The sequence below is a fragment of the Photobacterium sp. GSS17 genome (assembly GCF_028621875.1).
GTDB classification, from domain to species: Bacteria; Pseudomonadota; Gammaproteobacteria; order Enterobacterales; family Vibrionaceae; genus Photobacterium; species Photobacterium ganghwense.
The window spans coordinates 922745-1384117 of record NZ_CP117517.1 but is presented as its reverse complement, the minus strand read 5'-3'; the positions used below and the strand labels follow the sequence as shown (position 1 = coordinate 1384117).

Annotated in this window: 381 protein-coding genes, 9 tRNA genes and 2 riboswitches (2 of these 392 only partly in view); of the genes, 149 read left to right on the top strand and 241 right to left on the bottom strand. The window is 49.9% G+C overall.

Annotated features, from left to right (window positions below):
• From arsJ to PGW97_RS06115, 6 genes are all read right to left on the bottom strand, one after another.
• Positions 1-981, bottom strand: partial view of an organoarsenical effux MFS transporter ArsJ gene (gene arsJ / locus PGW97_RS06140; protein ID WP_273859274.1) — the 5' portion only. 240 nt of this gene lie to the left of the window's left edge; only the first 981 of its 1221 coding nucleotides appear in the window; its start codon is at positions 979-981; the stop codon falls past the left edge of the window.
• A gap of 34 nt (positions 982-1015) precedes the next feature.
• On the bottom strand, positions 1016-2020 hold the full coding sequence (locus PGW97_RS06135) for an ArsJ-associated glyceraldehyde-3-phosphate dehydrogenase (protein ID WP_273859272.1): 1005 nt from the start codon (positions 2018-2020) through the stop codon (positions 1016-1018).
• A 540-nt stretch (positions 2021-2560) separates the two neighbouring features.
• Entirely contained in the window at positions 2561-3325 is a 765-nt protein-coding gene (locus PGW97_RS06130) for a metalloregulator ArsR/SmtB family transcription factor (RefSeq protein WP_047885688.1), read from the bottom strand.
• 362 nt (positions 3326-3687) lie between these two features.
• Complete coding sequence (locus tag PGW97_RS06125; protein ID WP_047885689.1) at positions 3688-4296, bottom strand: 2OG-Fe(II) oxygenase; 609 nt, start codon at positions 4294-4296, stop codon at positions 3688-3690.
• Positions 4297-4589: 293 nt separating this feature from the next.
• A complete protein-coding gene (locus PGW97_RS06120) occupies positions 4590-5663 on the bottom strand; it encodes a lipase family alpha/beta hydrolase (RefSeq protein WP_273859270.1) in 1074 nt (357 codons plus the stop codon).
• Between the two features lie 275 nt (positions 5664-5938).
• Entirely contained in the window at positions 5939-7576 is a 1638-nt protein-coding gene (locus tag PGW97_RS06115; protein ID WP_273859269.1) for a GMC family oxidoreductase, read from the bottom strand.
• A 327-nt stretch (positions 7577-7903) separates the two neighbouring features.
• Here PGW97_RS06115 and PGW97_RS06110 point away from each other — a divergent pair, with 327 nt between their 5' ends.
• Positions 7904-8170: an acyl-CoA-binding protein gene (locus PGW97_RS06110; RefSeq protein WP_047885692.1), complete on the top strand. Its 267-nt coding sequence runs from the start codon at positions 7904-7906 to the stop codon at positions 8168-8170.
• 192 nt (positions 8171-8362) lie between these two features.
• On the opposite strand, the gene PGW97_RS06105 is transcribed toward PGW97_RS06110, so the two are convergent.
• The 3 genes from PGW97_RS06105 to PGW97_RS06095 form a co-directional block, all read right to left on the bottom strand.
• Positions 8363-11155, bottom strand: a complete 2793-nt coding sequence (locus PGW97_RS06105) for a thrombospondin type 3 repeat-containing protein (RefSeq protein WP_273859267.1) — start codon at positions 11153-11155, stop codon at positions 8363-8365.
• A gap of 252 nt (positions 11156-11407) precedes the next feature.
• Positions 11408-13054 (bottom strand): wax ester/triacylglycerol synthase family O-acyltransferase, encoded by a 1647-nt coding sequence (locus tag PGW97_RS06100; RefSeq protein WP_047885694.1) that lies wholly within the window; start codon positions 13052-13054, stop codon positions 11408-11410.
• Between the two features lie 204 nt (positions 13055-13258).
• Positions 13259-13660, bottom strand: a complete 402-nt coding sequence (locus PGW97_RS06095) for a phasin-related domain-containing protein (protein WP_053061852.1) — start codon at positions 13658-13660, stop codon at positions 13259-13261.
• Positions 13661-14170: 510 nt separating this feature from the next.
• On the opposite strand from PGW97_RS06095, the gene PGW97_RS06090 reads away from it, so the two are divergent.
• The 3 genes from PGW97_RS06090 to PGW97_RS06080 all read left to right on the top strand — a co-directional run bounded on the left by PGW97_RS06090 (position 14171) and on the right by PGW97_RS06080 (position 17708).
• Positions 14171-16432 (top strand): acetyl-CoA hydrolase/transferase C-terminal domain-containing protein, encoded by a 2262-nt coding sequence (locus PGW97_RS06090; protein WP_273859264.1) that lies wholly within the window; start codon positions 14171-14173, stop codon positions 16430-16432.
• A 142-nt stretch (positions 16433-16574) separates the two neighbouring features.
• Positions 16575-16730 (top strand): hypothetical protein, encoded by a 156-nt coding sequence (locus PGW97_RS06085; protein ID WP_273859263.1) that lies wholly within the window; start codon positions 16575-16577, stop codon positions 16728-16730.
• Positions 16731-17084: 354 nt separating this feature from the next.
• Positions 17085-17708, top strand: a complete 624-nt coding sequence (locus PGW97_RS06080; RefSeq protein ID WP_273859261.1) for a LysE family translocator — start codon at positions 17085-17087, stop codon at positions 17706-17708.
• Positions 17709-17756: 48 nt separating this feature from the next.
• On the opposite strand, the gene PGW97_RS06075 is transcribed toward PGW97_RS06080, so the two are convergent.
• From PGW97_RS06075 to PGW97_RS06030, 10 genes are all read right to left on the bottom strand, one after another.
• Positions 17757-17830 (bottom strand) — tRNA-Cys (locus PGW97_RS06075).
• Positions 17831-17900: 70 nt separating this feature from the next.
• Positions 17901-17974 (bottom strand) — tRNA-Cys (locus PGW97_RS06070).
• Between the two features lie 70 nt (positions 17975-18044).
• A tRNA-Cys gene (locus PGW97_RS06065) sits at positions 18045-18118 on the bottom strand.
• Positions 18119-18373: 255 nt separating this feature from the next.
• On the bottom strand, positions 18374-18616 hold the full coding sequence (locus PGW97_RS06060) for a hypothetical protein (protein WP_053061853.1): 243 nt from the start codon (positions 18614-18616) through the stop codon (positions 18374-18376).
• Between the two features lie 218 nt (positions 18617-18834).
• Entirely contained in the window at positions 18835-19968 is a 1134-nt protein-coding gene (gene nspC / locus PGW97_RS06055; RefSeq protein ID WP_217394290.1) for a carboxynorspermidine decarboxylase, read from the bottom strand.
• A gap of 84 nt (positions 19969-20052) precedes the next feature.
• Positions 20053-21297 carry a carboxynorspermidine synthase gene (locus PGW97_RS06050; RefSeq protein ID WP_047885698.1) on the bottom strand — a complete coding sequence of 415 codons (1245 nt, stop codon included), beginning with the start codon at positions 21295-21297 and terminating at the stop codon, positions 20053-20055.
• Positions 21298-21374: 77 nt separating this feature from the next.
• On the bottom strand, positions 21375-24278 hold the full coding sequence (locus PGW97_RS06045; RefSeq protein ID WP_273859257.1) for a pyridoxal phosphate-dependent class III aminotransferase: 2904 nt from the start codon (positions 24276-24278) through the stop codon (positions 21375-21377).
• A 951-nt stretch (positions 24279-25229) separates the two neighbouring features.
• A tRNA-Gly gene (locus PGW97_RS06040) sits at positions 25230-25305 on the bottom strand.
• A gap of 4 nt (positions 25306-25309) precedes the next feature.
• Positions 25310-25383, bottom strand: a tRNA-Cys gene (locus tag PGW97_RS06035).
• 4 nt (positions 25384-25387) lie between these two features.
• Positions 25388-25463, bottom strand: a tRNA-Gly gene (locus PGW97_RS06030).
• Between the two features lie 337 nt (positions 25464-25800).
• Here PGW97_RS06030 and PGW97_RS06025 point away from each other — a divergent pair.
• Positions 25801-27141, top strand: coding sequence for a DUF2254 domain-containing protein (locus PGW97_RS06025; RefSeq protein WP_273859255.1), 1341 nt, complete (start codon positions 25801-25803; stop codon positions 27139-27141).
• A 253-nt stretch (positions 27142-27394) separates the two neighbouring features.
• On the top strand, positions 27395-27676 hold the full coding sequence (locus PGW97_RS06020) for a hypothetical protein (protein WP_047884207.1): 282 nt from the start codon (positions 27395-27397) through the stop codon (positions 27674-27676).
• A gap of 47 nt (positions 27677-27723) precedes the next feature.
• On the opposite strand, the gene nhaA is transcribed toward PGW97_RS06020, so the two are convergent.
• The 5 genes from nhaA to PGW97_RS05995 all read right to left on the bottom strand — a co-directional run bounded on the left by nhaA (position 27724) and on the right by PGW97_RS05995 (position 32611).
• A complete protein-coding gene (nhaA, locus tag PGW97_RS06015; protein WP_273859253.1) occupies positions 27724-29082 on the bottom strand; it encodes a Na+/H+ antiporter NhaA in 1359 nt (452 codons plus the stop codon).
• Positions 29083-29350: 268 nt separating this feature from the next.
• Complete coding sequence (locus tag PGW97_RS06010) at positions 29351-30682, bottom strand: methyl-accepting chemotaxis protein (RefSeq protein WP_443147108.1); 1332 nt, start codon at positions 30680-30682, stop codon at positions 29351-29353.
• Between the two features lie 681 nt (positions 30683-31363).
• Positions 31364-31437, bottom strand: a tRNA-Cys gene (locus tag PGW97_RS06005).
• A 76-nt stretch (positions 31438-31513) separates the two neighbouring features.
• Positions 31514-31600, bottom strand: a tRNA-Leu gene (locus tag PGW97_RS06000).
• Between the two features lie 219 nt (positions 31601-31819).
• Entirely contained in the window at positions 31820-32611 is a 792-nt protein-coding gene (locus PGW97_RS05995; RefSeq protein ID WP_273859252.1) for a hypothetical protein, read from the bottom strand.
• Between the two features lie 232 nt (positions 32612-32843).
• On the opposite strand from PGW97_RS05995, the gene PGW97_RS05990 reads away from it, so the two are divergent.
• The 3 genes from PGW97_RS05990 (at position 32844) to PGW97_RS05980 (ending at position 34923) form a co-directional block, all read left to right on the top strand.
• Positions 32844-33563, top strand: coding sequence for a lipoate--protein ligase family protein (locus tag PGW97_RS05990; protein ID WP_273859249.1), 720 nt, complete (start codon positions 32844-32846; stop codon positions 33561-33563).
• 321 nt (positions 33564-33884) lie between these two features.
• On the top strand, positions 33885-34622 hold the full coding sequence (locus PGW97_RS05985) for an AzlC family ABC transporter permease (protein WP_207103235.1): 738 nt from the start codon (positions 33885-33887) through the stop codon (positions 34620-34622).
• The gene (locus tag PGW97_RS05980) at positions 34612-34923 is read left to right on the top strand and encodes an AzlD family protein (RefSeq protein ID WP_207103236.1); all 312 of its coding nucleotides are present in this window, start codon (positions 34612-34614) and stop codon (positions 34921-34923) included. The genes PGW97_RS05985 and PGW97_RS05980 overlap by 11 nt, the downstream gene beginning before the upstream one ends.
• 67 nt (positions 34924-34990) lie before the next feature.
• On the opposite strand, the gene PGW97_RS05975 is transcribed toward PGW97_RS05980, so the two are convergent.
• The 3 genes from PGW97_RS05975 to PGW97_RS05965 form a co-directional block, all read right to left on the bottom strand.
• Positions 34991-36100 carry a succinylglutamate desuccinylase/aspartoacylase family protein gene (locus PGW97_RS05975; protein ID WP_217393002.1) on the bottom strand — a complete coding sequence of 370 codons (1110 nt, stop codon included), beginning with the start codon at positions 36098-36100 and terminating at the stop codon, positions 34991-34993.
• A 245-nt stretch (positions 36101-36345) separates the two neighbouring features.
• Positions 36346-37308: a 4-hydroxy-tetrahydrodipicolinate synthase gene (gene dapA / locus PGW97_RS05970; RefSeq protein ID WP_273859247.1), complete on the bottom strand. Its 963-nt coding sequence runs from the start codon at positions 37306-37308 to the stop codon at positions 36346-36348.
• A 91-nt stretch (positions 37309-37399) separates the two neighbouring features.
• A riboswitch (Lysine riboswitch) is annotated at positions 37400-37570 on the bottom strand.
• A 259-nt stretch (positions 37571-37829) separates the two neighbouring features.
• A complete protein-coding gene (locus tag PGW97_RS05965; protein WP_217393000.1) occupies positions 37830-38801 on the bottom strand; it encodes a leukocidin family pore-forming toxin in 972 nt (323 codons plus the stop codon).
• A gap of 502 nt (positions 38802-39303) precedes the next feature.
• On the opposite strand from PGW97_RS05965, the gene PGW97_RS05960 reads away from it, so the two are divergent.
• Together PGW97_RS05960 and PGW97_RS05955 are read left to right on the top strand one after the other, a co-directional pair.
• Positions 39304-40659, top strand: coding sequence for a multiheme c-type cytochrome (locus PGW97_RS05960; RefSeq protein WP_107193798.1), 1356 nt, complete (start codon positions 39304-39306; stop codon positions 40657-40659).
• A gap of 54 nt (positions 40660-40713) precedes the next feature.
• A complete protein-coding gene (locus PGW97_RS05955) occupies positions 40714-41274 on the top strand; it encodes a NapC/NirT family cytochrome c (RefSeq protein WP_273859245.1) in 561 nt (186 codons plus the stop codon).
• A 180-nt stretch (positions 41275-41454) separates the two neighbouring features.
• Here PGW97_RS05955 and pgsA read toward each other — a convergent pair whose 3' ends face one another.
• From pgsA to uvrY, 3 genes are all read right to left on the bottom strand, one after another.
• Positions 41455-42012, bottom strand: coding sequence for a CDP-diacylglycerol--glycerol-3-phosphate 3-phosphatidyltransferase (gene pgsA, locus PGW97_RS05950; RefSeq protein WP_047884196.1), 558 nt, complete (start codon positions 42010-42012; stop codon positions 41455-41457).
• Between the two features lie 42 nt (positions 42013-42054).
• Positions 42055-43821 (bottom strand): excinuclease ABC subunit UvrC, encoded by a 1767-nt coding sequence (uvrC, locus tag PGW97_RS05945; RefSeq protein ID WP_047884242.1) that lies wholly within the window; start codon positions 43819-43821, stop codon positions 42055-42057.
• A gap of 65 nt (positions 43822-43886) precedes the next feature.
• Entirely contained in the window at positions 43887-44531 is a 645-nt protein-coding gene (gene uvrY / locus PGW97_RS05940; RefSeq protein WP_047884195.1) for a UvrY/SirA/GacA family response regulator transcription factor, read from the bottom strand.
• Positions 44532-45401: 870 nt separating this feature from the next.
• On the opposite strand from uvrY, the gene PGW97_RS05935 reads away from it, so the two are divergent.
• From PGW97_RS05935 to PGW97_RS05925, 3 genes are read left to right on the top strand one after another with little or no spacing between them, the layout of a single operon-like run.
• A complete protein-coding gene (locus PGW97_RS05935; protein WP_047884194.1) occupies positions 45402-45953 on the top strand; it encodes an ECF-type riboflavin transporter substrate-binding protein in 552 nt (183 codons plus the stop codon).
• A gap of 3 nt (positions 45954-45956) precedes the next feature.
• A complete protein-coding gene (locus PGW97_RS05930; protein WP_273859243.1) occupies positions 45957-47654 on the top strand; it encodes an ABC transporter ATP-binding protein in 1698 nt (565 codons plus the stop codon).
• Positions 47651-48490 carry an energy-coupling factor transporter transmembrane component T family protein gene (locus PGW97_RS05925; RefSeq protein WP_273859242.1) on the top strand — a complete coding sequence of 280 codons (840 nt, stop codon included), beginning with the start codon at positions 47651-47653 and terminating at the stop codon, positions 48488-48490. Before PGW97_RS05930 ends, PGW97_RS05925 begins: the two co-directional genes overlap by 4 nt.
• Before the next feature lie 104 nt (positions 48491-48594).
• On the opposite strand, the gene PGW97_RS05920 is transcribed toward PGW97_RS05925, so the two are convergent.
• A complete protein-coding gene (locus PGW97_RS05920) occupies positions 48595-49500 on the bottom strand; it encodes a DMT family transporter (protein ID WP_217393009.1) in 906 nt (301 codons plus the stop codon).
• A 98-nt stretch (positions 49501-49598) separates the two neighbouring features.
• On the opposite strand from PGW97_RS05920, the gene PGW97_RS05915 reads away from it, so the two are divergent.
• Together PGW97_RS05915 and PGW97_RS05910 are read left to right on the top strand one after the other, a co-directional pair.
• Positions 49599-51041 carry an aminotransferase-like domain-containing protein gene (locus PGW97_RS05915; protein ID WP_273859241.1) on the top strand — a complete coding sequence of 481 codons (1443 nt, stop codon included), beginning with the start codon at positions 49599-49601 and terminating at the stop codon, positions 51039-51041.
• A gap of 343 nt (positions 51042-51384) precedes the next feature.
• Positions 51385-52527 carry a PQQ-dependent sugar dehydrogenase gene (locus tag PGW97_RS05910; RefSeq protein WP_443147118.1) on the top strand — a complete coding sequence of 381 codons (1143 nt, stop codon included), beginning with the start codon at positions 51385-51387 and terminating at the stop codon, positions 52525-52527.
• Positions 52528-52660: 133 nt separating this feature from the next.
• Here PGW97_RS05910 and PGW97_RS05905 read toward each other — a convergent pair whose 3' ends face one another.
• Positions 52661-54307, bottom strand: coding sequence for a methyl-accepting chemotaxis protein (locus PGW97_RS05905; protein ID WP_273859237.1), 1647 nt, complete (start codon positions 54305-54307; stop codon positions 52661-52663).
• Positions 54308-54845: 538 nt separating this feature from the next.
• Entirely contained in the window at positions 54846-55724 is an 879-nt protein-coding gene (gene htpX, locus PGW97_RS05900) for a protease HtpX (protein ID WP_047884188.1), read from the bottom strand.
• A gap of 389 nt (positions 55725-56113) precedes the next feature.
• On the opposite strand from htpX, the gene PGW97_RS05895 reads away from it, so the two are divergent.
• The gene (locus PGW97_RS05895; protein ID WP_047884187.1) at positions 56114-56272 is read left to right on the top strand and encodes a hypothetical protein; all 159 of its coding nucleotides are present in this window, start codon (positions 56114-56116) and stop codon (positions 56270-56272) included.
• A gap of 177 nt (positions 56273-56449) precedes the next feature.
• A complete protein-coding gene (locus PGW97_RS05890) occupies positions 56450-57115 on the top strand; it encodes a hypothetical protein (RefSeq protein WP_273859234.1) in 666 nt (221 codons plus the stop codon).
• A 133-nt stretch (positions 57116-57248) separates the two neighbouring features.
• Here the strand turns inward: PGW97_RS05890 and bioD are convergent, their stop codons facing one another.
• The 4 genes from bioD to bioB are packed head-to-tail and all read right to left on the bottom strand — an operon-like array spanning position 57249 to position 60989.
• Positions 57249-57938: a dethiobiotin synthase gene (bioD, locus tag PGW97_RS05885; RefSeq protein WP_273859232.1), complete on the bottom strand. Its 690-nt coding sequence runs from the start codon at positions 57936-57938 to the stop codon at positions 57249-57251.
• A complete protein-coding gene (gene bioC, locus PGW97_RS05880; protein WP_217393007.1) occupies positions 57931-58734 on the bottom strand; it encodes a malonyl-ACP O-methyltransferase BioC in 804 nt (267 codons plus the stop codon). The genes bioD and bioC overlap by 8 nt, the downstream gene beginning before the upstream one ends.
• A gap of 13 nt (positions 58735-58747) precedes the next feature.
• The gene (gene bioF, locus PGW97_RS05875) at positions 58748-59950 is read right to left on the bottom strand and encodes an 8-amino-7-oxononanoate synthase (protein ID WP_273859229.1); all 1203 of its coding nucleotides are present in this window, start codon (positions 59948-59950) and stop codon (positions 58748-58750) included.
• Positions 59937-60989 (bottom strand): biotin synthase BioB, encoded by a 1053-nt coding sequence (bioB, locus tag PGW97_RS05870; protein ID WP_047884239.1) that lies wholly within the window; start codon positions 60987-60989, stop codon positions 59937-59939. The genes bioF and bioB overlap by 14 nt, the downstream gene beginning before the upstream one ends.
• A gap of 161 nt (positions 60990-61150) precedes the next feature.
• Here bioB and bioA point away from each other — a divergent pair, with 161 nt between their 5' ends.
• The 5 genes from bioA to prsR all read left to right on the top strand — a co-directional run bounded on the left by bioA (position 61151) and on the right by prsR (position 67158).
• A complete protein-coding gene (gene bioA / locus PGW97_RS05865) occupies positions 61151-62410 on the top strand; it encodes an adenosylmethionine--8-amino-7-oxononanoate transaminase (protein ID WP_273859629.1) in 1260 nt (419 codons plus the stop codon).
• A gap of 120 nt (positions 62411-62530) precedes the next feature.
• On the top strand, positions 62531-63097 hold the full coding sequence (locus tag PGW97_RS05860; RefSeq protein ID WP_047884183.1) for an LON peptidase substrate-binding domain-containing protein: 567 nt from the start codon (positions 62531-62533) through the stop codon (positions 63095-63097).
• A 320-nt stretch (positions 63098-63417) separates the two neighbouring features.
• On the top strand, positions 63418-63585 hold the full coding sequence (locus PGW97_RS05855; RefSeq protein WP_157038307.1) for a hypothetical protein: 168 nt from the start codon (positions 63418-63420) through the stop codon (positions 63583-63585).
• A 114-nt stretch (positions 63586-63699) separates the two neighbouring features.
• Positions 63700-65769, top strand: a complete 2070-nt coding sequence (prsK, locus tag PGW97_RS05850; protein WP_273859226.1) for an XrtA/PEP-CTERM system histidine kinase PrsK — start codon at positions 63700-63702, stop codon at positions 65767-65769.
• Between the two features lie 18 nt (positions 65770-65787).
• Complete coding sequence (prsR, locus tag PGW97_RS05845) at positions 65788-67158, top strand: PEP-CTERM-box response regulator transcription factor (RefSeq protein ID WP_273859224.1); 1371 nt, start codon at positions 65788-65790, stop codon at positions 67156-67158.
• Positions 67159-67359: 201 nt separating this feature from the next.
• Here prsR and PGW97_RS05840 read toward each other — a convergent pair whose 3' ends face one another.
• The 5 genes from PGW97_RS05840 to PGW97_RS05820 are packed head-to-tail and all read right to left on the bottom strand — an operon-like array spanning position 67360 to position 73277.
• Positions 67360-68658, bottom strand: a complete 1299-nt coding sequence (locus PGW97_RS05840) for an XrtA/PEP-CTERM system-associated ATPase (protein ID WP_273859223.1) — start codon at positions 68656-68658, stop codon at positions 67360-67362.
• 2 nt (positions 68659-68660) lie between these two features.
• Positions 68661-70118, bottom strand: coding sequence for a TIGR03016 family PEP-CTERM system-associated outer membrane protein (locus tag PGW97_RS05835; protein WP_273859221.1), 1458 nt, complete (start codon positions 70116-70118; stop codon positions 68661-68663).
• Positions 70087-71079: an XrtA-associated tyrosine autokinase gene (locus tag PGW97_RS05830; protein WP_273859219.1), complete on the bottom strand. Its 993-nt coding sequence runs from the start codon at positions 71077-71079 to the stop codon at positions 70087-70089. The genes PGW97_RS05835 and PGW97_RS05830 overlap by 32 nt, the downstream gene beginning before the upstream one ends.
• Positions 71076-72617 (bottom strand): XrtA system polysaccharide chain length determinant, encoded by a 1542-nt coding sequence (locus tag PGW97_RS05825; protein ID WP_047884179.1) that lies wholly within the window; start codon positions 72615-72617, stop codon positions 71076-71078. The genes PGW97_RS05830 and PGW97_RS05825 overlap by 4 nt, the downstream gene beginning before the upstream one ends.
• Positions 72618-72629: 12 nt before the next feature.
• Complete coding sequence (locus tag PGW97_RS05820) at positions 72630-73277, bottom strand: XrtA/PEP-CTERM system exopolysaccharide export protein (RefSeq protein ID WP_047884178.1); 648 nt, start codon at positions 73275-73277, stop codon at positions 72630-72632.
• A 191-nt stretch (positions 73278-73468) separates the two neighbouring features.
• Here PGW97_RS05820 and PGW97_RS05815 point away from each other — a divergent pair, with 191 nt between their 5' ends.
• The 9 genes from PGW97_RS05815 (at position 73469) to PGW97_RS05775 (ending at position 85279) form a co-directional block, all read left to right on the top strand.
• Positions 73469-74869 carry a TIGR03013 family XrtA/PEP-CTERM system glycosyltransferase gene (locus PGW97_RS05815; protein WP_273859216.1) on the top strand — a complete coding sequence of 467 codons (1401 nt, stop codon included), beginning with the start codon at positions 73469-73471 and terminating at the stop codon, positions 74867-74869.
• Positions 74870-74871: 2 nt separating this feature from the next.
• On the top strand, positions 74872-75825 hold the full coding sequence (locus tag PGW97_RS05810; RefSeq protein ID WP_217392983.1) for an XrtA system polysaccharide deacetylase: 954 nt from the start codon (positions 74872-74874) through the stop codon (positions 75823-75825).
• A complete protein-coding gene (locus tag PGW97_RS05805; RefSeq protein ID WP_273859214.1) occupies positions 75770-76810 on the top strand; it encodes a FemAB family XrtA/PEP-CTERM system-associated protein in 1041 nt (346 codons plus the stop codon). The genes PGW97_RS05810 and PGW97_RS05805 overlap by 56 nt, the downstream gene beginning before the upstream one ends.
• Before the next feature lie 5 nt (positions 76811-76815).
• Positions 76816-78132, top strand: coding sequence for a TIGR03087 family PEP-CTERM/XrtA system glycosyltransferase (locus tag PGW97_RS05800; RefSeq protein ID WP_273859212.1), 1317 nt, complete (start codon positions 76816-76818; stop codon positions 78130-78132).
• A gap of 24 nt (positions 78133-78156) precedes the next feature.
• Positions 78157-79656 carry an exosortase A gene (gene xrtA, locus PGW97_RS05795; RefSeq protein ID WP_273859210.1) on the top strand — a complete coding sequence of 500 codons (1500 nt, stop codon included), beginning with the start codon at positions 78157-78159 and terminating at the stop codon, positions 79654-79656.
• Between the two features lie 128 nt (positions 79657-79784).
• On the top strand, positions 79785-81668 hold the full coding sequence (locus tag PGW97_RS05790; protein ID WP_273859208.1) for an XrtA/PEP-CTERM system amidotransferase: 1884 nt from the start codon (positions 79785-79787) through the stop codon (positions 81666-81668).
• Positions 81668-82927: a glycosyltransferase family 4 protein gene (locus PGW97_RS05785; protein ID WP_273859206.1), complete on the top strand. Its 1260-nt coding sequence runs from the start codon at positions 81668-81670 to the stop codon at positions 82925-82927. The genes PGW97_RS05790 and PGW97_RS05785 overlap by 1 nt, the downstream gene beginning before the upstream one ends.
• A complete protein-coding gene (locus PGW97_RS05780) occupies positions 82924-84102 on the top strand; it encodes a glycosyltransferase family 4 protein (protein WP_273859205.1) in 1179 nt (392 codons plus the stop codon). Before PGW97_RS05785 ends, PGW97_RS05780 begins: the two co-directional genes overlap by 4 nt.
• A 61-nt stretch (positions 84103-84163) precedes the next feature.
• Positions 84164-85279 carry a glycosyltransferase gene (locus PGW97_RS05775; protein WP_047884173.1) on the top strand — a complete coding sequence of 372 codons (1116 nt, stop codon included), beginning with the start codon at positions 84164-84166 and terminating at the stop codon, positions 85277-85279.
• A 243-nt stretch (positions 85280-85522) separates the two neighbouring features.
• Here PGW97_RS05775 and PGW97_RS05770 read toward each other — a convergent pair whose 3' ends face one another.
• The 5 genes from PGW97_RS05770 to PGW97_RS05750 form a co-directional block, all read right to left on the bottom strand.
• On the bottom strand, positions 85523-86260 hold the full coding sequence (locus tag PGW97_RS05770) for a nucleotidyltransferase family protein (RefSeq protein ID WP_053061738.1): 738 nt from the start codon (positions 86258-86260) through the stop codon (positions 85523-85525).
• Positions 86247-86834 (bottom strand): D-sedoheptulose 7-phosphate isomerase, encoded by a 588-nt coding sequence (locus PGW97_RS05765; RefSeq protein WP_047884172.1) that lies wholly within the window; start codon positions 86832-86834, stop codon positions 86247-86249. Before PGW97_RS05765 ends, PGW97_RS05770 begins: the two co-directional genes overlap by 14 nt.
• Positions 86822-87850 (bottom strand): GHMP family kinase ATP-binding protein, encoded by a 1029-nt coding sequence (locus PGW97_RS05760; protein ID WP_047884171.1) that lies wholly within the window; start codon positions 87848-87850, stop codon positions 86822-86824. The genes PGW97_RS05765 and PGW97_RS05760 overlap by 13 nt, the downstream gene beginning before the upstream one ends.
• A gap of 280 nt (positions 87851-88130) precedes the next feature.
• A complete protein-coding gene (locus PGW97_RS05755) occupies positions 88131-89504 on the bottom strand; it encodes a putative O-glycosylation ligase, exosortase A system-associated (RefSeq protein WP_207103243.1) in 1374 nt (457 codons plus the stop codon).
• Positions 89505-89593: 89 nt separating this feature from the next.
• Positions 89594-91078: an oligosaccharide flippase family protein gene (locus PGW97_RS05750; RefSeq protein WP_273859199.1), complete on the bottom strand. Its 1485-nt coding sequence runs from the start codon at positions 91076-91078 to the stop codon at positions 89594-89596.
• A gap of 323 nt (positions 91079-91401) precedes the next feature.
• Between PGW97_RS05750 and PGW97_RS05745 the strand changes: the two genes are divergently transcribed.
• The gene (locus PGW97_RS05745) at positions 91402-92883 is read left to right on the top strand and encodes a right-handed parallel beta-helix repeat-containing protein (protein WP_273859197.1); all 1482 of its coding nucleotides are present in this window, start codon (positions 91402-91404) and stop codon (positions 92881-92883) included.
• On the opposite strand, the gene PGW97_RS05740 is transcribed toward PGW97_RS05745, so the two are convergent.
• From PGW97_RS05740 to PGW97_RS05720, 5 genes are read right to left on the bottom strand one after another with little or no spacing between them, the layout of a single operon-like run.
• The gene (locus PGW97_RS05740; protein ID WP_273859195.1) at positions 92869-93630 is read right to left on the bottom strand and encodes a hypothetical protein; all 762 of its coding nucleotides are present in this window, start codon (positions 93628-93630) and stop codon (positions 92869-92871) included. The two genes, PGW97_RS05745 and PGW97_RS05740, sit on opposite strands and share 15 nt — an antisense overlap.
• A 2-nt stretch (positions 93631-93632) precedes the next feature.
• Positions 93633-94652 (bottom strand): glycosyltransferase family 2 protein, encoded by a 1020-nt coding sequence (locus PGW97_RS05735; protein ID WP_273859194.1) that lies wholly within the window; start codon positions 94650-94652, stop codon positions 93633-93635.
• A complete protein-coding gene (locus PGW97_RS05730; protein ID WP_273859193.1) occupies positions 94645-95613 on the bottom strand; it encodes a hypothetical protein in 969 nt (322 codons plus the stop codon). Before PGW97_RS05730 ends, PGW97_RS05735 begins: the two co-directional genes overlap by 8 nt.
• Positions 95603-97372 (bottom strand): arsenate reductase/protein-tyrosine-phosphatase family protein, encoded by a 1770-nt coding sequence (locus tag PGW97_RS05725; protein WP_273859190.1) that lies wholly within the window; start codon positions 97370-97372, stop codon positions 95603-95605. The genes PGW97_RS05730 and PGW97_RS05725 overlap by 11 nt, the downstream gene beginning before the upstream one ends.
• Positions 97373-97395: 23 nt before the next feature.
• Positions 97396-98268 (bottom strand): GNAT family N-acetyltransferase, encoded by an 873-nt coding sequence (locus PGW97_RS05720; protein WP_273859189.1) that lies wholly within the window; start codon positions 98266-98268, stop codon positions 97396-97398.
• 471 nt (positions 98269-98739) lie between these two features.
• Between PGW97_RS05720 and prsT the strand changes: the two genes are divergently transcribed.
• From prsT to PGW97_RS05705, 3 genes are all read left to right on the top strand, one after another.
• A complete protein-coding gene (gene prsT, locus PGW97_RS05715; protein WP_273859187.1) occupies positions 98740-101508 on the top strand; it encodes an XrtA/PEP-CTERM system TPR-repeat protein PrsT in 2769 nt (922 codons plus the stop codon).
• Positions 101509-101697: 189 nt separating this feature from the next.
• Positions 101698-102435, top strand: a complete 738-nt coding sequence (locus PGW97_RS05710) for a S1 family peptidase (RefSeq protein ID WP_273859186.1) — start codon at positions 101698-101700, stop codon at positions 102433-102435.
• A 14-nt stretch (positions 102436-102449) separates the two neighbouring features.
• Entirely contained in the window at positions 102450-102863 is a 414-nt protein-coding gene (locus PGW97_RS05705) for a VanZ family protein (protein WP_047884163.1), read from the top strand.
• 99 nt (positions 102864-102962) lie between these two features.
• Here PGW97_RS05705 and PGW97_RS05700 read toward each other — a convergent pair whose 3' ends face one another.
• Both PGW97_RS05700 and mlc read right to left on the bottom strand, forming a co-directional pair.
• Complete coding sequence (locus PGW97_RS05700; RefSeq protein WP_273859184.1) at positions 102963-103664, bottom strand: PEP-CTERM sorting domain-containing protein; 702 nt, start codon at positions 103662-103664, stop codon at positions 102963-102965.
• A 177-nt stretch (positions 103665-103841) separates the two neighbouring features.
• Positions 103842-105056 carry a sugar metabolism global transcriptional regulator Mlc gene (mlc, locus tag PGW97_RS05695; RefSeq protein WP_273859183.1) on the bottom strand — a complete coding sequence of 405 codons (1215 nt, stop codon included), beginning with the start codon at positions 105054-105056 and terminating at the stop codon, positions 103842-103844.
• Between the two features lie 269 nt (positions 105057-105325).
• Between mlc and queE the strand changes: the two genes are divergently transcribed.
• From queE to PGW97_RS05670, 5 genes are all read left to right on the top strand, one after another.
• Entirely contained in the window at positions 105326-105994 is a 669-nt protein-coding gene (gene queE, locus PGW97_RS05690; RefSeq protein ID WP_047884160.1) for a 7-carboxy-7-deazaguanine synthase QueE, read from the top strand.
• Positions 105995-106154: 160 nt separating this feature from the next.
• Positions 106155-108971, top strand: a complete 2817-nt coding sequence (locus PGW97_RS05685; RefSeq protein ID WP_273859179.1) for a hydrogenase expression protein HypA — start codon at positions 106155-106157, stop codon at positions 108969-108971.
• Between the two features lie 288 nt (positions 108972-109259).
• Positions 109260-110879 carry a methyl-accepting chemotaxis protein gene (locus PGW97_RS05680; RefSeq protein WP_273859177.1) on the top strand — a complete coding sequence of 540 codons (1620 nt, stop codon included), beginning with the start codon at positions 109260-109262 and terminating at the stop codon, positions 110877-110879.
• A 102-nt stretch (positions 110880-110981) separates the two neighbouring features.
• Positions 110982-112382, top strand: a complete 1401-nt coding sequence (gene asnS / locus PGW97_RS05675; RefSeq protein ID WP_047884157.1) for an asparagine--tRNA ligase — start codon at positions 110982-110984, stop codon at positions 112380-112382.
• A gap of 106 nt (positions 112383-112488) precedes the next feature.
• Positions 112489-112710: a VF530 family DNA-binding protein gene (locus PGW97_RS05670; RefSeq protein WP_047884156.1), complete on the top strand. Its 222-nt coding sequence runs from the start codon at positions 112489-112491 to the stop codon at positions 112708-112710.
• Positions 112711-112811: 101 nt separating this feature from the next.
• Here PGW97_RS05670 and thiE read toward each other — a convergent pair whose 3' ends face one another.
• Both thiE and thiM read right to left on the bottom strand, forming a co-directional pair.
• The gene (gene thiE / locus PGW97_RS05665; RefSeq protein ID WP_273859173.1) at positions 112812-113432 is read right to left on the bottom strand and encodes a thiamine phosphate synthase; all 621 of its coding nucleotides are present in this window, start codon (positions 113430-113432) and stop codon (positions 112812-112814) included.
• Entirely contained in the window at positions 113425-114231 is an 807-nt protein-coding gene (gene thiM, locus PGW97_RS05660) for a hydroxyethylthiazole kinase (RefSeq protein ID WP_273859628.1), read from the bottom strand. The genes thiE and thiM overlap by 8 nt, the downstream gene beginning before the upstream one ends.
• Before the next feature lie 371 nt (positions 114232-114602).
• On the opposite strand from thiM, the gene PGW97_RS05655 reads away from it, so the two are divergent.
• Positions 114603-115352 carry an enoyl-CoA hydratase-related protein gene (locus tag PGW97_RS05655; RefSeq protein ID WP_273859171.1) on the top strand — a complete coding sequence of 250 codons (750 nt, stop codon included), beginning with the start codon at positions 114603-114605 and terminating at the stop codon, positions 115350-115352.
• Positions 115353-115536: 184 nt separating this feature from the next.
• On the opposite strand, the gene PGW97_RS05650 is transcribed toward PGW97_RS05655, so the two are convergent.
• Positions 115537-116925 carry an MFS transporter gene (locus PGW97_RS05650; RefSeq protein WP_273859169.1) on the bottom strand — a complete coding sequence of 463 codons (1389 nt, stop codon included), beginning with the start codon at positions 116923-116925 and terminating at the stop codon, positions 115537-115539.
• 511 nt (positions 116926-117436) lie between these two features.
• On the opposite strand from PGW97_RS05650, the gene PGW97_RS05645 reads away from it, so the two are divergent.
• Positions 117437-118627 (top strand): amino acid aminotransferase, encoded by a 1191-nt coding sequence (locus PGW97_RS05645; protein ID WP_217392144.1) that lies wholly within the window; start codon positions 117437-117439, stop codon positions 118625-118627.
• A gap of 196 nt (positions 118628-118823) precedes the next feature.
• Here the strand turns inward: PGW97_RS05645 and PGW97_RS05640 are convergent, their stop codons facing one another.
• Both PGW97_RS05640 and PGW97_RS05635 read right to left on the bottom strand, forming a co-directional pair.
• Positions 118824-119129: a hypothetical protein gene (locus PGW97_RS05640; RefSeq protein ID WP_047884151.1), complete on the bottom strand. Its 306-nt coding sequence runs from the start codon at positions 119127-119129 to the stop codon at positions 118824-118826.
• A gap of 372 nt (positions 119130-119501) precedes the next feature.
• Complete coding sequence (locus PGW97_RS05635) at positions 119502-119897, bottom strand: hypothetical protein (RefSeq protein ID WP_047884150.1); 396 nt, start codon at positions 119895-119897, stop codon at positions 119502-119504.
• A 407-nt stretch (positions 119898-120304) separates the two neighbouring features.
• Between PGW97_RS05635 and PGW97_RS05630 the strand changes: the two genes are divergently transcribed.
• Complete coding sequence (locus PGW97_RS05630; RefSeq protein WP_047884149.1) at positions 120305-120979, top strand: DUF2982 domain-containing protein; 675 nt, start codon at positions 120305-120307, stop codon at positions 120977-120979.
• A 213-nt stretch (positions 120980-121192) separates the two neighbouring features.
• Here PGW97_RS05630 and PGW97_RS05625 read toward each other — a convergent pair whose 3' ends face one another.
• The 7 genes from PGW97_RS05625 to PGW97_RS05595 form a co-directional block, all read right to left on the bottom strand.
• Entirely contained in the window at positions 121193-121846 is a 654-nt protein-coding gene (locus PGW97_RS05625; protein WP_273859165.1) for an MBL fold metallo-hydrolase, read from the bottom strand.
• 267 nt (positions 121847-122113) lie between these two features.
• Positions 122114-122668, bottom strand: a complete 555-nt coding sequence (locus PGW97_RS05620; RefSeq protein WP_273859163.1) for a YcbK family protein — start codon at positions 122666-122668, stop codon at positions 122114-122116.
• A gap of 178 nt (positions 122669-122846) precedes the next feature.
• Positions 122847-124535, bottom strand: a complete 1689-nt coding sequence (locus PGW97_RS05615) for a L,D-transpeptidase family protein (protein ID WP_053061734.1) — start codon at positions 124533-124535, stop codon at positions 122847-122849.
• A 150-nt stretch (positions 124536-124685) separates the two neighbouring features.
• The gene (locus tag PGW97_RS05610; RefSeq protein ID WP_273859159.1) at positions 124686-125843 is read right to left on the bottom strand and encodes a DUF1513 domain-containing protein; all 1158 of its coding nucleotides are present in this window, start codon (positions 125841-125843) and stop codon (positions 124686-124688) included.
• Positions 125824-126855, bottom strand: a complete 1032-nt coding sequence (locus PGW97_RS05605; protein ID WP_273859158.1) for an imelysin family protein — start codon at positions 126853-126855, stop codon at positions 125824-125826. The genes PGW97_RS05610 and PGW97_RS05605 overlap by 20 nt, the downstream gene beginning before the upstream one ends.
• A 15-nt stretch (positions 126856-126870) precedes the next feature.
• Positions 126871-128190: a di-heme oxidoreductase family protein gene (locus tag PGW97_RS05600; protein WP_273859627.1), complete on the bottom strand. Its 1320-nt coding sequence runs from the start codon at positions 128188-128190 to the stop codon at positions 126871-126873.
• Between the two features lie 194 nt (positions 128191-128384).
• Positions 128385-129641, bottom strand: a complete 1257-nt coding sequence (locus tag PGW97_RS05595) for an imelysin family protein (RefSeq protein WP_273859157.1) — start codon at positions 129639-129641, stop codon at positions 128385-128387.
• 388 nt (positions 129642-130029) lie between these two features.
• On the opposite strand from PGW97_RS05595, the gene PGW97_RS05590 reads away from it, so the two are divergent.
• Together PGW97_RS05590 and PGW97_RS05585 are read left to right on the top strand one after the other, a co-directional pair.
• Complete coding sequence (locus PGW97_RS05590; protein WP_217392137.1) at positions 130030-130509, top strand: MarR family winged helix-turn-helix transcriptional regulator; 480 nt, start codon at positions 130030-130032, stop codon at positions 130507-130509.
• Between the two features lie 74 nt (positions 130510-130583).
• Complete coding sequence (locus PGW97_RS05585; RefSeq protein ID WP_273859155.1) at positions 130584-131429, top strand: LysR family transcriptional regulator; 846 nt, start codon at positions 130584-130586, stop codon at positions 131427-131429.
• Here PGW97_RS05585 and PGW97_RS05580 read toward each other — a convergent pair.
• A complete protein-coding gene (locus tag PGW97_RS05580) occupies positions 131380-132159 on the bottom strand; it encodes a TSUP family transporter (RefSeq protein WP_047884141.1) in 780 nt (259 codons plus the stop codon). The two genes, PGW97_RS05585 and PGW97_RS05580, sit on opposite strands and share 50 nt — an antisense overlap.
• A 196-nt stretch (positions 132160-132355) precedes the next feature.
• Between PGW97_RS05580 and PGW97_RS05575 the strand changes: the two genes are divergently transcribed.
• The 7 genes from PGW97_RS05575 (at position 132356) to PGW97_RS05545 (ending at position 140305) form a co-directional block, all read left to right on the top strand.
• Positions 132356-132664: a hypothetical protein gene (locus PGW97_RS05575; RefSeq protein WP_273859153.1), complete on the top strand. Its 309-nt coding sequence runs from the start codon at positions 132356-132358 to the stop codon at positions 132662-132664.
• 229 nt (positions 132665-132893) lie between these two features.
• Positions 132894-133700, top strand: a complete 807-nt coding sequence (locus tag PGW97_RS05570) for a THxN family PEP-CTERM protein (RefSeq protein ID WP_273859151.1) — start codon at positions 132894-132896, stop codon at positions 133698-133700.
• Positions 133701-134552: 852 nt separating this feature from the next.
• The gene (locus PGW97_RS05565) at positions 134553-136139 is read left to right on the top strand and encodes an L-lactate permease (protein WP_047884138.1); all 1587 of its coding nucleotides are present in this window, start codon (positions 134553-134555) and stop codon (positions 136137-136139) included.
• 168 nt (positions 136140-136307) lie between these two features.
• Entirely contained in the window at positions 136308-137027 is a 720-nt protein-coding gene (locus PGW97_RS05560) for a (Fe-S)-binding protein (protein WP_273859149.1), read from the top strand.
• Positions 137028-137038: 11 nt separating this feature from the next.
• Positions 137039-138448, top strand: coding sequence for a LutB/LldF family L-lactate oxidation iron-sulfur protein (locus PGW97_RS05555; protein ID WP_047884136.1), 1410 nt, complete (start codon positions 137039-137041; stop codon positions 138446-138448).
• Positions 138449-138463: 15 nt separating this feature from the next.
• Positions 138464-139204 (top strand): LutC/YkgG family protein, encoded by a 741-nt coding sequence (locus PGW97_RS05550; RefSeq protein ID WP_207103247.1) that lies wholly within the window; start codon positions 138464-138466, stop codon positions 139202-139204.
• A gap of 195 nt (positions 139205-139399) precedes the next feature.
• Positions 139400-140305, top strand: coding sequence for a LysR family transcriptional regulator (locus PGW97_RS05545; protein ID WP_047884134.1), 906 nt, complete (start codon positions 139400-139402; stop codon positions 140303-140305).
• Positions 140306-140527: 222 nt separating this feature from the next.
• Here the strand turns inward: PGW97_RS05545 and PGW97_RS05540 are convergent, their stop codons facing one another.
• Positions 140528-140908, bottom strand: a complete 381-nt coding sequence (locus tag PGW97_RS05540; protein WP_273859147.1) for a group II truncated hemoglobin — start codon at positions 140906-140908, stop codon at positions 140528-140530.
• 141 nt (positions 140909-141049) lie between these two features.
• The gene (locus PGW97_RS05535) at positions 141050-141718 is read right to left on the bottom strand and encodes a PEP-CTERM sorting domain-containing protein (RefSeq protein ID WP_217392131.1); all 669 of its coding nucleotides are present in this window, start codon (positions 141716-141718) and stop codon (positions 141050-141052) included.
• A 558-nt stretch (positions 141719-142276) separates the two neighbouring features.
• On the opposite strand from PGW97_RS05535, the gene PGW97_RS05530 reads away from it, so the two are divergent.
• A complete protein-coding gene (locus PGW97_RS05530) occupies positions 142277-143260 on the top strand; it encodes a collagen-binding domain-containing protein (protein WP_273859145.1) in 984 nt (327 codons plus the stop codon).
• Between the two features lie 402 nt (positions 143261-143662).
• Here PGW97_RS05530 and PGW97_RS05525 read toward each other — a convergent pair whose 3' ends face one another.
• From PGW97_RS05525 to cmoM, 6 genes are all read right to left on the bottom strand, one after another.
• Entirely contained in the window at positions 143663-144454 is a 792-nt protein-coding gene (locus PGW97_RS05525; RefSeq protein ID WP_047884130.1) for a tetratricopeptide repeat protein, read from the bottom strand.
• A 625-nt stretch (positions 144455-145079) separates the two neighbouring features.
• Positions 145080-146084: a DUF4382 domain-containing protein gene (locus PGW97_RS05520; RefSeq protein WP_207103249.1), complete on the bottom strand. Its 1005-nt coding sequence runs from the start codon at positions 146082-146084 to the stop codon at positions 145080-145082.
• Positions 146085-146387: 303 nt separating this feature from the next.
• Complete coding sequence (gene mukB, locus PGW97_RS05515; RefSeq protein ID WP_273859142.1) at positions 146388-150848, bottom strand: chromosome partition protein MukB; 4461 nt, start codon at positions 150846-150848, stop codon at positions 146388-146390.
• Complete coding sequence (gene mukE, locus PGW97_RS05510) at positions 150848-151573, bottom strand: chromosome partition protein MukE (RefSeq protein WP_047884127.1); 726 nt, start codon at positions 151571-151573, stop codon at positions 150848-150850. The genes mukB and mukE overlap by 1 nt, the downstream gene beginning before the upstream one ends.
• Complete coding sequence (gene mukF, locus PGW97_RS05505) at positions 151554-152876, bottom strand: chromosome partition protein MukF (RefSeq protein ID WP_047884126.1); 1323 nt, start codon at positions 152874-152876, stop codon at positions 151554-151556. Before mukF ends, mukE begins: the two co-directional genes overlap by 20 nt.
• Positions 152873-153709 carry a tRNA uridine 5-oxyacetic acid(34) methyltransferase CmoM gene (gene cmoM / locus PGW97_RS05500; RefSeq protein ID WP_273859139.1) on the bottom strand — a complete coding sequence of 279 codons (837 nt, stop codon included), beginning with the start codon at positions 153707-153709 and terminating at the stop codon, positions 152873-152875. The genes mukF and cmoM overlap by 4 nt, the downstream gene beginning before the upstream one ends.
• A gap of 120 nt (positions 153710-153829) precedes the next feature.
• Here cmoM and elyC point away from each other — a divergent pair, with 120 nt between their 5' ends.
• Entirely contained in the window at positions 153830-154642 is an 813-nt protein-coding gene (gene elyC, locus PGW97_RS05495; protein WP_273859137.1) for an envelope biogenesis factor ElyC, read from the top strand.
• A 127-nt stretch (positions 154643-154769) separates the two neighbouring features.
• Here the strand turns inward: elyC and PGW97_RS05490 are convergent, their stop codons facing one another.
• Positions 154770-154994: a hypothetical protein gene (locus PGW97_RS05490; RefSeq protein ID WP_047884123.1), complete on the bottom strand. Its 225-nt coding sequence runs from the start codon at positions 154992-154994 to the stop codon at positions 154770-154772.
• On the opposite strand from PGW97_RS05490, the gene PGW97_RS05485 reads away from it, so the two are divergent.
• Positions 154995-156383 carry an L-cystine transporter gene (locus PGW97_RS05485; RefSeq protein ID WP_047884122.1) on the top strand — a complete coding sequence of 463 codons (1389 nt, stop codon included), beginning with the start codon at positions 154995-154997 and terminating at the stop codon, positions 156381-156383. It begins immediately after the preceding gene.
• Positions 156384-156962: 579 nt separating this feature from the next.
• Positions 156963-157337: a YgiW/YdeI family stress tolerance OB fold protein gene (locus PGW97_RS05480; RefSeq protein WP_273859135.1), complete on the top strand. Its 375-nt coding sequence runs from the start codon at positions 156963-156965 to the stop codon at positions 157335-157337.
• Between the two features lie 168 nt (positions 157338-157505).
• On the opposite strand, the gene kdsB is transcribed toward PGW97_RS05480, so the two are convergent.
• The 5 genes from kdsB to PGW97_RS05455 form a co-directional block, all read right to left on the bottom strand.
• A complete protein-coding gene (gene kdsB / locus PGW97_RS05475) occupies positions 157506-158255 on the bottom strand; it encodes a 3-deoxy-manno-octulosonate cytidylyltransferase (RefSeq protein WP_047884121.1) in 750 nt (249 codons plus the stop codon).
• On the bottom strand, positions 158255-158434 hold the full coding sequence (locus PGW97_RS05470; protein ID WP_047884120.1) for a Trm112 family protein: 180 nt from the start codon (positions 158432-158434) through the stop codon (positions 158255-158257). The genes kdsB and PGW97_RS05470 overlap by 1 nt, the downstream gene beginning before the upstream one ends.
• Positions 158415-159431, bottom strand: coding sequence for a tetraacyldisaccharide 4'-kinase (lpxK, locus tag PGW97_RS05465; protein WP_273859132.1), 1017 nt, complete (start codon positions 159429-159431; stop codon positions 158415-158417). Before lpxK ends, PGW97_RS05470 begins: the two co-directional genes overlap by 20 nt.
• Complete coding sequence (gene msbA, locus PGW97_RS05460; protein WP_047884224.1) at positions 159431-161188, bottom strand: lipid A ABC transporter ATP-binding protein/permease MsbA; 1758 nt, start codon at positions 161186-161188, stop codon at positions 159431-159433. The genes lpxK and msbA overlap by 1 nt, the downstream gene beginning before the upstream one ends.
• 166 nt (positions 161189-161354) lie before the next feature.
• A complete protein-coding gene (locus tag PGW97_RS05455; RefSeq protein ID WP_443147117.1) occupies positions 161355-163811 on the bottom strand; it encodes a DNA internalization-related competence protein ComEC/Rec2 in 2457 nt (818 codons plus the stop codon).
• 112 nt (positions 163812-163923) lie between these two features.
• Here PGW97_RS05455 and PGW97_RS05450 point away from each other — a divergent pair, with 112 nt between their 5' ends.
• The gene (locus tag PGW97_RS05450) at positions 163924-164442 is read left to right on the top strand and encodes a DUF2062 domain-containing protein (protein WP_047884117.1); all 519 of its coding nucleotides are present in this window, start codon (positions 163924-163926) and stop codon (positions 164440-164442) included.
• 482 nt (positions 164443-164924) lie between these two features.
• On the opposite strand, the gene lolE is transcribed toward PGW97_RS05450, so the two are convergent.
• From lolE to lolC, 3 genes are read right to left on the bottom strand one after another with little or no spacing between them, the layout of a single operon-like run.
• Positions 164925-166169 (bottom strand): lipoprotein-releasing ABC transporter permease subunit LolE, encoded by a 1245-nt coding sequence (lolE, locus tag PGW97_RS05445; RefSeq protein WP_047884116.1) that lies wholly within the window; start codon positions 166167-166169, stop codon positions 164925-164927.
• Positions 166169-166858 (bottom strand): lipoprotein-releasing ABC transporter ATP-binding protein LolD, encoded by a 690-nt coding sequence (gene lolD, locus PGW97_RS05440; RefSeq protein ID WP_047884115.1) that lies wholly within the window; start codon positions 166856-166858, stop codon positions 166169-166171. The genes lolE and lolD overlap by 1 nt, the downstream gene beginning before the upstream one ends.
• Complete coding sequence (gene lolC / locus PGW97_RS05435) at positions 166851-168059, bottom strand: lipoprotein-releasing ABC transporter permease subunit LolC (protein WP_207103712.1); 1209 nt, start codon at positions 168057-168059, stop codon at positions 166851-166853. The genes lolD and lolC overlap by 8 nt, the downstream gene beginning before the upstream one ends.
• 191 nt (positions 168060-168250) lie before the next feature.
• On the opposite strand from lolC, the gene PGW97_RS05430 reads away from it, so the two are divergent.
• The 5 genes from PGW97_RS05430 to PGW97_RS05410 all read left to right on the top strand — a co-directional run bounded on the left by PGW97_RS05430 (position 168251) and on the right by PGW97_RS05410 (position 174683).
• Positions 168251-168823, top strand: coding sequence for a PilZ domain-containing protein (locus PGW97_RS05430; protein ID WP_217393511.1), 573 nt, complete (start codon positions 168251-168253; stop codon positions 168821-168823).
• Between the two features lie 5 nt (positions 168824-168828).
• Positions 168829-172284, top strand: a complete 3456-nt coding sequence (mfd, locus tag PGW97_RS05425) for a transcription-repair coupling factor (protein ID WP_273859626.1) — start codon at positions 168829-168831, stop codon at positions 172282-172284.
• Between the two features lie 29 nt (positions 172285-172313).
• The gene (locus PGW97_RS05420) at positions 172314-173144 is read left to right on the top strand and encodes a peptidoglycan binding protein CsiV (RefSeq protein ID WP_273859128.1); all 831 of its coding nucleotides are present in this window, start codon (positions 172314-172316) and stop codon (positions 173142-173144) included.
• 261 nt (positions 173145-173405) lie between these two features.
• Complete coding sequence (locus PGW97_RS05415) at positions 173406-173996, top strand: GNAT family N-acetyltransferase (RefSeq protein WP_273859127.1); 591 nt, start codon at positions 173406-173408, stop codon at positions 173994-173996.
• A 213-nt stretch (positions 173997-174209) separates the two neighbouring features.
• Positions 174210-174683 carry an FKBP-type peptidyl-prolyl cis-trans isomerase gene (locus tag PGW97_RS05410; protein ID WP_047884111.1) on the top strand — a complete coding sequence of 158 codons (474 nt, stop codon included), beginning with the start codon at positions 174210-174212 and terminating at the stop codon, positions 174681-174683.
• Positions 174684-174960: 277 nt separating this feature from the next.
• On the opposite strand, the gene PGW97_RS05405 is transcribed toward PGW97_RS05410, so the two are convergent.
• The 8 genes from PGW97_RS05405 to hinT form a co-directional block, all read right to left on the bottom strand.
• A complete protein-coding gene (locus PGW97_RS05405) occupies positions 174961-176250 on the bottom strand; it encodes an NAD(P)/FAD-dependent oxidoreductase (protein WP_273859125.1) in 1290 nt (429 codons plus the stop codon).
• A gap of 235 nt (positions 176251-176485) precedes the next feature.
• Positions 176486-177028 (bottom strand): alpha/beta hydrolase YcfP, encoded by a 543-nt coding sequence (gene ycfP / locus PGW97_RS05400; RefSeq protein ID WP_273859124.1) that lies wholly within the window; start codon positions 177026-177028, stop codon positions 176486-176488.
• Positions 177029-177137: 109 nt separating this feature from the next.
• Positions 177138-177995, bottom strand: a complete 858-nt coding sequence (locus PGW97_RS05395; protein WP_273859122.1) for a DUF6279 family lipoprotein — start codon at positions 177993-177995, stop codon at positions 177138-177140.
• A 195-nt stretch (positions 177996-178190) separates the two neighbouring features.
• The gene (locus PGW97_RS05390) at positions 178191-179135 is read right to left on the bottom strand and encodes a phosphotransferase (RefSeq protein ID WP_273859120.1); all 945 of its coding nucleotides are present in this window, start codon (positions 179133-179135) and stop codon (positions 178191-178193) included.
• A gap of 20 nt (positions 179136-179155) precedes the next feature.
• On the bottom strand, positions 179156-179749 hold the full coding sequence (gene lpoB, locus PGW97_RS05385) for a penicillin-binding protein activator LpoB (RefSeq protein ID WP_047884106.1): 594 nt from the start codon (positions 179747-179749) through the stop codon (positions 179156-179158).
• 66 nt (positions 179750-179815) lie between these two features.
• The gene (locus PGW97_RS05380; protein WP_047884105.1) at positions 179816-180199 is read right to left on the bottom strand and encodes a YcfL family protein; all 384 of its coding nucleotides are present in this window, start codon (positions 180197-180199) and stop codon (positions 179816-179818) included.
• Positions 180199-181587, bottom strand: coding sequence for a COG3014 family protein (locus tag PGW97_RS05375; protein ID WP_273859118.1), 1389 nt, complete (start codon positions 181585-181587; stop codon positions 180199-180201). The genes PGW97_RS05380 and PGW97_RS05375 overlap by 1 nt, the downstream gene beginning before the upstream one ends.
• A 114-nt stretch (positions 181588-181701) precedes the next feature.
• Entirely contained in the window at positions 181702-182052 is a 351-nt protein-coding gene (gene hinT, locus PGW97_RS05370; RefSeq protein WP_047884103.1) for a purine nucleoside phosphoramidase, read from the bottom strand.
• A gap of 356 nt (positions 182053-182408) precedes the next feature.
• Here hinT and PGW97_RS05365 point away from each other — a divergent pair, with 356 nt between their 5' ends.
• Positions 182409-184412, top strand: coding sequence for a methyl-accepting chemotaxis protein (locus PGW97_RS05365; RefSeq protein ID WP_273859116.1), 2004 nt, complete (start codon positions 182409-182411; stop codon positions 184410-184412).
• Positions 184413-184700: 288 nt separating this feature from the next.
• Complete coding sequence (pyrC, locus tag PGW97_RS05360) at positions 184701-185729, top strand: dihydroorotase (protein WP_217393504.1); 1029 nt, start codon at positions 184701-184703, stop codon at positions 185727-185729.
• 190 nt (positions 185730-185919) lie between these two features.
• On the opposite strand, the gene PGW97_RS05355 is transcribed toward pyrC, so the two are convergent.
• The 4 genes from PGW97_RS05355 to PGW97_RS05340 all read right to left on the bottom strand — a co-directional run bounded on the left by PGW97_RS05355 (position 185920) and on the right by PGW97_RS05340 (position 192994).
• A complete protein-coding gene (locus tag PGW97_RS05355; RefSeq protein WP_217393503.1) occupies positions 185920-189021 on the bottom strand; it encodes an efflux RND transporter permease subunit in 3102 nt (1033 codons plus the stop codon).
• Positions 189022-189023: 2 nt separating this feature from the next.
• On the bottom strand, positions 189024-190100 hold the full coding sequence (locus PGW97_RS05350) for an efflux RND transporter periplasmic adaptor subunit (RefSeq protein ID WP_047884221.1): 1077 nt from the start codon (positions 190098-190100) through the stop codon (positions 189024-189026).
• 2 nt (positions 190101-190102) lie between these two features.
• Complete coding sequence (locus PGW97_RS05345; RefSeq protein WP_047884099.1) at positions 190103-191143, bottom strand: efflux RND transporter periplasmic adaptor subunit; 1041 nt, start codon at positions 191141-191143, stop codon at positions 190103-190105.
• 330 nt (positions 191144-191473) lie between these two features.
• Entirely contained in the window at positions 191474-192994 is a 1521-nt protein-coding gene (locus tag PGW97_RS05340) for a fumarate hydratase (protein ID WP_047884098.1), read from the bottom strand.
• 288 nt (positions 192995-193282) lie between these two features.
• Between PGW97_RS05340 and pabB the strand changes: the two genes are divergently transcribed.
• The 4 genes from pabB to PGW97_RS05320 all read left to right on the top strand — a co-directional run bounded on the left by pabB (position 193283) and on the right by PGW97_RS05320 (position 198723).
• Entirely contained in the window at positions 193283-194707 is a 1425-nt protein-coding gene (gene pabB, locus PGW97_RS05335) for an aminodeoxychorismate synthase component I (RefSeq protein ID WP_273859115.1), read from the top strand.
• A 371-nt stretch (positions 194708-195078) separates the two neighbouring features.
• Complete coding sequence (locus tag PGW97_RS05330) at positions 195079-195678, top strand: CoA pyrophosphatase (RefSeq protein WP_273859113.1); 600 nt, start codon at positions 195079-195081, stop codon at positions 195676-195678.
• Between the two features lie 189 nt (positions 195679-195867).
• Positions 195868-197121, top strand: a complete 1254-nt coding sequence (locus PGW97_RS05325) for an aromatic amino acid transport family protein (RefSeq protein WP_047884096.1) — start codon at positions 195868-195870, stop codon at positions 197119-197121.
• A 240-nt stretch (positions 197122-197361) separates the two neighbouring features.
• The gene (locus PGW97_RS05320; protein ID WP_047884095.1) at positions 197362-198723 is read left to right on the top strand and encodes an L-serine ammonia-lyase; all 1362 of its coding nucleotides are present in this window, start codon (positions 197362-197364) and stop codon (positions 198721-198723) included.
• Between the two features lie 187 nt (positions 198724-198910).
• On the opposite strand, the gene PGW97_RS05315 is transcribed toward PGW97_RS05320, so the two are convergent.
• The 5 genes from PGW97_RS05315 to PGW97_RS05295 form a co-directional block, all read right to left on the bottom strand.
• Complete coding sequence (locus PGW97_RS05315; RefSeq protein WP_273859110.1) at positions 198911-199867, bottom strand: ADP-ribosylglycohydrolase family protein; 957 nt, start codon at positions 199865-199867, stop codon at positions 198911-198913.
• Between the two features lie 128 nt (positions 199868-199995).
• Positions 199996-200592, bottom strand: coding sequence for an acetate uptake transporter (locus PGW97_RS05310; RefSeq protein ID WP_207103262.1), 597 nt, complete (start codon positions 200590-200592; stop codon positions 199996-199998).
• Between the two features lie 461 nt (positions 200593-201053).
• Positions 201054-202178 carry a hypothetical protein gene (locus PGW97_RS05305; RefSeq protein WP_273859108.1) on the bottom strand — a complete coding sequence of 375 codons (1125 nt, stop codon included), beginning with the start codon at positions 202176-202178 and terminating at the stop codon, positions 201054-201056.
• 333 nt (positions 202179-202511) lie between these two features.
• Positions 202512-203234 carry an oxygen-insensitive NADPH nitroreductase gene (nfsA, locus tag PGW97_RS05300; RefSeq protein ID WP_273859106.1) on the bottom strand — a complete coding sequence of 241 codons (723 nt, stop codon included), beginning with the start codon at positions 203232-203234 and terminating at the stop codon, positions 202512-202514.
• Positions 203235-203355: 121 nt separating this feature from the next.
• Entirely contained in the window at positions 203356-204546 is a 1191-nt protein-coding gene (locus tag PGW97_RS05295) for an iron-containing alcohol dehydrogenase (RefSeq protein WP_047884091.1), read from the bottom strand.
• Positions 204547-204979: 433 nt separating this feature from the next.
• Here PGW97_RS05295 and PGW97_RS05290 point away from each other — a divergent pair, with 433 nt between their 5' ends.
• From PGW97_RS05290 to PGW97_RS05265, 6 genes are all read left to right on the top strand, one after another.
• On the top strand, positions 204980-205915 hold the full coding sequence (locus PGW97_RS05290; protein ID WP_273859104.1) for a porin: 936 nt from the start codon (positions 204980-204982) through the stop codon (positions 205913-205915).
• Between the two features lie 207 nt (positions 205916-206122).
• Positions 206123-206386 carry a GrxA family glutaredoxin gene (locus tag PGW97_RS05285; protein ID WP_047884089.1) on the top strand — a complete coding sequence of 88 codons (264 nt, stop codon included), beginning with the start codon at positions 206123-206125 and terminating at the stop codon, positions 206384-206386.
• Between the two features lie 195 nt (positions 206387-206581).
• Positions 206582-208264 carry an aspartate:alanine antiporter gene (locus PGW97_RS05280; RefSeq protein ID WP_047884088.1) on the top strand — a complete coding sequence of 561 codons (1683 nt, stop codon included), beginning with the start codon at positions 206582-206584 and terminating at the stop codon, positions 208262-208264.
• A gap of 221 nt (positions 208265-208485) precedes the next feature.
• Positions 208486-209160 (top strand): response regulator, encoded by a 675-nt coding sequence (locus PGW97_RS05275; RefSeq protein WP_047884087.1) that lies wholly within the window; start codon positions 208486-208488, stop codon positions 209158-209160.
• Positions 209160-210500 (top strand): ATP-binding protein, encoded by a 1341-nt coding sequence (locus PGW97_RS05270; protein ID WP_047884086.1) that lies wholly within the window; start codon positions 209160-209162, stop codon positions 210498-210500. The genes PGW97_RS05275 and PGW97_RS05270 overlap by 1 nt, the downstream gene beginning before the upstream one ends.
• A gap of 371 nt (positions 210501-210871) precedes the next feature.
• Positions 210872-211234 carry a DUF1428 domain-containing protein gene (locus PGW97_RS05265; RefSeq protein ID WP_273859096.1) on the top strand — a complete coding sequence of 121 codons (363 nt, stop codon included), beginning with the start codon at positions 210872-210874 and terminating at the stop codon, positions 211232-211234.
• Between the two features lie 155 nt (positions 211235-211389).
• On the opposite strand, the gene fabV is transcribed toward PGW97_RS05265, so the two are convergent.
• The 4 genes from fabV to PGW97_RS05245 form a co-directional block, all read right to left on the bottom strand.
• On the bottom strand, positions 211390-212592 hold the full coding sequence (gene fabV / locus PGW97_RS05260; RefSeq protein WP_047884084.1) for an enoyl-ACP reductase FabV: 1203 nt from the start codon (positions 212590-212592) through the stop codon (positions 211390-211392).
• Between the two features lie 429 nt (positions 212593-213021).
• Positions 213022-215298: an acyl-CoA dehydrogenase gene (locus tag PGW97_RS05255; protein WP_273859095.1), complete on the bottom strand. Its 2277-nt coding sequence runs from the start codon at positions 215296-215298 to the stop codon at positions 213022-213024.
• A gap of 55 nt (positions 215299-215353) precedes the next feature.
• Positions 215354-216028, bottom strand: a complete 675-nt coding sequence (locus PGW97_RS05250) for a TetR/AcrR family transcriptional regulator (protein WP_047884082.1) — start codon at positions 216026-216028, stop codon at positions 215354-215356.
• Positions 216029-217196: 1168 nt separating this feature from the next.
• Complete coding sequence (locus PGW97_RS05245) at positions 217197-218009, bottom strand: SDR family oxidoreductase (protein WP_047884081.1); 813 nt, start codon at positions 218007-218009, stop codon at positions 217197-217199.
• A gap of 430 nt (positions 218010-218439) precedes the next feature.
• Here PGW97_RS05245 and PGW97_RS05240 point away from each other — a divergent pair, with 430 nt between their 5' ends.
• On the top strand, positions 218440-219294 hold the full coding sequence (locus PGW97_RS05240; protein ID WP_047884080.1) for a MurR/RpiR family transcriptional regulator: 855 nt from the start codon (positions 218440-218442) through the stop codon (positions 219292-219294).
• 470 nt (positions 219295-219764) lie between these two features.
• Complete coding sequence (gene pyk / locus PGW97_RS05235) at positions 219765-221210, top strand: pyruvate kinase (RefSeq protein ID WP_047884079.1); 1446 nt, start codon at positions 219765-219767, stop codon at positions 221208-221210.
• A gap of 139 nt (positions 221211-221349) precedes the next feature.
• On the opposite strand, the gene PGW97_RS05230 is transcribed toward pyk, so the two are convergent.
• Positions 221350-221796, bottom strand: a complete 447-nt coding sequence (locus tag PGW97_RS05230; RefSeq protein ID WP_273859090.1) for a glycine zipper 2TM domain-containing protein — start codon at positions 221794-221796, stop codon at positions 221350-221352.
• A 145-nt stretch (positions 221797-221941) separates the two neighbouring features.
• Here PGW97_RS05230 and aat point away from each other — a divergent pair, with 145 nt between their 5' ends.
• The 6 genes from aat to speB all read left to right on the top strand — a co-directional run bounded on the left by aat (position 221942) and on the right by speB (position 227398).
• Positions 221942-222658, top strand: coding sequence for a leucyl/phenylalanyl-tRNA--protein transferase (gene aat / locus PGW97_RS05225; protein ID WP_047884077.1), 717 nt, complete (start codon positions 221942-221944; stop codon positions 222656-222658).
• Entirely contained in the window at positions 222655-223362 is a 708-nt protein-coding gene (locus PGW97_RS05220; RefSeq protein ID WP_047884076.1) for an arginyltransferase, read from the top strand. The genes aat and PGW97_RS05220 overlap by 4 nt, the downstream gene beginning before the upstream one ends.
• A 182-nt stretch (positions 223363-223544) precedes the next feature.
• Positions 223545-223763 carry a translation initiation factor IF-1 gene (gene infA / locus PGW97_RS05215; RefSeq protein WP_005298441.1) on the top strand — a complete coding sequence of 73 codons (219 nt, stop codon included), beginning with the start codon at positions 223545-223547 and terminating at the stop codon, positions 223761-223763.
• Between the two features lie 296 nt (positions 223764-224059).
• Positions 224060-224242, top strand: a complete 183-nt coding sequence (locus PGW97_RS05210; protein ID WP_146149658.1) for a hypothetical protein — start codon at positions 224060-224062, stop codon at positions 224240-224242.
• Between the two features lie 130 nt (positions 224243-224372).
• The gene (gene speA, locus PGW97_RS05205) at positions 224373-226295 is read left to right on the top strand and encodes a biosynthetic arginine decarboxylase (RefSeq protein WP_273859048.1); all 1923 of its coding nucleotides are present in this window, start codon (positions 224373-224375) and stop codon (positions 226293-226295) included.
• Positions 226296-226468: 173 nt separating this feature from the next.
• The gene (gene speB, locus PGW97_RS05200; protein ID WP_047884218.1) at positions 226469-227398 is read left to right on the top strand and encodes an agmatinase; all 930 of its coding nucleotides are present in this window, start codon (positions 226469-226471) and stop codon (positions 227396-227398) included.
• Positions 227399-227512: 114 nt separating this feature from the next.
• Here the strand turns inward: speB and clpA are convergent, their stop codons facing one another.
• Entirely contained in the window at positions 227513-229777 is a 2265-nt protein-coding gene (gene clpA, locus PGW97_RS05195; RefSeq protein ID WP_047884074.1) for an ATP-dependent Clp protease ATP-binding subunit ClpA, read from the bottom strand.
• Between the two features lie 48 nt (positions 229778-229825).
• Positions 229826-230146 (bottom strand): ATP-dependent Clp protease adapter ClpS, encoded by a 321-nt coding sequence (clpS, locus tag PGW97_RS05190; protein ID WP_047884073.1) that lies wholly within the window; start codon positions 230144-230146, stop codon positions 229826-229828.
• Between the two features lie 485 nt (positions 230147-230631).
• Here clpS and cspD point away from each other — a divergent pair, with 485 nt between their 5' ends.
• Positions 230632-230853, top strand: a complete 222-nt coding sequence (gene cspD / locus PGW97_RS05185) for a cold shock domain-containing protein CspD (protein ID WP_047884072.1) — start codon at positions 230632-230634, stop codon at positions 230851-230853.
• Between the two features lie 425 nt (positions 230854-231278).
• Here the strand turns inward: cspD and icd are convergent, their stop codons facing one another.
• Entirely contained in the window at positions 231279-232529 is a 1251-nt protein-coding gene (gene icd / locus PGW97_RS05180; RefSeq protein ID WP_047884071.1) for an NADP-dependent isocitrate dehydrogenase, read from the bottom strand.
• A gap of 141 nt (positions 232530-232670) precedes the next feature.
• Between icd and rluE the strand changes: the two genes are divergently transcribed.
• The 5 genes from rluE (at position 232671) to PGW97_RS05155 (ending at position 238176) form a co-directional block, all read left to right on the top strand.
• A complete protein-coding gene (rluE, locus tag PGW97_RS05175; RefSeq protein ID WP_047884070.1) occupies positions 232671-233303 on the top strand; it encodes a 23S rRNA pseudouridine(2457) synthase RluE in 633 nt (210 codons plus the stop codon).
• Positions 233304-233654: 351 nt separating this feature from the next.
• Positions 233655-234764: a tRNA 2-thiouridine(34) synthase MnmA gene (mnmA, locus tag PGW97_RS05170; RefSeq protein WP_047884069.1), complete on the top strand. Its 1110-nt coding sequence runs from the start codon at positions 233655-233657 to the stop codon at positions 234762-234764.
• A gap of 14 nt (positions 234765-234778) precedes the next feature.
• The gene (gene hflD, locus PGW97_RS05165; protein WP_047884068.1) at positions 234779-235396 is read left to right on the top strand and encodes a high frequency lysogenization protein HflD; all 618 of its coding nucleotides are present in this window, start codon (positions 234779-234781) and stop codon (positions 235394-235396) included.
• 160 nt (positions 235397-235556) lie between these two features.
• Positions 235557-236924 (top strand): adenylosuccinate lyase, encoded by a 1368-nt coding sequence (gene purB, locus PGW97_RS05160; protein WP_047884067.1) that lies wholly within the window; start codon positions 235557-235559, stop codon positions 236922-236924.
• A 118-nt stretch (positions 236925-237042) separates the two neighbouring features.
• A complete protein-coding gene (locus PGW97_RS05155; RefSeq protein WP_273859046.1) occupies positions 237043-238176 on the top strand; it encodes a ribosomal protein uL16 3-hydroxylase in 1134 nt (377 codons plus the stop codon).
• 83 nt (positions 238177-238259) lie between these two features.
• Here the strand turns inward: PGW97_RS05155 and oppF are convergent, their stop codons facing one another.
• The 6 genes from oppF to PGW97_RS05125 all read right to left on the bottom strand — a co-directional run bounded on the left by oppF (position 238260) and on the right by PGW97_RS05125 (position 244509).
• Entirely contained in the window at positions 238260-239249 is a 990-nt protein-coding gene (oppF, locus tag PGW97_RS05150) for a murein tripeptide/oligopeptide ABC transporter ATP binding protein OppF (protein ID WP_047884065.1), read from the bottom strand.
• Positions 239249-240214 (bottom strand): ABC transporter ATP-binding protein, encoded by a 966-nt coding sequence (locus PGW97_RS05145; RefSeq protein WP_273859043.1) that lies wholly within the window; start codon positions 240212-240214, stop codon positions 239249-239251. The genes oppF and PGW97_RS05145 overlap by 1 nt, the downstream gene beginning before the upstream one ends.
• A gap of 76 nt (positions 240215-240290) precedes the next feature.
• Positions 240291-241202 carry an oligopeptide ABC transporter permease OppC gene (gene oppC, locus PGW97_RS05140; protein WP_047884217.1) on the bottom strand — a complete coding sequence of 304 codons (912 nt, stop codon included), beginning with the start codon at positions 241200-241202 and terminating at the stop codon, positions 240291-240293.
• A gap of 14 nt (positions 241203-241216) precedes the next feature.
• Positions 241217-242137 (bottom strand): oligopeptide ABC transporter permease OppB, encoded by a 921-nt coding sequence (gene oppB / locus PGW97_RS05135; protein ID WP_047884063.1) that lies wholly within the window; start codon positions 242135-242137, stop codon positions 241217-241219.
• Positions 242138-242255: 118 nt separating this feature from the next.
• A complete protein-coding gene (locus tag PGW97_RS05130; protein WP_047884062.1) occupies positions 242256-243887 on the bottom strand; it encodes an ABC transporter substrate-binding protein in 1632 nt (543 codons plus the stop codon).
• 445 nt (positions 243888-244332) lie between these two features.
• Positions 244333-244509 (bottom strand): hypothetical protein, encoded by a 177-nt coding sequence (locus tag PGW97_RS05125; protein WP_157038305.1) that lies wholly within the window; start codon positions 244507-244509, stop codon positions 244333-244335.
• A 659-nt stretch (positions 244510-245168) separates the two neighbouring features.
• Between PGW97_RS05125 and PGW97_RS05120 the strand changes: the two genes are divergently transcribed.
• A complete protein-coding gene (locus tag PGW97_RS05120) occupies positions 245169-245573 on the top strand; it encodes a MerR family transcriptional regulator (protein ID WP_047884061.1) in 405 nt (134 codons plus the stop codon).
• A 193-nt stretch (positions 245574-245766) separates the two neighbouring features.
• On the opposite strand, the gene PGW97_RS05115 is transcribed toward PGW97_RS05120, so the two are convergent.
• The 6 genes from PGW97_RS05115 to moaA all read right to left on the bottom strand — a co-directional run bounded on the left by PGW97_RS05115 (position 245767) and on the right by moaA (position 250401).
• Positions 245767-246801, bottom strand: a complete 1035-nt coding sequence (locus PGW97_RS05115) for a porin (protein WP_273859039.1) — start codon at positions 246799-246801, stop codon at positions 245767-245769.
• Positions 246802-247269: 468 nt separating this feature from the next.
• Positions 247270-247806 (bottom strand): hypothetical protein, encoded by a 537-nt coding sequence (locus tag PGW97_RS05110; protein WP_047884059.1) that lies wholly within the window; start codon positions 247804-247806, stop codon positions 247270-247272.
• Positions 247807-248200: 394 nt separating this feature from the next.
• The gene (gene moaE / locus PGW97_RS05105) at positions 248201-248647 is read right to left on the bottom strand and encodes a molybdopterin synthase catalytic subunit MoaE (protein WP_047884058.1); all 447 of its coding nucleotides are present in this window, start codon (positions 248645-248647) and stop codon (positions 248201-248203) included.
• Positions 248648-248649: 2 nt separating this feature from the next.
• Positions 248650-248895 (bottom strand): molybdopterin synthase sulfur carrier subunit, encoded by a 246-nt coding sequence (moaD, locus tag PGW97_RS05100; RefSeq protein ID WP_047884057.1) that lies wholly within the window; start codon positions 248893-248895, stop codon positions 248650-248652.
• Positions 248892-249371: a cyclic pyranopterin monophosphate synthase MoaC gene (moaC, locus tag PGW97_RS05095; RefSeq protein ID WP_273859037.1), complete on the bottom strand. Its 480-nt coding sequence runs from the start codon at positions 249369-249371 to the stop codon at positions 248892-248894. Before moaC ends, moaD begins: the two co-directional genes overlap by 4 nt.
• Before the next feature lie 40 nt (positions 249372-249411).
• The gene (gene moaA, locus PGW97_RS05090) at positions 249412-250401 is read right to left on the bottom strand and encodes a GTP 3',8-cyclase MoaA (RefSeq protein ID WP_047884055.1); all 990 of its coding nucleotides are present in this window, start codon (positions 250399-250401) and stop codon (positions 249412-249414) included.
• Positions 250390-250548, bottom strand: a riboswitch (molybdenum cofactor riboswitch). (Overlaps the previous gene by 12 nt.)
• 181 nt (positions 250549-250729) lie before the next feature.
• Here moaA and PGW97_RS05085 point away from each other — a divergent pair.
• The 3 genes from PGW97_RS05085 to yvcK all read left to right on the top strand — a co-directional run bounded on the left by PGW97_RS05085 (position 250730) and on the right by yvcK (position 252814).
• Positions 250730-250957 (top strand): hypothetical protein, encoded by a 228-nt coding sequence (locus tag PGW97_RS05085; RefSeq protein ID WP_047884054.1) that lies wholly within the window; start codon positions 250730-250732, stop codon positions 250955-250957.
• Positions 250958-251111: 154 nt separating this feature from the next.
• Positions 251112-251687: an LON peptidase substrate-binding domain-containing protein gene (locus PGW97_RS05080; RefSeq protein ID WP_047884053.1), complete on the top strand. Its 576-nt coding sequence runs from the start codon at positions 251112-251114 to the stop codon at positions 251685-251687.
• Positions 251688-251983: 296 nt separating this feature from the next.
• A complete protein-coding gene (gene yvcK, locus PGW97_RS05075; protein ID WP_254463149.1) occupies positions 251984-252814 on the top strand; it encodes a uridine diphosphate-N-acetylglucosamine-binding protein YvcK in 831 nt (276 codons plus the stop codon).
• Here the strand turns inward: yvcK and PGW97_RS05070 are convergent.
• From PGW97_RS05070 to uvrB, 3 genes are all read right to left on the bottom strand, one after another.
• Complete coding sequence (locus PGW97_RS05070; protein ID WP_047884052.1) at positions 252776-253135, bottom strand: Hpt domain-containing protein; 360 nt, start codon at positions 253133-253135, stop codon at positions 252776-252778. The genes yvcK and PGW97_RS05070 overlap by 39 nt on opposite strands.
• A gap of 18 nt (positions 253136-253153) precedes the next feature.
• Positions 253154-254587 (bottom strand): quorum-sensing sigma-54 dependent transcriptional regulator LuxO, encoded by a 1434-nt coding sequence (gene luxO / locus PGW97_RS05065; RefSeq protein ID WP_273859035.1) that lies wholly within the window; start codon positions 254585-254587, stop codon positions 253154-253156.
• 466 nt (positions 254588-255053) lie between these two features.
• Entirely contained in the window at positions 255054-257090 is a 2037-nt protein-coding gene (gene uvrB, locus PGW97_RS05060) for an excinuclease ABC subunit UvrB (RefSeq protein WP_047884049.1), read from the bottom strand.
• Positions 257091-258055: 965 nt separating this feature from the next.
• Between uvrB and rsxA the strand changes: the two genes are divergently transcribed.
• The 7 genes from rsxA to nth all read left to right on the top strand — a co-directional run bounded on the left by rsxA (position 258056) and on the right by nth (position 265158).
• Positions 258056-258637 carry an electron transport complex subunit RsxA gene (gene rsxA, locus PGW97_RS05055; protein ID WP_047884214.1) on the top strand — a complete coding sequence of 194 codons (582 nt, stop codon included), beginning with the start codon at positions 258056-258058 and terminating at the stop codon, positions 258635-258637.
• The gene (gene rsxB, locus PGW97_RS05050; RefSeq protein WP_047884048.1) at positions 258638-259219 is read left to right on the top strand and encodes an electron transport complex subunit RsxB; all 582 of its coding nucleotides are present in this window, start codon (positions 258638-258640) and stop codon (positions 259217-259219) included.
• A 1-nt stretch (position 259220) separates the two neighbouring features.
• Positions 259221-262001 carry an electron transport complex subunit RsxC gene (gene rsxC / locus PGW97_RS05045; protein ID WP_273859033.1) on the top strand — a complete coding sequence of 927 codons (2781 nt, stop codon included), beginning with the start codon at positions 259221-259223 and terminating at the stop codon, positions 261999-262001.
• A gap of 2 nt (positions 262002-262003) precedes the next feature.
• On the top strand, positions 262004-263050 hold the full coding sequence (gene rsxD / locus PGW97_RS05040; protein WP_047884046.1) for an electron transport complex subunit RsxD: 1047 nt from the start codon (positions 262004-262006) through the stop codon (positions 263048-263050).
• 10 nt (positions 263051-263060) lie between these two features.
• Positions 263061-263687: an electron transport complex subunit RsxG gene (gene rsxG / locus PGW97_RS05035; RefSeq protein ID WP_273859032.1), complete on the top strand. Its 627-nt coding sequence runs from the start codon at positions 263061-263063 to the stop codon at positions 263685-263687.
• Positions 263688-263697: 10 nt separating this feature from the next.
• Positions 263698-264390 (top strand): electron transport complex subunit E, encoded by a 693-nt coding sequence (locus PGW97_RS05030; protein ID WP_273859029.1) that lies wholly within the window; start codon positions 263698-263700, stop codon positions 264388-264390.
• A 126-nt stretch (positions 264391-264516) separates the two neighbouring features.
• Positions 264517-265158: an endonuclease III gene (nth, locus tag PGW97_RS05025; protein ID WP_273859026.1), complete on the top strand. Its 642-nt coding sequence runs from the start codon at positions 264517-264519 to the stop codon at positions 265156-265158.
• Between the two features lie 81 nt (positions 265159-265239).
• Here the strand turns inward: nth and PGW97_RS05020 are convergent, their stop codons facing one another.
• Both PGW97_RS05020 and motY read right to left on the bottom strand, forming a co-directional pair.
• Positions 265240-265614 carry a hypothetical protein gene (locus PGW97_RS05020; RefSeq protein ID WP_242551822.1) on the bottom strand — a complete coding sequence of 125 codons (375 nt, stop codon included), beginning with the start codon at positions 265612-265614 and terminating at the stop codon, positions 265240-265242.
• A 117-nt stretch (positions 265615-265731) separates the two neighbouring features.
• Positions 265732-266619: a flagellar protein MotY gene (motY, locus tag PGW97_RS05015; RefSeq protein WP_217393221.1), complete on the bottom strand. Its 888-nt coding sequence runs from the start codon at positions 266617-266619 to the stop codon at positions 265732-265734.
• A 274-nt stretch (positions 266620-266893) separates the two neighbouring features.
• Between motY and rnt the strand changes: the two genes are divergently transcribed.
• The 4 genes from rnt (at position 266894) to PGW97_RS04995 (ending at position 273470) form a co-directional block, all read left to right on the top strand.
• Positions 266894-267562, top strand: coding sequence for a ribonuclease T (rnt, locus tag PGW97_RS05010; protein WP_047884041.1), 669 nt, complete (start codon positions 266894-266896; stop codon positions 267560-267562).
• A 416-nt stretch (positions 267563-267978) separates the two neighbouring features.
• Positions 267979-269238, top strand: a complete 1260-nt coding sequence (locus tag PGW97_RS05005; RefSeq protein ID WP_273859023.1) for an outer membrane protein transport protein — start codon at positions 267979-267981, stop codon at positions 269236-269238.
• A 34-nt stretch (positions 269239-269272) separates the two neighbouring features.
• Entirely contained in the window at positions 269273-271708 is a 2436-nt protein-coding gene (locus PGW97_RS05000; RefSeq protein WP_273859022.1) for a VolA/Pla-1 family phospholipase, read from the top strand.
• A gap of 499 nt (positions 271709-272207) precedes the next feature.
• Positions 272208-273470, top strand: a complete 1263-nt coding sequence (locus tag PGW97_RS04995) for an outer membrane protein transport protein (protein WP_273859020.1) — start codon at positions 272208-272210, stop codon at positions 273468-273470.
• A 268-nt stretch (positions 273471-273738) separates the two neighbouring features.
• Here the strand turns inward: PGW97_RS04995 and PGW97_RS04990 are convergent, their stop codons facing one another.
• Entirely contained in the window at positions 273739-274344 is a 606-nt protein-coding gene (locus tag PGW97_RS04990; RefSeq protein WP_047884035.1) for a peroxiredoxin C, read from the bottom strand.
• A 320-nt stretch (positions 274345-274664) separates the two neighbouring features.
• On the opposite strand from PGW97_RS04990, the gene PGW97_RS04985 reads away from it, so the two are divergent.
• Positions 274665-275987 (top strand): Na+/H+ antiporter family protein, encoded by a 1323-nt coding sequence (locus PGW97_RS04985; protein ID WP_217393217.1) that lies wholly within the window; start codon positions 274665-274667, stop codon positions 275985-275987.
• A 158-nt stretch (positions 275988-276145) separates the two neighbouring features.
• Here PGW97_RS04985 and PGW97_RS04980 read toward each other — a convergent pair whose 3' ends face one another.
• Complete coding sequence (locus tag PGW97_RS04980; RefSeq protein WP_047884033.1) at positions 276146-276484, bottom strand: Grx4 family monothiol glutaredoxin; 339 nt, start codon at positions 276482-276484, stop codon at positions 276146-276148.
• Between the two features lie 306 nt (positions 276485-276790).
• Between PGW97_RS04980 and sodB the strand changes: the two genes are divergently transcribed.
• Complete coding sequence (gene sodB / locus PGW97_RS04975) at positions 276791-277375, top strand: superoxide dismutase [Fe] (protein ID WP_047884032.1); 585 nt, start codon at positions 276791-276793, stop codon at positions 277373-277375.
• Positions 277376-277639: 264 nt separating this feature from the next.
• Here sodB and asd read toward each other — a convergent pair whose 3' ends face one another.
• Positions 277640-278755, bottom strand: a complete 1116-nt coding sequence (gene asd, locus PGW97_RS04970; RefSeq protein WP_107193821.1) for an aspartate-semialdehyde dehydrogenase — start codon at positions 278753-278755, stop codon at positions 277640-277642.
• Positions 278756-279541: 786 nt separating this feature from the next.
• Between asd and nhaC the strand changes: the two genes are divergently transcribed.
• From nhaC to fldA, 4 genes are all read left to right on the top strand, one after another.
• Positions 279542-280987, top strand: coding sequence for a Na+/H+ antiporter NhaC (gene nhaC / locus PGW97_RS04965; protein WP_273859017.1), 1446 nt, complete (start codon positions 279542-279544; stop codon positions 280985-280987).
• A gap of 365 nt (positions 280988-281352) precedes the next feature.
• The gene (gene hcp / locus PGW97_RS04960) at positions 281353-282702 is read left to right on the top strand and encodes a hydroxylamine reductase (protein WP_273859015.1); all 1350 of its coding nucleotides are present in this window, start codon (positions 281353-281355) and stop codon (positions 282700-282702) included.
• 124 nt (positions 282703-282826) lie between these two features.
• Complete coding sequence (nifJ, locus tag PGW97_RS04955) at positions 282827-286507, top strand: pyruvate:ferredoxin (flavodoxin) oxidoreductase (RefSeq protein WP_273859013.1); 3681 nt, start codon at positions 282827-282829, stop codon at positions 286505-286507.
• A 100-nt stretch (positions 286508-286607) separates the two neighbouring features.
• Positions 286608-287096: a flavodoxin FldA gene (gene fldA, locus PGW97_RS04950; protein WP_273859010.1), complete on the top strand. Its 489-nt coding sequence runs from the start codon at positions 286608-286610 to the stop codon at positions 287094-287096.
• A 185-nt stretch (positions 287097-287281) separates the two neighbouring features.
• Here the strand turns inward: fldA and PGW97_RS04945 are convergent, their stop codons facing one another.
• From PGW97_RS04945 to yejK, 3 genes are all read right to left on the bottom strand, one after another.
• A complete protein-coding gene (locus PGW97_RS04945) occupies positions 287282-287638 on the bottom strand; it encodes a nitrous oxide-stimulated promoter family protein (RefSeq protein ID WP_047884027.1) in 357 nt (118 codons plus the stop codon).
• A gap of 129 nt (positions 287639-287767) precedes the next feature.
• Positions 287768-288985: an Hpt domain-containing protein gene (locus PGW97_RS04940; protein ID WP_273859007.1), complete on the bottom strand. Its 1218-nt coding sequence runs from the start codon at positions 288983-288985 to the stop codon at positions 287768-287770.
• Between the two features lie 208 nt (positions 288986-289193).
• Positions 289194-290207, bottom strand: coding sequence for a nucleoid-associated protein YejK (gene yejK, locus PGW97_RS04935; RefSeq protein WP_273859005.1), 1014 nt, complete (start codon positions 290205-290207; stop codon positions 289194-289196).
• An 84-nt stretch (positions 290208-290291) separates the two neighbouring features.
• Here yejK and PGW97_RS04930 point away from each other — a divergent pair, with 84 nt between their 5' ends.
• Both PGW97_RS04930 and PGW97_RS04925 read left to right on the top strand, forming a co-directional pair.
• Positions 290292-290510: a YejL family protein gene (locus PGW97_RS04930; RefSeq protein WP_047884024.1), complete on the top strand. Its 219-nt coding sequence runs from the start codon at positions 290292-290294 to the stop codon at positions 290508-290510.
• 51 nt (positions 290511-290561) lie between these two features.
• A complete protein-coding gene (locus PGW97_RS04925; RefSeq protein WP_273859003.1) occupies positions 290562-292415 on the top strand; it encodes a DUF3413 domain-containing protein in 1854 nt (617 codons plus the stop codon).
• Between the two features lie 324 nt (positions 292416-292739).
• Here PGW97_RS04925 and PGW97_RS04920 read toward each other — a convergent pair whose 3' ends face one another.
• Positions 292740-293012, bottom strand: a complete 273-nt coding sequence (locus tag PGW97_RS04920) for a hypothetical protein (RefSeq protein ID WP_047884022.1) — start codon at positions 293010-293012, stop codon at positions 292740-292742.
• 326 nt (positions 293013-293338) lie between these two features.
• On the opposite strand from PGW97_RS04920, the gene PGW97_RS04915 reads away from it, so the two are divergent.
• Positions 293339-294034, top strand: coding sequence for an SDR family oxidoreductase (locus PGW97_RS04915; RefSeq protein ID WP_273859002.1), 696 nt, complete (start codon positions 293339-293341; stop codon positions 294032-294034).
• Between the two features lie 213 nt (positions 294035-294247).
• On the top strand, positions 294248-295918 hold the full coding sequence (locus PGW97_RS04910; protein ID WP_273859001.1) for a sensor domain-containing diguanylate cyclase: 1671 nt from the start codon (positions 294248-294250) through the stop codon (positions 295916-295918).
• Positions 295919-296042: 124 nt separating this feature from the next.
• Here PGW97_RS04910 and PGW97_RS04905 read toward each other — a convergent pair whose 3' ends face one another.
• From PGW97_RS04905 to PGW97_RS04885, 5 genes are all read right to left on the bottom strand, one after another.
• A complete protein-coding gene (locus tag PGW97_RS04905; protein WP_273859000.1) occupies positions 296043-298037 on the bottom strand; it encodes a DNA topoisomerase III in 1995 nt (664 codons plus the stop codon).
• A gap of 186 nt (positions 298038-298223) precedes the next feature.
• Positions 298224-299321 carry a tRNA 2-selenouridine(34) synthase MnmH gene (mnmH, locus tag PGW97_RS04900; protein WP_273858998.1) on the bottom strand — a complete coding sequence of 366 codons (1098 nt, stop codon included), beginning with the start codon at positions 299319-299321 and terminating at the stop codon, positions 298224-298226.
• Complete coding sequence (selD, locus tag PGW97_RS04895) at positions 299321-300361, bottom strand: selenide, water dikinase SelD (protein WP_273858996.1); 1041 nt, start codon at positions 300359-300361, stop codon at positions 299321-299323. Before selD ends, mnmH begins: the two co-directional genes overlap by 1 nt.
• A 303-nt stretch (positions 300362-300664) precedes the next feature.
• A complete protein-coding gene (locus tag PGW97_RS04890; RefSeq protein ID WP_273858994.1) occupies positions 300665-301213 on the bottom strand; it encodes an NAD(P)H nitroreductase in 549 nt (182 codons plus the stop codon).
• A 202-nt stretch (positions 301214-301415) separates the two neighbouring features.
• Complete coding sequence (locus tag PGW97_RS04885) at positions 301416-303428, bottom strand: NADPH-dependent 2,4-dienoyl-CoA reductase (RefSeq protein ID WP_047884211.1); 2013 nt, start codon at positions 303426-303428, stop codon at positions 301416-301418.
• A gap of 252 nt (positions 303429-303680) precedes the next feature.
• Here PGW97_RS04885 and sppA point away from each other — a divergent pair, with 252 nt between their 5' ends.
• Complete coding sequence (sppA, locus tag PGW97_RS04880) at positions 303681-305537, top strand: signal peptide peptidase SppA (RefSeq protein ID WP_273858992.1); 1857 nt, start codon at positions 303681-303683, stop codon at positions 305535-305537.
• A gap of 83 nt (positions 305538-305620) precedes the next feature.
• On the top strand, positions 305621-306631 hold the full coding sequence (gene ansA, locus PGW97_RS04875; RefSeq protein ID WP_047884014.1) for an asparaginase: 1011 nt from the start codon (positions 305621-305623) through the stop codon (positions 306629-306631).
• 98 nt (positions 306632-306729) lie between these two features.
• On the opposite strand, the gene dbpA is transcribed toward ansA, so the two are convergent.
• On the bottom strand, positions 306730-308118 hold the full coding sequence (gene dbpA, locus PGW97_RS04870) for an ATP-dependent RNA helicase DbpA (protein WP_217393202.1): 1389 nt from the start codon (positions 308116-308118) through the stop codon (positions 306730-306732).
• Positions 308119-308343: 225 nt separating this feature from the next.
• Between dbpA and PGW97_RS04865 the strand changes: the two genes are divergently transcribed.
• Entirely contained in the window at positions 308344-309021 is a 678-nt protein-coding gene (locus tag PGW97_RS04865) for a glutathione S-transferase family protein (RefSeq protein WP_047884012.1), read from the top strand.
• A gap of 124 nt (positions 309022-309145) precedes the next feature.
• On the opposite strand, the gene PGW97_RS04860 is transcribed toward PGW97_RS04865, so the two are convergent.
• Positions 309146-309439: a YeaC family protein gene (locus PGW97_RS04860; protein WP_217393224.1), complete on the bottom strand. Its 294-nt coding sequence runs from the start codon at positions 309437-309439 to the stop codon at positions 309146-309148.
• 203 nt (positions 309440-309642) lie between these two features.
• Here PGW97_RS04860 and PGW97_RS04855 point away from each other — a divergent pair, with 203 nt between their 5' ends.
• Positions 309643-310488, top strand: a complete 846-nt coding sequence (locus PGW97_RS04855) for a DUF2989 domain-containing protein (protein ID WP_273858987.1) — start codon at positions 309643-309645, stop codon at positions 310486-310488.
• Positions 310489-310614: 126 nt separating this feature from the next.
• Here the strand turns inward: PGW97_RS04855 and msrB are convergent, their stop codons facing one another.
• Positions 310615-311013: a peptide-methionine (R)-S-oxide reductase MsrB gene (gene msrB / locus PGW97_RS04850; protein ID WP_047884011.1), complete on the bottom strand. Its 399-nt coding sequence runs from the start codon at positions 311011-311013 to the stop codon at positions 310615-310617.
• A gap of 349 nt (positions 311014-311362) precedes the next feature.
• Between msrB and gap the strand changes: the two genes are divergently transcribed.
• Positions 311363-312358 (top strand): type I glyceraldehyde-3-phosphate dehydrogenase, encoded by a 996-nt coding sequence (gene gap / locus PGW97_RS04845; protein ID WP_047884010.1) that lies wholly within the window; start codon positions 311363-311365, stop codon positions 312356-312358.
• 247 nt (positions 312359-312605) lie between these two features.
• On the top strand, positions 312606-313481 hold the full coding sequence (locus tag PGW97_RS04840; RefSeq protein WP_273858984.1) for a D-hexose-6-phosphate mutarotase: 876 nt from the start codon (positions 312606-312608) through the stop codon (positions 313479-313481).
• Positions 313482-313703: 222 nt separating this feature from the next.
• Here PGW97_RS04840 and PGW97_RS04835 read toward each other — a convergent pair whose 3' ends face one another.
• Complete coding sequence (locus PGW97_RS04835) at positions 313704-314084, bottom strand: VOC family protein (protein WP_047884008.1); 381 nt, start codon at positions 314082-314084, stop codon at positions 313704-313706.
• A gap of 574 nt (positions 314085-314658) precedes the next feature.
• Here PGW97_RS04835 and PGW97_RS04830 point away from each other — a divergent pair.
• The 3 genes from PGW97_RS04830 to PGW97_RS04820 are packed head-to-tail and all read left to right on the top strand — an operon-like array spanning position 314659 to position 319485.
• A complete protein-coding gene (locus PGW97_RS04830; RefSeq protein ID WP_047884007.1) occupies positions 314659-316593 on the top strand; it encodes a PrkA family serine protein kinase in 1935 nt (644 codons plus the stop codon).
• 32 nt (positions 316594-316625) lie between these two features.
• A complete protein-coding gene (locus tag PGW97_RS04825; protein WP_047884006.1) occupies positions 316626-317897 on the top strand; it encodes a YeaH/YhbH family protein in 1272 nt (423 codons plus the stop codon).
• 58 nt (positions 317898-317955) lie between these two features.
• Entirely contained in the window at positions 317956-319485 is a 1530-nt protein-coding gene (locus tag PGW97_RS04820) for a SpoVR family protein (protein ID WP_217394187.1), read from the top strand.
• 118 nt (positions 319486-319603) lie between these two features.
• Here the strand turns inward: PGW97_RS04820 and fadR are convergent, their stop codons facing one another.
• Complete coding sequence (gene fadR, locus PGW97_RS04815) at positions 319604-320455, bottom strand: fatty acid metabolism transcriptional regulator FadR (protein ID WP_047884004.1); 852 nt, start codon at positions 320453-320455, stop codon at positions 319604-319606.
• A gap of 551 nt (positions 320456-321006) precedes the next feature.
• Here fadR and nhaB point away from each other — a divergent pair.
• Both nhaB and dsbB read left to right on the top strand, forming a co-directional pair.
• Entirely contained in the window at positions 321007-322596 is a 1590-nt protein-coding gene (nhaB, locus tag PGW97_RS04810) for a Na(+)/H(+) antiporter NhaB (RefSeq protein WP_047884003.1), read from the top strand.
• A 157-nt stretch (positions 322597-322753) separates the two neighbouring features.
• Positions 322754-323290, top strand: coding sequence for a disulfide bond formation protein DsbB (gene dsbB, locus PGW97_RS04805; protein WP_047884002.1), 537 nt, complete (start codon positions 322754-322756; stop codon positions 323288-323290).
• 136 nt (positions 323291-323426) lie between these two features.
• On the opposite strand, the gene PGW97_RS04800 is transcribed toward dsbB, so the two are convergent.
• Together PGW97_RS04800 and PGW97_RS04795 are read right to left on the bottom strand one after the other, a co-directional pair.
• A complete protein-coding gene (locus PGW97_RS04800) occupies positions 323427-323822 on the bottom strand; it encodes a (deoxy)nucleoside triphosphate pyrophosphohydrolase (RefSeq protein ID WP_273858977.1) in 396 nt (131 codons plus the stop codon).
• A 90-nt stretch (positions 323823-323912) separates the two neighbouring features.
• Positions 323913-324560 carry a YecA/YgfB family protein gene (locus PGW97_RS04795; protein ID WP_047884000.1) on the bottom strand — a complete coding sequence of 216 codons (648 nt, stop codon included), beginning with the start codon at positions 324558-324560 and terminating at the stop codon, positions 323913-323915.
• Between the two features lie 198 nt (positions 324561-324758).
• Between PGW97_RS04795 and PGW97_RS04790 the strand changes: the two genes are divergently transcribed.
• Positions 324759-325451: an NAD(P)H-binding protein gene (locus PGW97_RS04790; protein ID WP_047883999.1), complete on the top strand. Its 693-nt coding sequence runs from the start codon at positions 324759-324761 to the stop codon at positions 325449-325451.
• Between the two features lie 75 nt (positions 325452-325526).
• Complete coding sequence (gene dusC, locus PGW97_RS04785) at positions 325527-326504, top strand: tRNA dihydrouridine(16) synthase DusC (protein WP_047883998.1); 978 nt, start codon at positions 325527-325529, stop codon at positions 326502-326504.
• A 108-nt stretch (positions 326505-326612) separates the two neighbouring features.
• Here the strand turns inward: dusC and PGW97_RS04780 are convergent, their stop codons facing one another.
• Positions 326613-327050: a YcgN family cysteine cluster protein gene (locus PGW97_RS04780; RefSeq protein ID WP_273858973.1), complete on the bottom strand. Its 438-nt coding sequence runs from the start codon at positions 327048-327050 to the stop codon at positions 326613-326615.
• A 282-nt stretch (positions 327051-327332) separates the two neighbouring features.
• On the opposite strand from PGW97_RS04780, the gene PGW97_RS04775 reads away from it, so the two are divergent.
• A complete protein-coding gene (locus PGW97_RS04775) occupies positions 327333-327581 on the top strand; it encodes a YkgJ family cysteine cluster protein (RefSeq protein WP_047887578.1) in 249 nt (82 codons plus the stop codon).
• Positions 327582-327619: 38 nt separating this feature from the next.
• On the opposite strand, the gene PGW97_RS04770 is transcribed toward PGW97_RS04775, so the two are convergent.
• Positions 327620-327865 carry a TIGR02647 family protein gene (locus PGW97_RS04770; protein WP_217394098.1) on the bottom strand — a complete coding sequence of 82 codons (246 nt, stop codon included), beginning with the start codon at positions 327863-327865 and terminating at the stop codon, positions 327620-327622.
• A 241-nt stretch (positions 327866-328106) separates the two neighbouring features.
• Positions 328107-328988, bottom strand: coding sequence for a Tim44 domain-containing protein (locus PGW97_RS04765; protein ID WP_047887576.1), 882 nt, complete (start codon positions 328986-328988; stop codon positions 328107-328109).
• Between the two features lie 260 nt (positions 328989-329248).
• On the opposite strand from PGW97_RS04765, the gene PGW97_RS04760 reads away from it, so the two are divergent.
• The 3 genes from PGW97_RS04760 (at position 329249) to PGW97_RS04750 (ending at position 332397) form a co-directional block, all read left to right on the top strand.
• Positions 329249-329647: an NINE protein gene (locus PGW97_RS04760; RefSeq protein ID WP_047887575.1), complete on the top strand. Its 399-nt coding sequence runs from the start codon at positions 329249-329251 to the stop codon at positions 329645-329647.
• Between the two features lie 266 nt (positions 329648-329913).
• The gene (locus PGW97_RS04755) at positions 329914-330510 is read left to right on the top strand and encodes a TetR/AcrR family transcriptional regulator (RefSeq protein ID WP_047887574.1); all 597 of its coding nucleotides are present in this window, start codon (positions 329914-329916) and stop codon (positions 330508-330510) included.
• 12 nt (positions 330511-330522) lie between these two features.
• Positions 330523-332397 (top strand): MFS transporter, encoded by a 1875-nt coding sequence (locus tag PGW97_RS04750; RefSeq protein ID WP_273858970.1) that lies wholly within the window; start codon positions 330523-330525, stop codon positions 332395-332397.
• Positions 332398-332699: 302 nt separating this feature from the next.
• Here the strand turns inward: PGW97_RS04750 and menE are convergent, their stop codons facing one another.
• The 5 genes from menE to PGW97_RS04725 are packed head-to-tail and all read right to left on the bottom strand — an operon-like array spanning position 332700 to position 339021.
• On the bottom strand, positions 332700-334124 hold the full coding sequence (gene menE, locus PGW97_RS04745; RefSeq protein ID WP_273858969.1) for an o-succinylbenzoate--CoA ligase: 1425 nt from the start codon (positions 334122-334124) through the stop codon (positions 332700-332702).
• Between the two features lie 12 nt (positions 334125-334136).
• Positions 334137-335111, bottom strand: coding sequence for an o-succinylbenzoate synthase (gene menC / locus PGW97_RS04740; RefSeq protein ID WP_273858967.1), 975 nt, complete (start codon positions 335109-335111; stop codon positions 334137-334139).
• Complete coding sequence (menH, locus tag PGW97_RS04735) at positions 335104-335976, bottom strand: 2-succinyl-6-hydroxy-2,4-cyclohexadiene-1-carboxylate synthase (RefSeq protein WP_047887570.1); 873 nt, start codon at positions 335974-335976, stop codon at positions 335104-335106. Before menH ends, menC begins: the two co-directional genes overlap by 8 nt.
• Entirely contained in the window at positions 335960-337672 is a 1713-nt protein-coding gene (gene menD / locus PGW97_RS04730) for a 2-succinyl-5-enolpyruvyl-6-hydroxy-3-cyclohexene-1-carboxylic-acid synthase (protein ID WP_273858965.1), read from the bottom strand. The genes menH and menD overlap by 17 nt, the downstream gene beginning before the upstream one ends.
• A complete protein-coding gene (locus tag PGW97_RS04725; RefSeq protein ID WP_273858964.1) occupies positions 337669-339021 on the bottom strand; it encodes an isochorismate synthase in 1353 nt (450 codons plus the stop codon). Before PGW97_RS04725 ends, menD begins: the two co-directional genes overlap by 4 nt.
• A 448-nt stretch (positions 339022-339469) precedes the next feature.
• On the opposite strand from PGW97_RS04725, the gene PGW97_RS04720 reads away from it, so the two are divergent.
• From PGW97_RS04720 to PGW97_RS04710, 3 genes are all read left to right on the top strand, one after another.
• Positions 339470-340684 carry a pyridoxal phosphate-dependent aminotransferase gene (locus PGW97_RS04720; protein WP_047887567.1) on the top strand — a complete coding sequence of 405 codons (1215 nt, stop codon included), beginning with the start codon at positions 339470-339472 and terminating at the stop codon, positions 340682-340684.
• A 205-nt stretch (positions 340685-340889) separates the two neighbouring features.
• Positions 340890-341474 carry a 5'-deoxynucleotidase gene (gene yfbR, locus PGW97_RS04715; protein ID WP_047887566.1) on the top strand — a complete coding sequence of 195 codons (585 nt, stop codon included), beginning with the start codon at positions 340890-340892 and terminating at the stop codon, positions 341472-341474.
• Positions 341474-342856 carry an anti-phage deoxyguanosine triphosphatase gene (locus PGW97_RS04710; RefSeq protein WP_273858961.1) on the top strand — a complete coding sequence of 461 codons (1383 nt, stop codon included), beginning with the start codon at positions 341474-341476 and terminating at the stop codon, positions 342854-342856. Before yfbR ends, PGW97_RS04710 begins: the two co-directional genes overlap by 1 nt.
• 118 nt (positions 342857-342974) lie before the next feature.
• Here PGW97_RS04710 and PGW97_RS04705 read toward each other — a convergent pair whose 3' ends face one another.
• Entirely contained in the window at positions 342975-343691 is a 717-nt protein-coding gene (locus PGW97_RS04705) for a tRNA-uridine aminocarboxypropyltransferase (protein WP_217391116.1), read from the bottom strand.
• Between the two features lie 10 nt (positions 343692-343701).
• Here PGW97_RS04705 and rrtA point away from each other — a divergent pair, with 10 nt between their 5' ends.
• Entirely contained in the window at positions 343702-344265 is a 564-nt protein-coding gene (gene rrtA, locus PGW97_RS04700) for a rhombosortase (protein ID WP_273858959.1), read from the top strand.
• A gap of 164 nt (positions 344266-344429) precedes the next feature.
• Here rrtA and PGW97_RS04695 read toward each other — a convergent pair whose 3' ends face one another.
• From PGW97_RS04695 to tig, 7 genes are all read right to left on the bottom strand, one after another.
• Entirely contained in the window at positions 344430-344723 is a 294-nt protein-coding gene (locus PGW97_RS04695) for a ComEA family DNA-binding protein (protein WP_047887563.1), read from the bottom strand.
• A 148-nt stretch (positions 344724-344871) separates the two neighbouring features.
• A complete protein-coding gene (gene ppiD, locus PGW97_RS04690) occupies positions 344872-346761 on the bottom strand; it encodes a peptidylprolyl isomerase (RefSeq protein WP_273858956.1) in 1890 nt (629 codons plus the stop codon).
• A 252-nt stretch (positions 346762-347013) separates the two neighbouring features.
• Positions 347014-347286 (bottom strand): nucleoid-associated protein HU-beta, encoded by a 273-nt coding sequence (gene hupB / locus PGW97_RS04685; protein WP_047887561.1) that lies wholly within the window; start codon positions 347284-347286, stop codon positions 347014-347016.
• A 213-nt stretch (positions 347287-347499) separates the two neighbouring features.
• Positions 347500-349872, bottom strand: a complete 2373-nt coding sequence (lon, locus tag PGW97_RS04680; RefSeq protein WP_047887560.1) for an endopeptidase La — start codon at positions 349870-349872, stop codon at positions 347500-347502.
• 129 nt (positions 349873-350001) lie between these two features.
• Positions 350002-351282, bottom strand: coding sequence for an ATP-dependent protease ATP-binding subunit ClpX (clpX, locus tag PGW97_RS04675; protein WP_047887559.1), 1281 nt, complete (start codon positions 351280-351282; stop codon positions 350002-350004).
• Positions 351283-351388: 106 nt separating this feature from the next.
• Positions 351389-352015: an ATP-dependent Clp endopeptidase proteolytic subunit ClpP gene (gene clpP, locus PGW97_RS04670; protein WP_047887558.1), complete on the bottom strand. Its 627-nt coding sequence runs from the start codon at positions 352013-352015 to the stop codon at positions 351389-351391.
• Positions 352016-352122: 107 nt separating this feature from the next.
• On the bottom strand, positions 352123-353424 hold the full coding sequence (gene tig / locus PGW97_RS04665) for a trigger factor (RefSeq protein WP_047887557.1): 1302 nt from the start codon (positions 353422-353424) through the stop codon (positions 352123-352125).
• A 728-nt stretch (positions 353425-354152) separates the two neighbouring features.
• On the opposite strand from tig, the gene PGW97_RS04660 reads away from it, so the two are divergent.
• Positions 354153-355046: an SDR family NAD(P)-dependent oxidoreductase gene (locus PGW97_RS04660; RefSeq protein WP_273858954.1), complete on the top strand. Its 894-nt coding sequence runs from the start codon at positions 354153-354155 to the stop codon at positions 355044-355046.
• Between the two features lie 44 nt (positions 355047-355090).
• Here the strand turns inward: PGW97_RS04660 and PGW97_RS04655 are convergent, their stop codons facing one another.
• Positions 355091-355669 carry an O-methyltransferase gene (locus PGW97_RS04655; RefSeq protein ID WP_273858952.1) on the bottom strand — a complete coding sequence of 193 codons (579 nt, stop codon included), beginning with the start codon at positions 355667-355669 and terminating at the stop codon, positions 355091-355093.
• A 526-nt stretch (positions 355670-356195) separates the two neighbouring features.
• Positions 356196-356272: transfer RNA gene (locus PGW97_RS04650), tRNA-Arg, on the bottom strand.
• 422 nt (positions 356273-356694) lie between these two features.
• Between PGW97_RS04650 and folD the strand changes: the two genes are divergently transcribed.
• On the top strand, positions 356695-357552 hold the full coding sequence (folD, locus tag PGW97_RS04645) for a bifunctional methylenetetrahydrofolate dehydrogenase/methenyltetrahydrofolate cyclohydrolase FolD (RefSeq protein WP_273858950.1): 858 nt from the start codon (positions 356695-356697) through the stop codon (positions 357550-357552).
• A 208-nt stretch (positions 357553-357760) separates the two neighbouring features.
• On the opposite strand, the gene galU is transcribed toward folD, so the two are convergent.
• Both galU and rfaH read right to left on the bottom strand, forming a co-directional pair.
• The gene (galU, locus tag PGW97_RS04640; RefSeq protein WP_047887554.1) at positions 357761-358669 is read right to left on the bottom strand and encodes a UTP--glucose-1-phosphate uridylyltransferase GalU; all 909 of its coding nucleotides are present in this window, start codon (positions 358667-358669) and stop codon (positions 357761-357763) included.
• 68 nt (positions 358670-358737) lie between these two features.
• Positions 358738-359235, bottom strand: a complete 498-nt coding sequence (gene rfaH, locus PGW97_RS04635; RefSeq protein WP_047887553.1) for a transcription/translation regulatory transformer protein RfaH — start codon at positions 359233-359235, stop codon at positions 358738-358740.
• Positions 359236-359647: 412 nt separating this feature from the next.
• On the opposite strand from rfaH, the gene PGW97_RS04630 reads away from it, so the two are divergent.
• Positions 359648-361039, top strand: a complete 1392-nt coding sequence (locus tag PGW97_RS04630; RefSeq protein WP_047887552.1) for a peptide MFS transporter — start codon at positions 359648-359650, stop codon at positions 361037-361039.
• A 233-nt stretch (positions 361040-361272) separates the two neighbouring features.
• Here the strand turns inward: PGW97_RS04630 and PGW97_RS04625 are convergent, their stop codons facing one another.
• Complete coding sequence (locus PGW97_RS04625) at positions 361273-362322, bottom strand: response regulator (RefSeq protein WP_273858948.1); 1050 nt, start codon at positions 362320-362322, stop codon at positions 361273-361275.
• A gap of 509 nt (positions 362323-362831) precedes the next feature.
• Here PGW97_RS04625 and PGW97_RS04620 point away from each other — a divergent pair.
• On the top strand, positions 362832-363707 hold the full coding sequence (locus tag PGW97_RS04620) for a LysR family transcriptional regulator (protein ID WP_047887550.1): 876 nt from the start codon (positions 362832-362834) through the stop codon (positions 363705-363707).
• Positions 363708-363984: 277 nt separating this feature from the next.
• Complete coding sequence (locus PGW97_RS04615; protein ID WP_047887549.1) at positions 363985-364584, top strand: Yip1 family protein; 600 nt, start codon at positions 363985-363987, stop codon at positions 364582-364584.
• A 97-nt stretch (positions 364585-364681) separates the two neighbouring features.
• On the opposite strand, the gene purF is transcribed toward PGW97_RS04615, so the two are convergent.
• The 10 genes from purF to fabB form a co-directional block, all read right to left on the bottom strand.
• Entirely contained in the window at positions 364682-366199 is a 1518-nt protein-coding gene (gene purF / locus PGW97_RS04610; protein WP_047887548.1) for an amidophosphoribosyltransferase, read from the bottom strand.
• 145 nt (positions 366200-366344) lie between these two features.
• Positions 366345-366836 carry a colicin V production protein gene (gene cvpA / locus PGW97_RS04605; RefSeq protein ID WP_217391155.1) on the bottom strand — a complete coding sequence of 164 codons (492 nt, stop codon included), beginning with the start codon at positions 366834-366836 and terminating at the stop codon, positions 366345-366347.
• Between the two features lie 64 nt (positions 366837-366900).
• Positions 366901-367539, bottom strand: coding sequence for a cell division protein DedD (gene dedD / locus PGW97_RS04600; RefSeq protein ID WP_273858947.1), 639 nt, complete (start codon positions 367537-367539; stop codon positions 366901-366903).
• A 2-nt stretch (positions 367540-367541) separates the two neighbouring features.
• The gene (folC, locus tag PGW97_RS04595; protein ID WP_273858946.1) at positions 367542-368816 is read right to left on the bottom strand and encodes a bifunctional tetrahydrofolate synthase/dihydrofolate synthase; all 1275 of its coding nucleotides are present in this window, start codon (positions 368814-368816) and stop codon (positions 367542-367544) included.
• 185 nt (positions 368817-369001) lie between these two features.
• Positions 369002-369934, bottom strand: coding sequence for an acetyl-CoA carboxylase, carboxyltransferase subunit beta (gene accD, locus PGW97_RS04590; RefSeq protein ID WP_047887545.1), 933 nt, complete (start codon positions 369932-369934; stop codon positions 369002-369004).
• A gap of 204 nt (positions 369935-370138) precedes the next feature.
• The gene (gene truA, locus PGW97_RS04585) at positions 370139-370924 is read right to left on the bottom strand and encodes a tRNA pseudouridine(38-40) synthase TruA (protein ID WP_047887544.1); all 786 of its coding nucleotides are present in this window, start codon (positions 370922-370924) and stop codon (positions 370139-370141) included.
• A gap of 311 nt (positions 370925-371235) precedes the next feature.
• Positions 371236-375618, bottom strand: a complete 4383-nt coding sequence (locus PGW97_RS04580) for a FimV/HubP family polar landmark protein (RefSeq protein ID WP_273858944.1) — start codon at positions 375616-375618, stop codon at positions 371236-371238.
• A 287-nt stretch (positions 375619-375905) separates the two neighbouring features.
• Positions 375906-376919, bottom strand: coding sequence for an aspartate-semialdehyde dehydrogenase (locus PGW97_RS04575; protein WP_047887542.1), 1014 nt, complete (start codon positions 376917-376919; stop codon positions 375906-375908).
• Positions 376916-378088, bottom strand: a complete 1173-nt coding sequence (locus PGW97_RS04570) for a 4-phosphoerythronate dehydrogenase (RefSeq protein WP_207103282.1) — start codon at positions 378086-378088, stop codon at positions 376916-376918. Before PGW97_RS04570 ends, PGW97_RS04575 begins: the two co-directional genes overlap by 4 nt.
• Before the next feature lie 514 nt (positions 378089-378602).
• The gene (gene fabB / locus PGW97_RS04565; RefSeq protein WP_047883770.1) at positions 378603-379817 is read right to left on the bottom strand and encodes a beta-ketoacyl-ACP synthase I; all 1215 of its coding nucleotides are present in this window, start codon (positions 379815-379817) and stop codon (positions 378603-378605) included.
• Between the two features lie 222 nt (positions 379818-380039).
• On the opposite strand from fabB, the gene mnmC reads away from it, so the two are divergent.
• Positions 380040-382061: a bifunctional tRNA (5-methylaminomethyl-2-thiouridine)(34)-methyltransferase MnmD/FAD-dependent 5-carboxymethylaminomethyl-2-thiouridine(34) oxidoreductase MnmC gene (gene mnmC / locus PGW97_RS04560; protein WP_273859625.1), complete on the top strand. Its 2022-nt coding sequence runs from the start codon at positions 380040-380042 to the stop codon at positions 382059-382061.
• Positions 382062-382266: 205 nt separating this feature from the next.
• Here the strand turns inward: mnmC and PGW97_RS04555 are convergent, their stop codons facing one another.
• The 3 genes from PGW97_RS04555 to PGW97_RS04545 form a co-directional block, all read right to left on the bottom strand.
• The gene (locus PGW97_RS04555) at positions 382267-382638 is read right to left on the bottom strand and encodes a hypothetical protein (protein WP_273858940.1); all 372 of its coding nucleotides are present in this window, start codon (positions 382636-382638) and stop codon (positions 382267-382269) included.
• A 311-nt stretch (positions 382639-382949) separates the two neighbouring features.
• Complete coding sequence (locus tag PGW97_RS04550) at positions 382950-384116, bottom strand: nucleotide sugar dehydrogenase (RefSeq protein ID WP_273858938.1); 1167 nt, start codon at positions 384114-384116, stop codon at positions 382950-382952.
• Between the two features lie 323 nt (positions 384117-384439).
• Complete coding sequence (locus tag PGW97_RS04545) at positions 384440-385846, bottom strand: MBL fold metallo-hydrolase RNA specificity domain-containing protein (protein WP_273858936.1); 1407 nt, start codon at positions 385844-385846, stop codon at positions 384440-384442.
• Between the two features lie 261 nt (positions 385847-386107).
• Here PGW97_RS04545 and wecA point away from each other — a divergent pair, with 261 nt between their 5' ends.
• Positions 386108-387145 carry a UDP-N-acetylglucosamine--undecaprenyl-phosphate N-acetylglucosaminephosphotransferase gene (gene wecA / locus PGW97_RS04540; protein WP_273858934.1) on the top strand — a complete coding sequence of 346 codons (1038 nt, stop codon included), beginning with the start codon at positions 386108-386110 and terminating at the stop codon, positions 387143-387145.
• A gap of 51 nt (positions 387146-387196) precedes the next feature.
• Here the strand turns inward: wecA and PGW97_RS04535 are convergent, their stop codons facing one another.
• A complete protein-coding gene (locus PGW97_RS04535; protein ID WP_273858932.1) occupies positions 387197-388243 on the bottom strand; it encodes a hypothetical protein in 1047 nt (348 codons plus the stop codon).
• A gap of 122 nt (positions 388244-388365) precedes the next feature.
• Here PGW97_RS04535 and PGW97_RS04530 point away from each other — a divergent pair, with 122 nt between their 5' ends.
• Positions 388366-389616 (top strand): O-antigen ligase family protein, encoded by a 1251-nt coding sequence (locus tag PGW97_RS04530; RefSeq protein ID WP_273858931.1) that lies wholly within the window; start codon positions 388366-388368, stop codon positions 389614-389616.
• Positions 389617-389665: 49 nt separating this feature from the next.
• On the opposite strand, the gene PGW97_RS04525 is transcribed toward PGW97_RS04530, so the two are convergent.
• The 23 genes from PGW97_RS04525 to PGW97_RS04415 all read right to left on the bottom strand — a co-directional run bounded on the left by PGW97_RS04525 (position 389666) and on the right by PGW97_RS04415 (position 418056).
• Positions 389666-390388: a WecB/TagA/CpsF family glycosyltransferase gene (locus PGW97_RS04525; RefSeq protein ID WP_273858930.1), complete on the bottom strand. Its 723-nt coding sequence runs from the start codon at positions 390386-390388 to the stop codon at positions 389666-389668.
• Entirely contained in the window at positions 390375-391406 is a 1032-nt protein-coding gene (locus tag PGW97_RS04520; protein WP_273858929.1) for a glycosyltransferase family 4 protein, read from the bottom strand. Before PGW97_RS04520 ends, PGW97_RS04525 begins: the two co-directional genes overlap by 14 nt.
• Before the next feature lie 64 nt (positions 391407-391470).
• A complete protein-coding gene (locus PGW97_RS04515) occupies positions 391471-392667 on the bottom strand; it encodes a hypothetical protein (protein WP_273858927.1) in 1197 nt (398 codons plus the stop codon).
• Between the two features lie 61 nt (positions 392668-392728).
• Positions 392729-394000: a UDP-N-acetyl-D-mannosamine dehydrogenase gene (gene wecC / locus PGW97_RS04510; protein ID WP_273858925.1), complete on the bottom strand. Its 1272-nt coding sequence runs from the start codon at positions 393998-394000 to the stop codon at positions 392729-392731.
• 15 nt (positions 394001-394015) lie between these two features.
• Positions 394016-395137: a non-hydrolyzing UDP-N-acetylglucosamine 2-epimerase gene (wecB, locus tag PGW97_RS04505; protein ID WP_273858924.1), complete on the bottom strand. Its 1122-nt coding sequence runs from the start codon at positions 395135-395137 to the stop codon at positions 394016-394018.
• Positions 395138-395527: 390 nt separating this feature from the next.
• Complete coding sequence (glmM, locus tag PGW97_RS04500; RefSeq protein WP_273858923.1) at positions 395528-396877, bottom strand: phosphoglucosamine mutase; 1350 nt, start codon at positions 396875-396877, stop codon at positions 395528-395530.
• Between the two features lie 72 nt (positions 396878-396949).
• On the bottom strand, positions 396950-398314 hold the full coding sequence (glmU, locus tag PGW97_RS04495; protein WP_273858921.1) for a bifunctional UDP-N-acetylglucosamine diphosphorylase/glucosamine-1-phosphate N-acetyltransferase GlmU: 1365 nt from the start codon (positions 398312-398314) through the stop codon (positions 396950-396952).
• A 112-nt stretch (positions 398315-398426) separates the two neighbouring features.
• Entirely contained in the window at positions 398427-400379 is a 1953-nt protein-coding gene (locus tag PGW97_RS04490; RefSeq protein WP_273858920.1) for a nucleoside-diphosphate sugar epimerase/dehydratase, read from the bottom strand.
• Between the two features lie 51 nt (positions 400380-400430).
• Positions 400431-401606 (bottom strand): DegT/DnrJ/EryC1/StrS family aminotransferase, encoded by a 1176-nt coding sequence (locus PGW97_RS04485; RefSeq protein WP_273858918.1) that lies wholly within the window; start codon positions 401604-401606, stop codon positions 400431-400433.
• 22 nt (positions 401607-401628) lie between these two features.
• Positions 401629-402249 (bottom strand): acetyltransferase, encoded by a 621-nt coding sequence (locus tag PGW97_RS04480; RefSeq protein ID WP_273858916.1) that lies wholly within the window; start codon positions 402247-402249, stop codon positions 401629-401631.
• The gene (locus tag PGW97_RS04475; protein WP_273858913.1) at positions 402246-402857 is read right to left on the bottom strand and encodes a sugar transferase; all 612 of its coding nucleotides are present in this window, start codon (positions 402855-402857) and stop codon (positions 402246-402248) included. The genes PGW97_RS04480 and PGW97_RS04475 overlap by 4 nt, the downstream gene beginning before the upstream one ends.
• A complete protein-coding gene (locus PGW97_RS04470; RefSeq protein ID WP_273858911.1) occupies positions 402854-404071 on the bottom strand; it encodes a glycosyltransferase family 4 protein in 1218 nt (405 codons plus the stop codon). The genes PGW97_RS04475 and PGW97_RS04470 overlap by 4 nt, the downstream gene beginning before the upstream one ends.
• Before the next feature lie 2 nt (positions 404072-404073).
• Positions 404074-405885, bottom strand: a complete 1812-nt coding sequence (locus tag PGW97_RS04465) for a heparinase II/III family protein (RefSeq protein WP_273858909.1) — start codon at positions 405883-405885, stop codon at positions 404074-404076.
• Positions 405875-407035: a hypothetical protein gene (locus PGW97_RS04460; RefSeq protein WP_273858907.1), complete on the bottom strand. Its 1161-nt coding sequence runs from the start codon at positions 407033-407035 to the stop codon at positions 405875-405877. The genes PGW97_RS04465 and PGW97_RS04460 overlap by 11 nt, the downstream gene beginning before the upstream one ends.
• A complete protein-coding gene (locus tag PGW97_RS04455; protein WP_273858905.1) occupies positions 406990-408117 on the bottom strand; it encodes a glycosyltransferase family protein in 1128 nt (375 codons plus the stop codon). The genes PGW97_RS04460 and PGW97_RS04455 overlap by 46 nt, the downstream gene beginning before the upstream one ends.
• Complete coding sequence (locus PGW97_RS04450) at positions 408098-409243, bottom strand: hypothetical protein (protein ID WP_273858904.1); 1146 nt, start codon at positions 409241-409243, stop codon at positions 408098-408100. The genes PGW97_RS04455 and PGW97_RS04450 overlap by 20 nt, the downstream gene beginning before the upstream one ends.
• Positions 409236-410324: a polysaccharide pyruvyl transferase family protein gene (locus tag PGW97_RS04445; protein WP_273858902.1), complete on the bottom strand. Its 1089-nt coding sequence runs from the start codon at positions 410322-410324 to the stop codon at positions 409236-409238. Before PGW97_RS04445 ends, PGW97_RS04450 begins: the two co-directional genes overlap by 8 nt.
• Positions 410321-411664, bottom strand: coding sequence for an oligosaccharide flippase family protein (locus tag PGW97_RS04440; protein WP_273858900.1), 1344 nt, complete (start codon positions 411662-411664; stop codon positions 410321-410323). The genes PGW97_RS04445 and PGW97_RS04440 overlap by 4 nt, the downstream gene beginning before the upstream one ends.
• The gene (gene wecC / locus PGW97_RS04435) at positions 411664-412929 is read right to left on the bottom strand and encodes a UDP-N-acetyl-D-mannosamine dehydrogenase (protein ID WP_273858898.1); all 1266 of its coding nucleotides are present in this window, start codon (positions 412927-412929) and stop codon (positions 411664-411666) included. The genes PGW97_RS04440 and wecC (PGW97_RS04435) overlap by 1 nt, the downstream gene beginning before the upstream one ends.
• A gap of 24 nt (positions 412930-412953) precedes the next feature.
• A complete protein-coding gene (gene wecB / locus PGW97_RS04430; protein WP_273858897.1) occupies positions 412954-414078 on the bottom strand; it encodes a non-hydrolyzing UDP-N-acetylglucosamine 2-epimerase in 1125 nt (374 codons plus the stop codon).
• Positions 414079-414207: 129 nt separating this feature from the next.
• On the bottom strand, positions 414208-416370 hold the full coding sequence (locus PGW97_RS04425; protein WP_273858896.1) for a polysaccharide biosynthesis tyrosine autokinase: 2163 nt from the start codon (positions 416368-416370) through the stop codon (positions 414208-414210).
• A 30-nt stretch (positions 416371-416400) separates the two neighbouring features.
• Positions 416401-416829: an arsenate reductase/protein-tyrosine-phosphatase family protein gene (locus PGW97_RS04420; RefSeq protein WP_273858895.1), complete on the bottom strand. Its 429-nt coding sequence runs from the start codon at positions 416827-416829 to the stop codon at positions 416401-416403.
• 96 nt (positions 416830-416925) lie between these two features.
• The gene (locus PGW97_RS04415; RefSeq protein ID WP_273858894.1) at positions 416926-418056 is read right to left on the bottom strand and encodes a polysaccharide export protein; all 1131 of its coding nucleotides are present in this window, start codon (positions 418054-418056) and stop codon (positions 416926-416928) included.
• A 1104-nt stretch (positions 418057-419160) separates the two neighbouring features.
• Between PGW97_RS04415 and PGW97_RS04410 the strand changes: the two genes are divergently transcribed.
• The 4 genes from PGW97_RS04410 to PGW97_RS04395 all read left to right on the top strand — a co-directional run bounded on the left by PGW97_RS04410 (position 419161) and on the right by PGW97_RS04395 (position 423570).
• A complete protein-coding gene (locus PGW97_RS04410) occupies positions 419161-419460 on the top strand; it encodes a hypothetical protein (protein WP_273858892.1) in 300 nt (99 codons plus the stop codon).
• 162 nt (positions 419461-419622) lie between these two features.
• Positions 419623-420423 carry a YjbF family lipoprotein gene (locus PGW97_RS04405; protein ID WP_273858890.1) on the top strand — a complete coding sequence of 267 codons (801 nt, stop codon included), beginning with the start codon at positions 419623-419625 and terminating at the stop codon, positions 420421-420423.
• Between the two features lie 13 nt (positions 420424-420436).
• Positions 420437-421372, top strand: coding sequence for a capsule biosynthesis GfcC family protein (locus tag PGW97_RS04400; protein ID WP_273858888.1), 936 nt, complete (start codon positions 420437-420439; stop codon positions 421370-421372).
• Positions 421372-423570 carry a YjbH domain-containing protein gene (locus PGW97_RS04395; RefSeq protein ID WP_273858886.1) on the top strand — a complete coding sequence of 733 codons (2199 nt, stop codon included), beginning with the start codon at positions 421372-421374 and terminating at the stop codon, positions 423568-423570. The genes PGW97_RS04400 and PGW97_RS04395 overlap by 1 nt, the downstream gene beginning before the upstream one ends.
• Before the next feature lie 569 nt (positions 423571-424139).
• On the opposite strand, the gene PGW97_RS04390 is transcribed toward PGW97_RS04395, so the two are convergent.
• The 12 genes from PGW97_RS04390 to ccmA all read right to left on the bottom strand — a co-directional run bounded on the left by PGW97_RS04390 (position 424140) and on the right by ccmA (position 433794).
• A complete protein-coding gene (locus tag PGW97_RS04390) occupies positions 424140-424415 on the bottom strand; it encodes a YfcL family protein (protein ID WP_273858885.1) in 276 nt (91 codons plus the stop codon).
• A 63-nt stretch (positions 424416-424478) separates the two neighbouring features.
• Positions 424479-425018: an elongation factor P hydroxylase gene (locus PGW97_RS04385; RefSeq protein ID WP_273858883.1), complete on the bottom strand. Its 540-nt coding sequence runs from the start codon at positions 425016-425018 to the stop codon at positions 424479-424481.
• A gap of 150 nt (positions 425019-425168) precedes the next feature.
• Positions 425169-425921 carry an MlaA family lipoprotein gene (locus tag PGW97_RS04380; RefSeq protein WP_273859624.1) on the bottom strand — a complete coding sequence of 251 codons (753 nt, stop codon included), beginning with the start codon at positions 425919-425921 and terminating at the stop codon, positions 425169-425171.
• A gap of 486 nt (positions 425922-426407) precedes the next feature.
• Positions 426408-427622, bottom strand: coding sequence for a c-type cytochrome biogenesis protein CcmI (gene ccmI, locus PGW97_RS04375; RefSeq protein ID WP_273858881.1), 1215 nt, complete (start codon positions 427620-427622; stop codon positions 426408-426410).
• Complete coding sequence (locus PGW97_RS04370; protein WP_273859623.1) at positions 427619-428152, bottom strand: cytochrome c-type biogenesis protein; 534 nt, start codon at positions 428150-428152, stop codon at positions 427619-427621. The genes ccmI and PGW97_RS04370 overlap by 4 nt, the downstream gene beginning before the upstream one ends.
• A gap of 50 nt (positions 428153-428202) precedes the next feature.
• Positions 428203-428757, bottom strand: a complete 555-nt coding sequence (locus PGW97_RS04365) for a DsbE family thiol:disulfide interchange protein (RefSeq protein WP_047883810.1) — start codon at positions 428755-428757, stop codon at positions 428203-428205.
• Entirely contained in the window at positions 428757-430742 is a 1986-nt protein-coding gene (locus tag PGW97_RS04360; RefSeq protein ID WP_217392121.1) for a heme lyase CcmF/NrfE family subunit, read from the bottom strand. Before PGW97_RS04360 ends, PGW97_RS04365 begins: the two co-directional genes overlap by 1 nt.
• Positions 430739-431227 carry a cytochrome c maturation protein CcmE gene (gene ccmE / locus PGW97_RS04355; RefSeq protein WP_047883812.1) on the bottom strand — a complete coding sequence of 163 codons (489 nt, stop codon included), beginning with the start codon at positions 431225-431227 and terminating at the stop codon, positions 430739-430741. The genes PGW97_RS04360 and ccmE overlap by 4 nt, the downstream gene beginning before the upstream one ends.
• The gene (gene ccmD, locus PGW97_RS04350; RefSeq protein ID WP_047883813.1) at positions 431224-431430 is read right to left on the bottom strand and encodes a heme exporter protein CcmD; all 207 of its coding nucleotides are present in this window, start codon (positions 431428-431430) and stop codon (positions 431224-431226) included. The genes ccmE and ccmD overlap by 4 nt, the downstream gene beginning before the upstream one ends.
• A 7-nt stretch (positions 431431-431437) precedes the next feature.
• Positions 431438-432169: a heme ABC transporter permease gene (locus PGW97_RS04345; RefSeq protein ID WP_047883814.1), complete on the bottom strand. Its 732-nt coding sequence runs from the start codon at positions 432167-432169 to the stop codon at positions 431438-431440.
• A 299-nt stretch (positions 432170-432468) separates the two neighbouring features.
• Positions 432469-433137, bottom strand: coding sequence for a heme exporter protein CcmB (gene ccmB, locus PGW97_RS04340; protein WP_217392120.1), 669 nt, complete (start codon positions 433135-433137; stop codon positions 432469-432471).
• 6 nt (positions 433138-433143) lie between these two features.
• Positions 433144-433794 (bottom strand): cytochrome c biogenesis heme-transporting ATPase CcmA, encoded by a 651-nt coding sequence (gene ccmA, locus PGW97_RS04335; protein WP_273858879.1) that lies wholly within the window; start codon positions 433792-433794, stop codon positions 433144-433146.
• 106 nt (positions 433795-433900) lie between these two features.
• Here ccmA and PGW97_RS04330 point away from each other — a divergent pair, with 106 nt between their 5' ends.
• Together PGW97_RS04330 and PGW97_RS04325 are read left to right on the top strand one after the other, a co-directional pair.
• Positions 433901-434851, top strand: coding sequence for a hypothetical protein (locus tag PGW97_RS04330; protein WP_273858877.1), 951 nt, complete (start codon positions 433901-433903; stop codon positions 434849-434851).
• Positions 434852-434885: 34 nt separating this feature from the next.
• Positions 434886-435206, top strand: coding sequence for an EscU/YscU/HrcU family type III secretion system export apparatus switch protein (locus PGW97_RS04325; protein ID WP_047883818.1), 321 nt, complete (start codon positions 434886-434888; stop codon positions 435204-435206).
• 110 nt (positions 435207-435316) lie between these two features.
• On the opposite strand, the gene PGW97_RS04320 is transcribed toward PGW97_RS04325, so the two are convergent.
• The 26 genes from PGW97_RS04320 to fliF form a co-directional block, all read right to left on the bottom strand.
• A complete protein-coding gene (locus tag PGW97_RS04320) occupies positions 435317-435748 on the bottom strand; it encodes a DUF2802 domain-containing protein (RefSeq protein WP_273859622.1) in 432 nt (143 codons plus the stop codon).
• Positions 435748-436242 (bottom strand): chemotaxis protein CheW, encoded by a 495-nt coding sequence (locus PGW97_RS04315; RefSeq protein WP_047883820.1) that lies wholly within the window; start codon positions 436240-436242, stop codon positions 435748-435750. The genes PGW97_RS04320 and PGW97_RS04315 overlap by 1 nt, the downstream gene beginning before the upstream one ends.
• Positions 436243-436294: 52 nt before the next feature.
• Positions 436295-437701 (bottom strand): chemotaxis protein CheW, encoded by a 1407-nt coding sequence (locus PGW97_RS04310; RefSeq protein WP_273858876.1) that lies wholly within the window; start codon positions 437699-437701, stop codon positions 436295-436297.
• Complete coding sequence (locus PGW97_RS04305) at positions 437691-438470, bottom strand: ParA family protein (RefSeq protein WP_273858875.1); 780 nt, start codon at positions 438468-438470, stop codon at positions 437691-437693. The genes PGW97_RS04310 and PGW97_RS04305 overlap by 11 nt, the downstream gene beginning before the upstream one ends.
• A gap of 10 nt (positions 438471-438480) precedes the next feature.
• Complete coding sequence (locus PGW97_RS04300; RefSeq protein ID WP_273858874.1) at positions 438481-439683, bottom strand: protein-glutamate methylesterase/protein-glutamine glutaminase; 1203 nt, start codon at positions 439681-439683, stop codon at positions 438481-438483.
• A 231-nt stretch (positions 439684-439914) separates the two neighbouring features.
• The gene (locus tag PGW97_RS04295; protein WP_273858872.1) at positions 439915-442365 is read right to left on the bottom strand and encodes a chemotaxis protein CheA; all 2451 of its coding nucleotides are present in this window, start codon (positions 442363-442365) and stop codon (positions 439915-439917) included.
• Between the two features lie 9 nt (positions 442366-442374).
• Complete coding sequence (locus PGW97_RS04290) at positions 442375-443094, bottom strand: protein phosphatase CheZ (RefSeq protein WP_047883825.1); 720 nt, start codon at positions 443092-443094, stop codon at positions 442375-442377.
• A 31-nt stretch (positions 443095-443125) separates the two neighbouring features.
• Positions 443126-443497, bottom strand: a complete 372-nt coding sequence (cheY, locus tag PGW97_RS04285) for a chemotaxis response regulator CheY (protein WP_047883826.1) — start codon at positions 443495-443497, stop codon at positions 443126-443128.
• 53 nt (positions 443498-443550) lie between these two features.
• Positions 443551-444261 carry an RNA polymerase sigma factor FliA gene (locus tag PGW97_RS04280; RefSeq protein ID WP_047883827.1) on the bottom strand — a complete coding sequence of 237 codons (711 nt, stop codon included), beginning with the start codon at positions 444259-444261 and terminating at the stop codon, positions 443551-443553.
• Between the two features lie 4 nt (positions 444262-444265).
• Positions 444266-445156: a MinD/ParA family protein gene (locus tag PGW97_RS04275; protein ID WP_047883828.1), complete on the bottom strand. Its 891-nt coding sequence runs from the start codon at positions 445154-445156 to the stop codon at positions 444266-444268.
• Positions 445149-446858: a flagellar biosynthesis protein FlhF gene (gene flhF, locus PGW97_RS04270; RefSeq protein WP_273858868.1), complete on the bottom strand. Its 1710-nt coding sequence runs from the start codon at positions 446856-446858 to the stop codon at positions 445149-445151. Before flhF ends, PGW97_RS04275 begins: the two co-directional genes overlap by 8 nt.
• Before the next feature lie 104 nt (positions 446859-446962).
• Positions 446963-449062 carry a flagellar biosynthesis protein FlhA gene (gene flhA / locus PGW97_RS04265; RefSeq protein WP_273858866.1) on the bottom strand — a complete coding sequence of 700 codons (2100 nt, stop codon included), beginning with the start codon at positions 449060-449062 and terminating at the stop codon, positions 446963-446965.
• A gap of 144 nt (positions 449063-449206) precedes the next feature.
• Positions 449207-450337: a flagellar biosynthesis protein FlhB gene (flhB, locus tag PGW97_RS04260; protein ID WP_047883831.1), complete on the bottom strand. Its 1131-nt coding sequence runs from the start codon at positions 450335-450337 to the stop codon at positions 449207-449209.
• A 95-nt stretch (positions 450338-450432) separates the two neighbouring features.
• The gene (gene fliR, locus PGW97_RS04255; protein WP_273858864.1) at positions 450433-451215 is read right to left on the bottom strand and encodes a flagellar biosynthetic protein FliR; all 783 of its coding nucleotides are present in this window, start codon (positions 451213-451215) and stop codon (positions 450433-450435) included.
• 12 nt (positions 451216-451227) lie between these two features.
• Positions 451228-451497: a flagellar biosynthesis protein FliQ gene (gene fliQ / locus PGW97_RS04250; RefSeq protein ID WP_047883833.1), complete on the bottom strand. Its 270-nt coding sequence runs from the start codon at positions 451495-451497 to the stop codon at positions 451228-451230.
• The gene (gene fliP / locus PGW97_RS04245; RefSeq protein ID WP_443147107.1) at positions 451494-452351 is read right to left on the bottom strand and encodes a flagellar type III secretion system pore protein FliP; all 858 of its coding nucleotides are present in this window, start codon (positions 452349-452351) and stop codon (positions 451494-451496) included. The genes fliQ and fliP overlap by 4 nt, the downstream gene beginning before the upstream one ends.
• Positions 452338-452778, bottom strand: a complete 441-nt coding sequence (gene fliO, locus PGW97_RS04240) for a flagellar biosynthetic protein FliO (protein ID WP_273858863.1) — start codon at positions 452776-452778, stop codon at positions 452338-452340. The genes fliP and fliO overlap by 14 nt, the downstream gene beginning before the upstream one ends.
• Positions 452778-453173: a flagellar motor switch protein FliN gene (gene fliN, locus PGW97_RS04235; protein ID WP_047883836.1), complete on the bottom strand. Its 396-nt coding sequence runs from the start codon at positions 453171-453173 to the stop codon at positions 452778-452780. The genes fliO and fliN overlap by 1 nt, the downstream gene beginning before the upstream one ends.
• Positions 453174-453178: 5 nt before the next feature.
• Positions 453179-454234, bottom strand: a complete 1056-nt coding sequence (gene fliM / locus PGW97_RS04230; RefSeq protein WP_047883837.1) for a flagellar motor switch protein FliM — start codon at positions 454232-454234, stop codon at positions 453179-453181.
• A gap of 7 nt (positions 454235-454241) precedes the next feature.
• Positions 454242-454733, bottom strand: coding sequence for a flagellar basal body-associated protein FliL (fliL, locus tag PGW97_RS04225; RefSeq protein ID WP_047883838.1), 492 nt, complete (start codon positions 454731-454733; stop codon positions 454242-454244).
• A gap of 57 nt (positions 454734-454790) precedes the next feature.
• Positions 454791-456503, bottom strand: coding sequence for a flagellar hook-length control protein FliK (locus PGW97_RS04220; RefSeq protein WP_273858861.1), 1713 nt, complete (start codon positions 456501-456503; stop codon positions 454791-454793).
• Between the two features lie 142 nt (positions 456504-456645).
• On the bottom strand, positions 456646-457095 hold the full coding sequence (gene fliJ, locus PGW97_RS04215; protein WP_047883840.1) for a flagellar export protein FliJ: 450 nt from the start codon (positions 457093-457095) through the stop codon (positions 456646-456648).
• 31 nt (positions 457096-457126) lie between these two features.
• Entirely contained in the window at positions 457127-458449 is a 1323-nt protein-coding gene (gene fliI, locus PGW97_RS04210; protein ID WP_047883841.1) for a flagellar protein export ATPase FliI, read from the bottom strand.
• Complete coding sequence (gene fliH, locus PGW97_RS04205) at positions 458449-459258, bottom strand: flagellar assembly protein FliH (protein ID WP_217392111.1); 810 nt, start codon at positions 459256-459258, stop codon at positions 458449-458451. The genes fliI and fliH overlap by 1 nt, the downstream gene beginning before the upstream one ends.
• A 31-nt stretch (positions 459259-459289) precedes the next feature.
• A complete protein-coding gene (gene fliG, locus PGW97_RS04200) occupies positions 459290-460330 on the bottom strand; it encodes a flagellar motor switch protein FliG (RefSeq protein ID WP_047883843.1) in 1041 nt (346 codons plus the stop codon).
• A protein-coding gene (fliF, locus tag PGW97_RS04195; RefSeq protein ID WP_273858859.1) for a flagellar basal-body MS-ring/collar protein FliF crosses the window boundary here: on the bottom strand, positions 460323-461373 show its 3' portion. 698 nt of this gene lie beyond the right edge of the window; the window shows 1051 of its 1749 coding nt (coding positions 699-1749); its start codon lies beyond the right edge, outside the window; its stop codon occupies positions 460323-460325. The genes fliG and fliF overlap by 8 nt, the downstream gene beginning before the upstream one ends.

Below are 461373 nucleotides of genomic sequence, written 5' to 3'. Positions count from 1 at the left end.
CACCGCGCCGAAACTCAGCAAGCCAGCAATAATAGTTAACCCTGGTTGCCAGCCTGATTGCACGCCAATCGCCACCAGTGCCGTCACAGCGGCTAACAGGGCAGCCCAACCCATTGCCGCTTTACCGTCCGGCACCACACCACGCGATTTGCCGGTGAAATGCGGTGCAACACCCTGCACAACCCCATAAGCAATCACCCAGAGAGCGAGGAAACCGCCTACCCAGAGATGATCCCAGCCAAATACTTCGCTCAGATACAGCGGCAACGCCACCACGAACCACACGTCTCTGGCGCCAAACAGGAACATTCTGGCGGCAGAAAGGATATTCACGCTGACGCTTTTGGAAAATATCTGAGAAAACTTCACTTTCTGCTTGGCTTTGCCCAGATCTTTGTCCAGCCACATCAGGCTCATCACCAGTACCACCAGCAAGACCGACGCCATGGCCACAACCGCGCCCTTGAAGCCAATCAACGTGAGCAGCAAACCACCGATAAAAAAGCCCGCCCCTTTCAGGGCATTCTTAGATCCGGTTAGCACCGCGATCCAGTGATACAACGCCCCCTGCTGCCCATCAGGCACCAGGGTTTTAATAGCACTTTTGGCGCTCATTTTATTGAGATCTTTTGCGATTCCGGACATTGCCTGCGCCAGCATTACCCAAGGCACTGTCAGATAGCTGACCGGTACAGCCAACATCAGCAACGCCACCACTTGCATGGCCAGGCCGGTGTTCATGGTACGATTCAGCCCCATACGCGCACCCAGCCAGCCGCCAATCAGGTTTGTGACAACCCCGAAAAATTCATAGAACAGGAACAGTGAGGCGATTTCCAGCGCGCTGTAACCCAGTTGATGGAAGTACAGCACCACCAGCATACGCAGTGCTCCGTCAGTGACGGTAAAATTCCAGTAGTTAAAAGTGACCAACATATACTGGCGCACTTCTTTAGACAGACTTGAAATGGCGGCGATCATACTCAGAGATTCCTGTTCTTAGACTTATTCGAGCTTAACCTGCCAGACCCACTTTGCGGATCAGCTCTGAGGTACGGGTCGCATAACCCATCTCATTGTCGTACCAGGCATAGACTTTCACCATCCGGTCATTCACCACCATCGTCGACAGTGCATCTACCACCGTTGAGCGTTGATCGCCTTTGTAGTCAATCGATACCAGTGGGCGGTCTTCATAGCCAAGAATACCTGCCAGTTCGCCTTCGGCTGCTTCTTTAAGCAACGCATTCACTTCATCGGCTGTCGTGTCCCGGCTGACATCAAAAATGATGTCGGTCAGCGAGGCATTTGCCAGTGGTACACGCACCGCATGACCGTTAATTTTACCGGCTAGCTCAGGGAAAATTTCGACAATAGCAGTGGCTGAACCCGTCGTCGTCGGGATCAGGCTCATCCCACAGGCACGTGCACGACGCAGATCTTTATGCGGCGCATCCAGAATGGTTTGAGTGTTTGTCAGATCATGAATTGTGGTAAAGGTTGACTGCTCAATCCCCAGTTTTTCGTGAATAACTTTAACCACAGGAGCAATACAGTTTGTGGTGCAGGAAGCCGCCGTCACAATGCGGTGTTGTGCAGGATCAAACAGATGCTCGTTCACCCCAACCACGACATTCAGTACCCCTTCCTCCTTCACCGGAGCGGATACTACAACGCGTTTCACACCCTGCGCTAAATATTGATCCAGAAACTCGCGCTTACGGTGAACACCGGTCGCTTCAAGCACCACATCACAACCTGACCAGTCAACCGCCTGAATATCACGCTCCTGAGTGCAACGGATTGTTTTGTTGTTAATAAGCAGCGTGTTCCCGTCAACGTTCACGTTGTGATGCCAGCGTCCCTGAACTGAATCGAACTCCAGCAGATGGCCCAGTGTTTTAGCATCACCAGCCACATCATTGATTTGCACAAACTCCAGCTCTTCCCAGTCAAACGCAGCACGAAGTGCCAAACGACCGATGCGGCCAAAACCGTTAATGCCTACTTTAATTGCCATGTTCCATTCTCCTCGCACCCGACGCTAATACCCGGGATCTTATGTCCGAAAGATAGTCACCCACGCTGGTGTCTGAAATCTTAGCCACACTCAGGGGTCAATACTTATGCCTAACTCAGAATATACACAAAATCGTATATATGATTTTTCATATATACTATCAGGACAAAAAATAGTTTCCAGATCTTTTTACCTCCCCTTCTCTAAGAGAAGCCGCCCCAGAGACCTAACTGACAGAAAAACCACTCTGCTAACCAGCGCCCCCTGTATTCGGACAGGGAAAACACGGTAGATACACGACGTAACCTGACCAACATGGTGGCCAAAAACAAAGTGAGATGGAAAGAGTGAGGGAAAACGCGGCGAACAGAGATACCGCGAAACAAGCCGGGACAAAACGGAGCAAGTGGGAACAAAAGAAGCTGATAGGTTTAGAAATACTATAAAACGGAGGGAAACACAGCGTGGACTCACAAACAATTAAGCAGCAGCTTAGCATTAAGCCACTGCCAAATGTGACGAGACACTGAACGGCAGAAGCTACACTTTTACGGAACGGTTATCTGGCACTTTACGTTGCTGGAGCTGGCTGAGTTGGAGCTTTTCCTGATTGATTATTCCCGGATTGCCATTGCGAACCGTTGTAAAAACATGACGGACCCAGACAGGCAGGTTTTCCGTGTAACGGTAGAAGATCCATTGTCCTTCTCGGCGCGTTTCCAGTACCCCGCTATCGCGCAGCAATGCCAAATGTCTTGAGACTTTAGGCTGACTGACACCCAGACTTTCAACAAGATCGCTGACGGTCACCCATTGCTCATCTTCTATAATCATCAGGATTTTGAGCCTGAGAGGATCACTCATCACTTTAAACAGCTCGACCGGTCCCATCGCGGACGTCGATTCCGTGCCGTTTAACATCAAAAACAAGGAAATCCGGGCGATGAGCGCATCCAGCGTGTCACGAAACGGCTTGAGCCCAGGCAGCGGTTTAGGATCTTTAAAGTCCCAGTGTAACAGCGCATCAGAATCAGCAAACAACGCACACTCATCGCTGGCTTTGTCACACAAGGTGATAACGGTATCAAAGTGCTGATCCGCCAAATCCTGAACCGACAAGCTTTCAAGGCCGGAACTGTCGATTCCTTGCTCTGCGAGTGCTTCATAAACCCGTGGGTCAACCCCTTCAGGCCGCATGCCAGCGCTACACACCTCCACGCCATTGCCCGCCAAATGACGCATTGCCGCTTCAGCCAACTGAGAACGGGCTGAGTTACCGGTACAAAGAAAAAGGATTCGTTTCATGCTACTGGCCTGATGGTTATTATTCTGCCGCTATTATATGCACAGGCTCAGATATATGAAAGATCATATATGCTGCGCTGTGACTTTCAGTCGAGGAGATTAAAACCGTTCTAAACAGCTATACACGCCGTCGGGCATCAGCCATTAGGAGTACAAAATGCTGACAGTGGACAAAGAAGCCGGGAAGGAATAAAAAAGGGAAGGAAAGCCGGCAGAGAAACTGATAAAGGGAAATGAAAACAAGTTAACCGTTCTAAAAAGAAGAAAAAGCCACCCCATGACGACGTGACTCTTTTTGTGATGGTGTGCTGTAGTGAACGCGCTGATAAGTACCGAGACCGTTCAGCTGGGTGTCTCGAAAACTAGCGGGAAATATCCATCCGGTCGCCCGTTACCCCATTGGTTCGGAACCAACCAGCAATGCTAAACCGTTCACGCTGTACCGGTAACACTTCATGAGGAAAATTTTCCGACAAAAAGACCACCAGCCGGCCGGCTTTTGGCTCAAGCGTTTTCAGCAAGTTATCTTCCATGTCATACATTTTAAGCTGGCCGCCATCATCTTCATGCCATTGCTCGTTGAGATAAAACACTGTGGTCAGCTTACGGTTGCTCTGGCCTTTGAAAGCGTCCAGGTGTTTCTCATAAAAATCACCGTGCTCGTATTTGGCAAAATGTGATTCATACTCAAACAAACCGAGAAACAGGTGACGATTGACCATCTGACGGATCGTTTCCATTTCGGCCAGATAAGCCTGAACCGGCTGCCCCATGTTGCCGTCCAGCCACTGTATTTTGTCGCGGCGTCGCGATTTTGCCTGCATGTAGTCCTGATTCCGCCCGATTCCGGCTTGCGTCCATTCCTCCGGAATACAGCTGGCTAATGCCCTTACTTTCTCTGTCGAGAGAAAATCGTCCCAAACATACCAACCACAGGTATGCAGTGCATCAATCAGAGAATCGTGATTCATTGTTTATAAGCGCAATACAGTAAAAAGACGCTTATATTTCATTCTGATGACCGCCACAAATCATCTATTTCATCCTGAGCATCAAAAATAATTATCGAGCTTTCACTGTCATATTATGCGCTTCGTATGATGCTGGGTAACACAGAACCAGCGCCTTAGGCAAGACACTGTTTTTTAGCGAAAATACCGATTAAGACAAGATCTAAACTTAGCGCCTGACGGAGCAAGTGCCTAAGCTGCATTAATAAATGCTGACAAGATTTCTTACAACGTCATGTCTACTAGGCCATTACCTACAAAGTATGGGTAAGTACCCATTGGCGAATTTGAGCCATCACTGTCGGGTGGCATATCAGGTCAATATGGTGAATGCCGGCCCCAACCCACTTCCCATGGTCAGCATAATTCAGCGCTGGCATCCCCTGTTCGCTCTCACCGAGAGCACTCGGTACTGGCACAAGGCCGTCTCCCAAACGGCGATTTTTTTCATCATGAAGGTTTTTCCCCAGGCAACTTGCCACCGCAAAGCAATGTACTTGGTCAGGTAAACGCGGACGGGTCTGCATCGCATCATGACTTGGTGACTTGTCAGTGTGCAGCCAGTCTTCATGCACAATCAGACCCCGGCTTAAATCTTTCGTCCCACTACTGCGTATTTCACCCAGTTTCTGCAAAAAACTCAGACTTGGCGTAGTCGCGGCCTGCTCATCAATCCAGGAAGCCAGACGCGCCAGCGGTGCCCCATTGTGTGGCGTACCCAAAGTGACAAATGTTTGCAGTCGGTGCAGCCACTGATAGTTGTACTGCTCAGCATAGTAACAAGCACTGCGGGTCACCAGCCCTCCCATGCTGTGGCCGACAATCACAAGCTCAGTCACCTCACATGGCCAGGCCCGGATCAGCGCTTCCAGTGCGGTCGCCAGCTCTTCGCCATTCTGGGAAATATGGTGGCCGGTGTTGTAACGAAGAAAAACAGCAGTATATCCCGCGGCAGCCAGCAACTGATCAGGCTTATGCCCTTTACGCTGCCAGCCGGTATCAGCCATACACCAGCCATGTACATAAAGAACAATCCTTGATGAAGCGCCGGGAAGCTGGGATGCCAATAATGCCGGATGAGTGCTCAGGATCTGGCGTTGATCAGTAAACACCATCGATAGCGCTAACGGGCTTTGTTTGTGATGCAGCTGATCCCCTACTATGCCATTGACTTTGGCGAGAAACGCCAGTTTCTGATCCGGTGGCAATCCTTCTTCGATAAACTGCAAAGCACGCTGTTTAGCAGCAGCAGACTGTTCCACAAAGCGGCTGGAAAAGTCCTGCTTCAGGAGATGGAGCTTATCTCTGAGATTATCGTTTATCGCCATTGGTCAACCTCAGTAATATTTTTTTCACTGTTCGATAATAGAATAATCCCCTCCGGCTTAACAGCCTATTTTTCAATACACGAAAAATAATCAGTGCTAACTAATTTAAAATAAAAACCAATAACTCAAATTTTAAACAAAAAATAAAATTGGTAGATTATAGAAAATTAAATTAGAAAAAACATACCAATTTTAAAAATATGGCTATCGATAAAATATCTATAAAAAATGGCGAAGGTAACAATAAGTCACAACTTCGCCATGAAGATGATAAATCACGCTACCTGATGCGTTGAAATAATAGGTGCAGGTGCAACGTCAGATAAATCGTTTAAAATCATATCAGCGGCTTTTTCTGCAATCATGATGGTCGGTGCATTGGTATTCCCCCCAATGAGCGTTGGCATTATCGACGCGTCAATCACACGCAACCCCGACATCCCCCGAACCCGTAATCGCTCATCAACCACTGCCATGCTGTCCTGCCCCATTTTGCAGGTACCGACCGGGTGATAGATCGATTCCGCTTTACGCCGAATAAAAGCGAGCAACGCTTCATCATCTTGTGCGTCACATCCCGGATACACTTCTTTCCCGCGATAACGGTCAAATGCCTGCTGGTTGAGAATTTCACGGGACAATTTCAAGCCCTGCAGCATTACCCGAATATCTTCAGGATGACTGAGATAATTCGGTGTGATTTTGGGAGGATGTGCAGGATCGTGGTTCACCAGCGTCAAACTGCCGCGGCTTTTGGGCCTCAGGTTGCAAGCATGCAACGAGTAGCCGTGACGGACGGTTTGCCACAAATTAAGCCCATGATTATCAAGGAAACAAGGCGAAAAATGGAACTGAATATCCGGCTTATCCAGGGTCGGGGTGGATTTTACAAACCCGCCAGCTTCCGCAATGTTCGTCGTGAAATTGCCTTTCCTGAACAATAGGTAATCGACGATTCCCTTCACAGAACGCAACAGCGCGACGGGGGAAAATCCAACGGAATAAAATGTTCGTTCACGCGTCACAGCCAGTACATCCAGATGATCCTGCAGGTTTTTACCTACCCCAGGTAAATGGTGAACAGGCTCAATGCCCACCGACGAGAGTTCGCTCTGATCCCCAATCCCCGACAGCATTAAAAGTTGCGGACTATTGATGGCCCCTCCGCTTAGCAGCACCTCTTTGCTGGCCAGCAGTGTCTCCGTTTTGCCTTTTTTCTGATAGCTGATCCCAATAGCCTTACCCTGTTCTGTCAGCACTCGGGTAACGAGCGCATCAGTAATCACCGTGAGATTTGTTCGTTGTTCAGCCGGGCGCAGGTAAGCGACGGCACTGCTACAACGCTGCCCGTTACGCTGGGTTACCTGATAAAAACCGATCCCTTCCTGACTGGCACCATTGAAATCGTGATTGATTGGGTGGCCCGCCTGCTGCGCAGCTTGCAGAAAGGCTTCAGATAGCGGGTTTCGGATACGCAGATCCGACACGTTCAGCGGACCATCTGCACCATGGTAGTCGTCTTCGCCCCGCTGCTGGTTCTCCGAGCGCTTAAAATACGGCAGCACATCTGCGAACCCCCAGCCCGCATTACCTTGCGCCGCCCACTCGTCATAGTCATCGGCATGACCGCGTATATAACACATCGCGTTAGATGACGAGCTACCTCCTAAGGTTTTTCCTCGCGGCCAGAACAGTTGGCGAGACTGTAACGTGGGCTCCTGCTCCGTATAATAGCGCCAGTTCATTTTTTTCGAATGCATCATACCGATGAGCCCCAGCGGTACATGCACTATCGGGCTGTCATCTTTTGGTCCGGCTTCTATCAGGCAGACATGGATAGCCGGGTCGGCACTGAGTCGGTTAGCGAGTACACATCCCGCAGAACCCGCACCGACTATGATAAAGTCATACATAGCATCCCCTTTGATAAATATTGTCCATGCCAGCCAAATGTATAACCCAGTCTATTTTAAGTTTTTTAATTTCTATTAATCATAGAAGATGATTGTGGCATTGTAATAATGCTTACACTCATTATTTCTATAAATTAAAAATAAAAAGTGATCGCTTTAAAATTTATTAAATTTCAACATAGATAACTTGTCAGACCAGTGTAAATATAGAATTGAACGTTAAATGGATGCACAGCCGTATCATTTCTATTTGGGTAAGAAGCTGGATCATCGTCCATTCATTACTGACACCCGAATGAATTTTATAACCTGATGAGGGATCGACACATGGCAGATTTACACTCACAATTTGAACAGGCTCAGGCCAACATTAAAACGCTGACACAACGCCCAACCAATGATGAGCTGCTGGCTCTATACGCCCTGTTCAAACAAGCGACCGAAGGGGACGTTTCAGGCAAAAGACCCGGGATGTTTGATTTTAAAGGTGCGGCTAAGTACGACGCCTGGGAGCAACTGAAAGGGACAAACGCTGAAAATGCGATGCAGCAGTACATCGACAAGGTAGCAGAGTTGGCCACACAATACGCATAACCGCTTCACACCCACTCCACCCCATCACTCCTTTCGCAAGAAGTGCAATAAAAACAAGAAGTCGATAAGAAAAGGCCGCTGATGCGGCCTTTGTTATTGGTGACAGATGCCAGTCTGCTGCGTCGCTACTTTGCTGCGTTGCGGCTTAGCTTCATAGCCACTTAGCGATTCAGCAATACAGCCAGTCAAACATCAGTATCGATTCCAGGTTTCGTGGTAGCTGTTATAGCTGTGATGACGGCTACGATAGATCAACCCATGATTATCATAGGTGTCTCTTTCAACGGTTATCTCAATCAGAGGTTCACCGTAGTAATCCAGCACCGGCTGGCCATCTTGCTGATAGAAACTGACCTCCCGGCGGCGGTTGACTTCACAGGCCGGTATGCTGTCCGTTTCCGAGACTTTGTCCCACTCAAGCACACGACCGGTAAACACTGTGCTGGTCACTTGCTCGAAGCGATGGCGCTCAGGATGATCACCTAGTAGCAACCCTTGAACATAAGACACTTCCGGCAGGAAGTAAGCGCCAGCCACGGCTGACCACGGTGTCATTTTTTCAACATACTGACCCCACACCACGGTATCTCCAGCATTTTCTGTGCCTTCAAAGCCGACCATCTCACCCGCGGCGTTTTGGTAATACACCTCGTTAAAACTGTAAGTCCCGCTGTCAAAATGCCCTCGAACAACGGATTGACTCAGCCCCTCATGTCCACGCCAGCTGGCATTTTCACCGGCCTGAGGAATCATGGTATACACCCCTAGGCGCCGACTCAAATCGTGCAAATCAAAACGATCAACTAAGTATGATATTTCCTCATCAGGGCTTACGGTATAGCCACTATCCGGCAACCCGGCTAAACATTGCGCCAGGCTGACCGGCTGATCCAGTGGCGAACCCCTTTCGGTGACAGGGTCACGACCAAACGCATTGTTATCGATAATGGCTCCAACCAGATCTTTGGTGTAATCCGTGTATCCCCATGAGATGCTGCCTTCCGCAGCAGGATCATACTCCAGATAACTCACTTCAACTCGCTGTGCCAGATTATCAGTGTCCAGATACTGTTTACGTTGCTCCACCACTTTAGCCACAGGATGATGATTTTCAGCCTGGGCATCCTGATTGTTCATCAACACCATCTCAGAGGATTGCTGAACCACACAGACCTCACGCAGCCCCATGACCGTTTCGATAATATCTTTGCCCAAATACTCGGTTGACAGCTTGTCATGTCGCACAGACGTCTCGGGAGCGTGCTTATCCAGCCGATCTACCCACCTTGGTGTCACTTTGCCTAACTCTAATTCGACATACGGACTGCTATCTACGTTGATCGACCACCAGTTACGGAAAGTTTCCCGGTTACCCAGGTATTCTCCGGTATGGGCATCGGTATATTCATGCTCGAACGTCGGATGGTAATCATTGTAATCCGCCCCGGGCGTGTACCCTGCGATTTGGGTCACTTTGATTTGCCGATCCGCCAGCTGACCTGTCGGTAGTCCGGTCCAGACATCAACATCGATTTCACTCTGGGTATAGTTCTGAATCTCGCCAGATGTCGCCATTTTTCGCGAAACCTGGTACAGACGGCTGTTTGGTCGGTCGAGGGCACTTTCCCCCTCTCCACCCAGCGCAGGCAGACCGGCAACACAGGCACTCAGAGTCGCAGGTGTATTCAGCGCTTGTAGCGGCGTATTGTCCCGCTCGTCATCGTAGCCATCGTTGTCATCATCATTATCGGCGTTGTTACCGATGCCATCTTTATCTGTATCCCATTGCTCTGCTTTATCAAGCGGGAAGGCATCTTCCGTGTCTAGGGTGCCATCGTTATCATCATCGGTATCACGATTATCGCCAATACCGTCACCGTCAACATCAGCCGACTCTGTGGCATCCAGTGGGAAAGCATCCAGCTCATCCGGCACCTTGTCATTGTCATCATCAGCATCATACTTATCGCTGAGGCCATCACCATCCGTGTCTACAACATCCTTAGGCATCATTGGATAAAGGTCTGCGGTATCCGGAGAACCATCGTCATCATCATCTTCATCGGCATTATTCCCGATGCCATCACCATCGGTGTCAAACCATTCAGCATCATCGTGTGGGAAGGCATCCAGATCATCCAACACTCCGTCTTTATCGCTGTCCAGTGTGCTGAGGGTCAACAGATTACCGGTTGCATCCAACAGGACAATTTCGTCACCTGCTGCACTTTTCAAAGCCGCTGCAATTTTCTCCGCATTACTGAGCAGGATTGACAGTTTAGTGATGAAATCGTCGGCGGTTTCAGCCAGAGCATCAGAATAAACCAGGGAAGCAGCAGCCTGACGAAGCTTCTGTGACCGCCCCTCGTCATCCTTGGTATAACTCGCCAGTAACGCTGCGCCACTGCCTTCTGCCAGACCTAGGCTTAACGCCACCGTTTCTGCCACGCCTTCAATCGAAAGCTCTTTCCCTTCTTTCTGAGCCTGCAGCAGGTGTAGCTCAATCACACTGGTCAGTGGGTTAAGTTCAACCTGATGTGAGGCAGTATCAGCCGCTGATTTACCGGCTTGTTCGGCTACCAGTGAAGCAGCCAGCGGGGCGGACATCAGGTAGTTGCCGTGTACAGTATTGCGCCCCTGATGGGACGCTTTTCCGGCAACCACTTCGGCCATCAGTACATAGTTATCCAGATCTTTCACCGGCACGCTGTCAAACGTAACGCTGCCATCCTGACCGGTGACAGCACGCAGTTCATCCGCATCCGGCTGGTTATTGCGTTGAGTTTTCTTTTCCAGCCACACTGTTGCATTTTGCAATGCGGCAGTGTCACTTACCGCCACTTGCAGATTTACCTTTGAAACAGCCGTCGGTGTTGTGACATCCGGAGCGGGCTTTTCCAGCTCTTTCTTATCTGATCCGCCGCCACCACAGCCGGACAGAATGAGTACTGTCGATATCGCCAAAGCAACCTTGCTTTTGTTCATAACCTTTTCCTATGAGTTATTAGTATGGACTTACTTTGCGCAGCAAATTTTACCGATTACTCAAGTCAGAAGGATGGGCATCATATTCAACCTTCGGCGCACTTCAAAAAACTGCTCCTACCAGTTGAACTATCTGTGAAGTCAGACACACCTCTCAGCCAATAAAAAAAGGCTCATTCATACAGCTGATGAATGAGCCTTTGCTGGGTATGGGGGCATAACGTATTAAGTATTACAAATTGAATCAGTTAGTTATGAGCGTTTTCGTGACGAAATTTCATCCTGATTCTGAGCAGGAAGCGATGGATCAATGTCGATAGTTTTATTCAGCATGTCGGTAAGCTGGGCCAGTTGCGCTTCCAGTGCCTCTACCTTACGTTGCTTTTCAAGATACAGCGCTTTGAAATCTTCATCATCCGGATCCAGACCTCGCTGAGCGGCTTCAACCGCAGTTTCAACAGCCAACACATCCTCATCGTGCCCCTGAAGCTGCTCGGCCACTGCCTCGATTGCCATTTGCATCACATCCTGCTCAATGTCGGCAAATGCCTCGCACATGTAGTCCGCTATGACTTCAAAACCGGGCAACGACTGCTTACAGGCCACTAGCGAGAAATACATCATCCCGGCGTTACTGAAAAACGTGATATTCAGGGTTTGTCCCGGCATCAACAGCGATACCGGATACTGCTCTTTCACTTCAGCACCCATAAAGTACAGGGTGTCATCCGTACCGGGCACATTGGATATCAACAAATTACTGGCAGGCGGAATAAAACTGTTCAGGCCAAATTTACCACTGAACAGAGAAACCCCATTAACCAGCAGCGAGTAGTTCACGTACGCATCCGGTGAGATGTTCAGCGCTTCCCGCTTGAGATCAACAGTGGCGTGCTGAATCGCTTCCAGCCGTTCCAACGGCGATAAATCCGGCCTGCCCAACTCAACATGGCCAATGGAGATTTTGTTGCCTTTATCACTGGTATCGCCCTGCGCCCGCAGGTTCATGGGCATCATGGCCACCAGCGGCTTGTTCAGGGGAATAGCCCTGTCGTTGAGGTAACGGTTAAGGGCAATATCGCTGACGGTGAACAAGATATCGTTAACCGACGCGCCAGTGATTCGGCTGATATGTTTTAATTCGGCTATCGAAAAATGCCCGATGCTGACCGAACGGGTTCGTTTCGGACTCAAATTAAACGGTGTTTTAGGAGCCGTAAACGGAAGCTTCAAGTCACATTCAGCCATGTTCACCGCTTTCAATGCCAGCTTGCTGCCTAACCGAAACATGGAGGGTAACAAGGAAATTTGCTTTGTGGCGGCCATTGCCGTTTTCACAACCATATCGGTTAAGTGAGTCTCTTCCCGGCGCTGACTGGCTGTTTTCCTCAAATCACACTGCCAGAGAGGCTGCGTAAAGGAGTCTTCCCGCGTTGTCGCACAACTTTGGGTAAACAGGGTACTGGCACGAATACCATCTGCCATGGAATGGTGAATTTTCATGATCAGTGCCACGCGGTTATGCTCAAGTCCCCCGACGACCCAGACTTCCCACATCGGGCGACTCCGGTCCAGCACCTGGCTATGTAATCGCCCCACCAGCTGTTGCAGCTGTTGATCGTTACCGGGCGAGGGCAACATCGTAATACGTAAATGGTCTTCAAGATTCACTTCGCTGACCGTCGTCCAGCTCGGCCGACCGGTCAGCGACCAGGTCAGCTTCCAGTTAAATGGCGGTACTGTCTCCGGGTGTTGCAGAAAATGCGAATAGAGCTCCTGCGCATACGTGGTCGCCTGCCCTTCCGGCGGCTCCAGAATGACCAGCCCGGTCACATGCATCGGCGTATTGGCCGTCTCGAAAACAATGAAACTTAAATCCAGAAGAGACAAACTTGGCATAAACCAGTCCTTATGTTGCAAGTTGGCGATATGGCCCGCTGAGAAACAGATTCCTTTTGTCAGACTCAACAGACACCGCAGCCTGGGTGATTTTCAGCAGACGGTTTAACCTTGCCTGCCACCGATACGTTTCCTGATATGCCTGAGGGAGTATTACTGAGTTCCGACACGATAATCCCTCACGACATACAACATCGGCGTGCCTTACTGTCCGCGTTTGTCTGCCAGCTTTTCCACTGCCGCCTGCAAACGATCTACTTTGTCTTCAAATTCGGTCAGTCGACGACGGTCAATGCCGCAGGTACGGTTCAGTACCTGGTTAAACTGTGCCTCAGCCTGATTGCGCACCGCCTGACGTGTATCCTGTACCCGATCACGCAGTTCAGATTCAACCGACTCGCCTTGAGCAACCATCGCACTGAATTGCTGGTTGACCCGTGACTGAACGCCATTCACCTGCTCTAGACCGACCCGGCACACACCCAAACCGGCGTACACCAGTTTACGAGTAAGATCCTCCCCGGCCTGACCTGCCACCCTGACATTAGATACTGCTTTAATATTGGTTACTGCTTTGATAGTTGAAAATAGCTGCATTGGACTCATCTTTTCTCCTCCTCTGACACAGTGGGTACAATCAGAGCCAGAAATACCTTTTGATGCTTCCAAAGTAGCAACAATTATTAGATCAATCTTTCTAATTCGACGTGGTATCTGCTAGCCGCCTCACATAACAAAGCGGGCTTCCAGACTCATAAACTCACCGCCAGCAACAGACCTCAGGGCACAATGAAACTGCGAGCCCTTTCCCGTCATGCCATCGCTAAACATGATGCGCTGTGGGGGGAAGGCATTTGCTGTGACTCACTTCACCAATCCATCACAAACTGTGTATCCTGCGCATATTTTCCCAAAAATAGAATGAAAGCTCTAAGTCCTGCCGCAACAATTGATCACATAACAACCATAAGCACAGGGTGAATTGAGCAACGCAATCTTGGTGGCCATAGTGACTGCTATATACGTATCTAGCACATCAGTCGCTAACATTTTCACGGCTAACTACCTCTGCGACTCACAACCCATGCGAATTACAACGTGAACAAGGAATGCGCCATGTCTGTGATACAACTCTTCGATGCGGAACAGCCCACCCCCGCCCTTGTTGCCTCGGTCGTTCATCCGAAACCGCATGCCCGGGTGATCGATCAGGCTGACACTCTGGTTGATGAAATCATTGCATGCGTAGGGAACAAGATCGTTCTGGGGATCCCCCTTGCCGTGGGTAAGCCTGTAGCCTTTGTGAATGCGCTCTATCAGCGCGCCAAACATGATCCCAGCCTCTCGCTCAGGATCGAAACCGGGATCAGCCTGGAGAAACCCGTTGGTAAAAGTGCACTGGAAAAACACTTTCTTGAACCGTTCGTCGCACGAGAATTCGCCAATGTTCCGGATCTCGATTACATGTTGGATCTTCGTCGCGGCTGCGTCCCTGATAATATAGTGATCAGTGAGTTTTTCTTCAAAGCAGGCAGCTTTCTGAATTCCCCCCAACAACGCAATTACACCAGCACCAACTATACCCACGCCGTCAGGGATTTGCTCGACAAAGGGGTAAATGTGATTGCACAGATTGTTGGCAAACGGACTTGCGGCCAAGACCACGAGCAAGTCACGACCTACAGCCTGGGCAGTAATTCGGATCTGGCGTTGGATCTGATTCCTGAAATGGACAAACTCAAAGCAACCGGACATCGCGTGGCTGTTGTCGGGGAAGTGAATACCAACATGCCGTTTATGCGCAACCATGCTGAGGTGGCCGACAGCGAGTTTGATTTTATCCTGGATCTGAATACACAGCCTGACCATCAGGATTATGCCCTTTTTGCCGCGCCCGCCGCCAGCATTTCGCCGGAAGATCATCTGATCGGCCTGTATGCCAGTACCCTGCTCAAGGACGGGGGGACACTGCAAGTCGGGATCGGGTCACTCAGCAGCGCCCTGACCTACAGCACCTTGCTTCGCCATGAAAATAACCGGGTGTACAACAAAGTACTGTCCGATTTGAATGTCTTTAATAAATTCCCCATCAGCCGCGATATCGGCGAACACGGGGCCTTTGAAGAAGGATTGTATGGCTGCAGCGAGCTGATGGTTGATGGTTTTGTCCATTTGTACAAGGCAGGCGTTCTGAAGCGGGAAGTGTTTGAAGACCTCACCATTCAGCACTTACTGAATCAGAAAAAGATAAGTAAAACCGTGACTCTGGCTACTCTCAACACCCTGCTGGAATACGACGCAATCAACAGTACACTGACTCAGGCGGATATCAGTTACCTGAAACGATACGGGGTTTTCCGGCCGGAAGTCAGTCTGGTACACGGAAAGTTAGTCACGCCTAATGCGACAGCAGGCACCGACATTAGCCAACCGGACATTCAACACTGGATTGAAACCCATGCACTCGGTCCATCGCTAAAAGGCGGTGTGGTAATGCACGGGGCCTTTTTCATCGGTCCGAGAGCCTTCTACGATGACCTGAATCAGTTCAGCGATGATGAACATCAGCAGTTCTGCATGACCAGCGTAAACTACGTCAACGATTTGTACGACCACATGCTCGGCAATCAGCAGCTGAAACAGGCTCAGCGCAAACACGCCCGCTTCATCAACTCCGGCATGATGGTGACGCTGGATGGCTCTGTTGTCTCTGACGCACTGGAAAACGGCCAGGTTGTCAGTGGCGTGGGTGGTCAGTATAACTTTGTTGCCCAGTCTCACCAGCTACGCGATGCGCGCTCTGTCATCAAGATCCGCAGCTGTACCTACCGCAAAGGCAAACTGACCTCCAACATTCTGTTTAACTATGGCCACAACACGATTCCCCGCCAGCTGCGCGACATTGTGATCACGGAATACGGCATCGCCGATCTTCGTGGTAAACCGGATGAAGTGGTGTACAGCGAGCTCATCAAAATTGCCGACTCCCGGTTTCAGCAACAGCTACTGGCGCAGGCAAAAGCGGCCGGTAAAATCGCCCCCGACTACCAGTTGCCGCCGGAATACGCCAACAATACGCCCGATATGATCAATGCCTTCTACCGTAAGTATCAGGCTCAAGGACTCTTTGCCCCCTTCCCGTTTGGCTGCAGTTTTACGGCACAGGAGCTGAAGCTGGGTAAAGCGCTGAAAGCCCTCAAGTCCAAAACATCAACTCGCACCGGAAAATTGCTCGCAATACTTGGCTCGCTGCATACCCAGAAACCCGATCATGACACCGAGCAACTGATCAAACGTATGAAACTGGAAGCTCCTTCCTCGTTGGAAGAGCGGATAACGCGCCGATTACTGGTCGCCGAGTTACAGAAACAAAGCTAGACACTCAGCAAGCCCCTCGAAAGGGGGGCCGTACAAATAGCAGCAGTGATGACAAGAATAACTTTCGCAATATCAATGCTAACGCAGGGCATTGTTCATCGGCAAAACCAACCGGTCGCCCTGCCCAATAAGGAGGTATTCAATGGCTCCCAAGACCAAAACCAGAAAGAAAGTACTGGCGTTGTGCCCCTACGCAGCGCTGCTCAGTTGCCGTCAGTGTCCGGTCAAACGCATCTGCCCGGGTAAAACCACTATTGGCGATCAGCCGTTAAAATCCGACAATCGCAAGCAATCGTAAAACTACACACGCGGCACGAACTTCCCGTCCGAATTTAACGACATCAATTGCTGTCGGTTTGGTGTTGTCGATTTGGTATTGTCGGTTTGGTACTGTAGGCAGTGCAATACTTCTAGCAACAAGATGCAGCCTGGTTGCACTGCCTGCTTCCTCAATGTTCACCCCGCTTTGACCTCACGCACAGGGCGCTCAAACGCCCACCTGTTTACCTGCCCTGCCTTAGTGCGTGTCTTACTTCCTGTAAACAACTAATAAGACGAATTTTTCTACTGGTGCACCACGAGTGATCATGACTATGCTTTAAATAAAACCATAAAAAGTAGTGCGGTGTTCCTGAGTCGTATGGGGGATAAAATGATGGAAGTCATGAAAGCCGTGTTATTTGGATTGATCCTGTCACTAACGGTCGGTCCGATTGCTATTCTGGTGCTGGGAAACGGTATACACCATGGTTATGTCACCGCAATGCGAAGCGCTATCGGTGCAGCGCTGGCGGATTATTGTTACGCCCTGATCAGCTTCATCACCGGGACACTGCTGATCAGCCAGCTCGATGCCTACCATTACCAGATTATCCTGCTGTCTTCCTGGGTTCTGATTTTCATGGGCTTCTACATGATGTACTCCGCGCTGAAAAATACTCGGCTACTGGCTAACGTTCATCACCCGGGGAAAAAGCTGGGATTTCGCTCAACGTTCTTTCTGACGCTGGCCAATCCGGTCGCACTGATTGCGCTGTCTGCCTTTATTGGTCACTCAATCGATCAACTCAACTTGTTGTTCGCGATGCAACTGGCGGGGGCGGTTTTTGTGGGGAGTTTGATTATCCAGTGTATCCTGGCGATATCCGGGGCGGTATCAAGGTCAACACTGATGGACGATGATGAGGTCATTACCTTCCCCTTCTACCTGCAAGTCTTAGGCGGACTGGTCATCTGCTTGTTTGGGGTCAGTAATTTTGTCGATCTGGCGGGCTGAAGACGCTAAACGAAAAAAGCCTGACTAACCAGTCAGGCTTTTAAAAGATGGAGGCGCGTCCCGGAGTCGAACCGAGGTACACGGATTTGCAATCCGCTGCATAGCCACTCTGCCAACGCGCCATCAATGTTGTTTGCCAGTACTCTGGCTCCACTTGCTCTGCTGCCGGATCTTTCAGTATCCGAGAGAAGATGGAGGCGCGTCCCGGAGTCGAACCGAGGTACACGGATTTGCAATCCGCTGCATAGCCACTCTGCCAACGCGCCATCAATATTGTTTGCCAGTACTCTGGCCTCACCTGCTCTGCTGCCGGATCTTTCAGTATCCGAGAGAAGATGGAGGCGCGTCCCGGAGTCGAACCGAGGTACACGGATTTGCAATCCGCTGCATAGCCACTCTGCCAACGCGCCATACCCTGTTGCTTTGGTACACGACTCTTTTCAGAAGTGACCGCTGCGGTACGGGTGGCTAATTTACTGATTTTAGAAAGTGAGTCAACCAGAAATCCAAAGATTCTTACCGACTGACTACTTTCCGACATATCCAATCAAAAAGCAGCCCTTTATTGGTCAGTAGACCACCAGTACAGGCCTGCTGTTTTAGCCCGGCATTGTGCAATGTCGCGAATCCTCTCACCGCTTACATCACCGTTCACCACCCTGAATTTATTTCAGTGACTCAATTTCCTCGTTCAGTCGGTAACTTTTATCCGTCACGATTTTCTCCAGCACTTCGACCCGGGCAGTCAGGGCGCTGACTGACTGGCGTAACTGATCGTTATCTTGCTCTAATTGGGTATGGTTGAGATGCTGCAATTCCAGCTCACGCATCTCTTTGCGGTGGCTGAGCAGGCGTCGTACAACTTCCGCACCAAAAATGATCCCGACAATAATGATGGCAATATCCATATCCGTCCTCATATTCACTGGATTGACTATAAAATCAACTTAATGAAGACTTTATAAATTCGCAACAAGCAAAACACTGCAATGTTCAAATTTGCTGGCGGTGACCTGAAGCCTTGCCAAAAGTGCGACACAGGTAAAATCGGAAGGGAAACAACCAAAAAGAAAGGGAGCTGATTAGCTCCCTATGACTGGTACTCAAACTGAGAATGTCTGAATAATCAGGATACCGACCACTGTGACAGTGAACGTTTGAAATCGTCGTAGCCAAACTCGTTCAGCTTCTCAATGTCACCGTTAGTGCGCTCACAGTACACTGATGGCATTTTCAAACCGTTGAACCAGTTCAGTTTCACCATGGTGTAACCGGCACTGTCCATAATGTGCAGCTTCTGGCCAATTTCCAGCGGCTTATCAAAGTTCGCCACACAGAACTGGTCACCCGCCAGGCACGAGCAAGAGCCAATCACGTACTGATGCTCACCGTTTTCAGAGGCTTCCAGTACCGACGCTGGTTCATTGTAAATCAGTGTATCCAGACGGTGTGCTTCTGTCGCAGAATCAACAATCGCTGTTTTCATGACGTTTTCCACGACATCAACCACAGTCACGACCAGATCAGTGGTCTTTGTGATGATCGCTTCACCCGGCTCTAGGTACATCTGCACGCCGTGTTTTTCTGAGAAGGCTTTCAGCGCCAGACCCAGTTTCTCAACATCGTAGCCAGGCCATGTGAAGAACACACCGCCACCCATGCTAACCCAGTCCAGCTTGTTCAGGTACTCACCGAACTGCTCTGAGATCGCATCCAGTAAGTTAATGAAAGCGTCCACATCTTTGTTCTCACAGTTCATGTGGAACATCACGCCGTTGATGCTATCGAACACTTCCGGATTGAGGTGATCGACTTGTACCCCTAGGCGAGAGAACTTACGTGCCGGGTTAGCCAGATCCTGCCCCGCATAGCTGACGCCTGGGTTCAGACGCAGACCCAGTGAGGCTTTGCCTTCCACCAGGTGACGGTAAGCTGCCAGCTGGCTCTGTGAGTTGAAGATCATCTTGTCGCAGATGTCAGCCACTTCACGCACGTCATCTTCGCTGTAACCCACGCTGTATGCATGCGTCTCGCCGCCAAACTTCTCGTAGCCCAGTTTCACTTCGAACGGACCTGAGCTGGTTGTGCCGTCAAGGTACGGCTTGATAATGTCAAACACGCCCCAGGTCGAGAAACACTTAAGGGCAAGCACCAGCTTCACCCCAGAAATTTCTTTCAGCTGCTTCGCGATTTCCAGATTACGGATCAACTTTGCTTCATCGATCATGAAGTAAGGTGTTTTTAATTGGTCTTTATTCATTTCTCAATCACTTAAACTAAATAAAGCCGGCGCGATGCACCGGCTCAATTTCATTACTGACGGATAATGTCAATCAATTGCCTGTTACTTCAGGATCTGAATGTCTGGCTGACGTGGTTCCATTTCAACCACACCCCAGTCCAGGCCAAGTTGTGGCATAGTTTCCAGGAATGGATCCGGATTCAGCTGTTCCATGTTGAACACGCCGGCATCCGCCCATTCGCCACGGAAGTATTGCAACGCCGCAGTAATAGCAGGAACACCTGTAGTGTACGCAATCGCCTGGTGTTCTACATCTTTGTACGCCACTTCGTGGTCGGCATTGTTGTAGATAAACACGCTGCGTGGTTCACCGCTTTTCTTACCTTGTACCCAGGTACCGATACAGGTTTTACCTGTGTAACCCGGCGCCAGAGACGTTGGGTCAGGCAGCATTGCTTTCAGGACATGCAACGGTTGCACAACAGTGCCGTCATGCAGGGTCAGCGGCTCAGGGCTCAGCAGACCGATGTCGCGCATGCAGTTGAAGTAGTTCAGGTAACGATCGCCGAAGCCCATCCAGAACTCAATACGTTTGGCAGGAATGAACTCTTTCATAGAGCGAACTTCGTCGTGCGCCATAGAGTAAACTTTGTGTTTACCTACCAGCGGGAAGTCGAACTCAAGCATCCGAGAGTGACATGGTACTTGTTTCCATTCACCTTCTTCCCAGTAGAAAGAATCACCCTGGATTTCCAGCATGTTAGTTTCAGGATCGAAGTTTGTCGCAAACTTCTTACCATGGTCACCGGCGTTCACGTCCATCACGTCGATGGTGTCGATTTCATCGAACAGGTGCTTAACAGCGTAAGCAGCAAATACGCTTACTACGCCCGGATCGAAGCCCGCACCCAGGATACCGGTAATGCCAGCTTCTTTGAATTTCTCGCGGTAGCCCCACTGCCAGTCGTAGGCTTGTGGTACTTGCTGACCTTCAGAACACAGGTCAACCGCAACTGATGTGTCGAGGTAAGACACTTTCGCCTGATAGCAGGCTTCCATGATTGGCATATTTACCCATGGTGGTCCAGCGTTGATCACCAGATCAGGCTGCACTTCTTTGATTAGGGCTACCAGTGCTTCAACGTCATCAGCGTTCACTGCACGGGATTCCAGTTTCTTGGAAGGGTCTTTCAGATTATTTTTACCGTTGATTGACTCGATAATCTTGTCACATTTATCAACGGTGCGCGATGCGATGGTGATATCACCCAGCACATCGTTATTCTGAGCCGCTTTATGTGCGACTACCCAACCAACACCACCAGCACCAATCTGTAGAATTGCCATTTCGTCTTTATTCCATCATTTAATGAGTAAGTGTCCAGGCACAGCCAGCCCGACGACCGACTGTGCCCTACGAGTTGTTAGCTTGCAGTCAGCTCAACCTGAGCTGCTACCTGGCTAATCTCTTTAAGTAACGCTTCAAAATGCGACAGCGTCAGACAAGGGTTCAGAATGGTGAACTTCAGGGCCACGTTACCGTTAACCATGGTTTCACCCAGTACTGCTTTACCTTGTACCAGCGCATCCATACGAAGCTGTTTGTTCAGGCTGTCCAGTACTGCGGCGTCAGTGTGGTTGCCGACATAGCGGAACAACACAGTGGACAGAGCAGGATCAGCCAGTAGTTCAAATTCAGAAGACTGATTCACCATGTCCGCAACCAATTGAGTCTGGTTCAGCAGGTGATCATACATTGCGCCCAGAGCCTTCGGTCCAACGCTTTGCATGGTCATCCATACTTTCAGGGCGTCAAAACGTTTGGTTGTCGCAATAGACTTGTCCACCAGATTTGGCAGCAGGTCATCTTCACGGTTCAGGTAGTCTGCGTGATGAAGCAGATACTTGAAGTTTTCTTTGTCTTTAACCAGTACCGCACCACAGCTGATTGTTTGATAGAACAGCTTGTGGAAGTCAACGCTCACAGAGTCCGCTTTCTCGATACCGTGTAGGCGTGTCTTGTGACGGCTCAGAATCAGCGCACCGCCGTAAGCACCGTCTACGTGCAGCCACAGGTTGTGTTGCTGCGCGATATCAGCCAGACCAGCCAGATCGTCGATCGCACCGTTATCGGTTGTACCTGCCGTACCGACCAAAGCAAATGGCAGCAGATCTTCATTTTTCAGCGCTTCAATCGTTTTCACCAGTGAAGCCAGCTGAATTGTACCGTCCGGGTTAGTATCAACAGTCACTACAGCGTTTTCACCCAGCCCCATCAGAGAAGCTGTTTTCTGTACCGTAAAGTGAGACTTTTTCGAACACAGAATACGCATCTTGCCAGCATACTCAGGCAGACCCTGCTTCTGAATGTTGTGGCCGGAAATCGTATCTGCTGCCCAGTCACGCGCCAGTAGCAGACCCATCTGGTTTGACTGCGTACCACCACTGGTGAAGATACCGTCAGCCTGAGTGCCCAGCTCGTACACTTCGCACAGCCAGTCTACCACTTTCTGCTCAACGAAAGTCGCCGAACTTGCCTGATCCCAGGAGTCCATAGACTGGTTAAGCGCCGCGATAAATGCTTCACCGGCAATAGCAGGCAGCAATGGTGGCGTATGCAGGTGCGCAATGCAATGCGGGTGCTGAACCATGATCGAGTTTTTCGCGATCAGATCACCCGTTTCTTCAATTACGCGCTCCAGAGGCAGCTGCTGATTGCTCAGATCAACGTTGTTGATCTGCGTTTTCAGGATCTGCGGGTCCATACCAGAGTAAGGCGTGGACGTCTCTTCAAACACTTGCTTCAGAACTTGCGTAGTCTGATTCAGAACCGCTTCAAATCGGTCCGCGCCGCCTTTACCGGTGTGGATAAAGTGCTGGCTCCAGTCGTCATTCGACGCAGTGTTGTCTTCAACCTTCTCTTTTGCCGGACCCGCTGTTGCCAGAATCGCCTGACGCAGAGTTTCCAGAGCAAAATCAAGTTGCTCGTAGCTGATGATCAGTGGTGGCAGGAAGCGCAGAACAGAGCCCTGGCGGCCGCCTTTTTCAATGATCAGACCACGTTCCAGCGCAGCACGCTGAATAGCGATAGTCAGCGCTGAATCTGCTTCCGGCTCACCGAATTTGTTCTTCGAACCGTCAGGCTTACAGATTTCAACACCCAGCATCAAACCTTTACCGCGAACTTCAGCAATACAGTCAGTTTCACGGGCCAGACGCTCCAGACCTTCACGCAGGTACTGGCCAGCCAGACGAGCGTGCTCGGTCAGGTTGTCACGACGGATAATTTCCAGTGCTTTCGCACCCGTTGCCATTGCCAGCTGGTTACCACGGAACGTACCGGTGTGTTCACCCGGACGCCAGGTATCGATAGACTTATCGAACACCAGGATAGACATTGGCAGGCCGCCGCCTACAGCTTTAGACAGACACAGAATATCAGGCGTGATGCCAGATTCTTCAAAGGCGAAGTTGCTGCCTGTTTTACCAATACCACACTGGATTTCATCAAAAATCAGCAGGATACCGTGATCTTTAGTAATACGGCGCAGTTCACGCAGCCAGAATGCAGGAGCTGGAATCACACCGCCTTCGCCCTGTACAGGCTCAACGATGATCGCTGCAGGTTTCTGTACGCCGCTTTCGTCGTCGTTCAACATACGCTCAATGTAGCGCAGGGTTTGCTTCGCACCTTCATCACCGTGCATGCCAAACGGGCAGCGCAGGCTGTATGGGAATGGCAGGAAGTGAACATCAGACATCAATCCCTGACGACGGGCCTTCGTATTCAGGTTACCCATCATCGCCATTGTGCCGTTCGTCATACCATGGTACGCGCCGTGGAAGGCCGCCATGGTGTTACGTCCTGTTGTTTGCTTCGCAAGTTTGATCGCAGCTTCCACTGCGTCTGCACCGGAAGGACCACAGAACTGAATACGGGCATTTTTGGCAAACTCATCCGGCAGGAAGTTCATGACTTCCTTGATGAATTTATCTTTCGCTGGTGTTGTTAGATCCAGCGTCTGGTATGGCAAACCAGCTTGCAGATGTTCAATGATTGCCTGGTTGATCTCAGGGTGGTTATAGCCCAGTGCCAGAGTACCGGCACCAGCCAAGCAATCTAGAAACAGTTGGCCACGGCTGTCTTCGACCAGAGCGCCTGAAGCCTTGACGATAGCAAGCGGTAAACGTCGAGGGTAAGAACGCACCTCTGACTCATAATGCTCCTGACTGAGCAGCAACTCATCCGGTGTCAGATCATAGACCCCATGTACCACAGGTACATTTGAAGCAAGTTTTAGCTCATTAAGGTCAAACACATTACTCATGTAGTTTTCCATCTCATCACATAGTACCAATACACATGAAATTTCATTTCTTCAGACTCATCCCTCACCTCGCAGCCATTATAAACAGGGCGTTGAGATGATAGAGCGCTGAGAGCAAGGAAATTGTCACGGTACGGTACAGAATGCATCGTGTTTAGATGCATAGACTTATAATTTGCCGAAAACGATTAAACGTTCGACGTGACCAATTAAATTTCTGACTTGCCAGAAAAAATTATCCTTTGCAAAACAAAGGCTAGGCAATACATTCATCAGAATATTAACAACCAGTGACTGTGATCAGAGAGATCAAGGCTCAGTAATAATACTGCAGTTGGGTAAGACAAAGCTGATAAGGATTGATAAATAAAATAATTTCACAGTTGGGTTCCCTCAATATGCCGCTGCGGGTTCTTTGGCCGGCAGTCAGCGCTATTAATGCCCTTCTATTGGCCACTAGCATGACCAATACCTACAATCGCATAAAAAATGCAATCAGCCCGAATACATTTTTATGCCGTGTGTCTCAGTAAAATGTCCCCCTGAGATTGCGCGGAAAAGTAACATATCAAAGATGCCGAGCCAAGCATTATTTGAACGAAATAACTCGCGCATAACATTTCAATGGTTACCACTACCTTAACACCCCCTCAAAGCATGCATTACATATGCAACAAGCATAAAACAGATAAAAAAACCATAAAAATATCATTTGAAAGTTATAAATAAATCATCAATTTATACGGTTTATCTATAAGATCATGAAAACCCAGAATTATTGAGCAACCAAATAATAAACGTTCATTTTTCACTCAAACCTTTACTCTGAGCAGTGATGGCTGAGTATCAATAAAAATGGTTGAAAACCGTAAGTGACAAGCGAGGAAAAGAGAATAAACAGGGAAAGTCCAAATGCAAAAAGCCCTGACATTACTGTCAGGGCTTCGAATCTGGAGCGACACACGAGGTTCGAACTCGTGACCTCAACCTTGGCAAGGTTGCGCTCTACCAACTGAGCTAGTGTCGCAATATGGAGGCGCGTCCCGGAGTCGAACCGAGGTCCACGGATTTGCAATCCGCTGCATAGCCACTCTGCCAACGCGCCTTTTTGGAGCGACACACGAGGTTCGAACTCGTGACCTCAACCTTGGCAAGGTTGCGCTCTACCAACTGAGCTAGTGTCGCTTCATCTCATCATTCGGGTACAACCCGTGAGAACGAGTTGTACTTTAACGGATTACGCCACAAGGTCAACAATAAATTTCTTCCCTTATCATCAAACGGTCAAAAAGCCACCTTTGCGGTTTATTTTTTATCCGTGACGCGTAAGTTTCCTGCCAGCCACTGTATGCCCCAAGAATAAATGGACCAAGAGTAAGCACTCTTAAGACTGCGCCGCATCCAACATATCCAGCCAGTCTCTGTATATAGGGCCTCACAATCTCAGTACCTGTCGGTTTCCCCTCTTTTCTTCATTGTGTTGCCTAAACTAAAATTTTCAGGCCCGAGACGCGGAGGAAGAATGAAGGTTTATCTCGGTAACCTTTGGGAATACTTACGTACCAGTTTCTGGTTTGTACCAACGTTTATGATGTTGCTTTCCACGCTGCTGGCTGTCGGCACCATCTGGTTTGATCTCAGTTTCCATTTTTCTCGTCGCCAACTGCCTTTCTGGTTAATCTCCGCTAATGCCGAAAACGCAGAAGTACTGATTTCCACCATTGCCAGTTCAATGATCACGGTCGCAGGTGTGGTCTTTTCCATGACCATGGTGGTACTGTCGCTGGCCTCCAGTCAGCTTGGCCCCCGGCTGCTGCGTAACTTTATCCGTGACCCCGTGACACAGGTTGGCCTGGGGATTTTCACTTCCACCTTCCTGTATTGTCTGCTGGTACTGGCCTGGCTGCTGGCACTGGCGGATACCGGTGTCCATTTGCGACTGTCGCTGACGATGGCCATTATGCTTGCGTTTTCCAGCCTGCTGATGCTCATTCGCTACATCCACCATGTGTCTGTTTTTATCCAGGCGGACACCCTGATACAAGCCGTGTCAGATGAACTCTGCTCAGCCATCGATCGCCTCTATCCGGATACTTACGATAAAGAGACATCGGCCCCTATTGCTCCACACGACAATGAGCACCCCGGCCAAAGTCTGATGATACCAGCCCTGACCAGCGGCTATGTTCAGGCCATCGATTTAGATGGGTTGTTTCATTTTGCCGATGAGCAGGATGCCAGCCTTCAGTTGTACTGCCAGCCAGGCCAGTTTGTGATTGAAAAAGCCCAACTGGCAACGTACTGGCATCAAAAACCGCCTGAAGAGGAGATAGACACTCAGCTCAACCGCTATTTCATCATCGGAGACAAAGCGACCCCGGAGCAAGATATTGTGTTCAGTATTCGCCAGCTTGAAGAAGTTGCCTTGCGGGCACTGTCGCCCGGCATTAATGACCCCGGCACCGCGATTGCCTGTGTCGATCGACTGACGATTGCCCTGGGAATTTTGCTCCACCGCCACTTTACGTCTTCACACCGCTTTAATGATGACGGGCTATTAAGGCTGACCTCCAAGCCGATCTCATTTGAAAACATATCAGATGCCGCTTTAAACCAGATTCGGCAGCACAGCCAGGCCAACGTGGCCGTCACCGCGTGTATTTTGCGAAATCTTGCCATGCTGGCCAGACAAGCCGTTCGTTCGACAGACAAACAAGCTATCGAGAAGCATGCCATTCTGGCCGCCAATGGGTGCCTCGAGCACATTAATGAACCGGTCGACAGAGAGCGCATTGACCAGTCTCTCAGCGAAGTGAAGTCGGCCTTGCACCAGAGCCACGGGCAGGATTTGCATTCGGGCTGAATACCGGTTTGCTAACGGCAAGTCGCTGATACCTGGGTTGCAGATTCTCGGGGCGATGTGCGCCGCCCGTAATGACAGGCACTAAAACGAGAGGCAACAAATCGGGGGCTATCCGATACTTATCACAGCGTTCAACGTTTACTGATGACGCCATAACTACAGTAGCCACAGCACGACTGCCCTGTGCTCTGAGACATAGATGCTACACATCTAAGAAAAGAATTCGACTTACCTATCGAATAAGGAGCCAACAATGGATCGCAAAGCACTCATCGATAAACTGCATGCCAGACTGCTTGACTGGAACAATGAAATTACCCGACTCGAAGCCAAAGCAGAGCAGGCCTCAGGGGAAGCCAAACGTGACTTGCTTGAAACCATCGAACAGATGAAACAGCGCAAAGAAGAAGCCAGAACCAAAATTGCCGAGTTGCAGCATGCGAGTGACAGCGCCTGGGAAGACATCAAAAAAGGGGCAGATGAGGCCCTCGATGCCATCAAGCGCTCATTTGAATCTGCCAAATCCAAATTCTGACCGCTTATCTGGCTGACAGCATCATACATACCAGCCTTAAGCCGGTATTAACATTCGCTGCCGTTTGTGGCTGGCTGTTGTTTCAGCCACAAATAGCCCAGCGTGCCCGCCAGAAAAGAGGCGAGCAGCACCGCTGTTTTCGCCACCAGTAACGCGTCAGGATCTTCTGAGAACCCCAGGCTGCTAATGAATATCGACATTGTGAACCCGACGCCCCCCAGCATGCCGATGCCGACAACGTGGCGTAATGACAATCCGTCCGGCAGCACACCCAGTTTCAACTGCATCGTCAGCCAGCAAAATAAAGGGATGCCGACAGCTTTTCCTATCACCAGGCCGAAAATCACTCCCGCGCCAAGCGGATGCAACCACACACTGGTCAGCGATTCGGTATCAATGGCAACACCGGCATTGGTCAGCGCAAACAAAGGCAGAATAAACAACGCAACCGGAGTTTCCAGCACCTTTTCCCAACGTCGCAATGGCGTAGAGGTTTTCTCTGCTGCTTTCTGCAGGTACTCGACCACTTCGTGCTGTTCCTGATCTTCCAGGATCTGATTGCTCTCTTTATTCTGCCGGTGCAGTCGATCAAACCGGAATAATAGTTTCCTGCCCTTTTCAACCAGCCATTTGGGATCCCGTTTACCGCGAGCAGGGACGGCAGCCGCCACAATAATACCGGCCAACGTGGAATGCAGCCCGGAACCATGCAAGGCCACCCACAGCACAATGCCGGCCAGCAGATAAGCGCTTGGACGCCGGATTCCTGCCAGATTCATCGCGGTCAGCACCAGCGTCATCGCCGCTGCAACGGCCAGGTACGGCAGGCTGATATCGTCAGAGTAAAACAGCGCAATGACCAAAATGGCGCCCAGATCATCAATAATGGCCAAAGCAGTTAAAAACACGAATGCCGCAGAGGGAATCCCTTTGCCCAACAAAGCCAGAATCCCGACCGCCAGCGCAGTGTCTGTGGCAACCGGGATTCCCCAGCCATGGCCGTATCCTGACGAGAGATTAAGCGCGTAATAAATGGATGCGGGAAAAAGAATTCCACCTAAAGCCGCAAAGGCTATTGGGGCTAAACGCTGCAGCGTTCTGATTTCCCCGACCAGCAGTTCCCGCTTCACTTCCAAGCCCAGCAGGAAGAAAAAGTAGGTCATGAAAGCTTCATTGACCCAAAGCTGCAAGCTCATTTCAAACTTGGCCTCGCCCCAGGAAAGGCCAATAGGGATGGCTTTGAAGGCTTCGTAGTGGTCAGCATAAGGTGAATTGGCCACAACCAGTGCCAGAATCACACAGAAAATCAGCAACACGCTGAGAGTGATTTGATTGCTGATAAATGACTGGAAAGGCTGATACAGCTTTTCAAATCCGTATTCAATTTTTTGGGGAGTCAACGGCATGGTTCCATTTCCCTCCAGTCACACACACTGGTTTACATCAGAGTGTAAAGCGTGGAAGGGAAATAAAAACGGGTCAAGTTTATGCTGGCGCTGAGCGGCAAAAAGCCAGTGCGGCAAAAGCCAAGACAGTAAAAAGCCGGATAAACCGGCTTTTTACTGATTCCGCTATTTTTACAGGTTCAGCTAGCAGCACACTTAGCACTGATTACCACCTTAATCTTATATCTGTCTGCCGACTAATGCGCATTTACGCGCAACCTGAAACCCGTTAACGGCACGGCGTTTCCGGCTGATCGCTGACCAGCTCGCTCACCGTATCGGCGACGTTCTGCGCGCCCAGACTAATTTCAGCAATCAGTGCCTGAGTCGCCTGAAGCTTTGCGTTACAGTCGTGCACCATGTTCTGAATGTTCGCCATGGTCTGCTCAGCACTGGCCGTCAAAGAAGCATTGTGCTGTACGATGGCCTCAATTTCCCCGGTTGCTCGCATCGTGTTAGAAGCCAGGTTTCTCACTTCATCTGCGACCACGGCAAAACCCCGCCCATACTCACCGGCGCGGGCCGCTTCGATTGCAGCATTTAAAGCCAGTAAGTTAGTCTGATCGGCAATCTTGGAAATGGTCGTGACGATCTGAGTGATATTCTGTGACTGCACGGCAAGATCGGTCATCAGTTGGTTAGCCTGAGAAACCGATGCAGTGATACTGGCAGCAATTTCAGTGGCGGAATTCAGCGTCGCTGCCCCCTGGCCAGCAATCCCCACCGTTTCATCCGATGTTTGCATGGCGACTTCAGACGCTGAGCGAATGGCCTCGGCACGTCGAATTCGCGCCGTCACATCACTGGCAAATTTCACCACCCTGACGACATTCCCCTGCTCATCAAAGACTGGGTTATACGTCGCCTCAAGCCAAATCACGTCCCCGTTTTTCGTTTGTCGTTCAAACAACCCTGACTGATATTGCCCACGGGCCAGCGACTCCCAGAATTCGGAGATATCGGATAAAAAAGCTGGCGTACAGAATATCCGGTGATGCTGTCCAACAATCTCTCGTAGTGAATACCCGACACACCGACAAAAATTGTCATTGGCATGCAACACCGTTCCTTCTGGAGAAAACTCAATGGTTGCTAATGATTTTTGCAACGCCGCAAAAACAGCCCCCTGCGCATCAAGTTGCTGCTTTTGCTGAGTCACATCGGCAGCAATTTTGATGACTTTGACAACACGACCATTGCCGTCGAGCACCGGAATATAGTTAGCTTCAATCCAGACACTGTTACCATCCCTGCCAACCCGCTCAAACGTGCCATGTTGACTGCGCCCCTGCCCTAGCTGGTGCCAGAACTGGCGGTATTCGTGCTGGGCAACCTGTTGTGGCGGACAAAACTGCCGATGATGCTGCCCCACCACGTCTTCCGGCAAGTATCCAAGTGTTTGCGTAAACAAAGCGTTCGCCGTGATGACTGTGCCATCAGGTGTAAATTCTATGTATGGGACACTACGCTGCACCGCCTGCATAAGCTGAGACTGTTCTTTCAACCTCGCAATGACCTGCTCGTTATCTTGCCGTGATGTTGAGCGTCCCAGAAAAAACATAGAAGTTTCCTTATGATTATTATTCGTTATACGTAATGGCAAACTTGTTGTGGCCGATTATGTCTCCATCGCCCAATAGCAATACAGCACTTCCCTCAAATTAACCATTTTCTCAAATGGAAAAAGGTTTCAGCGCCTGCCCATGAGCAAAAGAGCGCGAAGTGTAGTACATCTGATAACGCGATTTAACAACAATTGGGTCAATAAAAGCTCAAACATTATAAAAACGGATAAAAGAAATCATAACCATCTGACAAAATTATTTATCTTTCATAATGTTACAAAAAGTAACCAAACTATCAGCTGTTATCCCACCCACAGCCCTTCCGTCTACCAGCAGATGGAAAATCAAACCGTTCAAACACTTTGATGAGTGAAACGTTGCTTGAACAATTTACACTGGCGAACAATCTACTCTGGCAAACACTGGATTCTAGTGAACAATGGATTCTGGTGAACCTAGACTCCGGTGAGCATTAAATCCGGATTAGACGTCTCAAAAAGGAGTGTGGACGTTTAAGAAACTTACGCGATGAGGTGGCACGAAAAGAATGAAAATAGAACACGGTTATCGGCTATATCTGAAGACGCACTGAATAACAGAAAATCGATGACAGGTAAAATGCTTAGTGGGAAATGTAGCTGATGTGAAAGTGCTGATGGGATGAATACACAGAAAAATGGAGGCGCGTCCCGGAGTCGAACCGAGGTCCACGGATTTGCAATCCGCTGCATAGCCACTCTGCCAACGCGCCTTTGAATACTCTCTTTATGAATGTCGATGATGAAACCGACCCTACTCGTGGCATGAGTAAGTAACGAGAGTAAAGATGGTGCCCCGGGCCGGACTTGAACCGGCACGCCGCGAACGGCGAGGGATTTTAAATCCCTTGTGTCTACCAATTTCACCACCAGGGCAACGCTTAAAAGCGATACTGCTAACTGAAGAAAGTTAAACACCATCTGTTCTGCGAGTTTCCCCGTAAGAACGAGGTGTACTTTACTGGATTGAAAAAATCCGTCAATAAGAAGTTTTATCTTTTTTATTCATATGGTTAAAAAGCATTCCACTTGAGATACCCAACGCGCAATTAGCGTAAATAATTGACACTGCTTCTCAATACCCGCCTTGTATGGCTACAAAAAATAGTCGTTGTATAAAAAACCTGTAACCGCAATGTGCGCCACCACGGGAAAAGCAATCAACATAAGCCGTAGCGTGTGAACCAGCGACCACTTTGCCTTCTCAAACGTTAATGGATAGTCAAAATACACCAGTAAATAAAGCATTTGCTGAATGGGGAAAAAGCCTGATTTTAACAGAATATTTCTTCCTGATGCAGTGATGATAAACAAAGCATGGGGAATATAAGACGTTCTGACATCACGAGTAGTTGGCCAATAAGACACGACAATGTTTTGAATTTCGATCCTCGCGACGGTGAGACACTGCGGACCTTGAGGCTCGGGTTCTCTCGGCTCAGGATGTCGGGGCTGGTGCTCCATCGACTCAGAAACATCCATGATATGGCATGCGGGAAGCTCCACTTTCCCATGGCTGATAAGGCATGACAGGCCTGAGGAGACGTGGTAACAACGTTTAATACATAACTTTCGCAGGAGTAAATAACAAGGCACAGTGGCCCCATAGATAATGAGCGCAGGGACAGGCGGCCAAATCTTTGCGTAGATAAACGGCAATATTGCCAGACTAACCAACGAGATAAAAAATAAGCCCTCTAATAAAAAGGGTAATGGATACAGTATTGATACCACTTTCAAGCGAATTGCACTGGTTGGTGAAAGCGTCTTTTTCCCTTTAAAATCTGTGGCACCAAACCAGGTGGAGTCATTTATGGTGATCTTACCCATCTTTTCCATAACAGTATTGTGACCTTTTATTCCTTGAAAATGAGTCTGTAATGGCATCAGAAAGTGCCTCCCTAATACACCTTCAGTGCCCGGTTTCAGATCTGCGCGGCACAATATAAAACATGGCACATAATGAGAAAATGTGAATTTTTCGCATTTCCACCGTGCGATAATTCGCTGCCAGTGACCGTTAACCACCTGAAATAACCTTATTTATTGTCCCCTTGTTTTCAATACACTTTCAGGTCAGCATAGCGTTACTGTCTTGCCACCAGTCAGGAGATACCCGTTGACAGCAAAAAACAAATTGATTCGTTACCTGAGTATCGAGGCTGAAGATCTTTTCGAAAAAGAAGCCGAGCTGCTGCACATGGTCCAGTCCAATGACCTTTCTCAGGCACTGCTGCTGTGGCAAGCAAAAAGCCCGACTCTGGTTCTGCCCGCCGGAAAAAAATGGCCGGTCTCTCCGACTCTGATTGCTGAGCTTGACGCATCCGGCTGGAAATTAGTCTCAAGAAAAACCGGCGGCGCTCCTGTACCGCAGCTGCCAGGTGTCATAAACCTCTCCCATATCTATCATTGGCCGGAGGGGCTGCCATACGATATCAAGACGGCGTATTTGCATCTGTGCCAGATTCTCACCCATTTCTTTGACGATCTGGGTGTCTCCGTAAACATCCATGCAACGCCCGGTTCCTATTGTGATGGTGATTACAACCTCAATATCGACAACCGAAAAGTGGTAGGAACGGCTCAGCGAGTATTGCTGAAAAAAGGCGGCGGTCAGGTTGTGCTTTCACAGGCCTGTATCCTGCTCACAGGCAACATGGATGACATTGTAAAGCCTGTACAGCTGTGTAATCGGATCTGTAATAATCCGGTACAAATCCGTGCCGATGTTCATACACCGCTTTTTGAGCACATAGATCATCAGCCGTCGGTGGATACACTGTTTCAGAAATTGACCAGTGCTTTCCTCCGCTCCGGCCCTATCAGCTCAACAGGGTAATCTGTAGGGCAACTGTCAGGCGCACTGTCAGTCATGCCCTCTATACCGTTCCTTGGCTTGGCTTGGCTTGGCTTGGCTTGGCGGTATTCAAAACGTGACAATTTAAGCAAGCGGTATGTGAATGAACGCCGAATGCATGAGATACATATCATTAAGGCGTGTTGAATCCCTATTGAAGCGAGCCTGATTACATCCCAGTACATCTGCTAGCCATTCACATCCAGAGAGATATGAGACATACTGCAAACCATAACAACTATATTCTGCTGATTGTATAAGACAATCCATCTTTTCCACCTACACACTGGCTATCTGATCACCATGCAAACCGACATTCAACCCAACCTGACGTCAGGTACAAACCTGCACGAGTTCTCGAAAAAAGAAGTCTGGAACGGCTTTACCCAACTGGTACCACTGTCCTTTTTTGTCGTCGTATTTGGCGCGGCTTTTGGCCTGGCGGCCTCACAAACCGGCCTGGATAACACCTCGTCACTTCTGATGAGTACACTGGTGTTCGCCGGCGCATCTCAGTTTGCCGCCCTGGACTTGTGGGGCACAGAAGTGCCTGTTATTCCACTGATGGTCACGGTGTTTGCTATCAATGCCCGTCACCTGTTGATGGGAGCAACGCTGTATCCCTGGTTGCGTCACCTGCCTCCTGCAAAACGGTATGGCGTCATGCTCCTGGCATCAGATGCAAACTGGGCATTGTCACTCAATGCACTCAGTCGTGGCGAACGCGGGATAGGCTTGCTGCTGGGCGGTGGTCTGGCGCTCTGGTCGTTCTGGATTGTCGGCACCTGGCTGGGACTGACCTTTGGTAACGCTATTCACGACCCGGTTTCGCTGGGGCTGGACATGGTGATGGGTTGCTTCCTGCTTTCGATGGTAGCTATCGGACCGAAAAACATTCGTATTCTGGTGATCTGGGCCGTTGCGGCGGGTTCATCATTACTGGCTTACTGGTACTTACCTGAAAACAGCCATGTCGTAGTGGGCGCACTGTCGGGTGGTTTGCTGGGCGCATTCTGGACGGAGAAAAAACATGACCATTGAGACCAGTTTCAACGGTACCCTGCTAATTATTCTTGTGATGGCGCTGGTAACCCTCATCACCCGCTGGGGTGGAGTTTTTGTAATGTCTTTTATTCCAATCAGCCATCGAGTCCAACAGTTTATCAGTGCGATGTCTGGTTCCGTGCTGGTTGCGCTGCTCGCCCCGCTGGCAGTGGAAGGGGATAACGGTGCACGGTTGGCATTACTGGCGACAGCCATTGTGATGGTGATTTGGAAAAAGCCTTTACCGGCAATTGCTGCAGGTATTCTGGCTGCGGCCCTGTTCCGGCACTTAGCATAAAAGAAAAGCCAGAAAGTGATTTCTGGCTTACTTGGCTTACTTGGCTTACTTGACTTACTGGCTCAGCTTACAGCGGGAAAGTATTGGTCATCACTTTATAAAGCTCAGTCCCCTGATTGACACTGGCAGATGCAAAATGGAGAACCGGGATAGCATCACAATGCAAAGTCAGATCCCGGCGTTCACAAGCCTCACTTGCCAGCGCATTAAAGTGCCATAAGGTAACCAACGGCGCGCCAGCCGCCAGCGGTTGATTCACCGTGGCATGGTATTCAACTTGCCCGCCGGCCGGGCTGAAAAACGCTTTGTAATCTTTCAGATAACACGCATGCTGTGTCACTGGCTCACACTCAACAACCGGCGTTGCTGACCACAAGCCCTGATGCTGCAGATACTGACAAATGCCAAGCGCATCTTCTCGTGCGGCCTGCACGTTCAGCTTCTCCTGCGAGCCCAGTTCAATCGTGAAAGCATCCACCATCACAGGTAACGGACGTCCAAACTTGGCAAACGCCTCGCTCAGTTGCCACCAGGGGCTGAAACTCGCTTCATCCATCGCACCACTGAAATCACTCGGAATCAGAATATTCAGCGGGATATTGAAATAACGCGCACGCTCTCTGGCATATTCCGGCACATACAAATGACGCGCAGAAATCGGCCCGGTATGCAGATCCAGCACAATATCAGCCTCCACCGCCATCAGTTGTAAATTGATGGCAAGATGCTGGCCGCAGGTCAGTCCCCATGGGGAATTCAGCCGCTCATGCAAATGCTGTCTCAACTGACCGCGAAACGCCTCACGAATCACGGTTTCCTCAGCATGGCGGTACTCCTCACAGAATGGAGCAATCAGACTGGCATCAAAATGATATTGACGATTCCAGTTTACCCCCGTTACAGGGTCAAAACGGCCAAGGGTGAACTCACCACTTTTCTGATTAATGCCCATCGGATTAGCAAGCGGCACCAGCACCACATCCCCTTCTGGCGGGTGTTGCCGAAAGAACTCAAGCAGCTGATAAATCACCGCATTACCCTGAACTTCGGCACCGTGCACATTCGCCTGAATATACACCCGAGGGCCATTGCCGCTGCCCTGAATACGGATAACGGAAATTTCCATCGGATTACCCGTTGGCTGCTCACCCACTTTCATTTTTTCTGTTGCAATCATGTGCCATTCCGAAGATTTCGCTTCGGCTCTCCGTGATCGGGCGCAGGCCTGTCTCAACAAGCCTGCACAATGAGGTTATCGCGTTGCTGATGTTGTTAGCGTATAAAATTGCCGTAGAACGCTGCCGTATTGGGCTCTGTTTTTAGGTGCGAGATTCGTAAATGGCGCCGGCGCGTACATTGGTACCGGCGTAAATCGGTGCTGATACATCACTGTACTGCCCGAGATAAGTAAGAAACCAGTAATCAGGCAACCAGGAGCGGATCGTCAGCCGATACTGCTGGTTTAGCGCTGGCTTGCAGCCACTGATGCACAGCATCGTTGGCTTGCAGCACCGTGGTCAGTTCATTCAGCTCTTCCAGATATAGCGGTGGACGCAATCCGGCATGAGGAATTCGGCCTTGATGCTGCATCAGCGCTTTCACCGGAATCGGGTTCGCCGCACAGAACAGGCTGTCACCGGCTTGTTGCCATAACGCTTTAAAATCCGGAGCTGTCTCTGTCAGGCTGCGCTGGACATAGCGTGCGGTTGCTTCCGGCCAGGCATTGGCGGCCACGGAAACCAGCCCACACGCGCCAACAGCCACGAAATCCACCAGCAATCCGTCATCCCCACAGAAAAACTGCAGTGATGGCGCCGCATCATAATAACGGGTAAAGGCTTCCACACTGCCGCTGGCTTCTTTGACTGACCAGGCATTCGGGTGGACGGCCAGTGATGCCAGGGTATCAGCATTCAATGACACGCCTGTTCGCGAAGGCACGTTATAGATCATGCACGGCCACTGGCTGGCATCCAGCACACTGAGGAACCACTTAAGCTGACTAACCGGGCCCGGCTTGGCATACAGCGGTACCGGCACCAGCAAGGCGTCAATCGGGTAATCTTTAAGGAAACTCAGCCATTGCAGTTGCTGCTGCAGCTGGAAACCACCCACCCCGACCATCAGCGGGACTGTCAGATCCAGCGCACAGACATGCTGAACCACGGCCTGTTGCTCTTCCTGGGTCATCGCCAGTGCTTCACCGGTACTCCCGAGCACCAGCACACCATTTCCGGCGGCTTCCTGTTCTTTACACAGTCGAGTCAGGGTTGCAAAGTCGATGGATTCGTCGGCATGAAAAGGCGTAATCAATGCCGTCCACAGAGTTGTTTGTTGTAGTTGTTGTTGAACCGCTGTCGCGGTGGAAGAAGTTTGATTTGGCATCTCTAATCCGAATTTTCCATTATCAGTATTAGAGAGCTTGGTTTTGCGAAAAAGCCAATGACAGACAGCCATTTGAAGGCAAAAAAGCACAAATACCAGAAGCTCTCCACCAAAGGTGACAGCCCTGAGGATTCAGCCCCAGTGACCGACAAGTATTGCATCCAAACGCAAACTCATCTCGGCGTTAAGCCCCCTCACCTGCCTTCCCGGGTATTTGGATACCTCAGACAGACTACCTGGTTAACGCACCTCTTCTGCTCCCATACACTGATGGGATGCCTCGATTCAATCATCAATAGCGAAGGTCTGTCAATCATTAGGTGGATTTTTATGTGCTTTAGAAGGAAATTTTTTCATTGATGATATATCGACGTGAAGATAACCCTATTATCTCCTTACTTTAATCATGGTCAAATATATCTATGCATTAGCGTGATTAAAGATAAAAAAATGCCGGACTTTTGTCCGGCATTGATATCGTTTATGAAAAAATCAGAAATTTTCTGCTGTTTCTTGGTCGTTTATTGCTTACTCACAACCAGTTTATCCCAGTCGATACTGAAGCGGACTTCCGCTTCGTTGTAATGGTTTTTAGTACCGTAATCAGACCAGGTACACGCGCTACGGGAGAATCCCTCCTGAACCTGTTTCATCCCAGCACGCACGATCATTTCGGTTGTCGTTACCTCGTTGGTATCCGCGTCGGGGGTAAACACATACTGGAACTTCGGTTTAAAGCCGTAAATCAGGCGTGGGAAATTCTCTTCCGGCAGCAGGTTCTCATTGTAGCAGTCGGTGTAATGGTAAACACCTGCCCATTTGCCGTAGTACTGATAGTCATTGGTATACAACTGATTCAGTGATGTCGTCCATTTCACGCCTGTCCCGCGATAACTCCCGACCTGTGGTTTTACTGCGGTAACATAGTCTTTGCTGGAATACCGAGAAGTGTAGGCCACCCCCAACTGAGTGTTTAGCGATGCCGAAAAACCAGGCATTTCACCCGGTTTGCCGCTCACAGACAAGCCAATAGACGGCGCAACGGTGGTAGTTGAAACCGACACGTCGCTGGCCTCGTTCTGCGGCGAATAGTCTTCACTGAAGATGGGGGTACCACCAGCCTGATAAATGCTGTAATCAAACTGAACCGGATAATTCTGAGTGAAACGGGCAAGCAGCGGCGCATCATAGATTTGTTTTACGCCTGAGCCACCCGGCACATAACCGTTGCCCAACGTCACAACCCGCGCGGCTTTCTTGCCGTTGTGGCTATTGTGGAACAGCTCCACCAGCAGCTTCATCTGCACCCGGCTGCCACGGAATTCGCTCGGTGACAATTGCGCTTCACTCTCAAGAATGACTTCATAACTTTTTTTCTGATAGCCATCGAGTGTCACATCATCAATCAGTACACTTTCCACGACCTCATTGGCAAGCACTGACGTCCCATTCAGTGCAGTGAAAACCAGCGCCGCAATCCATCTCTTTTTCATAGGTATTATCTCTCTGGGAACCTTCCCAACGAAAATACCAATTAGTTCCATTATCAACAACGCATTGAAAGCAAATTTATGAAGGCAAGATCAAATTTGTGATCTGTTAAGAAAAGTAGACAGGCTGCTTCAGCAAGAATCGAACATACCTGACACAGGATTGAAACATCAGAACGCAGTGAGTAATCGCTGCTTGTAACCCTCTGAGCGGCAAGTAAACACCGCCTGCAGCATATCGCACTCTTATTGCATCCATATCACACCCTGTCGGTGAATGTTTTTTCACCAATAAGATTAATTAGACATACACTTTATGTGGATAAGCGAAGCAGTAAACATAACGCATAACAACGCAGGGATACACTGCAAGCACGTGAGCGAGGTTACTATGAAAATAAAACTGCCGACTCCAGCCAGATGGTCGCAGCATTTATTCGTCCTTCTTACCGCAATACTTCTTTTATTACCCGCGACATCCTTTGCTGAACCCAAAGCATTGGTCATGAAACCCTTCAAGCAACTCAGTCAGGAAAGTAAGGAGTGTGCTGCCTGCCACAAGGAGAAAAACCCGTCTATCTACGCACAATGGGGTCGCTCAAAACACTACGGCGCCAATGTGGGCTGCTATGAATGTCATCAGGCATCACCGGATGATCCGGATGCAATAAAACATGAAGGCTTCAATATTGCTGTCATTGTGTCACCGAAAGACTGCAGTGCGTGCCACAGTCAGGAAGTGGCCGAATTTTCCGCGAGTCACCATGCCAAAGCCGGTCAAATTCTTGGTTCTTTAGACAACTTTTTAGCCGAAGTGGTGGAAGGCGCCCTCACCTTCCACGGTAAATCCTCTGCGGCGGTAAACGGTTGCTGGCAGTGTCACGGCTCTGAAGTCAAAGTGCTGGAAAATGGCGACCTTGACCCAACCACCTGGCCCAATACAGGGATCGGACGGATCAATCCGGACGGCTCGGTAGGTGCCTGTACCGCCTGCCACCAGCGCCATGAGTTTTCCATGGTGCAGGCTCGCCGCCCTGAAGCCTGCGGCAAGTGCCACTTAGGCCCAGACCATCCGCAGAAAGAGGTTTATGAAGAGTCTAAGCACGGTATCAACTTCTTTGCCCACGTCGATAAAATGAATATGGATTCGGCCAAATGGGTAGTCGGTGAAGACTATGATGCCGCGCCAACCTGTGCAACCTGCCATATGTCAGCAACCCGCGAACTGCCTGTCACCCATGATGTGGGTAACCGGATCTCCTGGACCTTGCGCCCGGCCATTTCGGAGAAAATTGACGCCAAAGACAAGGCATCCGGTAAAGAAACCAAGTCCTGGCAGGACAGACGGACAGACATGAAAAATGTGTGTCAGTCATGCCATACCAAATCCATGATCGACAATTTCTACCAGCAGTTTGATTCACTGGTTGAACTCTACAACGACAAGTTTGCCCGCCCCGGCAAAGCCATGATGGAAGTCCTGCAAAAAGAAAAACTGCTGACTGACACCGAGTTCGACGAAGAAATTGAATGGACCTGGTTCTATCTCTGGCATCACGAAGGCCGCAGAGCGCGCCATGGTGCGGCTATGCAGGCACCGGATTATGTCCAGTGGCACGGCATGTATGAAGTGGCTGAACGGTTTTATATCGAAATGGTTCCGCAGTTTATGGAGATCCTCGAAAAAGCGGAGCATGACGGAAAAACCGACAGCGCCACCCGGGCTCGCGCAGTACTGGATGAAATCCTCAACCGACCTGAGCATGCCTGGTTCACGGGTAATGAACCGGAAAATGTCAAAAAGGCACGAAAAGAAGCACAGGATGCCTTTAAAGACCGCTACCTCAACGACAGCAAATAGTCCGGGATGCCGGGCATGACAACCTCATGCCCGGCAATACCCTAAGGAGGCATTATGGGAGAACCACGTTCCCGGACAAAAAAGTTTTGGCGCTGGCTGAAAAAGCCACTGCTGCTTGGTATCCCGATTGGCATCGTCCTTGTCGTCATCGGGCTGGTCAGTTTCCAGGGTGTCATGGTGGCTTCAAACATGAACGCATTTTGTTTCAGCTGCCACCTGAAAATGGACACCATCGTGCAAGAGTACAAGGCATCGCCCCATTATGTCAGTGACGATAAAGTTCTGGCCACTTGTGCAGACTGTCATGTACCCCACGAGTTTATCGATAAGATGAAAGTGAAAATCGCGGCGACGGCAGATATCTACCACATGATGAAAGGCACGGTCACCAAAGAGAACTTTGAGGAGCACAGGCCAAGGCTGGCCCGGATCGTCTGGGAGGATATGAAAGCCAGTGATTCAGGCACCTGCCGCCATTGTCATTCCGGTGAGAACTTTGATCTGTCCAAACAGCCTCAGCGCGCCCGGCTAAACCATGAAATGATTGAACAAAGGGGGGAAACCTGTATTGACTGCCACGCCGGTATTGCCCACAAGCGCATTACCATCGAGTAACCACCAGAAAGCACAAAGCCGCCAGTCAGGCGGCTTTTGTCATTCAGGCGTTCAGCATCCGGTTGCTGCTTTCAACATTGATGCTTTCAACATTGGTACTTTTAACATTGACGCTTTCAACGATACTTTCAACATTAATGTCTTCAAGATTGATGCACCCAAAATGCGTGTCAGCCAGGGTTACATATGCTCGGCATTAAACAGGTCGTCTTTAGCAGCACGCAGATAAATGTACATCGACCAGTAAGTCAGAATCATTGCGACATATAAAGCGACATACCCTACCCAGACTATCCACTCGACCGGATGCCACAGCAGCAGCAACAGGGCCAGCATCTGAGAGGCGGTTTTCACCTTACCGACCCAGGAAACAGCCACGCTGGAGCGTTTACCCAACTCGGCCATCCATTCACGCAAAGCCGAAATAATGATTTCACGACCAATCATAGTGATCGCCGGGATGGTCACCCAAATAGAATGATAGTGTTCGACCACCAACACCATCGCGGTTGCAACCATCACCTTATCCGCCACCGGATCAATAAAAGCGCCAAAGCGGGTAGTCTGATTCAGTTTACGGGCGAGGTAGCCATCAAACCAGTCTGTCACACCGGCGACAAAGAAAATCAACGCGGTTGCAAAAGGAGCCCACTGATACGGCAGGTAAAAAGCAATCACGAAAAAAGGGATAAGCGATAGCCGTATGAAGCTTAAAATATTTGGAATCGTTAAACGCATAATCAATTAGTTCTTATTGTGAATTTTTGTATCGCCACACCGCTAGTGTTGCAGTGCGTCATAGATTTTTTCTGCCAGTGCCCTGCTAATCCCTGGAACCTTGGCGATTTCCTCTCTGCTTGCTTTTTTGAGTTCCTGTAAACCACCCATGTATTTGAGCAACGCCTGACGACGCTTCGGACCTATGCCTTCCACATCCTCCAGCACACTGCGTTTTCTTACCTTCGCCCGCTGTGCACGGTGACCACTGATCGCATGATTGTGGCTTTCATCCCTGATGTGCTGAATAAGGTGCAACGCCGGAGAGTCTGAAGGCATGGTAAATTCTTCGCCTGTTGTGAGCAACAGGGTTTCCAGGCCGGGTTTTCGGGTCGTGCCTTTCGCCACGCCCACCAGAATCGGACGGGTCGGCCATTCGGCCATCAAAGGTGCTACTACATCATACGCTCTTGAGAGCTGACCTCTACCCCCATCGATAAAAATAATATCGGGAATTCTGTCAGGATCGATCTGCGAACCATAACGACGTTCCAGTGCCTGAGCCATCGCGGCGTAATCGTCGCCACCGGTGATACCGGAAATATTGTAACGGCGATATTCCTGTTTCAGCGGCCCTTCTTTGTTGAAGACCACGCAGGACGCAACGGTTTTTTCACCCATGGTGTGGCTGATATCGAAACACTCCATACGCTCAAGCGTATTCAGCCCCAATGCTTCACGCAGCGCCACAAAACGCTGGTGAATGGTCAGCTTGTGGTTCAGCTTGCTGATCAGCGCCGTACGGGCATTGGTCTGAGCCAGTTTCTGAAATTTGGCTTTATGCCCGCGCGTATGGGTCTTAATCGTGATTTTTCGCCCGGCCAGATCCGACAGCGTTTCCGCAATCACCGATTGCTCATCGCCTAACGACTCACCCAGCAAAATTTCAGATGGGATGACCCTGCCTTCTGCCTGATTCAGATAAAACTGACAGACAAAGCTGGACAGCACCTCGGTAATGTCAGCTTCTGCCGGCATTTTCGGGAAATAACTGCGGCTGCCCAGAATCTTGCCCTGACGGATATACAGCGCATGAATACAGGCCATGCCATTTTCGTGCGCAATGCCTACGACATCCAGATCGTCATCACTGTCCTGGCTGACAAACTGCTGCTCCTGTACCCGGCGCAGCGCTTGAATTTGATCCCGGTACATCGCGGCTTTCTCGAACGCCAGCTGCTGGCTCGCCTGCTCCATCTTTTCGACCAGGGATGCAATCACCTGACGGTCTTTCCCTTTAAGGAACAAACGGACAAAATTCACCTGCTCCTGATAATCCTCGTCGCTGACCAGCCCTTTCACACAGGGCCCGAGACAACGGCCAATCTGGTACATCAGGCAGGGACGGCTTCGGTTTGCATACACCGAGTCTTCACACTGACGGATAGGGAACACCTTTTGCAACAGGTGCAGGCTTTCGCGTACTGCGCCGCCATCCGGATACGGACCAAAGTATTCCCCTTTGCGCTTTTTCGCGCCGCGGTGAATAGTCAGACGGGGGTGCTGGTTAGCACTCAGGTAGATGTAAGGGTAGGATTTATCGTCGCGGAGCAGGACATTGTATTTGGGCAAATACAACTTGATGTAGTTGTGTTCCAGAATTAACGCTTCGGTTTCGGTATGCGTTACCGTGACATCAACTTTGGCAATGTTTTTGACCAAAGCCCTGGTCTTTTCACCACTGACATTGGTGCGAAAGTAGCTGGACAGGCGTTTCTTTAAATCCTTCGCCTTACCGACATAAATAACCTCACCAGCCTCGTCATACATTCGGTAGACGCCTGGCTGGTGAGTAACGGTTTTTAGAAAACTTTTTGCGTCAAACTGTTCTGACACTACAACGTCTCTGTGTCTAACATTCCGTGGCGAATCGCAAGGTGGGTGAGTTCGACATCACCATTAATGTCCAGCTTACTGAACAGGCGATAGCGGTAACTGTTAACCGTTTTAGGACTCAGATTCAATTGCTCCGAAATTTCGGTCACTTTCTGCCCTTTCGTAATCATCATCATGATCTGCAGTTCGCGTTCAGAGAGATCTTTGAATGGGTTTTCTGAGCTTGGCGCAAACTGGCTCAGTGCCATTTGTTGCGCTATTTCCGGTGAAATATAACGTTGTCCGCTATTCACTGCGCGAATCGCATTCACCATTTCATCAGGCCCTGCCCCTTTGGTTAAATAACCTGCGGCACCTGCCTGCATCACTTTCGTCGGGAACGGGTTTTCAGTGTGGATGGTCAGAACGATGATTTTGATATCAGGGCTGAAGCGCAAAATTTTACGCGTGGCTTCCAGACCGCCGATACCCGGCATGTTCATATCCATAAGAATAATGTCCGAATGATTATTTCGGCACCATTTTACGGCTTCTTCACCACTGTCGGCTTCCCCTACCACTTTAATACCACGGACATCTTCAAGAAGACGTCGGATCCCTGTGCGAACCAGTTCGTGATCATCTACAAGGAATACATTAATCAAGCTGTATCTCCAATATGATTTGGCTCTGCACCCTGCCGGAATGGCGGGATAGCTGTTACTGATAGTAACCGATTCTACCTCAACTTCCTAACTGAGCCCATGCGGATTCTGTGTATCAGCGCATGTTTTCGAAGCAAGTTAAAGCTTGACAAGAATCGGAATGTTCAAATTTCACGCGCTTTACATTAAAGCGATATGAAACAGCAGTATTTACTAACTAAGTGAAAAAATAAAGTGGAAAATTCATTATTTCCAGCCGTTTAGATAGTTCTCAGCAATATCGGCGGAAAAGCATAACTTTCGTTATCAGCCTATGTTCTCGCTATTATTGTGAGCAGAACAGAGAAAACAGTGCGCTTTAGCACTAACTGGGACATCCTTGCTAAAACGATAACTTATCATCCTAGAAACAGCCATTTAACGTGTGGCTAAGACCCAATATCAACACCGATCAAGCTGCCTTGATTAACTTACAGTATTGCTGATGATTGCATATTTTTAAAGGCAGCCTGCGTACTTCTTCTCTCTGTACTTCTAAGTTTAGTCGTCGTCAATGCCCGCCGAATAGGAAGAGTAAAAACGAAATCACTGTGTTTTTTCAGGTTACAAGGTATACGCTGATGACAACAAATCGGGCAAGGAATAGACGTCCGGAAGTAAAGATTTCATTTATTTAGCGGCTTCATGTATCATGCGCCGCTTGTGTCTGCCGACCACCCTGCTCTTGCGAAAAAATGGATTTACCTCTCTTCCCGGATATGACATCTGTCTGGCTATGCCAGCGCCCGCCACTTGCAAAGCAGCGTTTACAAGGCCGGCAAATCAACAGACTCGCCTACGGGCAACGTCAGTGAATTAGAAAGGTATGTCATGAATTTATCTGCCAAGACAGTTGTACTTATTGCTATTGGTGCAGCGTTATACGGCATAGGCGGTTTGCCTATGTTCGGTATTCCTGTCTTTGCCAACACCACCCTCAAACCGGCCATGGCTGTACTGGCTTTGTTCGGCGTCCTGTTTGGCCCACTGGTTGGCTTTCTGGTCGGCTTCATTGGACACTGGGTCACCGACTTATTTGCTGGCTGGGGCGTTTGGATTACCTGGGTGCTGGGCTCCGGCATCGTCGGCTTACTGATTGGCCTGTATCCGAAACTCACTCGCGAACGCCTTGAGAAAGGCCATTTCTCCAAGCTCGATTTCTGCCTGTTCGTACTGCTGGCCTTTATTGGCAATGTTGTAGGTTATGGCAGTTCCGCCATGCTTGACGCCATCCTCTACGCCGAACCTTTTACCAAGGTAATGGCACAGCTGACCATCATTGCCGCGGGCAACACGATACTGATTGCGGTGGTCGGCCACTTCATCCTGACCGCAGTCGCAAAACGTAAAAAACTCAGTTACAACCTGAAAGAGGCGTACTAACGCATGTCCATCCAGTTTTCAGATTTTTCTTTTAAATATTGGGCGTTAGAGCAGCCAACCCTGAAGAACATCAACCTGACGATTGAAAAAGGCGAAAAGGTCGTGATCGTCGGACCAAGCGGCAGCGGCAAATCCACCCTTGGCCAGTGCCTGAACGGGTTAATTCCTTTTGCCATCAAAGGTGATATCTCCGGCTCACTGACCATTAATGGTCAGTGCACCCAGCACATGGATTTACACCAACTGACCTGCCAGGTCGGAACGGTGCTGCAGGATACCGACGGCCAGTTTGTCGGCCTGAGCATCGGCGAGGATATTGCCTTTGCACTTGAAAACCAGATGGTTGCACCGGGTGCGATGCACCGTGTGGTCGAAGAGACCGCCAAGATGCTGGAGCTGGATGACATGCTGCATCTGTCGCCGTTTGATCTGAGCGGCGGCCAGAAGCAACGTGTATCACTGGCCGGAGTTATGGTAGATGACGTAGATATCCTGCTATTTGACGAACCACTGGCCAGTCTGGATCCCAAAACTGGCAAGGCGACCATAGAGATCATTGACCAATTGCACCGTGACACCGGCAAAACTGTCGTGATCATTGAGCACCGTCTGGAAGATGTCCTCCACTGCCCGGTTGACCGGATTGTGATGATGGAACGTGGCCAGATTGTTGCCAACATGACTCCAGATGAGCTGCTGGCCAGTCCGCTACTGGGTGAACACGGTATCCGAGAGCCATTGTACCTGTCTGCTCTGAAAGCAGCGGGCTGTACTGTCCGTGCATCTGATCAGCCAGCCTCATTACAGACGATGCAGCTGGATGCGTTTAAATCTGACGTCCTTAACTGGCTAACCTTACAGACTCCCCAATCGCAAACCAATCAAGCCACACCTCTTCTGGAAGTCAGTCATCTGGGTTACTCCTACGACGGCCAGAAGCAGACACTGGACGACATCAGCTTTACCCTGCGCCAGGGAGAATTTGTCTCGGTGCTGGGTAAGAACGGTTCCGGGAAATCGACTCTGACCCGGCTGATTATGGGCGTCATCGCCCCGGATCAGGGCACAATGCACTTTGAAGGCAAAGACCTGACCCAGCGTTCTATTTCGGAGCGCAGTCAAGATATCGGGGTTGTTCTGCAAAACCCAAATCACATGATTTCCCATCATATGATCTTTGACGAGGTCGCATCTGGTCTGCGCCACCGCGGTCTGCCGGAATCTGAGGTTGAGCAGAAGGTATTGGCTACCCTGGAACTGTGTGGGCTGGGTCGCTACCGTCACTGGCCAGTAGATGCCCTGAGCTATGGTCAGAAAAAGCGGGTGACCATCGCAACAATGCTGGTACTGGAACCCAAACTGCTGATTCTGGACGAACCTACTGCCGGACAGGATTACCGTCACTATACCGCGATGATGGCGTTTATCCGCGAGCTGAACCAGAAACTGGGACTGACTATCCTGATCATCTCACATGATATGCATCTGGTGCTGGAATACACCGACCGGGCGATTGTGATTGCCGACAGCAAGCTGCTGGCAGATGCACCGGTTAACACCATTTTCAGTCAGCCTTCGTTGCTGGAACAGGCCAACCTGACGGTGACCAGTTTGTACACGCTGGCTCAGAAACTTGGCATTGAACGAATCGATCACTTTATTCGTTGCTTCATTCACCATGAGGCAAGCGCACACGTATGAAAACCAATAAAATCAAATTCGGTATCAGTTACATCAATACCGGCTCACCGCTGCACAAACTGAATGGTATTACCAAGTTTGTCCTGTTCATGGCCTGGGTGACCATGGTGCTGATCACGTTTGATATCCGCATCATCACGGCCATGATCGCCTTAGGTTTTGCTCTGCTGAAGCTGTCGGGCGTGCCGTTCTCCAACTACAAAACGCTGATGACAGGCACCGTAACCGTCCTGCTGCTCAACGCGCTGTTTATGTACCTGATTGCGCCGCAACAGGGAACAGAATACATGGGTAGCGAGACGGTACTGCTGGCCCTGACCAGCCACTATACCCTGACTCAGGAAACCCTGTTTTATCTGCTGACGGTCACCCTGAAATATTTCAGCATGTTCCCCATCGCGCTGGTATTTGTTTTCACCACGCACCCGACTGAGTTTTCGGCCAGTCTGAACCGGCTGGGCGTACCATACCGGATCGCCTATGCCGTCAGCCTGACCCTGCGGTATCTCCCGGAAGTGACCAAAGACTTTATCAATATCATGCATGCCCAACAGGCTCGTGGCGTTGATATCTCGAAAAATGCCCCTGTTTTCACTCGCCTGAAAAATGTGGCCAAAATACTCGGCCCGTTGATTTTCTCCAGTCTGGACCGGGCCGATGTGATTTCCAACGCCATGACGCTGCGTGGTTTTGGCCGCCACAACAAACGGACATGGTACAGCCTGAAACCAATGCAGTCTGTGGATTATATGGTGCTGACAACCATTGCGCTGGTTCTCGCTGGCGGTTTCTGGCTGAGACACCAGTCCGACCAGTTATTCTGGTATCCGTTCTGATCGTGCTGGTAGCAGGCCAGTAATGGAAAAGCCCGTTTCTGTATCGAAAACGAATACTGAAGCGGGCTTTTTAGTTTCAAGGTTCGCTGTACTCTTGGCGACAGTTAGCGGGAAGAGACGCCGTACTGGGTAGCCTGAGCCGGTCGGATGTTTGGCCGACGAATCACCAGGTATACCGCTACCGCCGCCAGGGCAAACCCCATCGCACCATATTTATCAAACGTTTCACCAAATACCAGCCAGGCCTGAAACGCCGTCATTGGCGGTGCCAGATAAAAAGTTGAGGCAACCTTTGACGATTCACCGTGCTTAATCATGTACAGCAGCAGCAGAATTGATACCACCGAGAGCACCAGTACCAGCCAGCTCAGCGCAAAGATAAACGTTGGCGTCCAATTCACAGCCATGGTTTCCGTCATCAGTGCTACCGGCAAAAACAGAGTGGCAGCCGCCGCATATTGCCAAACCGCTCCGCCAATCATATCGACATTCTGGCAAAACCGTTTCTGATACAAGGTGCCGAAGGTAATCCCCAGCAACGCCAGAATCGTAAACGCATACGCTGCCGTTCGGTTACCATCCTGATGCCAGGACATGTTCCCCTGAAGTACCAGGGCGATCCCGATAAAGCCAAGCACTAATCCAGCCCACTGTGTGGGTCTCATACGTTCACCTGCAGCGGCAAACATCACCAGTGCCGTGACAATCGGCTGCAACCCGACCAGCAGTGAACACAGCCCGGCAGACATGCCAAGGCTAATGCCAATATAGGTTCCCCCCAAGTAGAAGCCATGGATCAGTAACCCGGCGACCAGGCAGTGCCCCAGCGCTTTACCTGTCGGCAGACGGGCACGCAAGATCACAACCAGCAACAGAAACACACCGATATTCGCTAACATGCGTAATAAAAGGAAAGTCATCGGCTCGGCATAAGGCAACCCTAGCCGGGCACCAATGAAACCGGAGCTCCAAAGAACAACAAAAATAAACGGAATAAAGCGTGCCAGCATGACTCTCTCACTTTGCATTTTTTCACAGAGTCTTTACTTTATAGGGGTACAGAAATGTTAACAGGCACAGATAACAGTGATTTTTAGGGTACAGAAGGATGAAAGCAACACCATCACCGGGCATCACCAAATATCAACAGGTACTCAACTGGCTCAATGACCAGATTGATAAACACAGTTATCTTCCGGGTGACAAACTGCCGTCCATTCGTCAGCTAAGCCGCGAACTGAACCTGAGCAAGAACACCGTCATCCGTGCCTACCAGCAGTTGGAAGCCGGCGGCAAAATAACGGCTTGTCCCCGCTCGGGTTATCGGGTCGCTGCCGGATTACATAGTGTCCCGACAGTCCCGGTGCCTGAACCGGAGTTTGTGGATCTGATGACCCTCAGCAAAAACATCATGCGGTTACCGGCATCGAGAGAGGTGCTGCCGATGGGCTCAGCGCACCCGGACACGAATTTTCCCGCTATTCGTTCTCTGTATGCTGAAATCGGTCGCCACAGTCGTTATCAAAGCCATATTCCCAGCCATTACCAGTTACCCCCCGGTGATGAAAACCTGCTGAAACAACTGGTGGGAATCAACCGCGAGCTGGGCATCACGACCTCAGCCAGTGAACTGTTGATCACACATGGCGCCCAGCAAGCCATCAGCCTGAGTTTGCAAGCGATCACCCGGCCAGGCGATATTGTGCTGCTTGAATCAGCCAGTTACTTTGGCAACCTGTTGTTGCTTGAATCTCTCGGCCTGCAGGCTATCGAAATTCCGTTTGATGCTCAGTACGGCTGGCATTTCGGTGCGCTGGAAGCCGCCCTTCAAAACTGGCCAGTCAAAGCTATCCTGATCAACCCCAGCTTCAACAACCCAACCGGCCATGTAATGTCAATACAGGAGCGACGGGAATTCCTCTCACTGACTGGCGGCATCCCCATTATTGAAGATGATGTATTTGGCGGGCTGGCTTACCACCAGCGGCCGCTGCCGCTCAAAACGCTGGATACCGAAAACCGGGTGATTTACTGTAATTCCCTCTCCAAAACCCTCGATTCCCGATTACGTATTGGCTGGGTGATTGCTGGACAATATCAGCCCGTGATCGAAAAACGCCTGATGACCGACAATATGGGCAGCCCCAATCTGCTGCACTCTGCCGTCGGCGAATTCCTGACGACCGGTAAATACCGCGATCACCTCGGCAAAATACGTCGCAGCTACAGCAAAAAACAAAAACTGTTTTTCCAGGCTCTGTCCTGGGCACTGGATCGTTATCCGCATCTGAAAGAACGCTATCACCTGACTCAACCTGAAGGCGGATATTTATGCTGGCTGATCTTACCGGAGCCAGCAGACAGCAATCGTATTTATCAGGAAGCCCTAGCCAAAGGCATCAGCCTGCTGCCGGGAAATATGTTCAGCGCCAAAGATCAGCACAGGCACTGCATACGGTTCAGTTTTGCGAACTACGAGGACACACCGAAGTGGCAGCAGGGGCTGGCTACCCTGGCTGGCATTATTGCCCGACATCTGGCCGAAACCTGATCTTTCACTGTTGCCTACTCACTCTGTTACAAAATCAGCTTGGCGCTAAATCAGTCCTTTGCCTGATCAGACTGCCGTATGCCAAGTGGCGATTCAGGCAAACCCAGGCAATGATGGTTACACTTGTCATCATCGGATACATGAAAAACAGAACAGGATTGTCTGCATGTTTCAGCAATTAATGAAAGGCATATTGACCGGGGGAATGCTACTAGGATTACCCGGATTGACACTGACTAATGGTGTCTCGGTCGCTCTCTCCTCCGCAAAAAGAGTTTCAGCGGCAATCGGCTTTGTGATAACGGTCTCCTCAGCGTTTGTCTCTTCCGTGTTTGTTTCTTATGTGTTTATTTCTTACTCGTTTGTTTCTTACGCCTATGCTTCAGCCGCAACGGATTCAGAAACGAGTAGTACTATCCTCTTCACGGGGAGCAGTCAGGGCATGCCCTACCAGGTCGAGCGCATCGCACAACAACAGGGTACGCCCTGGGGCATGGCTTTTGTTGACGATCAACATCTCCTGGTTACGTTCCGTGAAGGCAAAGCCATGTTACTGAATCTCGATTCTGGTGACTGGCAACAGCTCAGCGGGGTGCCTCACGTTGCGGTGTATGGTCAGGGAGGTTTATTGGATGTGGCGAAAGAGCCGAAGCCATCCGGCAAGCCCTGGTACTATTTCACCTACAGCCAGTCTGTGACAGGCAAAAGCGGACAGGCTGCCACCGCCCTTGCCCGAGCCAAACTGGAAGGTAACCGCCTGATCCAATGGCAGGAACTGCTCGTCACTCAATCTGCCAGCGACACCTCCCGCCATTTCGGCAGCCGGATCGCCTTTGATCAAAATGATCACCTGTTTTTTTCTGTGGGTGACCGCGGCCATCGGCCTAACGGTCAGGATATGACGACCCACGCCGGCAAGATACTTCGACTTAACCTCGATGGCTCTGTGCCTGAGGATAATCCATTTGTCCGCACACCAAATGCGCTGCACGAAATCTGGAGTTTGGGCCATCGCAATCCACAGGGCATGGCTTATGACTCAACAACTGGTCGCCTGTGGTCTATCGAGCACGGCCCGCGTGGCGGCGATGAAATCAACCTGATCCGCAAAGGGGTCAATTACGGCTGGCCTGTCACGTCACACGGCAAAGAGTATTGGGGACCCGTCGATGTCGGGGAAGCAACCGAAAAGGCGGGGATTGAGTCGCCGAAAAAAGTCTACATCCCGTCCATCGCCCCCGGCAGTCTGATGCTGTACACAGGAAGCAGCTTTCCGGCCTGGCGGGGAAACCTGTTCAGCGGGGCACTCAAACTGCGCCACCTCAACCGGGTTGAACCTCAGGCTGATGGCAGTATTCGCCATGAAGAACGGTTGCTGGAATCGCTCGATGAGCGGATCCGGGCTCTGGCGCAGAGCCCGGAAGGCTGGATCTATTTCTCAACTGACAGTGGCGGCATCTATCGAATTCGACCGTCGGATCAGTAGTGCTGCCCTTATCTGTTAAGTGAAGCGCTCAGGTCGTGGTTGCCTTGCACGACACAACAGACCTGAGCGCTAACCGACAAATCAGTTCTTCGCAGCAGTCTTGCGTATCAGTCCTGTGCATTACTCCGGTGCATCACACTTTAAACTGCCCCATCAGGGAATCCAGTTCTGTGCTCTGCGCAGCCAGTGCATCACACACTTTTTGTGCACTCTCAATGTGGCTGAGCGTGTCATTACATCCCATCACAATGGCATGAATATTTTCAGTCAAACTTCCCGTCACGGCCGTTTGCTGTTCGGCCGCGGCGGCAACCTGCGTGTTCATGTCACTGATCATCACAATAGACTGATTCATCACATCCAGCGCAACATTGGTTTCCTGAGAACGAGCCACCGTATCTGCACCCGCTTTGGCGTTACTGCGCATTACCTGTACTGATCGCTCGGCTGTCCCTTTGAGGGTTTCGATCATGCTGTGGATTTCATTGGTACAGTTTTGCGTTTTGCTGGCCAGTGCGCGCACTTCATCAGCAACCACAGCAAACCCTCTTCCCTGATCGCCCGCGCGGGCCGCTTCGATGGCAGCATTCAGGGCCAGCAGATTGGTTTGATCAGCAATCCCCCGAATAACCTCCAGAATCGATGATATATCCACTACGTTCTTTTCCAGCTCCTGCATCATCAGGCTGGATTCATTGATTTCCGCCGAAAGCTGTTCCATTGCAGCCACTGAATCAGCCAGAGTAAGTTGCATGGTACCGGATTGCTGATTAAAAGCCTGTGTGGCATTGGCTGCCTCAGCGGCATGATCACTGACGGCATGACTGGTTGCGCTTAATTCACTGACCGCAGATTCAACCGCCAGACACTCGTGTTGCTGCACATGGCAGGACGAAACAATGTTTGCTGTCAGTGAGCTCAAATAGGCCGCCTCACGCTGCAGCAGATCTGAAGAGGCAACCACCTTCTCCAGGGTCGCCTGAATTTTTCCGACAAAGATATTATAAGCCGTCGCCAGTTGCCCGGTTTCATCCTGACCCATCACCGGTACCCGCGCGGTCAGATCACCATCGCCATCAGAAATAGCTTTCAACGAATCTGTCAGTTGATGCAAGGGATTGACCACCAAACGAGTCATCACAAAGGCAATGGCTAACGACACCACTATCGTTATCCCGGAGCCCGTCAGCAGAATCGTTTGGGCAGCTTCGCTGTGCTCCGCCACCTCCTGAATTAATTTTTCACGGGCATCAATAATTTCCCCTCGGATCACTTTAATTAACCCGCGAATTTCTTCGAAGTCTTTTTCTGCTATGTCTTCATGATCCCGATAATAATCCAGAGCCTGCTCAGGATGAGTCACAATAAACTCATATCTTTTCTGCCAGACATCATATTTATTCTCTAGCTGAATAATATTATTTCTGCTGGCTTCTGGCAAAAAACCAATATCAACCAACTGGTGAGGAGATGCGATTCTTGGTGCAGCTTTAGGGGCATTGTCATAGAAATTGAATTTATGAAACTCAATCATTTCTTTGTCATCAGGCAGGGTTAATGCCATCCCCATTCCTGCAGTCATAACCTGATAAATGTCCCGGTACGCATCTTCCATCTCATCCAGCACAGGCTGTACCTGTTCGTTGAGTACCTTGTTCACCTTATGCTGTTCACTGAAAACCACAGACACCTGAACAATCAAAAATGTAAATGACAGGATAATAACGGTAATAGGAATGGTAAGTTTGTATTTGAAACTGACATTATTCAACCAACGCATAAAGCCTCTTAATACCAAAAGAACTGATAGCCAGTATAAATTTAAAAAATGAGAAAACAGAGGTTATATCAAACAGGATGATATCACTCCAACGGTTAATATCTACATTAAACTTATAAAAACAAAATCATTTATTTACTTTGAGTCAGAACTGGCTGATTTTAATTGTTATTAAAATGAGAATAAAACGCTTTATTTATATTTGCACTCTATAGGAATAACCGAGTACTAAATGATTTAACCAATACATTAATTTTAATGTTCTATGAAGACCGAAAATTACCAGTCTCAGGCATCCAACACTATACAGTCAAATAAACGCCTAATTACCCGGTTTCACTCAGACTTTAAGATAAAAAAACCAGCAGAGTCACTCTGCTGGTTTTGTAGATTACAGCGCGCCATTCTTAGGCGCTCAGACGGCCACCAATGTAGACACCCGATATGGGCATAGACATGGACACCGATATGAACGTAGCTGGGCAGTCGCTAAGAGGTTGTTCTGTTCTCAATCCATAACGATTGCCCATATTGCCGATTACAGGTGTTCACCACGACGAAGCGCGTCAATACGCTTATCCAGTGGTGGGTGCGTCATAAACAGCTCAGACAGAGTCTTTTTACCGTTGATGCCGAATGCCATCATAGAACCTTCCAGCTGGGATTCCTGGCTCATTTTCAGGCGTTCCAGTGCCGCAATCATCTTCTGCTTGCCAACCAGATGGGCTGAACCAGCGTCCGCTTTAAATTCACGGTGGCGGCTATACCACATAGTCAGGATGCTCGCCAGAATGCCAAACAGCACTTCCATGATCGACGAAACAATAAAGTAAGTCAGGTAGCTGCCCCCTTCACCTTCTTCATCGTTATTGTTCACGCCGCTGATTGCACCGGCAACCAAACGGGATACGAAAATAACAAAGGTGTTCACCACACCCTGCATCAGGGTCATAGTAACCATATCACCATTCGCGATATGGCTGACTTCGTGCGCCAGTACGGCTTCAGCTTCATCACGCGTCATGCTGTGCAGCAGGCCGGTTGAAACCGCAACCAGCGAATCGTCACGCTTGGCACCGGTTGCAAATGCGTTAATGTCCGCAGAATCGTAAATAGCCACTGTTGGCATGCCGATACCAGACTGCTGTGCCTGACGCGCGACAGTTTCCATCAGCCAGTGCTCAGTCTCGTTACGCGGGTGCTCAATCACCATACCGCCAACCGAGCGTAACGCCATTGATTTCGACATGAACAGTGAAATCAACGAGCCACCAAAACCAAACAGTGCTGCCATTACCAGCAAACCAGACAGGCTGCCAGGTTGCATACCGGTTACGGCATAAATAATGTTCAAGACAACACTGAATACCAGCAGTACAGCCAGGTTGGTTGCCAAAAACAATGCAATACGCTTCATGTTATATGTTCTCTCCTGAAAGGATGGTTCCTTCTCACAGCGCGCAGGCATAAATAACAAGCGCCCTGTGAATCAATTTATGTTGGTCTTTATAGTATGGTCGTCGAAACGAAAAACAAGTGAAAGTGATAAATTGTTACCTTTCGTTAGTGTTTTTCTACTCATGGATAACTCTATTTAACTCAATACGTTACTCTGTTTCATTTCGTACCACACTATTTTAGTCCGGCATCCTGTTCTTAACCTGTATCCGGTAAGGGTTAACGACTATACAGCGTACAAAATACGACCTTAGACTTTAGTCTTATTGTATCTGGAGGTCGGTTTGACTATTGTCATCGACAACAAGATTTCATTTTCTTACGTCGTCGAATTATCAAGGAGGACCGATGGCTGATCACGCAAATTACCAGGTCGCAATCGACATTCTGCGTTGTCACCTTGGCATGTCTGTTGAAGAAGCCCATAAAGAACTGGGGCTGGATAACAGCAAAACAGGTCTGAATGACACTCAGGAAGCCCTGCTCGGTTTGACGGGCGAAAACTGATCTTCCCACCTCATTATGATAAAACCTCCTTCGGGAGGTTTTATTTTGCACAAACAAAGCAAAGAAATGTGATCCAGATTCACAATTCAGTCTCTATTCAGTAAAGTGGCCTATAGTGTGTCCGATTTGACATACATATTACAATTGAACACGATACACACACTTTAGGTATTATTAATGCAGTCTATCAACTCTGTAGTTGCTGATGCAGACAAGTCTACGGTTAAAGCTTCCGCAATTTTCTGGCCATTTTGCCTCTCATTTTTATTTGCCAGTTTGCTTGCACTATCAGCCTTCGCTATCCACCTTGATGTACGAATTTTTCAAAACGACATGGGTGAAGCGTCTATTATCGAAGTCGGGCAGGAAGCCTATTTGCTGATTGCCGTGATTCTGTTTGGCCTGGTTGCCATCAAAGACGAATCTCAACGCGGGTTCGCGGTGCTGGTCACCGGCTTCTTTGCGACCATTTTTATTCGTGAAATGGACGGTATCCTGGATGCCATCCGACACGGTATCTGGAAATACCCAGCCTGGCTGGTGTCCGTTTCTGCCATTGGTTACAGTATTTTCCACCTTAAAACGACCACTCAGCCACTGGTACGATTCACTTCGACTCCGGCTTTCGGAATGATGGTAGGTGGTGTTTTTACCCTGCTGGTTTTCTCACGCATTTATGGCATGAACATTCTATGGCAAGCGGCGATGGGGGAACATCTGGACCCGGCTATCAAAGCCTACATTAAAACCATGGCTGAAGAAGGCGTGGAGTTACTGGCATACAGCCTGATTTTATTTGCATCAGCGTGGTACACCCTGCCTTGTCTGTTCAAACGTCGTTGATATCTTTGCCTTCCCATTGAAGAACGGGATATCACCAGAAAAGAAAAAACCTGCCTCGGCAGGTTTTTTCTTTTCATTATGTTCGGAGGGAATGTCAGACAGAGTGTTATCCGCAACAACCCAAGCCGATTTGTCAGTTCGCAATCAGACCTAAAGGGGCCAAATCGATGTACTGAGAAAGGTCCCGTTTTTTCACTCCCGGCATATACGGTATTTCACCCAGTCGAGGGCAATGCAGGTTCTCATCCAGCATTCGGATAATCTCCGCGTAGTTTTCCGTTCCCGGATTTACACGGTTTGCGACCCATCCCACCAGCTCCAGTCCATCTTGACGAATGGCTTCGGCCGTCAGTATTGCATGGCTCAAACAGCCTAACTTCACCCCGACCACCAGAATGACCGGTAGTTTTTCCTGCTTCACCCACGTGGACAGAAAATCATTGCGCGACACGGGCACACGCCAACCGCCTGCACCTTCAACCAATACCACGTCAGATTTATGCTTCAGGTGCGCTAGCCCTTGTGACAGAACATCAAACTCAATGACCCTATTTTCCATTTCAGCCGCCAGATGAGGCGAAACGGCCGCTTCAAACGCATAAGGGTTCACTTCGTCGTAGGTCAGTTCAACCACAGAGGCATCCTGCAGATACAGTGCGTCAGAATTCCGCATGCCGTCCTTGGTCGGAGCACTGCCGGAAGCTACCGGCTTATAACCCGCCATCTTGATATTGGCACTCCCCGCCGCATGAAGAATGGCGCGTGAAGCAACAGTTTTACCTACTTCGGTATCTGTTCCCGTGACAAAGAAAGCGTTAGTCATTCAAAATTACTCCAAAACAAACCTGATATGTCGCTGGCAACTGCCCCGTCGGGGTGCGGAACGCTTCATAAGCGCCCTCCAGTGCCTTCAGTCTGGCGCGTCCGGCTAAACCGGCCTGACGGCCTTGCTGTAAATGTGTTGCCCCAATCCCTTTCAGATCTTTCATCAGATCCATCGCGGACGGGTAATACATGGTGACAGGTGAAAATTCTAGGTCAGCCTGTGGCAGCCCCGCTTGCGCCAGCGCAAGTTTTATCTCGTTCGGAGAGAGAAACTGGTTGACGTGTTGATATTGATCAACCTGTTGCCATGCTGCTTTCAGCTCTGCCAGTGACCCATCAGCCAGGGTGGAGAACAAAATCCGTCCTCCAGGCTTCACCACCCGTTTGAGCTCTCGCAGCGGCACTGATAAATCGCGGCACCACTGCAACGCCAGGCTTGAGAAGGCCATATCAAACTGATTCACCTCAAGCGGCAGCTGTTCTGCATCGGCCTGTAGATACTGAACCCGATTGCCGCAGCGGCGCTGAGCCTGTTCGAGCATGCTTACCGACAAATCTGCCGCACAAACCCTGAGCCCTCGCTGCGTCAACTGGTCACTGAAATACCCGGTACCACATCCGAGATCCAGTATCTGACTGCCTGCTACTGAGGCCGCAGGGAGCTTACTCAGCAGACGATGACCGACCTGACGCTGAAATTCTGCGGCCTTATCATAATGCTTGGCCGCGCGACCAAAGGCCGCAGCAATCGCCTGCTTTTCTCCGGCATTCGGGAGAGCCGCATCATCCGACATCATCATTTTCACGTCACTGCGCATGAAAAACCTCGTTGATGGCATTGGCCAGTTGTCTGATATCCGACGGCTCATGATTAGCCGTCAACGTGATTCGCAGGCGGGAGGAATTCACCGGCACCGTGGGTGGACGTATAGCGCTGACCCAAATGCCCCGGTCCCGCAGTTGCTCTGACATTGCAACCGCGCGCTGGCTGTCGCCAACCAGTACCGGCTTAATGGGAGTATCAGTTGCCACCAGCTCTACCGCCGGGTCGAGTGCTTCCGCCAGGATGTGCCCAAGCTCCTGCAATTTTTCACGGCGCCAGTGCTGCTGCTGAATCATACTGCACGCCTGACTGAGCGCATGAGCCTGTGCCGGTGGAATTGCTGTCGAATAGATATAATGCCGTGCAAACTGCACCAGATATTCAGCCAGATCCTCGTTGCAAAGAATCGCAGCCCCCTGCAAACCAAAGGCTTTACCGAACGTCACCACTAAAATATCCGGGCGGATACCAGCCTGATCGCAACTTCCCCGGCCTTCATCGCCAAGCAAACCGCAGCCATGAGCATCGTCCACGGCCAGTAAACTCTGATGCGCATGACACAATGTCTGCATGGCAGACAAGGGCGCACAGTCACCGTCCATACTGAACACCCCTTCGGTCACCACCATTTTCACGGTTTCAGCCGAAGTGACATTTGTCTGTTTAGCCAGTAACTGCGCCAGTGCATCGGTGTCGTTATGCGCAAAACGCCGCATGGTTGCCTCGCTCAACATGCCCGCCTCCATCAGCGAAGCATGGTTGAGTTTGTCCTGAATCAGCAGATCACCTTTTTGCAACAGCGTAAACAGCAGCGCCTGGTTGGCACCAAAACCACTACTGAACAGCAGTGCGCGATCATAGCCCAGCCAGTCTGCAAGCTGTTTCTCTAATCGATGATGCGCTGGCTGATACCCCGTTACCAGCGGGGATGCGCCGCTGCCGGCACCATAGAGCATCAGCCCTTGTTGCCATGCCTCGACCAAGGCCGGAGATTGCGCCAAACCCAAATAGTCATTGCTGGAAAAGTTCAGGTAACGTTTAGCATGGTGGGGAGATGAGGCTTGAGAAAGTGAACCGGTCGCCAGCACCTGACAGTCCTGACGCTCAAGGCAGGTGCGTGAGCGATACAGCCCCTGCGACTGGCGCGCGGCAAGGGCTGACTGGATGCGTTGATTAAAGGGATGCATCGTAGAACAGATCGTCTTTCCCCGGACGGGCAGCCATCCGCTCAGCCACTTGGTTCAGCAACTCCTGCTCCTGGATTTCATCCGGCTTGGCACTTTGCTCGTCCCGGTTGATACCCAGCTTGGCAAACAACTGCATGTCTTTGTCTTCCCCCGGGTTTGGGGTAGTCAGCAGTTTACAGCCATAGAAAATGGAATTGGCACCAGCCATGAAACACAGCGCCTGCATCTGCTCGTTCATCTTTTCACGTCCGGCAGACAGTCGTACCGCAGATTGCGGCATAATGATACGGGCAACCGCGATGATACGGATAAAATCAAACGGGTCGGTATCATCCACCGTTTCCAGTGGCGTGCCTTTCACCTTGACCAGCATGTTAATCGGCACACTTTCCGGATGCACCGGCAGATTCGCCAGTTCTACCAGCAGACCCGCACGGTCACGGGCACTTTCTCCCATGCCGATAATGCCGCCAGAACAAATCTTCATACCCGCATCACGCACATGGCTCAGCGTATCCAGGCGATCCTGGTAGGTTCTGGTGGTAATAATATTGCCGTAGAACTCCGGCGAGGTATCCAGGTTGTGGTTGTAATAATCTAGCCCAGCATCCGCCAGCTGATTGGCCTGATCGCCAGTGATCATGCCCAGGGTCATACACGTTTCCAGCCCCATGGCTTTTACGCCGCGTACCATTTCCAGCAGGTACGGCATGTCACGTTCTTTCGGGTTTTTCCAGGCGGCTCCCATGCAAAAACGCGTAGAGCCTGACGCCTTGGCTTTACCTGCCGCATCCAGTACCCGCTCGACTTCCATCAAACGCTCCCGGTCAACGTCGGTGCGATAATGCGCGCTTTGCGGGCAGTATTTACAATCTTCCGGACAGGCACCGGTCTTGATCGACAGCAGCGTACTGACCTGCACTTTGTTCGGTTCATGGTGCTGGCGATGTACTCGCTGTGCTTCGAACAGCAAATCCATAAACGGCTTATTGAAAAGCGCCTGAACTTCCTCGACTGTCCAGTCGTGACGTACTTCCACGTGTAAAACCTCGTTTTTATTGTTCTTGGCATGCCGTTGTTGCCACACCAAAAATTATTGTTATGTGCTTCCTAATACTTGGCTAGTCTACTTCGAGCCAGTAGACTGTCAACCATAAAGAAATCACAAGGTTTACATCTGTGCAAAATAACAACAAACCGGTGGATTTAGATTTTGACCAGAAACATGTCTGGCATCCCTACACATCTACCCTGGCTCCTCTTCCCTGCTATCCCGTCACCCATGCTGAAGGCGTTTATCTGACTCTGGAAGACGGTCGGCAGTTGGTTGATGGCATGTCTTCCTGGTGGTCGACCATTCATGGCTACAACCACCCTATGCTGAATGAAGCAGCAAAGTCGCAAATTGATAAGATGGCACACGTTATGTTTGGCGGTATTACCCACCAGCCGGCAGTGGAATTGTGCCGCAAGCTGGTCGCCATCAGCCCGGAACCATTGCAACATGTTTTTCTGGCCGATTCAGGTTCGGTGGCCGTGGAAGTCTCCCTGAAAATGGCATTGCAGTACTGGCACGCCCGAGGTGAGCAACGCCCTAAGTTTCTGACTGTCCGGCACGGCTATCACGGCGACACCTTTGCCGCCATGTCAGTGACCGACCCGGACAACTCCATGCACAGCCTGTACAAAGGGTTTCTGCCTGAACACATTTTTGCCGACTCCCCGCAGCGCGGTTTTTTTGATGAGTGGGATGAATCAGATGTCGATGATTTCCGTACCAGACTTATCGCCCATCATACCGAGCTGGCCGCAGTGATCCTGGAACCCATCGTACAGGGCGCCGGAGGCATGCGAATTTACCATCCGAACTTCCTGAAACGGGTTCGTGAACTGTGTGATGAATACGGGGTATTGCTGATTGCCGATGAAATTGCCACCGGATTTGGCCGAACCGGAAAATTATTTGCCTGTGAACACGCCGGTATCAGTCCTGATATTATGTGTGTCGGAAAAGCGTTAACCGGCGGTTATATGACCCTTTCGGCGACACTGACGACCACGCATGTCGCAAATACGGTATGTGGTGGCGAGGCGGGCTGCTTCATGCACGGCCCTACCTTTATGGGCAATCCGCTGGCCTGCGCGGTGGCGAATGCCAGCCTGGATCTGCTTGCCGACGGACACTGGCAAAAGCAGGTAAAACAGATTGAAAATCAATTGGCTGAACAGCTTCCGGCGATCGGTCTGCTACCCGCGGTTAAAGCCGTTCGCTGGCTGGGTGCGATAGGGGTGGTCGAGCTGTATCAACCGGTCGATATGGCCACGATTCAGAAGACTTTTGTAGACATGGGTGTCTGGATTCGCCCTTTTGGCACACTTGTCTACATAATGCCCCCATTTATCATTAGTCAACAAGAACTTAGACAACTGACCTCTGCGATAAAAGCCGCTGTTAGCTAGTATCGAAAAGCAGACAGCATCCAAAAGTTGTCTGCTTATACTTTTCCTGAACGTTATAGCAAACCCAACTTTCTGTTGGACCGTACTTAATAAAGAATAACGTCAGTAAAGGCTAGAACTATGCAGTTACCACTATTCCCGTTACAGCTGTATCTGCTCCCTGGTGGGATCAGTAAGTTGAGGATTTTCGAACCCCGCTACACTCGCCTGGTTAAACTGGCTATGGCCTCAGGCGAAGGGTTCGGACTCTGTATGAAAGACGGCGAGACATTGTGTCATTTCGGTACCCGGGCAATCATTACAGATTTTGAGCAACTCCCCGATGGTTTACTGGGTATCACGGTTAAAGGGGTAGAAAAGTATGTGATCAACAAACACTGGCAAGAGGAGGATGCCCTTCGCTTTGGCGATGTCACTCCACTGTCCAACTGGTCACCGACTGAAATAAAATTTGTTGACCGGGATATTTCAAGCAGCCTCAAGGCTCTGTTTGAAGAATACCCTGAGCATGCAGCTAACTACCCCATGCCCGACTATAACGATATGACCTGGGTCTGTCAGCGCTGGTTAGAACTCCTGCCACTGGAAACCAATCAAAAACAGTGGTTTATGAGTCGCAGCGATCATCGTGCGGCACTGTCTTTTCTGCACAGTGTCATCGACGATCAGTTGAAAAAAAACCAGTGAGTGCCACCTATATTGCCATGTCTGTGGATGTGTCATTTAACAAAGACATGAGTTGCTTTTTATAACAAAAATAAAAAATTGGCCTGTCATATTGCCAGTTACAGTCCCCTATGATTTATGCGCGACGATTTATTCATACTGACAACGTATTCTTTCAGGCTTGCGGGTTTGTTATGTTCCGAGCAGCTCCTCTGCCACACTCCCAAAAAACATTCTTATCATTAAGCCAACGTGCGCAAATGTGGTGTTCTACAGTAAACACATAAACAGGAGCAGTAACGAATCAGGGAGATGAGACATACACAATTTGGGGATTCGGCATGAACAAGCTTTTACTGATACTGACACTCAACTGTCTGCCATTTGTCTTTATCGCATTTTCTATCTACGCCAGCAGTAACGAACCGGAAGATTCCCGCAAGACCCTTCAGCAATGGCTGCCACTCGATGCCATTTGTGAGTCGATTCAGTCTCCGCCCTCTCCATGACATCCGCTAACCACCGGTAGACATTTTGCCACAAAGCACGGTCACGGATTTCACCGCCAGAGGCAAATTCGTCTAGTCTCATAATAAGAAACTTCCACAAAAAAGGACTCAGCATTGGAATTTCTTTTGGGACCCGTGGGCTACTTTGTTGCCGCAACCGGTTTTGCGGCACTTTTGCTGTTGCTGCTAACAACATACCGGCAGGTGAACCTGCAAAAGAGCCTGCTTCAGCTGGTGTGTGTGTCCGGGGCTGTCTGGGCAGGCACCACCGGCTTGCAGCTAATTTACGGATATCCGTTGCTGTTTTCGCTGGTGACGGAAAGCCTTTTTAACGGCATTCTCAGTTTGCTGTTACTTGGCACCATTATCAGTGCCGAGCGCCTGTCCGAGGTGATCAAGCATAAACTGATGATACTGTGTGGCGTGATCTTTCTGGTCGCTACGCTGGAAATCTGTCGATTGCTGGTGCCTTTCCTGCACCAGAAAGTCTTCTTCTTTGCGCATCTCTGCCAGGCCATCATTGGCCTCTGGTTCATCGAAAACCTGTACCGCCGCAGCCATCGTCAGGAATTGCAAGCCATCAAGCCTATCTGCCTCGGGCTCGGGATGATCTATGGTTACAATTTTGCCCTGTACGCCGATGCCTTCCTGACCAATGTCATTGCCCCTTCATTCTGGGATGGTCGGGGATGGATCATCGCAACAGCTATTCCGCTCATTGTCCTGACAACCCGACGCCTTAATCGCTGGGCCAGCCGGGTATATGTCTCTAGGGATGTCATTTATCACAGCACCTTGATCCTGGTTGCCGGTATCTACCTGCTGGCCATGTCAATCGTCAGCTTTTTTATCAAAGCGGCCGGCGTTTCCTGGGCAGACACCGCACAGACCATTTTCTTTGCCCTTAGCAGCTTAGTACTGGCTAGTCTGTTTCTGTCCTCTCCGCTGCGCAGGCGGCTCAAGGTCTTTATCGCCAAGCACTTTTTCGCTAATAAGTATGAATATCGCCAGGAATGGATCACTTTCTGCGCCAGTCTGGAGCACCACGAACGTTCACCTTATGACAATGCGTTGGCTGCCATGCGGGGGCCATTCGGCTGCACCGCAGGACTGCTGGCCAGCATGAAAAATGGCCGGTTACAGGCAGTCTCTCATGACGGCTGTGCGGCGGCGTCACCCGAGGCAACCTATCTGCTGGAACACTTGGGCCTACCGGCTATCGAACACGACTGGATCATTGATATCGAGAAACTCAAAGCCGGTTACGAAGTACCGCCGTTTTCTGTTGAACATGATCGGCTTCCCGCCCCTGCACCATTTTCTGTGCTGGTACCGGTGCATTCTGACGGTGGTTTCCAGGGTGTGTTCCTGCTCTCCCGCCCGACGTCAACCGATACCGTCGACTGGGAAGACAGGGATCTGATGCATGCCATCGGCAGTCAACTCGCCGTTTATCTGACGATGTATGAAGCCAACCAGAAGCTGGCTGAAAGCCAGCAGTTCGACACCTTTAACCGCATGTCTTCTTTTCTGGTGCACGACCTGAAAAACGTCGTGGCTCAGCTACAGCTGCTCAGCCGCAATGCTGCCCGTCACAAGCACAATCCGGAATTTATTGATGATGCTTTCGACACCGTCGAGTCTGCGGTCAACAGACTGAATAATGTGCTGAGCCAGCTACGCAGCAAACGTATTGATGCCGACAGCACGCAGCACATCGAAATCGCGCCGGTGATCGCCCAGGTTTGCCAGACCCGCTCCGTGCAGGAGCCGTGCCCTGTTTTTCGTGACCTGACCCACGAGCCAATCAGCCTCGATGCTAATAAAGAGCGCTTTGAAAACATCCTCAACCATCTGATCCAAAACGCACAGGATGCAACCGATGCACAGGGGCAGGTCGACATCACCCTGCAGGTAACCGGTAACCACTGCCAGATTGAGATCACCGATAATGGTCATGGGATGAGTCAGGATTTCATTCAGCACCGTTTGTTCAAACCGTTTGATACCACCAAAGGCAACGCCGGAATGGGAATCGGGGCTTACGATGCCAAGAACATGATTGAACAACTCGGCGGTCATGTCACGGTACAGTCCGCCCCTGAACAAGGCACGCGCTTTGTGCTGGCGGTCCCCCTCAGCACCCGTTCACCACAAAAAAATCCAACTATACTCAAAGAATAACCACAAGAGAGGCAACGTATGGAAACACTGCTTGTTATCGAAGATGATCCGGGAATTCAGAAGCAGCTGAAGTGGTGTCTGGCCGATTATGACGTCGTATTTTCGGCCAACCGACAGGAAGCCATCACCGCCCTGCGCCGCTATGAACCCAAAGTGGTTACTCTGGATTTGGGTCTGCCGCCAGATCCGACAAATGCCTCTGAAGGGCTGCAGACCCTCAAGGAAATCCTTGACCTGTGTCCGAATACCAAAGTGATAGTGATCACCGGCAATGATGATAAAGATAACGCACTCAAAGCCATTGAATTGGGGGCCCATGACTTTTATCAGAAGCCGATTGATGACGAGATTCTGTCTGTGATCATTGCCCGCGCCTTTGTCATTGCGAATCTGGAAAGCGAGAATATCCGCCTGCGCCAGTCTTCGCTCGACAGCCACGGGTTTATCGGTAACAGCCCACAGATTCAGCATGTCTGCCGGATGGTGGATCGTATTGCGGCCTGTGAAATTTCCACCCTGATCCTTGGCGAAAGCGGAACCGGTAAAGAAGTGCTGGCCCGAGCGATTCACGATCGCAGCCCGCGTCATGACAAACCTTTTGTGGCCATTAACTGTGCGTCGATTCCAGAGCATCTGCTGGAAAGCGAGCTGTTCGGGTTTGAAAAAGGGGCTTTTACCGGCGCACATAAAACCACAATCGGGAAAATCGAACACGCCAATGGCGGCACCCTGTTTCTGGATGAAATTGGCGACATGCCTTATCCGTTACAGGCAAAAATTCTGCGCTTTTTGCAGGAGAAAGTCATCGAGCGTGTCGGCGGACGCCAGGAAATCCCGGTTGATGTCAAAATCATCTGTGCGACCCACCAGAACCTGCAACAGATGATGACCGAAAAAACCTTTCGCGAAGATTTATTCTTCCGCATCAGTGAAATTACTATCGACAACCCACCCTTACGCGAGCGCGGAGAAGACATCGTACTACTCGCCCGTTTCTTCCTCCATCTTGCCAACCAGCAGACTCAGCACAAAATCAATGGCTTTACCGACGAGGCCATCGCAGCGCTGTGCCAGTATCACTGGCCGGGGAATATTCGTGAGCTGCAGAATAAAATTAAATCAGCCGCCATTATGGCGGACGGCAAAGTCATTTCTGAATTTGATTTAGCTCTGACATCTGTGGACGCCTCAGCACAGGAAAAAATGCCACTTAATCTACGCCAGATTCGAGATGCAGCGGAGAAGCAAGCAATCAGCAAAGCGTTGACCATGACCGATGGCAATATCTCACGCGCCGCCAATCTACTGGGCGTTACCCGCCCGACCCTCTACACGCTGATTGAAAAATTCAGCCTGAACGCCGATGCGCCTTCCTCCACGACGCAGTAATAAATGCGTTGAATAAGCGACATGCGTACAGATAAATCGGCCTTCTTATATCGGCCTGTTGAACCCGCCCCACGACAAGTTCGTTGGGGCAAACACTGAACAAACCACCGGGTCTTAGCAGTAAAACGGCGAGAACCGTAAGCAACAAAAAAACAAGGCAGGTCGTTGACCTGCCTTGTTTTTTGTTTTCGTCCAATTTCATTATTCTTGATGGGCTTTCATCAGGGCCTGCACCCAACGTTTACTCTCGAGTTTAAGATTATCAGCATCTTCGATTTGAGTATTCCCATCCATGTCATTGTTGCCCTCACGGGGTTGAGATGACGTGATCTCCCCGCTGTACGACGAGGGAGCCGGAAAGGCATCTTCCCCGAGAACATTTTCTGCGGCATCTGTCTCAGCCCCCTCATTGCCATTGGATACCGCAGAGGAGCCACCAAGCTGATCGGATAATCGACGCTTTTTCAGGATGAGATTGTCCAGGTAACGAATTGTGGCAACTTTGCGTTCAATGACCTTGTCTAGTACCTCTTTCACTGAATCCAGCGTAGACAGGATTTTATCCATTTCATGATCACTCAGTGCAGAGCGACCTTGTGACAAACTATTCTCCGGATGAAAACCCGCACCCGCTGCGGAATGCTGGGAATCGGAGAGAGGAGCCATGGCGTGCTGAGTACTGATAGAGCCAGAGAATTCTTCGCCCATTTCATCAATCACCTGCTGAACGGCGTCCTCATCGATAATGCGCAATTCTTCAAGGTAAGCATAAAGAAACAAGCGATCCATCAGGATGTTAATCTTGCGGGGAATACCGGCCGTTTGCTCAGCGACCTTGGCAAAAATCGCCTCGTCCAGTTCCGGGTTCCCCTCCCAGCCAACCTGATGTAAGCGGTGCAAAATGTAATCGCGGGTTTGCTCGGTATCAAACGGCTGAAGATGGCAGGATGCAATGACCCGCTGGCGGAACTGCTCCATTTCCGGCAGTGCAATAATGGCTTTGAGCTCCTCCTGCCCCAGCAAAAAGCTCTGAATCAGCGGACGGTCATCAAGCTGGAAATTCGATAGCATCCGCAGCTCTTCCACTGTTTCGGCCGGAAGGTTTTGCGCCTCATCCACCAGCAAGAGTGCATGCCTACCCTGCTGATGCAATTTCAGCAAAGCCTGTTCCATGCGTTTCAGAATTGCGGCTTTATCCAGGCCTTCTACCGGTATCCCAAATTTGGCGGCTACCAGCCGTACCAACTCTTCTGGCGTGAGCCGGGTTGTGGCGATCTGAATTGCTTCGATGGAATCATCCAGAGAAGCCAGCAGGTTTCGGGCAATCGTGGTTTTTCCGGTACCTATCGGCCCGGTGACCACGATAAACCCCTCGCCCTGTGACAAGCCATATTCGAGGTATGACGCCGCCTTTTCGTGGAACGGGCTGGCATAAAAGAATCTGGGATCCGGGCTGAGTTTGAAGGGTTTGTCCGTCAGCCCAAAATGTGCTTCGTACATAATTAAAATTCCACCCTGACTTCTAGGTAAACGCGGTTCTCGTCATATTCGTTGTCCGTAACCGACGAGGAACGCTGGTTGAACTCATACCCTACTGAGCCGAACATGTTCTTACTCAGCTCATAGTTTGTGTCGAACGCCACAGTCCAGTACTCATCCTTTTGCTCGGGTTCCGACTGGTTCCGAAAACGGTAATCTTCATAAGACAACCCAATACGGGTATTAAGCCGCCGCGACAGTTCATGGGTGATATCCATGCTGATACCGTATCCGTCTTCATCCTTTTCCTCAGAATTGTCATTGAGCGGACGCTGCTGGTTATAGAACAACGTCAGCACATAATCGGTGCGACGAGCTTCCAGCGTTGTTGTCCATTCCAGTTTCCGGCTGAGAATAAACTCCGCGATGTCAGAGCCTGAGGTAAAGGTGTCACGGTCAAAACTGGTGGCTTCTTCGGTATAGCTAATCGCATTGGTCAGGCGACGGGTTTGATGCGAGAAAAACACCTCGTACGCATCCCCGAAGAAACGCTTGTCATAAGAAACAAAAAATTCAGTTCTCGGCGACGGATTCAGGTGTATCGAACCAGCCCAGAAGTCTGAGATCCCGTCGGTTTCGGAGAAGTTATAGCTCAGCTCAAGGTATGACGTTTTTGTCCAGTAATAACGGAGTCCCGGCCCCCAACTCAGCGCGTCCGTACTGTCCGCTTCGGAAACACCGTTGTAATCTTCATAGTTCAGGCGAATAAGCGGCGACCAGTGATGAATAGTCTGCAACCCTATCACTTCGCGTAAAATTTTCAGCTCGGTGTTTGGCGCACCTTTGTGGCCGTTTTTATAGTCATAACTGCCCTCGATATCCCAGAAGATATCCCGGACACGCTGACCGTTTTCGAAGTTAAATTCACCACCGTACCGGTCGTAATTCCCGATGTCATCTTCATAGTTCGCGACAGCGGTGAAAACCCGTCCATAGAAGTTAATGCTGCTCAGCGGATTAGACTGATAGCTCAAACCGACTTCGGCCGATTTACTCTCTATGGTATCCCCACTGAAAATGTCAGCATTGGCGTTCTCATCGATAGCACGCGCCAGATTGGAAATGGATGCATCAGCATCGACTCGAAAGCCACTGTCCCATAATCCTTTATCCGCATTAAAGGTGAGTTCCTGATAGGCCGAGTTTTCGCTGGAATCATGGCTGTAGAAGAGCTGACTAAGCTCATAATTAAACAGCAGGTTGCCGTCATTACCTGTGATATCAGCACTCAGGCCGGCGTCAATGGTTGAAATCAGGCTGTTACGACGATCTGAAGACGCCTGATCGACGTTATCAGTAAAGACTAGGCTGGTTCCGACAAAAGGGATAAATTCCACCTCTGCCGCGCCGCCGGTTTGTGGTAGCAGCAGTAGCTGTGCCAGAAATGCACTAATCGCTGTTCGTTTGAAGACCATATCCATAGCCATATCCATATCGACTATTTATTCCACGGGTCGCTTTGTTGAGAATAAACCCAATCACCATTTCCCTGTTCAGCTCCGAAATAGCCTGTTCAATATCAGACATCCGGGTTTTTGACTGCTCCACCACAATCATCGCCTGTCCCATAAATTTTGCGATCGTAGTGGTTTCTACCGCGTACAGCAGCGGAGGACAATCGAAGAGCAGAATGCGATCCACATAGCGGGCTGACAACTCTCTGGTCAGCTTCTCCATTTTGTCACTGGCCAGCAACTCATTGCTCAGGTGGTGCGGTCTGCCAGCCGGCAGCAAACGTAAATTCGGAATATTGGTGGTATAAATCACCTCTGAAATATCACTGACTTCACCCAGCAGGTACTCAATCAGGCCCGGCTTTTCATCCAGACCAAGGGTTTTGCTCACGCTAGGTTTCAGCACATCCGCATCGATCAGCAGAATAGTTTTGTCCTTTTCCGAAGAGATACTCAGCGCCAGGTTGACGGAGGTGAAGGTCTTCCCTTCCATCGGATTCGGGCTGCTCACCATCACCATGTTCGGGGACTTGAGGGTCTCAGAAGCGGGACCAAACGCGTTATAGAGCAATTTGTGTTTGATAGAACGAAATTCATTGGTAATTTGCGAGTTCGCCTGCTCATCCGTATGGGAAACCATACCCATTTTTTTCAGCCGCTCAGTATCTATGTACAGTTCTGCTTCACCGGTAAACGCAAGCACCGATTCCTGCCCTGCCGCAGATTGGGAATAACCGGTGTGGCTATCCACATCTGCCATAGACCTCTCAGGCATAGACGTGTTTGATAAGCGACTGCCCGATGCAAGCAGATTCGATGAGGGGCTCTGTTCCCGCTCTTTGGACTTATCCATCGCGCGGGCAATCATCCCCTGCTTACCCGGCTTTTTGCCGCCCCCTTTTTTCAGTGCTTTTTGAATAATGCTCATAACATCTCCTTACCCTGCATTATCAATTGATGCACTGAAGGCATGCTATTGATGACCACAAAACAGACGAAAAACACCAGCAGCAAGACACTGACGAACGAGAAACGCAACATTCGCCACCGCTCAATTTTTTTCAGGCCAGAGAGCTCTGTTGCCGACACGACCCCAAATACCGGTAACTGCAATTGCTTATAAATTTGCGTAGGTGAGAATGCCACTGACCAGATTTGGCTGGCAATAAACGCCAGTGCAAACCCTACGCCTACCGCCAGAATCAGCACAACAGTCAGGAATAGCGGACGCATCGGACCAGACGGTTCCCGTGGCAGCAAAGGTGGATCAATAATCCGGAACGAAATCTGATCGGACTTGGCATCCAAGCTCTGCGACAACAAGGCCGACTCCCGACGAGAAAGCAATTCGTCATACTGCCCCTTCGTCACTTCATAGTTACGCATCATGCTGGTCAGTTCTGCTTCGATTTTTGGCAGATACTCCAGCTTTTCATCATTAATCCGAATCTTTTCAATCAGGCTCTCTTCCCTGGCTTTCAGAGAAGCTACCTGATTTTCCATTTGTCCGACCGTCAACTTCATTTCCTGCAATACTGGATTTAATGCCAGTTGCGCGGCATTGCTACCGCTGCTGCTTTGCTGTGTCTTCAGCTCTTCAATCTGACGGCGGGTTTCACGAACATCCGGGTGCCTTTCCGTAAAGCGGAACAGCAAACTGTCCAATCGGGTCTGCAGGGCTTCAAGCCGCAGGTCATACTCCGTTTTAAACCCAGAACTCTGTTTAGACGCCAGATTGGTTTCCTGATCCAACTGGCGCCGGGCAGAGATCAGACTGGACTGGGCTTCACGCAACTGCAGCCGCGTTTCCTCCAGTTCGCTTTTCATTTGTTCTGATTTAGCGACAAAGCCTCGCTCAGACCCCGGCAAGTAACCGGCATTCTTTCGCTTAAAATCAGCCAGTTTGGCTTCAGAATCCAGCAATCGAGCTTCATATTCCGCCAGCTGGGTTGATATGAATTCATTGGCACGCCGGGTGTCCATCTTCTTCTGCCCGACGGCATTTTCAACAAACACGTCCAGTGATGCCTGAACCACATCCTGCGCATACTGCGCATCTTTGCCGGTGAAACTGATAGTAAAGAGGTTTTCTTTACCGGCACTTTGAATACTGATATCTGATTTCAAGGTATCCAACAGATCTTCATATTCTTCTGTGGTGCGGGTTTTCACATCAGCATCAGTGTAACGGGCAATGGTTTCCAGGTTGCGCCGACTCAGCAGCGTTTTCACCATCAGGCGAAGTTCCTGTGACGGATCGGCATTGATCGCCAGACCTTGCATCAGGGGTTTTAGGATCGTCTGCGTGTCAGCATAAACCCGCGCTTCAGACGTGTATTGATTTGGCATCAGGGTGACGGCAATCCAACCCAGCGGACAAATAACCCATGCCGTCATCCAGATCCACCGACGATTCAACCAAATACCGTTAAGGTATTGAATCAGGAGATCCAGCTGTTCCTTCATACAGACGCCCCCTTAAAACCAGGACTCAGGAATAATGACAATGTCACCCGGTAAAATATCGATGTTGGCCGTGATGTCACCGTCACGGATCAGATCCCCCATGCGCAACCCATATTGTTGCTGACGCCCGTTAACAACCCGGATAAGGCGGGCATCATTACCGTCTGCGTAATCAGTTAAGCCACCGACCTGAACCATGACGTCAAGCAAGGTCATGTTCTCACGGTAGTTAATCGCCTGAGGCTGAGAGGCTTCGCCAATCACCCGCACCTGCTCGCTGTAAGGGCCAATAAAACCGGACACCATAACGGTCACTATGGGGTCGCGAATATACTCGGCCAGTCGTGCCTCAAGGCTGCGGGCCAAGTCTGTCGGGGTACGACCAGAAGCGGGGACATCTTCCACCAGCGAAGTAGAGATCATGCCGTCAGGCCGCACGGTGTAGCTGCCTGAGATTTCAGGGTTCCCCCAGATAAAAATGCTCAGGCTGTCACCGGGACCAATCAGATATTTGTAATCCCTGACATTTTTGGTAAGTGAAGGCTGGGTGGTGGCGGTTGGTAGTTGCGGAAGGTTACCGCTAGAGCATCCTGCTATCGATCCCGACAACATCAAGACTGCGATCCCTGCCTGCTTAGCGCTAAATACTCTTCTTTTCATATCCTTATCCATCCTGGTCTTTCCACATTTCAGCGCAATTGATGCCTGTATTTCCAATGTGTTGCAGCGTGCTAAAAAGAGTTTTGTATAAAACTAACTATATATGATTTTTTTATTGTGTAAGTTTTTTCTACACTACAATTATCCATACCAGCATAACGTTCATATTTAGCTATAAGTCAGGGAAAGCTATGGCAAATACACGTTTTCATGATTTAAATCTGAGTAATACCACACTCATCGTGACTGACATATTTTTGTTAGTCAGTCTTTTTTATTTAAGTTTCCATTACCTTCCGGTTTATTATCCGGAGTACTTTCATGGGTTAAAAAGCCTGCCGCTGATTCTCCATCTGTTCTTTTTTACACTGCCGATTCAGCTCACACTGTTAGCCGTCGGTCTGTACAACGAAAAGTTACGGGAATCTTTCAGCGGTATTACCGTTCGGATTGCTGTGGCTATTGTACTCGCCTATATTTTGACGTTTACACTTTCCATTGTCATTCCCCCGCTGAGTCTGCCTGCCACCAATAAGCTGGTTCTGTATGCTTCAGCCTTTGCCGTGCTTGTGATTGCCCGCTATATCGCCATCAGTAAACAATACGAACACATTGGCCGACGCCGGGTGCTCTTACTGGGTTGCGGGGAACGCGCCACGCTGATCAATACCTGCATGCGCCGTAAAAAAGACAGGGTCCATTTTGAATTGGTCGGTTATGTCCCTTTTAAAGGCGATAAAGAAACTCAAGATCCGAACATGAATAAAATCGAATTAACCGTTCCTTTAGAACAATATGTGTTTGAAAACGGTATCGATGAAATCGTGATTGCGTTGGATGAACGCCGGAATAATCTTCCGACTGAAAGCCTGTTCCATTGCAAAATGCAAAACATTTTAATTACGGATATTCTTGATTTTGTAGAACGGGAAACCGGTCAAATTGCGGTTAACCATATTTACCCTTCGTTTGTTATTTACAACAATCACAATAAGGAAAATATCTTTTCACGTATTTTCAACTGGTTGTTTAATAGCGCATTAGCGTTAATTATTCTTGCCGTATGCTGGCCGTTAATCCTTCTGACCATCATCGCCATCAAATTGGAAGACGGTCTGAAATCCCCGGTACTGTACTCTCAGCAACGGGTCGGTCTACGGGGGAAAGTCTTCTCCATCTACAAGTTTCGCAGTATGCGTACCGATGCAGAAAAAAACGGGGCACAAATGGCCACCAAAGGTGACAGCCGTGTCACCCGGGTGGGTCGTATCATCCGAAAATACCGCGTCGATGAGCTTCCACAGTTATTTAATGTCTTTCGGGGAGACATGTGTTTTGTCGGCCCAAGACCGGAACGTCCGCAATTTTCTGAGGAATTTGAACACCATATCCCCTATTACTCGCATCGACACCGGGTCAAGCCCGGGCTGACCGGGTGGGCCCAGCTGAAATATCCTTACGGAGATGGCATGGATGATGCAGTAGAGAAATTGAAGTTTGACCTCTATTACATCAAGCACCGCAGCCTGATGCTGGATATTTTAATTCTGATCAGAACCTCTGAAATTGTTCTGTTCGGAAGAGGAAGGTAGCTATGCAAACATTCGATGCCCGTGATATTTCGACCCGACAAGACGCCACTCCCGCTCAGCCTCGCTGTCATGCAATGACTGTCGATGTGGAAGACTATTTCCAGGTTGCGGCTCTTTCACCTGTGGTAAAACGCCACGAATGGGGAACCACATACCCGCTTCGGGTCGAAGCCAACACGCATCGAATTTTGGAACTGTTCGACCGGTACAACGTAAAAGCCACTTTTTTTATTCTCGGCTGGGTCGCTGATGCCTGTCCGCAGCTGGTGAAAGCCATTCATCGGCAGGGACATGAAGTTGCCAGTCACGGCTTTGCCCACCAGCACGCAAACCGCCAATCGCCGGATGTATTCCGGGACGATGTGGCGCGCAGCAAGCATCTATTGGAAGACCTGACCGGCCAGGCCGTTAATGGCTATCGCGCCCCGAGCTTTTCCATAGACCAGTCAAACCAGTGGGCCTTTGACGTACTGCAAGAGCTGGGCTTTCAGTTTACCAGCAGTACTTACCCGATTAAGCACGATCTGTATGGCGTCCCCGACTGGCCCAGGTTCAAACATGTCCGACAAGAAGGGATTGTTGAAATCCCAATTCCGACCCTCACCCGCTGGGGTCGAAATGTCCCCATCGGCGGCGGCGGATATTTCCGATTTTACCCTTATCGGCTCAGCCGATACCTGATTCAAGCTTACATCGAGGAAACCGGCCAGCCATACAGTTTTTACTTTCACCCCTGGGAGATAGATCCGGCTCAGCCTCGTCCCTCAGGGCTGTCAGCCAAATCGCGCTTTCGTCACTACATCAACTTACACCGAATGGAACGCAAGCTGTCGCGACTGGTTCAGGATTTTGAATGGAACACGATCAGCAATGTTTATCAATTAGACGGGCAGGACGATCATGGAAACGCTATCAATACGGAAGTTAACGCCTACCGAGCACAATGCCTGGGATAAGTACGTCGACACCCATCCGCAAGGCAGCTTTTTTCACCTCTCCGGCTGGCTCGATGTAATTCAGTCTGTGTTTGGCCATCGCCATCACTACATGCTGGCAGAGCAGGATAAACAGGTGGTGGGGGTATTGCCCCTTTTTGAGCAGAAAAGCTGGCTGTTTGGGCATTCACTGGTGTCGACCCCTTTCTGCGTCTACGGCGGCGCGCTGGCTGACAGTGATTCCGTGCGTGAGAAGCTGGAAGAAGCGGCCTATGAGCTGGGCTGCGATCTGAAGGTAGACTATGTCGAGCTGCGCGATCGCAATCCGGTCGAAAGCAAAGGTCCCTGGGTGACCCATAGCCATCACACCTCCTTCGGATGCACATTACCGGACGATCCGGAGCAAATTCTGACCGCTATCAAGCGCAAGCAGCGTGCAGTGATTCGCCACGCGCAGAAAAATGCGCTGAGCTGGGACAATAGCGATAACCCGGCAGAATGTTTCGACCTGTACTCAGAAAGCGTACGCAATCTCGGCACACCGGTTTTTTCAGACAAATTGTTCACCAGCCTGAAACAGCAATTCGGCGAGCAATGTGAAACACTGATTATCCGGGATCACGCGCAGACGCCGGTGTCCGGCGTGCTGAGTTTTTACTACAAAGGCGAAGTGCTGCCCTACTATGGCGGTGGCACACTTGATGCGCGGGATCTGAAAAGTAACGACTTCATGTATTTCCAGCTGATGCAGCTTGCCCATCAGAAAGGGATTCGTCAGTTTGATTTCGGACGCAGTAAAAATAATTCGGGATCCTACAAATACAAAAAGCACTGGGGCATGGAAGAAACACCACTGAACTATCGGGTGGCCCTGGTCAAAGCTCAGGCTCTGCCGAATCTGTCACCGAACAACCCGAAATACCGTTACTTTATTCAGCTCTGGCAGAAGCTGCCACTGAGCCTGAGCCGTCGCCTTGGCCCGTTGCTGTCAAAATACCTGGGGTAGTTGTTATGAAAGAGCCGTTACTGTATCTCTGTCACCGCATCCCTTTTCCGCCGAACAAAGGGGATAAAATTACCACTTACAATATCCTGAAATTTCTCAGCCGGTATTTTGACATTCATTTAGGCTGTTTTGTGGATGACGCGTTTGACAAACAGTATCAGCAAGATGTGGCGCAGTTTTGCGCCAGCTGTCATATCATGCCTCTGTCGCGCCGATACAGCCAGATAAAGGGACTCACTGCCCTGCTGACCGGACAACCCATCACGGTTCCCTTTTACGCGCGCGCTCACATGCAGACCTGGGTTGACCAAACCATTGCAAAATACGCTATCCGCAAGGCATTTCTCTACTCAGGGTGCATGGCGCAGTATGTGTTGAAACACCAGAAAGACCTGCACACCGTGATGCACTTTGCCGATATTGATTCGGATAAGTGGCGCCAGTATGCCGACAAGACTCAGGGGATCATGCAGGCCGTTTATCAGCGGGAGCACCGCACTCTGGCAGCTTACGAACAGGCGGTTGCCGCAGCCTTTCAGGTCAGTTGCTTTGTCACCCAGACTGAAACCGACGCATTCAAAGCCATGTTACCCACAGCGGTACGGAACAAAATTCATCCGCTGGAAAATGGGCTCGACAGTGCCTTTTTTTCGCCCGAGGCGGATTGCCATTTGGGCGAGAGCTATTCGCTTGTGAGTGAAAACTACATCGTTTTTACCGGTGCAATGGACTACTGGGCCAACGAAGACGCCGTGATTTGGTTTTGCCGTGAGGTCTGGCCCAAAGTCAGAGCCGCCGAACCGAACGCCAAGGTCTATCTGGTTGGCAGTTCGCCGGGCCCGAAAGTGACTGCACTCAATAACCAACCCGGCGTCGTGGTCACCGGTCGGGTGGAAGATGTGCGCCCCTACCTTAAATATGCCAAAGCAGCGATTGCTCCCATGCAAATTGCACGCGGCGTTCAGAATAAAATGCTGGAAGCCATGGCGATGGCGAAACCGGTTGTTGTTTCTTCTCTGACCATTGAGGGCATGGAAGATTACCCGACATCGCAACTGAAAGTTGCTGATTCTCCTGATGTGATTAGCCAATGGCTGCTCAACAAACTCAACCAGCCCCATATTGTGGCCAGTGAATCACGCAACTGGATAGAGCAGCACTTCAGCTGGGAAGCCAAGCTACGCCCGCTGCTGGATTACCTGGACTCGCCCTCTCTGGCGACCCAGTATGATCCCGCCACACAGCGCCATGAAGGTTTGAGGGGAGATGGTACGAATACCAATCCGCCCGGCTGTGCGGTCAAAGAAGCACAGGAACTGTAGCCAAGGTATTAAGAAGAGGTGACCATGGGACAGAACAAACCCTTGTTAGTGTTACTCCCCATCTTTTGCTGGGGACTGGTGTTCTATGCGCCGCTGATGGACATGGCTACCGTATGGGGGCAATCCAAAACCTATGAGCATGGTTATCTGATTGCGCCCATCAGCCTGTGGGTTGCCTGGCAACATCGCCAGCAAATCAGTCAACTGCCTCGTGATGTAGCCTGGTTACCCATTCTCCTGATGCCGATTCCCGGTATGCTCTGGCTGGTCGGTAAAGCCGGCGGAGTCGCGCTGTTTGAGCACGCAGCCGCCATTTTCAGCCTGCAACTTCTGCTGTGGGCAATGCTCGGCACGCCCCGAGCAAAAGTAATGTGGTTCCCGATTGCTTACCTGACATTTTGCATTCCGTTCGGCGAAGAGCTGATTCCTTCACTGCAAACCGTGACCGCCGATTTAAGCATTGTCTTTCTGCAACTATCGGGGATTCCGGTATACCGGGACGGCTGGTATCTGACCATTCCCAACGGCCAGTTCTTTGTGGCCGAAGCCTGCTCCGGTATTCGTTTTCTGATTTCCAGCGTGGCTCTGGGTACTTTATTTGCTTATCTCCAGTTCACAAAACCCTGGAAGCGAATTTTGTTTGTCGGGTTTTCCTTTATTTTCCCGATCATTGCCAACGGTATCCGTGCCTACGGCATTATTCTCATCGGCTACCTGTCTGACATGAAACACGCTACCGGTGCCGATCATTTGGTGTACGGCTGGGTCTTCTTCAGTCTGGTCATTCTGTGCATTTATTTGACTGCCAGCCTGTTTGCGGACAAACAGCGTGAGCAAGAGACCGTTTCTCCGCAGCCTCACCCCAGCGGCACCTCGCCGGTTAAAGCAATCGGGTTGTTATCCGCATTACTATTATGCTTTGCACTTTGGGGACGCAGCATGACAGCCGTGCCGGATCCGGTGACAGACACGTCACCGTTGCTGGCCGGCAGTGTCGTGACACAATCTGTCAGTCATCTCCCCTCACCTCCGGACACAAAGCCAGCGACATCCCTTGAGATGGAAAAGTTGTGGGGCATTCAATTTCCGCATGCGTCTATAGCCAAACTGGCTGTCAGCACTAACGGCAACGCGCTGCTGTATACCGCCCGTTACGCTCTGTGGCAACCTGAAGGCGAACTTATCAGCAGTGATAATCAATTGTTTGATAAAGAGAAATGGGCGATACAACGTAGCGGACAACTTTCACTGCAGACTGACACTTCGGCCGCAACCCTGTCACTGACCAATCAGCGGGGTGACACAATGCAGGTAGTTTACTGGTACTGCATCAGTGAGTTCTGCAGCAGCGATCCGCTCACCATCAAATTGTACAAAGCCGGTCAATTGATCCGCGGCGGCAGCGGATATGCCGATGTTTTTGCCATTGCCAGTTCCGATGATCAGCAGGCGGCTCACTTTGCCCGACTCTGGTCGGCGGCAACCAACGCCGAAGCAGACGTTATGGCAGAAAACTTGCAGTAATCCCATGCAGTAACCCCTTGTCGTAACTGCTTGTAGCAAGTTCTGGCAATAAGCTTTTGCAAAAAACCGGCATAAAGCCAACAAGGAAACAGCTCAGCTACCCGTTAATGTCAAAAGGAGAGGACGATATGTGTGGGATTTCAGGGATTTTTAACCTGCGCCAGCCGTTTCCGATCGATGAAGAGTTAGTGAAACGGATCAATCGTCTGCAAAGCCACCGAGGCCCAGATGATGAAGGCTATTTCTTCGACAGCAACACCGCACTGGCCCATCGCCGCTTGTCCATCATCGACCTTTCTGGAGGCCACCAACCGCTGTTTAACGAAGATCACAGCGTGGTGGTGGTTTTTAACGGCGAGATTTATAACTTTCAGTCACTGGCAGACACGCTGATGACCCTAGGCCACCAATTTCGGACTCTCAGTGACACCGAAGTGATTGTGCATGCCTGGGAAGAATGGGGGGAACAATGTGTAGAACGCTTTCGGGGGATGTTCGCCTTCGCCCTATGGGACACTAATCGCCAAACCCTGTTCATGGCAAGAGACCGATTGGGTAAGAAACCGCTGTTTTATACCGTGACCCGTAACGGCCAGTTTTTGTTTGCCTCCGAGTTAAAAGTGCTGCTCGGGCATCCGGACATTGACACAACACTGCGTCCGGAAATGGCCGAAGAGTTTTTCATGTTCGGGTATATTCCTGAACCATTCAGTGCATATCAGCACATTTTTAAACTCAACCCCGGACACACCCTGACGCTGACTCCCGGCAGCCACATTCACCCCCGCCAATACTGGGATTTAGCGGCACCGTCAAACATACTGTCATGGGAACAAACCCAGGAAGCGCTGCTGGAAAAACTGGAAGAAGCCGTGGCCGTTCGTATGATCGCCGATGTGCCTCTCGGCGCTTTCCTGTCCGGCGGCGTCGACTCCAGTGCCATAGTGGCTTTAATGGCACAGCTACAACATGCCCCCGTCAACACCTGCGCCATCGGCTTTGATGAGAAAGCGTATGATGAAAGCGACTATGCCCGGCAAATAGCAGACCGTTACCGCACCCGCCACCATCAACATATCATCAGCCCGAACGATATCAGCCTGGTTGAGCTGATGACGGCGATTTATGACGAGCCTTACGCAGACAGTTCTGCCCTACCCACATACAAGGTGTGCCAGCTTGCCAGCCAGCATGTCAAAGTCGCATTATCCGGGGACGGTGGAGATGAAATTTTCGGTGGTTACAGACGACACCGAATGCACCTTGCGGAGCAGAAACTGCGGGATGCCATCCCTGGTCCGATTCGTAAACCACTGTTTGGCTCTCTCGGACACCTTTACCCCAAGGCAGATTGGGCTCCTCGCCCTCTGCGGGCCAAAACCACGTTTCAGTCACTGGCCATGAGCATGGTGGAAGGCTATGCAAACTCGATTTCCAAACTGCGCGCTGATGAGCGGCGACAACTGTTCAGCGCCTCTTACCGCCAGAAACTCAACGGCTATACCGGACTGGAGTTGCTGCAGTCCTACACCCGGCACCTGCCGACCGATGATCCGCTGAAACAGATACAGTATCTGGATATCAAGACATGGCTGGTCGGGGACATTCTGACCAAAGTGGATCGGGCGAGTATGGCCAATGGCCTGGAAGTACGTGCGCCTTTGCTGGATCACGAATTTATTGAATGGGCCTACCAAATAGACAGCCGGGACAATATCCGTGGTACAGAAGGAAAATATGCCTTCAAAAAAGCACTCGAAAACCATGTCAGTCACGACATTCTCTACCGGCCGAAAATGGGATTCAGTATTCCGCTTGCCGAATGGTTGCGAACCAGCCTGAAGCCTATGCTGATTCAGAACGTGTTGTCTGAACAGATGTGCGACAGCGGCTTTTTCAATGTCGATGTTCTGAAGAAAATGATTGCGGATCATCAGTCAGGGTATCGCGATCACGGTGCCTCTCTCTGGTGCCTGCTGATGTTCGCACAGTTTATGGTGAGGCAGCGCTGATGAAACTATTGACCATTACCACTCTTTACCCGAACGCCGAAGATCCTAAGCACGGTGTCTTTATTGAAAACCGGTTACGCCAACTGCGGCTGAGATACCCGGATGTCGAGGCCACCGTCATCGCTCCGGTGCCCTGGTTTCCGTTTCGTCATGCCCGATTCGGTGCATACGGCCGGTATGCCGCGGTACCCGACATGGAAACCCGCTACGGTATTAAGGTGTACCATCCGAGATACCTGGTAATTCCCAAAATCGGCATGAATCTGACCCCCTACACGCTGGCGCACAGCCTGAAAAATCAGGTTGGCCGTTTACAGGCTCAGGGCGAGCAGTTCGATCTCATTGATGGGCACTATTTTTTCCCGGACGGGGTCGCTATTCATGCTCTGGCACAATCGTTACGCCTGCCGTTTACCGTGACGGCTCGGGGAACCGATATCAACCTGATACCCAGCTATCCTCGCCCATTACAGCAAATTCAGCATGTTTTAAAACACTCTCAGCATAACCTAGCCGTGTGTGAAGCACTCCGCCAGGCCATGATAGGTTATGGCGCTGACCCGACGCGAACAACAACAGCACGCAACGGTGTCGACTTAAATGTATTCCGATGCGTCGACGAAATAGCGCAACCGGCGTTACGTCAGTCGTTACAACTGCCTACAGATCGGCCTGTCATCATTTCTGTGGGGTTGCTTGTAGAGCGAAAAGGTCATCATCTGGTGATAGAAGCCCTCTCACAGATACCCGATGCGCTGTTGTTAATTGCCGGAACCGGCCCGGATGAACGCAAATTACGCCAGTTGGCAACACAACTGGGCGTGGCTGAACGGGTCACCTTCCTCGGTGGACTTTCCCAAAGCGTACTGGCGGACTATTTTGCAGCCAGCGATATTTCTGTTCTAGCATCCAGCCGGGAAGGCTGGGCCAACGTTCTGCTGGAATCAATGGCGTGTGGCACGCCGGTCGTCGCCACCAACATCTGGGGCACACCGGAAGTGGTAAGCGCGCCGGAAGCTGGCGTCTTGGTAGAACGTGACAGTTCCAGTATCGCCCAAGGTCTGTGCCAACTTCTGGCACACCGTCCGTCCCGTCAGCAAACCCGACAATATGCAGAACAATTTTCCTGGGATGATACGTCTGATTTGCTCTACCACTTATTCACGCAGATTATCTCCGGCCGTAACCCCCCGTTACCGGCGCCTTCAATTCGGCACACCCGATCTGAGACAGAGCACGACAAGGAAGCCAGCTTATGAAAATTTTGTACCACCACCGGGTAGCTTCCCGAGACGGACAGTTTGTTCATATTGATGCCATCATCAAGGTCTTAAAACAGCAAGGGCACGAGATTATTCTGGTTGCCCCGGAAATCAGCGAAAAGACCGATTTTGGAGACAACGGGGGATGGGTCTCCAGACTCAGAAGCACCTTACCGGGGTTCATGGCTGAACTGCTGGAATTTGGCTACAGCTTTCTCGATTTTTACAAACTCCGAAAAGCAATTAAAACCCACCGACCCGATGTGATTTACGAGCGTTATAACCTGTTCTTGCCATCCGGTATCTGGGCCAAAAAACTGTACGGCCTGCCATTATTGTTGGAGGTCAATTCTCCCCTCTATCAGGAACGCAATGACTATACCGGTATTGCTTTGCCAATGCTGGCGCGCTGGTCAGAATACTATGCCTGGCGTAATGCTGACCACGTCCTGCCTGTCAGCCATGTGCTGGCCGGATACCTAGATGAAGCTGGCGTACGCCAAGAATCAATCACCGTCATACCCAATGGCATTGACGCCGGGCTGTTCGCCGCCGAAAGCCAACCCGCCCGAATGGCCGATTTTGAGGGAAAAACCGTAATAGGCTTTGTCGGCTTCTGCCGTGAGTGGCACCGACTGGATGCCGTGATGGATAAAATTGCCGAACTGAATAACCCCGATTTGCATTTGCTGGTCGTAGGAGACGGGCCGGTCTTGCCTGCACTGCGAGAAAAAGCCAAGGCACTTAACCTGAACCACCAGATTCACCTGCCGGGATTAGTCCCGCGTGACGACATGCCACGCTGGCTGGCGCAGATAGATATTGCGCTTCAGCCTGCGGTGACCCCCTGGTGCTCACCACTCAAACTGATTGAGTATCTGGCCTGCGGCAAGGCCATTGTGGCCCCGGATGCCGACAATATTAAAGAGCTGCTGGCGCATGGTCACAACGCCTTACTGTTTCAGGACGGAAACATGGATGCCATGATCAATGCTATCGAATTTTTGATTCAGCACCCGGAGCAGCAAGCCAGGTTGCGTCTGGCCGCTCGTCAGACAATCAATGACAAACAACTGACCTGGACCGAAAATGGCGAGAAGATTGTGCGTCTTTTTGAACAGTACCTGTCCCGCACCGAACCTACGCTGCTCAGCAGCCAGACTGGCGGATAACGACTAAAGGCTATAAATATCCCCCCACCCACGATCTCAGGCACAGGCAAGGAGCTAAACGATGGTCAGGAAAGTGGTTCACATTGTGTATGGTTTCCACATTGGCGGGCTGGAAAAGCTGATCGTCAACTGCATCAACCAGATGGGCGAAGCTTATCAACACACCATCATCAGTCTGACCACCGTGGGCGATATTGTGGAGCAGCTTGAGCAGGACGTCACCACGATGGCATTAAACAAATCGCCGGGAAACAGCTTAAAACTGTATGGTGAAATGTACCGGTTGCTTACCGACCTGAAGCCGGATGTGGTGCATACCTATAATCTAGCGACAATCGAGTTCCAGCTTGTTGCCGCATTGGCTCGGGTACCGGTGCGTATTCATGCCGAACATGGGCGGGATACGTATGACCCATATGGCAAGGTCAAAAAATATCAGTACCTGCGCAAACTCTGTGCTCTCGGTATCCATCGTCTGGTTGCCGTCTCTGATGATCTGTATCGCTGGCTGAAAAACGATGTAGGCATACGCCCCCGCCAGCTCCAGCTCATCCGTAACGGGATCAACACCCGCTATTTTTCACCAACAGCCTGCCACTTTTCACCAACAGCCAACCACGAGCCGCGGCAGCGGTTCACCTTTGGTCACGTCGCCCGACTGGAGTCGGTGAAAAACCAGCCCCTGTTGATCAAAGCCTATCAGCAGGCCTGCATTGAAAGCCCGGACTTTGCCCAACAAACGCAACTCATCATTGTCGGCGATGGCGACCAGCGCGCTCATCTTGAAGCCATGGTCGCGGAAGGCCCGCTCAATGCTCAGATTGAGTTTGCCGGACGTCAGACTGACATGCGCAGCCAGTATGCCCGCTTTGATGCCTTCGTGCTGACATCCATCGCCGAAGGGATTCCCCTTACACTGCTTGAGTCCATGTCGATGGCTCTGCCACACATTGTGACCACAGTGGGAGGAATTTCTGAGGTCATTTTGCCCGGTGAAACCGGCTGTGGTATTGCGTCAAACGATCAGCCGGCTCTAACCCGCGAGCTCCTGCACTTTTATCACCAGCAACCGGCAGCAATCGCTATGGGCCAGCGGGCCCGTGACCATATAGAGCAACACTTCAGCGAGAAAGCCATGGTGAGTGCCTATGAAGCCATTTATAACGCAGGTTCATAATTAAGGGATTATACAGAACACAGAGTACACATGCCTGCACTTCACTATGCCCACCAGCATCTACTACGGTGTCCATCATCCCCTGCATGTAGTAATAAACGCCAAGCGGCTATCTTCCTCTCAGAAGATAGCCGCGGGTCTGGTGGCATAGTTTGGGGAATGTAAGTGGGTACATGCTATGACACAGAGTTATCCCATGACGCAGAGCTATCCCATGACTCAGCATAACCCCATGACACAGTGTTAACTGAAATGCATCTGGTCATGCTGACTAAAGTACGCGTTCGCGAGCTTATAATCGTCGAAAATGCCGATATCGATAAAATAACTGTCCGAGATTTGGCTCGCCAGGCAGATATGGCGATCTGCTGCCTGCTCCAGATAGGTCTGTTCAAAAGAAAATTTACCTTCCGGTGCCCGACTGAAAATTGATGCTCTGAGCAGGTAAATTCCGGCATTGATATATCCGGAGAAACTCTGTTTTTTCTCCTGAAACCCGGTGACATAACCCCGGTTATCCAACTGAGTCGTGCCGTAACGGCTGGTGTCATAGAGGTATTTTGTCACCATGACAATATCTGCGTCTGTCAGTTGCTTGTACATGCCATTGAGGTCGAACTCACAGTAACTGTCCCCGTTCACAACCAGCAGGGTTTTATTTTCCAGCCCCAGCGAACAGATAGCATGAGCAATCGCGCCCCCCGTTCCCAAGGGCTTATCTTCCACACTGTAGTCAATCGGCACATTGCGATAAGTATCACCAAAATGCGCCTGAATAATTTCCCTCAGGTAGGAGACTGCCAGCACGATCCGACTGACATTTTGTTCCACCAGATTGTCGAGCACCCGCTCGATAAACGGACGCCCGGCGACATCCATCATGGGCTTAGGGGTTTCCTGAGTCAGAGTCCCTAATCGGGTGCCCAAACCGCCGCAAAGCACGACGGCAACCACGTCTCTTTCATCGTCATGGTCGGTCATAGAAATACTCCTTCTCAACGTACCCGCAAATCATGTGACCAATCAAAATGTGGCATTCCTGTATTCTCGGCGTATCACCGGATGGCACACTGATACAGTAATCGCAGCTTTCCTGAATAGCTCCGCCCTGCCCGGCCAAACCCACTGAAATGATGTCATGCTCACGGGCATATTCCATCGCGCGTAAAATATTGGCAGAGTTACCCGATGTAGAAATCCCGATGAACACATCACCCGGCTGACCGTTTGCCTGAAGTTGACGTTCGAACAGCTTTTCGAAACCGTAATCATTGCCGATAGCCGTCAGAATCGAGGTGTCGGTCGTCAGTGCCAGTGATGGCAGCCCCGGACGATCAAAATTAAACCGGCTGACAAATTCGGCGGCAATATGCTGCGCGTCAGCCGCACTCCCGCCGTTACCGGCCAGAATGATTTTGTTTCCCCGGCGATAAGCCGCCAGACACAGCTCGGCCACATCCGCAAGGGTACTCATCACTGCCGGGGATTCCAGCAAGCGCTGTTTAACGGCCATTGAATCAGCAATGCTGTGCGTAAAATAGCTTAAACCTTCCATGACTGTGTTCCTTCCTGGGTAAACTTAAACGGATGAATTGACCCTTCCAGATCGGCCAGCGCTGATTCAACGGCGAGGCGTTTGAGTGGATCGACAAACAGCATCATGAATCCGCCACCACCGGCACCGGAGATTTTGAGAGATTTCGCGCCGGCACTCATGGCTCGATCTTCGATTTGTTCAATTAATGGCGTGGAAATAGAATTCGACGTCGCTTTCTTTGCCAACCAGGACGAACGGAACAAATCTGACATACCTGAAATGTCTGAATGCAGCAGACGCTCTTTCATCTCAAATGCCAGTTTTTTCACATCATGCATCGCCTGAAGTGGCTTTTCTGCGTTACTGTTGGTCGTTCTGACCTGATCATCAATAATCTTGGCAGAGGAACGAGACACCCCGGTAAAGTACAGCATCAGCTGTGACTCCAGCTCATTGAGGATAGAACGCCGAATGCGCAGCGGATTGACCAGAACCCGATTATTGTCGTAGAACTCCATAAAGTTAAACCCGCCAAACGTGGTGGCATACTGATCCTGGCGCCCACCGGACAGCTGGCAGTCAATACGTTCAATATCATACGCAAGCTGTGCAATGTCGTATTCACCCAAAGGCAGGTTCAGTAATTTCTGGTAGGCGCTGATCATAGTTACGACCAGTGTGGACGATGAGCCGAGCCCGCTGCCCGGAGGCGCATCGCAATGGGTGTAAACCTTAACAGGAAGCGGTTGTCCCTGATTAAACTGGGTCACCACCCGGTTATACACGGCTTTGTGGAGCATGAGGTCGCCCTCAAGCGGTATCGCACCGGTCAGATCAACATCCACCTGTCGGTTAAGATCCTGAGCGATAAATGACGCATAACTGAATGCCTCATCCATCTCGATGGTACAGTGTGCATACATATCAATTGTTGCATTCAGTACACAGCCGCCATATCGGTCGCAATATGGTGAAAGGTCTGTGCCTCCCCCGGCAAGCCCGAGACGAAGCGGTGAGCGCGATCTGACTATCATGGAACAGGCCTCCTGTCGTCAAATAAGCAGTCGTCCAATAAAGAGCCATTAATAGGGGCCATCGCCAGTTAGCATCAGCCAGCCCGTTACAGACAAACCAGTGATAACAACCACAAATAAATACAACAATTTAAGCGTGGTTGAGTACCAGGGTTAACGCAAGAAAAATACCAGTTTTACCGCCGCTAGTTTGCCCGGTTTTCAGGGCAATAGCTGACCAAATTGAAACGCCACAGCAAATATGCATCGTAAATTGCAAACCGCCGCCAGGCGGGCTCCTTCACTTCATATACTGTCTGCCTGCGTTACCCGACATCGCTGGGGCAGGTATAGCTTCCTGGTCAGGTTTCTGGGCTTTTTTCCGTTGCGTTTCGGCTGCAACCGATGCCAGGGCCGAGTTTTTCAGAGCGATAGTCATCGCAATGAACACCCAGATGACCTCGAAATATGGCAGTGATAATGCCGCGCCCCCGACACAGAATGCGATAATGGACAGCTGCATCATCTTTGCTAATTCCGCTTGCCACCTGGCACCTTCAATGTCTTGAACCTTCTTCATGATATTGCGGAGCGAAAAAATCGCCGATGCAATCACGCACAGGAACAGAAACAGCCCCAGAAAACCATGGTCACCCAGCACCTGAAAATAAATACTGTGGGCGGCCCAGCCTTTTTCTCCGGGTTCAGGGGATTTAATAAAGGACAGTTTCGAAAAATTCGGCGCAACTGACCGCCAGACATGACCGTGCTGCATTGCCCTGAATCCGCCTCCGACTAACGGCCGTTCCATGGCCATCAAGGTGTACATCTTCCAGGCTTTCACCCGGATCATGAAAGAGCCATCCTGATCCGCATTCTCAATCGTATTCATCCGATTGAACCATTTATCCGTCAGAAATTGTGATGCCACCGCAGCCACAATTAAAAACCCGACAATGGTGAGCAGCTTACGTTTGCTGCGCATCCAGAAGAAAAAGCTGATGCAGCTCAGGCCGATAAATCCTCCCCGTGACTGTGTGCCCAGAATTGACATCACACAGAGCACCAGCACGCCAATCATCGTCAGGCGGATATATTTTTCCTTGTACTGCGACAGCAGATAAATAGTGATGGGAATAATCATACACAGCACAAGGGCGAAGTGATTGTTATCGGAAAGAATGTGGTTGTCCGGGCCTTTAATGTGATGGGAACCTGCCGAGGAAAAGAATTTCAGCCCTTCAATCACCCCCATTACCCCCAACGAAAACACAAAAACCGTACACAGGTACTTGAAATGATTCCGGTCACGAATAATCAGAATAATAAAGACCATTAACAGGACAATTTTGAAAAACTTGACCCACTCGCTCCAGACAAAATCTGGCAAGGCAACGGTGGTGATACTGGTAATGGTAACGTGCAAACAAAAGAGGAAGGTAATAACAAACGTGGTGGTTATTTTTACCGGATCCTTTCGGGGATAAACGATATAAACCAGAATGGTCAGCAGTGCGAACAGGGAATTAAAACTGAGGCCTTTGGCAAACCCATAAAGCCAGTAAGCGGGTACAAAAATCCCCGTCCAAAGCCAGAGCGATACGGCGATGTATGGACGCCGAACGGCAAACAGCAACAATGCACAGACTACAGAGAAAAAAATGATGTCTCTCATTCGCCATCGCCTTTTTGATCATCCTGAAAAGAAAGGTAGGTAATCCAGACAAACAGCACCAGGAAAAACAAAAACAACAGGGATTCCATTCACCCTCCTTTCACCGCCATTGCCGGTCGGTTTCTGCGGATCAGTCGAAGCACGAACTCACAACATTCCCAGTAATACGGAAACCAGCGACGAAAACTGTAAGCCAGCAGCAGCATACAAGGGATATAGACAACCATGCCGGTTAACACTCCCGCACAGAGCTGCCACATCTCTGACGGAAACATCGCCATGGTCTGGACCACCATCAGGTACATGACAAGACCAGAAACCGCCGGCGTCAGATACAGGAACAGTAAATCATGCGCTTTAATGCCAATAACAAACCGTTGCAGCATCAACAGCCAGAGAAAGAAACCTGCACCAATGGCAAACCTGAGCTGAGCCAGTTGCTCAATCCCGGCATCATGGTATGTCGTGAACACAACAAAAATGGACACAATGATAATGGCGTCTGAAGCAATGATGACTTTCAGCTGCTTTTTGACCGTGAGAATGGAGCACATCAAGCCATGCGAAGACATGACAATCACTAACCCCGCCATACATTGCAATAGCGGCGCAGCATCCCGCCATTCTTCGCCGAGCACAATACCGGAGAAAGGTTCAGCAATGGCGATAAGTCCAATCCCGCACGGCACTAAAATGAGCATATTCAGACTCATCTGTTTCACTATGCGGTAATAAAAATCAGCCACCTCGTTCTGTACCCGGGACACCACTGCAAAAAAACCATGATTCATCGGTCCCACCAGCTGCATAAAAGGCAGCCAGGCAAATTCCGTGGCGATGTTGTATAACCCGATACTGCGGCTGTCGACGATGTTCCCCAATATCAGCACATCAATGCGCGATCGCATGTATCCAAAAATAGCGGATAAATAGAGCCATTTTGAGAATGTCCATTGCGTTGACCAGTGCGAGGCGGTCAGCCGTGGCCGGTAAGGAAACAGGATATAACCCATGACGGTTTCAGACAGCGCAATCACTATTACCCCGATAATCAGCGCCCAGTAGGACTCCAGGTAAATAGCCAGCATGATAGACACAACAGTACCTATTGTTTTACCAATCATGTTTGCTGCCAGAATACGCTTAAAGTGGTAATTTTTTTCGGCCACATCCAGTGCGACATTTCTGAGCCCGGAAATGAGCGGCAAAATTGCCACAACATGGATAACCGCCTCCATTTCGGGTTTATTGACATAGTCAGCAATGAACCCGGCGGAGAAAAAAAGCAATATGGCTGAAACACATTTGACGGCCAAACCCAGCGACCAGATGCTGTCGAGTTCCTGTTTAGACATAGAGTCTGAACTGATGACAAAGTGACCGATGCCGACATGGGAAAAAGCGGCAAATAATGAAACAAAGAATGTGGACAGCGCGGCGATGCCGAAATCTTCGGGTTTAAGCAGTTTTAGAAGGATAATGGTATTGACCAGGCCGATACTGCGGGCATACCAGTTGGCTATCAGTGCCCACTTTGCTCCCTGCATTAAGCCATCGCGTTCTGAAAAAGCCATCCCTGACTCCTTGCTCACCAGTAAATGGTGTAATGCCTTGCATTTACCAGGCCGGAAAATACTTTTTTGTGCTGGCCACGACCATACCATTGAATAAATTTGTTAAATATTTCAGCTCGCTTTTCTTTCATAATGCCTCCGTTCGAAAGAAACAAATTGCTGAATTCATGGTGAATGTCGGTCAAGCCATTTCAAATAAGCATGGCACAGAACAAAAGAACCCCCAATTTAATTTCTAGTCACTAATATTTTTTTGTGCCCTGTCCATATCTCAGCCCATACTTATGCAAGAACTGACAGCATGCGTATCAGGGATTTGATATATGAAAGCATTCTTTAAAAAATACCTGCTGGTTTGCGGGATTCTTGCCAATGCCACCTTTCTGTATGTCGGGTATAAAGCAGTAACCACGGTATTTTTGGAAAGCCCCAGTTTTCCTCAAGCAATACATTCGCTGTCTGCTCGGCTACAACCCCACATCCCCCTGGCCTCTTCGTTGCTGAGCGGGTTCGTCAGTAATGTCACCGCTGCAGATTATTTTCCGGCAACGTTCATTCCCGAAATAACCCCTGAGCGCTGGCCGACTGTCGGCCCGGCGACAACCTTTTCCACAGACGAATTCCAGCCACGCGAAACGGTACGCGTGAGTGACGCCAATGCATTGCTGCTAGCGATAAAACAGGCTCAGCCCGGGCAGGCTATCGTGATTTCAGATGGCGAATACCGACTAAGCGGCAAACGCTTTGCCATTAGCCAGAGCCGCCCGACAGCCTCCAATCCGATCTATTTACGCTCTGAAACACCGGGAGGGGTAACGCTCAAACTCGATTCACTGGAAGGCTTTATGATTGATCAGCCTCACTGGTACATTGAAGGCATCAACTTTCAGGGTATCTGCGCGCAACATTCCCGCTGCGACCATGCCTTGCATATTGTCGGGGCAGCCAGCCACACCATAATTCGTAACAACCAGTTTTATGATTTCAATGCTGCGATTAAGGTCAATCAGCTGAAAGGACAGTTCCCGGATTATGGCATTATTGAAAGGAACCGCTTCGGCATGCATCAGCCACGAGAGACCAATGCCTCGGTAACCCCGATTAATCTCGACCATGGCAGCGGCTGGAAAGTCAGACAAAACCTCATTCATGATTTCATCAAGACCGGTGGCAATAAAGTGAGCTACGGGGCTTATATGAAAGGAGGCTCACTGCACGGCGTGTTTGAACAGAATCTGATCATTTGTAACACCAGTCAGACCCAGTATCCCGGAAGTCGGGTTGGCCTTTCTTTCGGCGGTGGCGGTATGCATCAGAAACAGCGCCGGGATCAGGCTGAATTTGAAGTCAGTCAGGCGGTAATGCGCAACAATATTATTCTGCATTGCAATGATGTCGGGATATACAGCCAAACGGCTAAAGATGTCACGATAAACAATAATATTCTGTATCACACCGCGGGCATCGATGTACGTTTTCCTCAGTCAAAGGCCGAGGTGTACAACAATGTCATGAACGGAAAAATCCGGGAAAGGGACGGCGCACTCAGCCATCAGACCAACAACTTCATCGCCCCGCTGTCCTACTGGACAGGCAAGAATTCCCTGAAGGCGGTGTATGCCGCGCCAGAGTCCGGTGATTTTACCCTGGTGAACCCGGAACCCCTGTTGGATCATTCCGTGAATGCCCGTCGGAGCGCAGGTAACTTTTCCGATTACTGTGGCAACCCCATAAAAAATGGCACCGCCTACTTGGGTGCCATTTACGACAGTGCCCGTTGTTTTCAGCCGTCACGCCTTCCATGAATGCTGGATGAGCTTTTCACGGCAGAGATGATAGGCATCCTGACAGCTCATCAACAACTCATTGTCCAAGTCGAGAACAGAGCTATCCGGTGATTTTTTCACAATGACGCCTGCATGGATGTTTTCTGAAGAGTCACCGGCAAACCGGTGGCCGGTTTTTTCAAACTTACGATACGTGGCTTCAAATGCACGATCGATTCCCAAAAACTCTTTCATCTCGCCAAGCACGCGTTTGGGATGTTGGATAATGTCGTCCGCATCGTAGTAATAATAGTTTTGGTCATTACCAAGGCTGAGAATTAGATCAGTAATATAACGCACCCGGTCCAGGTAATATTGCGCGGCCCCTTTTGGCGATGCACAAGGATGTTCCGGATTTTTCTCACTGTACAGCTTCACAATACTTTTGATTGTCGCCTTCGGTTCCCGCAGCGCTACCAGCAGCTTAACATTATCCCGACACAAGACGTCGCGGCTTGTAAAATGTTCATTATGAAGCACTTTATCAAAATAAAAATCGGTTACCGGCTCGGTCCTGTTCTGCTCATGAAACAAAAACTTTTGATTAATCAGACTTTTCCAGCTGTAGTACCCAATATGCATTTCGTAATAGCCGGAAATGTCTTCATGGCTGCCAATCAGGTGCCCGACCAGACTGGTATTGGCACGCATATGGCTGATTAACAGCACATGCTGTTTAGGGGCGAGAAGCCGCACTTTTTGTATCGCGTCTTTTAATGCTTCCATGATCAAACTCCTTTTTCGCTCAATACCCATTTGTCCTTGCGCTGAAATAGTTTCCGGCATGAGAGGTACACAGAAAAAAGCAGCCACTTCGCCGTGAATCTGGCTGCCAGTCCCTGCCACGCATAATATGCCGCGCGGTGAGCATCGCGTTGTTGATGCAGCGTTTCCGCAATGACTTTCAACTGAACACTCTTGCCATACAGGCAATATTCAACCATCGCATCGTGTTTACTGCTGATAATGCCCTTGTCATAAATTCGCAGCTGAAAGAGCTTCTTCTCCAGCGTAGAAACCAATGTCGACACGTTATCCGCTTTCGATTTGTCCGGAATGTTGTGGTAGGCCATAAAACGGGGGTCAAAGTAGATTTTCCTGGCGGCGTCAATCGCACGGATATATAAATCACGATCACTTTCGTACCGCAGGTTTTCATCAAATCCGTTAATCTGGTGAAAAAACGCCTTTTTATAAACAGAACAATTAAGGTGCGCAAAACCATCGCTGGTAATCAACTGCTCCAGCGTGACAGGGTAAGCGCTCCCATCTGGTTGCTCTGCCAGCTCCAGCGAATCCCGGAGATCCTCGATCCAGACAGAGCCTGTTTTCTGCTCTCCATTAGAGAAAAACGCTTTCTGATTCGAAAAATATAAGTCTGCCTGCGGATCGTGTGTCAGGTTTTTATACACTCGGCTCAGATAGCCGTTGTCCGTCCAGTAATCATCATCGTCCAGAAAACAGATATATTCACCACTGGCGATAGCAACACCATGGTTACGTGAATAGCTTGAGCCATGCCCCTGCTGACGCTGTACCAGCGAGCAAAAACGCACACGCGCATCAGCCTGAGCTACAATCGCGTCATAGTGTGGCAAATACTGTTGATCGCTTCCGTCATTGACGATAACAACCTCAAGCGCGGTAAAGTCCTGCTCTAAGACGGATTTCAATGCCACAGCCATTAGGTCTGGTCTGTTTCGCGTGGGGATGATGACAGAAAAAAACGGAGATAGTGTGTTAGGCATAACATCCTCCATGATGCGCAAGGCTGGCTGGTAAAAACATTTCGCTGTCGGGCAACCGGTTAAACCACTCGATAAAGTCCAGTGTCGTAGCGCGGAATGTCTGGTATTCATCCGCCGACGAGACATAAGGCGTCATCCCCGGCTTTACGGTTGGCGAATGAAACGACAACACCAACTGGTGGTGACCAAGCTTTAACTGGTGTCTGGCAGCCGCTATTAAATCTTTCAACGGCACCCCTTCCGGTGACAAGCGGTATGTTCTTACCCCAAGCATTTTACGTACCACTCTGGTCGTGAAGTCCTGCCCCCTCAGTAACGTGGGATGATCATTCAACGTTTTACTTGCCCAGGGAAACGCTGACATGCGGCTGCAGGTATGCGGCAGATACGTTATCTGATCTTGTTGGAACATACGGTTGTTGAACGTACTGAAGTCCGGCCCTTGTTGATGGGTAAAATTACTGAACGCACTGATGCTCAAATCCACACGGTAGCCCAGCCGTTGCAAAATACACCGCGTATTCGGACCAATGCCATACCGGCCAGCCAGATAAGTAACCGGAGATAAACCGGTTTCCCGTTTTATGGCATGAGACAACACCTGAATTTTTTCAAATTCCAGTTCAGCCGATAAGTTTCCGGGATAGGATTCCAGCTCACTGGCCACACCATCTTCCCCGGTCTCCAGATAGGGCGGATTCACCCAGGGATGAAGATGGGCAGCAAACTCAATCGCCTCGCCAGCCTGATCACGGAAGGTATTAATAACCTGCTGACCACCGGCACTGGTGACAAACGGGTAATCCATCGCAAGCGTCACTTTTGCGCCGATTTGCAGCATTTCCCGAATTAAAACGATCAGTTCCTGATGGTGAGTCACGCTGTCATTGAAGCGACAGAATCCTCCGTTCCAGTCAAACTCTTCTTCGGCATGAATCACGACAGCCAATTTAGCGCTCATAAGCCCCTCCCTTGCTGATGATGTCTTTCGATAAGCGTGAAATACACTGCTCAATCTGACGGTAACAGTTTCTCACGCCCTCCAGTCCCAGCCCGTACGGGTCGGCGACTTCACCGGCGGTCCGGTTCCAGAACGGCTGTAAATCACTCAGATAAAAAGCATTGGGTACGTGATAGCTGGCAGTGATGACGGCATGGTTCTTTTCATCAAAAATAAACACCACGTCGCTGTCTTCCAGATCACACTGCCTCAGGCATTTGGAACGATGATCTTCAAGGTTGTAGTTGAGTTGTAGCGCGGCCTGTCGTGCCTCCGCCGGACTTTGCCTATCTTCAGGGGTGTGAAACCCGAATGATTCAACACCACTGCCGGTATTCAGCTGTTCGACCGCCTGGCGGCAGACCTGTTCAGCAAAGGGGCTGCGCATGATGTTGCCGTAGCAAACAAACAGAATCCGGCGGTGCGGATTGCTCCGAAATAGCTTCTTCAGCCGGTAACGCGTTATCAGACAACGTCCTTTCAGCAACACCGGGAACCGTCGGGTAACCGCCGCGGCCAACTCAGCACCAATTTTCACGCCTTCCCGGACAAAAGGGAGTGGATCTGTCAGCGAGAAGCTGTCAATTTTCTCTTTACCCAGCAGAAGCCGGTGGCCATCTGCCAGTCGGGAGAACAGCTTTTTCAGCACACGGGTTTTGCCGTGGCAACTGGCCATTTCCCGACGCAACTCGTACAAATCTGCCGTCAGTGCACGGGCATAGTAGCCACTCCGATAATGTGTTTGATCATCAGACGGCAAAGTGCCCATCATCAGGTAATTGGCATACCATGCCGGGAAGTCCATCCCGCAAAAAACAGCCAGAGGAAGTGAGCCCCAAAAACGGGCATTCACTTCAACCAGGATCCATGCCGATGGCTGCTCCTGCTTTTCCGGTAATCCGCGGCGAAATTCGAACATCGCCACCCCGGTAAACTGCGTGGCCTGACACATGGCCTCGACGGCGGCCAGTTGTTCGGGGTCATTGGCAATACTCACCCGGTAAGAGCTGCCGCCTCCTCGTTCAGGCTCTGCCGCACGGCGATGGGAAAAAGCCGCATGCACCTTGCCGTTAACCGCAAAGACGGAAACACCTTCGCCAAAACCGGCAAAAAACGCCTCCACCATGACTGGCTCAGAGCCCGCAGCCAACTGTCCAAATTCTTTACAGTTGCTGACGATAGCTACATTCTGACGACGACTTAATGCCTGCTCTTTAAATGACTGGAGCGGTTTAATCACAAAGCGCTCGCCAAATTCTTCCGCCAGTGCCTGATAAGACGAATCAGCCAGATTCACCAGCTTTCCTTTTGCAACCGGTACCCCACACTCCAACGCTGCCTGCTTGGTTTTCCACTTATCAAACAGCACCTCCATCGCCTGCTCGTTAGCAACGGCAAGGCGTGTGTGTGCCGGCAGCTTTTCTCTGTTCTGCCATAAGGGATACATAGCCCGCTCGTCGCACGGCAGCACAATGTCGAACTGGTAGCGCTCAATCAGGCGAAATACGGCTTCCTGCCATTCCTGTTGTGAGTAAGCCTGGTAGTTGTAAAACTTCGCAGTCGTAATGTATTTGCTCGCCAGTGCCGGACTGGTTCGATCAAAGCAAACCACATGAACATCATACCCGGCCTTACCCAAAGACCGCACAACAGACAGGAAGCTGCGAGTGTCATCACCAAGTACTAACGCTCTGAATGGATGTCGTTCTGCCCGGTTCATACCTCACCTCTTACAAATCCCTGTTAATCCGGATGCGATGCGCTGGATTGCTCGTCTGTCACAAACTGCTGCTTGATGGCACGCAGGGTATGTTCCAGTCGGACACGCAGTCGGTTCTGACGGATGTGGTAAATTGCCAGCTCGGTTTCGTGGTTGGCGAACGTTTTCTTATATCTTGAAAAGCCACCCATGAAATCGTATCCGTCAAAACCCTGTTCAAACGCATCGTTAATCAATAAGTAATGAGAAACTAAGCCCGGTTTGCTGTGGCAGCCTTCTATCTCATAGTTCAAGGCACAGAGATAAAAATACACCTGATTCTGCCAGTGAAAATTGTACATAACCGATATCAGCGTCTGGCCTGCCATCACCTTGTAAATAGCGACAGAGCCGTCTTCAATGCCCCGAGAGATCAGGGTCTGATGAAATTGCCTGAAGCCGTCATTCACAAATCCGCTCTGACCGGGCTGGCTTCCCCATCGTTTTATATGCAATGGACGCGCCAACTCAAAAAAGCACAGCGCGTCTTTGACCGTAAGGGCTTGGGTGACCGTCAGCGGGCCAAGGGATTCATACTCACGCAGGCTGCGACGAATCTGATACCGGGCGCTGCGGGAAAGCGCCTGCGAAGGGGTCAGGCCTTTGGCCCGGTATGCCGTAAAATCCACAGAGTACGCGCTTGTTGCCCAAATCTGATGACGATCCAGATCGGGGGTAGCACATGTGAACGTGTCCCGGTAGCAGGCGCCAACAGATAACACCCCGTCACCGACCACTTCTGCCATCAAGGTGGCCAGCATTTTTTCCCGAACTGCATCTGCGACTGCTGGTTCCAGCAGAAAGTCGTTATATTCGATCCAGATTTGATCCAGCGAATCATCGCCGGTTCGGTGCAAATAATATTGCTTTGCAAAATGAAATCTGGACGGACGTCCCTGAGGACTGACAATGACCCCCAGCCCGACCGTCCTGCCCTCAATACGGGCTTCAATGACGTAAAAGTGGCGTACGAAGCAGTCAAGCCAGCAACCGATCCAATGCCATGATAAAAAAAAGACGGGATGGCACCGCTCTTCAAGGCTCTGCCACGCGTGTTGCAACCAGGTACGATCCGGCGATAAAAACACCTCACAGGATATGGTACTTTTTTGTGGCTTATTCTTAACGCACGTACTCACCGGCCTGTCCATTGGCACCTCTGTTTTACGAACTCGAAAACGGGCACTGCTTATCCAGCAGTTTCCTCATCAAGCATAGCAACTGGGCTGCAAGAGTGATCATTGATTCTCCGGCCATTTCTCCGCTCACGGTGAAATCTGAGTCTATGATTGTTGATGAGGTGTTTTTTTGTCATGGACGGGATATCAATGAGCAAATTCATCACAAACCGAAGTTTATCGACTATCGCCGGCTGCCTGATGGCAGTTTCAGTAGCGGGTTGTAACGACATTGACCCGGATACCCATATTGCAAATGCCAAACAATTCATTACCAAGCAGGAATACAGTGCTGCCATCATCGAATTGAAAAATGCGATTCAGCAGTCTCCGCAATTGGGTGAGCCACGGTATTTACTGGGTGATTTGTATTTACAACGCGGAGATTTCTCGGGCGCTGAAAAAGAACTGCGGCGGGCCCTGAAATACGGTGAAAATCCCGATTTGATTGAGCCCCTTCTGGCTCGCGCCCTGCTGGGGCAAAGTGACTTGCTCTCCCTGAATGAACTAAGTACCCAGGCAAAAACCCAATTGAGTTCAGCCTTGGCCGACATTCATGCCATCCATGCCATGGTGCTGTTGCAACATGGCGAGAAAGAAAAAGCCAAAGCGGCGCTTAATCTGGCAATGGAAGATGATGCCAATGATGGCAGCCTTTACACCACGCTGGCTTATGCCGGACTGCTGGCCGAGCAATCACGGTTAAACGATGCGCTGGAAATCTTGTTACAACTGACTCAGCATTTTCCCAAAAACAGCGATGTATGGCTGACAACTGGCCACATTCAGATGGCCAGCAACCGATTCAGCCGTGCCGCAGAAAGCTATTTGCAGGCTGTGACGCTATCGCCCCAGGCGAAACACTATATGCTGTTTCTGGCTCAGGCTCTGGTCAGAGACGAGCAGTACACCAAGGCAAACACTTATGTTGATGAAATTCTGACGGTATCCCCTACCCACCCTCTGGCCAACGAGCTGAAAGCCAGTATCGATTATGCCAACGGCAATTATCAGGATGCGCAAAACCATGCTGAGCTGGCGATACAAAATGGCTCACAAAGTATCGGGGTGTTTGTCATTGCCGGGGTAACCGCATACTCACGTAATCAGTTTGAACAGGCCAACGAATATTTCGCCCGAGTCATTCCCTTTGTCGGAAAAGATCACCTGATCAACCGCCTGTACGCCTCAACCCAGTTCAAACTAGGCAACATGGACGGGGCACTGGAGACGCTGAATAACTTTGACTTATCACTCAAAGAAAACAATGAATTTGTGAATCAGATGAGTCTGGAGTTTGCCAAAATCGGCCGTCGCACAGACGCACTCAGCCTCGCATCCAAAGCCAGCACCGACACACAAAATCAGTCCCTCACGTTAAGCCTGATGCAGTTGGCAAATAAAGAAGCTCAGGGTGTCACTCATCTTCAGAATATCCTGAAAGTCCAACCGGATTTACCCGAGGCGAATCTGGGTCTGGCGTATTACTACCTTGAGCAAGGTGACATCGTTCAGGCGGAGACTATCGTCAATGACTGGCTGAGCACAGAACCTAATCAAGTCAGTGCCATCATCATGAAAGGCTACATCGCCACCAAGAAAAAAGATTACCCCCTCGCCGCCAAACAGTTTGAGCGAGCTATCGGACTCGAACCGAAAAACCTGACGGCATTGCTTTCCCTTTACAAGCTGGAAATGCTGACCGGAAAACCTGAAGATGCCTATCGCCATACACTGGCTCTGGCTGAGCAGTCTCCGGAAAACTTCGTGATCGCCAGGAACCTGTTCCAGTTTGCGACAGAAGCCAAACTGCTGCCGGAAGCGCTGGCTTTTTATGAACAAAAAATCAAACAGTCGCCCAATGACGTGCCGCTGAAAATGATTCTGGCGCGTGGTTATGCCAGCCAGAATGACTACTCAAAAGGTCTGCAGGTTCTTGAGAGTCTGACTCCGGTACAACAAAGTGCCGAAAGTTTCAGTCTAGCTACCCTGCTACACTTCAAATCCGGCGATTACCGAAAAGCGCAACTCGCAGCAACTGAATGGCTAAAACGCGACCGGCTTAATCCGGATGCGTATATCAGAACCATTCAGCTGAGTGAGATGAACAAAGAGTATGACACAGGGATCAAAACAGCCTCACAAGCCGAAAAACTGTTCGTAGACCAACCCGGCTTTAACCTGATGAAAGTCGGTTTGCTGCTGAAAGACACTCAGTATCAAGCTGCTCAGGCCATTCTGGATAAACAGAATGATGCCGTAAAAACCACTGCCTATTATTTACGTCTGCAAGGCGAGCTTTATGCCCGTAACGGGCAAACGGCTCAGGCTGTGGATGTACAAAAGCAGCGTTACGAGCGTTACCCCAGCATCACGACCGTCAAAGACCTCGCTCTGGCTTACGATGCAAACAAACAAACTCATGATGCCGTCAGGGTACTAAAACAATACATCACCCAACAAGGCGAAGCCGCTCAGCCTCTGGTGCTGGTACTGGCGCAGCTACAAGTCAAAGCCGAACCTGACGCCGCCATTGCCAATTACAGGGCCATTCTGGAGAAAGAGCCTAAAAATGTTATTGCGCTCAATAACCTGGCCTGGCTGTATATGAATCAGAACGATTTTGCCAAAGCCTGTGAACCGGCGAGCCAGGCCTTTGAGCTGGCGGGCGAGTTTGCAGAAGTACAGGATACTTATGGTTACTGCCTGCTGAAGTCCGGACAGACTCAGTCTTCACTTGAGCCCCTGAAAGCAGCGTACCAGAGCAAACGGGCCAGTGTTGAAATCGGGCTTCACTATGCTGAGAGCCTGATTGCCAATCACCTGCCGGAGAAAGCCAAAGATATACTGAATACCGTAGAGGCAACCTCGCCGGAACATGTTCAGCAGAAAAATCAGCTGATGGCACAAATGCAATAATCAAACGATTTCAGGCACACCGGACGCACAGTGCTGCCACTAAAACCGACAGTGGCAGCCTGAAAAACCTTGGCGGGTATGCCTGCAATCATGGCCGGGGGCTCTCCTTACCGAAAGGTCAATGCCATTAACAGATTTCTAACCAACACGAGCCACAGCTGATGCTGTGGCTCGTCATATGGAGGATTCATGTCAGGACGATTCTTATTGTGTCTTCTCTGTTGCTTCTCGGCGTCAGTTTTCGCCGACCTGCCGGATACCATTGCACGTATAAAACCGTCCATCGTGGGTGTCGGTTTTTATGATAAAGCCGCCAGCCCCCGAGGTCAGTTGTTTGGTACCGGCTTCGTGATCGCCCCGCAATTGGTTGCCACCAATGCGCATGTCGTCAACCCTTCCCTATTGACCGGTAAGCGGCAGTTTGTTGTCTTTATCGGTACCGGCCGCAGCCCGGAGGTACGCACCGCAACTGTCATTAAACGGGATACCCGGCACGATCTGGCTATTCTGAAAATTGCCGGTTCCCCCTTACCCGCGTTACGTCTTTCTACTCGCCCGGTTCGGGAAGGTGAGCGCTATAGTTTCACCGGTTTTCCGATTGGTGCCATTCTGGGCCTGTACCCGGCAACGCATCAGGGCATTGTTGCCAGTATTACCCCCATTGCGACGCCCGCCAATCATGCCCGGGAGCTGACCGTGCAGCAGCTAAGGCAACTTAAAAAGCCTTATGACGTCTATCAGTTTGATGCAACAGCCTATCCAGGAAACAGCGGCAGCCCGGTTTATCACCCGGAAACCGGTGAAGTCATTGCCATTATCAATAAGGTCTTCGTCAAAACCAGCAAAGAGTCCATGCTCACTGACCCCAGTGCAATCACTTATGCGATTCCGATTCTGCACTTAATTACCCTGAAGCAAAGCCTTTGAGTGAGTAACCCGAGATGATGACATTCACCCCCTTCCAGCGAAACAATCTGGCCTGGTTCGGTGCCGTAGCCAGCACACTCTTTATTGCCTACATTTCGCTGGTGCCCGCTCAAAATGAGCCCGAGTTCGCCGATTTGCAGCAATACGGCATTCTCTTTCTGGATAAAATTTTACATCTGATCGCCTATGGCGGCCTGACGTTTCTGTTTCTGTGTACGTCACAACTACGCCGTTACCCCAGAGCAACCTGTCTGGCACTGATTCTGTATGGGTCATTGCTTGAGCTCACCCAGGGCCTGTTACCTCTGGGGCGCGAATTTTCGCTGTTTGATGCCCTCGCTAACGTGCTGGGCGTACTGATCATCGGCAGCGCATTTCTCTACCGGCAGAAAAAACAAAAAGCCAGACGTCTACTTTCGTCTGGCTAATCAGGTGGTACTCGCGGGTCATCCGGTTTGTCGTTGACTGCCAGGGTTGACCTCAGACAACCCCATAACAGGCAGGCAAGAAAGCCCCAACTGTCTGAATTACTGTTTTCTGCGTTTCATCCCCGCGAAGCCCAGTAAACCCGCACCAAACAGGAACATTGAAGCGGGTTCTGGTACTGATACCATGCCATATGAAACGTCGTAGGCTTTACTTTCTCCATCAGGATTGAAAATAAATTCCAGGGCAGAAATGTCCGTAAAATCGGTGCCACCAAAAATAGGATCACTGAAATCGATATAAACGACCCCAGGTGCTGACGATGTTGTCACCAGATTCGCTGAGTTTGTTGAGGCACCGCCTCCCCACCAAGTGTTGATGCGGATGCCTAAATCAAGGTCCTGAGACAGCACTTCAAACAGGAAACCGCTGCCGTTTAACGCAAAGTTTCTGGAACCTAAACCCGCTGCGTTGATATTTGGTGAGTTATCTGTACCATCATACTGAACAGACACAGTCGCGGATGTCAGAGTGTCAACACTCACAGAAAGAAAACCACTGCCGACAAAAGCACTGGCCCCTAAGTTGTTGTTGGCCACAGAGGTAACATCAACGAGAATATCCCGCTCTTCACCCATCAAAACACTATCTGGCCCTGTTACAGAAGTGGATAGGCTACCGACACCGTTTACCTCAATCTTTGCTTGATCAACGCTGAAGTCATCAATAATCAGTTCTGCATTGGCAGTGCCAGCCAGGAACAGTGTGGACAGTGAACATGCTAAAAGAGTTTGCTTAATCATGAGTGTTTCCCCCGATATAGAATCACTCACTACTAAGCGAATTGTGTGCCAGTTATTAACTTACTGTTTTTACTGGGTTTTATATTCGTACGGTTTATCAGGTGTAAAAGATACCAACACTTTGCAAACCATACTGTCAGGAAAATCATGCAACGAAGGTTTAATGAACAGGCGACATTATCCCTCAATCAACTTCATCAGCAGGTGACCGTCATACATGGCTTGCTTCACCAGCGCCGCACCGGGCATCGTTGCCTGAGTGTAAAAGCAGCTTTCTTCAATCATCAGATCACGATTATAAACCGGCAGTGACTGCGTTCGGACACAATCCATGATAGCCGGATACAGCACTTCTTTTGCGCGGTTAAACTCTCCGCCGATCAGAACTTTATCGGGGTTAAACAGGTTGACCATAATTGCAATGGCCTGTCCCAGGTGATGACCAAGCTCAACGATGACCTGGCGAGCCAGACTGTCACCGGCAACCGCGGCGTCACAGATACCCTCGATTGTCAGCACCTTGCCGTGAAGCGTGGACGGGTGCCCTTCGCGAAGTCGCTGTTCCACTTGCTCAAGCACCGCTTTCAGGCTGGCCACAGTTTCCAGGCAGCCATGGTTTCCGCAGAAGCAGCGTTTACCATAGGGCTTTATCTGAATGTGGCCAAGCTCACCCACATTCCCGATACGGCCCGATAACACCACATTATCCAACACAATACCGGCACCCACACCATGGTGGATAGAAATCAGTATCGAGTTCGCCACATCTCGCGAATTCCCAAACAGTTTTTCAGCCAGCGCCCATGAACGGGTGTCATTGCCGACAAACACCGGCAATCCAGTAGCCTCATGAATCGCGGGACCTAACGCCAAATTATGCACATTGTAGTGCGGCATTTGCAGTACGGTGCCGGCTTCCGCATTCACCAACCCCGGCAATGAAACCGCGATCGCTGTAATACGATCCAGCTCATTCACATGATTGGCAAAAAAGGTATGAATTTCGGAAATCAGCTTTTTCAGGACTTCATCCTGCTCCAGCACATCCACATCCTGACGTTCTTCAATCAGGATATCGCCCCCCAGCTCATGCAGTGCGATGGTCAGATAGCCACGCCCCAGTCGGATAGACATAAACTGCCACCCTTCATTGGCCGGCATCAGACCAATCGCCGGTCGCCCCCGGCTGGCCGCTTCTTGAATAGCGGTTTCTTTTATAAGATGAGCATCAATAAGCTCACGGGTAATTTTCGTGATACTGGCCGGTGCCAGCTGGCTGCGCTTTGACAGTTCAATCCGTGAGATAGGGCCAAGCTGATCAATGAGCTTGTAGACGCTGCCGGCATTGTTTCTCTTGATATGATCGATATGACCAGGCTGAGCGACATACATGCCTTAACTCCTGAAAAAATGTAGATATAAAGATGAACAATTGAATTTTTTTACTTTGCGAAGTAATTGTGAAGCCGAAGTTTCATGGGACGTGACAAGAGTCACAGGGAAATCGAAATCAATCAGTGAAAACTGTATGCCGCTTCATATTTCCCTCAAAATGGTCGCGGTTAATTCACCACCAAAATTTATCTACTGGAAGACAGCTCACAGCTTTTTTGCCATAATGCCGCGGTTCAACTCCTGTTCAACTCACCACGAGGTTTGCGGTGTACAAAATTAACGAAGTCTTTGAAACCATCCAGGGCGAAGGTGTCTTTACCGGCGTACCGGCCATTTTTGTCAGACTCCAGATCTGTCCGGTGGGTTGTGCCTGGTGCGATACCAAACAGACCTGGTCGGCAGAGCCGCAGGATCATGTTTCAATTGCTGAGATCATGGCGAAAAAAGGCGACTCTCCGACCTGGACTGAGCTGGATGCTCAGGGCATTGTGAATCTGCTCCATGATCAGAAATACACCGCGAAGCATGTTGTTATCACCGGTGGTGAGCCATGCCTGTATGATCTGGTGCCTTTGACCGAAGCACTGGAGCAGGCCGGTTTCCGTTGTCAGATTGAAACCAGCGGAACATCAGAAGTGAAGGCCACAGCCAACACCTGGGTAACCGTGTCGCCAAAAATCAACATGAAGGCCAAACTTCCTGTGCTGCCAAGCGCACTGGAGCGGGCTGACGAAATTAAGCATCCGGTTGGAACAACCAAGGACATCGAGCAACTCGATGATTTGCTGGCTGGCAAAAATCTGAAAACAAACGTCAGCATTGCGCTTCAGCCAATCAGCCAGAAGCCGCGTGCGACCGAGCTGTGCATTGAAACCTGCATTGCCCGCAACTGGCGTCTGTCCATTCAGACCCACAAATATCTGGCGATTGCCTAAGCCTCTGATCTGCACCACCCCATCACCTTCAAGCGGTCGTCTCACTTTTCGGACGGCCGCTTATTCTTTGAGACACCTTCCCCCTCTTAACAATGGCTAATTTTGTCCTATCTATACTCAGCAAAAAACCAATAGTCATAATCATTTGTGGGGAAATATTATGCGCAGCTATCTGGGATACTGCTTCCTGACGGCTTTCGCCCTGCTTCTGACCGCCTGTGGCGGAGGTGGAGGTGAGACACCCAATCCTGTTGCGGCTCCGGCCACACCGGTAACGACCGACTTCAGAGTCTCTGTCGATCTGCCTGACCAAATGACTCTGGCTCAGCAACATTCACTGTCACTGCTTCCTCAGGCTTACGCCAACGCAGTGAAAGATCTGACAGAACAAAATTTTGCCGCAGTCTGGCTGGACGATAAAGGTAAGGTGCTGGAATCCATCGAGCTGACCGACTGGCAGACAAACGGTGAAGGGATTTATACGTTTACCGGCGATACCAAACCCAGAGTCAACGCGGTACTGCTGATTGATCCGGCGGGGATCCCCGAATTCACCTTGGGTGAAGCACTGCCTGAGGGTCTTTATATGACTCCATTGGCCAGCGAACGCCTGACGGTCACGCTGGAAACATCGATGACTTACTACGCCCTGACCAAACGCATCGTCAAAGACGGCAACTGGGGGGTATTTACTGAGGTGTTTACCGATGCGCCGCAGGGTAAAGTGCTGTTTGCGCTACAGGACATCAACAACATGGCCCTGGATATTCGCGATACCCTGTTCCCCCAAATCGGCCTGGAAGGCATGACACTGAAAGATCTGATGCAGCTTTCTATTGTCAAATCCATGACCGACGGTCGTATTGAGCGCTTTTATACCGAGCAGGATGCTGCGCTGGCAGATATTAAGGCCATTCTGAGCGACGGTTACTGGCAGGTTGCCGCTGGCAGCAGTAACAACGGTACTGTCCTGATGTCGGACCACACCTCGTATAACGGTTCACAGACCGAAGTGGCAGAATTCCGCTGGAAAAAAAGTGGTAACGAAGACATTAATCTGAGTGAATTTTTTACTTATCTCAGCGGCTCAACCGCATTCGGGACAGAAGATGTCACACATCAGGTGCTTACCTCTCAAGGCTGGACCGGGCTGTTCAGTTACTTGAAAGTCATCCTGGCGACTCAGAGAACCGCGATGCTGACCGATGCCGGGCTGACGAAAGATGATAAGTCGGGAATTTCCCTGGAGGCGAATGTCTATTCGTTGTCAGGAAAACGGATCCACGATTTTCTATCGAGCCGGGAAAATCATTTCATGACCCGCTATATCAAGGATACTGCGACGTTTGATGAAAATGCCTCAGGCTTTTATTTCACCTGGCGGCCGGAAAAAGAAACGTACCTGCTGTGTGACACCACCAACGACAAAGACACCTGCCGCGTTTACTCCACACAGCTGCCGGATACCGCCTTCACCAGTCTGGATGACCTGATCACTGCTCAGGCCAATGCCGGGCCAGAGTTTGAATCCGTTAACGGCTTTAAACTCACCGATAACGTGGTCGTAGAAATTATTGATGACGGTCTGTTTACCGTCCGTTACTGGAGCAACATTGCGGTCGATGAATGGGTGGTTCAAGAGCAAGGTGTCTGGTCTCCGGTAACGATTGCCGGCAAACAGATGATCCGTTTCGATGTCCCCGATGTCATCAAACAACTGTCTGATAACTACCGTTTCAACAGCCTGGCACTGTTCCTGGTGGTTGACCGCGGATTCGTCAACATCGGCGAAACCCTGCTGGATGGTGAACAGTTCCACTACTCCGGTTTTGATAATGATGCGAAAGATCAGATCTTTGCCGCTGCGACCCGGGACAACCTGCCCGCCTTTGACGACTGTATCTTTGGAAATACCGCACTGGCAAATGAAGACCTCTTCCTCAACGCGGTAACAGAGTGTGGGGGTGACGAGCACTTCACCACTCAGGGCGTCAGTGATCTGGTCGACAAAACCCTGGTACAGATTGCCGAAGATGGTGAGATCACAGCTCAGATCCTACGCAGTGATAATACCTGGGAGTTTTACCGCCACACCGAACCTGTCAGCGGCAGTAACCGCAGTTGGGCACTGCTGGATAACAGCTACCTGAAAATGCTGGAAAATGCCGATACCCCGAATTCCTTTGAGTACTGGGCGAAGACCAACTATGACTATGCCCTGCGGGTTATGGCGATTAAGCAGTACATCCATCCGGATAACGGTCAGCCTGAGGAAACGGTCATTACAAACTTCATGGCCCGTGAGTATCAGGCCGATCAACTGGCCGCCTGTACGACCAATGATTCCGGCTGGGATCAGACCACCACTACACCGATGGTGAAGAAAACTCAGGAGGAGTACCAGACTCAGGCCGCATCCTGTAAACAAGCCTGGTATGGCCGGGTGCCGCGGTTTACGGAAGCCTTGCTGGTTGGCCAGACCGGTAACCTGAGTGACGACAAAGCCCTGACGTTCGCCAGCGATACGTCACGGTACCTCAAGCTGACCGATAACTTTTCCGGTGACTACTTCCTCGGCAGCTATGTGGACTCAGACGGTTGTGGCTTTAACTTCGACATCCGCTGGAAACTGGAAGATGACGGTACCCTGTACTACGAAGCCATTGATGGCTCAATGAAGGAACGGATTCAACTGTCAGATACTGACGGCCTGAAACTGGCCATCAAAGCCTTTAACCACCAAACCCGTTGGGAGACCGATGACACGTTGCTGTACGGGGACAATGAAGGGGAAATCTGGAGTGATATCGTCACGCTGATCGATGCCAGTGAAGTACCGGACGTGGTGCCCATTGAAGCACCGGAGACCCCGCCACCAGCGGAAGGCGAGCCTCCTGCTGAGCCGACCGGGCCACCAGCCGGGACCATTTTAAATGACGGCCAGACCTGTGCCTTTACCGACCAGCCAGCAGCCTGATAAAAATACCTCATGGGAATAACACCTTTCTTATTCCCACAGCCTCGCTACCGAGCCCGCGTCACATCGCGGGCTTTTTACTGCCAGTCGCATGACGATTATTCAGGTCATCTTCCACACTGGGTTCCCAGCCACAACGAACATAAAACAGAATGAATAACAAGCAATTACCTATAGATAAAACGTTATCGTGGCTTACATCACAGTCATAGCAGGAAAACTATTTATTAACATGGCAAGCAATTACACTATATCCACAACAAGAATATGTGTAAGAGATTAAGGAAGATGCGTCTTACCATTGCTCATAAACTCCTCCTCACCCTATTAATGGTTTTTCTGGTCGTGCTGGTCGCCTCTCTCGCCTATGAGGCTCGTCAGCAAAAAACCATGCTGGAATCGGTCATCAGCGAGCAGACGCTGGATAAGGCCGGTAACTACTTCGACAGCCTCAATATGATGATGCTGACCGGCACCATGTCACAAAAAGAGACGCTGCGTGAAAAAGTCCTGTCTCACAACGGCATTGAGAATGTCCGAGTGATTCGCGGACCCGGCGTGGTCAATATGTTTGGCCCCGGTCTGGACTACCAGAAGCCGGTGGATGACTTCGACCGACGAGCCCTTGCCGGCGAGCAAATCAGCGAAACCATCAGTACCCCGAACGGAAAAACCCTGCTGGTTGCCCTGCCAATGAAAGCCAGCAGCAACTACCGGGGCACCAATTGCCTGCAGTGCCATATCGTGCCGGAGAACGAAGTGCTGGGCGTCGTCCGCCTGGAATACAATCTTGGCCCGCTCTATGAGCGGGTTGACAGCCAATTACTTAACGCCGGGGCTATCATGTCGGCTATCGCCGCTGCCGGGTTCCTGTTCGCGCTGATGATGATCCGTAACATTATTGTTCATCCCCTGCGCCGCCTGTCCGGTTATATGAAAACCGCCAGCCAGAATAAAGATCTCAGCCAGCGTCTGAACTCATCCCGCACCGACGAGATTGGCGAACTGTGTCACAGCTACGATCATATGCTGGACAATTTCTCTGCCAGCCTGCGTCAGGTTCAACAAACATCGGAGTCCCTGACTCAACAGGCCAGCCAGTTAACCCAGGTTTCCGGCAGCACCAATCAGGCTGCGGACAGTCAGCGCTACGAAACCGGCCTGATGTTTACCGCTATCGACAACATGCAGCATCAGCAGCATGACGTTGAGCAACACACCACCGAAACCGCCGCGCTCAGTCGTCAGGCCTCACAGGCGGCTCAGTCGGGAACGCAGCTGGCGCAGGAAGCCGGTGAGAGCATTCAGCAACTGGTCCATGACATTGAACACGTCAAAGCACGTATCGATCACCTCCATATGCAGAGTCAGCAGGTCGGCAGCATCTTAGATGTGATCCGCGGTATTGCCGAGCAGACCAATCTGCTGGCGCTTAACGCCGCCATTGAAGCAGCCCGCGCCGGAGAGCAGGGTCGCGGCTTTGCGGTGGTCGCCGACGAAGTCCGGAATCTCGCCACTCGCACCCATCAGGCCACCGGTGATATCCATACCATTATCGACAATCTGCATCAGGACTGCGAAGCCTCAGCTGATGCCATTGAAACCACCTGCCAGACTGCGTACGGAAAAGTCGAAACGATTCGTGAGCTTTCCGCCGCGTTGGCTGCTATCGATAATCATATCCAGACCGTCAACCAGCATACGGTCGACATTCAGCAGCAGTCATCGAGTCAGGCAGCCCTTGCCGATGACATTCGCTCAAAAGTTGAAATTATCACCGAGCATGCCGACGATACAGCACGTCATGCACAGTCGTCGAAAGAGATTAGCGTAAATCTTGAGCACTTAGCCGAGCAATTAGAGCGATTACTTCATCAATTTACCCTATCAGGCCATCACAAGGCTTGATGCCTGACGCCAGACAGGTAATATTGAACCCTTGGACAGTGTCTGGGGCTTTATGCCCGATGGCACAACAATAAAAGTGCCTTAACGGAGAATAATTTACACATGACTTACGCGCCTGTAACAGACGTACTGAGCGGTAAGCTAGCTGTCGACAGTGAAGTGACTGTACGTGGCTGGGTTCGCTCGCGTCGCGATTCCAAAGCTGGAATCTCTTTCCTTGCCATTTATGACGGCTCTTGTTTCGACCCGATTCAGGCCGTGGTCCCAAATGAGTTAAATAATTACCAGGAAGAAGTGCTGAAGCTGACTACTGGTTGCTCTGTTGAGGTCACCGGTAAAATCGTTGAGTCTCCGGCCAGCGGCCAGGATTTTGAACTGGCAGCAACCGAAGTGAAAGTTGTTGGCTGGGTTGAAGATGCAGATACTTACCCAATGGCAAAAACACGCCACTCTATTGAGTACCTGCGTGAAGTGGCTCACCTGCGTCCACGTACAAACGTAATCGGTGCGGTTGCCCGTGTTCGTAACTGCCTGTCGCAAGCGATTCACCGCTTCTACCACGAGCAAGGTTTCTTCTGGATGTCTGCGCCGCTGATTACGGCTGCTGACTGTGAAGGTGCCGGTGAAATGTTCCGTGTTTCTACACTGGACATGAACAACCTGCCTCGTACAGACAAAGGCGATGTGGATTTCAACGAAGATTTCTTCGGCAAAGAAACATTCCTGACCGTATCAGGCCAGCTGAACGCTGAAGCTTACGCGTGTGCCCTGAGCAAGGTTTACACATTCGGCCCAACGTTCCGTGCTGAAAACTCCAACACCAGCCGTCACCTGGCGGAATTCTGGATGGTTGAGCCAGAAGTGGCTTTCGCCGATCTGGATGACGTTGCGAAGCTGGCTGAAGACATGCTGAAGTACGTGTTCAAAGCTGTACTGGAAGAGCGTCGTGATGACCTGGAGTTCTTCGCACAACGTATCAACAAAGACGCCATCACGCGTCTTGAGCAGTTTGTTGACTCAGACTTCGCTCAGGTTGATTACACCGATGCAATCCAGATCCTGAAAGACTCTGGCCGTGACTTCGAGTTCGACGTTGAGTGGGGTATCGACATGTCTTCTGAGCATGAGCGTTACCTGGCTGAAGAACACTTCAAAGCCCCGGTTATCGTGAAAAACTACCCGAAAGATATCAAAGCGTTCTACATGCGTATGAACGAAGACGGTAAGACAGTCGCAGCGATGGACGTACTGGCACCGGGTATCGGCGAAATCATCGGTGGTTCTCAGCGTGAAGAGCGTCTGGACGTACTGGACGAGCGTATGCGTGCGATGAACATCGACCCAGAGCACATGAACTGGTACCGCGATCTGCGCCGTTACGGCACAGTACCGCACGCGGGCTTCGGTCTGGGCTTTGAGCGTCTGGTTTCTTACGTAACAGGTATGGGTAACGTACGCGACGTGATCCCATTCCCACGTACACCACGCTCTGCGAACTTCTAAGTTCAGTAATAAAATTACTGACAAAAAAGGCTACCTTCGGGTAGCCTTTCTGTTTTCGACGCAGCTTACCACTTTACCCACTCACTCTGATTCCTAAAGAGACACCATTATGACAAACCAACCGAATAACCCGCTACACGGCATCACTCTGAAAAGACTGCTGGAAGAGCTGGTTGATCATTACGGCTGGGAAGCCCTGGGACGCGAAATCAACATCCGTTGCTTCAACAGCAACCCGAGTATCAAATCGAGCCTGACGTTTTTACGCCGAACCGAATGGGCAAGAAAAGAAGTGGAACAGCTGTATCTCGAGACATTTTTTATCTGACCGAAACAACATTTCGCAGTGATGCAAAAGCACTTCGCGGGCCGGAAGAAAACGTCAACACGTTGGATGTCACAACGGCTGACGTTACTTCCTTCCTCTTCTCAGTCGGCATGCATCAGCTTACGTAGCTTTTGACACGCATCGCTTGGCGATGTCGCATGACAAATTGCCGACACTAAGGCGACCCCCGCCGCACCGGCATCCATGGCTGATTTAATGTTGCTTTCATTCAACCCACCAATAGCCACCAACGGCAATCGACTTTCACCCGCCGCTTTCTCTAACCCGTCCAGCCCCCAGGCATACACAGTATTGGTTTTGGTTGGTGTCGGGTAAATCGCGCTGAGACCCAGGTAGTCCACCGGCAGGTGTTGCGCATCCGCCAGTTGCTGCTCATTTTCCACCGAAAGCCCCAGAATTTTGTCACCGCCAATCAACCGGCGGGCGATTGCGGCAGGCATGTCAGACTGGCCCAGATGCACACCATCGGCATCGACCGCCAACGCCACATCCACCCGATCGTTAATGATCAACGGGATCCCGGTTTCCATCAGCAGCGCTTTAACAACCATGGCACGCTGAATGAACTCACGAACATCGCCGTGTTTTTCACGCAACTGAACCATAGTCACGCCACCGGCAACGGCTTCCTTGATCACAAACTTCAGTTGTTCAAGATCCAGATTCTCGTCCGTGACCAGATACAGGCTGTAATCAGGCATTGGCCGTGCCTCCAAGCAGCTTGGCGTTCAGACGGGCCGCCAGCGCAGGCTCACCCAGCAGATATAGCGAATCAAGCAGATTCAGTTGTAAGCTCCCCGGCCCGGCTGATTTTTCTGCGGCCAGCTCACCAGCCACTCCCAATACGGCCGTTGCGGCCAGCGCGGCTTCCCAGGTATCCTCGCACACTGCGGCAAAAGCCCCGGTCAGCGCAGTATGGCTGCACCCCATGCCGGTCACTCTTGGCATCATGGCATGGCCATTGTCCAGCGCACAGACCTTGTCGGTGGACACCACGTAATCGGTCGCACCTGAGATCACCACAGTACACTGGTGCTGGTGTGCCAGTTGTTTGGCCGAATTCAGGGCCTGCTCACTGCTGTCCAGTGCATCGACCCCTTTTGATTGCGCCGCTTCCCCGGCAAGTGCAATGATTTCAGATGCATTCCCGCGAATGATCAAGGTTTCTGCCAACGCAGCCAGCTTACGGGAAACCTCTGTCCGTAGCGCGCTGGCTCCGCAGCCCACCGGGTCCAGTACCACCACTTTGTTATTGGCGTTTGCTTTCTCCACCGCGTAGTACATCCGTGGTATCCAGTGGCTGTCGAGCGTCCCGATATTAATGACCAGTGCACCGGAAAACCCCATCATTTCCGCCATTTCTTCCCGGCTGTGCGCCATGATTGGCGAAGCGCCAACAGCCAGCAATGCATTGGCTGTATTGTTCATCACAACATAGTTGGTCAGATTCACCACCAGCGGCTTCGTTGTCCGAACAGCCTGCAACATTGCGCAGCACATTTGCTCTATAGGTGTAGATTCTGTCTTCAAGGGGCGCTCCTTCTTGATATATTCTCGACAGGCATTATACCCAACCAGCCAGAATTCACAGCGTCATCCAGTCATCGGTCCATCGTTGGAATAACATTCTTTGAATGAAAGTGTTTAGAAGTGAGAATTTGAGTGAGGCCGCTTGATCAGCGCATCTTTGAAAAGTTAAACAACTGTTTCAAAGGTAGCATCACAGATATCTTTCTCGATCTACGCTTAAATGACAACGCTCGACACCGAAAATAGTCAATCAGAACGCACTGAAGTTAAAGCGGAACAACAGGACGACACAGAACAGCCCTCTCAGGGAGAAACTCTCGGCCGACAACAGGAAGAAAAATATGGATATTCTTGTCAATCAGGAAGATGCGATCCTTGATATTCAGATTCATCGCCAGGACGCACGAAACGCTCTCAATCAGCAGATGTATCAACAGTTAGCGGAAGCCCTTGAGCAGGCGTCCGCGACCCCAGGGATTCGGGCGGTGGTCCTTCGTGGATTACCGGATGTCTTTTGCGGCGGCAATGACATGCAGGATTTTCTCGCTATTTCAAAAGGGATGTCTAGCTTTGCCGTCGAAAGGTTCATGAAAGCGCTCATCTTGTGTAATAAGCCCCTCATTGCAGCCGTTTCCGGACCCGCGATCGGGATTGGCACCACTATGCTGCAGTTCTTCGACATCGTGTATGCTTCAGCCAGTGTGCTTTTCAAAACGCCGTTTGTTCCATTAGGACTATGCCCGGAAATGGCGTCCAGCACAGAAATGGCGAAAATCATTGGTATCCGCAAAGCCAAAGCCATGCTGCTGTTTGGTGAGGCGATGACGGCTGATGAAGCGCTGTCACTTGGTTTTATCAATGCAATTGAAGCGTATCCGGATCAACGGGCACTGAAGGAGGCCAAGCGCATTTGCCTGTTACCACCACAAGCCATGAAGATTTCAAAAGCCATGCTGCTGGACCATGACAGGGATCGCCTGCTGGCAACCATTGAGCAGGAAAACCGTCAGTTAGTGGAGTGTATTCGCAGTGATGAAGCCCGCGAGGCGGTGTCAGCATTTCTGGAAAAGCGGACGCCAACATTTCAGTGAGGTTGTTTGCGAGAACCCCATACAGGGCTTGCGACCCAAACAACTCCCCTACCACCAGAAGCAGGAAACAGGAAACAGGAAACAGGAAACAATAAAGCAAAAAAAAACAGGCCAGTGAACGAACTGGCCTGTTTCCACAGAAGCGATTCAGCCTATCGGCTATCGGCTAACGGCTAACGGCTAACTAGATTGCAGCAGAAAGCACGGCGGCAGACTTTGGCTCAGAGTTGCATACCCGGTTCGGCTCATCTTCATCTTTCACGCGAATCACCATCAGCCCGGCGACAATCATGGAGATCCCACCCAATACGATAGCCATCATGGTGTTTCCACCGAATGCCCAACGGGTGAAGAAGCCGAGAATACCGGCCGCCAAAATTTGCGGCAGAACGATAAAGAAGTTAAAGACCCCCATATAGAATCCCATCTTCCGGGACGGTAACGCCCCTGCCAGAATAGCGTAAGGCATGCACAAAATGCTGGCCCAAGCGAGACCGATACCAACCATGTTCAGCATCAGCATTGCAGGATCATTAATCAGCGCCATAGCCGCTAAACTGACTCCGCCAATAACCAGGCTGAGGCTGTGAACAAACTTGCGGCTGGTTTTCTGTGCCAACCACGGCAGCATAAAGGCCGCCAGAGCTGAAATACCGTTGTAGGCTGCAAAGCACAATCCAACCCAGTCCGCCCCTTCGTTGTACAATGCGGAGCTGGTATCAGACGTACCGAAAATATGGGTGGTTACCGCAGATGTGGTATAAATCCACATCGCAAACAAAGCAAACCAAGAGAAAAACTGCACCAGGGCCAGTTGTACCATGGTCTTTGGCATCGCTTTTATATCGCAAAGAAAGGTTTGCCAGCACGCTTTGGGTTCCTGTTCACACAGCGGCTCGCCATCAAACAGCGCCAATTGCTGTGGCGAATACTCTTTGGTCCGACATACTGTCCAGAGGATCGATCCCAGAAAAACCAACGCCCCGCACAAGAAAGAAATTTTCACTGACGGCGGTACTTCTCCGGCCGGTGCGGTATTGGCGATATCAAATACATTACTCAGCAGATAAGGCATGGCAGAGGCCACCACAGATCCGATACCAATAAAGAAGGTCTGAACCGCAAAACCCTGCGTGCGTTGTGATGACGGTAAGTTATCCGCGACCAGTGCCCGGAATGGCTCCATCGAAATATTGATAGAGGCATCCAGCATCCAGAGCATACCCGCAGCCACCCAGAGGTGCGGTGAATATGGCATTACGATCAATGCCAATGATGAGGCAATGGCCCCTAGCAGAAAATACGGGCGGCGGCGACCCAGTACGGTCCAGGTGCGATCACTGAAGTGACCGATGATCGGCTGTACCAGTAACCCGGTCAGCGGCGCGGCAATCCAGAGTATCGGTATTTGCTCAATACTGGCTCCCAGCGTTTCAAATATCCGGCTGACATTCGCATTCTGAAGCCCGAAGCCGAATTGAATGCCCATAAAGCCGAAGCTCATATTCCAAATTTGCCAAAACGACAGGCGCGGTTTTTCCATTGAAACATCCCCGAATTTGCCGGTCGGCATCCTTTCGATCCTTCAACCGGCATACAACATTCAGACAAACATGACATACGCAAAACCGGGAAGATTTAGCATCTTCGTCGCGCCAGCTGTACAAACACGAATTTTCTCCACATTTCGTGCCAGTAACAGGCTGAATTCATCATGTTTGACCTTATTCCATCGGGTGCAATGCTATGACATCGTATGCCCTACCATCCGTGATCGCATTCACGTAGACAAACAACAAAACCCATTTCATTAATAAAATTACGTAGTTACCTATTTTTTATACAGTTTTTGAGTGACAAACATCACATTGATCGCTTATTGATCGGAAATTTGTAGTAAGTTTCCATATCTTACCAAAATGTGACTCACACCAAAATTAACCACTTATTAACAAAAGACCCCATAAACGTCTGCCAGCTATTAATATTTGATGTAATTGTTGCAATTTGTTGTCAATCACGTCCGTTAAAAGGTATAAAGAGGGGGTTGACCGTTATTATTCACATCAGCATGGATGATCATAATGTTTGAGAAAATTTCTGCCGCACCTGCCGATCCGATTCTTGGCCTGACTGAAGAGTTCAAGAATGATCCTCGCTCTGAAAAAATTAACCTGGGCGTAGGCATCTACAAAAATGAATCTGGCAATACTCCTGTTCTGGCTACAGTAAAAAAAGCAGAAGCCATTCTGCTGGAAAAAGAGACGACCAAGTCTTACTTGAGTATTCCGGGTACTGCAGAATATGGTCTGGCTGTTCAACAACTGCTGTTTGGTGCTGACTCCTCAATTATCAGCGACAAACGAGCGAAAACGGCTCAGGCACCAGGTGGTACAGGTGCATTGCGTGTGGCGGCTGAATTTATCAAACGCCAACTGGGTGATGTGAAAGTGTGGATCAGTAACCCGACTTGGGCGAACCACAATGGCGTTTTTGCGGCTGCCGGTCTGGAAATTGCCCAGTACAGCTACTACAACGCAGAAACAAAAAATATGGATTTCGACGCTGCAGTTACCGACCTGTCTACAGCGGCACCAGGTGATGTAGTACTGCTTCACGGTTGCTGCCATAACCCTACTGGTATCGATCCAACCGCAGAACAATGGCTGCAACTGGCTAAACTGTGTGTTGAAAAACAACTGCTGCCAATGTTTGACTTCGCTTACCAGGGTTTTGCCAAAGGTGTTGAAGACGATGCTGAAGGCCTGCGTATCTTTGCCCAGTATTGTGAAGAACTGCTGGTTGCCAGCTCATTCTCGAAGAACTTCGGTCTGTACAACGAACGTGTAGGTGCGTTTACGCTGGTCGCGAAGAATGCTGAACAAGCCGAAACCGCTTTCAGCCAAGTGAAATCTATCGCTCGCGTCATCTACTCCAACCCACCGGCTCACGGCGCGGCTATCGTGACTGAAATCCTGAACGACGCTGCTCTGCGTGCAGAATGGGAACAAGAAGTCGCTGACATGCGTGACCGTATTCAGGAAATGCGTACACTGTTTGTACAAACCCTGAAAGATCTGGGTGTGGATGCAGACTTCAGCTTCATCGAGCGCCAGAACGGTATGTTCTCGTTCTCTGGCCTGTCGAAAGATCAGGTTGCTCGCCTGAAAGAAGAATTCGCAATCTACATCGTAGGTTCAGGCCGCATCAGCGTTGCCGGCATGACCAAGTCAAATATGCTGCCGCTGTGTAAAGGCATTGCTGCTGTACTGTAAGCCAGAATTCTGTCTGACATCATGACATATTGAAACGGGAGCCATTGGCTCCCGTTTTATTATTTGTGCCCTACGTTATGTATACGCGTCTCGGTGGATGATTTATCTGCGCTTCAGCCTGAATGACCTTTCTTGTCAGCCACTGTCTTTAAGAAAACGGCCTCTAACTCGAAAGCTTGGCTGACAACTCATCAATTCAACCAGACTTATCCAACGGCAACACATTACAGAAGAGCTCACGCTCATACTGACGTTCCAACTGCTCCCGCCAGGGTTTGTTTGAAACCGGCACCAGATAAAAAATCTCTCTTGATGTATCAGTGACAAATGCCATTCCGTGCTGCATCAGTTCGTAATGGATGTCATGAACAAAACCCAGTGAAAAACTCTGACGACCGGTCAACTGATTAATATCATCACGGGTCAGGCATACACCCTGGTCTTCATGAGCAAAGCGATTGCGCAGCCAGTCAGAAAACTCTCTAGCACTTATCATTGTCATAAACTCGCCTCCGCGTAGCTACATCCCTGATAAACCAGAATACATTTCTTAGTGAAGGTTCTTTATTAATAAGTTATAGCAGAGATGAGACATTCCGACAGGCGAATGGCGGATGAGTATTAATTTGTCTTTGCCTGATGCAATTTTGAGACAAAGAGGTGCAGTGCCCGTTTTTTGCAATTTCAGAGGTTCACACGATGCGAAAAAAGAGGAAAAACGTCAGCGGAAAAACGGCGGGTAAAAGAAAAAATGAGGGGGAGATAATACCCGCCCCTGTCGTTGTCACAGGAACGGGTCTGGCAAGTCAGCGCCTGACAACAATGAGAGCCTGAGCCTCACTTGTCAAATTGCAAAGTGCACAAAAATGCGAAATTACAGAGCTTTGTACAGCACCTTGTTACCTGCCAGCTGGATGCGTTCAACCAGACCGTCTTCGGCCAGTTTCTTCAGCGCACCGGTTGCCCAAGAAGCGGCTTTTGTATCTTCCTGACCTGCTTCAAGACCAATCCCTTTCGGGTTGATGCCTTCCGCATTTTTCATCACGATATCCAGCACTTGCTGCTGTTTAGGTGTTAATGACACAGTCGCAGCCATGGCTGGCTTCTGTGTTTCCACCACAGGTTTTGCCGCTGGAGCAGCTTTTACTGTTTCTGCAGTTGGTGCTTTCTTCGTAACAGCTTTAACTGCTGCTGGTTTTGCTTCAACTACCAGCCCTTTCAGGCGCTTTTGCAGCTTCAGCTGAACTTTACGTTTGTGAGAGATTCTCATTAAATTTCCTACTCCGTTGCACTACTTTCAGTCACCACCATCTAACGAGGCAACTGGATAGTTGTCCCGATAGTTCCAGCGGGAAAAAGTAAGCGCGTGTTATACCAAGGATGTCAGAGAAATGCCAGCAAACGGTTATTTAAGCCGCAATAAAAGATGATTTAACTCAAAAATAGGCGACAACCTCTCATTTCCAGCAAAAGTTTTCCCCACAAAACGCGCTGAAAAATAAAGAAATATCCAAACTCAGTGGGGAAAATTCAGCATTTACCCCAAACAACTGGACAAATACACATATGCACATTCTTTTTATTTATTCTTGATTTTTGAACCAGCTTGCATAACCAAGGTGATCTGCTTACCAGTCTCAGCCATACTAACAGTAACAAAACTGACAACGTCTTGTGATGAAGAGTGATCTGAAGACCCAACATATCCATCCTCCGATTACCCCATTTGGTACCAATATGTATCTGGGCGGGTTAATAGGCGTTCTTGTGGCTGGCGCACTCGGTTTTCTCTATCCCGACGCTTCACCGCCAGCCATTGCCATCATCCTGATTGGTTCAGCGCTGATGGTCCTGCTGGGCTACAAGTACCAGCAAGGCCCTGAGCTTTCATTCACACTGACGTTTATGCATATCCAGTTTCACAGCCATTACGGTGGCTGGCTGGCAAAATGGAAGAATATCGAACAAATCGGTCAGGCCAGTATTTCTGTGGATGGCTGGTATGAGCCGGTTCCCTGGGTGGGAATCAAACTCAAAGATTATGAAGAGTTTGTTCGTTCAATTTGTCCGAGGGTTGCCACTAAGCTGTTGCTGGATCAGAGGGTATTATTGGTCATGGCACATAAGCGAATGAGTGACCCACCCTATGAGCTGGAAGACATCTTGTTCGATGACAGCCACTATCACACGACGTCGGGTTACGTCTTTAAAGGCCTGCAGGCCATGTTGGCTAACCGGATGCGCTACAACCGGGAATTTCTGGGGTACGATTTTTTTATTTCAGAGGACTTTCTGGATCGACCGGCAGCCGATTTCGCCGGGCTGGCAAGACGCTATCTGGCAGCATCCTGATTTTTTGAAGTAAGTAGTTGGATTATTTCCTGACCTGTTCCTTTTGGGGTCTGTAAATTTTCTTCTCTAATTTATCTCACTTTTCTTCTTCTCTAGCTTTTCAACGCTTAAAACAGCAAGAGCCGGAAACATCCGGCTCTTTTTTTTGTCTGGCAGCTTCTCTGACAATTTCTGCATTCAGGCTAGAGCTGTAACGATGCAATACTTAGCTCATTAGTACAACGGCATTTCGTCGGCGACAAACGGATTAGAGGCACGTTCGTGACCAAAGGTCGACATTGGGCCATGACCCGGTACGAAGGCAACATCATTGCCGAGCGGCCACAGCTTGCCCTTGATGGAGTTAATCAGGGTCTGGTAATCCCCTTTCGGGAAATCAGTACGACCGATACCGCCCTTGAACAGCACATCGCCAACGAACGCTACTTTTGCCTCGTCATTAAACAGAATGACGTGACCAGGCGTATGGCCGGGGGTGTGGTAAACAGACAGAGTCTGGTTGCCGACTGAAATGGTATCGCCATCGTTAAGCCACTGATCCGGGTCAAACGCTTCTGTCAACGGGAACCCGAACATCTGGCTCTGGCTTGGCAACCCCTGTAACCAGAAAGCATCTTCTTTGTGCGGGCCAAGAACAGGTACAGCCCACTCTTTTGCCAGCGGCTCTGTACCACCAACATGATCGAGGTGGCCATGAGTCAGAATCAGCTTGGTGACCGTCAGGCCCAATTGCTGCACCTTGTCTTTCAGCAGCTGAATATCACCGCCCGGATCCACCAGCGCTGCTTGCTTGGTTTCATCACACCAGATGATAGAGCAGTTTTGCTGAAACGGAGTCACAGGCACAATTTCAAATTGAAAACTCATCACTTTTCCTAACGATTACTATGCTGGCAGCAGGATAACAGTCCACTATCTAAATGCCAAATGCCGCGACCTAAATGCCAGATACAGCAAAGCCGACAGCTACCAAGAGAGGGAGATAGTGTCGGCTTTGTAATTATTCTTTGCCTGCAGGGCTGAAAAAACCAGATACGCGGTTCTCAGGCCTTGGCATAGCTGTTCTGTGTCCAGCTCGTCGGTGTACGGCTCGGCGTACAGCAAAAATGTTTAGCTGTTACCATCAACGAGTCGTCAGCCGTTCCAGCGGCGAACCGGGCCCGTGTCAAGATGGATAAATCCGCTTCGTGGATAGTATCCTACTCCACCTAACCGAAGATCCAGTGCAGCATCACGGATTCGTGACAGCGATACACCTTCCAGATGAAAGTCGATCGCCTGGCCTTTCATGTGGTAGCTCTTTTTCGCTACGCCGCCGGTTTTCTGCAGCGCCTGATTGGTCTGCGGCGAACGGTAGCCGGAGATAATCCGCACCTGCCCTTTATGCCCGAGTCCGGACTGGATTTCAGTAATGGCATCAAACAAACGGCGATCCATTTTTGCCACTTCATTACGTCTGAAATCACGGCAGATGTAGTTGATCTTCCTCAACTCGTCTTTCAGGTACTGCTCACCATCAAAGTAACGGGTTTCCAAATCTTCGTTAGTGTGAATGTTACACAGTGAGATAGAACGTTCATTCTTTGCTTTATAAGGGCTTGCTATCGCCAACCCCGGCAGCAAAGATGCCCCTAACGTAAGACCGCCAGCCACTAACAGCTGACGGCGCTTGTAATCAATATCAGACATAACTTTACAACAACTGCTTGTTAATTCTTGCTGATATTCCTCCCCGCACTGCGCATGGAATATCAAAAACGAGAATCAAGATAACGTTCAGTTATTGTGCAGTCAAACCATCAATTATCAAAAAATCGTCTAAAAAGCGGACGAAAACAGCCTACTTATTGACGTATAAGCAATTTAGCTAATGGTAAAGGGATGTAAATAATTGCTGGTTTTGAGACTCAGCTACAAATTTGTCATACTCGTAGACATCATCCCGGTAGTTCACCAGCCCATCCTGATCCACCCAGGCAGTCTGATAGATCACTTCGACCTTCACCTTGTTCTGCAAGCCCACTGTCTTGGTTTTCGTACGCGACTTCAGCTCAAACACTCGCTGCTCCGGCACGCCTGAATATGTCAGCAGGATTGTCGCCAGATCATCGGCCTGCTCTACCCGAATACAGCCGGAACTGAACGCGCGCGTTTCCTTGGCAAACAGCCGTTTCGACGGTGTGTCGTGCAGATAAATGGCATTGTCGTTAGGCATGTTGAACTTGAACCGTCCCAGTGCATTGTTTTTACCCGGATTTTGCCGCAAGCGATAAGGGAAGGATTTGGCATTCATCAGCCGCCAGTCAATAGTATGAATCGGGATCTGCTCAGAGCTGTTCCAGCTTCTGATCACCGCAAAATTGTTGCGGTACAGATACCCGCGGTCATACCGGGCTTTAGGCAGAATGTCCTTACGCATGATCGACATCGGCACATTCCAGTACGGATTGAACACCACTGAGGACACATTGGAGGTCATTACCGGGGTGCGACGGCTTGGCCTGCCGACAATCACTTTGCTTTCAAGTACCTGCCGGTTATCCAGCCACAAACTCATTTCAAAACGGGGAATATTTACCACCAGCATTGAAGGCCGGTTCATCGGCCAGATTCGGGTTCGCTGCGCATTGAGCGCCAGCACCCGGACCCGAGACTGAGGTGACAGGGCAAGCCACTGTTTGGTTTTGGGGCCAATTGCGCCATCCGGTGTCAGACCATGGCGTTTCTGGAAGTTTTTCACCGCATTGGCGAGATCAATGTTGTAATTTCGCACTCTGGCTGAACGCAGCTGATCAGCCTCGAAATTCTGTAAATCGCCAAGCCGTTCCAGCATCGAAATCAGCCCTTCCGGATCTTTCAGGCGAGTGCCCAACCGGATAATGCCGGGCTGATAAAACCCCGGCCAGGGTGATCCCGCCGCTCTTTCCATCGACTCGATCGCCAGCAACAACTGGGTGTAGTTGTCGTCTGCCGGTTTCAGGCTATTCACAAACGAGCGCAGCTGTTCAAACTCGATGGCCCGATACAGCCGAGCCAGCTCCATCTCAGAAGGTAGCGGCAAACGCGGTTCAACGCCAGCACCGAACAGCCATTCCCGACCGTATGTCGGGATACCTTCCACATAGCTCATGTAAGCAAACAGGGTATCGGTCGCCAACAGGTCATACTGACGCCAATCATTACTCTGCTTGTACTGTTTGAGTAACTGATAACGCTGGGTGAAATCACTGCTGATATTCGACAGCGCTACTATACGCAGCTGCTGCTCAAATTCATTAGCCGTGAAACTGTCCTGCCACAGGGGCACGAAACCGATGTTGTGGTAAAGATCCGCGAGCTGATCCACATAGCGAATCGTCGCAATATCATTGGCGACTTCGTGGATCCATTGACGCGCTTTTTTCTGCTGCAACAATTCTTCTGAAAATTGCTGCTCCAGCTCAGCACGGGTTGAAAGCGGCTGCACAGGCTGGATTTCTTGCGCTTCTGACAGCACAGAAACCGCCTGAGCAAGGGCAGCGACCAGAACCAGGCCGGTACTTCTTAACTTAGCCATTGCCAACTGACTCCTCATTGCCATTGTTATTATTATGGCAAACGCACTCTATGACGGACTAACTTTAGCCGTAAGCGCCAGCTGGCATTGTTTCAATTCTTAAAAAGTGGTCATATCCGGTTGATTCTGCGGTTCTGCCCTTTTCCCCGATTAGATGATGTTCCAGTGGTTATCCCACATAACCGGGCTTTGTACGGTCTTCGCGGCAAAAGTCGTATCCATGGCAACGATACGTCCCGAACCTGAGCCAACCAGCCATTGGCCGTCTTTGATTCCAACGCCGGACGCGTCGACCAACGGACGCTGCTCCACCAACTTTCCGCTGGTTTCATCCCAGATACCGTAGCAATTTCCACGCGGCGAGGTGGCGAGCAGATAACCATCGAGGCTGGCAATGCTCGCAATATAATGATTGAAGCGCAGCCACTCTGCTTCCTCAGCCACCAAATGCTGCAATGCCTGCCCGCGGCGATGTAACGCAACCAGCGGCACGGCATCTTCTGGCTTACCACGATATTGCTGGCCGCAGGCAATCGCACCGGTATCGGTCACGCTCAGGTGACGAATACTGAGATGCTTATCCGGTAACTCCGCTTTATCCACCATCTCACCGGTATGGCGGTTCAGGTAGACCAGGGCAGGCTGCATAGTATCGAGATTGAGTGGTTCCCGACCATGGGTGTGCACCCCACCGACGCCAATAGCCAGAGTCTCTGAATCAGCCAGCACCACCTCATGCGGACCAATCCCAAAGGCGCTGAACTCAGCGACTTTCGTTAGCCGGCCTCCCTGCTCCGCAGGCTGAACCTCATACACCCCAATCACCCCCTGACTGGTTTGCGATTCCCCTTCAGTGGCATAGATCAGCTTGCCATCCGGTGAAAACACCCCGTGACCGTAAAAATGCCGCCCGGCATCTGCCATATAAATCGGCCAGCGCGTACCATTTTTGTAATCAAAGACCTGTAGGTATGTGCCGGGACGTCGTCCAAAAGCTGCCGCCAGCGACCCGTCCGGTTGCACGGCGACACCATGGCCCCGTGCAGGCAACGGCACCTGGTACAGAGGCTGCCCGTCAAGCGCGGCCGCAACAACACCGAATTGTCCCTCACCCTGACGGGAGCAACCGATAATGTGAGCAATCTTTGCATCGGCCATGGGCTCTGACGCAGATGTTAATCCCAGCGATTTACCCGCACGGGATTCATCGCTGCATCCGCCCAGCCCGGCGAAAGGCATCACAGCCAGCCCACTCAGCGCGGCACGCAGCAGCTTACGGCGGGTATGATCAATCACCATCGGTTGCATTGAACCCCACAACAACACCCAGCTCCGGCGCGACTTCGTCATGCAGCGCAATTTGAATGTATTCCAGTCCGTTATAGATATTGATCAGTTCGCGGTAGCCATCACGAGAGGTCAGAAGCGAAACCATAGCTTCACTGGCTGGCCAGCCGGACAGCAGATACTCAAACCGCTGACTGATACGTGTTGCCGTGTCCGCAAAGCCGCGTTCACGAAGCATCGCATCGATCCCCTTGCCATCAGCCAGGTACAGTGCCTGCATCGCCGCGACACTGGCTTTCAGGCTGGCCAGGGAATATTGGGCACGCCACGCTTCAGCCTGATAAGGCTTCGGCGAGCCGGGTTTTCCCATCGGCCGGGTCAGTTTCTTGATGGTGTAATCCATCTGGTTATTCAGCGCCCCAAGGTATTCCCCCAGCGCCATCTGCGGGGTCATTTCCTGCCACGGGTCTGCTTGCCAGGCCGATTGCAATTGACCTGCACTGTCTGCCAGACGCAGGCTGACCGCATGTGCCAGCTGACAACCCTCGGCCTGTTGCAGCGCATCAGACTGATCAAACAGGAACCACTCCATCGCCCCGAAACCCTGTACAGCGACACTTTGTTCAGCCATCACCTCTGGCGTCCAGGTCGTATCCTGCTTCAGCAACTGAGTCAGTTTACGTCCTGTGGTGTTTTTCTTGTCCGGCCAGAACTGGATCTGCCAGCTCAAGGCCAGCGCCGCTTCGCTGCCTTTTTCACGGCCCTGCAGCGGCATCCAGTTAAGAAAAGCCTGCTGCCAGTTGTGCTGCGCCTGCGCCAGACGCTCTTCTGAAGGTGCCTGACAGATTTGTGCAATAGATTCCGATAATGCCCGGGTCGAGGTGGCCAAATTCGCGGTTGCCGTCTGATACTGGCTCAGAACGGCTGTACGGGTAGTGACGTCTTCCTGGCAGCCACTGAGCAATGCAACAGCACCTACAGCCAGACTAACGGCAACACCAGCAGAAACAGTTTTAGTGGTTTGATTACGCATGGTACGTCTTTATCCTTACAGCGAATCCAGAAAAGCCAACAGCGCTTTACGCTCTGCCGTTGACAGGTGAACAACACGATCGCGGCTTGCTTGCGCTTCACCGCCATGCCACAGGATCGCTTCCAGAGTATTGCGTGCCCGGCCATCATGCAGATACTGGGTGTGACCATTCACTTCCTGGGTATAACCCAATCCCCACAGCGGCGCTGTTCGCCACTCGCGACCATCGGCCAGGTACTCACCGCGATGATCCGCCAGACCTTCCCCCATATCGTGCAGCAACAGGTCTGTGTACGGATGAATGGTTTGCTCAGACAAAGCAGGCAGCTCGGTGTTTGGTGCCGTTTTCAGCGAGGTCTGGTGACAGCTCTGACAGCCGATATCAGCAAACAGCTTTTCGCCCTGAACCACCTGTGGGTCAGACACATTACGGCGAGCCGGCACTGCCAGGTGACGTGAATAAAACTCAACAAAGGTCAGCACTTTATGGCTGACTTCCGGTGCACCACCGTTGGGTAAATCAGTACAAGCCGTTTGTGATGAGGTGCAGTTTTCAACCGGGAACAACTCACTGGTCAGGCCTAGATCCCCATTAAAAGCCGCCGCATTTTGCTGCATCAGCGTCGGCTGACCAGCTTTCCAGCCAAATCGGCCGGTCACCAGCTCTTGCTTTGCCACATCCCAAACTCGGTTGATTTTGCCAGAAACCCCCTGACCATCCTGCTGTTGCTGTTTAGCCATCGCTTCCAGCGTGGCATCCGGAATTTGTTCCAGCAAACCTAAGCCGATCATTGGCGGTGCAACCCGTGCAGACATCATGATGTCTTCATGCATCGGCCCATAGTTCAGATCAGTGATCGTCAGCGTCGGCTTACGCAGGGTTACCACTTCACCGTCAGCCAGTTTCACCGGTACATCCTGATAAGCGATATGGATCTGACCTTCAGGTTTCGCACCTTCCAGCGAGAAGTCCTGCAATTGCCCGCCATAGACGGGATCAGGAATCACGCCGTCGTTGATAATGGCACGTTTCTGCTCGTCCGTTACCGCAGGGATGCTCAGGCGCACCAGCATGGAAACGGCGTTGCTGTCCCCTTCTGCCGGTGGGTGGCCACGGCCATCCTTTATGTGGCAGTTCTGGCAACCGTTCGTGTTAAACAACGGGCCCAATCCATCACGGGCATCCGTGGTCGCCGGTGCCTGTACCCAAGGGTTACGGAAAAAGCTGTTACCGACACTGAAATCCAGCCGCTTGGTCAGCGGCAGATTGGCAGCCGGCAGAGAAAATGCATTCGCCCCTGATTTACGCACGGTGGTTTCACCGCCGGATTTCATTGCAGCGATCTCGGCCGGCGTCAATGATTCAGAAGAAGCAGACGGCGAGGTTTTGGCCTGCAGCGCCGGGCTGCTTAGCGCGACCGCCAGAGAAGCGGACAGCATTGCAAAAGAAAATAACGACTTCATTGCTTATTGCTCACGTAAAACGGCAAAAGGGCTCATCATGAGCCCTTTGATTATCAACGAAAAAATCAGAACTGATGGTCTGCAGTGTCCGGATTCAGGTTGTTCACCCCAATCAGACCCGCAGCCTGCTCAATGCTGGCAGTTTGCTGAACCAGTGCTGAAATAGCGTCATTCACCAGCGCATTGCCCTCTTTGTTGCCAGCAGCGATCAGCTGATCAAAGGCCTGCTGTTTTTTCTCCGCGGAGTCCACCAGGGTATGTACCTGGTCACGAGTCCGGTCAAACTGTGCCTTGATGTCTTTGGCTGCGGCGGCGTCTTTCTCCGCTACCAGGTCGTGAATGCTCGGGCCTGAAACCAGCTGGCCGTTTACACGCAGGTAAGTACCCGTGTAAACGTTGTAGATGCCCTGCTCGTTGTAGTAGTGAGAGTTGTGGGTATTGTCTGAGAAACAGTCGTGCTCATCTTCGGTAGAGTTCGCTTCCAGCGCCACTTTCATACGCTCACCAGCCAGCTCACCCAGCGACAGCGAACCCATGCCGAACATCATTTTCCGCAGGCCATTTTCAGCTGAGTCTGACAGCAACTCGGCACGGTAGTTACCTTTCACGTCAGCAGACCACTGCTGCTCCATCCAGCTCAGATCGCTTTGCAGCAACTCAGAAGCGGCTTTCAGGTATTCACGACGACGTTCACAGTTACCCTGCGTACAACCGGCACCCACCACAAAATCCGTGTAGGCACGCTCACCGGCACCGGCCGCCGTTCCGTGCAGATCCTGACCCCACAGCAAAAACTCAATGGCATGGTAACCGGTCGCCACATTCGCTTCCGAACCGCCGATTTCGTTCAGTTCAGCCAGCAGGTCCGGGGTGATTTTGGTAACGTCCACTTTCTGGTTACCGACCTGAATCGTGCGGTTAGCCACGATGTTGGCATTCGCCCCTTCATTACCCATTTCGTGCTGGTAGTCTTGCGCAACGTAGTCGATCAGCCCTTCATCCAGCGGCCAGGCGTTGAGCTGCCCTTCCCAGTCGTCCACCACGGCATTGCCGAAACGGAAAACTTCAGACTGCTGATACGGCACACGTGCTTTTTTCCAGGCTTCGCGTGCCTGAGTCAAAGTTGCCTGCGACGGTGAAGCCAGCAGAGCATCAATCGCTTTATCCAGCGATTGTGCGGTAGTCAGAGAGTCGCTGTATACGCTGTGCGCAATATCAGCATAGTGTTTTACCACTGCTTCCTGTGTCACAGCAGCATTGGCGAAAACTGGCGCCACGCACAGTGATGCCATAATTAGGTTGAGTGAAAGCTGTTTTTTCATTGGCGGTTCATCCATGTATAAAGCGTCAATTTGCATTTAACCCAAGAGCCGTTTGAATCGCGTGTCACGAATCAAAAGCCACATAAGTCGGATAATCACTTAATTGCAATGCAAGTGAGAATTATTTTTATTACATAAATGATAACTAAGTTTGTAAGTAAATGTAAATAATGTTTTTCAAGAGTTGTCGGTTTAACCATAAAAAGCGGGGTTTCAGCACATATTATTCACAGCCTGAATCAAACCCGTCGTTTTCCGATTAAACTTGGAGACAAGCCACGTAGAACAACAGCCTGCAATTTATCCATTTCGAAAAATAACAGGCTCTGACTCTTCCAACTTGTTGCTGTTTGAGGTAATTTCGCCGGACACTTATTAGGAGAGTAAAATGGATAAGCACGAAGAAGTCTTGATTGCCTTGCGGCAAATCATTCGAGCCATCGACCTGCATTCACGCAAGCTCAATAAACTTGCAGGTTTAACCGGTCCTCAGCTGGTTTTGATGCGTGCTATCCGTGATTCTGGTGAAGTGACTATTCGCCAGCTTTCCAATAACACCAACATGAGTCAGGCGACCGCGACAACCATTTTGGATCGTCTGGAAAAACGTGGGCTGGTGGTTCGTGAGCGCAGCAAACTGGACAAGCGTAAAGTGCATGCTTACCTGACTGAAGCCGGTAAAGATCTGCTGTCCAAAGCACCACTTCCACTCCAGGAAGACTTTGTTACCCGCTTTCAGCAACTGGAAGAGTGGGAACAAACCCTGCTGCTCAGCTCCGTACAACGCATTTCGTCGATGATGAATGCTGAACACCTGGACGTAGCCGCCGTACTGGAAGTTGGCAGCATTACCGGTCAGGACAACTAACCCGTTCCGTTAAGCCCGCCCAGAGATACCCGTCGCAGAGACGACGGGTCCCGCAGCACGAAGGACTGTTCACTGTGCTACTCGAAGGAATTGAAACCCTGCTGGTACTTGCCCGTGAAGGCACGATGAGCAAAGCCGGCAGCCGTCTGTATCTCAGCCAGAGCGCCGTCAGCAAACGCATCGCCAAGCTGGAAAAACGCATGGGCAAAAAGCTGATCGAACCTGACGGTCGGCGGATCAAACTGACTCCTGATGCCCGGCAGCTGATCGCAGCCGTTGGCCCCGGTTTCCACGAATTAAAAGGGCTGATTGCCGATCAGCTGGAAGTGGATGACCATTCCCTGATTCGACTTGCCTGCTCTGAAACTCTGGTGGCCGGTTATCTGGCACCGCTGCTGGGCGAATACGTCCGCCAGGATCCATACCTGTCGCTCTCCACCCACCATACACCGGTTATTGTTGAAAAAGTGCAGTCTGGGGAGGCAACGCTGGGGATTTGTGCCGGGTATCTGCCGGCCCAACACGGTATTCAGGCCATTCACCTGTTTGACGAACCCTTCAAGATTGTCAGCCAGACGCCACTGACTCAGCCACCGACCGCTCTGCTGACCAATGATCTGGTCAACACCGCCAATACCTACCAGGCCGGATTACTGCAAAATGCCGGTATTGTCCCGCTGATGCAGATGGACTCCTACACCGCCGCCGCGCAACTGGCGCTGAATGGGGTGGCTGCCGCACTGGTACCCATGTCGACCATTCGTACCCTCAACATCCCGGACAGCCACTGCTTTCATTTTGAGTTTCTCGACACCCTGACCCGCCCGGTTAATATCTGCTACCGGCAAAAAAGCTATCAGGTGCCACGAATCAGAAAACTGATTGAAACCATTGTGGATTTTGTTCAAGCAACAGTTTAATGGCCATGGTCATCGACACGATGACCACCATCGGTCGAATAAACTTGCGCCCTTTTGTTACCACAACTTTGGCTCCCATGCGGGCACCAATAAATCCTCCGACCGCCATGGTAAGGCCAATTTCCCAGATTGGCAGCCCGGCCAGGATGAAGAACAACAGCGCAGCCAGGTTTGAGGTGAAATTCAGCACTTTCGTACGCGCTGTGGCTTCAATAATGCCCAGTTGCGCCAGCACGACAAAACAGATCGTGAACAGCGAACCGGTACCCGGCCCGAAGAAGCCGTCATAGAACCCGATGCCGGTGCCAACGGTAAAAGCAAACGCCGCTTCCGATATTTTCGGCTCTCCCCCGCCTTTTCCGGCTTCCGGGGCAAACAGAAAATACAGAGAAATAGCCACCAGCATTACCGGGATTAGGTTTGTCAGCAATCCGGCATCCATCACCTGTACCAGCAAAGCGCCAATCGCCGACCCCGCAAAAGTACAGCCTATCGCCAGCCGCATGGATTTAAGGTTGACCAGTCCGTTGCGAACAAAATACAAACTGGCCGAGAAACTGCCGAACGAGCTTTGCAGCTTATTCGTTGCCAACGTCTGAGCCGGTGGTACACCGGCAGCCAGCAATGCCGGTACAGTCAGCATCCCGCCCCCTCCGGCGATAGCATCAATGAAACCGGCTAATCCCGCCACCAGAAACAAAATCCCAATAATATCCCAAGACAAATCCATATCATTTCCAAATCATCAAGAAACCCGGGTCACAAAAACCGAGGTTAACACCTTTGGCTGAATAGGTTACGGATAGGCCGTAAAAAGAAAAACGAAAACTCGGACAGTAACCCATTCCCGTTTGGAATCATTTTAAGCCTGTTTGAAAACCTCGTGTTGGGATGATTATCAGACGCTCCAATGGCCAAGCGCTCACATGACAAAAACGACATGCCCAAGTGCCAAGTGCCAAGTGCCAAGTGCCAAGTGCCAAACGTTAAACGCCAAGCGCCAAAGAGGCATGTCGCAAAATGAGAGGCTATTTACAATTCCCGGCCTTGTTCATCACTGGCTGTACGATCGCCCGAATCCCGCTTTATTGCTTTCATTGAATGGCTTGTCGACTCAATCAGACATTTGTCAGTCAGCAGCGCCTGATAGCCCTGACAATATTCTCTCTGCAGGCATGAAAACTGGGACTGCCAATAAAAATCGTCTGATGGGAGCGTATTGGCATAAAGATTGATTCTCAGAAGCTGAACGTCATTCTGAATGAAAAGACGCTTTCTCAGTGCTGCCAGTGCCAGCAGCAACAGTTACAGAAGAAACAACATGACAATCTCACGGGCAGCGAAATGAGAAAGACCATCCACTGCCCTTTTTGAATCACGCCTTCAGCACGAAGTCGTACACAAGCAGCAGGCTAAAGGCTACTTAATTCGCCTGCCCGCTTGCACACTGAAGGGAGACTAACCATGACAAAATGGCCTGCTCTGCTCGCAGGGGTGGTAATCACCAGCAGCCCGGCTTTTGCAGAAACGATCGAAATTACTTTCGGCAATTTTACCGGTGAATGGCTCAATGCCGTCACTTCAGACGGCGGGGATTCAACGTCGACATCCGGAACGGAGACCGACCCGGTGCTCAGCTGGGGTCGGCCTGCAACGTCAGAAGGACAAAGCAGCTATACCTTCGAATCCGAAGCCGCGTTTACGACCCTGTTTGATTCCAGTGCGGAAACCAGTGACATTTTCAATCTCGGTACTTTCACTCACTCAAATAACCCGATCTACAGCCCGACGCTGGTCAGTGTCGATTTGAAGCTGACCACGACGGTTCAGGTCGGGGATTTAGAAGCTGCGCCGGTGGAATTCCTGTTCAGTTTCAGCCATGACGAAACACCAAACAGTGCTTCCCCCTGTAAGTACGATGATTCGACGCAGCCCGGAGTAAATGACAACGGCTGTGCTGACAGCATTACGCTGACCTCGTCGCTATTTACACAGACCTTTACTATTGGCAACACGGATTACACCATTGCTATCGAAGGATTCAAGGTTGGTGAAACCACGGTGGACAGCTTTCTCACCAAAGAAAAAGCCGATAACGAAGCGATTATTATTGCGAAAGTCACCTCGTACGAGGCAATTGTCACTGGCGGAGGGGAAAGTGGTACACCAACCGATGTACCGGAGCCCGAGCATACCGCTATCGCAGGGATATTATTCTCGCTGTATGGCGGACGACGATGGTCAGCACGAAAACGACGAATGCCACTTTAACGCTATGCCTTTCTGGCGCTATACCGTTCTGGCGCCATACCGAACGACAGTTTGGTATTACGACCGCTGACCAAAGGCTTATCACAAACACACAGTGACAAGGACAGAGATAACAGTGATTACCTTTTCCGTCATTGACCATCCTCCGAGGTCGCCGGTCACTGAAGGTCGTCGGTAACTGAAGAAAGCAGTGGCAAACCGCTTTACCGGTTACCGGCGACACCACTCTCGTTTGTCGCTTAACTCAACCTCACTGCCGTCCAAAACGAAACAACAGTGCAGATCAACTGCGTAGAACAACCTGTGCCGACCAACGGAACAGAACAACGAAACTGGCGGCTGAGCATGGGACACAAAGCCACCAAAGCGAAGAAGTTTCAGTCGACAAAACTGAAATTAAATTTCACCAAATAACAACCAAAACTCTATTTTGTAGTAATTTTACAAGTTAATGACTTTTTTGACGGAATTTATCACCTTGTTAATAGACTTGGTCGGTATGAAATCAGTGAATATCACTCTCGTGATTAGTGCAGGTATATAAAATCATTGTTTCCAAAACTCCATAAATAGAAACATTCCCGCACCACCTATTAGAAACAAGCTATTGTTTTATATAAAAATAGCTATTGAGCACTTCATAAACAAAGGTGCATCTATCACAAATTGTTGTTTTCCGTTACTCAATCCAATCTAAAAAAACATAGCATCAGGGGGAATGATACTTACAATAATCTCCCCACGACGTCCTCTATTCAAAAAATTTAAACAAAATTACAACGTATAAATGCGATTCGCCCGTCGTGCGGTTCGTTCTCTGTCACAGAATTATACGATGGAGTGGAAGTACCCATGTTGAACCTGATTATTTCAGTAGTCCCTATTCTGCTGCTGATTTGGATGATGACTAAGCGAAATGCCCTGCCTTCGCACATTGCGTTGCCGGTAACCGCCACCATCATCGGTGCCCTACAGCTATTTTATTTCGGTTCAGACCTGACTGAACTCAGCGCCAACATCATGGCCGGTATTCTGTCTGCTATTACCCCTATTTCGATCATCGCAGGCGCAATTTTGCTGAACCGCACCATTGCACTGTCAGGCGCAGAAGCCGTGATTCGTCGCTGGCTTGAAAACATCAGCCGTAACCAAGTCGCGCAGTTGATGATCATCGGCTGGGCCTTTGCCTTTATGATTGAAGGCGCATCCGGCTTTGGTACGCCAGCCGCCATTGCTGCTCCTATTCTGGTCGGCCTGGGTTTTAACCCGCTGCAGGTCGCAATGCTGGCGCTGGTGATGAATACCGTACCGGTTTCCTTCGGGGCTGTCGGTACACCAACCTGGTTTGGTTTTGCCAACCTTGGCCTGACCGAAGCAGAACTGCTGGAAACCGGCCGTAATTCCGCCCTGATGCACTCCATCGCCGCATTTATTATTCCGCTTCTAGCTCTACGATTTGTGGTGAGCTGGCAGCAAATTCGTCGCAACCTGCTGTTTATCCAGCTGAGTGTACTGTCCTGTACGATCCCTTACTTCCTGCTGGCACAGTGGAACTACGAGTTCCCGGCCCTGGTAGGTGGTGCAGTGGGTATGTCGCTGTCGGTACTGCTGGCGAAAATGCGTGTCGGTCTGGAAACGTCTGAAGACGACCACAACCGTGCCGCGCAGGAAGCCATCCCGTTTGGCCAGGTACTGAAAGCCATGAGCCCGACCCTGATGCTGATCGGTATTCTGATCGTGACCCGTATCCAGCAATTGGGCATCAAAGCCATGCTGAACGATGCGACTCCGATGCTGAACATCGACTTGGGCTTTCTGGGTCAGTTCTCTGTCAGCCAGGCGCTAATCATCCAATGGTCTGAGATTTTCGGCACCAGCACCGCATGGTCTTACAAAACCCTGTATGTCCCGGCGCTGATTCCGTTCTTCCTGGTCGTACTGATCTCCATTCCGGTGCTCGGCCTGAGTAAGAAGGTGGTAACGCAAGTGTTCACGGAAACGGCAAGCCGGATTCGGATGCCGTTTATCGCTCTGGTCGGCGCGCTCATCATGGTCAAATTCATGATGATGGGTGGCGCTAACTCGCCAATAATGACAACCGGTCGCGCGTTCTCTGAGCTAATGGGCACTAACTGGCAATACTTTGCTTCGTACCTGGGTGCACTGGGGGCGTTCTTCTCCGGCTCAGCAACGGTTTCCAACCTGACGTTCGGCGGTATCCAGCAAACTATCGCCCACACAGTCGACCTGCCACAAACCACGATTCTGGCCCTACAGTCGGTGGGTGGCTCCATGGGTAACATGGTGTGTATCAACAACATTATCGCGGTATCGACCATTCTGGGGATCGCGAACAAAGAAGGCTACATTATTAAACGTACCGTGGTGCCTATGGTGCTGTACGGCATCATCGTGGCGATTGCCAGTACGTTTATCTGAGCCCGCCTGCCTGAGCAGGAACACGAATAAACGGCGGAAATTAGGAACAGCCGCCATTGCTCCCGGCAGACACTGTCGGGAGCAAAATAATAAGCGTAATACGCACAAAGCAACGGATGTTGCGAGTACGACACTTAAAGGCGGCATGAACCGTCAACTGGAGCAATTATGAAGGTAAACTTTTTCGTCACCTGCCTTTGCGATACGGTGAAGGCCAACGTGGCAAAAAAAACGGTCTTATTACTTGAGCAACTTGGCTGTGAAGTCATTTTCCCTGAAGAACAGGGATGCTGTGGCCAGCCTTCGCTAAACAGCGGGTATATCGAAGGCAGCAAGCCGGCGATGAAAAACCTGATTCGTGCTTTCGAGTGCAATGATCTGCCAATCGTCACCCCTGCGGGTTCTTGTGCCGCGTCAGTCAAACGCTACCCGGAATACCTCGCCAGCGAGCCTGAGTGGGCAGAGCGTGCTCAGAAAGTCGCTGACCGCCTGTTCGAACTGACCCAGTTCATCGTTAATCAACTGGGAACCGAGAACGTGGGTGCCCGCCTTGAAGGCCGCGCCGTTTACCACCCTTCCTGCAGCCTGATCCGTAAGCTGAATGTACGTGAAGAGCCGCTGAAACTGCTGGCCAATGTTGAAGGTCTGGAAATGCTGCCGATTGCCAACCAGGAAACCTGCTGTGGTTTCGGTGGTACGTTCTCGGTCAAGATGTCAGAGATCTCCGGCGAAATGGTGAAAGAAAAAGTTCACCACATTTCGGATGTGGAACCCGACTACCTGATTGGTGCCGATATCAGCTGCCTGATGAATATCGGCGGCCGTATCAGCCGTGAAGGTAAGCCAATTAAAGTCATGCACATTGTTGATGTGCTGATGAGCCGCTAAGGGGAAAGACCATGTCAATGAAAACCAGTGATCAGAACTTCAAGCAACGTATTGATGTTCAGATGCAAGATTCGTTCATGCGTGAGTCTGTCGCCAACGCGCAAACCCGTATGTTCACCAACCGTCAAATCGCTGCTGACAAACTGGGCAACTGGGAGCAGTGGCGTGAAATGGGCATGGATATCCGTAACCATGTTCTGGAAAACCTGGATTACTACCTGCACCAACTGAGCGAAAAAGTACAAGAGAACGGCGGTCACGTTTTCTTTGCGGCCACCGCGCAGGAAGCCACTGACTACATCGAAGGTATTGTAAAAGCAAAAAATGCCAAAAAGATTGTGAAGTCCAAGTCGATGGTGACCGAAGAAATCAGCCTGAACAAGGTGCTGGAAGCCAACGGCTGTCAGGTGGTTGAAACCGACCTGGGCGAATACATTCTGCAGGTAGATGACTACGATGCCCCGTCACACATCGTGGTACCGGCCCTGCATAAAAACCGTTTCCAGATCCGCGATGTGTTCCGCGACAAAATCGGTTACGAAGGAACAGAAGATCCGGAAGAGCTGACCCGCTACGTGCGTAATTATATCCGCCACGATTTCCTGGAAGCTGACATCGGTATTACCGGCTGTAACTTTGCCGTTGCAGAATCCGGCACCGTGGCACTGGTAACCAACGAAGGTAACGCCCGTCTGGCCACTACCCTGCCGAAAACGCACATCGCCGTAATGGGGATGGAGCGTATGGTACCGACCTTCGAAGAGCTGGATATCGTGATCAGCCTGCTGTGCCGCAGCGCCGTCGGCCTGCCGCTGACCGGTTACGTCACTGCGCTGACCGGGCCTCGTGAAGCAGAGCACCTGGACGGACCGGAAGAATTCCATCTGGTGATCGTCGATAACGGCCGCTCTGACATTCTGGGTTCTGAGTTCCGCGACATTCTGCGCTGCGTGCGCTGCGCTGCCTGTGTGAACACCTGCCCGGCTTACCGTCACATCGGTGGTCAGTCTTACGGTTCTATCTACTCAGGGCCTATCGGTGCGGTGCTGTCGCCGCTGCTGGGTGATTACGACGACTTTAAAGAACTGCCTTATGCCTGCAGCCTGTGTAAAGCCTGCCATGATGTGTGTCCGGTGAAAATCCCACTGTCGGATCTGTTGCTGAAGCACCGTGAGAAAATGGCTGAGCAAAAACTCACCCCGCTGTCTGAGCGTGCATCTGTGGCTGCCTTTAACCTCATCAATGCCCGTCCGCTACTGTGGAGCAACACCGTAAAAGTAGGTGCCACCATGGCCAGCGGCCTGATTAAAAACGGGAAACTGCCGGTTCAGCTGGGTGCGATTGGCAAATGGACCGAAGCACGTGATCTGCCGGAGCCGGATGGCGAGTCCTTCCGCAGCTGGTTTAAGAATCGTAACTAATTCAGGAGAGGCAACATGAGCCAAATTCACAATCGCGACAGCTTTCTTGACAACATCGCCCAGAAGCTGGGCCGTGCCCGTCGCACTGAGCCGGTCGCCAAACCTGAGCTGAAGCACACCTGCCACCATGATGTGATGGCTGGTTTTACCCCGGACGAGTTGAAAAACGTGCTGTGCGAGTACGCCCGCACCTCGCTGGGTTCTCAGGCAATTGAAACCACCAAAGACAAACTGACGGAAACCCTGAAAGCCGTTTGCGAAGGCTACTGCCAGCCGGAAGGGGAAGACGCAGCGACCGATCCGAAAGAGACCATTATCTCTGCCGACCCACGCCTGCTGTCCCTGATTGACATCAATGCCCTGGAAACCCCGGAGCATTGCATTCATATCTGGAATACCCAGCTGGGTTACGAGCCAAATATCGACGTCGCTGAGCGTGCCAAAGTAGGCATCGTGTTCGCGGAGCAGGCGCTGGCGGAGTCCGGCACTATGGTGCTGTACTCTCAGCCAGCACAAGGCAGGGCTATCAGCCTGTTGCCGGAAGCGTCGGTGTTTGTGGTGCCGAAAAGTGCCCTGGTAGCTCGTCTGACTCAGGCTACCCGCATTTTGCACGAGAAAGCCAGAAACGGTGAGCGCATTCCTTCCTGCGTGAACTTCATTTCCGGCCCAAGCTCAACCGCCGACATCGAACTGATTAAGGTTGTGGGTGTACACGGCCCAGTGTACGCCACTTACATCATTATTGATGACATGTAATCCGTTTTCAGCCAATCTTCCAGGCTGATTCCATGGCCATACCTACTTGGGTATGGCCATCTTTTTTGGCAAGTCTGCAGTTTCATGGTCAAATAGCGGTATCGCCGACACAATGCCGCTATCTGGCCGCTCACGACCTCGCTAACTGTCTGAGCCTTCCCGGCTGAAACCTTTCTTATCGCTAACAGGATCACTATGCCGCAAATTGATGATCTGGTACTTTTCACCCAAGTAATCGAACACGGCTCATTCAGCAAAGTGGCCGAGCTGAACAAAATGACCAAATCTGTGGTCAGTAAACGGATCAGCAAACTGGAACACGAGCTGGGCGTACAGCTGATTTACCGGACCACGCGTAAGCTGACACTGACCGAACCGGGATCTATGCTGTTTCACCGGGCAAAAGACATACACTATGTCGCGCAGTCTGCGTTTGATGCGGTTACCGGTTACAGTGAAGCCCTGTCCGGCAATATTCGGGTGTCAGTGCCGACGATCTCCGGCGAACTGTTGCTGGCTGAGGCCTTATCCGATTTTTGCCAGAAGCACCCGGGGCTGAACATTGAAATGTCCATGGACAACCATTTCGTCGATCTGGTGGCAGACAATTTTGATCTGGTGATCCGTACCGGCTACCTTGAAGATTCCAGCCTGATCGCTCGCCATATCTTCAACTCGCGCTGGGTGATTTGTGCATCACCGGATTATGTCACTGAACACGGCGAGCCGGATTCACCCAAAAGCCTGCTACGTCATAACTGCCTTGGTTACACGCACCAGAGCACTGGCCCCTTTGACTGGATTTTCCTGCGTAATACCAATGAAACCTACACCCTGAAAGTGTCTGGCAACTTTGCATCCGACAACGCTGTCGCACTGCGTAAAGCCGCGCTGGCGGGAAATGGCATCGCCTATCTGCCAACCTGCCTGATCTACGATGATTTGCAGGCAGGGCATCTGGTTGAACTGCTGCCGGAGCATTCCGGCAAGGTGGTCGGCATTTACGCGGTCTACCCTTATACCAAAAAACCGTCTAAACGCATTCAGGTGTTGATTGAACACATTCGTGAACGCTATATGGAAATGAAAGAACGCTTCTGAGTTGCCGTAAGACGATACATACAGTAAGAGAAACTACGCCGACCGTTCATTTAGCTGATGGAACATTTGCGCTTACTCTTTCTGAATCAAACAATCAGACGTCTCCGGAAGCCCTTTCCGGGAACCACTCTCTGATCTCTGAAAAAACAAAAGGCTGCACATGCACCCGCATGGCAGCCTTAATCTCGAAAATGGCAGGTGGGTCTTATTGACCGCTTTTCGTTAACTGCGGCTTCGGCACATTTCCGCCGGAAAAGAGAGCTGTACCATGATGTGGCGTTTGAGCAACTCATGGTAATTCTGATCATCCAGTGCTTTTTGCATACACAGCAACCAGGCTTCTTTCTCAGCGATACCAATACCAAGGTGACGATGGGCACCGGGTAAGTTCATCATGCCATACTGTTCGGTGTACCGATCAGGCCCCCCCATCCAGCCCGTCAGAAATGCGGCCAGCTTCGCTTTGGACTCGGTTAAGTCTTCTGCATGCATTGCCCGTATAGTTCTGGCTTCCGGCAAGGTATCCATGTGACTGTAAAAATTGTCGACAAGTTGTCTGATACCCTCTTCACCGCCCACGGCGATGAAAGTATTGTCCCCCACCGAATAGTCCGGTGTTGATTTACGTTGAACAGAAGAAGAATCAGGTCGGTAGATGAGTGGCATAACTAGCAATTGTGTGTGACTGAAAATACTAGTTTATCCACTCTCTACCTGATTAGTAAAACCAGAGTGCCAGATCTGTTACTTAGACTGTGCCTTCTTGCGGCGACGCGCCAGCCAAGTACTTCCCGCCAACCCTAGTCCCAGGAAGGCGACGGAAGAAGGCTCTGGAACCTGAGGAGGGCTACATTGCCCCTCGCAGACATCACCAAATGTCTGATAAGCCTTGTCACTGTTGCCACCCAGCACCGATTGGCCACGAATACCGGCCGATTCAAAATCACTCAGGGTCAGGCCAAGATTAGCAATATCAAAGGTCACATCATAATACCAGTTACTGTTACCGGCTCCATTCGAACCCACCCGGACAATCACATCAAATGGATTAATGCCGCCAGGTACACCATTAAAGTTACAGCCACTCCCGCAGTTTGCATCGTTAAAGAAAAGTCCGGTCGGTGCTGTTGACGTACCACCATCTCGATTCAGCGCGACAAAATTCTGCACGTCAATATTGCCCGCATTATAAGGACCACCGTCTATGTTAAACGCGATCCCCAGAATGTCCGCATCAGCCTGCGGGACGCTGACATGAAATGTGAAACGCCCAGCTGTATTATCATCTACGGTGTAGGTGTAGCCTGCTGTTGGCGCATCCGTGTCCAACCAACTGGTGATCGTCAACATATCAGCCGATGCTGAATTTACAAAAAACAAGCCGAGTGCTGCTGCTAGTACTTTAACTTTCATTTTCCGTCTCCAACCAATCACGAGATTACGCATAGTTAAAAGCACAAACCAGGCCAATTATTTAACCACATGAAATAGAAGAAATTTTATCTAAACATCTATAACAGCCTATCTCCCGCTGTAAGAAATCCTGACAACTTGCCCTGCCGATTCCGGCATAACAGCCACAACGACCTGTCAGATCTACTCAATTCACCTTAAACAATGCCGCTCTAATTTCGTCAGGTAAGGCATTGAGCCAAACAGGCATGAGGCATCTGACTTCATGCTTTCCGCTTTACTTCTTACTCTCAACTCTTGCAAGACCGCCGATACAGTATGTTAAGTGGCCGAGGTAAGGCGTTCTGAGTGATGGGCCTTAAGCCGGAAGCCCTGGGTTAGAAGATCTGATTAAGCGCTTTAAGTTAGAGGCTCTAAGGTAAGCGCTCTAATTTAAAAAGCTTCAAGGCAAGGACTCTTCGTTAACCGCTGGAGGGATTAAGGTGCATCGAACGCTCTGGCCTGACTTTTGCAGTTTTTCTGGCTTCCTTTCCGACAACGAAAAAGGACGGTGACACAATGAGAGTCTCTTATTCAGCCCTGCTGTTATCCAGCCTGCTATATTCTGGGTTGGCAGCATCCGGGCCTATTGATCTGCTCAATGAGTATAACCTGATAGTTTTCAACGATCTGGATTCACAAAGCGCTGTTGAAGGCCATACCCTGGTAATGGGAAACCTGAATGGCACTGCGTCTAACTACGGCACCGGATCCGCCCCGGCTGGAGGCAGTCATCCGGCTTTAGTCATTGGCGGCGACCTGAATGCAACCGTTCAAATCGAGAACGGACACAACGCCGTATTGGGAGGTGTAAACAATGGCGCCATAAACTTCAATGGCAGTGGCGGCAGCCTGACAACTGACACCAGCGGTTATAATTTCCCACAAATTCAAACAGATCTAACAGCCTACTCCGCCTATCTGGCGTCACTGAGTAGCAATTCTCTGCTGAGCACACCTTCATCATGCTGCGGAAACGCACTTTTCAATGTCAATAATACAGTCGGTAGCAGTGAATCTGTTTTTGCGATATCCGCCTCGACTCTGTTTGAAAATCCGTATGTCCAGGCTTATGACATAGATTTTCAGGGTCAGAATCCCTATGCCGTGATCATTAATGTAGCGGGTAGTCATATTGATGATGCTGCCTTCACAGCAAACCCAATTGGCAATTTTACAAACAGCGCGATACTGGATGTGATCATCTGGAACTTTTACGAAGCCGAAACCATCAACCTCACCAGACAGTTAGGAGGTCATCTGCTGGCTCCCCTCGCGACACTCACAAATGCCAGTAACCTGAAAGGGGCAGTCGTGGTCAATAACCTGATTCAACGCGCGCTGATTCAGCAGCCCTATGATGACAGTTTTCCTTCTGTGTCCGGCAGCTACCCCGTTCCGGCTCCGGCGACCCTGCCGCTTCTGCTGATAGGGATTGGCGGGACGCTCTGGTGCCAACGTCGGCCACGCAGGCCATCGCCGGCACACGCGATTGCAGCCTGACATAACAAAGCCCTCGGATGAGGGCTTTCTGTTGGTGTCTCAGCCACTCAGTATTTTTAAGATCATTTTCTACTAAAAAGCATCCACCAGCTTGCTCCGAAAGATATCTTAATGACCGAGACCTTTTCGCGATGGAGTCTTTACAATTTTTGCAAAGAGAAAGGCAAACCGTTCTCGCTAAACGACGAACAAAAAGCAATTGTGGAATAAGCGTCCAAAGTCGGTCAGGCGATTACCGTCAGCCCGGAACATAGAGAATAAAAAAGGCGCCTTTTCAGGCGCCTCAGGGGATGAGCTTTTTCAGCTCGTTTTATTAGACTCGTTATTATTCAGGCTTGGGTACTGACTCTGTCAGTGTGCTTCTAAATCAAACACTGTATATCAACGGGTTATCACAAAGTGTTATAACGCAGTACTGTAAATAGTCTGGTTATTTTCGTACAGCTTCAAACGCTGCTGGAAGTTGGCGTAACGCTTTTCGTCTTGCTCGTCATCTTCCAGTTTACCCAGCGCCATTTTCTGCGCTTCAATAGCACGCTGGAATTCGCCACATGCCGCGTAAGCCGCCGCCAGGTTATCGTAGTCAGCTGCATCGCCGGTATCCGCACGGTTCAGTACCTGCTTCGCCAGTTTCAGAGCACGCTGACCATCACGCATACGCTCGTCGTCGCATGTTGCATACAACCAAACCAGATTACGTTTTGATTCCAGTGAACCGCCATTCGCCGCTTCATTGAACCATTTGATGGCTTCGCCACATTCAACCGATCCATTTACACCTGACGCATAGTAAATGCCCAGCTCTACCATCGCAGGTACATCGCCCGCTTTGGCTGCGGCGGTGTACCAGTACACAGCCTGGTGATTATCACGAGGAACAAGCTGACCAGCTTTAAACAAATCGCCGATCATCGTTTTCACTTCCGGCATATCAACAGCGGCTTTTTCCAGCCAGTACATGCCTTTCAGTGGATCGGCCTGAAGACCGTTTGTCCCTTCCAGATACGCGCGCCCCAAAAAGAGCTGCATATTTTTATCGCCCTGCTCAGCTTCCAGTTCAACATAATCCAGTGTTGCAAGAAGGTGATGCTCAGGTGACGTGGTCACAGACGCATTTGCAAATGTCGCGCCCATCGCAGCAAGGCCAAGCATTGCAGTAATTACAACTTTTTTGAGGTTAGTAACAGCTGACATATCCGGGTCTCTTTCCTGTAGCAGTGAAGTCTGGAAAGAGAATTTAATGAAGTGCTGACTAAAAAACAACCAATAAAAAGTAGACACGATCGCCAAAAAAACCGACATATTGGGAAGTTTATTAATAGCGTCAGACGGTTAACCCTTAAAAGAAAAGGGAATAAAAAATAAGAAATGAGAGATGGATCAGACTATTCACCGTATAACCTACACATATATGTTGAACATCCCCTGAATATACAGCCGATTATGCTGCCGAGCTTTGTTGAGCAAAACCAAAGCACAACCATAAACGCAACCATAAGCACCTATCACGACCGCTATACGTGACTGGTTACTGGTTACTGGTTACTGGTTACTGGCAGTAGGATGATCAGAAAAGAATCCACCAACAGAACAGAACAGAACAGAACAGAACAGAACATGGTATGCAAAAGACAGGTGCAAACAGACAAGCGCAAAAAGAGTGCACAAAAAAACGGCCGGGTCACCCCTGGCCGTTTTCACGGTATCGCATCATTATTTCACTCCGCACCACACACTGTTTTCGCTGGCTAACGACATGGCTACAGGCTTTGTCATCTGTGCTGACTTGGCCGCTTATACCGTTATGAAACAGCAAGTGTTACAGGTTACGGTAGTGGTCATCACCGGCAACAATGTGCTGGTCTTCATATTTAGAGGAACCATCCAGGTCGATATCAAGGTCAATCTGGTTTGGAGCATCCAGCAGGGCGTCACACACCAATACGATGTCGTAGTCCCCTTCCGGTACGTACTTCATGCTGTAGCTGTTGTCATCATTCACTTTTGCAGTCTGTACCGGTGCATAGTCTGAACCTAAATCACCATGCTGATCCATACCTGCCGGATAGAGATACACATACGCCCCAAGCACGGAGTTCGCACAGGAGGTATCGTCTACGTCCCCGTGAATGGTCGCGGCCAGCGCATTATCAACAATGCGGAAACCTTCATTTTTCAGCTTGTACGCATTCTCAATCATCTGGATCATGCTGCGCAAATCAAACGACATGGTGAACGTTTTCGGTACATCAATATTGATATTCAGGCCGTCAAACTTGAGATCTTCAACAATATCCATTTTCATCTTATCGACCGGATTACCGACATATGAATAAGGTGTGTTGAGGAAATCACCGTAACTGCCCTGCAACACTGACAGCGCCATCGACGTATATTGACCCACCGGAACCAACTGCTCGGAAATCAGTTTCACCAGATCAACACCGGTGATGTCATACAAGTCGATAACGATGAACTTCGGATAGCCGTCGTTATCGACCGGAATCTCGGAGTCCGCCGGGATACACTGTTTGGAATTTATCGCATATGGATCCGCCATACTCTTGGTGGTCCACTCAATGATGGTACCGGCGAGGTCCATAAGCCGTACGGCATCAATCGCCACACAAGCCTGCAGATCATCGGCCCCATCCGGTACTTCTTTCGGTGGTTTCGACACATCCACATCAATTGGCACTTCGGTTTTGCTGGTGTTGTCATCTGCTGCCGGTGTTGTTGCCCCGGCAGAGTTCGCAGCCCCATCAGAATCACTGCACCCGGCCACGATCAACATGGCGAGCAATGGTAGTATTATTTTTTTCATCTCTTCACCCCTACGACAATGTAATCACTGGCCTTTACCAAACCAATCTGCTGGCCGCCGAAAGTTTGGTTATGTTGTTTTGGGTCCTGTCCGGATGCAATTACGTAATCCCGTCACAACACGCAACCGTCATTCAGAAAGGAAAATGGCCGAATCTGACAGTTAAAATTTTAGGAGTTAATGAAAGGGCAAAAAATTTATCCGCGGGATAATTAAGTAATGAGAAAAAGTTCTTACTTACAAGACGAAAAAAGCCGGTCATCTGACCGGCTTAGTATCGAAGGGAAAATCAGAGGCTCGGCGTTACGCCGGATCCAGCTCTAGAAGCTCCTGAATATTAGAGGTTTTCGGCTCCTGGCCAAAACCACGCAGACCCACGACATGTACGTGTTCACGGTCTTTGAAGATCTTACGTACCAGCTTGTAAGTGGTCCCCTTCTCCGGACTAATATTTTCCGGCGCCGCAATCAGCAACTGCATATCCAGACGCTCACACAGCTCAAACAGTGTGGCGATTGACTTGGCATCCAGACGGGCAGCCTCATCGAGGAACAGCAGACGGCACGGAATAATATCTTTGCCGCGCAGACGACGGGATTCTTCCTCCCAGCTCTGTACCACCATCAGCAGAATGGCCTGACCGGTACCGATCGCCTCACCGGTTGACAGCGCGCCGGATTCGGCCTGCAGCCAGCCATCGCTGCCACGGTTAACCTCGATGCTCAGCTCCAGGTAGTTACGGTAGTCCAGTAGCTCTTCACCTAGTACCTGCGCGGAACGCTGCCCGGTATCGATATGCGGGTTCAGACGCTGGAACAGTTTCGCCATCGCTTCCGAGAACGACAGACGGTTATTACCAAACAGATCCTGATGCTGATCCTGCTGCTCTGCCAGTCCGGTCAGCAGCTGCTCGTGGGTTTCGCGAACCTTCACGTTCAGACGCACACCGTTCACCTGACCAAAGCTGATGTTCTGCAGTCCCTGGTTCAGCATGCGGATACGGTTCTGCTCACGCTGAATGGTCTTGCGGATGATGTTCGCCACAGAGTCCGAGCTAATTGCCAGACGCTGTTCGCGCGCAGTCAGTTCTTCACTCAGACGCGCCAGCTCCACTTCCATTTCTTCAATCGCTTCAACCGGATCATCAGTGCGAATGATGTCATGGCGGATACGCTCACGCAGATGCTGGTAAACCGCGATATAGAACAAGACTTTGCGTTCTGGACGAGACGCATCTTCCGAGGCGCGCAGCGCATCGCGCAGGTTCTCGTTATCGGCCACCGCCTGGCGCAGTGCGCCCAGCGATTTATCGGACAGCGAACGCAGGTCGTCGGCTGACATGTACGCCATTTCACGACGGTGCAGACGGCGTTCGACGTCGCTTTCACGCGCCAGACGCAGCACCGCACACCAGCCGGCTTTCGCCATCACGACCAGTTTACGCAGATCCTGATAGTCTTTACCCACTTTACGCAGGCGTTTCACTAGCGATTTCATCTCCAGCTCAATGGAGGTGATGGCTTTTTCCAGCTGGCTACGACGACTACGAGAAGAGTGCAGACGTTCATTCAGCTCATCACGGCGCAGACGGGCGCGCTCTTCGGCTTCGATATCAGCACGAACCCCCAGCTCCTGCAGCTCACGCTCAAACTCCTGGATGGTCTCCAGTTTGGCCTGATGAGAACTCTTCAGCGATGCCATCAGCTGGTTGTACTGGTTGGCCTGGGCGCGAGCCTGTTTCAGGCTTTCGCGGCAACGGGTACGCTCACGTTCAGCCGCCGCCAGTTTCGCTTTCAGCTGTTCATTCAGTTCAGAACTCTTGTTGAGCAGATCAACCGAGTCGGCGTAACTAAAGTGGTGACGACGCTCAACCAGATCGGCCACGGCGAAAATCTTGGTTTTCAGGGCTTGTAGCTTGGCATCAGCCTGTTCATATTGCGCATTCAGGGCATCAAACTGTTCCGGGTCAGCGTCCAGCGCTGTCACCAGTTGTTCCAGCTCAGCAATGGCTTTGCCGTGGCGATCCAGATAGTGACGGGCTTCATCCAGCTGCGCCAGTTGTTGCTCGACATCCTCAAAACGGGCCTGAAGTGTTTCGTCTTCCAGCAGGTTTACCAGCGGGCTGATTTTACCCAGCAGGGTCAGACCTTCACGGGCCCCATTCAGCTGGCTGCGCTGCTGTTGTTCACGCGCCTCGGAATCAGCCAGTTCACGGCTGATTTGGTTACGTTTGTCGCGAGCGATTTTCAGCGCCGCTTCCGGATCGTCGTGGAAAGCAACGGCCATGTGCGTAGCCACAAAGCTGTTGAAGCTCTGGTACAGACGCTGCAGTTTCTGTGAATCGAACGACGCTTTGGCGTGATCTTCAATCAGCTGATCGCGCTCTTCGCGCAACCCTTCCAGGCGCTGTTCACGGGCCGCACGACCAAACAGCGGCACTTTAGGGAAACGCGAGTAACGCAGCTGACGATCATTGAGATGTACGCAAACCGCATCTTCCAGTTCGTCCACATCGAACCCGCTATCATCAAACGAGTCCGCATCCCCTTCGATGATGTACAGATCGTCCGGACAGTCATCCAGACCGACCAGCTTCTCTTTGATGCCTTTCAGATCCGGTACCACAATTGCGTGACGAGCAGGACCGTACATGGCACTGAAGTACGGAGCATCAGCCAGAGTGATATCGTCATAAATTTCAGACAATAGGCAGCCACCCAGCGTATCCGCCAGTGCGCGCAGGCGAGAATCATCGCTGCCGCCCGGCTGTGCCAGACGCTCAATTTCCTGCTCCAGCTGCTGCTTACGTGTCGCCAGGGCATCACGCTTGGCCGATACCGCACGTTCCTGATCCAGCGTGTGCTGCATTGCTGCCATCACCGCCTGACCATCCTGCAGTGCAGACTCAGACTGATCAGACAGCTTGAGCAATGCATCGTTGGCTGCAATCCAGGCCGGGGCTTTGGCTTCCAGGGCCTTAATGTCCACGGCCAGTTGCTGCTCCTGGCGTCGCAGTTCATTGCGCTGCTCTACCAGCGTTTCCTGATCCTGCTCAAGAGCTTCCAGCGTTGCTTCGTGGCGTGCCTGCTCTTCCGCCATTGCCAGCTCACCGTCGATAGTGACGGCAAAGCGTTTGGCATAGGTTTCAGCCAGCTCCAGTGCCTGACGCTGGTTACGCATGGCGCGTTCCATGTCGCGGTACTGGGCTTTCAGCTGCTCACTGCGCTCCGTAATGCCAGCCAGCTGGCGGGCATGGGCAATCAGCTCACGGGCTTTGCTGCCCGCATCGGCACGTTCAACAGCGCCGGCGATCGTGGTCACAATCGCCAGCCCTTTTTCAAACTGCTGGGCAGCCGCAGACGACATGTCCAGTTTGTGCTTGAGTGCCAGCAGTGCTGTGGTCTGAGTATCCTGCTCCTGCTTCAGCTGCGCCAGATACGGCACGGCTTTATCCGCCAGCAGCTGGTAGTCCCCTGACAGTTCACGGGCTTTTTCCAGCGCCTGTACCGCTTGCTGGTATTGCAGGGCACGGGTCTGCTGCATGTCGAGCGCTTGCTGGTAATCGGCCAGCTGAGTTTTCAGGCTGTCGACTTCTTCTTCAGTCAGCAGTGCCTGCTCTTCCGCCATTGCCAGCTGCTCGGCCGCTTCTTCAACGACCATCACCTGCTCTTCGAGACGCTCAGTTAGCTCTTCCAGATCTTCACGGTAGCGCTCGATTTTCTCCTGCTGGCGGACAGCCGTCTGCACCAGTTGCAGGTGATCCGACGCGGCCTGATGATCCTGCTCCAGCGCGCCTTCGCGCTCGGTCAGTTCATCCAGCTCAGCGGTCATGTTCATCAGCGACTTTTGCTGATCGTCGAGCGTCATACGTGACCCCATCAACTCACCGCGCAGGCTGAGCACTTGCTCCAGCTTGTTGCGGCGATCGTTAGCATGACGCATGTAGTCGGCGGCCACGTAGTTGGTCGCTTCCGTGATCAGGTGTTTGAACAGATCACGGTCGCTTTGAGTCAGCTTGATTGCTTCCAGCGTCATGCGGTTTTCACGCAGGGCCGCTTCCATGTCCTGGAAGGCTTTTTTCACCCCGCTGTTGTGCGGTAACAGGTAGTCACGCAGCGAGCGGGTAATGGCGCTGGAAATCCCCCCGTACAGGGATGCTTCAATCAGGCGGTAGAACTTAGAACGGTCAGTGCTGTTACGCAGTTTCTTCGGCAGTACGCCAAATTCAAACATTTGTGCATGATAATCGGTCACAGAGTTAAAGGACTTGAAAATCACGCCTTCAAAATCGGCCGTCACAATGTCTTTAACTTCACTGAGCTGACGAACGCGCGCCTGGTTGTCAGACAGGGTTTCAACCAGCACTTCCGTGGGTTTCACGTGTGAAGGCAGCCCCTGAATGATAAATGGCTTGATGTCAACTTTCTTATCACGCCCTGCGACCTGCTGCAGTTTGACTACAAACAAGAGGCGCTGGTTGTTCGAGTTCACGACATCCAATGCGGCGTAACAGGCACCCGGTTTCAGCTTACCGTGCAGACCTTTGTCGCGAGAGGCGCTGGAGCTGCCCGCTTCCGTGGTATTTCGAAAGTGCAGCAGACTCTGATCTGGGATCAGGGTGGTAATGAAGGCCGCCATGGTGGTTGATTTACCGGCACCGTTACCGCCCGACAGCGTGGTGACCAAGTTATCGATGTCAAAGGTACGGGCAAAGAAGCCGTTCCAGTTCACCATGGTTAACGATTGATACTTACCGCGTTCCATTAGGCTTCACCCTCCTGACCGGCGTGTTCGAGTTCTTGTTCTAATTCTTCATCGTCCAGCAGGCTGGATTGGCTAGGCGCTTGTTGATGCACGACAACGGCTTCACCATCACGGATCAGACGCATCTGCGCTTCGCGGATATCATCTCCGGCACGTACGTCCGCCCCGAAGCGGAACACGGCTTCGCTGATGCGGAACTTGCCGCTTTCGCCAATCGGAATAATCATGCCCAGGCGGCGCAGACGGCGTAGCGATGTCTTCACTTTGTCGTACAGCTTTTCGCGGTCAACGTCAGAACCACTGGCACGGTGAGTCACCAGCTTCATCAGCTTTTTCTCATCCGCCAGCGCCATCAGTTCTTCAAACAGTTCCTGATTGGTAAAAATACCTTCGTGCGCCAGACGCTCCGGGCTCAGGTACAGGAAACACAAGACCTTACCCACCAGCATATCCAGCTCGGCCAGTACAGAGCGGCTGATCAGTGACGTAGAACGCGGGCGTAAGTAAAAGAAGCCTTCCGGTGCACGCACCAATTCAGCGTTATAACGCTTGTAAAACAGCGCGAGTTCCAGTTCGAACTCGATCAGCATCGCGTGGTTGTCCAAATCTTCGCTGGAGATATGACGACCAGAACGAAGGGCATTATCCAGTGCCGGGAAAAGCGGGTTGGCAATCGCCTTGGCCAGCTTCTCAGGCATGTATTCTTCAATATTTGTCAATGACATTCGCTTGTACCTTGGCTCCGTAATTATTGATCGCTTCCCAATCCGGCTGAATGGCGTTGAAATCCGCTTCGGAATATCCCATCCGAACGGCCTGGTCGACGACCAGACGCGCCATGTCGAAGTGCTTCGCCTGTGGGTGCTGAGCCAAATAATCTTTCAGGAGTACACTCAAGTTAATTGCTGCACCGGTTTCTTTATGGGCCTGCAACATCAGGGCAATTTGTTCTGCCAGCTGGTCATGCACCAGATCCAGCTCTTCAAATTCCACTTCTTCCGGCACAATCCCGGTCACTTCGTCATCACGCAGTACCAGCGCTTCGTCACGCATATCGAGCAGACGCTCGGCATCGGCGTAAGTCAGCATCCAAGGTGCGTCGAAGTAATCCTGTACCGACTGTCGCAGACGCTGGCTGAATGCCCGGTTCTTATCCATATCGATCGCGGTACGGATAAATTTGTGAACGTGGCGGTCATAGCCAATCCACAGGTCAATCGCCTGCTGACCCCAGTTAATAATGCGGTCCAGTTTAGACTGAAGGTTGAATACCATCGCACTGACAAAATCCAGCTCAGGGTTGCCCTGAATTTCTTCCTGGATAATCAGCAGTTGCGTCTGCAACTGGTCACCGGCTGCCTGCAGGGTATCCTGCAGTTCACGCAGGGTGCTGGATGTTTCGTTCAGCAGGGTTTCACAGCTGGTAATGGCCGCACGCCAGTCCTGATTCAGCAGTTCCGCAATGTCCTGCTTCACCTGCTGTTGCTGCTCATCCATCGCCCGCTGGTTGAGATCGATGCGGTCAAAAATCTCCGCCACCGAGTACTTGAGCACTGCGTGTACGTTCTTGCGCCAGTGTTTCTCATCACCGCCCTGCTGGGCGGCACTGGCTGCTTTATTAATTTCATCGGCAACCATCGCCAGCTGAATCGACAACTTCAGGGTCGAGTATTCGCGGTGACGGGCGTAGTAATCGGTAATCCCCAATGCCAGCGGACTTAAACGGTAAATACTGGCACCGTCAGTCAATTCACTGGTAAAGCGGGAAATAAGGCGTTGGCGAACCAACTCATTTATGGCGTTGTTGGCGCGAAAGGCGACAGTTTCCGGCGTTTGCTGAAACAGTTCGCTGACAATGCGAAATGCATCAATCAGTTCACCTTCCCCTAATTCTTCGTCAATACGATCGCCGCTTAATACAGCAATCGCCAACAGGAACGCCAGCCGTTCAGTTGGCAGGTTAAGCTCGAATTCATTCTGCTTAACCCAGTTAACCAACTCAGGAACGGTCTGGGTGACTTCACTCATCCGTTGTCCTTATTGCTGTTATTTTCTTTCATCTCAGGGCTGTGTGCGTTGTTTTGCACGTCAGGTTTTTGTGCATACACATGGATGTAACGCCCCAGAGACAAATATGGTTCCTGGCGACACAGCTTACGCTCCATCTCCAGAACCTGTTCAAAGGTGTAATCGCCGACCCGGACTGTTTGCATGTAGTCATGGAAAGTACGTACACCCGTTTTGCCTAAAATCTCAAAACCGGCAGCATTGAGCCAGTGGTAAACATCTTCCGGCTTAATCCCTTGCTGCGGCTGTAATTTAAACCGCTTGCGGTGTGGCATGCCCTCTTCAATGTGCGTCAGGTTGCCGCAAATCAGGTTCTTGAACAACAGACCATTGTAGTTGTAAAACATGACGGAAATGATGCCGCCCGGTTTCACCTGTTTCATCAGCCCTTCCAGGGCCGACTTCGGATCAGACAGCCACTCCATCACGGCATGGAACAGAATCAGGTCCACCGGTTCATCCAGGTGCTGACCTATCTCCTGTACCGAGCTATGAACCAGGCGATATTGCTCAAGCAGACCCTGCTTGGCAATTTCCTGCTCGGCTAATTTGAGCATTTCACCAGAAAGATCACATAACGTAACGTGATGTCCGAGTGCTGCAATTTTCTGCGAGAGCTGACCAATCCCACCGCCGGCATCGAGTACCTGCAGGGGCTGTTGTTTGTTTAACAGGCCCAAAATTTGCTCTAAATCTTCCCAAACAACGGTTTGCCGAATCTGGCCTTTACCGGTGCCGTAAATATTTTTTGCAAATTTTTGGGCTAAATCGTCAAAATTTCGATCTTTGATCACGTCGGCTTTACGTTATGATAGCGGTTTCAAAAATGTGGCTTATTTTCTCACAAGCGATAGAGGAATAAAGGCTTGTGGTGCTTTTTCAAGCTCAACTGCTGATTTTTCGGACTACATTCCATGTTTGAACTCAAAAAAATCGTGTCGGCATTTTTAATGCCTTTACCAGCCATGCTGCTGATCGGGCTCGCCGGACTGCTGCTGCTCTGGTTTTCCCGCCGTAAAGGACTGGGAACCGGGCTGGTCAGTATTGCTTTCCTTGGGATCTTCCTCTTCTCCTTCCAGCCGGTGTCGACTAGCTTACTCCGTCCGGTGGAAAAAGCGTACCCTCCTTATGTGCCTTCCGGCAAACCGGTCGAATTTGTGATGGTACTGGGCAGCGGACATATTATCGACAATGCCATGCCAATCACTTCGCAACTCTCCCGTACAGCTCTGATGCGGTTGTCTGAAGGTATTCGTATTCATCGCATGTTTCCCGGCTCTAAACTGATTCTGTCAGGTTTCAGTGGGGGGACCGATGTGAGCCAGGCAAGGATGATGGCTCAGGTCGCCCTTGCACTGGGAGTCAACAAACACGATATCCTGCTGCTTGAAACAGCACGGGATACCAAAGAAGAGGCCTCACAAGCCGCCACTGTGGTCGGCGATCACAAACTGGTGCTGGTCACCTCCGCCAGCCACATGTCACGGGCATTGAACGAGTTCCATTCGGAAGGTCTTACGCCAATACCCGCACCGACCAATTTCCTTGCCAGCAACAAGATTGAACAGCCGTGGGAACGTTATAAACCACAGGCCTTATATCTCGAACAGACCGAGCGTTACTGGCATGAACAACTGGGTCGCTGGTGGCAAACGCTGCGCAGCCTCCTGAATCAGCAAAACGAGACGGCTGAAGAGAGCCATAACGACGCTATGAATGCAGGATAGCCGCGGCATACTGGGCCTGTTAACCAACCTTTCCCAACTCCACCAGCATTCAACTGACTGCTTCAGGCCAACAAAGTTCCAGCCGCCGGTTACCGGCGGCTTTTGTAATGACGATACTCCTTACTATCTATCCGGTTTTTTCTCTGCTGTTGATGTTGCTTTTTCGCCAACTCACGCCAGCACTGGTGACTTTTTCACCCTTATTCAAAATAGTTTTAACTAGTTCTATTTTTTTATATGGATAGTAATAAAAATTAATTCCTGTTTTGCGATACAAATCATAAGATCGCTTCCAGCTTACTATTCTTTTACCTGCTCGCTGAGGCAGGTCAGACCGTTTAGGATTCCACATATGTTTGTAATCATTAACCTGGCGATCTTTGCCCTGCTGATCGCCTTGCTGTTTATGCAGCAAAGGGCAGAAAACACCTTGTCAAAACGTGTATTTACCAGTCTGGGACTGGGTGTTGTCTTCGGTGCTGCGATGCAGTTTGTTTACGGCGGCGGCAGTGACGTCATCAGCGGTACGCTGGAATACGTGAATATTGTCGGTTCGGGTTATGTCAGCCTGCTGAAAATGATCATCATGCCGTTGATCACTGTGTCGATCATCGGTGCGATCATCAAAGTGAAAGACTCCAGCTCGCTGGGTAAAATCTCCGGTCTGACTATCGGTATCCTGCTGGCAACGACTGCGGTTTCAGCATTGATCGGTATTCTGGTCAGCAACATGTTCGGCCTGTCGGCAGAAGGCATTGTGCAAGGCGCGCGTGAAATCGCCCGTGGTGAAGCACTGGAAACTCGCCTGACATCTGTTGCTGGTTTGTCATTTGCTGACATGATTATCTCGTTCTTCCCGGCCAACCCGTTTGCGGATCTGGCAGGCAGCCGTCCGACGTCAACGATCGCGGTTGTTATTTTCTCTGCTTTCATTGGTGTGGCCGGTCTGACCGTGATCCGCACTCAACCTGAGCTGGGTGCCTCGTTCGAGAAATTCATGCAGGTTGCACAAGAAGTCGTACGAACTCTGGTACGTATGGTGCTGAGCCTGACGCCTTACGGTATTCTGGCTCTGATGACCAAAGTGGTGGCCGGTTCTAACGTAAACGACATTCTAAGCCTGCTGAACTTTATGGTGGCGTCTTACGTGGGTCTGGGACTGATTCTGGTGATGCACCTGGTACTGGTGGCCTTCGTCGGAGTAAACCCAATTCGCTTCCTGAAGAAAATTCTGCCAGTACTGACTTTTGCGTTCACTTCTCGCTCCAGTGCAGGTGCGATTCCAATGAACATCGAAACGCAGGTGAAAAAACTGGGTAACGGTGAAACGATTTCTAACTTCTCTGCCTCATTCGGCGCCACTATGGGCCAGAACGGTTGTGCGGGTCTGTACCCGGCGATGCTGGCAGTGATGATTGCGCCAACGATTGGTATCAATCCTCTGGATCCGGGTTTCATGCTAACGCTGATTGCCATTGTCACGATCAGTTCATTCGGTATCGCCGGTGTGGGTGGTGGTGCAACGTTCGCCGCGCTAATCGTACTGTCGGCACTGGACATGCCTATCGCGCTGGCAGGTCTGCTGATTTCTATCGAGCCTCTGATTGACATGGGCCGTACCGCAGTGAACGTCAGCGGTTCGATTACAGCCGGTACCATTACGGCTCGCCTGATGGGTCAAGCGGATAACCAGATTTTCGAGTCTGACAACGAAGTCGACGTACAAACTGCAAAAGCGTAAGCTTCCGACCTCGTCAACACATTCAGATTTCGTAAGGCCATCAGGGAAACCTGGTGGCCTTTTTCTTGGTTTACATTAAGGTCAGGATGCCTCTGCCTGCCTTCCGCCTGTTTTTCTTAACCATTGCTGCCTTATCCATTGCAGCCATTAATTCTGCGTGCATGCGATTCGCTTTTTTCTGTGTAACCTCTTCATCATCTTTCCCTCATTTCTGAGCGTTAAGCCTTCACAACTGGCTTTTGCACATTGCGTGATAGGCTGCGGGCTATGCAGTGAAATCCCTATGAATGAATGATGAACAGGCGCCTCACGCTGGGTTCAGTCCAATTGGGCTTTAATAGCTCCAACAAACAGAAAACAGAAAACAGAAAACCCAGCCAATTCCATCCCATAACAGATGAAAAGGGGGGAGCTGGGTGCAAAATCTGAAACGGAGGCCTGATTATGATGAAACCACGCATTGCCCTGATTCGCCTGATCCAAAACAAACGACTGCTTAGTAAATGGTTCTTAAACCAGCAGCTCTTAAACCAACAGTTCTTAAAAAAACGTTTTTTGAAAAAAATGATGTCCAGCGTAATGACTAAGCGTGGAATGACCAAAAGTGCGATACTGGCCATCGCGACCACACTGACACTGGGACCAGCAATCGCATTGGCTACCCCGACTAAAATGACCTACACCGGGCCTGTCGACGTTACACCTATCAAAGACGTGATGCACAACAGCGGCATGCTGAAAGACCATGCTGTGGTACTCGAGGGATTTCTGGTGAAACAGATCAGCGCTGATACTTACATGCTCAGCGACGGTGTGGATGAGGTAAAAGTAGAACTGGATGATGACATCCGTTTCAACAAAGCCATCACGCCAGAGACCCGCCTGCGCCTTTACGGCGAAGTGGAAGGCGGGCTGACACCAGAAGTGGAAATCGACAAAGTTGAGTTCCTGTAAGTCCCTACCCGTAGCTCGCATCGCGGTAGCTTCTGCCGCCAAGTCGCAGCGAAGACTTGATCACTGATACAAGACATAAAACAGCGCAGACACGAACCCCGCCCCGTCGGGTCAGCACCAACAAAAAGGGCTGAAGGATAACCTTCAGCCCTTGTGTTTCAGGTCGGTTCAGCCACCGACCAGAGCGCGGACTTTGTCCAGGTCTTCCGGCGTGTCAACACCCGCCGGCGGCACATCAATGGCCACATCGACATGGATCTTTTCGCCGTACCAAAGCACACGAAGCTGCTCCAGCGCCTCAATTTTTTCCAGCGCGCTCGGCTCCCATTCGATGTAGGTTTTGATAAAACCGGCACGGTATGCATAAATCCCGATATGACGCATCAGGTTATGGTGGATTTCCTGCGGGCGCTTAGCGAAATTGTCACGATCCCATGGAATAGAGGCCCGGCTGAAATACAGCGCATAACCGTCTTTGTCCGTCACGACTTTCACCGCGTTCGGGTTAAAAACCTCGTCCGCATGATCAATTTCCACCGCCAGCGTTGCCATTGGAGCCTTGCTCTGCTCCAGGTTGACCGCGACCTGACGAATAATGGTTTCCGGGATCAGTGGCTCATCACCCTGTACGTTCACCACAATGTGATCATCCGCCAGGCCATATTGCTCAACCACTTCTGCCAGACGCTCGGTGCCCGATTCATGGTCCGGACGAGTCATACAGACCTCGCCGCCAAACCCGCGCACCGCCTCTGCAATGCGATCGTCGTCTGTCGCGACAATCACCTGATCCGCACCGGCTTTACTGGCCTGCTCATAAACCCATTGAATCATAGGCTTACCAGCAATATCCGCCAGCGGTTTACCCGGCAGGCGCGAGGACTGGTAGCGGGCAGGAATAATTACCGTAAAGGCCATTATTTCACCTCGTCAGAACTCAGCGTACGAGCTTCCGGTTCAAGAAGTACCGGAATACCGTCTTTAATCGAATAAGCCAAGCGATCAAACTTACAGATCAGCTCATTTTTGTCTTTATCGTAATTCAGCTTCCCTTTGCATACCGGGCAAGCAACGATTTCAAGCAGACGATGATCCATATTCTTCCTTTACCTTCATAATCCGGTTAATTAAACCCTCAGCCTGTTCTTCAGGAAGTACCGCATCCACAGGCAAGTACCACCAATCAGACTGAGCGAAAGAGTGGCATTTCACCGCATCTTTCTCTGTCATCACTAAATGCTGCCCTTGCTGGGCGAGCTGTTGTAATTCTTGTTCACTGAATGCCTGATGGTCGGCAAACGGCTGACAGTGAACCGGGCATACGCCCAGTTCCTGTAACGTATTAAAAAAGCGTGGCGGATGACCAATACCGGCCATTGCGACCAGATCGCCTTGCAGGCTGGTTACCTCGCACCGTTCACCACTCACCAGATTCACCAGTGATGCCGGTGCCAATTGCATCGGAATTTCGCCAGGCTGCGGCTTTCCGCCATTGCAGATCAGAAAATCCACTTCTCTGAGCCGGTCACAACTTTCGCGCAACGGCCCTAGCGGGATCAGCTGTTCATTGCCAAATCGCCGCTGGCCATCAATCACCACAATCTCAATATCACGCGCCAGGGCGTAATGTTGCAGGCCATCATCCGTAATGATGACGTCTACTTCCGGCTCCAGTAATGCCACGGCTTCGGCCCGTTTCGGCGAAACCGCAACCGGAACACCGGTACGACGATAGATCAGCACCGGTTCATCCCCGGCTTCGGCCGTTGTACTGTCAGGCGTTACCCGATACGGGTAATGCGGTGCTTTCGCCCCATAACCCCGGGACACCACGCCGGGGTTTAGCCCGGCGGCTTTCAGTTGTTCTACCAGCCAGACGACTACCGGTGTCTTACCGTTTCCGCCGGCGGTGATATTACCCACCACAACCACCGGAACCGATGCACGGTACACAGCCTTCTTGCCAGACTGATACGCCTGGCGGCGGGACTGGCTAATTCGTCCAAACAGCTTGCTGAGCGGCCACAACAGCGGTTTTAACAGGCAACCGGCCGGATGTGACTCGAACCAGATTTTTTCAATCAACGAGGCCATCAGTCACCAAACTGGATACGATGCAGCTGAGCGTAAGCACCGTCCTGCGCCAGCAGCTCCTGGTGAACGCCACGCTCGATAATATCGCCTTCATCAACCACCAGGATCTGATCGGCATTTTCAATGGTCGACAGACGGTGGGCAATCACCACCACGGTACGGTCTTTCTGCAGCTCATCCAAGGCAGACTGGATCGCGCGCTCTGATTCGGTATCCAGAGCCGATGTGGCTTCATCCAGAATCAGAACCGGTGCATCGCGCAGCAAGGCACGGGCAATCGCGATTCGCTGACGCTGGCCACCAGACAGGCTGACCCCGTTTTCGCCAATCACGGTATCCAGGCCATGTTCCATGTTGTTGATAAAGTCCATCGCATGGGCCAGCTCTGCCGCTTTTTCAATATCAGCGCGGCTGTATTGCTCACCGCTGGCGTACGCAATGTTGTTGGCAATGGTGTCGTTGAACAGGTGCACATTCTGCGACACAACCGCCACCTGCTCACGCAGGTTAGCCAGCTTGTAATCACAAATATTGCGGCCATCCAGAGTGATCTCACCGGAGTCAATGTCGTAGAAACGGGTCAGCAGGTTGGCAATGGTACTTTTCCCTGAACCCGAACGCCCGACCAGCGCCAGTGTTTTACCGGCCGGCAGGTCAAAGCTGATATTACGCAGTGCCGGGGTATCTTTGGTCGGATAAGTAAAGGTGACATTCTTCACCTGGATGTCGCCTTTGACACGCTTCGTTTCAAAAGTCCCTGTGTCTTTTTCCGCTTCCAGCTCCATCAGGCCAAACAGTGTCTGACACGCTGCCATACCACGCTGGAACTGCGAGGTGACGTTCGTCAGGGCTTTAAGTGGACGCATCAGACCAAACATCGAACCGAAAATCAGGGCGAAGGTACCTGGTGTCAGCGACTCACGCAGACTCTCGGTATTAGCAAGAATCAGAACCACGACCAGTGCCAGAGAAGCAATCACCTGAATCACCGGGTTAGCAATCGCCTGTGCCGACACCAGTTTCATGGTCTGCTGGCGCATGCGGTTACTGACTTTCTCAAAGCGCTCCTGCTCTACCTGCTGACCACCGTAACTCAGCACCACTTTGTGGCCCTTGAGCATCTGCTCGGCAGACGAGGTAACAGACCCCATCGCATCCTGCATATTCTTCGAAATACGACGGAAACGCTTGGAAACGACGCGAATACTGAACGCAACGACCGGCGCAATAATGAGCAGGATCGATGACAACTGCCAGCTGTTGTAAAACATGATAGCCATCAGCGCGATAATGGTCGCGCCTTCACGTACCAGACTGACTAGCGCACCACTGGTGGCTGAAGCGACCTGCTCTGAGTCATAGGTAATTCGCGACAGCAGCTTACCGGCCGATTCTTTGTCAAAAAAGCTGACCGGCATTTTCATGAAGTGGTTAAACATCTGACGGCGCATAGCCATGACGACATTGCCGGAAACCCATGCCAAGCAGTACGTCGATACAAAACCGCTGACGCCGCGCAAAATCATCAGGCCCAACAAGTAAATCGGCATCATGGCCAGGAAATTAGATTCAAGGCTGCCCAGCCCACCGAAACTTTCGTCCATCAGCGGCTTAATCATGGAAAGCATCAGCGCGTCGCTGGCTGCATTGAGGATCAGGGCGACAACGGCAACGGCCAGTCCGGTTTTGTACAGACTGATAGAGGGCCACAGTTGCTTAAACGTTTCCCAAGTGGATTGGTCTTTGGGTTGAATCATGGAAACCATATTTTTTTGAAGTCAATTCCCGACATTCTACTCGCTTACTGCGCGTGGACCAAATAAGTTAACAATTCTCATCACGAAACCGGTTGTTTTTCAAACAAAGCGATTTATACCGCCAGTGAATTACAGCAAACCATCATGTCAGCGCTAAACGCTTTTCTTAGTTCTCTACGCTGCTGTCTACCGGGCTGTCTATCGGGTTCTCAGGACGAAACCAGGCCGCTTTGCGATCCTGTCGGTACCTTTCAACCTTGATACCATCAGCGGACATGGTCAATGTCACTTGTCCGGTCTCTGCCGTCGACAACCAGGGAATCCCCTGCGCCAGATATCGCTGCCGGATACTTGCGGAGGGTAACTGCCAGGGATTGAATCGAGCAACAGACACCAAAGCATACTCCGGCGACATGGCTGACAACCAGGTAGCAGTCGAAGACGTTTGGCTGCCGTGATGCGGCACCAGCAAGATATCCGGCTGGAGATCAGCCTCAAGACGAGTCAGTAACAACTCTGATATCGCATCAATGTCACCGGTCAGCAACACCGTCACTGGAGCTCGATCACCGTTGACCCCTGTAGGGTCAGTGATTGCAACCACGCAAGAGTGCGGATTGGCCGCGCGTGCGACCTGTTTAGGTGGCCACACAGCACGAAATATTAGTCCCTGCCACTGCCATTGCTGCCCCCGTACACACGGCATAAACCCCGGGCGAACATCACTGCTGCGCCGCCACACAGGCTTAAACCGTTCAATCACATAGTCGGAGCCCCCGGCGTGATCACTGTCGGCATGGCTGAGAATAAGCCCGTCCAGCTGAAATATCCCGCGCCGATGCAGCACAGGTTCAATCACTGAACTGGCAATACTCCCCTGTGGCCAACGGTTGCCTGTGTCATAAAGCACCGCGCGACCATTACGCTCTATCACAACCGCCAGGCCGTGTCCGACATCCAGCAGGTCCACGGTCCAGGGCATGGACATTGGCGTTGACTGCTGTTGTCGTTCAATTGACATCGGCTGTTCCACCAATAGCCCTGCCGTCTGTTGATCCTCAAGCGGAGTGAATAACTCAGGTACGAATGGCAAGCGCGCCGCATTCCCCCACAGCAAGACAAGCAACACCCCAGATAGCAGCAACACTGGGAAGCGCTTCCACGGCAACAACCAGAATGCGATGACCAACGCAGTAACGCCGAAAATCACCGGTCCGCCGTTCAAACTGACAGGCCACCAGGTTCCCTGACTGAAACGGGCAATAAACAGTGCCGGTTCCAGGCTCTGGTCAGCCAACATCCACAGCCATGCTGCTCCCGCAGGCCAGAACGACAGTAATAATGCCAACAAAACCAGTGGCACTGTCACCATGCTTACCCAAGGCACCACCAGAAAGTTGACTAATGGCGCCAGTGGAGCAAAGCCACCAAACCCGACCCACTGAACCGGCAACATCAGACACAACAACGCCGCCTGCATCAGTGCAAGGCTGACGAGTTTTTCACGCCATTGCTGCCACCCGGTTTGTCCGGCGTGTTGCTGGGGCCGGATTCCGCTGGCGGCGGCCAGTAAAATCACTAGCACCGCGATAAATGATAACCAAAAGCCCATGGCATAACTGGCCAACGGATTGATTGCCAGACTAACCGCAAACACCACCAGCAAAATATGCCAGCCAGACCATACAATAGCCTGGCGCAACAATAGCAAAACCATACTGCTCATCAGCAATGCGCGAACCGTGGGATGGCTGAATCCGGCCAGCCACGCATATAACAGCCCGGCGAGCAGACCCAGCCAGATTGGCAACCACTGCCAGGCAGCATGGTCCGGCAACACGCCGCGCAGCCGTCGTCCAATGCCCCAGCCGCACAGCACCGCCAGACCAATATGCAAACCAGAGATCGCCATCAGGTGCGCCAGCCCGCTATCTCTCAGCAGTGCCCACTCCGAATCCCCGAGCAAATCCCGATAACCAAAACTCAATGCCAGCAAATAGGGCTGATACTCTAGCACTTGAGTACGCTCCAACGCCTGCTCAAAGGCCAATTGCCGCCACCGAGACAGGGTATCTGTATTATCTTTAAGGCGATGGCCGCCAACGACGATGCCGGTTCCGTGAAGACCCTGACCAACAAAGTGGCGTTCTTTGTCATAACCCGCACTGTTTACCCGCCCGGCAGGTGGCCGAAGACGAACTTCCAGTTGCCACAGTTCACCAGGCCGCAATTCGGGAAGTGGTTCAGCCGATGTTACTGCAACCGGCCAGAGTAGTTGCAGGCGCAGCGTCTTAGGCTGATACACTGCACTATCATGCACAGGCCGTGTTGGTGACGGCTCAGCGACGGGTGCCGTGCTCGCTGGATTCAGCGTAAAATCAGGGTTACGACGCCATGTTTCAGACGAAACAAATTCGAACACTGTATTGTTTTTACGAACATTTAAAAGGCTGCGAACTTCACCAACTATGATAATATTCCCAGCCTCTACAGCGGCAAATTGAACTTTCTTGAGGTAGCTGGTGGCGGAAACATTCGCCAAAAGTGCACCGAATGCGACATAGATCAAAAGATTCAGTCGAAAATAGGCACACACTAGCCCGCCTATCAGACACAGTGTCATAGTTGCATGGTAACTTGGCAATGCTGGCCAGAAATGCAACGAAAGAAGTCCGATTGCCATAGCGGCTGCGCCTTGCAACATATCAAGTCAGCCTTGGAAAAAAAGAACGACAATGCCCAGACAAGTAATCAAACGAATGATGCCGAGCCATGAGGTGATTAAGCGGCAAAAAGCGCTGAAAATCTTTGGCAACGTGCTCTATAACCCTAACCTGTGGTGTCTGAACCGCCGCTCGGCCTCTGGGGCCTTTGCTGTCGGTTTGTTTATGGCATTTGTTCCTCTTCCCAGTCAGATGATTATGGCTGCAGGCCTGGCTATCCTTTTTAGCGTTAACCTCCCTTTGTCGGTCTGTCTTGTATGGGTGAGTAACCCGATAACCATGCCGGTTCTGTTCTACGGCGCTTACAAAATTGGCGCCTGGCTGCTGAATACCCCCCATCAGTCGTTCCATTTTGAACTGTCGTGGGATTTCCTGATGAGTCAGATGAACCAGATTGGACCTCCTTTCCTGCTCGGCTGCATGATTTGCGGCGTAGGATGTGCGTTGGTTGGTTACTTCGGCATTCGTGGCTTGTGGCGTTACTCGGTAGTGCGCAGCTGGCAGAAACGTAAATTCCGGGTATTACGTTAAAAGCGCCCGATTAAAACTGTACAAGCGATATGTGCAAATAAAAAAACCTCGCCGATGCGAGGTTTTTTTATGCTGCGCGCCATGATCAAATCAATGCTTTCCCGACCAGCTGATTCATCACCGGAATCCACACTACGAAAAACCGGTCAGCCGCACTGACATTCACGAAATTTTGCATGGCGGCTCTCACTTTCTTTGATGCTCTTAGTACTCTCCACAGATAACTGATTTCAGCCTACGCGTCTGGTTACGGTTCACGCTGATGATTTTAATGAGTAGCCCTAGTCTGAACAGACTGAGAATACAAAACAACAAGGCCGGACTGCTACCAGTCCGGCCTTGGTTAATCGAGCCCATTGAGTGAGAAAAAAATCAGCTCATGCCTTTTAGAGGCAATGTCAGCTGAATCACATCCTGCGCCATCAATGACAGCACCATCAATTCAGTGCCATCAATAACAGATAGCCACTCCAGGTTTTCGCTTACTTCGCACTCAGTACTGTGGCCGGGTGCAGGCGGCTTGCCCGTCGCGCGGGATACCAGGTAGCCATAAAACTCAGTGCTACCGCCGTTAGGGTTACCAGCATGACATCAGAGAACGCCAGCTGAGTTGGCAGAAAGTCGACGAAATAGATATCGCCTGACAGGAACTGGTGGCCAATTATCCCTTCCAGCTGCCTGACCATCGCTGTGAGATTAACTGCCACCAGCGATCCCAACACCGAACCAGCGAGACTGCCGACCACTCCGGACAGAATACCGTGCCAGACAAAGATCGAGCGCACCAGACGATCATTCGCCCCCATGGTGCGTAAAATCGCAATATCTGCCGCCCGGTCTTTTACCGCCATCATCAGTGTCGACACTATGTTAAAACACGCCACCCCGATCACCAGTACCATCACCAGATACATAATGGTGCGTACCATCTGAATATCGCGGTACAGATAACCGTATTTCTGATTCCAGCTTTTCAGGTACACATACACCGGCAGGGTGTAGCCCACCTCCCGCACAATGTGCTGAGCATCCAACACCTCATCGACATTCAGCTCAATCCCGGTGATCCCGGTGCCCATTGACAGGTACTCCTGCGCATCAGCCAGTGGTACCAGCGCAAAGTTATGGTCAATCTGACCCGCCAGAGCAAGCAGTCCCGAAACCTGCAGACGAATCCGGTGTGGTGCCTTCAGGCGAGCTTCCGGATCAGGATTAGGGATCATCGCCGTGATCCAGTCACCGACTTCAATCCCCAGTTTGTCTGCAACCCCCTGCCCCAGAATCACCTGCTGCTTGCCGGATTCCAGGCGTTCCCAGGCACCGTCTTTCACATAGGACGGCAAGGCACTGACCTTCGGTTGCATCGTCGGATCCACACCGCGCACTTCCACGGCTTTCAGGCTGCTGCCTTTCTCAAGCAGCGCCGTAAACTGGATATAGGGCGCAGCAGCCGTCACCCGAGGGTGTTCTTCAACCTTGGCCAGAATCGGCTGCCAGTCAACAAACGGGGGTTTCACGGCTTCCAGCTCGCCGTGAGGGATCACAGACAGCACCCGGTTTTGCAGCTCACGCTCAAAACCGTTCATGGCCGACAGACCAATAATGATCACCGCCACGCCGACCGCGATGCCCAGCGTTGATGAAATGGAGATAAACGACACCATCCGGTTACGCTGACGAGCGCGACTGAAACGGCTGCCAATAAATAACGAAAGCGGGTTGAACATCAGGCTACCTCAACATCCACCAGTTCACCGTCCTGCATGTGCATGCAACGATCCAGCTTACCGGCTAACTCATTGTCGTGAGTCACCACCAGAAACGCTGTCCCTGATTCTTTGTTCAGACGACGCATCAAATCGTAAATTTCCAGTGCCGTTTTGTGGTCCAGATTGCCGGTTGGCTCATCCGCCAAAACCAGCGACGGCTTGTTAACCAGTGCCCGGGCAATGGCAACACGCTGGCGTTCGCCCCCGCTCAACTCGGAAGGTCGGTGTTCCAGACGGTGAGACAATCCCACCAGTTCCAGAATCTGATTAGCCTGCTCTCTGGCACTGGCTGGTGATACCCCACCAATCAACAGCGGCATGGCCACGTTTTCCACCGCGCTGAAATCTGCCAGCAAGTGATGGAACTGGTACACAAAGCCGATTTCCTGATTTCGCAGCTTGGCTTGCTTGTTGGCGCTCAGCGTATTGAGCTGCTGCCCTTTAAAATACACATCGCCCGCACTGGGTTCATCCAGCGCGCCCAGCAAATGAAGCAGCGTACTTTTACCGGAACCCGACGCACCGACAATGCCGACAAGCTCCCCGGCTTTCAGAGTAAATCCGACGCCTTTCAGTACTTCGGTTTCCAGCTGGGCTTCACGGTAGACCTTACGAAGATCCTGACAAACTAATAACGGATTACTCATAACGAAGTGCCTCAGCAGGACGTACCAATGCCGCCCGGTAAGAAGGAAAAACAGTTGCCAGTAGACTCAGCAGAATAGCACCGACAATCACAACAAGAATTTGTAAAGGTTCGATCACCACTGGCAGATGGCCGCCGGTAGTGATGAAGTTGACCCCGAAGAAGGACATCAGGGTATTGAGGTTAGATGCCAGCAGTGTACCCAGAATACCGCCAAACAGCGCGCCAATGACACCGCTGCTGGCGCCCTGAACCATAAAGACCATCAGAACCTGATTGCTGGTCATGCCCTGGGTTTTCAGAATGGCCACTTCGGCCTGCTTCTCCATGACCACCATAATCAGCGCAGAGATGATGTTAAACGCCGCAACCCCGATGATCAGCCCCAGCATTAGTCCCATCATGTTCTTTTCCATTTTGACGGCCTGAAACAGCTCACCGCGTTGCTCGCGCCAGTCAGACCACTGCAGGTCATCCGGCAGCGCACGGGTCGCCAGTTCAGACACCACAAACGGGTCATCAACAAACAAACGCCAGCCGCTAATCTCGCCTGGCTTCAGCCGTAACAAACGTCCAGCATCATCAATGTGCGTCAGCACCATCTGGTTATCGACGTCGGAGCCGGTATTGTAAACCCCGGCGACCTCGAAATTACGTTGGCTCGGAATACGGCCTAGTGGCGTATACTGGCTGGCACTGGTCACCATCAGGCGCACTTTGTCACCGACATCAACGCCGAGCTGCATGGCAAGCCCCTGCCCCAGAATCACCTTGTAGCTGCCGGATTCCAGCTCAGCCAGATCACCCCGCACCACGTAATAACTAATCGGCTCGAAGCCTTTCGGATCGACACCCAGCACCATACCTGCAGCCAGCGAACGGGCACTTTGCAGCACCGCTTCACTGCGGGTCAGAGGCGTAACCACACCGACATGCGGTATCGTCGTCAGGGCTTCGGGAGGCTGTGCGGTCCGGGTCAGGTGGCCAGCCGGTGACGATATCACCGCCTGCGGCATCACACCCAGAATACGCTCTTTGAGCTGCTGCTCAAAACCATTCATCACAGAAAGCACGGTCACCAATGACAGGACACCTATCGTGATGCCTGCGGTAGACATATAGGATACAAACCGACTGAAACGATCGCCTGAGCGACCCCGGAGATAGCGCAATCCTATAAAAAACGAAACGGGATGAAACATATGAGTAAAGAAGAAACCATCCGGAATAATACTGCCAGCAAGCATACCCCTTGCAGCGCATGATTACCAACGAAGCGGGTAAAACTAATGTAAAAACAGGAGCTAAAAACGTCACTCTCTCAGAAGCTGACTTGCCCCAGACCGGCAGCTAAGTGATAATCGAAGAATAGTTAATGAAATGCGAGTGCGACATGAACCAGGACGAATATTTTTCAGTCCATGCAGGGTTAACCATTAATGTAGAGCCCCTGTCCCCCAATGAGGCGGTACCGGACGAAACACACTTTCCGCAGGAAATCCCGCCACTGTTTCGTGTCGCCAGTGAATGCAGCGGATTAGACGATAACCTTGATCGCACGCTGTCGCAGTTTAATAAAGAGCAGTATCAGGCACTGACCCAGTACCTGGCCGCCCAAAACAGCAAAATCAACCTGCTCCTGTCGTACGTACTGTCGCAGCAGAATGACCCGGCATTTCGCTACACCACCACGACCTTCGGGGCCAGCCGTCTATCTTATTCCTCCGCCCAGCCTTTAACGCCGGGTCAGGCTGTTCGCCTTAAACTCTTTTTGGAACAACCGGCAGCGGCCGTCTATGCCTATGCTGAAGTCTGTGAATGCCAAGCTCTGGATCAGCAGTATGATATCTCGCTGCGCTATACGCGCCTTCAGGAAGAAGACCGCGATCTGCTGATACGGGCAGCCCTGTATTTCCAACAAAAAATTCTGCGCCAGCGCGCGCAACAGCGCTCAGATAATTCGTAATCATGATGAAATCACAATCCATACTGTCATTACCTTTACCCGCTCAGCCCGGCGATAACCGTTACATCGGCAATGTTTCCGGCGCCGCGCTGGCTCTGTCAGTCGCAGAGCTGACTCAGGATCACCGTGGTGCTATTCTGGCCGTAGTACCAGATACCCAGACTGCCTTGCGGCTTCAGCCGGAAATCAGCCAGTTTACCCACGCGGAGGTCAGCGTATTCCCGGACTGGGAGACCCTGCCATACGATAACTTCTCGCCGCATCAGGACATTATTTCCGACCGGCTGTCACGCCTGTATGCCCTGCCCACCCAGAAATCAGGGGTGGTACTGGTGCCAATCAGCACCCTGCTGCAGCGTCTGACACCTCAGTCTTTCATACGTCAGCATGCACTGATGGTATCGAAAGGCGATCGGTTATCACTCGAAAAACTGCGTCTGCAACTGGAAACGTCCGGTTACCGCCATGTGGATCAGGTGATGGAACACGGCGAATACGCCAGCCGTGGTTCCTTGCTGGATCTGTTCCCTATGGGCAGTGACCAGCCTTACCGGATTGATTTTTTCGATGATGAAGTGGACTCGATCCGTCAGTTCGAACCGGAAACCCAGCGTTCAACCGGTGAAATTGAGCAGATTCGTCTGTTACCTGCACACGAATTCCCGACTGACGAGTTGGCAATCGAAAACTTCCGGATGCGCTGGCGCGAACGATTTGAAGCTCGCCGTGAGCCCGAATCGATCTACCAGCAAGTCAGCAAACGTACCTGGCCGGCCGGTATCGAGTACTGGCAACCCCTGTTTTTTGACCAGACCGAAACCTTGTTTGACTACCTGCCGGACAACAGCCTGCTGATCACCATCGGTGAACTGGAGCCTGCAGTTGACCAGTTTCTCAAAGATGCCGAGTACCGCTACGATCAGCGCCGGGTCGACCCACTGCGCCCGCTTCTGCCGCCGAGTGAACTGTGGCTGGCAAAAGACGAGCTGTTTGCCAAATTTAAAACGCTACCGCAGATCCGCTTCCGCCGTGACGCGGAGCCGGAAAAAGCCGGTCGGTTTAACCCGGCACTACGCCCGGTTCCAGCCCTGACAATCAACCACCAGCTGAAAGAGCCACTGGCAGAGTTACGCCGATTTATTGAAAGCTTTACCGGCAAAATTATTTTCTCCGTGGCCTCAGAAGGTCGACGCGAGGCCCTGCTGGATCTGCTGGCACGCATCAAACTCCGGCCAATGGTGTGCTCATCTCTAAGCGAGGCCATTGAGGCGCCCGGCCAGTTCAGCCTGATCATTGGTGCAGCCGAACAGGGCTTTATCCTAGATGAGCCGTCTGTGGCGTTAATCTGCGAAAGCGATCTGCTGGGCGAACGTGTCGTACAGAAACGCCGCCGGGAAGATAAAAAGATCGTCAACACTGACACCATTATCCGTAACCTGGCTGAGCTGCAAATCGGCCAGCCTGTGGTACATATCGATCACGGCATCGGCCGTTATCAGGGCCTGCAAACCCTGGAAGCCGGAGGGATCACCACTGAATACGTCACCCTTGAGTACCAGGGCGGGGCAAAACTGTATGTACCCGTAGCATCACTGCACCTGATCAGCCGCTACTCCGGTGGGGCCGAAGAAAGTGCGCCGATTCACAAACTGGGGGGTGAAGCCTGGGCCAAAGCGCGTAAAAAAGCCGCCGAAAAAGTCCGAGACGTCGCAGCAGAGCTACTGGATGTTTACGCCAAGCGCGAGCTCAAACCCGGCTTTAAATTCAAACTGGATCGGGAAGCATACGCAGACTTCTGCACCGGATTCCCGTTCGAAGAAACCCATGATCAGGCGCTGGCCATTAACGCGGTTCTGTCTGATATGTGCCAGGCCAAAGCCATGGATCGTCTGGTGTGTGGTGATGTGGGCTTTGGTAAAACCGAAGTGGCCATGCGTGCGGCTTTTGTGGCTGTTGATAACAGCAAGCAGGTCACGGTTCTAGTTCCGACCACCTTGCTGGCACAACAGCACTTTGAAAACTTCCGCGATCGCTTCGCAAATACCCCGGTTCGGGTCGAAGTCTTGTCACGGTTTAAAACCGCGAAAGAACAGAAGCAGATCCTGGCTGACGTGGCCAAAGGCAAAATTGATATCCTGATTGGTACCCATAAGCTGCTTAATGCCGAAGTGCGTTACCACGATCTCGGCCTGTTGATCGTCGATGAAGAGCACCGTTTCGGGGTTCGCCAGAAAGAGAAACTGAAAGCGCTGCGGGCCGATGTCGACATTCTGACCCTTACGGCTACGCCAATTCCGCGTACCCTGAATATGGCCATGAGCGGCATGCGGGATCTGTCAATCATCGCCACTCCGCCCGCCCGTCGTCTGGCAATTAAGACCTTTGTTCGTGAAAAAGACGAAACGCTGGTTCGTGAAGCAGTGTTGCGTGAGGTAATGCGCGGTGGTCAGGTTTACTTCCTGCATAACGACGTTGATTCTATTGAAAAAACAACCGAAGAGCTAAGCCAGCTGATCCCCGAAGCACGCATCACTTTCGCCCACGGTCAAATGCGCGAGCGTGAGCTGGAAAAAATCATGAGTGATTTTTACCACCAGCGCTATAACCTGCTGGTGTGTACCACCATTATTGAAACCGGTATCGACGTTCCGACAGCCAACACTATTATCATAAACCGGGCAGATCACATGGGTCTGGCACAGCTCCACCAGCTGCGCGGACGTGTCGGCCGTTCTCACCATCAGGCCTATGCTTACCTGTTAACACCGCATCCGAAGCGAATGACCAAAGATGCCGTCAAACGCCTTGATGCCATCGCTTCGCTGGAAGATCTGGGCGCGGGCTTCACGCTGGCGACCCACGATCTGGAGATTCGTGGTGCCGGCGAACTGCTGGGCGACGAACAAAGCGGTCAGATCCAGTCGGTCGGCTTTACCTTGTTTATGGAGATGCTGGAGCAAGCTGTCGAAGCCCTGAAAGAGGGTAAAGAGCCATCGCTTGATGACTTACTGCGCCAGCAAACGGAAATCGAGCTGCGCCTGCCTGCCTTGCTGCCGGATGACTTTATCCCGGATATCAATACGCGTCTGTCGTTGTACAAGCGTATTGCCAGCGCCGACAGTATAGAGCAGCTCGATGAATTGAAAGTTGAACTGATTGACCGCTTCGGCCTGCTGCCTGAGCCGACCAAGAACCTGCTGACCCTCAATAAACTCAAGCTCAAAGCAGCAAGTGTCGGGGTTCGCCGAATCGAGGCCGGCGAAAAAGGCGGATTTATCGAGTTCAACCCGAATGCCACGATTGATCCAGGCTTCCTGGTCAGTCTGCTGCAATCGCAGCCACAGCACTTCAGAATGGAAGGGCCGACCAAGCTAAAAGTAACGGCACCAATGAGCGACAGAAAAGGCCGCATGGAGTACGTCGACGGTCTGATAACAAAACTCGCCGAAAACACAATGTAAATTTAGGCACAATTGTGCGGAGTAATCACTTGAAAAACTTGTTCTTTTTTTTGTTGGTTGTGCTGAGCGGGTCGAGCCTGGCACAACAATTTGATGTGGAAGTTATTGTCTTTAAACGCAATATTGCGCCGGAAAAAGTCGGGGAATCGTGGCCGAATCAGCTACCTCCCCTCAACCTGGATGATGCTATCCGTGTGACAACGGCCAGCGCCAGCGAGGACATCGGCAGCGAAAATACCACGGCACAGCTTCAGGCCAGAGGGATAAACCTGATGCCTGCCGAACAATTTCAGCTAAACACACAGTACGAAGCCCTGAAAAACCACGCTGGTTTCACGCCTCTGGCGCATATCGGCTGGCGCCAGAATAGCCTGGATCGGGATGTATCCCCTCAGATCCGTATTACCGGCGGACAGGATTATACCGGCCGCTTTTTGAAAAACGGTGCCCCGGTACAAAAGTCCGTTATGGACGTGACAACGGATAACCCTGATGCTACGACGGCTCCTAAAGATGCTCTCTTTGAGCTGGACGGGATGATTCGCCTGTATGTCCAAACGACCCCATTTGTGGATACTACGTTCGACCTGCGCGAACCACACCGCCGGGAAAGGGTCATTGGTACGGACATTGCGGATGATGAGCATGAGACAGCCATCGAAGAGGATAACCACCAAGATTCAGGACATGAAGAAAGCACGGTGCAATTTGGCCATCTTCAGGAAGTGAAAAAACAGGTACAGGTGGATGAATTTTTGAAGGCTTATCGTCTGGAGCAGACTCGCAAGCTGAGCAATAACGAGGTGCACTACATCGACCACCCGCTCATGGGGCTGCTGATTCAGGTACGGAGTCTTTAGGGATACGGGCTTTTGCTAATGAGATTAGCATCACCTCTATGCACTATTTGAGGCTGCCCATTGGCAGCCTTTTTCTTTCCAGCCACGTTATTTTATCCACCCGCCAGCGCTCCTTTTCAACGCTTTCTTTTGGCAGGTGTTTGCCTTCCCCTTTGGCCGGGAAATTCCCCTAAGCACTTAGCAGAAAAAGAAAAACTCGCTGAGTACACCAACTTGAGGTAACTTTGCTATAAGTGATCACAACGGACGACAGGAGAACAGATGAAATCAGATTTTGCGCTTACTACGCCTCGCCTGTACCTGCGTCCCTATAAAAATGCGGATCTGCTGGATTTGGTCGATGCGGTTCGCGAGTCTACCGCCAGCCTTAGCCCCTGGCTGACTTGGTGCACGCCGGATTACAACCAGCACGATGCTCACAGCTGGATTCATGCCAGCGCCCAAAACTGGCTGTATGATGTCAGCTATGAGTTTGCGGTTTTTTCCCGGCACAACGACGCCTTTTGCGGCAGCGTTTCTCTCAATAACCTGTCCAGCCTGGTAAATTCTGCTGAGCTGGGTTACTGGATACGCAGTCAGACTCAACGTCAGGGCATCGCCACTGAAGCCTGCCTGGCCGTCTCCCGTTTTGCCTTTGAACAACTGGGGCTCACCCGGCTGGAAATCGTGACCCATACCGGTAACCTGGCCAGTCAGCGGACGGCACTAGCCTGCCATGCCAAATTCGAATGTACGGCCAGAAACAGAATTATGATGCATACTCAACCCATCGACGGAATTTTATTTTCGCTGATCCCATCTGATTTAGCGTCGGCCAAGATTCCTTCGGCACTAAAAGTTTCGCAGCCATAAACCGTGCAGTAACCACACCGGTAAGCCAACTATCTCGTTTGTACTGCTCTGTCTGACATCGTGAGGCCTCTGCCTGCCTCAAAGAAGGGCTTGGGCAGATTCACACCGCTTTAATATCAGGCTTTTCCGGGTTACAACGCTTTGTTACTATGCCCTTTTATGGCTTTTTCAGACACAACGCCTGCACTTTCAGGCAGCGATTGAGGACGTAACGTGTTTAAAATTATCATTACTATTGCCATTATCGGCCTGGTCATTTTCTTTATGCAGCGCACCTACAGCAACAAACAAGCCGCAGCAGAGAACGTCACGATCGGGGAAGCCTTCCTGGCCGAAAACCAAACCAAAGAAGGGGTGAAAACCACAGATTCCGGGTTGCAGTACCTGGTACTCAAAGAAGGCACAGGCACTGTTCACCCGAAAGCCACCGATAAAGTGACTGTGCACTACCACGGTACGCTGATTGACGGCACTGTATTCGACAGCTCGGTAGAGCGCGGCGAAACCATTCAGTTCGGTCTGAACCAAGTGATTAAAGGCTGGACAGAAGGCCTGCAACTGATGGTTGAAGGAGAGAAAGCCCGCTTCTTTATTCCGGCGGATCTGGCTTACGGCAACCGTGCCATTGGTAAAATTCCGGCAGGCTCTGTGCTTATTTTTGATGTCGAGCTGTTCAAAATTAACTGATATCTGAACCAGTCAAGGAACGCTATTTGCCTCTTTTTGCCAACCTGCGCGCTAATCCAGCAGGTTTCTGCTGACTTTAGGCTATTCTGCTTCCGACATAAAAAAACCGCCGTTCTGTACCAGACGGCGGTTTTTATTTTGGCTTAGTCGTTTTTGCAAAGCTTGTCGGGGTGCCACGTGTCGCGAGTTCAGCATTGTCGCTAACCGGCTACTCCACCACTGAAAATGCTAAGATCAGTACGTATCGCTCAATACCTTACGCTCTGCACAGTTTCGATCAGTGCAGTTTCAGGTTCGGACGCAACACACGGTTGATGCGGCCAACCAGCATCATCAGACCCGTTTTAATCACGCCATGCAGCGCGATTTGGTGCATGCGGTACAGCGAAATATACACGACACGAGCGATACGCCCCTCGACCATCATAGAACCTTTGGTCAGGTTACCCATCAGGCTACCAACCGTCGAGAAACGACTCAGTGAGACCAGCGAGCCATGATCGCTATATACATAAGGCTTCTGATCGCGGTTAGTAATTTTCGCCACGATGTTCGAGAAGCAACGGCTTGCCATCTGGTGAGCAGCCTGAGCACGCGGCGGTACAAAGCTGCCGTCTTCCTGCGCACAAGAAGCCAGGTCACCGATCACGTAAATATCTTCATCACGGGTAGTTTGCAATGTTGGTTTCACTACCAGCTGATTAATACGGTTTGTTTCCAGACCGGCAATATCTTTCATGAAATCCGGCGCCTTAATACCGGCAGCCCATACCATGATTTGAGCAGGAATGTGCTCGCCGTCCTTGGTGGTCAGGCCGGTACTGTCTGCTTTCGTCACCATAGTGGCAGTACGTACATTCACACCCAACTTAGTCAGTTCACTGTGCGCCGCTGCAGAAATGCGAGGTGGCAGTGCAGGCAGAATACGCTCACCCGCTTCGACCAGGTTAACGTTCAGACGTGAGCTGTCCAGATCCCCAAAGCCGTAGTTACGCAGCTCTTTCACTGCATTGTGCAGCTCTGCAGACAGCTCAACACCGGTTGCACCCGCCCCGACAATAGCAATATCAACAGATTTCTGGTCTTTATTGGCATGCAGTTTCAGGAACTGGTTGTTCATTTCCGTACGGAAACGATGTGCCTGCTCCGGGCTGTCCAGGAAGATACAGTGTTCACGCACACCTGGGGTATTGAAGTCATTGGACGTCGAGCCAATCGCCAGCACCAGAATGTCGTATTCCAGCTCACGTTCCGGCATCAGCAGTTCATCGTGCTCATCATATAGTGCTGCCAGCTTGACCACTTTACGCTCGCGATCGATATCCTGCAGGCTGCCCATCTGGAAATCAAAGCTGTGGTTTTTAGCATGAGCACGGTAGCTCAGGGCATCAACCCCGGCGTCCATCGAGCCGGTCGCCACTTCGTGCAACAAAGGTTTCCACAGGTGGCTGGCTTTACGGTCGACTAAGGTGACCTGCGCACGGCCCTTACGTCCGAGCGTACGGCCTAGCTTGGTTGCTAACTCCAGGCCACCGGCACCACCGCCAACTACGATAATTCGCGTCACAATAACTTCCTCTTAACTTGTAAAAATTATGGTTCAGCGCCTTAACATCACATTTCATCCTTAAAGAGAGATGCTAATGCGCTGGCTAGCTGATAAATATCAATAGAACACGGCCTTGCCGGACAGTACTTTCGCCACCAAGAAGAAAAACGCCATTATTCAACAAGGTGCAACACAAGACGTTGTGCTATTGATATTTGCAGACGGACCACGCCGCCTGCATGAAGGTAGGAGGTTAATGCGTATCTTTGAATGTTTTTATTGTTTGTAGATGTTGGGAGATTTTCTTGAACTTATGGGTTTCCTGATCATCCCAGATGATTTCGTAGTAATCACCTAACACATCTTTTGTGTGGCGATTATCTAATACTTCATCTTGAGTTGAAAGTATGCAGAGACAATTCCCGGCATTTTTTTTCCGAAAATCTGTAACACATTTTGTCGCAATATCAGCATATTCTTCCGGGCGGTTAATTCTTCCCTCCATTGTTCGTTCTGGATACAAATTCGGGTTAAAAATCACCTGCTTAATACCGCAAAGAAAACCGATACGTTCTGACCAGTAACCGCCGAGACCAACGCCGCAGATCAACGGGTGCTCATCATCTGACTGCTCTTTGAGCTTCTGGACTTCTTTAATCAGATGCTGCATATCATGCTTGGGATGCTGGGTGCTGTAGCTCACGAAACGGACATCGGGGTCAATGAATTGAAGCTGTAAAACCTTTTCATGATTTCCGGGGCTGGTGGAATCATAACCGTGCAGATAGATGATCATCGCTTCTCCCTGTCGTATTACATGCTCGACGTTATGGTTTTGAATTTAATCTAACAGGTTTTCCCGGCATTAAAAGGGGAAAAATATGACTCACTTTGCAATTTTCCGGCTACTGATGAATAAGCACCGCAATATCTTTTCGTAAGTCGACCAACTTATCATTCAGAAACGCATTTTGTTTCCCAGATAGCGTGTGCTGCAAACGCCGCAGCAATTCAAACCGCCGCTTGAGGTACAAATCCATCTCGCCACGATAGGTAGTGGTATTGAGCGCGGTGACATCTCGCAGATACCCGGCCAGCTTTCGGTTGAAGCCAGCCTGTTTGCGCTCTGTCATCAACTGCTGCCAGCGCTTAAAGTAGTCATCACGCATAGCAATAAAAACCGGTTCCATCTCGATTTGATAACCCGCCAACTCTGCGAGCAAGGTTTTCTGACTCGAAGACACAGAGCCAATCCAGTTATCCGTAAAGTCCGCCAATCGTTCCGTGCGCTTGGCAATTTTTTGCGCTCGGCTCTTGCCTTCCCGCTCCCGATCCGCCTGCTGGAATTTTTTCCTGAGATTGATTTCTATCTGGGCGATTTGGCTTTCATCAAGCTGAGAGAGCATTGCAGCCAGCGGCGTGGCCAGCACTTGTGCCGAGTCCTGACTCAATCCGGTAAACAGTGTGTAGTAGTGCTGCATCTGAGCAAAGGTCACGGGGGATTTGAGATCAGCCTGCAAGGCATCAATGGCACGGTGAATTTTGGGGAGTTCCTGACGACGGTGGCGTTCGAGGGCACGTTCCAGATCGGTATCCAGCTGGAGCTGCTGCTGGCGGGTAAGCGTGACATAGTCAGATACCCGATTAACCAGCCACCAGTCAAGGTTGTTATACGCAAGCCGGGTGGTACATCCAGCCAGGATAACCACCAACAGCAACAGTAATGTGCTAAACCGGCTGTTATTGTGTCGTTGTCTCGCCATGCCCGCCCCCGCTTGTCATCTATGACCACATAACTTATGACCACATAACTCTATGACCATTACGTGTCATTCACTGCGATCGATCGCGTCACATCGCCTTGTTCCTGGCCGCTTGCTGTCATCATTGAATGAGCACGCTATGCGCACGGTTTGATCATCAAAGCAAGTTCGCTAAGCCGTAATTGGCGATGCCTGTTAATCCGGGTGACGAGAGACAACAGGCGTCAGCACTGCCATCAGCTTGTCTGCTTCCTTGCCGTATTCAGGCTCCTGCCAGAGTGCTTCTGCCACCCGGAACCAGAGTAATGCCAGATACTGGCACCACGGCAACCAGGCGTGTACCGCCTGAAGCCAGCGTGTTTCTTCAGTCCGGCTCAGTGCCCGGGCCTGACAATAGGCATGGACGGCACTTTGTAGCTCAAGTCCGTTGGCGCTAATCGTCAGCGCCAGATCCAGAGACGGATCACCCGCAGCCGCATATTCCCAGTCAATCACACGCGCGTCGGCTAAGCCGCCCGTTTCGCTGGTACCTGAAATTATAATATTATACCAACCCAAATCATGGTGGCAGCAAACGTCCGCAAACCACTGAATCGGAGGGTGGGTCTGGAAATGATGGTGAATCGCACGCAGTGCAGGTGATTTGGCTTCAGACGGGATATGGTGCCAGTAGTGCCTGGCCCGCTCCGGGCAATCCAGTCGCCAGTCTGGTACTGGTAATTGATGGATGTGCGCCTGTATTGCGGCCAGAGCCGCCAGCGGCAAGTTCTCAGCGGCCAGTTGCCCTTCCACCCACTCCACCAGCAGCCCCTCGGGCAACAAGGCAAATGCGGCGGGCGCAATCGCCTTTCCTGACAACACATCGCGCGAATCTGTCGACAATGCCTGCCCGGTTTTCAGGTTTTCCGAACGCCCTAAAGCATGGAGAAGACGGTACTCGTGCTCTCGCGACAGACCAAAGGCATTTGTCGCGGCAGACGTTGGCCGCCAGACCAGCGGCGTGAGGTGGTGGGAATGACGGTGCCTGAGGGTGACTTTCCAGCAACGATTGCTCAATCCACCGGTCAGCTGCGTTGCACTGACCAGTAGATAGTCGGGTAATTGCTGGTTGAGCAGATGGGCAATCTGCTCAATGGTCATGGCACCGTCCAAGGCTGATTTTACCAGCCAAACAGGCTCTTCGACTGTTGCTTGCGGATCTCGCTCTCATCAGCCCATTCAATCAGGCCGCTTTGCAGATCCATCAGACGCATTGTCATCTTGTAATACACGTCTTTGTCGCTGCCGGCATTTTTCACGATGCTCGACAGGTTACCGTACAGCATGTATTGCGCGCCGACCATCTTGCCGAACTGAATCGCAGTGCTCTGGTTTACCAGTTCATCATTGTTCTGGAAGTTAAGCTGTTTGCGAGCAGCTTCTACACGGGCCATGTCCACAAAACGGAACTTGCCCGAGTTCAGCAAACGCGTGCTGACTGAGTCAGTGATAGATTCGGTATCAATGTGCTCGCTGGTCTTGTTCTTGATGCTTTCAACCATGATGATCGGGCGCTGACCATTGCCGGTGATATAACCCACAGAGCCGGACGACAGCATGCTGTCAGTCATCTGCTCGGCAATTTTCTGCAGATCCGTCGAGCCAAATTCGACTGTAGTAGTTTCAACCGACTGAGCATCCCCGTAGTTAACTTTCTGGGCACAGCCTCCCATCAGAGCTGCCACACCCATTAGAGCGATTACGCTTTTTTTCATTGTCTTACCTTTCAAATTGTCCGGCTCAGGCCTCAATGGCCGCCATTCTCAAATCAGTGAAAAATGTTAATCCGCTTGTCGGATATAAATACGGTACTGAGTGATTTGTGCGCTTCTGGCAACCGCTTGCAATGTCATCGAATCACGGCCATGCAAAATGACATGCCGCCACGGGCTGTCACTGCCGTTCACTTCCAGACCCTGCGCGTCATACCAGTAGAAACGGTACTGCAGGCTCAAATCAGAATCGACATTACTGACAATCGGTACTCCGGCTTTTAGCAGGCCGTTGACCTTTCCTACCTGTGCCTGCTCGATAGTCAGCCGACGCGCCAGATCCGTGTTACCGATCACCACATTCTGATTGCTGCTTTCTATGCTGATCCCTGACGTTGTTGAGGAACAAGCCGTCAGCCCCAGTACAAGGCCCAATATCATGAGTAAACGCATTAGCTCTCTCCTAGTAAGACTGACCAGCCTGTCAGTGTATTCCCTTGCCGTGATACCCAAACCATGGTTGTCCTTCCCGGTTTCACTCCAACATCAATCTGCTGCCCGTTCCAGGCCAGCGTATAATCGCCTGCCGGTAAATCCTGCTGAGCAACCGACACACTGGCAGGCAGGCTTTGCCAGCTCCGGGTGTCCGGCTGTTCTGTCAGGGTATTGAAAATATTGGCTAACAAGTTACCGACATCATCACCTGATTGCGCCGAGACCTTACGCACTTCATTTTTGGCAACAACACGCAATGCCTGACGCACCACCATGACCGGGAGCTGCTCCTGCAGGTTGTATTTCGCCATCCGGTTGACATCCGTCAGCGTACTGCCTGAGACCGGCCGATTGTTGAGCATCAGTGGCGACAGCACCGGTGAGGCATTACTGCGGTAGTACGGCAGTGCGAGGTTATAAATGGCACTCTGCCCCCGGCTATCACGTAACCAGAGTGGCAGACGCCATCCGTCACGTGCCGCAACCACACCCTGCTCGTCAAATACCACCACCCTGCCGCTGTCTTTAGCGGAAGGCTGGTAACGGCCATAACGAGCTTCCAGGCTGCGGCGGTCATCAATCATGGAAAGCCGGGTGGCAAGACGCAGCACAGTGTGTGCGACATAGCGATTGTCCGGGACCACCGCCAGTGCCCGCTTATAATCGATGTAGGCGTTGTTGAGATCGCCCTCCGCCTCATAAAGCACACCAGACAGATAGAACAGGTATCCATTCTGCACATTACCGAGCGCATCACCCACGTCCGGATAACGTGCCAGAACCGCACCGAGGTTTTGCTTGTCCAGCCCCTCTTTACGGGCGGCCGATGCTGCGCTTTCCAGCTCTGCTTCACGCTGTTTGCGGGCAGATTCCTGAACCATATTGGCACGGCGTACTTCAACCAGCGCACCATTGAGATCGCGCTGCTGGATATAACTCAAAGCCAGGTAAAGATGAAGAAAACCCAGCTCATAATCGGCGGGTTTGTAGGTGATCATGTTGTCATTGGTCAACAGGGCACCGGCCTGATTCAGCCCTTCCGACACCTGAATCACCGCTTGCTGCTGTTGCGCTTCCACGGCTTGATCTGCCACTTTAAGTGCCGAGAAGCTCTGGGGATAGCTGCCAGCCAGAAAGCCAATCCGGCCGCGCTCCATCCCATCAAGGATTTCACCCGCAGGGGCTTCAGGTAGTTTCTCCAGTGCCTGCTGATAACGCCCCGCCTGTACAGCCTGGCGCGCGTCACTGTTGGCAGCACTGTAGTGACTGAATAAATTATGTGTCGATAAATTTGCACAGGCCGTCAAGCCTATAGACAGCACTGCTGCGACGGCATGTTTTATCATTACGCCTTACCCTAAGAAAAAGTCTGAGTTCCATCACTACCCAATCGGTAGCCTCTGCCACTCAGACTTTACAATATCTCTTTCGTTCACCCTGTCAGTCAGGACAAGCGTTCATTAGCCTGCCAGCATCGGGCCCATCGGACGGCCACCCAGCAGGTGCATATGCACATGGTAAACTTCCTGACCACCGTGCGGGTTGCAGTTCACAATCAGACGGTAACCGTCTTCTGCAATACCTTCTTGCTCTGCAAGTTTACGCGCAACAGTAAACAGACGTCCCATCATCAGCTCATCTTCAGCTTCCACATCATTCACGGTCGGCAGCAGCTTGTTTGGAATAATCAGGATGTGACTTGGCGCTCGTGGGTTAATATCACGAAACGCCGTAACCAGATCGTCCTGGTACACTACGTCTGCCGGAATTTCTTTGCGAATAATCTTACTGAAAATGGTTTCTTCAGCCATGCCATACTCCATTTCTGATTTTGTGACAGTACATTGCAGTATGCTCGACAAAAGACAGCAGGGCAATATTGAACACTGTTTAAAACTCTTTTTCCAGTAATTCTTTTGCGAAATAAGTGTTTTTTTGAAGTATCGGTCAAAGAATGCACCCCCTGAAATCCGCTACTATTTATCCCTAAGCCTGAATAAAACAGACAAAAAACAGGATGTTCCGGCTTACTTTTGGCCAAATTTTTGACACTTATTTTTTCGGTTAAAATTTGACTATGGCGATGCACAAAATAATCACAACAGCATCGTCCTGACTGGATATGGCAAGACAAAGGTTACCTTGCCGGTTTGTATTTAGGGACAATATGAAAACAATGAAACAAACCTCCGTGATACGACGTATGTACACCGGTTTTGCCATCATGGTATTGCTGTTCGTCGCGACCATGATGATGTTACTCAACGGCACCAGCCGCATTCACCAGCAACTGCAGACAGTCACCACCGACGCGCTCCCGCTGGTCTCCCTATCCAACCAGACCAGCGTCCGCCTGCTGGCTGCTGATAAAGTTTTCAAAGACTTTCTCACCAGCCAGGAGCCTGAACGTCTGGCGCACTACGACAACCAGTTCAGTCAATCACATGAGCAGTTCCTGACTGCACTGAATCAACTGGTAGAACAGAGTCGTAACACCCCGGCCTTAAATGATCAGCTTTCCGCACTACTGGCTCTGGAAGAGCGGTATTTTCAGGAAGCCCAGACGGCAATGACCAATTACCGAGCCCAACTGTTGGCGCAATCGGAGCGGCAGCAAGCGAGCCGGAACTTCCAGCAGCTCCATGCCCGCTTAAACAGCAAAATGAAAGACTATGTCGATGATCAGGACAGTATTTCAGTCAAGATGATCGCCAAGAACTACTTCATGAAGTTACAGCAGACCGAAACCATTACCTCAGATGCGCTGGCTTCAGAAGACATTGCGGTGATTGAGCAAGCCATCAAAAGTAACAAGCGAAACGTCAATCACCTCAGTAATGCTTACCGTTCCCTCACCGCGCTGATGCCAGATCTGAAATCGGCTTTCGATGAGTCGATCGCCCGGTATGAGCGGGATATCGGCCAGAGTGGCGGGGTGCTGGATACCCACGCCCAGTACATTCAGGCGCGTAACCGGCTGTACAATAATATTGCGGTACTGGCTCAGGAGATTGACTCAGCGACGACCCTGCTCGACGGATTCCGCCAACAGGCAACCCGCCAAATGGACGCGGCGATCACTGAAGCAGGTAACACCTACCGCCAGGGTTTCAACCACGCCCTGCTGCTCGGCATTGGCACCACCCTGTTTGCCGCATTTATTGGCTGGTATCTGGCCCAAAGCGTACGCCGCCCTTTGAAGTCAACCCTAGAAACCCTGGAAGCACTGGCCAATGGCGACATGACGCAGCGCAGTAGCGTCAATCAGTTCGTGGAGTTCAGCCGGTTGGCCACATATATCAATACGCTCGCTGACAACCTGCAGGAAATTCTCGGCCAGCTCAGTCAGGCGGCCAGCGAACTGACTGTCGTAGCACAAGAAAATCAGACCACCACGCGCGATGCCAAAAACCGCCTTCATGCACAACGGGAGCAAACGGCGTCAGTGGCTACTGCGATGACAGAAATGGAGCACTCTGTGAATGATGTCTCGCACAGTGCGCAAAACACCATGGAACGGGTTAACGATGTTGAGCGCGCCTCAGGCACCGGGCGTGAAGTCATGAGCCGCAACATCAGCACCGCCCACCAGCTTTCCCGCCGACTGGATGAATCCGTGCAGGCCGTCACCAACCTGCAAGCGATGAGTGGCAATATCGGCAAGATTCTGGATGTGATCCGCAACATCGCGGATCAGACCAATCTGTTGGCACTCAATGCCGCCATTGAAGCCGCACGCGCCGGAGAGCAAGGTCGGGGCTTTGCGGTCGTTGCCGATGAAGTACGGGTACTCGCGCGCCGTACGACCGATTCAACCGCAGAAATTGAGCAAATGATAAAAGAGCTGCAATCACGCTCTGGGCAGGCCGTCACCATGATGCAGAGTTGTGTAGGCGAAATGGAGAACAGCATTCATCAGGCATCAGAGGCCAACAGCGCAATGGAAGACATTCAGGCGCTGATTCTGGAAATCAGCCAGATGAGCACTCAAATTGCCGAAGCCTCGGCAGAGCAAAGCAGCACCACAGCCTCAATTGTCCGCAGCCTGGAGGAAATCAGCCATATTTCAGATTCCAACTTTGGTGCCATGGAAGAAGTGGCGGAAGCCAGTGCCAAGCTCGACAGCCTAGCGCATCAACAGCACCATCTGGTTCAGCGCTTTACGCTCTGACCCCTTTGAAGATCTGATTCGTGTATTACGTTCTTACGGGCGCTTTACACACGGCTTACCCAATCAACAACGATCCCGGCACGGCGATAACGGTCGCCTTGCCGGATTTCACCCATATTGCCCCGCCTTAACCCAACTTTCTACAAACTTTCAGCCAAAGTCAGGTATATCGTGCCACGTAATCGATTGCTCTTTTTCGCTTCAGTCAGACAGCGTATCATGGTGAGAGCCTTTACAAGCCTCTGCGTAGGCTTTAGAATCGGTCGATTTTTTTTGGAGGGAAGCAAAATGACGACAATGACGATCACCCGCCCGGATGACTGGCACACGCATTTACGTGATGGTGATGTTCTGAAAGACACAGTCCGGGACATCAGTCGATATATGGGTCGCGCCATTATCATGCCAAACCTGATCCCACCGGTCACCGATACTGAAGCCGCTCTGGCCTACCGCGATCGTATCCTTGCTGAAAAACCGCAAGCCCATTTCTCTCCTTTAATGACACTTTATCTCACCGACAACACCACTCCTGACGAAATTCGCAAAGCAAAAGCCACCGGCCATATCCACGCCGCCAAACTTTACCCTGCCGGTGCAACGACCAACTCAGATTCCGGTGTTACCTCGTTCGAGAAAATTCTGCCGACGCTGGAAGCCATGCAGGAAGTCGGCATGCTGCTGCTGATTCACGGTGAGGTGACAACCCATGACGTTGACATCTTTGACCGCGAAAAGACGTTCCTTGAAACGGTGCTGGCCCCTATCGTTGAAAACATGCCGAATCTGAAAATTGTGGTTGAACACATCACAACAAAAGATGCGGTTGACTTTGTGAATCAGGCTGGTCCGAACGTGGCAGCGACGATCACCGCGCACCATCTGATGTTTAACCGAAACCACATGCTGGTAGGTGGTATCCGTCCACACTTCTACTGCTTGCCAATCCTGAAGCGCAATACCCATCAACAGGCATTGATTGAAGCCGCCACCAGCGGTAGCAAGAAGTTCTTCCTGGGGACAGATTCCGCGCCGCACGCACAGGGCCGCAAAGAGTCAGCCTGTGGCTGTGCCGGTTCGTACACGGCTCACGCAGCCATCGAACTGTACGCGGAAGTGTTTGAGCAAGCCGGAGCGCTGGATAAGCTGGAAGCCTTTGCAAGCTTCAACGGCCCGGATTTTTACGGTCTGCCGCGCAATACCGACACCATTACGCTGGTGAAAGAGAACTGGGCAGTGCCTGAAACGCTGGCATTTGGTAACGATGTGGTTGTGCCGATTCGCGCCGGCGAGTCCCTGAACTGGAAAGTGATCTAATCACCTTCCTGACTCAACTCGCACGCGCTAAAAACAGTTATTTCGCCATACGTAGAACTACCCGCAAATAACTGCGCAACAGCCATAAAAAAGGGGACTCTCATTGAGTCCCCTTGTTGTATCTGCTCCGGGGAGTCTCAGTGCCACAGCACCGCCCCGCCCGGAACGTCACATTTTTAACGTTGTTTCATCAGTGGGCTGTCGCCGTCTGGTCATGCGCCGTACCATGGCTGCCCGGCAGCGCAACATGGTGGAACAGGCGATACAGTACCGGCACAACAATCAGTGTCAGCACGGTTGCAAAGCCCAGACCAAACATAATGGTGACGGCCATTGGCTTAAAGAAGACATCCGGCAACAGCGGGAGCATCCCGAGGATTGTCGTAATGGCCGCCATACACACCGGACGCACACGACTCACTGCCGCATCCACCACCGCTTCATATTTGTCTTTACCACTGGCGATCTCAATTTCGATCTGATCCAGCAGCACGATACCGTTTTTCACCAGCATCCCTGACAGGCTCAGGAAGCCCAGCAATGCCATAAAGCCAAACGGGGTATTGAGCAGCAGCAGACCAAGAGTTACCCCGATCACCGCCAGCGGTACGGTAGCCCATACAATCAGCGCTTCCTTAACCTTGTTGAACAGGAAGATGGTGATCAGGAACATAACCAGATAGCCCATCGGCATGGTCTGGAACAGCGATGCTTTAGCGTCTGCGGAAGACTCATACTCCCCGCCCCACTCCAGCGAGTAACCAGGTGGGAAGTGCAGCGCCTCAATGGCCGGCTGAATACGGGCCTGAACCGTTGCTGCGGTTTCGTCACCCAGCGGGTTCGGGTCAGCCATCACCGTCATCATGCGCTTACGGTTCTTACGGGCAATCAGCGGATCTTCCCAACGAACATTCACGCCGTTAATCACCTGCTGCAGTGGAATGTACCCCTGCGTGACCGGGCTCCAGATCTTCATGCCTTCAATGGTGCTGACATCAACCCGCTCATTTTCCGGCAGGCGAGCCACAATCGGCATCAGGTTCGTACCGTCACGGTAAATCCCGACTGTCAATCCAGAGAATGACATCTGCAGCAGATCATCCACGTCTTTCTTGGTGATACCGTAGCGGCGAGCCTGACTTTCATTGAACACAGGCTCAATCACCTTATTACGCTCACGCCAGTCGTGGCGAATGTTCGAAGTGCCAGGGTCAGCATGCATGATGTCGACGACTTGTTTCGCCAGCCCACGCAGCACTGTTGGATCCGGACCAACCAGACGAGCTTCAATTTTCGCCCCGGATGATGGGCCAAGCATGATTTGCTTGAGCTTGTATTCCAGCTCCGGATGGTTCTCATCCAGCACTTTGCTCAGATCTGACAGCACAGGCACAACGTCTTCGAAACTCTTCACCCGCACGATAAGCTCGCCATACGACGAATAGCTTTTCTCCGGCGAGTAAGTCAGCATGAAACGCTGTGAGCCTTTACCGGCACTGGAGCTGACGTACTCCACTTTATCGCTTTTACCGATGATGCCTTCCAGCTCTTCCAGCTTGGCATTGGTGGCACGAATGTCAGTACCTTCCGGCATCCAGACATCCACCATAAACATCGGCGTGGTCGATGCCGGGAAGAAAGACTGTTTCAGCAGGGTAAAGCCGTACAGGCTGGCACCCAGCATCAGGATCAGGGCGATAACCGTCATCCAGGCGCGGCGCATACAGAATTCAAGAAACGCCTTGTACCAGACGAAAAGCTTACCGGCGTACGGATCAACGTCTTCATCGCCGGTTCCCGTCTTCGCACTTTTGAAGAACAGATCACCAAAGAACGGAGTCAGCGAAATGGCGGTAAACCAGCTCAGCATCAGGGATACCAGCAGTACCGTAAACAGTGTCCGGCAGTATTCACCGGTGGAGTCCTGCGACAGGCCGATTGGCGCAAACGCCATCACGGCAATCACCGTTGCCCCCAACAGCGGCCACTTGGTCTGGGTAACGATGTCGGATGCAGCCTGCATGCGGGTTCGCCCTTTCTGCATGCCGATCAGTATCCCCTCCACGACCACAATGGCGTTATCCACCAGCATCCCGAGTGCGATAACCAGTGCCCCGAGCGAAATCCGCTGCAGATCAATGGCCATCCACTTCATGAAGACAAAGGTGCCCAGCACGGTCAGCAGTAGAATCAGACCAATCAGAATCCCTGAGCGTAGCCCCATGAAGAACAGCAGGACGATAATCACGATCGCGACGGCCTGTCCCAGGCTGACCACGAAACCGCTGACGGATTTATCCACTTCGGTCGGCTGGCTGTAAACCTCACCGATATTGATGCCGATTGGCTGCTGCTCTCTCAGTTCCTGCAAGCGACGCTGCACCCGAGAGCCGACTTCCACCACGTTGACACCGTCAACAAAGGAGATCCCGACGTTCAGTGCCTGCTGACCGTTATAGGCCAACAGGTTATCCGGTACTTCCTTGAACTCACGCTTGATTTCCGCCACATCACGCAGATAAATCAGCCCTTTAGAGCCACCATCGGTGATGATCAGATCCCCCAGCTCTTCCACACTCTGGAATTCACCGGTTGGATGAACACGGATATACTCGCTGCCGATTCGTACTGCACCGGCACTGGTCACCAAGTTCTGGGTTTCCAGTGTGCCGTAAATGGTTTTCGGTGAAATGCCCAGCGCGCTCAAACGCTGCATAGAGATTTCAATGAATACCTGCTCTTGCTGAATCCCGCTGACTGAAACTTTGCCAACACCGTCTACCAGTTCGATTTCACGACGCAGGTAGTCAACGTAGTCATTCAGCTCTTTGTAGCTGTAACCGTCGCCGGTAATCGCCAGCAGGATGCCGTACACATCCCCGAAGTCATCAATCACTTGCGGTTCATGTACGCCCGGCGGCAGAGATGGTTTTAAGTCATTCACCTTACGGCGCAACTCATCCCAGATCTGCGGCAGATCGTTCGGACCGTATTTATTTTTCATGGTCACGGTGATCTGAGACAGTCCGCGGCTGGATACCGAGTTCACCTCATCCACGTAGGAAAGCTGCTGAATCGCTTTTTCCAACGGATAGGTGACTTCTTCTTCCACCTGCAGCGGTGTCGCGCCCGGATAGGCCGTGATCACCATGGCATCTTTGATGGTAAACGCCGGGTCTTCCAGACGCCCCAAACCAAAGAATGCCAGCGTACCGCCAATCAGGAAGATCAGCGTCATCATCCAACTGATGACTTTATTGCGAATAAAATAGGCTGCAATATCCTGCTTCATAATCAGCTCGCCTCCCCGTTCACAATCCGGACTTCCTGCCCTTCGCGCAATTGATTAACGCCATCAACCACAATGACTTCACCTTCTTCTAAGCCGCTGAGCAAACGTACCCCTTGAGGCACCACTTTATCCGTTGTCACTTGTCGTTTCGTCACCGTGTTATCGCTGTTGACTACCCACACAAATTTGTTGGCTTTATCCAGATCATCGCCGTCTTCATTAAAAATGGCTTCCATCGGGATCACAGGTTCACCCTGGCGATAGATTTTCAGCTTCTGGGCATCGGCTTTCACTTCGACCGGCATCCCGTCAAGAATGAAGCGATCAGAAGGCATCGGCATGGTCAGTGTCACCAGAAATGAGCCCAGCGTCGGGTCAGGCTCTGTGGTAAATTCCTTCAGCTTAGCCCGGTACAACGTGCCGTCCTGCAACACCACTTCCACGCCCGGCGCCGTCTCGCGTACCTCTACTGCAGTACTCTGGGAATAAATCATATCCGGAGCCTGAATAATGATGTCGACCGCGTCAGCCAGATGCAGATTCATGATCATCTGCCCCGCCTGCACGTTTTCAAACTGCTCGACCGGGACCCGGGAAATCACACCGTCAAACGGGGCTTTCATTTCAGTAAACGTCAGGCGCAGCCGTGCCAGATCCAGACGCGCTTTGGCAATATCGCGCTGAGCTTTGAGTTCATCGAACTGAGATTGCGGCAGATAGCCTTGCTTCACCAGCTTGGCCGAACGCCGGTACTGGCTGTCAGCTACATTGAATTTAGCCCGGGCATCATCAACTTCCAGCTGATAATCCGTCGGGTCCAGGCGCGCCAGTAACTGGCCTTTTTTCACTCTGTCACCAGCACGAACCAGAATCCGGCTCACTTCGCCGTTGACGCGAAAAGACAGGCTGGACTTGTCAGCCGCCGCGGCCACAGCAGGAAAGGTCATTTTAGAGGTCACATCGGCAATCTGCACTTTGGTCACATTGACCGGCGCCACGATGGTGCGAGGTTCAATTTCCGGCTTGTCACAGCCAGCCAGAGTCAGTGCTGCCAGCATCGCTAATGGCAATTTTTTCATCATCACAGCCCCCGCTCCTTGACCCATGCCCGAACTTTGTCACCGTCTTTCAGTTCAGCCACCCCGGAGGTCGCGATCTGATCACCGTCATTAAGACCACCGATCACCCGATTGTGATCATCCAGCTGCACGGCCACTTTGCTGACGACACCGTCAGCGTCGACTTTCCAGACAAAATTCTGATCGCCTTCTTTCACGATAGCGCGTACCGGGATGGCACCGGCTGCCCCGCGCGGCAGTGCAATCCGGACATGCCCCGCCATACCCGGCAGCAGGTTATAACCTTCCGGGCGCTCCATATAGAGGGTGACTTTGTAACTCGAGGTGTTATCGTCTGCCTCTGTGTCAATCTCTTTAAAATGCGCGCTGAACTGTTTATCAGAAATGGTATCGAAGTTGACCGTCGGCTTGGGATCGAAATCCCCCTGAGATTTAAAACGGGTCAGCAGCTGATCCGGCAACTGGAACGTGACATTGATTAGACCGGCGCTCTGAATGTGCATAACAGGTTGCTTCGCCGCAACATACTCGTAGTTTTCCACCAGCGAGAGCGACAGCGTGCCGTCATATGGCGCAGACAGTGTGGCGTATTTGAGGTTAGTTCTGGCTTTGTCCAGCTCGGCTTTGGCCTGATTCAGGTTCGCCTGTGAGCGGTCATAGTCCAGCTCAGAAACGGCATTGGTTTTCAGCAGCTCACGGTCACGGCGAAACTGCACCAGCGCTAGCTGATAATTGGCTTGTGCCTGAGCAACCAGGAGCTCAAGTTCGTCAGTTTTAAGATGCGCCAGCGCCTGACCCCGCCTGACCACCTCACCCGGATTCACATTCACTCTGTCCAACTGACCCGATACACGGAAGGTCAACACGGCTTTATCACCGGCTTCAACCACTGCCGGGAATGTCCGATAGGTTTCGGCCTCCCCCACGGCAACAGATTGAAGCTTCACCGGCCGGGAATCCGGCTCCGGCACGGCTTCATCTTTATCACTGCACCCTTGTACCGCTAGCGCGAGAAGTGCTGTGGCGAAAAGAACACGTCCCATAATTTCCTCAGTGTTGTTTTTGTTGTTATGAATAGCCCGCAACAAACCTGGAATGGACTATATGCCACTACCTGCGGCTCGTTATTACTATAGTCCACCCACTGCTTCATTTTTTTAACGGGGCACTAAAAACTGACAAAAAACAATTCATTAAACGAACCAGAAAGCATATCAAACCCCTGAGGCCGGCTCGATAAACGAAGGAACGATTTCAAAAAAAATCAACAAATTAAAAATATCAAAAGAGCTCAAAAAACAAAAAGGAGCCGAGAAGGCTCCTTTCCATTCATTGCACTTAAGCAATTGATTCACATCTGATTTGACTAACGCTTAGGCGTTTTCCATCTCTGCGATTTTCACTTTCCAGGTATCCGGGCCCACTTGGTGCGCATTCACACCCTGCGAGTCAACCGCAACCGTGACCGGCATATCTTCGACTTCAAATTCGTAGATCGCTTCCATACCCAGGTCTTCAAATGCCACCACACGCGCTTTCTTGATTGCTTTAGAAACCAGGTACGCTGCGCCACCGACTGCCATCAGATAAACCGCTTTGTGGTTTTTGATCGATTCAACCGTTGCAGGACCACGCTCCGCTTTACCAATCATGCCCATGATGCCGGTTTTATCGAGCATCATGTCGGTAAATTTGTCCATACGCGTTGACGTTGTTGGGCCTGCAGGACCTACCGCTTCATCACCCACAGCATCAACCGGGCCGACGTAGTAAATGAACTTACCTTTGAAGTCCACGCCTTCTGGCAGGCCTTCACCATTGTCCAGCATGGTTTGAATGCGTTTGTGCGCCGCGTCACGGCCCGTCAGAATTTTACCTGACAGCAGCAGCGTTTCACCGGTTTTCCACTCCTGCGCTTCTTCTGCTGTCACGGTATCCAGGTTTACGCGGCGAGTGTTTGCGCCCGCTTCCCAGGTGATTTGTGGCCAGTCTTCCAGTTTAGGTGGCTGAAGATCCGCAGGGCCACTGCCGTCCAGCGTAAAGTGAACGTGGCGGGTTGCCGCACAGTTCGGGATCAGACACACCGGCTTAGAAGCCGCGTGCGTAGGTGCCGTTTTAATCTTCACGTCAACCACAGTCGTCAGACCGCCCAGACCTTGCGCACCGATGCCCAGTTTGTTGACACGGTTGAAGATATCCAGACGCAATTCTTCTTCGGCGTTTTGCGGACCGCGCTCGATCAGTTCCTGAATATCGATGTGTTCCATCAGAGATTCTTTTGCCAGTACGGCCGCTTTTTCCGCCGTACCACCGATGCCAATACCCAGCATGCCCGGTGGACACCAGCCTGCGCCCATTGTTGGCAGCGTTTTTTCTACCCATTCGGCGATATCGTCAGATGGGTTCAGCATCACCATTTTGGTTTTGTTTTCACTACCGCCGCCCTTGGCCGCGATCTGAATTTCCACTTTGTCGCCCGGTACCATATTGATGTGTACCACGGCTGGGGTATTGTCTTTGGTGTTGATACGTTTACCGGCCGGGTCCATCAGTACCGATGCACGCAGCGGGTTGTCCGGGTTGGTGTAAGCCTGGCGAACACCTTCGTCAACCATTTGCTGAACCGTCATATCGGTTGAATCCCACTGGACTCCCATACCGATATTCACGAAACAGGTCACAATGCCCGTATCCTGACAGATAGGACGGTGGCCTTCTGCAGACATGCGGGAGTTAATCAGAATCTGGGCAATCGCATCTTTCGCGGCCTGACTTTCTTCACGGTGGTAAGCTTGTTCTAGCGCTTGGACAAAATCCAGAGGATGATAGTAAGAGATGTATTGCAGCGCATCAGCCACACTGCTGATCACATCTTGTTTGCGAATGACGGTCATAATTGCCTCGTTGATTATTATCGTTCCATGGCGCCCGGTTTAATGCTTCCAATGTAGGGAGTGATACACATTATCCGCGCCTGCCCGTAGGGTATGTGGCAGACGAATACGGTGATCACGCGGCCATGTTCCACATGGCTGAAGTTCTGTTCACATTGCCGTTTCCGTTCCGGAAAAAATAATGCTACTGGGATCGTCCTTGGGCGTCGTAATAAATTCTGCGTTTATGATACTCTTGCGGACAATTTCGCGCTATGCGCCAATCGTACACCTGTCACAAAAAAGAAAATGATTTGTAAATCACACCCAGAACTGAGCATTGAACTGCTCGACTACCACAAGGACGCGACATTAGCGTGGTTTGAACCGTTTGCGGGACAGCCGTGGGCTATGATATTACGCTCTGCGGCCTCAGATCATCCGGATAATCGTTTTGACATTTTAGTTGCTGATCCTTTAGCCACTTTAGAGACCCGAGGCGATGAAACCCGAATCATTTACCGCAACGGCGACGAGGAAATCAGCCCTGATGATCCGTTTGCGCTGATTGAGCGCACCCAGTCAGCCCTACTGCCAGCTATTACCCCGATAAGAGATGTGCCTTTTTCAGGCGGCGCTGTCGGTTTTTTTGCCTACGATCTGGGCCGCCGGGTTGAACGCATTCCTGCGCTGGCAAAGCAAGATCTGGCTACTGCCGACATGGCGGTCGGCATCTATGACTGGGCACTGATTGCAGATCACCAGGCCCGCCGTTTATACCTGATCAGCCCGGAGGGCAGCGACCGCCGGAACTGGTTAACACAGCAGCGCAGTGCTACGCCCCAAACGGTAGTTGATACAGTTGAAGCACAAAAAAACCAACAAACCACCACCTTCCGCTTAACATCTGACTGGCAGGCGAACATGACGGTGGAAGAATATTGTAACAAATTCCACCGGGTGCAGGATTACCTGCGTGCCGGCGACTGCTATCAGATTAATCTGGCACAGCGTTTCAGTGCGCAATACACCGGCAGCGAATGGCAGGCATACCAGCAGTTGGAAACCTGCAACGGGGCACCGTTTTCTGGCTTTATCCGAACCGGCGACAGCGCCATTTTGTCGGTTTCGCCGGAGCGTTTCCTGCAGCACCGCGACGGAGTGATCGAGACCAAGCCAATCAAAGGCACCCGACCGCGCTCCACGGATGCGAAGCAAGATTCGGCGCTGGCCGAAGATTTACGCACGACCGAGAAAGATCGCTCTGAAAACCTAATGATTGTCGATTTGCTGCGCAATGATATCGGGCGGGTGGCAAAACCGGGCACTGTGCGAGTGCCAAAACTGTTTGATGTCGAGAGCTTCCCAGCGGTCCATCACCTGGTGAGTACTGTTGTGGGTGAACTGTCGAGCGACTATTCGCCGACGGATTTGCTCCGAGCGTGCTTCCCCGGCGGTTCCATTACCGGCGCACCAAAAATCCGGGCGATGGCGATCATTGAGGAACTGGAACCGCATCGTCGCAGTGTTTATTGCGGCAGCATCGGCTACATCAGTCGCTGCGGCCAGATGGATACCAGCATCACCATTCGTACGCTGATTGCCCATGAGGGTCAGATTCACGCCTGGGCCGGCGGCGGTCTGGTAGCAGACAGTCAGGCAGAGAGCGAGTATCAGGAGACACTGGATAAACTGAGTCGTATCCTGCCGATTCTTCAGAATCCGGAACGTTAACGCTCCGTTCTGCGGATGACTTGAGGTTTTTGATAAACGCCGGAGCTTGTCTCCGGCGTTATTTTTTGGTCCAGTCAATTATCCCGACTGCATTGACCCGTTTACATTGACCCGTTTACCCACGGATTCAATCCCTTAAGCCTAATTGCCGCCCCCACAGGGGTTCCGTCTCGCTGACCACCCACCAATACCGATACCGATACCAATACCAAACTCCAACCGTTGCTAACGTGCCGAGTTTGGTTATACTGGCGATCAACAAGTCACCTGCAAGGAATGCAGGGCACTGGCCTGATATGGCCCATAAATGTCATTTCAGATGTTTTATCAACATCTATAGTTAATATCAGGCACACAACCACGGACGGCCTATGAACAACCCGAGTCACATCGTTACCCGCTTTATGCTGGCCCCATCTGCACACTATGATTCCACTCATAGCGTCCGTGTACGTTCACATCTCAAGCCATCCCTGCGACTTAAACAGGCTGCGGTCCTTATTCCGCTGGTTCCTCGCCCTGAAGGCTTCAACGTGGTTTTCACAAGCCGTGCAAAACATCTGAAACATCATCCGGGTCAGGTATCTTTTCCTGGTGGGCGAAAAGAGCCTCAAGATGTTGATTTGATTGATACTGCCATCAGAGAAACCTACGAAGAGACTGGAATTTTATGCACCCGTGATAATATTATCGGGCATTTGCCGGCCTTACCGACAATCAGCGGCTACATGGTTACGCCCTATCTCGGACTGGTTTCGCCTCACTACAGGCCAGAACTGGATTTCAACGAGGTTGAAGAATTGTTCGAAGCGCCGCTGGACTATGTATTAAACCCAATGAATATGCGCACTCAGAAAGTCTCTATTCAGGGTAAAGGCCATAATATTTATTCAGTCCCCTACCAAAAATATGCAATTTGGGGTGCGACCGCCCAAATGCTCAAAGTCCTCTCTAAACAGCTCTGGTATTAGCATAAATTATCCGTCGGATAACTACTGCTTATATCGCCTTCTCTCCTTGCGTGATCAAGATCACCATTAATTGTATTGCAATTGCGGTCCGTTACATAACGAGATCTCGATCAATGTTTTCCTGCAATAAATAGCGAAAATGCGCGCCGTTCCTAATTTCCGTTCCGTAATTAACTTGGATAGATAATCATGCAAACATCTACTAGCACAGCAGTAAATAGCACTGCAAAAGCAGGATGGACGTATAAAGACCTAACCTGGGCCCTTTCGTTATTTGGTACTGCTGTTGGTGCCGGCGTTCTGTTCCTACCGATTAAAGCCGGTGCTGGCGGTTTCTGGCCACTGGTTATTCTGGCTCTGCTGGCGCTGCCAATGACCTGGTTCGCGCACAAGAGTCTGGCTCGTTTCGTTCTTTCTGCTAAAAACCCTGAAGCAGATATTACCGATACTGTTGAAGAACACTTTGGTAAAGCTGGCGCTAACATCATCACTTTCGCTTACTTTTTCGCTATTTACCCTATCGTTCTGATTTACGGCGTCGGTATTACCAACACTGTTGACTCTTTCATGGTTAACCAGATGGGCATGGAATCTGTGCCACGCTGGCTGCTGTCTGGCGGTTTGATCATGGCGATGACTGCAGGTGTGGTATTTGGTAAAGAGCTGATGCTGAAAGCAACATCAGCCATGGTTTACCCTCTGGTACTGATCCTGCTGGCACTGTCTGTGTTCCTGATTCCTGAGTGGAACGCTTCAATGATGTCAGTAAGCCCTGACTGGAGCGCAATGCCTTCTGTTGTATGGCTGGCAATCCCAATCATCGTTTTCTCATTCAACCACAGCCCAATCATCAGCCAGTTCTCTAAAGAACAACGTCGTGTGTACGGTGACAACGCAGTACAAAAAACTGACATGATCACTGGCGGCGCAGCTATGATGCTGATGGGCTTTGTAATGTTCTTCGTGTTCTCTGTTGTACTGTCTCTGTCTCCAGAGCAGCTGGCAGAAGCGAAATCACAGAACATCAGCGTGCTGTCTTACCTGGCAAACATCCACGAATCTCCAATGATCTCTCTGATGGGTCCACTGGTAGCGTTCGCGGCGATTACTTCAAGCTACTTCGGTCACTTCCTGGGTGCACATGAAGGTCTGGTTGGTCTGGTGAAATCTCGCTCTGAAATGCCTGTAAGCAAGATTGAAAAACTGTCGCTGGTCTTCATCGTTGTTACTACCTGGATCGTAGCGGTTGTTAACCCAAGTATCCTGGGCATGATTGAAACCATGGGCGCGCCAATGATTGCTGCCATCCTGTTCCTGATGCCAGTATTCGCAATGCATAAAGTACCTGCAATGGCGAACCTTAAGACAACTAAGGCTGCACAGATTTTTACAGCTCTATGTGGTATTGCCGCAATTACTTCGGTAATCTACGGAGCACTATAAGGCAACCTTCACAGATACTGTGATAATTAGCCACGTGAGAATGATTTTGTAAGATAATAAAATGTGCTACAACGCATAGTCTTATTTAATAAATCACGTAATATAGAAACGCATAAGAGCAGGAAGCACTCGCCCCCTGCTCTTTTGTTTTAATTATCTCGCCAAGGAAGGGGCGGGAATGATAAAAACTATACAGTCCAACAGGAGGCAAGATGGCTTCCAGGGGCTGAGGTATTAGCAATGATCAGTGTTTTTGATATTTTCAAAATTGGTGTGGGTCCTTCCAGTTCGCACACTGTAGGTCCAATGAAAGCAGGTAAAGAGTTCATTGATAACCTGCGCTCTATGGGCAAGCTTCGTGACGTCACTAAAATTACCGTTGATGTTTACGGTTCGCTTTCTCTTACCGGTAAGGGTCACCACACTGATATCGCGATTATTATGGGTCTTGCGGGCAACAGCCCTGAGCACGTTGATATCGACAGCATCCCAAGCTTTATTGCTCGTGTTGAAGAAACTGAGCGCCTGCCAGTAGGCATGCATTGCCACACCGTTGATTTCCCTCGTGAAGGTGGTATGAACTTCCATACTACCAACCTTCCACTTCACGAAAACGGTATGACTATCCATGCTTGGGTCGGCGACGAAGACATCTACACGAAGACTTACTACTCTATCGGCGGTGGTTTCATCGTTGATGAAGAGAGCTTCGGTAAAGAGGCTGAATCAAGCGTAGTGGTTCCTTACCCATTCACAATGGCTGAAGAGCTGGTGAACCAGTGTAAAGAGAACGGTCTGTCAATCAGCTCTCTGGTTATGGCTAACCAGCGCGCGATGAACTCAGAAGACGAAATCACGACATACTTCTCGAACATCTGGAAGACCATGCGTGAGTGTATGGAACGTGGTATGACCGAAGAAGGCATCCTGCCTGGTCCACTACGTGTACCTCGTCGTGCCGCTGCACTGCGTCAGCAACTGATGACGTCTGAAAAACTGACCAATGACCCGATGACGGTTGTTGACTGGGTAAACATGTACGCATTTGCTGTGAATGAAGAAAACGCAGCGGGTGGTCGTGTGGTTACTGCACCAACTAACGGTGCGTGTGGTATCATCCCGGCAGTTCTGGCTTACTACGACAAGTTCATTCAGCCTGTTGGCCCGAAAGAGTACACTCGTTACTTTGCGGCTTCTGGCGCAATCGGTGGTCTATACAAGCGTAACGCTTCTATCTCTGGTGCTGAAGTAGGTTGTCAGGGTGAAGTAGGTGTTGCCTGTTCTATGGCGGCGGCTGGCTTAGCTGAGCTGATGGGTGCAAGCCCTGAGCAAGTATGTATGGCGGCTGAAATCGCGATGGAACACAACCTGGGTCTGACTTGTGACCCTGTTGCCGGTCAGGTGCAGGTACCATGTATCGAGCGTAACGGTATTGCTGCTGTTAAAGCCATCAACGCCTCACGTATGGCACTGCGTCGTTCATCGGATCCACGCGTATCTCTGGATAAAGTTATCGAGACTATGCTGGAAACCGGTAAAGACATGAATGCCAAGTACCGTGAAACCTCTCAGGGCGGTCTGGCAATCAAAGTTATTTGCTAATACAGCAAAGCGAACTGTCAAGCTGAAGCCAATGGCTGACGCTGCGCCGGCAGAATCCTGATTAAAACTAAAGCCACCCAGTCGGGTGGCTTTATTGTTTCTGAAGCTTTGTTTTTCTGAGGCTTTCACTTTAGCAACCTGCCACTTTAGAACCTGTATGAACTCTGGCTGTTTCGGGTAATCCAGGCTAAAAAGCACCGCCCGAATTATGTAGCAACTGTTCGATATCTTCGGCCATCGCCTCTCCCATCTGGAGGGTCATCAGCCAGGAAATCGGAATACCGGCTTCATCACCAAAACCGTAACAGGCTCCGGCCAGTGCCCCGACGATCATCCCCCGTCCACAGCTATCTCCTCCCACGGCGACATTTTTCAGTATTGCTTCGGTATAGCTGTTGGTGGTTTGCAAAATCCAGGCGGCCATTGGCAAGCTGTCCTGCAAGTGGCACGCCGGGCTCGCGACTGTCATCGCCTGCTCCAGCGTTTCCATCGCCCTGACAGCCTCAATACGCATTTGAACTAACCCGCGGCATTTCACCTTGAGCACATTGAGCACCGGCTCTATCCGACGTGAGCGCAGGCCTTCATTCAATGCGGCAGCAAAGGCTTTTGCGCAGACCAAGGCCGTCTCATTCTGATGGGTAATACCAAGAATACGCTCAATCTCCTGCTCCAGCAGATCCGACGGCATTTTCATGGCTATCAACGCAGGAACGGCGCACAGGGCGGTATTCTGATCATCATCAATGCCGGAATCATCCGGCCAGTCTTCGGGCGGTAACGAAAACAGGGTCAGCAGCAGTGCTTTTGTCGGTGTATCAATGTAGCCGACAAACTCTCCACCAGGCCCAAAGAAGTCCAGTATCGCCTGCTGAATACTCAGAGTCTCGATGCCGGGTTGACTCAGCAAACGGATATACAGGGCCAGCCACTCGCCGTAAATCGTCAATTCTCCAGCCGTCAGCTTGTCATGGGCATAGAAACCCTCAACCCCTTGGTAGTGAGCGGGATCGGGTTCAATGAAAGGGAAATGCGGTAACTCCGTCAGGCTGGCAATTCGCTCAGGCGAGTAAATCAGATGCGTTCCCATCGCAGCGGCATCCGCCACCAGTGCCCCCATCAATGCTGCGTAGCGTTGTGCCATACCCTGCCCCCTCGTTCACTGCCGGACACAATGCAATAAGCTTATACCAATTTACCGGAGCTGGTTGCGAACATAAAAAAACCCGCCATTGGCGGGTTTTCAGGTTTTGTCAGTCGTTAATCTCAGGATTACGCTGCAGCTTTCAGCACTTGCTCAGTGTCTTTTTTCTTCAGTTCACCGATTGGCAGAATAGTACGGCCATATTCGTTGTTCAGAACCTGAGCCATTGCGAAGTAGATCGCACTTGCACCACAGATGATACCTTCGAAACCAGCAATCGTACCGATCAGCGCACTGCCAGTAAAATCACGAGCAGCCAGCAGGAAGAACAGTACAGTCAGTGAACCAAACACGAACTGCTTAGCACGTGGGTAGCACAGAGAGCCAATGAACATAAAGCCAGTGAAGATACCCCACAGCAGCAGGTACCAGCCCATGAAAGAAGCCGGGCTAGCAGGCAGACCCATGTAAGGCATCACGATCAAACCAACCAGAGTCAGCCAGAACAGACCGTAAGACGTAAAAGCGGTCGTACCGAAAGTATCACCACGTTTAAAGCACATCATGCCAACGAAAACTTGGCTCAGGCCACCGTAGAAAATACCCATCGCCAGGATCATCGAATCAATTGGGAAGAAGCCCGCATTGTGGATGTTCAGTAGGATGGTAGTCATACCAAAGCCCATTAGGCCCAGAGGTGCCGGGTTTGCTAGTTTCGTAGACATTGAATTCCTCAATAGGAGTAAATCAAAAAAAGTAATAAATATTAAAATTTGAGTGCATGGCAAATGCGCCGCGAATTCTAATGGAGGCTGACAGGCAAATCAAGACAAACACTGCTTATTTTTCGCCCAAAATGCAAAAATAGCTTCAACAACATCAAATTTGTAAAGCATTATTGGCTTTCAAAGACCGTAAAACTGTTAACAAATATTTCATCTATCGAAGTAATCACCCTATAAACGCCTGCTATCACCCTTTAAAATCAGAAAGATAAGTGCTACCCCTCTATTAACAACAGTTACAAATTTCCACTAAACATAAAAAAAGCAGCCACAGGGCTGCTTTTTTGACTCTAGACCGAAATTTTATACTCAACATGACACGTATTAAGTCACGTTAATCCTTTGTAAGTGGTATTTTTAAGCCGATAACTTTTTTGTTTGCAAGTTTAACTCTTGACGTTCTACTGCTGTGACGTGCTTTCCGGACTACTGGTCAGCTGACTAAGTTGCTGCTGCAATTCCGAAATCTGAGCGTGCTGTTGTTTCAACATCAAGTGCAGGTTCTCCAGTCTGTCATGAGAAGCAGGCAGCGGTTCTGGCGCCCCTGGCAAACGGCGAAGCTTCACCACCCCTTGCTGAATATGTTCAGCCTGGGAAGCCAGCGGCATATCGCGTAAGTCTTCATCGCTTAGTGATTGGGAAATTGTCAGCAAGCGATCTTCAATACCTAAAATATACTCTTCATACTCATCCCGACTTAAATCACGTAATGATTTCACTTCACCGGCGATATGCCTGGCATGCGCCAGTTCAAACTGAATCGCGGATACAGCCTGATTAATGGCATCAAACGCACGTGGTGAGAGGTCGATCAGGGATTTTCCGGCCGCGATTTCAGCTTCCACGCGCGCATAACTTGCCGGCGCGTAAAACCGGACATCATTATTTTTCAGCTCCCGCAGAGCCTCTTCTTCCGGGGCAATATAGATGCGCTTGATCACCCTCACTTCCAGGCTGTGCGCACGCTCAAGAAACTCTTTCTGCTCGTCCTGGGCATCATTAAGATCCCCGGCCTGAACCAATGCAAACAGCCGGTCATAAAACCGATTCAGCCGGACAAACTCACTGCGGTAGTAAGCATTGGCGTCAATACTGTTGAGATAAGCGACCTGCACCATGGCGGGTTCCAGTACGTCATCAGCCACTTTCTTCAGTGCTTTCAGCTGCTTGTAGTGCTGCTCTACCAGCCTGATATCGGCGTAGAACCGCTCCAAATTCGTCTCTGATGAGAACAAGGAATAACTTTGTTGTGCCGACTCAGGCGACAGCTGCATGGCTTTGAGTAAAGCATCGGCGCGCTGCCAGCTCGCCATCATGGCGCTGTATTTATCCGGGGAGTAGCGTTGCAGCGCTTCGGCACTGACCACTTTGTTACGCCACTGCTGATAGGCTGACTGTGCGGATTCGAGAGCCGTTTGCGTGGTCACCTCACCAGCCGCTCCGGATGACGAGCCAGGTGAACTGCTGCACCCAGCGAGTAAAGACGCAGCCAGCACAGCCGCTGCGACTTTCCCAAAATACTTCATGTGATCTTCCAATTTTTGGCGGGTGTACATATCGCCCGCTTCTTATCATTGTTGAATGATGTTTCAGGGATACCTGCTTCTACGCTCTGCGAGGTTCAGTCGTTAAACTCAGCAAACGACCGTTGATAATGGCCATACTTTCATCCTTATTTGGTCGCTATTGCATGCAGAACGTAAGGATTCAGACCAAGCGCCTGGAAAAAAGTTCGTTGGCAACAGTGTCACGCCCTTCCTTGGGGTCGTGACACATAGAAAGGTGAAACGGTCAGCCACTACAGTAATACTGACATTGATACCGGCAACAATACCGGCAGCAATACCGATAACTACCCGTTACTTTACGCTGAAGCCCTGACGGTGAAGAAAATCTTTCATGAACGGACGTGCTTCCTTGTCCATGGTTGCCGTGATTTGTTCACTCCAAGAGGTCTCTTTTGTCCCGCCGGTGCGGCTTTGGTAGTACTCGCGTACATGCTGGTCATAGCTGGCCAGTAAGGCATGGTCGAGCGGCTGATAGGTATTTTCGTGCACCACCAGCGCACGCGGCAGGCGCGGTTTCATTTCCGGAGCCTGATCCGGGTACCCTAGACACAGCCCAAACAGCAGAATAACGTGCTTAGGCAGAGCCAGAAGTTCAGTCACTTTATCCGGATTATTGCGCAGGCCGCCAATGTAGACGCCACCCAGCCCCAAGGACTCTGCCGCGACCAGGGCGTTTTGTGCCATTAGTCCTGCATCAACGGCGCCAATCAGGGTTTGCTCTGTAAACCCGACCTGAGCCGTTGGGTGAATTTGCAGGTGGCGATTGAAGTCCGCGCAAAACACCAGAAACTCAGCGGCAGATGCCACATAAGGTTGTCCACCGGCATATTCCGCCAATTTGTCCCGCATGGTTTGATCGGTCACCCGAACAATACTGACACACTGTAAAAAGCTTGAAGAAGAAGCCGAACGAGCACAGTCCAGAATAATCTCGAGCTGAGACTGAGGAATTGGTGCATCCGTAAATTTACGAATAGAGCGGTGGCCGAGCATGGTTTCAATCGTATGGTTCATAAATATCCGTATCCTAACCCTTCATTTCAGACACCACACTGTACCACAGCCCTCACCCCGCCGCACTCTGGCGCCGGGAGGATCCTCATGAACAGGCCACCTTGAAAAGAAAGTTGTGAGGCTACTCCAGTCCCATTCCAAGCGAGTCAGGCGCAGTGTCAGAACACTGGCACATTTGAGTCAGAATACTGAGCAACCGCACTTTATTTAGCGGCAGCGGGTTCCCCTTGATCGCATTGGAACGCAGGGCATCTTCGGCCACCTCATCAAACATCGTGCGGCACAACCCGTACTCTGATACCTGCGGCAGATTCAGTCGCTTCAGAGTGCGTTTGGTCCATAAGATACCGTCGATGATTTCTGCGTTCATCCGCCCAGTCAGCAGACAAGCCAGTTGTCGGTAGCGGTTCAGCACATCGGCCCGGCCGGCTTCCCGCGCAGCCAGCACATTCTCCTGCATCACATAGGGAGCCAGCTGTGCTGTGATCAGGCCATGTGGGGCTTTCAGACGTCCACCCAGTGACGAGGCCAACCCGTGAGCCGCACCCAGCTTGGCGTTGGCCAGAGCCATGCCACCCAGCATAGCGGCAAACGACATATCTGAGCGTGCCCGGGGATCATCGTCTTCACAGGCCGGCAAAATCGCTCCGGCCAGTCGACGCAGTCCCTCTTCGCACACCATATCTGTCAGCGGATTCGGTGCCCCACACACATACGACTCCATCAGATGGGTAAACGCATCCATCCCACAGCAGGCCGAAGTAAGCTGATCCATGCCATAGGTCAACGTCGGGTCCACAATCGCCAAATCGGCCAGCATATCCGGACTGCGCAGGCTGACTTTGACATTTTCCTGTGCCGAACGCAGCACGGCATTCTTGCTGACTTCCGACCCGGTTCCGGCCGTGGTTGGGACTGCGATAAACGGCAGCGGCTTGGCCTGAAACGGCACGCAACGGCCAACGACCTCCACATAGTCATAGACACTGCCCTGATTGGGAATTAAAGCTGCCAGTGCCTTGCCCGTGTCCAGTACACTGCCTCCGCCAATCGCCAGCACCATATCAGGGCGAAATTTCCGCCCCATGGCCGCCATTTCCTCAACCATGGCAATCAGCGGTTCATCATGAATCGCCACCTGCTGGTAACGCATGCCCTGTTGCTTCAGATAATGAATCACCGGCTCAGCACGCTGACTGCTTTTCCCGGTTACCAGTAATACGCTGTAACCAAACTGGTTGAGGGCTGACAATGAGTTGACCAAAGCCCCTTCCCCAAAAACGATTCGCGTTGAGGTCATAAACTGAAACATAGGCACTCCGTTCGCACTTAGTTAGCTTTAGTTTATCGAGTGTGCGCCAATTCAGATTCCTGATTTTGATTCTGGACAAGTTTTTGTGGCCCCCACACCAAACGCGCGCAAAGAATTCGTTCGGTATCACAGTTCGTTCGTAATCACAGAACGTTGAATTTAGTGCGCAAACCATGCATTTATCTGCTTGACTGACTAATAGCAAACAAACACCACAAAAAGGTTAAATTTCGTTCAAGCCCTCACTCCCTCTACACGACAAAAGTGACTGATTTATTTCGATTTAAAGAAGAGTTTTCGAAGATTTCAATTTTGTCCCAGCAGGTCATAAAAGTGACATGACACATCCATATATTTGTCATTTCAACCTTCTAATCTTGCCCCCGTTACGAAAACTAGCAATGAAGCCTAAAAATATTTCCAGGGGACAAAAATGAAAAAAATGACAGTGGCATCGGCCGTTCTTGCATCTCTGCTGGCGAGCGGTGTTAACGCTGCAACGGTTTATCAAAATGACGAAACGACTCTGAGCGTTGGTGGCCGCGCAGAAGCTCGTTTCAATATCTCAGATGAAAACAAAACAACTGAAAATGATTCTTTCAAAGATAAAAGCCGTGCCCGTGTAAACCTGAAGGGGAAAACCCAACTGGCGGAAGGGTTTGGTGCCTTTGGTACTTATGAGCTGGAAGTAGAATCAGGCAAAGATCAGCAAATTGATACCCGTTACCTGTTTGCCGGTATTGACACCCAATTTGGTGCGTTCTCTTACGGTCAGCAAGACTCCGCACAGGTCATTCTGACCGATTTTACCGATATTCTGGCAACCTTTGGTGGTGATGCCGCTGACCTGGTTGACGGTAACAAAGACAAGCGCGAAAACAACTTTGTATACGCAGGTTCTTTTGACGCGCTGACTATCACGGCTAACTACATTGCCAATGACAAGCGTGATTCTGACAACTACGGTCTGTCTGCGGTTTACTCTTTCCCGTTCGGTCTGGACGTGGGTGCAGGTTACGTTGACGGTAAAGAAGGTGATGTCGACGCAGATCAGTACAACCTGACGGCGGCTTACACCTTCAATGATTTCTACATTGCCGGTCTGTATGCTGACGGTTCAAAAGGCGATGCCGATTTGAAAGCCTACGAAATTGCAGCGGCTTACAAGTTCAACAAACTGACTATCCAGGGCGTGTACAACTTCCAGGAAGAAAAAGCCAATGGTATCAGCACAGATACCGTTGACTACTTTGCGCTGGAAGGTGTGTACAAGTTCAACGGTAACTTCCGTGCTTATGCCGGCTACCTGTTCGAGCAAATTGACGGCCAGGACGACCAACTACAGGCCGGTCTGCGCTACGACTTCTGATACCAAGGTATCGGCTGAAACCCTCCTAATTGGTTTCTTTTGGCCAGGTGGAAACACCTGGCTTTTTTACGTGCTCACGAAAAATGGTTAAGAGACTCATCCTTTCATGATCAATCGGTTTTCTCTATCACAGTAAAAGATAAAACCCGCTTTCTCATTATCAGCAGTCACGATATAGTAAGTTCATCGAATTTGAGGAGAGAAATTATGTTCGTAGTTATTTTTGGTCGCCCTGGCTGCCCTTACTGTGTTCGCGCTAAAGATCTGGCTGAGAAGCTGACAGAAGAACGTGATGACTTCAACTACCGTTACGTTGACATCCACGCGGAAGGTATCACTAAAGCTGACCTGGAAAAAACGGTTGGTAAACCAGTTGAAACCGTGCCACAGATTTTCATCGATCAGGAACACATCGGTGGTTGCACTGATTTTGAAGCTTATGCGAAAGAAAACCTGGGTCTGTTCCAGTAATTTTCATAGCAAACTGATAACAAATTCTTAAAAAGGCTGAGACATCAGCCTTTTTTATTATCTTCCGTCCTGGAAACCCCGAAATTACAGCATCTTTTTCTGGGGAATCCGCCATTTTGCTGTATGACGACCTCATAAAATCAGCTAGAATTTCACCATTTTGTTGCCTTTCTCACTGCTGCGGATAAATTTGTTGTGAATATCGATGTTGCCGCCCTTTTACATCAGAATGATATTCTGTTGCTCTTTGTTGTACTTGCGGTTGGCCTGTCGGCCGGAAAACTCCGATTTGCGAATATGCAGCTCGGAAACTCCATCGGCGTTTTAATTACGGCTCTGCTTTTTGGTAATGCCGGTTTTACCTTCGATGCGGAAGCCCTCAATATCGGTTTCATGCTGTTTATCTTTTGTGTCGGTATCGAAGCGGGGCCGAATTTCTTCGGTATTTTCTTCCGTGACGGTAAACACTATCTGCTACTGGCGTTAGTGGTGGTTATATCCGCCATTGTCATTACGGTGGTGATGGGAGAATACCTGGGGCTAAACCTGGGTCTGGCAACAGGGTTGATGGCCGGTTCCCTGACCGCGACTCCGGTTCTGGTGGGCGCCAAAGATGCCCTGCTCAGTGGTCTGACAGATGTCACTGATCCGGCGGATATTCAGATGTTGACCGACAGCCTGAGCGTTGGCTATGCCATGTCGTACCTGATTGGTCTGGTGAGCGTCATCATGCTGGCCAAACTGATGCCGAAACTGCAAAAGCACAATCTAGCCGAATCTTCTCAGCAAATTGCCCGTGAACGCGGTATCGGGGAAAGCGCCCAACGTAAGGTGTATTTGCCTATTATCCGTGCTTACCGGGTCGGACCGGAGCTGATCAACTGGATTGACGGTCGTAACCTGCGTGAGCTGGGTATCTACCGCCAGACCGGCTGCTACATCGAACGCATTCGCCGAAACGGGATTCTGGCCAACCCGGATGGTGACGCCATCCTGCAGGAAGGCGATGAAATCGCCCTGGTGGGTTATCCGGACAGCCATGCGCGTCTGGATCCGAGCTTCCGCAACGGTAAAGAGGTGTTTGACCGCGATCTGCTTGATCTGCGTATCGTAGAAGAAGAAATTGTGGTCAAGAATGACAGCATCGTCGGTAAGCGCCTATCGGAGCTGAATCTGGCGGAATACGGTTGTTTCCTGAACCGCGTGGTTCGCGCCCAGATTGAAATGCCCATGGATCACAATATCCTGCTGACTAAAGGGGATGTCCTGCAGGTCAGCGGGGAAAAGAGCCGGGTGCTGGGTCTGGCCGAGCGAATCGGATTTATTTCGGTCCACAGCCAGATTGCCGACCTACTGGCGTTTTGCTGCTTCTTTATCGTCGGCCTGCTGATTGGTGCCATTACCATGACCTTCGGCCACATTGCCTTTGGTCTGGGAAGTGCGGCTGGTCTGCTGGTCGCCGGTATTACACTTGGCTATCTGCGGGCCAACCACCCGACATTCGGTTATGTGCCGCAAGGCGCGCTGAATATGACCAAAGATCTCGGGTTGATGGTATTTATGGTCGGGATTGGTCTGAGTGCCGGTTCTAACCTGTTTGAAAGCCTGACCCAGGTCGGCCTGGCAGTGTTTACCGCCAGCCTGATGGTGAGCGTGGTGCCGGTGGTGCTGGCTTACCTGTTCGGTGCTTATGTCCTGAAAATGAACCGCGCCCTGCTGTTTGGTGCCATTATCGGTGCCCGTACCTGTGCCCCGGCAATGGACATGATTAACGAGCACGCGCGCAGTACCATTCCCGCGCTGGGGTATGCAGGCACTTACGCGATTGCCAACGTACTGCTGACCATCGCCGGGACACTGTTCGTGATCCTGAGCTGATTCGGGTCCCCCATCCGCTCTCATCTGATAACGCCTCCTTCTCAGGAGGCGTTTTTTTGCTTTTGATTCGCTCTGAGTCAGCCCGGATTCAGACCCCATCGATTACTCTGTCTGCCATAATGCGAAGTATGGGCAGAAGCACATTTCACCGCTATTTATTCGCACCTCAAACGACTATTCAGTATATTGAGTAGCAAAGAAATATATTGGTAATCAAAACTATGCGTATCCTAATTGTTGAAGATGACCCGATCCTGAGCCATCACCTGAAATCTCAACTGAGTGAGCTGGGCCATCAGGTTCAGTGTGCCGGCACCGCTGAAGAAGGCCTGTTTTTCGCGCAGGACTATCCGAATGATGTGGCGATTGTAGACATCGGCCTGCCTGATCGGGACGGCATTAGTCTGATTAAAGACATTCGTAACAAAGGGTTACGTTTACCGATTCTGATTCTGACCGCCCGCTCTAACTGGCAGGATAAAGTCACCGGTCTGGAAGCCGGGGCTGATGACTATCTGGTTAAGCCATTTCAGAAAGAAGAGATGGTGGCCCGCCTGAGCGCACTGGTGCGCCGCAGTGCCGGTTTTGTCAAACCGGAAATGAGTGCCGGCGACATTCGTGTCGACTTGCTGGCCAAGCAGGTTTTCATCAATGACACCCAGTTGGAACTGACCGCTTTTGAGTACGACCTGCTGGAATACCTGATGCGCCACAGCCGCCAGGTGGTCTCCAAGCAACGTCTGCTGGATGTGCTGTATGAAGATCAGGAAGGCGATCCAAATACCATCGAAGTGATGATCAGCCGCCTGCGCAAGAAGTTTGCCAATCATGGTCAGGATAACCCAATCTCAACCATTCGTGGCCAGGGCTATATTTTCGAGCTGCAAGCCCAGTAATGAAACATATTCTGCAACCCCGTCTGCGCCGCCGGGTTCTCGTAACCTCGGTCGCCATTATCGTATTGATCACCTCAGCCCTTGCCGGGGTGATTAACCAACTCTACAGCCAGAGCTACATGGCCGCCTACTCATCTGAGCTGGTTGCCCAGATGCCGATGGTCGTCGCGCAGCTGAACCGTGACGGCCTGATTAAAGACGTTGATAAGTGGATTGATTCCATTGACCCGTCCGACACCGATTATATGTCCGTGGTTTGTGATAAAACCGACAACACAATCTGGCTGTCAGAGGAAGCCAAAGTCGCCAACATCAACAACATCTGTAGTGAATTGCCTGACAGCATTCCGGTGCCGACCCTGATTTCAACGCACAACAATGAAAGTTTCATTGCGTACAACGTAAGTCAGGAGCGTGAAGGCGGAAGCATATACCAGCTGGTTGTCCTGCGCTCCGGAGATGCCTATGTGTCTTCCCTGCATCAGCTGCACAAACGTACCACCTTTTATCTTGGTCTGTTTGTCCTGATCGCTATTGCCTTTTTGATCGCCGCCTTTCACTGGAGCTTCCAGCCTTTGCGGAAACTGGCTGAACAGCTCGATGAAATCGGTGAAGCTAACCGGGACAAGCTGGACAATGACTTTCCGATGGAGCTGCAGGAAGTCACCGTGGCACTCAACCGTCTGATCGAAATTGGCCGGGCGCAAAAAGGCCGTTATCGCCATGCGATGGATGATCTGGCCCACAGCCTGAAAACCCGTCTGGCGGCAACCAACGCCCTGCTGGATGATCGCGACATTCCTCGTTATGAGTTAAATCAGCGCATCATGGAGCAGATCAGCCAGATGGATGAACTGGTCCAGTATCAGCTGAAACGCGCCATGATGGGTCAACAAGGGCTACGCAAAGACTGCACCGCCCTCAAACCGTTAATCGACAGCTTCGAGCGGCTGCTGAGCAAGGTCTACACCGAAAAAAACGTCAAGCTGGGCTACTATTTTGATTCGTCACTGACCCTGCCGGTCAACCGCAGTGACTTAATGGAGTTGCTCGGCAACCTGCTGGAAAATGCCTACCGCTTCTGTATCAGCGAGGTGAGGATCTACGCTAAACAGACGCCAGAGGGCACCGAAATCCGGATTGAGGATGATGGTCCCGGCGTGCCTGAAAACATGCGTGAAGCCATCTTCCAGCGCGGTGTACGGGCAGACCAGCTCAATCCCGGTCAGGGGATCGGACTCTCCGTTTGTCATGAGATAGTCATGAGCTACAAAGGCTCGATTTACATTGAGCCAGCCAGTATTGAAGGGGCAGCCTTTGTGATAAAGCTGCCGCACTGATCGTGAGAGACTCACATATTGACCCGAGAGCCCCGGCTCTCGGGTCTTATCTGTCGCGTTTTTACAATTATCCTAGTGCCGAATTCCCCGACTTTCTCTTTCTACCCGTCGTTCCATCGTTCAGCCGATCTCTGCTTCTTATCAGCCTTTAGTTTGTTTCCCGCTAACCCTAATCCCACTTTTTCCTTCTCCCCCGCTATTTTCCCACTGGCGCTCTTCGCTCTAGACTTAGATCAAGGCCGAGCCTGATTGCTGGCCAGGCATGTCGCCAGATTCCACACGTTCAGCGCTTCATTCCCTGCATTCCTTCAGCTACAGATTCCAACACGTTTGCAGCCACAGACTGAACGCCATTAAAACCGGAGGAGCCCATGGAATCCCCAACACAATACATCGACGGGTTTGTTGCCGCGGTACCGACGGCCAATAAGGCGGCCTACACGGCCTATGCCCGGCAAGCCGTGGCCTTGTTCAAAAAGCACGGTGCAATACGGTTGGTCGAATGCTGGGGTGACGATGTGCCCCCCGGTGAGATCACGTCTTTTCCGCTGGCGGTACAGTGTCAGGACGATGAAACTGTCGTGTTTTCATGGATTGTCTGGCCATCGAAAGCCGTGCGGGATGCAGGAATGGCAAAGGTCATGGCCGATCCGGATATTCAAGCCATGGACCCGATGCCTTTTGACGGCAAGCGACTGATTTACGGTGGGTTTGAAATCATTGTAGATGAGTAATCACATTACGCAGAGCCATTCTAACTAAAACACAACCAATAAAAAAACCGCCCGATACAGGGCGGTTTTTCGCACATCGTCAGCTTGATAATAAGCTGACTGTCAGTGCCGAACGCTATTGCAGCTTAGCGGCTAAGTTTCGACACTCAGAAGAATCAGATGTCTTCAACATCAAACTCAACAACTGGGTTCACGTCTGCATCGTAGTCCACAGACGCAATGCCGAAACCAAACAGTTTAAGGAACTCGTCTTTGTACTGAACGTAATCAGTCACTTCAGCCAGGTTCTCATTGGTCACGCTTGGCCACAGGTCACGGCAGTGCTGCTGGATATCTTCACGCAGTTCCCAGTCGTCCAGGCGCAGGCGGTTCTCTTCATCCACTTCTGGCGCAGTACCGTCAGCTTTGTACAGACGCTGGCTGAACATGCGGTAGATCTGCTCCATACAGCCTTCGTGTACACCTTCTTCACGCATCTTCTTGAAGACCATCGCGATGTACAGCGGCATTACCGGAATCGCAGAACTTGCCTGAGTTACCACACTCTTCAGTACTGCAACGTTCGCAGAACCACCGGTAGCAGACAGCTTGTCATTCAGCCCTTTCGCTGCACGGTCCAGGTCCATTTTGGCCTTGCCCAGTGCGCCGTGCCAGTAGATTGGCCAGGTGATTTCTGTACCAATGTAGCTGTATGCAACCGTTTTACATTCGTCAGACAGCACGCCCGCTTCAGACAGTGCGTTGATCCACAGTTCCCAGTCCTGGCCACCCATTACAGTGACTGTGTCCTGAATTTCCTGCTCGGTCGCTGGCTCTACGCTAGCTTCAAACAGCGCATCCTTGTTGGTGTCTACCGCTGTCGCTTTGTAAGTTTCACCAATAGGCTTCAGGGATGAGCGCACCATTTCACCGGTTTCAGGCATCTTACGTACCGGAGAGGCCAGTGAGTAAACCACCAGATCAACCTGACCAAGATCTTTCTTGATCAGCTCAATGGCTTTTTGCTTCGCTTCATGAGAGAAAGCATCGCCGTTCAGGCTCTTGGAATACAGGCCTTCTTCTTTAGCGAATTTGTCAAACGCCGCTGAGTTATACCAGCCTGCAGTACCCGGCTTCTTCTCAGTGCCAGGTTTTTCAAAAAATACGCCGATAGTTGCCGCGCCGCCACCAAAGGCCGCAGCAATGCGAGAAGACAGACCGTAGCCACTTGATGAACCAATCACCAGCACGCGCTTTGGTGCATTAGCAATTGGACCCTGGGCTTTCGTGTAAGCAATTTGCTCTTTTACGTTCTCTTCACAACCCACAGGATGAGTTGTCGTACAGATAAATCCGCGAATCTTAGGTTTGATGATCATTTTCAACTTCCCTTACACAGTTGCATGTAGGATAAAAGGTTAATGACAAAATCGCATTAAATTTATGAGTGAAAACGCTAAAAATGCCAGTGGTTGGAGGTGTTAGTCCCGTAAACGTCGGCAATTTTGCTGGTTTTGTCACCAATAATCCGCTTTCTGGTTGGTCTCCGCTCGCCAGTGTATCCGCCGTCAGTGCCCTACTTTTGTTCATTCGAACGCCAGTATGAGTATAAAAAGAAAGCCAGAAGTAGACACAGTCAACAGCCTCTCGTTCTGAGGCTAAGCTTACTTCCAGAAACCTTACGCACCTTAACATTTAAAGAACATCGGCCACTTTGAGGCGACCGGGTCAATTCTGATGTGATAAACAAAAAAAGTGCCACGCAGTTGCGTGGCACTCAGAGTTATCAGCACAGTAATTCCGTTGTGTTACGCCGCTTTACCCGGCTGTAAACTGCTTTTTTTGAAATCCGCAGGGGCAAAGTGGTCCACCTGAATCGCACGCTGGCGCAGCTGCTCAGCATGTTGCAGTTTTTCCAGTTCAGCCGCCGTGATAATGCCTTTTTCCAGCGCCTGCTCCAGTTTTTCAGCCAGAGAGGCTTTACGAGGAATGTCACCGGCTTTTGCCGCTTTCGCCAGTTTACGCTCAATATCTTTAACGCCATACATAGCTTCAAACGCGCGATCCATCAGGCCAACCGGATCATCCTCACTGTCACCAACATAGCACAGGTGAGTCAGACGCTCGCGGTGCACTCCCGGAGTCATCAGCAGTTCGGCAATCTTCACCGACAGCGTATCGCTTGGCGCCGCATAGCGGATACCGAACGGGAACAGCATTACACGTAGCAGACGACCAACGGCTTTCTGCGGGAAGTTAGCCAGTACTTCGTCAAAAGCAACGCCACACTTATGCAGGCAGTATTGCAGTGAGTAGTGCACCATTGGCAGATCCTGCTGCTGGCGACCTTCGTCTTCGTAGCGTTTCAGTACCGCCGACGCCAGATACAGGTGGCTGAGGATGTCACCCAAACGAGCGGAGATCATCTCACGGCGTTTCAGTTCGCCACCCAATGTCAGCATGGCAAAATCAGCCGCTACCGCCAGCGCACGGCTGACACGAGAAAGCTGTTTGTAGTAGACCGCAGTTTCACCCGTCACTGGCGCACGATTCAGACGAGAGCCAGTAAACGCATTCAGCATTGATTTGGCCACGTTGCCAACAGCAAAGCTGATATGCTTCGCCAGCAGCTTGTCAAAATCTTCCGCACCGTGCTTACTGTCCGGATTCGCCGCCGCTTCCATTTCACTCAGCACATACGGGTGACAACGTGTCGCACCCTGGCCAAAGATCATCAGGTTACGGGTCAGGATATTGGCGCCTTCCACGGTAATCGCAACTGGCATCCCGAAGTAATGGTGGCCGATGTAGTTCATTGGACCAAGCTGGATGGCACGGCCAGCATGAATATCCATCGAGTCATTGAGGATGGTACGGGCCATTTCGGTCATGTGGTATTTGGCAATCGCAGTCACGATCCCCGGCTTCTCATGCATGTCCAGCGAAGTGGTTGTCAGGGTACGAGCCGCTTCCAGCATATAGGTGAAACCACCGATACGCCCCATCGCCTGCGCGACCCCTTCAAAGTTACCGATAGAAGTGCCGAACTGCTTACGCACGTACGCATAAGCACCAGTCGCACGAGAAGTCAGGTGACCAACCGCCGTGCCCAGTGCAGGCAGTGAGATACCACGCCCTGCTGACAGACACTCCACCAGCATACGCCAGCCACGACCCACGTAATCTTGGCCACCAATAACCCAGTCCATCGGAATGAACACATCTTCACCGCGCGTCGGGCCATTCATGAAGGCCAGATTCAACGGGTCATGACGCTCACCAATTTCAACCCCAGGGTGATCTGCCGGGATCAGCGCACATGTGATGCCAAGATCTTTCTTGCCACCAATCAGGCCTTCAGGATCGTGCAGTTTAAATGCCAGACCCAATACCGTCGCAACCGGTGCCAGCGTGATGTAACGCTTGTTCCAGCTCAGACGAATACCCAGCACTTCCTCGCCCTGATAATCGCCGTAACACACGACCCCTTTATCTGGGATACCGCCTGCATCAGAGCCGGCTTCCGGCCCGGTCAGGGCAAAACACGGAATATCTTTACCGCTCGCCAGTCGAGGCAGCCAGTAGTCTTTCTGATCCTGCGTACCATAGTGCGTCAACAGCTCACCCGGCCCTAATGAGTTCGGTACCATTATGGTGACAGCTGTACTCAGACTTTTCGTTGCAATACGGCTAACAATGGTGGAGTTGGCATGGGCCGAGAAATTCAGACCGCCATACTCTTTACCAATAATCAGAGAGAAGAATTTTTCTTTACGAATGTACTCCCAAACCTCAGGCGGTAGATCCTTTTCCTCCTGAACAATTTGGTAGTCGTCCAGCATATCCAGCAGCGTTTGAAGCTGGTTATCAATAAATGACTGCTCTTCCGCACTCAGTTTCGGCTGCGGGTAAGTCAGGAGGGTATTCCAGTTAGGATTACCACTAAACAGTTCACCATCCCACCAGACACTGCCTGCCTCCATGGCTTCGCGTTCAGTATCAGATAGCGGTGGTAGCACTTTCTTAAACATCTCGAAAGCGGGATCACTGATATAGCGTTTTCTCAGGTTGGTTAACGTACTCATGTTTCAGATCCTTTTGTCTCATGTCGTTATTAGTGTTTTTGCATTACTACTACATCTATTGTGTTCCTGTCGGCTCTTCACGCAGTAGTGAGAGCGGTTGTTCTATTGGGGCTGCAACCCCTGCTGCCAGATACGGCACCAGACGTTCAACTAAATCCTGGGTACTGATTTGTCGTGAAAAGTCATTTTCCGCGATTTCGCACAACGCGGTAGACGATGCCATTGTGAACACCGTCGCCCCCAGCGTGAAGTGCAGTCGCCAGAACAGGGTTTCCGGATCCAGCGATGGGTTTGCCCGGCAAACCGCCGTGGTAAACAGTTTCAGTACCTTGTCGTATCGCGTCACAATGAACCAGCGTAAGTGGCCCTGAACATCGGTATAGCCTCGCCCCAGCAAGGACATAAAGATGGTGGCGCCATTGATGCGAAAATCGTTTAATGACAGCAGCGGTGATTTCACACAGCAGAAGACATCGAACATTGAAAAGTCATCACGTGTAAGAAGCACTTCCAGTTCCGCCTGCAAAGCCGGCATAAAAGCTTCCAGGTATCGACTTAATACAGCCCTGACCAGCGTCTTCTTGTCACCATAGTGGTAATTCACTGATGCCAGATTCACTCCGGCTTTGCTGGTAATGGTGCGCAGTGAGGTATCTTTGAAACCGTGCTCGGCAAACAACAATTCAGCAGCGTCCAGAATGCGTGCCTTGGTTTCTCCCTTTCCAGCCATACTCAGTCACCCGTATTAAACACATGTTTAAACTTTACATCTCGTAAACATTTTTAACAAGCGTTAAATGAGTCTCCCACCTCTGTGATACGTTTTTCGCCAACTTCAGTGTGAAAGGTGTGAAGGTGATCATTCTTCACTTCACTGTCTCACGAGACAGATCCCATCTCAGCCAGTGACCTGTTGTCACCTGCGAATGACGTAAGAATGCGGAATTCAAGAAAAAATGAGAAATTTTGAAAAAAGTTGGAACAAAGCGCAGAAAAGCGGGTCATAACTAGTGCCACTGCTTTTTCTTAGAAGACATTCTTCGAAGCCCGTCTCCCCCATGGAGATGGGTTTTTTTATGGCTGCGATTCAGGCCCGAAGAAGCAGATTTCAGAAGGAAAGAATGATAGTTCGGGCTGCCAGCAAAAAGCTTCCGTGAGCCACTTTCATAAAATCAACAAGTTAAAAAATATTTCGAATTTTTTCATTTCGACGCGGAACAAACGGGTTTTCCCCGAGTCATATATAGTGACATTAAGATTAAAGGTTTTCTTTGTTAGCTGGCCGCCAAACATGCCTTCTTCATCTTTAATCTGACAATGCCACTGCTGCTAAACTCCTAATTGTGTATAAAGCTTTGCCCACTGAATTTCAGTGGGCTTTTTTTTGCCGGTTTGACTCGTTCTGGTTATTCCGTCTTCAACTGAAATATCAGCTTCCTTAAACCTTCTCTTGCCTTCGCCCAAAAGCATGAGACACACGCTAAAAGACAGACTTCAGCCGCATTTGCTACCTGTCGCGCTTTGATACCTGTCGCGCATCTCGCGGGTTCCATCATTGGCTTTTTCTTCATCGCTGAAAAATTTTTTAAAATTTTTGGAACCTTTCGAATTAGCGCCAGTCTTAACTAGTGACATTCATAATTAAAGAGGCGATTCAGCCATTGTGTTGGGCTTCTTTAATTCGATGCCACTGCTGCTAACTCCTAATTGTGTAAAGTGTTCATCCCGCTAGCTTGTTTTAGCGGGATTTTTTTTGCCTGTGCATACCGAATCACTCCAGCTTCACTTCACCCTTTGCCATGATAGTTTTTGCTACTGCAACTTTTGCAACAGTAATTTTTGCGCCAAGCTGGCCAAGCGGGCCAAGCGGGCCAAGCGGGCCAAGCAAGGTTCTGGCATCAAAGTTCGGGCGTCATCGCCATAAGGTCCGCATGCTGTATCGTTAAACCCAGCTTGGCGCAGGTTGCCGAAGCATCAATCCACTTCGCCTGACGATCTTCCCAAGGTTGAAAATGGGGTACCGGCAAGCCAGCCCGCTCAGCCATCTGGCAGTAATACGCTTCCCGGGTTGGGTGCTGCGGTGCTGCGAGGTGTAATACTTCGCCACCCGGCCACGTTTTAATAATCAAACAAATCGCTTCGATAACATCATCCAGGTGAATCAGGTTAACCGGATCCCCCCCGTTCACGATAGCCTCGCGCCCAGCCAGAAACTTGATTGGATGCCGATTAGGTCCAATCAAACCGGCTGGTCGTAACACAACGGCCCGACTTCCCCATTCAGTAAACAGTTTTTCTTCCAATTGCACATGCGCATGTCCTGATGCCGTATCGGGCTGCACAGGCGTCGATTCAGTCACCTGCCCTGAAACATTTCCATAGACCCCGGTCGTACTGATAAACAACACACGCTGACAACCTGACTGTTGCGCCTGCTGCAATAACGCAGAGATATTATTTACAAACGCCGGTACCGCTCCTTCCTGGCGCCCCGGCGGTACGTTAATAACCAATACGTCGGTATTAAGAAAATCCGATAAGGAAGCAGGCTCCCCCGGCAACGATAACCTGACCGGTGTAATTCCTTTACGACTCAGTTCAGCGCAGCCATCTTCTGTCCGGCGGCTTCCCCACACATTCATCCCGTCCCGTTTTAATCGCTCGGCTAAGGGAGTCCCCAACCAACCACAACCACATACACTGATTTTCATTTTATTGATCTTCTCCCTACTTCCCTACTGATGTTAGGTGCCGATTTTCCATCACGGATGGTTCGTCGGCATCCCCACCTACAGCGGCAACAAACTCGGTTTAGTCATAACTTTTTCTATTGGCAAACACTATACAACCAGCCTCATACCTATGCTCAGCTGATTTTTTTCATCCTGTAAATTAATTCCTGACACATGAAAATAAACAACAAAAAACCACCGAAAGCGTGTTCAAAACGGTAATTTCCCCTAAAAAACTTTTCAGTTCTGAAAGGGAAACTTCGATCCCTGTCAAACTATAATAAAAAGAAGCAGCAATATTCATGGATTTGCTAGGAGTGGATCCATGAAAAGTAGTATAGTTTCAACAAAATGGCTTAATCTGATTCAGTAAGCCAGTAACGAAATTCAGTAACGAGCGGTAACCGCCATGAATACCCTAGAAAAAATCCAGAAAAACCTTGATAACTTCAGCAAGTCTGAGCGTAAAGTCGCTGAGGTTATCCTTGCCTCGCCACAAACCGCTATCCACTCGAGCATTGCCACTCTGGCCAAAATGGCGGATGTCAGTGAGCCGACCGTAAACCGTTTCTGCCGTCGGCTGGACACGAAAGGCTTTCCTGATTTTAAACTGCACTTGGCACAGAGCCTGGCCAACGGCACGCCATATGTTAACCGCAATGTCGAAGAAGACGATGGCCCGGATGCCTATACCTCAAAGATTTTTGAATCTACGATGGCATGCCTGGATGTGGCAAAAAATAGTCTGGATCCGATGCAAATCAATCGTGCGGTTGATCTGCTGACACAAGCGAAGAAAATTTCTTTCTTCGGACTGGGGGCATCGGCGTCTGTCGCACATGATGCGCAGAATAAGTTCTTCCGCTTCAATATTCCGATTGTGTGCTTTGATGACATCGTCATGCAGCGCATGAGCGTGATCAACTGTACCGACGGTGATGTCGTCGTAATGATTTCTCACACCGGCCGCACGAAGAGCCTGGTAGAAGTCGCGCGTATGGCCCGTGAGAACGGCGCTACAGTGATCGGCATTACTGCAAAAGACTCTCCGTTGGATCGCGAATGTTCGCTTTCTATCTGCCTGGATGTGCCGGAAGACACTGACATTTATATGCCAATGGCAAGCCGTGTCGTACAGATGACAGTCATTGATGTACTGGCGACCGGGTTTACCCTACGCCGTGGTGCCGGGTTCCGAGAAAACCTCAAGCGCGTGAAAGAGTCTCTGAAAGATTCTCGCTTTACCAAAGAAGGCATGATGTAAGCCATCTCGCACAAAAAGCACGGCACTGACCGTGCTTTTTTCTGCCCGGATTTCGACCGCGACACCACTGCAATAATCGCTACAAAACACTCTGTAACAAACGCCGTAAAATGCGCTGCCGCAAAACGTATCAGCTACGTACACGCTCTCCGCATGCGGCTGTCATCAGTATGACAATGGCTTCGACTAAACTGATTACAAGTGAAAAGCCATAAGCTGAGCAACCTGCTTCCCAGCCTGTTTGTGACAGCGAATAATTATGACTCAACTTTCACAAAGCGTGGAATTACTCGCAAAAATGTGAAATTTCATTCAATTACATGACAGTATTCTGTTCTTTTCTTTCATTTTGTTGATGGAGAGCAGCTTATCTCCAGCCCAAGTGTAGTAAAGTTTCAATCACCTCAATGAGGCAGACAATCCGAACGGATATGCTTCATTGGCTTGCAACGATACAGATGGAGTTTCAAATGTCTGAAAGGCTAAGACGTACTAAAATCGTAACGACCCTGGGTCCTGCTACCGACCGCGATAATAACCTGGAAAAAATTATTGCCGCCGGCGCAAATGTCGTCCGCATGAACTTCTCTCATGGCAGTCCGGAAGATCATATCCAACGCACCAAAACCGTACGTGAAATTGCCGCCAAACTTGGAAAGCACGTCGCTATTCTGGGTGACCTGCAAGGCCCGAAAATCCGCGTATCCACATTCAAAGACGGTAAAATCCAACTGGCCATCGGCGACCTGTTCACACTCGACAGTGACTTGCCAAAAGGCGAAGGTAACCAGCAGGCTGTTGGCCTGGACTATAAAGAGCTGCCGAAAGATGTTGAGCCAGGCGATATCCTGCTGCTTGACGACGGCCGCGTACAGTTGAAAGTTCTCTCTGTTGAAGGCAACAAGGTACACACGGAAGTCACCGTTGGTGGCCCACTGTCCAACAACAAAGGGATCAACAAAAAAGGCGGTGGCCTTTCTGCCGCCGCGCTGACTGATAAAGACAAAGCCGATATCCTGACCGCAGCCAAAATGGGTGTGGACTACCTGGCAGTATCTTTCCCGCGTAACGGCGAAGACATGAAATATGCCCGCCGTCTGGCCATGGATGCGGGTCTGGAAGCCAAGCTGGTCGCCAAAGTAGAGCGAGCTGAAGCGGTTGCAACCGATGAAGCAATGGATGACATCATTATGGCATCTGATGCCGTCATGGTTGCCCGTGGTGACCTCGGGGTCGAAATTGGTGACCCTGAGCTGGTTGGCGTTCAGAAGAAACTGATTCGTCGCGCCCGTAGCCTGAACCGCACCGTGATCACTGCAACCCAAATGATGGAATCCATGATCACCAGCCCGATGCCAACCCGTGCCGAAGTCATGGACGTGGCGAATGCCGTGCTTGATGGAACCGATGCCGTGATGCTTTCTGCCGAAACCGCAGCCGGTGACTTCCCGGTTGAAACGGTAACCGCAATGGCTAACGTGTGTCTGGGTGCGGAAAAAGAGCCAAGCATCAACATCTCTAACCACCGAATGACTCGTACTTTCGACTGCGCAGAAGAAACCATTGCGATGTCGACCATGTACGCGGCAAACCACATGCAAGGCGTCAAAGCCATGATTGCGATGACAGAGTCAGGCCGTACGCCGCTGATGATGTCACGTATTTCTTCCGGTCTGCCGATTTTCGCGATGTCACGTAATGAAAGCACTCTGAATCGTGCGGCTCTGTACCGTGGCGTAACACCGGTTTACTTCGATCGCGACAGCGATGCCGGTCTGGAAGCCGCCAAGCATGCGGTTGCGGTTCTGAAAGAGAACGGTTTCCTGAGCTGCGGCGATCTGGTCATCATCACCCAGGGTGATGTGATGGATACCATTGGTTCAACCAACAACATGCGTATCCTGACCGTCGACTAACAGTCGTCAACCAGACACAATCAGGGCGGCCCAAAAGCCGCCCTTTTTTATTGCTGGCACTAAATAATTGATAGTGCGATGCAGGTATAAATTGATGTATGGGAGCGATAATCAATACTCGCGATTACCCAAGCCCCTCTCAGGGATAGGTTTTATCCACCCGAACCCCATTGTCGAAATACAGGATTCGTACTCCATCCCCACGCTGAAACAACATGTCGCTATCCACATCCTGAATCACATCCACCAATTTACCCTCTTCTGTTTTAATCAGCAGTTCGACCAGTCGGTACTCCACAACATGGCGCTCAGGCTGGCGGTAATGCGCGATGCCCGCCCCGGTAACAGCCCCTATCGCAGTAGCGACTTCACGACCGGTTCCACCGCCAAACTGGTTGCCGATCAGGCCGCCAATTACGCCCCCCAGCAAGGTTTCCCAGCCATTGCGGTGGGACTCCAGGACTTCCTGCTGAGTTATGTACCGCACATTATCTACGTCTCCGAACACCACTTTATTCACGGCCCGCGCTTCATTACGCTGATATGGGCCCGCTTGGGCGAACAGGGGTAGAATTAGTAATAACATGAACCACTTTCTCAATTTATAATCCCCTGATAAAAAGGCGATAACCGCCAAAGATTGAAGTGCATATGATTTTAACCCGTCCAGCTGCCGGTCGTATATCTGATACCAGTCAACGCCCGCCAGGTGAGCTATTTTTAGTGTAATTATGGCAATTTATCTCCCGGAGCTTGATCCGGTCAATACTGATTTTCCGTCACCTGAGACTGCGCTGGCCGATCCTAACGGCTTGCTGGCCTTTGGCGGTGACCTGCGTCCTGAACGTTTACTGGCGGCATACCGACAAGGGATCTTCCCGTGGTTTTCCGAAGGTGAACCTCTGCTCTGGTGGAGCCCGTCGCCACGAGCCGTGTTTCTGCCACAGTATTTTCGCCCGAGCAAAAGCCTGCGGAAATTTTTCCGAAAGTCCGGTTATCAGGTCACCCTGAATCAGGCCTGCCACGATGTGATTCGCCTGTGTGCTGAATCACGCGGGGCTGATGAAACCTGGATCACGCCGGAGATGATCTGTGCCTACCAGGCAATGCATGACCTCGGATACTGCCACTCGGTCGAGGTCTGGCGTGAAAACGGCGAACTCGTCGGCGGATTCTACGGAATTGGCATAGGTGGCATCTTTTGTGGAGAATCGATGTTTTCTCTGGCTGACAACGCATCCAAAATCGCGCTCTGGTTTTTCTGCCAGCACTTTGACCTGCATGGCGGACAGCTTATTGACTGTCAGATGATGAACAACCACCTTGCATCATTAGGCGCCGTCGAGATGGAGCGTCCTCTGTTCATGCAGTTTCTCAGTCAACAAAGGGATGCCATACTGAAGTATGGTTGTTACGAGCCACAAACCTTAGCAGTACCCGAATCATGACCAGTTATCAATCGATGTCATTACGTATCGGGGTAACACCGGAGTCCCCCTGTAACTACCTGCCGGAAGAGACAGAACAGCTGGGCGTGGTGATGGACCATCACTGGCTAACACCGGAAGGCTACGCTCTGCTACTGGCGTCGGGTTATCGCCGCAGCGGCACGGCTGTGTATAAGCCCATGTGTCAGCACTGTACGGCCTGTACCCCATTGCGAGTGGACTGCCAGCGGTTTACCCCGTCTCGCAGCCAGAAGCGTCAGCAGAATCAAATGAGAAAGCTGCGCTGGGAATTTAAACCCAACCTCGATCCGGGTTGGTTCGAACTGTATGCACGCTATATTAACCAGCGCCATGCTGACGGCAGCATGTTTCCGCCGAACAAGAAACAGTTTTTTGAATTCTGTACTGCCCCCTGGATGAATACCCTGTTTCTGCATGGGTATGACGGTGATAGGCTGATTGCAGTAGCAATTACGGATGTGCTGGACGATGCGCTGAGTGCGGTATACAGCTTTTTTGATCCGGCATCACCACTGTCACTGGGCACGCTCTGCGTCCTTTATCAGATTCACTACTGCCAGCTGACGGAGCGTTCCTGGCTGTATCCCGGCTATCAGATTGATGCCTGTAAAGCGATGAATTACAAAATACGGTTTCAGCCTTACGAACTGCTGAAAAACAACCGCTGGCAGTCAGGCGAGTAAAAAAGCGGCTGTTTTATTCACCAGTACCGGCATTGACCTGCGATTAATTCGTTTAAATGCATCTCAGTAGCTGACAAAGGTTTACTGCGCAGGTAAAATTGCGGCCTAAACTTTACACTTAACCAGTTTCAAGGCAACATCCGGCCCGATCAGAAGAATGGCTGGTAGCCTAAGAGGATTCAATGGCAAAAGAAGACGTAATTGAAATGCAAGGCACTGTACTGGATACACTGCCTAACACTATGTTCCGCGTAGAGCTGGAAAACGGTCACGTTGTGACTGCACACATCTCTGGCAAAATGCGTAAAAACTACATCCGTATTCTTACTGGTGATAAGGTAACTGTGGAACTGACTCCATACGACCTGACCAAAGGCCGCATCGTCTTCCGCGCCCGTTAATCTTGCCAATCCAAGATAACAGAATACAAATAAAACCCGGCCTAAGGCCGGGTTTTATTTTTTCAGTCCCACCAAATCGCAAACACGGCGCGCTCAGCCCTTCAAGCACGGCTTCTTATCAGTTCGATAAAACAATTTGCTCAAGTTCTGAAAATCATTTTATTTGCCTCAGGGGCAGAACGGTTGTCTAATCGCGCTGCACCCAACCGCGTACGACCGAGGTGTAAACGGGGACCCTCCCTTTTTATCTGTCATACCGTGAAATCTGTCAGCAGCACGGCCGTTTAGGAATGACAATGAAACCTCTCGCAATCAATGATTATCAGGCCGAGTTACACCTGATTACACTTTGCGATATCGCAGCTCATATTCGCCCTCAGAACAAATCGCTGGAGTCGACGCTTACGTCAAGCCGTCGCAAAAGAAAAATGGCCCTGAGACGACCAGCTAAAACTCCGATGACGACACCAAGCGTCTAACCACGATTTCTCCGGCGTCTTACACGCTGGGTCTATTTATTTCCGGTGCTTGCCTTTTCTGAATATTGGCGGGCGGCTTTGTTACGCCCGTTCGCTGCGGCATGCCCCGTATAAACACTGAGGATTTACTATGAGTGATTGGTCAATCGACAATGCTCGCGACATTTACAACACGCCTTACTGGGGTCAGGGCTACTTTGATATTAATGCTGAAGGTGACGTTACCGTCAGCCCAGATGTCTCCAACCCTAATAACAGGATTGCCCTTTCCGCACTGGCTGACGATCTGATCGCTCAGGGCGCCTCGCTGCCGGTTCTGGTTCGTTTTCCGGAAATCCTGCACCACCGGGTAGACAGCCTGTGTGCAACATTCAATAACGCCATCGCAGACTATGGCTACGATGGCCAGTACCTTGCGGTTTACCCAATTAAAGTGAACCAGCAAGAAGCCGTAGTCAGTGAAATTCTGGCCAGCCAGTATGCCAAACAGCAGCGTCAGCTGGGTTTGGAAGCCGGCAGCAAGCCAGAACTGATGGCTGTACTGGCGATGGCGCATCAGGCCAGTTCGGTGATTGTGTGCAACGGCTACAAAGACCGCGAATACATCCGTCTGGCGCTGATTGGCGAAAAGCTGGGGCACGAAGTGTATATCGTGCTGGAAAAACTGTCTGAGCTGGAGACCGTGATTCAACAAGCGGCAGAGCTGGGTGTTCGCCCTCGCCTGGGCCTGCGCGCACGTCTGACGGCTCAGAGCAAAGGCAAATGGGAAGCCAGTGGCGGCGAAAAATCCAAATTCGGTCTGTCTGCCTCTCAGGTACTGACCGTGATGAATAAGCTGCGCGAAAGCAACATGCTGGATTGCCTGCAACTGCTGCATTTTCACTTAGGGTCTCAGATTGCCAATATACGCGACGTTCGTAACGGCGTCAGTGAAGCCGGTCGTGTATATGCCGAGCTGTACCGTCTGGGTGCTGGCATCACCACGGTGGATGTCGGCGGTGGCCTGGCCGTCGATTACGAAGGCACACGTAGCCAGAACAGTTGTTCCATGAACTACAGCCTGCGTGAATATGCGAACAACGTGGTCTACACCATTGGCGATATCTGTAAAGAATATGGCATTGCCATGCCGCGCATTATTTCGGAGTCAGGCCGAAACCTGACAGCGCATCATGCGGTACTGATCAGTGACGTTATTGGTGTTGAAAGTTATAAACCGGAAGCGGCCATTGCCCCGCCGGAATCTGCCCCTCAGCTGCTGCTGAACATGTGGCGTTCCTGGCTGGAACTGAGCACCCTGACGGATCACCGTTCACTGATTGAGATTTATCATGACAATCAGAACGATTTGGCGGAAGCGCATACTCAGTTTTCAATGGGCATGCTCACCTTCGAAGAACGTGCATGGGCTGAACAAATCAGCCTGCGCCTGAGCTTTGATCTGCAAAAGCGCCTGTCGCCGAAAAACCGTGCCCATCGTCCGTTGCTGGACGAACTACAGGAGCGCTTTGCCGATAAGTTCTTTGTGAACTTTTCGCTGTTCCAGTCTCTGCCAGATGCCTGGGGTATCGAGCAAATTTTTCCGGTGCTGCCACTCAGCCACCTGGACAAAGAGCCTGAGCAGCGTGCTGTGATTATGGATATCACCTGTGATTCTGACGGCGCGATTGACCAGTATGTCGAAGGACAGGGTATCGAAAGTACTCTGGCGGTCCCAAGCTGGAGCGATGAAACGCCATACCGGATGGGTTTCTTCCTGGTTGGCGCTTACCAGGAAATTCTGGGCGATATGCACAACCTGTTCGGCGATACCGATACCGCCGTAGTGCGCTGCCAACCTGAGGGCGGGTATCATATCGAGCACATTGACCGCGGCGACAGCGTGGGTGATGTACTGCGATACGTTCACCTCGATGCGGCAACTTTCCTGCGTCAGTACGAAGAAATGGTCGCGAAGTATCTGCCACCGTCAGAGCACAGTGGTATTCTGGCTGAGCTGGCAGAAGGCCTGCAGGGCTACACTTACCTTGAAGATATTCGAGGCTGCCGATAAATCACGGTTCGCCTCCCTCCAGAAGTCTGATGACAATGGCGGGCGGCGAGTCCATCAATTTTGAACGCCTTTCCTCACGCGACGCTGACGAATTGATAGTGACATATCAATACCGACGCACAGTGGAGGACAACAACTTGAAAAAAGACACTGATTCTCAGGAGAGCACTGCATTGTCAAATAACGCGCTAGCGACCCTTGCTAACTACCCGGATTATTCACTGTACGCCAATGCCTTCGGCTTTTTGCGTCAACCGCTGAATTTCACCCCACATACGTCTGACGCTGATGTAGTCATCACCGGTGTTCCGTTTGATATGGCGACAACCGGTCGCTCTGGCAGCCGCATGGGGCCAGGTGCAATCCGTCAGGTTTCCACCAATCTGGCATGGGAAGGCAAACGCTGGCCGTGGACTTTTTCCCTGACCGATAAAATCCGCATTGCCGATTGTGGCGATTTGGTGTTCGACAGCGGTGACGCCGCACAAATGTGTGAGCGCCTGGAAAAACATGCCACCAGCCTGATAGAACACGGTAAAACCCTGCTGACGTTTGGTGGCGATCATTTCGTGACGCTGCCGCTGCTACGGGCACACGCCAAAAAGTACGGCAAAATGGCACTGATCCACTTTGATGCTCATACCGACACTTATCATTTGGGCAGCCAGTATGATCACGGCACCATGTTCTACCATGCGCCGAAAGAGGGCCTCATTGACCCGCACCATTCCATCCAGATTGGTATCCGTACCGAATACAGCAACAAGCTGGGCTTCAATGTTCTGGATGCGGCAAGTGCAAATGATCAGTCCGTAGAACAGATTGTCGAGAACATCAAACAAACCGTGGGTGACTTACCGGTTTACCTGACTTTTGACATTGACTGCCTGGATCCGGCATTTGCTCCGGGCACCGGCACTCCGGTATGTGGCGGTCTGACTTCAGACAAAGCGCTGAAAATCATCCGTGGCCTGCAAGGGATCAACCTGATTGGAATGGATGTCGTGGAAGTGGCACCAGCCTACGACCATGCGGAAATCACAGCGTTAGCAGCCGCAACACTTGCTGTTGACCTGCTGCATCTGTGGGCTTCCGAGCGTTAAGCAATACCAAGTGATCACGCTCAAACAGCGTAATAGCGATAAAAAATAACCGCCCAAAGGCGGTTATTTTATTTCTGCGGTTAACTGAACAAGTCGTGTCCTTGATTCAGCCTATCAATGTGCAGGTTCGACCTGACTGCTGAACAGGAATTCCAGCTGGTCATTGACCAGATCAACCCGTACAGAGCCACCGTTAATCAACTCACCAAACAACAGCTCATTGGCCATTGGTTTTTTCAGGTTGTCCTGAATCACACGCGCCATCGGACGCGCACCCATCGCCTTGTCATAACCTTTGTTTGCCAGCCATTCACGGGCTGCCGACGAGACTTCCATCGACACACCACGAGCATCCAGCTGCGCCTGAAGTTCAACAATGAACTTGTCGACCACCTGAGAAATAACCTCTTTTTCAAGATGGTTAAACCAGATAATGCTATCCAGACGGTTACGGAATTCCGGCGTAAAGACACGCTTGATTTCCGACATCGCGTCGTGGCTGTGATCCTGTTGGATCAAACCGATCGACTTACGCACAGTTTCAGTCACACCGGCGTTGGTGGTCATAACCAGAATCACATTGCGGAAATCCGCCTTACGGCCGTTGTTATCCGTCAGCGTACCGTTGTCCATCACCTGCAACAGCAGGTTAAATACGTCAGGGTGCGCTTTTTCAATCTCATCCAGCAGTACGACTGAGTGAGGATGTTTAATCACGGCATCGGTCAGCAAACCACCCTGGTCATAACCCACGTAACCCGGAGGCGCACCAATCAGACGGCTGACAGTGTGACGTTCCATGTACTCTGACATATCGAAACGCAGCAACTCAATACCCAGAGTACGTGCCAGCTGCACGGTTACTTCGGTTTTACCTACCCCGGTCGGGCCGGCAAACAGGAACGAACCCACAGGCTTGTTCTCGGCCCCCAGACCAGCGCGGCTCAGCTTGATGGCTTCTGTCAGCGCATCAATCGCCGGATCCTGACCAAACACCAGCATCTTCAGTTTCTTGTCCAGCTTTTGCAGTACATCACGGTCGCTGGAAGAGACTGATTTCTCAGGGATGCGAGCCATTTTGGCAATCATGGCTTCAATGTCACTGACATTTACGGTTTTCTTGCGCTTGCTCGCCGGAGCAAGACGACAACGCGCACCCGCTTCATCAATTACGTCAATTGCCTTGTCAGGCAGATGGCGTTCGTTGATGTATTTGGCCGACAGTTCAACAGCAGCACGGATGGCTTTGTTAGTAAATCGCACTTCATGGTGCGCTTCATACTTCGGCTTCAGCCCCATCAGGATCTTCGTGGTGTCATCCAGTGATGGCTCAACAATATCAATCTTCTGGAAGCGGCGTGACAATGCGCGCTCTTTCTCAAAGATATTGCTGTATTCCTGGTAGGTGGTTGAACCCATACAACGAATCTTACCGCTGCTCAGCAGAGGTTTGATCAGGTTCGCCGCATCAACCTGTCCGCCAGACGCTGCCCCGGCACCGATAATGGTGTGGATTTCGTCGATGAACAGAATGGCATGATCTTCTTTTTCCAGTTGCTTCAGGATAGCTTTGAATCGCTTCTCAAAGTCACCGCGGTACTTAGTCCCGGCCAGCAGTGAGCCGATATCCAGAGAGTAAATCACACAGTCTTTGATAACCTCTGGCACCTGGCCTTCCACGATGCGCCAGGCCAGCCCTTCCGCAATGGCGGTTTTACCGACACCAGCTTCGCCTACCAGCAGAGGGTTGTTTTTACGGCGACGGCACAAGACCTGAACGGTACGTTCCAGTTCATTGTCACGACCAATCAGCGGGTCGACCCCACCGGCACGAGCCAGTTGGTTCAGGTTAGTGGCAAAGTTTTCCAGCTTATCTTCTGAGCTTTGTTCGCTGCGAGGGTCATCCCCGCCCACATCCGAACCATGAAGATCGTCGTTTCCACTGTCTTTCACAGTGCCATGAGAAATGAAGTTCACGACGTCAAGACGGCTGATGTCGCTTTTCTTCAGGAGGTATGCAGCGTGAGATTCCTGCTCGCTGAAAATCGCGACCAGAACATTCGCACCAGTGACTTCACTGCGTCCGGAAGACTGAACGTGGAACACAGCACGTTGCAACACACGTTGGAAACTGAGTGTAGGCTGGGTTTCCCTGCTCTCGTCGTCCACCGGAATCAGTGGCGTAGTTTGCTCAATGAAGGAGTCCAGTTCTTTGCGCAGCGTATCCAGATCAGCACGGCAAGCCAGCAGTGCTTCCTGAGCAGATGCATTCTCCAACAACGCCAACAGCAGGTGCTCTACTGTCATAAATTCATGGCGCTTTTCCCTGGCGCGTGCAAATGCAGCGTTCAAGCTCGCTTCAAGTTCTTTATTTAGCATAAGGCACCTCCCCTAAATACCACTCAATTATGGCGTGCCGAAAAAAGCCTAAGCTTTTTCCATCGTACACAGTAGCGGATGTTCATGCTCCCTTGCATACATCATTACCTGAGCAACCTTGGTCTCGGCGACTTCGGCTGTGAAGGTGCCGCATACGGCCTTCCCTTCATAATGCACAGTTAGCATCAACTGTGTGGATTTCTCCAAATCCATGGAGAAGAACTTCTGTAACACTTCTATCACAAAATCCATCGGTGTGTAATCATCATTATTTAAAATTACTTTGTACATCGATGGGGGCTTAACCCGGGTTTCCTCGTCTTCCAGAATATCGGATTCCGGAACGATCCACTCGTATAACTTACTCATAACCTTAACTTACCAGTACGATAGGAATAGTCCACCAATAAACAACAACTTAAGCTAGGACTAAGTGTATGTGGCGATTTCGACCGCAGTTTTCCTATCACTATATTCAGACTAATGCACTCATTGTATTCCAGCAACTAAGAGATGACTACGATAATGCCGAAAAACCGCCAATAAGACGGTGACCTGACGCGGGAAAACCGCCTTAAAGGAGGGATATTTTACGACAGAAAATAGCGTACAGACTAATGACTGAGTTTTACTTCCTTTTCAGAGCTTTCAACTGCATTCATCGTCTTTTTTTTCACCAACTGGTATTTTATGAGATTGTTACAATATGCACTTGACTGTCTATATTTTTTTACTAGAGTGTAACTTGTAGTAGATACTCACTGCATCAAATTAGCATTAGTATGCAATGCATGATAAAAAGGATCGGCAAACTAATGCAAAATGGAACTTGAATGCACAGAAGGATGTATAGCATGGCAACAGGTACAGTTAAATGGTTCAACAACGCGAAAGGGTTTGGTTTCATCTGTCCGGAAACCGGTGAGGGTGACATCTTTGCGCACTATTCAACTATCCAAATGGACGGCTACCGGACACTTAAAGCGGGCCAGCAGGTCAACTACACTGTAGAGACGGGTCCAAAAGGTTTCCATGCAAAGGAAATAGTTCCGGTCCAACTCGACGCCGCGAAGTGACCTCGCAATTACAGTTCTCTATTCGGTACATGAAAGACAGGCCAAAGCCTGTCTTTTTTATTGTTCGGGTTTTCAGTGCTAGCGCCATCCGGCCTCGGAGTTTTTTGCTATCTCATTCATCAGCACTGAAACTGACAAATGAATAATTATTAAATAACGGTGATCCTAATCCAATTGTTTAAATTTAACATTATTTAAACAAAAAGCCCTATTTATACAGCTTTGCTGTTTATCTTTCCATTCATATGTCGCGCATTTTTCACACAACCATTTACGCCAACTATTCACTCAAAGACGTATCACTCAAAAGAGTCATCGCTCAAAAAAGAATCGCCGGCAAAATGCATAGACTGCGTTTCAGCAACGCCAATAAAAAAGCCCGGCATTAATGCCGGGCTTATTATGCTTATTACAAGATGTTCAGCTTACATTTGCTCAATCATGTCGTTGGCAAATTCAGAACACTTACGCAAAGTAGCACCTTCCATCAGACGCTCGAAGTCATAAGTCACAGTCTTGTTACGGATGGCAGCTTCCATTGACTCGATGATCAGGTCAGCAGCTTCTGTCCAACCCAGGTGACGCAGCATCATTTCAGCAGACAGGATCAGTGAACCTGGGTTTACTTTATCCTGACCCGCATACTTAGGTGCAGTACCGTGAGTCGCTTCGAACAGTGCAACGCCATCACCAATGTTTGCACCCGGTGCAATACCGATACCACCCACCTGCGCAGCCAGTGCATCAGAGATGTAGTCACCGTTCAGGTTCATGGTTGCAATCACATCGTACTCAGCTGGACGCAGCAGGATTTGCTGCAGGAATGCGTCAGCGATGCTGTCTTTGATGATGATTTCTTTGCCGGTCTTTGGATTTTTCAGAGTCATCCATGGACCACCGTCCAGCAGCTCTGCACCGAACTCTGCCGCCACTTCGTAACCCCAATCTTTGAAGGCACCTTCGGTGAACTTCATGATGTTACCTTTGTGAACGATAGTCAGTGAGTCACGATCGTTGTCGATAGTGTACTGAAGTGCTGCACGAATAAGGCGCTTAGTGCCTTCTTCAGAAATTGGTTTGATACCGATACCACACTGCTGAGGGAAACGGATCTTTGTTGCGCCCATTTCTTCTTTCAGGAATTTGATAACTTTATCAGCTTCTTCTGTACCCGCTTTGAATTCAACACCAGCGTAGATATCTTCTGAGTTTTCACGGTAGATAACCATGTCAGTCAGTTCTGGTTGTTTCAGAGGGCTTGGAACACCGTCGAAGTAACGTACAGGACGGGCACAGATGTACAGGTCCAGCTCCTGGCGCAGTGCAACGTTCAGAGAACGGATACCACCGCCAACTGGCGTAGTCAGAGGACCTTTAATAGCAACTTTGTATTCACGAATAAAATCTAGCGTCTCTTGCGGAAGCCAGGCATCTTCACCGTATACATGCGTTGATTTTTCACCAGTGTAGATTTCCATCCAGGAAATTTTACGATCACCGGCGTAAGCTTTAGCAACTGCGGCATCAACCACTTTAATCATGGCTGGGGTGACATCAACACCGATACCATCACCTTCAATGAATGGGATGATAGGGGTGTTAGGGACGACCAGTCTACCTTCAGAATCCAGGGTAATCTTCTGACCTTCAGCTGGTACAACTACTTTACTATCCATTTAAATCTCCTAGCGTCCATTTGTTATCTTTTTGTAAGATGCGCGCAAATAATACTTGAAAAAATATCGAAACGCCACTCAGCAATTTTTCGCGGTATAATAGGCAGGTCGATTATTTTACCCTTTTACAGCTCGCTAGTTATGAAGCCAAACACCTCAATGCGTCAACCTAAACGTTCCAATTTTGCGCGTCGACCATCAAGAAATGTTAATCGCCCTCGCCGTCCGCAAGGGCCACAGAAAATCATATTATTTAACAAACCTTATAACGTTTTAACTCAATTTACCGGTGAACCCGGCGATCAAACACTGGCAGATTTTATCCCGGTGCGTGACGTTTACCCGGCAGGTCGGCTGGATAAAGACAGTGAAGGTTTGCTGGTTCTGACCAATGACGGCATTTTGCAGGCACGTCTGACCCAACCGTCCTCGAAGCAGCCAAAAACCTACTGGGTACAGGTAGAAGGAGAGCCGAGCGAAGATGCCCTGAACGAACTTCGCCACGGCGTCACATTGAAAGACGGTCCTACCCTGCCTGCGCAAATCGAGCGCATGACTGAACCGGGAATCTGGCCACGTAACCCGCCTATCCGGGAGCGGAAGAACATTCCGACAACCTGGTTAGCCATCACCCTAAAGGAAGGCCGTAACCGCCAGGTTCGTCGAATGACGGCTCATATCGGCCATCCGACCCTGCGCCTGATTCGCTATCGCATGGCTGACTGGACCGTCGATGATCTGGCTCCAGGCGAGTGGCGCGAAGTGTCACTTTAACAAAGTGTCTCGCTAATCTGCTGGCCGGGCTTTCATATGCCCGGTCATTTGCTTGAATCAGAAACAGAGCCAGCGTGACAAAAAAGCCAATCACACGAGGATTTTGTGATTGGCTTTGCTGCCACACCACATTTCTTAGTTTTTTCCGCTACAAGGACGAAAAAAACTACACATTTCAAATTCACTCAACTATCATTGCCGCAACAAAAGCAAACGTTTGCGTCAGTGGGTTCTGAACCACTGATTTGAGTCAGTTAAATAATTAAAGTGTGATTCTGCTCTCGCTCTGTTTCGGTAAAAAGCTTTCTGTTAGAATCACGCTCTTAACTTTCTTAACGACTGAAGAGAATTATGTCAGATAACAGCCAGAAAAAAGTCATTGTCGGTATGTCCGGCGGCGTTGATTCCTCGGTGTCCGCTTACCTGCTGCTTCAACAGGGCTACCAGGTTGAAGGCCTGTTCATGAAGAACTGGGAAGAAGACGACAACGATGAATATTGCTCAGCAGCGGAAGATCTCGCTGATGCGCAAGCTGTATGTGACAAACTGGGTATCCCCCTGCACACCATCAACTTTGCCGCTGAATACTGGGACAATGTGTTTGAGTACTTCCTGGCAGAATACAAAGCAGGCCGGACACCGAACCCAGACATTCTTTGCAACAAAGAAATCAAATTCAAAGCATTTCTCGAGTTTGCCGACGAAGTGCTGGATGCCGACTACATCGCCATGGGTCACTACACCCGCCGCTCTTTCCCGGCTGAAGGTGAAAAAGTGCAGATGCTACGCGGCGTCGACAATAACAAAGACCAAAGCTACTTCCTGTACACACTGAGCCACGAGCAAATCGCACGCAGCCTGTTCCCGGTTGGTGAACTGGAGAAAACAGAAGTACGCCGCATTGCAGAAGAGCAAGGTCTGGTTACCGCGAAGAAAAAAGATTCCACAGGTATCTGCTTCATCGGTGAGCGTAAATTCACTGAATTTCTGAGCAAGTACCTGCCAGCCCAGCCGGGTAAGATTGAAACGGCAGAAGGCAACGAAATCGGTGAGCACCAAGGGCTGATGTACCACACCCTGGGGCAGCGTAAAGGTCTGCACATCGGTGGCCAGAAAGGCGGCAACGGTAACGAAGATCCTTGGTACGTTGTCGACAAAGATGTAGAACGCAATGTACTGATCGTAGGCCAGGGTAAAGACCACCCTCGTCTGCAGTCTTTAGGCCTGATTGCCTCGCAGCTGCACTGGGTTGACCGTCAACCAATCCGTGAACCGCGCACTTGTACAGTGAAGACCCGTTACCGCCAGCAGGACATTCCTTGTACCGTTATCCCAGTGGATGATGAAACCATCAAGGTGATTTTTGATGAGCCGCAAATCGCGGTAACACCAGGCCAGTCTGCCGTTTTTTATGACGGTGAAATCTGCCTGGGTGGCGGGATTATCGAGAAGCGTATCTAAGGGAGTTGATACACGTGGCACACACTTTATATGACCGTACTATTGCATTCGCAGCTATTTGCCAGGCAGTAAAGCTTGTTCAGAAAGTCGCCCGTGACGGCCACTGTGATGATGACGCGCTGGAAGCGTGCCTGAACAGCATCATGGTGACTGACCCGTCCAATACCCTGGAAATCTACGGCCAGGAATCCAAACTTCGCCTGGGTCTGGAAGCACTGGTATCTGAAATTGACAATACACCGTCAGGCAATGAGCTGACCCGCTATCTGGTCAGTATTATGGCTCTGGAACGCAAACTGGCCAGCCGCCGCGACAGTATGGCTCAGCTGGGTGATCGCATTGATACTGCGAAGCGTCAGATCGAACATTTCGAGCTGATGGAAGATCAGATGATCAGCAACCTGGCCAGTATTTACCTGGACATCATTAGCCCGCTGGGCCCGCGAATTCAGGTGACCGGTACCCCGGCACACCTGCAGCAGCAAAGTGTTCAGCATAAAGTCCGTGCCCTGCTTCTTGCCGCAATTCGTGCCGCAGTGCTGTGGCGTCAGGTTGGTGGTAAACGCCGCCACCTAATCTTTGGTCGGAAGCAGATGGTTGAGCAGGCGAAAATTCTGCTGGCTCGCAGCTAATCAACGACTCAAAAAGCAATACCGATTGCGATACAACAAAAAGCGTTAGGTCGCCCGTCGATTGGCGGCCTGAGATAAAAAAGTCCTGCTGAGTGCCATTCAGCTTGGCAGGACCCTCAGTTATACCTTGTTTAAACCTCAAAAATCAGGAGAGAGCAACATGGAACTGTCAGCATTGACTGCTGTTTCCCCGGTAGATGGCCGTTACGGAAGTAAAACGAGTGCCCTTCGCAGCATTTTCAGTGAATTTGGTCTGCTAAAGTACCGCACCATCGTTGAGATCCGCTGGCTGCAAAAACTGGCCGCTACTGATGCTATCGTGGAAGTTCCTGCGTTTAGTGATGAAGCCAATGCCTTCCTTGACCGCATTGCTGCTGAGTTCAGCGAAGAAGACGCAATGCGCATCAAAACCATTGAGCGCACGACCAACCACGATGTAAAAGCTGTTGAATACTTCCTGAAAGAAAAAGTTGCTGAAGTTCCTGAACTGCATGCAGTGAACGAGTTCATTCACTTTGCCTGTACGTCTGAAGATATCAACAACCTGTCACATGCCCTGATGCTGAGCGAAGCGCGCGCGCACGTGATGCTGCCGGAAGTGCGTAACGTCATTGATGCGATTAAAGGCCTGGCGGCTGAATACCGTGACGTACCGCTTCTGACTCGTACTCACGGTCAGCCGGCTTCTCCGTCAACCATGGGTAAAGAGATGGCTAACGTGGCGTACCGCATGGAGCGCCAGTTCAAGCAAATCGAAAACGTTGAAATCCTGGGTAAAATCAACGGTGCTGTTGGTAACTACAACGCACACCTGTCTGCGTACCCTGAAATTGACTGGCACCAGTACAGCGAAGAGTTCGTGACGTCTCTGGGTCTGACCTGGAACCCGTACACGACGCAGATCGAACCGCACGACTACATCGCAGAGCTGTTTGACGCCTTCGCGCGCTTCAACACCATCCTGCTGGACTTCGACCGTGACGTATGGGGCTACATTGCTCTGGGTCACTTCAAGCAGAAGACTATCGCTGGTGAAATCGGCTCTTCAACCATGCCGCACAAAGTTAACCCAATCGACTTTGAAAACTCAGAAGGCAACCTGGGTCTGGCCAATGCGATCTTTTCTCACCTGGCACAGAAACTACCGGTTTCTCGCTGGCAGCGTGACCTGACGGACTCTACTGTTCTGCGTAACCTGGGTGTTGGCTGTGGCTACGCGATCATCGCGTACACTTCTACCCTGAAAGGTATCAGCAAGCTAGAAGTGAACCGCAGTGCACTGGAAGCTGAACTGGACAAGAACTGGGAAGTACTGGCTGAGCCTATTCAGACAGTCATGCGTCGCTACGGCATTGAAAAACCTTACGAGAAGCTGAAAGAGCTGACCCGTGGTAAGCGTGTTGACGGCGAAGGCATGCGTAACTTCATCGATGGTCTGGAACTGCCAGAGCACGAGAAAGCACGCCTGAAAGAAATGACGCCAGCCAACTACATCGGTGCAGCAATCGAGCTGACTGACAAGCTGTAATCACGTCATACAAAAATTTATATTCAAGGCCAGCACGATGCTGGCCTTTTTCTTTCTACAATAAAACTACCGACATTCGGGTATACTACCCGCTTACACAGTCAGCTATATATCAGATATGTATCAACTCACCTTCTCAATGGATGAATTTCTGGCCGAATACTGGCAGAAAAAACCCACGATTATCAAAGGCGGCTTCAAGCATTTTATCGACCCGATCAGCCCGGATGAGCTGGCCGGTCTGGCGATGGAAGAAGAAGTCGACTCCCGTTACATTGCCCGTCAGGGAAAAGAGTGGGACGTGAAGCACGGGCCGCTCAGCTTTGACCATGTCCCGGAAGACAACTGGTCGTTTACCGTCCAGGCAGTTAACCACTGGCACGAAGGTGCAGCTCGCCTCGTCACGCCTTTTCGGGCTCTGCCAGGTTGGCTGTTTGACGATTTGATGGTCAGCTATTCCACCCCGGGCGGTGGTGTCGGCCCTCATATCGATCAGTACGATGTGTTTATCGTACAAGGTTCCGGCAAACGTCACTGGCGGGTCGGACCGAAGAAAGATGACTATGAGGAAGAATTTGGTCATCCGGCCCTGCGCCATGTCAAAGGGTTTGATCCTATCATCGATGAGATTCTGGAAGCTGGCGATATTCTTTATATTCCGCCAGGTTTTCCGCATGACGGCTATGCCATTGAGACCGCGATGAGCTTCTCTATCGGTTTCCGTTCGCCGAAGAAACAGGAACTGCTGAGCAGTTTTGCCGATTATGTGATTGCGAATGATATTGGCGATGTGCATTACCACAACCCGAAACTGCATGCCCGTAAGGCCAGTGGTGCCATTCCGGCCAATGAATTTGCCGATCTGGAAGGGATGCTGCGCAGCCTGATGGATCACCCACAGCTAATGCGTCGCTGGCTGGGTGAACACCTGAGCAACAATCGCCATGATCTGGATGTGATTGCCGCAGAGCCACCATGGCAACAGGCGGAAATTTACCAGTTCCTGGAAAGCGGCGAAGCACTCAAGCGTCTTGGCGGCCTGCGAGCTTTCTATTACCCGGAGCAACCACATGTGGTCTTCATCAATGGTGAGACTTATGAATTACCTGAAGAGTGCGGTGTTGCGGCAACCTATTTGTGTGATGAAGAAAACATCACCCAAAACATGCTCGGTAAACTGTTGGACCATCCGGCCTTTATTGCCCTGCTGACCCAGCTGGTCAATCAGGGATACTGGTACCCGGTTGAGTAAATAAAGACAGCTTAGCCTGCCGGATACAGGCATAAAAAAAGCGCGGCTTTGACGCCGCGCTTAAAGCCTGTCACAGGCTTGGATTAGTGGGCATGCAGACAAGACACAGCGTGAATGTCAGTGCCTTCCAGCTGTGGTTTTTTCTCTGCACAAGCCGCGGTGGCTACCGGGCAACGTGTACGGAAAACACACCCCGACGGCGGGTTCATTGGCGATGGTAAGTCGCCTTCCAGCAACTGGATTTCTTTATTACGTTCGAGCTCCGGATCCGGAATCGGCACGGCTGACATCAGCGCTTTGGTATACGGGTGCTTAGGTTCGGTGAACAACGCATCCGCTTCTCCCATCTCCACCGCATTGCCCAGATACATCACCATCACGCGATCAGAAATATGTTTCACCACTGACAAGTCGTGGGCAATGAAAATCAGGCTCAGACCCATTTCTTTTTGCAGCGATTTCAGCAGGTTGACCACTTGCGCCTGAATCGACACGTCCAGAGCAGATACCGGTTCATCACAGATAATCAGCTTCGGCTTCAGAATCAGGGCGCGGGCAATACCAATACGCTGACACTGGCCACCGGAAAATTCGTGCGGGTAACGGTTAATCACGTTCGGCAGCAGGCCCACTTTCGCCATCATGGCTTTAACCTGTTGCTTTACATCATCAGAAGACAGTTCCGGGAAATACGCTTTTAGCGGCTCAGCAATGATTTCGCCAACCGTCATACGCGGGTTCAGCGATGCCAGTGGATCCTGGAAAATCATCTGAATGTCTTTACGCTTTTCACGCATTTCTTTGTGATTCAGCCGAGTCAGATCCTGGCCCAACCACACAACCTTACCGTCAGTCGCTTCCACCAGGCCAATGACGGCACGAGCAAAGGTCGATTTACCACAACCAGACTCGCCCACGACCCCCAGCGTTTCACCTTCGTAAAGGCGAATACCGACCCCATCCACGGCTTTCAGCTTGAGAGGTTTGGTCCACGGCCAGGCCGATTTCTGGGCAATATCAAAGTGAACTTTCAGATCTGTAATATCCAGCAGCAGGTTCTTTTGTACATCCATTACCATGTCCCCACATCAGAAAAACAAGCACGTAAGCGGCCATCGGCAAACGCTTCCAGCGCAGGCGCCTCCTGCGAACAGCGGCTGGATGCCCGGTGGCAACGCTCCTGATACGGACAGCCAACTGGCAGACGCAGAAGGTTTGGCGGATTACCCGGGATTGTCGGCAGTTCTTCTCCTTCCGTATCCAGACGCGGGATCGCTTTTAGCAGGCCTTCGGTGTACGGGTGTGCTGGCTTATAGAAAATCTCATCGATTTTGCCGTACTCCATGGTACGTCCGGCATACATGACCAGCACTTTGTCACAACTACCGGCTACCACACCCAGATCGTGAGTGATCATAATGATCGCCGTATTAAAGTCGCTCTTCAGCTCGTTCAGCAGTTCCATGATCTGCGCCTGAACGGTCACGTCGAGAGCGGTAGTCGGCTCATCGGCAATCAGCAGTTTAGGACGACACAGCAGCGCCATAGCGATCATCACACGCTGACGCATACCGCCGGAAAACTCGTGCGGGTACATAGTGATACGCTTGCGGGCTTCAGGAATTTTCACCGCTTCCAGCATACGTACGCTTTCTTCAAACGCTTCTGCTTTACCCATCCCTTTGTGCAACATCAGGACTTCCATCAGCTGATCGCTGACTTTCATGTACGGGTTCAGGGAGGTCATCGGATCCTGGAAAATCATGGCGATTTGTTCTGCCCGGATCTTATTCAGCTCTTTTTCCGGCAGGTTCAGGATCTCACGGCCTTCAAATTTGGCACTGCCAGAGATCACGCCGTTTTTCGCTAGTAATCCCATGATAGCAAAGACGGTCTGGCTCTTACCTGAGCCTGATTCGCCAACAATACCCAGGGTTTCACCCTGTTTCAGAGAGAAGTTCAGATCGTTTACCGCGGTGACAATGCCATCCTGAGTCTTAAACTCTACGCGTAGATCTTTGACATCTAATAAGCTCATAATACTTCCTTATAACTCTTCACCTTCAGCCTGAACGGTCAGTTAAGCCGTCAGGCCGACGGGCGTCTTATTATTGTTATCTGTCTTTCGGATCCAGTGCGTCACGCAATCCGTCACCCACATAGTTAAAGCAGAACAGGGTCACCACCATAAAGGCGGCAGGGAACATCAATTGCCAAATCGCCACTTCCATTGTCTGTGAGCCTTCTTGCAGCAATGCGCCCCAACTGGTCATTGGCTCTTGTACCCCAAGGCCCAGGAAGCTGAGGAAGGATTCTGTCAAAATCATTGACGGTACCAGCAGCGTGGAATAAACAGCAACGATACCCAGTACGTTAGGCACGATATGGCGGGTAATGATGCGCCATTTGCTTACGCCTGAAACATGCGCGGCCTCGATGAACTCTTTGCTGCGCAGCGACAGTGTCTGACCACGCACGATACGCGCCATATCGAGCCAAGAAATGGCCCCGATTGCCACGAAAATCAGCATGATGTTTCGGCCAAAGAATGTTACCAGCACGATCACGAAGAACATGAACGGAATGGAGTACAGGATTTCCAGAATACGCATCATGATGCGGTCTGTTCGGCCACCGATGAAACCAGAGGCCGCACCGTAAAGTGTACCGATAATCACGGCCACCAGCGCGCCCATGATACCGACCATCAATGAGATTCGACCGCCGATCAGGGTACGGGTGTAGAGGTCACGCCCCAGGCTGTCCGTCCCGAAGAAGTGCCCTTCCGGACCCAAACTTGGCGCGCTATGCAACGCGTACCAGTCAGTATCATCAAATGCGTACTGACTAAACATCGGGCCAAAAATCACGGCCAGAGAAATCAGGAACAGGATCGCCAGGCTCACCATGGCCGCACGGTTGCGGGTGAATCGAATGCGGGCATCCTGCCATAAGCTACGGCCTTCAATTTCCAACTGCTCGGAAAAATTTTCAACGGCCTTCACGTTTTCTTTTTTAGTAAGCATCATCTGTTGGCCTCTTAGTAACGAATCTTCGGATCAATGTACGCCAGCACAATATCAACCACGGCGTTGAAAATAATCGTTAGTGTCCCGATCAGGATAGTGATACCCAGAACCAGCGAGTAATCGCGGTTAAAGGCAGCATTCACGAACAACTTACCGATACCCGGCAGACCAAAGATAGTTTCGATAACCACAGAACCTGTGATGATGCCGACAAAAGCCGGACCCATGTATGACACCACGGGCAGCATCGCTGGTTTCAGAGCATGCTTCAGGATGATGTAGGTGTAGCTCAGTCCCTTCGCACGTGCAGTACGGATGAAGTTACTGTTTAGCGTTTCAATCATGCTACCACGGGTAATACGGGCGAATGTCGCCACGTAAAGCAGCGACATGCCGATCATCGGCAGCAGCACAAATTTTGTAGAACCGTCGTTCCAGCCACCCGCCGGCAACCAGCCCAGGTTGATGGAGAAAATGTAAATCAGTACCGGCGCGAGGATAAAGGACGGCATCACTACCCCGGCCATCGCCGTCGACATAATGCAGTAATCCACCCAGCTATTCTGTTTCAGGGCGGCAATGGTACCGACCGTGACCCCCATTACCAGAGCAAAGATAAACGCAAAGAAACCGATTTTTGCCGATACCGGCAAGGCTTCAGAAACCAGCTCATTAACGGTGAAATCTTTGTATTTAAATGACGGGCCGAAGTCACCCTGGACGATATTGGTCAGGTATGTGGTGTACTGATCAAATACCGGTTTATCCAAGCCGTATTTGGCTTCAATATTCGCCATCACTTCCGGCGGAAGCGGGCGCTCACTTGAGAAAGGGTTACCTGGTGCAAAGCGCATCAGGAAGAAGGAAATTGTAATTAACACCAACAGGGTCGGTATTGCTTCAAAAATCCGTTTAGCGATGAATTTAATCATAAACTCCACCGTTCATCAGTCTGTGACAGTCAAATCAACTGGTATAAAAATACCAAAGCTGCACTGCTCTCTTCCTGAGAGCAGTGCATAAAGGATCATTGCTTATAGTAACTATGAATTAGTCAGCGATGATGTAGAGGTCTTTACTGAAGATGTTATCTTCAGGGTTACGCTCTGGGTAACCGCCTAGCTTAGGATTTACCAGACGTGCGTTCACATAGTGGTAGATAGGCATGATAGGCATGTCTTTCGCCAGCAGTGATTCCGCATCTTTGTAAGCACTTGAACGGTCTGCGTCAGATGCAGCAGTCAGTGCCAGGTCCAGTTTTTTGTCGTAAGACTGGCTAGTGTACTTCGGATAGTTCTGAGAGTGGCCATCACGCATGATTGCCAGGAAGGTAGATGCTTCGTTGTAGTCACCACACCAGCCGGCACGGGAAACGTCGAAGTTACCCTGACGCTTGCTGTCCAGATAGCTCTTCCACTCCTGGTTTTCCAGCACTGCTGTCACGCCCAGGTTTTTCTTCCACATAGACGCGATAGCGACCGCAATCTTCTTGTGGTTTTCACTGGTGTTGTACAGCAGATCGAATTTCAGTGGGTTATCTTTGCCGTAACCCGCTTCAGCCAGCAGGGCTTTTGCTTTCTCTACGCGCTCTTTCTGAGACAGCTTAGAGTAGTCAGGCATTTCAACTTCCAGACCATTGGTCGCCAGTGGCGTGAAGTTGTAGGCTGGTGTTTCACCTTTACCAACGATGAATTTGGCAATAACGTCACGATCGATTGCATAAGACAGTGCTTTACGTACTTTCTCGTTATCAAACGGTGCTTTCGCCGTGTTGAACTCGTAGTAGTAAGAACACAGGTAAGGTGTCACTTTGACATCTTCCGGATGCTCTTTCACCAGACGGCTGAAGTGCTCGTTTGGCATTTCATAAGTAACGTCTACTTCACCGGCCAGGAAGCGGTTCATTTCAGCAACCTGATTTTCGATCGGCAGGTAAGTGACTTTGTTCAGTACAGTGTGGGCATTGTCCCAGTAGTTCGCATTGCGCGTCAGAACGATACGCTCGTTCACTACCCAGTTATCCAGCACGTATGCGCCATTGCTGACGTAATTTTCAGGGCTGGTCCACTTGTCACCGAACGTTTCAACGACCTTCTGGTTTACCGGCTTCATAGAAGTATGCACGGTCATTGAAACGAAATATGGAACGGGTTTTTCCAGAGTGACTTTCAGAGTGTGCGCGTCTACCGCTTCTACACCCAGTGTGTCAGGAGATTTTTTGCCAGAAATAACATCTGATGCGTTCTGCATTGTTGTCATTTCCAGGTATGAAGCATAAGGAGAACCCGTTTTCGGATCCGCCAGACGACGCCAGGCGTATACGAAATCGCCGGCAACCACTGGATCGCCGTTAGACCATTTAGCGTCTTTACGCAGGTGGAAGGTCCAGGTTGTGTTATCTGTTGTTTCCCATGATTCAGCAACACCGCCAACCAGCTTGCCTTCACCATCCTGGTTAACCAGACCTTCCAGCAGATCACGGATAACGTTAGATTCTGGTACACCAGATACTTTTTGCGGGTCCAGGGATTCTACTTCGGTGCCGTTGCCACGAACCATTTCCTGTTTATCAGCCAGTTTGACACCAGCAGGAACATTCGCAGCAAGAGTAGAAAATGATGTGGTTGCTACCGCCATACCCGCACCCAGAAGAAGAGCCTGGGTAATCTTATTCTTATACATGCATTAACTCCGATACATAGATTGTACGTCCTTGAGTCTCTTCGGTCGGCATAGACTCTAACCTGTTGCAATATTTGCATCGTTAATCCTAAACGACACAAAGCAACCGAAGAATTGGTCAAAACATTAGCAGGCATCGAAGTAATTTGCCACATTTTGTTTACAGAAAGCGACATAATTCTGATCTGTAACACCCATATAGAACAACCCACCAGATGCAACAAATGTTGCAGTTTGATGTATCACAGAACAGGTAATGAGGAGTAATTTCCGCCAGAAAACCCAAAAAATAACAAAAATTGAATAAATAATCATAAAACCGAACAAACCGGCAGCATATTCATCTTTTTGCAACGTTTAAAAAAAGAACAGTCAACTGGAGGTCTGTCAAAACTTGAACTCATACCAAAAAAAGCGCCTTTTCGGCGCTTAAAATTTGATCAGTCTATTTATTTTCACTGTCTATATTGATGTTTGGCGGGATATCATCCATCGATTCTGCTTTTTTCTCGACGACAGGCTGCCTGCCTTCATGACTGACCACCTCGTCAAACAGACCATCGTGGTTAATATCACCCAGCATTTGTTTAATCCGGCGATTGCTCATGCGTTTGTGCTTCATGGAACCCTCCGCTGTTAACCGTTAAGTGCAGTGCATGACAAGCCCGGTTGCCATGCAGGGCTGATAAAACAGACAAAGCAGACGTAGTGCAATACTCTTTTCTGACGGCTGTCATTTAGTCTGATAAACCAGCACTTCTACACTATGGCACAGGATGACCTATCCTGCCGGAAGGGTCCGATTCTCAGCGCTTTTTTAATAACTGCTATGCATATAAAAGAGACCTTATAGAATAAGTTTTTACATAGACTCATTTTCAAGACGGACACGTTTCTCTAACACATGAATAACGCTACTATCATCTCTGTTGGCTATGCACTTCATAACATTAGTCTTAACCAACACATTCCGTTCCCGTTCCGTTCTATCTTGAGAGTTTGAAAAGTATGAGACCAGCTGGTTGTTTTTCACGTCCAAGCCCTTCCCGTGTACGTCATGGTTATGTGCCTCCGGCTCATAAAACCAAAGACGGTACCAACGGTGCCAAATAAGCGTTAGCAGCCTTGACACCACCTCTAGCCCCTTGATTTCAAGGGGCTAGTTTCTTCTTTATTACCTCACTTGTTATTTGCTCCCCACTGTGAAATTATCCGGAAGGATCAAGGAACAGGTCCCGGCCCTGACGGCCGTAACATCAGTGGTAATAAACGGAATGTACAATGATCACCAAACCCTCCTCCCGGCAACACACCTACTCCATTTCTGAACTGGCTGAAGAATTCTCAGTAACCTTAAGAAGTATCCGCTTTTACGAAGATCAGGGGCTTCTGAAACCACAGCGAGAAGGAAAAAACCGCATTTTCTCTCGTCAGGACAGAGCACGCCTAAAATTAATCCTGCGCGGAAAAAGACTGGGCTTTACGTTGAATGACATTCAGGAGCTGTTTAATTTGTACGATGCTGAGGCTCAAAACAAAAAGCAGGTGCAGGTGATGCTCAATACTATTCGGGCACGGCAGTATAAACTGCTGCAGCAACAGGCTGATATCGACCTGATCATGATGGAGCTCAACGCTGCCGAGCGCAGGTGTTACCAGCAAATGAACAAATTCGACGAACACTGATGATACAGAACAGGCCACGTTCCCGATTTTTCCCTCTTTATATAGGAGGTACCTAAAGATAAAAAAGGTGCCTAAGTACAAGAGCATCTATATAAAGAAGGAGTAATTCTCAGCTGGCTGGTTAGCCTATCCGATAAAAAAGCCCGGCAGATACCGGGCAAAAATAAACAAGACAATGAACCATGGACCAGAATTACCAGTAAACGCGAGCACCTACAGCAAACGAGCTTTCGCCGTCAGCAGTTGCAATACCAACGAAGCTATCGCTTTCTTTGTTGGTGTAGCCCAGTGTGCTGCCGTCAGCATACGCGTATTCAACATACACACGTGACCAGCTGTTGAAGTGGTAATCGGTGCCAATGTAGAACAGTTTACCGTCACCATCTTCGGTGAATGCATCGGATTTCTGATCTGTATATTCATAACCCGCGTAAGCTGTTGCATTGTCCGCCCAGCTGAAAGTACCGGCCAGACTGTATGCGTCTTCATCGATGGTTGCACCAGTCGCTTTGTTTTCCAGTTCCGCGTTGTAGTACGTGAAACCGATCAGCGCCGGGCCAAAGGTATACTCAACAGTACCTTCATAGTAAGTGTTTTCGATATCCGCAGAAACACCATCGGCAATAGAAACGGTTTTATCACGGTTAACACCACCACCCAGGTGGAAGTTAAAACCACCAAAGCTTGATGCGACGAACAGCTCAGACAATTCCTGATTTGAATCATCTTCTGGCAAACCGTAGTTAGCAGCCAGAATGAAGTTTTCACCTTCGTAGTTATATTTAATCAGTGAATCGTGGCGAGCACCTGATAGCGTTGAATAACGCAGACCGGTTCCACCGAAGAAGTACGAGTAATCTGCACCGTAGATATCATCAGCAACAACCCACTGACGACCAAAGGAGATCTTTCCGAATTGAGTGTCCAGTCCCGCAAAGTGCAGGCGGTTTTTCATTGCATAATCTTCAGTATCGGTAGTGTAGTTAAGTCCGAATTCAACCTTACCGAAAACATCCACAGTATCATTAACTTTGTACTGCGCTTGCACACCAGCTCGTGATGAACCGGCATTTAGAGTCACATCCTTGTCCTCTAGCTTTTTGATTTCCGTACGCAACTGACCATAAAAATCGACCAGGGCCTCATCACTTTTCACGATTTCGACGGCCGACGCGGTGGTAGAGAATAATACGGCGGGAATAACTGCTGCTAGTAGTGTTTTTTTCATTTTACTTTCCTGTAATTATTTTGTGTATCAACTCGTCCTGAGTCGCCACGAAACATAGCAACAGAACTTTTTAACATCAACATAACAAAATACTGCTAAACAGCTTTCTAAAAAGATCTAAACCCAACCGCCAAAAACATACAATCAACAAAAAAATGAATAAAAAACCAAAAAAACAGAACCAAGCAATTGATAAATTAATCATTAAATGACTAAAACACCTTTTCACATCAGGAAAAATTAAATAACTAAAAGGAATATTTAAACTATAAACAAACAAAATAAATATAAAAAAATCACACAAAACAAACATGAACACCGCAAAGCAGAACAAAAAACAGTCTATTTTTATCCTCACAAAGAATTTAATAATGGGGGATTTTTGCAGGGACTTAAGATTGGGATGGGCAAAAACAAAAAAGCGGATATGAAAATACCCGCTTATCAAATATGAAGATGAATGAATATTTAATGAAGTGGAATTCTGACAACCCACACTTTATGCTGTTCACACACATCGACACCTTGTTCAGCCATTTGACGTAAATAGGCTAAACGATGATGCCCTTCCAATAAGTTAAACGGGGCTTTCAGCGTTTTGCCATTAAGCATGGGTAGATCTCTTTCATAGTGGAGAACGATAGGCGCAACTGGCCAAGTCCCCAGCAACTGCATTTCCTGAACCAGCCAGCTTCTCTGGAACAGTGGATTCATCATTCGACCCGATAATTTGTTCACTGTATCAATATGAGGCGTTTGGATTTTTGACTGAATATTCGTGGTCGTCCACTCTTCTAAACTGAATCGCATTGACTGAAAATCCAGCCAGCCCCAATTATAAAAAACGCCTTTCCAATGGCGATACACCCATTGTTCCAACACATCATCCGGAAAATGCGGCAAAACGCGCTGCGCTTTTTCTTTCCATTGTTCCCAGGGTTCGCAGAAGCGACTGCCAAATCCCTCGGGCTCTAATTCATAGAGTAAACGATCGCTCCTGATCATAGGCCAGCTCCCTTGTCTCATTCTTCGTTGACTGACTAAGTGATTTGTTACTGAATGCAATCTCATGATTAGCCGGATATACAAGCCCCTCACAACGCCCGATTAACCATTCAGTTTTAATGGTTATTTATCACCTTTAAATTTAAAGTAGCACAGGGGTAACAGAAAAAACACCCGAATAATCAAGAAAGTTTATGCAGCTGAATATAGGGGAATAGTTCGTGGTACAGCGTTTTCAACTGTAATGGATAAGGGATTGAATTTCTCTTTAGAGGATATAGCTAGGTACGCTGCTGGGAGAACCAAAAATTGTAGCCGGAAAATGGTAACGCAACGTAGCACAGCACCTGAACAGACAGATATCAGGTGCTGATACAGGTCAGCAGACTGCTGATTATTTTTCCCAACGTTTAGCAGCGTTAGTATCTGTCTCTCGGGCATCTACCCATCGGGACGCTTCCTGGGTTTGCTCTTTCTTCCAGAACGGGGCCTGCGTTTTCAGGTAGTCCATGATGAACTCACAAGCTTCGAAAGCAGCACCGCGATGCGCGCTGGTCACGCCAACGAACACAATCTGATCACCCAGATTTAAATCACCAACCCGATGAATCACGCGCACTTTTAGCAGCGGCCAGCGTGTACGCGCTTTATCGACGATCTCAGCCAGCGATTTTTCCGTCATTCCCGGATAATGCTCCAGCGAGAGTCCGGTAACACTGTCTCCCTGATTGAAATCACGGACTTTACCGATAAACGTGACAACCGCACCGGCGTCCGTCCCTTCCGCTAGCAGCGCATATTCCTCAGCCACCGAGAAATCTTCAAACTGAACAGAAATCATCATCAGCCTCCGGTCACTGGTGGGAAAAAGGCCACTTCATCACCGTCAGTCAGTTCGCTATCTAGAGACGTGATTGTCTGATTGACCGCAACCAGCAGCTTACCTGGCTCCAGCGCCAACTGCCATTTATCACCCTGCTCCGCCAGATGGGCACGCAGTGCTTCAGCCGTCGCAAATTCAGGTGTCATTTCCAGGCTATCCGTCCCCACCAACTCTTTAACCTGTGCAAAAAACAGAACTTTAATCATGCTTCCACCTTAAAATGACCCGATTTACCGCCCGTTTTTTCCAGCAACCTAACCTGACTGATGACAATATCTTTTTGCACCGCTTTGCACATATCGTAAATTGTCAAAGCAGCAACCGATGCAGCAGTAAGAGCTTCCATTTCTACACCGGTTTTTCCTGCTAGCTTACAACAAGATTCAATCCGTACTTTGTTTTCTGACTCAATGGCTTCCAGCTGTACTTCCACTTTTGACAGTAGCAGCGGGTGACAAAGCGGGATCAAATCCCAGGTTTTCTTCGCTGCCTGAATACCAGCGATGCGGGCTGTCGCGAAGACATCCCCTTTATGATGCTGTCCTGAGACAATCAACTGCAGTGTTTCAGGCGCCATATGCACAAAGGCTTCTGCGCGTGCTTCTCGTACTGTGTCTGCTTTTGCAGACACATCAACCATGTTTGCTTCGCCTGAAGCATTAATATGCGTGAACTGATTCATCCGTATTTACCAGAAGAAAAGAATTAGAGATCAGGCAGTCTTAACCGCCAATAGATGCCAGATGAGGAGTCATCCCGGTGTTGCCTTCCTGAAGAAAATGACTCACCGCTTTATCATTCAACCCACCCTGAATACGCGCGATCAACGCCTCTCGCTGGTCATCCTGCTGCATGAGATCACGTAAGTCGACACCGTGATCGCCAAACAGACACAGGTGCAGTTTCCCCATAGCAGAGACACGCAAGCGGTTACAGCTTTTACAGAAATCTTTCTCGTAAGGCATGATCAGGCCGATTTCACCCTGATAGTCCGGATGACAGAACACCTGAGCCGGGCCATCATTGCTGCTCTTGAGTTTAAGCACCCAACCGTTAGCAATGAGATGATTGCGGATCGCGACACCAGAGACATGGTGGTTATTGAATAACGTGTCCATCTCACCGGTTTGCATCAGTTCAATAAAGCGCAATTGAATAGGACGATGTTTGATCCAGGCCAGAAATTGCGGCAGCTGCTGGGAGTTCAGATCTTTAAGCAGCACGGTGTTGACCTTCACCTGCTCAAAACCGGCATCAAAAGCCGCATCAATGCCTTCCATCACCTGCTGAAACATGTTCTCGCCAGTGATCTGGTAGAACATTCTGGGGTCAAGGCTATCGACACTGACATTGATGCTCGTCAACCCGGCGTCACGCCATTGACGTACCTGCTTGGCCATCCGGTAACCATTGGTTGTGGTAGCCACTTTCTTAATGCCCGGCTGTTCTGCCACGGTGCGGATGATGTCGGTAAAATCTCGACGCAGGCTTGGCTCTCCGCCAGTGATGCGGACTTTTGTTGTGCCACATTCTGCAAAAGCAGCCGTAACTCGATGGATTTCATCCAGCGTCAGAAAAGACGGCTTTTTCTTCTCCGCCGGGTGGTAGCCATCAGGCAAGCAGTATGTGCATTTGAAGTTACAGACGTCTGTAACTGAAAGACGCAAATAATAGAATTTGCGATGGAAGCTATCTTCAAATTGTTTCGCCACGGAACACCTTTCCAAATATGGGAGGCCGATGCATTTCTTTATCGACCCTGGTGACAACCTGTCACTGGCTTAACTCACCTATCCCCGTCACAGACCCTAGGCCAAGATCAGGAACTTAGTGCAGCAAGCTCGGAGTTATGGCAATTGTGCCTCTGTTGATTAAACCGAAATGAGCACAATAGCGTACTGTTAATAAAAGTATCAGATCATTAGCACGTGTGGCAAATCACTGCAAAAAATTCGTGCCGCATTCTACCGTTCCACAGATTTCACGACAATACTACTTAAGTAAGTATGGGAATATTTTCTTACAAAAAGTGAGGATATTATGTCCAATATTATCGAATCGGCTTCAATTGATGATATTGCGCTCTACTTGCAGCGGGAAGAAGGTCTGGATGCCAAGCAAGCCAGGAAACAAGCTCAGCAAGTGATCGACGGTTTTCTGGATATGCAGGAGAAAGGATTAATTAAAGGATGGTACTTTGACGAACAAAGCCATTTAGAGCTGCTGCCTAGTGACAACGCGCTAAAAATCATTGCAAATCAAAAATGATTCGCAAAATGCACAGGAATATATGCAATTCGTTTTGCAAAATGAAACTACAACATTTTAAAACGGCCACCAGCGTAGAAATAACAGCGGTCTGAAATTCCGGCATCACATTTGCTTTGTCTATATCACCAGACAAAGGCAACCGGAGCAGACTATGAAACAGTACATTCCACTATTATTTCAAAAACGTCATATCTTGCCTGGTGGCCGTATTCCAATCCGTATCGCCCCTGGTACACAAATGGAAAACTTTAAATCGGCCATGAAGTCCAGTCAGAGTCTTGGTGTTTGCATGTTTGATCAAGATGAACACGGTCAGCACTTCTTCCATATTGGCACCCGCGTGACTGTCGAAGATTTTGACATCTCACCAGAAGACGGAACGCTGATTGTCACTGTGGTCGGCCACGAAACGTTTCGTATCGACAGCTTGCAGGAGTGCGATGAAGGCATGTTCATGGCGGAATGCGAAAGTATTCCACGCTGGCCGGACATTGAGCTTCGCCGGGATCAGCAAATTCTGGCAGACAAACTGAAAGTCGTGTTTGACAAGCACCCCGAACTCAGCGGGCTACACAAGAAAAAACAATACAACAACCTGAGCTGGCTGTGTCAGCGTTGGCTGGAGTTATTACCGGTACCGGCGAGTGAGAAACAAGTACTGTTGAGTGCTCCGAACTGCCATGACACCTACGACTATCTGATGAGCATTATGCAAAAACCGCATTGATACCCAATTGCTGCCGATGTTGTCTTTCCGCCCTCTCCGCCTTTTTGAGAGGGCATTTTTTATTCAGCCCACCCATACTAAACGTGATTAATATATCATCCCGGCACCTGCAGTTGTTTCCTCTGACATTGACAGGTTACACTCGGGGCACAGCAAGAATTTGATCACAGACAGACTCCATGACGTCAGACAGTACCCGCGCAATTACGGTTGACCCTCTTACACCGACCGATACCATTCCGGCCGACACCGGCCCACGCATTGTTGCCATTGGCGGTGGACATGGGCTTGGCCGCATGCTTTCAGCCCTATCCGACTTTGGCGATAAGGTCACCGGCATTGTCACCACAACGGACAACGGCGGTTCAACCGGCCGTATACGAGCCTGTCAGGGCGGTATCGCCTGGGGGGATACCCGCAACTGTATTAACCAGCTGATTACTGAGCCTTCGGTAGGGTCGATGATTTTTGAGTATCGGTTCAAGGGCAATGGCGAACTGGATGGCCATAACCTGGGTAATTTGATGCTTAAGGCGCTTGATAATCTGTCCATTCGGCCGTTGGAAGCCATCAACCTGATCCGGGACATGCTCAAAGTGCAACCTCATATTCTACCGATGTCAGAACACCCGGCTGATCTTTCTGCCATGACCCCAAGCGGAGAAATCATCTGTGGCGAGACCAGCGTCGATGAGCTGGAAGACGTACCGCTGCGGCTTTACGTTGAACCGGCAGTGCCTGCGACCAAAGAAGCGGTTCAGGCAATTGCACAGGCTGATTTAATCCTGCTGGGCCCAGGTAGCTTCCTGACCAGCATTATGCCGCCGTTACTGCTCAAAGAGATTGAGCTGGCACTGAAGCGCTGCCGCGCGAAGATCGTCTTTGTAATGAATCTGGATAAGGAAAAAGGCCCTGCGGGAAAAATGACCCTGGCCGATATGCTGCGTTGGTGTGAACGTTCGATGGGCGGCCGCCCGATTGATGTGATTGTAACTGATCGCCAGCAGGAGGCGATTGATGCGAAGTATCAGCAACTGATTATGCCCCTCGCATCAAACAACCACCAATGGCGGCACGACAGAGAAAAGTTACGACAGGCAGTTGACCGGATTCTCCAGGCTCGCTAATCGTCTGTATTCTATCGCCATACCTTCCACCATCTGTCTGTATTCAGGCAGATGGTCCAGAATCCACTGATCCTGCCCCTGTTTCACCCGAGACTCGCATTCCTGAGCCATTACGGCCAGTTCATCTGCCCCAAAGCTAGCGGCACTGCTTTTAATCGCGTGGCTGATCTCCCGTACCTGGCTGATCGTAGGCTGGGAGGATAATTGACGAAAATACTGGTCAAGTTCGTCGCTGAACACATTCAACAACAGCTGCAATGTGTCGTGACCCACTTCATCAGCCATTCGTTTGATGGTATCTGCATTGATAATCGATGTCATGCAATACTCTCCCTACAACTAACCTTGGGCTTCCTGCCAGGTTTGTAATTTTCGATAAATCGTTGACGGACTGACTTCCAATAAGCCCGCAGCGCGCGGAATATTTCCATCACAGGCATCGATGGCCGCCTGAATCGCTCGCTTTTCGACTACCCAGAGCGGTTCAACCTGTGACTTATCTACAATTTGGCTGGTTCCCACCGACGGTACTGGATCGCTGTCCAGCGGGGTACTCACCACTGTGTTACGAGGAGATGCAAAATTAACGCCACCATTGTTAATGGGAGGCGGAACCATCATCAGGGTGACTTCTTCACCACTATTGAGCACGACGATATTCCGAATTACATTCTGCAACTCCCGGACATTCCCCTGCCAGTGGTAGCGACGGAATAACTCCATGACTTCAGGTGCAAAACGGCTGAAGTTTTTGCCCTCTTCCACTGACATCAACGCCAACAGGGCATGCGCAATTTCAAGGACATCCTCCCCACGGTCACGAAGTGGTGGCAGGGTAATTGGAATGACATGCAGGCGGTAGTAAAGATCTTCACGAAAACGCCCTTCCTGCACTTCCAGCCACGGGTTACGGTTTGTTGCACAGACAAAACGGACGTCAACCGACTGCGTTTTGGATGAGCCCACTTTCTGATAAGTGCCGGTTTGAATAAAACGAAGCAACTTGCTTTGCAAATCCAAATCCATCTCACATAACTCATCAAGAAACAGGGTGCCGTTGTTCGCCATCTCCACAGCGCCCTGACGCTCGGTCGATGCCCCGGTAAACGCACCTTTCACGTGGCCGAACAGTTCACTTTCAATCAGCTCTTTTGGAATCGCGGCACAGTTAAGCGCGACAAACGGCTTATCGCTGCGTGGGCTGGCAGCATGAATGGCTTCGGCACACACTTCTTTACCGGTTCCGCTTTCACCGGTAATAAAGACTGTCGCTTTACTGGAAGCCGCTGATTCAATCACCCGATACACGGCTTGCATCGGTAAGCTGTTCCCGATAAATCCCTGATACTGCGCACCGGTTTGTTTTGAGGTTGTCTGCCCTTCACTTTTGCGCTGTTCTTCTTTCAGCGCCTGATTGACTGTCACCCGGAGCCGATCGGCTTCGCACGGTTTAATCAAAAAGTCCTGAGCGCCATATCGCATGGCTTCAACCGCCACATCGATTGAACCATGCGCCGTCATGATCACGACCGGCACATTCGGATAATCATTTTTGACCGCTTCCAGCACTTCTAAACCGGTCATATCAGGCAATCGCAAGTCAAGCAGGATCAAATCCGGGACGGTATCTTTAATAAACGCCAGCGCATCGGAACCTGTTCCAACGATAGTGACAGCCACTCCAAGCGGATTCAGGTAGGACTTGTACAACGTCGCTACGGACGCCGTGTCTTCAACCATCAAGACTTGACGATGTTTAGATTTGCTCTCCATTGCCCCTCCAAATCCAGTGACTCTTTACTAATTGTAATAAATAGAAAAAAAGAGGTATCACTTTTTTATTATGTTTGCATTTTTGTGCGAATTTTTCATTATGAATTGCATATTGATTTGCAAAATGCAATTCGCAGTACGGTTCTGCAAGTCAATCATGTTCAAAAACCCCACTATCCCTAATAAAAAAGTGCAATTAAAGAACACAACAAAAGTTGGCACAGAGCCTGCATTAACTATTGTGACTCTTCCTGAGAGTCAACCTAGCCAACTGACGTTGTTTGTGGAATATTTTCACTTAAACAATGACGCCAACCGACCTATTTTCGGTTGGCTTTTTTTTACCTGAAATTTGGCTACGCTGAACCGTTTGTCCTAATTCAGGCTGAAAAACTTGCCTTTCAGCCACTGATTACATGCAGCAAAGATACAAACTACAAAAATACTACGGCTCAGCGACGACTACTCAACTGTTCGCGATGAACTGCTCTCTCAGGCTGTGGATCTTATCGCGCAACTCGGCCGCGGTCTCAAACTCCAGGTTCTGGGCAGCATCATACATTTGCTTTTCAAGTCCCTGAATTTCCGACTCCAGCTGCTGCGGAGTCATCGTGCTATACGTACCTTTCTTCTCAGCCACTTTATGCAGCTGTGCAGCCCGATTCGTTTTACGGCCTTTACCGGCACCACCCAGCTCCATGATGTCGGACACTTTCTTGTTGAGTGCTTGTGGCACAATGCCGTGCTTTTCATTGTGCGCGATCTGCTTGTCACGACGCCGGTTAGTTTCGTTGATCGCCCGTTCCATTGACCCGGTTATCCGGTCAGCGTACAGAATCGCGCGGCCTTCAAGGTGACGTGCCGCACGGCCAATTGTCTGGATCAGAGAACGCTCAGAGCGCAGGAAGCCTTCTTTGTCGGCATCCAGGATTGCCACCAGTGATACTTCCGGCATGTCCAGACCTTCCCGCAACAGGTTGATCCCGACCAGCACATCAAACTCACCCAGACGCAAATCACGAATAATCTCAACCCGCTCAACGGTATCAATGTCTGAGTGGAGGTACCGCACTTTTACCCCATGCTCACTCAGATATTCAGTCAGGTCTTCTGCCATTCGCTTGGTCAGGGTTGTTACCAGCACCCGCTCATTTTTGGCCTCTCGAATACGGATTTCCGAGAGCAGATCATCCACCTGGGTGGCTACCGGTCGCACCTCAATTTCAGGATCCAGCAGGCCAGTAGGACGAACCACCTGCTCTGCAATTTCACCACCAGATTTATCAATCTCATAGCTGCCCGGCGTCGCAGAAATATAAAGCGTCTGCGGAGCCAGTGCTTCAAATTCTTCAAATTTCAAAGGTCGGTTATCCAGTGCCGACGGCAGTCGGAAACCGTACTCAACCAGATTTTCTTTCCGGGAACGATCCCCCCGGTACATAGCCCCGATTTGCGAAACCGTCACGTGGGATTCATCGATGATCAGCAAGCCATCTGGCGGCAGATAATCAAACAGTGTCGGTGGCGGTTCGCCTTCCGCGCGCCCACTGAGGTAACGGGAGTAGTTTTCGATACCGGAACAAAAGCCCAGTTCATTCATCATCTCAATATCAAACTGAGTACGCTGAGTAATACGCTGCTCTTCCACCAGCTTATTATTTGCCAGCAGATCTTTTTTACGGCTTATCAGCTCGACTTTGATGCCTTCAATAGCTTCCAGTACCCGTTCTCGCGGCGTGACGTAGTGGGTTTTCGGATAAATGGTATAACGCGGCAGATCGCGCTGCAGAATGGCGCCGGTAAGCGGATCAAACACACTGATACATTCCACTTCCTCATCAAACAGCTCGATACGGACGGCTTCTTTTTCCGATTCCGCCGGGAAGATATCAATGACTTCGCCACGCACCCGGAAATGCCCCCGCTCAAAAGCCATCTCATTACGGGTATATTGCAGCTCTGCAAGACGACGCAAGATATCGCGCTGGTCGATAATATCGCCACGGCGAATATGCAGCATCATTTTCAGGTATGAGTCCGGATCCCCCAGACCATAAATCGCCGACACCGAAGCAATAATGATGACATCGCGTCGCTCCATCAGCGCCTTAGTGGCCGACAGCCGCATTTGCTCAATGTGAGAATTCACCGAGGCGTCTTTTTCGATAAACGTATCCGTGGTCGGCACGTAGGCTTCCGGCTGATAGTAGTCATAATAAGAAACGAAATATTCCACCGCATTTTCCGGAAAGAACTCTCTCATCTCGCCATACAACTGCGCTGCCAGCGTTTTATTGGGAGCAAGAATCAAGGTAGGACGATCTGCTTCGGCAATCACATTCGCCACTGTGAAGGTTTTACCGGTTCCCGTTGCGCCCAGCAGCGTCTGGTGCGCCAGTCCGGCTTCCAACCCCTCCAGCAACTGCTTAATAGCCCCCGGCTGGTCACCGGAAGGAGCATAGTTGGAAGACAGCTTAAACGTTTTGCTAGAAGACTTATCCATAGAATTACCGTACTGGCTATATGATCAGTGGCCTACATTGTCCTATGCCGTTTTATTATGTCAATCATTCATCCAAGATCCAGCGTGCCACAATAGCTTTATGTATCTCCTGATCAGGGATTAACTGGCCGTATCTACACTCGACGCCATGGTTCAAAACTGAAACAAAAAATTTATATCTCACCTATTGATCCTAACTGGCTATCGGCGTATTATCACTGCCCTCACACAGCACATTGTCAACTTTATTTGGCAATACATCGCTTATCACCACCTCTTTTATACCTTTACTAGCACTTAGTTTCCCACAGCTTATCCAAGTTTCTGAGATTCTTAATTCACAGAAAAACGTGCCAGAAGAAATACCTGAAGTAATTACTCTAAATAAGATTTTCTGCCTCTTGCTTTTTTAGCTCATACCTTCTATTACAGCCATTTATTCCCTTTAACGATATCGGTCAAAAAGCAACCACACCGTATCAAAAGGGCGCTCTATGCTATTTTTCCATATATCAATTAACACACTTATCCACAGTTTCCGTGGATAACTCAGCTAACGCCTTGTCTTTACAGGCCAAGAAAAAAGCAAGCGGATAATGACGCTTTTCACGCTTTTTCTAACGAGCGTTTAATTCAAGCTCTAATTGAGCAATATTTAACCACAAACTCTTACTTTAGCCCTTCAACTTTCCGAAACACTCCACCTAGGATCGGAATCTGATTCTGAGGTTCCCTCCTTTACATTCGCCCCGAGGGTCAAGCGGATAACTGCCGACAGTGACAAAAGGATGCCATGCTTTAAATTCTGGTGACTTTGGTTAAGGAAAGTTAACTTAACCGTCAACAACCGCAGAATGAATGGCGAAAAGGTCGCCGAAGAGCAAAAACCCTGCTCGATGGGAGTTGTTATAGATCTTACAAAGGCAGATAATATTAGGATCTTTTGGAAATTGTATTTTGGCGGTATGACTGAATACCTTCTGCTTCTTGTCGGTACAGTGTTGGTTAACAACTTTGTACTGGTCAAATTCTTAGGGCTTTGCCCCTTCATGGGGGTCTCCAAAAAACTGGAGACCGCAATCGGTATGGGCCTGGCAACCACATTTGTGCTGACGCTGGCCTCGGTCTGCGCGTACCTGGTCGAAACCTACATCCTTGTTCCGTTGGGCATTCAATATCTCAGAACCCTGAGTTTTATTCTGGTGATTGCAGTTGTCGTTCAGTTCACCGAGATGGTTGTGCATAAAACCAGTCCGACACTTTACCGACTGCTGGGTATCTTCCTGCCGCTGATCACGTCGAACTGTGCCGTTCTCGGCGTTGCGCTGCTGAACATCAATGAACGCCATAACTTTATCGAGTCCGTGATTTACGGTTTTGGCGCGGCTGTGGGCTTCTCACTGGTGCTGATACTGTTTGCCTCCATGCGTGAGCGCATTGCTGCCGCTGATGTACCGACCCCCTTTAAAGGTGCCTCTATTGCCATGATTACCGCGGGCCTGATGTCTCTGGCCTTTATGGGCTTTACTGGATTGGTGAAACTATAAATGAGTGGGTTAATCATTGCGGTTATCGCGATTGCCGTCCTTGCCGCTATTTTCGGTCTGATCCTGGGGTTCGCCTCCGTCCGCTTCAAAGTGGAAGCTGATCCGATTGTCGAACAGATTGATGCCATCCTACCGCAGACTCAGTGCGGCCAATGTGGATACCCGGGCTGCCGCCCTTATGCTGAAGCCATTGCCAACGGCGATGACATCAACAAATGCCCTCCGGGCGGTCAGCCAACCATCGAGAAACTGGCCGATCTGATGGGCATTGAAGTGCAGGAAATGGCACACGATCCGGAAAAAAGCATCAAAAAAGTCGCTTTTATCCACGAAGACATGTGTATCGGCTGTACCAAATGTATTCAGGCTTGTCCGGTTGATGCGATCGTCGGCGGCACGAAGGCCCTGCACACCGTCATCAAAGAAGAATGTACCGGTTGCGACCTGTGTGTGGCACCTTGCCCGACGGATTGTATTGAGATGATTCCGGTCGAAACGACGCCTGAAAACTGGAAGTGGAATTTAAACCAGATTCCGGTGGTAAACCTTCCGGCAGAGCACAACGAGAACGCGGTGAAGTAACATGCTGTCAATTATCGAACAAATTAAACAAGGCCAGCTGTGGGACTTCCCCGGCGGAATTCACCCGCCTGAAAATAAAAAAATTTCCAACAAAACACCCATCACTCATGCCGGTATTCCGGACGAACTGGTGCTGCCGTTAAAACAGCACATCGGCACCAAAGGCGACATTCTGGTTGCTGTTGGCGACAAAGTCCTGAAAGGCCAACCGCTGACTAAAGGCGGCATGAGTATGTCGGTACCGGTTCACGCACCGACATCCGGCGTGATCACGGCTATCGAGCCCCGTACAACGGCACACCCGTCAGGTCTGACCGATTTGTGTATCGTGATCCAGACTGATGGCAACGATACCTGGGGCTCACAGCATAAAATCCCGGATTACCAGGAAAAGGAGTCCGGCGAGCTAATTGACGCCATCCGTTTCAGCGGCATTGCCGGTCTGGGCGGCGCGGGTTTCCCGACCGGACGGAAAATTCAGGGTAGCCTTGGTCTGGCTGAAATTCTGATTATTAATGCGGCTGAATGTGAACCCTACATTACTGCCGATGATCGCCTGATGCGTGATTACGCCGAGGACGTGATTGAAGGGATTCGCATCCTTCGTCATATCCTCAAACCCAAAATGACCATCATCGGTATTGAAGACAACAAGCCAGAGGCGATCAAAGCGCTGGAGCAGTGTGTCACGCCTGATGATAATATTCTGATCCGTGTCATTCCGACCAAATACCCGTCCGGCAGCTCCAAGCAGCTGGTGAAAATTCTGACCGGACGTGAAGTCCCGACTCAGTCACGTTCATCAGCCGTCGGCGTAATTGTTCAGAACGTGGGTACCGCTTTTGCGGTTAAGCGCGCCATTATCGATGGTGAACCACTGCTTGAGCGTGTCGTCACCCTGACCGGCGAAGCCATTAAAAAACGTGGTAATGTTTTTGCTCTGCTGGGCACGCCAATCTCTTACCTGCTGGACAAATACAGCTATAAAGCAGACAAAAAATACCCACGCGTGATTATCGGCGGGTCGCTGATGGGCTTTACCCTGCCCCACCCGAATGTACCGATCACCAAGATCACAAACTGTATTCTTGCGCCCAAACGCCGCGAACTACCGCTCTACAACCATGAAATGGCCTGTATCCGATGCAGTGCCTGTGCGGAAGTTTGTCCTTCGTCTCTGTTACCACAACAACTGCAGTGGTACGCCAAAGACGAAGATTTCGACAAATGTGAAGAATACAACCTGTTCGACTGTATCGAATGCGGGGCCTGCGCTTATGTCTGCCCGAGTGAAATCCCGCTGGTAAGTTACTACCGTCAGGCTAAAGCCGAAATTTACGCGCGCCGTGAAGAAGCCGCAAATGCTGAACGTGCGAAACAACGCTTTGAAGCTAAACAGGCCCGCTTTGAACGCGATAAAGCAGCACGAGAAGAACGCTTCAAGAAAGCCGCTGACACCCGCCGCCAGGAAATGGCAGACAAAGGGGGTGACGATGCTGTTGCAGCCGCTATCGCTCGCGTGAAAGCCAAACAGGCCGCCGCGACCCAAGAGACCGATAAGAAACCAGCAGTGGCTGCTGCGATTGCTCGCGCCAAAGCCAAACAGGCCGAAGCTGCGAAAGCCGCAACGACCGATGCCGCACCTGATAACAGTGAGATGGCCAAACTGCGCGAGGAGCGTAAACGTCAGGCACGTGAGCGTAAAGCCGCGAAAATGGCTGAAGATGCACAAAGTGCATCGGTAGACGCAACGAATACACCGCAATCCTCTGCCTCCGGCGATGAGAAAAAAGATGCGGTTGCCGCCGCCATTGCCCGTGCCAAAGCCCGCAAAGCGGCGCAACGGGCTCAGGCTGGCAGCAATCAGGACGATGCTGAGCTAGTTTCTGAGGCAGCATCAACTCCGGCTGATGCCGCGCAACCAGACGATCCGAAGAAAGCAGCTGTCGCCGCCGCGATTGCTCGCGCCAAAGCCCGCAAGGCCGCGCAACAAGCTCAGGCTGGCAATGGTCAAGACGATGCTGAGCCAGTTTCTGAGGCAGCATCAACTCCGGCTGATGCAGCGCAATCAGATGATCCGAAGAAAGCCGCTGTCGCCGCCGCGATTGCACGCGCCAAAGCCCGCAAAGCGGCGCAACAGGCTCAGGCTGGCAACAGTCAAGACGATGCTGAGCCAGTTTCTGAGGCAGCATCAACTCCGGCTGATGCCGCGCAACCAGACGATCCGAAGAAAGCCGCTGTCGCCGCCGCGATTGCTCGCGCCAAAGCCCGTAAGGCCGCGCAACAGGCTCAGGCTGGCAGCAGTCTCGACGATGCTGAGCCAATTTCTGAGGCAGCATCAACTCCGGCTGATGCACCGCAATCAGATGATCCGAAGAAAGCCGCTGTCGCCGCCGCCATTGCTCGCGCCAAAGCCCGCAAAGCGGCGCAACAGGCTCAGGCTGACAATGGTCAAGACGATGCAGAGCCAGTTTCTGAGGCAGCATCAACTCCGGCTGATGCAGTGCAATCAGATGATTCGAAGAAAGCCGCTGTCGCCGCCGCGATTGCCCGCGCCAAAGCCCGCAAAGCGGCGCAACAGGCTCAGGCTGACAGCAATCACGACGATGTAGACCAAGCTGATGCTATCTCTGCATCTCAGGCAGCACATCAGACAGCCTCAACTCCGGCTGATGCAGCACAATCAGATGATCCGAAGAAAGCCGCTGTCGCCGCCGCGATTGCTCGCGCCAAAGCCCGCAAGGCCGCAAAAGAAGCTCAAGAAAAGAATGAGGAAAAATAACCGTGGCGTTTAATATTGCCAGCTCACCCCATGCGCACAGCCGTCGCAGCACCAGCAGCCTGATGCGCACGGTTATCTTCTGCACGTCACTGGGTGTTGCTGCCCAGTGGTATTTCTTTGGTTGGGGAGTATTAATTCAAATTGCCCTCGCTGCACTTGTTGCCGTTGTTACGGAAGCGGCAGTGCTGAAACTGCGTAAGCGCCCAATCACACCGTACCTGCGTGACAATAGTGCGCTGCTGACCGGGGTATTGATTGGTCTGTCGATTCCCCCACTGGCTCCTTGGTGGATTGCCGTTATCGGTACGCTGTTTGCTATCGTTATCGCCAAGCATCTTTACGGGGGCTTGGGGCAAAACTTGTTCAACCCCGCGATGGTTGCCTATGTGGTTCTGCTGATCTCTTTCCCGCTACAAATGACAACCTGGTTGCCGCCACAATCCCTGGCTGCAGAGCCTGTCAGCCTGACTGATAGCCTGATGGCTGTCCTGACCGGTTTCACCACCGACGGCTTCAGCATCCATCAACTCAGACTGTCTGTTGACGGGGTTACCATGGCAACGCCGCTGGACACCCTGAAGACTTCCCTGACAACAGGCCACACCGCCACTGAAATCCTGGCTGGGCCGGTTTTCGGTACCATTGCGGGCATCGGTTGGGAATGGGTCAATATCGGTTTTCTGATTGGCGGCCTGATCATGCTGAAAATGCGGGTCATTCAATGGCATATTCCAGTTGGTATGCTGGGCGCCCTGTTTGTGATCAGCCTGCTGGGCTTTATGATCAGCCCGGATAACACGGCTTCGCCGGTTTTCCACCTGTTTTCTGGGGCAACCATGCTGGGTGCCTTTTTTATCGCGACCGATCCGGTTTCGGCTTCAACAACAGTGAAAGGACGACTCGTGTTTGGTGCCCTGATTGGGGTTCTGGTTTACCTGATCCGCACCTTTGGCGGTTTCCCGGATGGCGTCGCATTCAGCGTGCTACTGGCCAATATGTGTGTACCCTTGATTGACTACTACACGCGCCCGCGCACCTTTGGCCATTAATGGAGCAACAATGATTAATGCAATGAAGAAAAACGGGGGATTGCTGGCAATTTTTGCCTTGCTGGCGACCACTCTGGTTTCGGTAACAAACCTGCTGACTGAAGACCGGATTCAGGAACAGCAGCAAAAAGAATTGCTGAAGGTACTCAATCAGGTTATCCCGGCCGACAGCCATGATAACGAACTGTATAAAAGCTGTACGCTGATCACCAATGAACAGTATTTGGGTACACCCACCCCAATGCCAGCCTATGTCGCTGAAAAAGCTGGCCAGAAAACCGGTATCGCTATCGAAGCCGTTGCGCCTGACGGCTACAGTGGTGCTATTAAACTGGTCGTCGGCCTGAATATTGATGGCAAGGTAACCGGGGTTCGCGTGCTCAATCACAATGAAACCCCTGGACTGGGCGACAAGATCGATACCCGAATCAGTAACTGGATTAACAGCTTTACCGGTAAAAAAGTCAACGGCGAGAAAGATACCCGCTGGGCAGTACGTAAAGACGGCGGTGAGTTTGACCAATTTACAGGGGCAACCATCACCCCACGTGCTGTGGTCGGTGCGGTAAAACGTGTATCACTGTACTACCAGCAGAATCAGCAGCACATTTTCGATCAGCCGCTGAATTGCGGATAAGGTTGAGGTCATGAACAACGAATTGATGAAGAACGGCCTGTGGAATAATAACCCGGCCATTGTGCAGTTGCTTGGGCTCTGCCCGCTGCTCGCGGTCTCTGCCACCGTCACCAACGCCCTGGGCCTGGGTCTGGCAACCACCGCTGTCCTGGTGGGCTCAAACCTGATTGTGTCTCTGGTACGTCAATGGGTGCCGTCGGAAGTCCGTATCCCGGTCTTTGTGATGATCATTGCATCACTGGTGACATGTGTTCAGTTACTGATGAATGCTTACACCTTCGGCTTATACCAGTCACTGGGGATTTTCATCCCTCTGATTGTGACCAACTGTATCATCATCGGCCGTGCCGAAGCGTTCGCTTCCAAAAATAACGCCCTGCCAGCCGCCCTTGATGGACTATGGATGGGACTCGGCATGACTGCGGCGCTGGTTGTACTGGGCGCACTGCGGGAAATTCTGGGTAACGGTACTCTGTTTGACGGTGCTGATCGTCTGCTGGGTGATTGGGCCGCCGCCCTGCGCATTGAAGTGTTCCACTTTAACAGCAGCTTCCTGCTGGCGATTTTGCCGCCAGGCGCATTTATCGGCGTAGGCTTTATGATTGCCCTGAAGAATGTTATTGATAAAAAGCGTGAAGAAAAAACCGCCGCGGAAAAAGAAAAGCCGGTTATTGAACGCGCCCGGGTTACCTCGGCTCAATAAGGCAATCGGCCCAAAGTAAGGTAACGCCCCGAAACGATCCCGCCGGGCAAGGATGTCCGGTGGATTTAAACCCAAGCACAAAACTATAAATACAAATTTACCTGTTAGCTTTAACTGGAAGTAACTATGAACAATGAAAAGCGTGTCCAGATTCTGGAACGCCTGCGAGCAGCAAACCCTCATCCGGAAACGGAGCTGAACTGGAGCTCCCCCTTTGAACTACTGATCGCTGTCCTCCTCTCTGCTCAGGCTACCGATGTCAGTGTTAACAAGGCGACAGACAAACTTTACAAAGTAGCCAATACACCACAAGCCATGCTGGATCTGGGTGTCGATGGGGTGAAAGAGCACATCAAAACCATCGGTTTGTTCAATTCCAAGGCCGAAAACGTCATCAAGACCTGTAAAATTCTGGTTGAACAGCATGGCGGTGAAATACCGGAAGATCGTGAGGCGCTGGAAGCATTACCCGGTGTCGGGCGTAAAACGGCGAATGTGGTCCTGAATACAGCCTTCGGCTGGCCGACCATCGCGGTCGATACGCATATTTTCCGGGTATCCAATCGCACCAAGTTTGCAATGGGTAAGAATGTCGATCAGGTCGAGCAGAAGCTACTGAAAGTGGTACCGAAGGAATTTAAAGTGGATGTTCACCACTGGCTGATCCTACACGGACGCTATACCTGTGTCGCGCGAAAACCACGTTGCGGCAGCTGTATTATTGAAGACCTCTGCGAATACAAAGACAAGGTCTACCCGGAAGAATAAGCCCGTTCGGATTTCCGGCAACAAACAGTAAAAAGCCCGCATTGCGGGCTTTTTACATATGGCGAGATGCGACGGAAAAGGCTATTCGTCTTCCGCGTTATCTCCCGCGTTTTCTTCGGAATCCACCTTGCCGAAATATTCCGTCACGACCGCACGATACATATTGTCGTCCGATGTCGGATCGTTAAATTCGATCGAATAGTACGGCATGATGCTTTCTTTAAGCTTTTCGGCGATTTGCATTTCCAGGTTCTCGACACTGACCGTACTGGTCAGTTCATAAGTCTCTGCCCTGTTCAGCCCCATTTCTTCTGCCTGCTCTTCAGTGATTTGCTGAGCGCTCACTTCGCCCGCCAGCTCTTTATCCACCTTGGTCGTATCGCTGCCTAACACCACATCGTCCGCGGCCAGCACAGTGCCGGTACAAAACATTAAGAGCCATAACAGATTTTTCATAGCCACTACCTATCTTACTATTGTTGTTCTTAGTAAATTTAGTCAGTTCAGCTATAAGGTCCGCATTATTTATAAGACAGCGAAAATTCCGGTTCAGGCAGTACCAAATGCGCCCAGTTAAATAATTGAACGACCTAAAGAAATCACTACCCTGCGGTTTTTCCCTCGACCAATCGGGTTACTGCTGTCAGCAATCGGGCGGCGCTTACCGTACGCCTGTACCTGAATACGGTCTTTCGGCATCCCTATGGTCACAAAGTAGTCTTCCAGTTTCTTGGCACGTCGTTCTGACAGTTGCTGATTTTCATCCTTGCTGCCTTCTGCATCGGTATAAGCTGCCACCAGCACCAAATCCACATCATCACTGTAGCGGATAAAGTCAGCAATCTGGGCCAGGCGCTGCTGAGACATTTTATTCAGCTCATCGCTGTTATGACCATAATGCAATACGGTAAAGGCGATATCATCGAAACTGTACGGTAATAGGTTGTCGATACACTGGCTGAACTGGTTGTATGAGTTCTGAAATGACACCGCAGACAACGACACTTCCACCAGCTTATTGCGGTGCTGCCAGTCGGCATAACTGAAGGTTGGATACCGGCCACTTTCCAACTCAGAAAGCATTGTCCAGGCCGTCTGCCCTCCGACATACCCATCGAACTGTTTATAAAATTTCAGACGGGTTATACGTTCGGCCTTGTCACCAGGCATCCAGCGTGGCGGCATCGACACCAGGCTGACATTGCTGCTCTGCCCCATCGGGCGGCGCATTTTCAGTTCAAAATCCAGATTCAGCTTTTTACCGGCACGGGAAACAAATTGTGCTTCACCAAAGTTCGGCACCGTGTGCAGCATTCGACATTCAAGTGGGGTATCCACAGCGACCTTCCAGCTCGACTGCGCTGGTTTAGCGACATACAGCTGTCTTGCTGAGACAGACGTATTCACCGCCATAGCCATGCAAAGCGCCAGACCGCTATATGTGAGAAGAGATTTCATCATTGCTACCGCACTCATTCACCGTACTTTTTCGTTAACGTGACATCGTTTGAACCGATTCCCGGCCAGAAGAGCAATCATACCGCGGTATTGACCGGTTCAACACCAGGACTTTCTCAATGCCCCGTTCTATTACCTAACGTATCGGGCTGTTCGTGAAAAACTTTAGCGTTTCCCTCCCTGGGTGTCCTTGGCCAGCCTGAACAACCAGTTTAAGGTTTAGGTCTGGAAATGAATCTGACATAATGACCGACTCATTTTTATTCAGCACCGTGTTATGAGCCAAGATAACGAACTAAATACTCTCAAAAGTCGCTTTCGCGGCTACTTTCCTGTCGTCGTTGATGTTGAAACGGCAGGCTTCAATGCGAAAACCGATGCACTGCTGGAAATTTGTGCAGTCACCCTGCAAATGGATAAAGACGGCTGGCTGAAACCTGCCACCACCCTGCATTTCCACATCGAGCCTTTTGAGGGTGCGGTGATTCATCAGGAAGCATTGGATTTTAACGGTATTCGCGACCCGTTCAGCCCGCTGCGGGGTGCCGTGTCGGAAAACGCCGCGCTGAAAGAAATCTACAAGCAAATCCGTAAAGAGCTCAAGAACGCTGGCTGCTCTCGTGCCATCATGGTGGCGCACAACGCCACCTTTGATCACAGTTTCGTGATGGAGGCTTCTGAGCGCGCTAACCTGAAGCGCAATCCATTCCACCCGTTTGTGACTTTCGACACTGCGGCACTGAGTGGGCTGGCCTTCGGACAAACAGTTCTGGCCAAAGCCTGTACTGCGGCAGGGATCCCATTTGACAATAAAGAAGCCCATTCCGCTCTGTATGACACAGAGCGAACCGCGGAATTATTTTGTGAGATTGTTAACAAATGGAAAAAATTAGGAGGCTGGCCGGTTTTCGAAAATCAAACAGCTGACCTAGAAGAAGAAGCATAATTCAAACGAAGTCAACTCATCAGACCTCAGACCAAGCCCTGTAAATCAGGGCTTTGTCACAAACCTGCAAATCAATCCCCTCAATTTAATTGTGCGTTTTAAACGCAAAGCAATTAAACAATGCTCAATTAGACAGTTATATGAAAAACATAACGTTACATTAGGTTAACATTTCTAAGTTTGCCCGATATACTGATTTTCACTGTTTTGTCATGTTTAAAGTGATTTCCGTACAATAAAAATGTGCTGGTCGACAGCCGTGCTTCATCCCCCGCTTGAGCAGGGCGAATAACGTTAAATACAGGGTTACCCCCAAGGCACCTGGCGGAATCACTCAAGACATTACAGCCATATATTGTTTTTCATTCATGGATTGAAGAACTAGAAGCAAAGTCTACAAAGAGGCAAGAATAATAATGTCTAAAAGAATCTCCATCACGGCCATAGCCGTCACCGCTGCGCTATTTAGTCTGAATACCCAAGCGGCCGGTTTCCAGGTCAACGAGCACTCTGCGTCAGGGCTAGGCAGAGCATTTGCTGGTGAAGTCGCCATCGCAGATAACGCATCCGTTCTTGCGCGTAACCCGGCCGCGATGGCAAGGTTCAAGCGTATGGAATTTTCTGGTGCGATCTCGTTGATTGATCCGTCAATCGACATCAGCACCGTCGGTTCATCACCCGCGCAAACGTATGAAGATGTGGCACCATTTGCTGCAGTTCCTGCCGGTTACTTTATCCAACCTATCAATGACAAATTTGCCTGGGGTATCGGCCTTTTCTCTAACTATGGTTTCGCCACTGATTACCCGACCGATGCCAACTTTGGCGCCCTAGCCGGTAAAACGGAACTGCTGACAGTTAACCTGAACCCGAACATTTCATGGCGAATCAACGATCAGTTCAGTGTCGGTGCAGGTGTTTCACTGGTTTATGCAGATGCAGAGCTGAACCGCCATTTCGGCAGCCTGGGCGCGGTTTTCGGTACATCTCCGAGTCAGACGCTGATTAACCTGAACGGCGACACCTGGGAGTGGGGCTGGAATGTGGGCATGCTGTGGGAACTGAACGAAAACCACCGCTTTGGTCTGAGCTACCGTTCGCAGGTTGACCTGGATTTTGAGGGCAAATTCACCGATTACCTGGGGTCAGGTGTCGCCGGCTCCACACCGGGCAATCCGAAAACCGTTGATGGCAAGCTGTCTATCCCCCTGCCGGCTATTGCTGAATTTGGCGGCTTCCACCAGCTGACCAAACAGTGGGCGATCCACTATGGCATTCAGTGGACAGAGTGGAGCGAGTTCACCGAGCTGAAAGCCACCAGCCCGGACTGTGTCAACAACACCTGCCTATTTAAAGATGAAAGCTTTGACGACAACACCCGTTATTCCATCGGTGCGACTTACACGCTGAACCCGGAATGGACCCTGCGTGCAGGCTTCGCCTTTGATGAACAAGCCGGTGTAGCAACACTGAGTATCCCGGATACCGATCGCTACTGGTACTCTGCGGGCTTTACCTACACCTACAACAACGACCTGTCGATGGATGTGGGTATCACCTACCTGTACGGCAAGAGCAGTAACTTCGAAGAAGAATACGTCGATAGCCGTGAATACGAATTCCGTAGTGAAAACGACGCCTGGCTAGGTGCAGCACAGATTAACTACAAGTTCTGATTCTGACCACCTGATAACGCATAAAGGACATAACATGAATAAACATCTACTTGCTCTGGTGGTTGCCTCTTCTCTGGGCCTGACGGCTTGTGGCGATGACACCAAACTCAGCGGCGATCCAACTCAGGACCCGAGTATTGGTGAGAGCTTGAAAGCAGAAACCAAAGTCAAATTTGACATTGTTTCAGACCCGTCAAATCCCGTTATCGTCAAGCCAACGTACCTGGCGATGGACTCGGTCGATGGCACCATCAAATCTGATGGCAGCGTAGGAACAGAAACCTACTCAACTGATATCTCAAACCCGGAAGTGGCCTTCGGCAAAAATGACGGCTGGAGTACCAGCCAACCGCTGGTGATCGAGTTTACCGGCAATACATTGGATGCCACCACTGCGGCAGCCAGCTTCTTTATGCTGGAAACCGGTAACCCGACGTCAGCCGATTACGCCAACGTTCAACCGGTCAAATTGTCAGAGGCCAATGGTGATTTTAAAGTGGTCGCGTCCGGCAATAAGCTGATCGTTACCCTGCTTAAACCATTGAAGCCATCGAGCCAATATCAGTACGCCGTGACCTCTGATCTGAAAGATGCGAAAGGTAACCCGGTTGGTATGAGCAACAGTTACTCGATTCTGAAATCGACTAACCCAACCCCAAACATTGCGCTGGAACCTGCCCAACAACTGACCCACCTGAGTGAAGCAACGTTTGCTGCCGCGGGCGTCGATAAGAGCAAGATCATCTTCTCTAACTGGTTCAGTACCGCCTCTGTGGGTAAAGTGCTGGATACGACCAAAGCCGTTCTGGCACAAACTATTGCGACAGTGCAAGCCGGTGGCCAACCAGGTGATATCTGGAAAGGGGAAGCCAACCCGAACAACGTGGATCTGACCTCGCTGTATCGTATGGATATTACCCCTGTAGATAATATTCCGGCATTTTTGAACAACAACCCGGCACTGCGCGCGCTGGTTAACAACGATCAAGCAACGCTGGATCAACTGGCAGGGGCATACACAACGCTGGGCCTTCAAGTTTTCACCGGCACTATCAACCTGCCTTATTTCCTGAGCGACGAAACAGACAATCAGGAGTGGATGAAAACGCCTTGGCAGAGCGCAGTACCAAGTCTGGCGAAAATCAAGCACATCATGACTGAAGGCAGCGATGCGGATAAAGCCGCTGTGATGACGTCGTTACAAGGCATCGACATCACGAAGCTGCTGCAAGGTGACACTGTCGAGTTTATCAAACTGATCGGTGCTAAAGTCACGCTGGCTGATGGCTCTCGTCTCGACAGTGAACGTCTGGTCACACAGTACAGCCCGCTGCCGCAGATCAAATCGGTCAAACAAGTTCCGATCGTTCTGATCATGCCGGCAAATGCGGCTGATGCCGGTGCCGTTATCTATCAGCACGGTATCACTTCTGTGAAAGAAACCGCGTTTGTCTTTGCTGCCCAGCATATCGGTGCAGCATCAACCGCAGGCATGACCCCGAAAACAATCATCGCGATTGATCATCCTCTGCATGGTGAGCGAGCATTAGCAGACGGTACCGTCACCACTCCGGCCACCGCATCGGTTTACATGAACCTGCAATACCTGAATGTGGCACGTGACAATATCCGCCAGAGCATCATTGATGATCTCGGGGTACGTACGTCTCTGACAATCATGCAAGCAGGTGGCCACCCGCTGTTTACGCAGATGAATACGCAGGATGTCAGTTTCTTTGGTCACTCACTGGGGGCGATCAGCGGCATTGGCACTTATCGTCTGGCAAACCAGTCGCTGGGTAAACCAGAGGCCGATGCATTATTCAACTTCACTTCCGGTGCCTTTGCTAACCCAGGCGGTGGTATTCCGTCCCTGCTGCTGGAATCTGCTACTTTCGGCCCGACAATCAAGCACTCGCTGCTGATGGGAGCAAAAGTTGATGCCTATGTGGCGAACTGTGGCAGTGCAGGCGCTTTAGGCGGAGCATGCTTCAACACCTTCTACGGCAGCCTGGATGCAACGACTCAGGGTACAATTGATGCGCTTTTCAGTGAGTTTGGCTACGCTGCACAAACGGTACTGGATACAGTGGATCCATATAACTTGGCGAAAGATGTCAACGGCCCGGTGTACGTGATGCAAGCGGCCAATGACAGTGTCATTCCGAACCAAACCATGAAATTCAGCATTATGGGTGGTACAGAACCGTTAGCCAAACAGCTGAAACTGGATGATCTGAACAACTACAGCAGTGGTGAAGTCAGACACATTGCCCGCTTTAACAGCGGCTCGCTGGCACAGCACAGCACAGTGATTGCGCCTCAGCTGGTCAATGGCGCAGGGAATCCTCTTGACCCAGGTACGGCTCAAGCCGCTACCAATGAGGCCCAACTGGAAGTTGCAACCTTTAACGCCAGCGGCGGTCAAGGTGTTTTTGTCGCGGATGGCACGCTGATTCAACCGGAATAACACACCGTCACACCCCGCTATTCGTAGCGTAAAGAGGCCAGCGTTTAAGCTGGCCTCTTTTATTTTGTCCTCATGCTACGTGCCCTTTGCTCTTTGATTTTCTCTTTACGGTTTGTCATAGCCCGACATTTCGCTGCGCCATCGCAATCTATTTTGTGATCGTAATAGCAAATACGAAAACGCAGAAAAAAAGAGACACAGTGAAAATTAAACGCTCGCACTTTTAGCGCCTGATTCATTCAAACAACACCTTCACCGCGCTTCTGAAAAGAAGTCTCACAGAGCAATCAATAGAGTAAATAATCCAAACGGTCATTTCATTTTTATTGACCACTTTGAAATTAAGACGCTGAGTTTTCGTATATTTTATAAAAAACCCATTGTTAACGACATGTTAACAATGGGTTTTTCCGTCTTTATACTGCTTTTGACCGACTGGAGAGGTTCAACAATTTTCATTCACGGACAGAACAATCAGAATTATTAAAAGGCGAACATCATGGATAGAAAAATCGAACCCACGCTCCTTCCTGCAACTTGTATCTTCCTGTCATTCAACACATTTGCTGCCGGATTTCAGGTGAATGAGCACTCCGCCTCTGGACTTGGCAGAGCATTCGCCGGCGAAGCGGCCATTGCCGACAACGCCGCGTCGCTGGCCCATAACCCGGCATCAATGACCCGATTTGACCGCATGCAGATTGCCGGCGCATTAACCTTACTGAACCCGGAAGTCGATATTGAAACACTCAATACCGAGCCACCTCAGAGATACAATGACATCGCGCCATTTGCGGCAATACCGGCCTCTTACTTCATCCAGCCGGTCAACGACCAGTGGGCATGGGGGCTGGCGCTGTTTTCGTCCTATGGCGTCGCCACCGAATACCCGACGAAAGCCCATTTCGGGTCACTGGCCGGTAAAACGGATTTACTGACCATCAACATCAACCCAAACCTGGCATGGCGTATCAATGAACACTTGAGTGTCGGCGCGGGCGTGTCACTGGTTTACGCCGATGCTGAACTCAAAAGGCATTTTGGCGGGTTGTCGACCGCTTACGGCATCTCGCCATCCCAGGATCTCGTCAAGATGACCGGCGACACCTGGGAATGGGGCTGGAATGCCGGGATACTGTGGGAGCTGAATACCAATCATCGCTTTGGCCTTAATTATCGGTCGCAGGTGGATTTGGACTTCAGCGGTGAATTTGTTGACTCTCAGGGTGCCAGTATTCCCGGCGCCTCGTCTGATACCCCACAAAAAACAACCAGTGACTTAACCGTGGTGCTCCCTGCCATTGCAGAATTCAGTGGCTATCATCAGTTCACCAGCCAGTGGGCGCTTCATTATAGTATTCAGTGGAGCCAGTGGAGTGAATTTAAAGAGCTCAGGGCAACCAGTAAGGAATGCCGCAACAGCTTGTGTCTGCTGAAAGAAGAAGATTTTGATGACAGTTTCCGTTATTCCATCGGTGCCACTTACTTTTTATCGCCGCAATGGACCTTACGTGCCGGCTATTCCTACGATGAGCAAGCCGGTGCCGCAACGCTGAGCATTCCTGATGCCAGCCGTTACTGGTATGCGACAGGCGCGACTTATCGCTACACCTCTCAGTGGTCATTCGATGTCGGTATCATGTACATCCGAGGAAAAAGGGATACATTTACAGAAACGTATGTGGATGGGCAGGAATACCAGTTCCGCAGTGCGAAAAGCGACGCCTGGGCGGGCTCAGCCCAAGTTAACTATACGTTCTGATGACTGTATTTAACGCAATTAATCTCAATGCGTTAAAGCTTACACACACCAAATGACACGGCAAGGATTCACCAGCCAGAAACCATGTCGCGTCCACTGTATGAACGAAAAAGGCTAGCCAACCGGCTAGCCTTTGATTATCAGTGACGCTATTGATTGCTTCTTACTATTGATTGTTTCTTACTTCTGGGTGTTTCTTAATTCACTGATAGCTTTTTGGCTTCACAGTATTTGCGTATCACGCCAGCGCAAGGGCCAATGAAAGTGATTACAGATCGTCAGTGTGTGCAGACAGGTATTTAGCGACACCTTCTGGTGACGCGTTCATCCCTTCTTTTCCTTTTTCCCACTGCGCCGGACACACTTCACCGTGCTCTTCGTGGAATTGCAGCGCATCGACCATACGCAGCATTTCGTCGATATTACGCCCCAGAGGTAGATCATTCACGACTTGATGACGCACAATACCGTGTTTATCAATCAGGAATGAACCACGGAAAGCCACACCGGCTTCCGGATGCTCAACATCGTACGCCTGGCAGATTTCATGCTTGGTATCAGCCACCAGCGGATATTGGACAGCACCGATACCGCCGTCTTCCACCGCCGTGTTACGCCAAGCATTGTGAGTGAACTGTGAGTCAATCGATACGCCAATCACTTCCACGCCACGTGCTTTGAACTCGTCGTATCGCTTATCAAAAGCGATCAGCTCAGATGGGCATACGAAAGTGAAATCCAGTGGATAGAAGAAAAGAACAGCCGGCTTGCCTTCAATGTGCACATTCAGGTTGAAACGCTCAACAATCTCACCGTTACCCAATACAGCAGCGGCAGTAAAATCAGGGGCAGGACGGCCTACAAGTACGCTCATAACAAACTCCATGTTGAAAACGCCGGGCAGATAAACGCAGCCGGCAGAGTGGTTAGTCAGCCGTTATAACGCTATGATCTAACGACTGGTTCTAGATAATGTTCTGGCTGAACCAGTATAGGCAGACCATGATGACAACGATAAGACATGGCGCACAGATAAAGAAATTTGCCGCGAATATGAATTTTTACTCGACATGTTGTCATTTTTCAGCAAACTGATCGTTTTTGAGCAAAAAGCCAAAAATAAATAAGAAATACTGCATACCTTTGCAGTAACACGTAATTTTATGACATACACAACGGACGGATCTTAAGTATATGAACCCTGTAGTGATATCGGTATGCGTAATGCTTTTGCTCGCACTGATGCGGGTAAATGTTGTTGTCGCGCTTACCTTCAGTGCCATACTCGGCGGTCTGATTGGCGGACTACCCCTGGCTGAAACGATCTCTGCCTTTGAAGGCGGCTTAGGTGGCGGAGCAACAACCGCGCTGAGTTACGCAATGCTAGGCACCTTTGCCGTAGCCATTTCCCGTTCAGGCATCACAGATGTTCTGGCGCAAAAAGTCATTACCCGTATTAGCGGCCACCATAATGCGGCGGCGGCAACCGGCGTTAAATATTCCGTTCTTACCATTCTTGTGCTGTTAGCCATCTCTTCTCAGAACGCGATCCCGGTACATATTGCTTTCATTCCGATTGTCATCCCGCCCCTGCTGCATGTTTTTGCCAAGCTGAAGCTGGATCGCCGTCTGATCGCCTGTGTACTGACTTTCGGCCTGGTGACTCCGTACATGGTGCTGCCGCTGGGCTTTGGCGGTATCTTCCTGAACAACATCCTGCTGAAAAATCTGCATGACAACGGTCTGGATGTCAGCGCGGCTCAGGTACCTTACGCGATGCTGTTACCGGCGATGGGGATGGTGTTTGGCCTGCTGCTGGCCGTGTTTGTCAGCTACCGCAAACCACGTGAATACTCGGAAGAGAAAATCCTGGCCAACGAGCCTGAACACGCCACCATTAACATGCACCATGTGTATATCGCCATGGTTGCCATTGTCGCCGCGTTGGGTGCTCAGGTGTTCAGTGGCTCAATGATCATCGGTGGTTTGATTGGCTTTATGGTGTTTACGTTCGCCGGTGTGATTAAGTGGAAAGAAACCCACGATGTGTTCACTAAAGGTGTTCACATGATGGCGATGATTGGTTTCATCATGATTGCTGCGGCTGGCTTTGCTTCCGTCATGAAAGCCACAGGCGGCGTAGAAACGCTGGTCAGCTCTCTGGCAGACGTCATTGGCGACAACAAACCGATGGCAGCTCTGCTGATGCTGGTTGTGGGTCTGCTGGTAACTATGGGTATCGGCTCATCGTTCTCGACGATTCCGATTCTGGCCACTATTTATGTGCCGTTGTGTCTGACTTTCGGCTTTTCACCGCTGGCAACCGTTGCGCTTGTAGGTACTGCCGCCGCTCTGGGTGACGCGGGGTCCCCTGCTTCAGACTCTACACTGGGTCCGACATCTGGCCTTAACGCTGATGGACAGCACGAGCATATCTGGGAAACCGTCGTACCGACATTCATCCACTATAACCTGCCGCTTATTGCATTTGGTTGGCTGGCGGCCATGGTGCTGTAATCTCAGCGACACTGACCACACCATCCGTTCCCTCATGAGGGGATCAGACAAAAAGACCGCTTCGGCGGTCTTTTTTCTTTCACCGGCTTATTGCCCTGCAGATAAACAAAAACCCCGGCCATTTGGCCGGGGTTTCAGTTGCGTTCAGCAATAATGCCTTATTCGGCAGCGGCACCGTCGCGGCGCTCAGCAGCTTCTTTGATCAGCGGCTGAAGTTCACCTTTCTGGAACATCTCAATGATGATGTCACAACCGCCAATCAGTTCACCTTCAACCCATAGCTGTGGGAAAGTCGGCCACTGTGCGTAAGCAGGCAGTTCAGCACGGATATCTGGGTTTTGCAGGATATCGACGTAGGCAAACTTCTCACCACAAGCCATCAGTGCTTGAGAAGCTTGAGAAGAAAAGCCACAGCTAGGCAGTTTTGGTGAGCCTTTCATGTACAACAGAATTGGGTTTTCGGCAATCTGCTGCTTAATTTTGTCGATGGTTTCCATAGCTTCCTCTTACGACTTGCTTATAAGTTAAATATATCAGTCCCTCATTCTACTTTGTCAGCCAGGAGAAAAACAGGACTTAATTATAGGGTTATTCAAGACCGAACTTTTTTACCCCGAACACTTTTAATAAAGAAAAAAGTTGCTAAAATGATTTCAAAGTCGCAAACGGCCCTTTACCTTAAAATTATAGTTATTCAGGTACCGCGGTCCTTTCGATGTGAGTCAGTTTCAAAAAAGTTGGCTGATGCCGACTGGAAGCAATGTCGAGGGGATATCCCCCAAACCAAAATGGAGAACCGAGCAATGGCATTTGAACTACCAGCTCTACCTTATGCAATCAACGCTCTTGAGCCGCACATCTCTCAAGAAACTCTTGAGTACCACCACGGCAAACACCACAACACTTACGTGGTTAAGCTGAACGGTCTGATCGAAGGTACTGAGCTAGAAAACCAATCTCTGGAAGAAATCATCAAGACTTCTACTGGCGGCGTTTTCAACAATGCAGCTCAAATCTGGAACCACACTTTCTACTGGCACTGCCTGAGCCCAAATGGTGGCGGTGAGCCAACTGGCGAAGTGGCTGACGCTATCGTTAAAGCGTTTGGTTCTTTCGAAGAGTTCAAAGCGAAGTTCACTGACGCAGCAATCAACAACTTCGGTTCTTCTTGGACTTGGCTGGTGAAAAAAGCTGACGGTTCTCTGGACATCGTTAACACGTCTAACGCTGGTACTCCTCTGACTGAAGAAGGTGTAACTCCAGTTCTGACTGTTGACCTGTGGGAACACGCTTACTACATCGACTACCGCAACCTGCGTCCAGACTACATGAGCGCGTTCTGGGCTCTGGTTAACTGGGAATTCGTTGCGAAAAACCTGGCTGCTTAATCTGCCCGGTTAACAACGTATCCCGAGTCTGTTTCAGACTCTCTAAACGCCTGCCTTGTGCAGGCGTTTTGTTTTCTGCCCAGCCAGAACCTATTGGCTTTCTTCCCTCGTGCACACGGGCTGTTTTTTCTCTTTTCCCCGCCGCTCCTGTTTATTCCCGCTATAACGTTGCCGCCAAACAGCAGGCATAAAAAAACGCCTGCCAAGGGCAGACGTTTTTGGTGTTTGTGGACTAACCTTGCTTTCGGCAGGTTGTTCTGGCACTTAGTGTTTTTCAGCCAGAATAATACGCAGCGTACGACGCAGCGGCTCCGCAGCACCCCACAGAAGCTGATCACCAACGGTGAATGCATTCAGGAAGTCGTCGCCCATGGCCAGTTTGCGCAGACGCCCAACTGGCACAGTCAGCGTACCGGTTACTTTCGTCGGGCTTAGTTCTTGTGCTGTGATATCGCGATCGTTCGGGATCACTTTCACCCAATCGTTGTGAGATGCGATGATTTCTTCGATCTCGTCCAGCGGCACATTTTTCTTCAGTTTCAGCGTCAGTGCCTGGCTGTGACAACGCATTGCGCCGATACGTACGCAAGTACCGTCGATAGCAATCGGGTTGCTTTCCGTACCCAGGATCTTGTTGGTTTCTACCGAACCTTTCCACTCTTCTTTGCTCTGGCCGTTGTCGCGCTTAACGTCGATCCACGGAATCAGAGAGCCTGCCAGCGGTACACCAAATTCTTGGGCAGGGAAGTTTGAAGAGCGCATGACCTCAGCCACTTTACGGTCGATATCCAGAATAGAGGTAGATGGATCAGCCAGCTCACTTGATACTGCGTCATTGATCACGCCCATCTGGCTGATCAGTTCACGCATGTTCTTGGCACCGGCACCTGACGCCGCCTGATAGGTTTGCGCCGTCATCCACTCAACCAGACCGGCTTTGTACAGACCGCCAACAGCCATCAGCATCAGGCTGACAGTACAGTTACCGCCTGCAAACGTGGTCACCCCTTTGTGCAGACCCTGAACCATTTGATCGTAGTTCACAGGATCCAGCGCAATGATGGCATCATCTTTCATTCGCAGCGTTGACGCGGCATCAATCCAGTAGCCTTTCCAACCAGCCTGGCGTAGCAGCGGGTACACCTTCTCGGTATAGCTGCCACCCTGACAGGTAATGATAGCGTCCAGTTTTTTCAGACTCTCGATATCAAACGCGTCCTGAAGGACACCGGCATCTTTACCAAAATTTGGGGCAGGAATCCCAATCTGGGAGGTAGAAAAGAAAACCGGCTCAATCAGATTGAAATCACCTTCTTCTACCATGCGCTGCATTAGGACAGAGCCCACCATACCGCGCCAACCCACTAAGCCTACTTTCATCATGTGCACAACACTCCCTGATCATTTCCTATCGGTTGAACTATCGAAAACATCATTTCACTGGCATGACGTTGTCGATAGCAGTAACGACAGCCAGCCCTCATCTATATTAATTTCAGCTCCGAAACACAAGTAATTTATGCACCGGCGCTGTAAGAAAAATCACTTCAGTGTAATGGAATTACTCGGCGAGATCATTTCCCTGGTGTTTAACTGCTGCAAATTCATGCTTTCAATTGTCGAGATTTGTGGGCCAGAAATCAGCCACATCTGGAGCAAACAACCACCGAAACAAATGATAATGAACAAAAACATAGCCAATAATCAAAAAATGCAACGTAACATCATAAATTTAACTCATCACTTTTTTTGATCATTTCAACACACACTGATAACCTATAAAAGAAAATACAGGCGATATTTTAATCTGAATTATTAGATAAAAATTATCTTTAAAACTACAAACACAGGGAAATACACAAAAGGACACAACTAATACCCACAGTTAAAAAACAACCAAAACACAACATTCACACGCAAAATTAACATTAATTTAAATAGTATTTATGTTTTTTTAAGTGTTTTATCGAAGTGGTTGGATGAGCTCACAGAAAGTGACATTTTCTATCGCCGCACCTCCAGCAATCGGCTAGAGTAGCGGCGATTTAACGTTGGCACCTATATTGGGCATCCTGCCATAAGAATTATTAAATACCTGCCTCCAATTATTACAAGCAAACAGGAGGCTGCTTTTATGTACAGGTTCGAACTTACAAGGTTAGAAGTATGAACACACAGACTGTGAAACTACCATCGCTGACACAGGTTGTTATCGCGCTTGGTATCTTTCTTGCGCTGGCATTTTCGTTCACCGCTAAACTCGATCTGCCAATCCAGCTGGCACTTTATATCGGCTGGTTTGTCATTATGTTGCTTGGTCTCAAGCTTGGTCACGATTACAAATCGCTGGAAAAAGCGGCAACTCAAGGTATCGCTAACGGTCTTGGCGCTGTCCTTATCCTGCTTGCCGTGGGGGCGCTGGTCGGCACCTGGATTGCCGGTGGTATTGTTCCGACGATCATCTACTACGGCCTGAAAGCCATTCACCCGTCTATCTTCCTGCTGGCAACCATGCTGATCTGTTCCATGACAGCTCTGGCTACCGGTACTTCATGGGGTGCGGCAGGTACAGCAGGTATCGCCATGATGGGGATTGGTCAGGGGCTGGGAATTCCGGCACCAATGACTGCCGGTGCGGTTCTGTCAGGCTGTTACTTCGGTGACAAAATGTCTCCGCTGTCTGACTCCGTGATCTTGGCATCTTCAATGTCTAACGTTGAAATCGTGGAACACATCAAAGGCATGCTGCCAATCGCACTGATCAGCTACGTGATCACCGGTATCCTGTTTACGGCTGTGGGTTTCCACTACGCCGGTAACGTGGACATGTCACAGGTTGAATCTGTGATCACCGCGATGGAACAACAGTTTGTGATTTCTCCTTTCTCCTTTGTCCCTGTGATTATCGTGCTGGCGCTGCTGGCAATGCGCATGCCTTCATTCCCGGTGATTTCCTTTGGTTCACTGCTAGGTATTGCCTGGGCGGTACTGATTCAGGACATGGATCCACTGGTTGCCTTTAATACTGCATGGGCACCATTCTCGATTAACTCTGGTGTAGACTTCATCGATGCCATCCTAAACCGCGGCGGCATGTCATCCATGCTGGGCTCAGTGGCTGTTATCGTATTCGGTCTGGGCTTTGGTGGCCTGCTGGATAAAGTCGGTGTTCTGCAAACCATCGCTAAAATGTTCGAGAAGCGTGTTAACTCTGCAGGCAGCCTGTCAGTGTCGACGATCGCAACAGCGTTTCTGGGCAACGTATTTGGCTCGGCGATGTATGTATCGCTGATTCTGACGCCAAAAATCTGTGCCAAGAACTACGACCGTCTGGGCTTCCAGCGTAAGAACCTGTCCCGTAACGCCGAATTTGGCGGTACGCTGACATCAGGCATGGTGCCTTGGAGTGACAACGGCATCTACATGGCGAGTATTCTGGGTGTTGCCACCTTCTCATACGCACCGTTCATGTGGCTGAGCTTCGTCTGTATTCTGGTAACCATCATCTCGTCTTACATGGGCTGGTTTGTTGACCGCTGCCCACCAAAAGCCATTGATGAGCCTGAACAAGACGAACAAACTGCGGTAACCGGTCAGCAGCAGACGGCATAATCGCCCACTGCACCAGACTAACCCAGTTAAGAGAGAAGAGCGCCATCAGGCGCTCTTTTTATTTGCCTGATAATACTTTTTGTATGCTGATGAAATCAGGCACTCTTTCCCCCTCTCTGGTTCATTTTTCGCACCTGTCACTCCGCTCCGCTCCCAACACTCAGAGTTCCATCTGTGTTCCAATGGCTTCGCTGCAATTACCGGATACCCCTAAAGCGTTAATTTCGCTGTTTACCCCCACATAAGTTACATCTGATATATATCTTTATATTCATCCCTGATCTTGATCAATGATCGCACCTGACTATCACCGTATTCTCACTCTCATAAAGATGCAATATAAATACACCTTTAAGGATGCAACGATGTCTAACCTAGCAATGTTCTGCCACCAATGTTCCATGGCTCAAACCGGCGGCTGCGGTAGCTCCGGGAAAACGCAGGGAACCTGCGGTAAAGATGACACTCTGTCTCGCCTGCAGGATATTATGATTTTTGGTCTGAAAGGCCTGTCAGCTTACCGTACGCATGCCAATGATCTGGGGGCCGCCACCAAGTCGGTTGATGATGTCATTGCAGAAACGTTGTACTTCACCCTGACCAACGTGAATTTCAGCTTTGACCAACACATTGCGCAACTAATGAAAGTCGGCGCTGCCGGCAGCGAAATCATGTCACGCCTTGGGGAAGCCCATCATCAGCGTTTGGGCGTACCGACCCCGGTATGTGTCCCGCAGAACAAAGCAGAAGGCAAAGGTATTCTGGTCACTGGCCACGATCTGGAACTGCTGGAACGGCTGCTGATCGCGACCGAAGGAACAGGCATCAACATCTACACCCACTCCGAAATGTTGCCGGCGCACGGCTACCCGGAGCTGCGTAAGTACCCGCACCTTAAAGGGAACATCGGTAAAGCCTGGTTCGATCAAAAACAGCTGTTCCAGAAATGGAACGGCACTATTATCGTCACCACCAACTGCATCGTGCCGCTGACAGGACGCGCTGATTATGCTGATCGCCTATACCGCTACGGTATTGTCGGCATTGATGGCTGCCGTCAGCTGGGCGAGGACTTTGCTCCGCTGATTGAACACACGCTGAGCCTGCCGGATATTGAAGGCTTCGACAGCGACGAGACCCTAACAACCGGCCACAACTACAAAACTATTCTGGGGCTGGCACCGCAAATCCTAGATGCGGTAAACAGTGGGAAAATCAAACAGTTCTTTGTAGTTGCCGGCTGCGATAAACCAGGCAAACAAAACGATTACTACCGAGACCTGGCACTGTCTATCCCGCAGGATTGCATCATCCTGACCTCGTCATGCGGCAAGTTCCGTTTCAACGACCATGACTTTGGTACGATACCCGGCACCGAGATTCCTCGCTATATCGACCTGGGCCAATGTAATGACAGTTACGGCGCTGTCATGATTGCGCTGGCACTGAGCGATGCCATGGGCGTTCCGGTCAATGATCTGCCGGTCAACATCGTTCTGTCGTGGATGGAGCAGAAAGCCGTACTGATTCTGCTGGCGCTGTTCAATCTGGGTATCCAGAACATTTATCTGGGCCCGAATCCACCGGAATTTGTGAATGAGGCCATTTTTGAATTCCTGCAACAGCAGTTCAACCTGAAACTAACCAGTGATGTCAAAACGGATCTGGACGCCATGCTCAATCCTCAGCCAACGCTGAGTGTGGTTGACGCGTAAGCCTTTCAGCACCGTCGTACACTTCCGGGCCGGCCTCTCGCTACCCACTTGGGGTTGGCCCACCTCCCTTTCACCACATCGGCACCCAGAAGGCCGGTACTGTGTTCAGTCGCAGGAGTGAGTCATGTCTATTACTGAGCAACCCGGTATCGCAGACAAAGCAATGATACCGGCAAATCCATCTACCCCCGTGTTTGTCACTATGGATGGCAATGAAGCCGCAGCCTCCGTGGCTTATCGCTGCAATGAGGTTATCGGCATCTACCCGATCACGCCATCATCGCCGATGTCCGAAGCCTGTGAACAATGGGAATCGCAAGGTCGGGAAAACCTGTGGGGACAGGTACCACGCGTCATTGAGATGCAATCGGAAGGCGGTGCCGCCGGTGCCGTTCACGGCGCATTAATGGCCGGGGCGCTCGCGACCACTTTCACCTCTTCTCAAGGATTGCTGCTGAAAATCCCGAATATGTACAAAATTGCCGGAGAGCTGACGCCATTTGTCATACACGTGGCTGCTCGCACGCTTGCCACCCACGCGCTGTCTATCTTCGGTGACCACTCCGATGTCATGGCTGTACGGCAGACAGGGTTTGCCATGCTGGCTGCCGGCAGTGTCCAGCAGGCGCATGATTTTGCGCTGATCAGTCAGGCCGCAACACTGGCCAGCCGAATCCCTTTCGTGCATTTCTTTGATGGTTTCCGCACTTCGCACGAAATCAATAAGATCGCGTTTATCGACGACCATACCCTGCAGGCGATGATCGACCCGGCTCATGTCGAGGAGTTTCATCAGCGCGGGCTGACGCCGGACGCACCCAGCATACGCGGAACCGCCCAAAACCCGGACACATTCTTCCAGGCACGGGAAGCCGCCAATTTGTTTTATCAAGCCTGCCCGGATGTGGTGGCCGACTGCATGACACAATTTGGCCGCCTGACAGGCCGTTTTTACCAGCCGTTCACCTACCACGGTGATCCGGCGGCCACCGATATCATCATTGTGATGGGCTCTGCCAGCGCTGCTGTCCAGCAGGCCGTTGCTTTTCTCAACCAGCAGGGCCATGCCGTGGGTGTGCTTACCGTACATCTGTATCGGCCGTTCTCGTTCAAGCATTTTATTGACGCTCTGCCCGCTACCATCAAACGCATTGCAGTTTTGGATCGCACCAAAGAGCCGGGGGCAACCGGCGAGCCTCTGTATCAAGATGTATGCGCCGCCCTGCAACAGGCCTGTCGCCAGTCACAGTATCCGCACTTGCCGGATATCGTAGGCGGCCGCTACGGCCTTTCCTCTAAGGAGTTTACCCCGGCCCATGCTGCCCGCGTCTTTGAAGCCCTCAAGACGGGAACCCTGCACCAATCTTTCACGGTCGGTATCCAGGATGACATTACTCACCTGTCACTCCCTCAACCCGTAGAGCCACTGAGAGAGCCAGAGAGCCGATTCCGTGCCCTATTTTACGGTTTAGGTGCCGATGGTACGGTCAGTGCCAATAAAAACACCCTGAAAATTTTGGGTGAACATACTCCGCTGCATACGCAGGGGTACTTTGTATATGACTCGAAAAAGTCCGGCGGGGTGACGGTCTCTCATCTGCGTATTGATTCCGTGCCAATCGAAGCGCCCTACCTGATTGAACAGGCCGAATTTATTGCCTGTCACCAATTTGAATTCATTCATAAATTGGCCATGTTCGAGAAAGCAGCACCGCAGGCAACCCTGCTGCTGAACAGCCCGTACCCGGCTGATCAGGTATGGCAACATCTGCCACGCGAAGTACAGAGCACGATTATCAACAAACAGCTCCGACTCTATGTTATCGACGCGGTCAGCCTAGCCCGTCAGCTGGGTCTGAAAAATCGGATTAACACCGTGATGCAGGCCGCTTTCTTTTCCCTGAGCGAATTGCTGCCGATAGACACAGCGCTGAGCGCGCTGAAAACAGCCATCAGCCGCAGCTACAGCAAACGCGGACCGGCCATTGTGGATGCCAACCATGCCGCGGTTGACGCCACCGTTGCCCGCCTGGCACAGGTTGCTATTCCGGAACAAGCCAGCGCAGCGCACTCTCGCCCGCCGGTGGTCAGCCCAGATGCACCGGCGTTTATCCAACAGGTCACCGCTCTGATGATGGCCGACAAAGGTGACTTGTTGCCGGTCAGTGCATTCCCGGTTGACGGTAAATGGCCGACGGCGACCTCACTGTGGGAAAAACGCAACATCGCGCAGGAAATCCCGGTCTGGGAAGCGGATTTGTGTACCCAGTGCAATATCTGTACGCTGATTTGCCCACACGCGGCAATCCGGGCCAAAGCCGTTGCTCCGGGTGAACTGAGCGAAGCACCGGCTGGTTTCAAACACACCGATTACAAACAACGGGATTTCAAAGGTCAGGCCTATACCCTGCAAGTATCGCCGATGGATTGCACCGGTTGTAATCTGTGTACCGAAGCGTGCCCAGCCAGTGAACCGAGCCCGGAACCCGGCCAGCCAGTCCGAAAAGCACTGAACATGTCGGCCAAAGCCCCGCAACAGGCTGAACAGCAGCGACACTTTGCCTATTTCCAGACTCTACCTGAGCTCAAGCGCATTGACATCAAACGGATTGACGCGCGCTCCAGTCAGCTGCTGCAGCCCCTGTTTGAATTCTCGGGAGCCTGCTCCGGCTGCGGCGAAACCTCCTACATTAAGCTGCTGACTCAGCTGTTTGGCGATCGCCTGCTGATAGCTAACGCGACCGGCTGCTCGTCCATCTACGGCGGGAACCTGCCGACAACCCCGTACAGCACCGACAGCCAGGGCCGGGGCCCAGCCTGGGCAAACTCCCTGTTTGAAGATAACGCCGAGTTCGGGCTAGGTATGCGCCTCGCCCTGAACAGCAAGCGAGACCGAGCGTTGAGCCTGCTGAGCGATAGTCAGGCCCTGCTACCGGAAGAGCTGGCCACACAAATCCGCCAAGATGCTTTCGACAGCAGCGAGGCTGCCGTCATTCGTCAGCGCCAGAACCTGTCAACACTCAAAGAATACCTTGCCGAGAATGCAGAAACAGGTGCGCTGCTGGCCAGATCTGACGATCTGGTCGCGAAGAGCAACTGGATTGTCGGCGGTGACGGCTGGGCTTACGACATCGGATTTGGCGGGTTGGACCATGTCCTCGCCGGGAGCGATAACGTCAACGTGCTGGTGATGGATACTCAGGGATACTCCAATACCGGAGGGCAGCAGTCTAAAGCCACCCCAACCGGCGCTATTGCCAAGTTTGCCAGTCAGGGAAAAACCAGCGACGGCAAAGACCTCGCGGTTCACATGATGATGCACGGCAATGTCTACGTCGCCAAAATCGCGCTGGGCGCAAACATGAATCAGGCCGTCAAAGCCTTGCAAGAGGCCGAAGCTTACCCCGGCCCGTCTCTGGTGATCGCTTATTCGCCTTGCATTACCCATGGCTATGACATGGCAGAAGGCGTCAGCCACCAGCAACTGATGGTCGAAACCGGGTTATGGCCGCTGTTCCGCTTTGATCCGCGCCGTCTGGACAAAGGCCGCGCCGCACTGCAACTGGACTCCAAACCACCCAAGCAGGATGTAGAAGCGCTGGTCAGCCGCGAAGCACGCTTTACCCAGTTGCAACGCAAGCATCCTGAACGGTATGCCCAGTCGTTGTCCCAGCTTCGCCGTCAGGTTGCCCACAAACAACGTCTGCTGGCTCAGTTGGCCGACTGGACACCGTTAGAACCGGAGAAGCCCGCGGAGACAACGCCGTCCATTCCGACTAGGCAACCAGCGCCCCACCAGCAATAAACCGATTTAACTGCGGCAGCCTCTGTTAAGGCCGCAGCTCAACACTTGATACCAATGTCTGCCAGAGTCACGACTCTGGCAAAAGCAACAGGAGACACACATGGCTAACGTTGGAATTTTCTTCGGCAGCGATACCGGTAACACAGAAAAAGTGGCAATGATGATCGCCAATCGTCTTGGCCTTGAAGCGCAGGACATTGCCGGTCTCAGTCACGACATCTTTGATGCGTATGATCTACTGATTCTCGGCACTCCGACGGCTAACTACGGCGAAATGCAGCCGGACTGGGATTACTTTGTCCCGGAGCTGGAAGAAGCCGATTTAACGGGAAAAAAAGCCGCTTTGTTTGGTCTTGGCGATCAAATTGATTACCCGGACAGTTATCTGGATGCCATGGGCGATCTGGCCGATCTGGTCATGCAGGCTGGCGGCGAGCTGATTGGCCAATGGCCCGCAGAAGGTTATCAGTTCAATGACTCCCGCGCATTTCGGGATGGTCGGTTCATCGGGCTGGCACTGGATGAAGATCGTCAGCCGGAACTGACCGAAGATCGCGTCGCAACCTGGCTGGCGAGCCTTGGTCTGTAGGTTGTAGGTTGTAGGTTGTAGGTTGTAATTCTAGTAACAGCCCCCCGGCTAGCCAGTACGTGCAGGTGGTCAAACATGACATTTCTCCGAAGTGGCCCCAAGCTAAGCTGAAAATAACAACGGAAACGAAGACAAAGGGCTGCCAGCAGGCGGCCCTTTGTCATGTTGAACCATAGAGAATAAATTCAGGAAGACACCGAAGACGAGGATTCCGTCTCACAACGTCGGAGACAGTCGATCTTAAACTTCAGCGCTTTAATTGGCTGTCGCCAGGCAAATTTGCGCATTGACCAGCGCAGGACATGAACAAAGTGCAATCTTTTGGCAGGTTGATAACAGGGCGTTTCACACACCAGGCAATTCGGTTTGGCTTCCCCTAACCGGCAACTGGCGATGCGCTTTTCAACATAGTCAATCAGCCCTTCACATTCGGGACAAACAATCGCCCCCCGATGCAGCGTTTTACAATAAAGCCTTATCATCGCCTTAGTGATGTCCAGTTCACGCTGCTGTCGAACCGGTTCGTTGGATTGAATATTCATAACGGCGGTATTATCCACCGCCGTTTGAAGATTCCTCTGATCCAGATCAACTGTGCGAAATATCACACTTTTTCGCTTACCTTGTTATCGGCGCATCCGAATTGTCTGTTGACCGCATGACTTCGCTTGCTACGCCCCTTCAAACACATCTACTGTATAGCGCCGCGCACTGTCCATGGTATCGTTCAACACCCGGGACAGTGCGTTACAATCATCCAGCGTGACCGGCTGCTGATGTTTGTACTGAGCTTCAATGTGTGCCGCGACCTCTTTCAAAGCCCGGGCTCCCAAACTGCCGGCAACCCCTTTCAGGGTATGCACCAGACGCTGCGCTTCTTCGGTCTGTCCCCCCCGGCGTACCATCGCAGTCAGAGCCGCCGCGTCACCGGCATGCTCTTCGATAAACAGCTCAACCAGCATCTGCACAGCGCTGACATCATTGTCGAGCGATTGCATCAGAAACCGCACATCAATTTCTGCCGCCGGAAGTGCGTTAGCCTGATTTTTGACAGCTTGTCTATTGGTTGCCTGCAACCCGTCTGACGAAGCGGCTGGAGCGGTTGATTCTGGGGATAGTGCGGATGTGGTTACGGTTGCCGATGAAACAAGCGCCTCTGCCGCCTTCGCATCGTTTACCTCTCCGATAAATGGTTCTGCTCTGGCGTTATCGGTATCAGGTTCCACAGCAGGCGTATCACCAGAACCAACATGATGTTTCACTACATCGGTAGCCACGAGCACCACATCTTCCAACGCAACCTGCAGCTGGCGGCAATCTGCTTCTAAGACCACGTTTTCAGAAAGAAAACCGGGCTGGTTAAGCCGTCCGGCGATTTTTCCAGCCTGATCACTGAGCTCACCGGCCCCCAGGCTGGCAGAAACCTCCCTCAGCGCCTCTGCTAATTTGCCGGCGGTCAGATAATCTTGCTGTCGCACAGCCCGCAAAATGTTGTTGCCGTCTTCAGCATGATCAGTCAGAAAAATTTCGAGCAGCAGTACCACTGAGCCAATATCATGATCCATTCGGTCCATTAAATAACTCAAGTCCAGTACTGCCTGCGGTTTTGCACCGCCGGTCAAGACATCTGCATTGAGGTTAATGTCATCGGCCGGGGTCACCCGTGGCGACATGGTATCAGTGTCACATTCAGGCTCACGCTGCTGTCTTAACAGCCCGACGACGCTGACCGCAGCCATGATCCCCACGACCGCTGCCGCATAGCCCCAATCAGCCTGTGAGACAACACCAAGATAGAGCCCGATAAGTGCCACCAAAGCACATCCAATTACGGCAACCACCAGGGTGATTTTACCTGCTTGCCGAGAATGCCAATCTTTCACCATCATGCTGTCTCCTTCCCTGCCGCCGAGGTTCGTTCATGGCAGACCGTTCGGACGGCCGCCACCTGTCCTGTTTTACAGGTCATACGAATCTAAAAATCTATACATCTACTTTAGGCAATAAAGTCAAAAGAGAACAACTCAGGGAAAGCAAACAGTGACTGGGCTGGCAGTAAAAAGCCCGTCACCAGAAGGCAGCGGGCTTTGCGAGGAATCAGTCGTCAGCGTTCAGGCGACGTTGCAGCTGATCTTTGAGGTTAGGCGGGATGCCCTTAATGGTCAGCGTGTCAGTGTCGGCATCGTAAAAAATCCGCTCACCCAGCAACATGCTGTCAAAATTGATGGTCAGGCCGCCGCCGGAACCCACAAACTTGGTCAATTTGCGCATCGCCGTGCGGTCTGCCGGGAAGCTTTCTTCCAGCTCATAACCCTGCTGTGACGTAAACTGGTAAAAATCTGTGCCGTCTTCGGCCGGTGGCAATTCAGCCGCCAGCTCTTTCACCGTCACTTCATCACCGCTTTGCAGCTGGCTGTTGCAGTAATCATAAACCTGCTTGCGATACTGCTGCTTTTCTTCCTTGTCCAAACGCGAGTCTGCACAGAAATCTTCCACCGCCTGCATCAGAACCTGATTCTGGGTTTTCACATCCAGCCCCACTTCTGCCTGCATAAAGTCCAGGAAGAAATCTGCAATCTTACGGCCTACCCGCCCCTTGATGAAGGTCAGATAGCGATTAGATTCTGCATCCGTTTCCATTGTGGAAAGGTCAATGCGCGCGGCAATGTCCATTTTGGCCACATCCAGGTAATCAGTGGCACTGATATCCAGTTGCTCGGTCACTTTCATGCTATGGCAGGTTGGCAGCAGGCCAATGAACAAGTAATCCGTTGCCAGCGACTGGTATTCAGCGATCACCAACGTGCCAACATCAGCAAACGGGTATTTCGCCAGCTCCGTATGCAGACGCTGTGCTGCCTGATTGGAAAAACCGAGAAAATCCAGCTCACCGCGGCGGACCTGTTTCAGCCAGTGGCCGAACTCACTGTCATCAGCGAAGTGACCGAAGCCCTTGGCTCCCTTGCTGCTGTACACACGGTGCAGCTCTGCCACCAGATCTTCAGTTGACGCTGAGTTTTCAAGCGTTTGTTTTCGAAGATGAACTTCAAGCTCATCCTGACCATTCTTAACCAGCTGGTGCAGAATGACGTTTGAAAGGGTAAGGCTCATAATGGAAAAATTTCAGTAAATGTAAAGTGTAGGGTATTATAAGTCGCTTTCTTTAACATTAAATAAGATTAAACAAGACTTCCTATGCCAATTACTTCAAAATACAGCAATAAAAAAGTTGAACAAATCATTGATGATATGTTCGATGTACTTGAGAAGCATGATGCTTCGGCAGAACTGGCACTGATGATTGTGGGCAATATCGCGACCAACATCATCAATGCGGACGTTCCGTCATCGCAAAGGAAGGCCATTGCAGAAAAATTCGCTCAGGCGCTGCAATCCTCTATCAAAGAAGACTAATCTTGTTGGCTTGCGTCACGGCATAACGAAGAGTGGGAAACACTGACATCTATGGTCTCTAGCGGTAACAATTACAAAGAGAAAGTCTCTCAGCTTATCAGCTGGGGACACTGGTTCAGTTTTTTCAATATCATCGCTGCCATGCTTCTTGGTACGCGATATATTGTCCATTCTGAGTGGCCAGACACCCTGTTTGGACAACTCTACCTGGCTTTCAGCTGGGTAGGCCATTTTGGCTTTCTTGTTTTTGGGTTCTACATCCTCATCCTCTTTCCAGCCAGTTTCCTGATCCCGTCTCAGCGTCTGATGCGGCTGTTTGCCGTGCTGGTCGGCACCATCGGACTGACCGCGCTGTTACTCGATACCCATGCGTACGAATCGCTGGATCTGCACCTGAGTCCACTGGTGTGGGACTTGCTGTTGAGCGGAGAAAGAACTGAACTCAATGCCCGTTGGCAGTACCTGTTTATTACCGTACCGGTAATTTTCCTGTTACAGCTGATCCTGTCAGAGTGGCTGTGGCGCAAGTTAAGAAAACTGACTCGCAAGCACGTGGGTGTGCCGATTGCGATGGTATTCGGGATCTGCTTTGTCAGCAGCCACCTGATGTATATCTGGGCCGATGCCAAACTGTATCGCCCGATCACGGTCCAGCGCTCTAATTTCCCGCTGTCATACCCGATGACCGCAAAATCCTTTATGGAAAAACACGGCCTGCTGGATCGTCAGGAATACACCAAAAAACTGAACGCCCAAGGCATCGAAAGCAGCGAGCAGATCCGCTATCCGCTTGAAAAACTAACTTTCAGTGATCCGGGGACCGGCCAGAATTTGCTGGTGATCATGGTAGACGGTTTGCGCAGTGATATGGTTGACAGCGAGACCATGCCGTACCTGACGGCGTTTGCGCGCCAGAACCTGCAATACAGCAATCATTACAGCAGCAGTAATGACGACACATCCGGGTTGTTTGGTCTGTTTTATGGCCTGCCTAGCAGCTACATCAACAGCATTCGCTCGGCGAACACCCCGCCGCTGGTGCTGGATACCCTGCAAAAACGCGGTTACCAGTTTGGGATCTTCAGTGGTGCCGGCCTGAATGATAACCCGCTCTATCGCGACGCTATTTTCTTCGGTCAGCAACTGCCTGACGCAGACAAAGATGAACACAGTGACCAACGCGCCATTGCCGAGTGGACAAACTGGCTGAAAGCCGGTGCCGAAGACAAACAGCCATGGTTCAGCTTTATTGAGCTGACGGCAGTAGAGCGCTTTGAAGAAGGCGGCGACTACGCACAAAAATTTGAACCGGCGATTGGTACAGGTTCTGTCAACAGCAAAGACACCACCCGAATCCTGAAAAACAGTTACCGCAATGCCGCCTACCATGTTGATGAACAGCTGATTGCTATTTTCGATCAACTGGTTGAAAACAACATGATGGACAACACCATTGTTCTGATCACGGCAAACCACGGTACCGAGTTCAATGAAACCGGCACCAACAGCTGGGGCGCTGACAGTAACTACAGCCAGTATCAGCTGAAAGTTCCGATGATCATTCACTGGCCAGGCAGCGTTGCTTCTGTAACAAACCGTCTTACCAGCCATTTGGACGTAGTCCCGACGCTGATGGAATCCATGTTGAGAGCCGCCACTCCGGCATCAACCTACAGCAGTGGTGTGAACCTGTTTACTTCATCGTCTAAACGTCGTTGGATTCTGGCTGGTAATGAGGATGACATTGTCATGATTCAGCCGCAGACAACGACAGTGGTTGATAAATACGGTAACTACCGGGTTTACAACGAAGACTATAAACGCATGGAATCAGCAAAACCGAAATTGTCGACGCTGATGCAAGCCATGCATGAGTTGAAACGCTTTAACCAAAACGAAGATTAGAAAGCGTCTCGCTCTGAGCGACTCAAATAAGTTCAAACCAACAGCAGTGATGCGGGCTAAGGTACAACGCATTAGCCTGGCAAAGATGACCTGAAGCCGTTGGCACAAACAAGCTCACACAGACAAAAGGCAGCCTTCACAACAGGCTGCCTTTTTAGTACGCGACAAAATGGTATGCAGAAAGGATCACCACTCTCCGCATAACCCTAAGCAGAGAGAAGCTTTTTTATTTAGGCACTATTTTAGGCACTATCACCTTGTATACACCGACCTCCTGCTGTGGTCGTAAATAATGTGCCTTCAGATGCTAATAATAGTCAGATGCTAATAATAATCCCGGTTGTCGGCATAGCACTGATCGTAGCCATCGTTCCAGCCGTTGGCATATTTCGGCTCTCGCTTCATCCGCTCGGCATCCTGAAGGAAACCGTCAAGCCGGGTTTTGGCTTCAGTCGTACGGCTACTGCAACCGTCTTGGTAGCCGTCCAGATAATCCCGGGTGAAGCCCAGTTCGAGCAGCCTTTCGTGTCGGGTGTCTGCGCAACCGATCACCAGAACCGCTCCCACCATTAGCGCAAGATACGTCTTCAACATCATCCTGACCCTAACAAGATTAACAACAAGAATATGAAAGTGAACACGTAAAATTTAGCCAGTCACTCCCATCCCCGATGTCTTAACATTAATACTCTGCCTCAATACTCATCCAACGCTCATCCATATCCAGCTAAGCCACCCCAGATTCCCTGCCGCAACAAAGAATTCAGCAATACAGTTGGACTCCCCTGCATCTTGCGCTTCGCCATTAGAGTCAAACCTGACGGTTTACCCTGAACCGGCTGAAGCTGCAACGCTTCGCGATCAACGGTCAGTTTCGCTATCATGAACCATACGCGCCCCTATTTTTATCGAGAGCTAACACTATGACACCTACCCTGCTGATTACTGGTGCGAACCGGGGAGTTGGTCTGGCACTGACCCGAGAATATCTGCATAACGGCTGGCAGGTTTATGCCAGTTGCCGGGATATCTCAGCGGCGCCGGAGTTACAAGCGCTGCAGCAAACACATCCACACCTGACTCTGCTGGAGCTGGATGTTACCGATCACGCGGCAATCCAGTCTCTGAGCCGGAGCCTGTCGGGTATCGCACTGGATTTATTGATCAACAACGCCGGTTATTACGGTCCCAAGGGATACGGCTTTGGTAACACCGATGCCGATGAATGGCGCAAAGTATTAGAAATTAATACAATTGCACCGTTAAAAATGGCTGAGGCGTTTTACCCGCAACTGAAACAAGGCAAACCCGGTATCATTGCCTGCATGTCCTCCAAAGTCGGTAGCATGACGGAAAATACCAGTGGCGGCGGGTACATTTACCGCTCTTCAAAAGCCGCACTCAATTCTGTGGTCAAAAGCCTGTCCAACGATTTGTTCAGCGAAGGCATTCGCTGCATTGCGCTGCATCCGGGTTGGGTACAAACGGAGATGGGCGGACCAAATGCCCTGATTGATGCAGGCACTTCCGCCAAGGGGCTGAAACAGGTTCTGGATCGCCTCCAACCAGAAGATTCAGGCCAGTTCATTGATTATCAGGGGCAATACCTACCCTGGTAGGTGTAAAAAGCAGCCACCAATAAAACATGGCCGATCAATAACCTGTGTCGAGAATTCAATCAATACAGGGCTGGAATTGCACCTTTCATGCGGAGTGACTCGCAATTCTGCTTGCCGCTGGATACGGCCAGAGTATTTTGCGCTATTAGTACCCCATTTCGTTGGCATATACCGTCACAATAGTCTTCAGCTAGGATGTTAAGGGTACAGACCTTGGCTCAAAACGCACTTCTCACACAGTTTTATCAACCTCTGCTCAACAATTGGAGTAAGGCACACGGCTTCCGTACGCTTTGCGAGCTGACCTGTCGTCACTTTGCGCTGGTTTTTGGGGTAGAAAAAATAACGCTGGCGGTCGCGTATAAATCCCACTGGAAAATCATGCTGGACATGACCGAAGCGGGTATCCAGTTTCATCTTCCGCCACTGGTCTTCCCAGAGCATTCCGACGTCCCTTTTCACCAAATGCACAAGGCGGTACGCCAACACAGACCGACTCTGCTTCACGATATCGAGCTAAATCCGGAACCGCATGTTCTCCGCTCTGTAGTCAGCCATACTCAAAAAATCAGGCTATTGCTGCCGCTCGTGCGACGGGGTATTGGTATTGGCTGCCTGACAGTCGACTTACCGGACAATGCAGCCACCCGGCAGCTACAAGAGGACGACTTCCTTCAGCTCAGTACCCTGCTAGCTGCTGAGCTCGACGCCTTCCTGCTCAATGCATCCATCCAGGATGAACACATCGGGCGGCGCAGTGCCGAGCGCGAACTGAAAATCAGTTTGCAGGAGCAACAACACTTACAGCAGCAGCTCCAGACGCTGCACGATATATCCTTCCAGCTGTGGCGGGCCCATTCCATGGACCACATGTTGTTTACTGCAGTGGATGAAGCCAAAAAGCACCTCGACATCGACCGGATGGCCATATTTCTGTTTGAGGAAGGCGAACGGATGCAGGGCACCTATGGAACCGATTTGCAAGGCAATACCGTTGATGAGCACTATTTTGAGTCGGCCATTCCGGATATGTGGTTTGCCACTTTGACGCTGGAGCAGAAGGAGTATCTGGCGATTGAAGAAAATACTCCGCTATACCATGACCTGAAACAGGTCGGGTTTGGCTGGAGCGCCTACGTATCACTGTGGGATGAAGATACCCCTATCGGCTGGATCGCCTGTGATAATCTGCTGAGCGGCATGCCACTGCGGGATTATCATCGGCAAATTCTTAAACAATTCGGTTTCATCGTTTCGCAGCATCTGGTTCGCCGACGCGCCGAAGAACAACTGATCCGGCTCAACACCGAGCTGGAGCAACGGGTTTCCGAACGCACCCTGGCTTTGCTGCAGGCCAATGAAAAGCTGGAGAAAATTTCACGTCAAGATCCGCTGACCGAGGTGGCGAACCGGCGAGTCTTTGATGAAATGTTTGCTGAAGAATGGCGCCGGGCAGAGCGGCACCAGCTCCCGCTCTCCTTGCTGATTATGGATGTCGACCATTTCAAACACTACAACGATAGCTATGGCCATGCCGCCGGTGATCACTGTCTGAAAACGCTGGCGAAAGCATTATCTTCTCTGGAACGGCGGGCTGGGGCATTATTTGCCCGCTATGGCGGGGAGGAGTTTGTCTTGCTGCTGCCGGGACAAGATCAGCAAGCAGCACATTATGCGGCTAAACGTGCGCTGTACGCCGTACAGGCTCTGCAGCTTCCACGAGAAAACGGGGCAGACAGTGCCCCGGATATTGTGACCATCAGTATCGGTGTCAGCACCATTATTCCATCCAGCTGCCGCACCCCCGGAGACTTTTTCAAACAGGCCGACCTGGCACTGTATGAAGCGAAATCAAAAGGCCGGAACCAGTTCTTTGTCGCCTGAGCCATGCTCCGAAATCATACTTTTGAGCCATATTTCTGAGCCATCTGTCTGAGTCATACTTTTGAGCTTTACTCCTGAGGCCATACTGTTGCCTGCCAGTCGTTTCAGGCTGACTCTCTACACCTTATGCCTGTTTTTTTGCTCGAGGACGTTGACTGCCGCCTTTAGCCGAAGCGCGACCGGTAGCCCCGGATGACGGTTTTCGACTGAAACGCCGCTTTTTCCCTTTACTCGGTTCCGGTGATTTGAGATCCCGTAAACTCTGTGGCACTTCACTGGTTTTCACCCGCTCCATCAGCCGTGAGACCTGTATTTCCAGCGCCTCCATAAACGGCCGGTACGCACATTTTTTCTCGGCCATGTCCTGCAACTGGTGTTCCCAGTGTGCCGTCATGTCCGGATAGGTCGCCTCGTCCGGCAAGGCATAAATCAGCCCTCGCCCGGCCTCAGTGGCATGAATACTCTTGCCCTGCCGCACCAGCAACTGCCGTTTGAACAGAATATCGAGAATGCCCGCCCGGGTCGCCTCTGTGCCCAGACCATCGGTATCCCGCAGAATTTTCTTCAGGGACTGATCCGAGACAAACCGCGCAATCCCGGTCATCGCTTGCAGCAACGTCGCTTCGGTAAACGGCTTCGGTGGCTCGGTCATCTTGTCGAGAATTTCACCGTCCCGGCAGGTTAGCACCGTCCCTTTTTCCAGTGGCGGCACCTTGTCAGCCAGATCCGTGCTGTTATCAGACGACGATTCTTCATTACGCCCCATCAGTTGGCGCCATCCTGCAGACATCAACTGCCGTCCTCGTGCGATAAAAATGCCACCAGCAATAGTAAAGACTAACTTCGCCTCACTGTAGATGGCAGCCGGATAAAACTGCATCAGGTACTGACGGGCAATCAGCTGATAGACTTTCTGCTCGGCTCCGCTCAGGCTGGCGGCATTGACGGCTTTCGGCGTCGGGATGATCGCATGGTGAGCATCCACTTTCTTATCGTTCCACGCTTTTGACTCCAGGCTGGTATCAGCCCCATCTACAGCAGCAGATAAGCTGGCATCAGTGCTACCTATCGCGCGGCAAACATCGTCAGCCTGACGAAAGTGCTCCTGCGGCAAATAGCGGCAGTCTGAACGCGGGTAAGTAATGACTTTGTGCTTTTCATACAATGACTGGCAGGTGGCCAGCACATCAGCCGCGCTCATGCCAAACCGTCTGGCAGCATCAATCTGCAACGCCGACAGAGAATACGGCAAGGGTGCGGCCTGACGGCTTTCTTTGCGTTCTGACTCCGTCACTTCTGCCGGCTGGCCTTTAATCCGGCTGACCACGTTCTCACACAGCTTGCGGTTGAGGATCCGCCCATCCTCATCCTGCCAGGGCAGACAAGCATCACTCGGTTTCCAGCGAGCGCGGATCTCCATATCCTGGTAAGGAATCAGTGCAAACAGCTCGTAAAAAGGCTTAGGCACAAAGTTGGCTATTTCATCATCACGGCGCGTAACCAGCCCCAGCACCGGCGTTTGCACCCGGCCAACAGACAGTACCCCGCGGTAGCCGCCTTTCTGGCCCAGCAATGTGTATGCCCGGGTCATGTTCATCCCGTATAGCCAGTCTGCCCGGGAGCGGGCCAATGCCGAAACCGACAGCGGAATGAAATCCCGGTTACTGCGCATTTTACTGAGCGCACGTTTTACCGCTGATGGGTTAAGGTCAGAAATCAGCAGACGCTGCATCGCCGCTTTTTTGCTATCGGCCAGCTTGACGTAATCAATTACCTCATCCACCAGCAGTTGCCCTTCGCGATCGGGGTCTCCGGCATGCACCACTTCCGTCGCCTGCTTACACAGTTTTCTGACGACAGAAAGCTGCTTGCTGGCGGATTTTCTCGGCGTCAGCTGCCACTGCTCCGGTACAATCGGTAAATCGGCCATATTCCATTTTTTATACCTGTAGTCATACGCATCCGGCTCGACCTGCTCCAGTAAATGGCCGATACACCAGGTAACCCGGTCGCCGTTGCCCACTTCGATGTAACCGTCATGGTTTTTATGCGGGCGCGGCAACACGGCCGCAATGGCTCTGCCCAGGCTAGGTTTTTCGGCGATATAAAGACGAGACATGATTAACTGCTGTTTATTATTGGCTGTGCGTAATGTTCTGCACTATATGCAAATTCCACGGATACGACAAGAATTGACTGGATATAAACACAGTAAAGCCCGAAGAGAGTAAGGACGATGCGTAATCTCTCCGGGAAACTGAGGATAGGGTGTTAGGGATACGAGTATAGTGCGAGTATGGATGAACTATTTCACTGTTGTGTCGCGCAGCCAGTCACGCACTTCAACGTAGCGGCCACGGAACACAACCCGGTCGGCTTTCTTGCTCAGCTGATAGGCATACATAGGATCGTAATACTCACTGAGCAAAGGGTGTAACCAGTCGTAGTGCCCATCCAACGTACCGTCCACCTGCATTCGGTGAATAGCCAGTTGCTGCACCGCCAGCAAGTTTTCATACCGCTGGTAACCCAGCCGTTTGCGAATGGCAAACAACCCCTGCGCCAGATAGGCTGCAAACTGCTGCCAACCGGCGTCATCGCCATAGGCCAGACAAAAATCCTGCTGCATCCGTACCACATAATCAGCCAGCAATCGCTCCAGACGAACATCAACCGGGTCGTCCACCAAAGCAATCGGTGCCTGCTGCATGGTCTTGAGCAAGGGTAACGGCAGACTGACCGAGCCGATGATCCGTCCTTCGTCTTCGTACACCAGATGCGAGTGACCCGCGGCCTGCTTTTTGAGCATGTCGACAGCAAGCGTGTTTTCAAACGCAATCTGGGTCCGTTGTCCACTCACATAGCGCCCAAAGGATGAACCACGGTGATTCGCCGCCCCTTCGAGATCAATACCATTGGCCAACTCAGTAAGCATCTGGGTTTTACCGCAGCCCGTATTTCCCCCTATCAGGGTTTTGGGCTGAATGACAATGTCCTCCAGAGTATCAATCAGGAAGCGGCGCAGAGCTTTGTAGCCACCAATCACCATCGGGTAGTCGACCCCGGCCTCCTTAAGCCATTGCTGACTGATTCTGGATCGCAATCCGCCACGGAAACAATATAGGTATCCCTGAGGATTGGCCTCACAGAATGCTTTCCACTGTGCCACATGCGCCGCTTTGGTTTCTCCGCAAACCAGTTTGTGCCCCAGCGCAATCGCAGCCTCTTGCCCTTGCTGTTTGTAGCAGGTCCCGACCGCCTGACGCTCGCTGTCCGTCATCAGGGGATGATTTACCGAAGCCGGGAATGCACCCTGAGCAAACTCCACCGGTGCCCGTATGTCCATCAGGGGAATATCGCGGATAAACAGCTCGCGATAATCTTCAATATTTTTCCGGGCCATCAGCAAATCTCAATCAGGATACGTTCGTCGGCAAGAGCATTGTGCAGTTGGCCAATCGCTTCAAGGGAGATACCGTGTTTGTTCGCCACAGCCTGCACTTCCCCTTCGGCATCCGGTGACACTGCCAGCAGAAGGCCGCCCGATGTCTGCGGATCACACAACAGCGATTGCTGCTGTTGGCTCATTGCACCCAGACGGTGCCCGTAGCTATCGAAGTTACGATGGGTGCCACCCGGCACACACCCTTTTTCGATATAGTCAAACACGCCCGGCAAGTGCGGAATGCGATCAAACCATACTTCCGCTTTCAGCCCGCTGCCTTCACAAATTTCGTTCAGATGCCCCATCAGGCCAAATCCGGTCACATCGGTCATTGCCTTCACGCCGGCAATCTCCGCAAAGTCGGCGCCAGGGGTATTCAGCTTACACATCCAATCCCGAGCCAGTCCCTGATGCTCAGGGAGCAACAACGATTTTTTCTCTGCTGTGGTCAGCACACCGATGCCCAAAGGCTTGGTCAGATACAGTTGGCAACCGGCCTCTGCCTGATTGTTTCGTTTTACCCGGTCGGTACTGACCACGCCGGTAACGGCCAACCCGAAAATGGGCTCCGGCGCATCAATCGAGTGACCGCCAGCCAGCGCAATACCGGCTTCGCGGCAGGCTGCACGTCCGCCTTCCACCACCTGTTGCGCCACTTCCGGCGCAAGCACATTTACCGGCCAGCCCAAAATCGCAATCGCCATGACCGGCTTGCCACCCATGGCATAAATATCACTGATCGCATTGGTGGCAGCGATCCGGCCAAAATCATACGGGTCATCCACAATCGGCATGAAGAAATCGGTAGTGCTGACGACCGCAGTGCCATTGCCAAGGTCATACACCGCGGCATCGTCTTTGGTTTCATTCCCTACCAGTAAATTCGGATCGTGAAAGGGCGCCATCTGGCTTCGTAAAATCGTATCGAGAACCTGAGGGGAAATTTTGCAGCCGCAGCCTGCGCCGTGGCTGTATTGAGTCAGGCGAACCTTTTCCATTGTGTTGCTCCGATCTAAGAAATGTTGTCAAAACAAGACGTGATGTTGTCAAAAGAAGAGCGGATATATTACGTCGGCAGACTGACACTTACGTCGATTGGGATCAAAAAGGGGGAACCGGCTGGCTCCCCCTTGTGGTTTCTGTACCCGCCGACTTAGGTACACATTGATTAAGGTACTGTAGATTTTGATGCGAGTGATTTTGGTGCTAGTAATTTTAGTCGTATCGATTTAAGTGCTACGTACTCATGTACCGTTTTGTATAACGACGGTTTGAATCTGCCGCTAAAGCCTGACAGGGCCTTACAGATATTCGACAAACTGTGACAAATCACGCTCAGGCGCTTTGGCGTCACGGCAATCCGCCGTTCCCAGATACAGGAAACCGACAATTAAGTCCTCGCCGCTCACACCCAATGCTTCACGCACCACCGGGTGATATGCCCAGCTACCGGTGCGCCAGATGCCCGCAAATCCCTGTGCAACCGCAGCCATTTGCATCGCCTGCACCGCACAGCCTGCTGACAGGTGCTGTTCAATCACCGGTACTTTGTCATGCTCGGTCACTTTCGCCACCACAGTGATGACCATTGGCGCACGGAAAGGCGCTTTGGATGCCTTTTCGATCACCGCCTCTTCCGCACCATCAGCTTTCGCCGCTTCCACCAGAATGTCAGCCAGTTTTTGCAGCCCTTCACCTTCAGAAACAATGAAACGCCATGGCGTCAACGCCGCATGATCCGGGGCACGCAGGCCAGCGCGGAAGATATTGTCCAGCGCATCGCCCTGCGGGGCAGGTGCAGCCAGCTTAGGTAACGAGCGGCGATTTAACAGTAACGTAAGCGCGTCCATAACAACCTCATGATGAAAATAGTTCTTTTTTGTACATTACCACAAAAGCCAGAGACAAAAACCTGAGCAATACTGGGGTTTATCGCAAGATCAACCGCGGCCCGAACTAACGAGCCGCTTGATTGACTTTCCTTCGTACGATCCGGTGTATTAAATAATGGCAAAGTGAATACCACTGACCAGTCGCATGTTTAGCGCGGGCTCACAGTTTAGCGGCCAGCTCAACTCCCTGGCGGATCACCCGTTTAGCATCAACTTCACCCGCAACTTCCGCACCACCAATCACATGAACGGACAGGTTCATCGCCTGCAGTTTTTCCGACAGCTCTTCAACCGAGGTCTGACCGGCACACAGCACAATGTTGTCGACTTCCAGTATCCGCGACTGACCTTCAACCGTAATGTGCAGACCCTGCTCATCAATTTTGTCGTAGCTGACGCCACTGAGCAGCTCTACCCCACGTTTTTCGAGCACTTTTTTATGGATCCAGCCCGTTGTTTTACCCGGCCCACGTCCCACTTTGCCCGGCCGACGTTGCATCAGCCAGACCTGACGCTGACTCACATACTCGGAATACGGGTAAAGTCCACCGGCATGCTCAATCGATTTATCAATGCCCCAGTCTTTCAACCAGTCATCCAGATCCTGATGCTCTGGCTCAGTCAGCATGGTAGACACATCCACCCCGATACCGCCAGCACCAATCACGGCCACACGCTGGCCTAGCTGCACTTTGTCGCGAATCAGTGTCTGGTAATCGATCACTTTTTCATTGTCGATACCCGGGATCCCCGGAATACGAGGTTTCACCCCGGTCGCGATCACCACTTCATCGTAGCCCTGCAGCTCTTCAGCCTGTACCGCATGACCAAGAATCACGTTCACCCCGGTTTGCTCCAGACGGCGGGTAAAATAGCGAATCGTTTCCCGGAACTCTTCTTTCCCCGGGATTTGCATCGCCAGATTAAACTGGCCACCCAGATAATCATTCTTCTCGTACAGATCCACCTGAAAACCGCGTTCAGCGGCAGCGACTGCCGTTGCCATCCCCGCCGGACCGGCACCAACAATAGCGATTTTGCGCTGGCTGGCACTCGGCGTCAGCACCAGCTCGGTTTCATAACAGGCCTGCGGGTTAACCAGACAACTTGCCCGTTTACCGACAAAGATATGGTCCAGACAAGCCTGGTTACAGCCGATGCAGGTATTGATATCCTCAGCCCGATTTTCCTCAGCTTTGCGGACAAAATCCGGATCCGCCAGGAACGGACGGGCCATCGACACCATATCAGCCTGATTGGTCGCCAGAATCTGCTCTGCCACATCCGGCATGTTGATCCGGTTACAGGTCACCAGCGGAATTGACACTTCTGATTTCAGTTTTTCGGTTACCCAGGTAAACGCCGCACGCGGCACCTGAGTCGCAATAGTGGGGATGCGGGCTTCATGCCAGCCAATCCCGGTGTTCAGAATAGTCACCCCGGCCTGCTCAAGCAGTTTCGCCAGCTGCACCACTTCTTCTTTGGTACTGCCCTGCTCAACCAGATCCAGCATAGACAGGCGGAAAATGATGATGAAATCACGGCCAACCCGGGCGCGCACCGCTTTTACCAGCTCCAACGGGAAGCGGATACGGTTTTCATAGCTGCCGCCCCACTCATCGTAACGGTGATTCGAACGCTTACAGATGAACTGGTTAATCAGATAGCCTTCCGACCCCATCAGCTCGACGCCGTCGTAACCGGCTTCTCTGGCCAGCTCGGCACTTTTCACAAAAGCCTCGATGGTCTTTTTGATCTGGCGGGTGCTCATTTCCGTCGGGGTGTATTTGGATATCGGCGATTTAATTGCGGATGCGCTGACTGCAAACGGGTGCATCGCATAGCGACCGGCATGCAGCAGCTGAAGGGCGATTTTTCCGCCTTCGTCATGCACGGCATCCGTCACCACACGGTGAGCACGGGCTGCACGGGCAGTACTGAATTCGGCGCTGAGCGGATGCAGCCGACCACGGAAGTTAGGAGAGAAGCCGCCTGTGACGATCAATCCTACCCCGCCACGGGCGCGGGCAGCGTAGAAAGCAGCCATTTTCTTGAATCCGTCACGGGACTCTTCCAGTCCGGTATGCATCGATCCCATAAGCACGCGGTTACGCAGCTGAGTGAAACCAAGATCCAGCGGCGCTAATAGATGTGGGTAAGATTTATCGTCCATGGCTTCCATTCTTCTTATGTTATGGTCTGACCAGTATAGGGGCTGGCTGACCGAAATCAAACACCTGTTTACATTAACGTAACATAAAATTGATTTAGATCTAACCTTATCGACAATAATTCCCTTCACAGCCCGTGATAGCTGTCCCGCATTTGTCAGAGTAACCCTTTGCCTGGTTACGATTTCTTACTGTAATTCCTTGTTTACTAAGATAGGATAAACAGCATAAGAGAGAGTCAATCAGGTACCTTTATGAAAATGTTACTAAAAGGAATCGGCAAGCTGTTCCGGGGAATCTGGAAGCTGATCAGCTTTGCCCGTCAACTGCTCATTAACCTCATGTTCCTGGTGATACTGGGGATGGTGTTTTTCCTTTTCACCCAGAGCAGCAAACAACCGGAACTGCCGAAAGAGGCAGCCCTGGTGCTGGATCTGACCGGCCCGATCGTTGAGCAGCGAACCTACATCAATCCTGTCGACAACCTGACAGGCAGCATGCTTGGCCAGCCACCTCTTCAGGAAAACGTCCTGTTTGACATTGTCGAAGCCCTGCGTCAGGCCGCCACCGACGACCGGATCACCGGTCTGGTGCTGTATCTGCAGGACATGGATGAAACTAACCTGACCAAGCTGCGTTACATTGCCAAGGCTCTGAATGAGTTCAAAGAGTCTGGCAAGCCGGTGTATGCCGTGGGTGACAACTACAAGCAAAGCCAGTACTACCTGTCGAGTTATGCCGATAAAATCATCATGTCTCCGGACGGTGGTGTACTGCTGACCGGTTACGGCAGTTACAGCCTGTACTATAAGAGCCTGCTAGAGAAACTGGACGTCAACACGCATGTATTCCGGGTCGGTACTTACAAATCGTTTGTGGAACCTTACACGCTGGATGGCATGTCTGACGCCGCGCGAGAAGCCAATACCGTCTGGCTGAACCAGCTGTGGGATGCATTCACCCAGGATGTCGCTACCAACCGCAATATTGAAACGGCTACGCTGACGCCAAAAATCGACAATCTGCTGGCTGACCTGAAAGCCGTCAACGGCGATTTTGCTCAGCTGAGTGTGAAGCTGGGACTGGTGGATGAACTGCTGACCCGCCCTCAGATGCGCAAAGCGCTGATTGACGTTTTTGGCGAAAATGATGGTCACAGCTTTAACCAGATCAGCTACTACGACTACCAGCCAACACTGAAAGACCGTTCACTGCCCAATGACAACCAGGTTGCCGTCGTGGTAGCCAGTGGTGCCATTATGGATGGCGATCAACGCCAGGGCACCATCGGAGGGGATTCAACTGCGGCCTTGCTGCGTGATGCCCGCTATGACGACAAAGTGAAGGCCGTTCTGCTGCGGGTAGACAGCCCGGGAGGCAGCGCATTTGCTTCCGAGGTGATCCGTAACGAAGTGGATGAACTGCGTGCGGCAGGCAAGCCGGTCGTGGTTTCAATGTCGAGTGTGGCTGCATCCGGCGGATACTGGATTTCATCCAGTGCTGACCGCATTATCGCCCAGCCAACGACCATCACAGGTTCTATCGGTATTTTCGCCATTCTGACCACCTTTGAAAAAGGGCTGGAAAATATGGGTGTGTACAGCGATGGGGTCGGAACCACACCGTTCTCAGGCGTTGGCGTTACCCGCGCCCTGCCGCAGGGTGTCGCCGAAATGTTCCAGATGGGCATTGAAAACGGCTACCAGCGTTTCATTGGGTTGGTAAGTGAACACCGCAATATGACATTGGAGCAGGCCGATAAAGTCGCTCAGGGACGTGTCTGGACAGGTCAGGATGCGCTGAATCTTGGGTTAGTTGATGAACTGGGTGACTTTGATCATGCCGTGAAAGTCACAGCTAGCCTCGCTAATTTGGGCGAAGACTACGAACTGCGCTGGATGACTGAGCCACTGAGCCCGGCTGAACTGTTCCTGCAACAATTTGGCACCGATGCCAAAGCTTGGGTTGCTGAAGCCATCTGGGGTGAAGTACCGGCTGCAATTCAACCCGTTACCCGACAGGTTGTAACAGACCTGACAACCCTCGCTAACTTTAATGATCCAAAAGGACAATATGCGTTCTGCATAAACTGTCTGAATATCGAAAAGTGAGATCAGCCCGGCAATGCCGGGCTTTTTTTACTTCCAGTTCACCGTATAATGCGTGCACCAAACCGAAAATTCTGTACCTGAATATGGAAAGGAAACACATTTACATTGCTTACACTGGCGGCACCATTGGTATGCAGAAGTCAGACCATGGTTATATTCCTGTTGCGGGTTTTATGGAACAGCAACTGGAAAGCATGCCAGAATTCCATCGTGCAGAAATGCCAAAATTCACTATTCATGAGTACGATCCGCTGATCGACTCATCGGATATGACGCCAGCGGATTGGCAGCGCATTGCTGATGATATTAAAGCGAACTACGACAAGTATGATGGGTTTGTCATTTTGCATGGTACGGACACCATGGCATATACCGCATCTGCTCTGTCATTTATGTTCGAAAACCTGAACAAACCGGTGATCGTGACCGGTTCGCAGATCCCGCTTGCTGAGCTACGCTCAGATGGCCAGAGCAACCTGCTCAATGCCCTGCATATTGCTGCGAATTACCCGGTAAACGAAGTCACCGTTTTCTTCAACAACAAACTGATTCGTGGTAACCGAAGCACGAAGGCGCACGCTGACGGGTTCAACGCATTCATTTCGCCGAACCTACCACCACTGCTTGAAGCGGGTATTAACATCCAGCTGAATAACGTGGAAGTGAACAAGCAGCCGGATGGAGCATTCAAGGTGCACAACATCACGCCGCAACCTATCGGTGTGATCACTATGTATCCGGGCATTTCTCCTGAAGTGATTCGCAACACCCTTCGCCAGCCGGTCAACGCAATGATCCTGCTGACCTTTGGCGTGGGTAATGCCCCGCAGAACCCTGAGTTGCTGGAGCAGCTGAAAGAAGCCAGCGACCGTGGCGTGATTGTCGTGAACCTGACCCAGTGTCTGTCCGGTAAGGTCAACATGGGTGGTTACGCCACTGGCTGTGCCCTGGCTGATGCTGGTGTGATCAGTGGCTACGATATGACACCGGAAGCCGCCCTGGCGAAACTGCACTACCTGCTGAGTCTGGATCTGCCGACAGAAACGATTCGCGAGAAAATGCAGCAAGACCTGCGCGGCGAGCTGTCTCACTGATAGCTCACAGCGTGTCGCATCCCGTGCGATTGAGATAAAAAAACAGCGAGGAAATACCCTCGCTGTTTTTTTATTGTTTTTGACCGTAGCAACCAGAATCAGTCACGAATCTGGCGAACTCGGAATGAACGCCCTTTCAGCTTACCGCGTTCCAGCTTCTTCAGCGCCGTGCGTGCCACATCACGCTGCACCGCTACGTACGCACAGAAGTCAAACACATTGATCTTACCTACTTGGCTACCGGCAATCCCGCTCTCACCCGTCAATGCACCCAGAATATCCCCCGGACGCACTTTCTGCTTCTTACCACCGCCAATCTGCAGAGTCACCATACTTGGCTCCTGCGCAGGCTGATCAAGCAGATGAGAAGGCGGCAAAGCTTCCCCTTCAATGGTCTGCTCCAGGTATTCTTCCAACAGAAGGACCTTATAGTGCTCTTTGTCACTGAAGAACGAACAGGCCACCCCTTTGCCACCAGCACGACCTGTACGGCCAATACGGTGCACATGCACTTCCGTGTCACGAGCCAGTTGATAGTTCACAACCGCGTCCAGCGCATCAATATCCAAGCCGCGTGCGGCAACATCGGTCGCGACCAGTACCGAAGCACTTTTGTTGGCAAAACGCACCAGAGTCTGATCCCGCTCGCGCTGCTCCAGATCCCCGTGCAGGGCAATCGCACTAACGCCATGATAGTTCAGCTCATCAGCCACTTCCTGAGCTTCACGCTTGGTGTTACAGAACACCACGGTTGATTCCGGCTGATGATGCGCCAGCAGCAGACGCAACGCCGTCATACGCTCTTCATTGGTCTCAACTTTGAAGAAATGCTGGCGAATACTGCTGCTGTCATGCGTCGATGACACTTTCACCACCACCGGGTCCTGCATAATACGACCGGCAATAGATTTGATCTGCGTCGGATAGGTCGCACTGAACAGCAGAGTCTGACGATCTGAAGGGGCAGCATCAATGATCTCATCCAGTGCTTCCTGAAAGCCCATTTCAAGCATGCGATCGGCTTCGTCCAGAATCAGCAAATTCAGATCATCCAGGTTCAGGTAACCTTTGCGGACATGCTCTTCAACCCGCCCCGGCGTCCCCACCACGATGTGCGCACCATGTTCCAGTGAACCAATCTGAGGGCCGAACGGCATACCACCACACAGGGTCAGTACCTTGATGTTATGAATAGCCCGCGCCAGACGGCGAATTTCGTTCGCCACCTGATCGGCCAGCTCGCGCGTTGGGCACAGAACCAGCGACTGCACGCGGAAGCGTTTCACATTCAGGTGTTCAAGGACCCCCAGACCGAATGCCGCTGTTTTACCGGAGCCGGTCTTACCCTGGGCAATGATATCTTTCCCCGCCAGAATATGGGGCAGGCTCTGGGCCTGAATTGGCGTCATTTGCTCATAACCCAGCGATGACAGGTTAGAAAGCAGATCAGGTTTCAGATCCAGGGTCGAAAAAGCAGTCTGGCTCACGGTCAGTATCCTATGTAGCGCCACATTATTATGCGGCAAAATTACCCTGCGTCCGATACGCAGGGACAAGGGCAGCGACACTACCAGCCTTTAGCCGAAAAATAAACCAATTCTCAGGGGATCACCCACCGGGAAATTTCCTTTCATCTCAGCAAAGCTGCGAACATTGTCAGGATTGCCAACTACACTTTCACTATTCGAAATCACAACAGGCATATACCCCTTATGATTTTGCACGGCTCTTCTATTTCACCATTTGTCAGGAAGATCATGCTGGCGCTGGCTTACAAAGGGATCAGCTATGAATTGCAGCCGCTCAATCCCTATGTTGAAAAAGAGCTGGCTCAGAAGCGCCACCCGTTAGGCAAGGTGCCGGTACTGGAACATGATGGCCATAACATTATCGATTCCACCGTGATCGCCCATTATCTCGATGATCTCTACCCTGTCCCGCCGCTATACCCGGGAACCGCTTCGTCCCGGGCTAAAATTCGCTGGTTGGAAGAATATGCTGATACCCGCCTGACCTCTCTGATTGGCGGCGTGCTGTTCTACCAGAAAATATTGCGCGGCAAAATGTTGAATAAAGAGGTTGATGATGACGCCGTGGAACAGTGTCTGGAGCACCATCTGCCATTGGCACTGGCGTATCTTGAAGAGCAGTTACCCGAAGAAGGGTTTGTCGGTGAGCATCTGTCGATGGCGGAAATCAGTCTGTGGAGCATTCTGCGCAGTGGCTGGATGGCCGGACTGAGGCTGTCAAACTACCCCAAAATTCAGGCCTACATGTCTGCCATTGAACAGGAACCCTGGATAGCCAACCTGATCAGTGAAGAAGACCACGAGCTATCAGGCTTTTACTGCAAGCCCGTGATCATCGGAACCATTGCGACAGACGCTTAACCAAGACAAATGCTCAACGAAAAAGATACTTCATCAAGAGCGTCTCAGTGGAATCGGAGCAACTTAACCGAGAAGTGCGTCTTGCGTACGTCTATTAAAGGTTCCGCTTATGTACAGTGACAGGTTACAGATCGTTGTGCTCGAAGCGAGCGATCTCAGAGCCGGTATTGTCTTCAATACCAAAGTCGCGCTTTAGCTCTGTCTTCGACTTAAACTTGATCTCTCCCCCCTTGGCGACCGTCATGTGCTCGGCATCCGCATTGTTACGCGACTGATAAAGCATCACAGCTTGCATCGCTGAATCACGTTGCTGCTCGGTCAATGGTGTACCATCCGGCCACTTTCCGATTTCCACAGCAGTGGCAATGCGTTGGTAAACCTCTGGGGTCATAGCGTTTAGCAATGTTTCAAGTTCCATGGCGACTTCATTCCGGTGATCATTATGATTGTTCATTCGTCCGCTTTCGCTGCCAGAAACAGGATTACGACGATGTCAGTGTGATATACCAATTTCTTGCTGACTTCGACAAATCCCCGAGGCTATTTTGCTTATGGGATCACACTGCAGAAACGTATTTTACATCCGTTATTTCTCTGGTCGTTCAGGTAAACTTATAACCTATGTATCAGAAAGAAAAAATTGTTGCCATGACCACTCCCGTCTCCCTGATAAAACACTGCACTGTGATCGCCAGCATTCTGCTGCTAGGCGGATGCTATGAGCGCCACAGAACCACTGACAGCCTCTGTGAAAGCTATCCGCAGATTTGTGCTGATACCAATATTGATGACGGGCAGTGCCGACTACAACGAACCACCCTGATCTGGCAGCGCTACGATGTGCTGAAAAACCCGACAGATGCCGAAAAATTTAAAGAGCTGAAATTTACTTACGATTATCAGAAATGCCTTGAGTATGCTGCCCGCATTGAGCCAACCGAGCTGAAAGAGCGAAAAACCATTCGTACCCAGGCATTACTGCATGCCTATGACTCCATTCGACGCCTGAATGAAGAGTTGGCTCAGTCTGATGATCCTGAAATCCTCTATTTCCGCCTGAGTCAGGGCGACAAAACGGCAATGGCCAAATTTTTAAAACTGGAAGGCTCAGAAGTTCTCGACTCACCCGATCTGCAATTTGCACTGGCAACCATCTACATCGCCAAAGATCAGGATAAAACGGTATCTTTCCTGTTGCGGGCTCTGGAGTTGTATCAGCCGAATCAGCCAATCAAACCGGAAATTATTCAAAGTCTGGCGACCTTGTCGCACCAGAAGGGAAATCAAGACGCCGCTTATTTATGGGCCCGGGTTGGCCACGAACTAGGGATGCAAACGGCCAATATTGAAAAGCTGGATGCCTTCTATCCGATGCCTGATCAAGCTCGTCTTGCGTTGGTACAAAAAGCCCAGCATGTCGCCAAGGCGCTGCGCGACGGAGTGTTTACGGCCCGTATGGCGTTTTAGACAACCGCTCCAAACACGATGCTCAGAGCCCTATTCTTCTCATGACCCAGCAGCCCTTTCCCGACAAAAAACCGGATGGGCAACTGCCGCATCCGGTTTTTGGTATTTCATCGCAATAAACGCGAACTATTCTTCAGACTGACCTGCGAAAATCAGCGAGACCGAGTTCACGCAGTAACGCTCACCCGTTGTGTCTGGCGGCCCGTCCGGGAACACATGGCCCAAATGGCTGTCGCAATTGGCGCAGCGAATTTCAATCCGGTGCATGCCATGGCTGAAATCTTCCAAGTATCGAATCGCGTCTTTACTGACCGGCTCATCAAAGCTCGGCCAACCGCAGCCGGAGTCATACTTATTGTCAGAGTGAAACAGGGAAGCCTGGCAGCAGGTGCAGCTATACACGCCAGTTTCACGGTTGTGAAGCAGTTTGCCGGAGAAAGGCGGTTCTGTTCCTTGCTCACGACAAATATGATATTGCTCATCAGTGAGCCTTTCTCGCCAGTAAGCATTTGATTTATCTGACATTACTTTTCCTTATCTCGTTTCTTTACACCTTCCGTATGCATTTAGATTTGCCTATTTTCGCAAGAGTGGCACATACTTTTTGCTCGAAAGGATTTTACAACTTCATTGCTCATTTAAGCATAAATGCCCCTGCCTGCGTGCAGATATTAAAAGTTAATAACGGCAATGATGGATATTTATACAAGGTTTGTTCAAATTTGCAGCGTTGTAGAAGGAATGTAAAAAAAATCCGAACTTTTTTTTGACCTCACGCAATTTAAGTTCGTTTTTCACTTGCAGGGTCACGACAGATTCTGTAATTTTACTACCAGTTATCTTTCATTAGAAATTAAGTTGTGGAGCAACTGTAATGACTATCAAAGTAGGTATTAACGGTTTTGGCCGTATCGGTCGTTTCGTATTTCGTGCTGCTCAAGAGCGCGCTGACATCGAAGTAGTAGGTATCAACGACCTTATCGACGTTGAATACATGGCTTACATGCTGAAATACGACTCAACTCACGGCCGTTTCAACGGTACTGTTGAAGTAGAAGGCGGTAACCTGATCGTTAACGGCAAAACTGTACGTGTAACTGCAGAACGCAACCCAGCAGACCTGAAATGGGGCGAAATCGGTGTTGACGTTGTCGCTGAAGCAACTGGTCTGTTCCTGACTGACGAAACAGCTCGTAAACACATCGAAGCTGGTGCGAAGAAAGTTGTACTGACTGGTCCTTCAAAAGACAAGACTCCAATGTTCGTAATGGGCGTTAACCACGCTACTTACGCAGGTCAAGACATCGTTTCTAACGCTTCTTGTACTACTAACTGTCTGGCTCCAATCGCTAAAGTTCTTAACGATAACTTCGGCATCGAGTCTGGCCTGATGACTACTGTTCACGCAACAACTGCTACTCAGAAGACTGTTGACGGTCCTTCTGCGAAAGACTGGCGTGGTGGCCGTGGTGCGGCTCAGAACATCATCCCATCTTCAACTGGTGCAGCTAAAGCAGTAGGCGTTGTTCTTCCAGAACTGAACGGCAAACTGACTGGTATGGCTTTCCGTGTACCAACTGCTAACGTTTCTGTTGTTGACCTGACTGTTAACCTGGAAAAAGCAGCTTCTTACGAAGACATCAAAGCAGCTATGAAAGCCGCTTCTGAAGGCGAACTGGCTGGCGTACTGGGCTACACTGAAGACGCAGTAGTTTCTACTGACTTCAACGGCGACATTCGCACTTCAATCTTCGACGCTGCAGCTGGTATCGCTCTGACTGACAAATTCGTTAAAGTTGTATCTTGGTACGACAACGAAATCGGTTACTCAAACAAAGTTCTTGACCTGATCGCTCACATCTCTAAGTAATGTAAGCTCTCAGTGACTAAAAGGCGGCACTTCGGTGCCGCCTTTTTTGTATATTGTTCTCAGTAACAAATGAAATAGAATAATAAAATCAGACAATATTTCAAAACCGATCACAGTTTTAACAAATAAATTTTAATTTTTGCTGATATTTTTTAAATTAAAATAAGTGAGTAAATTACTGTGCTTTTCCTTCATAAAACCCTATAAAAGTTCAGTGATTTAGTTATTAACGTCAAAAGGATATCCAATGGAAAGACGAAATCTTACAACAGTTGCTGTTCTGTCTGATGCCGTGACCATTTGCGAATTCAACGGGATGAAAATTGTTCGGGTGCTTCACAATGAAGCTGAAGCCGGTATTTCATTACACGGCGGGCACCTGATTTGGTATCGTCCAGCAGATGAAGCAGGCGTCATCTGGTTGAGTGAAAAGGCGGAGTTTGATCCAGCCAAAGCAATTCGCGGCGGTATCCCGGTATGCTGGCCTTGGTTTGGGAAAACAGCGACACCGTCCCATGGTTTTGCCCGTATCAGTGAATGGTCATTGCTGGAGCACCGCGAGAATGAAAACGGCGTTATTGTGGCTTTATCTTTGGAAGACAGTGACGATACCCGGGCTATCTGGCCTCACAAATTCCGTAATATCCTGACCTTTGAAATAGGACGCTCTCTCAAGGTATCGCTGACTTCAACCAATACCGATGATTCACCGTGGAACTACGCGGGTGCCCTGCACTCCTATTTCCAGATACAGGATATTCGTTGTACCCAGATAACGGGTATGGGCACTGACTTCCTCGACAGTACAAAAGGAAATGAAGCTGACAGCACGGCAGAGCCTTTAACATTTGAAGGCGAAGTGGATCGCGTCTATGTCCGACCTCAGGCGACCATTACCATTGATGATAATGCGGCACGCCAGTTGCTGGTAACCAACCATGGGCACAATGCTGCAGTTATCTGGAATCCGTGGCAAGCACTGTCTGAGGCTATGGGTGATATGGCAGATAACAGCTACGAGACCATGGTATGCGTAGAATCCACCATTCACAGCGACCAGACGATTACACTTGCTCCGGGTGAGTCTCACACTCTGAGCACTGAGGTTCGTGTTTCCCGCTAGGTACTTACGACACCAATCACCACTGCTGATCTGTGCTAATGCTAAGTAATAGCAAATGCCAAGGCTGAGACATTCCGTCATTAAAGCGTTATCACTAGCTTCAGGGCTGTTCACCGGCAGCCCTGCTCTCTGGTTTGACAGCAGATCAATGTGGGTAAATTCCCATCACGTCCAGTCAAGCATATCGAGTGCGTTCAAGCCCACCTCTTATTTATTCAACCGTCAGGCTAACATCTGGGTCGTGGCTTCAATCAACACCCACCCGTTACCGTCAGGATCTGCAAAAGTCGCAAACCGGCCGCCGATAATGGTGACAATTTCTGACAAAGGCACTCCCCTGCTTGAGAGTTCATGATGCGTTGCATGAATATCATCCGTCTGAACCACCAATCCTTGCACTGAGCCCGGCGTCATTCCCCCAAAAGGCATAACAAGACTGATTGTGGTTTCTGCACCTTTTGGCGCCAGCTGAATCCAGCGTCGATGGTTATCTGCCAGGTGGTCACGAATCAGCTCAAAACCCAGTGCATCGCGATAAAACGCCAAAGCCAGACTTTGGTCAGACACCGGGATAGAAACCGTATCAACACGTGAAATTCCCATGAATCTACTTCCCCCAATACGCCGCATTTTCCTTAGCATATGCCAGAGGTTTTGATTTGGCTCACAAATTAATACCTCGTCGCAATCCTTCAACATTTCCACTACCCCACAATCGGGAGTGAGCCTCAGGACATTGACCGGGTTTACTGTGTAATGAGCCCGAAAAAGTGTGCACTTTTTCAAAAAACACATCATGGGCTGATACCTTGCGATAAAACGCCATTCATCAATAATGAAATCCTTTTCATTCAGCGAATAACGCCACCTTTAACAAGAAAACCAGTTCAATCAGCTAATTATTATTTCAACCGCTAATATCACATTTTTCCAACATTATCGTGAACATTTTTTAAACACTCCCCCTTGCAGAACGCAATTTATAGGAGGATAGTAGAAATATGGACAAGAAATAATCAGCTCGTCAGGTAGAAGGTAAAAAGGAAATTTAGTTTATAAACCAACAACTCAGTGAAGCAATTTAATCAGTTAGGTCTAGTCTTATGTTAAGAGGGATGTGAAAGTAATTTGTTTTCGTCCTTTCTAATTGATTGAAGAACGATTCAGGGGGCATACCATGAGTATTTTTGACCACTATCGTCAACGCTATGAAGAAGCCAAGGATGAAGAGCTTTCATTGCAAGAATTCCTTGAGATTTGTCGCAACGACCGCAGTGCATATGTGAATGCAGCTGAGCGCTTGCTAATGGCAATCGGCGAACCGGAAATGATCGACACCGCTCACGACCCACGTCTGAGCCGACTGTTCTCTAACCGCGTGATCTCCCGCTACAAAACGTTCGAAGATTTCTACGGTATGGAAGATGCGATCGAACAAATCGTGTCATACCTTAAACACGCCGCTCAAGGCCTGGAAGAACGTAAGCAAATTCTCTACTTACTGGGTCCGGTCGGGGGTGGTAAATCCTCGCTGGCTGAAAAACTGAAAAGCCTGATGCAGAAAGTACCGGTTTACGTACTGACTGCAAATGGTGAACGCAGCCCGGTTAATGACCATCCTTTCTGTTTATTCGATAAAAATGAAGATGGCGAAATTCTGAGCAAAGAATTCGGCATCCCTGAGCGCTATCTGAATACCATCATGTCTCCTTGGGCCGCGAAACGCCTGCATGAGTTTGGTGGAGATATCACTAAATTCAAAGTGGTGAAGGTTCGCCCTTCGATTCTTGACCAGGTCGGTATTGCGAAAACCGAACCCGGCGATGAAAACAACCAGGATATCTCTTCACTGGTTGGTAAAGTCGACATCCGTAAACTGGAGCACTTCTCGCAGGATGACCCGGATGCCTACAGCTACTCCGGTGCACTGTGTAAAGCTAACCAGGGGCTGATGGAATTCGTTGAGATGTTCAAGGCACCACTGAAGGTACTGCACCCATTGCTGACCGCCACTCAGGAAGGCAACTATAACGGTACTGAAGGTCTGTCTGCGCTGCCTTTCGACGGCATCATTCTGGCTCACTCCAACGAATCAGAATGGCAGACGTTCCGAAACAATAAGAACAACGAAGCCTTCCTTGACCGGGTATTTATTGTCAAAGTACCGTACTGCCTGCGTGTCTCTGAAGAAATTAAGATCTACGAAAAACTGTTAATGAACAGTGAACTGGCTGCTGCGCCTTGTTCACCAAGTACGTTGGACATTCTGGCTCGCTTCTCTGTCCTGTCACGCCTGAAAGAGCCTGAAAACTCCAGTATCTTTTCCAAAATGCGCGTCTATGACGGTGAAACCCTAAAAGACACTGACCCGAAAGCCAAGTCTTATCAGGAATATCGGGACTATGCCGGGGTTGATGAAGGGATGTCAGGTCTGTCGACCCGTTTCGCCTTCAAGATTCTATCGCGGGTGTTTAACTTTGATCACTCCGAAGTAGCCGCAAACCCGGTACACCTGTTCTACGTCCTGGAGCAACAGATCGAACGCGAACAGTTCCAGCAAGAAATTGCTGAAAAATACCTTGAGAACCTGAAAGGCTATCTGATTCCTAAATACGTCGAGTTCATCGGCAAAGAAATTCAGACCGCTTATCTGGAGTCTTACTCTGAGTACGGCCAGAACATCTTTGACCGCTACGTCAGTTACGCGGACTTCTGGATTCAGGATCAGGAATACCGTGATCCGGAAACCGGCCAGTTGTTTGACCGTGCAGCGCTGAACAATGAGCTGGAAAAAATCGAGAAACCAGCCGGTATCAGCAATCCGAAAGATTTCCGTAATGAAATCGTTAATTTCGTGCTGCGTGCCCGAGCCAATAACGCTGGTAAGAACCCGAACTGGACCAGTTACGAGAAGCTTCGGACCGTTATCGAGAAGAAAATGTTCTCGAACACCGAAGAATTGCTGCCGGTTATTTCATTCAATGCCAAGACCTCCACAGATGAGCAGAAGAAACACGACGATTTCGTTGCCCGTATGATGGAGAAAGGCTATACCCGCAAACAGGTCCGTCTGTTATCAGAATGGTATCTGCGTGTGCGTAAGTCGTCTTAAGCAGAGAATGGGATCATTTAAGGGGGGAGCTTATGGCGCATTTTATAGACCGCAGGCTCAACGGTAAAAACAAAAGCACGGTAAACCGTCAGCGTTTCTTACGCCGCCACAAACAGCAAATTAAAGAGTCAATTGCTGATGCGGTAAATAAACGCTCCATTACCGATGTGGAAAGCGGGGAAGATATCACAATTCCTTCCCGCGATATCCGCGAGCCAAGCTTTCACCAAGGCCGTGGTGGACAACGTGAAGTTGTCCACCCGGGTAACGACCAGTTCAGCACCGGTGACCGCATTGAACGCCCCCAAGGTGGGGGTGGTCAAGGTGGCGCTGGTGACGGGCAGGCTAGCCCAGATGGTGAGGGCCAGGACGAGTTCGTATTCCAAATCTCCAAAGATGAATACCTCGATCTGCTCTTTGAGGATTTAGAGTTACCGAACCTGGAGAAAAACCAGCTTAACAAAATTGTGGAGTGGAAAACCTTCCGCTCCGGCTATAAGTCATCCGGGGTACCGGCCAATATTGCCATTGTAAAATCGTTGCAGAACTCGCTGGCACGACGCACTGCAATGACCGCAGCCAAGCGCCGCCAATTGCGCGAATTGGAACAGGCGCTGGACCTGCTGATGACGACGGAACCGGCTCAGCCATTCGAAGAAGAGCGAATTCGGGCTGAGATAGAAGAACTGCGAGCAAGGATCAACAAAGTACCGTTTATTGATACGTTTGATTTACGCTACAAAAACTATGAGCGCCGTCCGCAACCCACCAGCCAGGCTGTCATGTTCTGTCTGATGGACGTATCGGGCTCAATGGATCAGGCAACCAAAGATATGGCGAAGCGATTCTATATTCTGCTGTATCTGTTCCTGAACCGGACCTACAAAAATGTGGATGTAGTGTTCATCCGTCACCATACTCAGGCGAAAGAGGTCGACGAACACGAATTTTTCTACTCACAGGAAACCGGGGGAACCATAGTCTCCAGTGCCCTGCGCCTGATGGATGAAATCATTAAAAAACGGTATTCACCTAACGAATGGAATATTTACGCTGCTCAAGCCTCCGATGGCGATAACTGGGCTGATGATTCACCGGGCTGTCGTGAGTTACTGGGTAAACATATTCTGCCGGTAACCCGCTACTATGCCTACATTGAAATTACGCGCCGGGCACACCAGACACTGTGGCGAGAATACGAAGCACTGCAATCAGGCCACAGCAATTTTGCTATGCAAAACATAAGGAGTGTGGAGGATATCTTCCCGGTATTCAGGGAGTTGTTTAAAAAGCAAGTCAGTTAATATGACGTAACAGCGCTGCCTCACCGCAGCGCTGAACGCTGCGTCTGGGGAGTGTGCGATGGAGACAACCGCTAAAGCAAAAACACTCAGTGACGGTCCGGACTGGACATTCGATCTGCTAGAGAATTATCACCGGGAAATTAAGCGCGTTGCCGAATTCTACCGGCTTGACACTTATCCCAATCAGATCGAGATCATCACTGCTGAACAGATGATGGATGCCTACTCGAGTATCGGCATGCCCATCAACTATCATCACTGGTCATTCGGTAAGCGATTTATCGAGACTGAGCGCGGGTACAAACACGGCCAAATGGGTCTGGCTTATGAAATAGTCATTAACTCTGATCCGTGTATCGCGTATTTGATGGAAGAAAATACCATCACTATGCAGGCACTGGTAATGGCGCATGCCTGTTATGGACACAACTCTTTCTTTAAGGGAAATTACCTATTCAAAACCTGGACCGACGCCAGTTCAATCATCGACTATCTGCTGTTTGCCCGTAAGTACATTACAAATTGCGAAGAAAAGTACGGGGTGGATGAAGTTGAACGGTTACTCGATTCCTGCCATGCGCTGATGAATTACGGCGTGGATCGCTATAAGCGTCCACAAAAAATTTCCATGGTAGAGGAGAAAGCACGCCAGAAAGCGCGTGAGGATTATCTGCAAACTCAGGTTAACGCCTTATGGCGAACCATTCCGACGCATACCGAGAAAGAGTCACAAGCCGTTGAGATTCGCTTCCCGCAGGAGCCTCAGGAAAATATCCTGTATTTCATTGAAAAACATGCCCCACTCCTGGAGCCCTGGCAACGTGAGGTGGTTCGGATCGTGCGTAAGGTCAGCCAGTATTTTTACCCTCAGAAACAAACTCAGGTAATGAATGAAGGCTGGGCAACCTTCTGGCACTACACCATCCTGAATCACCTCTATGATGAAGGACTGGTTACCGACCGCTTTATTATTGAGTTTTTACACAGTCACACGAATGTGGTGGCACAACCGAGCTATAACAGCCCGTATTATAACGGTATCAACCCTTATGCGCTGGGATTTGCAATGTTCCAGGATCTTCGCCGGATCTGTGAAAACCCTACCGAGGAGGACAAATACTGGTTCCCGGACATTGCCGGTAAAAACTGGCTGGATACCCTGCACTTTGCCATGCAGAACTTCAAAGATGAAAGCTTTATCAGTCAGTTCCTGTCACCGAAGTTGATCCGTGACTTTAAGCTATTTGCTGTCAATGATGATGACCGGCATAACTATATTGAAGTCAGCGCGATTCATAACGAGGAAGGGTATCGGGCCATCAGAGAAAAACTCTCGTCCCAGTATAACCTGAGCAATCACGAGCCAAATATTCAGGTTTGGAATGTGGCATTAAAAGGCGACCGCTCGCTGACACTGCGTTATGTACCGCATAACCGAGTCCCGCTGGCGGACAGCCATCATGAAGTGCTGAAACACCTGCACCGCTTGTGGGGCTTCGATGTCATTCTGGAAGAAGAATTGCCGGATGGCCGTAGTCAGATTCTGGCAACCTGCCCTAACAGAGGTCAATACAGCACGGACATTTGAAGATTCTGCCTGCACCTGCAATAGCAGTCCATCACAGAATACCTACAAACCAATACCCATAAACAAAAAGGAGATGCTTAGCATCTCCTTTCTTCTGGCATGCGGGTGAACGAGCGGCTTACTGCTCTTCTTCCACCAGGTAACGGGCAATCTCAAGACGATTGCTGTACCAGATTGCACCGCTTTCACGACCGTATTTGCGGATACGATCAGCCACCAGCTCTGGCTGGTTCTTTTCGCAATAGCTTTGCAGATCGCGATAAAACGCCAGTGCCAGCTCGCACGCTTCACGGGACATGAAGTAGTAACCACCTACACGGGTGTAGATCTTACGCAGTCCATTGATCGTCAGGGCATACAGAATATTGCCTGACTTCGCAGCCATCCCTTGGAACAGACGGTAGTCGAAGTAGTTAAAAGCACGGGCAAGTGAAATCGCTTCACAGGTTTCAGGGTCTTCCTTACCGTACTTATCGACAATTTTCTTCACTTCCTGCATGAGTTCGGCTTTATCTTCGCTGCCTTCTACGAATTCTGCAAAGCTGTTGGCTTTCAGCAACGCTTCACATTCTTCGATAACATGGCCGATCAGCTTCACGCATTCTTCATGGTTACCCTTAACGGCATAACGCATGTATACGCTGCTGATGTCGGTACGTGCCGACAGCAAATCTTCCAGCACACCCTGTACATCCTGACCATCAAGCGTGATCAAAGTGTCCAGAATACTCAGTCCGGACGTGTCCATGTAATTGTTAACCCGGGTTGGCTTACCATGCTGAATCGTCAGCCAGCCATCTCGAGCTAGGCGCTGCAATACCTCACGAAGAGTTGTCCGTGTCACACCAATCAGTTCTGACAACTCTCGTTCTGCGGGAAGGATTGAGCCTTGTGGAAAATGATTATTCCAGATACTTTCAATGATATATTTCTCAGCAAATGTTGCTGGGCTATCAGCCTTTATAACCATCCGATTAAAATTCCAGTTGCTTCTTGCTCTCTTTTTATTAACTCATCATACCACCAGTCCCTGCTGATTGCCTACCCAATTGCAAAATAAGCATTCTGAGTGCTTATTTATCAGCTGCGCATAATAAAACGAGTGATATGCAATACGGACCACATTTTGACCGGATAAATCAAGCAAAATAAGTTCCCAATTCATACTTGACCTAGCTCAACGCAACCGGAAAAATGTAAGCATATATTTCATAAATTGCAGTTAATTTTGTGTTTACACGTGTTTTTTGATGAACAATCACAATCTTCATTTTCTTCATCTGTCTGCGCTTGACTGGTTTAGATCACGCGGTAGAGTTAGCACGTTTTTACACTGGGAGCTGAAAGGATGCTGCTGCCTGCTTTAAGTTAAAAACCATACTTTTATGGTTTTTAGCTTAGAGAGTCTCACAAGAACACATAACCACAATAATAATCATGGTTTACTTGCTCTCGGACTAGAAAGGCCAGACCAGCGTACAGCTCAGTTTTTTTCATTTGCGCACTTAAGAGACTCACAACATGGCTATTTCGCTAAGGAACGCCTTTATAAAAAACTTTTTGGGAAAGGCGCCTGACTGGTACAAAGTTGCCATCATCGCTTTCCTGATCATCAACCCTATCGTTTTCAGCATTAACCCGTTTGTTGCTGGTTGGCTGCTGGTCATTGAATTCATCTTTACCCTGGCCATGGCCCTGAAGTGTTATCCGCTTCAACCTGGTGGCCTGCTGGCTATTGAGGCGGTTGCCATCGGCATGACCAGCCCAGAAATGGTCAAACATGAACTCGTTGCCAACATTGAAGTTCTGCTGCTGTTGATCTTCATGGTGGCTGGCATCTACTTCATGAAGCAACTGCTGCTTTTCATGTTCACCAAGATTTTGATCGGGATTCGCTCAAAAACACTGCTTTCACTGTCTTTCTGTGTCATGGCGGCTTTTCTTTCTGCATTCCTTGATGCTCTGACGGTTATTGCTGTTGTCATCAGCGTCACCATCGGTTTTTACAGCATTTACCACAAGGTCGCTTCTGGTCAGGAGCCACATGCCTCTCACGACCACACCAGCGATAAGCATATTCTGGAAGTCAGCCGTGATGACCTGGAAAACTACCGCGCCTTCCTGCGCAGCCTGCTGATGCACGCAGGTGTCGGTACCGCACTGGGTGGAGTAATGACAATGGTTGGTGAACCACAGAACCTGATCATTGCTGACCAGGCTGGCTGGCTGTTTGGCGAGTTTATTCTGCGTATGGCCCCAATCACCCTACCAGTGTTCCTGTGCGGCATCCTGACCTGTGTGCTGGTCGAAAAATTCCATATCTGCGGTTATGGTGCCAAGCTACCGGAAAATGTTCGAAAAATCCTGGTAGAGTTTGATAATGAAGAGCGCAAACGTCGTACAAACCTGGACTACGCAAAACTGATTATTCAGGTCGTCATTGCGGTATGGCTGATTGTCGGTCTGGCAATGCACCTTGCTGCGGTCGGCTTGATTGGTCTGACGGTGATTATCCTGGCAACCTCATTTACCGGCATCACAGAAGAACATGCACTGGGTAAAGCGTTTGAAGAAGCTCTGCCGTTTACCGCCCTGCTGGCAGTATTCTTCTCCGTGGTTGCGGTAATTATCGACCAACAACTGTTCGCGCCGATTATCGATATGGTACTGAGCCTGGAAGGCAGCGCACAGATGACCATGTTCTATATTGCGAACGGTCTGCTGTCGATGGTTTCAGATAACGTATTCGTGGGTACGGTATACATCAACGAAGTTAAAGCCGCCCTGACCCATGGGGTAATTACCCGTGAGCAGTTTGATATGCTGGCGGTGGCAATTAATACCGGTACTAACCTGCCGTCTGTTGCCACACCAAACGGTCAGGCAGCCTTCTTGTTCGCTCTGACATCAGCTCTGGCACCGTTGATTCGTCTGTCATACGGCCGTATGGTCTACATGGCGCTGCCATATACATTGGTGCTGTCGCTGGTTGGCCTGGCTTGTATCGAGTTCACACTGGTACCGATGACCCAATGGTTCTATGACATTGGCTGGCTGACTCAGGCTACAGCAGATGCTGTTGGCCATGTTGCACCGGCAGTTGGACATTAATTGAATCTTTGACAAAGATAAAGGTCAATACATCAACCAGACGGTAAGCTAACGCCCTGTTTCCGCAGGGCGTTAAACGTGCAATCTGAGTGACCTAGCACTCAGTGGCCGAGATTACCTTACCCTCTGCGGTTTAGACTTTTATCAGGAACAATCAATGCACTTTCTATATACCTTCTCCAAAAGCCGCCTATCCTGGGCTCTACTTCTGGCTTTCGTGATTTTCTTCGAAAGCTGCGCCTTATTTTTTCAACACGTGATGAAGCTCGATCCCTGTGTAATGTGCATTTATGAACGTGTTGCAATGCTGGGGATCGGCGTGGCGGCCATTGTGGGCATGATCGCTCCTCAAAACCCGGTTGTTCGCTGGGTTGGACTGACTGGATGGGGCTACAGTGCGTATCAGGGGCTGATGCTGTCGATTGAACATGTGGGTTACCAGTTCCCGGAATTTCCGTGGTCTGCTTCCTGTGCATTGGATGTCAATTTTCCGAGCTGGGCACCGCTGAACCAGTGGGTACCCTGGATGTTTGAGGCCTCCGGTGATTGCGGCAAAATTGTCTGGCAATTCCTTGGGCTGTCAATGCCTCAGTGGCTGGAAGTCATTTTCGCGGGTAACCTGGTGGTGCTGGCGATCATCATCTTGGCCCAATTTTTCGGCAATCGTAAAAGATCCATGCTGCGCTCGCGCTAAATAGTTAATGTAAACAAAAACGCGAGATACAAAAAAGCGAGCCGGATGGGCTCGCTTTTTTTCTGCCTTATCGAACAGTTCATCTTCATCAGCTGTCAGGCCCAAACCAGCCGCAGCGAAACGTACCGAATAAGGCTTAATCGGTACCTGCCTCTAAAGCCAAAAGGGCCTCAACGATTGGGTAATCCGCCGGGCACAAAGCGTACTGCGCAATAGCATCAGCTTCCAGCCAGACAGCATCCTGGTGACTGTGCAACACAATCTCACCCACCTGCCAGTGCGAGATGTATCCCTTAAGCAGAATCACCTTGTCACCGTAATCAAACAGACTGTCCGCAAGAAACTGACCAGTCTGAGTTTCAATAGCCAGTTCCTCCACCAGTTCACGTTCCAGTGCCTGTTGAGGTGTTTCCTGAGGCTCCACTTTGCCTCCGGGAAACTCCCACAGTCCGCCTTGGCTGGCATGTGCCAATCGCTGGGTCAGCAGATAGCGCCCGTCTTTTTCGATGACACCGGCAACGACAAGTATCACTGATTTCTCTGGCTTTGATACCGGCGAAGATTGTATGGGCGAAGATAACGTTGAGGAATTCAGCGATGAACGTAATTTATCGGTCACAACTTATTGCCCGCAGCAATGCTTGAATTTCTTCCCACTACCGCACAGGCAAATATCATTACGGCCCATTTCTTTATACGGGTTCACAGCTTGTGCTGCTGCTCCCTGCTGCAATTCATCCGCCGCCATAACAACTTCGGTCAGCATCAAAGGGAACTGTGCATACAGCGCAGCTGGCTCTGGCATGCCTGTCACCCCAGCTTCGTCCATTTGTGCCAGTGTCGCTTCTTCATCAAGCATCAGCATCACCGTTGTGATCAACGCCGATAGCATTCGCATTGTGCCGTCAGACATCGTCTGCTCAGCCCAGTTAGGCTCAATAAATGGCCACACAGCGAGAAAGCCCTCGGCAAACTCAGCCATTTCAGGCGTGACACCTTTCGCCTCATCCCAGCAGACCTGCTCCGGCAGCTGAAATTCACCCGCTTTGATATACCGGTACTGCAGCTCAAAGTGATTCAGGATACTCTGCGTTTGCTCATTGCTCAGGCTAACCGCATCATCTTCATCGACCCCACCCGTTACCAGCACCGGCAACCATACTTCAGGATCCAGTGGTTTCGGGTTGGCGTTAGCAGCCAGCAGAGCACCTTCAATAAAGGTGGCAGGCATACCTTCCCAATTGGTCGGTAAAGTTATCAGTTGTGTCATGTTTCGCATCTCTTGGTGTCGGCTAAGTCGCCAATTATATACCTGATGGTAACTCCGACACCACTTCACACCTAACGAGAGCGGCCAAATCCTGGCTCTACTTCCCCATCATCAGGAATAAGTCGACAATTTTGTTGAACTTATCACCAGTCAGTGGCAAAAATGAAGCAAGATTTCTTCTCATATCAGGCAAAGATCATGACGTTGACTAATGCCCAGGCCATTATCGCCGGAGCCAGTGGTTTGGTTGGTGATGAACTGGTCCACCTCCTGCTCAATCACGACAATATCAGTAAAGTCTACTCACTCTCGCGACGGGAGTTACCGTTGCACAGTAAAAAACTGGTGCAAATTGTGAATCCGGAACTTCGGGTCACGGAGTGGCACGACACGAATGCCCAGCCGGCTTACGGCTTCATTTGCCTGGGGACAACCAAAAAGCAGGCAGGTAGCCAGCATGCTCTGGAAGCGGTTGATCTACATCTGGTCAAAGACGTTGCCCGAACCATGAAAATCGTCGGTGTCCGCCACTTAGTCGTTATTTCCAGCCTGTTCGCCAACCCTTACTCGCCGTCGCATTACCTGCGTACCAAAGGGAAAATGGAACAGGCCCTCAGCAAAATGGGATTCGAGCACTGTATTTTTGTCCGGCCGGGCCCGCTCAAAGGTGACCGTGCCCAGCCAAGAGCCGACGAAAAACTGGTACAGGAAACACTCGCGATTATTCACCCTCTGATGTTGGGCCCATTGAAAAATCTTGAACCTATCCCTGCCGAACAGGTCGCCAGGCAAATGGTATCTTTGGCCTTTTCGGCTGCCAGACATGAACTTCCGGCCGTGTATCGTGTGTCAGGTCGGACTCTATTAGACAAGCCAGCCAATACCCTCTAAAATTTCGCCCCCTGACCCGCCTGTTGCCTTCCATTGTTAGTCAACAGGCTTCTGCCACCAGCAAAAGAGAAATCCATGCGTTTAATTTTAGGCCCGATGGAAGGTGTGGTTGATCACCTGATGCGGGAAATGCTGACTGAAATCAATGACTACGACCTATGTGTCACCGAGTTTGTGCGCGTTGTTGATCAGTTGCTGCCAAAAAGTGTGTTTTATCGTCTTTGCCCTGAGCTTCTACAGGGCGGGAAAACGACTTCCGGCACCCCGGTTCGCGTTCAGCTGCTTGGTCAGGACCCGCACTGGATGGCAGAAAATGCCTGTCAGGCAATCGAATTAGGTTCACCCGGTGTGGATATCAATTTCGGTTGTCCGGCTAAAATGGTCAATAAAAGTAAAGGCGGCGCTGCCCTTCTGCAAAATCCTCAGCTGATGTATGACATCGTTAAGGCGGTACGTGATGCTGCTGACTGCCGTAAACCGGTCACAGCAAAAGTTCGCCTGGGCTGGGACGATCCTAACCACTGCTTTGAAATTGCAGATGCGGTTGCTCAAGCTGGTGCCGATGAAATTGTGATTCATGGCCGCACTAAAACTGATGGCTACAAAGCCGAAGCCATTAAGTGGGATTACATCCGTCAGGTGAAAGACAAATTGTCGATTTCAGTGGTCGCAAACGGCGAAGTCTGGAACCATGATGACGCCCAGCGCTGCATGACAACCACCGCGGCGGACGCTCTCATGGTTTGCCGAGGCGCTATCAACCTGCCGAACCTGGGCAATGTCATCAAATACAACCACTCACACATGGAATGGGAAACGGTTCTGCAGTTACTGCTGCAATATTCGACCTACGAAATCAAAGGCGATAAAGGACTTTATTACCCTAACCGCATCAAGCAATGGTTTTCATACCTGCGTCACGAATATCCTCAGGCGAAAGAGTTGTTTGCTGATATCCGTAAACACAACAAGGCAGCCCCCATTGTTGAAACGCTCAAGCTAGCCCGAGAAACGCTTGAATCCGATTCCGGTGAATCTGGTATGGTAGCCTGACAAGCTTCAGCATAAAGCGAAAACGGTAGTATTCGCATACAACGAAACTAAAGATAAAAGAAAAGCGCCCAATGGCGCTTTTCTTTATTTTTGAGGTGTGCTCAAAACTTAACGACGATTGGGATGATTGATGATGTGGTCTTCCCAGTCAATCACATCAATTTCATACACCACTTTATCTCGCACAGACTCATTGGCTGCATGCATCGCGTCTTTAGAGCCGGTCAGCAATGGATGCCACTCCGGTAGCTCCTTACCTTCAGCAAGCAGACGATAGGCGCACGTGTCCGGCAACCACACGAACTCATCGATGCGCTCTCGGGTCAGTTTCAGGCACTCTTCGCCGGATTCAAAACGATTCGGGTAATCACGACATGAGCAGGTTTTATCATCCAGCAGGCTGCACGCTACATTGGTGTAGTAGATTTCGTCGGTATCGTCATCGATCAGTTTATGCAGACAGCACTTACCACAGCCATCACACAGGGCTTCCCACTCCTGATCGGTCATGTCCTTTAAATCTTTTTCTTGCCAATAGTGTGTCATCACGAAGCCTTTTTCTTGCCTTTAGTTGCCTTGCCAGTTCAACCTTGCACTTGGTTTTACCCAAGCGGTTATTCTGAACCCGATAGACATAAGTTGAACGCGGGTTTATAGCCCCCGAGCCAACAAAGTTCAAGCAATTCCGTTCCGCAAACGGTTTTCTGATGCTGTAATAATAGTCATTATTATTTATCAGCAAGATCGCTTCCCAATTCGTGATAATTTTTGATCCGTCACGCTGGGGGTGGTAAGTTGCGCAGCCGTTTTACTAATTGTAGGTGTGTGATGGAGTGTCGTTTAGGATGTGGGGCATGTTGTATTGCGCCGAGTATTTCATCTCCGATACCAGGAATGCCAAAGGGAAAGCCTGCGGGCGTACGCTGTGTTCAGCTCAATGACGATAACCTGTGCAAGCTGTTTGGCAAGCCGGAGCGTCCGGCCGTTTGCCACCAGTTCAAACCGTGCCCTTCACTTTGCGGTACCACAAATGCCCAGGCACTTGCTAACATCACAGAACTGGAAAGCATGACTTAATGTCATGCTTTCCCTGTGCATTATCGCTCTCAGAGCACTCAACTATCCATTTTGCCGGTCAGAATTCGTAATGCCTGCTTGGCATGCTCAACGGCCTGATGGCCAGAGTAAGTCAGATAGCCTCCGTCCGGTTGCGTCACCAGTCCTTTGTCAAACAGCCGCTGTGCCGCCTCAACCATCTCCAGCGGTGCATCACTGCGGACTTTGATCCCTTCCAAATCCGAATGCATCGGGAACTTAATTAACAGGTTCATTTCACTAACCAATTCTGTTGTATATGCCATACGCTGCACTCTATGTTTTGTTTACCTGATATAAATACTAGTGGCTGACGGCGAGAAAAGTAGGTGAATAGATCAATGCTGATTCATTTAATGCCTGATTCAACTTAAAAAACGCGACCGTGTCACACCTTGTTCGCACACATATTGTTCGCAGTTGTTTTATAAACAAAAAATCGCAGACAGAAAAAATCAGGCATAAAAAAACCGCCTCAGGGGCGGTTTTTATAGATTGAGTGATTGATTAAGCCTGGATGCCAACAATCAGCCAAGGTGCATTTGGCGTTTGCAGATCGCGCTCTAGGTGCCATACATCGGTGATGTCTTCTTCCACACCTTCGATACGATCTTTATAACGTCCTGAGAATTTAATACTCAGGTGGGCCATATTCGCATCGTAGTCAGCGCGAACCAGCTCAGCATCCACGTACATCACTTCTGTGTGTTGCTCACCGTCCAGCTTTGCACGTTCCGCAGCCAGATCGTCAAACAGTGCCGGACTGACGTATTCACGAATTTTCTCCAGGCGATTCAGGTTCCACGCTTCTTGCAGAGTGCGGTAATGTTCGCGAGAGCCATTCAGGAATGCCTGCATGTTAAAGCCAGGAGGCAGGTTAAACGGCACATCGCTGTCGGTTGATGCGTATTCAGGTTGAGCCGCACCACCAAATGGCGCATTTTGCTGACGGTATTGTGCCGTTTGCTGTGGCTGCTGAGGTGAGTTCCCCGCATACGCTTCACGATGCCCCATCGGCGTCGATTTGGCGCCACGCATCGCTTTAAACAGTTTAAAGATCACGAAGGCAATCAGGCCGATAATCAGAATATCCATGAACTGGATACCGTCAAACGCACCACCGAAGAATGCTGCCAGCAGGCCGCCGGCCAGCAGACCACCGAGAAGCCCGCCCATCAGGCCTTTCTTGGTACTGGATTTTGTAGTTTGGTTCGAAGCAGGCTGTTGCTGCTTCAGCGTGTCCGTTTGCTGCGGTTGCTGCTGTTTCACCGGTGCTGTTTTATAGCTTTTACCGATTGACTTACCGCCACCAAACTTCTTTGCCTCAACATGCGGTGCAGCGAATGACACCGTCAGAATCAGGGCAAATACTGTAAAGATGCGTTTCATATTAATGAATACCTTTGCCTTTAGTGGAGACTGCATCGTAAACGGCTGTATTGGAAAGTCAATAAAACCCTGACGGCAAATTGTTACTAATATTGATCAAAGGATGTAGCACATAAGGATGGCATGAGACATTAGGAGACTTTGAGCATACTCGACTGTAATATGCTAATAATGAAAACAATTTAGGATTTTTCCTGCATTTGTTCATAACCAAAGCGGCTTTTAGCCTTCTTTTAACCGGCCTTTAATAAGGAAACAACATGCAAGATACACATAGTAAGCTGATTGGCTACCTACTCTGGATTTTCGGATTCCTGGGTGCACACCGCTTTTACTACGGCCGTCCGGTAACCGGGACAATCTGGTTTTTCACTCTGGGTCTGCTGGGTATTGGCTGGCTGATTGACCTGTTCCTAATCCCTTCCATGGACCGTGAGGCTGATCTACGTTATCAGAGCGGTGATATTGACTACTCCGTAGCCTGGCTGCTGCTGACTTTCCTTGGCGTGTTCGGCGTACACCGTATGTACATGGGTAAATGGCTGACCGGTATACTGTATTTCCTGACTTTCGGCTTCTTCCTGATTGGCGTACTGGTGGATTTTTGGACGCTGAACGAGCAGATTTCTGTGAAGAACCGTGAAAAACAGCTTGCCTGATTACTAGACAGGTCGCAAAGCCTGAAGAAAGTATTTGTTGATTGTGCTGTAAAGCAGGATGATTTTCTTCACAAACTGTCACTATCTTAACCGATTATTAACAGATGACAGTACAGATGCTTGACCTGAAAGGTTGATTCAAACTAAAATATCGAACATCGTTCTATAATTAAAATATACTTCCGCGCGGTCGACTAGACGGAGTTATCGCTACCGCGCAGTGGGTTCTTACACAACAAGATTTATTCGAGAAGAGTAACATTTCAATGGCAAGACGAAACGACCATACTCGCGAAGAGTTGGTAAGCATGACACTGGAGCAAGTCAAAAACTTTCTCGCTGAACACCCGCACCATGAACTGAGCCTGCGCAAAGTCGCGGCTATGATTGGTTACGTGCCGAGTACCTTGGTCAATGTTTTTGGGAACTACAACCTGCTGCTGTTGCACGCTGTAGCCCAAACGCTTGATGAGCTTTTTGCGGAAGCGGAAGCGGAAATGAAAAAAGCGACTTCACCGGAAGAAGCGCTGCAAAAACTCGCCTATTGTTACCTCGATTTTGCTTCTCGAAACCCGTATCGCTGGCAACTGATTTTCCAGCACACCATGAATGGTGAAGAACTGCCAGAATGGCAATCGGCCCGGATCAATAATATGACCGGTATGCTGGAATCACTGATTAGCCAAATCAACCCGGAGCAAAGTGCAGAAGATGTACTCGCAAACAGCCGCGTGCTGTGGTCCGGTGTTCACGGTATTACCCTGCTAACCGTCGATGACAAGCTGTTCACCTCAACGCCTGTTGACGGCAAAGCCTTGATTGACAATCTGCTGACCACGTATCTTAATGCCTGGAAAGCTTAAACGGAGTTAAGCATGTCAGGAAAGTCCCAATCTCGCCTGCTGACGCAACGGCGATTTCTTCCGTATTTCCTTACCCAGGCATTTGGGGCTTTCAATGACAATGTCTACAAGAATGTCCTGCTGATCCTCATTGCCTTTGCACCGGCTGGTACGCTTCCTGTGAGCTCAGATTTGATCATCAATCTGGCTGCCGGTTTATTCATCCTGCCTTTCTTTCTGTTTTCAGCCTCTGCCGGCGTCCTGACCGACAAATATGACAAAGCCACGATCATGCGAATCGTTAAAATGGCTGAAATAGTCATTATGTCGCTGGCCGCTATCGCTTTTATCAGCGAACAGTACATGATTTTGCTGGTACTGCTGTTTTTGATGGGCACCCAGTCTGCCTTCTTTGGCCCGGCCAAATACGCACTGTTGCCACAGCACTTACAAAAAGAAGAATTAGTATCGGGTAACGCCTTGGTGGAAACCGGTACATTTCTCGCCATATTGATGGGAACACTGCTCGCTGGTGTCATCGCGAACCAGGCTGGCGCTACTTACATAGCCGCTGTCAGTGTGGTCGCCTTTGCCATCATCGGTTACTTATGTTCACGCTGGATACCGTCTGCCAAACCCAGTAACCCGGATATGGTCTTTACCTGGCGGCCGATCTATCACACCCGCCATACCCTGGCGATAGCCCGCAAAGACAAGACCATTTTTCAGTGCGTACTAGGAATTAGCTGGTTCTGGTTTCTCGGAGCCTGTTACCTCACCCAATTTCCAAATTTTGCCAAACTGCACCTCGGTGGTAGCGCAGCCGCAGTCTCTATCCTGCTGACCCTGTTTTCTGTCGGCATTGCCATTGGTTCACTACTGTGTGACAAGCTCTCCGGTCACCGGATTGAGCCGGGTATTGTGCCACTGGGCAGTCTGGGGATCACAGTATTCGGTGCAGGACTGATGTTTGCCACACCAGATACCCTGCCTGATTCACTCAGTGTGATGGAGTTTATTACCCACCCGGAACTGATCAGTGTTTTTGTGAACCTGACCCTGCTGGGTGTCTCTGGCGGCATTTTCATCGTACCTTTGTATGCCATGATGCAGCACCGTGCCCTGGAGCAAGAGCGGGCTCAGATCATTGCGGCTAACAATATCTGGAACGCCATTTTTATGGTGGCCAGTGCAATTTTCGCTATCCTCTGCCTATCTGTCCTGACGTTCTCCATTCCGGAATTTTTCCTGATTCTGGCTGTACTCAATCTGTTAGTGATGGCTTACATTTATACCCAGACACCGGACTTCTTCTGGCGCTTTCTGGTGTGGCTGGTCAGCCACACCATGTATCGGGTAAAACATCAGGATTTGGCTAACATTCCGGCCAAAGGTGGCGTGCTGATTGTCGCAAACCATGTCAGCTATATGGATGCGCTGTTACTGGCCGGAGCATGTCCGCGGCCGATTCGTTTTCTGATGGATCAGGATATCTACAACATTCCGTTCATCAAAACCTTCTGCAGAGCCTGTAAGGTGATTCCGATTGACGCGACCGATCGTCGCTCAGTCATGAAAGCCTTTATCGAAGTCAATAAGCGGCTTGAAGACAGCGACGTAGTCTGTGTTTTCCCGGAAGGTCGCCTGACTCACGACGGTGAAATCGGCCCGTTCATGCGCGGAATTGATTTGATCACCAAGCGCTCTCCGGTACCAGTCGTGCCCGTGGCATTACAGGGATTGTGGGGCAGTATTTTCAGCCGTGAAGGCGGGCGGGCGTTGCTCAAGTTGCCGAAACGATTTTGGTCAAAGGTCAATATCATTGTCGGCACACCGGTTGCAGGTGAAGACGCAAGCAGTACCAATCTGCGTGAAACGATTCTGACGCTGCGCGGCGAACGCCGTTAATACTGGGTTAAAGGTTCAGGTTCAGGTTCAGGTTCAGGTTCAGGTTCAGGTTCAGGTTCAGGCTTGATGATTGACGGCAGAAATAAAAAAGCGAGGCTCCTCTGCATGGAGCCTCGCTCTTTACTGGTTAAATCCGATAGCCAAAACCGATACTGGATATCTCCTCCCAAAGAAAAAATCCCTGCATCAGAAGTCCATACCGAAAACCCACCTCTCAATAGCGATCGTTAAATAGGCGCCTTTACTTAAATAGGCGCTTTTATCGAGCCTCAAACAGAATATCTCGAGAAGCAAGACGAGGCTCAGACCAAGCAGTCCTGATAGACCGCCCTTTCACTTTCCAGCCACGTTTTCAATGCCACGCGCGACAGCTTTATCCCACTGCCGGACAAATGCGCCGGAATAGCCAAATACTCGACCGGACGACGAAACGCCGTTACCTGCTGCGCCATATACGCTCGCAGTTGTTGTTTTCGTTCCTCGTCTAGCGGGCCAACAGTTCGAATCAGCGCCAGCGGGCGGTGTCCAAATTCCGCATCTTCGACAGGTAAGACGACCGCTTGTGTCACATCAGGATGTTGCAGCAACACTTTTTCAATGTCTTCCGGCTGGATATTTTCACCGCCGGAGATAAACATGTTATCGGCACGACCCAGAATATGCAGTTCACCGTCTTTCCAGCAGGCTAAATCGCGAGTCGCAAACCACTCGTCTTCGGCAATCGGGAAAATGGTTTGCTGGCGGTAATAGCCCAGACACAGCGTCTCACCTTTGACCATCACCTCACCGTCCACCAGCGTCAATTCCCGGTTAGGCAATACCGTGCCGACACCGCTGCTGTCATCTGCGGGTTTGGCAGTCACTGTGGACGCCATTTCCGTCATACCATAGCCACACCAGCACTCTATCCCTGCCTGACGGGCTTGCTGAGTCAGACTGACCGGAATCATCGTTCCTCCCAGAAGGACTTGTTTTAACGCCAACGACGTCGTCTCAGCAGTATCCAACAAGCGCTGAAGCTGTGTCGGCACCAGAGATGCATGAGTGACCTGCGCCAGCGCAGCATCCAGCCTTTCCGGTGCACAGACATCCAACCGGGCTCCCCGCGCCAGCCAGCGCCAGATAATGGCCATCCCGGAGATATGAAACAATGGCAACGATAGTAACCAGCTGTCTTCCGCATCAAAAGGCAGCCAGGCCAGCAATCCTTCTGCACTCGCCAGATGCGTTTGGGCAGAATGAACAACGGCTTTAGGGAAACCGGTCGAGCCGGAGGTCAGCGTCAGCGTAGCGGGACGATGCAATTGCCAGGTAACCGGCACCATTCGGGAAGCATCCGGCGGTAACAACTGAAGGCGGGTATACCCCGAGAGATCCAGCACTGATTTAGCGGGATACCACACAAAGTCACAGTGCAAAGCTGCAAGCTGAGCATCCAGCTCAGCCTGACTCAGGCGCGGATTAATACCGACGAAGCGTGCCCCGACCCGCAATACCGCCAAAAGCAGCCAGACTGCCTGTAAGGAGTTCGGCGAAACCACGGCAACCAGCTGATCGCGTTTGAGGCCCTGCTCAATCAGCCCCTGTGCGTACTCATCAACCCGCTTGGCGGTTTCATGCCAGCTGAACTGCTGCCCTTCACAATGTATTGCCACAGCCGCCGGGCGCTCAGTCGCCCAATGCTGCCACGGCCAGGTTGGAAACGTTTCAGTTGTTGCCGCTGCCATGATGCGTTCTCACTATTGGTGCCAGGCAACCGGACAGGCATTCAGTGGTGTCACCGGCAGTTCACAGCCAGGCCAGGCCACTTCCAGTTGCATCTGGAATAATTGCATGGTGTCCAGTCCCGGAATAACATCAGGCGTCTGCCAGGCAGCCAGACGAGCCAGTTGATTCAGTCCCAGGCTGGACTCTAAACTTGAGCTAATCACTGCGGTCAGGCCAACTGCATGGGCCTGCTCAATCAGCGACAAACATTTTTGCACGGAACCCACCAGCGTGGGTTTGATGATAATCGCGGCGACGCCAGGCTCGGCTTTTACTTCAAAGCCCGGATCACGCACGGTTTCATCCCAGGCGATATCAATACCGGTTTCATGAGCGAAAGCCAGACTTTCTTCCGGTGTCTGACACGGCTCTTCCAGAAAGGCAATTTGCGCACGATGTGCTGGTGCCACATACTTGGCAAACTGCCGAGCTTTCAGCGGGGTCCACTGCCGATTGGCATCAAGTCGCAGACGCAGTCCGGGAATGGCCTCGATAAACATATTCGCCACCATGCCATCTCGTACCGCTTCATACAGCCCGACTTTAATCTTAGCGATCTTCTCGCCCGGCATCTGATTTAATGCCACCACCAATTCATCCGGGTCACCACTGCAAAGCGGCGCCACTTGGTAGTTACCCTCATCCGGCAACATCCCCATCAGTTCCATCTCCGCCATACTCAGGCCAAAAGCGACCGATGGTAATGCGTCGGACAGGCACAATGCTTTCCCGCTCACCCAATCAGCCAGTAATGCCTGAGCCTGCTGGCCGGCTTCTTCGGAACTTTCCAGACTGAATTCAGGCAACGGCGCAATTTCACCGTAGCCCGTTTTATCTCCGTCTTTCATTTCCACGATCCAGCCGTCACGGGTAACCAGACGCTGGTTACGTAAAATAACACCGGAGTCCATAGGGAGTTGGTACTGATAGAGTTTCGCGCTACGCATCGTTTCCTTCCACTTGTCGAATCTGATTGAGGATTTGCCTGATTGCCGTAGCGACGCTGTCGGGTTGTTCGGCATGGGCATTGTGCCCGGCCTGTTGAATCACCGTCAGAGATAATGCCGTTTGTCTCGCCAATTGCCGGAATTTGTCGTCCTGCTCACCGCACAGGTAATGAACCGGAACGGATAATCTCATCAGGTCAGACAATAACTGGGGTTGTTTTGCCAGCGATGTTGCCAGCATCATATGTGCTACAGCTAAACCAAGGTTATCACTGCGTTTAGCAATTAAACTTTGTCTTTGGTCATGATTTAATGAGGAAAACACCGGCTGCTGATACCAGTCAGCCAGTGCCTGTTCAATCGGCTCTTGGGTAAAACGTTTTGCCCAGCGCTGATCATTGTGCCAGCGTGCTGCCCGCTCGGATTCCGGCAAGCCGAAATGCCCGCCTTCCAGGATGATCCCCGCCAGCTGCCCGTGACACTTGACGTCGCCGGACTCCGCCCCATTGCGTGAATCGGCGACGAGGCTGTCAGAAGGACACATGGCAAGTTGGCTCTGACAAGCATGATACATCGCCAAACGCGCGCCCAGCGAGTAGCCCACCAGCACATAGCGACCAATTCCGCGCGCTGCCAACGTCTCGTTAAGCTGTGCATTGGCCTCAGCAAAGTCTGCAACCTGAATAAATCGACTGTGACCGTGGCCTGGCAGGTCAACGGTCACACAGGAGTAGAAAGGGGAAACGGCATCGACGACCCGACGCCAGTCCCGCCCGTTTCCCAGCAGCCCATGCAGGAAAACGAGCGTTGGGGTGGCTGATGGTTCAGCGCCCCCGGCCTGAAAGGTTTCAGAGTAGAGCGGCATCACGCACCTCAGCAAACAGCGCTTTTACCAGCGCCCCGCTTTCGCCCGGTGGCGTTTGTACTTCAATCAGGGTTGCCCCCTGAGTCGTCAGTCCTTGGCGGCAGGCCTGCTCTGCTTCTGCCAACGTGGTAGGACTGGCATAGTCAAGCCCGAACATGGCAGCCGCGTGACGAAACGACAGGCCGTGTGGCATCCGGTACAAGCTCTCTTTCTCACTTTCCGGTACCGGCAACAAATCGAAAATTGCCCCGCCATCATTGTTGGTCACCAGCACAACCACAGGTGCCGTGGCTTTGGCAAGCAACGCCAGCGAGTTGAGGTCGTACAGCAGTGACGTATCCCCAATCAGGCACAGTAACGGAGCCTTTCTTCCTCGCTGTACGCCTGCTGCCGTGGCAATCAGCCCGTCAATACCGGAAGCCCCGCGGTTAGCAAAGGTGGCGATATCCGACATTTTGGCACACATATCCAGCAGACGAACAATCATGCTGTTACCAAGGAAAAGCTCGGCACCTTCCGGCAGCCAACGGGTCACATTCGCCGCCAGACTAAGCTCATTTAATGCATTCTGCTGGCCGATAATCCGATGGAGCCGCTCTGATGCCCCCTTGAGAGCATCAGCCCAGCCGTGATGCTGAGGATCACAGTCGGCCCGCAACACCGCCTGGCTGAATGCCGAAATATCCGCCTGAATGCGACGGGTGCAGCGATAGCTTGGGTCAAGCGGTACCGCTAATGGGTCCACCAGCCAGTAATGCTGCCACTGATGCAGGTCAATCCAGTGCGCCAACCGTTTCGAGACCAGGCGACCGCCAAACTGCAGCACAACTTGTGCTTGTGACAACAACGCTGAACAGTCTGCGTTTTGCAGCCAGACATCAAAACCAGCCCACTCACTGTCGCCACAGGCCTGCGGGTCAGCCAGAAGAGGCCATCCCAGTTGCTGCGCCAAAGTCTGAACCAGCGCATATTCACCCGGGGCGAGCCGACCGGCAATCACAACGCCTTTTTGGTTCGCACATTCCTGCCATGACAGCGCAATATCATCGCCGCGGAAAACCTGGTTGTTTTGGTATTGTGTGTAAGGCTCTGCCGACGTCTGCCAGAAAGAGAGCGGTGCCAGATAGGCAGAAAAATCCTCTGAACCACCATACAGCGGTTCCGGATAATGACAGTTGAAGTGCACCGCCCCCGCACGCAGTGCCTGCTGATACATCACTTTATCAATGGTCGTCAGCAGCCAGGCAGGATTGATTTCCAGTGATGGGGTCGGCAGCTCCTGAAATTCGGTGACATGACTGGAGAAAATGCCGTGCTGGCGAATCGCCTGATTAGCTCCACATTCGATCAGCTCTTCAGGCCGATCGGAGGTGAGCAGCACCAGCTTTTCACCGGTCAGTCCGCTTTCAGCCACTGCCGGCAACAAATTAGCGACCGCGGTTCCCGAAGTCACAATCACAGCGACCGGCTCTAAAGTCGCTTTAGCCAGCCCCAGTGCCATAAACCCGAGTCCCCGCTCATCAAAATGCGTGTGCAGGGTGAGTTTGTCATTGGCCGCGGCGGCCAGCGTCAGAGGGGTGGAACGCGATCCCGGAGCAATACACACGTGGCGTACGCCAAGACGGGTCAGTTCTTCAAGCAGCAAGCCAGCCCAAAGCTGATTGAGGGCGGCACGATATGCCGGAGGTTGATTCATGCCGTTTTCCGCTCTTTTTCCAGACATTGTACTGAGGGTATTGATGTCGCATCACAGTCATCCGACGCCTGCAGCAAGCTGCACAGGGTCGAGGTTTTTCTGTCCAGCTCCTGCCACTCACTGTCAGCGGTCGAGCCCGGCACAATGCCGGCACCGGCAAACAGGTGCAGGTCATCCCCCATGATCAGGGCGCTGCGGATCGCCACACAGAACTCAGTACGTTCACGACTCAGAAAACCGACCGAGCCACTGTACCAGCCACGGGCAAACGGCTCATGATCCTGAATAAACGACAGTGCCTTATCGCGCGGCAAGCCGGCGATAGCGGCGGTCGGCTGCAGGCTTTCCAGCAGATCCGCGTTATCGACGCTGGCTTTCAGGCGGGCATCAATCCCCCGCTTCAGGTGCTGCACCTGACGCAGCCGAATCAACTCCGGGGTTTGGGCGACCGTCATGCTCTGACAGCAATCGCGCAGGCGACTGACAATGTCATCAACCACCAAGCTGTTTTCATAACGGTTTTTGCTGTCTTCCAGCAGCCAGCGGGCTAGCTGGTTATCCTCCGACGGGCTCTGTCCCCGCCCAATGGTGCCGGCCAGAGCTTCCGTGTGCAGGGCTTCCCCCTGACGCAAAAACAGGCGTTCCGGTGTCGAGCCGACAAAACAGTGTTTGGCGTCCAGCGCCATCAGGAAATGAAAACTGTGTCGGTTATTGGCACGACTGGCTTTCAGAAGCTGAGCCGGCGCAACCGGCCGATCCAACGTCAGTGTGGTTTTACGTGCCAGCACGACTTTTTCGAATTCGCGCTGGGTAATGGCGTCGAGAGCCTGATCAATCATGGCAGACCAGCCATTAAAATCAGGCGTAAACGTACGCGCCAGAATTTTACTCTGGATATCGGCGACCGGTGTCGCTTCCGTACGGATCTTACTCAGCGTAGCAAGAACGGTTTCTTCCTGCTCAGGCGTCACATTGACAGCCAGTTGCCAAGTGTCATCCTGACGGCTGAGCTCAAGCACCGGCAAAAAGAAAAAAGAAGATAAACAACGCTGATTCCGGGAGGTACGTCCGTCAAAAGACCGACCGCCCCAAATTCGCTGCTGGGAAGCCAGTACCTTTTCTGCCGCTTTAGGATCGGTAAAGGTCTTGATCTGGCCCAGAGCCACAACCTCTTCCCGGCTGTCACGCGCTTGCCAATAAAACTTCGGAAACAGTGGCTGAGATTCCAGCCAGTCAATCAGATCAGTCTCAGCCGGCAGATCCAGCTGTACTGTAAAACGTTGGGCGTGATCAGCATTGTGTCGAATTTTCTGCTGCAACAACGCAACGGCATGTTGTAACGCGGTCAAGGTAACCTCACTCAGCTCGCAAGCGCTTGTAAAGGCTCATCCATGGCTGATAGTAACACGGCTAATTGATTAGCATAATTATCCCGGAATGGGTGGCGGGGTATCCCTGTTAAGCCCGTCATTTTTCCCTATCCTGAATCACGTATTCTACCCCAGATAACCTATTCTGACTAATAAAGTCATGATTTAACACGTTCCTTCACATTCCGTCACAACGTTAACATTGGTGACGAAAAATCCAGCGATTCCTTTCTTTGTAACATAATATTCTGCCGACAGAGGGAAAGCAGCGTCATTTTTGACTTCAGGCAGGGTATTCCACCTATTCGACCAGAATTTAATTATATGAAACTCTATATTTCGCTATTTTTACCTGTAGGGTATTTATTTTCTGCTTCTTCATAGTGTAATTTGTGGATATTCACATTATCAAACAGGGTACCTATCAATGCACAATATTGGGATGTCATCCAAACTCAATAATGTCTGTTACGACATCAGAGGGCCTGTCCTCAAGCATGCCAAGCGTATGGAAGAGGAAGGACATAAAATCCTCAAACTAAACATTGGCAACCCGGCCCCGTTTGGTTTTGACGCCCCGGATGAAATCCTGGTTGATGTGATCCGTAACCTGCCGACATCGCAGGGTTACTGTGACTCAAAAGGTATCTACTCTGCCCGTAAAGCCGTCGTGCAACACTACCAGAAGCGTGGTCTACTGGATCTGGATGTAGAAGACGTTTATATCGGTAATGGTGTTTCAGAGCTGATCGTGATGGCCATGCAGGCTCTGCTCAACAACAGTGACGAAGTTCTGGTGCCGGCACCGGATTACCCGCTGTGGACAGCCGCTGTCTCATTGTCAGGGGGGAAAGCCGTTCACTATATCTGTGACGAAGAATCAGACTGGTACCCGGACCTGGACGACATTCGCAGTAAAATCACGCCCAATACCCGTGGTATTGTGCTGATCAACCCGAATAACCCGACAGGTGCCGTTTACAGCCGTGACTTCCTGCTGGAAGTGGTGGAAATTGCCCGCCAGAATAAGCTGATCATCTTTGCCGATGAGATTTACGACAAAATCCTGTACGAAGGGGCTCAGCATACTTCTATCGCCCCGCTGGCTCCGGACGTGTTCTGTGTGACGTTCAACGGCCTGTCTAAATCCTACCGCGTCTGTGGTTTCCGGGCGGGTTGGATGGTGCTGTCCGGTCCGAAACACCTGGCAAAAGGCTATATTGAGGGGCTGGAAATGCTGTCCTCGATGCGTCTGTGTGCTAACGTACCGATGCAGCACGCGATTCAGACGGCACTCGGTGGCTATCAGAGCATTAATGAACTGATCCTTCCGGGAGGCCGCCTGTTAGAGCAGCGCGACAAAGCGTACGATCTGCTGACCTCAATTCCGGGTGTGTCGTGTGTGAAACCTAAAGGCGCCCTCTATCTGTTCCCGAAACTGGATCAGAAGAAGTTCAACATTATTGACGACCAGCGCATGGCGCTCGACTTCCTCACGCAGGAGAAAGTTCTGATTGTCCACGGCACCGGTTTTAACTGGCCGAAGCCAGACCACTTCCGTCTGGTGACACTGCCGCGGGTTGATGACCTGGAAATGGCGATGGGTCGCCTCGAACGCTTCCTGCACGGTTATCGTCAGTAACCGGATCATCCGAGCTTTCCGCCGGTTTATACGTAGCGTTTGATCTCACAGTGAAGCCCCGATTATCGGGGCTTTTTTGTATGTCCTTCGGGATCATACGCAACGCGACCCCCATCACCGCGCATATCAGGAAGAATTCTGTTCCTCTGGTGAATATTTCTGTTACTTTTAAAACGTTAGCCTGAATTCCCCAAGAAGTACCGATATGAAACAAAGTCACTTTTTTGCCCACCTTGCCCGCATGAAACTGATCCAACGCTGGCCACTGATGCGTTGCGTTGAAACAGAGAACATTTCAGAGCACAGCCTGCAAGTTGCTTTTGTCGCCCATGCCCTGGCACTGATTAAAAACCGTAAGTTCGGCGGGCAGACCAACCCGGAGCGTATTGCGCTGCTTGGCATGTTTCACGACTGCAGTGAAGTACTGACCGGTGACATGCCCACTCCTATCAAGTACTACAACCCGGCCATTGCCGAGGAATACAAAAAAATTGAGCTGGCCGCCGAGAAAAAACTGCTGTCGATGCTGCCGGAAGAATTTCGCGACGACTATGCGCCGCTGCTCGACAGTCAAAAAGTCTGTCAGGAAGATTATGCGATCGTGAAACAGGCTGACAGCCTGTGCGCCTACCTGAAATGCCTGGAAGAGCTGAATGTCGGCAACCATGAGTTTGCGTCAGCGAAAAAGAACCTGGAGCAGACCCTTGCTACTCGCTCAACGCCGGAGATGCAATACTTTTTAGAAACCTTCGTGGAAAGCTTTAACCTCACCCTGGACGAGATCAGCTGATGACCCCGATTACCCTCAATTCGGCTTTCAAGGATATCTGGGAAGCGCGCAAGAGCAACGAACAAAAAATGCGCCGTAATGACCATCGTTCAGCCTACCAGCGTGACCGCGCCCGGATTCTGCATTCCGCCGCGTTTCGGCGCCTGCAAGCGAAAACCCAGGTGCATGGTGCCGGCCACCATGACTTTTACCGCACCCGCCTGACTCACTCACTGGAAGCTTCGCAAATTGGCACCGGTATTGTGGCTCAGCTCAAAATCAAACAGCCGGACTTTCGTCACCTGTTGCCTTCCAACAGCCTGATGGAAAGTCTGTGCCTTGCGCATGATATTGGCCATCCGCCCTTCGGGCACGGTGGCGAAGTTGCCCTGAATTATATGATGCGTGAACATGGCGGGTTTGAAGGCAATGCCCAGACGTTTCGCATTGTCACCCTGCTGGAACCTTACACCGAACACAACGGGATGAACCTCTCGCGTCGTACCCTGCTGGGACTGCTGAAATATCCGGCATTTATCAGCCAGACCCGGGCCACGGAGTTGCCTGCGGATGTGCACCATTTTCGTCACCTGAAAGCCAAAGACTGGTATCCGGCCAAAGGTATCTACAACGACGACAGCGAATTACTGCACTGGGTACTGGAGCCGCTTTCGACTCATGACCGCGAACTGTTCAGCCTGATGCGGGCAGAGCGCTGCCATCCCCGGGAGCACCTGAAAACCCGGTTCAAGTCGCTGGACTGCTCCATCATGGAACTGGCCGATGATATCGCATATGGCGTACATGATCTGGAAGATGCCATTGTGATGGGAATTGTCACTCGAGAACAATGGCAGGAAGCCGTTGCCAGTCGATTGGCCGATTGCGGCGAACCCTGGCTGGAAGAGCGAATTGGTTTACTCAGCGAGCAGCTGTTCGGTACTCATCACCAGCGTAAAGATGCCATTGGTGCCATGGTCAATGCGTTGCTGACGTCCATCCATATCGCGCCTGCGATTCAAAATGGCATCGACAGTTTTGAAAACCCGCTGCTACAGTGGAATGCCTTTTTGTCTGAGCCAATGGAGTCTGTGCTGGATGTGCTCAAGCAATTTGTCAGTCAGTACGTGGTGCACAAGCCGGATATCCAGTTACTGGAGTACAAAGGTCAGCAACTGGTAATGGAGTTGTTTGAAGCCTTTGCGTCCGACCCTGAGCGACTGCTCCCGGAAAACACCCGCGAGCGTTGGCGCCAAGCCTACGATCTTGGCCTCAATGATCACCGTATCATCGCCGACTACATTTCCGGTATGACGGATGGATTTGCCCAGCGCCTGTACAGCACCCTGTTCCAGCCAACCTCGGCCGGAAACCTGATTGGAATGGACGGTCAGGGGTTCTGATCCTCCGTCACACATGGGCAGGCTAATTCAATAGCAAAAAACAGGCGCCACAAAACGGTGCCTGTTTTTATGTTGGCCCATTACATAAACCTGCTCGTTGCCGCTATTTACCGGAATCTCAATGGGTGTCTTCGTGTTGGCCTTTACCAGTATCTTGCCGACTGTTTTTACAACTGCCTGTGCAAGTATCGGAGCCAGTCTCTTTATCTGTCACTGTGCCCGAGTAATTACGCTCAAACACACCTTCAGGCATTTGGCGGATCTGGAAATCAATCATCCGGTTAAATACATCGAGCAGCGGAGTGAACTTCTCCGGATCATTTTCAAGTGCCGACAGCGCCAGATATCCGGCTTCTACGGTTGAGACCCCCTGATCTTTCGGGGACTTGCGAATACGGTAGTTGCCTTCCGCCGCCATATCGAGCGCTACCGTTGGCAGCTGGCGTAAATTAGCAGAAAGCTGCCACATCTTATACGCTTTCTTCCAGGTACCATCCAATAAGATCAAGGTACGGCGCTGAGGGCTAACCGATGATTCTGGCTGAGACGCCAGTTGGCTGATTGGCCAAGCCCCTTCCCCTGGGTAGACAACCCAGGCTTCCCGATCCGGCTCTGCCAGCAGAGCATTGATTTCAGCGTGTCCGGAAAAGTCTTCGCCCACCCAAAGCCGGGCATTAGGCAGTGACAAGGTCAGAATACGCGCCGTACCAATTGCCCGTTTTACTTCAGACGGGTGTTGTAATATCCACAACTCAGTTTTAGCATCAAGGACTTGAATCCAGCGGCAAATACAGGCCTTTCTGGCTTTACCGCACTGTTCACAATATCGACTCATAGGGGTTAACTTGTCTGTTCGTTTTTTTATCATCCTTGCGATCAGTTTCCTGGCACTGGCACAGCTGCCAGTGATTCAGCCTGTCCTTGACTGGCAACGCAATGCTATCGACCACGGTGAGATTTGGCGACTGATTACGGGAAATCTGACTCATACTAACTGGCCACACATGATAATGAACAGTCTGGCGTTGGCAATTATAACTTTCATTTTCCGCCGCCATCTCACCCCAGCAATTCTGCTGAAACTGATTCTGGGGCTGTCCTGCTGTGTCGGATTATCACTGCTTTGGTCTGACATGAACCGATATGCAGGATTATCCGGTGTGTTACACGGGTTGTTCGCTTGGGGGGCTATCCGAGATATTGAGCAGGAAGACAAAAGCGGTTGGTTACTGCTTGCTGGAGTCACCGCTAAAGTACTGTGGGAACAATGGTTTGGTGGTTCAGCCAGTTCAGCAGCCCTCATCAATGCCCGGGTTGCAGTAGAAGCACACCTTGCTGGAGCTGTGGCAGGCACAATCTGGGGGACTTGCCACGTATGGACCAAAAGGCACTGGCTTCGCCGTTCCTGAAGCCATCTGCATAAAGATAACTACACTTTCGGCATAGCCAGTACCTGATTTGATTAAAGACAGCCGTTAACTACACAAAGCAATATGTTGTCTGCGGAGTCGGAGAAGCCTACTGAATCTACGGAGAAGCTCTCGGCTCTACACCGTAATTCAGATACGCCATGTTAAAGCTGAATACGGTCACGATTTTTGTCCACCGTCGCCGGCCCAATCCCCTTCACTTCAGAGAGTTGCTCAATCGATTCAAACTGACCATGTGTATCACGGTATTCGATGATACTGACAGCTTTCTCAGGCCCTACACCCAGCAAGAGTTTGTCCAGCTCTTCGGCATTCGCCGTATTGATGTTGACCGTAATTTCAATGCCTTCATGCTTGTTGTCATTGGCTTGTGCCATACCCAGCGGCAGACCGGCAACAACTACGGCCAGTACCAGTGCTTTCAACGTCGTTTTCATTATGATCTCCTAAAAGAACAGTCGTAGCAGGATTTGCTCTGCATAAAATGAAAAACTCTCGCCGCACCGTAAATCGAAATGCGTTTCCACCAGTCCAAAAAACGACGGGCCGCACAAGGCGGCCCGTCGATGAACTTATTAGTTACAATTAGTTTGCAGTTGAATCAACCGCGCTGTAACTCACTTCTGAGGTATCACGCAGCACTTGCAGGGTTGCCATCACATCTTGTTGTGCCAGCATCTGCTCAAGCTGTGTTGCCAGCTGGTTGTTAGTCGCGACCGAAGACACATCAGCTTCAATGACTTTATCCAACGCAATCAGCAGGATGTTGCCTTCTGCATCACGGGTAACACCGTAAACAGATTTGCCGTCCTGAGGTTTTGCCAGTGCAAACGCTTCCTGAGCAATCATGCGATCTTCGCCCATGCGTGAAATAGTCTTGGACGCGGAGAACGCCAGACCGTCTTCAGCCAGCATCTCTGTCTTACCGTCACGCAGAGAAGCAAGCAATGCATCGGCTTTGGCCTGTGCCTGCTCTTCGCCTTTCTGTACGGCCAGTTGCTGCTTCACTTTTTCAGAAACATCTTCAAACGGCAGCACCATCTCATCGCGGGAATCATTCACACGAACAACCACGATATGTTCAGGGCCGACTTCAATCACATCTGAGTTCAGACCGTCTTCACGCACTTCAGGGCTGAACAGCGCCTGCAGCACGGCAGGATTTGCCAGAACGCCCGGGGCGTCAGACTGAGAAATGAAATCCGTGGTCTGTACTTTGGCATTAACCGCTTCTGCAGCGTCTTCCAGCGAATCAGGCATTTCAAACGCTTTTTCTGCCAGTGCAGTTTGCAGATCGTAGAAAGCTTCCGCGGCACGCTGTTCACGTACTTCCGCCAGAATTTCATCACGAACATCTGCAAAGGCTTTCACCTGCGGAGCCTTGATATCGTCCAGCTTGATGATGTGGTAACCGAAGTCAGACTCCACAACGTCAGAGATATCGCCTTTCTGCAGGGCAAATGCGGCTTCCTCGAAAGCAGGATCCATCACACCGCGCTCAAACCAATCCAGCTTACCACCTTCCTGACCGCTGAAGGTGTCATCAGAAGATGTCTTTGCCAGCTCAGCAAAGTCAGCACCTGATTTCAACTGTGCCAGCAGTTGCTCCGCTTTTGCTTTCGCTTCGCTGCCTTTACCCTGAACCAGGATGTGACGAGCCAGGCGCTGCTCAGCAGTACCAAACTTACTCTTATGTTCTTCGTAGTAAGCTTTGGCATCTTCATCAGAAACTGTCAGCGTGTTTTTCAGGTTGTCACCAGACAGCTCAATGTACGCTGCTTTCACCTGATCCGGACGCATGTACATTTGAGGATTCTGCTCGTAGAACGCTTTCGCTTCGTCATCGCTGACGTCTACGTTTTTAGTAAATTCCGCAACGTTCAGAGTCAGCGTACGAATATCACGCTGTTGCTGCTCCAGCTTGGTCAGCGCAGTCAGTTCATTGCTCAATGCAAAGTCACTGCCCTGAATCGCAATCAGGAACTGCTGACGCAGCAGATCCGTACGCATGGACTCAGCAAACATATCCGGAGTCATACCGGCGCGACGCAGCAGCATGTTGTACTGTTCGTTATCAAACGCACCGTCACGCTGGAATTCAGGCATGGACAAAATGGTCTGACGTACCTGCGCATCAGAAATACGCATACCCAGTTCTTCCGCACGCTGCTGAATCAGCAGGTCATTGACCATACGGTCCAGCACGTTGCGACGGAACTGCTGTACGTAAGCCGGGTCGCCCATCAGAGTTGAAAAGTAATCACCCAGTTGCGATTGCATGCGATTACGTTCGTTCTGGTAAGCCGTCTCGAATTCGCGCTGGCTGATTTCCTGACCATCAACTTTAGCGGCAAACTGGTTACCGCTGCCAGCCAGGTAGCTTCCCACCCCTGCAAACACAAAAGAAAGAATAATCAGGCCAAGAATAATCTTAACCCAAATGCTGTTTGCGCCTTCGCGCATTCGCTCCATCATAATTTGCCGTATCTCCTACTGATTCGATCTGGCATGTTACACCAACCGGAATAAGCCCAACACAGTTTGCCGGTGTTTCCACCCAGGCTTACCCGTTGAGTGATGAGTAAAGAATGCAAACAGGCCAGAGCCTGAATATCACACCACTTAAAGTAAAAAAGCGCATCGACCCGATGCGCCTTTAGCTTTTACCAAGTTGCCAGCTTTGACAACCAGGAATTTTGTTTGTTCCTACAAACTTGGGTCTGCCCCTTAGTTTACAGAATCTTTCAGCGCTTTACCTGCTTTGAAGCCAGGAACTTTAGCCGCAGCGATCTGGATTTCTGCGCCAGTTTGCGGGTTACGGCCAGTACGAGCAGCGCGCTCACGTACAGAGAATGTACCAAAGCCAACCAGAGAAACCTGATCGCCTGATTTCAGGCTTTCAGACACTGCTTCAATGAAGGCATCCAGCGCACGGCCTGCAGACGCTTTTGAGATATCCGCATTTTCGGCGATTTTGTCAACTAGTTGTGTTTTGTTCACGATCTCATCCCCTCTATGAACATTTCCGCTTGCAGCCTTTTGGCAAACAGTGCATCACGGATAAAAAATACCAGGTCTAATTATATCAAGTCATCGCCCAAATTGGCGCGGAAGCATTGATATTATTGAGCTAACGGCAAATTAGACTTAACTTATAGCCACACAAAAAAACGCTGACAAGGCTTTTTCTCCCTGAAAGCGTTTTTTCATTACTTAACTTTGCTGCATGTCACTGTTTTGAACGTTTACCAGCTCGATGCCTGATGGATTATTCTGAAGCGCCACATTCAGCACTTCATCAATCCAGCGTACCGGACGCACTTCCAAATCCGCAATCACGTTATCAGGAATCTCTTCCAAATCACGCTCATTTTCTTTCGGAATCAGAACGGTCTTGATGCCGCCACGGTGTGCCGCCAGCAGTTTTTCTTTCAAACCACCAATCGGCAACACTTCACCACGCAAGGTAATTTCACCGGTCATTGCCACATCACCACGTACCGGGTTGCCGGTCAGGCTGGATACCAGTGCCGTACACATTGCAATACCAGCACTTGGGCCATCCTTCGGTGTAGCCCCTTCCGGAACGTGAACGTGAATATCACGCTTCTCGTAGAAGTCAGGTGAAATGCCCAGACGCTCTGCTCGAGTACGAACTACGGTCATTGCCGCCTGAATCGACTCCTGCATCACATCGCCCAGTGAACCCGTGTAAGTCAGTTTGCCTTTACCCGGCATAGATTCGGTTTCAATGGTCAGCAAATCACCGCCCACTTCCGTCCACGCCAGACCAGTAACCTGGCCAACACGATTGTTTTCTTCCGCTTTACCGTAGTCAAAACGCTGAACGCCCAAGTAATCTTTCAGGTTAGCCTGATTGATGACCACTTTCTTGGTTTGCGGATTCAGCAGAATCTCTTTCACGGCCTTCCGGCACAGTTTGGAGATTTCGCGCTCCAGACTACGCACACCCGCTTCTCGGGTATAGTAGCGGATAATACCGACCAGCGCCGAATCATCCACTTCCACTTCACCCGGCTTCAAGCCATTACGCTTGATTTGCTTATCCAGCAGGTGACGTTTGGCAATGTTCAGTTTTTCGTCTTCGGTGTAGCCCGACAGGCGAATCACTTCCATACGGTCCAACAACGGGCCTGGAATATTCATGGAGTTAGACGTTGCCACAAACATGACGTCTGACAGGTCGTAGTCCACTTCCAGGTAGTGGTCGTTAAACGCATTGTTCTGTTCCGGATCCAGAACCTCCAGCAGAGCGGAAGCCGGATCGCCGCGCATGTCAGATGACATTTTGTCAATCTCATCCAGCAGGAACAGTGGGTTTTTCACCCCAACCTTGGCCATTTTCTGAATCAGCTTACCCGGCATCGAGCCGATGTAGGTCCGACGGTGACCGCGAATTTCCGCTTCATCACGTACGCCGCCCAGCGCCATACGCACATACTGACGGCCGGTTGCAGCCGCAATAGACTGACCCAGCGAGGTTTTACCAACACCCGGAGGCCCCACCAGACACAGAATCGGCCCTTTCAGCTTATTGATACGAGTCTGAACAGCGAGGTACTCAAGGATACGCTCTTTCACACGCTCCAGACCGTAGTGGTCAGCGTTCAGAATTTCCTCAGCCTTCGCCAGGTTTTTCTTCACTTTAGAGCGCTTGTGCCATGGCACGCTAAGCATCCAATCGATGTAGCCACGAACCACGGTTGCTTCCGCTGACATCGGCGACATCATTTTCAGCTTCTGCAGTTCCTGCTCTGTTTTCTCACGAGCTTCGGCTGGCATCTTCGACTCTTCGATTTTCTTCTTGAGCGTTTCGAATTCATCCGGTGCGTCATCCAGCTCACCCAGTTCTTTCTGGATCGCTTTCATCTGCTCGTTGAGGTAGTACTCGCGCTGGCTCTTTTCCATCTGCTTCTTCACGCGGCCGCGGATGCGTTTTTCCACTTGCAGCAGATCGATTTCCGATTCCATCATCGCCATCAGGAACTCAAGGCGTTCCGTGACATCAACGATTTCCAGCACTTTTTGTTTGTCAGCCAGCTTCAGTGGCATGTGAGCTGCGATGGTATCCGCAAGGCGCGCAGCTTCATCGATCCCGTTAAGTGAGGTCAGGACCTCTGGCGGGATCTTCTTGTTCAGTTTAATGAAACCTTCAAACTGGCTGATAGCGGTACGAACCAGGACTTCCTGCTCGCGCTCGTCCATCTCTTCCGTTACCAGGAACTCAGCATCTGCCACGAAGAATTCGTCATCACGCAGATTTTCAACACGGGCGCGCTGCTGGCCTTCTACCAGTACTTTTACCGTGCCGTCTGGCAGTTTAAGCAGCTGCAGGATCGTGGCAACTGTACCCACGTTGTACAAGTCAGTGATCGAAGGTTCGTCAGTCGCCGCTTCTTTTTGGGCCACCAACAGAATTTGTTTGTTGTCTTCCATTGCCGCTTCAAGGCAACGAATAGATTTATCCCGGCCTACGAACAATGGAATGACCATGTGCGGGTAGACCACCACATCTCGCAGTGGCAGAACGGGGATCTCAAGGCGTTCCGAACGCTCCAGGTTCATATTATTCTCTCTTCCGTTCAATCTCTTTACTGAGTATATGGGGGCAAGGGAGCAAGATTCAACGGGATAACGTACAGAAAATAAAAAAGGAGGCGAAAGCCTCCTTTTTTTATCCAGACTGGACAGAAATCACTCAGCACCTGCTGCCTGACTTTCTGTGTTCTCATAAATCAGCAGAGGCTCAGATTCGCCCTTAATCACTGATTCATCAATCACAACCTTGCTGACGCCTTCCGCAGACGGCAGTTCGTACATGGTATCCAGCAGTACCGCTTCCACGATTGAACGCAGACCACGCGCACCGGTTTTACGTTCCATCGCTTTACGTGCGATAGCCACCAGCGCATCCTCACGGAACTCAAGCTCAACGTTTTCCAGCTCAAGCAGTGCGGCGTATTGTTTGGTCAGGGCATTCTTCGGCTCACGCAGAATCTGAACCAGTGCATCTTCATCCAGCTCGTTCAGGATCGCAGTGACCGGCAGACGACCGATGAATTCCGGGATCAGACCGTATTTCACCAAATCTTCCGGCTCAACCTGCTCGAACAAGTCGCTCAGAGTACGGGTTTCGTCTTTCGAGCGGACATCCGCGCCGAAACCGATACCGGTGCCGGTTGCCACACGCTGCTCAACCACTTTATCCAGGCCAGCAAACGCACCACCACAGATAAACAGAATCTTGGATGTATCAACCTGCAGGAATTCCTGCTGCGGGTGCTTACGACCACCTTGTGGCGGTACAGAAGCCACCGTGCCTTCGATCAGCTTCAGCAGAGCCTGCTGAACGCCTTCACCCGACACGTCGCGTGTAATCGACGGGTTATCGGACTTACGGGAAATCTTGTCAATTTCATCAATGTAAACAATACCGCGCTCTGCTTTAGCAACATCGTAGTCACATTTTTGCAGAAGCTTCTGAATGATATTCTCTACATCTTCGCCCACATACCCTGCTTCCGTCAGAGTGGTGGCGTCAGCCATTGTAAATGGCACGTCAAGCATGCGTGCGAGGGTCTCAGCCAGCAGTGTCTTACCACTACCCGTTGGACCAATCAGCAAAATGTTACTTTTGCCAAGCTCAACCCCTTCACTGTTGGTGTCACCATTGCGCAGGCGTTTGTAGTGGTTATATACCGCTACCGCCAGTACTTTTTTCGCATGGTCCTGACCAATCACGTATTCATCCAGGTTTGCACGAATTTGCTGTGGTGTCGGCAGTTCGCTACCTTCTCGCTTAGGCATCACTTCTTTGATTTCTTCGCGAATAATGTCGTTGCACAAATCAACGCACTCATCACAAATATAAACAGAAGGGCCTGCAATCAGCTTGCGAACTTCATGCTGACTTTTACCGCAGAAAGAGCAGTACAGCAGTTTTCCACTACCGCTCTCTTTTCGCTTATCTGTCATTCGCTAACCTCTTTTCGGGTTTTACCCCATCATTGCCTTGTTTTGAGTGTATAACAACTCAGGTTGTTTTGCTCCGTAAGGAAACATTTCCCACCGGAGCAAATCATCAGTTGTTACGCTGGCTCAAAACAGCATCGACCAAGCCGTATTCCACCGCTTGCTCAGCCGACATAAAGTTATCACGATCTGTGTCTCGTTCAACCACTTCCAGCGGCTGACCCGTATGGTCGGCCAGCAGGTTGTTAAGACGATTCTTGATCGTCAGGATTTCCTGAGCATGGATCTGAATATCGGATGCCTGACCCTGGAAACCGCCCAGAGGCTGGTGAATCATGACACGAGAATTCGGCAGGCAGTAACGTTTCCCTTTAGCACCGCCAGCCAGCAGGAAGGCACCCATAGAGCAAGCCTGACCCATACATACTGTGCTCACGTTTGGCTTGATGTACTGCATGGTGTCATAAATAGACATACCTGCAGTTACTGAACCACCTGGTGAGTTAATGTATAGGAAGATATCTTTATCCGGGTTCTCGGATTCCAGGAACAGAAGCTGGGCAACAACCAGATTAGCCATATGATCTTCAACCTGGCCGGTCAAGAAGATCACACGCTCTTTTAACAGTCGGGAATAGATGTCGTAGGAACGTTCACCACGTGAAGTCTGCTCGACCACCATAGGAACCAGCGCATCCAAAATCGGCGACATAGCGTTTTTGTCTTGGTAGCTCATAACGTTATTTCCCTAAAATAAATGGCCCGAATGAAATTACTCTCACACGGACCATTGTTAGCAGAAGATTTGAAGTAAAGTCAAATCTCTACAGTAATTTCAGCAAATTAAGCAGCTGGTTGGTTCATCAGCTCGTTAAAGCCAACTTCTTTCTCAGAAACCTGAGCTTTCGCCAGCAGCGCGTCGATTGCTTGCTCTTCCAGAGCAACGTTACGCATGTTGTTCATCATTTGCTCGTTTTGCTCGTAGTAAGCAACAACTTCTGATGGATCTTCGTATGCAGAAGCCATTTCAGCGATGATTGCTTTAACGCGCTCTTCATCAACTTTCAGCTCTTCAGACTTGATCACTTCACCCAGCAGCAGGCCAACAACTACGCGGCGCTTAGCTTGCTCTTCGAACAGCTCACGTGGCAGTTCAGGTGCGTTCTGAGCGTTGCCGCCGAAACGTTGAACAGCTTGCTGACGCAGAACATTGATTTCCTGATCGATCAGAGCAGCAGGAACAGTGATGTCGTTTTGCTCAACCAGACCGTTCAGCACCTGATCTTTGATGCGAGCTTTAACAGCTTGCTTCATTTCACGTTCCATGTTCTTGCGAACTTCTGCTTTCAGACCGTCAACAGAACCGTCTTCGATACCGAATTTAGCAACGAACTCTTCAGTCATTTCTGGCAGTTCCTGCGCTTCAACTTTGTGCAGTTTGATAGCGAAAGATGCTGCTTTACCTTTCAGGTTTTCAGCGTGGTATTCTTCTGGGAAAGTCACTTCTACAGTGAACTCTTCGCCAGCTTTCTTACCAACGATACCGTCTTCGAAACCTGGGATCATGCGGCCCTGGCCCATTGCCAGTGCAAAACCTTCAGCTTTACCGCCTTCGAACTCTTCGCCGTCGATAGAGCCAGTGAAGTCGATAGTTACGCGGCTATCTTCAACTGCTGCTGCGTCAACTTCTTTCCAAGTTGCCTGCTGCTTACGCAGAGTATCCAGCATCGCTTCAACGTCTTCGTCTTTCACGTTTACAGTTGGTTTTTCAACTGCGATTTTGTCCAGACCAGACAGTTCGATTTCTGGGAATACTTCGAAAGACGCTTTGAATACCAGGTCTTTACCTTCAGCGATTTCTACTGGAGTGAAAGTTGGTGCGCCTGCTGGGTTAATTTTTTCTTTTACGATTGCTTCGATGTAGTGACGCTGCATCACTTCACCCAGAATGTCCTGACGTACAGATGCGCCGAACATACGAGCAACCATTTTCAGCGGAGCTTTACCTGGACGGAAACCATCGAAACGACGATTCTTCGCGATTTTCTTCAGTTCAGCGGCTACTGCATCTTCGATGTTAGCAGCTGGTACTGTGATAGTTAGTTGGCGTTCTAGACCTTCAGTGGTTTCAACGGTAACTTGCATTTTATATAACCTCAAAACTTACTCAGTTTGTCTGAGTGATGTTGCCGATCAGCGGCGCTGACGGTGGCATCCTTTCGTGTTATGGCTGACGCTCGTCAAAACCATAACGCCTGAATTCTGATAATTTCTGTTCTGCCGGCCTAAACGCCAATGAGCCAGAAATTAAAAACGCGGTATTATAGCGATCCTGTGCCTGCTCGTCGAGACAGCTACACCGCACCGCAATTTGACCATTCACACAAGATAGGGGCAAAAATTCCATTTACAAGAGAAAAGCGTAAAAAAATCGCGGCTAATTAAGATTTTTTGAGCACGTCCTGAAATATTCGTACTAAACACCATCCAAACGCTGCAATTTACACCACCTGTTTTTGTCTTCCACCCTGACCGGTTGCTGAACTTTTATACATCTGAGTACGTATGATTTCTCAAATCGTGGTTGTTCATAGTGCTCCACCAGCAGCTCTTAAGATTGAGAACTGTTAGGCCACCGCTTAACCAAGTCGACAGACACTAATAAAATTGCACCTAAGGCCAATGCGAACAAGAGGTAAAGCCATGACCAGGCCAAAAACCAAACTAAACGTTAATGACCCTCAACGCTTTCAGACAGGGTCTGGCAGATAAGTTATTGTAAATAAAAACGTATGAATCAATGAATACCAATCAGGTTTTGTAAATGAGTGCCACAATGGGATTCAGAACGTTCAAAAAGTAAGGATGGACACATGAGCCGGCGGGCTGATGCGGTGAAGAAGGTGATGATTGTCGGCAGTAGCGGTGGAATCGGTATGGCCTTGGTGCGTTATTGTCTCGAAATCGGCTGCCAGGTAGCCGCCCTTACCCGCTCCCCATCACCGGCTTTGGCTGCATTGCAACAGGCTGTACCCAACAGATTGGCGATTGTTGAGTGCGATTTGCTTGATCATCAACCGCAAGTAGAAGCACGCCTGTCACTACTTTTTGCCCGATACGGATACCCTGACTGGATCATTAACGCTGCTGGTTTCCTGCATGCTGGCACCACATCTCATTCTGATTTGCACAAAGGGCTAAAGGATGGGCTAAACAAAGGTGCCAGTGTTGCCCACATTAAGAGAGAACCACTTAACCAAAGCCGAATTCCCACAGCTTCTACTCAGCCTCAGATATCACAATGCCAGATGCCGGAAAAACGCTTGTCAGAGATCACGCCAGCTTTCTTAGAGCACAATCTTCGCGCCAACCTTTACCTCAGTATCGCGCTTGCTCAGTGTTGTGATAATCTGCTTCCCCGCAGTACACCGTTCCGGTTTGCCTGTTTATCAGCGATGGTGGGATCAATCGCCGATAACCATTCGGGAGGCTGGTACAGTTACCGCATCAGCAAAGCTGCGCTCAACATGTTTCTCAAAACACTGAGCCTCGAATGGAAACGCCAGTTTCCTAATGCCTGTGTGGCGGCCATTCATCCGGGTACGACCGACACCCAGTTGTCGGCTCCCTTTCAATCGCGTATTACGGCAAGCAAATTGTATTCGTCGGACATTTCGGCCCAGCGGATCGTCAGTGTGATCGAGTCAATGACACCGGAGCAAAGCGGGCACTTCTATCACTGGGACGGGTCAGTGCTTCCCTGGTAATCCCGTTGTGGCAATGAACAATATCCACCTATCAACACAGACGCTTAGTGCTTGTAAATCAAAAACTCCCCTTTTCCTACCGGAACCAGTGCTGCGTCAAATCCGGTCTCCTGTATGAAGTAATCCATAAAAGGTTGCAGCTCTTGTTGATGGGAAATGGCGTTGTCGCACACCAGAAGGCCCCCGGATGCCAGCAACCGTGTCAGGTCCGGCAGCATGGTCATATATGCACTGCGATCCGCATCCAGGAAAATAAAATCAAACGGTGTGGTCAGAATGGTGAGCAGCGCCGTGGCATCCCCTTGCATAATGTCAATGCGCTCCGCCAAACCCGCCTGCAAAAAATAGTGCTGTGCCTCTTCGATCTTATGCGGATTTTGCTCCAGCGTTGTCACCATGCCCGATGGCCCTAATGCATTCGCCAACCACAGTGTCGAGTATCCATTGGATGTCCCGATTTCTAATACCCGCCGAGCACCGCTGGTTTTAACCAATACCTGCAACAGCTCCCCTGTGTCCTTGGTGATATTAAGATATTTTCGCGCACGCTCGGTTTCCGCAGCGTCGTTTTCAAATCCTTTGCGTTCAATATCCGTTAGCAATGATTGTAAATCCCTAGCCATCATCCATATCCTTTTTAAGCAACCTGCTCAGCCGTGTTTATAACCAAACCTCGGCACCAAACACTATTCGAGCGCCCGGTGCGCCCCGCAGCAAGAATAGCCTCCGATTTCCTGGCTCCTGTAAAAATTCCTTCAGGTTGAGACCCTAGCCACACATTCCACCAAAACAATCACTCCCCCTCACACCCAATGAATAAGCGTGTTGAAAAATAGATTGATTAACAAAATGTTACACATACCGAGTGCGCCACTTTAACGGGTGACCGACTCAAAAATATCAAAAAGAGAATGAAAGGTGACGAGAAGTAACGGAATGGCCAAAGGACACATGCCAGTAACACAGGAGACAGAAAAAGCGATGGCAGTGAAATACGAAATCCTTTCGAGTTGCTTCCCGGAGCTGGAGATATAGAGGGGAGGAAAAGACTATACAGGGCAGCCGCATGACAAGGCAGTCGCATAACGATGATGCCCCGGAAGAAATGAAAAAGCCGCAGCAGGAAAACCTGCTGCGGCTCGAAATGCATGGCGCGCCCTGCAGGATTCGAACCTGCGACCACATGCTTAGAAGGCACGTGCTCTATCCAACTGAGCTAAGGGCGCACACTGCGTAACGCTGAGTTACGGGTCGGGATTATACGTTGCCGAAAATTAACGTCAACGTCTTTCCCCCTATTTTACGAGTATTTGCCATCAAGTGTTTAAACAAAGAGCAATGTGTCGGGGAAATGGTAATCTAATACGACGCATCGTTTAGGTAGGCCACACCATAGATTAATCACCAGGATAAGTTCGTAGTGGCAAGCAAACAGAACAGGCTTGTAACAAAATCGTTAAACAAAGTACAAAACACCAAAAGCAAACGTTTGCGCTATAGATCTTACTCACATTCTCTGCGACAATAGCGCCCAGATACACGATTGGTTATCGCCGCTCAATGCAGAAACTGCTTTCCTTTCCCTCTGCAGTGTTGGTTATGCCGTCGATACCCAATTGTTCAATCAATTACCGACCAAAGGAAAAACATGGCCGCTCAAATTATTGATGGAAAACTAATCTCACAAACGGTTCGTCAAGAAGTTGCCGCTCGCGTTAAGGCTCGTGTCGCTACTGGACTGCGTGCACCTGGTTTAGCTGTTGTGCTGGTAGGTAATGACCCTGCATCGCAGGTTTATGTCGGCAGCAAGCGTAAAGCCTGCGATGAAGTCGGCTTTCTTTCCAAGTCTTTCGACCTGCCGGCGACGACCACGGAAGCTGAGCTGCTCACTCTGATTGATGAGCTGAACAGAGACAAGGATATTGACGGGATTCTGGTGCAGTTGCCTCTGCCTGCCGGTATCGACAGCACCAAAGTCCTAGAGCACATTGTGCCTGAAAAGGATGTGGATGGCTTCCACCCTTACAACGTCGGCCGTCTGTGTCAGCGCATCCCGAAACTGCGCTCTTGTACCCCGAAAGGGATCATGACGCTGATGGAGCGCTACAATATTCCGGTACGCGGTAAACATGCCGTCATCGTGGGTGCCTCAAACATCGTAGGCCGTCCAATGACACTGGAGCTGCTGCTGGCCGGTGCCACCACCACAACTTGCCACCGCTTCACTCAGGATCTGGAAAATCATGTTCGCCAGGCTGACATTCTAGTCGTTGCCGTCGGTAAACCTAACTTCATTCCGGGTGACTGGATTAAGGAAGGCGCGACAGTGATCGATGTGGGCATTAACCGTCTTGATGACGGCAAGCTGATTGGCGATGTGGAATACGATGTTGCGCGTGAAAAAGCCCGCCACATTACCCCGGTACCAGGCGGTGTCGGCCCGATGACCGTTGCCACGCTGATTGAAAACACGCTACTGGCTTGCGAACAATACCACGGCGACTAAAACAAGCGCCACAAAGCGCTGGAAAGACCGAAACCGGACGCTTAAACCTGATGCAGTTGTACCCGCCCCAAGTACGGGATCTTCAACTGGTTCAAACATTAACTGGATCAAAAAAAGCGAGAGGCATCTGCCCCTCGCTTTTTTATGTAATCTGAATCAACAATAACCTAACGGGCATTTTGTCTGCGCGCACCCGCAGACAACAGTCTTACAGTTCAGTCTTCAGAGATTGCAGATAAGCTTTGAAATCTTCACCTAGCACATCATGGCGCAGGCCGTATTCCACAAACGCCTTCATGTAACCCAGCTTGCTGCCACAGTCGTGGCTCTTGCCAGACATATGGAAAGCATTGACCTGCTGCTTTTCCATCAGCATATCAATCGCATCTGTCAGCTGAATTTCATCACCAGCGCCAACTGGTGTGCGTGACAGCAATGGCCAGATCTCTGCCGGCAGGATATAACGACCAACTATAGCCAGGTTAGACGGTGCTTCTTCAAGAGCCGGTTTTTCAACCACTTTGCTCATCGCTGCACTTTCACCCGGTTTCAGCTCTGCCCCGCCCACATCGGCGACACCGTAGCTGGACACCTCTGACATCGGCACAGGTTCAACCATGACCTGGCTGATCCGCGTTTCATTAAAGGCATTCACCATCGCAGCCATATTCTCACGGCGCAGATCGCTGGCAGCATCATCCAGAATGACATCCGGCAGTACCACAGCAAACGGCTCGTCACCGACCAGCGGATAAGCACACAGTACAGCGTGACCCAGGCCTTTCGCCTGCCCCTGACGCACATGCATAATGGTTACGTCTGGCGGACAAATCTTCTGAACTTCATCCAGCAGCTGACGCTTCACACGTTTTTCCAGCGTGGCTTCCAGCTCGAACGAGGTGTCGAAGTGGTTTTCAATGGAGTTCTTCGACGAATGGGTTACCAGAACAATTTCCTTGATACCTGCCGCCACACACTCGTTAACCACATATTGAATCAGTGGCTTATCAACGATAGGCAACATTTCTTTCGGAATGGCCTTTGTTGCAGGAAGCATTCGTGTACCTAGACCGGCAACAGGGATCACTGCCTTACGAACAGAGGAAGTTTTATGCATTATGTTGTTCCATATTTCAATTGTCCCGGCAACTATATCAAAGACTCACGCGCTTACCGAGTCCGGAACTAAAGTTTAATTAAATCTTCGTTCTGAACACTCACCTTCACTGGACGGCCTAACAAGTTGATCAGCATAAAAGAACGCTTCTCTCCGTCCGGTTCCTGGTAAATGGCTTCAATGCCTTTAAATTGTCCCTGGGTCAGTTTCAGCGTGTCGCCCGGTTTAGGCAGGTTGGTCAATTTGGCTTGCTGCTCTTCCGAATCCTCGTTCATCATCAGGCCGTAAATCAGGTCCGGTGACACCACCTGAGGCTTCGCTCCCTGACGAATAAAGTCAGCCACGCCACGTGTTGAACGTACTGTGGTATAGCTGATCGCCTCGGGATCAAAGTACACAAACATGTAGCTCGGAAACAAAGGTTCAAAATCGGTTATCCGCTTGCCACGGATGATTTTTTCTACCGTAACCTGAGGGTAGTAGCACTCAACCCCTTGACGATCCAGATTGATCACCGCTCGTTCTTGTTCACTCCGCTTACAATACAAAAGGTACCAATCTTTCATGCTCGTCTCTGTCCATTCTCAAATTTTTCCGAGCTGCCATTATAGTTTTTACAACCTAAACGACAAACAAATAGTCATTCACCTGCCTCAAATCGGCTAAAAACCGCCCTTTTCACACCAAATTTGTAACAATAATGAATAAAACATCATTCACGACACATAAAACTAAAAATAATTAAAAAATCGAAATTTAATAAATAAATAACCGTTTATTACGAGATTTGTAACAAATGTCGATAGGGAAATCTGAAATTTCAGTTTTGACCGGTTTTCATACAAGCTCTTTTGTATCAATATGTTATCTCGTTTAGATTTTGTTTTGATTTTGTAAAGATTTGCAGTTTATTAATTTGTCATTTATAAATAGCTCCGCATTTGCAAACACAAATCCAACCATTCTTAGAGAATAATTATGAGCAATCTTAAAAGTGGGACCCTGTTGGGCCATCCAAAAGGTTTGTTCTTGCTGTTTGGAACCGAACTGTGGGAACGCTTTTCATACTATGCTATGCGTGCCATCTTGGTACTATACCTCACAGATAAAACCATCAATGGTGGTTTAGGCTGGACAACGCAGGACGCACTGAATCTATACGGTATTTATACTGGCCTGGTTTACATCACTCCTTTAATCGGTGGCTGGATTGCCGATAACTTCTTGGGCCAACGCCGCTCTATCATCATTGGCGGCCTGTTAATGGCACTGGGTCAGTTTACCCTGGCACTACCAAATGACATGGTAGGCACTCACTCTGTTTCGGCCTTCTATCTGGGTCTTGCCCTTCTGATTGTGGGTAACGGTCTGTTCAAGCCGAATATCTCGACTATGGTAGGTGACCTGTATCAGGAAGGCGATCACCGCCGTGACGGTGCCTTCACCATTTTCTACATGGGCATCAACCTGGGCTCACTGCTGGCTGGTATCATTGCGGGTTCTGCATCTGCTGCTTACGGCTGGAAAGCAGGCTTCCTGACTGCCGGTATCGGTATGCTGATCAGCCTGGTGACTCAAATGGTATTTGCTGAGCGCCTGCTGGGTAACATCGGTAAAGTGCCTGCTGCAAAGCGCGCTGCTGAAATGAATGAGTCCGGCAAAAAAGAGCCACTGACCAGGAAAGAACGCGACCGCCTGAAAGTGATTATGATCATGGGTATGTTCGTGGTAATTTTCTGGGCAGGTTTCGAGCAGGCCGGTGGTTTGATGAATATCTTCTCGCAGCAGTACACTGACCGTATGCTGGGTGACTTCGAAGTTCCGGCTGCCTGGTTCCAGTCACTGAACCCGTTCTTTGTTATTACTCTGGCTCCAATCATCGCGTCTATCTGGGTGAAAATGGGTTCTAAAGAGCCAGCGTCACCGGTGAAATTTGCTCTGGGTCTGTTCTTCCTGGCTGCTGGCTTCCTGTGTATGGTTGGCGCGGTACTGGAGCAAGGCGGTGATTTGACCGTGAAGACCTCTATGATGTGGCTGGTCGGTGCATACTTCTTCCATACTCTGGGTGAACTGTGCCTGTCTCCAATCGGTCTGTCTCTGGTCACGAAACTGGCTCCGCTTCGCCTGGCTTCTCTGATGATGGGTGCCTGGTTTGGTTTCAACGCAGTGGCAAACTACGTAGCAGGTATTATCGGTGCTCACGTAGGCGAAGCCGGTCCGATGGCTATCTTCAGTGGTATCGCGATCGCAGCTACTCTGTCTGGTATCCTGCTGCTGATGTGCTCGAACAAACTGATTAGCTGGATGCACGGTGCAGAAGGCTACGTTGAGAAAGACGAGTTAGCTGACGCGAAACCTGTCGAAGCCTAAGCTCAGATATCGATTCAGACGTCCCATCTCCACAGGCCAATACTTTCCGGCACAAAACGTGGATTTAAGATGAGGATAGGATTGAGAATAAAAAAGCGAGAGCCGGGCTCTCGCTTTTTGCTATGTGTGTTTTACGTTGTGATTTGTACTTTGTGCTAAGGGAATCAAGCAGGAAAACAACCTACATCATCACCAACCATCACTATCAAGCCATCACCATCCAGCCATTACTATCAAGCCATCCCTCGGCGTTTCAGAGTCAAACTGAAACTGGTGGTGCCGGTTTCGCACAGAGATAGACGCCCCCCGGAATCCGCCAGTTGGAGCGTTACACTGGCGTTTCGCCGGGCATTATTTCCCAACCATGAACGGGCTTGGATGAGCTGATCACCATCACTGGTTTGCAACATGGCAGCCAGACCCGTCGATACAATAGTCAGAGTCCTGTCGGTGGCATCAAACTGACCGAAAATCCCCCTGATCGGTGAGGCATAGCCTGAATTGAGCATGCCCTTCTCTATCAGCTTGATCAAATCACTCAGATCATACCCTTCCGCCATCCGTGTGCGGAGAAAGTCATTAAAAAAGGCACGTATCAGCAACGTGGTTGCGGTACCGTTATCATCGCCCGAGGCTGAATCCACCACATAGAAAGCCAATCGCCCGTCCATCAGCCAGGTATAATCAAGCAGCACAGGCTGTACATCTGCGGGTTGCAACACACAGTAATTGAGCTGCCAGTCACCCTGTACAGACTCTGTATCCGGCATCAGCCCCAGCAGCAATTCACGGGCTGCGCGAGGATTGGTTTTCAGCTCCTCAATGTGCCACTCCAGCTCTTCATCAATGATGGCTTCGTCATCAACACTCACCCACTGGCTGGAAAATCCGGACGCCCCGGTGATGGAATCCTGCGACTTCAGCACAGAAAGAATCGCTGACTTCAACACCATGATGTTATCCAGCGGTTTAATCAGAAAATCTTTGACCCCGTGGCGCAATGCTGTTGCCACATCCGACATATTCCCGGTACCGGAAATCACGATGATAGGCACCATCGGGTACTGCAATGATACTTCTTCAACAAACTCCATACCGGTGACGACCGGCATTGCCAAATCACACAACAGGACATCAGGCATCCCTTCGCGGAGCGCACGCAAGCCTTCCAAGCCATCTTCCGCTTCCCGAACCCGGCAACCTTCATTGTTTAAAAACCCAGTCAGCATCATTCTGAAAACCGGGTCGTCCTCGACGATAAGCACGTCTTTACCTTCAAGCAACTTTGACTCCCCTGACGATCTGTACCGATGACTGTCCATTGTGTTGGCTAAATCAGGATGCAATGAATAGCTACTCATAACACTTCGCTACGCAGTGAACTTAACAAAAGCATAGGCCTGATTCTGCCAATAGTCAGTCAATTACAGTTATATAAATAACCAACAATTCTTTTTGTTAAATTCATCAAAATTCAACACCTCCAATCGTTCCAACTTGAAATACTGGAACTTGAGGCAGCTTTTATCCGATAATTATCCGTTTATTGACCCATTCCAGTGTGTTATCTCGCAACCAGATAACTTAGGTCTGTGACTCTGCGGGTATGCCTGTGAAGCTTGACCTGATACCCAAGTATTCTGGTCTTTTCGGGAAACCGCTAAAGAGTCAATGGCATATCGAGAAAATTATCGATATCTTGATTTATAGCAAAACTTGTAATGATAACGACATCTTTTGACACATTTTGTTATACAATTCTCGATTATTAAGTTTTCAGTGATGTAGAGTGATGAAGCTTGACGATTTGAATTTATTCCGCATGGTTGTGGAAAACGGGAGTTATACCGCAGCATCTCGCAAAACTCAGGTTCCCGTAGCCACTCTGACGCGGCGTATTCAGGCACTGGAAGAATGCCTGAACATTCGCCTGCTGAACCGTCATGCACGGAAACTCTCCCTGACGGAAGCCGGTCAAAAATTTTACGATGACTGCAGCCCGCTGCTTCAACGTCTGGTGGATACCGCCGAGCATATCAGCGAAGAATGTAAAGGCGCTGCTGGTAAGCTGAAAATTGCGGCACCATCAAACCTAACCAAGGTTATGCTGCAGCCGCTGTTTAATGCGTTTATGCGTGAGCATCCGGCCATCAATATTGAGCTTTCCATGAGCAATGATCCGGAACTGCTGGATCCAACCGACTGGGATGTCATTTTTCGGGTCGGGCCGCAGCGTGACTCCACCCTGATCGCTCGTAAAGTCAATGCAGTGAAAGACATTCTGGTGGTTAGCCCGGAATACCTGAAACATCACCCGGAGCCAAAGCATGCGCAGGATCTCCACCAGCACCCGTTGCTGAAAGGCAAACCTCTGCTGCGATGGCGCCTGACTGACTGCAATGGCGAAACCATCACCGTCAGTGACCGTGGCCGTTTCGAAGCTAACGAGCTCAATGTTGTCCGCGAGGCATGCATTGCCGGGCTGGGTATTACCCTGATGCCCGATGTCATGCTGGAACAATACATTCAGACTGGCGAATTAGTGCAGATCCTGGATAACTGGTCATCCAATCCGCGGGATGTTTACCTGATGTACAACCACCGCGATTACCAACCAGAAAAGCTGCGCCTCTTTATTGAGTTCGCCAGCGACTACTTCAAGCTGTAGCCCCTCTTTTGCAGCAGGTTTAATCTCAAACCTGCTGCATGCCATTTCTTGCCAAGCCCTCCAACCCCGACTAAATGTTATTAATACTGGCATGATAACGCCTTCAGGCCGCTACCTGTTCGTTGCAACTTGCAACGATAGCCAAGGTGAATTGAGCAATAAACTGAATTGCTCAATAGGCGTTTTCAAGAACAGACGGAGAAGAACACTAAAGATTGGGGAGCGTGTTCTTTGATAGTGGAAATGTGCAGCATGCACAGCACAACGAGGAAACGTTATGATTCTGGGACATTTATTCGGATTGTATACCCATCCCAAGCAGGAATGGCGGGCCATTGACAAGGAGCATGAAGGGATTCAGGGCAGTTTGAGCCACATTATGCTGATTGCTTTGCTGCCACCGATTTTTGCTTTCATCTCCAGTGTGTTTATTGGCTGGCGAATTGGTGTTGGGGAACCTATTTACCTGACCCAAGGCAGTGCGCTCGGCATGTCTGTCGCGATGTATTTTGCGCTGATTGCCGGTGTGTTTGCGCTGGCTTACCTGACTCACTGGATGAGCCACACTTTTGGTTCTACCCCGACATTTACTCAGTCTTTAGAACTGGCAGCTTACACTGCCACCCCACTCTTTATGGTAAGCATCGCTGCTATCTACCCACAGCTTTGGTTTTTGATGCTGGCCGGATTGATTGGCGTAGCCTACTCGGTTTACCTGCTTTATACCGGTGTGCCAATTCTGATGCACATTCCGGAAGAGCGAGGATTTATCTACTCCAGCTCTATTGTCACCTGTGGCTTGGTACTGCTGGTATCAATCATCGCCGGCTCTGTCATCCTGTGGAATATGGGACTCGGCCCGCAGTTTAGCTCTTAGCTCGACATTTTTCCGCAGGCAATGACTTGCGAGCAATAAAAAACGGGAGACACTGAGTCTCCCGTTTTTATTCGTTGCAGCAAGCATCTACTTATCTTTACACGCCTTCGTTGTGCAATTCCAGGTTCGCCAGATCCTGCTGGATCTCGCGCTGGGTTTTTGCATCTTCACTGCGCAGTGACTGCAGGTAATCCAGATACGCCTGATCGATATCGCCGGTTACATAAGTACCACTGAAGACGGACGCTTCAAACTGCTGGATGTCCGGATTTCCTTCGGCAACAGCAGCCACCAGATCGTCCAAGTCTTGGAAAATCAGGCCATCGGCACCAATCATCTTACAGATTTCGTCCACTTCACGACCGTGCGCAATCAGTTCATTGGCACTTGGCATATCGATGCCGTATACGTTCGGGAAGCGAACTTCTGGTGCTGCCGAGGCCAAGTACACTTTGCGAGCACCCGCTTCACGAGCCATCTCGATGATCTGCTCTGATGTGGTACCACGAACAATGGAGTCATCCACCAGCAAAACATTTTTATCTTTGAACTCAGAACGGATCGCATTCAGTTTACGACGAACTGACTTACGACGCATTTGCTGCCCTGGCATGATAAACGTCCGGCCGACATAGCGGTTTTTCACAAAGCCCTGGCGGTAAGGCTTATCCAGCGTCTGTGCAATTTCCAGCGCACTGTCACACGAGGTTTCAGGGATTGGAATCACCACATCGATATCCAGGTCGCCCCACTCGCGCTTGATTTTCTCACCCAGTTTCTGACCCATACACACACGGGCACTGTAAACGGACACTTTATCAATGAACGAATCAGGACGGGCAAAGTACACAAACTCGAACACACAAGGGTTCAGAGCCGGGTTATCAGCACACTGTTCAGTAAACAGCTGACCATCAAAAGTCACAAATATGGCTTCACCCGGGGCAACGTCACGCATGAAGTCAAAACCTACAGCATCCAGTGCCACAGATTCCGATGCCACCATGTATTCAATCTGGCCATTCACTTCACGCTTGCCCAGACACAACGGACGAATGCCGTTGGGATCGCGGAATGCCAGCATGCCGTGACCGATAATCATAGACACCACCGCATAGGCACCGGCGACGGTACGGTGTACTTCACGGACAGCTTCAAAAATCTCAGCCGGAGAAATTGGGTATGATTTAGCACCTTCCAGCTGGTAAGCCAGAACGTTCAGCAGAACTTCGGAGTCGGAGGTGGTGTTGACATGGCGGCGGGCTATTTCGAACAGTTTCTCTTTCACTTCGGCAGCATTGGTCAGGTTGCCATTGTGCGCCAGTGAGATACCGTAAGGGGAGTTGACATAAAACGGCTGCGCTTCAGACGCGCTAGAGCTGCCTGCGGTCGGGTAACGGACATGGCCAATCCCGACGTTGCCCTGCAAACGCTGCATGTGTTTAGCTTCAAACACATCGCGTACCAGGCCATTTGCTTTTCTCAGACGGAAACGATTGCTTTCCAGGGTAACAATACCAGCCGCATCCTGGCCACGGTGCTGCAGCACGGTCAGTGCATCATAGATAGACTGGTTTACCGGGGTAGAACCCACGATTCCGACAATACCACACATGTCCTAAATCCTCGTCACGCTTTCATAGTCGCTTAGTTAAATTTCAGCGGGTATCCCGCGCCTGCCGGATCCCCGCTGAAACCTGTGTCCTTGTAACTATCAGTGGCCTTTGCCAATCTGATCCCTAATCTTGGACCAGACGCTGTCAGATAGCGCCTGGTAAAAAGCTTGATGTGTCCTTGAGGTAGCTGAAGAACCATTCAATGACGACCCCGAACTGAGGGATTAACTGTGACTGTTGCCACCAGTCAGCCTTAGAAAACCCAGTGAAGGCGTCAATGAAAAACAGTATCGCAGCAACAATCAAAACGCCGCGTACCCCACCAAACACAATACCCAATACCCGATCAGTCCCGGACAGGCCGGTTTTCTGAACCAGTTGGCCGATCACGTAGTTGACGACCGCGCCGACAATCAACGTGGCAATAAACAGGGCGGCGATAGCGCTACCGTTACGCAACATTTCATCCTGAATGTTGGTGAAGTAGGCAGCCAGCTGGGTATAAAAGTTACTCGCGACAAAAAAGGCTGCAAACCAAATCACGAGCGATAAGGCTTCTTTCACAAATCCTCGGATCAAACTGACCAGAGCAGAGAAGCCAATTACGCCTAAAATTACGTAATCAATCCAGATCATCATTTATTGTATTCTTCTTGTTGGAGCGTATTCTAACAGAAAAAATGCTAACGCAAACGTTTTCCTAAGGGTTTAGTGGATTAAATCTGAGCAATCGACCTTTTAATCCGGTTAAATTTTCTAACTCATTGAGCTGGCCGGATAACTTCTCTTTCGAGACATCAGGCCCCACTACGACCCGAGCCAAATCGCCCTTCTTAGGCTGTTTCGGGAAAACATGCGCCTGAAAACCGGCCTCACGTAAACGGCCTACCAGCGAATGGGCGTTATCAAAATTGCGGAACACACCGAGCTGAACGACCCAGCCGCTGTCCTGGTTACCCACTTGCGGTGCCGTTTCCGGCACGGGTGCCACCTTTACCGGTTGCTCTGCGACCTTAGCCGTTACCTTCTCCGTTACCTTTGGTGCCTCAGTTTTTACGGCCGGTCTGGCTTCCGGTTTTGCTTGAGAAACTTCAACCGCCGCCTCCCCATCGTCAATCACAACGGTCACCGGCTCATTCGGCAGAGAAACGTCTGCGAATTCCGGTTCAGGTATGGTTTCAAACTCTACCTCGTCGCTCATCTCAGGTTGCAAAGGAATGCTGGCAAACTGCTCCTGATAATGTTGCTTTTTGCCGTCAAACAAATCCGGCAGGAAGATAACGCCAATAGCAACAAGGATAATAGTGCCTATCAGGCGGCTCTGAAATTTACTTGCCACAATCACTCCTGTTTGTTTACTTCTATGTGACTGGAAATCTGTCCGACAGTGTAAAAGGAGCCAAATACAATTACCACATCCTGAGGCTCCGCCTCTGTCAATGCTTTGTCATAAGCCGCTTCTGGTGAATCGAAGCCCACCGTCTCTGCCGGTAGATGAGCCAGAATCTCAGACGCCGAAGCCGCGCGAGGTCCCGTCAGTGATGCCGGATACCAGCAATCAACCACCCCTTTCATTTCAGCGACCGTAGACGCAATGTCTTTGTCATGCAGCATAGCAACCACGGCGTGAATACGCCCTTTCGCTTCTTTTTGCTTGATCACCGTCAGTTGACGAGCAAAGTACTCTGCAGAATGCGGGTTATGTGCCACATCCATAATGATCAATGGGTGCTCGCCCACTCGCTGCATACGGCCCGGCAGAGATGCACTCGCCAACCCTTCGACAATTTGTTGGTCAGCAATATCCAGCTCAGCAACGGCAAGGGCCATCAGCGCGGTGGCAGCATTGGGTAACGGCAGTGACGGAACCGGCAGGTTTTCCAGCGTAAATCCGCCGCTGTGCCACGTCCAGCTGTCCTCTGTCAGCGCGTAGTCAAACTGGTAGCCCACCTGATACAGCTTGGCTCCAATGTCGTCAGCATGCGCCGGAACCGTCGCCGGTGGATTAGGCTGGCCACAAATCGCCGGTTTTCCGCTCCGGAAAATGCCGGCTTTTTCATAACCAATCACATTGATGTCATCGCCCAGCCAGTCAACGTGATCAACGGCAAGACTAGTGATCACAGAGACATCATGTTCTGCGATATTGGTGGCATCCAGACGACCTCCCAGCCCGACTTCCAGAACCACAACGTCAACCTTGTTGGTCTGGAACAACCGTAAAGCGGCCAGTGTGCCGAACTCAAACAGGCTGAGGCTGATATCGCCACGCTGCTGCTCAACAAAAGCAAACGCCTCGCTGTGGGCTGCATCCGGCAGTTCGCTGCCGTTAATACGCACGCGTTCGTTGTAACGAACCAGATGCGGCGAGCTGTATACGCCGACCGAGTAACCGGCTTTAAGGAGAATGGATTCCAGAATGGCGCAGGTTGAGCCTTTGCCATTGGTCCCGGCGACCGTGATCACCCGGTTAGCCGGTTTCGTCAGCGCCGCTTTTTGCGCGACGGCCTGCACCCGGTCTAATCCCAGATCAATCGCACTGGTATGGAGCTTTTCGAGATAAGAAAGCCATTCGGCTAAAGGAGAGGTTGCTAGAGGTGCTGTCAATCCGGACATTCTTCTTTATGTTCAGTCAAACCAAAAATATGGGCTCTAATTTAACACCTTATGCGCAGATGCCAAACTGCTGAACCGACATCGGGGAAGAAAAGCCCGTAAATGTCCGTACAGATACAGCAAACGGGGCATTCGCCCCGTTTGAATATACGTTGTCAACCAACAAAGAAAAAGGGTGCTCAGAATTACTCTTGAGAGCCTTCCGCTGGTTTCGGCTCTTCTTCTGCCACTTCGATGACAGGAGCAATGACCGGCACCACCATCGGTGATTCTGCATTAGTGAGTTTAGCCACCATGCCACCGATACGCTGACGCATTTCACGACGGTCAACAATCATGTCAATGGCACCGTGTTCCAGCAGGAATTCACTACGCTGGAAGCCTTCAGGCAGCTTTTCGCGTACCGTTTGCTCAATAACACGCTGGCCGGCAAAGCCAATCAGTGCTTTAGGCTCACCGATATTGATATCACCCAGCATCGCCAGACTTGCTGATACACCGCCCATCGTCGGGTCAGTCAGTACAGAAATGAACGGCAAACCTTTTGATGACAAACGCTCCAGTGCAGCACTGGTTTTCGCCATTTGCATCAGAGACATCAGGGCTTCCTGCATGCGGGCACCGCCACTGGCAGAGAAACACACTAGTGCACAGTTGTTTGCAATGGCTTCGTCAACCGCACGCACAAATTTCGCACCAACGACAGAACCCATCGAACCACCCATGAAGGAGAATTCAAATGCACAGGCGACCAGTGGCTGGCCCAGCAGTGTTCCTTTCATGGCGATCAGAGCGTCTTTCTCACCGCTGCTCTTCTGCGCGGCAGACAGACGATCTTTATATTTCTTCGAGTCACGGAACTTCAGCTTATCTTTTGGCTCCAGCTCCGCCGCAATTTCTTCCTGGCCTTCTGTATCAAGGAAGGTTTCCAGACGCTTACGCGCCTTCATGCGCATGTGGTGGTCACACTTCGGGCATACGTCGAGGTTACGCTCCAGATCAGCGTGATAAAGCACTTGTTCGCAAGAAGTACATTTGGTCCATACCCCTTCAGGGATAGACGCTTTGCGGGAAGAAACAATATTGCTTTTTGTAAGGATCTTTTCCAGCCAGCTCATGAATGACCTTTTATGTTCTTAATTTCCCTGCCTATCAGGTGATATACCATAAGCCAATGCGGCAGAGAATTACAAATTCGTTAAATTTCCGAGGTGGAATTAAAGCATAAACTTGTCAGTCTGTAGATAAAAAACTGGTATTACAAGTTGACTCCGACACACCCACCCCAAGGCTGTTGACGCCCTGTTGCAACCTTTTTGTGATTAATCCGGCAGAAATAGCGGACCAATCGGTGCTCGTGGTAACTCAAACTCCGCTGGATAATCGACATCAACCAGATAAAGACCTTCCGCCTTTGCTGTTGCCCCTGCCAAGGTACGATCTTTTTGTTCCAGCAGCCATTTGATCCACTCAGGTTTTTCTTCACCTTTGCCGACTTTGATCAGGCTGCCGGTAATGTTACGTACCATATGGTGGACAAATGCATTGGCTTTAATGTCAATAATCACAAAGTTGCCCTGTCGGCTGACGTTGAGATGCATCAGGTTTCGCCATGGGCTTAATGACTGACAATGCACGGCGCGAAAAGAGGTGAAATCATTTTCACCGAGCAGATACTGACCGGCCTCGTGCATCAGTTTTTCGTCCAGCTCACCATGGTAATGGCTGACACCCTTGCCCAGAATTGCAGGACGCAATGCATGGTTGTAAATAATATAGCGGTAACGTCGCGCCGTCGCACTGAATCGGGCATGGAAATCGTCATTGACCTCCTTTGCCCAACGAACCGCAATGTCTCCCGGCAAGTGGGCATTTGCTCCCATGCTCCAAGCCACCAGCTTACGGTTTACATTAGTATCAAAATGTACCACTTGCCCGGTGCCATGCACCCCGGCATCCGTCCGTCCGGCACACTGTACTTCAATCGGGTGGTTGGCAATTTTACTCAGCGCCTTTTCCAAACGCTCCTGAACACTGTCTACTTCGCGCTGGCGCTGCCAGCCGTAGTATTTTGCTCCGTCGTATTCAATACCTAACGCAATTCGCATAATTTACTTCGTTCTGTCGGACGGCTCTCAGCCGGTGTTACAAAGGGAGGGATTATAGGGAAAAAACCGCTATGTAGCGAGGGGCGAGATACAGCCGATTACAATTAACGTCGCGAATACAACCCATCCGCTCAGTCCTAAGGCGTAATGTAGCGGCCACAGCGACGGCCACAGATAAAAAACAGTCCCTGCACGGCAACGGGCTGGCCCCATCAGTATCGGACGCCTCAACAATAAAAAAACGGGCTCTGCCTTGCAGAGCCCGTTTGCGGATTATTCAATGTCTACACCGATTCTGGCAGAGTATGCTGTCAGGCCGAAATGCGAGCCAGTAGGGCTTTGGCTTCCTGCTGCAGCGCGCTGTCAGCACGGACTGCGATTTCCTCCAGCAGCCCCATCGCCCCTTCCTGATCGTTCATTTCCAGATAAGCTTTCGCCAGATCCAGTTTGCTGGCGTATTCGCCACCACTGTCGACATCATAATCGCCAACATTCGCCAGAACATCCGGAAATTCGTCCAGTCCCACCTCAAGGTTCAGCGGCGCATCATCCAAATCAGCTTCCGACTCCGCGATATCCAGATCTTTCATCAATTCATCAATGCTGATATAGCCCTGACGGTTGAAAGACGCTGCGTCGTTTTCGCTGACCGTGTTTACTCCATTCGCGGCAGACTGAGACTCCGGTTCTTGCCCTGCAGAATCTGATGGTTCAGAGACCAGTTCGCTGTCCGCTTCGCTTTCTCCCCAGCTTGCAGCCAACGCTTCGGATTCAGAAATCAGAAGCGATGCTTCGTCATCATCCAGCAGTGTGGTTTCATCAAACGCTGCCACATCCTGATCATCCATTGGCGGCTGCACACCCCAATCTTCGCTTTCCAGTTCAGGATCCGGATTACTCGCCGTCCAAATAGCCTGATCTTCTTCGTTCCAGTCCGGTTCAACGTTATCGACCGTGGTATCTGCGGCAAAATCGGCAAACAACTGCTCACGTTCCAACTCGGCTTCACTGGCCTCTGGCAGAGTAATGTGAGTATCAGGTTGGGCCACATCCGCGAGGCTAACATCTGGCTGGCTTTCCGCCCTCATTCCTGAGTCAGGTGCTGGCTGATGTTCCTGAGCAGAACTGGCGTCGGCTTTTTCTGACATCATCACTGCGGGCTGCGCCACATTATGAGCTTCCGCCAACGGGTCAAACAGCAAAGCATCCATATCAAGACCAGCGGTATCGACCAGCTCTTCATCGAGCGGAGGCATCACCGATGCGGTTTGAGCCTTTCCTGACACCGCCATTGATTCTTCTGCCCCCGGATCCCGCATCACTGTGTCATGCGACAACTCGGTGGCCGTCTGAGTGATATCCCGCAAACCGCTTTCCAGCTCGAATTGCTCCAGCTCATGCTGCTCATCAAACGAAGCCTGCAATGCGTCATCTTCACCAAACTCAGGCAGTGACGCCGGATCCAGCGTTTCAAACTCAATATCCTGACGACCATGGATAGAGTACGACTCTTCCAGACGTTCTGATAATTTTTCTGCCGCTTCAGAGCCAACAATCGCAGCCGTGGCCTCTTCCGTTACGTCAGCGGTAACCTCTTTGGCAATCTCTGGTTGCGGTTGCTGATGTGCCGCGGGCTCAACCGCTTCCGCAGCTTGCTGCAGCTGACGCACGATATTATCGAGTACGGCCTGCTCTTCTTCATCACTGATATCCGGGGTTGCCAGCAACTCTGTTTCAGCTTCCGGATCATTCCATGCGGCTTCTTCATCAAACTCTGGCAAATCATCCAGATTCAACGGTTCAGTAGTGCCAAAGGCAGCAGTTGCTTCAGACTTACGGCCAGGTTCATCAGATGCCAGAGCCTGCTGCTCTGCGTCAGCCAGGGCTGTTTCTTCATCGAAAATCGGGAAGGCATCGTAGTCATCGCCGGTCAGCACAGGTTCATCAGCAACACGCTCTGCGATGTCCATTGCTTCCTGCTCATCCAGAGACTCAAGCAGCTGATCAACAGTTTGGCCTAAAGTTTCAACGTCAGCTCCTGCTGTCTCGCTCGCTACAGAACAGTCCAGCAGCGCTTCAATGTCTGCCAGATCCTGCTCAAACGCCTTTGTTTCGACCGTATGCGGCTGAGACATATGTGATTGAGACAGATCTGATTGAGGCAAACTCGAAGAAAGCTGTTCATCCGGCAACGCGTTCGAATCTACGTCATTCGTCGCAGTCTCTTGAGCGGCTAAACCGTCAAGATCCAAACCTTGAATATCCAGACCTTTATGAGCGAGACCTTCACTATCTACATCTTGAACATCTGCGTCTTTTTGACGGACGGCATCTTTAGCATCAACGCTTTCAGCATAAACAGCTTGATCATCGGCGTTTCCTTGATCCACGCCATCTTCATCAGCGCCAGTTACCGCTTGCGTCTCTTCTTTAATGTCATCGGCTTCAGGTTCTACAGCAACGGATTCAATAGCTACAGGTTCAGCCGTGTCAGATTCCGGCGCAAAACCGTCGGACTTCTTAGCTTCCGGTTCAAGTTCCGGCTCAAACAGTAATTCTGACTCAGTTGCATTGAGTTCGGCTGCGCTGTTCTCGTGCGCCCAATCATCGGATTGAGAATCGGCCAGAGCGGCAAGTTCCTGATCCAGCCAGGCTTCTTCATCATCAATGTCCAGCTCAGGAACAGGACCATCAATCAGTTCATCCAGCAGCGCGGTGCTGTTTTCATCCAGTTCAATATCCGGTACGTCGAGCGGATCCTCGTTATCAATCAGTTCATCCAGCAGTGCGGTACTGTCTTCTTCCAGTTCAATGTCGGCAGACAGCCCGTCATCTTCATCCTCGACCAACTCATCGAGCAGTGACACACTGTTAGCGTCCAGCAAATCATCAATATCGTCCTGAGCCGTGGCCGTCAGTAATTCTGCATCTGCCAGCGCCTGATCAATGGCAGACTGCTGCTTTTCTTCCTCTGCCAGAGTGAAAATAGCGTCTTCTTTGGCGTCTTTACTCTCAGTATCAATGTTGGCCAGACTGGTATCCGAAAGATCAGCATCACTGCTAAACCCGGCAAACAGTGCATCCAGATCATCCTGATTGATAACATCATCTTTATCGGCACGGAGCGTCGCACTGTTTTGTTCTGCCACTGAGTCAGCGTCTTCCAGCAGATCGTCCAGCATTGACTGATTCAACAATTCGTCACTGTTGTCGTCGGTGTCCAGAGAGAGATCAAAGCTGTCTTCATCATCGTCATCGGATCGCAGCGATTGCTCCCACATTGCTGCAAGAGCTTCATCTGAGCTACTGTCCGCTTTTTGATCTAGTTCATCCAGCGCTCGCTCCATGTCCTGCAGGCCAATGGCTTCATCATCCCCTTTCACAGAAATGCTGCTGGCGGCAAGGCTCGATTCAAAATCCAGATCGTTGTCGTTGTTAAAGCTGTCTTCCACCGATTTTGCAGCTTTATCCTCTGTGGCAAACAGGCTGTCTTCCGGATCATCAAATAAGCTGTCATCACCGAACAAGTCATTAATCGGGTCGTGCTCTTCCTCCGGATCCGCCACCGGTTTTTCGTCCTCAATGGCAGCCAGAGGTGGCACCATCACCGGGTCAGACGCTTCTGGGGTGTTATTTGATGAGCCGTCGTCCTGCTCTTCTTCTTTACGACGACCAAGCAGGAAATACGCCAGCAGCGCCGCGATAAGCCCGCCAGGAATCAACCCCATTGCCGCCAGCGCCCACGGATTGTCGATCATACGATCGAACCAGTAAGGCTCCGGTGTCGCAGGCTGAACGCTCTGCACCTGATGGCGCTGCTGCTCAATAAAGCCTTTGATTTCGCTGCGAAGCGCCTCGTCCTGTGTGATCTGCTCTTTCATTGCCGCAACTTCATGCTGCATTTCAGCCAGCCTGACACGCAGCAGGTGGTTGCTTTCCATCAGCTTCGCAACTTGCTCATCAGATGCTTGCAACTGTGCTTGAAGCGCCGTTGGTTTAGACGGAATCAGTGCTTGCGCTGCTGTTTGCTGTGCTTCTTGTGTGTCCACAGCCGACGACGATTGAGGCGTGGTGGCTTCTGTCACTGCTGGCTGAGGAGCGATCGGGGTTGCCACAACCTTTGGCGCAGGGTTCGACTGCTGAGCCGGCTTTGGCGTTGGTTTAGGTTGCGGCTTAGGCTGAGCCATTGTGGTCTGAGCCTGAGGTGTCTGGGCAGACCTGGTTTGAACAGAGGTTGTTTGAACAGACGGAGTCTGGGCTGGCGACGGTGTCGCCGTACGCTGAGCTGTCCGCTTATCCGTTTCCAGGCGTTGCTTGACACGGTCAGTGTTTTCCTGACGCATTTGCTGATGAGTCGGTACAGCGAGGATACTGCCCGGAATCAGACGGTGAAGATTTCCGTTTTCAAAGGCCTGCGGATTCTGGCTATAGAACGCCCCAATCACCTGATAAATGGATACCTGATCATTCGGCCGGTAACGGGACGCAATTGACCACAGTGTTTCCTGATTTGTTGTCGGCCCGTAACGATGCACAGAACGCGCTGCCTGACTTGAAACCGGTTGGGATACCGTGGTTTGGGCTGCAGGCTGATCTTCAGATGACGGGCCAATAATGCGAATGGTATTCGCCTGTACCGGTAAATGAATGGCGGTTGCGGAGAAAAGCACCGGAATTATGAGGCGTTTTATCATCTTCACTTTCTCAGTCACTGCCTGTTGTCCTCGCTGGCAGAAATAATCACAAATCAGGCACCTGGAGTGGCTCACCTGGTTTCTCTGGTTAATGATACAAGAATAATGATTATCGGCCTACGCCCCTGAAACTAAAGAGCGAGTTTGTGAGCAAGGTTCAGGAATGTTTCTGGTGTCAGTGTGTTCGGCCAATAAAAAAGTCCATGCCGCTTGGCATGGACTCTTAACAAAAATGCATCACAATGCGTAATCACGACGAGGAATGCTTCCCCGTGAGTAAACCTGACTTACAGGTATTCTTCGATCAGCTTTTCTGCAATCTGGACACTGTTCGTCGCCGCGCCTTTTCGCACGTTATCGGCAACAACCCACATGTTCAGGCCGCAAGGATGGCTGATATCTTCACGGACACGGGCCACCATGACGTGATCTTTGCCAGTCGCATCGCTAACCTGCGTCGGGTAGTCATTGCCGTGGAACAGTTCGATACCTTCCGCGTTTTCCAGCAGGTGAAGCGCTTCTTCCACATTGACCGGCTGACGGGTTTCCACGTGCACAGCCTCAGCATGGCCGTAAAACACCGGCACTCGAACACAGGTCGGGTTAACACGGATAGTTTCATCACCCAGGATTTTCTGGGTTTCCCACACCATTTTCATTTCTTCTTTGGTGTAGCCGTTATCCATAAACTGGTCGATATGCGGCAGGCAGTTAAACGCTATCTGCTTGTCGTATACTTTGTTTTCCGCCGGCAGGCCGTTTAGCAGGCGTGCCGTCTGGCCAGCCAGCTCATCGACGCCTTTCTTACCCGTGCCAGAAACGGACTGGTAAGTCGCAACGTTAATGCGCTCAATACCGTACGCATCATGGATAGGCTTTAGCGCCACCAGCATCTGGATCGTCGAGCAGTTCGGGTTGGCGATAATGTTGCGGTTACGGTAATCCGCCAGGGCGTGCGGGTTGACTTCCGGCACCACCAGTGGAATATCGTAGTCGTAACGGAAACGGGAGGTATTGTCGATTACAACCACACCTTGGTCAGCCGCAATCGGTGCCCAATAGTCTGACGCTTCCGCACCGGCAGAGAAAATAGCAAGTTGCACCTGTCCCCAGTCAAAGTCTTCAACATTGGTCACACGTACATTTTTGCCTTTGAAGCGCACGGTTTTACCCGCGCTGCGCTCAGAGGCAAGCAAATAGAGATTGCGAACAGGGAATTTGCGTTCCTCAAGAACTTCAACAATGGTTTCACCGACAGCACCGGTCGCACCCAATACCGCGATATCAAATTCCTGGCTCATGGCCTTTCCTCTACTGTAAAACCTAAATCAGCCAGCGACTCTAACCCAAAATGGGGCTCGCCCGCTACTGTAATCGCACTGTATTCCCGTCGATCCCAGTAATTTTTACGCATTCTGTCAAAAGCGGATGCCATTTCAGGACTTCCGGCTTGCGTGGCGCACATTTCACGACGGAAAAGGCCATCATCACGACGCACATCATAGACAAGCTGAGTCAGGCTGAATAACGTTGGCTCATCCCATTTGCCGCTCAGGGTCACATACGGAACCGGAGCGGTCGGCAACAGGCTCGCCGCTTCCACTTGCTTGTCGACACCCAGAAACTCGCAAAAGCTGTTGTACACCATGGTTGTGCCACGCGCTTTTCCTTCCAGGCCATACCCGGCGACATGCGGGGTAGCAAATGCCAGCAGCGGCAGCAAGTCCAGATCGACCTGCGGTTCGTGCTCAAACACATCCAATACTGCTGTGAGATGCTTGCCTTCACCGATCTGGCTGGCTTGCAGCGCGCGTTTCAGGGCCTGATTATCCACTACAGGTCCGCGGGCAGCATTAATCAGAATCGCTCCCGGCTTCAGCGCAGCAAGAAATGCCTCATCCACCAGATGATGAGTCGGGTAACGGCCTTCCCGGGTAATGGGGGTGTGCGTCGTGATGACATCACACTGCGCCTGCAGCTCTTCGATACTATGAAACGATCGGGGATCACCCTGCTCCGCTTTCAGCGGGTCATTAAGCAGATAGCGAACTCCCAGTGCATCCAGGCACTTGGCCAGATAACTACCGACATTACCGGCGCCGATAATTCCGACGGTTTTGTCGAACAGAGAGAAGCCTTGTTGCTGCCCCAGCACCATCAGGCTGCTCAGCACATATTCAGCCACACCCACTTTGTTACAGCCCGGTGCCGCCGTGAAGAAAATCCCCCGGTCTGCCAGCAGCGCATCATTAACATGATCCTGACCCGCAGTGGCTGTACCGACAAATTTCAGTTTATTGGCCTTTGCCAGCAACGCTTCATTCACTTTGGTGACAGAGCGGATCATCAGGGCATCTACATCCACCAGATCCTCCGCGGTCATGGTGCGTCCCGGCTTGCTGATCACCTCACCCAATTCGCTGAAAAGCGCTTCGGCGTAAGGCATGTTCTCGTCTATGAGGATTTTCATGAATCGATCCTAGTGTTATTCGGTGTGTCGAGTGTCGAGTGTCGAGTGTCGAGTGTCGAGTGTCGAGTGTCGAGTGTCGAGTGTCGAGTGTCGAGTGTCGAGTGTCGAGTGTCGAGTGTCGAGTGTCGAGTGTCGAGATAATTCAAAAACGTGGCAGGCGTGTCAAGCGGTAGTACCCGGAAAACGATGAACAGAGAGAAGAAGAACGGGTTACGATCGGTAACAGTGATACAAACAAAAAAGCCCGACAATAGCCTGTCGGGCAAATATCCAGGTTTAAAACACCAGAATAGATCATAGACAGCCCCCGCAAAAGAACATACCATGCCTGGTTCTGATGTCGCGTCTGTTTCAGGCACTGGCAAGCATTCGCTTTACATGATTCAGTCTCCGCAAAAGCCTGTCAGTTAAGCCGCTCGCCAGTGCCATCTCCTGGAAAAATCCTTTTATTGCACTGATTCATTTGCGAAAAGGCACATGACATCATGCGCCTCCCCGATATTTCTCAGGCTACTCAGCCTTCGTATTTTTTGATCACCAGTGTCGCGTTCGTACCGCCAAAGCCAAAGCTGTTAGACATAACGGTCTTCAGTTCCTGCTCGCGGGTTTCCGTCACGATATCCAGGCCTTCTGCAGCCGGATCCAGGTTATCAATGTTGATGCTTGGCGCGATAAAGCCGTGATTCAGCATCAGCGTCGAGTAGATCGCCTCATGCACACCAGCCGCACCCAGGGCGTGACCCGTCATGGCTTTAGTCGCAGAAATCGCCGGGCTGTTTGAACCAAACAGTTCCTGAATCGCACCCAGTTCTTTCACGTCGCCTACTGGAGTAGAAGTACCGTGAGTGTTGATGTAGTCAACCGGGGCATCCAGATCCGCCATGGCCATCTTCATACAACGCACCGCACCTTCGCCAGATGGCGCAACCATGTCGTAGCCATCGGAGGTCGCGCCGTAACCGACGATTTCGCCGTAAATTTTGGCACCACGCGCCAGAGCATGCTCCAGCTCTTCAACCACCAGCATGCCGCCGCCACCAGAGATAACAAAACCGTCACGGTCTGCATCGTAAGTACGGGATGCTTTGCTTGGGTCGTCGTTGTATTTAGTCGACAGGGCACCCATGGCGTCAAACATCATGGTCAGGGTCCAGTCCAGCTCTTCACCGCCACCGGCAAAAACGATGTCTTGTTTACCCAATTGGATCAGCTCCAGGGCGTGACCGATACAGTGTGCAGATGTCGCACACGCTGAACTCATGGTGTAGTTCACACCACGGATCTTGAATGGCGTCGCCAGACAAGCCGAAACTGTGGAAGACATGGTACGTGGCACCATGTAAGGGCCAACACGCTTCACGCCTTTTTCGCGCAGAATGTCCACCGCAGCAACCTGATTTTGAGACGAAGCGCCACCAGAACCTGCAACCAAACCGGTACGGTCATTTGATACCTGGTCTTCTGTCAGGCCAGCATCTTCAATCGCTTGCTCCATAGACAGATACGCAAAGGCTGCGGCATCGCCCATGAAACGCATTTTTTTACGGTCGATATGCTCTGACGGGTTCATTTTCAAGTCGCCCCAAACATTGCTGCGCAATTTCATCTCTGCGAACTGTTCGGAGAAATTAATACCGGATTTACCCGTTTTCAAAGACTCCAGCACTTCCTTAACGTTGTTACCAATGCTGGATACAATACCCATGCCTGTAATTACGGCTCGTTTCATGATGAATTCCTACTGTCATTTAACGCTGACGATAATAGCGGGTTTAATTGCCAAAAGTGGTCAGCTTTCCTCTTGATCGGGTACAATCACCGACAATTTGACCCGATTCACCCAAAAGGTGCTGATTCGCCAGCTCAATTTACCATCAGGCGCGTTATCACCTGTTTGACCAACCATGAGGTTTCTCCCTTGTCTGACACAGCAAAACCATCAGTCTCATCCGTGCCACGCATCGAAAATGCGGTACTGGACTGGAACGACGCCGGTACCCCGGTCTCTAACGACTTTGATGATGTCTATTTTTCCAATGCCAATGGCCTGGAAGAAACCCGCTACGTCTTTCTCCGACAAAACGGCCTGCCTGAGCGCTGGACGGAATTCGACCGTCGCCGCTTTGTGATCGCTGAAACCGGCTTCGGCACCGGGCTGAACTTTCTGGCCGCCTGGCAGTGGTTCAAGGCTTTTCGAGAAGCGAACCCTGATGCCGCTCTCAAAGAGATGCATTTCATCAGCTTTGAGAAGTTCCCGGTCACCCGCGACGACCTGATCAAAGCGCACGAGTCCTGGCCCGAGCTGGCAGACTTGGCTAAGCAGCTTCACGTCCACTATCCACCAGCTGTTGCCGACTGCCACCGAATCGTTCTGGAAGACGGCATGATCACGCTGGATCTGTGGTTCGGCGATATCAAAGACTGTATGCCTCAAGTATGGACGAATGATGAAGGTATCGTCGATGCCTGGTTCCTTGATGGCTTTGCGCCAAGCAAAAACCCGGAGATGTGGAACCAGAATCTGTTTGACGGGATGGCCAAACTGGCTCGTGTTGGCTGTACTACGGCGACGTTTACCGCTGCCGGTTTTGTTCGCCGCGGCCTGATCGACGCCGGTTTTGACATGCAAAAAGTCAAAGGCTTTGGCACCAAACGTGACATGCTGGCCGGTAATGTTTCTGAACGTAAATACTGCGGTAATACCAAACCGTGGTTTGCCCGTCGCGCGGCATCCGCTCATCGGAATTCAGGCAGTCTGGATATTGCCATTATCGGCGGTGGAATCGGCTCAGCCACCACAGCGATTGCGCTTGCCCGTCGCGGTATTCACACCACACTGTACTGCGCCGAAGCACTTCCTGCGGAAGGCGCATCCGGCAACCGTCAGGGGGCGGTTTATCCGTTGCTCAATGGTTCGAACGACGCCCTGTCGCGCTTCTTTGCACCGGCTTTCCTGTATGCCCGCCAGTTTGTCGAACAGGCGGCCACGGAAATGGCCTTTCCCCATAGCTGGTGTGGCGTCACTCAGCTGGCATGGAATGACAATGCCACCGACAAACTCGATAAGATGATCAGTGGCGGCTTCCCAACCGAACTGATTCGTGCACTGGACGAAGAGGAAACGGCGCGGGTTACCGGCGTACCAAGCGGTCATCGCAGTGTTCATTATCCGTTAGGAGGCTGGCTGTGCCCGCAGGCTTTTACCCGCGCCCTGTTGAATCAAGCAGAAGCCTCCGGATTGTTAACCCTGAAACCGGAAACGGACATTCAGGATCTGGCATTCGACGCTGACAATAAGCGCTGGACATTGACCGACCAGCACAACCACCGCTATGAGCATCAGTGTGTCATCGTCGCAAACGGTCATCGATTTGCTGAGTTTGCCCAGACCCAGGCCATTCCAGCCTATTCAGTGCGGGGACAAGTCAGTCATGTACCGACAAATCCGTCACTGAGTAAGTTGAAAACGGTGCTGTGCTATGACGGCTATCTGACCCCGGCTCACGATGATAACCACTGCATCGGTGCCAGTTACCGCCGTGGCAGCACGGATCTGACATTCTCTGCCGAAGAACATGCCGACAACAAACAGAGACTGGTTGACTGCCTGCCGGAAGCTGACTGGCCAACAGCGATTGATATGTCAGACGATAACGCCCGGGTTGGCGTACGTTGCGCCAGCCGTGACCATTTGCCCTTCGTGGGCGATGTCTGTCGCTATGACGATGTGCTCAGCCAATACGCCGACCTGAGAGAGAAACAGGATTGCGCGGAAGCCGTCCCGGTCTACCCGAACCTGTATGCCATGGTAGGTCTGGGATCGCGCGGGTTAAGTTCTTCACCGCTACTGGGAGAAGTGCTGGCATCACAAATTTGTGGCGACCCATTACCGCTGCCTAACAGCGTGCTGGAAGCCCTGCACCCGGGACGGATGTGGGTCCGAAAGCTGGTCAAAGGTAAGAAAGTGGACTGAGTTAGGTTGACTGAACTAAGTTGTGCTGAACTAGATTGCGCTTAACTTAGCTTACTGAGCTGGGTTGATTGAACTAAGCCAACAGAGCTGTTATCACAGCTGACTGTCGCCCAAACAAAAAAAGCGAGAAGCATTGCCTCTCGCTTTTTTTACCGGTGTATACCTGATTTTCGACCAATCGGCCCAGCACTGGGAATGCGTCAGGTTACTCCGCCTGCACCGTTACCGGTGGAGCCGGATCATCACCGCCTCCACTGTCAGACAAGGCGACCCCGATGACTACCGCCGCAGCACCAACCGCCAGTACCGTCGCGGTAATGCCCCCCGCCGAAGCGGCCAGTGCCGTATCAATGCCAGCGGCCTTACCACTGGAACTCGCCTCTGATTGACTCGTCGCAGATTGGCTTGAGGTGGCAGAACTCGACGTCGTTGAAGCTGACGTAGGCGCAGGCGGTGCTGTTCTTGGCGGCGTGGCACTGGCGGATCCATACGTAGAGGTTCCCGGCGAAACATCCGCCGCAAGAGCTGACAGACTCAGTATGCCTGATGCGATCATCGCAATAATTGAGCATTTCATAGACATCCCCAAACAACACTTATTGCTTTATTGATATGACAGTAAGTATAGATGGGATAACAGGTTCAGCCGCTCAAATCCCTTGTCCTGACGCACTTTCACGGCTCAATAATGAGAAATCCCCGTCAAACTCAAGCGGGATTTCTTTGCACGCCAAGAAAACAAAAGACTTTTAAAATCACAAAAAAATAACCCGTGTTTATCTTTCCGTCAGAAGAAAAGAAACACGGGTTGTTCAGGGTATCGATTGAGCCGTGCTTATTCAGACCCAGAGCAGAGTCTCAAGGCTCAACGACTCACCGCTCATAGATTCAGTCAGAACCAAATAAATCCCGGGTGTAGACCTTATCCGCCACATCCTCCAGCTCTTCCGCCATGCGGTTAGACACAATCACATCAGCACGTTGCTTGAACTCGGCCAGATCGGTGATCACTTCCGAGTTAAAGAATTCGCCTTCTTTCAAGACCGGTTCATACACGACCACCGGAATCCCTTTCGCTTTGATCCGCTTCATGATGCCCTGAATAGACGAAGCACGGAAATTATCCGATCCGGCCTTCATGATGAGGCGGTAGACCCCAACCACTTTTGGTCGCTTGGCGATAATGGAATCGGCGATGAAATCTTTACGGGTACGATTAGCTTCCACAATGGCACCGATAATGTTGTTTGGCACCTTGGAATAGTTCGCCAGCAGTTGCTTGGTATCTTTTGGCAAACAGTAACCACCGTAACCAAACGACGGGTTGTTGTAGTGGTTACCAATTCGTGGATCGAGCCCGACCCCTTCAATAATCTGACGGCTGTCTAGCCCATGCGCTTCGGCGTAAGAATCCAACTCATTGAAATAAGCAACGCGCATTGCCAGATAGGTATTGGAGAACAGTTTTACTGCTTCAGCTTCGGTAGAATCGGTAAACAATACCGGGATATCCGTTTTAATGGCCCCCTGTACCAGTAAACCAGCAAATGTTTCAGCACGCTCAGAACGTTCACCGACAATGATTCGGGAAGGATAAAGATTGTCGTACAGCGCACGCCCTTCTCGTAAAAACTCCGGCGAAAAGATGACGTTTTCTGCCCCAAGCTCCGTTTTCACCCGCTGAGTATAACCAACCGGCACCGTCGATTTGATGACCATCACCGCATCCGGATTGATCGCCATTACATCACGGATGACAGCTTCAACAGATGAGGTATTAAAGTAGTTAGTGACCGGATCGTAATCCGTCGGGGTCGCAATGATGACAAAATCCGCCCCTTGGTACGCAAGTTGTTTATCTGTCGTCGCTGTCAACTTCAGTGATTTCGTCGACAGATACTCTGAAATTTCCTTGTCTTCAATTGGCGACACCGAACGGTTAATCAGATCGACTTTTTCCTGCACGATATCCAGTGCCGTCACGTCGTTATGCTGTGCCAGCAGCACAGCATTGGAAAGGCCTACATACCCTGTACCCGCAACAGTTATTTTCATTGTACTCATCCAAACTCACAAAGATGACAGCCAAGAAAGCTGAAAAATCAATAATTCACAAATCATTATAGGAAACTTTATTCTATAGCTCGACAAAGTATGTCAATAACCGCAAAGAAATAACAACGCTTATTGCCTCAGCACAGTCAAAAGTAGCGAAATATATGATTTAAACACGGAAATACCGGTGGCTTTGTATGTTTCAAGGCCTTAATAAAGCAACAAAATCCGGCGACACCCAATTCCACCTTCATTTAATACCTAGTGTCAAAAAATCAAGTCAAAAACCAATACTAAAACAGACCGGCACCTCCAACATATCATCAAGAGATGACAGAGGTATGGCTTGCTTTTTCCGTCGTATCAGCGGTAATGATGATGTCACAGCCGGGAAGCAATGGCCTGAGTTCATCAGCCAGAGCGTGCTGAGCATCCGCATCACCATGCACCAGTCTGATGACGGAGGGCGGCGTCTCCATGGCTGTCACAAACATCAGTAAATCTTTCTGATCAGCATGGGCTGAATACCCTGATAACTCATGAACAGATGCATTAACGGGCACCAGCTGTTTATTGATCTCGACTGATTCGACGCCGGACAACAATGTTTTTCCCAGCGTACCTTTGGCCTGGTAACCGACGAGTACGACATCAGTCCGGGAATCCGGCAGCAGCGCGTCAAGATAGTTAACGACTCTGCCGCCAGTGCACATCCCACTGGCCGCAATCACTATCGCAGGCTCACCGCTTTGTTTCAGCCGGTTTACCAAGGCTTCATGCTCGTCATGAGAATCGATGGTGACAAACTGACGGAACGACATGGGATGTCGCCCCAGCATCACCTTCTCTTTGGCTTCTTTTGCCCATAAGCGCTGAAACAGCGTGTATTGCTCCGTCACTTTATCTGCCAGTGGTGAATCAAGAATGACAGGCAGACGCGACCAGTCTACAGGCGGAAGCCCATTGGCTTTCTGGTGTTGAGTCAGCTCACTCAATATCGCTTCAATATCAAACAACAACTCTTGCGTGCGGCCGACACTGAAAGCAGGAATAATAATCGCCCCACCATCTTTTAATGACCGTTCAATGACCGCCGCCAAACGGTTTGACCTGTCCTGAATACGATCATGCCGGCGGTTCCCATAGGTTGTTTCAAGCACAAGGGTATCGGCACGATTAGGCGGACATGGGTCAACAAGCAAAGGCGTATTAGAGGGGCCTAAATCTCCTGAAAAGACCACCACATGCCCATCAGGAAGGGTCATTTCAATGTAAGCAGAACCCAGGATATGCCCGGCCTGACGGAATACAGCAGTGAGTTTTTCACCGTCAGGAAATGTTATTGATGCCCGGCAATCAAACGGGACTGGTCTCAGCAATGAAGATACCAGGTTAATAAACTGGGCCCGTTGTTCCTGGTTCAGATTCAGCTGAATTTTTAAGCTGTCATCCAACATCAACGGTAGTAACGCAGCTGTGGCTTCAGTGGCATAAATATGACCGCGAAATCCGGCAGCAAGCAACCAGGGAATACGCCCGATATGGTCAATGTGACAATGCGTCAGCAACAGCGCACGGATATGACTGATAGGGAAATCAATATCCAGAGAACGAGCCGCCTCCTCGCCCTGAAAAATTCCGCAATCCACCAGTAAGCCGTAGTTCCCTACCCTCAATTCATGGCAGGAACCGGTTACCCCAGAATAAGCACCATGATGAATGATTTGCACAATTCCACCCTCGAATAAAAAATAATCTTTATCATGAGAAAAGAACAAAACATATGCATCAAGACATATAATAGGTTTCGGATGACTTCTCAATATTCACTGTCAAACGGCTGACAGGTTGAGTGAAATTAGACACAACCACAGCATTTGCTGAACAGCTGCCGAAACAGAATGCGACATTTTGCTTAAAGGATTCAGCTTCTGCAAACATGATAACTTTGCTATTATTCGACCTAGTATATATTCCACAATGTAGTACACATGTTAGCAGACTTTTTTTTCGTCTTTTTTTCATCCCTTACCGCACTGTTTTTATTAAGAAAATTTGCAAAGCGTATTGGATTAGTTGACCGACCAAATGAACGAAAATTACACAACGGTGCCGTTCCTCTTGTTGGTGGTATCGCAATCTGTATTTGTTTAGCACAATACCTATATTACAAACCAGAGACCTTAAATGATTCTGGTCTCTATGTGTTTTGTATCACGACCTTAACAATAGTAGGTGCACTTGACGACAAATTCGATGTGGACTTTAAGCTTCGAATGCTTCTCCAAGGCGTACTTTCCATTTGTATGATCTACTTCGCCGGACTCGAACTACATACGCTTGGAAATCTCATTGGTTTTGGTGCCATCGATTTAGGAATGTTCGGTTACTTGATTACTGTTATTGCGGTTATTGGTGCAATTAATGCCTTCAATATGGTTGATGGTATAGATGGGCTCCTTGGGGGGTTATCCATTGTTACATTTGGTAGCTTAGCCTTCATTTTAAATCATGAAGGCCAGGGCAATATCGCTTATCTATTATTAATCATTATCGTTGCGATTGTACCTTATATATTGTTAAACCTAGGAGCATTTGGAAGAAGACGAAAAGTATTCATGGGCGACGCAGGAAGTATGCTTATTGGATTCACTGTCATATGGATGCTACTTCTAGCGAGCCAAAATGGAGCTAAATCTCCACTTCGTCCTGTCACGGCTTTATGGCTAATTGCTATTCCTTTAATGGATATGGCTGCAATTATGATTCGCCGTATTCGTCGAGGAGATTCTCCATTTAAACCAGACCGCGAGCACTTACATCATATTTTTCAAAGAATTGGTCTTAATTCCGTTCAAACATTAGTTGCAATATGTTTAATGGCAACGTTATTTGCATCATTTGGAATATACGGTGAAGCTGTAGAAATTCCAGAGTATGTAATGTTCTGGCTGTTTATTTTGTGTTTTTTAATTTACTTTGTTTTCCTCTCAAACATTTGGAGAATTACAAAAATATTCAGACAGTGATAACGCTTAAATATGGCAAGTATAAATTAAAAATTTATACTTGCCATTAACTTAAGATTTATCTTTAAATGAAGATTTAATTAAAAGAAAAGACACGCCAAAAAAGACACCAAATATCAATGACACTATTAATCTGAAAAATGTTGATGTAAATGAAGTTAATGACAAAGATTTTACTTCAATTTTTTTCATATCATCTAAAAATCCAAGACTATATAAAGATGGAGCTTTTAATCCATTAATCTCTAACAATCTAAATTTCATTTCGGACACTTCAGAGGATAGTAAATCAGTATTTTTTAGATTTGATAAGAATTTATATTCGACTTCAGCTTTTTGCCGATTAAGTGGTACTTTGATTAATGTCTTTGCAACATCTTCCTGCATTTCAGATGAAGAAACTCTATATGTCTCATTAGCTACTTTTAAAGCAGATTCCAACAGATGAATTTCTGACTCAACTTCTATTGAAAGCTTTTTCCTCAAGCGTTCAAGATCATACTCAAGAAATCCTCGCTTGGTATCTAATATAGAATTAAATTTTTTCTGATAATCATCATTATACTGCTTTAAAGTGAAATCCAAATATCTGGTCAATATTTCCTCTGACTCCACGTCATCAGAAGTAATAAATTTTATCTCATATGACTTATTTAAAGTGTCATATTTTGTTTTTATTTTATTAAGAGAAAATGACAATTTACCAACATCAAATATATCTGAATAATTATCTGAAAAAAGTTTGATGTTTTCTTCATCAGAAAGCTGTGCAATAAAACCTGATGATATCGACTTTATATCAAGTAAGTCCTTTACATACGAGTTTAATATTTTATCATTTTCAAATGTTTTAGATAAAATGTAGGTTTCTCTTAAAAAAGGTAGATGGCTAATGCTTTCCTGTAACTTCACCTCAGTACTAACTTCATATCTTTCGTTTTTTTCATCTAAAAACGCAAAAGTAAGAATTGGAAATATAAGTGCAAAAAACAAAAGTATAATCTTATTTTCTCTTATATGAAAAAATAAAGAATTAATCTCACCTTTTTTTAAAGGCATTGATTCATCATTTATTGATTGAGTCATATCATTACTCACAATTTTCTCCGACGAAGCAAAATAGACTTGCTTTAAAAATTAATCAAATAATTATATCAAGATACAAAACAAGATGATATAATTAAATAGGTTTAATTTGACAACAGATTAATGTGATTAGCTTGAATACTGAATTTAATGAAAAGAGAATAATAAATAGAATAAATACTCTTCTTGCCTTTTATATCTTGTTTGATATGTTATCTGGTTTTTTTGTTATTTACTTTAGTAAAGACCTTAAAATATCTCTCATGTATAAATTAACATTAATAGTATTAATGTTGTTTGTAATAAGTATCAAGCATAGACAAACACTTGGATTAATTTTAATTACGATTTTAACCTTTTCTTTAGGACCTCTGTTACACTTCCTTGACTTTGGTTTGGTTTCATATTTCATTTTTGATTTAGGTGTTGTTGTTAAAACACTACTTCCAATCATAACTCTAGCATATATTGTAATATCAAATGATTTTAATAAGATTGATATTTATAAAGTCATTGATAAGATTTTATTAATTTCATTTTATCTTGTTATTGCCAACCTAACTTTAGGGTTTATAGGTATTGGTAAAAGTACTTATACAAATGGAGCCGGTACAACTGGTCTAATTTATGCGGGAAATGAACTAAGTGCGACATTTCTAATTTTAACTGGGTATTTTTTAACAAAGCGCTGGCTGATAAACAAAAAATCATATGTTGTATATTCCGTATTTTGTGTTTTTTACGCAGTGATCATTGCAACAAAAACAAGCCTTCTTGCTACAATTATCATTGCCATCACAATTCCTATGATTGTTGATAATAGTAACAAAAAAGTTATTTATGGAATGCTCTCGACTGCTATTGCTATTAGTGTCTTTGTTGTTTTCAATATAAAACCAATTCTATCATCAATAGGTATTTATGACCGAATGATGTGGGCCTATCAACAATCAGGGATACTTGGATTATTACTATCAGGTAGGCAAGAGATGGTAGTAGATAGGCTTTATTATTATTTTGTGAATGGTAGCACTTTAGAACATTTTTTTGGGTATGGAAAGGCTTATCAGTTATTCCACCCAACTAATGAGCTTGTTGCAGAAATAGATGTTGTAGATATATTGATACAGATTGGTATTGTTCCACTCTTCACCATCGCTTTTTTTCACATATTGTTTTTTGCGTATTCTTTGATACAGGCATTCTACACTAGTAATAAAATGGCTCCAGCCAACTGTCTTATTATTTTTTTACTACTTTGTTTATCACAAATCAGTGGTCATATATGGACATCGGGAACCATCGGAATTACTTTAGGAGCCTTTTATGCGTTAGTGGCCAATATAAAAATAAAAGATGAGTGTAATGCTCTTGTGCTAAGTTAAATTAATGAAAGGGGGCAACATTTTGGTTAACCCCCTATCATTACTGTTTTTAAATTTTTTTCCTTATCGCTAAAGAGATAAATTTAAGTAACTTAAATTGACGAAAAATTCGGCTAGGTTCACATAGCAATCTGTATAGCCACTCCAAACCTAAATCACACCACACCTTTGGTGCTCGCTTAGCATTACCAGTAAACACATTGTAAGTTCCGCCAACTCCCATCATAAATGCGTTAACACCACAAGCTTTACATTTATCCATAAATATTTCTTGCCTTGGAGATCCTAAAGCTACTGTTAATATTTTGGGGTTACAAGAGAGGATTTCATTAATCATATCATCATCATTATCAAAAAATCCGTCATGGTAACCAACAATATTAGCTCCATACTCAGTTTTAAGTTTGGTAACAGTTTTATTTACAACATCAGAAGTTGCGCCAAGAATATAAATAGGTACCTTCCTTGAAGAAGCTTTAAGCATGAGTTCTTGCCAAAGTTCACAACCTGGTATTCTGTTTACAGTTTTACCTAAACGCTTTTGTGCTAGCTTTACTGTACCAATGCCGTCCAAATACCTTAAGTCGGCAACATTTAAAGCATTGTAAGTATTTTTATCTTCGTATGCAGTTACAATCTTTTCTGGATTTATTGCAACCGCTATACATGACTGTTCAAGACGATTATTTATAATATCATCTGATGCATCATTAAGATCAGTGTAGCAAGTCACATCAAAGTCAAATATTTTCACCAAATTAATTGCAGACATTTTTTAAAAACTCTTTTGAAATATAATCTTCGTCAAAAACTCTAGAAATATACTCTGATGGCAACTCATCAGATGAAAAAACCATCTTACTTGCATTTATTATTGCATCAGCTAGTACTTCCGCATCATCCTTATCAGCCAAAACGCCTGCAAATAGTGGTACGACATCAGGTATAGCTTGATAATTTAGTGCAACAATTGGTAAATTAGCAGCCATCGCTTCTAAGTAAACCATACCAAATGAATCTAGTTTTGATGGCAGACAAAAAACTGATGCTTTTTTTAATAACTCAATTTTTGACTCATAATTTACCCAGCCAAGAAAAGACACACGATCAGAAAGCCCAGATTTTTCAACCAAATCTTTTAATGCATTTTCCTGATTTCCTGTGCCTGCAATTGCTAAATGGAAGTTGTCCGGTAACAATTTAAAAGCTAGAATCGTTTTATCAACGCCTTTTCCTATCTCTAGACGACTCATTGATAGTACGTTAATTTTATCTGTACGTTCATGACGAATTTTTTCTTGAGCCAGAACACTCAACTGTTTATCAATAGGATTAGCGGAAATAATAAACTTATGTTGATGCTCTGGAAATGCTTCAGATAACATTTTTTTCCACCATGGCGTAAGAACAACAATTTTATCTGACAAGTTAATAATTAAGGACAATAGTAATTTAAATGGTCTTTTATTCAGATAATCAAACACACGTGGAGAATGGAAGTGACTAACCACAACTCCTTTTTTAATTTTACAGATAAAAATTAAAATTAATTTCCTAATCATTGAAAACCAAGGCCCCATATGAAACCAACAGATTTCGCCAGGTTCTGTTTTCCAGGCAGATTTGAATGACGTTAAAAATGCAGTTATTTTTTTTCCTTCTTCGTGTGTCACGACAAACTCTAATAGTGCCATTTTTGACAATGAAGATACATAACCAACAAGTGCGGTACTTATACCACCTTTACCTGATTTTAAAGCGGTACTAAAAATTTTAATTCTTTTTTTCATATCTAATCCATAAATTTTCATTATTCTATAAATAAAGAATTTAACTTAGGCCAATCGTTAAATTTCAACTTACAAAAAAGTTAATGTTTCTTCTAAAGATACCAAACCTTACAAGGTAACATATCAATATAATACTTAAAATAATCAACATTAGTTCAATTGAAAACTGGCCACCTAAATCCAAATTAGAAAATATAAGGTAACAAATAATGACACTCATAAAAGTAATTGTGTTATATTTTAGAGCAATCATTTCTCTGTTCAAAAATATGATTAACATCGAATCGATAAGTGACAATTGACCAACCAATAACATTAGTAGCATTACTGCTATTACAATTAGCATTTTAGGTTCAACTTGAAAAATATTTATCCCATTAAAAAACAGATAAATAACAGATGCTATTATTGATAACGGATACGCCGCAATGCATATATTTCTTATAATTTTATTTGACTGTTGGTAATAGCCTTTACTAACAAACCCTGACCGCGCATCTTCTGCTAGCTTTTGAATTTTAGTATTTAAAGCAGCTCTTGGAAAAACAAGGATAATACCAGAGATTGTGACAACCATTGAAAATATAGATACTAACTTTTCACTAGCAACACTCAGCATTAACATTGGAAGAATATACATTACACCGCTACTAATTAAATTTGAATATCCTAGTTTAATTCCAGTTAAAGTCACTTCTTTATTAACGATGTCAACATTTTTTTTCTTAAATCGTTTTGAAAAAAACCAACTAATTAAAACAATTATAACATTTGAAAATGAAATTATATTAATTCCATTTTCAGAACCAAAAATAACAAATGCACATACCGTCAATATTATCAATAGTAAGTCAAGATAAAAAAGACACTTCATATTTTTATCTGATAGATAAAAATGTCTTTCTAGCTGAAAACATCCAAGGCTAATAAGCAATAAAAATACTGAGCCTATTTCTTTAAGCTCGAAAAAATCAAAAAAAGAAACAATGATAATTACTGCAGCACTAATTAGAATCAATGTACTTAAATGTGTAAAGTAGACACTGTTTTTTAGTAATGTATTTTTTTCACCACTTGTTGACTTAATTAGTGATATCGACAAGCCAAGGCTTGTAAACATACAAAGACCTGTGATAAAAACAAACAAATTGACATTTTTTTCTACGTTAAATGTTAAAAAGTGACTAATTAAAAATATAACTGTTAAACGATAAAATCCGGGCATTACCGAAGAACATAAAGCCAATACTCTTTCTTTCACATTTTACCTCTAAATAAACAAGGCTCCACTTATTGAACGTGAAGCCTCTAAGATAGTTATCTTACCAAATACCCTTGGTATCAATTATCGTTCCTGAAGTAGGTTTTTTCAGCTTGAATTCTTTATGATCAACAAGCATCAAATGAATATCGGCACTTGATAGAGCACTTTCAAAATCAACAAGTTTAACATTATTCTTATTTATTGTTCCTGGCAGAGTCTTGATATTAGGCTCTACCACTATAACATTTCCAGAATGAGAGCCGATGATTTCTTTAGCAATATCAAGCGATGGACTCTCACGAAGATCATCAATATCAGGTTTGAATGATAAACCATAACAAGCAATTACTACTTCCGTAGATTTTTTATCCGGATTTGATACTAAAAAATCAGCCAGTGCAATTTTCACTTTATTAACAACCCATTCAGGTTTTCCATCATTCACCTTTCGTGCTGTGTGAATAATACGAGCCTCTTCTGGTGTTTTAGAAACAATAAACCAAGGATCGACAGCAATACAATGACCTCCTACGCCGGGTCCCGGCTGTAAGATATTAACTCGAGGGTGACGATTGGCTAAAGCAATAAGCTCCCAAACATTAATACTGAGCTTATCGCAAATAATTGATAGTTCATTGGCAAATGCAATTTGCACATCTCGTGAACTATTCTCAGTAAGCTTTGCCATCTCTGCTGTTCTAGCATTAGTTACTACACACTCGCCAAGCACAAATGTTTTATAAAGCTCTACAGAACGCTCAGAGCAACGCACGCTCATTCCGCCAATAACACGATCGTTATCTACAAGCTCACGGACTACATGTCCTGGTAATACTCGCTCTGGACAATGAGCAATATTAATATCGGCTTTCTCACCAACTTGCTGAGGGAAAGACAAGTCAGGGCGTAACATTGCAAGCCATTCTGCCATTTGCTCTGTAGCCCCAACAGGTGATGTTGACTCCAGAATGACCAAATTTCCTTTTTCAAGTACAGGCGCAATGGCTTTTGTAGCAGCTTCAATATATGAAAGATCTGGTTCAGGTATTGCATCTCCAGTACAAGGCTTAAACGGAGTAGGAACAGCTATCAAGAAAGCATCAGCTGCTTCAGGTTTTGTTACCGCTTTCAAATACCCTTCTGTAACAGCGGCATGAACAATCATATCGAGATCTGGTTCAACAATATGTATTTTGCCCTGATTAATAGTATCAACAGCATGTTGATTAACATCAACACCAACTACTGTTTTCTTACGGGAAGCAAACATCGCAGCCGTTGGCAAACCAATGTAACCTAACCCAATGACAGAAATTGTTTCAAAAGACATTTTATAAACCTAAATTTAGCTAATTAATTTATTGAGAATTCTTTTACAAGCCAGTCCATCTCCATATGGATTGTGAGCAAAACTCATTGCCTCGTAGGCTTTATTATCTGTCAGTAACTTATTCATTTCGTATACAATCGTATTGATATCGGTTCCAACAAGTTTCACCGTACCTGCCTGAACAGCTTCCGGGCGCTCAGTCGTATCACGCATCACTAATACAGGCTTACCTAATGAAGGAGCCTCCTCCTGAATCCCACCAGAATCCGTCAGAATAACATCTGCTTTATCCATCAGATAAATAAAGGGTAAATACTGTAATGGTTCGATAAGATGAATGTTATTTTTGTTCGCTAACAAGCGGTTGACAGGCTCTTGAACGTTTGGATTTAAATGTACAGGATATACAATTTGAACATCCGAATGTTGTTTCGAAATATCTGAAAGAGCACGACAAATACGCTCAAAGCCACCACCAAAACTTTCTCGGCGATGGCCAGTTACAAGAATAAGTTTTTTTGATCTGTCGAGCCATGGAAACAATCTACTTAAATCCGCACTAAGTGTATTATCGGCATGGATTTTATCTTTTACCTGAAACAATGCATCGATAACCGTATTGCCAGTTACACAAATATCATTCTCTGAATAACCTTCATCAATTAAGTTCTGCTTTGATGCCAAAGTGGGCGCAAAATGATACTTCGCTAATGCCCCGGTCAGTTTTCTGTTTGCTTCTTCAGGCCAAGGAGAAAAAATATTCCCCGTACGTAGTCCTGCTTCAATGTGACCAACAGAAATTTGCTCATAATATGCAGCTAAACTGGCTGCAAACGTGGTCGCAGTATCACCGTGGACTAAAACGACATCAGGCTTAAATGCTTGCAAGATCGGCTTCATATTTAACAAAATGCCCGCAGTCACATCATTTAATGACTGCCCTGATTTCATGATATTCAGATCATAGTCAGGCTCAATTTCAAATAAAGCTAAAACCTGATCCAACATTTCTCTGTGCTGAGCTGTGACACATACCTTTGATTCGAAACGATCATCATGTGCCAATGCTTTGACCAGGGGTGCCATTTTGATTGCCTCTGGTCGCGTACCAAACACGGTTAAAATTCGTTTTTTCATATTCAACTCAGCGACTAATCTCTAATGGTTTTATTACCAGCTACGTTTATCGCAAACGATAAGCGATCGTCCAGATTACATATCTCTGACGGGAGTATATTGTTCCACCCTGCTATCAGCAAGTATTCGTCAGCTCACCCAAGATAATAGTCCAGTTCACAAACAATCAGCGTCAGTATCGTGTCGTGTCGTGTCAGTGTCAGTGTCAGTGTCAGTGTCAGTGTCAGTGTGGCATTCAAGATGATCACTTATAGATTGCACTCAAACAGTCTCAGAGTATCGGATTTTCAGTGTCGTGATTATGACGATGCGGTAAATGGAGGGAGAGAAGAATGGAATATAAGATACTAAAAAAAAAGCGTGTCTCAGAGAGACACGCTTTTAACTTGCTTAACTAACTGCTTTTACTACTTCAGCAATGTGATTCGACCATTTATCGGCGAGCTCGTCATTTTCAGCTTCAGCCATTACACGAATCAGTGGTTCAGTGCCTGACTTACGAAGCAGAATGCGGCCAATCGGGTTTTCAGTTCCCACTTTCAGAGCCCCTTCTGCTTCCTTAACCGCATCAATCACCGCTTGTTCTTCCAATGGTGCAACATCGCTGTTAAAGCGTACATTGACGAGTTTCTGAGGCATCATCGGCATTTCAGCAACCAATTCATCAATACTCTTTCCAGTTTCAGCTACAACACCTAATACCTGCAGAGCAGCAACAATTGCATCACCAGTTGTTACCAAATTACGGCAGATGACATGGCCCGAATTTTCACCTCCCAGCCACCAGTCTTTGTCCAGTAGCTGCTCCATAACATACCGGTCGCCCACTTTTGCTCGAACAAATGGTATACCCAGTTTACCCAATGCGACTTCAAGGCCCATGTTAGACATTAACGTGCCGACCACACCGCCTTTTAGCTGACCTTTGATTAATGCCTGCTTCGCCAGTACAAATAGGATTTGGTCACCATCAATAACATTGCCCTGGCTATCAACCATCATGATACGGTCACTGTCGCCATCCAGTGCAATCCCCATATCTGCTTTATGTTCAAGCACAGTTTGTTGAATCAACGCCATGGAAGTAGCACCACATTTTTCATTGATATTCACACCATTAGGCTGATTACCAATGATCGTTACCTCCGCCCCTAGCTCAGAGAAAACATTTGGTGCAATGTGATAGGCAGCGCCATTTGCACAATCAACAACAAGTTTCATTCCAGCCAGAGACAAGTTTGACGGGAACGTACCTTTACAAAACTCGATATAACGGCCCGCGGCATCATCCATACGCTGAGCTTTACCCAATAAGTGAGATTCCACGCACTCGATATCTTTATCCAGTTCAGCCTCAATCGCGAGTTCTACTTCATCAGGTAACTTCTCTCCGTCTGCAGAGAAGAACTTTATGCCATTGTCGTAAAATGGGTTATGAGAGGCACTGATCACGATTCCCGCTTCGGCGCGGAATGTTTTTGTCAGGTATGCAACAGCTGGAGTGGGTAGCGGACCAGTCAAAATTGCGTTAATGCCTGCAGCGGAAAGTCCAGCTTCCAGCGCAGATTCAAGCATGTAGCCTGAAATTCGAGTGTCTTTTCCGATAATGACTTTTTTTGTCCCCAAGCGGGATAAAACACGTCCTGCAGCCCAACCAAGTTTTAGTGCGAAATCAGGAGTAATTGGGTATTCACCCACCTTGCCGCGCACACCATCTGTGCCAAAATATTTTCTGCTCATTGTATATTCTTTTTTGAAGTTATTGCATGGAATGTTGAGGGAACACAGTTCCCTAAATGTTTTCAGAATTCTCTATTTCTTTATTTTTTCAGGGCGTTTCCAACCTGAAATCGTTTTTGCCGGTACACGGGTAATAACCAATTCATTCTCACCGATATCTTTACTAACCGTCGAGCCTGCACCAATAGTCGCACCTTTTGCAATAGAAACAGGAGCAATAAGTTGAGTATCAGACCCCACAAAAACATCATCACCAATTAGAGTTTTGAATTTATTTGCACCATCATAATTACAAGTAATCGTCCCTGCGCCAATGTTAACTCTCTCACCTATCTCGGCATCGCCTAGATAAGTCAGGTGGTTCGCTTTTGAACCTGAACCTAACCGCACGTTTTTCGCTTCAACAAAGTTGCCTATATGGGCATTATCCATTAGCTCAGTACCGGGACGCAGACGAGCAAATGGGCCAATTGAACAGTCTGTACCGACAATCGCATTTTCAATCACACTGTATGGACGAACAACAGTATTATCGGCGATTACACAGTTTTTCAGTACCGAACCAGCACCAATAAAAACATTGTCGCCAAGGGTCACTTTACCTTCAACAATTACATTGATATCAAGCTCTACATCTTTACCGCATTGTAATTCCCCACGAAGGTCAAACCGTGCCGGGTCTCGCAGCATCACACCTTTCTCAAGCAGTTTTTCTGCTTTCAGTGATTGGTATGCGCGTTCAAGGCGAGCAAGTTGAATACGGTTATTCACACCTTCAACTTCAATAGCTTTCTCAGGATGGACGGCTTCGATGGCTCTTCCTTCATTGTGAGCAATTTCAATAATATCTGTCAGGTAGTACTCACCCTGGGCATTATTGTTGTTAAGTTGAGATAACCAACGTTTCAGGTCACCACCATTAGCAACAAGCACACCGGTATTCACTTCTTTAATTAGTTTCTGCTCATCACTGGCATCTTTCTGCTCAACAATGGCGATTACAGGCCCATTTTTTCGAATAATTCGACCGTAACCTGATGGGTCATCCAGAATGACAGTTAAAAGTGCAATCCCCCCACAAGGCTGTGCTTCCAATAAGTTCTGAATCGTTTGTTGGCTAATAAGTGGCACATCTCCATAGGTCACCAGCACTTTTTCATCATCTGAAAAATGCCCAGCGGCCTGATCAACGGCATGGCCTGTACCCAACTGCTCCGCCTGCAAGACCCAATTTACAGACTCATTTACTAATGCCTGTTGCATCTGCTCGCCACCATGGCCATAAACCAGATGAATCTTATTGGCATTCAATGACTGACATGTATCAATAACATGCTTAACCATTGGCTTTCCAGCCATTGTATGCAGCACTTTTGGCAAATTTGAGTACATTCGCGTGCCTTTACCAGCAGCAAGGATAACCGTACTAAAATTCATCTCAACCTACCTGTTGATTAATTAAGAAATAAAAAGCCCATCGTAATCTGATGGGCAAAATGGTGGGTAAATATTACGTCAGTTTTCTTTCGAATTTATTTCGTTGCTATTTTCAGGCTGTTTCAGCTTTTGCACGCATCTCAACAACATTATCAACTGAGTCCGTGTCATGTTCATGTTTAGCATGCCAGACAAGATCACTGATACCGTCTGTTGGATTAAACCCTGTTGGGGCTTCCAATAACAACTCACGAATACGAAGATGATCAAAGTTATGGCAAGCGTTATCAAGAGGTTTCAGGATCGCCTCTAATTCATCCCAGGTCAGGCTGATTTCCTGAGCAGTCATAATTCGTTCATGGGATGTTTTGCTAACGTTGTCACCGATTAGCAGCTCTTCATAAAGCTTTTCGCCCGGACGTAATCCAGTGTACTCAATCGCAATATCACCATGAGGATTCACTTGTGATTTCACATCCAGGCCGGAAAGTTTAATCAGATTGACAGCCAGGTCAGCGATACGAACTGATTCGCCCATATCCAGAACGAACACATCACCACCTTTCCCCATTGCTCCCGCCTGAATAACTAGCTGAGCTGCTTCCGGAATCGTCATAAAGAAACGAGTTATATCTTTATGCGTTACTGTGACCGGGCCTCCCAGTTGAATCTGCTTTTTGAACAGTGGGATAACAGAGCCTGACGAACCCAGCACATTACCAAACCGAACCATGCAAAATCGGGTCTTGGTGTTTTGTTTTGCTAAAGCCTGAAGCACGAGTTCAGCCATTCGCTTCGTTGTCCCCATGACATTAGTCGGACGAACCGCTTTATCTGTGGAAATAAGAACGAACGTTTCTACATTGGCTTTAATCGCAGCTTGTGCCGTATACATGGTACCGAAGACGTTATTTCGTACCCCTTCAACCACGTTATATTCCACCAAAGGAACGTGTTTATAAGCCGCCGCATGGTAAACCGTCTGGACTTTAAAAGATTCCATAACTGTTTGCAGTCGGTTCATTCTTTGAACAGAGCCCAGCAACGGCACAATTTCCACTTCAAGAGCATGAGCAGCAACAACCGCAGACAGCTCTTTATCAATGGCATATAACCCGTATTCAGATAATTCAAACAGAACCAGCTTAGTGGGACGCTGCATAACAATCTGACGACAAAGCTCTGAACCAATAGAGCCGCCCGCACCGGTGACCATTACCACTTTACCCGTAATATCGGCCCCCATCAGTTCCTGACGAGGAGCGACAGGATCACGCCCAAGCAAATCCTCAATCGGTACATCACGTAATTCGTCAATTTTCGCTTCACCATTGACGATATCTTCCATACTCGGCACTGTCAGTACTTCAACTGTCAGGTTAGCCAACTTTTCAAGAATCGCTTTACGCTCTGAGCGGCTGGCTCGAGGTAATGCCAGCAAGACTTTTTCACACTTCAAATCGTGAATAAGATGATCTATTCGGCTCGTCGGCATCACCTTCAGACCCAGAATATAGGTCCCAACCAGGCTTGAATCCTGATCCACAAACGCAACCGGCATATAATCCAGACTTTGGCGAAGCGCGATACATAATTGGCGCCCTGTTGAACCCGCTCCGTAAATCAATACACGTTTCTTTTGACTGGCTTTTTTACTGAATACCAGTGTGCGCATTATTAGTCGGGCACCACCAGACAGGATAGCCAGAAATGCACCGTAGATCACAGGCACCGTTCGAGGAATTGATGCATCATCCAGATAAAAACCAGATACTGAAAGTGCAATCGCCGAAATAATCGCCCCTGTACTAACCACCATCAGCGCATGAAAGCTCAGGTAGCGAAGTATCGCGCGGTATAAGCCAAGCTTAACGAAAGTTGCAATGGTAACAAGAGCTAAAATTGCATAAGTCTGCCAAAGCTCAACGTCCGTAATTGAATCAAAGTGTCCATAACGAACACCAAAAGCGCCCCAGAAAGCAATTGCAATAAATACTGCATCAATAGCAATACTGATTACCCTTTTCTTAGCGCGAGATATAGATAACAGATATTTTTCTAACATATCTTAACCCACCAACTCATAATATAAGGCTGGATTAACCAGCCTTTCCATTTATGCCGTCGCGGCTTTTAATACTTCTTTAATTGTTTCACAGGTTTTATCCATTTCGTCCTGTGTCAACGTCGGATGTACCAAAAACATCAGGCTGTTTTCACCCAGCTCTACTGCATTTTTCAATCGTTCTTCCGGACGCCATGGCGTATTATCAAACGCTTTTTCCAGGTAAACTTCTGAACAGCTACCCTGGTAACAAGGCACACCACGCTCAACGATCTCTTCAACGATGCGATCACGTGACCAACCGTCTTTCAGATACTGCGGTTCCACAAACAAGTAATGTTTGTACTCTGCGTGTTCAATGTACTCAGGAACTTTCACTGTACGTACAACGTTCAGACCAGCAACTGCATCATCAATCAACTTACCGTACAACTGACGTGTTTTAGTCCATTCAGGCATGCGCTTAAGTTGAATACGTCCCAAAACCGCCTGCATTTCTGTCATGCGCCAGTTCGTACCAAAGCTTTCATGTAACCAGCGGAAGCCAGGTGGGTGCTGACGCTCATAAATGGCTTCAAAGCTTTTACCATGGTCTTTGTAGCTCCACATTGCAGACCACAGTGACTTATCATTGGTCGTCACCATGCCGCCCTCACCACCCGTTGTCATGATTTTATCCTGACAGAAAGACCAGGCACCAATATGGCCAATGGTTCCCACCGAACGATCTTTATATTTCGCGCCATGAGCTTGTGCACAGTCTTCGATAACATAAAAACCATACTTTTCAGACAGCGCCATAATCGCGTCCATCTCTGCTGGCATACCGGCAAGGTGAACAACTATAACTGCCTTAGTTTTTGGCGTAAGTACAGCTTCGATTGACTCAGCGTTAATGCTCTGGCTGTTTAAATCGACATCGGCAAAAACCGGTGTAGCCCCAGCTGTGACAATTGACGATACCGAAGCAAGGAACGTACGCGGTGTGGTAATAACTTCATCACCAGGATTAATGTTGATTGCTTTTAAAGCAACATCCAGAGCTAATGTACCATTGCCAAGTGCTATCGCGTATTCGCAACCTGCCCACGCAGCAAATTCTTTTTCAAATTCACGACACTCCTGGCCAGTCCAGTAATTCACTTTATTTGATAATAGTACGTCACGTACCGCATTGGCCTCTTCTTCGGTAAAAGAAGGCCATGGAGAGAAAGGTGTATTGAGCACGATGTACTCCTGATGTAAGAGATTATTTTAATGATTTTGCTGGAACACCAACAAACGTTGAGATTGAATCTATATTTGAAACAACTGCAGCTCCGGCTCCGACAATAACATCGGCACCAATCTGAACTAATTGACGGACAGCAGATCCGGCTCCTATCCAGGAGCATGAACCTACTGTGACTCCACCTGCCAAATTTGCACCAGGGCTAATATGAACCCCTGCATCTAAATGGCAATCGTGATCGATAGTTGCGGCAGTATTAATAATGCAAGCTTTACCAATATAAGAGAACGGATTAACAACAGCATTAGCCATTAATACGGTACCTGCTTCAATCGTTGAATACCGACTAATTACAGCCGTTGGGTGAATAAGCGTCGCTAAAGACATGCCGAATGTTTCCAGCATTGTTTGCTTAGCTAGTCGTATAGCATTATTACCAATGGCGACAAACACTCCCTCATAACCATCAGCAGACGCCAATAAAGACTCGGTGTCACCAACAACAGGCCAGGGACCAATTTCTGTTTTACCCGGCCAGCTATCATCAAAGAAGTGAATATCACTCCATCCCTGTAATTCAGCGATTTCAGCGACTACTTTCCCATGACCGCTAGCCCCCAAAATGGCTATACGCTTCATGCTTGTTCCTTTGAATCAGCCTGTGAGCCGCGAAACTTTTCAATAGTCACATGGCCGTCTGCACTAATGCCTTCTTTGATAAAAACTTTTTTTACGGTCAGAAAGAGAATTTTAATATCCAACCAAAAAGAGCGATTATCAACATACCAGGTATCGAGCTTAAATTTATCTTCCCAGCTGAGTGCGTTACGGCCATTTATCTGGGCCCATCCGGTAACACCAGGACGAACAGCATGACGCCGACGCTGCTCATTATTGTAGAGCGGTAAGTATTCCATCAGTAATGGACGAGGACCAACCAAACTCATCTCGCCTTTTAGTACGTTCCATAATTCAGGCAACTCGTCCAAACTACTTGAGCGAAGTTTGTCACCAAAAGGTGTCATACGTTCTGCATCGGGTAGCGGGTTTCCCTGAGCATCAATGGCGTCTTTCATGGAACGGAATTTAACCATTTCAAACGGTTTACCGTCCAACCCCGGACGAACCTGCCTGAACAGAACCGGAGAACCTAAATTCTGGCGAATTTTCCAAGCAACAAGCGCAATCACCGGAGAGAGTAAAATCAATGCAATCAGTGATGCACAAAAATCGAACACTCTCTTCATGATTTCACACCTGCTACCCAGTCAACCCATTTGTCTGCCAGCTTCGCCCGGTCAAAGGACTCTTCTGCGAGTTGACGTGCATTTTGTCCTTTCACCACCAGAGAATCACGATTGTCCGCAGCCGTTTCGAGTGCATCAGCAAAAGCAGAAGGATTTTCTGGTTCTACAGTAAACCCACAATCACGATCCTGAATCATTCCAGCTAACCACCCCGGATAGTTATTGATTACCGGAAGACCTGCAGAAATATAATCAAAGAATTTATTTGGTGAGGTGCCAAAATAGAAAGCCGGAACATTAGCCAATAACTGCATGCCGATATCGGCACTGTGCATCAGCCCTGCTAGTTTGGTTTTATTTACCGGGTCATGAAAAATCACATTGGTAATATTTTCATCTTTTGCGCGTTGCTGAAGCTGAGACTTCAACTTCCCCTGACCAACAAGAACCAGCTTTATATCATCACGACGACGTTGCTGAAGCTCTTTTGCTGTGTCTAATGCCGCATCAAGACCATTTGCAATTCCATGGGTACCCGTGAAAACCGCCATCAAATCATTTTCAGAGACTCCGCTTGGGCGCCAAGGCTCTTGTTCAGCCGCAAAAATTGACAGGTCACAACCGTTAGGCACCATCGCAATGCGCTCTTCAGGCACACCACGCTTTTTTATGCCTTCAACGATACCCGGAGAAAGACCAATACAACGATGAGCAGAGCGATAGGAAGCCCATTCCAGTACAGACATCAAACCCAGTACTACCGGGTTTTTAATCACACCCATTTCTCTTGGCAGTTCCGGCCAAAGGTCACGTACTTCAAAAACAAAGGGCTTTCCGCGTAACCAACGAGCAAATATACCGGGGATACCCGCCGTCAGAGGCGTCGTTGTAGCAAAAACAACATCATACTTTTCTGTGAACGCCAAACCAATGCTTTTCAGAGCGAACTTAACAAATGTCATACTACGCTTCGCAAAACCATCTGAATTCGAGTACGAAAGGTTAAACTCAATAATTCGGATTCCGTCGACAATCCCTTCACGTCGACCGTTTACAAAATCGTTTTCCAAGCCGGTCTCACCCCCGCCATAGCTGCCGCAAACCATTGTCACTGAGTGACCATGATGAATAAGGCGCTTAGCCATTTCGTAAGATCGGATCCCTGTTGAGCCTTTTGGCGTAGAGAAATGCTGGTGAAAATATAGAATATTCATTATTAGTATCTGTATTCAGTAATAATACGACCATGAGAGGCCACTTCAATTTCTACTACAGGGATAGGTGATTCATGATAATAATACCGAGATTCACGCCCCTGAATGATGTCAATTCTTTTTACCAATAAATCAGTTTGAATTTGAATAACATGCTCACCATCAGAAATGGTAAGGCCATCTACGATCCAGTTTCCAGGTTTTAAACGCCATCTTAATACAGCCGCTTCTTTAAAGCCTGAAACATCATCAATAATGGTTAAAGCTCTATCACTTAGCTGTAGTTCTCTCTGGTGAGTGACACCATAACAATCTGTATAGCTAGCCTGACAATTCTGACTGTTCTGACTATTTAAGTTGCATGCCACAGAATCAGCCTTTAACCAGTTTCCTAACAGAAAGCGGCTCAGACGAGGCATTTGGTCACGCTGATCAAACTGGATTGTATTATGGCTTTCTACCCCGCCATAATAACGAATGTACTCATCACCAGCGTTATAACTAAATGTACCACCATCGCGAAGAAGATTAATCCCATTGAGCCAAAAATCGACATGCAGAGCGTCACATTGACTAGGTCTAAAGCGGAACTTGGGATAAGTCATCATAGCGAAAGCATTTTTGCTCAGAGAGCGTAAGCCAAAATAACCACCATCTGAAAAGTGAAAGCTTGACGGTTCATTAAGTGCTCGTAACGGCTTATCAATCCCTAGCCATTCAAGAGGAATATCGTAACTTCCTTCATCTTTCCATGCTGAAGCATTAAAAAATAAAACAGAAGCTAATTGGACAGAGGGACGAAAATCGCGATAGTCAGTTTCGGTAAGTTGTAACAACCGAGCCCCATCATTAGCACCTAAATTTGGCACATCTCCCGTCTCAGCTTGAGTCATTTGATATAGCCAGTTCGTTGCAGCCTGAAGCTTTACAAGCAACTTTTCAGAGAATGCGGGTAAAGATAACTCACGACGCCATAATTCAGCCATTGAGTATGTATCAAGCATGACACGGTGATAATTGGTCGAATATTGACTAAAACTCCCATCAGTTTCAATTAGCCTCTTTGCCCTATTTTCCAGCCACTTTCTGCCTAACATCATCCATTTTTTACCAGAGGAATCACCATTTGCATTCAACCAGCTCCCGCCAATAAATAGTGCGGCAGCTTCCGATGTACCATGGTTATTATCTTGTGCTACAGCATAGGAAATTGTTGGTGCAATTCTAGCTAAGTGTACTTTGACCAATGAAAGCAACGCAGGCTCAGGTTCATTAACTTGCTTCAATAATTTTGCGGCCATAGCAAGATGCATGACTCGGATAGATGCTTCCTGGCCACACTTCCAATTTTTCCCCATATATGGCGGATTATTTATACACCAATCTTTTATAACAAAATTAAGAGCAGACTTAGATTCATCACAACCATTTAAGATTTTTAAAGCCATTAATAAAACAGAATCTAGCCTGGAAGGCTCCCACACTCCTTTTATGTCGCCGTTGTGAAAATCAGATATTTTGAACCAAGGCTCATTGGTAAAATCGTCACCGCACTCTGAGAGTATATTTCTATGCCATGAATACTCTAAGAGGTTCTGTTTAACCCATCCAAAAAATAACACATCAAACAATGATACATTTTTGAAATCGCAGCCATTGATAATATTATCGTTTTCATCAAAAGCATAAAATACTGAAGAACAGTAATCGTTTAAAACATGATGAGGAAATAATTTTAATTTAACCCTACACCTGTAGATTGAAACTTTAAAAACATTCATGACACCTAGGTCAAAAATCATCTTAATTTTCATATGTCGAATCTATAAAATCGGATATTTTAATTAAATACTGTTCACATCTACTTGACCACGTGTGATTTGAAGAGTAATAATTTAGAATTTCATGTCTATTTAAAAAAAGATCTTTCCTTTTTAGCTCTTCAATAACATTAATTAATGCGGAGTTTTCATAAAAGAAAACACTATTAGTAACATTTGATTTTAGTGGCTCTAATATATCTTTAGGCTGTCCTACGCATGTAGAAAGAATTGGAAGTGCAAGTGATAAATATTCAAAAAGTTTAGTTGGTGAACCATAATCAGCAACTGTTCCAGATTTATATGGTAAAACTAGTAAAGTTTTTCCATTTAAGTCACCTGAACCGACAAGCTTATCAAAGTCATAACGACCATGAATGAATACATTTGATGAAGATTTAGCGATAGCATTTAACTCTAACTCTTGTGAGCCGGAGCCATAAAGATGTAGATTTACCCCATCCAATCCACTAATTATTTTTGAGAATGTTACTAGATCATAATAAGAATGGTACATTCCCATATATACAATGTTTAATGTATCACTCGATGGTTCGAAAATAACAGACTCTGCCAAACCATTTAATTCATAGCCAGCATTTGGAAGAGTTGTAACACTGCTATTAACTTCCTTAACTTCTTCAGACAAGGAGTTAGAAACACAGTTAACAAAAGGAGCTTTAGATATAACATATCGTTCGAAATGAAAAAGTATTTTTTCAATAAAAGAATGTTTTCCTTTTAATTGATGGTAGCCGAGTCCATTTAATTCAAATCCCCATTTCTTACCAACAAATATATTTAAAAAAACACAAAAAAACCATCCTAATGAAGTTGAATATCTTACAATAATAAAATCAGAAACTTTCCTTTTCTTCAATAAAGAAAAAATCAGATTAAAATACCATAAGATTGAGGCTCCAGATATTTTTTCATAGATTGCAAGCTCATTACAATAATTACTTGCTGACTTACTAGAGAATACGGTTACGTTTACATTATTATTTACTAACCCTTGTATAATACCTCTAGCATGGCTAACCCGTCCATTTACACCCAGTTCAAAAAAGTCTTTGCGAGCTAGAACATAAAAAATATTCATAAAATGAAAATACCCTCTAGTTTTCTTTCCATTGCTTCCCATGAATAATTTCTGTTGAAAGATTTAATAATTTCTATTCTACGCTCTCTATTTTCTCTGATTTTTGAATAAATAAAATCACTAGATAGAGCATTTATATCATCTATATTGTCAACAATAATACATGAAAGTTCACCTTTCCTATTCAAAAATCTTACTAACGGAAATGATGATGTTAATAAAAGTATACCAGAAGCCATAGCATCAAATAGTTTATTTGGGCTTGCTAATCTATTATTCGAAGAAACACTTGAATAAAATGAAAAGGTTATATCCTCATTTGACAAAATTGATACTACAGAGGAGTTATCAAATCTGCCATGAAAATTAATTTTATTAATACCGTTTGATTTGAATTTTTCATTAATTTCTGTCAAGTATAAATTATCGACGGAGCCATATATGTTAAAATGTAAAGATGGTAATGTTTTGTTTAAAGCTATTATTGTATCATCAATACTACGCCCAGCCATAACGCCACCGCAATAACAGGCACTGATGTAATTATCATCTTTTTTTTCTTCAATGATTTTAACTAAATCTCTAGTATTATAAATATAATCACAGTATGTTTTATTCTTATCTATATTGTAATATCTTCTCAAAAATTTCAATCTATATTGGTCTGTTGCTATGAAGTAGCCACACCCATCGATTACCCACTTCTCAATAAAACGCCAAAAAGGTCTAAATCTTCCAGAGTAAATACTTTTAGTCATCCCAACATTTATCTCGAATGCCTCGTATGACAATGTATATTTCTTATTAAAAATGATAATGAAACGGCCAATGATCGCAGCAGGTAAATTTACTGCATATATAAGTTCACTTTTACCATCATTTTTAAAAACTAAAATAAAGAATACTTTCAACATCAAAAACAATATTTTGAAATACGATAAAAATCGAAATCTTTCCTTATATCCATAACTGTTTAATTTATTGCTTTTTTCTCTAAGAATACAATAAGCATGAATACTAGCTTTATTAGAGAAAAAGGAGAAAAGTCTCTCTATTTTAGGAGCACTATTCAAATCCTTACCTACAAACAATAAATTAACATTATTATATTTTATTTTCTTCATTGTTTTCCAACCATTTAAGCACTGCGATCATGAACAATATTGCGACAGCAATCTGAAAAGGAACCTTTAATCTCTGATGCGTAATACCGGACAGATGTATTGTATATATCGGTGCATATAATACTAACGTCAGAATATAGGATTTTAGTGCAATTGACATAGATTTAAGTCCATTAAAGAATTTAACCGGCCTAGAAAAAGCAAATCCTACCAAAATAACAAGCATAAAATAATAGAATGTTTGATTTATTAATCTAAAAATATCATCGGTCATTCCCCATATTTCACTGCCACCGCTCATTACTCGCTCAAGTAACGAATGTGGCATAGGAGTAAATACATATGTTAGAAAAGCATAAATAATCGATGTAATATTTAACCCATTGGCTACCACGCCTCTGGCATCGATATCCCCTGAATTTTCATATAAATAACTATAGTAATTAAAGTATGATGAAACATATTCACCGAGTAGAAAATATGCAATACCAAGAAAAACAATTGCTAATGATGCTAAGGCAGACTTAACTCTTATCGATTGCTTTGTGATAACAAATAGCACAAAAATAAGCGAAAAAATTGCAACAACAGCAATCAAAGGTCGCAAAAAAAGAATCAGCATCCAAGAAATTAATGACAATAAATATCTTTTTTCTTTAAAATAAAAGAAAAACATTGTTATAGACAATAGTATTGACAAGTCTCTTAGATTTGAAACTGACATGATAAACAAATATGGTACAAACAAAACAATACATACTGTTTTAATATTACTACCAAGCAACATGTATATATAGTAAGTCAATAACATCAAAACTGGTATATTTATAAGTTTTAGCAAATAGACACTTGCTGTTGGCTCCCAATAGTAAAAATACTTATTTATTATTATCCATAAAGAACGACCAATATCGGTTATTTCTCTTGACGCTAAATCAATATATGTCTGTTCATCCGTCTTATATAAAAGTGTATCAAAAGTCTTAAACTCATATATTTGAAATAAGAATACAAGTCCACTAAAGATAAAAACAGATGAGACGATAAATACCCCATCTATTTTTTTTCTTGCATTAAATACTATAAATATAACAATTAGAATTTGAAAAAAAACAAAACTAATCATGATTGTTTTTTATCCAGTCACAGAGAGAATCGAATGCTTTAACTGCAATACTGCGATTATAGATTATCTCTTCGGAACGCTTATCAAAGTCAAAACTAGAATTAATATAATATTCAATATTAAAAACATTTTTTTCTTTGAAATCCTCAGCTTTGATGTAGTGCGTCGATTTCGGGAAAAACAAGTGAAAGTTTTTTAGCTTTCTTTCCAATGGGGCTACAATGACATTACAACCAGCTAATGCGCCAAGTAAAACTCCATGCGCTCTTGATGAAATAATAGTATTATACTTTTCATTCCATTTTTTAACTGTAATTTCTGGATCTTCGTCAGCATTCCATGTCCAAACAGGTATGCCTTTCAATCTACTATCAATAATCTCCGTATCGTTATTAGACAACAATAATATCTCAACATTATAGTTTTTATTCTTAAGTTCTCTAGCTAGATCTTTCAACTTTTCTATTACATTTTTTCCATACTCATCTTTATTCCAATCCCTTAGAATAATTCCAATTTTATCTCCTGATGATTTGGCTTTAATTGGTTCAAGGACAAAAACAGGATCAGTAAATTTACTCACCTCTATATTATTACTTTCTAAAAGGTTATAGCTGTTCATATCGCGAACAGAAAAATAATCAAATCCAGCTATCTTTTTAACTGCATTAATTTCATAACTAGGATTGTGGAATGGTCCAACACCAACACAGAAAGCTGCCTTTTTAATTACATTATCCCCATTCAACTTCCTATAAATTAAATGGTGAATTTTCCCTCCAAATAATGAAGTTAAATAGTACTTAAGTTTATTTGAAAACTTGTATTCAGAGTCATTGAAAGAATAAAACTGACCGCCACCACCCAAAATCAAAAAGTCACTTTTAATACGCTGGCTTGAACTTTTGTATTCGATATCACCATTAATGTTACGAGCTTTCTTTTTGTCATCAACACCAACGACAATATTATAACTATCATCCAGTCTATTTTTTATGTTTTTATAAATAAGAGAATATAGTAGATCATCACCTAAGTTGTGAGGCCCATATGCCCCTTTAATCCAGATGGTTTTTTTCATAAATAAAGCCTTACACTTAAAACCGTTAATATCAGTAGAGAGAACATTACACTTTGCTGGGAAAGAAATTTTTTAAGTAATTCTCTTGAGTAATCAACTCTATATAAAAAGTATATGAATGAAATTAAATGTGACAAAAGGAATGAAATTGCAATTCCAAAACTTCCTTTTTCAACTCCATAGATTAAGTAAATACCTACAAATGAAATAGACCAAATTAAGTTGCTAACAGCCGAAACCCAATAGTTTTCTTTAAATACTATCTCTCTACCAATTGCTGATTTAACCGAAACTAACAAACAAGAGATAATAACAACATAAAAAGCTCTTATAAAATCTTCATTTACAAAGTCATGTCCATATATATACTTTAAAAAACCAGGGAAAGCCAATAAGAAAATAACAATGGAATACACACAAAAATATGGTGTAAGTAAATTATACAACCTATATTTTTCGTTATCTTTATATCTTGAAAAATAGCTCAAAAAAACAACACCAAGAACACTTGGTATAAAAATTAACAAATTTCTCCATTGTGTAATCGCTCCAAACTGACCCACGATCTCTAAGCCTGAAGTGTTATATTTCATCGATATTTGATAAATTACAAGCATTGTTGGTGTTACAGTTAAACCAACTAATAGTGCTGGAAAGCTATCATTAACAATTATTTTTTTATATCGATTATAATTAAATATAATATTTTCAAATACTGAGCTAACATCTCCGTTAAACTGTTTATAAAAATAATTAATATACAGAATAACTATTATAATTTGATTAATTAAAAGCGATACAACTCCACCAAGTAAGGCATGATTTAATACAAGATATAATGAAATAGGAATTGATATAACACCAGATACTAATGAAACATTTTTATTATACCTAAAATCTTTCTTACCATTCATATATCCATTTATTACAACTTGGATACATGACAACAATGGAATAAAAACAGCTATTTTTATTAAAACACTCTGATTTTGATCATTTAATAGATACTCTGAAATCTGCTTTGAATATAAAAATGTAATAAAAATAAAAATAATCGAAAAGAAAGATGAAATAAGTATATTTAGTAGTGTAAATGCTAAGGCACTTTCTTGTTCATTATTTTCATTATAGATTGAAACATGTTTAGTAATAACTACACCTGCGCCTACCGTTATAAAAATTAATAATGTTGCAGTTGTAGTTTGAATTATTGAAAACGTACCAAAAATTTCCGCACCTAAAACTCTAGCAAAAATAATGCTTATGACAATGGCAGATCCTTTCGAAAATATTGCAGAAAGTAAATTTAAAAAGCTGCTTTTCAGCAGCTCTTTTTTCATTACCAAATTCCTTTTGTATCAATTAAGTAACCATTTTTAACACTCGAGGATTTAAATTCTTTGTGATCAACAAGCAACACTTGAATATCAGCTTCACAAACTGCCATATCAAAACTCACCAGTTCAATTCCTGATAGTTTTGCTGGCAATGCCTCAATATTGGGCTCAACAGCAACAACACGGCCACAGTGCATTTCTGCAATTTTTTGGGTGATAGCCATTGCAGGACTTTCACGTAAGTCGTCAATATCAGGCTTAAATGCTAAGCCGTAACAAGCAATTGTGACTTCTTTGGCTGTTTTTTCGGGGTTTGCCTGAAGAAAATCAGCAATCGCCAGCTTCACTTTATTAACGACCCATTCAGGCTTAGCATCGTTTACTTTACGTGCTGTATGGATGATTTGAGCTTCATCCGGTGTTTTTGAAACAATAAACCACGGGTCAACAGCAATACAGTGACCACCAACGCCTGGGCCAGGTTGAAGGATATTTACGCGAGGATGACGGTTTGCTAATGCAATAAGTTCCCATACGTTAATGTCCAGTTTATCACAGATCACTGACAGTTCGTTCGCGAAAGCAATCTGAACATCGCGAGAGCTGTTTTCCGTTAATTTTGCCATTTCGGCTGTTCGTGCATTGGTAATTACACACTCACCCTGAACAAAAGTTTTATACAGCTCAACAGAACGATCTGAACAACGTGGCGTCATACCACCGATTACTCGGTCATTCTCAACCAGTTCACGTACAACATGACCTGGCAATACTCGCTCAGGACAGTGTGCAATATTGACATCCGCCTGCTCTCCCGCAGTTTGCGGAAAGCTTAAATCTGGACGCGCTGTGGCCAGCCATTCTGCCATTTGCTCTGTTGCCCCAACAGGAGACGTTGATTCAAGAATGACCAGATCACCTTTTTTCAGAACCGGTGCAATCGCTTTACTTGCTGCCTCGATGTAAGACAGATCTGGCGCTGGTACTTCACCTTCCTCACACGGAAGAAATGGGGTTGGTACCGCAATCAGAAAAGCATCAGCAGGCTCAGGGGTTGTTACTGCCTTCAGGTAACCCTCTTTCACTGCCGCGCTGACAATCATGTCCAGCTCTGGCTCAACAATGTGAATTTTACCCTGATTAATTGTGTCAACAGCATGCTGGCTAACATCAACACCAACCACTTTTTTCTTACGTGATGCAAACATGGCTGCTGTTGGTAAGCCGATGTAGCCCAAGCCAACGACTGAAACTGTTTCAAAAGACATAATTATTTCCTTGCTAATATTTTATTACTTTGCTAACTCGTTCAAGATACGCTCACAGGCTTTGCCATCACCGTACGGGTTATGGGCATAGCTCATGGCCTGATAGGCTGACTCATCCGTTAGCAACTGGTTCAAATTGGACACAATTTTTTCAACATCTGTACCTACCAGTTTAACTGTTCCGGCAGAAACGGCTTCAGGGCGCTCTGTTGTATCACGCATAACCAATACAGGTTTCCCCAATGAAGGGGCTTCTTCCTGAATACCGCCAGAGTCCGTAAGAATAATATTGGCTCTGTCCATCAGGTAGATAAATGGCAAGTACTGTTGTGGTTCAATAAGCATAATATTGTCAATGCCAGACAGAATGCGGTTTACCGGTTCACGAACGTTCGGATTCAAATGCATCGGATAAAGAATTTGTACATCAGGATGCTGCTGAGCCGTTTCAGCCAGAGCTTTACAAATGCGCTCGAAGCCACCACCAAAAGATTCGCGGCGATGCCCTGTAACCAAGATCAGTTTTTTCTTTTCATCCAGATACGGGAACTGTGCTGCCAATGTCGCTTTTAAATCAGCGTCTGACTCAATTTTGTCTTTTACCATTAACAGTGCGTCAATCACCGTATTTCCCGTCACACTGATGTGCTCAGGGGAATAATTCTCTTTGAGCAGGTTATCTTTAGATGTCTCTGTTGGCGCAAAGTGGTACTTGGTCAACGCCCCGGTTAGCTTACGGTTAGCTTCTTCCGGCCATGGCGAGTAAATGTTCCCTGTACGCAAGCCTGCTTCTACGTGACCTACAGCAATTTGCTCGTAATAAGAAGCTAAGCTGGCCGCGAAAGTTGTTGCCGTATCGCCATGCACAAGAACGACTTCGGGCTTAAATTCCTGTAACACCGGTTTTAGTTCAAGCAGAATTCGTGCGGTCACTTCGTTTAAGGTTTGACCCGCTTTCATCAGGTTTAAGTCATAGTCTGGTGTAATTTCAAACAGTTCAAGAACCTGATCTAACATTTCACGATGCTGTGCTGTGACACATACTTTCGCGTCAAAGCGTTCGTCAGCGGCCAGAGCATGCACCAGAGGAGCCATTTTGATGGCTTCTGGTCGGGTACCAAAAACGGTTAAAACGCGTTTCTTTTCCATTTTTTTTTACCAGTTCGGTTGAGTTGATATTTGTCTTAGCTATATTAAAAACCTGATTTAAATTCAATATTATTTTCTAGCCAAGCATTGTTCATGAATTAAAAAGGCACCGTTCCCAGTGCCTTTAATTTACTTTGTCGATGTATAGCTGTAATTGTAATAACCATAGTTACCACCATAGTAACCGCTTGCTTTGCGAACCACAGCATTCAAAATAAAGCCTTTTATTTCAATACCATTTTGTTCAAAACGTTGTTTGGTCACTTCAATTTCTTTCACAGCATTCTGCCCAAAACGGCCAACTAAAAGAGAGGTACCGGCATGAGCACCCACAATAGCCGCATCAGTCACAGCAAGAATTGGTGGTGTGTCGACAATAACCAAATCATAATTATCGGATGCCCAATCCATTAACTGCGTAAAACGCGGATGCATGAGTAGCTCAGATGGGTTTGGTGGTACCTCGCCACGCCCAATAAAGGCTAAGCCATCAACACCTGGTAACTTAACCAAACTATCAATAGAAGCTTGACCACTTAAGTAATCCGATAAACCAGGTTTCGGTGAAACGGCCATTTGGCGTTCCATTCGACCTTTTCGCATATCCGCATCGATGACTAATACTTTCTGCCCTGCTTTTGCAACAACTGCAGCCATATTTGCCGAAACAAAAGATTTACCAATACCCGGACTTGGGCCTGAAATCATTAGAATATTATTTTTTGCTTCCATCATGGCAAAATGAAGACTGGTACGTAGACTTCGCAGCGCTTCAATAGACAAGTCCGCCGGATTTGAAACTGCCAATAACGTATCTTCAACAGAAAGTTTTTGTTTGCTCTTTTGTTTTTTCTCCAGTTCAATTTGCCAGTCAGACATTGGGATACTTGCATAAACAGGCAAACCGATCGCTTCTATTTCATCAGGATTTTCAACCCCTCGATTAAAAATAGAACGTATTAAAGCTAAAGATATACCAAAAATAGCCCCTAAGAATGTAGCTAAAACAACTAACAGTGTTTTTTTAGGCTTTACAGGCTGTGTATAGCTTTGCGCTTCATCTAGAATTCGAACATTACCTACAGTGCTGGCTTTTACAATATTCAGCTCTTGAACTTTGTTTAGCAACTGAACATAAATCTGTTGATTAACTTCGACATCTCGCGTTAAGCGAAGTATTTCGCGTTGTGTTTTAGGCAACTTCTGTATTTGTTTATTCAATCGTTCACGTTCACGTAATAATGTTTTCCTTTTATCAAGCAAAGCTACGTATGCGGGGTGCTCTTTAGTGAAACGTTGTGATATTTCACTTTCTTTGAACGTCAACTCATTCAGTTGAGCTTCGATCGTTACCATCACATCAAGAGTTGATTTTGCTTCAAGCCCTAAATCAATGGATTCGTTTTCCTGACGAAATTTGTTGAGCAAATCTTCAGAGATAGTGAGTTGTGATTTTATATCAGGAAGATGGCGACGCAAAAAATCCAAACTATTTTCTGCTTCCGCAGAGTTTCTTTCGACATTTTGCATCAAGTAATTATTACTAATATCATTCAGTATTTCTTCAATATATTTCTTATTCTCTCCAGAGAATGATAATTGTAAAATCCCTGTTTGCTTTCCACGCTCAGATACTAATAATCCGCTTTGCAACCATTGTATTGCATCTAATTTAGAACGTTTTTTTACATTAAATTTTGTTCCATTTTTTGCTATCAAGGTATTTACAAATAATTTGATACCATTTTCATCAGCATATTCACCAACTCTCCCCTTTAAAACAATTTCATCAGTAGTGTTACTTAAATTAAACTCTCCTGTATCTGAGTTAACTACTGTCAAAATAAAATTATCGGATACCATATTATTAGGCACTTCGAATCTTTTAACTTCAATATCAAAGCTTTCTCCTTGAAGTCTAGCAACACCTTTACCTATTATAGGAAAATAATCCGGTGCGACTACAGTCGTCAAATTTAGCTTATCAACAGTTTTCCCCAGTATCATGCGAGATTTAAGGATCTCAATTTCTGTTGTCGCAGATGACTCCTGGGCAAACAACTCTCCCATATCACCTAAAGCAGGCATCCCCGAACTTTTCTTTTCAACTTGAATAAGAGAGTCAGCTTTATAAACAGGTGTGGCTAAAAGGGCATAGGCGACACCCAACACCGCAAACACAAAAGTAATCGCGATAATGTTCCATCGATTATCGAGTAAAATGCCAAACAACTTCCCCAAATCAAATTCATCAGGGGCATGTTTAACTTGTGTATTTTGAGTAACGCTCATTTTCGAGTCCAGTATTGAAAATTAGGTGAATTAAACTTTTTTCGCCCATGCGTTAGCGGCTTCATCAATTAACGCATACGCATGTTCAAACGCTTCCCGGCTTTGACGATATGGGTCAGGGATATTTTTCTGGCCAATCCATTGCCCAAATAACATCGTCTTACCTCTGGCCTCAGGAGCTATACGAGTCACCGCTTCGACATGGCCTTTTTCCATAACCAATATCAAATCATATTCACAGCACATTTCTGCAGTCAATTGTCGAGCACTGTGGCCTTCCATATTCACACCATGTTCTAATGCTACTTCCACCGCTTTAGCATCTGCTGGCTTACCAACAAGAGCCCCTACTCCTGCTGAAGCGATTTGTTTATGGGGGAGTAAACTTTTAAGCAGGTATTCACCTGAAGGGGATCGGCAAATATTACCGACGCAAACGACGAGAATTTTTTCGAACATATGAATTTTCTATTACTTGTTTGCATAAGCAGAAGAGTTTACAGAATTAAGCAAGCGTCTTATTAAGTAAACTCTTCTGGTTTAGATTAATAGCCGTTACCAGCGATGAATTCGCTGGGCACCTTCACTCAAACTATTAAAACCATTGATTGTCGGCAGCAACTGCAGCATCACGCGATTCCAGCGAGTGATTGGCGCTGCTGTGACATAAACAATGTCATAGGGTTCCAGCTCAAACTCAGTACCGATTACCAACGCAGAGGCATCTTTGATATTTAGCTGGTAAATATCAGCAATAATGTCAGTATTTTGATTGGCGCGACTGCGTATCACAAAGACACCCGTAGCATCAGCAGATAGCTCGTTAATTCCCCCCACGTTGCTCAGCGCTTCTGTCAGGCTCATCCCCGCACGATCGATTTTGAGCAGTTTAGGATCATTGACCTCACCCATAACAAATACTTTTTGCGCATCATTACGCGGAACGTGAATAATATCACCAGGGCGTAGGAGGCGGTTCTGGGTCAAATCTCCACGCTGCATCAGCGCATACAGAGAGATCGTTTCTTCTTGACCGTTTCGAGTCAGCGTAACATTCCGCCAATCCGCATCAGGTGATAACCCTTCCGCCTGATTGATTGCATCCAGCAATGTCAACGGGACATTGGTAATAGGTTGTTTACCGGGTTTATTTATTTCGCCCGTAACATAAGCTTTTTGTGAACGAAAAGAAGCGACATTCACATCCACTTGTGGACTTTCAATGTAGGCCGCCAGTCGTTTAGAAATCTCGTCCCGTACCTGAGTAACGGTTTTCCCTTCAACACGAACCTGGCCAATGTATGGGTAAAAAATAGTCCCGTCAGCGTGCACCCAATTACCAGCCTCTGCAGAACTACGGTATGAGCCTGCCGGAATGGTCAGTTCAGGATGATCCCATATTGTGATGTTGAGAATATCACCAGGACCGATATGGTATTCATAGCGAGACAATTCCGCATCAAGCGCCGTGTTTGGCTTAGAGTAGACCTTGGGCGCTTTAAATTCTTTCACCTTACTCGGTGTCAACGGATAAACATTAATTTGTTCGGCAAGATCTAGTTCTTCCGAATTACTGCTTACCATTACGTTTTTATTGTCAACATTTAAATGTGAGCCAGGTACAGTACACCCGGCGAGCATGGCTGTTGCCATCCCTGTTATCAGAAGCTTCTTCGTAAAATGCATAAATATCAAAGAGTCGAGAAAATAAAGAGTGATCCAGCCATGAGTACTGGTGAGGAGTTGAAAATTGTGTTGCTGCCTAACACCGATCGTGTTTGAATAACAATCAGTTAGTCATTAGAAAATGAGATAATCATACGAATTAGTTTCCATTGAAAAAACTAATTAATAAAGAATCAATAAAACTGTTAAATTAAACCGATGAGCATCAAATTCCTTAGCATTTATTTAATGCTGCTCTGTTATTTGACGCCTACCCTATTGAGATACTATCTGATTAAGTCAGTTAAAGTACTTCGAAACATTAACTCAACCACCGATGATCATCAGCATTCTATGTCAATCAAGGTGTGTATGAATTGGGAAAATAAGACTGAATATGCCAATGTTGAGCTTCGGATTTCAACTACCGTGATAGATATAAGGGCAGAAAGCTGAACACCTCATAGTGAGCTTTCGCTCATGCCAAGCAAAGTGTTAAATGGTAGTTTGTTATAATTAATCAGGTCGCATTTCTACTTAACAAATCGGACCTCAGTTGCAATTAAGACACGCTACCGCCCTTGAGTTTCGGTTCCCAATAACCATCTGCTGCATTATTTTTGTGCCTAATCAGCCGTTTATGCTCTCTCGCAAACATTCAGAGATTTTTATTGCACTTTTTGTGTTACTTTTTTGACCTGATTTTCTGAGCACATTTCTATCAGTTTCACCCTGTCAAAACTGAACGAGATTCTACACACTTTTTGTGTTGATAGGAATATGAGTTTTGTAGCTTATTTCCAACATCCAATGACAGCTATCATAAGTGATTGATAAAAAGCAATTTATTAAAATGTCAGAAAATTTCACAATCTCAATATAACTGCAACTTAGTAGCCCGAAATTATCAGCTGCGATACGGATAGAAATCAACATTCGTTGTGGGATCAGTTTCAAATTTTTACGTTTTATGAAAATGACAGGAACAAAATTCTTTTATGACAAGCAGGTAGATTCATTGCGCAATGCTGCTATTCACCATATCATTGCAGAGAAAGCGCCCGAGCTTTTTAGGTTTTTTTACAAACCTGTCTTTAACTTCTTTATCACAAGTAAGGAAATATAATGAAAAAAACTGCAATTGCTCTGCTAGCAGCAATGTCTGTTGCCGGTTCAGCTTTCGCTGCAACTGAAACAGGCACGTCTTCAAGTACTGCAGGTAGCACTGCATCTAGCACTACTGCAACTACTGCAAGTTCAACTGGTGCAGCTGCTGGTACAGCTGGTGCGTCAGCTGCCGCTGCTGGTGGTATTACTGCCACTGCAGTTGCTGTTGGTGCTGCAGTAGCCGTTGGTGCTGTTGCTGTTGCTGACTCATCTAACAACAACAATAACAATACCACCACACTGACTTCTAAAGGTTAATGGTATTGTTTGTTGAAGTGTTACTGACACTTCAATGTTTGCTCTCGTTACTTTGCCGGGAGCAGTAAGTTTAAGTTAAAGCCAATCAGGTCATGACATTATGCACAGCAATGCATTAGACTTGGTTGGCTTTCACTATTTACAGCAATCCGGATGCTTAACATGCCACAACACACCCAGTCCCAATTTCATTCTTCCTTCAATAGTCGGGGGGCGTTGAGCTCTTTAACTACAGTTCACCGACATCTATCAGGTTCGTTGAAATACTTCACTGCGATTTGCCTGCTGTCATTGTTAGCTGGCTGCAGTCAAAAATTCAGTGATGTCAATGATACTGTTAAACTCGCTATTTTGGGAGAAAGTGACATTCAGAAGAGTTCTGAAGATATTCTCGCATTGCCGTATGCCAGTATGTATGCCCAAATCGAAGATGGCCCGCAAGCCTTTATGGTTCTGGCACTTGCTGAAAATGAACCTCTGTTTTCTCATACCGTTCAACCATCATCTACATTGCATACAGATCAACCTCTCAGGTTAAAATGGCTATCTTCAGATAAGGGGATGCTGGCCACTGAAAATGGGCGACTAGTAAAAACATTAAATCTCCCATTCGGAAATCTATTGTATAGCCAAAGTGTTTCCCCCGATCCTTTGATGCTCGGCTTACATAAAGCCTCTACACCTTTGCAATGGCAAAGAAAGATCGACTGGCAACCCGGTTATCATTTTGGCTATAAGCTGAATTCACATTTTCAGAATGAGGGGCAAGCAACTATTGAAATTAATGGTCAGCCTGTTACAGCGCTTCATTTCAGCGAGCACGTATCCGTCGATGCATTAAAGGTTTCTTACACCAATAATTTCTGGATTGATCCAAATACTGGTGCGGTCCTTAAAAGTAAACAAAAAATTGCACCGGGCCTTCCTTTTATTGAACTTACGCTATTAAAGCCCTATTCGTGAGGTCTTCGCATAGATGTATCTGAATAATTCTTTATTTAAGCGGTTTGTCAGTCTCGCTAACTTAAAACGCAAAATGCATCAGGGACACCAGAATGAGTGTCTCATCGACTGCAATCGCCCTTTATTCTCTTGGTCATTTTATCAACCCCTAAGTACTGGATTGATTCTTTTAAGCTGCTCGTTTAACGCTTACAGCAGTGACACTGTTGATATCTATGTTTCGCCTTCAATACAGACCGAGCGCCTCCTTCACCTTCAATACTCAGCTCCCGTTAGAGTCAGTCAAATTTTGCAAGATAGTTTGCAAAATCTGGATAAACTCAGTTTGCCCAATGGACAAAACACGTCTGCTGTTTACTGGACCAACGCCTCCCTATTTACACAAAAATCAGACAGTCATATTTCAGCACTAAAACGAAGAGTGTTGAATAACATGTCAGTTATCTATCACATGCTTGGGAGTACCACAGAGAAAGCGTCTTTTGATGCCTATCGATCCTGGCTATCCACTTTAACAACTCAAAAACGTGCAATGTATGCGCTGGATTTTGATGCAGTTAGAGTCAAAACAGAAAATAATCCTGAGCTGGCAAACGACATGCTTCTCGTGCTCCCTCCGCGTCCAAATTCTGTAAAAATTGTTGGTGCTATTTCCGAAACAATCTACACGAGCCGCCAGTCAGGTTTTCTACAACGGCCCTGGACAGAGCGTTCAAATGCTGCTGATTACCTAAAATCTTTGGTTCGTTTCCAAGCCGCGGATAGCAGTTATGTCTGGGTTATACAACCTGATGGCGAAACTGAGCAACATCCTGTCGCGTATTGGAATTCGGAGCATAAGGATATTGCACCTGGTGCCATCATTTACGTCCCATTTGCTTCACTGCCCGATGGTGCTGCATTTTTTAACGATAAGATGATAGCCTTGCTAAGGAATAGTGCGCTGTAATGAAAAAGTTCACACCACTCCCGAAAACAATCAGCCGTTTATCGGCGATCAGCCTGGCTTTACTGCCCGCTTTACATGCTCAGGCGGATGAATTCAGTTATCCTGCGTTTCAACCATCTCAATCAGACTTCGGTGGTGTTGGTCTGATGCAGATGCCTACCGGTCGTATGGCACCGGAAGGGGAATTTAATCTGCAGGCTACATTAAATGAAAACTACTACCACTATACGGCAACGTTGCAACTATTCCCTTGGTTAGAAGCCACACTGCGATACACAGAGATACAAGATCTGCTTTATTGTGATGATCCCAGTTTTTGTGGTTCTAACACCTTAACCGACAAAGGTATGGATTTTAAGATCCGCCTCTTGGAAGAAAGCTACTGGCTGCCGGAAACGTCAATTGGTGTTAGAGACTTTGCCGGGACAGGTTTGTTTGACGGTGAATATATTGCTGCAAGCAAACGATTCGGTCAGGTCGATTTTACCCTGGGTGTTGGCTGGGGCTATATTGGTAACAGCGGTAATATTACAAACCCGTTCTGTGACATTTCTGACCGCTTTTGTGACCGTTCAGTCGGTGCATCAGGCAAAGGAGGCATGACTGAATTTGAAAACTTTTTCTCTGGTCCGGCTGCGCTTTATGGCGGTCTAGAGTATCAATCTCCCTGGGAGCCCTTACGCTTCAAACTTGAATACGATGGAAACGATTATAAAAGCGATCGACCTGTCGTGTCCGGGTCTGTCAGCATGCCTCAGGATAGCAAGTTCAACTATGGTGTCTTGTATCGATTGGGACAATGGGGGGACTTGCGAGCAAGTTACGAACGCGGCAATACCTGGACCTTTGGTTTTACCCTACGAACCAATTTTAACGACTTGAAGGCGAACTGGCTGGATGAACCACTACCAGCATACCGTCCGAAAGCCGAGGGGGAACACATCAGTGATAATGAATATTTGGTACTAGCTGAAGAACTGAAAACAATCGCTGGGTACGATGATATTACTTTATATAAAAGTAATGATCACATCACTATTGTTGGCGAGCAGAAAAAGTACCGTGACAGTCAGGAGGCTCATCGACGTGCAGCTACTGTGCTGGCAAACCATACTAGCTCTATTTCTGAATATCGAATTATTGAAACGGTCAATCGTCAGCCAGTCCTGGAAACTCGCATTGATGCGAACAAATACGCCGATGTCGCAGAAGTGAAGTATATCGACGCAGATGTAAGTGATAGTGCGACAACTTGGGTACCAACCACACCTAAAGGTCAAAAAATCGCTGAACCAAGTGATGATTGGGACTTTGGTATTGCTCCTACCCTTCAGCAGTCCATTGGTGGTTCAGAAGACTTTTACCTATTCAATATTGGTATCAATGCCGGTGCTGGTTACTGGCTTACAAACCATGTTGAAGTAGGCGGTTCTGTCTATATCAATCTGTATGATAACTACGATAAATTCCTTTACGATGTACCACCGGATGGAACCAACAACCTGCGTGTTCGTACTTTAGTTCGTCAGTACATCAATGAAAATTCAGTCAGGGTTGATAATCTTCAGCTAACCTGGATGGATAAGCTGAATAACAATTGGTATGCGCAGGCCTATGGGGGCTATCTCGAGACGATGTTTGGCGGCCTTGGTGGCGAGGTTCTATATCGTCCGATAGGCAGCAACTGGGCATTTGGTTTTGATGCCAATTATGTTGTGCAACGGGATCCAGAATCTCAGTTCGGATTCTTCAGAGATGAAATGCAATTTGACCCACTAACAGGTAAAGATTATCGCGTACAAACAGGAGCCCTAACCGGGCACGCAACCGCATATTATCAGCCACACTGGGAATGGCTGCCCAATACTCTGTTTAGAGTTAGTGCTGGTCGCTATCTTGCGGAAGACATTGGTGTCACCATTGATTTTTCAAAGCAATTTGATAGTGGTGTGATTGCTGGTGCCTTCGCAACGTTCACGGACATGTCGACTGAAGAATACGGTGAAGGAAGCTACAGCAAAGGTTTCTATATCTCTATTCCGTTCGATATCATGACGGTGAAGCCTAGTAAGAACCGTGCCACGATTTCATGGATGCCTCTCACCCGGGACGGCGGCCAAATGCTAAACAGAAAATATCAACTGTTTAGTATGACTGACGATCGCTATCCATGGTATGGCCGCAAGGCCCTCAACTAACTGATAATATTAAATACCTGATTTCAGCGAGTTACTTTTTAAGTAACTCGCTTTTTTGTCGCCTATAACGATTGCAGAAGAATAAGTTCATACGCAAATAATGCTTATGAACTTACTTTCAACAGTCTTGAATTTGTGACATTTTGCTAAATTTGTCGAATATAAATATTCTGACAAGTCAAAATCGTCTACTATATTTAAATAATATAAATGTCAATAAAGTGACAAATGATTAATTTTTGTCAAATAAATGGCGAACAAAGAGGTATAGAGCATGTTTAGGGCGTATGCTCACTTTTCAGTGAATCATCCAGTTATTCATACCACTAACATATTGTTAGTAATGATGATTTTCATTTTCAGTTGCTATCAATTACTAGCAAATGAAAATATAACTTTTGCGCTTGGATTTCTGTTGGTGATTTTTCCAACTGTTTTATTTGCTAAGTCTTCTGACTATAAACGAAAATATTTAAGTGCAGACAAATAAGAACAGAAAACAAGACATATATACATAAATAAAAGGGCATCGAATTGATGCCCTTTTATTTACATGTGCTTTACGTTTATTACAGCGACTGCATGACACTCTGCTTTAGTTGTCCCCAAAGCGACTTAACAAGGAGTTGGTCAGAAGGATTTAACTCTGATTGTGCTTCTGACAAGCTTTGATCAACACGCTGGTTCATGCTTTCCAGTGACATCTCACCATCCAGCTCACAATTTGCTGCCGAAAGAGATATATGACCACGCAGGTAGCCTCCGGCAAATAACTCATCATCAGACGCCGTCTCCACCATATGGTCGATAAGGGTTAATAATTTCTCTTCGTATTGATGGATCATAGTTAACTTAGCTCTTTAAGTTCTGGTGTCTTACATCGCGTTAAAAGCCGAAAATCGACCCAATTAAACACGCTCTAGTGCCGGGAAGTCTGACGGTTGCAGTGGGGCAATCTGATAAGATCCCCGTAAAACATCAGACAGTATTTTCGCTCGAGCAGGCATGCCATATTCCAGATAAGCAAGAACCTGTTCGCGTACGGTATTTGTGAAGCCCACTCTATCTGGTTCACAGTCGCCATTCAGGTTATCACAGCTGACCTGAAAGCGAAATCCGCAGCTTTTAGCCAGAATCCACTCTATGGCTTGTGGCTTTACTTCAACTTTTTCAAATTCTGCCTGTTTAAACTCACTACGGCCATCCGGTTCATACCAATAGCCATAATCTTCAAGTAAACGTCGCTCCGCTCCAGCAATACACCAATGTGAAATCTCATGAAGTGCTGAAGCAAAGTAACCTCTGGCAAAAATAACTCTGTGATGAGGATACTCATCATCAGCTGGTAAATAGATAGGCTCATCGCCACCTAATACCAGCTCCGTATTATAGACATCAAGAAATGTCTGATTGAACAGGGCAATTAAATCGGAGGGATTGTGGTTCATACTGGAAAAATGCTTACTCAAAACTGGAGGGATTGTATCAGAGATTGACGAACCATCTACAGAGTCCTCAGTGAAATGCACCCTCGCACGATATCTGAGTATGCCATTCCTGCAGATGGTTTAATCATATCAAAGCTGCTTTATAGCAGGTTACTCATCATCAATCTCATCCATGAAGTCATCAAGAAACTCTTCGTTCACAGGGGTTTCAGGTTCTGCATTTTCACCCTGAGCACGGAAGTTCTGGTTCTGGATGTAGGCATCACGGGCAAAGACATATGGATCTGGAGAGTCGTTCAACATCGCTTCCGATGACACCAGCGCCGCACGGTCTTCCATCCCATCAAATGCCCACTTACCCAAGCTCTGCCAGAATGTCAGCAGATTTAACGGGAAGTACAGGCTATCAACGATATCACCACTGCCTTCGCGCAATGTCACCGGACCGTAAACTGGGAACATAAAGTACGGACCGTTATTTACACCGTAGTAGCCCATTGTGTCACCAAAGGCTTTATCGCGCGGTTTGCGGATGTCGGCACGGGAGGCAACATCAATAAGGCCTGCCAGACCAAAGGTCGAGTTAATCCAGAAGCGGTTAAAGTGAGTCACTGCCTGCTCACCTTCCAGTCGTAGCAAGCTGTTAAGCATGCTGGCAGGCTCTTCCAGATTCGAGAGGAAGTTACGGATACCACCGCGAACCGGTGAGGGCACGTAGTCTACATAGGCAAGTGATACCGGACGTGCGATATACGGATCCAGGTAGTTATAGTTGATGTTCCACATGGCACGGTTAAACCCTTCAAACGGATCGTAGACGCCTGGAACCGCATATTCACCACCCTGCTGATCCAGTTCGGCAAAAATCTCTGCTTGTAACTCACTGTCCGTTTCATCGCTGATGGTTTCGTCTGATGTGGCTTCGCCTGACGTGACGTTGCCCCCAGCTCTGTCGACAGAGGCTTCAGCGTCTGCTGCTACTTCAGCCATGGCATCAGCATCTTCCCCGGATACGCCAGTGCTGTTTCCAGATGACTGCGAGTCTGATTCAGCCGCGCCAATGACCGCGGAACTGTTTTCGACAGTGTCTGATGAAGCGCTTTTTGATGAAGTGGCGTAGTCAGCCGTGCTTTTGGGCGTTTCTGCACAGGCTGTCAGGGCTAACAGAATTGCGGTTGCAAGGAGATGTTTGCTTTTCAAAATGTTATCCATTGTCTCAGGGCTTATAACGTTCCGGTATCATACACGAACATTTCTGAATCATAGGTGTCCATAACAGGGAAACCATGCACTCAGTTGCTTTTATACGGCATAACTGACAAAAAAATAAGGCCAGATATTACCTACCTGGCCTTTTGGATTATATACGTTGTTGAACGGAGATGATAATTACTCGTACTGCTGACTGATTACCACTTTGGTTGTGCCACCCAGCGGAATCACTTCGCTTTGTCCGTACCAGTCCCCTTTTTTCGTCATCACATTGCCGTCGCTGTCGATACGAGCTTTGATGATCATTTCCGGCAGTGACGTCAGTGGTCGCTCAGGAATCATGCTGTCCTGATTGTCCAGTGTCAGTGTGATAGGAAATGCAGAAAGCGGTAACCGTTTTGCTGCTACGGGCATTGGAGCCCCATCCGCCGAGTGCGCTGAAATAATCACGATACCTTGCTCAGGACGGATAACGCTCGGGTCCAGTTCCACAGTGACAGATACCGAAGTCGCAGTATTGCCGGCCTGATTCATTTGGTCTTCCGCCCGGGCGATGCTGCGATCCAGCATGGCGGCACGAGGGTCATCAGCACCAATCAGCTCTTTCATCATGCTCCAGTATGCCACGGCCTGATCGTATTCCTCGCGTTCAAACGCATCAAACGCCAGCAACGACATCGCACGCAGATTGGTGTGATCCTGTTTAATCACGCTCATCAGCAAGCGGCGAGCACGTTCAGATTGTCCCGGGTCGCCAATCAGCATCAGCGCCTGCGCATAGCTAAGCTGCACTTCCGGATTACTTGGTTCGAGACGATACGCACGGTCCAGCGCGCTTTGCGCCGTTTCCGCATCACGGTTCGCCATACCAATCCGTCCTAACAGCAACCAACCGGTTGCATCATCAGGTGTTTCATGCAGACGGGTACGGAGCGCCAAAGTCAGATCTTCCATCTCCTGATCCGACATCGGCTCACCCGACTCCTGCATCAGTCGTTGTGATAGTTCAGGAAGACGCGCAGCCGTCTCATGCCATTGCATAACCTTATCCAGACTACCGGTTTTCAGGTACATACCGTAGCAGACAGCCACCAGCAGCAAAACGCCCGGAATCAGCAGCGCAGTGCTGACCTTGCTTTGATGCGCTTTGGCATTGGCCGGAACATCGTCAAGTAACGACTGTTGCAGCTCAACGACCAGCTCATCGGTGTTTTCCACCAGTCCTTCGCTACTTTCTTCCTTCAGCTCGCTCATGCGATCTTTGAAGAACGCCTTATTCAGTTCGTCCCGGCTGGCGACATGGTCTTGCTCTTTACCGAAATACATCGGCAGCACAAACAACAGCATGGCGATAAGTACCAGGAAGACTGTAATCAACCAAAACAAAGTCATTTTTTCACCTTCCCGCCTGCCGCATTGCTGTTACCAGATGCCGCTTCTGTGTCTGAAGCCATATCCTGTCCCATTTCAGCCATCAGGGCCTGCAAACGGGCTTGCTCTTTTTCATCAAACAGCTGACCTTTCGCTGGTTTACTGACACTGTTTTTGCGAGAGCGCAGCACCAATACCGTAAAGCCAATCACGATAAACAGAAGTGGGCCAGCCCACAGAATCAGTGTCGAGGCCATGATCGGCGGATTGTAGGTCACGAAATTGCCGTAACGCGCCACCATGTAATCAATGACATCCTGCTTGCTTTTCCCTTCGCTGAGCATTTCATAGGTTTTCTGGCGCATATCTTTGGCCAGCTCGGCATTAGAGTCTGCAATGCTGTTGTTCTGACACTTAGGGCAACGCAGGGTCGCCGTCAATTCGTGGAACTCTTTCTCTTTTTGCTGTGATTCGAATTCATAAACGTCAATAGCAGCAGTCGCTGTCGCCGGCAGCGTGAAAGCCGCTACAGCGCCCAGCCACAGAGACACTGACAGTACTGCGCTGAATGCAAATCCGATCAGGTTAAGTGAGCGTCCCTTCATCCTTTCGCCTCCTTCAGCAAGGCGTCATACATTGGCTTGAGGGTATCGTTCCAGTTACGATCATTCACATCTCCGACATGGCGGTATCGAATGATACCTTCGCCATCGATCAGAAACGTTTCAGGTGCCCCGTAAACGCCCAGATCCATACCCAGCATGCCATTGCCATCGAACAGACTGTGAATGTAAGGGTTACCCAGCTCATTCAGCCAACGTACCGCTTTTAGACGGTCATCTTTGTAGTTCAGGCCGATAATCTTCACGCCTTCACTGGCCAGCTGATTTAAGTAGGTGTGTTCAGCGTAACAGGTCGGACACCAGGTGGCCCAAACATTGAGCAGTAATGGCTCACCTTTAAAGATGTCCTGCTCATAAAGTCTGCCGGCTTCAACCAGATCTTCCAGTTTGAACTGCGGAACCGGTTTTCCCACCAAAACGGATTCCAGTTTGGTCGGGTCATCGCCCTCCGCATTACGGCTGAGCTGGTTCATAAACATAACCACCAGCCCCAGAAACAGTACCAGAGGAATGAAAAGTAGTTTCTTGTTCATCAGTTAGCTTCTGCCTCTCTTTCGGCCAGCACCGGCTGTTCCTGCTGTGCTTTTTTGCGGAACCGGTAACGCTTGTCACTGATTGCCATCGCGCCACCCAGCGCCATCAGCACGGCACCGAACCAGATCCAGTTCACAAACGGTTTAAAGTAAATACGTACAGCCCAGGCTTCACCGCCCAGTCGCTCACCCATCGCCACATACAGGTCACGGGTCACACCACTGTTGATCGCCGCTTCGGTCATCATTGAACCCGCCACGCTGTAAAAACGTTTTTCAGCATGCAGTGTTGTGACTGCTTTGCCGTTACGGGTGATGTTGAAGTCAGCGATATAACCGTCATAGTTCGGACCATCTGCATCACGCAGGCCAACAAACTTAAAGTCGTAACCTTTAACGTTCACGCTCTCGCCCGGTGCCAGACGCACATCGCGCTCCAGATCATAATTAGACACCAGCGTAATCCCAATCACAGTGACCGCCATACCGATGTGACCCAGAACCATCGCCCAGTGACTGCGTCCTAGTTTGCCAAGACCTGTCCACAGGCTGTGACGGTGAGTGGCACGCTCGTAAAGCTCAAAACCATGCATCATGATGATCCAGACGGCCATCGTCATGCCCAGAACCGCCATTGGCTCCAGGATATCGGTGAACAGCCAGATTGACAGGAATGCAACCGGCAGCGTCACAATGGCCGACACAATCATTTGTTTGCGGATGTTAGACAAATTGTCACGCTTCCAGCGCACCAGTGGCCCAATACCCAGAATGAAAGCAAACGGAATCATCAGCCAGGTAAACAGCGTATTGAAGAACGGTACCCCGATGGAAACCGAGCCCAGTCCAATTTGCTTGTGGATCAGCGGCAGCAGTGTGCCAATCAGCACCACCAGCAGACCGGCAACCAGCAGCAGGTTGTTCGCCAGCAGCAGGTTTTCGCGGGAAAACAGGGCAAAGTTACCGTGTGAACGTACCTGACCACCTCGCAGCGCGTACAGCAGCAGCGAACCACCAATCACAACGACCAGGAAGCCCAGAATAAACATGCCGCGGGCAGGATCGGATGCAAACGCGTGTACCGAAACCAGCACGCCAGAACGAACCAGGAAAGTACCCAGCAGGCTGAGTGAGAAAGCCGAAATCGCCAGCAGTACCGTCCAGGCTTTGAACGTACCGCGTTTTTCGGTTACAGCCAGTGAGTGCATCAGTGCTGTACCTGCGAGCCATGGCATGAATGATGCGTTTTCTACTGGATCCCAGAACCACCAACCGCCCCAGCCCAGCTCGTAATAAGCCCACCAGGAGCCCAGCGCGATACCCAGTGTCAGGAAAGACCAGGCAGCGATAGTCCACGGACGTGACCAGCGAGCCCAGGCCGTATCCAATCGTCCGGTCATCAGCGACGCGATAGCAAACGCAAACGCCACCGAGAACCCCACGTAACCCATGTACAGCAGTGGTGGGTGAATAATCAGTCCCGGATCCTGCAGCAGCGGGTTCAGGTCACGGCCATCTACCGGAAAATACGGCAGCGTACGCAGGAACGGGTTGGAGGTTGCGATGATAAACAGCAGGAAGCCAATGGAGATCATCCCCATCACAGACAACACCCGCGCCAGCGATTCCAGCGGCATGCCACGGCTGAAAATAGCAACGGCGACAGCCCAGGTTGCCTGGATCAGTACCCACAGCAACAGGGAACCTTCATGCCCACCCCAGACAGCTGACAAGCGGTAGTACCACGGCAGCAAGGAGTTTGAGTTTGTCGCAACGTAAGTAACGGTAAAATCGTTGGTGTAAAACGCCCAGCTCAGGATGATGAATGACAGCATAATCATGCCGAACACCCCGTATGTGAGCGGACGCGCCATGCGCATCAGAGCCTGATTGCCCACCGATGCGCCATAAAGCGGATAGATGCTGAGCAGGATCGACAGACCCAGCGCCACTATCAGGCTAAAGTTGCCGAGTTCAACAATCATTGGTCAGTACTGCCCTGTAGTTGGGTCTCGCTGTATTTCAGCGGTTCATGCGTTTTCTTCATCGCTTCAGCGATTTCCGGCGGCATGTACTCTTCATCGTGCTTGGCCAGCACTTCGTGGGCCTCAACGGTGTTTGCATCGATCAGTACACCCTGCGCCACAATGCCCTGCCCTTCGCGGAACAGGTCAGGCAGGATGCCTTCATAATTCACCGTAACCGCCGGACCGACATCGGCCACTTTAAAGCTGACTTTCAGCGACTGGGGATCACGTTCTACCGAACCCGTTACCACCATGCCCCCGATACGCAGACGCTGACCGACTTCCGGTTTTGTCCCGTCAGGCTTACCATTTACCAATTCCGTGGGTGTGTAGAACAGATCCATATTCTGGTTCAGGGCATAGAGCAGCAACCCAACTGTTGCGCCGAGGCCTACCACCAGCGCCAGTACCAGCGACAGGCGTTTTTTACGTCTCGGGTTCATAGTGTGTTCTCCAGTTTTTCCGCTTCTTTGATGCGTTTCTCACGCGCCATTTTATTTTTAATCTCTGCCGCCAGCTGGCGCTTGGTGCGCAAGCTGGAAACTAAAATCCAAATCAGGGCTGCCATTGAAATACCGTACGAACTCCAGACATAAGAGGCATAGCCACCCATCGCTAAAAAATCACTGAAAGAGTCAAAATGCATAGCGGCCTCACTTCATCAGTTCACGCACCCAAGGGCGGTGGCTTTCACGGGCAATAATCTCATTACGCAGGCGAATCATCGTCAGCGCCCCAAAGAAACAGGCAAAGCCCACAATGTTGAGCAGCAACGGCCACAACATGCTGGCATCGATAGACGGTTTCGCGAACTTGGTGATGGTGGCGCCCTGGTGCAGGGTGTTCCACCACTCTACTGAGAAATGGATGATCGGCAGATTGATCACGCCGACAATCGCCAGAATACCGGCCGCTTTCGCCGCGGTTTTCTGATCGTCAAACGCGTTATACAGCGCGATAACACCCAGGTAGAGGAACAGCAAAATCAGTTCAGAAGTCAGTCGAGCATCCCATACCCACCAGGCACCCCACATCGGTTTGCCCCAGATCGCACCGGTCAGCAGCGCAATCACGGTAAACACCGCACCGATAGGTGCCATCGCCAGCGCCGCCATATCCGACAGGCGTACCTGCCAGACCAGACCAATGAAGGCAGCAATAGCCATAGACATGTAGGCTCCCATCGACCAGATGGCGGCGGGAACGTGAAGATAAATAATTCGGAAGCTGTCACCCTGCTGATAATCGGTCGGTGCGTACATTAACCCCCAGAGGGTACCAATCACCATTGATAACAGGGCCAGGATTGAAAACCAGGGTAGCAAAGTGCCACATAACCGGTAACAATTTTCAGCTTTAGCGTAGGGATGTAACCACTTCCACATAATTCTGCTCTACTCACATAATAGTAATTAGTACGTTCCAGTCTGCAGCCGGGCTCACTGACATGGCCTGATTGCGTGACAGAGACGTGACTCATCTTTCTCTTTGGCTAACACAAGGTGAATACTCCCAAAGGGGTAATCCACCCATTATCAACCGCTTCCTTGTGCTTGCTCAAATTCATCACCGGTGATTTCACCCCGTATGATGAATAAGTCAGCCTTTACCTACTTTTTTGCCGATATTTTAGTTTTACTGACAAGTTGCAAAAAAGCTCTATGGCTAACTTTATTGTAATCATTTATTGCACACTGATGCGTAGTGAAGCTGCGACAGCAAACGGAGAAAGTGTCGCAGAGCCCACTAACATAGCTCCCAGCAGTGCCAGCTGGCCGTTATACGGCATGCCCAAACTGGCCGCATCAATCGCGGAGGTCGCGAATATAAGCACAGGTATATAGAGCGGCAATATGAGCAGGCTCAATAAAACCCCACCTTTTCGCAATCCCACGGTTAACGCCACCCCGATGGAGCCCAAAAAGCTCAGGGTTGGCGTTCCCAATAGTAAAGTTAACACCACAGCTTTCCAGGTTGCCCAGTCTAATGACAATAAAATCGCCAGCAACGGACTGATTAGCAGCAGCGGTACCCCGGTCAGGAACCAATGCGCCACCATTTTGGCAAACGCTAGGACCGGCAACGGCGTCGGCATCATCAACATCTGCTCCAGCGACCCGTCTACATAATCATCCCGGAACAGGCGCTCCATCGATAACAGGGCCGCCAGCAGGGCCGCAACCCAGACGATCCCCGGTGCAATACGTGCTAACAAATTCGGCTCTGGCCCAACACCAAGAGGGAACAGCGTTATAACAATAATGAAAAACCACAGCGGGTTGAAAATTTCAGCCTGACGACGAAACGCAATCATCAGCTCACGGCGAACAACGTGGGTAATTTCTCTGATCATGGATTGTTATCGCCCCAGCTTGATTTTTCGTAGATGGTCGCTGTCAGCGAACATGTCCTGGTGCGTAGTCAGGATCACCATCCCTCCTCGCTGGACATGGGAAAGAAACAATTGCTCAAGCACTTTGACGCCTTGTTTATCGATCGCAGTCAGAGGCTCATCCAGAATCCACAGCTTATGGTTGCTCAGCCACAGTCGGGCCAGCGCCACCCGGCGCTGCTGACCAGCAGACAACTGCCCGGCAGGCACATCTTCCCGTCCGGCCAGGCCAACACGAGCCAGCGCCTGCCACAGGCCATCGGTACCACTGACCATTGCCTCACCGGTTAATCCGTTGTCACCATTGTGGACGTACATAGACTGGAAAAAAGAAAGATTTTCGTAAGCCGTCAGCTCACGTTTCACGCCGGTCTGGTGACCAAGAAAAAGGAGATCCTGATGGTATAGCTCCCGGGCCGATTCGATATTTTCATCATTCCAGCTAACGATGCCGTTGTCTGCTCGTCCCAACCCTGCCAAGATACGCAGCAAGGTCGTTTTTCCGGCCCCGTTCTGGCCCTCAATCTGAACCAGTTCTCCGGATGAAACCGAAAAATGTAAATCCTCAAACAATACCCTTTCGTCCCGGGTACAACTTAACTCTTCAACAGACAACATAAAAATGATGTATCCTAGGTGACACAATTAGGGTCGAATCTTATCACAGCGACCGCTGGATCTGTTAGACATGGAATGATATCTGCCTGCGCGAGGATCGGTAATTGTGACCTCTATACACACCGCTCACGTTTCCGCTACATTACAACGCAAAAATGAACAAATTGACGTAAAAAATGTACCGGAAAATGCGACTAAAACCGCAAAATCTGAGCTAACACCAACATCCGGCACGCAGCAAACTGCGAAATCAGTCAATAGTGCCCACTCAGCAAAAACGTCGGCCATGTCGTCTGCGCTACCACCGATAGCATCTTCCGCAACGCAGCTTGAACGTCTGTTAAATCAGTTACCTATCTTGCAGCGTTTATTCAGTCCTTTGCTGACTGGCCTCGCCACGCCCGGGACAACAAATGCCGATACAAAGACGCCAATGCTGACGACGCCGTTACTGCACCTGATAAGCCAGCTGCTGCAACCGTCATCACAATCCACATTGATTAACTGGCTCCAGCAAGGCGCGGGAAAACAGGCGTTGGCACAGCTCATTCGTCAGCTGGCTGAACCCGGCAGTGAACTGCGACGCTGGCTTTCCCAGCTTCCACCTCATCAGCAGGAGGAATTCAGTGCCCTGTTAAGGCTGGCAGGGGAACAGCGTCTGACCACACCAACACCAGCCTCTCAAGATACACTGGTTCTGATGTGGCCGATGCTAACTCCCAATGGCAGGGAGGCCTTTCTGGAAATCCAGCGTGAGACGCGGTCAACAGAAAAGAACCCGCAAAAAAAGCCGAAGTGGCGGATACGTTTACGCTTACCGATAGGTAATGCAGATAATGTGTATGTGCAGGCTGGCTGGGACGGCGACGAATTAGAGCTGTTGTTTGAATCGGAAAACCCTACGCTGTTAGAACGCACCCGACTCTTGTCACCGTTCTTAAACCAACGTCTGGAGAGCATGGGGATTCAGACGGTTTCCAGTGAGTTTCGCCGGCATGTTGAGGAGCCGGAATCAACCTATACCGATTCCGGCAGTGGCCTGAATATCACAGTCTGACCATACAGCTACAGCAACAGAAACGGGAAATAATATGACGACGAAAACAGGTTCTGCCGTTGATGCAGCAAAATCAGCCATCGCCTTGCATTACAACGGGTATGACACTCCCACCGTCGCCGCCAAAGGGTATGGTGCGCTGGCGGAGCACATCATTACGCAGGTAAAAGAACAAGGCGGCCTGATTCATGAAGATAAAGAGCTGGCCCAGTATCTCGATCACCTGAAGCAGGGAGACGAAATTCCGGAGCCGGTTTACCGGATTGTCGCGGAACTGATCGCGTTTTCCTGGCTACTGAACGGAAAAACCCCTCCCGGCTGGGAAGGGCTTGAAGGTATTGATGAACACGTTTAGGTGTATCGGTGGAACGCCAGTTTTTAATAAGCCCACCGGAGCGTACTAAAGCTGAACAAGCTGGCGCTGTAGTTGCCAGCCGTTAAAATGCGTTCGCGATAAAACAGGTTTCAGCGGCGCCGTGACTGATGCATTTTCTGCAGCCGCAGCAGAAGCTCGGCTTCCGCTTTGGGCAGATCACACTCTTCCATCAGCTCATTTACATCCGCACCGAGTTCAACCATTTTACTGGCACGGCTGTAAAGGCGACCATCCGGGTCCTGCATGGCCAGTTCCCCTTGTCGCTCGGCCAATGACTCGAGCTGATGATCCATTTCGGCCAGCTTCTGGCCCATCCCCATGGTACCGGCCCGCAACTCCTGAAACTGCTTCTGCATACTTTCGTTTTGCTGGCGGGCATTTTTCAACACCAGCTCCGTCGCTGCAAATTTGCTCTCTAGCGCCTGACGAGCCAGACGCTCACGCCGAATCATGAACCAGGCAAACAGAATCGCCAGCAGAGAAACAATCAGCGGCAGCCATTGCAACAACACCGTCAGCATTACAGGTACGCCATCTCGTCCCATTCATCATCAGACAGCAGCTTGTTCAGATCCACCAGGATCAGCAGCTGGCCATCACGATTGCTCACACCCTGAATGAATTTCGCGCTCTCTTCCGTGCCAACACTTGGTGTGCTGTCGATTTCAGAGCTGCGCAGGTAAACCACTTCCGCAACGCTGTCGACCAAAATACCGATAACCTGCTTTTCCGCTTCGATGATCACGATACGGGTATTGTCTGAAATATCTCCCGGAGCCAGACCAAAGCGGGCACGAGTATCAATCACGGTAACCACATTACCGCGCAGGTTGATAATACCCAGAACATAATCAGGCGCGCCAGGTACTGGAGCGATTTCTGAGTAACGTAGCACTTCACGAACCTGCATCACATTGATGCCGTATGTTTCGTCTTCCAGCTGAAAGGTTACCCACTGCAGGACCTGATCGTTACTGTCTTCTTTTTTTATTTCAGCGACACTCACCTGAGACATGCTGTTTCCTCATTTTGCAGCTTTAACATTGTCCTTACCAGACCAGCCTCTTTCAGAGCTGCCCTAGCTTGGTATTAACATCTAATCCCGCGTTTAGCATAGAGATTAGTTCGCTAACATGAATTAGCGCACACATTTTTTCTTTCACCATACCGGCCAGCCAGGGGCGTTTACCGGCTTTCTCCCGCCAGCGCACACTACCGGTCGGCAAGGCTTCGGTTCCCAACAGCGTATTACATGCCAGGCCCCATTTACTTTCCCCCAGAAGGACAACGTATCGGTACCCTTCGCAGTGGTCATCATCAGCCAGCTTTTCAGCCATTGCCCAGCGGGCAGTATCAACCACATCCAGTTGCTGCTCACGCGAACTCATCAACCCCAGGTACCAAGGTGGCCTGCCAAGCAGATGATTCAAATCGCCCAGCTGATGGATACCGCCCAGTTCTGTCAAAGGCACCGCAAACGTGACGCCATTGACTTCAAAAAACAGCGCCTGAAATTCATTACCCAGACTCTTTTGCTGATTCCAGTCATCCGGCGGGGCAACGCCTGTCTGCGTTTCCGGTGCAGCGGTTAGGCCTGACTCCGGTTCTGGCTGGTCCACCGTGTTTTCTTGCAACGATTTTGCCGCTGGTAACACTTCCGAAAGCTCTAAATCAGTTGACTCAGACTCAGAAGGCTCTAGTTCCTGTACCTCGGAAGGCAGCTGTTCAGAAAGCTGTACTTCCGACAAAACTAACGTTTCTGTCGCAAATTCTGTCTGCACGGCTTTGTGAGCCATCGCTTTATGGGCCATCTCCTCATGAGCCATCACGGCCTGCCAGTCCGCATCCAGTTCTGGCGCGGCATCCATGACACCGCTATCGGGCTCAGGTACCGCAGTGTCGGTTGGCGTCAGCATCTGCGTCGATAAGCGGCTGACCTGATCCAGCAGACGCTGAACATTTTCCAGGGCGACCGGTTGTGCTTCTGGTGCCTGATCAATCCAGTCGTTCGACCTATCGGCACTCACCTGGCGAGCCGGAGACAATTGGGGCGATTGGGGTGCCGATTGCGACGTTTGTTCACTCCACCACGGCATGTCCCCCATCACTGCATCAGCCGCTTCTTCAGACGGACTCTCCAGCGAGGAAAAATCAAACGGTGCCGCCGCAATGGCCTCCGATGTTTCTGCTGTCAGATCCCCTGCAAGCGGAGGTAATGCTCCGTCATCAGGCCTGGGATCCTCCAGGGTGTTTTCAGGCTCCGGCTCATCGTCACCCGCAATCGGGGTCTCGGCGGCGACCGGAACACTGGCCACGTGGGCACTGCTATCTGCCGCTGAGCCTGTTTCTGTTTCTGTTTCTGTTTCTGTTTCTGTTTCAGGCACAGGTTCAGGTTCAGGTTCAGGTTCAACCAGCAAATCAAAAAAATAGTCATCCAGCGCCTGCTGGCTGGACAAACGGTTACTATCGCTCATCCTGTTGCAATCGCTCCAGGTAATTCAATAAGGTTTTATACGCAAACACGCCCCGGCAGTTGCGGGAAAACAGTGAAGGCGGCATGTGCTTTATACTGGCATCACGGAATTTGGTGTCAATCGGCACCGCGGATGCCCAGACCTGATCCGGGAAACGCAGCTTCAGCTCCTGCAGGGTTTGCAAAGAGGCCCGGGTACGTTTGTCGTACATGGTTGGCACAATGGTGACTTTGAAACCATCCGGACGCGACTTTTGCATAATCTGCAGTGTCCGCATCATGCGCTCCAACCCTTTCATCGCCAGAAACTCCGTCTGTACCGGAATCAGAATACGATCGCTGGCCGCCAAGGCATTGACCATCATGACCCCCAGAATAGGCGGGCAATCAATCAGCACATAATCGTAGTCATCTGCCAGACAATGCAGGGCTTTTTTCAGGATCAAGCCCATTCCACTGCGGTTTCCCATGACCCGATCCAGCGTCGCCAGGGACATATGGGCCGGAATGATATCCAGATGCTTAAACGGCGTACGCTGGATAACCGTCCGTACCGTATCGCGGCGGATATCCGTGAGCTGAAATAAATCAAACAGGCTGGTCGATACCCGGTCGACATCGAGATTCAGGTAGGCCGACAGCGAGGCGTGGGGGTCTGTATCCACCAGCAGCACCCGCTTATTGCGCTCACACAGCAGACCCGCCAGCGTTACCGTTGTTGTGGTTTTGCCGACGCCGCCTTTCTGGTTAGCAATACTCCAGACAATCACAGACCGCTCCCTATGCCATATTCAGCTCGACCAAAATGCGCTCTGCAATTCGGTCAAGTGGCAGATCTTCGCTGGAGATACCGGCTTTTGCGACAGCTTGCGGCATCCCGTAGACTACGCAGCTTTCTTCATCCTGAGCCCAGACGGTCGAGCCGTTGTTTTTCAGCATGCGGGCACCTTCGCGCCCGTCGGCGCCCATCCCAGTCAGTACCATCGACAACACTTTGTCGTGATAGACCTTGGCTGCCGACCCGAAGGTGACATCCACACACGGTTTGTAATTCATTCGGTCACCGCCATCCAGAATACGCAGACGCGCAGCCCCCGGACGACCTTCGACCATCATCTGCATGCCGCCCGGTGCCAGATACGCCATTCCCGGTTTCAAGGTATCGCCGTCTTCCGCTTCCTTGACGCCAATTTTGCAAAGGTTGTTAAGACGGGCTGCAAACGCGGCAGTAAACGTGGCAGGCATGTGCTGCACCAAAACAATCGGGTACGGGAAGTTAGCCGGTAATTTTGTCAGGACTTTCTGTAGCGCAACGGGTCCACCGGTGGATGTGCCGATGGCCATCAACTGGTATTTCTTCCCACTGGCTTTAAATCGTACCGGGGGCTTGGCGGCCGGACGCACCGGTGTCGTCTGGCGTAAGGAATTTGCGGTTACCGGTTCTGAGGCATGACTGTGGGTCGGCGCCATACGCTGACTGCCGGCACGCACAGCGTCACGGTTCAACGAGGCTCCGGACACAGAGGACGGTGCAGACGCCTGTCCTCCCGTCAGCGGAGTACGCACTGCGCGGCGCATGAACATCCGCTTGCGGGCAATCTCAATAACCCGTTTTTGCAACAGAGCAACCGCGTCATCGCGGTTACGGGCGATGTCTTCAAATTTTTTCGGCAGGAAATCAAGCGCACCGGCATCCAATGCATCCAGTGTCGCCTTAGCACCTTCATGGGTCAAAGAGGAGAACATCAGAATCGGCGTTGGTGCCGCTTTCATGATTTCGCGCACCGCGGTAATACCGTCCATTACCGGCATTTCAATGTCCATGGTGATCACATCCGGCTGAAGCTGACGCGTCATTTCAACGGCTTCTTTGCCGTTCACTGCATTACCAATAACTTCCAGACGCGGATCCGCGTTGAGTATTTCACTGACACGACGGCGGAAGAAACTGGAGTCATCCACCACCAATACTTTGACTGCCATGTTATGCGTTCATCCCGTTGAGATACCTAGCACCTGATAAAACAGGGTTACTCTGTGAATTCTTTATTTTAAAAATGAAGGGCCTTACCGAACGAGCGAGAGCACAATCCTGTCGATTTGCCCCTGCCTGTCTGGCAAAGCCCCTGGCTGGTCGCTGGCCGGAGGACAGTGAAAAATGTTACTTCCCCCTGTTTTTCGCTCCGGCTAGCGCCGCTTTGTCAGACCTGTAACTTAACGACTGGCATAGTGCTTGAGCAGGTTCGGCACATCCAAAATGAGGGCAATGTGGCCATCACTGGTAATGGTTGCACCGGCCATTCCCGGCGTACCTTGCAGCAGTTCGTCAAGCGGCTTGATCACGACTTCTTCCTGACCAATCAGGGTATCCACTACAAAACCGATACGCTGGTGACCAATCTGTACAATCACCACATGGCCGTGGTCACGCTCGCGCGTTGGTGCACCGGCACCGGATAACCAGTCCTGCAGGTAGAACAACGGAATGGCTTTATCACGCACGATAATGGTGAGCTGGCCATCGACCGTATTAGTCTTACGCAGATCCAGATGGAAAATTTCATTCACGCTTGCCAGCGGTAGCGCAAACGGCTGATTCGCCACGCCGACCATCAAGGTTGGCAGAATGGCCAGCGTCAACGGCACCTTGATGTCAATACGAGTGCCTTTGCCCATCGCCGAATCAATACTGATCGAGCCGTTAAGCTGGCTGATACCGGTTTTCACCACATCCATCCCTACACCACGGCCGGAGATATCGGAAATCTCTTTCTTGGTCGAGAACCCCGGGGCAAAAATCAGGTTGTAGCATTCAGTATCGGTCAAACGCGAGGCTGCATCGGTATCCATCACGCCCCGCTCAACAGCGATGGCGCGTAGCTTATCCGGATCCATACCGCCCCCATCGTCTTCGATGGTCAGCAGAATGTGATCCCCTTCCTGCGAGGCCGCCAGCAGCACGGTACCGATTCGCGGTTTACCGGCTTTTTCACGGATATCCGGCATTTCAATACCGTGATCCACTGAGTTACGCACCAGGTGAATCAATGGGTCGGCCAGCGCCTCCACCAGGTTTTTATCCAGATCCGTTTCTTCACCGCGCATTTCAAGCACGATTTCTTTTTTCAGGCTTCGGGCTAAATCCCGTACCACCCGCGGGAAGCGACCAAAGACTTTTTTGATCGGCTGCATACGGGTTTTCATGACCGCGCCCTGCAGATCCGCAGTAACCACATCCAGGTTCGCGACCGCTTTCGACATTTCTTCGTCGTTGCTGTTCAGCCCCAGACTGACCAAGCGGTTACGTACCAGCACCAGCTCACCAACCATGTTCATGATGGTATCCAGGGTCGAGGTATCTACCCGAACCGTGGCATCAGACGATTTAGCTTTCTCTTTGGCACCCGCAGCAGGCTTCGCCATTCGGGTTTCAGCAACCGCCGGTTTTTCTGCCGTGGCAGCGCGTGCAACAGCCACCGGAGCCGCATTATTTTGAGCTAAGTTGTGGGCGAGATCCTGAGCGAAGTCCTGAGCTGGGCTCTGTGCCGGGTTCGGCGCAGAATTCACCGCCTCCGCAGGCTCAGTAGCGGACGTGTGGCTTTCCTCAATCATCTGAGCGACGGGCTTAGTTGCCATTTCCAGCTCTTCCGCCGTCGGGCCTTTGCCCACACCGTGCAGCTCATCCAACAAACGTTCAAATTCATCGTCGGTCATCAGGTCATCGGCATTGCCTGATGCCATGCCAGACGCACTGTGTGGTGTCTGTACTGAACCGCTAGTTGCAGCAGCGTTAGCCGCCGCCAGAGTCGCGGATGGATGACCCTGCGGAGACAGCGAGGCAGCCGTGTCAGCACTAGCTGAAAATTCACTGTTGCCAGGGCCTTTACCGACGCCGTGCAACTCATCCAGCAGGCGCTCAAATTCATCGTCGGTGATATCTCCGCTGTCAGACTGAATCTGGCTGACAATATCCTTGCCCGCATCAGCCACTGCGTTGTTGGCCGGGCTGGTATCGACAGACGGGCCACAACCCACGCCATGGAGCTCATCCAGTAGACGCTCAAACTCGTCCTGGGTAATGTCGTCAACCGAGTTACCGGCAATAGCAGAAGTATTCTCACTCCCACCTTGCGGGCCGGACGGCATCACTAACTGGCTGTCAGGCTGAACGACCGGTTGTACAACAGACGCTTCCGTTGCCATTATCGGAATGTCTTCAACAACTGGCGCCGGTTGTTCAATTGGTGCCGCCGCCTGTGCCAGCTCTTCAGCTGTCGGTGGCTGACTGAAACGGTGCAGCGAGTCCAGCAAGGCCGGATCAGCAGGGTCAATCGGCTCGCGATCCTGCACCTGACCAAACATCACGTTAATGGTATCGAGTGCTTCAAGGATCACGTCCATCAGCTCAGGCGTCACACTGCGCTTCCCTGTGCGCAGCAAGTCGAAGATATTCTCAGCCCCGTGACACGCTTCAACCAGCTCAGTCAGAGACAGGAAGCCAGCGCCACCTTTCACGGTATGGAATCCGCGGAAAATCGCATTGAGCAGATCCGTATCCTCCGGACTCCGCTCCAGCTCAACCAGCTGCTCGGACAGCAGCTCCAGGATTTCCCCGGCTTCAATCAAAAAGTCCTGCAGGATATCTTCGTCTAAATCAAAGCTCATATCATTCCCCTAAAATCCTAGGCTCGATAGCAGGTCGTCGACATCGTCCTGGCTAGACATTACATCCTCACGGACTTCGCTGTTGACAATCGGGCCTTCCGGCGAAAGCTTGCGAGCTTCGCGTAGTGCCTCTGTTCTGTCTTCGCTTTCCATGTCAAAAGCTTTAAGAATTTCAACCAGCTGGTCTTCAACTTCGTGAACCAGTTCAATAACCCGGCGAATAATCTGCCCGGTCAGATCCTGGAAATCCTGAGCCATAAGAATTTCTGTGAGTTGGCTGCGCAGAATGGTGCTGTCACTCTCGACCTGAGTGAGCAAACCGTCGATATCGTGGCAGAGCGACTTAAATTCAGCCAATGCAATCTGCCCGCCCATCAGGCGCTGCCATCGTGGATGTACCTGTTGTAAGGTGTCCCCCAGCCGTTCCGCCAACGGCTGAATGCTGTCAACGGCATCCATGGTTTTGTTTGCCGCCTGCTCCGTTTTATCGATGACAAAGGTCAGTCGATCACGGGCATCGGGGATTTCCGTTTTTGCTAAGTCATTAATGCGGGGATCAAGGCGGAAATTTGCCAGCGAATCGTGCAACTGACGTGTCAGTTTGCCGACTTCAGCGTAAACCGGATCGCGATTATCAGCTACCAAACGGTTCAGCAGCGCATTCGCGTCTTCCTGGTTACCCTGTTCAAGCAGGCTGACAAGCTGTTTTGCCTGATCAAGTGTAATCATTATTGTAATTATCCTTTAGCGCACGACACGATTACTGCATACGTTCGAAGATTTTTTCCAATTTCTCTTTCAGTGTTGCAGCAGTAAATGGCTTAACGATGTAACCATTCACACCCGCCTGAGCGGCTTCGATGATCTGTTCGCGCTTGGCTTCCGCCGTGATCATCAGTACCGGCAGATGCTTCAGTTCAGCATCGGCACGGATATGTTTCAGCAGGTCAATTCCCTGCATGCCCGGCATGTTCCAGTCGGTCACGACAAAGTCAAAGCCACCTTTTTTCAGCATCGGTAGCGCAGTCAATCCATCATCCGCCTCCTGGGTGTTGTTAAAGCCCAGGTCACGCAGCAAATTCTTTACGATACGGCGCATTGTCGAAAAATCGTCGACAATGAGGATTTTCATGTTTTTATTCAAAGTTGCCTCCACTGAGGTCACAGTGTTGTCTCAAATGGTTATTACGTGGTCCACGCGCGTAGCTTGGACCTCAAACGTTGCATTGCCTGACTATGAATCTGGCAAACGCGGGATTCACTGACCCCTATCACAGCGCCAATCTCTTTGAGGTTGAGTTCCTCGTCATAGTAAAGAGAAAGGACCAAGGCTTCTCTCTCAGGCAGGCTTTTGATGGCTTCCACCAGTGACTGACGAAAATTATCATCTACAACCCCCTGAAAGGGAAGATTTTCTTCTAGAGATTCCTCATTCGCCACCGCATCTTCGGAGACCCCGAGGTCTTCCATCCCTATCAGGCGACCACAATTAACATCATTTAAAGCCTGGTGGTACTGTTCCAGTGTCATTTCGAGATATGCGGCAATCTCCTGATCATTGGGGTCCCGCCGCAGTTCCCCTTCCAGCGCCGCTATCGCTTCGCTGATTCGCCGGCTGTTTTTGTACACAGAGCGTGGTACCCAATCGCCGCGACGAATGTCGTCTAGCATGGCCCCGCGAATCCGGATCCCGGCGAACGTTTCGAAACTCGCGCCTTTGGTCGGGTCATAGTTCTGCTGGGCTTCCAGCAGGCCTATCATGCCGGCCTGAATCAGGTCTTCCAGCTGTACATTCGGGGGCAGGCGCCCCATCAAATGGTGGGCAATGCGTTTCACCAACGGCGAATAGCGCTCAATAAAGGCATGCGGGCTCTGCTGATACTGGCCATATGGCATTGCCTTAGGATTCACTGAGCGGCACCTCTTGACGTGAGCTTCGGATCAGTAGCTTTTCAACAAAGAACTCAACGTGTCCGCCCGGGCATGCCGGAACCGGCCAGCTCAGGGCTTTGTTTGACAATGAGGTAAAGGCCAGCGCCGCCGGGCTGCGCGGAAAGGCTTCCACGACTACCTTCTGGCGTTTCACGGCCTGACGCACCCGATCGTCAAGTGGGATACAAGCTACCAGCTCCAGGTTCGCACGCAGAAAACGCTCCGACACCCGGGTCAGTTTGGCAAACAGATCGCGCCCTTCACGGTAACTACGCACCATATTCGCCACAATTTTGAAGCGCTGGACATCGTATTCGCGGCTGAGAATCTTAATCAGGGCATAGGCATCGGTAATCGACGTAGGCTCATCGCATACCACCACCAGCACATCCTGCGCGGCCCGAGAGAAACTCAGTACCATGTCGGAAATACCGGCTGCGGTATCAATCAGCAGCACATCAATGTCATCTTCCAAGGTACTGAACGCCCGAATCAATCCGGTGTGCTGAGCCGGAGTAAGCTCTGCCATGGTTTGTGTTCCGGAAGAAGCCGGGACAATTTTCACCCCGTACGGGCCTTCAACGATGATGTCTTTCAGGTCGCAGACACCGGCCAGTACGTGGGACAAATTTCGTACGGCACGCAATCCCAGCATAACGTCCACGTTTGCCAACCCGAGGTCGGCGTCCAGCACCATGACGCGCTTACCCTGACGGGCCATCGCAATTGCCATGTTCAGAGTGACATTGGTTTTGCCTACTCCCCCTTTCCCGCCAGTAACTGTAATGACTTTGGTAGAGGTTAACTGTGTCATACGGCGTAAACCGCTCGCTTGATCGTACATGCTGTTCTCAATCATAAAAGTCCGCCGCCAGATTCTCGGAGCTGTCACTCGTCCAAAAGTGGGATTGCTGGCTTAACTCTTGTTCTAGTAGTTCATTTGCCCGTGCAACCAGGTAATTGCCTGTTGCGACCTTAATATCTTCCGGTACCCGCTGGCCGTCTGCCAGGTAGGCAATCGGCAGCGCATGCTGAATCGCCATACAGATGACTTCACCGAGGCTCAGTGATTCGTCCAGCTTGGTCAGTACGCAGCCTGACAACGGAATACGCCGGAAATGTTCAATCGTTTCGTGAAGCACCCGACGCTGTGCGGTGGCCGGTAGCACCAGGAAACTGCGAATTTGCGAACCGCTGTTGTGCATCAGGGTATCCAACTGCTCTGACAGACGGATATCACGCTGTCCCATGCCTGCGGTATCCAGCAGAACCAGCCGGCGATGACGTAACTGATGAAGTATATCGGCCAGTTCCTCGGCATCTTTAGCCACTCGTACCGGACACCCCATAATGCGTCCGTACGTCGCCAGCTGTTCGTGGGCACCAATCCGGAATGTGTCTGTCGTAACCAGCGCGATCTGATCCGGACCAAACTCCATTGCCGCGCGGGCGGCCAGTTTGGCTATCGTCGTGGTTTTGCCGACGCCGGTCGGGCCCAGCAGGGCAACCACCCCACCGGTTTCCAGAATACAGTCGTCGGTGGTAATAATTTGATCCGACAGCAACTCCAGTAGCGCTGGCCAGGCTTCATTAGCAGGCACGTCTTCCGGGATGTAACAGGCCAGCTGATCTGACAATTCAGGTGACAAGCCCATTTTTTCCAGCCGCTTGATCATCATCGCCCGCATCGGTTCACGGCGTTCAACCTCCTGCCACATCAGACCGGAGACCTGATGCTCCAGCAGACGTCGAATGGTCGCCAGCTCGCTGCGCATTGATTCCATCTCATCCTGTTCGTACTGACTGACTTTCGGGTCATACCGGGTCGGATCCAGACGATTGCCTTTTTTCGGCGCGGATGAATAGCTGTTCTTCTGACGCTGGCCGCTCAGGGGTTCATAACCACGAGCGTCAGGACGGCGGTAGTCGCCGATATCCAGTGCATGGCGCGGTTGATAGCCCTGATGACTGTCTTGACGATGCCCTTCGTGGTGATTGGTATCGCGGCGGTTATTCGCACGGTTAAGGCCACGCGCCATCTGCCCCGGCTCTGACTTCCGACGATCATTGGCCGGAAAGCCGTTCATGCGGCGAGCCTGGGCGTCATCGCCGTAACCCTGACGGAAGGATGACGAGCCGCTCTGCTGCGAGTTCTGACCTGAATACGCGTCACGGGAACCGGCCTGCTGCTTGGACTGCCGATGCAGCAAAGCGGACAGAGAATCCACTTCACTTTGCATCTCATCACCGCTGTCGCCAGCCGATTCACCACCAGCATAGCTGTTGAGCACATTGGCAAAGCGGGATGACGGCTGCTGCAACTGCACTTTATCTTCAGCCAGCTTGCGCTTAGCCTGACCCAGTCGCTCAGCCAATGCATTACGGCTCTGAATCGCTTCCGGTGAAGGCTCGTTTGGCACATCCGTATCCACGGCTGCCACAATCTCAACCCCGCCCGTCACTTTTTTGTTGGACATGATCACGGCATCAGCCCCGAGCTCTTCCTTAACCTGGCTCAGGGCGGCGCGCATATCTTTTGCAAAAAAACGTTTTATTTTCAATCTGATATTCCCGCTTTATCGTGCTATCGTCATGGCTCCTGCCATGCCTCAGACATTCCTTGTCGGGCTCCCGCCCGGTAATAACCGGTACGGGTCAAGATTCATCACTGATTTCCAACGGCACTGACAATACGAATCTGTTTCTCATCCGGAACTTCCTGGTAGGAAAGCACCCGCAGGGAAGGAATGGTATTTTTCACAAATTTCGCCAATGTCGAACGCAGAACTCCGGAGGTCAGCAATACCGCTGGCTCCCCTTTCAGTTCTTGCTGCTGGGTCGCTTCTGTCAGCGAACGCTGCAGACGTTCAGCCAGTCCAGGCTCAATACCGGCAGACTCACCACCGGCAGATTGCATCGTCTGATGCAATATCTGTTCCAACTCAGGAACCAAAGTAATCACTGGCAACTCAGGCTCTATACCATTGATTTCCTGACAAATTAGTCGTTTCAGGCTGATTCGGACTGCTGCGGTCAGGATGTCAGGATCTTGACTCTTCACGGCGTACTCCGACAGAGTCTGGGTAATCGTCCGAATATCACGGATAGGAATACCTTCATGCAGCAGGTTCTGCAGCACTTTCACAACAGTCCCGAGTGACAATTGATCCGGCACAAAGCCTTCCACCAGTTTCGGTGCTGACTGGGACAGCAATTCCAGCAGGTTCTGGACTTCTTCATGTCCCAACAGCTGAGAAGCATTATTGGCCAGGATTTGACTTAAGTGCGTCGCCAGTACCGTGGCTGAGTCCACCACGGTGTAACCCAGTGCCTGAGCGTGCTCACGCTGTGAAACCGTGATCCATACAGCTTCCAGGCCGAACGCCGGATCCGTGGTCGCCTCGCCGTCGATGTTGCCAAAGACCTGGCCCGGATTAATGGCCAGCTCTTTGTTCGGGTGAATATGGGCTTCCCCACAGGCGACGCCCATCAGACTGATACGGTAAGTATTCGGTGGCAGCTCAAGATTATCGCGAATATGAACCGGCGGGATCAGGAAACCAAAGTCCTGCGACAGCTTTTTCCGCACCCCTTTCACCCGATCCAGCAGCTCGCCACCCTGATCTTTGTCCACCATCGGAATCAGCCGGTAGCCGACTTCCAGCCCAATCACATCAATCGGTTTAACGTCATCCCAGGACAATTCTTTCTGGGGTTGCTGTGCCGGTAAATCAGGCACCGGCGCTTCCGCCTCAGCTTTGGCTGCCGCCTGATCTTTCTTAAGACGCCAGTAAGCAAAGCCGCCAATCATGGCTGACAACAACAGAAAAGGAACATGCGGCATCCCAGGCACTATCCCCATCACAAACAGGATCACGCCGGTAATCACCAGCGCCTGAGGATTGTTGAACATCTGGAAAATCATTTGCTGGCCCATGTCCTCGTCGGTATTTTGACGAGTGACCATCATGGCCGCCCCAATCGATAGAAGCAGAGAGGGGATCTGGGCAACCAGACCATCACCAATGGTCAGCAAACTGTAGATTTGAACGGCATCGCCAAAAGCCAGGCCGTGCTGCCCCATCCCGATAACCAGACCACCGATAATATTGATGAACAGGATCAGAATACCGGCGATGGCATCGCCTTTTACAAACTTTGAGGCACCGTCCATTGAACCGTAGAAGTCCGCTTCTTTGGTGACCTCCTGACGGCGTGTGCGCGCCTGCTCCTGATCAATCAATCCGGCATTAAGATCCGCATCAATGGCCATCTGCTTACCCGGCAATGCATCCAGGGTAAAGCGGGCACTAACCTCTGAGATACGACCAGCACCTTTGGTCACGACCATAAAGTTGATAATCATCAGGATCAGGAATACCACCAGACCGACCGCGTAGTTACCGCCAATCACGACCGAGCCAAAGGCATCGATCACCTGACCAGCGGCCCCTTCCCCTTCATGGCCGTACAGCAGCACGACCCGGGTGGATGCCACGTTCAGCGCCAGCCGGAGCAAGGTCGCAATCAGCAGCACGGTCGGGAACGCGGCGAAATCGAGCGGGCGACGGGTATAAACGGTCACCAACAGCACCACCAGTGCCAGTGCGATATTGAAGGAGAATGCCATATCCAGCAGCAGCGGCGGCATCGGCAACACCACCATGGCCAGCGTCGCCAGCACCATCACCGGCGCGCCAATGGCCGGCATCGACTGAAGCCGGGCGAACGGCAATTTCTCAGCAAAAGGTAAAGAAAGTTTCATCAGGTCTGAAAGCTGCTCAGTTGCGCAAGGAATAAACGTGTTTTAATTGAGCAAGTTAGGTACTTGCTCGTATTAAAATGCAATCAAACTTAGCAATATTTATTCCACTTTTAAGTCAAAAAAATGACAGTAGCAACTTTTTGCTTAGTGCCGATACTCCTCCGGAATATTGGCAGCTTCCCGGGACAAGGTCGGTTTTTTACCGCGCCCCTTACGGTATTGTTTCAATTGGAAAATATACGCCAGCACCTGGGCGACAGCGCTGAACAACCCGTCAGGAATTTGTTGCTCCAGCTCCGTGCTGTGATAGAGCGCCCGGGCCAGCGGCGGCGCCGGTACAATATCGATCTTATGTTCATTGGCAATTTCACGGATTTTCAGTGCCAGAAAATCGGTGCCTTTGGCTACCACCACCGGTGCCGTGTCAATATTGGGGTCATAGCGCAGTGCCACGGAAAAGTGCTCCGGGTTCGTGATAACGACATCAGCCTGCGGCACATCAGCCATCATCCGGCGCTGGGCCATTTCCCGTTGCAGCATCCGAATCCGGCCCTTCACTTCCGGCTTACCTTCGGTTTCCTTGTATTCGTCCTTGACTTCCTGCTTGGTCATTTTCAACTGCTCTTTGTGCTGCCAAATCTGATACGGCACATCAATCGCCACCACGATCAGTAATGAACAACAGATCAGCAGGATAAAGCGCACCAGAATATCCAGCGCATGAAACATGTTCTGCGGGTACACCTCGACCGTCAGCTGGAACAGATCTTCCAGGCTGGCGCGCATCAGAAAGTAAGCCACTCCGGCTACCAGCGAGACTTTGAGGATGGATTTGATCAGTTCGACCAGGCTCTGCTTGCCAAACATCCGCTTGACCCCGCTTATCGGACTCAGCTTGGAAAACTTGGGAGAAGCCGCCTGCATCGAGAAGCTGATCCCCCCCAGTCCGGCCGCCCCGATCCCAGCAGCGAAAAACAGGAACACCAGCACCAGAAACAGCGGCAAGGCGACGTGCGACAGCGCGGCGGTAATCACGACAAACAATCGATTAAGATCAAACACTTCATCGCGGGTCAGGGTAAACATTTTCCCCATCATTTCCGCCAGACTTTTGCCCAGAGACTCGCCGAACCACATCAGCCCGACGGCCCCCGCAACCAGAACAGCAACAGACGCCAGTTCTCTTGAGCGCGGTACCTGCCCTTTCTCCCGCGCCTGCTCAAGCCTTCGGGGCGTGGCGTCTTCGGTACGTTCCTGACCGTCTGATTCTGCCATGGGTTATTTTCTCCGGCTTTGTATTAAGTCAGCCAAGTGGGCTTGATGATGTGATAACACTGTTTGCTGTTAGCTGTTAGCTGTTAGCAACAGGCCTAACATTCCATCCGGATCAGGCCACAGACCTGATCAACGCCCAGCTCCCAGGTCTGTTCATAGTGGGGAATAATACCGGCGACCAGAAACCAGCTGATCAGCAGCCCCAGCAACAGCGCAAAAGAGAAACCGAGCGAGAAAATATTGAGCTGGGGAGCCGCCCGTGTCATGACCCCGAACGAGAGGTTCACCGTCAACAGGGCAATAATGCCTGCCAGCGACATATTCAGCCCCAGCTTGAACATCAGCCCGAACCAGCCTGCCAGCTCGTAATAATCCTGCGGACGGAGCATCGACTCGCCAATCGGCAGTGTCTGGAAGCTCAAGACCACCAGATTAAGCATCGTCAGATGCCCGTCTGTAGCCAGAAACAGCATGATGGAAAGCATCATGTAAAACTGCCCCAGCACCGGCGTATTCTGGCCATTGGCCGGATCCACCATCGACGCAAAACCGATACTCGACTGCATACCAAGAATCTGCCCCAGCAACACAAACACCTGGGTAATAAACTGGGTCACCAGTCCCATCGCGGCACCAATGAACACCTGCTGTGCGCCAGTCAGAAATCCCTGAAATGACAACAGCTCAATCGTATCCGGTACTTTGGGTAACATCGGCATCACCGCGAAGGTGACCGTCAGTGACAAATAGAGCCGGATTTTAGGAGAGACAAAACGGGCACCGAAAAAACTCATCGCCATCATCATTGATGAGATGCGGGTCAGCGGCCAGAAATAGTTGGCAATCCAGTCAAGCAACAAAGGTGCAGAAAATTGCATCGACCCGCCCCGTCAGTACAGTATCTGCGAAATCTGATCGATAATCCGATAGAAATAATCCATCAGCATCTGAGTCATCATGTGACCAAACAGCATGAGTGCCAGCAGCGTCACGATCAGACGCGGCAAAAAACTCAGGGTCTGTTCGTTGATTGAGGTCGCCGCCTGAAAAACCGCGACCACCAGACCAATCAGCAACCCCGGCACCACAATGGCACTGACCATGATCAGCACCATGTACAGGGCTTCCTGAAATATCTCGACAAACGCTTCCGGCGTCATGTGCCAAAACTCCCCGCCAACGTCGACAGAATAAGGTTCCAGCCATCCACCAGTACAAACAGCATGAGCTTAAAGGGCAGAGAGACAATCATCGGCGACAGCATCATCATACCCATTGCCATCAGCACCGAGGCCACCACCAGATCGATGATCAAAAACGGCAAGAACAGCATGAAGCCAATCTGAAAAGCGGTCTTTAGTTCAGAGGTCACAAAAGCCGGGATCAGCACCGTCATCGGTACTTCCTGCGGGTCTGTGGCCGAAGAGCCAGACATATTGACGAAAGTTTCCAGATCTTTAACCCGGGTTTGCTTGAGCATGAATTGCCGCAGCGGATCCTGCGCCGCTTGCAAAGCCTCAGTCGCGGTCATCTGCTCATTGATATAGGGCTGCACCGCCTCATTATTAATACGATCCAGCACTGGCGACATAATAAAAAAGGTCAGAAACAAGGCAATGCCAATGATGACCTGATTTGAAGGCGTTTGTTGTAACCCCATGGCCTGACGCAGAATCGACATCACCACCACAATGCGGGTAAACGAGGTCATCAGAATGACGATCGCCGGCAAAAAGCCGAGCGCCGTCATCAGAGCCAGAATTTGCAGGGTCACCGAGTAATCTTCGCTGCCGTCAGGATTAACCGTAACCGAGAAAGCCGGGATACCACTGCCGCCCCCTTTACTGAGCACCATCTTGGTTGAACCCGCCTCACTCTGCATTTCGCTGACTGTGACACTGCTGGCAGCCGTGCCGGTATCGCCTTGCGCTGCCCATGCCATCGGTGTGACAAACATTGCAAAACAAAGCGAAAAAGCCGCCAGAGCGGCGGCAATCCAATTATTTTTTCTCATCTTTTTTTAACAGCCTGCTGAGGTGACTGGCAAACTCGCCACTCCCCTGCATCTCATCCGTGGCGATAGGCGTATCCAGTTTCCCCAGCATCGAGATATTCTGTTGCGTCACTCCCACCAGCATCTGCTCATCACCCACCTGCAGCAGCACGATGCGTTCACGCTGTCCGACCGGTAGCTGACGCAGTACCCGCAGGGTTCGGTCACCACCCTGCATACCCGGCAATTTCATGCGTTTGAGTAACCAGGCCAACAACACGATAATGACCAAGACCAGTATCAGGGAAGCCAGGGTCGTTGCGATATTGAGTTCCGGCGCCGTGCCTGCGGCCATCGCCGGGCCTGCGCCCAGCAATCCATAACACAGACCAACCCCATAACACAGGCCTAATCCGGCCTGAGCTAAACGCTTTTGATGTACACTCATCAGCGCAGCTTCTTAATGCGTTCAGTCTGGCTGATCACGTCGGTCAGGCGGATACCGAACTTGTCGTTGACGACAACCACTTCGCCGTGAGCAATCAGTGTCCCGTTGACCATCACATCCAGTGACTCACCGGCTACCCGGTCCAATTCCACAACCGACCCCTGGTTCAGCTGAAGCAGGTTACGGATGCTGATCTGAGTACGACCGACTTCCATCGAAATCGTGACCGGAATATCCAGAATGGTATCCAGTTTACGGCGCTCATCGTCACCAATCGGTCTCGATTCGTCAGTCAGTTCTTCCAGCGGTGCTGGCTGAGCATCATCTTCGGCACCCGCCTGTTCGGCCAGCGCAGCAGCCCAATCATCGGCAATTTGTTGATCATTCTGAGACATGGCTTTTACCTATCATTATCGTTGTCGTCACTGTCCAGGTTCAGCAGTGCCGTACCTAATTCATTTCGGTCCAGGAAGGCCAGATCGCTCTTCACCATATCCGGACGTTTCAGTTTCTCGGTGATTTTGAGGGCGATGTTTTCCCCTGATTTCCCCATCTTGGCGCGATAGGTCGGCAGGTCTTCCACAAACACCGTGGCATGTTCCGGCATATCAATCGGGATAATATCGCCCGGCTGAAGCTCCATCAGGTCGCGCAGAGTCAGCTCGACATCCAGCAGCTTGGCCCGCATATTTACCGGTACATCCATAATTTCGTCACGCAGCGCTTTGCTCCAGCGCACGTCAGTATCCATCTTGTCACTTTGTACACCGGCATCAAGCAACTCACGGATTGGCTCGACCATGGAGTACGGCATCACGACATGAAAATCACCGCCGCCACCATCAACTTCAATGTGGAAGGAGCTGACAACAATCACTTCCGTCGGGCTGACAATGTTGGCCATGGTCGGGTTCACTTCAGAGTCCAGGTATTCGAACTCCACCCCCATCACCGGAGACCATGCTTCGCGGTAGTCTTCAAACACCAGCTTCAGCAGCATCTGTACGATACGTCGCTCGGTCGGGGTAAACTCCCGCCCTTCGATCTTGGCGTGAAAACGGCCGTCGCCCCCGAAGAAATTCTCGACCAGGATGAAAACCAGCCGGGCCTCCATGGTGATCAGTGCCGTTCCTTTCAGCGGCCGGAACCGCACCATATTCAGGCTGGTCGGGACGTACAGGGTATTCTGATACTCACCAAACTTGAGCATCTGTACCCCGTTAATAGAAACTTCCGCCGTTTTTCGCAGCATGTTGAACAGGCTGATCCGCATATGACGGGCAAAACGTTCATTGATCAGCTCAAGCGTCGGCATCCGCCCGCGGACAATACGGTCCTGCGAGGAAAAATCAAACGAGATGACCCCGGCTTCATCCTGGCCATCATCGTCGTCATCAACGTCATCGACCCCGTGCAACAGGGCATCAATTTCATCCTGCGTTAATAAATCGCTCACTTTATACCTATTGCATTACAAAACCAGTGAACAGGACTCGCTCAACAGACTGTCTGCCAGCGACTTTAATCATGGCATCCTGAACGGCTGTCAGTGCTTGCTGACGCAGATCAATACGGCCATTCGGAGTACGTAACTGTTCAACCGTTGCCGCACTGAAGGTCTGCAACAGCGTGCTTTCAATCAATGGAATGTGCTGTTTGGTGGCCGCTTCGTTCTCGTCGCCGCGAACCATTAACTGGACTTTCACCTGAACCAGGCGATCCCGTTTGTCACCCGTTACATTGAAAATGAACGGCTGAGGAAGAATCACATAATACGCGGACTCTTTAGCTCCCGGTGCAGCACTTTCCTGAGGCTTTGCGACTTCCTGTTCAGGGGTATCCTCACCGCCGAACATGAACCAAGCCCCGGCCCCGCCGCCAGCCAATAGCACCACGGCCAGAGCTATGATCACAAACAGTTTTTTCTTGCTGCCACCGTTAAGGTCTTCCGCCATTGCGTTTGATTCCTTTTCTTATTCTTGTCGCCCGAGCCAGTCTACCAAACTCTGTGCTCAGGCATAATAATCGACGCCGTCTTTCTTCTGGCTCATCCACAGTTCTGTCACATCACCGTCCGAACCCTGCCCGGGGTCAGTTCCGCCCGCCGTCATCATTCCGTTGCCGGAAGACTGCTCTTGCTGGTGAAATTGGCCGCCATTCTGTCCGGCACTATCTTGCTGAACAGAGCCCTGAGCCAGTTGGACGCCCTGCTGACCCAGCAATTCCCGGAGTCGTGGCATGGCTTGCTCCACCAGATCACGGGTCTGCGAATTGGCGACGGTAAAATGCACCGAAGCCTGATCCTGGTTGAGCGACAATTTAATGTGCAGTTTTCCCAACTCCGGTGGATCAAGGCGAATGTCGATCTGCTTTAAGTTCTTGGCCATCATCATTTGCACCTGATCAGCCAGTTTGTCACCGGCCTGATCTTTATGCAGCTGAATAGCTGGGGCAGAGGCGGTATTGTCAGCTTTATTCGCTGCCAGCAAAGGGGCGCTCTGCCCCTGATGAGTCCGCCCGGCAGCGTCATCCGCTTTGTGATCACCGGTCAGTTCATCCAGCCCGCCCTGGCTGATTTGAGATGACAATGCATGAGTCCCTTTTAGGCTTTCAAGACCTACCGCCTCAGACTCTCCGTCTTGGGTTGTCGCACCTGTCAGGAGTGTCGATTTACCGTCACCCCTAGACAAACGGGAAGCCATCAATGCTGACAGTGGGGAATCTGTGCCAGTCAAAATTCCGGCACTTTTCTGACCATCGGGTTTCACCCCGTCTTTGCCGCCATCAGCCCATGGCGGCAACTCTTTGCCATTTGCCTCTTTGACGGTCGATAAAGCAGTCTGCGCTAAACTCGCATCATCCGCCTGATCTGCCTCACCGTCACTCAACTGAGCATGAGCGGCAGATAAGCGCGCCAGCAGTGCATCCCCTTCACTCATCCACTTTTTCGCCCCGGATTCACCGGAAAATGCTTTATCAGAAATAACGGCATCGGTAACGGCTTTATCTGAACCTGCTTTATCAGCAGAATCAGCAGCCTTCGTTATAGGTGCCGCTTGGGCAAAGCCCATCAGTGAAGAAATAGCAGCCCCACCCACCTGATCCTCAGAGGCTTCATCGACGTTGTCCGACTCCGCGACATGGGACGCGGAGAGCGCTACATCATTGACGGTCGGCGAATGGCCGGCTGACATGATGGCATCGCCCTCATCGTCAGACTGAACAGAACCAGCTGTTTGTTCTGAAAGGGATTTATCAGCTATTTCTGCACTGTCATCGTCCCCCTTTTCAACCAACACCGATCCCTTTGAAGAGCCGGCGAACACACCGGCTTCGCCAGATGATGCGGTGCCAGACAGTTCGGTTGCCGCAGAGCGAGTGACGGAAGCCGCTTTTTCTGCTCCGACAGCCACTTCTTCCCCGGCCTGAGAGCCCGGTTGTGGGGACTGAGACGCGGTGCGACTCGTCTCTGATTGTTTTCCGGCACCCTGACCATCAGCAGCCAGGGGCTGTTTTGCCACAAGCGACTTTGCCGATGATGGGTTTTCCGAAGAAGGGGCATGGCGATTCGCCTGATCCAATACCTCAGAAAAGGCCGCTGAAGAAGCAGGAGTCGTCGCTGTTTCTCTCCCCTGGGCACGCAAAGGCGCTGCGGCAATAGGAGTTGACGAAGGTAAAACCTGACTTTTAGTCGGCTCTGGCGTGAGTAAGCGAGATACAGTCATAATCGGCTCTGGTGTGCTGTGCTTGCCAAAAAAATAGACAAGTCAAAATCACGACAATTCATAACGGGTATACAAGCAAGAATTGCACCAGTTTTTTGCCATCTCTCTGACGGCCTGACAGGTAACCCGATACCGGATCAGGTTAACGCTGATTGGTCATCCGACGGGCGAATTGCAGAGTGGCAAACTCATCCATCAGCTTCTGCTCCTGGCGATCCAAACGCTGCTGGCGCTCCGTTTGCTTTTTATCCAGCAGCCATTCAATGGAGCGCCGCTGTTTTCGGACTTCATTCCATTGCTCAGAGCTTCGGGTAATTTGATGATCAAAGTGGTGACCGGCGGCTTTTTGCCGCGACAGGGTTTCATCCAACTGGCTGAGAAATTTTTGCAAATGACTGTAGGAGCTGGCTGTCAGCCCCTGCATTCCGCGCTCCGACAGCTGTCGGCTGTAATCCAGCCGGTATTGCTCGATCTGCTGCAGCTGGCGAAGGTAATTTTCCTTCTCCAATCGAGCCTGGTGCAAGGCTGTCGCGGCTTTTTGCTCATCGTCTTTGGCTCGCTCCAATAAGAGCGCCAGGGCTTGTTCAGACATGGTCAGATTCCTCGGTTAAGCTCAGCTTTCATCAGGAACCACTCAGAACCGAGCGCAGCATGTTGACGCACATATCATAAGGAACCGATTCTTTCATCGATTGTTGCAGATACGCATCCAGTCTGGGTTTGAATGCGAATGCCTGATCAATGGCCTGATCCGTACCCGGTTTATAGGCACCGATAGACACCAAATCCTGATTTTTTCGGCAGATAGACAAAATCTGCCGTACTGCTTTTGACATCAGCATGTGCTCCTCGCTGACAATCGCCGGCATCACCCGGCTAACCGAGCGCTCAACATCAATAGCCGGATAATGACCGGCATCCGCCATTTCCCGGGACAGCACAATGTGGCCATCCAGAATTGCCCGCGCGGAATCGGCAATCGGATCCTGCAGATCATCACCTTCGGTTAACACGGTAAAAAAAGCAGTGATAGACCCCTGATGCTCGCCACCATTACCGGCACGTTCAACCAATGCCGGCAGTTTGGCAAAAACCGACGGCGGATAACCTTTGGTTGCCGGGGGCTCACCAACCGACAAGGCAATCTCCCGCTGTGCTTGGGCAAAGCGGGTCAGAGAATCCATTAACAGCAGCACATCCAGTCCCTGGTCACGAAAGTATTCCGCAATTGTCAGGGCGGTCTGGCAACCTTTTAACCGCATCAGCGGAGAGGCGTCTGCCGGGGCCGCGATCACTACAGCCCGCTCGCGCCCCTCAGTGCCGAGGATCTCATCAATAAATTCTTTTACCTCGCGGCCACGCTCGCCGATCAGGCCCACGACAACCACCTGAGCGGTCGTGCCCCGAGTCATCATTCCCAGCGTGACGGACTTACCGACCCCCGAACCGGCAAACAGGCCAATCCGCTGACCTTTGCCGACCGTCAGCACACCATTGATGGCTTTCAGCCCGACATCCAGCGGTTCTTTTATCGGCTTACGGCTCAAGGGATTGATTGGGTCGGCGTTAAATGAAGCGCGCTCAGCGGTATAAATATCACCCAGCCCGTCAAGCGGGTTACCGACCCCGTCAATGACCCGCCCAAGCAGCTCCATCCCAACCGGCAGACCGGCAGCATGCTGAATTGGTGTGACTCTGGCCCCGGGCATCACGCCGGTCAGCTGTTCGCTCGGCATCAGGTACAGGGTCTCGCCGGAGAAGCCCACCACCTCAGCTTCCATCTCACCGTTGAGGGTTTCCACCCGGCACAGGCTGCCAACCGGAGCCCGACAGCCAATCGCTTCCAGAGTCAGGCCAACCACGCGAACCAGGCGGCCAGCGGCCACAGGGCGACAAGCCAGTTGGGAAGTTTGGTATCGGGAAAGACGCTCAGCCAGTGCCATTATCAGGCTCCATGCTGCGTGTGTTGCGTTGCATTGACGCCTATGAATTGGGTCAGCAGATGACGAATTCGCTCCTGAACGGGGAACTCCACCGTAGAGTCACCAGCCTGCACCACCAGATCGCCGCGATTTAAGGCGGGTTCAGCCTGAAGCTGCCATTGGCGTTCGGCCAGGCTCGCTTCACCATAGGCTTCTTTGATAACAGTGGCATCGTCTGGATGCAGTTGAATAATCACGGTTTGATTGGCGATAGGCAGAGCGGCAATACCCTCGCGAAGAGTCTGAAGAATCACCTGAGAATTGGTATTCAGTTCCACCTGAATCAACTCACGGGTCAGCCCGGTTACCAACCGGAGCAACTGCTGTTCAACATCATTGTCGACCTGCGCCAGCGGGGTCGAAAGCTTGTCCATCAACTGGGTGAGTAATCCTACCTGCTCCTGAATGCGTGCCTCGCCCTGTGCCAGCCCTTCTGCGAGCCCTTGTTCCAGACCTTGCTGCTTACCCTGCTCCAGCCCTTCGGTTTGCCCCAGAGCAAAACCTTCAGCATGACCGGCCTCGCGACCTTCTAGCAGGCCTTCTTCGTAAGCCGACTGACGAATGGCTTCCAGATCAGCGGCGGTTAACGGTGGTGGTCCCTGCTCTTCCTCTTCAAGTTCGAGCGGCTCCACATGCCATTGCGGATCATAGTTCAGCGCATTCTCCGCCATCGACGACTGCTCGTCGCTGTAATCCGGATAAGCCCAGCGCTCCAGCTCCTGAGCCTGATGCTCAGATACTCGCAAAAAACCACGGCGGCGATCAGTCGACATTTATTTTCCTGTCAGTTTTCAGGTTATAGGATCAGAGGAAATCGTCCTGACCACTGCCAGTCAGCATGAGTTCACCGGCATCAGACAGACGACGGGCAATTGACAGAATCTCTTTCTGAGCAGCTTCCACATCAGAGACCCGAATTGGTCCCATGGCTTCCAGATCGTCCTGCAGCATTTCAGCCGCACGCTTGGACATGTTACGCAGGATTTTTTCACGCAACAGGTCATCCGCTCCTTTCAGGGCTTTCTGCAGCAGATCTTGCGGCACATCACGCAGAAGAGTCTGAATACCACGATCATCCACTTCCGCCAGGTTATCAAAGACGAACATCAAATCTTCAATCTGTGTCGCCATCTCTTCATCGTTCTCGCGGATCTGATCCATGAGCAGACCTTCAACATTGTTGTCGAGGTAGTTCATGATTTCTGCCGCCGCCTTCAGGCCGCCAATTTTCGCCGCCTGAGCGCCAGCCTGACCGGCAAACTGTTTCTCCATGATATCATTCAGTTCATGCAGTGCCGCCGGCTGGACTTCTTCCAGGTTAGCAATACGCATCATCAGATCTAAGCGAACCCGCTCAGGGAACTGTGCCAGAATCTCGGCCGATTGTTCCGGCTCAAGGTAAGACAGCACAATGGTCTGGATCTGCGGGTGCTCATTGTGAATGATGCTGGCCACCTGACGGGGATCCATCCATTTCAGGGAATCGAGTCCTTTCGAGCCGCTGCCCATCAGGATCTGATCCACCAGGTTATTGGCCTTGTCTTCACCCAGCGCGGCAATCAGCGTATTGCGAACAAAGTCTTCGCTGCCCATACCGATGCTGGTGTATTTCTGAATGTCTTCGAGAAAATGGCGATGTACGGCGGACACCTTGTCCTGGCTCAGATCAGCCATTGACGCCATGGCACCACCCACCCGCTGTACCTGTTTAGGCTGCAAATGGCGAATTATGCTGGCGGCATCCTGTTCATTCAGGCTCAACAGCAAAATAGCCGCTTTTTCAGTCCCAGACAGACTGTTGACGTCAAACTTTTTGTCTTCAGTGGTAGCGACTTCATTAGCCATCTTCATTCACCCAATTTTTCACAACTTGTGCCGCCAGATCCGGCTCGTTAGCAACCAGTGCCCGCACAGCTTTCAACAGATCCTCATCTTTGTGCAGGTTCGGCAGGTCGAGCGTGCTGCTGCTCAGCTCCAACACATCACCGCCATCCAGTTCACTACCGATAAGGTCAATCCGATCATTGTCACCGCCCATCAGTGGCATGCCATTTTCATCAAGTGGCGTACCGTCTGCGGCCTGATTCGGATACAGCAGCTTGCGCATCGCCGGACGCACCATGACCAACATGACAACAGCAATCACCAGTGCGGCAGCCAGCCAGCGAACCCAGGTACTGAAGTTCGGATGCTCCCAAATTGGCAGATCGGAAACCTGAATGTCTTCCGGCTCGGCAAACGGCACAGAAATCACTTCCAGCATGTCACCGCGGGCCTCCGAAAAGCCCACCCCACCTTTCAGCAGGCGGCTGATTTTCGCCAGCTCGGCTTCACTGAGCGGTATCCGGGTCATTTCACCACTTTCCGGATCCAGCACAGATTTATAATCAATAGCAACAGAAACCGTCTGACGCTGAATACTGCCAGATTGCGCCCGCTTATGGCGAATAGTGGTATCCAGTTCATAGTTACGGGTGGCTTCGCGGTGTACCGAGCCATTGTTTGCATTTTTACCCGACTGCAGTTTGGCGACATCTTCCGGAATCGAGCTGTCTGCAGGCGGCTGGTTGCTCAGCGCGCCGGGAATACCGGCCACCATGCTACCGTTGTTGTAATCTTCCAGCGTGTATTCACTGCGGGTCGCCGAGGTCGACGGGTCGTACTGCTTGCGGGTTTCTTCCACCGCGCTGAAATCCATCGATACATCCACCTGGGACGTATATTTCCCCAGTCCCAGTACAGGGATCAGGATGGCATCGATTTTATCCCGCAGGGCCTGCTCCTGCTTGCGTTCCAGCTCATACTCTTTGCGCCGTGCGGTCGCCGCCGGGTCTTCGGTTCCGGAACTGAGCAAGCGACCGTGCTGATCGGTCACGGTAACACGGGTC

Coding starts and splice junctions, on each gene's coding strand:
- PGW97_RS06135 (WP_273859272.1), bottom strand. CDS start 2,020: ATGGCAATTAAAGTAGGCATTAACGGTTTTGGCCGCATCGGTCGTTTG.
- PGW97_RS06130 (WP_047885688.1), bottom strand. CDS start 3,325: ATGAAACGAATCCTTTTTCTTTGTACCGGTAACTCAGCCCGTTCTCAG.
- PGW97_RS06125 (WP_047885689.1), bottom strand. CDS start 4,296: ATGAATCACGATTCTCTGATTGATGCACTGCATACCTGTGGTTGGTAT.
- PGW97_RS06120 (WP_273859270.1), bottom strand. CDS start 5,663: ATGGCGATAAACGATAATCTCAGAGATAAGCTCCATCTCCTGAAGCAG.
- PGW97_RS06115 (WP_273859269.1), bottom strand. CDS start 7,576: ATGTATGACTTTATCATAGTCGGTGCGGGTTCTGCGGGATGTGTACTC.
- PGW97_RS06110 (WP_047885692.1), top strand. CDS start 7,904: ATGGCAGATTTACACTCACAATTTGAACAGGCTCAGGCCAACATTAAA.
- PGW97_RS06105 (WP_273859267.1), bottom strand. CDS start 11,155: ATGAACAAAAGCAAGGTTGCTTTGGCGATATCGACAGTACTCATTCTG.
- PGW97_RS06100 (WP_047885694.1), bottom strand. CDS start 13,054: ATGCCAAGTTTGTCTCTTCTGGATTTAAGTTTCATTGTTTTCGAGACG.
- PGW97_RS06095 (WP_053061852.1), bottom strand. CDS start 13,660: ATGAGTCCAATGCAGCTATTTTCAACTATCAAAGCAGTAACCAATATT.
- PGW97_RS06090 (WP_273859264.1), top strand. CDS start 14,171: ATGTCTGTGATACAACTCTTCGATGCGGAACAGCCCACCCCCGCCCTT.
- PGW97_RS06085 (WP_273859263.1), top strand. CDS start 16,575: ATGGCTCCCAAGACCAAAACCAGAAAGAAAGTACTGGCGTTGTGCCCC.
- PGW97_RS06080 (WP_273859261.1), top strand. CDS start 17,085: ATGATGGAAGTCATGAAAGCCGTGTTATTTGGATTGATCCTGTCACTA.
- PGW97_RS06060 (WP_053061853.1), bottom strand. CDS start 18,616: ATGGATATTGCCATCATTATTGTCGGGATCATTTTTGGTGCGGAAGTT.
- nspC (WP_217394290.1), bottom strand. CDS start 19,968: ATGAATAAAGACCAATTAAAAACACCTTACTTCATGATCGATGAAGCA.
- PGW97_RS06050 (WP_047885698.1), bottom strand. CDS start 21,297: ATGGCAATTCTACAGATTGGTGCTGGTGGTGTTGGTTGGGTAGTCGCA.
- PGW97_RS06045 (WP_273859257.1), bottom strand. CDS start 24,278: ATGAGTAATGTGTTTGACCTTAATGAGCTAAAACTTGCTTCAAATGTA.
- PGW97_RS06025 (WP_273859255.1), top strand. CDS start 25,801: ATGAAGGTTTATCTCGGTAACCTTTGGGAATACTTACGTACCAGTTTC.
- PGW97_RS06020 (WP_047884207.1), top strand. CDS start 27,395: ATGGATCGCAAAGCACTCATCGATAAACTGCATGCCAGACTGCTTGAC.
- nhaA (WP_273859253.1), bottom strand. CDS start 29,082: ATGCCGTTGACTCCCCAAAAAATTGAATACGGATTTGAAAAGCTGTAT.
- PGW97_RS06010 (WP_443147108.1), bottom strand. CDS start 30,682: ATGTTTTTTCTGGGACGCTCAACATCACGGCAAGATAACGAGCAGGTC.
- PGW97_RS05995 (WP_273859252.1), bottom strand. CDS start 32,611: ATGCCATTACAGACTCATTTTCAAGGAATAAAAGGTCACAATACTGTT.
- PGW97_RS05985 (WP_207103235.1), top strand. CDS start 33,885: ATGCAAACCGACATTCAACCCAACCTGACGTCAGGTACAAACCTGCAC.
- PGW97_RS05980 (WP_207103236.1), top strand. CDS start 34,612: ATGACCATTGAGACCAGTTTCAACGGTACCCTGCTAATTATTCTTGTG.
- PGW97_RS05975 (WP_217393002.1), bottom strand. CDS start 36,100: ATGATTGCAACAGAAAAAATGAAAGTGGGTGAGCAGCCAACGGGTAAT.
- dapA (WP_273859247.1), bottom strand. CDS start 37,308: ATGCCAAATCAAACTTCTTCCACCGCGACAGCGGTTCAACAACAACTA.
- PGW97_RS05965 (WP_217393000.1), bottom strand. CDS start 38,801: ATGAAAAAGAGATGGATTGCGGCGCTGGTTTTCACTGCACTGAATGGG.
- PGW97_RS05960 (WP_107193798.1), top strand. CDS start 39,304: ATGAAACCCTTCAAGCAACTCAGTCAGGAAAGTAAGGAGTGTGCTGCC.
- PGW97_RS05955 (WP_273859245.1), top strand. CDS start 40,714: ATGGGAGAACCACGTTCCCGGACAAAAAAGTTTTGGCGCTGGCTGAAA.
- pgsA (WP_047884196.1), bottom strand. CDS start 42,012: ATGCGTTTAACGATTCCAAATATTTTAAGCTTCATACGGCTATCGCTT.
- uvrC (WP_047884242.1), bottom strand. CDS start 43,821: ATGTATGACGAGGCTGGTGAGGTTATTTATGTCGGTAAGGCGAAGGAT.
- PGW97_RS05935 (WP_047884194.1), top strand. CDS start 45,402: ATGAATTTATCTGCCAAGACAGTTGTACTTATTGCTATTGGTGCAGCG.
- PGW97_RS05930 (WP_273859243.1), top strand. CDS start 45,957: ATGTCCATCCAGTTTTCAGATTTTTCTTTTAAATATTGGGCGTTAGAG.
- PGW97_RS05925 (WP_273859242.1), top strand. CDS start 47,651: ATGAAAACCAATAAAATCAAATTCGGTATCAGTTACATCAATACCGGC.
- PGW97_RS05920 (WP_217393009.1), bottom strand. CDS start 49,500: ATGCTGGCACGCTTTATTCCGTTTATTTTTGTTGTTCTTTGGAGCTCC.
- PGW97_RS05915 (WP_273859241.1), top strand. CDS start 49,599: ATGAAAGCAACACCATCACCGGGCATCACCAAATATCAACAGGTACTC.
- PGW97_RS05905 (WP_273859237.1), bottom strand. CDS start 54,307: ATGCGTTGGTTGAATAATGTCAGTTTCAAATACAAACTTACCATTCCT.
- htpX (WP_047884188.1), bottom strand. CDS start 55,724: ATGAAGCGTATTGCATTGTTTTTGGCAACCAACCTGGCTGTACTGCTG.
- PGW97_RS05895 (WP_047884187.1), top strand. CDS start 56,114: ATGGCTGATCACGCAAATTACCAGGTCGCAATCGACATTCTGCGTTGT.
- PGW97_RS05890 (WP_273859234.1), top strand. CDS start 56,450: ATGCAGTCTATCAACTCTGTAGTTGCTGATGCAGACAAGTCTACGGTT.
- bioD (WP_273859232.1), bottom strand. CDS start 57,938: ATGACTAACGCTTTCTTTGTCACGGGAACAGATACCGAAGTAGGTAAA.
- bioC (WP_217393007.1), bottom strand. CDS start 58,734: ATGTCGGATGATGCGGCTCTCCCGAATGCCGGAGAAAAGCAGGCGATT.
- bioF (WP_273859229.1), bottom strand. CDS start 59,950: ATGCATCCCTTTAATCAACGCATCCAGTCAGCCCTTGCCGCGCGCCAG.
- PGW97_RS05860 (WP_047884183.1), top strand. CDS start 62,531: ATGCAGTTACCACTATTCCCGTTACAGCTGTATCTGCTCCCTGGTGGG.
- PGW97_RS05855 (WP_157038307.1), top strand. CDS start 63,418: ATGAACAAGCTTTTACTGATACTGACACTCAACTGTCTGCCATTTGTC.
- prsR (WP_273859224.1), top strand. CDS start 65,788: ATGGAAACACTGCTTGTTATCGAAGATGATCCGGGAATTCAGAAGCAG.
- PGW97_RS05840 (WP_273859223.1), bottom strand. CDS start 68,658: ATGTACGAAGCACATTTTGGGCTGACGGACAAACCCTTCAAACTCAGC.
- PGW97_RS05835 (WP_273859221.1), bottom strand. CDS start 70,118: ATGGATATGGTCTTCAAACGAACAGCGATTAGTGCATTTCTGGCACAG.
- PGW97_RS05830 (WP_273859219.1), bottom strand. CDS start 71,079: ATGAGCATTATTCAAAAAGCACTGAAAAAAGGGGGCGGCAAAAAGCCG.
- PGW97_RS05825 (WP_047884179.1), bottom strand. CDS start 72,617: ATGAAGGAACAGCTGGATCTCCTGATTCAATACCTTAACGGTATTTGG.
- PGW97_RS05820 (WP_047884178.1), bottom strand. CDS start 73,277: ATGAAAAGAAGAGTATTTAGCGCTAAGCAGGCAGGGATCGCAGTCTTG.
- PGW97_RS05815 (WP_273859216.1), top strand. CDS start 73,469: ATGGCAAATACACGTTTTCATGATTTAAATCTGAGTAATACCACACTC.
- PGW97_RS05810 (WP_217392983.1), top strand. CDS start 74,872: ATGCAAACATTCGATGCCCGTGATATTTCGACCCGACAAGACGCCACT.
- PGW97_RS05805 (WP_273859214.1), top strand. CDS start 75,770: ATGGAAACGCTATCAATACGGAAGTTAACGCCTACCGAGCACAATGCC.
- PGW97_RS05800 (WP_273859212.1), top strand. CDS start 76,816: ATGAAAGAGCCGTTACTGTATCTCTGTCACCGCATCCCTTTTCCGCCG.
- xrtA (WP_273859210.1), top strand. CDS start 78,157: ATGGGACAGAACAAACCCTTGTTAGTGTTACTCCCCATCTTTTGCTGG.
- PGW97_RS05790 (WP_273859208.1), top strand. CDS start 79,785: ATGTGTGGGATTTCAGGGATTTTTAACCTGCGCCAGCCGTTTCCGATC.
- PGW97_RS05785 (WP_273859206.1), top strand. CDS start 81,668: ATGAAACTATTGACCATTACCACTCTTTACCCGAACGCCGAAGATCCT.
- PGW97_RS05780 (WP_273859205.1), top strand. CDS start 82,924: ATGAAAATTTTGTACCACCACCGGGTAGCTTCCCGAGACGGACAGTTT.
- PGW97_RS05775 (WP_047884173.1), top strand. CDS start 84,164: ATGGTCAGGAAAGTGGTTCACATTGTGTATGGTTTCCACATTGGCGGG.
- PGW97_RS05770 (WP_053061738.1), bottom strand. CDS start 86,260: ATGACCGACCATGACGATGAAAGAGACGTGGTTGCCGTCGTGCTTTGC.
- PGW97_RS05765 (WP_047884172.1), bottom strand. CDS start 86,834: ATGGAAGGTTTAAGCTATTTTACGCACAGCATTGCTGATTCAATGGCC.
- PGW97_RS05760 (WP_047884171.1), bottom strand. CDS start 87,850: ATGATAGTCAGATCGCGCTCACCGCTTCGTCTCGGGCTTGCCGGGGGA.
- PGW97_RS05755 (WP_207103243.1), bottom strand. CDS start 89,504: ATGAGAGACATCATTTTTTTCTCTGTAGTCTGTGCATTGTTGCTGTTT.
- PGW97_RS05750 (WP_273859199.1), bottom strand. CDS start 91,078: ATGGCTTTTTCAGAACGCGATGGCTTAATGCAGGGAGCAAAGTGGGCA.
- PGW97_RS05745 (WP_273859197.1), top strand. CDS start 91,402: ATGAAAGCATTCTTTAAAAAATACCTGCTGGTTTGCGGGATTCTTGCC.
- PGW97_RS05740 (WP_273859195.1), bottom strand. CDS start 93,630: ATGGAAGCATTAAAAGACGCGATACAAAAAGTGCGGCTTCTCGCCCCT.
- PGW97_RS05735 (WP_273859194.1), bottom strand. CDS start 94,652: ATGCCTAACACACTATCTCCGTTTTTTTCTGTCATCATCCCCACGCGA.
- PGW97_RS05730 (WP_273859193.1), bottom strand. CDS start 95,613: ATGAGCGCTAAATTGGCTGTCGTGATTCATGCCGAAGAAGAGTTTGAC.
- PGW97_RS05725 (WP_273859190.1), bottom strand. CDS start 97,372: ATGAACCGGGCAGAACGACATCCATTCAGAGCGTTAGTACTTGGTGAT.
- prsT (WP_273859187.1), top strand. CDS start 98,740: ATGAGCAAATTCATCACAAACCGAAGTTTATCGACTATCGCCGGCTGC.
- PGW97_RS05710 (WP_273859186.1), top strand. CDS start 101,698: ATGTCAGGACGATTCTTATTGTGTCTTCTCTGTTGCTTCTCGGCGTCA.
- PGW97_RS05705 (WP_047884163.1), top strand. CDS start 102,450: ATGATGACATTCACCCCCTTCCAGCGAAACAATCTGGCCTGGTTCGGT.
- PGW97_RS05700 (WP_273859184.1), bottom strand. CDS start 103,664: ATGATTAAGCAAACTCTTTTAGCATGTTCACTGTCCACACTGTTCCTG.
- mlc (WP_273859183.1), bottom strand. CDS start 105,056: ATGTATGTCGCTCAGCCTGGTCATATCGATCATATCAAGAGAAACAAT.
- PGW97_RS05685 (WP_273859179.1), top strand. CDS start 106,155: ATGCGCAGCTATCTGGGATACTGCTTCCTGACGGCTTTCGCCCTGCTT.
- PGW97_RS05680 (WP_273859177.1), top strand. CDS start 109,260: ATGCGTCTTACCATTGCTCATAAACTCCTCCTCACCCTATTAATGGTT.
- asnS (WP_047884157.1), top strand. CDS start 110,982: ATGACTTACGCGCCTGTAACAGACGTACTGAGCGGTAAGCTAGCTGTC.
- thiE (WP_273859173.1), bottom strand. CDS start 113,432: ATGCCTGATTACAGCCTGTATCTGGTCACGGACGAGAATCTGGATCTT.
- thiM (WP_273859628.1), bottom strand. CDS start 114,231: ATGTGCTGCGCAATGTTGCAGGCTGTTCGGACAACGAAGCCGCTGGTG.
- PGW97_RS05655 (WP_273859171.1), top strand. CDS start 114,603: ATGGATATTCTTGTCAATCAGGAAGATGCGATCCTTGATATTCAGATT.
- PGW97_RS05650 (WP_273859169.1), bottom strand. CDS start 116,925: ATGCCGACCGGCAAATTCGGGGATGTTTCAATGGAAAAACCGCGCCTG.
- PGW97_RS05645 (WP_217392144.1), top strand. CDS start 117,437: ATGTTTGAGAAAATTTCTGCCGCACCTGCCGATCCGATTCTTGGCCTG.
- PGW97_RS05640 (WP_047884151.1), bottom strand. CDS start 119,129: ATGACAATGATAAGTGCTAGAGAGTTTTCTGACTGGCTGCGCAATCGC.
- PGW97_RS05635 (WP_047884150.1), bottom strand. CDS start 119,897: ATGAGAATCTCTCACAAACGTAAAGTTCAGCTGAAGCTGCAAAAGCGC.
- PGW97_RS05630 (WP_047884149.1), top strand. CDS start 120,305: ATGAAGAGTGATCTGAAGACCCAACATATCCATCCTCCGATTACCCCA.
- PGW97_RS05625 (WP_273859165.1), bottom strand. CDS start 121,846: ATGAGTTTTCAATTTGAAATTGTGCCTGTGACTCCGTTTCAGCAAAAC.
- PGW97_RS05620 (WP_273859163.1), bottom strand. CDS start 122,668: ATGTCTGATATTGATTACAAGCGCCGTCAGCTGTTAGTGGCTGGCGGT.
- PGW97_RS05615 (WP_053061734.1), bottom strand. CDS start 124,535: ATGGCTAAGTTAAGAAGTACCGGCCTGGTTCTGGTCGCTGCCCTTGCT.
- PGW97_RS05610 (WP_273859159.1), bottom strand. CDS start 125,843: ATGCAACCGATGGTGATTGATCATACCCGCCGTAAGCTGCTGCGTGCC.
- PGW97_RS05605 (WP_273859158.1), bottom strand. CDS start 126,855: ATGCGTAATCAAACCACTAAAACTGTTTCTGCTGGTGTTGCCGTTAGT.
- PGW97_RS05600 (WP_273859627.1), bottom strand. CDS start 128,190: ATGAAATCCGGCGGTGAAACCACCGTGCGTAAATCAGGGGCGAATGCA.
- PGW97_RS05595 (WP_273859157.1), bottom strand. CDS start 129,641: ATGAAAAAACAGCTTTCACTCAACCTAATTATGGCATCACTGTGCGTG.
- PGW97_RS05590 (WP_217392137.1), top strand. CDS start 130,030: ATGGATAAGCACGAAGAAGTCTTGATTGCCTTGCGGCAAATCATTCGA.
- PGW97_RS05580 (WP_047884141.1), bottom strand. CDS start 132,159: ATGGATTTGTCTTGGGATATTATTGGGATTTTGTTTCTGGTGGCGGGA.
- PGW97_RS05575 (WP_273859153.1), top strand. CDS start 132,356: ATGACAAAAACGACATGCCCAAGTGCCAAGTGCCAAGTGCCAAGTGCC.
- PGW97_RS05570 (WP_273859151.1), top strand. CDS start 132,894: ATGACAAAATGGCCTGCTCTGCTCGCAGGGGTGGTAATCACCAGCAGC.
- PGW97_RS05565 (WP_047884138.1), top strand. CDS start 134,553: ATGTTGAACCTGATTATTTCAGTAGTCCCTATTCTGCTGCTGATTTGG.
- PGW97_RS05560 (WP_273859149.1), top strand. CDS start 136,308: ATGAAGGTAAACTTTTTCGTCACCTGCCTTTGCGATACGGTGAAGGCC.
- PGW97_RS05555 (WP_047884136.1), top strand. CDS start 137,039: ATGTCAATGAAAACCAGTGATCAGAACTTCAAGCAACGTATTGATGTT.
- PGW97_RS05550 (WP_207103247.1), top strand. CDS start 138,464: ATGAGCCAAATTCACAATCGCGACAGCTTTCTTGACAACATCGCCCAG.
- PGW97_RS05545 (WP_047884134.1), top strand. CDS start 139,400: ATGCCGCAAATTGATGATCTGGTACTTTTCACCCAAGTAATCGAACAC.
- PGW97_RS05535 (WP_217392131.1), bottom strand. CDS start 141,718: ATGAAAGTTAAAGTACTAGCAGCAGCACTCGGCTTGTTTTTTGTAAAT.
- PGW97_RS05530 (WP_273859145.1), top strand. CDS start 142,277: ATGAGAGTCTCTTATTCAGCCCTGCTGTTATCCAGCCTGCTATATTCT.
- PGW97_RS05525 (WP_047884130.1), bottom strand. CDS start 144,454: ATGTCAGCTGTTACTAACCTCAAAAAAGTTGTAATTACTGCAATGCTT.
- PGW97_RS05520 (WP_207103249.1), bottom strand. CDS start 146,084: ATGAAAAAAATAATACTACCATTGCTCGCCATGTTGATCGTGGCCGGG.
- mukB (WP_273859142.1), bottom strand. CDS start 150,848: ATGGAACGCGGTAAGTATCAATCGTTAACCATGGTGAACTGGAACGGC.
- mukE (WP_047884127.1), bottom strand. CDS start 151,573: ATGTCATTGACAAATATTGAAGAATACATGCCTGAGAAGCTGGCCAAG.
- mukF (WP_047884126.1), bottom strand. CDS start 152,876: ATGAGTGAAGTCACCCAGACCGTTCCTGAGTTGGTTAACTGGGTTAAG.
- elyC (WP_273859137.1), top strand. CDS start 153,830: ATGTTTGAACTCAAAAAAATCGTGTCGGCATTTTTAATGCCTTTACCA.
- PGW97_RS05490 (WP_047884123.1), bottom strand. CDS start 154,994: ATGTGGAATCCTAAACGGTCTGACCTGCCTCAGCGAGCAGGTAAAAGA.
- PGW97_RS05485 (WP_047884122.1), top strand. CDS start 154,995: ATGTTTGTAATCATTAACCTGGCGATCTTTGCCCTGCTGATCGCCTTG.
- PGW97_RS05480 (WP_273859135.1), top strand. CDS start 156,963: ATGACTAAGCGTGGAATGACCAAAAGTGCGATACTGGCCATCGCGACC.
- kdsB (WP_047884121.1), bottom strand. CDS start 158,255: ATGGCCTTTACGGTAATTATTCCTGCCCGCTACCAGTCCTCGCGCCTG.
- PGW97_RS05470 (WP_047884120.1), bottom strand. CDS start 158,434: ATGGATCATCGTCTGCTTGAAATCGTTGCTTGCCCGGTATGCAAAGGG.
- lpxK (WP_273859132.1), bottom strand. CDS start 159,431: ATGGCCTCGTTGATTGAAAAAATCTGGTTCGAGTCACATCCGGCCGGT.
- msbA (WP_047884224.1), bottom strand. CDS start 161,188: ATGATTCAACCCAAAGACCAATCCACTTGGGAAACGTTTAAGCAACTG.
- PGW97_RS05455 (WP_443147117.1), bottom strand. CDS start 163,811: ATGACACTGTGTCTGATAGGCGGGCTAGTGTGTGCCTATTTTCGACTG.
- PGW97_RS05450 (WP_047884117.1), top strand. CDS start 163,924: ATGCCCAGACAAGTAATCAAACGAATGATGCCGAGCCATGAGGTGATT.
- lolE (WP_047884116.1), bottom strand. CDS start 166,169: ATGTTCAACCCGCTTTCGTTATTTATTGGCAGCCGTTTCAGTCGCGCT.
- lolD (WP_047884115.1), bottom strand. CDS start 166,858: ATGAGTAATCCGTTATTAGTTTGTCAGGATCTTCGTAAGGTCTACCGT.
- lolC (WP_207103712.1), bottom strand. CDS start 168,059: ATGTTTCATCCCGTTTCGTTTTTTATAGGATTGCGCTATCTCCGGGGT.
- PGW97_RS05430 (WP_217393511.1), top strand. CDS start 168,251: ATGAACCAGGACGAATATTTTTCAGTCCATGCAGGGTTAACCATTAAT.
- mfd (WP_273859626.1), top strand. CDS start 168,829: ATGAAATCACAATCCATACTGTCATTACCTTTACCCGCTCAGCCCGGC.
- PGW97_RS05415 (WP_273859127.1), top strand. CDS start 173,406: ATGAAATCAGATTTTGCGCTTACTACGCCTCGCCTGTACCTGCGTCCC.
- ycfP (WP_273859124.1), bottom strand. CDS start 177,028: ATGATCATCTATCTGCACGGTTATGATTCCACCAGCCCCGGAAATCAT.
- PGW97_RS05395 (WP_273859122.1), bottom strand. CDS start 177,995: ATGGCGAGACAACGACACAATAACAGCCGGTTTAGCACATTACTGTTG.
- PGW97_RS05390 (WP_273859120.1), bottom strand. CDS start 179,135: ATGACCATTGAGCAGATTGCCCATCTGCTCAACCAGCAATTACCCGAC.
- lpoB (WP_047884106.1), bottom strand. CDS start 179,749: ATGAAAAAAAGCGTAATCGCTCTAATGGGTGTGGCAGCTCTGATGGGA.
- PGW97_RS05380 (WP_047884105.1), bottom strand. CDS start 180,199: ATGCGTTTACTCATGATATTGGGCCTTGTACTGGGGCTGACGGCTTGT.
- PGW97_RS05375 (WP_273859118.1), bottom strand. CDS start 181,587: ATGATAAAACATGCCGTCGCAGCAGTGCTGTCTATAGGCTTGACGGCC.
- hinT (WP_047884103.1), bottom strand. CDS start 182,052: ATGGCTGAAGAAACCATTTTCAGTAAGATTATTCGCAAAGAAATTCCG.
- PGW97_RS05365 (WP_273859116.1), top strand. CDS start 182,409: ATGAAAACAATGAAACAAACCTCCGTGATACGACGTATGTACACCGGT.
- pyrC (WP_217393504.1), top strand. CDS start 184,701: ATGACGACAATGACGATCACCCGCCCGGATGACTGGCACACGCATTTA.
- PGW97_RS05355 (WP_217393503.1), bottom strand. CDS start 189,021: ATGAAGCAGGATATTGCAGCCTATTTTATTCGCAATAAAGTCATCAGT.
- PGW97_RS05350 (WP_047884221.1), bottom strand. CDS start 190,100: ATGAAAAAATTGCCATTAGCGATGCTGGCAGCACTGACTCTGGCTGGC.
- PGW97_RS05345 (WP_047884099.1), bottom strand. CDS start 191,143: ATGGGACGTGTTCTTTTCGCCACAGCACTTCTCGCGCTAGCGGTACAA.
- PGW97_RS05340 (WP_047884098.1), bottom strand. CDS start 192,994: ATGACCGTCATTCGCAAACAAGATGTGATCAGCAGTGTGGCTGATGCG.
- pabB (WP_273859115.1), top strand. CDS start 193,283: ATGATTTGTAAATCACACCCAGAACTGAGCATTGAACTGCTCGACTAC.
- PGW97_RS05330 (WP_273859113.1), top strand. CDS start 195,079: ATGAACAACCCGAGTCACATCGTTACCCGCTTTATGCTGGCCCCATCT.
- PGW97_RS05325 (WP_047884096.1), top strand. CDS start 195,868: ATGCAAACATCTACTAGCACAGCAGTAAATAGCACTGCAAAAGCAGGA.
- PGW97_RS05320 (WP_047884095.1), top strand. CDS start 197,362: ATGATCAGTGTTTTTGATATTTTCAAAATTGGTGTGGGTCCTTCCAGT.
- PGW97_RS05315 (WP_273859110.1), bottom strand. CDS start 199,867: ATGGCACAACGCTACGCAGCATTGATGGGGGCACTGGTGGCGGATGCC.
- PGW97_RS05310 (WP_207103262.1), bottom strand. CDS start 200,592: ATGTCTACGAAACTAGCAAACCCGGCACCTCTGGGCCTAATGGGCTTT.
- PGW97_RS05305 (WP_273859108.1), bottom strand. CDS start 202,178: ATGAAGTATTTTGGGAAAGTCGCAGCGGCTGTGCTGGCTGCGTCTTTA.
- nfsA (WP_273859106.1), bottom strand. CDS start 203,234: ATGAACCATACGATTGAAACCATGCTCGGCCACCGCTCTATTCGTAAA.
- PGW97_RS05295 (WP_047884091.1), bottom strand. CDS start 204,546: ATGTTTCAGTTTATGACCTCAACGCGAATCGTTTTTGGGGAAGGGGCT.
- PGW97_RS05290 (WP_273859104.1), top strand. CDS start 204,980: ATGAAAAAAATGACAGTGGCATCGGCCGTTCTTGCATCTCTGCTGGCG.
- PGW97_RS05285 (WP_047884089.1), top strand. CDS start 206,123: ATGTTCGTAGTTATTTTTGGTCGCCCTGGCTGCCCTTACTGTGTTCGC.
- PGW97_RS05275 (WP_047884087.1), top strand. CDS start 208,486: ATGCGTATCCTAATTGTTGAAGATGACCCGATCCTGAGCCATCACCTG.
- PGW97_RS05270 (WP_047884086.1), top strand. CDS start 209,160: ATGAAACATATTCTGCAACCCCGTCTGCGCCGCCGGGTTCTCGTAACC.
- PGW97_RS05265 (WP_273859096.1), top strand. CDS start 210,872: ATGGAATCCCCAACACAATACATCGACGGGTTTGTTGCCGCGGTACCG.
- fabV (WP_047884084.1), bottom strand. CDS start 212,592: ATGATCATCAAACCTAAGATTCGCGGATTTATCTGTACGACAACTCAT.
- PGW97_RS05255 (WP_273859095.1), bottom strand. CDS start 215,298: ATGAGTACGTTAACCAACCTGAGAAAACGCTATATCAGTGATCCCGCT.
- PGW97_RS05250 (WP_047884082.1), bottom strand. CDS start 216,028: ATGGCTGGAAAGGGAGAAACCAAGGCACGCATTCTGGACGCTGCTGAA.
- PGW97_RS05245 (WP_047884081.1), bottom strand. CDS start 218,009: ATGAAAATCAGTGTATGTGGTTGTGGTTGGTTGGGGACTCCCTTAGCC.
- PGW97_RS05240 (WP_047884080.1), top strand. CDS start 218,440: ATGAATACCCTAGAAAAAATCCAGAAAAACCTTGATAACTTCAGCAAG.
- pyk (WP_047884079.1), top strand. CDS start 219,765: ATGTCTGAAAGGCTAAGACGTACTAAAATCGTAACGACCCTGGGTCCT.
- PGW97_RS05230 (WP_273859090.1), bottom strand. CDS start 221,796: ATGTTATTACTAATTCTACCCCTGTTCGCCCAAGCGGGCCCATATCAG.
- aat (WP_047884077.1), top strand. CDS start 221,942: ATGGCAATTTATCTCCCGGAGCTTGATCCGGTCAATACTGATTTTCCG.
- PGW97_RS05220 (WP_047884076.1), top strand. CDS start 222,655: ATGACCAGTTATCAATCGATGTCATTACGTATCGGGGTAACACCGGAG.
- infA (WP_005298441.1), top strand. CDS start 223,545: ATGGCAAAAGAAGACGTAATTGAAATGCAAGGCACTGTACTGGATACA.
- PGW97_RS05210 (WP_146149658.1), top strand. CDS start 224,060: ATGAAACCTCTCGCAATCAATGATTATCAGGCCGAGTTACACCTGATT.
- speA (WP_273859048.1), top strand. CDS start 224,373: ATGAGTGATTGGTCAATCGACAATGCTCGCGACATTTACAACACGCCT.
- clpA (WP_047884074.1), bottom strand. CDS start 229,777: ATGCTAAATAAAGAACTTGAAGCGAGCTTGAACGCTGCATTTGCACGC.
- clpS (WP_047884073.1), bottom strand. CDS start 230,146: ATGAGTAAGTTATACGAGTGGATCGTTCCGGAATCCGATATTCTGGAA.
- cspD (WP_047884072.1), top strand. CDS start 230,632: ATGGCAACAGGTACAGTTAAATGGTTCAACAACGCGAAAGGGTTTGGT.
- icd (WP_047884071.1), bottom strand. CDS start 232,529: ATGGATAGTAAAGTAGTTGTACCAGCTGAAGGTCAGAAGATTACCCTG.
- rluE (WP_047884070.1), top strand. CDS start 232,671: ATGAAGCCAAACACCTCAATGCGTCAACCTAAACGTTCCAATTTTGCG.
- mnmA (WP_047884069.1), top strand. CDS start 233,655: ATGTCAGATAACAGCCAGAAAAAAGTCATTGTCGGTATGTCCGGCGGC.
- purB (WP_047884067.1), top strand. CDS start 235,557: ATGGAACTGTCAGCATTGACTGCTGTTTCCCCGGTAGATGGCCGTTAC.
- PGW97_RS05155 (WP_273859046.1), top strand. CDS start 237,043: ATGTATCAACTCACCTTCTCAATGGATGAATTTCTGGCCGAATACTGG.
- oppF (WP_047884065.1), bottom strand. CDS start 239,249: ATGGATGTACAAAAGAACCTGCTGCTGGATATTACAGATCTGAAAGTT.
- PGW97_RS05145 (WP_273859043.1), bottom strand. CDS start 240,214: ATGAGCTTATTAGATGTCAAAGATCTACGCGTAGAGTTTAAGACTCAG.
- oppC (WP_047884217.1), bottom strand. CDS start 241,202: ATGCTTACTAAAAAAGAAAACGTGAAGGCCGTTGAAAATTTTTCCGAG.
- oppB (WP_047884063.1), bottom strand. CDS start 242,137: ATGATTAAATTCATCGCTAAACGGATTTTTGAAGCAATACCGACCCTG.
- PGW97_RS05130 (WP_047884062.1), bottom strand. CDS start 243,887: ATGTATAAGAATAAGATTACCCAGGCTCTTCTTCTGGGTGCGGGTATG.
- PGW97_RS05125 (WP_157038305.1), bottom strand. CDS start 244,509: ATGAAGCACAAACGCATGAGCAATCGCCGGATTAAACAAATGCTGGGT.
- PGW97_RS05120 (WP_047884061.1), top strand. CDS start 245,169: ATGATCACCAAACCCTCCTCCCGGCAACACACCTACTCCATTTCTGAA.
- PGW97_RS05115 (WP_273859039.1), bottom strand. CDS start 246,801: ATGAAAAAAACACTACTAGCAGCAGTTATTCCCGCCGTATTATTCTCT.
- PGW97_RS05110 (WP_047884059.1), bottom strand. CDS start 247,806: ATGATCAGGAGCGATCGTTTACTCTATGAATTAGAGCCCGAGGGATTT.
- moaE (WP_047884058.1), bottom strand. CDS start 248,647: ATGATTTCTGTTCAGTTTGAAGATTTCTCGGTGGCTGAGGAATATGCG.
- moaD (WP_047884057.1), bottom strand. CDS start 248,895: ATGATTAAAGTTCTGTTTTTTGCACAGGTTAAAGAGTTGGTGGGGACG.
- moaC (WP_273859037.1), bottom strand. CDS start 249,371: ATGAATCAGTTCACGCATATTAATGCTTCAGGCGAAGCAAACATGGTT.
- PGW97_RS05085 (WP_047884054.1), top strand. CDS start 250,730: ATGTCCAATATTATCGAATCGGCTTCAATTGATGATATTGCGCTCTAC.
- PGW97_RS05080 (WP_047884053.1), top strand. CDS start 251,112: ATGAAACAGTACATTCCACTATTATTTCAAAAACGTCATATCTTGCCT.
- yvcK (WP_254463149.1), top strand. CDS start 251,984: ATGCTTTCAGCCCTATCCGACTTTGGCGATAAGGTCACCGGCATTGTC.
- PGW97_RS05070 (WP_047884052.1), bottom strand. CDS start 253,135: ATGACATCGATTATCAATGCAGATACCATCAAACGAATGGCTGATGAA.
- luxO (WP_273859035.1), bottom strand. CDS start 254,587: ATGGAGAGCAAATCTAAACATCGTCAAGTCTTGATGGTTGAAGACACG.
- uvrB (WP_047884049.1), bottom strand. CDS start 257,090: ATGGATAAGTCTTCTAGCAAAACGTTTAAGCTGTCTTCCAACTATGCT.
- rsxA (WP_047884214.1), top strand. CDS start 258,056: ATGACTGAATACCTTCTGCTTCTTGTCGGTACAGTGTTGGTTAACAAC.
- rsxB (WP_047884048.1), top strand. CDS start 258,638: ATGAGTGGGTTAATCATTGCGGTTATCGCGATTGCCGTCCTTGCCGCT.
- rsxC (WP_273859033.1), top strand. CDS start 259,221: ATGCTGTCAATTATCGAACAAATTAAACAAGGCCAGCTGTGGGACTTC.
- rsxG (WP_273859032.1), top strand. CDS start 263,061: ATGATTAATGCAATGAAGAAAAACGGGGGATTGCTGGCAATTTTTGCC.
- PGW97_RS05030 (WP_273859029.1), top strand. CDS start 263,698: ATGAACAACGAATTGATGAAGAACGGCCTGTGGAATAATAACCCGGCC.
- nth (WP_273859026.1), top strand. CDS start 264,517: ATGAACAATGAAAAGCGTGTCCAGATTCTGGAACGCCTGCGAGCAGCA.
- PGW97_RS05020 (WP_242551822.1), bottom strand. CDS start 265,614: ATGAAAAATCTGTTATGGCTCTTAATGTTTTGTACCGGCACTGTGCTG.
- motY (WP_217393221.1), bottom strand. CDS start 266,619: ATGATGAAATCTCTTCTCACATATAGCGGTCTGGCGCTTTGCATGGCT.
- rnt (WP_047884041.1), top strand. CDS start 266,894: ATGAGCCAAGATAACGAACTAAATACTCTCAAAAGTCGCTTTCGCGGC.
- PGW97_RS05005 (WP_273859023.1), top strand. CDS start 267,979: ATGTCTAAAAGAATCTCCATCACGGCCATAGCCGTCACCGCTGCGCTA.
- PGW97_RS05000 (WP_273859022.1), top strand. CDS start 269,273: ATGAATAAACATCTACTTGCTCTGGTGGTTGCCTCTTCTCTGGGCCTG.
- PGW97_RS04995 (WP_273859020.1), top strand. CDS start 272,208: ATGGATAGAAAAATCGAACCCACGCTCCTTCCTGCAACTTGTATCTTC.
- PGW97_RS04990 (WP_047884035.1), bottom strand. CDS start 274,344: ATGAGCGTACTTGTAGGCCGTCCTGCCCCTGATTTTACTGCCGCTGCT.
- PGW97_RS04985 (WP_217393217.1), top strand. CDS start 274,665: ATGAACCCTGTAGTGATATCGGTATGCGTAATGCTTTTGCTCGCACTG.
- PGW97_RS04980 (WP_047884033.1), bottom strand. CDS start 276,484: ATGGAAACCATCGACAAAATTAAGCAGCAGATTGCCGAAAACCCAATT.
- sodB (WP_047884032.1), top strand. CDS start 276,791: ATGGCATTTGAACTACCAGCTCTACCTTATGCAATCAACGCTCTTGAG.
- asd (WP_107193821.1), bottom strand. CDS start 278,755: ATGAAAGTAGGCTTAGTGGGTTGGCGCGGTATGGTGGGCTCTGTCCTA.
- nhaC (WP_273859017.1), top strand. CDS start 279,542: ATGAACACACAGACTGTGAAACTACCATCGCTGACACAGGTTGTTATC.
- hcp (WP_273859015.1), top strand. CDS start 281,353: ATGTCTAACCTAGCAATGTTCTGCCACCAATGTTCCATGGCTCAAACC.
- nifJ (WP_273859013.1), top strand. CDS start 282,827: ATGTCTATTACTGAGCAACCCGGTATCGCAGACAAAGCAATGATACCG.
- fldA (WP_273859010.1), top strand. CDS start 286,608: ATGGCTAACGTTGGAATTTTCTTCGGCAGCGATACCGGTAACACAGAA.
- PGW97_RS04945 (WP_047884027.1), bottom strand. CDS start 287,638: ATGAATATTCAATCCAACGAACCGGTTCGACAGCAGCGTGAACTGGAC.
- PGW97_RS04940 (WP_273859007.1), bottom strand. CDS start 288,985: ATGATGGTGAAAGATTGGCATTCTCGGCAAGCAGGTAAAATCACCCTG.
- yejK (WP_273859005.1), bottom strand. CDS start 290,207: ATGAGCCTTACCCTTTCAAACGTCATTCTGCACCAGCTGGTTAAGAAT.
- PGW97_RS04930 (WP_047884024.1), top strand. CDS start 290,292: ATGCCAATTACTTCAAAATACAGCAATAAAAAAGTTGAACAAATCATT.
- PGW97_RS04925 (WP_273859003.1), top strand. CDS start 290,562: ATGGTCTCTAGCGGTAACAATTACAAAGAGAAAGTCTCTCAGCTTATC.
- PGW97_RS04920 (WP_047884022.1), bottom strand. CDS start 293,012: ATGATGTTGAAGACGTATCTTGCGCTAATGGTGGGAGCGGTTCTGGTG.
- PGW97_RS04915 (WP_273859002.1), top strand. CDS start 293,339: ATGACACCTACCCTGCTGATTACTGGTGCGAACCGGGGAGTTGGTCTG.
- PGW97_RS04905 (WP_273859000.1), bottom strand. CDS start 298,037: ATGTCTCGTCTTTATATCGCCGAAAAACCTAGCCTGGGCAGAGCCATT.
- mnmH (WP_273858998.1), bottom strand. CDS start 299,321: ATGGCCCGGAAAAATATTGAAGATTATCGCGAGCTGTTTATCCGCGAT.
- selD (WP_273858996.1), bottom strand. CDS start 300,361: ATGGAAAAGGTTCGCCTGACTCAATACAGCCACGGCGCAGGCTGCGGC.
- PGW97_RS04890 (WP_273858994.1), bottom strand. CDS start 301,213: ATGGACGCGCTTACGTTACTGTTAAATCGCCGCTCGTTACCTAAGCTG.
- PGW97_RS04885 (WP_047884211.1), bottom strand. CDS start 303,428: ATGGACGATAAATCTTACCCACATCTATTAGCGCCGCTGGATCTTGGT.
- sppA (WP_273858992.1), top strand. CDS start 303,681: ATGAAAATGTTACTAAAAGGAATCGGCAAGCTGTTCCGGGGAATCTGG.
- ansA (WP_047884014.1), top strand. CDS start 305,621: ATGGAAAGGAAACACATTTACATTGCTTACACTGGCGGCACCATTGGT.
- PGW97_RS04865 (WP_047884012.1), top strand. CDS start 308,344: ATGATTTTGCACGGCTCTTCTATTTCACCATTTGTCAGGAAGATCATG.
- PGW97_RS04860 (WP_217393224.1), bottom strand. CDS start 309,439: ATGGAACTTGAAACATTGCTAAACGCTATGACCCCAGAGGTTTACCAA.
- PGW97_RS04855 (WP_273858987.1), top strand. CDS start 309,643: ATGTATCAGAAAGAAAAAATTGTTGCCATGACCACTCCCGTCTCCCTG.
- msrB (WP_047884011.1), bottom strand. CDS start 311,013: ATGTCAGATAAATCAAATGCTTACTGGCGAGAAAGGCTCACTGATGAG.
- gap (WP_047884010.1), top strand. CDS start 311,363: ATGACTATCAAAGTAGGTATTAACGGTTTTGGCCGTATCGGTCGTTTC.
- PGW97_RS04840 (WP_273858984.1), top strand. CDS start 312,606: ATGGAAAGACGAAATCTTACAACAGTTGCTGTTCTGTCTGATGCCGTG.
- PGW97_RS04835 (WP_047884008.1), bottom strand. CDS start 314,084: ATGGGAATTTCACGTGTTGATACGGTTTCTATCCCGGTGTCTGACCAA.
- PGW97_RS04830 (WP_047884007.1), top strand. CDS start 314,659: ATGAGTATTTTTGACCACTATCGTCAACGCTATGAAGAAGCCAAGGAT.
- PGW97_RS04825 (WP_047884006.1), top strand. CDS start 316,626: ATGGCGCATTTTATAGACCGCAGGCTCAACGGTAAAAACAAAAGCACG.
- PGW97_RS04820 (WP_217394187.1), top strand. CDS start 317,956: ATGGAGACAACCGCTAAAGCAAAAACACTCAGTGACGGTCCGGACTGG.
- fadR (WP_047884004.1), bottom strand. CDS start 320,455: ATGGTTATAAAGGCTGATAGCCCAGCAACATTTGCTGAGAAATATATC.
- nhaB (WP_047884003.1), top strand. CDS start 321,007: ATGGCTATTTCGCTAAGGAACGCCTTTATAAAAAACTTTTTGGGAAAG.
- dsbB (WP_047884002.1), top strand. CDS start 322,754: ATGCACTTTCTATATACCTTCTCCAAAAGCCGCCTATCCTGGGCTCTA.
- PGW97_RS04795 (WP_047884000.1), bottom strand. CDS start 324,560: ATGACACAACTGATAACTTTACCGACCAATTGGGAAGGTATGCCTGCC.
- PGW97_RS04790 (WP_047883999.1), top strand. CDS start 324,759: ATGACGTTGACTAATGCCCAGGCCATTATCGCCGGAGCCAGTGGTTTG.
- dusC (WP_047883998.1), top strand. CDS start 325,527: ATGCGTTTAATTTTAGGCCCGATGGAAGGTGTGGTTGATCACCTGATG.
- PGW97_RS04780 (WP_273858973.1), bottom strand. CDS start 327,050: ATGACACACTATTGGCAAGAAAAAGATTTAAAGGACATGACCGATCAG.
- PGW97_RS04775 (WP_047887578.1), top strand. CDS start 327,333: ATGGAGTGTCGTTTAGGATGTGGGGCATGTTGTATTGCGCCGAGTATT.
- PGW97_RS04770 (WP_217394098.1), bottom strand. CDS start 327,865: ATGGCATATACAACAGAATTGGTTAGTGAAATGAACCTGTTAATTAAG.
- PGW97_RS04765 (WP_047887576.1), bottom strand. CDS start 328,988: ATGAAACGCATCTTTACAGTATTTGCCCTGATTCTGACGGTGTCATTC.
- PGW97_RS04760 (WP_047887575.1), top strand. CDS start 329,249: ATGCAAGATACACATAGTAAGCTGATTGGCTACCTACTCTGGATTTTC.
- PGW97_RS04755 (WP_047887574.1), top strand. CDS start 329,914: ATGGCAAGACGAAACGACCATACTCGCGAAGAGTTGGTAAGCATGACA.
- PGW97_RS04750 (WP_273858970.1), top strand. CDS start 330,523: ATGTCAGGAAAGTCCCAATCTCGCCTGCTGACGCAACGGCGATTTCTT.
- menE (WP_273858969.1), bottom strand. CDS start 334,124: ATGGCAGCGGCAACAACTGAAACGTTTCCAACCTGGCCGTGGCAGCAT.
- menC (WP_273858967.1), bottom strand. CDS start 335,111: ATGCGTAGCGCGAAACTCTATCAGTACCAACTCCCTATGGACTCCGGT.
- menH (WP_047887570.1), bottom strand. CDS start 335,976: ATGCCGCTCTACTCTGAAACCTTTCAGGCCGGGGGCGCTGAACCATCA.
- menD (WP_273858965.1), bottom strand. CDS start 337,672: ATGAATCAACCTCCGGCATATCGTGCCGCCCTCAATCAGCTTTGGGCT.
- PGW97_RS04720 (WP_047887567.1), top strand. CDS start 339,470: ATGCACAATATTGGGATGTCATCCAAACTCAATAATGTCTGTTACGAC.
- yfbR (WP_047887566.1), top strand. CDS start 340,890: ATGAAACAAAGTCACTTTTTTGCCCACCTTGCCCGCATGAAACTGATC.
- PGW97_RS04710 (WP_273858961.1), top strand. CDS start 341,474: ATGACCCCGATTACCCTCAATTCGGCTTTCAAGGATATCTGGGAAGCG.
- PGW97_RS04705 (WP_217391116.1), bottom strand. CDS start 343,691: ATGAGTCGATATTGTGAACAGTGCGGTAAAGCCAGAAAGGCCTGTATT.
- PGW97_RS04695 (WP_047887563.1), bottom strand. CDS start 344,723: ATGAAAACGACGTTGAAAGCACTGGTACTGGCCGTAGTTGTTGCCGGT.
- ppiD (WP_273858956.1), bottom strand. CDS start 346,761: ATGATGGAGCGAATGCGCGAAGGCGCAAACAGCATTTGGGTTAAGATT.
- lon (WP_047887560.1), bottom strand. CDS start 349,872: ATGAACCTGGAGCGTTCGGAACGCCTTGAGATCCCCGTTCTGCCACTG.
- clpX (WP_047887559.1), bottom strand. CDS start 351,282: ATGACAGATAAGCGAAAAGAGAGCGGTAGTGGAAAACTGCTGTACTGC.
- clpP (WP_047887558.1), bottom strand. CDS start 352,015: ATGAGCTACCAAGACAAAAACGCTATGTCGCCGATTTTGGATGCGCTG.
- tig (WP_047887557.1), bottom strand. CDS start 353,424: ATGCAAGTTACCGTTGAAACCACTGAAGGTCTAGAACGCCAACTAACT.
- PGW97_RS04660 (WP_273858954.1), top strand. CDS start 354,153: ATGAGCCGGCGGGCTGATGCGGTGAAGAAGGTGATGATTGTCGGCAGT.
- PGW97_RS04655 (WP_273858952.1), bottom strand. CDS start 355,669: ATGGCTAGGGATTTACAATCATTGCTAACGGATATTGAACGCAAAGGA.
- folD (WP_273858950.1), top strand. CDS start 356,695: ATGGCCGCTCAAATTATTGATGGAAAACTAATCTCACAAACGGTTCGT.
- galU (WP_047887554.1), bottom strand. CDS start 358,669: ATGCATAAAACTTCCTCTGTTCGTAAGGCAGTGATCCCTGTTGCCGGT.
- rfaH (WP_047887553.1), bottom strand. CDS start 359,235: ATGAAAGATTGGTACCTTTTGTATTGTAAGCGGAGTGAACAAGAACGA.
- PGW97_RS04630 (WP_047887552.1), top strand. CDS start 359,648: ATGAGCAATCTTAAAAGTGGGACCCTGTTGGGCCATCCAAAAGGTTTG.
- PGW97_RS04620 (WP_047887550.1), top strand. CDS start 362,832: ATGAAGCTTGACGATTTGAATTTATTCCGCATGGTTGTGGAAAACGGG.
- PGW97_RS04615 (WP_047887549.1), top strand. CDS start 363,985: ATGATTCTGGGACATTTATTCGGATTGTATACCCATCCCAAGCAGGAA.
- purF (WP_047887548.1), bottom strand. CDS start 366,199: ATGTGTGGTATTGTCGGAATCGTGGGTTCTACCCCGGTAAACCAGTCT.
- cvpA (WP_217391155.1), bottom strand. CDS start 366,836: ATGATCTGGATTGATTACGTAATTTTAGGCGTAATTGGCTTCTCTGCT.
- folC (WP_273858946.1), bottom strand. CDS start 368,816: ATGTCCGGATTGACAGCACCTCTAGCAACCTCTCCTTTAGCCGAATGG.
- accD (WP_047887545.1), bottom strand. CDS start 369,934: ATGAGCTGGCTGGAAAAGATCCTTACAAAAAGCAATATTGTTTCTTCC.
- truA (WP_047887544.1), bottom strand. CDS start 370,924: ATGCGAATTGCGTTAGGTATTGAATACGACGGAGCAAAATACTACGGC.
- PGW97_RS04580 (WP_273858944.1), bottom strand. CDS start 375,618: ATGATAAAACGCCTCATAATTCCGGTGCTTTTCTCCGCAACCGCCATT.
- PGW97_RS04575 (WP_047887542.1), bottom strand. CDS start 376,919: ATGAGCCAGGAATTTGATATCGCGGTATTGGGTGCGACCGGTGCTGTC.
- PGW97_RS04570 (WP_207103282.1), bottom strand. CDS start 378,088: ATGAAAATCCTCATAGACGAGAACATGCCTTACGCCGAAGCGCTTTTC.
- fabB (WP_047883770.1), bottom strand. CDS start 379,817: ATGAAACGAGCCGTAATTACAGGCATGGGTATTGTATCCAGCATTGGT.
- PGW97_RS04555 (WP_273858940.1), bottom strand. CDS start 382,638: ATGAAATGCTCAATTATTGCGATGATCGCATCAGGCATACTGAGTCTG.
- PGW97_RS04550 (WP_273858938.1), bottom strand. CDS start 384,116: ATGAAAATAACTGTTGCGGGTACAGGGTATGTAGGCCTTTCCAATGCT.
- wecA (WP_273858934.1), top strand. CDS start 386,108: ATGTTAGCAGACTTTTTTTTCGTCTTTTTTTCATCCCTTACCGCACTG.
- PGW97_RS04525 (WP_273858930.1), bottom strand. CDS start 390,388: ATGTCTGCAATTAATTTGGTGAAAATATTTGACTTTGATGTGACTTGC.
- PGW97_RS04520 (WP_273858929.1), bottom strand. CDS start 391,406: ATGAAAAAAAGAATTAAAATTTTTAGTACCGCTTTAAAATCAGGTAAA.
- wecC (WP_273858925.1), bottom strand. CDS start 394,000: ATGTCTTTTGAAACAATTTCTGTCATTGGGTTAGGTTACATTGGTTTG.
- wecB (WP_273858924.1), bottom strand. CDS start 395,137: ATGAAAAAACGAATTTTAACCGTGTTTGGTACGCGACCAGAGGCAATC.
- glmM (WP_273858923.1), bottom strand. CDS start 396,877: ATGAGCAGAAAATATTTTGGCACAGATGGTGTGCGCGGCAAGGTGGGT.
- glmU (WP_273858921.1), bottom strand. CDS start 398,314: ATGAATTTTAGTACGGTTATCCTTGCTGCTGGTAAAGGCACGCGAATG.
- PGW97_RS04490 (WP_273858920.1), bottom strand. CDS start 400,379: ATGTTAGAAAAATATCTGTTATCTATATCTCGCGCTAAGAAAAGGGTA.
- PGW97_RS04480 (WP_273858916.1), bottom strand. CDS start 402,249: ATGAAGCGTATAGCCATTTTGGGGGCTAGCGGTCATGGGAAAGTAGTC.
- PGW97_RS04475 (WP_273858913.1), bottom strand. CDS start 402,857: ATGAAGAGAGTGTTCGATTTTTGTGCATCACTGATTGCATTGATTTTA.
- PGW97_RS04470 (WP_273858911.1), bottom strand. CDS start 404,071: ATGAATATTCTATATTTTCACCAGCATTTCTCTACGCCAAAAGGCTCA.
- PGW97_RS04465 (WP_273858909.1), bottom strand. CDS start 405,885: ATGAAAATTAAGATGATTTTTGACCTAGGTGTCATGAATGTTTTTAAA.
- PGW97_RS04460 (WP_273858907.1), bottom strand. CDS start 407,035: ATGGGAAGCAATGGAAAGAAAACTAGAGGGTATTTTCATTTTATGAAT.
- PGW97_RS04455 (WP_273858905.1), bottom strand. CDS start 408,117: ATGAAGAAAATAAAATATAATAATGTTAATTTATTGTTTGTAGGTAAG.
- PGW97_RS04450 (WP_273858904.1), bottom strand. CDS start 409,243: ATGATTAGTTTTGTTTTTTTTCAAATTCTAATTGTTATATTTATAGTA.
- PGW97_RS04445 (WP_273858902.1), bottom strand. CDS start 410,324: ATGAAAAAAACCATCTGGATTAAAGGGGCATATGGGCCTCACAACTTA.
- PGW97_RS04440 (WP_273858900.1), bottom strand. CDS start 411,664: ATGAAAAAAGAGCTGCTGAAAAGCAGCTTTTTAAATTTACTTTCTGCA.
- wecC (WP_273858898.1), bottom strand. CDS start 412,929: ATGTCTTTTGAAACAGTTTCAGTCGTTGGCTTGGGCTACATCGGCTTA.
- wecB (WP_273858897.1), bottom strand. CDS start 414,078: ATGGAAAAGAAACGCGTTTTAACCGTTTTTGGTACCCGACCAGAAGCC.
- PGW97_RS04425 (WP_273858896.1), bottom strand. CDS start 416,370: ATGAGCGTTACTCAAAATACACAAGTTAAACATGCCCCTGATGAATTT.
- PGW97_RS04420 (WP_273858895.1), bottom strand. CDS start 416,829: ATGTTCGAAAAAATTCTCGTCGTTTGCGTCGGTAATATTTGCCGATCC.
- PGW97_RS04415 (WP_273858894.1), bottom strand. CDS start 418,056: ATGCATTTTACGAAGAAGCTTCTGATAACAGGGATGGCAACAGCCATG.
- PGW97_RS04410 (WP_273858892.1), top strand. CDS start 419,161: ATGAAAAAAACTGCAATTGCTCTGCTAGCAGCAATGTCTGTTGCCGGT.
- PGW97_RS04405 (WP_273858890.1), top strand. CDS start 419,623: ATGCCACAACACACCCAGTCCCAATTTCATTCTTCCTTCAATAGTCGG.
- PGW97_RS04400 (WP_273858888.1), top strand. CDS start 420,437: ATGTATCTGAATAATTCTTTATTTAAGCGGTTTGTCAGTCTCGCTAAC.
- PGW97_RS04395 (WP_273858886.1), top strand. CDS start 421,372: ATGAAAAAGTTCACACCACTCCCGAAAACAATCAGCCGTTTATCGGCG.
- PGW97_RS04390 (WP_273858885.1), bottom strand. CDS start 424,415: ATGATCCATCAATACGAAGAGAAATTATTAACCCTTATCGACCATATG.
- PGW97_RS04385 (WP_273858883.1), bottom strand. CDS start 425,018: ATGAACCACAATCCCTCCGATTTAATTGCCCTGTTCAATCAGACATTT.
- ccmI (WP_273858881.1), bottom strand. CDS start 427,622: ATGACTTTGTTTTGGTTGATTACAGTCTTCCTGGTACTTATCGCCATG.
- PGW97_RS04365 (WP_047883810.1), bottom strand. CDS start 428,757: ATGAACAAGAAACTACTTTTCATTCCTCTGGTACTGTTTCTGGGGCTG.
- PGW97_RS04360 (WP_217392121.1), bottom strand. CDS start 430,742: ATGATTGTTGAACTCGGCAACTTTAGCCTGATAGTGGCGCTGGGTCTG.
- ccmE (WP_047883812.1), bottom strand. CDS start 431,227: ATGAACCCGAGACGTAAAAAACGCCTGTCGCTGGTACTGGCGCTGGTG.
- ccmD (WP_047883813.1), bottom strand. CDS start 431,430: ATGCATTTTGACTCTTTCAGTGATTTTTTAGCGATGGGTGGCTATGCC.
- PGW97_RS04345 (WP_047883814.1), bottom strand. CDS start 432,169: ATGTGGAAGTGGTTACATCCCTACGCTAAAGCTGAAAATTGTTACCGG.
- ccmB (WP_217392120.1), bottom strand. CDS start 433,137: ATGATCAGAGAAATTACCCACGTTGTTCGCCGTGAGCTGATGATTGCG.
- ccmA (WP_273858879.1), bottom strand. CDS start 433,794: ATGTTGTCTGTTGAAGAGTTAAGTTGTACCCGGGACGAAAGGGTATTG.
- PGW97_RS04325 (WP_047883818.1), top strand. CDS start 434,886: ATGACGACGAAAACAGGTTCTGCCGTTGATGCAGCAAAATCAGCCATC.
- PGW97_RS04320 (WP_273859622.1), bottom strand. CDS start 435,748: ATGCTGACGGTGTTGTTGCAATGGCTGCCGCTGATTGTTTCTCTGCTG.
- PGW97_RS04315 (WP_047883820.1), bottom strand. CDS start 436,242: ATGTCTCAGGTGAGTGTCGCTGAAATAAAAAAAGAAGACAGTAACGAT.
- PGW97_RS04310 (WP_273858876.1), bottom strand. CDS start 437,701: ATGAGCGATAGTAACCGTTTGTCCAGCCAGCAGGCGCTGGATGACTAT.
- PGW97_RS04300 (WP_273858874.1), bottom strand. CDS start 439,683: ATGGCAGTCAAAGTATTGGTGGTGGATGACTCCAGTTTCTTCCGCCGT.
- PGW97_RS04295 (WP_273858872.1), bottom strand. CDS start 442,365: ATGAGCTTTGATTTAGACGAAGATATCCTGCAGGACTTTTTGATTGAA.
- PGW97_RS04290 (WP_047883825.1), bottom strand. CDS start 443,094: ATGATTACACTTGATCAGGCAAAACAGCTTGTCAGCCTGCTTGAACAG.
- cheY (WP_047883826.1), bottom strand. CDS start 443,497: ATGAAAATCCTCATTGTCGACGATTTTTCGACAATGCGCCGTATCGTA.
- PGW97_RS04280 (WP_047883827.1), bottom strand. CDS start 444,261: ATGCCATATGGCCAGTATCAGCAGAGCCCGCATGCCTTTATTGAGCGC.
- PGW97_RS04275 (WP_047883828.1), bottom strand. CDS start 445,156: ATGATTGAGAACAGCATGTACGATCAAGCGAGCGGTTTACGCCGTATG.
- flhA (WP_273858866.1), bottom strand. CDS start 449,062: ATGAAACTTTCTTTACCTTTTGCTGAGAAATTGCCGTTCGCCCGGCTT.
- flhB (WP_047883831.1), bottom strand. CDS start 450,337: ATGGCAGAATCAGACGGTCAGGAACGTACCGAAGACGCCACGCCCCGA.
- fliR (WP_273858864.1), bottom strand. CDS start 451,215: ATGCAATTTTCTGCACCTTTGTTGCTTGACTGGATTGCCAACTATTTC.
- fliQ (WP_047883833.1), bottom strand. CDS start 451,497: ATGACGCCGGAAGCGTTTGTCGAGATATTTCAGGAAGCCCTGTACATG.
- fliP (WP_443147107.1), bottom strand. CDS start 452,351: ATGAGAAAAAATAATTGGATTGCCGCCGCTCTGGCGGCTTTTTCGCTT.
- fliO (WP_273858863.1), bottom strand. CDS start 452,778: ATGAGTGTACATCAAAAGCGTTTAGCTCAGGCCGGATTAGGCCTGTGT.
- fliN (WP_047883836.1), bottom strand. CDS start 453,173: ATGTCTCAGAATGATCAACAAATTGCCGATGATTGGGCTGCTGCGCTG.
- fliL (WP_047883838.1), bottom strand. CDS start 454,733: ATGGCGGAAGACCTTAACGGTGGCAGCAAGAAAAAACTGTTTGTGATC.
- PGW97_RS04220 (WP_273858861.1), bottom strand. CDS start 456,503: ATGACTGTATCTCGCTTACTCACGCCAGAGCCGACTAAAAGTCAGGTT.
- fliJ (WP_047883840.1), bottom strand. CDS start 457,095: ATGTCTGAACAAGCCCTGGCGCTCTTATTGGAGCGAGCCAAAGACGAT.
- fliH (WP_217392111.1), bottom strand. CDS start 459,258: ATGTCGACTGATCGCCGCCGTGGTTTTTTGCGAGTATCTGAGCATCAG.
- fliG (WP_047883843.1), bottom strand. CDS start 460,330: ATGGCTAATGAAGTCGCTACCACTGAAGACAAAAAGTTTGACGTCAAC.